Genomic DNA, 461,373 nt, shown 5'->3' on the forward strand with positions numbered 1-461,373 from the left:
AATTGCCGCCACCCGCCGCCCGGACCACACTGGCGGACCGACGAGCCGGGACGGTCCGTCGGCCCGTGGCCGGGCGACCCGGGAGGTGGCATGGCGTCGGTGCCGGCAACGCGCGCGGCCGCTGGTCGGCCGGGCGACACCACGCTGCCGCTGGTCCTGAGCGCCCTGATGTTGACGGTCCTGTTGGCGGCCCTGGACCAGACCATCGTGGCCACGGCGCTCCCGACGATCGTCAGCGACCTCGGCGGGCTGGACCACCTCTCCTGGGTGGTCACGGCGTACATCCTCGCGTCCACCGCCTCCACCCCGCTGTGGGGCAAGATGGGGGACCAGTACGGCCGCAAGGGTCTGTTCCAGGCCGCGATCATCGGGTTCCTGGTCGGCTCGGCGCTCTGCGGCATCGCCCAGACCATGACCCAGCTCATCGCGGCCCGAGCCTTCCAGGGCCTCTTCGGGGGCGGCCTCATCGTGCTCGCGCAGGCCCTGATCGGGGACGTCGTGCCCCCTCGGGAACGAGGCCGCTACCAGGGCGTCTTCGGCGCCGTGTTCGGCCTCGCCTCGGTGGCCGGCCCCCTCCTCGGCGGCCTGTTCGTGGACCACCTCTCCTGGCACTGGGTCTTCTACATCAACCTGCCGCTCGGCGTGCTGGCGCTCGCCGTCGTCGCCGTCGTGCTGCCCAGGACCGCCCACGCCGGACGGCACCGGATCGACTACCTCGGCACCACCTTGTTGGCGGGAGCGGCGGTGTCCCTGGTCCTGCTCACCACCTGGGGCGGGACGACCTACCCCTGGGGTTCCCCGGTGGTCCTTGGCCTGGGAGTCGCGGCGGTGGTGCTCCTGGTGCTGTGGGGCCTCACGGCCCGGCGGGCGGCCGAGCCGGTGCTGCCGTTGCGCCTCTTCCGCGACCCGGTGTTCCCCGTGGCCGCGGCGATGGCCTTCGTCGTCGGCTTCGCGTTGTTCGGCACCGTGACCTACCTGCCGCTGTTCCTCCAGATCGTGCACTCCGTCTCCCCCACCCTCTCGGGGGTGCACCTGCTCCCGATGGTCCTCGGGATCTTCGTGACCTCAGTCGGCAGCGGGAACCTGATCAGCCGGACCGGCCGGTACAAGGTGTTCCCCATCGTCGGCACCGCCCTCATCACGGTGGCGATGCTGCTGCTCAGCACGATGGACCAGCGCACATCGACCCTCGTGATGTCGCTGTACTTCGCGCTGCTCGGCGCCGGTCTCGGCTGTGTGCTCCAGGTCCTGGTGACCGCCGTGCAGAACAGCGTCGACTACGCGGACCTCGGAACCGCCACCTCGGGCAACACGTTCTTCCGCATGATCGGCGGGTCCTTCGGGGTCGCGACGTTCGGCGCGGTGTTCGCCAACGGGCTCAACACCCGACTGGCCGAGCGCGGAGGTGACCTGCCACTGCCGCCCGGTGTCGACGCGACGACGCTGGAGAACGACCCGAGGGCGGTGCGGCAGCTGCCGCCCGAACTGGCGAACTCCTTCATCGACATCTACGTCGACGCGCTCAGCCCGGTGTTCCTGATGGCGGCCCCCGTCGCGGCGGTGGCGTTCCTGCTGAGCCTGTTCCTCCGGGAGGTCCCGCTCCGCGACTCGGTGCGGGGCGGTCACCCGGGCACCCGGTTCGGGGCGGCGCCGAGCGCACGGGACTCGCGGGAGGAGCTGCGACTGGCGATCTCCCGCTACGCCGACCGGGACATGCGGCACGACTACTACCGCAGGCTCGCCGCGGCGGCCGAGGTCGACCTGAGCCCGGCGTCCTGCTGGATCGTGGCGAACCTCGAGCGGGAGGGGCCGAGCACCCGCGCGTGGCTGGCGGACCAGGCCGGGGTGGAGCCGGGAACGGGTGCCCCGTACGTGTCCGAGCTGGTCGACGCGGGGCTGGTGCGGGAGCGGGACGGCTACCTCATGTTGACGGCGGCGGGCAAGAGGCTCGCATCGGCGTTCGTCCGGTCGCGTCGTCGTGGGTTGGAGGAGTTCCTGGCGGACTGGTCGCCCCGCCTCCACCCGGAACTGCGAGAACTGCTGGAACAGGAGTCGCGGCGGTTGCTCGGGGACCGCGCGGACCGGCGGGTGTTCACCGGCAACAGGGACTGATCTCCCGTCCACGGTCAGGGGACGCCCCGGAACGCCGAACGGCCCCGGTCCACTGGACCGGGGCCGTTCCACTCGTAGCGGGGGCAGGATTCGAACCTGCGACCTCTGGGTTATGAGCCCAGCGAGCTACCGAGCTGCTCCACCCCGCGCCGTTCGGGATCTGGCCTTGGGCCAGCCGCCGCGGTTCCCACCGCCGCTCCTCCCGACATGGAAGAGCTTAGAGGATGCCCGAAACGGCGGCAAACCCGGGGGTACCCCAGGGTGGCGCACCCGCACGAAGCACGCTCTGACCCGCGGTGACACCCACGATGTGCCCGACAGGCGCGCACCGCCCCCGGGAACCGGCGAACGGGTCCGGTCAGCCGCCCGACGCCACCCCCGCCGCCAATCCGCGCGAGGAGGGCTCAGGGAGCCGTGGTCGACGACCCCGACTCCCTGAGCCCGGTCGGAGTGGACGGCCAGCTCCGCCCGGGGCGGCACGCGGCGCGCTCCGTCCGGTGCGACGCGGACGGCCGTGGGAGCCGCCTGAGCCGTGAGTGCGCCACCGGCCCGAGGGACCGGACGAGCCGGTGGCCCGCGACGGTGTCGCGGGGAGGGCGGAGGTGCTGTGGGGCCCGGGACCACGCTCCGCGCGGCCCCTGCGCTTCCCACCCCGGGACCGGAGGTCGTGGCCGCGCTCCTCGACGGGGCGTCCACCTCGGCGGCCCACCACCGCCCGGGTCCCGATGGCGGAAGCCCGGAACACACGCGGAGGGGCACCGACTGGTTCCGTCCCGGTGGAGGTCGTGTGCCACCCGCGCGGCGCTCCCTCCGCCTCAGCGGTGCCCAGGTCCTCCCTGATCACCCGGAGCTGATGGGTCCGCCTCCGGGCCGCGGGTCGGCCGGTCGAGCCGGTGGACGTGGTGGCTGCCGTCGTCGAGGGGATTGTCCGGGGTGAGGTACCCGGTGCCGATGGCGGCGTACCCGGCGCGGCGCAGGGCCGACCAGGACGGCGCGTTGGACGTGGCGACGGGGACGATGATCGCGCTCGCCTCCGGGTGGTCCCGCCAGCAGAGCTCGGTGAAGGCCTCGATCAACAGCGTGCCGAGACCCCGCCCCAGCAGCTCCGGCTCGCCGATGAAGTAGTCGATGGTGAGCGCGTCGGACGGGACGTCGACGAGCTCGATCAGTTCGCGATGCCCTTCCGGGTAGTCGTGGATCCGGCACCGCTGCGCGAACCCGATGGGGCTGCCTCCCCACAGCACGAGGAAGTCCTCGGACGGCTCCGTGCCCCGCACGCTGCCCGCGAAGTCGCGCTCCACCCCCGCGTCGCTGGTGTCGTGCACCCAGTAACGGGCCACGTGCGGGCGGCGGAGCCAGGTCTGGATGAGCCGAAGGTCGTCGTGCCGGGTCCGACGGAACTCGAGCGCCATCCGGCCACTCTCCCAGCCCGGTCCGACACGCACCCCGAGCGTGCCCTACCGGGAGACCAACTCGTGACCATCCGCGGCGTGCCCGAGCCGCCAGCGGTGGGACTCCCGACAGCGTGGACGTCCACCGTTCCCGAAGGGGCCGTGTGACGGCGTCGCCGGGACGTCACCCTCGCGACCAGGGATGCTTCTCCCTCCCCCGGGGCCGACGAGGTCCGCCCGGGAGCTGGATGGTGCCACGCCCCGCCCGTCCCGGCGGCTCTCGGCCCTCGCCGCGCGCCCGGGTCCAGGTGCGCCCGCCGTGGATCACCGGCGGATACGGGTCCCTCACCAGCCTTGGCCCCCGACCAGCCGAGCCGCCAGCCGCGGCGGAGGACGGCGCCTGCCGCCCACGGACGCTCGACCAGGCCGGACCGACCCCGGGATGCGAAAAATCCCGCACACCTCGCGGTGTGCGGGACCTCGTGGTAGCGGGGGCAGGATTCGAACCTGCGACCTCTGGGTTATGAGCCCAGCGAGCTACCGAGCTGCTCCACCCCGCGTCGCTCAGGACCTGGCCTCCGGCCACTGCGGAGATGGCCTCCGCTCGCCCTGACTTCAATTACTTTAGAACGGATCAACCTCGAACGCAAATCGCGGGGACCAGATCCAGCCGTGACCCCCGTCTCACTCCGCTCGGCCCACCGCGCCCGGACGAGGACGACGCCCCGGGGGAGTGCCCCCGGGGCGTCGCTCACGGAGTCAGCGCCGCCGGCCGGAACCGGCGGCTGGACTGTCAACCACCGTCTCCCCGCAGGGACTCGTACTGCTCGATGGCCTCGGCGAGATCCTGGTAGGCCTGCCCGATCTCGGCGAAGTCACCGGAGCGCTGCGCCGACTGGAGCCGTTCGAGGGCCGAGTCCATGCCCTGGACCGCCGAGTCGACCGAGTCGGCGGGCGGAGCCTGCGGAGTGGTCGGCGTGCTCGTGTCCTCGCCCGCTCCCTGCTCCTCGGTCTCCGGTGGGGTGGGTGTGTCGTCGGTACCCGAGGGCTCGTCACCCTCGGCGACCTCCACGTCCTCCCCGGTGGGGTCGGTGGCCCCCTCACCGGCACCGGTGCCGAACACCTCGTCGAGCGCCTCCGCGAGGGTGGGCGCGTACCCGACCCGGCCCTCGAAGCTCACCAACACCTTGGCGAGCTGCGGGAACGAGGAGTCCTCGTTCCTCCGCTCGATGTACACGGGTTCGACGTAGAGCAGACCGCCTCCCACCGGGAGGGTCAGCAGGTTCCCGAAGAGCACGTCGGTGGCCTGCTGCCGCAACAGGTTCAGCTCCGTGCTGACCTCGGTCGAGGAGACGAACTGCGTCTGCACCTGCTGCGGGCCCTGCGTCTGGCTGTCGACGGGGAGCCTGAGGACCGTCATGTCCCCGTAGTTCTCCGGATCGGAGTTCACCGACATGAAGCCGGAGAGGAACTGCCGTTGGAGGAACACCTGGGCGCTGGTGAGCTGGAAGGTCGCCTCTCCGGTGGCCGGGTCCTCCGCCAGGATGTAGTACGGCGGCTGCGGCGTGTTCGCCTCACCCGGGTCGTCACCCACGGTCGGGTCCGACGGCACGTTCCAGAAGCCGACGTTGGCGTAGAAGTCGCTCGGGTTGTCGACGTGGTAGCGGGTCAGCAGGTCCCGCTGCACCTTGAACAGGTCCTCCGGGTACCGGAAGTGCGCCCGCAGGTCGTCGCTGATCTCGCTCTCCGGCTGCACGGTGTCCGGGAAGACGCTCTGCCACGCCTGGAGGACCGGGTCCTCCTCGTCGACCGCGTAGAGCGTCACGGTGCCGTCGTAGGCGTCGACGGTCGCCTTCACCGAGTTCCGGATGTAGCTGATCCGCTCGTCCAGCTGTTCCGGCACGCCCCGGGCGTTCGTGAGGCTGTCGGTGGTCGCCTCACCCAGTTCCGTCTTCTCCGCGTACGGGTAGTTGTCGAGCGTGGTGTACGCGTCGACGATCCAGGTGATCTTCCCGTCCACGACCGCCGGGTAGGGGTCGCTGTCCACCGTCAGCCACGGCGCGACGTCGGCCACCCGGTCCCGGGGGTTCTGGTTGTAGATGATCTTGGAGTCGGGGCTGATCGCCTGGTTGAACAGGATGTTGCGTTCCGCGTGGTAGGCCGCGAACACCAGCCTGTTGAACCAGTTCCCGATCGGGACGCCACCCTCACCGGTGTAGGTGTACCGGTCGTTGTCGGTGTCGTACTCGTACGGGTTGCCCTGGTCGTCGGTGGTCCCGACGATCGCGTAGGCGGTGCCCAGCTCCCCGAAGTACGTCCTCGGGTTCTCGACCGGGACGAAACCGTCCGGTGTCGCCAGGTCGCTGACCTTGAAGTTCGGGTAGCCGCCCTCACCGCCGGTGTCCGCCAGCGCCGAGTTCACCTCGTTCGCCGGGGCGGCGACGATCCCGTTCCCGTGGGTGTAGACCAGGTGCCGGTTGATCCAGTTCCGCTGGTTCTCGGCCAGGCCCTCGGTGTTGATCTCCCGCAGGGCGACGATGTAGTCCTGCGTCTCACCGTCGATCGTGTAGCGGTCGATGTCGAGCTTGTCCGGGAAGCCGTAGAAGTTCCGGCGCTGCTGGAGCTGCGTGAAGGTCTGGGTCAGGATGTTCGGGTCGAGCAACCGGACGTTCGGGATCGTCGCGGTGTCCTCGCGCAGGTCCGCCGGTTCGAGGTCGCTCTGCCCCTCGTAGTCGATGTAGTTGATGTCGTCGATGCCGTACGCGGCCCTCGTCGCCTCCATGTTGTTCGCGATGGAGGGCGCCTCCCGCTGGTTGGCGTTCGGGCGGACCGAGAACTGCTCGAGCGCCGCGGGCCACAGCGAGCCGAGCAGCACGCTGGACACGACGAGCAGGGCCGTCGCGATGGCCGGCCACTGGAGGTTGCGGCGCACCGCGCCCACGAAGAAGGCCGCGGCGCAGAAGACCGCGATGCACAGCAGGATCAGCTTCGCCGGCATCACCGCGTGCAGATCGGTGTAGGTGGCGCCGACGAAGTTGTCGTTGCGCTCCGAGGTCAGCAGGGCGAACCGGTCGAAGTAGTAGGCGACCGCCTTGAGCAGGACGAAGACGCCGGCCAGCACCGCGAGCTGGACCTTGGCGGCGCCGGTCAGGTCGCCACCCCGCCCGGCGAGCCGGATGCCGCCGAACAGGTAGTGCGCCACCAGCGCGCCGACGAACGCCACCGCCACCGCGACGAACGCCCAACCGAGCAGCCACTGGAAGAACGGCAGCTGGAACGCGTAGAAACCGATGTCCCGCTGGAACTGGGGATCGGTCACCCCGAACTCGCCGCCGTTGAGGAAGAGCTGCACCGCCTGCCAGTTGCCCTGGCCAGCGACACCGGCCACGATGCCCACGAGGACGGGGATACCGAAGGCGAACAGCTTGATCCTGGCCGTCACCGCCGTGCGGTAGCGCGCCACGGGATCGTCGGGACCTGAGGCGGGCACGAACACCGGACGCGACCGGTACGCGAGCCACAGGCTGAGCGCGAGCACGGTTCCGACCAGAACACCGACCGCCACGAACAGCACGGCTCGGGTGAACAGGACCGTGGTGAAGACCGACCGGAAGCCGACCTCCCCGAACCACAGCCAGTCCACATAGGTGCTCAACAGCCGCGATCCGCTCAACAGCAACAGCAGCAGCACCGCACCGACAGCGATGAGGATCCGCGCTCGCCTGGAAAGTTTGGGCATGCCGACGGGACTCCGCATCGCCACAGCGCACTCTCCCGGGTTGAGGACAAGGGACCAGGGGCCGGACGTGACCACACCGGGGTGGGGTGTGCGGTCCGTCCTGCGATGTCCAACTCTACGTGGGCGTCTCGCGCGTTCGGAGCCCCCCGTCGTGGGGTCCCCTCCCGACCGGAACGATGGACCCGTGGACGCAGAACACGACGCAGAACTGCCCCGGTCGCTGCCAGCCGCCGCTCGGGAGGTGGAGGAGTTCGTGGCCTCCGGGGGCTGGGACCAGCCCATCCAACTGTTCGCGCTGGTCAGCACCAGTGCGTTGTTGGCGAGGGAACCCAACCTGGTCGGTCAGGTTGACCCCGGGTCGACACTGACGCCGATCGCGCAGGACGCCCTGCCCGACGGTGACCTCGCCGAGGCGCTGTCCGGGATCGAGTGGCCCGACGCCGTGGATGGCTGCGCGTTGGCGCAGGAGATCGTGGTGCTGCCGCCCGGCGCGGACGGCGCGGAGTCCGAGGAGGGCCTCGCCGTCAGCCCGGAGGAGGCCGCGAACCACCCGGAGCGCCGGGAGGCACGCCTGGTGGCGGCGGTCCTGCGCGACGGCTCGGCGGCCTGCGTGCTGCGGCTTCGGGCGGACGACCTCGTGCCCGAGGAGATCGTCGAGCACCCGGAGCTCGCCCCGAACCTGGTCACGGCGTTGCGGGCGACGCTTCGCCCCTGAGCGGCGGCGGCCGGACGGTCAGTTCGGGGAGCAGTCCGGTGGCTGTTCCCCGGCGCGGACCTGGCGCAGGGCGTCCACCGCCCCCTCCAGGGTCTCGACCTCCACGAGCTGGAGGCCGTCCGGCGCGTTCGCGACGGCCTCGGCGCAGTTGCCCGTCGGCACCAGGAAGACCGTGGACCCGATGTCCTTCGCGGCGCGCATCTTGAAGCTGATGCCGCCGATCGGCCGGACCGCGCCCTGGGTGGTGATCTCGCCGGTGCCCGCCACGTGGGTCCCGCCGGTGATCTCCCCCGGGCTGAGGGTGTCGATGATCGCGAGGGCGAACATCAGCCCGGCGGAGGGGCCACCGACCTCGTCGAGTTCGATGTCCACGTCGAAGTCCACGTCGGGCTGGTCGAGGGGCGCGACGCCGAGGTACCCGCTCTCCCGGTCGTCCCGGGCCCCGAGTTCGACGGTGAGGTCCCGCTCCACGCCGTCCCGGCTGATGACGATGTCCACGCGGTCCCCTGGCGCGGTGTCGGCCAGCGACTCCACCACCGCCTCGGCCGAGTCCGCGTCGACGCCGTTCACCGTCACCAGTTCGTCCCCGGGTTCCAGGACGCCGTCGCTGGGGCCGTCCCCGAACACCTCACCGACCAGGACCTTCCTCGGGTAGCCGAGGTAGAGCAGCGCGGCGGTCTCCGCGCTGCTCTGGGATGCGGTGAAGGACTGCCTGTTCTCCTGCTCGATCTCCTCGCGGGTGCGGTCCGGCGGGTAGTACTCCTCGCGGGGCGCGAGCGCGTAGTTGCCACTGGCCCACAGCCCCAGGGCGCCGAACAGGGTCACGTCCGTCGTGAGCTGCACGGTCGTCAACCGGAGTTCGCCAGGGTCGGGTTCCGCGCCCGTCTCACCGGGGAGCGCGTCCCCCTCCTCCAACAGCGGCGGCGGAGCCACCTCGCCGCTGGTGGCCACCAGACCGAGGGTGTCGTAGGTGTGGCCCGGGCCGAGGGCCACGTAGGGCACGGTGACGAAACCCCCGAAGGCGGCGAAGACGCCGACCAACGCGACACTCACCAACAGGGACCAAGTACGGCGGCTCACGAGGGCCCAGCCTACGGAACGGGTCACCACCGACCCCGGCGGACCGATCCCACGCTGGTCGGCCCATGCCGCGTACGGTTGACGGCATGACCGATCTACCCTTCGGGTTCAACTCGCAGGATCCCGATGACCGTGGGAAGCGCGACGATCCCTCGGGCCGGTCCGGAGGCGAGTCGCCCTTCGGAGTCGGTCCCGGGGGGATGCCGGGCTTCGACATGGGCTCGTTGGGCCAGATGCTCAGCCAGCTCGGCCAGATGCTCAGCCAGGCCTCGCAGCACTCCAGCGGGCCGGTGAACTACGACCTGGCCAAACAGCTCGCCCTCCAGCAGATCAACAGCGGGGGTCGGGACCAACCGCCATCGGCCGGACAGCACGACGCGACGACGGAGGCGTTCCGGCTGGCCGAGCTGTGGCTGGACCCGGTCACCACCTTCCCGGTCGGCGCCCAGAGCGTGCGCACCTGGTCAGCCAAGGACTGGGTCGACAGCACCCTCCCGACCTGGCGGCGCCTGTGCGACCCGGTGGCGCGCCAGGTGTCCTCGGCCTGGACCGACATGCTGCCGGCGGAGGCGAAGCAGAACGCGGGCCCCCTGCTGTCGATGCTCGGGCAGATGGGGGGCATGGCCTACGGCTCCCAGCTGGGCAGCGCCCTGGGGCAGTTCGCCTCCGAGGTGCTCACCTCGACCGACATCGGGCTGCCGCTGGGAGAGCCGAGGACGGCCGCTCTCCTGCCGAGCAACATCGACCGCTTCACCCAGGGCCTGGACCGCCCGGCGAACGAGGTCCTCGTCTTCCTCGCGGCCCGCGAGGCCGCTCACCTCAGGTTGTTCTCCCACGTGCCGTGGCTGCGCCAACGGCTGCTGGCGACCGTCGAGGAGTTCGCCCACGGGATCAGGGTCGACCCGAACGCCATGGAGGAGCTGGCGGGCAAGGTCGACCCCAGCAACCCCGCCTCCCTGGAGGAGGCGATGCGCTCGGGCCTGCTGGAACCGCGCAGCACTCCGGAGCAGAAGCAGGCGCTGACCAGGCTGGAGACCCTGCTCGCGCTCATCGAGGGCTGGGTCGACCTGGTGGTCGGCGAGGCGTTGGGCGATCGACTGCCCGGGGCGGACGCGCTCCGGGAGACGCTGCGTCGCCGCCGGGCGAGCGGAGGCCCCGCCGAGCAGGCCTTCGCGACCCTCGTGGGGCTGGAACTGCGTCCCCGGCAGCTGCGGGCGGCCGCCACGCTGTGGCGGGGGCTCACCGACCGGCACGGCGTCGAGCAGCGGGACTCGGTGTGGAACCACCCCGATCTGATGCCCACCTCGGCTGACCTGGACGATCCCGTCGACTTCGTGGAGCACTTCGGTCGTGCCTCCTCCGAGTTGGACGACCCGCTCGCGGCGCTCCGCCGCGCGGAGGAGAGCGCGGCGGCGGGGGACGCGTCCTCCGGCGGCGAGGAGCGGACCGACGACGACCAGGACGACCAGGGGCGGGGCGGCGGCGAGCGGCCCTGACACCCGGTGGCCCCGGGACGCCCGGCCCGGCGGGGCCGTCCCGGGGCGCGAACACTCCTGACCGGAGCGCGCTCAGTCGACGGGCGCCGAGTCGTCGGCGGGTTCGATGGCCAGCCCCGCCGCCGCGCTGACCCCTTCCAGGAAACCGATCGCGCGTTCGGCCCTCGGGTAGCGGTGGACCAACCGCCAGAAGTCCTCCCCGTGGCCGGGCACGAGCAGGTGGGCCAGCTCGTGCACGAGGACGTAGTCGAGCACCCAGGTGGGCATGTCCCGGAGTCGCTCGCTCACCCTGATCGTGCCCTCGGCCGGGGTGCAGGAGGCCCAGCGGGTGCGCATGGGTGGGACCCAGCGGACGCTGGCGGGCTCGGGGCATTCGGGGAGGTGACGCCCGAGGAGGTCCCGGGCGCGGACCGCGAGCGACGCGTCGGACTTCCGGGCGCGTGACCGCCGCCTGCTCTCGCCGCGTTCCAGCCGCCGCAGCATCTCCCGCACCCAGCGTTGCTCGTCGGCGGCGGAGAGCCGGGCCGGCACCAGCACGACCACCTTGCCACCCTCGCGGAACGCGGTGACGGTGCGCCGCCGGCGCGCGCTCCTCCTGACCTCCACCTCGGGCGGGGCCATCCCCGCTGGCGGCATGTCCGGGACCCGCGCCAGCGGGCCGTCCTGGGGGCTCACCACGGCACCACGGTAGGTCGCCGCCCTGCCCGCGCGTCGCCCGGGCCGGGGGCGCCCGGACCTCGTGGGACTGGCCCGACCAGGCCAACAACGGCCGGGAAACCCCGCCGGCGAGTGGTCCGAGGTGACCTGTGGTCGCATTGGCCAGCTGCTGACGCACCACTTTCCGCCGTAGGTGCGAGCGCGTACCCCCGACCAGGGGTTCGCCGATCACCCAACGTACCGGAAATCGTCGGCCCGCTTGGCGGGCGGAATCGCCGTGACCTGCCAATACTGGACACGCTCCGCGCCGCATACCCGATGACGGAAGCGGCCACATATAGCGTGGCTTGACGTCGCCTGGGTGAGCAGAATAGGCCATTCGGCCCAACGAGGTCAGGCGGATTCGGGGCACGTCGAGCGTAGGGAGGCAACCGTGGCGGACAGCTACAACGGGTACTGCGTGAAGTGCCGGGAGAAGCGGGACTTCACCGGTACCGTCGAGGAGACGAACGGCCGTCGGATGGCCAAGGGAACCTGCCCGGTCTGCGGCACGAAGATGACGCGGATCCTCGGCAAGGCCTCCTGATCGCGACCCGCCGGGCCCACGGTCACGTGGGCCCGGCGCTCGCTGACCCCGGTCGCCCGCACGGCCGGCGGTGCTCGGTACCGGTGCGCGCGGGGGACTCGCCCCGGCGCGACCGCGCGGTGGCGCCGGTCCGGAAATCGTCGGCCCCCACCGGCCGCGCCTGTGGACACCGGTTTGCCCGCCGCCGACCCACCCGAGAGCATCACGTCCGTGAGCACACCACCGGAGCGGCCAGCCCCGGCCACTCCCCCTCCGCTCCCCGTTCCGACCCTGCCCCGCGTCCGGGCCGGCCTGCCGGTGCTCCGCCGGGGTACGGCCTCCGTGCAGTTCGGCCTGACCGCTGGTGCGGCACTCGTCGTCGAGGGGCTCTCCCCGGCGTTGGTCGCGCTGTGCCTCCGCCTCGACTCCCGCGCCTCCGGCGGAGGCCTGGTCCCCACCCCCCACCCCGGCGTCGCCCCGAGGGCCGAGCCACCCGCCGCGCTGGCCTTCCTCGACTGGTTGGCGCGGCACGGGGTGCTGGAGGACGCGGGCCCCGCCACGCCCGACCCCGCCGGTGATCGCGTCCACGCGACGGGGCCTCCTGGCCGCCCACCGGCCCTCCGGGACGCCCGCGTGCTGGTGCGGGGGGACGGCCCGCTCGCGCCGGCCGTCGCCGTCGAACTCGCGCGAGGCGGCGTGGGCCGGGTACGGGTGGCGGCGAAGGGCACGGTCCGCCCGGAGGACACCACGCTGGGGTACCGGCTCGCCGACGTCGGGCGTGACCGCACGAACACGGCGAACGCCCTGGTCGCCGAGGCGGTGCCCGGGGTGCGGACCGGTGTCCTCGCTCCGGGCACCCCTGATCTCGTCGTGCTGGCGGACGTCCCCCTCCCCGACCCCGTCGCCGTCCGCGAACTGATGGCGGACGGGGTGCCCCACCTGCCCGCACGCGTGTGGGACGGCGTCGGCGTCGTGGGCCCGCTCGTCGTCCCCGGCCGCACGAGCTGCCTGCGCTGTGCCGACCTCACCAGGACCGACGCCGACCCCTGCTGGCCGCTGCTCGCCGCGCAACTCGCCGAACGACCCGTACCGGTGGACGGCTCGACCGGTACGGCGACGGCCGCGCTCGCCGCTTCGCAGTGCCTGCTCGCCCTCGACCGGGGCGCGTCGCCGCGGATCGACCGCCCACGGGTGTGGAACACGACCTTGGAACTGGACCTGCGGTTCGCGACCCTCCAGGCGCGGGCCTGGGAGCCCCACCCCCGGTGCGGATGCCGTCCCGCCGTCGACCGCGCCGGCACCACCCGTTCCGACAAGCCGGCCGAATGGGTGTCGCCGAGTGGCCGTTCCGGGGGACAATCGCCAGGTGAGTGAGATCCCGCGTCGGACCGTTCAGCGCACCGCAAAGCTCGCTGGCCTGCCGCTGGGAGCGGCGGGGCGTTTCGCCGCCGGCTGGGGCAAGAGGCTGACCGGCCGGGACGCCGACGAGGTGAACGCGGAGATCTCGGCCAGGACAGCCGAACAGTTGTTCGCCGTGCTCGGCCAGCTCAAGGGCGGGGCGATGAAGTTCGGCCAGGCACTGAGCGTCTTCGAGGCCGCCGTTCCGGACGAGTACGCCGAGCCCTACCGCGAGGCGTTGACCAAACTCCAGTCCGCCGCTCCTCCCATGCCGACGCGGGACGTCCACCAGGTCCTCACCGAGCAGCTCGGCAGCGCGTGGCGAAGCCGGTTCTCGGAGTTCGACGACGTCCCCACCGCCGCGGCCAGCATCGGTCAGGTTCACCGGGCGACCTGGCACGACGGCCGGGAAGTCGCGGTGAAGGTCCAGTACCCGGGGGCCGGGGAGGCCCTGATGTCCGACCTGCGCCAGCTCCAGCGGTTCAGCCGCCTCATCCAGGGCATCGTGCCTGGCACCGAGGTGAAACCGCTGCTCACCGAGCTCCAGGAACGGATGTCGGAGGAGCTCGACTACCGGGTGGAGGCCGACGCCCAGCGCCGGTTCGTCAAGGCGTACACCGACGACCCGAACGTCCGCGTCCCCCGCGTGCTCGCGAGCGCGCCCCGGGCGCTGGTCACCGAGTGGGTCGAGGGAACGGGACTGGCCGGGATCATCCGCGACGGCTCCCAGGACGACCGGGACCACGCGGGGACGCTGCTGTCGCTGTTCAACTTCTCCGCGCCACACCAGGCGGGTCTCCTCCACGCGGACCCGCACCCCGGCAACTTCATGCTCGACGGCGACGGGCGCCTCATCGTGATCGATTTCGGCGCGGTCGCGCGCCTCCCCGGCGGGCCGCCGCCGACCTTCGGTGTGCTGCTCCGGTTGGCCCTCGGCGACGACCCGGAGGAATTACTGCGGTTCCTGCGGGCCGAACGCTTCCTGGGGCCGAGGACGGAGCTCGCGGCCGAGGACGTCCTGGCCTTCCTCTCCCCCCTGGTCGAGCCACTGCGCACCGAACGGTTCACCTTCACCAGGGGCTGGATGCAGGGGCAGGCCGACCGCGTGGGCAACCTGCGGGGGACCGACTTCCGCACCAGCCGCTCGCTGAACCTGCCGCCCGAGTACCTGATGATCTACCGGACCACGATGGGTACCACCGCCATCCTCTGCCAGCTGGGCGCGACCGTTGCCGCCCGGCGCATCGTCGGTGACTGGCTCCCCGGCTTCCGCACCGACTGACCCTGCTCGCCACTCTCGGGACGGTGGCGCGTTCGCCGCTCCCGGCGTCGGCCATGAGCGGGATTCGGCGAGCCGCCGTGCTGACACCTGTCACGAGAACCGATGACGCCGAGGACTGCCGTTCCCGCCTGGCGACCGGTCACGCTGCCTGCTGACCAACCACGCCCACCCTGGTGGAGGAGTTGTCAGCACGCGAGGTCACCTCGTGACCGCGACGGTGGTCGTGAGCGTCCTCGCGTTGTCCACGTGCCCGCGCGGGTGCGAGGGAACCGACATCGACCGAGCGAGGAAGGGAGGCGTCAGGGACGCACGTCACGGATGCATCACCCGACCTCCGATGGGTCCCGTGCGTCCAGACGCCCCGTCTTGAGTGCGCGGAGCTGCCCGTACCACTGGACCACGCCGATCCCACCTCCGGATGGCTGACCCTCGCGCTGGCGAGGAGGCCCGCGAGCGAACCCGGCAGTCGGACCGGTTCCCTCGTCATCAACCGGGGCGGCCCCGGCTATTCCGCGATCGACTACCTCACCGCCCTCGAGGACGACATGGTCCCGCCGCCGGTGTCCGACGACGTCCTGACCGCCTACGACCTGGTGGCGGTGGACATCCGGGGGAGCGGGCACAGCACCCCCACCGTCACCTGCTTCGACGACGACCAGGAGGCGGTGGAGTTCGCGCGGTCGATACCGACCGTGCCCACCACCGAGGCCGAACGCCAGGCACGGGCCGCGGCCGACGCGGAGTACGCCCGACGGTGCCGCGACCGCAGCGGGGAACTGCTGGACCACATGTCCAGCACGGCGATCGCCCGCGACCTTGACATGCTGCGGACCGCGTTGGGTGAGGACCGACTGGACTACCTCGGGCAGTCGTACGGCACCTTTCTGGGAGCCGTCTACGCCGCGTTGTTCCCCGAGCGGACCGGTCGCCTCGTGTTGGACGGCGTCCTCTCCCCGCTCAGCCGGGACACCGGCGAACCCGAAACCACACCGTCCAGCCGGGTCGGTTTTGACCTGGCGACCCGCGAGACGCTGGAAGAGTTCTTCCGGCAGTGCGTCGCGGCGGGCGAGCGGTGCGCGTTCGGTGGTGGCGACCCGGCGAAGGCCTTCGACCGGATCGTCGACCGGCTCGACGAGGGCGGGGTTCCGCTGACCACGTCGGACGGAGCGGAGGTCACCCTCACCTACTCGTACTTCCTGACGTGGACGGGCCAGTGGCTGTACCAGCCGATCGTCTGGAACGCCCCGGGTGGCGCGTCCTTCCTGAACGCGGTCGAACAGGCCTTGGCGGCCCCGGACGGCCCGAACGCGGCGGCACTGGCGGAGGAGATCAAGACGAACCAGGACGCGGGCCTGATGGTCGCGCCCTACGCGGGTCTCAACCCCGTGTACCACGCCGTGACCTGCCTGGACACCGACCACCCGAGCACGGTCGACGCCCTGGCGGACCACGTCGCCGCACGCGAGCGGGAGGTTCCCCACTTCGCCGCGCTCCGCGCCTGGCAGACCAGCCCCTGTTCGCACTGGCAGGCGGGGACCAACGAGCGGTACGAGGGGCCGTGGGACACCCGGACGGACGAGCCGGTTCTCCTCGTCTCCAGCGAGTTCGACCCCGCCACACCCGTGTGGTCGGCAAGGGGACTGCACGAGACACTTCCGCGCAGCACCCTCCTGATCAGCGAGGGCGCCGGACACATCGCCGCACAGCAGTCGACATGCGTCGTCCGGGCCATCTCCGAGTACCTGGTCGAGGGCGACTCCCCCGCCGAGGGTGCGACCTGCGCCCGGGAGGGGGACCCGTTCGCCCCGTCCTGAGTTCGTCAGGCCGAACACGGGTGCCGACCCCTTCGCGTGAGAAGGGCGGACCGGGCGGGCCGATGCCGGGAGGGCGGCCGCACCAGCCTCGCCACCCCCACGACGCGCTCGTCAATGCTCCCCCTACGGCAAGCACGAGGTCTCCCGCTGGTTCACCGGTCGACGACAGCGGTGGGACGTCACCTCGATCCAGGCGGCGCCGACGGCGAGCCTCCAACCGCCGAGCCGGACCGGCAGATCGTCGTCCGGGTTCGAGGACGGGAGGTTCGGCACGCGATCCGGCCCCCTTCCCGATCAAGGAACCGCCGGGTACCGCGCCGGCAGGGGGGCGGGTGGAGGGACGGGCGAGGCGGTGCCGGCCGCGCACCAGCCGGTTCCGTCGGTCGAGCAGCCGGGTCGTGGCCGCGTCGAGCCTCCGGGGCACCGGGGCGGACGCCCACCCGCACAGTCAGCCGGGGAACGGGCGAGCGCCCGTGGTCATGCCAGGGCGGCCCCGGCACACGTGCCGGGGCCAGGGCCCTTCGTGTCGTCAGGCGGCGTCGGCCGCGTCCGCCCGCCGGACGGCGAACGCGGCGAGCCACCGCCAGCGACGTGCGCGGCGGACTCGCTCCGCCGCGCGTTGATGTCGCCACTGGGACTCCCGTCGACCCCGTATCTGGGCTCTGGCCAGGGATTCGTGGAGCAGTATGGCCTCGCTAGCCTGGTCGGCGCCGATGAGCCTGACCCTGGGCACCAGCTGGTCCTCGTGCCAGATGTTCGAGCCGTTCATGCTGCCTTCTCCTTCGCGCCGTTCAGTGCGGTGGTGGTCGTGTCGGACTTGCGGGGACGGCCCCTCGGCCTCTTCCTGGCGATGATGTCGCCGCGTTCGAAGATCTCCCCTCCCCAGACGCCCCAGGGCTCACGCCGGGCGATCGCCCCGGCCAGGCAGGCTGCCCGCACCGGACAACCGCCGCAGAACTGCTTGGCGCGCTGGAGGTCGGCGGGGCCCTCGGCGAACCAGAGGTCCGGGTCCTCGGTCTGGCAGGGCAGGTTGGCCTCCTCGGGAACGGTGGTGAACAGCTCGCCGATCCCGAGCTGGGACTCACCGGCGGACGGCAGGGGAACCGACGTGGGCCGGCCGGTCAACGAGTGGGCAGGTGAACCATCCGACAGTGGGACGGTCACGGTGGACATGCGTTCTCCTCTTGTAGTCGGCCACGTCGGGGCCGTTGGGTGGCGGAAAAAACACGAAGGCCGCGGATCCGTCGACACGGGTCCGCGGCCTCGGTAAGCCTGAGAGTCCTGACCTAGGTCAGGCGCACTCCTGTGCGGATGTCGACAGGATTGATGGGAGACGGCGCGAACGCGCTGGGGAAGGTCTGGCGATCGATGGCGTCGTAGCGGAAGCCGAGGCGTGCTCGTACCGAGGCGGGAAACACCCCGAGGGCTGCCAAGGGAAGGCGCCCCACTGCCCAGGAGGTCGGGCAGCCGGGCTCACGATTGCTCATCAGCGAAGTCGTCACCGGGACCACCACCTCTCCACTACGCAGCGCCACCGGGCTCACCAGTGGCTCCAGGTCTTCCGACCCGGGCATGTGCAGGTTATTGGGCGGCCCGTCGGCCGCGCAACTGATTTTCCGACTTCATTCGGACGAGTGAGTACCTAGCCGTTGAGCTGCGTCTTTTCCCGGACAACCGCCAACAGGTCGGCGCCGTAGCTGTCGAGCTTGGTGGCCCCGATCCCGGGAATCGCGACCAGGCCGGCACGGTCCGAGGGACGCTGTTCGGCCACCGCCAGCAACGTGGCGTCGCTGAGGACCACGAACGCCGGCACCCGCAGCGACGTCGCGCGTTCGGCGCGCCACCGGCGGAGCCGTTCGAGCAGGTCCTGGTCGACGTCGGAGGGGCAGTCCGCGCACCGGGTCAGCTTCACCTCGGACGCCCCGACCAGGGCGCGGCCGCAGACCCGGCACGTGGGGCGCGGGGCGGTCCCGACCGCGTTCCCCTCCTCCCGCCGGCGGGTCCGGCTCGCCAGCGAGACCGGGTGCCCATCGGGTATCACGCCGTGGAGGAACCTGCTCCGCCTCCGGTAGCGACGGCCGCCCTCCACCTTGGCCAACGACCAGGACAACCAGAGCCGGTCCCGTGCCCGCGTCACGCCGACGTACAACAGCCGCCGTTCCTCCTCGATCGCGGCGTCGTCACCCTCGGCGTGCTGGATGGGCAGCGTCCCGTCCACCAGACCCACCAGGAAGACCGCGTCCCACTCCAGTCCCTTCGCGGCGTGCAGCGAGGCCAGGGTGACGCCCTGGACGGTGGGCGGGAACTGGGCCTCCGCCCGCATGTCGAGGTCCGCGCAGAACCGGCGCAGATCCGCCTCCGGCACCGCCCTGGCCAGTTCCACGGCCAGGTCGGCGAGGGCGCGCAGGGACTCCCACCGTTCCCGGGCGGCCTGGCCAGGCGGAGCCTCGGCGGTCAGCCCGAGCGGGGCCAGCACCACCCGCACCCGTGCCGGCAGGTCGGCGTCCGGTCGGCCCCCCGGGTCCCGTCCGGGGTCCTCCTCCCCCGCGGCGGCGCGGAGGGCGCGCACGGCCTGCCGCACCTCCTGCCGGGCGAAGAACCGTTCCCCGCCCCGCACCTGGTAGGCGACCCCCACCTCGGACAGCGCCTGCTCGTACGCCTCGGACTGGGCGTTGATCCGGTACAGGACGGCGATCTCGCTCGGTGCGGTCCCCGACTCGACGAGCTCCCGGATCCGACGTGCGACGGCCCTCGCCTCGGCCGGCTCGTCGTCGTACTCCCCGTAGGTGGGTTCGGGGCCGTCCTGGCGCTGTCCCACCAACCGGAGCCGGCTACCGGCCGGGCGCTCCTTCGCCCGGTCGATGAGCCCGTTGGCCAGCGCGACGACCTGCGGGGTCGAGCGGTAGTCCCGTTCGAGCCGCACCACCGTCGACCCCTGGTAGCGGCGGGAGAAGCCGAGCAGCCAACGCGGCGAGGCCCCGGCGAACGAGTAGATGGTCTGGTTGGCGTCGCCGACCACAGTGAGGTCGTCCCGGTCGCCGAGCCAGGCGTCCAGCACCCGCTGTTGCAGGGGGGTCACGTCCTGGTACTCGTCGACGACGAAGCACCGGTACCGGTCCCGGAACTCGCCGGCGACCTCCTGGTGCTCCTCCAGAGCAGCGGCGGTGTGCAGCAGCAGGTCGTCGAAGTCGAGGAGACGCGCCTCGTTCTTCAGCCGCTCGTAGCCGTCGTAGACGCGGGCGGTGAGCTCCGCCGCCACCGGCGGGGTGCGGCGCGCCGCGGCACGGGGGTAGTCGCCGGGTGTCACCAACGTCCCCTTGGCCCACTCGATCTCGGCGATGAGGTCCCGCAGTGTCTCCCGCTCGGTGTCGACGCCCAGCCGGTGGGCTGCCTGGGCGACGAGGGTGGGTTTGCGCTCCAGCAGCTGCCAGGGCGCGTCGCCCACCACCCTGGGCCAGAAGTACCGCAGCTGGCGGAGGGCCGCGGCGTGGAAGGTGCGGGCCTGGACCCCGCCCACTCCGAGGTCCCGCAACCGGGTCCTGAGCTCGGCGGCGGCCCGGGCGGTGAAGGTGACCGCCAGCACCTGTCCTGGCGCGACGTGGCCCTGGTGGACGAGCGCGGCGATCCGCCGGGTGATGGTCCTGGTCTTGCCGGTACCCGCGCCGGCGAGAACGCAGACCGGGCCGCGGGGAGCGAGCACCGCGGTCCGCTGCTCGGGGTCGAGGCCGTCCAGGAGTCGCCGCTCACCCACCATGCGGGCATCCTCTCAACCGCTCGTCGACCGGCGGCGGCAGGTGGCACCCGGATGGGGGTGCGCGGTCCCTGCCGCCCCGGCGGTCCCGACGCCACGTGCGAACGCCCGCTCCGGGGCGCGCGGCGGTCGAGCTGGGCCGGCCTCAGCCGGCCGAGGCCCAGGCCTCCAACATGCCCCTGGCGATGGAGGACGCGCCGGGCAGGATCAGGCCCGGGACGCCCCCGCCCGCGCGCAGCGCGGTGCGCACCCGGTCCCGGGGGACCCAGTGCGCCTGTTCGATCTCCCCGTCGGCCGGGTGCAGCGGCGCCGAGGGTTCGGCGAGCGCCGTGAAACCCATCATCAACGACCGGGGGAACGGCCAGGGCTGGCTACCGAGGTAGCGCACCTCGCCGACCTGGACGCCCACCTCCTCCGCGACCTCGCGGACCACGCAGTGCTCCAGGGACTCCCCGGTCTCCACGAACCCGGCGAGGATGGAGTACCGGTCGGCTGGCCAGGTGGGCTGGCGTGCCAGGACCACGTTGCCCGCACCGTCGTGCACCAGGCAGATGACCGCCGGGTCGGTGCGCGGGTACTCCTCCCGGCCGCAGCCCGTGCAGTGCCGGGTCCAGCCGGCCTGGGAGGCCACCGAGGGCGCTCCGCAGTTCGCGCAGAACGCGGCGCGCCGGTGCCAGGACAGCAGCCCGACCGCCGTGGTGAGCAGGCCGGCGCCGGTGTCGTCGAGCAGCGCTCCGGTGAACCTGAGGTCCAGCCATTCCCGCTCGGACTCCGGGACCCGTTCGGCCCAGGCGTCGGCCTCGCCCTCCGAGACCGGCACCGCCCAGTACCCCGTCTCGCCGTCCGCGCCCAGCAGCACCGCCTCCTCGGGCGGTTCCGCGTCGGTCACCGGCCGGTCGACCAGCCGTCGACGGTGCGGAGCGGCCTCCTCCCTCGTGACCAGGGCCCGACCGAGCGGGTCGACCGCCAGCATCCGTCCGTTCTCCCAGAGCGCCCGCAACAGACCGGGGTCACCTCGGACGAGCTCCCTGCGGTCCACCGTGGAGCGGGACAGGGCTGGAGAACCGGTCAGCTGGAAGTCGACCTCACCACCGGGCCGCGCTGACGAGTGTTGTGACGACCTCACGGCAGGACGACATCTCCCAGTGCTCGTAGCGGTTCGCCGAGGACGGCGGCGTCCCCGACGACGACCCCGGTGAAGTTCGGCGGCGCCAGGTACCGGCGGGCCGCCTCGGACACCTGCTCCACGGTGACCGCGCGCAGGCGATCGGGGTGCTCGCGGAGCCAGTCCAGGGACACCCCGGCCGTCGCCAGGTTCTGGAGGTTCGCGGCGAGCCCGCTCTGCGAGGACGTCGAGATCAGCAGCAGACCGATCAGGTAGTCCCGCGCCGCGGTCACCTCCTCCTCACCGATCGGCGCGACGGCCATCCTGGCCAGCTCGTACCGGATCTCCATCAACGCCGCGGCGGTCACACCGCTGGCGGTGTCGGCCTCGCACAGGACGCCGGCGGTGTCCCCGGTGAACTCGAAGGTGGAGTGCGCGCTGTAGGTGTACCCCTTGTCCTCCCTGATGTTCTCGACGAGGCGGGACGAGAAGTAGCCACCGAAGACGAGGTTCGCCAGTTGCAGCGCGGGGTAGTCCGGGTGGTGCCGGGGGATGGCCTGCCCCGACAACCTGATCTGCGACTGGACCGCACCAGGCCGGTCGACGAGCAGGACGTCCCCGCCCTCGATGCGCGGCACCTCCGGCAGACCGCCGGTCGCCGGCCCGGGGCGCCACCCGGCGAGGCGGTCACCCACCTGGTCGGCCACCGCGTCCAGGTCGAGGTCACCGACCATCACCAGCACACCGCCCGAGGGGCGCACCAACTGGTCGTGCAGCGCGCGCACCTGGTCGGCGTCGACCGCGCGCACGGCGTTCGTGGAGGGCAGCTCCCTGGCCAGCGGGTGGTCGCCGAAGCGGCGCCGTTGCAGGGCTTCCCGCGCGATGGTCCCGGGCTGGCTGCGGGCGACCCCGATGCGCTCGACCAGCCGGTCGCGTTCCCTGTCGACCTCGTGGTCCCGGTAGGCGGCACCGGTCACCGCGTCGGCGAAAACGTCGAGGAACGCGTCGAGGCCGCTGGCGAGGGCGTTGCCCGCGATGCTGAGCCGCTCGGGGTCGACCCCGGCGCCGAGGTCCGCGCCCACCATCGCCAGGTCGGTGTCCATCGCCACCCGGTCGCGGCGCTCGGTCCCCGTCAGCAGCGTGGAGGCGAGCAGTTCGGAGCGGGCGGCGTGGTCCCGTTCGGTGCCGGCGAAGGGCAGTCGCAGCCGCAGCTCCACCATGGGCACCGTGGGCTGTCGGACGGCGACGAGCCGGAGCCCGTTCGGCAGCATGGTGTCGATGCGCGGTGGCTGCTCGGCGAACCGAGCCGTCCCCAGCGCGGGCAGCGGCCGGGGGCCTCGGTCGGTGCTCCCGATCTCCTCCGCGGTGCGCCGCCGCGGGCTCTCGACGTTCTGGCCGGTCACTGTCCACCTCCGTCGGTGTCGTCGTTGGCGGCGGAGCCGGGGCGCACGGTGAGCACTGCCCGGGACTCCGGCCGCAGGGCCTTGGCCGCCGCCGCGACGTCCGAGGGGCCGACCACGCCCAACCGCTCGGGGAGTTCGGCGGCGAGCTCGGCACGTCCGAACAGCAGCTCGAAGGCGCCCAGTTGCAGGGTTCGGGACATGAGCCTGTCGTGCTCCCGGTGCAGGGAGGCCGCCCACCGCGCGACGACCCTGGTGACCTCCTCCTCGGTCGGACCCTCGACGGCCAGCCGCTCCAGTTCCTCGTCGATCGCGGTCAGGAGCCTCTCCTGGTCGACCCCCTGCGCGTGGACCACGGTGATCAGGAAGGTGTCCGGGTCGCGCGCGTCGAGCGGCGCGAACAGGCCGCACCGGCAACCGACCTCGATCGCCAACGGTTCGGCGTGCACCAACCGCTGGGTGAGCCGGGACGAGTCGCCGTCGGCGAGCACCCCGGACAGCACCAGGTGGGCCAGGTAGGCGTCGAGGTCGGCGTTCGGGTCGGGCAGGCGGTACCCGGCGGCGAACGCCGGCAGCGGCGCGTGCGGGTCGTCGTGCTCGCCACGCCGTTCCTCGGTCGGCGCTGGTTCCGCGAAGGAGGGCCGTTCCGGGGTCCGGCGGGCCGGCACGTCGCCGAAGTGGCGTTCGACGAGTTCCCGCGCGTGGTCGACGTCGAGGTCTCCCGCGATGGTCAGCACCGCGTTGCTCGGCGCGTAGTAGGTGTCGAAGAACGCGGCGCAGTCCTCCACCGTGGCCTGCTCGAGGTCGGTGAAGTCCCCGTAGCCGTTGTGGGCGTTGGCGAAGGTCCGGTACAGCACCGGCGGGAGGGTGATCCACGGGAACCCGCCGTAGGGGCGGTTCAGCACGTTGAGGCGGATCTCCTCCTTCACCACGTCGACCTGGTTGCGCAGGTTCTCCTCGGTGATCCTGGGGGCGCGCATCCGGTCGGCCTCGAGGAACAGGGCCCGTTCCAGGCCGGCCGAGGGCAGCAGGATGTGGTAGTCGGTGTAGTCGGGGTGGGTGGACCCGTTGAAGGTGCCGCCGGAACTCTGGATGTGCCGGAAGTGCGCGAGCTTCTCCAGGCTCTCGCTGCCCTGGAACATCAGGTGCTCGAACAGGTGCGCGAAACCGGTTCTCCCCTCCGGTTCGGAACGGAAACCGACGTCGTAGTGGACGCTGACGCCGACGACGGGAGCCGCCCTGTCGGGTGCCAGGACCACACGCAGCCCGTTGGGCAGGGTGAACCGGTGCAGCAGGTGGTCGACCATGCCCCGCAGCCTACGACTCGGGGCGCGACCGCCCACAATCGCTACGGCGTGTTGCCGACCGGTCGCGGCGCAGCACCGGTGGCCGGTCCGTTCACCGCAGCGACCTGAGGTGCCCCGACTCGGCGAGCACCCCGTCCAGCTCGGCGAGGAAGCTCGGGAAGTGGGTCGCGAACCGGTCGAGCTCCGGGGTCACGTGGCGGTCCTCCCCCAGGTCCTCGCCGTACCAGTACAGGCCCGGGGTGCCGTCGGCGTCGACGTCCACCGACGCGAACTCGGTGAGCCACCGGTCGGTCTCGCCGAGCACCACCGCGTAGGGCAGCGAACGGGAGAACACCACCTCGCGGTCCTCGGGCGGGACGGTGCTGACCGGAACGGTGTCCAGGTACTGCCGCAGCCCCCGGACCTGCGCGACCAGGTCGCGACCGCGCCGGGTCCGGGAGGGGATCCACCGGGAGAGCGCCGTGACCACGACGCCGGCGGCGAGCACGCCCAAACCGACCAGCGCGAGGTCGGTGGTGAAGACCAGGACCGCCGTCGCGGCGACCCCGGCGGTGGAGAGGGCGGCACCGGCCCACCACCACCGGTTGCGGGCCCGGTCGGGCCGCACGGAGAACCAGTGCTGGCGGACGACGTCGTCGTACAGCTCGTCCCGCACGCGGGCCAGGTCGATGCGCTGACCTCCCCGACGCCAGTCGCTGAGCCGGACCTCCCGCAGGGGTGCGCGGTCACCGCCACCGCCGAGCAGTGCCTCGTACACGGCGAGCTCGTACGGGTGCAGCGCCTCGTCCGGCTCGTTGCGGCGCACGATCCGCCAGTCGAGGACGCCGTCGTCGACGTGCAGCTCCTCGATCCACAGGTAGTTCCGGACGGCGAGGTCCACCACGGTCGCGGTGACGTCCACGACGTCGACGTGCTCGTCGACGACGGTGCCCACCTGCCCGGGCAGCACCCCGTCGGGGCTGGCGAAGCCGACACCACCGCCCTCCTCGGCCACCAGCACCTCGACCGGGTCGCTCTCCCGCGCGAGGGCCAGGGCGTCCCGGCGCCGCGCGTGGAACAGCCACCCCACCGCGCCGAGGGTGAGGGCGAGCACCACACCGAGGCCGGCGGCGCTGCCAGGGTGGAGGGAGAAGGCCCTGGCCAGGTCGAAGGTCTCCTCGAACCGCGCGGTGGCCGGCGTCGTCCCGGGTTCCAGGCCGACGGTGAGGTCGATGCGGTCACCGGGCTCCACCCCGATCTCCCGGGCGCTGGCGGGCTGCCCGACGTCCAGTTGGGACACGGTGCAGTTCGTGCTGGTGCCTGGCGGCCCGGCCAGGCAGGTGATGGTGCGGGGCTGGGTGGGGGAGACGAAGGAGATCGTGACCGAGTCGACCGGGACGTCCCACCCGCCGAGCCGCCAGTAGGCCTCCTGACCGGCCCCCGCGTCGGCGACGGCGCCGTCCACGGTGTACCGCACCGTCGACTCTCCCGGTTCGGCCGTGTAGCCGAACCCGTCGTCCTCCCGCACCAGGGTCGCCGCGCCCTCGGCCACCGGGTCACGCACCTCGAAGACCCGGTCCAGCCCCTCCCCCGAGGGCAGTCGGAGCGGCACCGCCCTCGACGCGGACATCCCGTCCGGGACGAGGACGTGCTCGACGACCATCAGCGATCCGTCCCGCTCCAGCCGGAGGTCGACCTGGGCGCTCACCGTGCCCGGCAGCCCGGGTGGCGCCTGGGCGGGCGCCGGCGCGCCGAGACCGGCGGCACCGGCCAACATCAGGGCGGACGCGGTGAGCCCCCAGTTAGTCAACACGGCAGCGGAGAATAGCGGAGCCGACCTATGCTCTGGGCCGGTTCACCGGAGCGCTCCTCGAGGAAGTGCGTTCCGCGGACGCGTGGACGGTCCCGGAGCCGTGGTGGACCGGCACCGGTCGGCGGTGGCCAACCGCCGACAACCGTGAGCGCGTACAGGGGGAACCAGTCATATGTCGCAGCCGAACCCGCCTGACGGGTCCTGGCCGCCGCCTCGTCCCGTCGCGCCCCCGCCGGTGGCGCGACCGTTGGGCCGTCCCGGGACCGGCCGGGGGGCCCGCGCCGCGCAGCGGGGCGCGGACCCCTCGCGGCCCGACCAGCGGGCCCAGGGCGTGGCGAGGCCACCGGCGGACGGGGGCCGCGCCGCTGGTGGGGCGGGGGCGATGCCGGTTGCCGGCCCGACGGGGCCGGGACGCCAGCCGCTGCCGCCACCCAGGCCGGCGGCACGGATGCCGACCCACCCCCTGCGCGGCGCCCGCCCGGCGCCGCCGACCGGCGCCCGATTCGCCGACAGCGACGCCCCGTTACCCCAGCGCCCGGGCCGGGGAGGTAACGGGTGGCCTGGCTGGCTGCTGGCCATCGGCCTGGGTGCCACCGTCGTCGCCGTCGTCGCCGTCGCCTCGTCCGGCAGCGGACCCCGGTCCGGCCAGGAGGCCTCGGAACGCCGCACCGAGTTCGTCGTCCCCACGCCACCGCCGACACCGCCGCCGAGGGACCTGCCGGTCCCTCCCGAACGCCCCGAACGCCCCGAACCGACCGAGGACACCCCGCTGGTCGAGCCGACAGAGGAGGCGCCGCCGCCTCCCCCGCCCGCGCCTCACCCGGTGCTGCTGCTCGCCGACAACCCGATCCACGCGGGCGGTCTGCGTGCCGCCGACACCACCGCCTGCCAGCTGGCCGGCTTCAGCCCGGACGCGGCGGGGCAGGAGACCTACTACCGGTCGGCCATGCCCTGCGCGGTCGACTCGTGGTCCCACGCGCTGGAGGCCGTGAACCTCCCGAGCACCGAACCGGCGCTGGTGGTGATCAACGGGCCCGTGGACACGCCGTGCGGCACCGCGCAGTCCTCCTACTACTGCAGCGGCAACCAGACCATCTACATGGCCGCCGCGGTGCACGCGCAGCAGGAACGGCTCGGTGACTCCCCCGGCCCCTACCTGAGCGTCTTCGCGCACGAGTACGGCCACCACGTCCAGGCGTTGGCCGGGATCATGCAGGCCGCGTGGGACGACCGCTACGAGGTGGGCGTCGACTCCGCGGCGGGGCTGGAGATCTCGCGACGGATGGAACTCCAGGCATCCTGCTTCGGCGGGATGTTGATGGCGGCGATGAACCGGACCGGCGTGGTCGACATCAACACCGCGACGGCGGCGCTCAACGACGCCGCCAACCGGGGGGACTGGCCGCAGAACGGGTCCCGCGACCACGGTGCCCCGGAGCGGAACGGCGCGTGGATGCGGCACGGCTACGAGATCAACCTGACCTTCGAGTGCAACACGTGGGCCGTGGAGTCCGGCCAGGTCAGCTGATCCGACCGCCCTGACGCGGCCCCCCCTTCCCACCGGGAACGGGCGCGGCGGGGTTCGGGGCGCCCGTCGAGGGAAGCCGGATCACGCAGCGCGGCCACCCTGGCCAGCCAACCCGGTGGGGGCGACGCGCGGAGGCGTGGTGTCACCTCGGCGTGCCGGGAGGCGGCTCCGGTGGCGGTCCCTCCGGGCGGGCGCCGTCGGCTGGTGGGAAGAACGCGGTCCCCTCCTGACCACGAGCACCGGTGTCCGACTCGCCGGCGCCCACGGGCGGGAAGAAGGCGGTTCCGGTGCTGGGCCCCGCCGGTGTCGGCTCGTGGTCCACGGGTGCGAAGAAGGCGGTTCCCGCCGGCGCCTGTCCTCGGTGGTCGTCCAGCCCGACCGGCGGGGTCTCCGGATCGCGCGCACCGCCGGTGTCGGACCGGGGCGGGTCCTGGCCGCTCGCGCCGGACCCGAGCCCCCATCCCTCCCGGTACGCGGAGTCCTCGCCGGGTGGGTCCTGGGTGGCGTCCGGCGTGCCGGCGCGGGCGGTCGGTACCTGTCCAGCGGCGCCCAGCCCGCGCTTCCCGCGACCGGTGGGGCCGGGCGCCGGGGGGGCACCGCCCGCGCGGCGGGCCCGCATCCGCCGGATGTCGCGGGTGGTCTGCCGGAGCAGGAAGGCCAGTCCGGCTCCGCCCACCGCCGCGATGGTGAGCAGGACCGCCGAGACCCGGTCGTTGGTCTCCCCCACTCCGGCGGGGCTGGTCCCCGCGAGCCAGACCCGGTACTGGCCGGAACCGAGCCGCACCACCTCGACGTCGAGTTCCCGTTCCTCGTGGTGGCCGCAGGCTTCGAGGTCCGCGACGTGCTGCTCGCCGTCGACGGTGAACATCACCTTGTCGTTCTCGTCGGCGGCGCACTCCCCGGAGACGAGGACGGTGGCGGTCGTCTCGCGGAGTTCACCGGTCCCGGCGTTGAGGGGGAGGATCCTCGTGGCGGCGAAGACGACGGCAAGCCCGAGCACGCCCATCGCGATCATCACCAGCACCCATCGAGCGGGTCCACGCCTCACCACGGTGTGCCATGCTTCCAGACGCTCGGTGTGCGCCGGGTGTGTGTCCCGTCGGCCGAGTCGACCCGGTGTTCAGCCCTGCCCGCCGTCGCCGGGCGGCCGCGCCTGGCCCGACCCGCCGTCGCGCAGGTAGATCACCCGGTCCGCGGGGCGGAGCACCGCCGCCTCCGGCGAGTCGACGGGGACCAGTCCGGCGTCGCGCACGACGGCGAGCACCGGTCCGGTGATGTCCCGGGGGGACCGCCCGTACTCGTCCGGGGTGAGGGCTCTCTCGGCCAACACGACCTCCGCGTCGGAGCTGATGATCGTCTCGAAGAGGTCGACCAGGGAGGGCGACAGGGTCGCCATGCCCAGCAGCCTGCCGGCGGTCTCGCTGGACACCACGACGGAGTCCGCACCGGACTGCCGGAGCAGGTGGACGTTCTCGGACTCGCGCACCGCCACCACCACCTGCGCGTGGGGCGCGAGCTCGCGGGTGGTCAGGGTCATCAGGACGGCGGCGTCGTCGCGGTCCGGCGCGATCACGACGGACCGGGCTCGATGGACCTCGGCCATGCGGAGCACGTCCGACCGGGTGCCGGACCCGTGCACGGCCACCAGCCCGTGCGCCTCGGCGCTTTCCAGCACCCGGGGGTCGGTGTCGACGACGACGAGTTCCGACACGTCGACGCCGTCGTTCATCAGGGCCGCGATCGCGGACCTGCCCTTGGTCCCGTATCCGATGATGACGACGTGGTCCTTCACCCGCGACCTCCAGCGTTGGATTCTCAGGGTCTGCCGGGACCGCTCGGTGAGGACCTCCAGCGTGGTGCCGACGAGAATGATGAGGAAGAGCACGCGGAGCGGGGTGATGACGACGACGTTCACCAGTCGCGCCCCTGGGGAGACCGGCACGATGTCGCCGTACCCCGTCGTGGACAGGGACACGCTCGCGTAGTAGAAGCAGTCCAGCAGGGACAGACCACCGCCGGTGAAGTCGAGGTAGCCGTCCCGCTCGACGTAGACCAGTGCCACGGAGACGAGCAGTGCCGCGAGTGCGACGACGAGGCGGCGAGCGATCGACCGCAGCGGACTCACGCCGGCGTGGGGCATTCGAATGATGCCGACCAGATTGTCCGGTTTCGCGGCGAGTAGCCGCTCCGGGCGCCTCACTCCCCGCCACGCGGCCCGCATGCTCGCCCTCACGGCCTCTCGCATCCCGTCGTGGTCGACCCGCCGAAGTGGGCGCCGGCCGGGGAACCGGCGCCGTCGGGCGGGATCTCCGCTCGACCACCGTAGGGCGGTCGCGGCCGCCGTCCTGACAGGACACCCCGTCGCGACCTGGTGAAAGAACGGATTTACCGGGTAGTCGAGAATGTGCGCAGCGCTGTCGAGGAGAATGCGTACCAGCGATTTCGAGTGGCTCCCTGTCCTCGTTCGATGAAGAGTTGAGCCGCTGTTGGATAAAGATTCAGACGCGCTGTAACGACATCGCCAGCACAGGTGATTAGATGTAGGGGTGCCGTCACTCCAGCAGGCTGCCACTGCGCTCGGTTGGCGCGGTCAGCTCATCACCGAGGTTTCCGTTCTCGGCCAGCGCGTCTCCGCCCTGGTACGGGTGCGCGAAGACGTGCACCGCTGGCGGATGGAGAACGGCTGGCCCCCGGAACCCGACCCTTCCTGGTTCCGTTCGTGGTTCGAGCCGACACTGCACGACCAGATCCCGGTGCCCGCGGTGGACCTCGTCGGGGTCCTGGTCACGGAGTCCCGGGCCGGCAGGGCGTTGCGGTCCTGCGGCACGCTGATGACGCTCGCCCCGTGCGCCGTCGTGCTGCCGTCCAGCCAGACCTCCGACCCCTGGCCGCTCGTCGAGCTGGACTTCTACGGGATCGGCGTCGTCACGATCGACGAGGAGGGGGACGCCTCCGTCGCGATCAGCCCGGAGGACAGGTCCCAGGAGTTCGGGGGTTCGGTCTTCGGACGCTGGCTGCTCGAACTGCTCTACCACCGGGTCATGACCAGCGTGCTGTCACCCCCGCGCTGAGGAGCCCCCACCCGCCTCCCGGATCCCCGGTGTTCCGCCCGGGTGGTCGGCGGTGATTTCCGGCGAACTCAGGTCCGTGATGGGAACGGGGACCGCGTCGCACGCCGTCCACCTGTCCCGCTCGCCGCGTCGGCCCACGCGGCGCACGGTGTCGGTCAGCAGCCCTGGGATCCGGGCCCCTGCCGCGGCGAGGCGCCCGTCCCGTCGAGCGGCGACCGCCGCGGGATGGTGGCGTCCACCGGATCCGGCCACGCGCAAGCCGAGTGGTACCGCCGTCGCCCGCCCTGGGTGGGCCGCCCGGCCGACGTCACCCGAGCTGGGGCGCGGGCGGCCACCACCGGCCGTCGGCACTGGTGCGCGGCACTTCTCGGGATCCGAGGGGCGCCGGGAGGCGCGGGCTTCGTCGACCGTGCCTGACGGTGCCCGTCGTGGGATCGACAGGCAGTGCGCCGGGCCGTGGCCCGGGCACCTCGGCACTCCCGGGAACCCGGGAGGGATACCGCGTCCGTCCCGTCCACACCGTCGGCACGGGTAACGGAACTGGGCGGTGGAGCCCCCGACAGGGAAGGGGACGTCGGTGCGGGGAACTCTCCCCCGCTCCGTCCTCCCCACCGCCGCCACGAGGCCGATCAGGCCGGGACCAGCTCGTACTCCTGCCAGTTCAGCGCCTCGGGATTCCACTCCATCCCCCGGCCCTCCTGGAGCGCGCGCAACGCGTGCATGCTGTGCGGCCACCGGCGGACGACATCGACGATGGCGATGGCCACCATCTCCTCCGCTGTCCGCTGTTGCTCACCCGGCCCCAGGACGAGCAGGTTCCCGTCCTCCTGCCGGAGATCGGACAACCGGACCTCACCGGAGAGCACCCTGCGCTCGACGAGCACCGGCCGGTTGGGCGGCAGCGCGTCCGGCCAGGACTGCCGGTCGAGGTCCGCCGCGACCGGGTCACTGCACTGACCGCAGGTGCAGCCGCCGCCCACGGCCCAGCCGTGCTGGGCCCAGTGCCACACGGCCGAGCTGCCGTTGTTCAGATCAGTGAGCCCTGCGACGTGCGGCCACGCGTCCACCACACCGCCGAGGGTGGTGGACCGGGTGGACGTCTCGTCACTGCCGGGACCGAAGAACGACCAGGTGCCGTCCTCGTCCCGGTCAACACGAACCAGGGGCGCCTTGAGCGCCACAACATCCTCTGCGACCTGGACCTCCGTCGTGGGAGACGTGGCCAGCTTCCAGTGCGTATTTTCCGACATCGCGGGCATCGTCGCGAGGAAACGCCCGGGGTACAAGGACCGCCACTCGATCAGGTGTCACCCGAAGAAGGGATTTTGCGCACCAGGTCCCGGAGGCCGTCAACGTCCAACAGATCCGCAGGTCGCAGGGTCCTGTTCTCGGGTACGAAGTGGAACGCCGCCCTAACCCGATCCAGTGGCGAACCGGTCAACGCGGCCCACGCGAGCCGGTACGCGGCGAGCTGGACCGCCAGCGCCGGCACCCGGTCGGGAGCCGGCGCCCGCCCCGTCTTCCAGTCCACGACGGTCCACCCCCCATCCTCGTCGGCGAACACGGCGTCCATCCGCCCTCGCACCACCACCCCGTCGACCGTGGTCTCGAACGGGACCTCGACCTCGGCCGGCGTACGAGCGGCCCAGTCGCTGTCGAGGAACGCCGCCTGGAGGTCCTCCAGGCCCGTCTCCAGCAGCTCCTCGTCCGAGGCCCCCGGGAGGTCGTCCACGTCCAGCAGCCTGGTCGCGCCGAACCGCTGCTCCAACCACTCGTGGAAGGTCGTGCCCCGCCGGGCGTGCCGGTCCGGCTTCCGGGGAAGCGGTCGGCGCAGCCTGGCCGCCAGCTCCTCGGGGTCGGCGGCCAGCTCGACGAGCTGGCTGACCGACAACTGCCCGGGCAGCCGCACCTCCTCGCGGCGGGTCCCGGCCGCGGCCCGCTCCGCGAGCAGCACCCGGACGTCCCGGTGCCACCCCTCGGGGTCGTGGACGGGGTCGATCCGGGACGCGGGAGGGCCGGCCCGCCCGTCCTCCCCGGTGGAGGCGTGCCCCACCCTCCTGAACGAACCCATCTTCCGGCGCACCAGCTCCGCGCCCGCCGCCACGACCGGGCGGCGGTCACCGAGCGGGTCACTCGGCCAGACGTCGGTCCGCCCCTCGGAGGTGAGCGGGTTGACGTCATCCCGCTCCGGTGGGGGAGCCCACCCCTCGACGCGCCCGCCCGGGTACACCCCCACCGGCGAGTCCCCGCCGGCCCGGCCGTCACCGACGACGGCGGCCAGCACCTCCTCCAGGAACTCCGAGGGGCCCCTGGGCGCAGCCCCGGTCTCGCCCCACCAGTGCCCGGACACCAGCAGGACCCGCTCCGACCGCGTCAGCGCGACGTAGCAGAGCCGGCGTTCCTCGGTGAGCCGGCGCTCCTCGAACTCCTCCGCGTGCCGCGCCAACTCCTCAGCCACCTGCTTGCGGTCCGAACAGCCCGCGAGCGCCAACCGGGGGAGGTCGGCCGCGTCGCCGCGCAACTCGGCGGGCAGCTCCGACACCGAACCCAACCAGCTCGTGGACCTCCTCGCGCCGGGGAAGACCGTGCGCACGAGGTGCGGCACGGCGACGACCTCCCACTCGAGCCCCTTGGCCGAGTGCGCGGTCACGACCTGCACCCGGTCCTCCGCGACCTCGATCTCGCCTGGCTCCAGGCCGTCCTCCGCGTGTTCGGCGGTACGGAGGTAGTCGATCAGCGAGGGGAGCGTCGCCGAGGGGCTGGCGGAGGCGAACTCGGCCACCACGCCGGCGAAGGCGTCGAGGTGGGCGCGGCCGGCCCGGTCCAGTCTGGCCAGCCCCTCGATGTCGAGCAGCAACGTGCGTTCCACGTCGGCGACCAGGTCGGGCAACGGCTGGTCCAGCCGGCGCCGCAGCGCCGCCAGTTCCGAGCCGAACCCGCGAATCCTCCGGTACCCCTCCCGCGAGTACTGACCCGGCGGTCCGGGATCGTCGACCGCGTCCACCAGCCCGGTGCGCTCCGCCGACTCCGCGGCGCCGACCAGCGATGGGCCGCCGTCCCCCGCGTCCCCCTCCCGCCGGGAACCGTCGGACCCGTCCTCGGCCCCGGCGCCCGAGGACGCCGTCGCGGTCCCGGCCGTCGCCTGTTCCCCACCAAGGGAGCGCGCGCGCCGCCACAGGGCGGCCAGGTCGGCAGCGCCCAGCCGCCACCGCGATCCGGTGAGCAGCCGCGCCGCCGAGGTCCCCGCGAGGGGGTCGACCAGGACGCGCAGCGCGCTCACCAGTTCGCGCACCTCGGGTTCGTCCAGCAGACCGCCCAGGCCCACCACCTCGACCGGAAGCCCCCGAGCGCGCAACGCCGCTGCGATCCCGGCCATGTCGGCCCGCCGCCGCACCAACACCGCGGCGGTCGGCGGCGCCCCCGTCTCGGCGACCGACCGTTCCCACTCCTCGCCGATCCGGTTGGCCACCCACTCCCGTTCGGCCCGGACGTCCTCGGTGAGGGCGACGCTGACGGCACCGGGACCGGCGTCGGCGCGGGGGCGCAGCCGGGGGACCCGCAGCGCCGGGACCGCCCCGTCCGCGTCGGTCCCGTTCCCGGGCTCGGCACTCGACGCGCCGCCCCGCAGGGGCTCGGAGATCGCGTTGGCGAGGTCGAGCACCTCGGGCGGGTTGCGGAAACTGGTGAGCAGGTGGTGCTGCCGCGCGGGGCCTGCCCCGCCGTGCTGGTCGAGGCGGGGGAAGTCGCTGGCGAACCTGGGCAGGTTCGCGGCGCTCGCCCCCCGCCACCCGTAGATCGCCTGGACCGGGTCCCCCACGGCGGTCACCGGCATCGGGGCCGCCCCGCCGAACAGCGCTCGCAACAGGACGCGCTGGGCGTGCCCGGTGTCCTGGTACTCGTCGAGCAGGACGGCGCCGAACCTCGACCGCTCGCCGGAGACGACCTCCGGGTGGTCGGTGGCCAGGCGCGCCGCCAGCGACATCTGGTCGGCGAAGTCGACGGCACCCGCCCGCCGCTTCCGGCGGGCGTAGTCGGCGAGCAGGGGCAGCAGGGCGACCCGGAGCCGTTGGGTGGCCAGGATCCGCTGGAGGTCCTTGGGCAGTCCGGCGCGTTGCCGCGCCGCGCGCGGGGCGTTCTCCACCGCGTCCAGGAAGCGGGTCGTCCAGCGGACGAGGTCGTCGGGGTCCACGAGGTGCTCGGCGAGTTCTCCCGACAGGTCCAGCACCAGGTTGGTGATGGTCGCGGGGACCTTGTCGGTGTCGATGTCCTCCGTCCAGGTGGAGACGACCCGGTGCGCGAGCTGCCAGGCCGCGGTCTCGGTGAGCGGACGGGCTCCCGGTTCGACCGGGACCCGCAGACCGTGCTCGGCGACCAGCCTCCCGGCGTAGGCGTGGTAGGTGAGGACCGTCGGGTCGCAGGCCAGGAGCGCGGCCCTGCGTTGCCCGCCCGGGTCGAGGCGGTCCAGCAGCGGCGAGGCGGCCAACCGCCGCAGCCGGGCCCGCACCCGGTCACCCAGCTGTCCGGCGGCCTTCCGGGTGAAGGTCAGCCCGAGGACGCGCTCCGGGGCGACGATGCCGTTGGCGACGAGCCACACCACCCTCGCGGCCATCGTCTCCGTCTTCCCGGCCCCGGCACCGGCGATCACCAGGGCGGGTTCGACCGGGGCCGCGATGACGGCGACCTGTTCGGGGGTGGGAACGGCCAGCCCGAGTTCGCGGGCCAGCTCCACCGGTCCGATCAGGTCGCTGCCGCGTTCCGCCGTGACCGTCATAGCCCGATTCTGGACCCCGGGCGCGAGCTCCTCACGCCGACTCCCCGTCTCGCGGGCACCCGCCCCAGCGCGGGACGGGGTGCCGTCACTCCCCGACCTGGCGGCCGGAGGGGTGGAGGGGACAGCTGAACCGCGCGGGGCACCGGTCGCAGTCCTCGCTCTCGTTGACGTCGTAGCGCGGGCCACGGCTGGCCTCCCCGGCCGCGCGGACGGTGCCCAGCCACTGGCGGACGCCCTCGTCGTCCAGCGGTCGCTGGGTCCGTTCCGTCGCGGAGCCGGATCTGGCGTCCGGTTTGGCCACGTAGAGCAGGCGCGCGCCACCGGGGGGGACGACGCGTCCCCCGGTCTCGTCGTCGTCCGCCGCGCCGAACTCGCTGAAGGCACCCAGGGCCGCCGCGAGCTGGTAGACGGCCAACTGCGGATGCTCCTCGGCCGCCTTCGCGGTGACGGCGGCCCGAGCGGTCTTGATGTCCACCACGACGGGACGGCCGTCGGCGTCGACGTCGAGCCGGTCGACCCGGCCCCGGACGAGCAGCCACGCCCCGCCCGGTCGTTCCGGGGGGATCTTGAGGTCCATCGGGTGTTCCACCGCCACCTGCGTGAGTTCGGCGCGGCTGCTGGTGAACCAGGCCAGGAACGAGTCGAGCATCGCCTCGACCCGGCGGCGTTCACGTCGGGAAAACCAGGGCGCGCCCGCGTCGACCGACTCCCAGGCCCGGTCCAGCTCCGCCCGCAACTCGTCCGGCGTGGCCCCCGTCGCCGCCCGTTCGACCAGGGCGTGCACCAGGGTTCCCGTCACCGAGGCCAGCTGCGCCTCGTCCTGCCCCCCGTGGCGTTCCACCACCCAGCGCAACGGGCACCGGGTCAGGACGTCCACGGTGGAGGGGGAGACGCGCAGCGCCTCGCCGTCGGGCCACAACGGGTCGTCCGTGGAGGGTGCTCCGAGCCCGTACCAGGAGGCGGGGTCCGCTCCGGGGACCCCGGCCACGGCGAGTTCGGCGAGGGCGGCCGCCGCCCGGTCACGCCGGTCCGGGTCCTCGTCCTCCGCTACCGGAGCGCAGACCACGCTCCGGAGTTCGGCGACGAGTTCGGCCAGTCCGAGGCCGCGGGGAGGCCGGAACAGCTGGCGCTTCCCCTCCTGGTCCGCGTCGGTGTCCGTCCCGTCCACCTCGTCGAGGAACCGGGAGGGTTGCTGGTCCTCCCCCCGCACCGCGCTGACGAGCAGGGTGCGGGTCGCCCGGCTCGCCGCCAGCAGCAGCAACCGACGTTCCTCGGCCAACAGGGGGGCGGTGGGGGACACCGGGACGTCGAGGGGCAGCCCGGCCAGGAGGTCGACGAGCCGTTCGACGCGCAGGAGCGAGCCCCGCTGCCGGAGGTCCGGCCAGGTCCCCTCCTGCACGCCGGGGACGGCGACCACCGTCCACTCCCTCCCGGCTGCGGCGTGCGCGGTGAGCACGCTCACCGCCTCCCCCGTCGGCGCGGTGGGCGCGAGGGAGTCGCCGACGATCTGCTGGTCGATCAGCTCCTCCGCGAACGCGGCCGGCCCCTTGCCGACGCTGCGGTGGGTGAAGCGCGCGGCGGCGTCGAAGAGGGCCAGGACGGCGTCGAGGTCCCGGTCGGCCTGGGCCCCCACCGGACCGGACCGGCGGGACCAGGCGAGCCACCGTTCCTGCAGCCCGCTCGCCTCCCAGGCCCGCCACAGCGCCTCCTCGACGTTGGCCCCGTCGGCGACCGCCGTCCTGGCCGCGCCCAGCACCTCGGCGACGGCGTGGACCGGGGCCGAGGTGCGCTCGTCCAGCCCGACCAGGGAGTCCCGGTCGAGAAGCGCCTCGACGAGGAGTTCGCCCGAGGGCCGTTCCACCCCGGCGGCGGTGGCGAGCCGGCGCAGTTCACGTCGGACCCGCTTCATCGTCAGCGGGTCGGCTCCGCCCAGCTGCGATCCCAGCAGGTACGTGGCCGTGTCCTCGGTGAGCGCGTCGGGGTCACCGGCGCAGCGCAGCACCTCGACGAGGGGGCGGACCGCGTGCTGTTGGGCGAGGGGGACCTCACTGGCGGACATGGCCAACGGAACCCCGGCGGCGGCGAGTGAGCGCCGCAGCACGGGCAGCGCTCGGGTGGCCGAGCGCACCACGACGGCCATGCTGGACCACGGGACGCCGTCAAGGAGGTGTGCCCGCCGGAACTCGTCCGCGATCCAGGTGGCCTCCTGCGCGGCGGTGCCCAGCACCCGGACCCGCACGCTCCCGGTGTCGGTGTCGGTGTCGGTCCCGGAGGGTGCCCGCGACGGCGCCGGTGAGGTGCGGGACGCGCGCGGTGCACCGTCGGTCGCCTCGCGGGCGGGGACCTCCTGATCGCCCCCGCCGTCGGTGTCCGCCTCGGCGGGCCCGCGCAGGTCGCGCTGCGGCCCGGTACCGGGGAGCCTCGCCGCCAGTCTGCGCACCGCCTCCCGGACGGCGGGAGCCATCCGGTGGTCGGTGGTGAGGACGGTGGTGCGTCGCCCGTCCGGGTCCGCGTCCAGCAGTCCGCGGGGATCGGCGCCTCGGAACGAGAAGACCGTCTGGTCGGGGTCGCCGGCCAGCACGAGCTCCCGCGCGCCGTCACCCACCTCCCGGACGAGGCGGTACTGGAGCGGGTCCAGGTGCTGGGCGTCATCGACGAACAGGTGGTGAACCCTGGCCCGTTCGGTCGCGAGGAGTTCCTCGTCCGCCCCCAGCGCGCCCAGGGCGCTGGAGACGAGTTCCGCCGCGTCCATCGCCGGTGCCGCCTGCGGCGACGCGCTCCCCGACGCGGCGCGCAGCAGGTTCACCTGTTCGTACTGCTCCCCGAACCGCCCGGCCGCGACCCACTCCCGAACGCCGTGCCGTTCCCCCAGCTCGGCCAGGTCCTCGGGGCCGAGGCCGCGTTCGGCGGCGCGCAGCAGCAGGTCGCGGAGTTCGGCCGCGAAGCCGGGGAGCAGCAGCGCCGGCCGGAGGTGCGCCGGCCAGTTCGTCGCTCCGGCGCCCACATCGCCGGCGAGCAGGTCACGGATCACCGCGTCCTGGTCGGGGCCCGACAGCAACCGAGGCGGTGGGGCACCGACGAGGAGCGCCTCACGACGCAGGATGCCGAAGGCGTAGGAGTGGACGGTGCGCACCATCGGCTCCCGCACCGTCACCGGCGAACCCGCCTGCCCGGACCGGGACGCGACCAGGCCGGTGATCCGGGTCCGCAACTCCGAGGCGGCCCGCCGCCCCGAGGTCAGCACCAGCACGCTTTCCGGATCGCTCCCGGACAGGATCCGGTGGGCGGCGGCCTCGGCGAGCAAGGTGGTCTTCCCGGTGCCCGGTCCGCCCAGCACGCGGAGCAGGCCGGATCCGTGGTGGAGGACCCGCAGCGCCGCCTGGTCCCACCGGTGCGGCGTGCCGTCGTGCCGGCGGGCACGGACCAGGGAGGCTGCTGGCGCGCTCATACCCCGATGCAACCACGACACCCCGACGCCGGTGACACCCGCGTCGGCGTGTCGGGCGCGTGACGTGGTCCGGGCGCCGCCGTCCGGAGTTCCTGCCCCGATGGCGGCGCCGGCCCCTGTGGTAGGCAGACCGGGTGAACGACGAACTGGTGGAGCGGGTCCGCGAGGTGGTCCGGTCGATCCCCGCCGGACGCGTGCTCGGTTACGGCGATGTGGCCGAGCTCGCGGGTGCGCCCTCCCCGAGGCTGGTGGGACGGATCCTGGCCGAGGACGGCGCGGACCTGCCGTGGCACCGCGTGCTGCGTTCGGACGGGACCGTCGCCTCCCACCTCGCCGGTCGTCAGCTCGAGCGGCTGCGGGCCGAGGGCGTCGCCGCCCGGGACCGGCGGGTGGACATGCGCCAGTACCGGTGGCGGCCGGCGCCCCCGGGCCAGTCGGGGCTCTGGGACTGACCGGACTCCGGGACTGACGGGGGCCCCGGGACTGACGGGGCTCTCCCCCACCCGTTCGGTGTCGTGTCCGGGCGAGGCGCCGGGCCGCCGGGCGCGCGGCGGTATCAACCGGCGCCCGTCGCGGCGACGAACGTCGGGAGTTCCCGTTCCAGCTGGCGCGCGAGCGCCCCGGTCCTGGGCCGGTCCGGGGTGCGGACGGGCAGCCCCTCCCGTTCGAGGGGTGCCGCGGTGACCGGACCCACGCAGGCCACGAGGCACGAGGTGCGCAGCGCTCGGCGGAGCGGCTCGCCCCTGCCGGTCCGCTCGGCCCGGCGGAGCAGGTTGGTGGCGGCCGGGGCACTGGTGAAGGTCAGGGCGTGGACCTCGGCCCGGGCCACCGCGTCGATCAGCGAGTCGAGGGGGCCGACGTCCTCCGGGTCGGTCCACCGGTAGACACCGACCGGGATGACCTCGGCGCCCCGACGACGGAGTGCCTCGCAGAACTCGGTCATCGGCTCCCCCTGCTCCTGAACGGCGATCCGCCGACCGTCGAGGTCCCGGCGGAGGAGCTCGTCGAGGACCTCGGCGACCGTCTCGGAGCCGGCCGTCCACGGATCGGGCAGGCCGGCCCCCCGGACGGCGCCGCGTGCCTTCGGCCCGCGGGCCAGCACCTCGGCGGCTCCGAGCCGGCCCAACAGGCCCTCGCGCCGCCCTCGGCCCTCGGCGGTGTCCAGCCAGCCCCGGAAACCCACACCGGTGATCGCCACCACCAGGTCCACCGGGGCGGCGAGCACCGCATCCGTCGCGGCCGCGAGCCGGTCGTCGTCGGCGAGGGCGACGCTGCGGATCGCCGGCCCGTACACCACGCGGGCTCCTCGGCGCTCCAGCAGCCCGCCCAGTTCCTCGGCCCGGCGGGCCGCCGTCACCCCCACGGTCAGCCCGAGCAGCGGGCGGTGGTCCTGCGCCATCGGCCCATCCTCGTCTCTCCTCGGCCCGCTGAACAGGGGGTCGTCCCCGGTTCCGACCCCTGGGCGCACCCCGCCGCGCACCCCGCTCACGTGAAGATCGAAAATTTCACCTGAGCGGGTGAGCCGCCTAGGATTTCGGCGGTTGCGTCGTCAACGTTCGGCTGACTGGGGTGTTGGATGGACTCGGATGGCCCTGACCTGGCACGAGTTGATCTCGGTGCTCCAGGTCTGGCCCGCGTCGTCGACCACCTGCTCGGGGGAGCGCACAGCTTCGCCGTCGACCGGGAGGCCGCGGACGTGCTCGAGTCGGAGATCCCGGGCATCCGGCAGGCGATCCACCAGACCCGCTCCTTCCTGGGACGCGCGGTGCGGTACCTCCTCCGCCGGGGTGTGCGCCAGTTCCTCGACCTCGGCGCGGGGCTGCCCGGCGTGGGCAGCGTGCACGAGATCGCCGCCGCCAGCGGCCGGCCCGCACGGGTGGTCTACGTGGACAACGACCCGATGACGGTGGCGCACGCCAGGCACATGGTCCGGCTCGTGCCGCACACCGCCGCCATCCTCACCGACCTCCGGTCGCCGGCCCTGGTGCTCGACCACGCGGAGTCACGGGCGGTGATCGACCCGGACGAACCCCTGGGCGTCCTGTTGTCCGACGCGCTGCCCGCCGTGCCGGAACCGATCGGGGAGGTGCTCGACGGCTACCTGGACCGCATGGTCGACGGCAGCTACCTGGCGCTGGCCCATCCCACCAGCGAGGGATGGCCCGGAGACGGGAGCCGGTCGAGTGGGGCCTGGGCGCCGGTGGTGCTGCGGACGGCGGCCGCCGTGCACGCCCTCTGGGATCGGCTCGACCTGGTACCGCCCGGAGTGGTGCCCGTGCAGGACTGGCGGCCGGACACACCCCTCGACGAGGTGAGCCAGGAGTGCCCGGTGCCGGTGCTGGCGGGTCTGGGACGCGTGCGCCCCCGGGTCTGAGCGCGGCTCCGGCCGCGCGTCCTCAGAGGACCTCGAGCACCAGCTGGGTGGCTCGTTCCAGCCCGGCGAGCGACTGAGGCGTGGACCTCGGGTGCAGGGCGTTGACCGCGAGCCTGAACAACAGGGCGTGCAACAGGGACTGCTCCCACTCGGGCAGGTGGGACCACCTGCGGATCAGGCCAGGATCCGCTCCTCCCCAGGCGAGCCCGTCGACCACCACGACCGCGGCGGCCCACTCGGCCGGCCGCCAGTAGGGCGTGAAGTCGATGACGCCCGGCGAGGAGTCCCGGCTGAACAGCACGTTGCCGAACAGGTCGCCGTGCACCACCTGCGCCCGGAGCCGGGAATGGCGTCGGGACCCCAGCAGCACCTCGAACAGCCGCCCGCCCCGGTCCGGGTCGAGGGTGGTCTCCTCCTCGCCCCACGCCATCCGGTCCGCGACCGAGAAGACGTCACGGCGTTCGTCGAGGAACCGGGGCCGAGCGAGCCCGGCGGTGGCGTCGTGCAACCGGAGGGAGACGGCGACGACCTCGTCGTGGCGGGCCTCCGGCTGCCCGGTCAGGAACCGGGACGCCGCCCAGCCGGACACGACCCACCGCCCGTCCGAGGACCGAACGGACCGGGAGAGCCGCAGGTCGTCCGGGTGCAGTGCCCCGAGGATGGTGGCCGCCCACGCCGCCTCGGCCGGGTTGGACACCGGTCTGAGGACGATCTCACCGCACCGCCACACGCCGGCCGGATCCAGTGGTTCCGGCTCGTCATCCCTGGCACCGAACGCCGCACGCACGTGCAACGGCGGCGGCTCGGGGGTCACACTCACGGGTAGGCACGCTACCGTGGGTGGCCCGGGACGCGGTAGAAACCCAGGTCCGCCCGGCGTGGGCGCCGGTCGTCGCCCCCGGCCGGGTGGTCAGTACGTCGGCAGACCGGGGTCCACGTCCCTGGCCCAGCCGAGCACGCCTCCCCCGACGTGGCTGGCGTCGGAGAAACCAGCCCGGTGCAACGCGGCCAGTGCCTCCGCGGACCGCATCCCGGACTTGCAGTGCAGGACGATGGGCTGGTCCTGCGGCAGTTCCGAGAGGGCCTCGCCGGACAGGATGCGGTCCTTGGGGATCAGCACCGAACCGGGGATGCGGACGATCTCGTACTCGTGGGGCTCCCGGACATCGACGAGGCTGAACTTCTCGCCCCGGTCGAACTTCTCCTTGAGCTCCCTGGGCGTGATCGTGTGGTCGGCCGCCGCCTGCTGGGCGTCCTCCGGGACGACTCCGCAGAAGGAGTCGTAGTCGATCAGCTCGGTGACCGGCTCGGCGTTGGGGTCGCGCCGGATCCGGATCGTCCGGTAGCTCATCTCCAGGGCGTCGTACACCATCAGGCGTCCCAGCAGGGTCTCGCCCACCCCGGTGATCAGCTTGATCGCCTCGGTCACCATCACCGAGCCGATCGAGGCGCACAGGACGCCGAGGACGCCGCCCTCGGCGCAGGACGGGACCATCCCGGGGGGCGGCGGTTCCGGGTAGAGATCGCGGTACTGGGGTCCGTGCTCCGCCCAGAAGACGCTGACCTGCCCCTCGAACCGGAAGATCGAACCCCACACGTAGGGCTTGCCGAGCAGGACGGCCGCGTCGTTGACCAGGTAGCGGGTCGCGAAGTTGTCGGTGCCGTCCAGGATGAGGTCGTACTCGCGGAAGATGTCCAGCGCGTTGCTGGAGTCCAGGCGGACGCGGTGGACGTTCACCGTGACGAAGGGGTTGGTCTCCGCGATCGACTCGCGGGCCGACTCGGCCTTGGGCTTGCCGAGGTCGGACTGGCCGTGGATGATCTGCCGTTGCAGATTGGACTCGTCGACCTCGTCGAAGTCGACGATGCCGAGCGTGCCCACCCCGGCCGCGGCCAGGTACAGCAGCGCTGGGCTACCCAGGCCACCGGCCCCGATCACCAGCACCCTGGCGTTCTTGAGCCGCTTCTGCCCCTCCATCCCGACGTCCGGGATGATCAGGTGCCTGCTGTAGCGGGCGACCTCCTCCCTGGTCAGTTCCTCGGCGGGTTCGACAAGCGGCGGTAGCGTCGCCCCTGGCATTGGCTGTCCTCCTCGTCACCGGCGAGACCGGCACAGTGTGCCTCTCCCGGGGAACGCGCGGACAGGCCACCGGAATTCCCGTCCCAACCAGTGGACGGCACCGGGGTACCGGGCGGTGGCTCCGCCTCCGTCCATGCCATGCGGACGCCGGGGGACACCACGGACACCGGCGGCCGTGGTCACTCGACCGTCGGGTGCGGCCAGCCGTTGGGCTTGCACACCTTGCCGTCCGCCGGGATGGCCTGGCCGCCCTGCCCGGTTCCCTCGATCAGCTCGTGCAGCTCGTCGTTGCTCGTGCTCCAGCTCTGCTGCATCATCACCGGCGCGAGGCCGCCGTCGATGTCGCACGGGACGTGGCCGTGTCCGAAGTAGTGGCCGACCTCGTGGTTGATCAGGTACGCCTGGTACTGGGCCATCGCGCCCTCGAAGGCGCGGCCCCCGCGCACCCAGCGGGCGGCGTTGAGGAACACCCCCTCGGGGCGGCGGCACGACGCCTCGAAGTCGACGCCGCCCCCGCACTTGAGCTTGGCGTGCGCCTGGGAGATCAGGATGACCCGGAAGTCGGCCTCCTCGACGGTGTCCACCCGTTGCACCGAGATGGCTTCGCTGCCGATCCAACTGCGGGGGTCGGAGAGGGTGGCCTCCACCGTGTTGGCGTAGGCCTCCACGTCGAGGGGGACGTCGAAGCCGACCTCGTACTCCACGGTGTAGCGGTGGAGGGAGTCCCCCTCCCCCACCGGCTCGGAACGCCCCGGCACGATGTCGTAGGTCCCCGCGCCCGTCGTCGGGAAGGGGCCGCCGTTCGGGAGTTCCGCCGAGATGACGTCCGGGTCGAAGGACGGGTTGGCGTCGAAGCTGACGCTGGGCTCCGCCGGTTCCGTGCCCGGGGTGCCGCCCGCTCCTCCGGTGGCGTCGGAGTTCGGGGCCTCCTCCGCCGTGTGCTCGGCGTCCTCACCCGGGGTCCTGGCCACGTCGACCGCGACGATGATGGTCAGGACGAGCAGCACGGGCAGGGCGTACACCCGCCAGCTCGGTGCCCGGCGGGACCGGGTACGACCTGAGGAGCTCCCCTCGCCACCGTCGACGGTCCTCGGCGAGTCCGCCTGGTCCTCGTCCCGCGCTCCGGCCTCCGGGGCCCAGGAGGCGGCAAGCGGTTCTCCCGTGGTCCGCCTCGAGTCCCGCTGGTAGCGCTTCTCGCTGGGGCGCCGCCGCGCCGGCCTCCGATTGTCCGATCCTCGGGAGGTGGGCCGGGGGCGGCCGGGACCACCGGCGTCGGGGTTCATCGGTGCCACGCCGCAAAGCGTGCCACATCAGGCACCGAGAACATTTCCTCCTACCCTGGTGTCGGCGGTCGATGTGGGTGAATTCCCACCGTCGGGCTCCCACTGGTCCTCGGCCAGGGCGTCGATCATCCCGAGGACCGCTCGACCCACCGCCATCGGCTGTTCCATCTGCGCGACGTGCCCGGTCCTGGGGAGCACGAGCAGCCGAGCCCTCGGGAGCGCCAACGCCGTACGCGTGGCCTTGCGGACGCTGACCAGGCGGTCCTCCGCACCCCAGACCACCAGCGCCGGGGCTGGCACCCGGCGAAGCACCCGCCACGGCGAACGCGCGCCCGAGGCCAACCAGCTCCTGACCATGTTGAGCGAGGTCTCCCCCATGGCGACACCGGCCCAGGGGTTGCGGCCGAGTTCCGCGAGCTCGTCGGCGAGCTCGGCGAGCCGGTGGGTGGGCACGAGTTCCGGCCTGGCGAAGCACAACCGGCGCAGCTGCTCGGCGCGCCGCGCCGGGGGCACCCTGGCCAGCGCGCGCCGCACCCTCGGGCCGAGGAGCGGGAGGAAGGTCAGGGGGTAGCGGGGCTCGGTGAGCCGCCCCGGGTTCGGCCTCAGGTCGGGCACCGCCGGTGACACCAGGGTCAGGGTGCTGACCAGCTCGGGCCAGCGGGCGGCGACCTCGGCGCACACCAGTCCGCCGAAGGAGTTGCCCACGAGGTGGGCCGGCCCGCCGGCGAGCCGCCGCAGGCTCTCGGCGAGGAAGTCGGCGTGCTCGTCGAGGCCGTACCCGAAGTGGGCCGGGGGTTCCGAACGGCCGAATCCGGGGAGGTCCACGGCGAGGGTCGGGTGCCGGACGGCGAGCACACCGGCGAGATCGGTCCAGTTGGTGGCGGAACCGGCCAGCCCGTGCACGCACACGACGGGTGCCGCCTCCTCGGTGGAGGTGCTCGGGGTCTCCCGCACGTGCACGCGGCCGCGCCCCACCTCGACCTGCCGCCCTGGCCAGGGCGGTCGCCGGTGGTCGATGGCGGGCACCTCCCCGGTGAACATGGGCACCCAGGTCAGTGACCTCCTCGGGTCGGGCCGGCGGCCGTCGACCCGACCGGCGGTCGCCTCCCGGTGCCGGTCACCCTGCCACCGGCCGAGCTGCGCCCAGGCCGCCGTGAACTGGCTCCGCACCCGGGCGCTCAGCGCCCCCCACGTCGGCACCGTCATACGTCCAGGATGCCAAGGGAACGCTGGGGCGGCAGCGCCACCGAGTCCGCCCGAACGGGTGCCGCCCACTCGGACAGGTGACGCCCCGTCCGCAGCCGTGCCGCACAACTGCGACTACCAGCGAGTAAGGTCAGGCAACTGGCGGAGCCAGGACCACCGCACGGTGTGCGGGACATGCTGGAGGCGAGAAGACATGACGGAAACCACGCGCGAATCCGCGGAGCAGGCGGGCCGCGGGGTCCGGTTGCCCCGCACGGAGAGGCGGGCGCAGCTCCTCGCCTCCGCGCAGGACGTGTTCGTCGCCAACGGGTACCACGCCGCGGCGATGGACGAGATCGCCGACAGGGCCGGCGTCAGCAAACCCGTCCTCTACCAGCACTTCCCCGGCAAGTTGGAGCTCTACCTCGCCCTGCTCCAGCAGAAGGTGGAGGACATGGTCAGCCGTGTGAACACGGCGATCGAGTCGACGACGGACAACAAGCTCCGGGTGCACGCGGCCGTGGCCGCGTACTTCGACTTCGTGAACGCGGAGGACGGGTCGTTCCGGTTGGTCTTCGAGTCGGATCTCCGGGGCGAGGCGGCCGTGGAGCAGACCATCGACCACGCGATGTCCCGCTGCGTCGAGCTGATCGCCGAGGCCGTCACCGCCGACGCCGGTCTCGATCCGGAACGCGCGAGCCTCGTCGCGATGGGCCTGGTGGGGCTGAGCCAGGTGACCGCGCGCTACTGGCTGACGAGGAACCGGCTCGTCCCCCAGGAGGAGGCGATCGAGCTGATCGCCAGCCTCGCCTGGCGCGGCATCAGCGGCTTCCCCCTCCAGCACCCCTGACATCCACCGGGGGTCGCCAGCTCATCCGCTCCGGCGGCGGGCGGGCCGCGCCCCGAGCTGGGACGCGGCCCGGCCGAGATCAGGCGATGCCGAACCCGACCCGCCTGGTGTCCGCGGGGCCGATCTCGACGTAGGCGACCCGCGCGGTCGGTACGACGAAGCGACGCCCCTTGTCATCGACCAGGCTCAGCAGCTTCTGCTCGCCGCTCAGCGCGTCGCTGACCGCCGTCTCCACCTCGTCCGGTGTCTGCGAGCTGGTGAGGACGAGCTCTCGTGAGCTGTCCGCCACACCGATCTTGACCTCCACGCCGACCTCCGGTCGTCGATCCTGAACCAACCGGGTCAGGCTAATGGAATTCGCGGTCCGCCCGGCGCGCACCCGTTCGTCGGGAGGGCGGCCGGGTCGGGCCGGCGGCCCCGCTGTTCCCGCCTCGCGGCCAGGGCCACGACCACCCCCTGGACCCCGGCTGGCGCCGGGCGTCGCGGCCAGGCCTCACCCCAGGCCCAACGCTCCCATCCGCTTGGTGTGGGTGGTCTGGAGACGTCGCAGCAACGCACCGATGCCCGCCAGGTCCCCCGACCCCCGGATGACCAGCTCCGTGAGCCCGTCCCGCTCGGCGGCCACCCGCTGCGCCTGGGTGACGGCCTCCCCCAGCAGGCGGCGGGCCCAGAGGGTGAGGCGGTCGCGCAGCGACCGGTCCCCTTCGCAGGCCGCCCGGACCTCGCGTTCCGCGAAGGCCGAGTACCCGGTGTCGGCCAGCACCTCCAGGACGAGGTCCCGGGTGCGGGGGTCGAGCCAGTTCGCCACCTCGCGGTAGAAGTCGGCGGCGAGGCCGTCACCCACGTAGGCCTTGACCAGGGACTCCAGCCAGGACCGGGGGGCCGTGGAGGTGTGGAAGTCGTCGAAGGGCTTCGCGAAGGGCCGCATCGCGTCCTCGATGGGGACGCCCACCGTCCCCAGGTGCTCCTCCAGGCGCCGGTAGTGCCCCATCTCCGCGGCGGCCATGTTCGCGAGCGCCGCCCGTCCCGCCAACGTCGGCGCGGTTCTGGCGTCCTCGGCCAACCGGTCGAAGGCCGACAGTTCCCCGTAGGCCAGCACCCCCAGCAGGTCGACGACCCCGTCCGCTACCGGGGTGGCGTCGGGTCCTCGGTCGGTGCGGACGTCCCCCTGCTCGGGGGCGGGCCGATCAGACGTGGTCATGGTCGCGGAGCCTAGTCGCGGGGTCCCCGCTTTCCCACCCGCGCGGCGGTCCGCGGCCCCCGGAGGGCGGCCCTGTGAGCGACGCGACCAGGACTCGGGTCCGGCGTACTGGGGTTGGTTGCCCTCTCGGGGTAACCTGACGGTGATGCATGTGCCGGTCATCGCGCACCGCCAGCCAGCCGGTCCCTCGCGCGGCGGCGTTCACGAGCGGCGGTGCTACCGGATGCACACCCGAACTGTGGCGGCCACGCCGCCATGTGCACAGAGTGCGCGCACTGAAACCTCGGCCCTCCCGCGCCGGACACCGACGAGCACGTCGCTCACGTGTCGTGACCGTGGTCGAGCGCCCTGCCACAGCCGTGCGCGCTGGTACGAGAGAGGCGATCACTCTGACAACGAACAACGACACCGACACACCGGGGCCCTCGGCCTCCGCTGAGACCGGTTCCCCCGACGAGGTGCGGATCGACCACAGCGAGACCGGCGCCGAGAACGCCCAGCCGGCGCCCCACCCCCTGCACGCGTCGGCGCCACCCGAGCCGGCGGCACCCACGTTCGCCGAACTGGGGGTGCTGCCCGCGATCACCCAGGCGCTCGACGAGGCGGGCATCACCCACGCCTTCCCGATCCAGCAGCTCACGCTGCCACTGGCGCTGGCCGGCGACGACGTCATCGGCCAGGCCAGGACGGGGACCGGGAAGACCCTGGCCTTCGGCGTGCCGATGCTCCAGCGGGCCGAGCTGCCCGGTGACGGGACGCCGCAGGCGCTGATCGTCGTTCCCACCCGGGAGCTCTGCACCCAGGTGACCAGGGACATCACCGACGCCGCCCAGCACCTCGGGGTGCGGACGCTGGCCGTGTACGGCGGCCGCCCCTACGAGCCGCAGATCGCGGCGCTGCGGGCCGGCGTCGACATCGTGGTGGGCACCCCCGGGCGGCTCCTGGACCTCGCGGAACAGCGCCACCTCGTCCTCGGCAAGATCCGAGGGCTGGTCCTCGACGAGGCCGACGAGATGCTCGACCTGGGCTTCCTGCCCGATGTCGAACGCATCCTCAGCATGGTCCCGGGCGAGCGGCAGACGATGCTGTTCTCGGCGACCATGCCCGGTCCGATCGTCACCCTGGCCAGGACGTTCCTGCGCCAGCCGACCCACGTCCGGGCCGAGGAGGTCGACGCGGGTGCGGTGCACGAACGGACGAAGCAGTTCGTGTACCGGGCGCACGCCCTCGACAAGACCGAGCTGATCGCCCGGGTGCTCCAGGCCGAGGACCGGGGGCTGAGCATGATCTTCACGCGGACGAAGCGCACCGCGCAGAAGATCTCGGACGAGCTCGCCGAGCGCGGGTTCGCCTCCGCCGCCGTGCACGGCGACCTGGGGCAGGGCGCGCGGGAGCAGGCCCTCCGCGCGTTCCGGGCCGGCAAGGTCGACATCCTGGTGGCCACCGACGTCGCGGCCCGGGGAATCGACGTGGCGGGTGTCACCCACGTCATCAACTACCAGTGCCCGGAGGACGAGAAGACCTACGTGCACCGCATCGGCCGGACGGGCCGCGCCGGCCGCGAGGGTGTGGCCGTCACCCTCGTCGACTGGGACGAGGAACCCCGCTGGAAGCTGATCAACGACGCGCTCGACCTGGGCCGCCCGGAACCGGTGGAGACCTACTCCACCTCCGACCACCTCTTCGAGGACATCGGCATCCCGCGTGACGCCTCCGGTCGCCTCCCCCTGGGCCGCCGCACGAGGCCGGGTCTGGACGCCGAGCCGGTGGAGGACCTCGACCGCAACGAGCGGGCCGGCCGGAACCGTCGGCGCCGGGGTGGGACCGCCACCCGGGGTCGCGGCGGTGACCGCGCGGCCGCCAACGCCGAGCGGACGTCCGAGGGCTCTGCCGACCGGCCCGCGCCGAGCCGCAGGAAGCGCCGGCGCACCCGGGGTGGCGTCGCCGTGGGCGGTGAGAACGGCCCGCAGAGCAAGGAGTCGCAGGCCGTGAAGGAGACCGGCTCAGCCGACCAACCCTCGGGTGGGGGCGCTCCGCGCCGCAGGAGGCGGCGGCGCCTGGGCTCGGCCGGGGAGTCGACCACCGCCGGCGGTTCCGGGCAGCAGGGTGAGAACGCCGGCTGATCCGGCGACGTGGGATCACGAGCGGCCGGCTGGTGCCCGGGGCGGAGGGGCGGGACGTGGTGAAGCCTGAGCGGCGGACACGCGGGGACGTCGTCGTGGCCAGCCTGCTCATGGTGGGCGTGCTGGCGGTGGGAGCGGTGCTCTGGCGCACCAGCGACCTCGCCGGGACGACGGCTGAACCGTCCGTGCTCCCCGTCGTGGCGCCTGACCCGGCGGTCGCGCTGCCCGCCGGGCTCCAGGAGCTCTGGCGGGCGGACAGCCCGGCGACGAGTTCACCGGTGGTCGCGGGGCCCGCCGTCGCCACCGCCTCGGGCGGCGAGGTCGTGGGCCGGGACGCGCTCACCGGGGAACCCCGCTGGCGTTACGCGCGTGACCTGGAGCTGTGCACGGTGTCGGCGGCATGGGAACGCGCCGTCGCCGTGTACCGGCGCGGCGACTTCTGCTCGGAGGTGACCACGCTGGACGGGGCGACCGGGGACCGGGCCGGGCAACGGCACGGCGACTCCGAACCGGCCACGGAACTGGTCACCGACGGCCGCTACGTCGCCACGACGGGCGAACGGTTCGTGGAGGTCTTCGGCTCCAACATGGTGATGACCCTGGAGTACGGGGACGTGCCAGCCGTGGTGAACCCGAACCGGCAGCCGAGGAGCGACTGCCGGTACCTGTCCACCCTGCTGGCCGAGGGCCGGCTGGCGCTCATCGAGCGGTGCCCCACGGACGTGACCGACCGGGTGACGCTGTTGACCGCGAAACCGGACGACAGCGACCGCCCGGAGGAGACGTACAGCCAGACCCTGGACGACGTCGGTGCTCGGCTCGTCGCGCTCACCGACGACCACCTGGCCCTCTGGCTGCCGAACCCCTCGCGGATCGTCGTGTACGACACCGAGCGGGGCGACCGGCTGGCGGAGCACCCGGTCGACACCACGGCCGAGGACCTGGACCGGGCGTCGTCCCAGGTGCCCGAGACCACGGCGTCTCCCAGCCACGTCTACTGGTACACGGGTCGGAGCACGGTCGCCCTGTCGCTGTCCGACCTGAGCCCGTCCTGGTCGGTCCCGGACACCCTGGGGTCCGGGGCGGTGCTCGCGGGCCGGTTGCTCGTTCCCGAGCCCGGCGGTCACGCCGTCGTCGACACCGTGACCGGCGAACGGGTCGCGACGCTGCCCGTCGACCGGGGCGGGCACGCGGGTCCGGTGCGGACCTCCGTCCTCGGCCCGGTGCTGCTGGAACAACGTGCCAGCGAGGTCGTGGCGCTCGGCTGACCCGCGCACCTCGGTCCGGCCGCGCCCGCCGGGGCGTCCGCTCCCGAGTCCGCACCGCTCGTCGAAGCGGGGGGGCCCGCCCGCGCGGGCCGCACGCGGTGGGTTCGCGACCAGGTCGGGGGACCTCCGGCGGCCTCGGGAGTGTGGTGGGCGAACCCGCCCGGGGCAGGCGTGATCGGCCCGGGATGGGGCACACTGATGCAGTGACTGTTGTGCGTGGATCCGAGATGAGTCCGCACCGTGCGATCCCGGTCCAGCTCCCGACCGAATACGGCGAGCTGTCAGGTCTGCACGGAACGTCACAGGCCCGCACCGTGCTGGCCACCGCCGTGCTCCTGCCCGGGTACACGGGCTCCAAGGAGGACTTCGCCGCGCTGATCGACCCGCTCACGGAGGCGGGTTTCGACGTGCTCACCATCGACCTTCCCGGCCAGTACCAGTCGGACGGGCCCGACGACGAGGACGCCTACCGACCGTCCCGGCTCGGGGTGGTGATCGCCAACCTCGTCTCCCGCCTCCGGTCCGAGGGACGCCGGGTCCTGCTGCTCGGCCACTCCTACGGCGGTCTGGTCGCGCGGGCCGCCGTGCTCTCCGGGGCCGAACCCGTGGGTCTCACCCTGCTCGCGTCGGGGCCGTCAGCCCTGCCCCCCGGCCCGAGGCTCTCCCTGATCGAGTTGTGCGAGCCGGCGCTGCGCCTGCACGGCGTGGAGGCGGCGGCCCAGATCTACGAGGCGCACGACCCGGCCTGGTCGGCCAGACCGCGTGAGCTGCGCACCCTGCTGCGCGCCCGGTTGGTCTCGTCCATGCCCGCCGGGCTGCTCGGGATGGCGACCGCGTTGCGCACCGAACCCGATCTCGTTCCCGAACTCGCCGCCCGGATCCAGGAACACCGCATCCGGGGCTTCGTGGTGTGCGGCGAGCAGGACGACGTGTGGTCGGTGGAGACCCAACGCGAGATGGCCGAGAAGCTCGGCGTCGACTTCGTCACCGTCCCGGACTCGGGCCACAACCCCAACAAGGACAACCCGCAGGGGCTGCTGGACGTGCTCGTCCCCACCTGGCAGCGCTGGCTGCTCAGCTAGGCGGCCGCCCCCGGCGACGCCCCGTGCGACCCCGGCCGGGCGGCACGCCCCGAGGCCGCCCCGCTGCCGGCCCTTGAGTCGCCTCGTCCCCGCTCCGCCGCCCCGGCCCATCGAGGCGCGGCACCGCCCGGCGACGGGGATCAGCCCCCGGGTGGGGGGTCAGTGCCACCACCCGGTCCAGAGCAGCCACCCGGCGACGAGCACCACCAGGACCGGCGCCCACCACCGGGCGGAGCGGGCACTGCGGTCGGCGTACGCCTGCAGCCCGACGGCGACCACGCTCGCCCCCAGGTGAAGTGCCACGAACCCGTACCCCGGCCCGGGGTAGCCGCGGTGCAGCGCGAGGACCTGGAGGCCCAGCACGACGAGGGCGAGCACCACGAGCCCGGCGGCCACGGCGCCGCTGAACCCGCGCCACCCCCGGTTCGCCACTCCGCCTCGGGTCGACGGGGAAACCACTCGAAGGCCGAGGACGTCGGTGTCCTCAGTGGAGTTGGTGATGGGCCGGGGTAGCCGGTGAGTTCCGCTCACGGTGCCAACAGATCCCACGGTTCCAGGTCGGGCGCGGCGGCCCTCCCCTCCGGACAGGAGCGCCGGAACTCGCAGACCGAGCAGCCCCGCCCGGGACGCGGCGGGAAGTGCTCGTCGGGGTCAGCTCCCCGGTCGAGGGCCGACGCGGCGGCGGAGAGTTCCTCCGCGATCCGTTCGGCGTGCCTCCGGTGCTCGGCCAGCGTTTCCGCGTCGTGGTCCCACGCCACCACCCGGCCGGTCGGGAGGTGGTGCAGCTCCACCCGGCTGCCGGGTCGGCGCAGGGTGCGCCGGGCCGCCATCAGGTAGAGGGCCAGCGCCCGCGAGTCGCGGGCGTCCTCCGTGGTGAGCACGTGCCGCCCGGTCTTGTAGTCGACGACCACGAGCTGGCCGTCCCGGTCGTCGATCCGGTCCACCCGGCCCTCGACGATCAGCGCACCGGTCGGGGCGGACACCCAGCGTTCGAGGGCGACCGGTTCCCCGGCCGCCTCCGGGCGACGGGCGTACTCGTCCAGCCACTTCGCCGCCCGCGACCGGTACTCGGCCGCCTGCTCCCGGTCGCGGAACCCGTCGCCCTTCCAGTACCGGCGGAGCAGGACCGGCAGGTCCTCGGGGTCCCGCTGGTCCGGCGGGCTCTCGAAGTAGGCGCGGAGGACGTTGTGCACCACCGCCCCGAGGGTGCTGTGGGCCCAGGCGCCGCCCCGGGCCGGGGCGGGCCGGTCCAGGTACGTCGCGCGGTACCGACGTGGACAGTCCTCCCAGCGTTGGAGCCTGGCCGGGGTGACCCGGACCAGCTCCTTCGGCATGCCTTCCAAGCCCAACTGCCCTTGCACGCTGCCACGGTACGCACACCCGCCGGAACGGCTCGCGGTGACCCGCCGACCTCGGTCCTGGTTCGGGACGCGCGGAGCCCTCCGCCGGACCGGCCGACCCGAGCCGTCAACCACCCCGGACGTGGTTACCGGTCGCCGAGGAGATCAACCGTTCGAACTGCTCCGGGTCGGTCGTCTCCTGGCCGATGCGGAGCGACTTGTGGACCCCGTGGTAGTCGCTGGAGCCGGTGGTGACGAGGCCGAGTTCGCGGGCGATACCGGCGAGCTCGGCGCGGGTCTCCGGATCGTGGTCGGGGTGGTTGACCTCCAGCCCCGCCAGGCCGCACTCGGCGAGGTCCGTGATCACCCCGGCCGTGACGACCGGGCCCCTCGCCCTGGCGAAGGGGTGGGCGAGCACGGTGACGCCGCCCGCGCGCCTGATCATCTCGATCGCCCGGCGCACCGGGGTGTCCGCCCGGCGGAGGTGGTAGGGGCTGCCAGCGCCGAGGTAACGGGCGAAGGCCTCGTCCACGCTGGACACGACACCCGCGCGGACCAGTGCGGCGGCCAGGTGCGGCCGCCCTGCGGACGAGCTCTCCGGGAGCTCGGCGAGCAGCAGCTCGGGATCGACTGGGAACCCGTCCTCCCGCATCATCACGGCCATCCGCAGGAGGCGCTCGCGGCGTTCCGCGCGCAACCGGAGCTGCTCGTCCGCGAGCTCGCCCGAGGTGTCGTCGAACAGGTAGGCCAGCAGGTGGACCGTGACGTGGCGGCCGTTGCCGTCGGGGGACACGCAGGACAGCTCGGCGCCGGGGACGAGTCGCAGGCCGGGCGGGAGGGCGGCGGTGGCTGGCGCCCACCCGACGGTGGTGTCGTGGTCGGTGAGCGCCACCACGTCGAGTCCCGCGCGTGCCGCGGCAGCGACCAGCTCTTCTGGGCTGTCGCTGCCGTCGGACGCGGTGGAGTGGGTATGCAGGTCGATGCGCACCACTCCAGTCTGACCGAGTACCTAGCGTGCCTTCACCGCGCGCCGACGGCCCAGCGCCGCGCGACGGGCCTTCATCATGGTGAAGCGGTCCTTGTCGGTCTTCTTCTCACCGAAGACCAGTTCGGAGATCGCGTCGTTGATCTCCTCGGGGTTGGGCGTGTACTCGATCCGGTCCAGGCCCTGGACCTGGCCCGCCGACTCCACGACCACGGTCCCGTAGCCCATGAGTCGACCGCCCAGGGTGCGTTGGAAGGTCAGGTCGGTCACCTTGCCGATGGGCATCATGGCGACCTTGGTGGTGAACACGCCGGTGGTGAGCATGAAGCGCTTGTCCGTGATCACGATCCGCTCCACCCACCACTCGAGGACGTAGTAGGAGAAGCGGAGCACGACCGCCAGCCCGGCGTACCAGAGCATGTTCTGGATCAGAGCCGAGTCCTGGGGGGCTAAGTAGGACACGAGCATCAGGCCGACGAGCAGCGCGCCGGCCTCGAAGACGTCCCACATCATGCTCGCCCAGTGCCTGCGAACCCGGATCACCCGTCGCTCGGAGTCGAGCAGGTACTCGTCCGGATCTCGTGGTGCCAGCACCGCTACATCCCTCGCCTGACTCTCAGAACTGCCTCGGACCTGGTCAGCGGCCGATGGGTCGACCGCCGGAGGAGGTGCGCACCGCCTGGCTGGTCATCACCTCGACCAGCCGGACACCCGACACGTCTCAGAACAGGTTGCGGACGAAGGTGATGATGGCCTCGGCCGCCTGGCGGAGCGAGTTCAGGATGTTGTTGACGACATCTCCTGACCCGACAGGATCGCTGATCAAGAAGAACAAGAGCAACGCGATCCCAGCGAACGTGAGGATCTTCTTGAGGTTCACGATGACCATCCCCGTCTGCTAGCCGCACCTGGCTGGTGCCTGCTGATCCGTTGTACCGCACTCCACGGGTGTCCCGCAGAGCGCCTAGCGCGCTTGAGTCAGCGTTTCGCGCTCAAGCCTGAACCCGATTACGCTCTGTGCCAATGGGCGAACCGGGTGAACTATACGTGCGCCACGCCGGCACCGTGTTACTGGACGCGCCCGACCGCCTACTCCTCGTGCTTCACCCGCATCCGCCGAACGCCGGACGCTGATCCGTTCCGGGCAGCCGGCCGGAGCACGGGGCGGGGTCCCGTCGGCCCTGTCGGGGAGTTCTGGCTGGACAACGGCTCACGCGGAGCTCACGCGCTCCTCGCCCGGGTCGACGCGCCTCGTCCGACCGCGCGGCCCTCGGCTCCCGGACCACGGGCCCGGCGCTCCCGGCGCCGGCCGGTGCGAGCTTCACCACAGTGGGCAGCGGTGGAACGGCGGGTGCGGCGGCCCGGACGGGTCGACGGGCCAGGGTCAGCGAGCACGTCGCCCGGTGGTCAGGCCGCCAGCCACCGCATCCGGCGGCCGCCACGATCCGTCGCGGCGAGCACCCTGGCCTCGGGGCGGCCCTCCGACCAGCGGGTGAGCCCGAGGAGGTGGCCCTGACCTGCGGCCCGGGCGGCACCCGCACCCTCGGCGGAGTCGATCACCGTCAGTAGTCCCGCCTGAACCGGGTCATGGCTTAGCCACCACAGTGGACGCTGCCGGCCGAGGGTCGCCAGCTCGGTGGCCAGGGCGGTCAGGTGCACGGTCGCGGTCGCTGGTTCCGCCCACCAGGGATCACTGGTCAGCACCACGGGAACTGCGTCCGGGGGAACCCTGTTGATCGCCGCCGCGATGCCCGCCACCGGATCGCTACTCACCATTTCGGGTGGGTTCTTACGCTGCGCGGCGAAACCCAAGGTCATCTTGGCCAACCAGTCGGGTTGGTCGGCCCACACGCACGCCTCCAACCAGGCGACATCCTCGTCATCGTCGAGGTCCGGCGGCCGCGAATCCACCCCGATCGTGGCGGCGAGCGGCAGCGTCCTGGGCAGGGTGGGGAACCTGGCACCGGGAGCCAGTTCGAGCGCGCACCGCAGCCGGACCCGTGCGGCGGCGGGACCGGCGGACAGCTCGCCGACCTCCGCCCCCTGGTACCGGTGGTGGTAGTGGTTGACACCGAGCAGCAGCCCCGCCTCGGCGCCGAGGTGCACCAGCCCCAGCTTCCTCCCGGTCTCGGAGGCGAGCACGGACAGGGCCGGGTAGAGCAGCGCGGACCTGGTGATCTCGTTGTGCCGCACCGGGCGGCTGGCCGCCAGCGCGCCGATCCGCTCTGCCCGGGCCAGGACGAACTCCCGGAAGAGCGGCCAGGTCGAGCCGTCGGGGCCGGAGGTCCCACCGAGGTCCGGGTAGTAACCCGCCAGCGGCAACCACGGCTCGGCGGTCAACAGCCGGTGCGCCGCCGCGAGCAGGGCCTCGGGACGGGGCTGTTCCGAGGGCAGCCCGGCCACCGTGCGGAGGACCTCGTCGTCGTTGGCGGCGTTCTCGGCGAGAACGGCGTAGAGCGGTGACACCCCCGCGGCCTGCCGGTGCGCGAAGTCGCGGAAGCTGTCCCGCACGGACCCGAGTCCGGCGTCGTCCATCTGCTCTCCCCACCTCGGTCGGGCGGCCGGGGCGTCGATCGGGTCACCGGCCGCCGGCGGCGTCGCCGTGATCAGCCGCCGATGGCACCGAGTCTGCCGGGTGCCGACCCGCCCTCGCCGGTCGGTGTGGGCGACCCCACCGGTACCAGGGTGTCGAACCGGGTCGTCCGACCGCCTCGCCGCGTCGAGGCCGGCCGTCGTCCGAGACGTCCCGGTGGGGGTCGGGGTGCCGGACACGGGATCGTTCCCCTCGGGGCGGCCCGGGAGGACGACGCTGACTGGTCCGGGCCGAGGGCCCGGTGGGGTTCGGGGGCCGGCCGGGCGCCCTCCGCGCGCGTCGGCGAACCGGGAGCGGGAGGGAACGCCCTCCCCGAGAACGAACGTGTGGCACCGGAGGTGGGGTGACGCGGTCCCAGCGGAAAGAAGGGCGGAAACCGTACGAGCGGTGGTTCGGCCGCGATGCTCTCGCCGGCATGTCGGACCAGCGGGGCGGGCAGCGGTGTCCGGACGGCGGGAGCGCAGGGGGAATGCGCGGATTCCCACTCCCCCCGGAATGACGAATCCCGCCTCGTCCCGGTCGACGGGAAGCGAGCGGGCGGCGGTTCCCACTTCCGGGCCACCAGCGCCCGCGGAATGGGGGCGGTGGTCGGCACGCTTGGCGGCACTCGGAGCAGGCGACCCGAGATGCGCGCGATCGGCCGCGCTCCTCGGGATTTCGCCGTTCGCCGCGTCGGACTCGGACTCGGACTCGGACTCGGACTCGGACTCGGACTCACCGAAATGGTGACCCGGTCCGAGGACATCGTGGTGTGCCGAGGCGCCGGACGACATCCTCCCTGGCAGGACGGGCGCGGGAGCCCGCGGGGCCGACAGGGCGACGAGCGGGGTGGGAGCAGGTGGAAAGCACGACGCGCGACGGTCGAACGTCACGTCCCTCCTTTCCACGGAGCCCTCCCTCGGATCCTCGCGGACGAGGAATCGGGCCACCCGAGCGGGGACCGCCGCGACGGCCCCCGTTTCCCTCGGTGGGGACCCATCCGATCCCGGTATCCCGCACCGCCGAGTGGGACTCCCGCGATCGTGTCATGATCTTTCTCCCGTGTACAGCTCCACTCGCGCTCCGCAGTGACCCCGCGGCACCGTTTCCCCACTGTTCGCCGGCAGGGATGAATGCGCTCGCCCGAACAGCGGGCGGTGTGGGATTCACGTGAGGCCATCAGATTCGAGAAACGGGTACGGAACGATCGGCCACGCGTTCCGCACCGGCACCACCGGATGTCGGGGCGCCCGGCGTGTGCCGGGGACCCGCGAAGGACCGCCGCTCCCGAGGTGACCGGGAAACGACATCCGGTGCGACGGAACACCTCGGCGAGCGCGTTCCAGGGGTAGCCAACCACGAAGGGGCGCACCTTGACGTTCGACGAGTTCGTCGCCCTCCGACTACCACGTCTGCTGAGGTACGCGACGGTCCTCACCTCCGACGCGCACCTGGCCGAGGACGTGGTCCAGGAAGTGCTGCTCCGAGCCCAGTCCCGATGGAGACGCATCGGACGGCTCGAGGCACCGGAGAGCTACGTGCGGAAGATGATCACCAACGAGTTCCTGTCCTGGCGGCGGAGACGAGCCTCGGGGGAGGTGGTCACGCCGCCCGACGCGATCGGGACCCTGCGCGAACGGGCCAGTCGCGAGCACGACGACGCCCATGCCCGGTACGACGAGCGCGACGCCATGCTCCGCCGCATCGCCCGGCTCCCGAGGAAGCAACGCGCCGCCCTGGTCCTGCGCTACTACGAGCAGCTGCCCGACCGGGAGATCGCCCGGCTGCTGCGCTGCGGCGTGGGCACCGTGCGCAGCCACGTCTCCCGCGCCCTGAACGGCCTCCGCTCCGAGGCACCAGCACCCGGAACCCGGCCAGCACTCCTGAAGGAGGCGTGATGAGCTCCGACCACGAACGGTTGATCAGGGAGGCGCTGCTGCGCCAGGCCGACGCCGGTCCGGAACCGGCCGAGGTACTGGCCGGCCTCGAACGGGCCGGGGAGCGCCGCCGGCGCCGGCGGCGCGGCACGCTCCTCGTCGCCGCCGCGACCGTCACGACCATCGCGGTACCGGTCGCGGTGCTCGCCCTGGCGGACGGGGAACGGGGACCAGGGGTGGTCGCGGCGCCGGACACGCCTCCCAGCGAGGAACCGCCCGACACGGAGTTCTTGGGAGAGACCGCCTCCCTCGGTTACGGACCCACCTGGGTGCCGGAGGGGTTCCTGGAGTACCGGCGGACCTTCGAGAGCACCCCCCCTCCCGAGCCGGTGGAGGGCGAGGGGCCCACCGAGTGGAGCCACACCCGGTCGTGGACCAGCGGGCCGGTCGAGGAGGCGGCGGTGACGGCGCCGACGGTCACCGTGTGGGTGCTCAAGTACGAGAACCCCCAGACGAACCACAACCTGGACGACCTGCCCGAGGTCCAGCTGGACGACACGACCACCGCTCACGTCAACGAGGACCAGCGGGGGTACCGCAGTCGCCTCTCGTGGTTCCCCGCGCCGGACGTGCTCGTCGTGGTCACCGCCTCGTCGATCGAGGATTCCTTCAGGGTGGCGACGGACGTCGCCCGGTCGGTCCGGGCCGACGTCCACGTCGAGTTCCCGATGCCGCTGGAACTCGACGGACCGAACCCGGCGCGCTCGGTCTCCCTGGGGGCCCAGCCCGGGGACGAACGGGCATGGTCGGCCCTGCTGTCCACCGGCGTGCCCGGCGAGGAGGACTACCAGGCGGAGCTGGAGGTCGAGTACCTCCCGGACCGCCCCGAGGTGGACCAGCCCTGGATGCCCGACGGCGCGCCGCCCCCGGTGGAGACCCCCGTCCTCGGTGGGACGGCGTTCTTCTACGCCCCGCACCACCCGTGGTCCTCCGGTGGCCGACCGGCGTCGCTGGTCGTCCCGACCGCCGACGGGCGGTGGCTGGTCGTGCGGGACGGCCGGCCCACCGAGGGGAGCTCGGTGACGATGGACGACCTGGTCGACGTCGCCGACAGCCTCGTCGTGCACCCGGACGTCGACCGGTCGTGGGTGGGCACTCGTCCCTGAGCCCACCGGGACGGCGGTGAGGGGTCGTCGGCCCGGGCCGCGAGGCGCGGCCGTCGTCGCTGCTGGCACCCGGCCACCCCCCTATGCTCGCGGGGTGGTGCGGGTGCTGGCGGTCGCCGACGGGGTCGTGGAGAAGCTGTGGACCGAGCAGGTCCGGGCCTACGACGTCGCGCTGGTCCTCGGCGCCGGTGACCTGCCCTTCGACTACCTCGAGTACCTGAGCACCGAGCTCGGCGTGCCCTGCGTCTTCGTCCCCGGCAACCACGACCAGGACCTCGGCGGTTACACGAAGGTGCGGGGGATGTGGACCAGAGGGGGCATGCCGGTCTCCTGGCCCGGCCCCGCCGGAGCGGTCAACGCCGACGGCCGGGTGGTCGACGTCGCGGGCCTCCGGATCGCGGGCCTCGGCGGCTGCCTCCGCTACCGCGAGGGCGCGAACCAGTGGACCGAACGCGAGCAGGCCCGGCGGGGACGGCGGGTGTGCCGCCGGGCGGCGGCGCGGCGCTGGCGGGACGGCAGGGGGGTGGACGTGCTGCTGACGCACGCGCCCCCGTTCGGGTGCGGCGACCTCGACGACCCGCCCCACCGCGGCTTCCGCTGCCTGCACGACGTGGTGCGCCGCCTCCGGCCGCCGCTGCTGGTCCACGGCCATATCCATCCGGAGTACGGACCCCGCGCGCGCGAGGGCCATCTGGGTAACACTCTGCTGGTCAACGCCGCTTATCACCGTGTAGTCGAGATTCCCGTTCCATAGCCACCCCGGAGGTGGAACGTGCGCCGTGACACCGGCTTCCCCCACGCGGACGCCGAGAACGACTTCCTCCGCTCCCGGCGCCAACAGGTGCTGGCCCGGCTCTCGGCCTGGCTGCGACGGGAGCCGGACGACGTCAACATCATGCTGCCGTTCACCGAGGTCGTCGAAGCCCTCGGCCAGGTGGGCGAGCGGAGGCTGGGGTTGCGCGTCATCCGCTTGGACACCGTGGTCGGCAGCGTGGACCGGACCAGGGACTTCGACCGCCGGTTCCGCCCGACCTCGACCAGGGTGCGGGAGCGGTGGGAGCGGCTGGCGCGGGCGCAACGGCGGGGTGAGGCCGTCCCGCCCATCGCCGTCTACCGGATCGGGGACCTGCACTTCGTCCAGGACGGCCACCACCGGGTCTCGGTGGCGATCGCGCACCACAACGACACGATCGACGCCTACGTCACGGAGATCATCACCAAGATCGACGCGGCGGGGATCCGTTTCCGGGGCGACCTGATGGTCAAGGCGGACCGCCGGCTGTTCCTGGAACGGGTCCCCCTGCCAGGGGAGGCGCGCGCGGCGGTCGTGCTGACGGACGCCTGGGAGTACACGGAGCTCAGCGAGACCGTGGAGGCCTGGGGCTTCCGGCTCATGCAGGACGAGGGCACGTTCCTGGACCGCACCACGATCGCCCGGCGCTGGTACCACGAGGAGTTCCGCCCGGTGGTGCGGCTGCTCCGCTCGGCCGAGTTGATCGCGGACCGCACCGAGGCGGAGGCGTACCTCCGCGTGGGTTGCGAGCGGTACCGGCTGATGCGGACGCACCGCTGGGACGACGAGATCATCGAAGCGGTACGACGCGGTCCCCGGCGCTGACCAGGGGGTCGGCGCCGGGGACCGGCGGGGTGCGTCATGCCTCCAGGGTCAGGTTCCTGCCCGTGGAGGGGTCGAAGAGCTGGACCTTGCCCAGGTCGAACCACACCTCGTGGTGGTCGCCCTCGCGCACCGGCGAGACCGCCGAGAGCCGGGTCACCAGCTGGCCCTCACTGGCGGGGACGTCCGAGCTGCCCGAGTCGGCGGCGAGTTCCTCCAGTTCGGCGGAGCGGGCCTTCTCGTCGAGCGCGTAGTAGACGTACTTGTCCGACCCCATCGACTCCACCACGTCGACCAGGCCGGTGAAGACGTCTCCCTCGGCGCGCATCCGGTCGTCGACCAGGCTGGCGTCCTCGAAGTGCTCGGGCCGGATGCCGAGGATGACCTCGCGGGGCGCGTCCGCCCGCTCCATCGCACGCCGCAGCCGGTCGGTGAGCCGGATCTCGCCGAGCGCGGTGGCGAGCCCGCCGTCCGCGACGGCGGCGGGGACGAAGTTCATCGCGGGCGAGCCGATGAACCCGGCCACGAACAGGTTCGCGGGGTGCTCGTAGAGGTGCTGGGGAGCGCCGATCTGCTGGACCACTCCCCCGCGCATGACCACGACCCGGTCACCGAGGGTCATCGCCTCGGTCTGGTCGTGGGTGACGTACACCGTGGTGGTGCCGAGCTGCTTCTGGAGCCGCGACACCGAGGTGCGCATCTGGACCCGCAGCTTGGCGTCGAGGTTCGACAGCGGCTCGTCCATGAGGAAGGCCTTCGGGTTCCGCACGATCGCCCGCCCCATCGCGACCCGCTGCCGCTGACCACCGGAGAGGTTCGACGGCCGCCGGTCCAGGTGCTGGGTGAGGTCGAGGATCCTCGCGGCCTCGTTCACCTTGCGGTCGATCGTGGCGGTGTCCAGCTTGGCCAGCCGGAGGGGGAAGGCCATGTTCTCCCGGACGCTGAGGTGCGGGTAGAGCGCGTAGGACTGGAACACCATGGCGATGTCGCGGTCCTTGGGAGCCCGGTCGTTGACCACCGTCCCGTCGATGCGCAGCTCACCGGAGGTGATGTCCTCCAGGCCGGCGATCATGTTCAGCGTGGTGGACTTCCCACAGCCCGACGGGCCCACCAGGATGATGAACTCGCCGTCGGCGATCTCGATGTTGACCTCCTGGACGGCGAGGGCGCCGTCCGGGTAGCGCTTGGTCACCCGGTCCAAGACGATGTCTGACATTGTCACCTCATCCCTTGACAGCGCCGGAGGTCAGGCCCGCGACGATGCGGCGCTGGAAGAACAACACGGCCACGATGATCGGCACCGTGATGACCACGGCCGCCGCGGAGATGGACCCGGTCGGGTCCTGGAACTGCGAGTCACCGGTGAAGAACGACAGCGCCACCGGGACGGTGCGTGACCGCTCGGTCGAGGTCAGGGTGAGCGCGAACAGGAAGTCGTTCCAGCAGAAGATGAACACCAGGATCGCGGTGGTGAAGACGCCGGGCGCGGCCAGCGGAGCGATGACCTTCAGGAAGGCCTGGCCGGGCGTGGCGCCGTCCATCTTCGCCGCCTTCTCCAGCTCCCAGGGGATCTCCCGGAAGAAGGCCGACAGCGTGTAGATCGCCAGCGGCAGCGAGAAGGTGATGTAGGGCAGGATCAGCCCCGGCCAGGTGTCGAACAGGCCGAGGGTCCGCTCGATCTCGAACAGGGGCGAGACCAGCGAGATCTGGGGGAACATCGCGATGAGCAGGGACACCCCGACGAGCAGCCGCTTCCCCGGGAACTGGAGGCGGGCGATCGCGTAGGCCGCCATCGTGCCGAGGACGACGGCGATCGCGGTCGCGATCAGGGCGATGCCGATCGAGTTCAGCAACGCCCGCAGGAACTCGGTGGTCGACAGGATCGACCGGTAGTTCTCGAGTGTCCACTCCCTCGGGATGAAGTTCCCGTCGTTGAGGGTGGCGGGTGTCTTGAACGACAACGACATGATCCACAGCACCGGAACGAGGGCGTAGACCACCACCAGGGTGTTCAGCAGGCTCCACCTGAGCTTGCGTGCCCGGGTGTCGGTGCCTCCGAACGCGGCCATCAGCGCCTCCCCTCGGTGTCACTGCCCGGTGCGGCGGTGCCGAAGAGCTTCACGAAGACGAACGCGATCAGGGCCACCGACAGGAAGATCAACACCGACATGGTGGAGCCGATCCCCAGGTTGAGCGCCTGGATCAGGTTCGTGTTCGCGAGGATCGACACCGAGGAGGTGTCCTGTGCTCCCGAGGTCAGCACGTAGATGTTGTCGAAGATGCGGAACGCGTCGAGCGTCCGGAACAGCAGGGCCACCAGGATCGCCGGCTTCATCACCGGGACCATGACCTTGATGAACCGCTGCCACGGGCCGGCCCCGTCCATGGACGCGGCCTTGAGCAGGTCGTCCGGTACGAGCGCCAGGCCGGCCATCAGCAGCAGGGCCATGAAGGGCGTCGTCTTCCAGACCTCGGCCAGCGTGATGATCGCCAGGGCGCTGGCCTGGTCGGTGAGCGGAGCGGAGCCGGGGGCGAACAGGTTGGCGAGGTACCCGGTGTCGGGGGTCCAGGCGTACCGCCAGGAGAAGGCGGCGACGACGGTGACGATCCCGTAGGGCACCAGCGCCGAGGTCCGCACCAGTCCTCGACCCACGATCGTCCGGTGCATGATCAGCGCGAGCGCCATGCCCAGCACCAGCTCGATCGCGACCGAGACGACGGTGATCAGCAGGGTCACCCCGAACGAAGTCCACCAGTAGCTGCTGGTGAGCACCTCGACGTAGTTGGCGAGGCCCACGAACTCCTGGTCAGCCGGGAACCGGAGGTCGTAGCGCTGGAGCGACAGCCAGACGGAGTAGATGATCGGCCAGCCGGTGACCGCGATCATGACGAGCGCGGCGGGAGCGCACAGCAGCAGGGCCAGGCGGCGCTCCGACCGCTGTCCCTCGGTGAGCGTCCGGCGCCCCGACCGGGTGCCACCGGTCCGCCCACCGCGTCCCGACCCGCCCGCCGGGCTCGGGCCCGGCTCGGCGGTCCCGTCCGCCGGGGAGCCGGGGGCCGCCTGGTCCTCGGAGAGGCGTTCCCCGCTCATGGCAGCACCCCCTTCGACTCCAGCGCCTTCTGCACGGACACCCGCAGCTCCTCCGCGGTTCGTTCCGGATCGATCGCCGAGGGCGGGGACAACGTGTGCGACAGCACCGTCGAGACGTTCTGGTAGGCCGGGGTCGAGGGCCGGTTCGCCGCGTTCTGGACGCTCTCGAGGATCGCGTCCTTCATCGGGTAGGCCTCGAGCATCTCGGGCTCGTCGTAGACGCTCTCGATCGTGGGGGGCACGCCGCTGTTGATCGCCGAGAACTTCTGGTTCTCCGCGTTGCGCAGGCAGAGCGCGGCGTCGAACGCCTCGTCAGGGTGTTCGGAGTAGGTGCTGACGGCCAGGTTGTACCCGCCGATGGTGGACCGGCTGGGGCTGCCAGGCTCCACCCCCGGGTAGGGGGCCCACCCGACGTTCTGGGCGAGCTCCGGTGTCTCCGCCTGCATGGCGGCGTAGACGAAGGGCCAGTTGATCTGGAAGGCGGCGTTGCCGGTCTGGAAGGCCAGGCGGGCGTCGTCCTCCATCGCGTTGGTCAGGCCCGGGTGCGCGAGGCCGGAGGTGGCGAAGTCGCGCAGCACCTGGAGGGCGCGGACGGCACCCTCGTCGAACTCCGCGCGCAGGCCGTCCTCGGAGAGCATGTGCCCGCCGGCCGACGCGGTGATGGAGTTGTAGTGGACGACCAGGCCCTCGTACTGCGCTCCCGTGATGAGGATGGTGTGCGGGTCCCCGGCGTCCTTGAGCTCCTGGGCCGCCTCCATCATGTCGTCCCAGGTCTCCGGCGGCTCGTCGACCAGGTCGGTCCGGTACCAGAGCAGTTGGACGTTGGTGTTCTTCGGAGCCGCGTAGAGCCGGTCCTCGTACCTGGCGGACTCGAGCGGCCCCTCCAGCGTGCCTTCCTCCGCCTCGGCCCGGTGCTCGCCGGTCCACTCCTGGATCCACTCGGCACCGGCGAACTCCTGGGTCCACATGAGGTCGAGTCCGAGGACGTCCATGTCACGGTCCTCGGCCGCCAGCCGCCGGACCATCTGGAGCCGCTGGTCGTCGGCGCCTCGGGGCAGTTTGTTGTAGACGATCTGGTACCGCCCGGCGGCCCGCTGGTTGCAGTTCTCCACAACCGTCTCCAGGCCATCCTCGGGCGCGTAGTAGAGGTTGACGGTGATCCCCTGCTGGTCGGCGCCGCAGGCCGCCAGCGGTATCGCGAGCAACGCGACCCCCATAGCCGCCGCGGCCCGCCCCGGCCGCGCACGCATCGCGGGGCGCCCCATCGCTGCCTCCTCCCGGCGACGGCTGAGGCGACACCCCGGCACCGCGTCGACACCGCCCGGGTGACCACAGCCGGCACCACGTCGTGCCCGCACTGATCGCCGGTCGCCGCCCTGGCGGTGACCGGCCGCCTCGGGGTGCGTCTCGTCACACCCCGGGAACGGCGCATCGAACCTAAGGCCGTTGATCACCTTCCGCAACAGGTACTGCGCAAGATGCGAGATCTGTTATAAAAATGGGTCTCCAAGCAGCCCGTTACTCGGCCAGGTTCTCACAGTCGGTGACTCCTAACCGGACAAATCCGGAATCAACCCCCACTAGGGTCATTCCCGTTCGTGGAAGCCTCAGGACGCGGACGGTGGCCGCATCGCCAACTTCGCGAGCAGATCCCTACCCTGTTCGGCGTTGCGCGGATGGCACAGGACGTCGTACCGCCCGGCGACCAGTTGGCTCGCGGAGACGAAGTCCCGCCGCCCCCGCGCCGAGCCGTAGGTGACCGCCGCGAAGAGGAGCCCGAAGAGCACGCCGGTCCCGAGACCGACGAGCACCGGCCCGATGAAGACGCCCTCCGTTCCGCTGAACAGGCTGAGCAGGATTCCGACGAACAGGCCGAACCACGCGCCCGAGGCGGCCCCGCCCGCGAGTACCTTGCCCCAGGAGAGCTTGCCGGTCACCCGCTCCACGAGCATCAGGTCGACACCGACGATCGTCACCTCCTGCACCGGGAAGTCGCTCTCGGCCAGGTAGTCGACCGCGCGCTGCGCCTCCTCGTACGTGCCGTACGAGCCGATCGGCCACCCGGTGGGCGGAGTGGGCAGTCTCGGCGCGCTGCGCGCGTCTCTGCCCGAGCTGCCGAAGGGACTGGTCACCGGTTCTCACCTCCGTGAACGGGAACTTCCATCCTGCCAACGATCAGGGCGACTGGCAGTTCCTGCGAATCGTTCGTGGCGACCATGATCCCTGTCTCGTTCCACGGAGGCGCGGCCGTCCCGGTCTCGACCCACCCCGCCCCGTCACCGCGCTCGTACCCTCACAGCGGGAGCACGGTCGCGAGGCGCCGGTAGGCCGGCCTCGGATCCGCTCCGTCCGCCGTCAGCACCTGCACCGACACGTGGTCGGCACCGGCGTCGAGGTGGGCCGTCACCTTCGCCGCGACCGACTCGTCGGTCCCCCAGGCCACCAGGTCGTCGATCAGGGCGTCGCTGCCGTCGTCGGCGATGTCCTGCTCGGTGTACCCCAGTCGCAACAGGTTGTTCGTGTAGTTCACGAGCCTGAGGTAGGGGTTCGCGACCGGGGGACGACCGACGGCCCGGGCGGTCGCCGGATCGCTCTCCAGCACCACCTTGTGCTCCGGGGCCAGCAGGACGCCGGCGCCCAGGACCTCCCGCGCCCGCCTGGTGTGCTCGGGAGTGGTCAGGTAGGGGTGTGCCCCGGCGGTGCGTTCACCCGCCAGCCGCAGGGCGCGGGGACCGAGCGCCGCCAGCACGCGGCGGTCCAGCGGAACGGGGCGGGCGGCGCTGTCCAGCTCGTCGAGGTACTCCACCAGCCGGGTGTACGGGCGGACGTACCCGGCGCCGACCGCCTCGCGGTGCCCGGCCCCGATCCCCAGCAGGAACCGGTTCGGGTACCGCGCCTCGATCCGGTGGAAGGACTCCGCGACGGTGTCGGCCGGGGAGTCCCAGATGTTGACGATGCCGGTGGCCACCACCAAGCGCGTCGTCGCCGCGAGCAGGTGCTCGACGACGTCGAGGTCGGCGGAGGGCGAACCACCCACCCAGAGCGTCCCGTATCCGAGCTCCTCCAGTTCCGCGGCGGTCTCCGCCCCCACCGCACCGGTCAGGAACGGGGCGGGCCGCCAGATGCCGATACGGCCGAGTCGTGGGCTCATGATCGTCTCCTTCCGTCCTCCGTGCGAACGTTCCCGGTCCCTGATCTCATTCCGCATCTCATCCCGAAGTTCCGGCGACGGCGAGTCGAGGCGGCCGGGAACAGCCAACCGGGGAGCTCGGACCGGGCACGTCGGTCGGTGGGTGGGTGGGTGGGTGGCGTCCCGCGCCGCCCGCGCCGGGTGACCAGCGGCCCCCTGGCCGCCGCGACCAACGCCCGCCCCGGGGCCACCTCGTCGATCGTCTCCGCGCCAGGCGATGGCGCGCCCGAGCCGCCACCCCCGAGACGGTGTGCCACGCGGAGGCCAGGCCGGTGGTGCTCGTCCGCTGCCCCTGGCAAGGACAAGGAGTGATCTCGTCGCGCTGGTCCGGGCGCGGGTCCCACCCGCCGTCGAGGTCGAACCCGGCCCGAAGGGCGCGACCGCCGGAGTCCGTCCTGTTCGCGAAGGCGGAGGCGGGGACCGCCGACCGCCCGTACCCGCCGAACCGTCACCACCAGCAGCCGCGCCGGCACCGGGCGGGAGACACCGACGTCCTCGTGGTCGCCAGCCCTCGCCCCGACGTCGGCGCACGCGTGCCCACCGACGCGGTGAGGTCCGCTGGCCCGAGGACCAGCGGCTCGAACCGTGGAGCGGAGGCCGCGACCACCTCCGGCCGGCGGGGGCCCTGGACCGCTCGGTCCGGCTCGGATCGACGCGGCCCGAGGGGAGGCCGAGGCCCGCCAGCCGCGGTCGCGGTGCCGGGTCCCGCGCCGTCGAGTTCCTCGAACGCTGCTGGTGGGAGCCAGGGCGGACCCGGGCGGCCACTCCACGGTGCCGCGCCGGGCGAGTGGGCTCACCGGGACGTCGTGGAAGGGGTGGCGGGCGCCGACGAACGACCGGACCGCCTGCGGGCGACCGAGGCGGAGCGGCCGCCCGCGTGCCGTGGCCGACCTGACCCGACCCGGGTGGCTTCTCGCTCCCCCTCGGATCCGGGGCCGGCACGGCAGCGGGCCCGGCACGCCCGCACGCGGTCCACCCCCTCCTGGGATGCTGGGGGGATGGCTGGCACCGCCGACACCACCCGCACGCTGGACCTCGCCCTCCGCAAGGCCGGGGCGGTGTGGGTGGCTCCCGGGAACCGGCCGGCCAGGCTGGTGTGGACCGTGTGGCGCGGTGGTGCGCTGTGGGTGGCGGTCGGACCGGGGGAACAGCAGGTGCCCGGCCTCGCCGACGACTCCCTCTGCCAGGTGACCGTGCGGTCGCCGAGCACCCGTTCGCACCTGCTGGAGTTGCGAACGCGTGCCCGGCTGGTCACACCCGACGAGGACACCCTCGCCGCGCTCACGGCGGCCCGCCGCAACCGGCCGCCCTCCTGGACGGAGGTCTACCGCCTCGTCCCGGAGCCGGGCGAGGCGGAGGAGGCCCCCGGATGAGGGCGCCCCCCGCCCTCGACGGGCGGGGCCGCCCGAATCAGGCCTGAGCCCGCTGACCGGCCGCCCTGGGTACCTGGCCGTCGGCCAACTTGGCGCAGGTGTCCGCCAGGGACCCGAGTTCCTCCCCTGGCAACACCGAGGTGAAGTACTGGCTGACACCAGCCAGGTGAGTGGAGACCGCCATGCGCAGGCGGTCCTTGCCCTGTTTCGTGAGTACCGCCATCACGCCGCGACCGTCCGTGTCGACTCTGACCCTGCGCACCAGCCCGACACGCTCCAGCCTGTCGACGAGTCGGGTGACACCCGACCTGGACAGCAGTACCGCGTCCGCCAGTTCGGTCATTCTGAGCCGTTGTTCGGGAGCCTCAGCGAGATGGACGAGCACGTCGTAGGCCGCCAGGGAGAGCCGCTGCTTGGCGATGAGGTCGGCCTCCAGGCACCGCGTGACGCGGGCGTGTGCCCGGAGGAAGCTGCGCCAAGCCGCGATCTCGTCTCCGTTGGGTAATCGGCCGAGAACGGTATCCGACACGAGATCGATGTTACGGAACGCGCGCGACCGTGCGCACAGCGCCCCCCGGGAATGATGACTCTCCGCGTTCGCCCGGGTACGACCACCCGGGGAACGGCGGGCGGGACCGGTACCAGCGGGTGCCCGCGCCGTAGCATGGAGGCCGCACCAAGGTCCAGCAGCCTCATCAACGACGAAAGGCCCGGTGTTCGCAAGTGACTCCTGCCCAACCGGCTGACACCGCACTCTCGCCGGAGACGGTGCGCGAGGCGCTGTCGCGGGTCGAGGACCCGGAGATCCACCGGCCCATCACCGAGATCGGGATGGTCAAGGACATCACCGTCGGTGAGGGCGGAGTGGTGGATGTCGGGATCTACCTGACGGTCGCCGGATGTCCCATGCGCGACCGCATCACCCGGGACGTCAAGGCAGCCGTCGAGGCGCTGCCCGGCGTCTCCGACGTGCGCGTCGAACTGGACGTGATGAGCGACGAGCAGCGTTCCGAACTGCGCAGGACGCTGCGCGGTGACTCGGCGGAACCGAGGATCCCCTTCGCCGAACCGGGCTCCCTCACCAGGGTGTACTGCGTGGCCTCCGGCAAGGGAGGCGTCGGGAAGTCCAGCGTGACGGTCAACCTCGCCGCCGCGTTGGCCGCGCGGGGTCTCTCGGTCGGCGTCGTCGACGCCGACATCTACGGGCACTCGGTCCCGAGGATGCTGGGGGCCTCCGGCAAGCCCACCAAGGTCGAGTCGATGATCATGCCGCCGCAGGCGCACGGCGTGAAGGTCATCTCCATCGGCATGTTCACCCCCGGGAACTCCCCCGTGGTGTGGCGTGGCCCCATGCTCCACCGCGCCCTCCAGCAGTTCCTGGCCGACGTCTTCTGGGGCGACCTGGACATCCTGCTGCTCGACCTGCCCCCCGGCACCGGTGACATCGCCATCTCGGTCGCCCAGCTCATCCCCAACGCCGAGATCCTGGTCGTGACGACGCCGCAGCAGGCCGCCGCCGAGGTGGCCGAACGGGCCGGGGCGATCGCCATGCAGACGCGGCAGCGCATCGCGGGTGTGGTCGAGAACATGTCGTGGCTCGAACTGCCGGACGGTCAGCGGATGGAGCTGTTCGGCAGTGGCGGGGGCCAGCTGGTGGCGGACTCGCTCTCCCGGTCGGCGGGGGCCGAGGTCCCGCTGCTGGGTCAGGTGCCGCTGGACCAGCGCCTGCGGGAGAACGGCGACGCCGGCACCCCGCTGGTGCTCGCCGAGCCCACCGCCCCCGCCGCCCAGGTGCTGCTCGACGTCGCCAAGCGGCTCTCCGTGCGCGCACGCGGGCTCGCCGGTCAGATGCTGTCGGTGACGCCGGTCCGCCGTTCGAATCCAGCCGAGCGGAGCACAGGCTGAGCCGATCGGGGGAAGTTGGGTCGGGGCCGCCCTCGGGCGGCCCCGATCGCGTTCGTGGCCGGTCTCCCGCGCCTCCGGGCCTCCCCCGGCGTGGGCTCAGGTGGCGTCGGGGTCGATGGGGGGGCGCTCCCCCGGCCGCAGGGACGGCTCAGGTGGGCGGGCGGGCCCCGAGCCGGCGGTGGGATGGCCGTTCGGCTTCTCCGGGGCGCCGTCCGCCAGCGGCCGGTCGTCGTCGAACAGCTTCCTGGCCTGGTCGGTGATGGCCGTCTTCGGGTTCAGGTTCCGGAGACCACGCAGGTCCTCCAGCGGTTTGCGCAGTTCGTCGAACTCGGGGCCCATCTCCGAGCGGATCTGCTCACGCGCTCCCGACGCGTAGTCGCGGACCTTGCGGATGGTGTTGCCCAACCAGGCGGCAGCGGCGGGCAGCCGTTCCGGGCCGAAGATGAACAGACCGACGAGCAGCAGCACGAACAGCTCCGGCCACCCAATGTTCTCGAACACCCTGGCACCTCCTCCGCACCCGCGAACAGCCTAACGGTTGCCCGGTCATGCGAAAGGGTCTCGGGTGGGACGGTTCCGGCCGGTCAGCGGTTCTGGTCCGAGTCGAGGATGACCGGGATCACCAGGACCCCGTCGCCCCGCACGATCTCCAGCTCGATCTCGTCACCGATCTGGCGCTGGCCGACCGCGAGGAGCAGTTCGTCCGCGCCGCCCACGGGCTGGTCGTCGACCTTGGTGATGACGTCGCCCTCCTGGACACCGGCCCGCTCCGCCGCCCCGCCCTCGCGCACGTTGGCCACCTCGGCGCCGTACTGGTTGCCCGACACCCTGGTGACCGGGTTCACCCCGAGGTCCGGGTGTTCCACCCGGCCGTGCTGGATGAGGTCCTCGGCGATCCGACGCACCTGGTTGACCGGGTTGGCCAGCCCGATCCCGATGGAGCCGCCGCCCGGCGTGGCCTCCCGGATCGCGGTGTTGATGCCGACGAGGGCACCGGACGAGTTGACCAGTGCCCCACCCGAATTGCCCCGGTTGATCGCCGCGTCCGTCTGGATGGCGTTGATCACCGAGGTCTCCGCGGCTGGCAACCGGGACGGCCGGTCCAGGGCGCTGACGATGCCGGAGGTCACGGTGTTGGGGAGGTTCAGCGGGTTCCCGATGGCCAGGACCGTGTCCCCCACGGCGAGCTGGTCGCTGTCACCCAGCTCGATCACCGTCAGGTTCTCGACCTCGACCTTCAGCACGGCGAGGTCGGTGCGCTGGTCCCGGCCGACCAGCGAGGCCTCCGCCCTGCTGCCGTCGGAGAAGACGACGTCGATGTCGGGGGAGTCGGCGTCGGCGGCCGAGGCGACCACGTGTTCGTTGGTCACCACGTAGCCCTCCTCGTGGATGACCACGCCGGAACCCGCACCGTCGCCGGTGTCGACGGAGACCACGGCTGGCCGCACCCGGCTGACCACCTCCGCGAGGGAACCCGGCTCCCGTTCCACGGCGGTGTCGGCCTCGGCGAGCGTCACGTCGGGACGGTTCAACACGCTGCCACCCTCGGCGGTGATCCGGCCGAGGAAACCGCCGGCCAACCCGACGAGGAGGGCGGCCGCGAACAACGCGCCCAGCGCGGTCGGCTTCACCCGCTGCCCGAAGAGCACCTCGCGGGCGCTCAAGCGCGCGGCCGCGCGCGGGGGTTCGGCGTCGGGGTCACCGTCGCTGGTCCCGGCCTCCAGAGCGGGCGGCCCCAGCACGGCCGGCGCGCTCGGATCCCGCCAGGCGTCCCGTTCGTCGGCCCACATGGTCGGCTCGGGGGGCGTCACCGGCCGGGAGGGACCCGGCTGCCGCCGCGGACCTTCTCCCCCACCTGTGGGACGTCCGAACGCCGCCGCGAGCTCCGCGTGTTCGGGGGGCCGGAGCCGGATGGGCGGCGGGGCCGCCGAGCCGGTGGGACGGTCGAACGCGCCGGTCACATGGTCGGGCCGGCCGAACACCGCCTCCTCGGCGGACCGGGGCGCCCTCGGCGCGCTGACCGGAGCGGCCGATCCCGCGGGGGTGTCCCGCCGGACGGCCTGGTCGTCGTTCCGACCGTGGTCGGTGCCCTCGGAGTCTCGGCCAGGAGAGGAAGGCGGCAGCTGCTGACTCATCGCTTCCCGAGCGGTAGGGGTCGTGTCGGTCCGAAGCCGGCGACGTCCGACGCGCCGACGGTGGTCTCAGCTTAGGCCGTCGGGGCCGGGGAGGACTGTCGTTCTTCGTCGGTTGGCGTCGTCGACCGTCTCCGGCCGGGGTCGGGTGGTCCGTGCGGTGACGGCCGCGATGGCCGGGTTCGCCCGGTCCCAGGGCGAACACGAGCCAGGTCCGTCACGTGCGCTCCCAGGGTGCGGTACCACTGGTGAAGTGGGCGTATCCCCGGAGGGCGTCCCGTGGTCGGGCCGGCCGTCGGCCGGGGACGGGGAGCGACGACGCGGGGGGTCCGGACGGCGGCGGTCAGCGCCGCGCGTCCTCGACATCCGCGATCGCCCGCAGGACGCGCACGTCGGACACGCTGTGGGCGGTTCCGAGCGACTGGGCGAAGTAGCTGACCCGAAGTTCCTCGATCATCCACCGGATCTTCCGCAGTTCCCTGGCCGAGGTCGCGCTCCCGGCCAGGCGTTGACGCGCGTCGTCGTAGGCCTCGCGTACCGCCGCCACCTGGTCGGTCAGCTGGGCGTCCCTCGCGGGGTTCTCCGGGAGCTTCTCCAGGCGGCGTTCCATCGCCTGGAGGTACCGGGGGAGTTGGGCGATCCGGGCCGCCCCCGTCGCGGTCACGAACCCCGGGTACACGAGTTCCGCCAGCTGCCGCCGGACGTCCTCCCGGCCAGCGGCGAGGGCGGGCGCGGTGGAGGCGGCCAACGCGCGCTCCACGGAGGTCGCCGCGGCGAGGGTGTCGCTCACGTGGCGTACGACGGTGTGCACCCGGGCGGGCAGTTCGCTCCGGAGCTTCTCCCGCAGCCGGTCGAAGGCGGCCGGGTCCCTGCCCGGGGCCCCCGCTCCCACCAGGATCGAGTCGGCCGCGCAGTCGACGCAGTCGTCCAGCAGGGCCGGCAGGCCGCCGTGCGGGTTGCGGGTCAGCGCGAGCTTCCGCGCGTTGCTGAGGCTGTTCTTGAGAGACCGCAGGGGAGAGGGCACGTTGAGCAGGACCAGGCGCCGGAAACCGCGCCACATGGCCCGCCGGGCCTCCCCTGGGGTCTCGAACATGCGGACGGAGACGGTGTCGCCCTCGTCGACGAGGGCGGGGTAGGCGGTGACGGTCAACCCGTCCTGGTCCTGGCGGTACTCGGTGGGCAGTTCACCCAGATCGTTCCAGCTGGTCAGCCCGGTGCGTTCCAGTGACCGGGCCGCGTGGGAGAGGGTGGCGCGCACCCGGCCGCGCAACCTCGCCTTGATCGCCCCGAGGTCCCGGCCCTCCGCGACGGTCCCACCGTCGCCGTCCACCACCCGGAACGTGACCCTGAGGTGGTCGGGGAGCTGGTCGGTTCGCCAGGCGTCGCGGGGAACGCTGACCCCGGTCAGCCGGTGGAGCTCCCGTTCGAGCGCCGGCAGCAGTGCCAGCTCCGAGTCGGGGCTGATCCGGGAGAGCACCGTCCTGGCCACGTCCGGAACGGGCACGAAGTTCCGCCGGACGTTCTTGGGCAGGGTGCGGATCAGCGCGGTGACCAGCTCGGACCGCAGGCCGGGCACCTGCCAGGTGAACTGCTCCGGCGTGACCTGGTTGAGGGCGGCCAGCGGGACGTCGACGGTGATGCCGTCGCTGGTGGTACCCGGCTCGAAGTGGTAGGACAGCGGCATCTCCAGACCCGGCTGCCGCCACGTGTCCGGGTAGTCGGACTGGCTGACGCCCCCCGAGTTCTCGTTCACCAGCATCGACCGGTCGAAGGTCAGCAGGTCGGGCTGGGTGGTCCTGGTCTTCTTCCACCAGGTGTCGAAGTGCCGTGCGGAGACGACCTCCGCCCCGACCCTCGCGTCGTAGAACTCGAACAGCGTCTCGTCGTCCACGACGATGTCCCGGCGGCGCGCCCGGTGCTCGAGTTCCTCGACCTCCGCCAGCAGCCGGCGGTTCTCGTGGAAGAAGCGGTGCCGGGTCTCCCAGTCCCCCTCCACCAGGGCGTGGCGGATGAACAGTTCCCGGCTCACCTCCGGATCGATCCGCCCGTAGTTGACCTTGCGGCCGGTGACGAGCGGGATGCCGTAGAGCGTGACCCGCTCGAGGGCCATCACGGCTCCTCGCCGCTTCTCCCAGTGCGGCTCGCTGTGGAAGCGTTTCACGAGGTGGCCCGCGAGGCGTTCCACCCACTCGGGTTCGATGCGGGCGACGACGCGCGCCCACAGCCTGGTGGTCTCGACGAGCTCGGCGGCCATCACCCACCTCGGCTGCTTCTTGAACAACGCCGAGCCGGGGAAGACGGCGAACCGGGCGTTGCGGGCACCCTGGTAGTCCTGCTTCGGCCCCTCCTTGAGCCCGACGTGCGAGAGCAGGCCGGCCAGCAGCGCGAGGTGGACGCGCTGCGGCTCCTCCCTCGCGGTGCTCATCGGCAGGTCGAGCTGTTTGGCGATCTGCCGGAGCTGGGAGTGCACGTCCTGCCACTCGCGCACCCGCAGGTAGTTCAGGAACTCGTTGCGGCACAGCCTCCTGAACCTGTTCGAGGTCAGTTCCCGCTGCTGCTCCCGCAGGTAGTCCCAGAGGTTCAGGTAGCTGAGGAAGTCGGACTCCTGGTCTGCGAACCGGGCGTGCTTCTCCGCGGCGGCCTGTTGCCGTTCGGCCGGGCGTTCCCTCGGGTCCTGGATGGAGAGCGCGGCGGCGATCACCAGGACCTCCTGCACGCAACCGTTCCGCTCGGCCTCCAGCACCATCCTGCCGAGCCGGGGGTCGACGGGGAGCTGGGCGAGTTTCCGCCCCAGCCTGGTGAGGCGGCGGCCACCGTCCTCGTCCACCTCCAGCGCTCCCAGTTCGTGCAGGAGTTGGACGCCGTCCCGGATGTTGCGGGCGTCGGGTGGTTCGACGAAGGGGAAGGCCGCGATGTCCCCCAGCTCCAACGCGGTCATCTGGAGGATGACCGAGGCCAGGTTCGTCCGGAGGATCTCGGGGTCGGTGAATTCGGGGCGGTTGTCGAAGTCCTCCTCCGAGTACAGCCGGACGCAGATCCCCTCGGCGACCCGACCGCAGCGGCCCTTGCGCTGGTTGGCCGAGGCCTGGGAGACCGGCTCGATCGGCAGGCGTTGGACCTTCAGCCGGTGGCTGTACCGGGAGATGCGGGCGTTCCCGGTGTCCACCACGTAGCGGATGCCCGGCACGGTGAGCGAGGTCTCGGCGACGTTGGTGGCGAGGACGACCCGCCGGCCGGGGTGCGGGCTGAACACCCGGTGCTGCTCCGCCGCGGACAGCCGGGCGTAGAGCGGCAGGATCTCGGTGTTCCGGAGGTTCGCCTTCTCGAGCGCGTCGGCGGCGTCCCGGATCTCCCGCTCACCGCTGAGGAAGACCAGGATGTCACCCGGTCCCTCCTGGCTGAGCTCGTCGACGGCGTCGCGGATCGCCTGGGTCTGGTCCCGGTCGGGGTCCGGGTCGTCCTCGTCGAGGAGGGGGCGGTAGCGCACCTCCACCGGGTAGGTGCGGCCGGAGACCTCGATGATCGGTGCGCCGTCGAAGTGGCGGGAGAAGCGTTCGGGGTCGATCGTCGCCGAGGTGATGATCAGCTTGAGATCGGGTCGGCGGGGCAGCAGCTGCTTGAGGTAGCCGAGCAGGAAGTCGATGTTCAGGCTGCGTTCGTGCGCCTCGTCGATGATGATGGTGTCGTACTGCCACAGCATGCGGTCCTGCTGGATCTCCGCCAGCAGGATGCCGTCGGTCATGATCTTGAGCAGGGTGTCGTCGGTGGAGCGGTCGGTGAAGCGGACCTTGAAGCCGACCGTCTCCCCCAGCGGCGTGGCCAGTTCCTCCGCCACCCGCTCGGCGACGGTGCGGGCCGCGAGCCGACGAGGTTGGGTGTGCCCGATGGCGCCCCGAACCCCACGTCCGAGTTCCAGGCAGATCTTGGGGAGCTGCGTCGTCTTCCCGGAGCCGGTCTCCCCCGCGACGATGACCACCTGGTGGTCGCGGACGGCGGCGAGGATGTCGTCCTTCTTCCGGCTGACCGGCAGCGCGTCCGGGTAGCGGATCACGGGAGCGGCGGCCCTGCGGCGCGCGACCCGCGTCTCCGCGGCCGCCAGGTCCGCCGTGATCCGGCTCAGGGCGCGCTCCCGCGCGGGTCCGCCACGCGCCTTGCGCGAGCCTTCCAACCGGCGCGCGAGCCGCTGCTCGTCCCGGAGCGTCAGCTCGGGGAGGCGGGCGGCGATCTCGGCCGTCGAAGTCACTGGAGGCGTTCCCATACCGGGGCAAGGATAGGCACACCGCGTCGGCCGGCCACCAGCCATTAACGGTCCGGGGCTGCCTGGCCTGCGTCGAGGAGCGGGCGACGTGACCAGCGCCACCCGGGGCGGTCAGGGACCGACCGGTGCGGGGGTGGTGCTCCCGTCGACGTTGGAGGGGGTGGGGCGGTCGTGCGCGGAAGGCGTCAGGTGCGCGCCCGGCGCCCGGGACCCGGCGCTGGGCGGGCTCGACCTCCCGACCACGGGCGCGTCTCCGGTGGCGGTGACGGTGGTCGCCAGGGGAGCGGGTGGCCGGCCGCCGGCGGCACCGGCGGGCTGGCTGACCGGTTCGCGCCCGTCCCTGGCTCCGGCCTGCTCCGGCACCTGACCACCGGGGGCTCCGGACGGCGTCGCCAGCATGACCGCCCCGAGCATGAGACCCGAGACGACGACGCCGGCCCCGTTGCGCAGCCGGCGGCCGCCGCGGGGCGAGCGGGCGCGCCGGGGCGCCTGGGCCCCGGGCGGTGCGGCGTTGAAGGTTCCCGCGCCGAGGACGGTGTCGCCCTGCCCGAGCGGGGTACCCGACCCGAACGGGGCACCGGAGCCGAGTGGAGGGACACCACCGAACCTGCCGCCCTGCCCGCCTGGCTGAGCGACGACCATCTGGCCGTCGGCGGTGACCGCGAGTTCGTCGGGCCCGGTCGGGAGCTGGGCGCTCTGCGGGATGGCGCGCAGGCTCTCCAGCAGGCCCGCCGGCATGGTGGGAGCGGCGGCGGAACGCAGCGCGGCCCTCGCCTGGCGTTGCGCGCTCGCCTGGCGGGCGCAGCGCACGCACCCGGCGAGGTGGCTCATGGCACGGTCGTGCGCGCCGGGGGTCAGTTCGCCGTCCACCAGCGCGACCACCGCGTCCACGGCGAGGCAGTGTTCGGGCAGCAGACCGTGCCGTTCAGTCATGCGGAGTCCTCCAGGGCGCCGGCTCGGCGACGCTCGAGTGCCGCCTTGAGCGCCTGCCGGCCACGGTGAATCCTGCTCCGAACCGTACCCAGCTTCACCCCGAGCGTGGCGCCGATCTCCTCGTACGAAAGACCTTCCACGTCACACAGCACCACGGCGGCCCTGAACTCCGGGGGGAGTTCGTCGAGCGCCGCCTGGAGGTCGGGATCGAGGTGGGTGTTCGCGAACACCTCCTCGGGGCTGGGGCCGCTGCCCGGGAGCCGGTCGGTGTCCTCGGGCAGGCCCTCCATCCGCAGTCGGGCACGACGGCGGACCATGTCGAGGAACAGGTTCGTGGTGATGCGGTGCAGCCACCCCTCGAAGGTGCCCGGCTTGTACGAGGCGAGCGACCTGAACACCCGGATGAAGGTCTCCTGGGTCAGGTCCTCCGCGTCGTGCGGGTTACCGCTGAGCCTGAACGCCAGGCGATACACCCGATCGGCGTGTTGCCGCACTACTTCGTCCCAGCTCGGCGGCGTCCAACCGGCGGACTCCACCCCGTCGGAGGATGCGCTCGCCGTGTCATGGGGAACTGCGGTCATCGGCTGGGTAGGCATCGTGTGCAGGACACCTCCTACGGGCTAACTGCCATAGGGGAACGCTCACGCGTCCCGTGTTGTTCCCGCGCCTCGCGGGACACCACCGTCTTCGCTGGCGGCTTCACCCTCTCGAACCGGGATGAGGCGGTGGTGAGAACAGGCTGAGAGGACCCTGAGAATGGGGTACCCGCGTCGGCGGGTGGGACAACCGTCCCGGGGGAACCGCGGGTCGGAGCGCGCCCCGGCGACTGGCGGAGACGGCGTGTACTCCGCGCGGGCGGTCCGTGACCGTCGGGCGGAAAGCGCGGCTCGGCGATCGGGTCAGGCACTGAGAATAAGGGGGCGCTTCGGGTTCCGCCAGGGCGGTGCGGCGCTAACCTCCTTGCTTGTGACACCCGAAACTCCGGCGGCCGACCTCAGCGTGGTGCAGGACTTCGTCGCGGACTACCTCGCGGAGGACGAGGTGCTGGCGGCCGCGCGGGCTCGCGGGGTGGCGCTCGGGTGCGAGCCGATCAGCCCCGGGAGCGGGGCGGCGCTGCGGTTCCTGGCCTCGTCCCTGCGTGCCAGGGCGGTCGTCGAGGTGGGGTCCGGGGCCGGTGTCAGCGGGCTGTGGCTGTTGCGGGGCATGTTGGGTGAGGGAGTGCTCACCTCGATCGACTTCGACCCGGAGAACCAGCGGGCGGCGCGGAAGGCGCTGGCCGAGGCGGGTGTGGCCGCCGGGCGCGCCCGCCTGATCACCGGGCGGGGCCTGGACGTGCTGCCCCGGCTGACGGACGGGGGCTACGACCTGGTCTTCGTCGAGTCGGGCTGGGTGGACTACGCGAGCTACCTGGAGGAGGGGCTGCGGCTGCTGCGTGACGGGGGAGTGCTCGCCTTCGGGAACCTGCTGCGGATCGCCGCCGCGGGGGGCACCCAGGAGGAACACGCCGGGTTGCGGCAGTTGACCGAGGTGATCCGGGTTGACCCCCGTCTGGTCCCGTTCCTGCTGCCGTTCGGCGAGGGCCTGCTCATCGCGGCGAAGCGGGACGTCCAGTAGCGTCCTCGCCGCTGCCCGGTGCCGCCGGGGGTGGCCCCGGCGGCGGCTCCCCCGCCCGGCCGAGGACCGCCACGCCCAGCGCCGCGACGAGGAACCACGGGCACACCACCGCCACCGTCCCGGGCCAGCCCCAGGCCCCGTAGGCCAGACCGCCGAGGGTCCCGCCGACGCTGCTGCCCAGGTAGTACGACAGCCAGTAGACGGCCGCGGCCTGGCCGCGCGCCCAGTGCGCCGACCGGCGACCCAACCACCCGTTCGCGGTCGCGTGGGAGGCGAAGAACCCGGCGGTCAGCACCACCAGGCCCACGACGACCACCAGCAGGTGCCCGGACAGGGTGAGCAGGGTTCCGGCCACGGTCACCCCGAGCGTGCCCCCGAGCACCCTCCTCGGCCCGAACCTGTCGGCCAGGCGCCCGGCGACGGGCGAACTCACGCTGCCGGCCGCGTAGGCCAGGAACACCAGCGAGGCGACCGCCGGGGCGACCAGGAACGGAGGCGCCGACAGCCGGAAACCGACGACGTTGTACAGCGCGACGAAGCCGCCCATCCCGAGGGCGGCCACCAGGTAGGGCCCGTACAGCTCCCGCCTTCCCAGCGCCGCGACCACCCCCGCCGCCAGCACGCGCCCACCGGTCCTGGCCGGCCGGGTGGGAACACCTTGGCGGGGAAGCAGCAGGACGAAGACGGTCGCGCAGGCGGCGGCCAGCAGCGTCACCACGGCGACACCGGTCCGCCAGTCGCTGAGCCCCGCCAGGACGCCGGCCACCACCCGCCCGGCCATTCCCCCGAGGGTGTTGCCGGCGATGTAGAGGCCGATCATCGCGCCGAGCCCCCGTCCCCGGCCGCGCTCGGCGAGGTAGGCGGTGGCGGCGGCCGGGAGACCGGCGATCGCCATCCCCTGCGCCGCCCTGGCCGCCACCAGCAGCTCGAAGGTGGGGGCCAGCGGCACGAGGAAACCGATCACGACGGCGGCGACGACCGCCGCGACCATCACCGGTCGGCGACCGAACCGCTCCGACGCCAGCGCCAGCGGGAGGACGGCGACGGCCAGGCCCGCGGTCGCCGCGGACACCGCCAGCGACGCCCCGCCCGGCCCCAGGCCGTACTCCTCGGCGAGCTGGGGAAGGACCGGTTGCGCGCTGTAGAGCAACGCGAACACCGCCAGGCCGGCCGCCAGCATCGCCACCGCGACCCGTCGTCGCTCTCCTTCGTCGGACCGCGTGGTCGGAGGCTCCGCTGCCGACGACGAGTTCTGCGTCCTGCCCACCCCGGAGACGCTAGGAAGCCAACACTCATTCGTCCAATGACTGGAACGGCCTACATTGATGCGATGGTGGATGATGGGCCAGCACGGCTGGCCAGCGGCCTGGCTCCCCGGCTGGCGCTGCTCCGCGCCCTGGCAGAGGAACAACACATCACCCGGGTGGCTGAACGGTTGCGTGTCCCCCAACCCACGGTGAGCCGGTGGCTCGCCCGCCTCGGGGAGGAACTGGGCACCCCGGTGGTGGTTCGGGCGGGGCGCGGGATCCGGCTCAGCAGGGCGGGGCAGGCGCTGGCCGAGTCGGCGGGCCACGCCCTGGCGGCCCTGGAGGCCGGTTGCCGCCGCGCGCTGGCCGACACCGACGAGGAGCGGGGGCTGGTCGCGCTCGCCTTCCTGCACACGTTCGGTGGACGCCCGGTACCCGAGCTGTTGCGGGGGTTCCGGGCTCGCCGCCCCTCAGTGCGGTTCAGCCTGGCCCAGGCGCCCCACGAAACCATCCTCGACCGCCTGCGGGAGGGAGCCGTGGACCTCGGCCTGACCTCGCCGACGCCGACCGGGGACCCAGGCCTGACGTCGTCCGTGCTGTTCCACCAACCGTTGGTCGCCGCCGTCCCCGAGCGCCACCCGCTGGCCGGGCGGCGTCGGGTGCGGATCGGTGAGCTGGCCGGGGAGGACTTCGTCGGCCTGGAACCCGGTTTCGGGCTGCGGGCCATCACCGACGAGTTGTGCGCGGCCGCGGGCTTCCGCCCCCGGCTGGCCTTCGAGGGACAGGAGACGGTGACCCTGCTCGGCCTGGTGGCGGCCGAACTGGGGATCGCGCTGGTCCCGCAGGCCGACGGCGGGCCTCCCGCCGGGGTCGTCGAGGTCCCGCTCAGCCCCGCGGCACGACGTACCGTCGGGCTGGTCTGGGCGGCGGGCCGCCCGCTGTCCCCCGCCGTCCGCGAGTTCCGGGACTTCGCCCTGAGCCGGGGGACGCGGTGACGGGGGTCCCGGTGGGGACGGTCCCCCCGCTCGTGCCGCCGAGACGAGGCCGCCGGTCCACCGGTCAGCGCAGGAAGCCCCCGTCGCCGTCCTCGCCACCGCTCTCCGCCTGCCGGCGGGCCTCGATCACGTCGTCGAGGGTGTGGCCCTCCTCGAACTGCTGGAAGATGTCCCGCATCTCGGTCATCTGGCTCTCCAACGCCAGGCGCACGTCCGGATCGTCGTAAGCCCGGCCCTCCAGGACGTCCCGCCAACTCAGCGTTCCGGCCTCCACCCTGGTCTGGAGCGCCCGCATCGCGGGATCGGCGTCGACCCGCTTCGCCGCCTCCTCCATCTGGCGGACATCGGCCTCGGTGACCTGAGGCGGAGCCGGTGGCTGGAGCCGCTCCAACTCCCTGATCAGCTCCCGGCTCCTGGCCATCGCCTCGCCCAGCTGCGCCTCGGCGGCACGAACCTGCGGGGTCTTCCAGCTGTCCTGGTCGAATCCAGGAGACGTCATCACACCGTCCTTCGTCATGGGTTCGGCACCGGCCCGACCTCACGGGCCGGCCAGGTTCAGGAGCCAGTGGGCTCGTCGCGCCCCCGGAACCGCTGCCACTCGTCGCGACCGAGATCGCGGAAGTTCTGCCCGGCCTCGCTGAGGTTGGCGCGTTCCCCCTCCGGCACAGCGTTCCACGCCTGCTCGCCCGCCGACCGCACAGCGCCGCCCGGGTCGCTGATCGCCGACTGCGTGGCGTTCCACGCCGTGGAGGCGCCGTCCCTCGCCGCGTTCCACGCCGAGCCGTCCCGCACCGCGTCGTAGGCGCCGCGCGCCCCGTCCCAGCCCTCGCGGGCCGCGTTGCCCACGTCGCGGGCGGCGTCGACGTGCTGACCGATCCGCTCCTGGTACTGGTCCCGCGCCCAGCCCGTGACACCGTCCCGGGCGGCGCCGTAGGCCGAGGACGCACCGTCGCGCACCGTCTGCCCCGGGTTCTCCCAGGCGTTCCTGGCCGCGTCACGCCCCGACTCGTAGCCGTCCCGGACCGTGTCCCTGGCGTTCTGGTAGTCCTGCCGCAGGTCGGCGCGCAGGTCGTCGGCTGCGTGTTGGAGGCCGCTGCGCCCGTCCCGCTCGTCGATGCGGCGGTCGCGGTACTCGTCGTAGTCGGACCGGAAGTCGCGGGCGTCCCGGCTCATGTCCCGGAGGTCCCTGGTCGCCGAGGAGGCGTTGTCCCGGATCGACGCGGCGTTGTCCCGGATGTTGCCGACCTCGCCGGAGATGTCCCGCACCTCGTCGCTGATGTCGGTCAGCAGGTCCACGGCGTCGGACACGCTCCGGACGTCCTTGATCTCGGCCAGCTTCGAGCCGATCGTCTGGACCGACTCGAAGATCGCCTGCGCGCTCTCGATGATCGCCTGGATCGAGTCGACGATCGCGATGATCTTCTGGTAGAGCTGGTAGGCGTCCCAGATCAGCTGGGCGGCCTTCACCCAGCCGTAGGCGGGGATCCAGATCTTGGCGATCGCGTCGATCAGCTTCTGGACCAACCAGTCCAGCAGGCGCAGGGCCTGTTTGGCGAGCGCCTTCGACCCCTCGGCGGTCTGGGTGAACGCCATGCCGATCAGCTTGGCGACGCCCTGTTCGACGAGCAGTCCCCCGCCCCAGACGACCTTGATGAACGTCTCGTGGGAGACCGCGGCCTCGCCGTCCCACTCCTGCCGGACGACCTCCACGTTGTCGTTCAACGCCTGGCGGAGCTCGCTGACGCCGTCGGCGACCTTGTTCCACGCCTCGCCGTTGGTGGCGATCTTGCCGAAGTCGCCCGTGATCGGCATGATCACGCCCTCGACGATGCTCTGACCGGTCACCTGTTGGAAGGCCCAGTCCACGCCGTAGACGCGCCAGCCGGCGTCCCGGACCATCTGCTCGATCGACTCGCCGGGGTCGACGGGCTCGGGTGGTGACGAGAGTGCGGCCAGCGCGCTGGCGTCCTGGTAGCTCATGGTGCGATTCCCCCAGTAGTGCGAAAGCTGCTCCGAGTGGCGGTCAGATGACCCGGTTCGCCTGTTCCATGATCTTGACCATGCGGTCCTGGACGGCCTGGTCAGCGGCGGCGTAGACCTCCGCGTTCCTCCGGATTCCGTCCGCGGTGCCGCCGAGCCGGTCCTGCCCGAAGTTCAACGTCTCGCCGAACAGGGTGCCGACCAGGTCGACGCCCGGGTGCAGCAGCGCGAGCAGACCGGTGAAGCCGGACTTGTCGCAGCCGTACCGCACGGCGTACTCGCGGAGCGCGTCGAAGGCGCCCTGGAGGTCGTCCAGGCTCCGCGCGTAGCCCTCCAGCGAGTCGACATCGACCTGGAACTGCTCGCTCATCCAATTCCTCCTCGAATTCGGCGGTCTGGGTCGGACGCGCCGCGCCGCCCCGCGGTGCCCTCCACGGGAGATCGCGCGGGGACCCCGGAACCCGGTCCGTGCCCCGGAGCGGACGGAGCGGCACGGGTACCCGCGCCGCGTTCCGCCCGGTGCCGCCGCGGACCCGGCGGTGGGGGTCGGCTCAGTTCGCCCCGCGCCGCCGGGACAGCGCCCCGGCCACCACGTGCGCGAGCACCGCCGCGAGCAGGGGGAGGACCACCAGGAGACCGACCCGCCAGGTCCAGCCCCGGGACAGCACCTCACCGGCCCGCTCGACGTCCTCCGAGTACACCCGCACCTGGGCCCGCTCGTTGTCCGAGCAGTGCAGTTCGCCCGGGGCGGCCACCTGGGGCGTCCCCCGCCAGGCGAGGTCGCCGTACTCCCTGGCGTAGGTGAGGCGCACCGTCTCCCAGGCGCCGTCGGCGCCCCGAACGGAACACTGGGTGAGGGTCCCCGCCTCGGACCTGTCGGCGGTGAGCAGCAGTTCGCCGCCGTCCCAGTCCAGGAACTCCATGCCGAAGCGCTGTTCCTCGCCGGTGTCCTGGTAGGCGACGCTCTCCTGGGAGCGGACGGCCCGCAGCGTGTCCCGCCCGAACACCGTCGGGACGTAGACGAGGAACAGCTGGTACACGAGCACCCCGACGGAGACGGCGACCATCGCCAGGGTGAACCAGATCGCGTACTTCGCGCGCGGGGTCGTCGTCGTCACCTGACCGCTCTCACTCACACGTCCCGGCCCGCCGCCGAGACCCCGGCGAACGGGGGCCACGCCGTCCTGAGTGGACCAGTGGCACCCGGGCAACCCTTTTCACGTCCCGGGTGACTCTAGGCACCCGGGACGGCGACCACGGGTGATACCCGAGCTAAGTGACCAGCGCCACAACAGGATGACGGGGAACCGGTCGTCGGACACCGGGTGATCGGTGGAGCGGTCAGGTCGACGATCAGCGCCGGGCGCGGTCCCGGGCGAGGCCGACCAGCGTCCGCGCCGCGAAGCCGCTCGCTCCCGTGGTCACCTCCGCGTAGTCGCGGTCTGACCGGGCGGGACCGGCCACGTCGAGGTGCGCCCACCGCGTCGCGCCGGTGAACTCCCGCAGGAAGAGGGCCGCGGTGATGCCACCGGGCCCCGGCGGGCACTGGCGCACGTCCCCGATCTCCCCCGTGACCTCGGAGGCGTACTCGTCGAGGAGCGGCATCCGCCACCACGCCTCGCCGACGGCCTCGCCGGCGGAGACCAGCTCGCGGGCGAGTTCGTCGTCGTCGGTGAGGACCCCGCCGGTGCGCAGACCGAGCGAGACCTTCATCGCGCCGGTCAGGGTGGCGACATCCACCAGCACGTCGGCGCCGAGGTCGCGAACCGCGTAGGCGAGGGCGTCGGCCAGGACCAGGCGGCCCTCGGCGTCGGTGTTGGTGATCTCGGTGGTGGTGCCGCCGTAGTGGCGCACCACGTCCCCCGGCCGGTACGACGATCCCGAGACGTGGTTCTCGGCGCAGGGCACCAGCCCGGTCACCCGGATGGGGAGGCCGAGCCGGGCCACGGCACGCACCGCCGCGATCACGGCACCACCGCCGGCCATGTCCGTCCGCATGAGGTGCATGCCCTCGGCCGGTTTCAGGGACAGCCCACCGGTGTCGAAGGTGATTCCCTTCCCCACCAGCACGAGGTGCGGACCGGTGCCGCTGTCCGAGGGCCGCCAGGAGAGTTCGACGAGCCTGGGTGGGCGTCGGGACCCCCCGCCGACGGCGAGCACGCCGCCGAAGCCCCGGTCGCGCAACCAGGTCTCGTCCCGAACGGTCACGTCAAGACCGGGGACGTCCTCGGCGAGCAGCGCGGCCGAGTCGGCCAACCAGGCCGGGTCCTTCACGTTGGAGGGTGTGTTCGCGAGATCCCTGGCCACCGAGGTGGCCTCCGCCAGGACGCTCGCCTCGGCGAGTGCCTCCCCGGTGGCCACCGGGTCGAGGGCGGCCGGGGGGCGAACGAGGAAGGTCGGCGGGGTCAGGCGGGGCTCGTCCGCGCTCACCCTGAACCGGTAGCCGCCGAGCAGCAGCCCGGTGGCCAGGGCGACGACCGCGTCGCCGTCGGTCTCCTCCGGGAGCAGGGCGGTCACCTGGTCGGCGACCGGTTGCTCGGGTTCCGCCGCCCGGCGGTCGCGGACCGCACGGGCGAGGACGGCGCCGGCCCGCCGCCAGTCCGAGGCCGTTCCCGCACCCACGCCCACGACCCACGCCGGTTCGGGGTCGGCGGGAACCAGCTGGATGGAGCCCGCCTTCCCGGTGAAACCGGCGGTGGTGAGCCAGTGCCGGACGCCCTGGTACGTTCCGGGCAGGTCCGGCAGGCGTACCGACTCCGCGTCGTCGGCGCCGACGACGAACGCGGCGATCGCGGTCGACCGGTCGCGGTCATCGCCCTCGAGGACGACGGTGGGCGAGGGAGTGGGGAACCGGCCGGTGAGGTCCGGGGTGGACGGAGGGGAAACGGACAACGGGAGATCTCCTCGTGACGCGGGTGTCGTCTACTCCTGCGGTGGCGAGCTGGTCGGCGGTGGGGCGCGGGTGGACCTGGCTGGTGCCAGCCTCCCGGGCCGGGAGATGCCGAGGGCCCCGGTCGTGGAGCTTTACCGGGGCCCGACTCGCGTACTCGGGCGTCGCGGCGGGTGGGTGGACCCACCGAGCCTCAGCCGCGACGTCAGCCCGTAGCGGCCTTCAGCGCGTCGCCCAGGTCACTGGCCTCCTCCGCCGACATCTCGACGACGAGGCGCCCACCACCCTCGAGCGGAACGCGCATGACGATCCCGCGTCCCTCCTTCGTCACCTCGAGGGGACCGTCGCCGGTCCGGGGCTTCATGGCCGCCATAGCGTGCTCCCTCCATCAACATCTTCCACCTGACGTACCGCACCGTCCGCCGGTGACCGGGTCATTCTCCCCTATCGGCGGCGACCGGTGAAACCGAACCGGTCTCTTCGTGTCGCGTGCGCTGATCCACAGGTGCTGGTAGGGCGGGCCCGAAGGTGCCAGACTCAGGCGTCGTGCGGGCACGCTCGGCGATCTTCGACCTCTTCGGCGGACACCTCCGCCGCCGGGGCGGAGCTGTCACGATCGCCGCGCTGGTCAGGTTGATGGAACCCCTCGGTTTCGCCGGTCCCGCCGTGCGAACGGCGGTGTCCCGCACCGTCAGGCAGGGGTGGCTGCGGCCAACACGCTTGCCGTCCGGTCCGGGTTACGCGCTGACGCCGAAGGCGGAACGGCGGCTGGACGAGGCCGCCGGGAGGATCTACCGCACCCGCGACTGGTCGTGGGACGGGAACTGGCATCTCCTGGTGCTCACCGGCGTGTCGGACCGCCACCGGCGGGAGCGGATCGCCGCCTCGCTCGGGTTGCTCGGCTACGGCGAGGTGGAACCACTGGTGTGGGTCGCGCCCCGCCCGTCACCGGAACTCCCGGACCTGCTCACCAGTGAGGACCTCACAGCCCACGCGTTCCTCGCCGCCCACCAGGGCTCCGACCGTGACCTGGCCGGCAGGGCCTGGGACCTGGTGGGGCTCTCCCGCGACTACGCGGCGTTCGTGGCGCGGTGGCGGCCCCTGGCGGCGGCGGTCGACGAGTCACGGGAACCGGCGGCCTTCGCCGCCTCCCAGCGGCTGTTGCACGACTGGCGCAAGTTCCTCTTCCGGGACCCGGGGCTGCCGCCGGCCCTGCTCCCGGCCGACTGGACCGGCCACCGGGCGGCCGAGTTGTTCGACGGCGAGACGGCCCGGTTCGCCCCGGCGGCCGACCGCTACGTCGAGAGGTGCCTGGCCGCTCCGCCGCCGGCGCTCCCCACCCCGTGACGGCGTCCTCGCTCCCCCTCCCGCGACAGCGACACGAACAGGGACACGAACAGGAAGGCACCGCATGTCCGCTGAGAGCTCAGAACCGGTCCTGCTGGTCGACGACGCCGCCGGAGTGCGCACCCTGCTGCTCAACCGGCCGGCGGCGTTCAACTCGCTGACCCTGGAGTTGAAGGAGTCCCTGCTCGGTTCGTTACGGGCGGCGTCCCAGGACAGCTCCATCCGCGCGGTCGTCATCAGCGGCTCGGGGGACGCGTTCTGCGCCGGTCAGGACCTCAAGGAACACGTCGAGGCCCTCCAGCGGGGGGACGGCTCGTCCTCAACCACGGTGGAGCGCCACTACAACCCGCTGATCGAGACGATCACCGGTATGCCGAAACCCGTGATCGCGGCGGTGAACGGGGCCGCGGCGGGCGCGGGGGCATCGCTGGCCTGCGCCGCGGACCTCCGCATCGCCGACCGGTCGGCCAGGTTCCTGATGGCCTTCGCGAACGTGGGGCTCTCCGCCGACTCCGGGGCGTCGTGGACGTTGCCAAGGCTCATCGGGTACGGCAGGGCGATGGAGATGATGCTGCTGGCCCAGCCGGTCGGCGCCGAGGAGGCCCTGGCTGTCGGGCTGGTCAACCGGCTGGTGCCGGACGGCACGGCCCTGGGGGCCGCCCAGGAGCTGGCGGCCAGGATGGCGACCGGCCCGACCGCGTCCTTCGCGGCGCTCAAGGAGGCGCTGCGGCTGGGGGCGGCCAGCTCCCTCCCGGACGCGCTGGCGAACGAGGCCCGCCTCCAGCACGAGGCGGGGGGCAGCGCCGACCACCGGGAAGCCGTGGAGGCGTTCGTGGGCAAGCGCCCGCCCCGGTTCACCGGGAACTGACCGTCGGCGGGGCTCCGGCCGGGCGGACCGGCTCGGACCGGAGCCCACCGGCCATGCCGCCGTTCAGCCAGCCTCCCGCCGGCACAACTCGGCCAACCGCTGGCCCGAACGACGCAGGCCCCAGGCGAACCCGGGTCGCACGACCGGCCACCCGAACCGGCCGACCTGACCGAAGGGCAGGACCAGCCGTTCGCTCCAGAGGAAGGTCGACGCCGCCGGTCCCCGCGCCACGACCTCGAAGATGCCGTCGCCGCGCACGAGCCGCCCGGTGTGCCGGACGACGCAGCGGTGGGGCGGGGACCACTCGGTGATCTCCATCGAGTCCAGCGCGCCCAGGCCCGCGACCCCGGTGAAGGCGACCATGCGGGAGCCGACCCCGCGCCCGTCACCCGATACCAGGTGCACCTCGGTGCCGAGCATCCACTCCCGCTGCCGGGGCCAGTCGGTGACCACCGACCACACGACCTCGGCGGCGGCCTCGATGTCCACGCTCTCCCGTACCGTGGCCGTGTTCATCTGGCGTCGCCTCCCTGTTCCGTTCCCGGTTCCCGCTGCTGGCCGCCCCGATCGGCGCGCTGCCCCTCCACGGGTTCCGGTTCCCGCCGGAGGTCCTCGCACCGCGCGAGGCGCGCCTCCAGTCCGGCGACCCGCGCGCGCAGGCGGTCCAGCTCGTCCGCCACCTCCGCCAGCGCCCAGTCCACCTCGGTCATGCGGTACCCGCGGACCGCCTGTTGGAACCGCAGCGCCCGGACGTCGGAGCCGGTCGGAGCCCGCTCCGGCAGCGTGGTCGGCGTGACACCGGGCGGCAGCGGGGCGAGTTCCTCACCTCGGCCGAAGACCAGGGAAGCCAGCAGGAAGACCACGGCGGCCACCATCGCCACGATCAGGAAGTAGACAAACAGAGTGGTCACGGCACCACATCGTGGCACGAGCCGGGGCGGTCTCGCCGGGTGGCGGCGCGCTCGGCCCTCGGGTGACGGGCTGCCGGGTCAGGCGCGGGCGGCCTTCGACTCGGAACTGAGGACCCCCTCGATCGCGGCGGTGAACTCGCGCCAGGCGGCCCGCTCGGCGGTCAACGCGCGCTCTCCCGTCGAGGTCAGCCGGTAGGTGCGGCGCTTGCGCCCCGCCACCGTGCTCCAGGCGCTGCGTACGCACCCGGCCCTCTCCAACCGTCGCAGCGCCGGGTACACGGTGCCGGTGGGCAGGTCGAGGGCACCCCCGCTGCGCAGCTGCAACGCCTCGATGATCGCGTAACCGTGGAGCTGCCGACCATCGAGGGTGGCGAGCAGCAACGCGTCCAGATGTCCACGGAGTGCGTCCGACTTCACAGTGAGAAGTCTAATGCGTAGCGCTGCGTGGCCGGTAGCTACGCTACCCATACAGCGGTACCCGCGGGTCCGTCCGGGCGACGGTGGCCACGACCGGGCCAGCGGGGGCGTGACTCCCCCGGCCCGCGACGCCCACCGACCAGGTGGCCGCAGTCCACCGCCACCGGCACCCACCCCGGACTTTCCCCCGAAAGAAGGAATTTCTCGGACGTTCTGTAACTACTTCGAGTGAAGCACGTCAGGGGGTCCGCGAGACACGGGAACACAGCGTCACCGGCACCGCGCCTGACTGGCGCGAGCACCGGAGGGCAGGGGCCTCCTCGGCCCCTCGCCGGTGCCGGCCCCGCTCAGCGCAGGGCCCGCAGCACGCTCGCGGGAGGACGGGTCCCCCTGATCGACGCCGTCATCTCCAGTACTTTCCTGGTGCGGGCCACCTCGTGCGCGCGGAAGACGGCGGCGCCCTGCCAGGCGGCCACCGCCGTGGCGGCCAGGGTGCCGTCCACCCTGTCCTCGGTCGCCGCGTCCAGGGTCTCGCCGATGAAGTCCTTGTTCGACAGCGCCATCAACACCGGCCAGCCGGTTCCCACCAGCCGGTCCAGCCCACGCAGCAGCGCGAGGCCGTGCCAGGTGTTCTTCCCGAAGTCGTGGGTGGGGTCGATGAGGATCCCCTCCCTCGGGACCCCGGCCCGGGCCAACGACTCGGCCCGAGCGGCCAGTTCCGCCGCGACCTCCCCCACCACGTCCGCGTAGCGCACCCGGTGGGGATCCGTCCTCGGAGCCAGACCGCCGGTGTGCGAGCAGACCACCCCGACGCCGAACTCCGCCGCGACCTCGGCCAGCCGGGGGTCCGCACCCGCCCACGTGTCGTTGAGCAGGTCGGCCCCGGCCCGGCACACCTCCTCGGCCACCTCGTGGCGCCAGGTGTCCACGCTGATCGCCAGGTCCGGGTACCGCTCCCGCACCGCTCGCACGAACGGCACGACCCTGGCGGTCTCCTCCGCCACGTCGACCCGCTCCCCCTGGGCACCGGCGCGGACACCTCCGATGTCGACGATGTCGGCGCCCTCGTCGACCGCGCGGTCGACGGCGGCCATCGCCGCCGGCTCCGCGAACGTCGCCCCTCGGTCGTAGAAGGAGTCCCTGGTCCGGTTGACGATCGCCATGACCAGGGGCCGGTCGCCGTGCATCTCCCGAGAGCCGAGCCGTAACCGCACGGCATGATCGTGCCACGGGGGCGGGACGCCGCCCCGCCGCCCGTCCCCGTCGTCGTCGTCGTCGGGAGTGACCGCGCCGGTCAGTGGGTCTCCTCCCATGCCTGGTACGCCTCCTCGACCACCCGGACGGCGTCGTCGATGTCGTCGGTCAGGTGGAGCAGCGCGAGATCGGGGACCCCGATCTTGCCGCCGCCCTGCACCGAGTCGCGGAGCCAGTCGTAGAGGCCCTGCCAGTAGCGGCGTCCGAACAGGACCACCGGGAACTTGGTGACCTTCTTCGTCTGGACCAACGTCAGCGCCTCGAACAGCTCGTCGAGGGTGCCGAAACCCCCGGGGAGCCCGATGAAGGCCTGCGAGTACTTGACGAACATCGTCTTGCGGGCGAAGAAGTAACGGAAGTTGACCCCGAGGTCCACCCACGGGTTCAGGCCCTGTTCGAAGGGGAGTTCGATCCCCAACCCGACCGAGTAGCCGCCCGCCTCGGAACAACCCCGGTTCACCGCCTCCATCGCGCCGGGACCGCCACCGGTGATGACGGCGAACCCCGCGTCCGCCAGCGCCGCTCCCACGGACCGGCCCACCGCGTACTCCGGGTCGTCCCGCGCGGTCCGCGCCGAACCGAACACGGTGACCGCCTTGGGCAGCTCCGCGAGTGCCCCGAAACCCTCCACGAACTCCGCCTGGATGCGCAGCACCCGCCACGGGTCGGTGTGCACCCAGTCCGACGGACCCCGGGAGTCCAACAACCGCTGGTCGGTCGTCGTCGTCTCCCTGCCGCGCGTCCGTCGCACGACGACGGGACCCTGCTGCGTCTGGGCGAGCTCAGCCGGTTGTGTGCCGTTGCCAGGGGCGGACGCGTTCTCCGTGCTCATGCTGGTCACCCTACGGAAACCCGGTCGGGAACCGGGCGGTTCGACCTGTCGGGGAGCGGATGCCCCACCATCGGCGGAACGCCGATGGTGGGGCCGGGCCGGACGAACGCGGACGACCAGCACGTCGACATCCCCGACGGACCCCGGTGCGCGGTGGGACGCGAGTCAGGCCAGGAAACGCCCGAGCACGTCCGCGCACCGGGTGATGTCGGCGGCCCGCACGTGTTCCTCCCTGGTGTGCGCCAGCGTCGGGTCGCCGGGACCGAAGTTGACGGCGGGCATTCCCCTGGCGGCGAACCTGGCGACGTCGGTCCACCCCAGCTTCGCCACCGGGGTACCTCCGGCCGCCTCGACCAGTTCCCGGGCCGCCGGTGCCCCCAGGCCGGGCAGCGCGCCGCCGGCGCGGTCCACCACCCGGACACCGAAGCCGTCGAAGACCGTCCGCAGGTGCTCCTCGGCCTCGGCGACCGAACGGTCGGGGGCGAACCGGTGGTTGACGGCGACGACGCAGCTGTCCGGCACGACGTTGCCGGCGACACCGCCGCTCACCGACACCGCCTGGAGACCCTCGCGGTACTCGCAGCCGTCGATGTCCACCCTCCTGGGCTCGTACTCGGCCAGCCTGCGCAGGATCTCGCCCGCACCGTGGATGGCGTTCTCCCCCATCCACGCGCGGGCCGTGTGGGCGCGTCGACCCGTGGTGCTGACCTCGACCCGGATGGTGCCCTGGCAGCCCGCCTCGATCACCGCGTTCGAGGGCTCGGCGACGATGGCGAGGTCACCGTCCAGCCAGTCGGGGAGCTCCCGTTCGATCCTGGTCAACCCGTTCCGGCTGGCGTCGACCTCCTCGCAGTCGTAGAAGACGAAGGTGAGGTCCAGCCGGGGCGACACGCACCCGGCGGCCAGCCCGAGCAGGACCGCGTCACCGCCCTTCATGTCCACCGTCCCGCAGCCGTGGAGCACCTGGTCGGAACCGCTGCCCGTGCGGCGCAGCGGGAGGTTGTCGTTGACGGGAACGGTGTCGAGGTGCCCGGCGAGCACGACCCGGCCTGGACGGCCGAGGTTCGTCCTCGCCAGCACGGCGTCGCCGTCGCGCACGACCTCCAGGTGGGGCGCCTGGCGGCGCAGGGCGGTCTCCACCGCGTCCGCGATGGCCGCCTCCTCCCCCGACACGCTCGGTACGTCGACGAGGGCCGCGGTGAGCTCGACGGGATCGGCGGTGAGGTCCAGGTCTGCGGTCACGCCACCGGACAGTACCCACCCGGGCGCACGCGGGACGGGCACGGGGAGGCCGGCACCGGGATCGCCGAACCCGCGCCCGGCCTCCTCGGCGCCCGGGGTGGGGTGCCAACGGTGGGTTACCGTTGCCGGCGTGAGCAGTGACGTCACTTCCCAGGAGAGCGGCGCCCACGGCGTCGGACTGGCCACCATCGCCGACGACGGGACCGTGCTGGACACCTGGTTCCCCTTCGTCAGACTCGCCGAGACCGACGAGGTCGGTTCGCGGGTCCTCACCGCCCAGGAATGCGGGGAGGAACTGGGCTCCGCCGCCGTCGACCTGCTCGGCCCCGACGAGGCGCGCGGCGTCCGGGTCGAGGCGGTCCGGACCACCATCGGTTCCCTCGGCGAGGCGCCCGTCGACACGCACGACGTGTACCTGCGGCTGCACCTGCTGTCGACGACCCTCGTGCGTCCCCACGGCCTGAACCTCGACGGCGTGTTCGGCCTGCTGGCCAACGTGGTGTGGACCAACCACGGGCCGGCCCGGGTCGAGGGCTTCGAGGCGACCCGGCTGCGGCTGCGGTCCCGGGGGCCGGTCACGGTGTACAGCCAGGACAAGTTCCCGCGTATGGTCGACTACGTCGTCCCGTCGGGCGTGCGGATCGGGGACGCGGACCGGGTGCGCCTCGGCGCGCACCTGTCTCCGGGCACGACCGTCATGCACGAGGGCTTCGTCAACTTCAACGCCGGCACGCTGGGCTCCTCCATGATCGAGGGCAGGGTGTCCGCGGGTGTCGTGGTGGGTGACGGTTCCGACCTGGGCGGCGGCGCCTCGGTGATGGGGACGCTCTCCGGCGGGGGCCGGGAGGTCATCAGCATCGGGGAGCGCTGCCTGGTGGGGGCGAACGCCGGCATCGGGATCTCGCTCGGCGACGACTGCGTGGTCGAGGCCGGGCTGTACGTCACCGCCGGCACCAAGGTCACCCTGCCCGACGGGGTGCTCGTGCGGGCCAGTGACCTCTCCGGTCGGTCCGGGCTGCTGTTCCGCCGGAACTCGACCACCGGTGCCGTCGAGGTCCGCCCCCGGGAGGGTGCCGCGGTGGAGCTGAACAGCATCCTGCACGCGAACGACTGACGGCTCCCCGCCGTCGACGCCGGGGCGGTGGCCGGACGGCCGCGCCCCGGCGTCCGAGCGCGACCCGGCCGCTCACCCAAGCCGCCGCTCACCCCGGTCCCGGCGCTCACCCTCGGGGGCCGCGCCGGCCGCTCCCACCGCCCGTCGGCCCGGGTGCCCCGTGTCCAGCCGCTCGGCGAACCGGTTCGCCGACATGCCTCGTCGGCCGCGGGAGCACGGCGAGGCCGGGTCCGGTCCCGCGCGGCGGAGCCGACCGGCGCCCACCGGTCGTCGCCGAGGCGCGCCTCCGGCCGCCGGGTGCGCGCGGGCCGCCCTCGTCAGAGGCGGGCCGCGCCGGCACGGATCCGTTCGTCGGAGGCGGTCAGCGCGACCCTGACGTGGTTCCGGCCCGCCGGCCCGTAGAAGTCGCCCGGAGCGACCAGGATCCCCCGGTCGGCGAACCAGGCCACGGTCCTCCACGCGTCCTCACCCCGCGAGGCCCACAGGTACAGGCCGGCCTCGGAGTGCTCGACGGCGAACCCCGCCGCGCGCAGCGCCGGTAGCAGGACGTCCCGCCGTGCCGCGTACCTGGCCCGCTGCTCGTCGAGGTGCCGGTCGTCCGACATCGCCGCCGTGATCGCCGCCTGCACCGGCCGGGGCACGATCATCCCCGCGTGCTTGCGCACCTCCAGGACCTCGGCGACCAGCGTCGGGTCCCCGGCGAGGAAACCGGCCCGGTAGCCGGCGAAGTTGGAGGACTTCGACAGGGAGTGCACCGCGAGCAGGCCGGACAGGGAGTCGCCCACCCCGGAGGCGGCGAGCACGTCCGGGTGCAGCACGGAGACGGGCTCGGTGTCCCAACCCAACGCCAGGTAGCACTCGTCGGAGGCGACGACGGCCCCGAGCTCCCTCGCGGTGGCGACCGCATCGGCCAGCGCCGCCGCCCCCAGGACGCGCCCCGTCGGGTTGGACGGGGAGTTCAGCCAGACCAGACGCGTCCCGGGTGGTGGGCTTTCCCCGTCGGCGAGGCGGACGACGTCCGCTCCCGCCAGTCGCGCGCCCACCTCGTAGGTGGGGTAGGCGAGTTCGGGGATCGCGACGACATCGCCGGGCCCGAGGCCCAGCAGCGTCGGCAACCAGGCGACGAGCTCCTTGGAACCGATCGTCGGCAGCACCGCGTCGGTGGGCACGGCCACCACGCCGTGTCGACGGGCCAGGCCCGCCACGACGGCCTCCCGGAGTTCGCGGGTGCCGTGGGTGGTCGGGTACCCGCCCTGGTCGGACACCGAGGCCAACGCGGCCCGCAGTTCCGGCGCGACCGGGTCGACCGGGGTGCCCACCGACAGGTCCACGAGGCCGTCCTGGTGCGCGGCGGCGCGCTCCCGCGACGCGCGCAGCGAGTCCCACGGGAAGTCGGGCAGCCGACGACCACCGGTCCGACTGGTGCTCACCTGCTCATTCCCCCTGCGGGGGCAGCTGCGCGATCCATGCGGGGTCGTCGCTGACCTTGCCGACCTTGGCCGCGCCGCCAGGCGAGCCGAGCTTGTCGAAGAAGTCGACGTTCGCCTTGGTGTAGGCCGACCACTGGTCGGGGACGTCGTCCTCGTAGTAGATCGCCTCGACGGGGCAGACCGGCTCGCACGCCCCGCAGTCCACGCACTCGTCCGGGTGGATGTACAGCATCCGGTCGCCCTCGTAGATGCAGTCCACTGGGCACTCCTCGATGCATGCCTTGTCGAGGACATCCACGCACGGCTCAGCGATGACGTAGGTCACGGCGGCTCTCCTGCTCATCGTCCAGTCGCCCGTGCGGACCTTCGACGCACGGCCGCTCCAGTATCTCTCGCCGTCCACCCTGGTGCCCTACCCCCCTCGGAGTCCACTCCTCCCGTTTCCGGCTCGGCCCCACCGGGGGTGCCCGCGGCCGCTGTTCGGCGTGAGCCGTCCCATATCGCCTTCCGCGCGTGGAGGCGCCGCGACAGGATGCGTCGGTGCGTGAACGTGTCGTCGAGGAGCTCTGCGCCGACGCCTGGCCGGCGGTGACCGAGGAGCGCGTCCTGGGGTGGCGGTTCCGCGCCGCCGCCGGGTTCACCCTGCGGGCGAACTCGGGGATGCCCGGCGCGGAGGCGGCGGAGGTGTCCCGGGTGGCCCCCCTGCTGCTGGCATTCGCCGGGACCCACGGGATCGTGCCCCGCGCCCAGGTGGTGCTGGGCGATCCCGTCGAGGCCGGACTGCGGGCGTTCGGATGGCGTCCCGACCACGACTCGGAGACGCTGGTGCTCAGCGGACCACTCGCCGCGCTGGCGGGTGGAGCGCGGACGAGCGGCGCGCCACCCCGGCCCGAGGGCGTCCCGTCTCGGTTGGTCTCGGTCGGTGGCGGCCGGAGCCACGCCGTCGGGGTGACCGGTCCGCCGGCGGCCGGTCCGGCCCACCGCGTGCACCTCGCCCCACCCGGCCCGGCCTGGTGGGAGCTGACCGCGGGCACCGGCGCCCCGGGGGCGGCGGAACGAGCGGTGCTCGCGCCCGCCCGTCGGGGGGACCACGTCGTCGGGTTCGGCGCGTCCACGGTGGACGGCGTGCCCGTCGCCGCGGTGCGGGGCCAGGTGGTCGGGGCCCGGGGAAACCGCTGGCTGCACGTCGCCCGCCTCGCGGTCCGGCCGGAGCACCGCCGGACGGGTCTGGCCCGAGCGCTGGTCGGGGCGCTCGCCGGCTGGGCGGCCGACCGAGGCGCGGAGCACTGCGTGCTCCAGGTCACCGAGGGCAACCGCGCGGCCCGCCGCCTGTACGAGGGGTTGGGCTGCGCCGAACACCACCGCTACCGGTACTGGTCCCCGGGCTGAGGCTCCTCCGCCCGGTCGGATCAGCGGCGGGCGGGCGCGCCGGCGGCCCCGCCGCGCGACGCCCTGGTCGACGCCCGGTACCGCCCGCTGAGCGTGCCCAGCACCATCGCGGGCGGCAGCGCGCCCAGCGCCAGCAGGAGGATACCCCGCCAGTCGCCCATGAGCACGACGTCGCCGCCTGGCCCACTGACCCCGAACACGATGACCACCAGCACCCAGGCGAACAGCGGGGCTCCGGCCACCCGCATCCGCCCCGAGATCCGCCCCGCGCCGAGCACCAGCAGCACGTTGGTGACGCCAGCCAGGACCGCGGTGAAGGGCACCGGGACGACACCGATCCGGAACGGCAGGAAGAACAGGGCGAGCAGCGCGAGGACCACGGCGTCGAGCACCAGCATGGCGAGCAGGAGCCAGTCAGGCACCGTCTTCATCGGCTGACCTCCCCCCGACCGCCCGGCAGGCCCCCGAAGAGGTCCGTCGCGGCGCCGGCCGGGTTACCGCTGGCCAGCACATAGGACTCGGCCCGCGGCACCGGTTGGGCGATGTCGTTGGACAGGGCGTAGACGGCCTCGCCCCCGCCGCCGTGCCACACCTGGACCTGGGTGGCGTGCGCGCGCATCGCGTCGAGCTTCGCCGGGACGTGCTCGGCCACGTCGACCACCGAGTCCACCTCGTCGTCGGGGGTCGAGGGCACCTCGCCGACGGCGGGCACCTGGTAGGGGTGGGCGTCGCCGAGGGCGGCGATCTCGGCGAGCCCCTCCTTGACGGCGCTCGCCGCGTTGACGACGTGGAAGACGCGGAGGACCTCGGGCACCTGTGCCGTGGCCGACATGGTGACGTCGTGCGCCCGGACGTGGTCGGGGTGGCCGTACCCCCCGTCGGGGCCGTAGGTGACGACCACCTGGGGGCGTACCTCGCGCAGTACCTCCACGAGGGCGGCGGTCTGTTCGGCGAGGTCGCCGAGCGCGAAGGCGCGGGGGTGCGCGTCGGGCGCGGCGGTGGCGAAGCCGGGTGCGTCCCAGAGCATCCCCGAGTCCCGCCACCGGCCGATGCCGCCGAGGAACCGGTGGTCGTCCACGCCGAGCACCGCGCAGGCCGCCCGGAGCTCACCGACCCGGTACCCGCCGAGCTGGTCGGCGTGGTCGGGGCCGAGGCCGCGCAGCGCCTCCGGGATGACCTCGCCCTGCTCGCCGAGGGTGCACGTCACGACGGTGACCGCGACCCCCTGCGCCGCGTACCGGGCGATCGTTCCCCCGGTCCAGATGCTCTCGTCATCGGGGTGGGCGTGTACCAGGAGTAACCGCGGTGTGGCGGTCGGGCGGGGCGCTGGGGCAGTCGTCACCGAGCCAGCCTAAGGAACGTGTCGACCGCCGTGCGGCGACGGGGCACCTCGGGACCCGTGGTGGGCCGGCCCGACACCGCCGCCGCACCCCCGCCCGACGTGCCCGGAGCCAGCGGGGACGTCGGGCCGGGGCCCGGTTCAGCTCTCCCGGGGCCGGACCTCGGGGAAGTGGCAGGCGGACAGGTGCCCGTCCTCGCCCCGTGCCTCCAGCTTCGGCTCCTCGCTGGCGCAGATGTCCTGGGCCTTCCAGCAGCGGGTGCGGAACCGGCAGCCCGAGGGCGGGTTGACCGGGCTGGGGACGTCACCGGTCAGGACGATCCGCTGGCGTTCCCGTTCCGCCTTCGGGTCGGGCAGCGGCGCGGCGGAGAGCAACGCCTGCGTGTACGGGTGGGTGGCGCGCCCGTACACCTCGTCCCGGGTGCCGATCTCCACGATCTTGCCCAGGTACATCACGGCGATGCGGTGTGAGATGTGCCGCACGATGGACAGGTCGTGCGCGACGAACAGGTAGGCGAGGTTCAGCCGCTGCTGGAGTTCCTCCAACAGGTTGACCACGCCGGCCTGCACGGACACGTCCAGCGCGGAGACCGGTTCGTCGAGCACCAGCAGTTTGGGTTCCAGGGCCAGTGCCCGCGCGATGCCGATGCGCTGCCGCTGCCCCCCGGAGAACTCGTGCGGGAACCGGTTGCGGTGCTCCGGGTTGAGCCCCACCAGCTCCAGCAGGTTGTTCACCTTGCTCTGGATCCTCTTGTCGCCCCAGGAGGAGTGGTGGATCTCCAGCGGTTCCCGGACCACGGAGTTCACGGTCCAGCGCGGGTTCAGCGAGGCGTAGGGGTCCTGGAACACGATCTGCATGTCCCGGCGGACCGCCCGCAGCTGCCGGGCCGTCTGACCGACCAGCTCCCTGCCCTCGAACCGCACCGACCCGGAGGTCGGCCGGTGCAGCTGGAGGATGGCCCGGCCGGTGGTGGACTTGCCGCAGCCGGACTCCCCGACCAGTCCGAGGGTCTCCCCGGCGCGCAGGTCGAAGGAGATGCCGGCGACCGCCTGCACCTGGCCGACGGTGCGCGGGATGATCCCCTTCCCCCGCACGGGGAAGCTCTTCACCAGGTCGTTGACCTCGAGCAGTGGCTGGCCGGTGTCGGCCCCGGCTGGTGCGGTGTCCGAGGGGGACGTCTTCGCGGTGGTCATGGGGTGCTGCCCTCCTCGCGGGCCATGCGCTGCTCGACCTCGGCCGCGTCCTCGACGACGGCGAGTTCCGGATCCGCCTGGGTGAGCGAGGCCGGGTTCTCCACGGACCCGATCTCCTCGTGCTCGAACAGGTCCCGGCTGTCGTCCCCGCCCCCGAGCTCGTCCCACTTCAGGCACCGGCTGGTGTGCCCGGACACGCCGACCGTCACCAGCTCCGGCTCGGCCTCGTCGCACTCCGGGCCGGCCAGCGGGCAGCGGGGCGCGAAGGCGCACCCCGGCGGCAGGTTCATCAGCGACGGCGGCGCGCCCTTGATCGGGGTCAGCCGCTTGCCGAGCAGGTCGGGGTGCGGGATGGAGCCCAGCAGGCCCACCGTGTAGGGCATCCTCGGCCGCTCGAACACGGCGTCCACCTGGCCCGACTCGACCACGGTCCCGCCGTACATCACCTGGACCCGGTCGGCCATCCCGGCCACCACGCCGAGGTCGTGCGTGATGATCATGATGGCGGCCGAGGTCTCGTCCCGGATGCGCAGCAGCGTCTCCAGCACCTGGGCCTGCACGGTCACGTCCAGCGCCGTGGTCGGCTCGTCCGCGATGATCAGCGTCGGATCGTTGATGATCGCCATCGCGATCACCACCCGCTGCCGCATCCCGCCGGAGAACTCGTGGGGGAACTGGGCCGCCCGCCGGTCCGGCTGCGGGATGCCGACCAGTTCGAGGGCCTCCACCGCCTTGGCCCAGGCGACCTTCTTGGACACCTTGTGGTGGGCCCGGTAGGCCTCCGACAACTGCCAGCCCACGGTGTACACCGGGTTCAGCGAGGTCATCGGGTCCTGGAAGATCATCGCGATGTCGTTGCCGCGCAGCTTCTCCAGCTGCCGCTGGCCGAGACCGACGATCTCGGTGTCGCGGAACCGGATGGACCCGCCGATGCGGGCGCTCCGGGGCAGCAGGCCCATCACGGCCATCGAGGACACCGACTTGCCCGAGCCGGACTCGCCGACGACACCCAGCACCTCGCCCTGGCGCAGGGTGAAGGACACACCTCGGACCGCGCGGACCACCCCGTCGTCGGTCGGGAACTCGACCGTCAGGTTGTCGACGGTGAGCAGGTCACCTGCTGTCGTCGTCATCAGGCACGCACCTTCGTCTGCTTCGGGTCGAAGGCATCCCGGATGCCGTCGCCGATGAAGTTCACGGTCAGCGAGATCAGCACGATCACCAGGAACGGCGCCCAGAACAGCCACGGCCGCAGCTCCAGCTGGGCGTAGTTGTTGTTGATGATCAGGCCCAGCGAGGTGTCGGGGATGTTGACCCCGAGGCCGATGAACGACAGCGCCGCCTCGGCGAGCACGGCCGTCGCCACCGCGAGGGTCGCGTTGACCGTGATGACCCCGGTCAGGTTGGGGAGGATGTGCTTGACCACGATCCGGGTGTTGCTCGCGCCCATCGCCCTGGCCGCCTCGACGAACTCCTGGTTCGCCAACGACAGGGTGAGCCCCCGGTTGATCCTGGCCACCGACATCCAGCTGAACAGGCCCAGCGCGATCGCCACCAGGTACCAACTGCTGCCGAAGGCGCTCGCGGCCAGGGCCACCAGGGCCAGCTGCGGGATGATCAGCCAGAGGTCGACCAGCCGCATGAACAGCGTGTCCACCCAACCGCCGAGCAGTCCGGCGACCGCGCCGAGGGTCACCCCGATCACGGTGGCCATCGCGGCGACGACCACGGCGATGAGCAGCGAGAACTGGGTTCCCCGCACGAGCATCGCCAGCATGTCCCGGCCGAGGTTGTCGGTGCCGAGCGGGTGATCGGGCCCGGGGTCCTCGTAGCGCCCGCCGCCGGTGTAGGTGTGGTCGTACTGGAGGAACCAGGGCAGCACGATGGCCGCGAGCACGATCAGCACCAGCACGCTGAGGCTGATCATCGCCATCCGGTGCCGGAGGAAGCGCCGCAGCACGATCTTCCACTGCTTGCGCGCCTCGGTGTCGAACTCGTGACCCGCCCGTGGCGTCGTGTCCGGGTCGTCCGGCGTCGTCTTCGTCACTGTGTCAGCCAAGGCGAATCCTCGGGTCCAGGAAGCCGTACACGATGTCGGCGACCAGGTTGAATGCGACTGTCAGCACGGCGGTGACCATCAGCCAGCCCATGAGCATCGGCGGGTCCTTCTGGCCGACCGCGTCGACCAGCAGACTGCCCATGCCCCGCCAGCCGAAGACCATCTCGGTCATGATCGCGCCGCCGAGCACCGCGCTGAAGTTCAGGGAGACCATCGTGGTCACCGGGATGAGCGCGTTGCGGAAGGCGTGCCGGAAGATGACCCGGGACGGGCGGAGCCCCTTCGCCCGCGCGGTGCGGACGTAGTCGGAGCTCAGCGTCTCCAGCATGGAGGCGCGCTGGAAACGGCTGTAGGCGGCGAAGCTGATGAGCATCAGGCTCAGGGTGGGGAGGAGGTAGACGCCCACGTACTGGCTGAACTGCTCGAAGAAGGACCCCTGGAACCCCTGGGCCGGTGGGATCGTGCGGATCCACCGCTCACCGCCCATCGACACCAACAGGTCGTTGAAGCGTATGCCGTACATCTTCAGCACGATCGCCACGCAGAACAGCGGCATGGAGAACATGACGAAGGCGGTGGTGGTCGCCACGTAGTCGAAGATCGTGTACTGGCGCACCGCGGCGAGCACGCCGATGGCGACACCCAGGACGATCGCGAGGATCTCGGCGCCGATGACGAGTCGGAAGGTCACGCTGAACGCGCGCATGACCTCCTCGTAGACGTCGGCCTTGGCCGAGCCGAGGGCGAGGCTCTCGCCCCAGTCCCCGGTGAGGAAACCAGTGAGCCAGTCCCAGTACCGGGCCCAGATCGGACGGTCGAGCCCCAGCTCGATCATCAGGTTCTGGACGTCCTCCTCGGTGACACCGGGGGTGGCCCGGTACTCGCCGATGGGGTTACCGGCCGCGGACACCAGCAGGTAGGCCAGGAAGGAACCGATCCCGAGGATGGGGATCGATATGAGGATTCTGCGGATGATGTAGCGGAGCACGATGTCGTCCTCGATACGAAGCCAACGTCAGTCCCAGGCGGACCGGCCGCGGGCTGCACCGGCAGGGGCCACCGGTCGGTGCCACCCTCGGGTGGCACACGGGGCCGGACCCTGTCGGCCCGGCCCCGTGTCACGCGACCGATGTCAGGAAGTGACCTCCCACTCCGCAGCGTTCCAGGTCACACCGTCGGAGCCCTGGTAGGTGACGTGGTCCACGTTCTCGGCGTAGGCCCAGGCGTCGGGCACCTGGAAGAGCGGGATGGACAGGACGTCCTCCGCGTAGGCCTTGTCGGCCGCGGACAGCGCGGCGTTCCGCTCGTCCTCGTCCAGGCTGTTCTTCACGGTCTCGAACTGGTCGGTGGCCTCCTGGTTCTCCCAGCCGCTCCAGTTCTGGCCGCCGCCGATGCTGTACAGCGAGGCCTTGGAGGCCTTGTACGGGGTGCCGACCCAGGCGAACAGGGCCACGTCGTAGTCACCCTCGCTGACGCGGGTGTCCAGGAAGTTGTCGTCGGTGTCGTTGATGACCTCGATGCCGGCCTCGGCGCAGGTGCCCTGGATGAGGGCGACCGAGTCGGTGCGGCGGTCCAGCGCGGTGTGGCTGATGGTCAGCGAGGCGCGCTCGCCGTCCTTCTCGTAGACGCCGTCCGAACCCTGGGTCCAGCCGCCCTCCTCGAGGATCTCCTTGGCGGCGTCGGCGCCCTGGCCGGTGATGTCGCTGTAGAGGTCCTCGTAGCCGGGCTCCTCGGGCAGGAACAGCAGGCTGCCCAGCGGGGCGGCCTCCGGGTCGACGCTCTTCAGCAGCTTGTCGACCAGTTCCTCGCGGTCGACGCAGGCCGCGAAGGCCTGGCGCAGGGCGAGGTCCTGGAACTTCTCCCTGGCGAGGTTGATGTCGAGGTGCTCGAAGGTCAGACCGGCCTTCGCCTCGTAGGTGACGCCCTGCGAGGTCAGCGCCTGGAGCTGCTCGGCGGTCTCGCTGTTGGCCTGCGGCGCGATGACGTGCACCTGCTGGTCCTGGAGCGCGGTCACCTGGGCGTTGGCGTCGGCGATGTTCTGCAGGGTGATGCTGTCGGGCCCGCCGGGGTTGCCGATCCACTCCGGGTTGCGCACCACGGTGACCGAGGTGCCCTGCTGCCAGCTGTCGAACATGTACGGGCCGGAGGAGGGCATCAGGTCCGGGTTGAACCCGTTCCAGCCCTCGTTCCAGAACTCGGCGGCCGCGTCCAGCTCCTCCTGGGGGCTGTCGGCGCTGAGCTCCAGGACGTCCTCGATGCCGGTCTCCTGCTCGAGGATGTGCGACGGCAGGATCGCCTTGCTGCCGAACAGCCCGGTCCAGTCGGCGTAGGTCTCGGAGAACTCGCCGACGAAGGTACGGTCGTCCTCGCAGCTGCCGGTCATGATGTCGTAACCGGTGGTGGAGGCCGGGGCGAACAGCTCACCGCCGTCCTCGGTGGTGGCCAGCCTGCTCTTGGAGAACCAGGACAGGTAGAAGTCGCTGCAGTCCCAGGGCTCACCGTCGGACCAGGTGACGCCCTCGCGGATCTTCCACTCGACGACCTGCGGGTCCTCGCTGGTGACCTCCGCCGATTCCATCACGTCGGCGTTGAGCAGGATCTCCATCGTGTCGGTGACGACGAACGGCTCGGAGATCATCGTGTTCAACACGAGGGTGTTGTTGAAGTTGTTGGCACTGCGCGCGCCGTTGTTGTACGCCGTGTAGGCCGCGTCGTGGGTGACGGTGACGTCGCCGCCCTGCTCGACCTCCGGCACGTTGTAGGTGCCGTCGCCGTTGTTGCCCTTCCCACCGGTCGCGCTGGAGTCGTTGAGGCCGCCCCCGCCACCGCCGTTGTTGTCGCTGTCGCCGCCTCCGCCGCCGCAGGCGCTCAGCACGAGCGCGGCGCTCATCGTCACCGCGACCGCGGCGACAGACCTCGTTCTCCTCATTGGTGTGCCCTCCTAGCACTGGGTCAGCGGACCGCAACCAACGGTCATGACCCGAACCACCCATCAGCGGCCCAACCCGGAAGCCGGTTCGCCATTGGCGGAACGGTAAGAACTGCGACAGGTGGCGGTCACCTGGGAACACTGGATCGTGACCAAAAGGTGACTCCTCGCACGCGGAGGGTTATCGTCCACTAACCGAACGGACACGTCCGTTTTTTGAACACTATTGCCCTGGTGTTACGGGCGTGTTCTTCTCACCGCCCGATCCCAATTCCGCGCCCGGTTCCCCCCGACCCTCCCGGGGCGCGCGGCGAACGGGTTCCCGAGGCGGAGGCGAACTCCGTCAGGCCCCGACCCGTCTCCAGTGGAGGGCGCTGGAGAAGGGCCCGAGGAACGGTCTGGTGTGCGCCACCCCGTCGAGCTCCTCGGTGGCGACCACCGTCTCGGCCAGTTGGAAGAGCGGGAGCGTCACCGCCCGCTGCCAGAGCGCGCCCTCGAGCTCGGCCTCGACCTCGGACAGCGGGGTACCCCCGGTCAGGACCGAGTCGATGACGGGTTGGAGCTGGGGATCGCAGAAGCCCGCCGGGTTGCCGGGGAGCACCGGGGCGCCGTCCACCGCGGCCGGCACGCAGCCGAACCAGGAGGCCAGTTCCGTGGCGACGTCGCCGCCGGTCGGGCGGGGCACCACCGCGACGTCCACGATCGGCCGGTTCTCGCCCTCGCCACCGGCCGTGCCGGCGCTCGCGCCGCCGCCCTGCTGCCCGCTCATCAACATCTGGTACAGCTCGTCGGCGGGCGGGGTGACCAGGCTGGTCTCCACCCCGAGGTCCCGCAGCTGGCGTGCCACGTGCCCGGCCAAGGAGGTGTACGGCTCCTGCTCCCTCGGCGCCGCGACCACCAGCTCGAAGGGAACGCCGTTGCGCAGCCACTGCCCGTCGACCAGGGCGTACCCGGCCTCGGACAGTTGCTCGACGAGCAGGTCGGGATCGCCGCTGCCCAGCACCGAGTCCTCGGGGAGGGTCGACGCGAACGCCGGGTCGACCGGGGACCGCAGCTGCGCGTCGGCGCGCAGGTCGGCGGAGGGACCGCTGCGGGCTCCGGCGGCGATGAGGAAGTCGCGGTCGAGCGAGGCGGCCACCGCCCGCCGCACCCGTTGGTCGCTCAGCTGTGGGCTCGCCGGCCGGAACAGCACCTCCACCCGGTGGGACCGGGGCACCGTCCACCGGTCCAGCGGTGTCCCGATGCCGGCGAGCAGGCCGGTGGCGATGGCGTCGGCCCGCAGCATGGCCGCCTGGTTGTCGTCACTGTCCAGCGCGGACGCCAGACCGCTGTGCGAGGCCTCCCGGAACACGATGCGGTCCAGCGACGCCGGGTTGTACCAGTACTTGTCGTTGCGCTCCAGAATGAGTTCACCGCGTTCCAGGTCCATCACGTTGACCGTGAACGCGTTTCCCGAAACCGGAAACGTGTTCGAGAACGCCCCGGTCCACCCGCCGGGAGCATCCTTGAGCAGGTGTGCCGGCAACAGATCGGAGAAAAGCGAACGCCACGCCGGGTACGGTTCGGAGAAGGTGACCTCGACGACCTTTCCACCATTCCGCGAAGTGATTTCGTCGATCAACCGGTAACCGGCCGAGTCCACCACTCCCGGTTCGGCGCGCATCCGCTGCCACAGGTAGTCGAAGTCCTCGGCGGCGATCGGAGCCCCGTCCGACCAGGACGCGTCCTGCCGGAGGACGTAGCGGACGGTGAACGGTTCGGCGTCCACCACCCGCGCCGAGGTGGCCACCGACCGGTCGAGCCGGGGATCCCCGCCGGGTCCCGGCCGGAACACCGAGGGCAGCAGCAGGCTGGCGAGCACGGTGGTGGTGGCGGAGAGATCGGAGAGCAGGTGCGGGTTGAAACCACCGGACAGCTCGTCGACGCCCACCACGACCTCGTTGGGCACCGGGTCGCTGGGCACCTGGTCGGTGTGCGTGGGATCGACGAGCGGGGGCGGTGGGGTGTTGGTGCACGCCGCGACGAGGACGACTGTCACCAGCGCCGAGAGGAGCGCGCTGACCCGGCACCGCGACCGGTGCGGCGCTGACCCGGCCATCGAGCTCTCCTCTGGTTCTGCGCTGGTCGACAGTGGCACCGACGGGTGACCGGTACCTGTCCGCTGACCGCCAGCGGTGGACGCGGGTCAGGGGTCGGGCGCACGACGGCAGCCCGAGCGTAGCGGTGACCGTATCCGGCGTGGTGTGTTCTCCCGGTTGCGTCCACGGCCACGCCGCGCCGGTCCGCCCTTCCGGGGCCGGACGCACGGGGTCGGCGGCCCCGTGGGGGACCGCCGACCGCCGGGTGGTGCGCTCAGCCTCGGGTCTTGGCGCGGGCCCGCTCCCTGGCCCGCTGCGTGGAGTCCAGCACGGTCTTGCGGACCCGGACCACGTCCGGGGCGACCTCGACGCACTCGTCGGCGGAGCAGAACTCCAGGGCCTCCTCCAGACCGAGCTTGCGGGGTCGGGCCAGCCGCTCCAGCTCGTCACCCGTGGAGGACCGCATGTTGGTCAGCTTCTTCTCCCGGCACACGTTGACGTCGAGGTCCTCGGCGCGCGGGTTCTCCCCCACGACCATGCCCTCGTACACGGCCGCGCCTGGCTCGACGAAGAAGGTGCCCCGGTCGGCCAGCTGGATCATCGCGTAGCTGGTGACCGCTCCCGTGCGGTCGGCGACCAGCGAACCGCTGTGCCGGGTGCGGAGCTCGCCGGCCCAGGGCTCGTAACCGACGAAGACGTGGTTGGCGATGCCGGTGCCCCGGGTCTCGGTGAGGAACTCGGTGCGGAAGCCGATGAGCCCTCGGGCCGGGACGATGTAGTCGATCTTGATGCGGCCGGAACCGTCGTGGTCGCCCATCTGCTCCATGGTGCCCTTGCGGTTGGCCATGAGCTGCGTCAACGCCCCGAGGTGCTCCTCGGGGATGTCGACGGTGAGCCGCTCGAACGGCTCGCACAGCTTGCCGTCGACGGTCTTGGTGACCACCTGCGGCTTGCCGACGGTCAGCTCGAAGCCCTCCCGCCGCATCTGCTCGACGAGGATGGCCAGGGCCAGCTCGCCACGGCCCTGCACCTCCCACACGTCGGGACGCTCGGTGGGCAGCACCCGCACGCTGACGTTGCCGATCAGCTCCGCGTCCAGCCGGCCCTTGACCAGCCTCGCGGTGAGCTTGCCACCGCCGTTGCGCCCGGCCATCGGGGAACTGTTCACCCCGATCGTCATGGAGATCGCCGGCTCGTCGACGGTGATCCTCGGCAGCGGCTCGGGGTTCTCGGCGTCGGCGAGGGTGTCGCCGATGGTGATGTCGGGGATGCCGGCGATGGCGACGAGGTCGCCAGCGGCGGCCTGCTCGGCGGGGACCCGGTCCAGCGCCTCCGCGAGGAAGAGCTCGGCGACCCGCACCTTCTGGGTCGAGCCGTCCTCCCGGCACCACGCCACCGTCTCCCCCTTGGAGATGCGGCCGGCGTGCACCCGGCACAGCGCCAGCCGCCCGAGGAAGGCCGAGGCGTCGAGGTTCGTCACGAGGGCCCGCAGCGGGGCCTCCGGGTCACCGGTGGGCGCGGGCACGTGGTTGAGCAGGATCTCGAACAGCGGGTCGAGGTTCTCGCTGTCGGGCAGCGCGCCATCGGCCGGCTGCTCCAGGCTGGCGCGGCCGGCCCGGGCGGAGGCGTAGATGACCGGCAGGTCGAGGACCGAGTCGTCGGCACCGACCTCGGCGGCCAGGTCCAGCAGCAGGTCGTGGGTCTCCTCGACGACCTCGGCGATCCGGCTGTCCGGCCGGTCGACCTTGTTGACGACGAGCACGACCGGCAGGCCGGCGGCGAGGGTCTTGCGGAGCACGAACCGGGTCTGCGGCAACGGCCCCTCACTGGCGTCGACCAGCAGCACGACCCCGTCGACCATCGACAGGCCGCGCTCGACCTCGCCACCGAAGTCGGCGTGGCCCGGGGTGTCGACGACGTTGATGGTGACCGCGCCGTCCGGGGTCTCCCGGCGGATGGCCGTGTTCTTGGCCAGGATGGTGATGCCCTTCTCCCGTTCCAGCTCACCGGAGTCCATGACCCGGTCGACCGGTTCGGAGCGGGCGGAGAAGGCCCCCGACTGGCGCAGCATGGCGTCCACCAGGGTGGTCTTGCCGTGGTCGACGTGCGCGACGATCGCGATGTTGCGCAGGTCTGTCCTGGTGAGCTCACCGGCGACGGCACTGGGAGCAGGCACGCGAAGACTCCTGACGATGTTGGTGGAGGAAGAGGACCGCCGGCGGACCCGCACGCGCGGCCTGATCCAGTCTAGTGCACGTGAAGTGGCCGAACGCTGTCCGCTCGGTCACTGCGGGGGCGGCTGCTGGCCCGGCTGGTGGTACTGGTAGCCGGCGGGCGCGGCGGGCGCACCCCCGCTCGGGGGCCCGGCGGCGCCGCCGGGCTGGGCGGTGGGTGGAACCCCACCAGCGTAGTACGAGGACTGGGCGGGTGGCCGGGGCACGCCCGCCGACGCGGGCCGGAGGGCGATGGCGATGACCGCCATGAGCAGGCCGAACAACCCGATGCCCAGGGCCCCGAGCAGCATGGACTGGTCGGAATCGCACGAGAAGCTCAGATCGACGGCGTTCGGTTGACCCACCCGGCTCATCTGACTGCCACGGCACTGGAGAGGGGACAGGCGGAAGGACTCCTCCATCCGCACGAAAACCATGATCAGCGACGCGAGTCCCGCCACGCCGGCCAGCACGAGGAGCGCGCCACGCAGGAAAGCCATTCCGGGAGGCTGTCGGGGCGCTACTCACCGTCGTCGCCGTTCCGGCGGAGTGTGACGCGGCTCCAGTCGCGGGACGACCGGCGTGCCCGGTCGAGGACAGGCGCCCGGGAGCCCCGCCGGCGGCTGCCCGGCGCCCGACCGATCAGTCGTGAACTCCGCGCGGCAAGGGCCGCCGCCTACCGGAGACGCTGGTCACCACCACCCGGCCACCCTCGGCTCCGCCCTGCCCCGAAGGGCCCCTCGGGCGGGGTTCCGAACGCGCTCAGCCCAGCTGGCCGGAGCGCACCGCGTCGACGAAGGTGTCGAAAGCACCCCGTCCCACCACGATCGCGCCCCCACCACGGTTCTTCGTGTCCCGAATCCCCACCACCCCCAACTCCACCGACGACCCCACCTCGACACAGTTGGACTGCACGCCACTGTGCGTGCTCTTCCGCCACGTCTCGAACATGGTCACTCCTTCGCTGCCGCCGCGAATGTGGTCAGGTAGTCCCGGATGAGGTTCGACGATTCCGCCGGGCCGAGGCTCGCGGACATGACAGTAGCCGTGGCGATCTCGTAAGCCGAGACATCCGCTTCGGCGAAGACGAACAGCCCGGACCGCAGGTGCTCAAGGTGGACCACCGGGCGTGGGCCGGTGGACATCAGCACCCAGGAACCGTTCAGTGCGATGCTCGGGTTGCCCTTCGGCAGCACTCGCACGGTAGTTCTCTCCCGGCCCGCTACTTCGAGGATCGCCCGCAGCTGGTTTGCCATGACGTCGCTGCCGCCAACAGGGCGCGCCAGGACACCCTCGTCCAGGACGGCGATGAAGTCCAGTTGGCCGAGCACCAGTTGCCTCGCCTGCCTGACGCGCACCCACTTCTCGACCTCGGTAGGCGCCACCCCACCGAGCCGCATGATCTCGCGGGTGTAGGCCGGGATCTGGAGCAGCCCAGGCACGAGCATCATGGACACGTCAGTGATGCGACCGCTCTGACGAGCTGCCTCTCGCTCGAACTCGACGAGCGTGTCGAGTTGCTTGGGCCTGTCGTGGCCTCGCTCGAGCCAGACGTGGAACGGCGGTCGACCTCCACCTGCCAGGTCGAGCTGGATCACAGCCGCACCAGGGTCGTCCTGCGCCTGGGCTCCACCAGGGCGGGAAGCATCGGGCTCGCACGTGACGAGGCCCGTCGACTGGCGACGGCGCTGCGCACGGGTACCGCGACGCGCCTCCCCGTCGCACACGAGATGAGCCCCCGCTGCTCCCTCGTCGTGACACCGGAGGAGGGCACTTCGGGGACGATGTGGCGCCTGCTCCCCGCCTCCGCCGGAGTCGCGGACTGGACGACCCGGTTCGACATCGACGCTGCTCAGCGGATCGCGACCCTCCTCACGGAGGGAGTCGCTCTGTTGCGCCTCAGCACCCCCCACGCCCATTCGGCCGTGAGTACCGCACCACCCGATCTCGACCGGCCGCGCCCCTGAGGGTCGCGGCATCACAGGGCCACGGTCGCCACGAGCCCTGCGATCTCGCCTCCTCGCCTTCTCTCGGGCCGCCCCGAAGTGGGCTTCTCCGCCGCCCCGCCCCTCCCTCCCGACAGCTCTGGAGATTCCGATGCACCACACCACTCCCCCACCGCCCAGGTCCCATGACACGGACTGGCGGATCACCGTGGCCGCCGACCTCGTCCATGCCGGCTCCATGACGGCCATCACGTGCCGGTTGGAGATCGACCCGCTCCGGCTGCTGGCCCTCACCCTGCACACGACCACCATCGCCCTCGCGCCGTCCCAGGCCCGGACACTCGCGGATCTCATCACCGACGCCCGGTCGGGCACGGTCGTCGGACTGACAGCGGAAAAGTGTCTGGTCACCCACCTGAACTGCGTGCCGGGGGGGCAAGCTGGTCCGGCCGGGGGCAGGAGGGGACGGTGACCTCGTCGCGCTGGACACCCTCGACACCGAGCACCCGGTCGCGCTCCCCCTCGCGCGGACCGACGCGAACGAGCTGGCTCACGGCCTGCTCGAAGGTTGCTCAACCCTGGACGGCCTGGACTGGCGAACCATCCACCCACCCCAGGTATCCGCATCCCACGGCGACCACGAGACGACGTGACGATGTGACGACGCACCCCCTAGCGGGACCTCCCCGAGGCAGCACTGGGACTCACCGCGTCCCACTACGCCAGCGGTACCCGCACCACATTCCCGTCGCGTCGTGGAGACAGGAAACGGACGGCCAGTCGGACCGCCTTCAACCCCACGTCCCATCGGTCTCGAACGCGGGAGGAGGCGACCCGAAGGGACCACCAACGCCGGGACCGCGACGTTGACGAGGACGTCGTACAGCGACACCACCCGGACCGTCGGGAATGCCACCGGGCACACATCCGAGGAGGACGGAGACGTTCCCACCACCAGGGTGATCGCGGGCGATGGCGCGCAGGTTCGCGAACCGAAGGGGCAGCAGGGCGCCCAACGGGACGAACAGCAGTACGTCACCGGCCCCGGCGACGTCCTTCGCCTTCGGCGACCAGCGGCCGCCACCCTCCCAGGCGGCGGGGGCGGCGGGCCGCTCACGGGCGATGAGGGGTCAGCCCACCTCGCTGTCCAGGGGACGGAGGAGGGCGTGCAGCTCGGGCAGCACGATCCGGTCCGCGTCCAGCCAGTCCAGTCCGTCCAGTTCCTCCCCGGACACCCAGCGCAGCCCCTGGTGCTCCACGGCGGTGGGCTCCGCCGAGCCCTCGGCCAGCACCGCCTCGTACAGCCGGAGGACGGACCCGCCGGGCAGCGGGAGATCCGGTCCGACCCGGTCGAGCACGGTCACCTCCGCGCCCAGCTCCTCCGCGCACTCCCGGCGCAGGGCGTCCCAGTCGGTCTCGCCGCTCTCCACCCGCCCGCCCGGGAGCTCCCAACGTCCCGCGACCTCGACGGGGAACGAACGCCGCTGGGTGAGCAACCGACCGTCCCGCACGATCGCGGCACCCACCACCCGCCGGGCCGCCCCGAGTTCCCGCGCCCGGTCCCGGAGCGCCCGTTCCCGAGCCCCCAACACCCGCAGCGCCACCCGCCGGCCGATCAGGACGTCGACGAGCCGGCCCAGCGGCCCGAACCGCGTCGTCCACGACACCTCGTCGGTGACGAGGACCCCGGCCCCGGTGGGAGCGAGGGTGACCTGGTGCTCGAGCCGCTCGAAGAACGGCCCGGGCCGCGAGCGGGAGCGGAAGCCGCTCGCACCCACCTCGGTGAGGACCGTGCGCAGCGGGATCCACACCCCGGGCAGCACCCGGACGTGGAAGGAGATCGACTCGTCCGCTCCCAGCAGCCCGGGGCCGTCGACGGCCCGCATCCGCACCCCGGCGGCCGGGTCGTCCACGAACTGCCGACGGTCGCGGAGGGCGGCGGCCACGGTCTCGGGTTCGGCGTCCACCAACGCGGTGGTTCTCAACACGGGCATCCGTCGATGGTGCCGGTGCCTGGGAGGACGCGGACGGCGGGTCGGGCTCTCCGGGTGGTCGCGGACGCTGGGACGCGGCCTCACGGCGCCCGCTCCGGCCTGGCCGGCCGGGCTACCGGTTCCGAGTCGAAGCGGTAGGAGCCGGAACGGCCTTCATGCTCGTGGGCCCCGCGCCTCCGCAGGTGCGGACGACGCGGATGCGGCGGTCCTCCTCCCACCGGCGCTCCCCCACCGGCACCCCAGGTCGGTCACTTCTCGGGCGGGTGCGCCGGCCACACCACCTCGAACCGCGCACCGCCCTCCGGGGACACCCCGGCCCGCACCCAGCCGCCCCGTCTGGCCACCAGCTCCGCGACCAGGGCGAGACCGAGCCCGGTGCCGCCCTCCTGCCTGGCCCGGCCGGTGTCGACCCGGTAGAAGCGGTCGAACACCCGGGCCCGGTGCTCCTCGGGGATGCCGGGGCCGTCGTCGTCGACGACCAACCTGACGTGCCGCCCGGCTGGCAGCACCGTGACCCGGACCAGGACGCGGGTGTGCCGCACGGCGTTCGACACCAGGTTCGTGAGCACCCGGTCCACCTCGACCGGGTCGGCGGCCGCCAGCGCTGGCACCGGCGCGTAGCAGAGCACCACCCGGGGCGGGCGGGGACGTGCCGCCCCCCGGTGCCCGCCCCGGTCCGGCTGTCCCGCGACGACCGCCTCGCCGGTACCGTCGTCGACCCCGCCGGCGGTGGATCGCTCGTCCACTCCAGCAGCGGGCCACTCGTCGAGTTCGGCGAGGAGCCGGAACGACTCCTCGGCCTCGTCCGGAGCGGGTGGAGGTCCCCCCGCGAGCTCGACGGCACCGGCCGCCGGGCCGTCGCCGGCGTGGTGGGACGCGGCGCCCGAGTCGGTCCGAGGGGGAGCCGGCGATCCGGGGGCGGGGACATGCGGTTCGCCGCCGGGCCGGGACGCGGAGGCGTCGGCGGGCCCGCCCGCACCGGGCTCGGGCCTGGCCGCCGGCCCCTGCTGGTCGAGCCGGTGCCGCCGCGCCACCTGCCGGGCGAGTTCGGCGACGTCGACGGGCACCGGCTCCCGGTACTCGCCAGCGTCGGACCTCGCCAACGACAGCATGTCCTCCAACAGGGCGGTGAGCCGGTTGGACTCCGTGACGACCTCGGCCAACACCTCCTGAGCGTCGTCGGGGTCGGGGTAGGCGAGCGCGACCTCCGCCTGCGCGCGGATCGAGGTCACCGGGGACCGCAGCTCGTGGGCGGCGTCGCCGGTGAACCGGCGCAACCGCGCCACCGCCTCGTCGCGGCGGGCCAGCAGCCCGTTGAACTCCTCGGCGAGGGTCCGCAGTTCGTCCCTGGCCTCGGGCACCGGGAGGCGACCGCCCGGTGCCAACCCGAGCGCGGCACGGCGGACCCGGTCGACCGAGCGGAGGGAGCCGCGCACGGCGCCCCAGGTCACCAGCCCCACCACCAGCACCCCGACCCCGGAGCACAGCAGCAGCACGAGCAGGCCGACCCGGCGCATCTCGCCGTAGCCGGCGAGTTCGACCTCCGCCACCACCAGCCGTTGGGACCCGTCCGGCTGGCTGGTGACCATGCCGACGGCCCGGGACACCGTGCCGTACCCGCCCCGGGTGACGAACCGCCCGGTGCGCAGCGCCTCCAGTTCCGGCTCGGACAACCCCAGCACGGGTTGACCGTCCCGGGGGGCGCCCGCCGTGTCGAGCACGCGCACGGCGGGTCGGTTCAGGGCCGGCGGCACCGAAGGGGGCGGTTGCCCCTCGGAGACGGCGCTGACCGCGCTCACCAGGGAGCGGCGCAACTCGTCGTCGGCGGAACCCGTCACCATCCGGTCGGCCAGGGCGATGACCACGGTGGACAACGCCGCCATCAACACCAGGGTGGCGGCCGCGGTGACCAGGGAGATCCTCGCCCACAGGGACCGGCGCGACCACCAGCCACCGACCGGCCCCCTCACCGGCGGCCCGGCTCCCCGCCCGGCGCCGCCGGGGCCAGCGAGGTGTCGGCCAGCTCGGGGCCGCTGATCAGGTAACCGTGCCCGCGCACCGTGCGCAGCAGGTGCCCGGCGCCGACCGCCCGCAACTTCCGGCGCACGTAGCCCAGGTACACCTCGACGACGTTGCGGGTGGCGGCGGCCTCGTCGCCCCACACCTCGGCCAGCAGCTCGTCCTTCCCGACGACCGCCCCGGCCCGGCCCATCAGGACCCGCAGCACCGCGTACTCCCGTGGGCTGAGCCCCACCTCGGCGCCCCGCCACGTGACGCCGCGCACGGCGGTGTCCAACACAAGTTCGTCGAGCCGGTACACCACGCCCTCCCGCGCGCCCAGCGACTCGGCCCGCCGCAGCACGGCACGCAGCTGGGCCAGCAACACCACGAACGAGAACGGCTTGACCAGGTATCCGTCGGCCCCCAGGTCGAGCCCGTCCGCCTGGTCCACCTCCCCGTCCTTCGCGGACACCAGCAGCACCGGGGTGGTGATCCCCCTGCGCCGCAGCTCGGCGAGCACCCGGTAACCGGAGAGGCCGGGCATCATGATGTCGAGCAGGATCGCGTCGAACGCCCCCGTCAGCGCCAGGCGCAACGCGTCCGGTCCCGCCTGGGCGAGCACCACGTCCATGCCCTCCGCGCTGAGGCCCCGGTTCAGGGCCCGCCGCACTCCGGCCTCGTCATCGGCCACCAACACCCTGGGTTTCACGCGTCCAGCATGCCGGTTCCCCCCAGCGGCACCGCCCCTGCTCTCAGCGGGCTCTCAGCAAGGCCGGTGACCAGCGCCGACGGCGGGCTCAGGCGCCGGTGCCCGCCGCCACCGGCCGCGGTTCTCAGCGGGGTCTCAGCCAGCGTCGCCCATCGTGGGAGCAGCGGAACCCGAGGCTGGTTCCCTGGGAGGAGACTGAACGACATGGAGAAGCGGAAGCTGACGGTGGCCGGCGCGGTCGCCGGCACCGTCCTGGGCGCCGGCGGGCTGGTGTGGCTGGGCGTCCCGGCGGGCGCGAGCCAGTCGCCGGCGCTGCCGGAGGTGAGCGCGGAGGACCTGATCGAGTCCGTCCTGACGGTCCAGCCGCAGGCGCTCGGGGGAACGGTCCAGGTCGAGAACGACCTGGGGCTCCCGTCCATCCCCGGGCTCGAACTCCCGGCCGGGGTCGGCGCGGGGACGAGCAGCGCGCAGGTGTGGTCGGACGGCGGGGAACGCTTCCGGCTGGCGGTGCGCCACAGGGGTGGTGAGGACGTCCTCGTCGGCGACGGGCGGAACATCTGGTCCTGGAACTCGGAGGAACGCACCGCCACCCGAGACGACGTCGGCGGCGCCGACCGCGCCACCGAGGGCCACCCGGAGCTGGCGGATACCGACCCGGCGTCGGTGGCGGCCGAACTCACCGCCCTGCTGCGGGAGGACAGCGGCGTCGCGGTGGACGGTACCGCCGAGGTCGCCGGTCGCGCCGCGTACGAACTGGTCCTCGCCCCGTCCCCGGAACAGCGCAGCCTGGTGCGGGAGGTGCGGATCGCCGTCGACGGCGACACCCGCATGCCACTGCGGGTGTCGGTGCTGGCCAACGGCACGGAGACCCCCGCGTTCCAGGTGGGGTTCACCGAACTCGACCTGGGTGAGCAGGACGAGTCCCTGTTCGAGTTCGACCCGCCGGCCGGCTCGCTCGTCGAGGAGCGGGACGCGGAGGCGCCGGCGGAGGACGCCCCGCACGCGCTGCCGGAGGGTGTGGACCCGGCGGAGGTGACGCCCACCCTGCACGGCGCCGGCTGGGAGAGCGTCGTCATCGCCCAGTCCCCGGTCGGGCTGTCCCCCGATGGCCTTCGGGACACCCTCGACGGGATTGACACCGACGAGTGGGACGAGGACGAGCTGGCGGGGATGGACCCCGCCGACCTGCTGGACCAGGTCGGTGAGCGGGTGACCGGCGAGTGGGGCGAGGGCTACCTCGTCGAGACCAGACTGCTGACCGTGCTGCTCGTCGAGGACGGACGGGTCGCCGCCGGCGCGGTGCCCGCCCAGGTCCTGACCGAGGCGTTGGCGGCCCAGCGGTGAGGACGCGTGACGCGGTGGTGGCGGAGGGATCCGCCACCACCCCCTCCCAGGACGCGCCCGGTGCGCCGGTCGAGTACGCGGCCCGCACCCGGGGCCTGCGCAAGGTCTACGGCGGAACGGTGGCGGTGGACGGCGTCGACCTCGACGTGCCCGCCGGATCGGTGCTCGGCATGTTGGGCCCGAACGGTTCGGGCAAGACCACCACCATCCGCATGCTGCTCGGGTTGACGACACCCACCTCGGGTTCCGTCGAGCTCCTCGGCCGGCCGCTGCCCGAACGGGCCGGTGACGTGCTGCCCGCCGTGGGGGCGATGGTCGAGGGCCCGGGCTTCTACCCGTTCCTGTCCGGTCGGGACAACCTGCTGCGCTTCGCCGCGATGGAACCGCTGCTCCCGAGCGGCTCCGTGCGGGTCGCCGTCGCCGACGCCCTGGAGCGGGTGGGGCTGGCCGACGCCGCCCGGCGGCGGTACCGCGGCTACTCGCTGGGCATGAAGCAACGGTTGGGGCTGGCCGCCGCGCTCCTCGTGCCCCGCAGGCTGGTGGTGCTGGACGAGCCCACCAACGGCCTGGACCCGGCCGGGACCCGGGAGATCCGCCGGATGATCGGTGAGCTGCGGGGGTCGGGGACCACGGTCATCGTCTCCTCCCACCTGCTCGCCGAGATCGAGGCGGTGTGCACCCACGTGGCGGTGCTCAGCCGGGGGAGCCTGCTGGCCCAGGGTGACCTGGCCACCTTGCTGGAGGCGGGCGGGCCGGCCCTGCTCGTCACCACCCCGGACCGCGACGCCGCCGTGACGGCCCTGCTCACCGAGGGCGTGTCGGCACGGCGCTCGTCCGAAGGGGTCCGCGTCGAACTCACCGGCACCTCCGCGCCGCGCGTGGTCGCCGCGCTCGTCAGGTCCGACGTCGAGGTGCACGAGGTCCGCCGCGAACGTGCCGGCCTGGAGGACTTCTTCACCCAGCTCACCGAGGGCGTGAGCGCGACAACCGAGGGAGAGGGCCCGTGACCGCGCTGGACACCGACCCGGAACGCACCACCACCGGCTTCGCCCCCGACCCGGCTCTGGGAGGCGCATCGTCCGGGCGGACCGCCGCCCCCCTGCTCCGGGTGCTGTTGTCGGAGATCACCTGGGTGCTGCGCCGCCCCCGCACTCTGGTCATGATCGGGTTGATCGCCCTCATCCCGGTGCTGGTCGGGGTGGGCATCGCGTTGTCGGGCGATGGCATGAGCGGCGGCATCACCGCCCTGCTGTCCGGCAACGGCCTCCTCCTCCCGGTGGCGTCGATGGGGATGCTGCTGATGATGGCGCTACCCGTCGCCGCCTCCTTCACCGCTGCGGACGCCTTCGCCGGGGAGTCCGCGCACGGCACCCTGCGGGCGCTGCTGCTCGCCCCGATCAGCCGGCCCCGGCTGATCCTGGTGAAGTCCCTCGGCGTCCTGTCCGCGATCACCGCCACGATCGTGGTGACGACGCTGGTGGCGATCGTCGCCGGGCTGCTGCTGCTCGGCGGGAGCGGTTTCCTGACGGTGTCCGGTACGACGCTGCCGTTCGGCGTCGGCCTGGGCAGGGTGGCGCTCATCGCCGGGTACGTGGTGCTCCAGCTGGCCGCGTTCGCCTCCCTGGCGCTGGCGCTGTCGGCGTGCACGGAACACCCGTTGCTGTCCCTGGTGGGCGCGATGGGGGCGCTGATCACCTTCCAGATCGTCGGCCTGATCCCCGCGCTGGACTTCCTCACCCCCTACCTGCTCACCACCGGGTGGCAGGAGGCGCTCATCGAACCGCTGCGGGACCCGATGGCACTGGACGTGATGGCCGAGTCGTCGGCGCGGGCCCTGTGCTACCTGCTGATCGGCCTCTCGCTGACCACGCTGCGGGTGGTCACGAAGGACTCGTGACCACCGGACCGGACCAGGGGCCGCCCTGGCACGCCGGGGCGGGGGGAGGACGCGATCGGTCCAGCCGCGCGGGCGGGGAGGGCGCCCCGGCCCGCCCCTCGGCACCGGTTCCGCGCGCGACGGCGCCTCAACCGGCCAGCACGGCCACCGCGTCCGGGTCGAGGGTGAGCCGGACCCGCTCCCCCACCTCCGGCACCCCGGCGAAGGGCGTGCTGGCCTGCACCTCTCCCCCGTCGGCAACCCGCACCAGGAGGCGGACGTGGTCACGCTGGTGCACCCGCCGCAGGACCTCGCCGCTGGCCTCCACGTCGGTCCCGCCGCCCCGGTCGGCTCGGGTGACCCGCACCGCCGAGGCCCGCAGTCCCAGCCGGACCGCGCCGTCGGGCACGTCACCGGGCACCCTGACCCGACCGAGGACCGACTCGGCCCAGCCGTCGCGCACCGTGGCCGACACCAGTCGGGAACAGCCGAGGAACCGGGCCACCCGCTCGTCCGCCGGGCGCCGCCACACCCGCTCCGGACCGTCGACCTGGCGGATCTGGCCCTCGGACATCACCGCCACCTGGTCGGCGAGGGTGAACGCCTCGTCGTGGTCGTGCGTCACGACCAGCGCGGTGGTCCCGGTCTCGGTGAGCACCCTGGCCAGGTCGACCGCCAGCTGGTCCCGCAGCTCGCGGTCCAGCGCGGACAGCGGTTCGTCCAGCAGCAACAAGCGGGGGCGGGGCGCGAGCGCCCTGGCCAGGGCCACCCGCTGCTGCTCACCCCCGGACAACTGGGTCACCCGCCGCCGCTCGTAGCCGGCCAGGCCCACCAGCTCCAGCAGCTCGGCGACCCGCGCGTCCCGGACCGCCCGGTCGGCGCCGGCCATCCGGAGACCGAACGCGACGTTGCCGGCGACGGTCCGGTGGGGGAAGAGCTGGCCGTCCTGGAACACCAACCCGAAGGCACGGCGGTGCACCGGCGTCCCGGCCAGGTCCACGCCGTCCCAGCACACCCGCCCCCGCGCCACCGCCTCCAACCCGGCCACCGCGCGGAGCAGGGTCGACTTGCCGCAGCCGGACGGCCCCAGCAACGCCAGGACCCCGCCGTCCGGCACCGACAGGTCGACCGACCGGACCGCCAGCACCTCGCCGTAGCGGACCGTGAGACCGCGAACCGTGAGCGTCACGACACCCCACCTTCCTCCCGTCCACGGGACCCAGCCCCCGCCAGCGGCGACGACGCGGCCCCACCAGCCCCGCCCACCACCAGGGGTCCCATCAGAACTCCCCGACCGTGTCGGAGCGGACCCTGATGCGTTCCACCACCGCCACCACCAGCGCGGTCACCACCAGCAGCATCGTGCAGGCCGCGTAGGCGGCGACCGCGTTCAGCTCGCCGGGCCGCGAGATCAGGCGGCTGATCGCCACCGGAAGCGTCATGGTCTCCGGCCGCACCAGGAAACTCGTCGCCCCGAACTCGCCAAGGGCGATGACGAAACCGAAGCCCGCCGCCGTGACCAGCGAACGAGCCGACATGGGCAGGTCCACCGCCATCCAGACCCGCACCGGACCGGCCCCGAGCGTCGCCGCCGCCTGCCGGAGCCGGTCGTCCACCGACCGCAACACCGGCAGCACGATCCTGATCACCAACGGGGTGATCACCAGCGCCTGGACGAACGGGACCAGGACCGGCGAGTCCCGCAACCCGCTGGGCAGGGCCGACAGGGTCACCAGGTACCCGAAGCCGACGGTGACGGCCGACACGCCCAGGGGCAGCATCATCAGCGTGTCCAGCAACTGGGTGGCCCCGGCCCGCCTCGTCCTGGCCAGCACCACCGCCGCCAAGCCGCCCAGGACCATCGCCAGCACCGTCGCGTCGGCCGCCGCGCGCACCGAGTTCAGGGCGGCCTCGACGACGGAGATCCGGAGCACCCCGCCCTCGCCGCCTCCCGTGAGCGCGCGGTAGCCGTCCAACCCGAAGCCGGACGAGGTGGTCAGCGACCGCAGGACCACGGCGACCAGCGGGACGAGCAGCCCCACCAGCACGGCACCGGCGGCGGCCAACACCACCCAGTCCCCGCCGGTGGGGGGCCGGGTCGTCTCCGCGCTCGACCGCAACGCCAACGCGCCCTCCCGACGGCGACGCGCCGCCGCCCCCACCGCGAGGGCCGCGACGACGGCCGCCAGCTGGAGCAGGGACAGCGCGGCGGCCCCGGGGAGGTCCAGCAGGTTCACGGTGCGCAGGTAGATCTCGGTCTCCAGGGTGCGGTACCTGGCCCCACCGATGACGAGGACCACTCCGAAGCTGGTGGCGCAGAACAGGAACACGACGGCGGCGGCCGAACCCAGGGCCGGGCGCAACGCCGGCAGGGTCACCGAGGTGAACGCGCGCCACCGGGAGGCGCCCAACGCCCTGGCCGCGTCCTCGGCCCGGCGGTCCAGGTGTGACCACAGCCCACCCACCGTGCGGACCACCACGGCCACGTTGAAGAACGCGTTCGCCAACACGATCGCGGCCAGGCTGCCGTCCCCGAACAACGCGCGGAACGCCAACCCCACCACCACGGTGGGGAGGACGAAGGGCACCGTCACCAGGACACGCAGCAGGCCCCTGCCCGGCACCGCCAGTCGAGCCGTGACGTAGGCCAGGGGCAGGCCGGCGAGGACCGCCAACGCGGTGGCCGCGGCGGCCTGCCCCAGGGTGAACCCGACGAGCTGCCAGGTCTGCGCCCTGGCGAGCATGTCGGACACACCGCCCTCGCCGAACCCCCGGGCGATGATCGCGAGCACCGGCCACGCGAAGAAGAGGACCAGGAACGCCAGCGGCACGACCGCCAGCACCACCAACCCGACCCGCCGCCGGGTCGACGCCGACACGCTCGTGCCCGTCGGGCGGCGCTCCCGGGAGACGCGGCTCATCCCAGGACCAGGTCCCGCCACTCCGAGACCCACTCGTCCCGGTTGCCCTCGACCTCGTCCGCCGGGAGGGTCACCGACTCCTCGGGCAGCGGCGCGGCCTCCCGCCAGGCCTCGGGCAGCTCGACGTCCGCGCGCACCGGGTAGACGTACATGTACTCGGCCAGCTGCGCCTGGAACGGCTCGGACAGCAGGAAGTCCACGACCGCGCGGGCGTCCTCCGGCCTGTCGGTCCCCGCGAGCACGCCCGCGTACTCGACCTGCTGGTAGCAGGTGTCCAGCAGCGCCTCCGTCCTCGGCGTCCCGTCCGCACCGATCTCGGCGGCCGGCGAGGACGCGTAGGACACCACGATCGGCCTGGGGCCGTTCCCGGACGATCCGGAGAAGTCCTGGGTGTAGGCCTCGGTCCACCCCCCGGTGACCCGCACCCCGTTGTCCCGGAGGCCGGTCCAGTAGTCCCGCCAGCCGTCCTCCCCGGCGTGGGCGATGGTGGCCAGCAGGAACGCCAGCCCCGGCGAGGACGTCGCCGGGTCCTGCACGACCAGGAGGTCGCGGTAGGCGGGGTCCAGCAGGTCGTCGAGACCGGTGGGAGCCGGTACGTCGGACTCGGCGAACCACTCCCGGTCGATGTTCAGGCACACGTCGCCGACGTCGATCGCGGTCAACGCGTCCGAGTCGGCCACCCGGTAGTCGTCGGCGCCCCGCTCGGCGCGCGGGCTCCGGTAGTCCTCGAACACGCCCTCCGCCAGTGCCCGCCCGGCGAAGGTGGAGTCCACGCCGAAGGCGACGTCGCCGATCGGGTTGTCCCTGCTCAGCACCAGCGAGTTCGTCAGTTCACCGGCGTCGCCGCTCTGCCGGATGTCGAGGTCGATGCCGGACTCGCGTTCGAAGGCGGCGACGACCTCCTCGTCGTAGGAGAAGGAGTCGTGGGTCACCAGCACGACCGACCGGGAGTCGTCGGACCCGTCGTCGGAGCCGCCCCCCACGACGCTGCACCCGGCGGTGAGGCCCACGGCGGTCACCAGACCGACCGCCAGGCCGCGCTGGCGGAACCGATCGGCGCGCGTGGAGAACGCACCCGCTGGACTGGTGACTCCGGACATTCGACCCTCCCGTGACGTGGGCCGGGCGTGGGCCGCCGTCCACCCGTCACGCGGGGCCTCCCTGCGCCGGCATGATCCGGATCAGGTGGCGGGGGACCGGGTCCTCCCGCTGGACGGTCGAGGGCTTCGTCGTGGTCCGCTGGCGGACCACGCCCTCCTCTCAGCCCGGCGCACCGGACTCCCGTGGCGGCATTCACCCTACGCCGACGCCGGAGGGGACCCGGGCACCCGGTCCGGGTAACGGCCCTTCGTCCGGTGGGCGGCCGGCCGCCGCGTCCGTTCGGCGCGGCCGGGGGCGTGGCCGCGCCGTCCCACCAGGAGATGCCCCACCTCGTTCACGGTCCCCGGTGTCCGGCTCCCAGTCGCACGGCGGTGCACCCGGCCGAGCCAGCCCTCCGGGCCCCGTTCCGATCGACCGCCGATGCCGGTCGCCCCGACCTGGTCCCCGGGTCAGCACACGCCGCCGCACACCGACGCGTGCCACGCCGAGGGCGATGCCCGATCCGGGTCCGGCCGCACCGAGTCCGCCGGCGCACCCCGCCCGATCCCACCATGTTGGACGGGCACCCGCGCCCCTGCCCGCGACGCCACCGACGAACTAGCCTGACCGCCGGATCGGGCCCCGAACCGGGAGGACGTCGTCGTCCGGCCCGAGACCCCGCGCCCCACCGGGGTGGGCACCGGCCCGCCCCGGCCGACGACGAGGCGGGCGTCCCGGCACGACGCCCACACCAACACCCGTCGCCGTGGCCCGACGAACCCGCACCTCCGCGATGGAGACACCGACATGAGCGCGACACCAGCCGACACCGGGGAACCCGAGACCGGCGCCGGGCATCCGCCAGCCCACCGCCTCGGGGGTCCGCTCATCGCCCCGACCTCGCACATCCGACCGGCGCCCCCCGAAGCTCCCCCGGTCCGCACCGCTCCCCTGGTGGTCGCCGGCCTCCTCGCGCTCGCCCTGAGCTGGCACGTCTGGCTCGCGCACGGCGCCCAGCAGGCCACGCTCCTCGTCATCGGCCTGGGGCTCGGCGTCACCCTGTTCCACTCCCGGTTCGGTTTCACCTCCGCGTGGCGGCAGCTCGTCTCGGTCGGCAACGGTTCCGGCCTCCGGGCGCACGCCCTGCTCATCGGCACCACCGCGACCCTGGTGACCCTGCTCATCGGCACCGGGACCGGCCTGTTCGGCACCACCCCCTCCGCCGCCGCCGGGGACATCGGTCTGCCCCTGTTCCTCGGGGCGTTCCTGTTCGGGCTGGGCATGCAGCTGGGTGGCGCCTGCGCCTCCGGCACCCTCTTCGCCGTCGGCTCCGGGCAGTCGACCATCGTCCTCACCCTGGGCGGGTTCGTGGCCGGCTCGGTCCTCTACACCTGGCAGTACGGCTGGTTCGACTCGCTGCCCACCGTGCCCGGCGTGCTGCTGTCCGACCACGTCGGCTGGTTCGGTTCCTGGCTGGTCACCCTGACCGCGCTCGGGCTGGTCGTCCTCGTCAGCGTCGCGGTGCAACGCCGCCGCGACCCGCCCCCGGTCGGTGCCGTTCCCACCGCGCGCGGCGCCGCCCGCGTCCTGCGCGGCTCCTGGCCGATGCTCGTCGGAGCCGTCGTCCTCGCTGTCCTCGCGGCGGCGGTCCTGCTCGTCTCCGGCGGCACCTGGGGCGTGACCAACGCCTTCGGGTTGTGGGGCGCGAAGCTGCTCCAGGTGCTGGGCGCGCAGCCCGAGCAGTGGGCGTTCTGGCAGGAGCCCGGCAACGCGGAGATGCTGGCCTCCCCCGTCCTGGCCCACAAGAACAGCCTGACCAACATCGGCATCATGGTCGGCGCGGCCATCGCCGCCGGCGCCGCCGGGGCGTGGCGCCTCCACCGCCACATCCCGTGGCGCACGGCGCTGGCGGCGGTGCTGGGCGGTGTGATCATGGGTGTCGGGGCCCGCCTCGCGAGTGGCTGCAACATCGGCGCCTACCTCGGTGGGATCTCCACCGGGAGCGTCTCCGGCTGGCTGTGGGCGGTCGCCGCGCTCGTGGGCACCTGGGTGGGGCTGCGACTGCGGCCCCTGTTCGGCCTGGCCAACCCCCGGCCGAGCGACGGGGCGTGCTGAGCAGCGGCGCCCGCACGGCCCGGCGCACGGCGACCGGGCACGACCCGACCCCGCGCCCCGGGACGGCCTCCCCGCTCGGACGCCTCCCGCCTCCGAGCGGGCAGCGCGGGGGGAACGGCCGGGTGCGCCCGACGCCGAGAACCCCCACCATGGACGCATGACCGATCTGCTGACCTCGGACCAGATCGCCACCGCCCTTGGCACGCTCCCCGACTGGCGCCGGGAGGGCAGCGCACTGGTCCGCACCGTCGAACTGGCCGGCTTCCCCTCGGCGATCGCCGTCGTGAACCGGGTCGCGGAGATCGCGGAGAACGACAACCACCACCCGGACATCGACATCCGGTACGCCACGCTCACCTTCCGGTTGTCCACCCACGTGGCCGGCGGGATCACCGCCTCGGACGTCACCCTCGCCGAGGAGATCGACGAGGTGCTGAGGGTGATGGCCGGCTGACCGCCCGAGCACGACACCGGGCGCCGGGCGCGGCCCGTCAGCCCTCCGCGTTCTCCACGCTCGGGGACTCGGCCCGCCCACTCCGCCGGCCCAGCCGGTTCTGCGGCTTCAGCACCGAACTCACCCGGCCCCGCAGCACCCGGGTCCGCAACCAGATGTCGTTGGCCTGCCCGGACCCGGGCGGGAGGGGCGGGACGGGTGGCACCTTGGGGGCCGCCCGGGCCCCGGCCGCCACCGCCAGCAGGGTGAGCAGCGCCGCCACCGGGTACGCCCAGCCGAGAGCGGCCAGCGGCCACGGCCGCGAGAAGTCGACCTTCCCGGGTTCCAGGGCCTGCAACTGGTGGACGAGGTAGGACGTCATCAGCAAGGTCCACAACACCGTCGTCGAGGCCAGGAGCGGGCGGGCGCGCATCGGGTGGCACACCAACCACACCAGCGCCGGCACCACCCACACCCATTCGTGGCTCCACGCCGCCGGGGCGATCAACAGCCCGAGGAGCTGGACCGTCACCACCGCGCCCAGCACGTCACCCTTGCGGATCGTCGCGTACAACGCCCGACCGGCCAGGACCGCGGTCACCACGGCCGCGAGCAGCCAGGGCCAGGAAGTCCCGACGTCGTAGCCGAGCGTCCGCGACAAGGCACCCCGCAGCGACTGGTTGTCGACCGAAGCGACCGGGTCGATCCGCTCCCCCCGGCCGGCGATCGTCGTCCAGAACTGGCTGGACTGCTGCGCCGACACGAAGAACCCGATGCCGATGGTGGCGAGGAAGGCGCCGAACGCCCACGCCGCCGCCGTGAACCGCCGCGTCGCGAGGAAGTACATCCCCGCGACGGCGGCCCCGAGCTTGATACCGGCGGCCAACCCGACGCCGACCCCCCCGAGCACCCGGCGCCCCGTGGTGACCGCCGTGACGAGCACCGCGGCCAACGGCAGGCTGAGGTGTCCCTCCACCAGGCTCGTCCGCACCGGTTCCAACCACAGCACGAGCGCGGTGGCGACCAGGGCCCGCCGCCGCCACGTCAGCCACGCCGACGCCCCGATCACGCCACCGGGAGCGCGGGACATCGCGAAGACACGCATGGCCCGCGACACGATCCACCACAGGCAGACGAGGGACACGCCCTGCCAGACGAGCCGGAGCACCCCCCACGGGACGACCGCGAGCGGCAACAGGAGCACGGCGGCGAACGGGGGCGCCGTGAACGGGGTGGTGAACGCGGCGATGTCCGGGTTCCACGAGGTGAACTCGTAGAGATCCCCACTGATCAACTGCGGAGCGTTGCCCCGCAGGCTCTGCAGGCTCGGCAACTGGGTCTGGTCGAGCAGCAGGCTGGCGGCGACGTGCAGGACCAGGGAGACCAGGAGGAACAGGGGCGCGTACCGCAGCAACCTGGACTCAACCGCGCGAAGATCCACCGTTCCCTCTCCACCACGACCGCTGCGCGCGGTCACGTCACCGGCTCAACCTGTCGTCGCCGCGCGACACAGTGTAAGAGCCGGGAGCAAGGCCCGTTGCCACCACGGGCACCCGTTGTCAGCCACTGCACAGGGAAGCAACCCGGGGCGCCCCACCACGTCGCCCCGCCCGCACGAGGACGTCCGAGACGGAGCGCGCCGGCCCGGCTCCGGCCCCCACCCGGTCACCGCGAGGACCATCCGGTCCAGCGCCGCGCGAGACACCCGCCAGGACGCCGTCCGTGGTGTCCCCACGAGAACCCGCCCCAGGCGTCGGCCCCTCCTACGATCCACGGGTGCGGATCGGACTGAGCGACGAGCAACTCACCCTGGTGTCCACCTGGTTCCCCGGCTTCGAGGTGGTCACCGACCACAGCTGGGGACTCGTCGACACCACCGTCCTCCACCTGCGCGCCGACTCCGGCGACGTCGTGGTCAAGGCCGCCGGCCCGGCCAACCACCACATCGCCAGGGAGATCGTCGCGCACCGGCGCTGGACCGGCCCGTGGCTGGCCACCGCCAGCGTCAACCGCCTCCTGCACGCGGACGCGGAGCTGAACGTGCTGGCCCTGAGCCACCTGCCGGGTGGGCTCGTCCTCGACGACCCCCATGCCGTCGCCGACCCCGACACCTACCGGCAGGCTGGCGCGCTGCTCGCCGCGTTCCACCACCAACACCGCGTCGTCTCCGAGACCCACGAGGCGGAAGCGGACGCCAAGGCGCTGGCCTGGCTGGACCGCGAACACCGCGTCGACCCGGCGACCGTCGTGGCACTCCGCGCCGCCATCGCCACCCACGAGCACCAGCCGGTCGAACTGGTCCCGACGCACGGCGACTGGCACCCCCGCAACTGGCTGCTGCACGAAGGAGTGGTCCGCGTCATCGACCTCGGTCGCGCCGCGCCGCGACCCGCGTGGACCGACCTCGCCCGGCTGGCCCGCCAGGAGTGGCAGGGCGCCGAGCACCTCGAACGCGCCTTCCTGGCCGGGTACGGCGAGGACCCGCGCGAGCCCGCGCCGTGGCGGGCGACCCTGTTGCGGGAGGCGGTCGGTACGGCCGTCTGGGCCTACCAGGTGGGGGACGAGCAGTTCGAACGGCAGGGGCACCGGATGATCCGCCAGGCACTCGACCTGTACTGATCTTCCCCGGCGAGCAGCGTTCCGGACACCGCCGGAACCCACGGGCGGCGGGGGCCGTGCGCGGCAGCGACCGGTGAGGCACGCGAGTCGGAGTTCGCGAAGCTCGCGACGGAGAACCCCACGCTCCTGGACCTGACGAATACGAGGAAGCACCAGCCGGAGAACCCAAGGTCACGCACTCGGCTGGGAAAGCCTTCGAACCCCTTGGTTGATCTGATTCACGAGGGCCAGAACAGGCGCGTGCTCCGGACAAACCCCCGGAGTGGAGAACGGGATCACCCCCCACGCCACGTCAACGGGCGCGCCACCCCCGGTCGCCACCGGGCTGCCGGACACCGATCGCCCGGACGAGCTGACCGACGCGGCGGTGTACCAGTTCCTCAGGGGGAACCGCGCCAGAGGACCATGGCGTGCGGCGCGGTGCCCGGATCACGGGCCAGGAGAGCCCGCCCCGGCTCGCGTCCTCCCTGGGATCGCCGCCCCAGGTGTCACACCTCGACGACGCCGCCCGAGGCTGCCTGGACACATCTCCCCCAGTCACGCAGCGCGGTCCCCACCATCCGTGGCTGTTCGAGATGAACGTTGTGGCCGGCGCCATCGAGCGCGAGGTACGTCGCACGCGGGTAGTGGGTGAGAAGCGCGAACTGGTCCTCATACCCGACTACGTGGTCCTGGCGACCTGTGAGGATCAAGGTCGGTCCCTGGAACGTGCCCGCGGTGTCCGGCGACGCCCTGAGGAAGTAGCGCTGCGAGAGCCTGCCCATCGCATCAGGGTCAGCGGCGCGGATGCCGGGGAGTGCGTGGACGCGGAACGCGTCCCAGGACTCCTGCGTCTGCCGGGCCGCGACGCTCGTGAACTCCTCGGCGTCGGCGGGCGGCAACGACCGCAGAAGGTCCTGATCGCGGACGACGAGGGACCGCTCCGGTCGAACGCGCCGCGATGGGGCTGGGTCGACCACTGGAGCGATGAGCGCGAGACCCAGGACCTGGTCGGGGAACCGGGTGACGACATAACGAGCGAGAAGGCCGCCCAGCGAACTGCCCAGCAGGGCGAACGGCTCGTCGCCGACGAGTTCGTGGACCGTCTCCACCAGCCAGTCCGCGAGTTCTGGGAGACCGCCCGCCGCATCCAGCGGCGGTGTCAGGCCGAACCCCGGAAGATCGAGGTAGATGCGCTCCCAGGAGCCCGAGGCGGCCAGGTCGTCGTCGAGCGGGAGCAGCAGCCGGTGGTCGACGCCGTTGCCGTGAACGGCAACGAGGGGGAGTCCCTGCCCCTTGCGTACGATGTTCGGCTGGACCCTCACTTCTTGCCGCCGCCGGAGGTGTTCCCGTGACGGAACTCGACGACGTCGCCGTCGGCCATCACGTAGTCCTTGCCCTCCATCCGGACCTTGCCGGCGGAACGGGCGGTGGCCATCGAGCCGGCCTCGACGAGGTCGTCGAAGGAGACGACCTCGGCCTTGATGAAGCTGCGCTCGAAGTCGGTGTGGATGACGCCGGCCGCCTGGGGAGCGGTCGCTCCCCGTCGGATGGTCCAGGCCCTGGCCTCCTTCGGGCCGGCGGTCAGGTAGGTCTGGAGTCCGAGCGTGTGGAACCCGGCACGGGCCAGGGCGTGCAGGCCCGGCTCGTGCTGGCCGATGGTCTCCAGCAGCTCCCGCGCCGACTCCTCGTCCAGCTCGATCAGTTCGGACTCGACCTTGGCGTCGAGGAACACCGCGTCGGCGGGCGCGACCAGCTCCCGCAGCTCGGCCATCCGGTCCTCGCTGGTCAGCACGCCCTCGTCGGCGTTGAAGACGTAGAGGAACGGCTTCAACGTGAGCAGGTTCAGCTCACGCAGCTCGTCGGTGTCCAGCTCGGCCCGCGCGGAGAACAACGTCCGCCCGGAGTCGAGGATCTCCTTGGCCGCCTCGGCGGCGGCCAGGGCCGGGCGACGGTCCTTGTGGGTCCGCGCCTCCTTCTCCAGCCGGGGCAGCGCGCGCTCCATCGTCTGGAGGTCCGCGAGGATCAGTTCCGTGTTGATCGTCTCGATGTCGCTGCCCGGGTCGACGCGGTCGTCGACGTGCACCACGTCCGGGTCGTCGAACACGCGGATGACCTGGCAGATCGCGTTGGCCTCCCGGATGTTGGCGAGGAACTGGTTTCCCAGGCCCGCCCCTTCGGAGGCGCCCTTGACGATGCCGGCGATGTCGACGAACGACACCGTGGCCGGCACGGTGCGCTGCGAGGAGAAGATCTCCGCGAGCTTGTCCAACCTGGTGTCGGGCAACGGCACCACACCCACGTTCGGCTCGATGGTGGCGAACGGGTAGTTCGCCGCGAGCACCTCGTTGCGGGTCAGCGCGTTGAACAGGGTGGATTTACCGACGTTCGGCAGGCCGACGATGCCAAGGGTGAGACTCACGACGGGCCAGTGTACGGACCACGGGTGGCGTGGCCGCGCGGGGCGGCGGGAGGGGCCGTTCCCCCCGGTGAGCGCCCACGCCGGCCTGGTCCCGGCTGGCCTCCTGACCCCGGTTGGACCGGCGATGTCGTGGGCACCGGGGCGAGCGGCGCGTTCGACGCGGGCCGCACCGCGACCGGACGTCGGGTCGCGGGTCAGCAGCCCTCCGGTTCGAGCGACGAACCCTCCCTGCCCCGGCGCACCCGGATCCGGCTGGGGATGCGCTGCCGGAGTTCCTCGACGTGGGAGACGAGGCCGACGACCCGGCCGTCGGCGCGGAGGTCGTCGAGGGTGTTCATCACGAGGTCCAGCGTCTCGGCGTCGAGGGTGCCGAAGCCCTCGTCGATGAACAGCGTGTCGAGCAGCGCTCCGCCCGTCTCGGCGGCCACCACGTCAGCGAGCCCGAGCGCCAGGGCCAGCGAGGCCAGGAAGGACTCGCCGCCGGACAGCGTCTTCGCCGAGCGCACCTGCCCCGAGTAGTCGTCCAGCACGTCGAGCCACAGCCCGCCTCGGGTCCCCCTGCTGCCACCCGCGTCGGAGTGGACGAAGGAGAACCGGCCCTGGCTCATCCGGGAGAGCCGACTGGTGGCCGCGATCGCCACCTCCTCCAGGCGAGCGGCGAGCACGTAGGACCGCAGGGACATGCGGCGGCTGTTCTGCCCCTGCCCGTTCACCACGTCGGTCAGGGCGTCGAGTTCGTCGAAGGCCGCCCGGACGGGGGCGAGAGCGGCGTCCGCCCTCGCCCACTCCGCGCCCAGCTCGGCCAGTTCCCGACCGATACGGGCGGCGTCCCTGGTGCCGGCGACCGCGTCGTCGGCGGCGCGCTGGTGGTGTTCCGCCTCCTCGCGGGCGGCGGTGAGGTCGGGAGCCTCGTCGGGGAGCTCGGCGGCCTGGACGTCCGCCAACCCAGCCCGGACACCCGCCTCCCGCCGGTCGAAGTCCTCGATCGCCGACTCGAGGGCGGCGAACTCCGCGTCGTCGAGGGCCGCGCCCAGCGCGGCCGGCACCGAGGGGAAACCAGCCCCGGCGGCGGCCAGCTCCACCGCGGAGGTGGCCTCGGATGCCCGGTCCGTCGCGCTGGCCCGTTCGGCGGCGGCGTCGGCGAGCGTGGAGAGGGAGCCCGCGAGCCCGAGCAGGTGAGCCCGGCGTTCGTCAACGCCGGCGAACCCGGCCCGGGCGGCGAGCAGGCGCTCGTCGCGGTCACGCACCACCTCGCGCAGGGCGTCGTGCTCGGCTCTCGTGGCGGCCAGCGCCGCCTCCAGGAGGGTGCGGCGGCCGTGCAGCGCGGCCTGTTCCGCCTCCAACCGGTCCGCCAGGCGTTCCCGGTCCGCCTGTTCCGAGACGACGGACTCCGCCTTGTTCTCCTCGGACTCCACCCCCGCCAGCTCCTCGGCGAGGGCGGGCTCCGTCCACTCCCCGAGGCGCTCCCGCAACCGCCGCACCTCGGCGTCGGCGTCCCGGACGGCGGCGATGGCGACCTGCCGCGCGGCGCCGGTGCGCTCCTCCTGGCTGGTGGCCCGTAGCTCCTCGTCCTCGGTGACCGGATCGGCCCGCGCCTCGGCGGGGGCGGGGTGGTCGGTGCTGCCGCAGACGGCGCACGGCTCACCTCCGACGAGGCCGGTGGCGAGTTCCGCCGCCATCCCCGCGAGCCGGCGGTGGCGGACGTCCAGCAGGTCCTGACGGGCCGCCTGGTGGGCGTCGACCCGCTGCCGGAGGAGGTCCTCGGCGGCACGGAGCGCGTCGTCCGCCCCGGGGAGCCCCCGGGCGTCGGCGAGGAGCCCGGCGAGTTCCCGTCGGCGCAGGCGGAGGCCGTCGAGCCGGGCCGAGGCCGATCGTGCTTCCTCGACGCCGACGCGGGCCTCGGCGAGTTCCGCCGGGAGGAGCGCGGACCGGTCGGCGAGCTCGGCCAGCTGGTCCTCCTCGACCCTGACCTTTCCCGCGAGCTCGGCCAGGCGCCGGGTGTCGGAGAGCTGCCTCGCCTCCTCGGACACGAGGGGGGCGAGCGTGCCGGCCTCCTCCCTGGCCCGGTCGGCGGCGGTGCGCGGATCGTCGCCACCCTCGGGCGACCACCCGTGGGGCACCGCCTCGGCCAGTGCGGCCGCCTCGTCCCGCCTCGCCAGGTCCAGGGCCGCTTCGAGCCGAACCCGGTGTTGTTCGGCGGAGGACACGGGGGCCGCCGCGCGGGCGGCGGCACGGCGGCGGTGCCAGTCGTCGCGGTCGCCCCGACCCTCCTCCAGGGACCGCCAGCTCGCCTGGAGCTCGTCCCGCCGCTGGCAGGCCTCCGCGAGGGCACGTGCCCGCGCGAGGGCCTCGGTCGCCTCGTCCCGCAGGACGACCGCCCGCCGCTCGGCCTCCCGCGCCTCGCTCTCGCGGGCGCGCGCATCCCTCCGGAGCGCGGCGAGCCACTCGGACACCGGCTGCTCCCCGGGTGGGTCGGCGGCCGCGGTCTGGCGGATCCGGGTGACCACCTCGTGCACCTGGCCGGCGGCCTCGTCCAGGTGCTGGCGGGCGACCCTGCGGCGTTCCCGGAACCAGCGCTCGACGTCCGCGAACCGCTCGGTGCCGAACAGCCTTTCCAGCAGCTTCTCCCGGTCGGCGGTGTCGGCTCTGAGGAACCGGGCGAACTCGCCCTGCGGCAGGAGGACGACCTGGAAGAACTGCTGGTGGGTCATGCCGAGCAGCCGCTGGACGGTCCGCCCGACCTCGTCCGCCCGGGTCAACCCCTCGGGAACCCCCTGGCCTCCGGGGTGGTCGAGCCAGGTCAGGGACACCGATCCCCGCTGGAGCGTCGTGCCCGCGCCGCGTCGTTTGCGGCGGGTGTACTCCGGGGTGCGCACGAGCCGGAGGCGGTGGCCCTGCACCGTGAGTTCCAGGCGGACCTCGGTCGTGGTGGTGGCCGGGCTGGTGTCGCAGCGGAGGCGTTTCGCCTCGCCCCGCGCCCCGGGCACCGTGCCGAAGAGCGCGAAGGCCACCGCGTCGAGCAACGTGGTCTTGCCCGCGCCGGTGTCGCCGTAGAGCAGGAACAGACCATCGGCCCCGACGGCGTCGAAGTCGACGTCGACCCGACCCGGATAGGGGCCGAAGGCGGTGACGGCCAGTCGGTGCAGCCTCATGCGGACTCCCGTGCTCCCGCCGTCTCGGTCAGGGCCTCGTCGATCAGCGCCGCCTCGGAGGCGGATGGCGCGGAGCCCCGGCAGTGCTCGACGAACGACGCGGTGATCTCGCGGTCGTCACGGCCCCGGACGGCCGAGGAGTAGTTCAGCCGGCTCCGTGCCAGGCCGCCCTCCGGCCGCCACTCGAGGTGCACGGCGTGGGGGAAGCGGCGCTGGAGGCGGCGCATCGCGTCGAGCGGCCGGACCCGGTCGGTGAGCGTGACGGAGAGGTAGTGCTCCTCCAGGTCGTGGAGCCCCGGGTCGGCGAGCAGGTCCTCGATCCCCCCGGAGATCGTGGCCAAGGCTCGGGGCACCGGCAGCGCGTACGACCGCACCCCGGCCAGCCCGTCGGCGTCGAGGTCGACGATCCAGACGGACTTGCGGTGCGCGGTCTCGGAGAAGGAGTAGGCGAGCGGGCTGCCCGAGTAGCGCAGGTGGTCGGCGAGGACCTGAGGCCCGTGGAGGTGGCCCAGTGCGACGTAGTCGACGCCGTCGAAGACGGAGCCGGGGACCTGTTCGACGCCGCCGACGCTGATCGGCCGCTCGGACTCGCTGGCCTGCCCGCCCGTGACGAAGGCGTGGGCGAGGACCACCGTCCGGGTGCTCGGTGGCAGCCGCGCGACAGCGCCCCGGACGCGGTCCATCGCCTCGCTCAGCACGGCGGTGTGTCCTCGGTGGCCGGTGCCGGCCAGGCCGAGGTGGTGCCGGGCCGGGTCCGGGTCGAGGTAGGGGATGCCGAAGCAGGCGACGGGACCGTGGGCGTCGGTGAGCACCACGGGCTCGTGGAGCCGCGAGATCCTCGCGAGGACGTGCAGCCCGCCGACCGCCGCGAAGTCGGCGAATGCGCCGAGCCGTGACGCGGAGTCGTGGTTGCCGGGGATCACCACGAGGGTCGCGCCGGCGGCCCGCAGGGCGGCGAGGACCCGGTGGCACACCTCGACTGCCTCCCCGGAGGGAACGGCGCGGTCGTAGAGGTCGCCGGCGACGACCACCACGTCGACGCCCTCGTCGGCCACCAGCTCGGCGAGACCCGTGAGCACGCGCTCCTGCTCGGGCAGCCTGTCCCGGCCGTGGAAGGTACGGCCGATGTGCCAGTCCGAGGTGTGCAGGAGGCGCATGGCACCACGCTAGGACCTCGGGGGCCATCGGTGTCACGCGACCACCCGAAAGCACTCGAACGTGTGTTCGAGTGCGGAATGGGAGGACTCCGGGCAGGAGTTGCGCCATGATCGGAGTCGGGGCACGGCCGTCCACGGGGGACACGGCGAGCGGACGCCCACCCGTCCGAGATGGACGCACGGCCCCACCGAGCACGAACACCCGCGACCCCCGGTACACGCACTCAGGACGGGAGCACCCGTGATATCGGTCGTCATCACCACCGCCGCGGTCGTGGTCGCCGCCCTCCTGGTCGGCGCGCTCATCCTCGGCTGGCGGCTCTACGCGGACGCCGTGCGCAGGACGGACGCCGCGCTGGCCATGGTGGAGGCCGAGCGCGACCGGGCAGCCGAACACCAGGCCGCGCTGCGCCGCTATGAGGTGACCTTCGCCTCCACCAGCGGGCGAGGCGAACTGGGCGAGAGCGTCCTCATCGAGACGGCGAGATCGCTCGGCCTCCGGGAGGGTCCGCACTTCTCACTGCAGACCGACCTCGCGGGGGGTGGGGCGGCACGCCCCGACATGGTGCTGGCGGTGGGTGACGACCGCCGCGTCCCGGTCGACTCCAAGGCCAGCCTCGCGAGCTGGATCGAGGCCGTCGAGGCGGACGACCCCACCCGGCGGGCGGACGCCCTGCGGGTGCACGCGCGCAACATCCGCGCGAGGGCACTGGAGCTCGCGGGGAAGGAGTACCAGCGGTGGGCGGACGCCATCTACGGCGTGGTGATGTTCGTCCCCTCCGACGCGGCGGTGGTCGCGGCACTCGACACCGACCCCCACCTGCTCAGGTGGTTGCTGGAACGGCGGGTCTTCCTGTGCGGGCCGACCGGGTTCGGGGTGGTGGCCTCGGCGGCCCTGTTCGCCTCCACCCAACGCACGCTGGCGGCCGACATGGAACAGGTCCGCCGCCAGTCGGCCGCCGCGTACCGGGCGGCCAGCGGTGCCGTCGACGCCGTCAACCTCTCCAGCACGCACCTCCAGCGCTTCCTGTCGGCGCGGCGGCGTGAACTCGACGCGTTGGAGGGATTCCGGAACGCCGTGGAACCACTGCGGGAGACGGCGGCCAGCCCGAGTTCGATCGCGGAGGTCAGGAGGGACGAGAACGGCGTCGCGATGCCGGGTTCGACGGACCAACCTGCCCTGGCCGAGGCGCACGACGCGCGGACGGACCGCTATTCGACGGTGGTCAACCCGGACTCATCGACCATTGCGGGCAGCGAGGCCAGGTGAGCGGGATGTGAGTTCACGATGGCTCACTAACAAGCAGCCGGTGACCGATTACGGTGGACGGGTGACAGCCGCCCGTGACCGCGAACGCGCGCGCGACTCAGAGCCCGAAGTCGCTGCCGTGCCATGGGATGAACGCGCCGCCTTCGGAACCACTCGCGGGCTTCCGTGGTGGGCGGCCCTGCTGCTCGCAGCGGGCCTGACCGGTATCGGACTCTTCCTCGACATCGAAGTGATGTCGGGAGGTCCCGGTGTCCTGCTGTGGGCCGGATACATCCTCGGCTGCCTACTGGCGGTCGCTCTGGTGCGACGCAGAAACCTGTTCGGTCCCACCGTGCAGCCGCCGCTCATCCTGGCGGTGGTCATGCCCCTGGTGATTTGGCTCACGGGTGGGACGGGCGGCGCCGGCCTCGCCGCGATGGCCTTCTCGCTGGGGTGGCCCCTCATCAACGGCTTCCCACTGATGGCGGTGACCTCGGCCCTGACGGTGGGAGCGGGATTCGCCCGGTACTTCCTGCTCCAGCGGCGGCCGCCGAAGACGGACCCGGACGCGGAGGCGCCGGGGACCACGAAGAAGGCACGGCCCGATTCCACGGCCCGCAAGTCCACGAAGGACGAGACCACGAGCTCCGAACGATCAGCACGCGCCGCTCGGGGCAAGGCGGGCAGGCCCGCGGGCCGGGAGGGCACGTCCGCCGGCCGGGGCCGCGAGAAGGGCGGAACGCCCAGGAGCGGAGGAGGACGGTCCGGGGCGGCGGGGAAGACCGCCGGCTCGTCCCGCCGGTCCGGACGCGACGCCGACTCGGCCGATCGACCCCGCCCCCGGCCGAGGAAGGGGGCGGAGGGGCGGAGCTCGGAGGGACGACGCCGGCCGCCCCGGCCTCGGGACGAGGACCTGGACTGAGCGTGCGCGGCCGCCGAGGCTGAGCACGAGCGCCCCACCGTCGCGAACGGTCGGTGGGGCCGGAAGTGCCCCTCCCGCGAGCAGGGCTGCGCGGCTCCACGCCTTCCCCCGTCGGGGTCGGTGACCCGGCTCCGCGCCGCGTGCGTGGGAGCCGTGGAGCCGCCGCCACCCCACGAGGCGGCGCCAGCGGCGGCGATGCGGCCGGTGACCCAACGCGGAGGAGAACCCTGTCCAGGGCGGACCACGACGGGCTCGGACGACAGGCACGGCCCCGGACAACCGCGGCCCGCGGAGGGCGCTCCGATGGCAGTGGATTCGGCAACGGCGGCGGGGACTCCGTTCGGGGAGAGCGGCCGCGCCAACGCCACGGGCTGGGGAGTCCGGACGTGACCGAGGACGCCGCTTCGTCGGATCGTCACCGCCACCCAGTCCGGTTCAGGACCGTCCCCATCGCTCCTCCTGGCAGGATCCGGAGGGTGCGCCTCCGCGTTCCAGGAGGTGGCGTCCCGAGCTGGTGCTCCCTTCCCGGCGTCGCTGCCCTCCTGGGCCTGGGCCGGCCCCCGGGACTGCCGGTTCGACGGGGCCGGGCGACGGGGCCGGGCGGCGGGGCCGGGCGGCGGGGTGGGTCCGCTTCCGGTGTGATCCGGGTGTTCGTCGTGGGTATCGGGCGAGTCCGGTACCACGCACCCGTCGCGACGCGTCCGAGGTCGAGGCGTCCTCTCGGGTGTGAGGCCGTCCTCGGGGGTGAGGCGTCCGTGCCGGCCAAGTGGCGGCGACGAGCGTCGCGCGTGTACGACGAGGTCTCGGGTGTGGCTCGCCCGGTTCCGGCTGGCGGGCGTGGAGCGGGCGTCCCCACGCGGCGAACGGGTCCGGTGCCGGCGCTCAGGAGTCGCGCGGGGGGCTCGCGGACCGGGTCGGGGCGTCCACGTCCGGCGCCGGCGGCACGCCCGTGCTGCCGCCCCCGAGGTGAGCGGCACGCGCGCGGCCGCATCCGGCCGGGCCGGCGCGGTCCGGCACCGGGCTCGAGCCGCGCCCCCGGGTGACGGTCCCGGACCACCTCGGCCCACCGTCCTCCGGCCTGCCCCTGGCGCGCGGCCTGCCCCTGGCGCGCGGCCTGCTTCTGGCGCGCGGCGAGCCCCAGGCGGCGCGGTCCGCGCCCTCCCGGCGAGGCGGCACCGGGAGCCGCTCAGCTCCCCGCGAGCCGCGACCCCCTGTCCGCCGCCCCAGTCGAGCTGGAACGGAGTTCACCACGGTGCTGAGGGTGTGGTCAGCGGACGTCGGACATCGCCTTGCGCAGCTCCCGGGGCAGCGCGAACGCGACCTTCTCGTTCGCGGTGGTGACCTCGTCGACCTGCTCCCAGCCCCGGTCCGCCAGGTACCGCAGGACCTCCATGACGAGGATGTCCGGCACGGAGGCGCCACTGGTGACGCCGACGGTCTCGACTCCCTCCAACCAGGACGGGTCGATCTCGTCGGCGAAGTCGATCAGGTGGGAGTCCTTCGCCCCGGCTCCGAGGGCGACCTCGACCAACCGCTTGGAGTTCGAGGAGTTCTGGGATCCGACGACGAGCACCAGGTCGCACTCGGGAGCCATCGCCTTGACCGCGACCTGCCGGTTCTGGGTGGCGTAGCAGATGTCGTCGGAAGGCGGGTCCTGGAGCTGCGGGAACCGGTCCTTGAGCTGCTCGACGCGTTCCATCGTCTCGTCGACGCTGAGCGTCGTCTGCGAGAGCCAGATCACCTTGTTCGGGTCCCGTACCTCGACCTTGTCGACGTCCTCGGCCCGGTCGACCAGCTGCACGTGCTCGGGCGCCTCACCCGCCGTGCCCTCGACCTCCTCGTGCCCCTCGTGCCCGATCAGCAGGATGTCGTAGTCGTCCCGGGCGAACCGGCGGGCCTCCTGGTGGACCTTGGTCACCAGTGGGCAGGTGGCGTCGATGGTGCGGAGCTGGCGTTCCCGGGCGCTCTCGTGCACGGCGGGCGACACACCGTGCGCGGAGAACACCACGAGGGCACCCTCGGGCACCTCGTCGGTCTCGTCGACGAAGATGGCTCCCCGCTTCTCCAGCGTCCGCACCACGTACTTGTTGTGCACGATCTCCTTGCGGACGTAGACGGGGGCGCCATAGGTTTCCAGCGCCTTCTCCACCGTCACCACCGCCCGGTCCACTCCCGCGCAGTATCCGCGCGGGTTGGCGAGCAGCACACGCTTGCGGGGGGCGTCGCTGGCCGGGGTCGCCTCGTCCTGGGGGGCGGCGTTCTCGTCGGCCGGGAGCTGGGCACTCATGCCTCCCACCCTACGGCCGTCGGGCGGCGGGTGTTCCGCCCTGGGGGCACCACCCCACTCCCGGCCGGCCGCCACGGGGGTCGTGCCGCCGCGCTCGGCTCCCCACCGACCCGGCACCTGCCGTGGAACCACCCACGTTCGGCCGACCGACGCCGGGGGCCCGCCGCCGTGTTCCTGGGCGGGGACCGGCACTGGCGGAGAGGGGTGGGCGCTCCCCGGATCCGGGGCGCGACCGGTCCCGAAACGGCTGGTCCCCGCGAGGAGAAGTGCGGGCCGGCGGTGCCCTCCGGCAGGCTAGGGGTATGAAACCGCTGCCGTTGCCCCTGCGGATCGCCGCCGGAGTGGCCGTCACCGCCGCCGAACAGGCCCGCAAACTCCCCGAGCACCTCGTCGGTCTGCCCATCACCGTCGCGAGCCAGGCGCTCCAGCTCTCGATGCGGGTCCAGCAGGGCATCACCGAGCTGGCGGTCAGGGGCGACCAGGCCCTGGCCGGGCTGCGCGACAGTCCGGCGCAGGCCGAGTGGGCCACGTTCGACGAGGACGAGGTCGATAGCGCGGACGGCGCGGGTGACGAACGCGGGACCGGCGAACGGGGCGACGCGGCCGTCCCCTCGACCGGCCGAGCCGGGGCCGCCGGGGCCGCCGGGGCCGCCGGGGCCGCCGGGGCCGGGGGAACGATGGCCGACCGGACGAGTGAGGCGCGGACCGGGGGCGAGGGGGCGCGAACCGGGACCGGACGGCGGCGGCCGTCGCGGTCCGGTGGTGCGGGGGACGAGGAGCGTCACACCCGCTCGTCCCGCCCGGCCGACGACGGTCCGACCGCGCACCGCCCGCCACGTTCGCGACGCCAGGAGGCCGGCACCGGCCGTTCCGCGACAGGCGGTCGAGGATCGGCCGGCTCCGCTGGCGGCGGGTCCGGCACCCACGCCGAGGCCCCGAAGGCGTTGCCCGAGTACCCGGACCTCAGCCTGCCGCAGCTGCGCGGCCACCTGCGCGGCCTCTCCGCCGCCGATCTGAGCGCGCTGCTGGAGTACGAGCAGGGCCAGTCCGCCCGACCGGAGTACGTCCGGATGCTGGCCAACCGCCTCAGGACGGTGACCGGCGAGTGAGTTCCACAGCCCGCCCGGTCGGCCGACGGCCGACCTCCCGGCCCGGCCCCAGCCACCGCACTGGCCCCCGACCACTCGCCCCCACCTCGTGCCCCGTCGACGATCGGGGCGGTTCCCGGACTGGGGGCGCGACGTGAGCGGCGCCACCACTCCGGAGGAGCCGTGGCCGGTGCGCACCGTCGCCCGGAAGATCGCCGAGTGGATCAACCGCCTCGGTTCGGTGTGGGTGGAGGGCCAGGTGACCCAGCTGTCGGCCCGGCCCGGCACCGGGACCGCGTTCATCACCCTCCGGGATCCCTCGGCCGAGGTGTCGCTGAGCCTGACCTGCCCGATGGGTGTCCTCCGGTCCGTCGACCCGCCGCTGACCGACGGTGCCCGGGTGGTGGTGCACGGCAAACCGTCCGTCTACCTGGCTCGTGGGTCGTTGAGCCTGCGGGTGGACGAGATCCGGGCGGTGGGGATCGGGGAGCTGCTGGCGAGGATCGAGCGGCTACGCCGCCTGCTGGCCGCGGAGGGGTTGTTCTCCTCCGCGCGCAAGCGGAGGCCGCCGTTCCTGCCGAACCGGGTCGGGCTGATCACCGGCCGCGGTTCGGCCGCCGAGCACGACGTGCTGACCAATGCCTCGGCCCGCTGGCCGGCGGTGCGCTTCCGGGTGGAGAACGTCGCGGTGCAGGGAGCGCAGGCGGTGCCGGGCATCCTCGGCGCCCTGCGCGCCCTGGACGCCGACCCGGAGGTGGACGTGATCGTGCTGGCGCGGGGTGGCGGCAGCGTCGAGGACCTGCTGCCGTTCTCCGACGAGGCGCTGTGCCGGGCGGTGGCCGCCTGCGGCACGCCGGTGGTGAGCGCGATCGGTCACGAGCCCGACACACCGCTGGTCGACCACGTGGCGGACGTCCGGTGCTCCACGCCCACGGCCGCCGGGCGGCACCTGGTGCCGGATGTCACGGAGGAGACGCGGAAGGTCCTCGTATTGCGGGACCGGGCGCGGCGTGCCCTGCACGGCTGGGTCGACCGGGAACGGCGCCTGTTGGACTCGGTCCGGACCCGTCCGGCGCTGGCTGACCCGCACCAGTGGCTGGCATATCGAGGCCAGGAAGTGGCAACATTACGCGAGCGTGGCCTGCGTGCGGTTGTCACGGAGTTGAACACGGAGGAAACCGGTCTGCGATCGGTACGGTCCCGGTTGACGACTCTCGGACCCGCCGCGACGCTGGCCCGTGGGTACGCGGTTGTGCAGCACGTCGACGAGGACGGGACCCCACGGGTGCTCACCTCCGTCACCGACGCCCAGCCGGGCACGCGACTCCGCGTCCGGGTGGCCGACGGTGCGGTGCGCGCTGTCGTATCCGACCAGACCCCTCGTGGTGACCGGAGGTAGTGGTGCCCTTCCCGGCGCGCGAACCCACCTTTCTCCCGCTCACCGTAGCCGCGGCGAGAACGGCTGCGGACAGTCTGAACGAACCTCCGACCAGGTCGAGCGCCAGGGTGGTGTGGCGGCGGGCCGAGGAGGCGAACCTGGCCGCGGCGGACTGCTGGGCGAGCCTGCTCGCGGGATGCCACTCGCCGGCGCGGCGCGGTCTGGCGCCGAGGTTGCTGGCGTTGTCCGAGGCCACCTCGACCTACGCGGGTCGCCAGTGGTGGATGTCCACGGGCTCGGTCCACCGCCGGCGGGTGACCGACGCCGAGCTCCGCATCGTCGACGCCGTCCGCGAGGGAGACGGAGCGGAGTTCGCCGAGGCGTTCGTCGGCTACGACCAGGCGGTGGCGACGGTCGTCGTCGCCGTCCAGACACGACTGGGAAGTCCGACCGGGTGAGTGACGAACTGAGCGCGGCACGCGAACCGCTGCACCGACCGTCCGGAGAGCCGGGGAGCCCCCCGGAGGGCGACCCGAGCCTGGAACCGGGCGAGGACCTGGCCGTTCTCGGCTACGAGGAGGCGCGGGACGAGCTCACGACGGTGGTCCGCGCCCTGGAGGCCGGTGGGCTGTCGCTGGAGCGGTCGCTGGAGTTGTGGGAGCGCGGGGAGGCGCTGGCCAGGGTCTGCGAACGTCATCTGGAGGGCGCGCGGGAGCGGGTCGACCGGGCGCTCGCCTCGGTCGAGGACACCGACCCGCCACGCTGACCGGTGCGGCGGGTCGGGGCAGGCGCGTCCCGGCCTGGTTCGGCTGGTCGTTGCGAGTCCCCCGCCGCGCGGGGGTCCGCCAGCCGTGGCCCCGTGGCTCGCCGTGGCTCCCGACCAGGACCCCGGGTCGCCGGGCTGGGGACGGCTGGGGCGACCGGTGGAACCGTGGCTCGGGCCCCGAGCCGCTGACGTGACGATCTCCCGAGGTGGGGGTGTCGCGGCGGGAGCGGGCCTGGGATGTCCGCGCGCCTCGCACCTGGGTCGTCGGTGCGGTTCTCCGGCTGGTGACCCAGGCCGGTGCTCCTTCCGGGGGTGGGGCCGAGGAGGAGATCGGCCGGTGCCGGTCGGTGGTGGCACCGGCCGCCCGCGCCGTTCTCGGAGCGCCGCGCGGGCGACCGTCGTCCCCGCTGCCCGAGGGGCGCCCGCTCCGCGACCACCCGTCGGCTGGCCGGAGGTCCACCTGGGGCACGGGTCGCGTTCTGGTGGCCGCGTGCCCGGCCCACCCGGTGGGAGGCCTGACCCGCCGGTCTCCCTCCCCGTGTGCCCACGGGCGGTTCCCGCGATCCGGCGGGCCGTCCTGGCCCCGATCGGCGGGGAGTCGCGGTGGTTCCGGCGCGCGGCGAGGTACGGCCGTGGCGGGAACGGTCGGCCGCCGGTGGTGGTGCCGCTCAGCCGCCGTCGGTGGCGGTTCCGGCGCCCGGTTCCACCAGGTCACCCGCCACGGTCGCCTCGGCGAGTTCCCGGAACTCCGGTTCGTCGGCACTGCCGGTGAGCAGCACGCGCTGGCCGTCGAGTTCGGTGGTCCAGGCCTCCTCGTCGCGCTGGGCGGCGTAGCGGACCCAGGTGAGTCCCGCGGCCTCCACGGTGCCGAGCCCCGCCGGGTCCACCCCGGTCTCGAAGGCGACGAGCTCCGCCTCCTCGGCGTCGGACTGTGACAGCCGGAGGTAGCGGCCGTCCGGGGTCAGGTAGCCGACGCGGAGGGCGGTGGCCACCGTTCCCCGGTCGCCCAGCTGGCTGACCCGCACGTTGTTCACCCGCCAGTCCTCGCTCAGGTCGGGTTCGCGCACGGCGAGGTCGACCGAGCCGACCGCCCGCCGGAGGTCGCCGTCCGGGTCCGACCGGGCACCGACGTCGGGGTCGACGCTCGGCCCACCGGGGCTGAAGCTGCACATGCCGACCAGGCCCGTCAGGGCCAACAGGACCAGCAGCAGGGGCAGCATCGAGAGCAGCAGGTCACGGGTGGACTGCTGTGCCCTGCTCTTGGGGGCCGGCGGGCCCGTTCTGGGGTCGGTGGAGTTCTCGGCCACCCGGCCATCCTCGCAAGCCGTGCCGAAGTGGCGGACAGCCCGGGGGCCGAGCGGCGGCGGTGGGCCCTGGTCACCGCAGGTGACCGGGACCGGACACGGCCCCACCACGGCACGACCTGGCGGAGGGCCGTCCACCGCGCGACCACCCACACCCTGTGGAGTTCCATCATCAGAGTGAGGTTTCGGGCCTCTGCGTGGAAGCCCGCTTTCGCGGTCCACTCGTCAAGCAGCTACTTTCACTCAATAGAGTCGAATAGCGAGACAGGGTTCCTCACTATTCGTGGCAGGCGCGTGGGACGTACCGAACGCGCTCTTCGCCGTCATCAGCCTGAGATCGGGAAGGACTCTTCGTTGAGTGCAACCACGCCCTCGGAGGCAGCCCCCTTAGCCAAGCCGGCGGCTCCGACCGGCAAGGACGGGCGTCGGCGGAACTACAGCATCGACTTCATGCGGGTCGTTCTGTTCTCCTGCGTCGTCATGGTGCACGCGGTGGGCACCATCAACTACGGCCCAGACATCGACCGGCAGATGGCCGGGCTCTCGATGCTGATGCACTACACCCGCTACGGGTTCGTGTTCATCACCGTCTTCGTCCTGTTCCTCGGCTACTACCACCGGGACACGAAGGCCACCACCTTCTGGCGGCGCCGCTTCGGACTCGTGGTGCTGCCCTACCTGCTGTGGTCGATCATCTACTCCGTCTGGGAACCCCTCGTCCGCAGCGCGGACCCCTGGCCGGGCTGGCAGGCGGTCGCCTACGACACGGTCCTGCAGATCGTCAAGGGCGACGCGAAGTACCACCTGTACTTCCTGTTGATCTCCATGCAGATCTACCTGCTGTTCCCCGCGCTCCGCTGGCTGGTGAGGAAGACCACCGGTCACCACGGCAAGCTGCTGTGCGGGGCGATCGCCATCCAGCTCGCCGCGATGTTGTGGGTCACGGTGCTCCCCGGCCCGCAGCACCCGGCGCTGGTGCTGCTGCACCAGCACGTGTGGAAGCTGTTCCCGATGTACGTGCTGTTCGCGGCGATGGGGGCGCTGGCCGCCGTGCACTTCGACCGGGCGCACTCCTGGGTGACGCGGAACTGGGTGCTGATGCTGCCGGTGATCCTGCTCGGGTTCGGGATCAGCACCGGCGTGTACCTCTACCGGAGCGGGCAGGGCGTCGCCCCGCACCTCGCCGCGTCCGCGCAGCACCCCTCCATGCTGGCCTGGGCGGTCGTCTCCATCATCGCGCTCTACCTGGTGGCCTCCGCCTGGAACGAGCGCAGGGGAGACGGGCGCGGGCTGGTCGGACGGGCCGTCGACCTGGGGGCGATCCGGGCGTTCGGCGTGTACGCCGCGCACCCGATCCTCATCGACGTGCTGCACCGCGTCGGGTTCGGCAGCTGGCTGTTCGAGACGTTCCCGAACTCCACGCTGGTCCGGAGTTCCCTGCTGGTGCTGGCCACCTTCGCCATCACCCTCGTGGTGGTCGAGGTCCTGCTGCGGAGCCCGCTGAGCAAGCTGCTGGTCGCCCGTCCTCGGCAGCCGATCAGGAAACGCCAGGAACCCGAGCCCGCGCGGGGCTGATCCGGCGGTCGGCGTGCCCGGCGGCGACCACCGGACCATCCTGGTTGTGGTCGCCGCCACCTTGTTCGATCAACCGCCGACTCGTCGATGCCGGGCCCGGCTGGTTCTGCCACCATCGACCACGCTGGGTATGCGCGCCTACCGGCGCCGATCGTCAGGAGACGCCATGAGCACACCGCCAGCCGCCACACCGGGCACGGAGAGTGCCAAGGACCAGAACCGGTCCGGAGAAACACCCGATCGCAACCTCGCGATGGAACTCGTTCGTGTGACGGAGGCGGCGGCGATGGCCAGCGGCCGCTGGGTCGGCCGAGGCGACAAGAACGGCGGCGACCAGGCGGCCGTGGACGCCATGCGCACCCTGATCGGCACCGTCTCGATGCGGGGCGTCGTCGTGATCGGGGAGGGTGAGAAGGACGAGGCCCCGATGCTCTACAACGGGGAGCACGTCGGGAACGGGGACGGCCCGCACTGCGACGTGGCCGTCGACCCGATCGACGGCACCACCCTGATGAGCAAGGGAATGCCCAACGCCCTGGCCGTTCTCGCGGTCGCCGAGCGCGGCGCGATGTTCGACCCGTCCGCCGTCTTCTACATGGAGAAGCTCGCGGTCGGCCCCGAGGCCGCCGCCGTGGTGGACATCACCGCCCCCGTGGCGGAGAACATCCGCCGGGTGGCCCGCGCGAAGCAGATCCATGTCTCGGATGTGACGGTCTGCGTGCTCGACCGCCCACGGCACCAGAAGATCGTGGAGGAGGTCCGCGCGGCGGGCGCCCGGGTCTACTTCATCTCCGACGGTGACGTGGCCGGCGCCATCGCCGCCGCCCGTCCCGACACCGGCATCGACATGCTGCTCGGCATCGGGGGAACCCCGGAGGGCATCATCGCCGCCTGCGCGCTCAAGTGCCTGGGCGGGGCGATCCAGGGCAGGTTGTGGCCCAGGGACGACGCCGAACGGGAACGGGCCACCGGCGCCGGGCACGACCTCTCCCGTGTCCTGGAGACCGAGGACCTGGTGGCGGGCGACAACGCCTTCTTCTGCGCCACCGGCGTCACCGACGGCGACCTGCTGCGCGGCGTCCGGTACCGGGCGGGCGGGTGCACCACCCAGTCGATCGTGATGCGTTCCAAGTCGGGCACGGTGCGGATGATCGAGGGTTACCACCGGCTCGCGAAGCTGCGCGCGTTCTCCTCGGTCGACTTCGACAGCGGCGTCGCCGAACTGCTCCCCCCGCCCCCGTTGCCCTGAGCATCCCCGTCACCCCGGTGACGCAGCCGGACGGCGCCGGCCGTACCGACGTCGGAACGGCGCAGTCCGGTTGCGGGGTTCGGCCCCTTACCGCGTGCCGGCGCCCTGCCTAGCGTCAGGTTGTTCCCTCCTTCCCTGCCGGAAAGGACTTAGAAGATAAGGACAACGCATGACGCTGCGCGGAGCGCTCGCCGCGGTGATCACCGCCGCCGCGGCCTTCCTCGGGTCGACCGCCGTCGCCACGGCGAGCACCGAGCCCGAGGACTCGACCGTGCGCCCGCTGATCGTCGGCGGTGAGGACGCCACCGAGACCTACCCGTTCATGGTCTCCCTCCAGCGCGCGAACGGAAGCCACTTCTGCGGTGGCTCGCTGATCCGCGAGGACTGGGTGGTGACCGCCGCCCACTGCGTGACGGGCAGCGCGCCCTCGGGTGTGCGCGCCCGGGTCGGCAGCGTCGACCGGACCTCCGGGGGCACCCTGGTCGGCACGAGCCAGATCGTCATCCACCCGAGTTACGGCCAGCGGCTCGGCTACGACATCGCGCTCGTACGGCTCGCCAGCCCGGTGGCCCAGGAACCGATCCCGATCGCGACGAGCGACGGCGGCCCCGGGACCCCGACCAGGCTGCTCGGCTGGGGCGACGCGTGCCCGGCCGGGCAGTGCGGGCCACCGGTCACCCTGCAACAGCTGGACACCCGGATCGTGCCGGCGACCTCCTGCTGGGGCATCAACGCGGCCACCGAACTGTGCACCGACAACCCAGGTGGGAACGCCGGCGCCTGCTACGGCGACTCGGGCGGGCCGCAGCTCAGGTCCACCGGCTCCGGCTGGGAGCTGGTCGGCGCCACCAGCCGCTCCGGTAACGACAGCCCGGTGTGCGCGACCGGGCCGTCCATCTACGGGAACGTGACCGCCCTCGCCGGGTGGATCGACGGCCACGTCGGCTGACCGACGACGACCGGCGCTCCGCGCGCCGGCGTCCCCCTCCGGCGGCGGCTGGCGACGTCAGCCACCGTCGCTGGAGTGCCCGGGGAAGAGGTGCGCCTCGGGGTCCAGCAGCACCGCGATGTTGTTCACCGCCGTGGCCGCCTCACCGAAGCCGGTGGCGATCAACTTGACCTTCCCCCGGTAGCCGGCGATGTCCCCGGCCGCGTACACCCGGTCCCGACTGGTCCGCATGGTGCTGTCCACCCCGATCATCCGCTTGTCCAGCCGCAGCCCCCACTCGGCGACGGGCCCGAGGTCGGCGAGGAAACCCAACGCGGCGACCACCGTGTCGACGGGCAGCTCCCGCGTGGAGCCGTCGGAGGAGCGGAGCTCGGCGGCGCGGAGCTCCCCGCCGTCACCCTCGACGAGCCCGGCCACCTCCACCTCGGTGAGCACCGGGATTCCCAGGTCACGCACCCGGGTCACGCTCGCCGGGTGCGCCCGGAACCGCGATCGCCGGTGGGCCAGGGTGACCGCGGCGGCGAAGGGGTGCAGGGCGGCGGCCCAGTCGAAGGCCGAGTCGCCGCCGCCCACCACCAGCACCCGTTCACCGGTGTGCGCCGCGAGGCGCGGGACGAAGTGCACCACCCCGCGTCCGAGCCAGCCCTCACCCGCCGGCAACGGGCGGGGACGGAACTCCCCCATCCCGGCCGTGACGAGCACCGCCGACGCCCGGACCACGGCGCCGTCGCCGAGGCCGACGTCGACCCGGCCGTCCTCCCGGTCGGTCACCGTCCTGGCCTGCCGACCCAGCAGGTAGGTCGGGTTCCACCGGTTGGCCTGCGCGACCAGTGCCTCCACCAGGTCGCGCCCCCGGACCTCGGGGAAGCCGGCCACGTCGTAGATGAGCTTCTCGGGGTACATGGCGGTGACCTGCCCGCCTGGCTCCGGGAGGGAGTCGACCACCGCGACCGTCAGCTCCCGGAAACCGGCGTAGTAGGCGGCGTACAGGCCGACCGGCCCCGCGCCCACCACCACCAGATCGACGTCCTCAGTGGTGTCAGGCGCCATGTCGGGCGCCGGCTCGTGAGTCCACGCGGTTCGCCTCCGTCACGGGTTGGGTCCGGGCACGGGGTTCTCCACCCGATCTTACCCCCCGTCAGGTGATCCTCGCCGTCCGTGATCGCGCGCGGCGGCGTCGCCCCCGGCGGCGAGGGCATGTGGCGAAGGGCACCGGTGATGTGTTCGAGGTCGCGGTGCCCCCGCCCCTGGCGAACCGGTACAAACAGGAGCCATGACAGAGCAGCAGAGTGGCGCTCCGGCAGCGGACGGCGAATACCGCATCGAACACGACACCATGGGCGAGGTCCGGGTGCCGGCGAACGCGCTGTGGCGCGCGCAGACCCAGCGCGCCGTGGAGAACTTCCCCATCTCCGGGCGTGGGCTGGAGCGGTCGCAGATCCGGGCTCTCGGGCTGCTCAAGGCCGCCACCGCCCGGGTGAACGCCCGGCTCGGTGTGCTGGACGCCGACCTCGCCGCGGCGATCGCCTCGGCCGCTGACGAGGTCGCGGAGGGACGTCACGACGACCACTTCCCCATCGACGTCTTCCAGACCGGCTCCGGCACCTCGTCGAACATGAACGCCAACGAGGTGATCGCGACCCTGGCCACCCGTTCCCTCGGGCGGGACGTGCACCCCAACGACCACGTCAACGCCTCCCAGTCCTCCAACGACACCTTCCCGACCACCATCCGGGTGGCCGCCACCGAGGCCGTGGTGACCGACGTCATCCCGGCGCTGGAACACCTCGCCGCCGTGCTCGGCAAGCGCGCCGAGGAGTGGGCCGAGGTCGTCAAGTCCGGCCGCACGCACCTGATGGACGCCGTACCGGTGACCCTGGGGCAGGAGGCCGCGGCCTGGGCCAGCCAGGTCAACTACGGCGTGGAGCGGCTGCGCGCCAGCCTGCCCCGGCTGGGCGAGCTCCCCATCGGCGGCACCGCCGTGGGCAGCGGGCTGAACGCTCCCACCGGGTTCGGCGCGGCGGTCTCCTCGGAGCTGGCGAAGGTGACCGGCCTGCCGCTGGTGGAGGCGCGGGACCACTTCGAGGCGCAGGCGACGCAGGACGGCGTGGTGGAGACCTCCGGGCAGCTGCGGACCGTCGCGGTGTCGCTGTTCAAGATCGCCAACGACCTGCGGTGGCTCGGTTCCGGACCCCGTACCGGGTTGGCCGAACTCCAGTTGCCCGACCTCCAGCCGGGCTCCTCGATCATGCCGGGCAAGGTCAACCCGGTGATCTCCGAGGCCACGATGATGGTGGTGGCCCAGGTGATCGGCAACGACGCGGCGGTGGCCTTCGCCGGCTCGCAGGGCAACTTCCAGCTCAACGTGATGCTGCCGGTGATCGCGCGCAACGTGCTGGAGTCCTCGCGGCTGCTGGCGGCCGTCGCCCGGCTGCTCGCCGACAAGGTCGTCGCCGGCGCGGTGGCCGACGGCGAGCGGGCGCGGGAGTACGCGGAGTCCTCGCCCTCGGTGGTGACCCCGTTGAACCGCTACATCGGCTACGAGGAGGCCGCCTCGATCGCGAAGCAGTCGCTGAAGGAGCGCAAGACGATCAAGGACGTGGTGCTGGAACGCGGGCACGTGGCCTCGGGCAAGCTGACCGCCGAGCAGCTGGACGACGCGCTGGACGTGCTGCGGATGGCGCGCGGCGGCGAACGCTGAGGAGTGGGCGGGGGCGGGCGGTGACCGGGAGGGCCGGACCGCCGCCCACCCCCGCCTGACGGGTGTTCGGGGTCAGTCCCGGCAGACCAGCCCCTCGGGCGGCGGCTCCAGGTCGATCAGGTAGCGGGCCTCGTGCTCCCTGGCGCAACCGGAGTTCAGCGCGGCGGTGTGGCCATCGCCGTCGAAGGTGAGCAGCCGGGCGTCCTCGAACTGGGCCGCGAGGGCCTCGGCCCAGTGGGCCGGCGTGGCCGGGTCGTGGGCACTGGTCGCGACCAGCACGGTGGGCGTTCCGCTCACCTGGTGCTCCCTCGGCGGGTTCGCCGGCTCCACCGGCCAGCCCGCGCACCCACTGGCGAAGTCCGAGAACTCGGTGTACCGCCACATGACGGGGGCGAGCTCGCGGAGCGCCCGCCGCTGTTCCCGCATCGCGGCGTAGGTGGGGGTGCCGGCGGTGAAGTCGTGACAGCCGACGATGCGGTAGGCGGGGTATCCGGGGCTGACGAACATGGTGGCCGAGACCAGGGACGCGGCGTCGGGTCCTCCGGGGTCCAGGGCCTCGGCCACCGCCTCGGCGAGCGCCGGCCACATGTCGCGCAGGTTCAGGTAGCCGTAGATACCCGCTGTCACCTCCGTCGCGGTGGCGGACCGGCCGGCGTCGGAGTTCCACACCCCGGACTCCTCCGCGGTGTCGAGGAGTCGCCGGACCTCCTCCACGACCTCGCGGTGCCGGAGCACGCAGTCCGAGGAGCCCGCGCACCAGTCCGCGAAGCGGCCCAGCGCGGCCTCGGTGGCCACCGCCTCGTCCCTGGCGGCGGTGAACGGGTCGAGGCTGTGGTCGACGGCCCCGTCCAGCACCATCGCGCGCACCCGCTCGGGGTACAGCTCCGCGTACAGCAGCCCGATCTCCGTTCCGTAGGAGAGACCGAGCCAGGAGATCTGCTCCTCACCCAGTGCCGCCCGGATCGCGTCGACGTCCCTGGCGACGCTGCCGGTGTCCATGTGGTCGACGAGACGCCCTGACTCGGCCCGGCAGCCCAGGCCGACCTCCCTGTTGTGCCGGAGCAGCTGGACGTACTCGGGGAGACTGGCGGGCTGGTGGCTGACGGTGTGGTCGTGCGGCGAGCGGGCGCAGGTGGCGGGTGTGCTCTCGCCGACCCCCCTCGGGTCGAACCCGACGAGGTCGAAGTGCTCGCGCAGCGGCAGGAACTCCGGCATTCCCAGCCCCATGCCGCCGTACTGGACGGTCTGCACGCCGGAGCCACCGGGACCGCCGGGGTTCACCAGGAGCGCCCCGACCCGCTCGTCCTCCTCCCTCGCGGGCAGTCGGTTGAGCGCGAGGTCGATGGTCCCGGCGTCCGGGGCCGCCCAGTCGAGGGGGACGGAGAGGGTCGCGCACTCCAGGTCCGGCGGGGTGTGCTCGGTCGCGCAGGAGGACCACGCGACGGGTCCGGGCTCGGGACCGGTGGTCGGGTCGGCGGCCGCCGCGGCGGGCAGGAGCGCCGTGAAGAGTGCGGCGAGGGCCAGTGCCGGCGGAGTCGCGTGTCGGCGCAGGCCTCGGGACGGTGCGCCGTCACGCCGTTCGTGGTGCGGATGTCGTGTCACGCGGAGACCCTCCCGCCCCACTCGCCCCACCGCATCCGGACCCTCCCGGGTCTCCTCCCTGACCGCGACCCCGGCGCGCTCGGGGCAGGCCCACCCCCGGGGCGGCGTGGTGGCCGCCCGCTCGACCTCGGCCCGGGCGAACGGGTTCGGCCCGCGCGCACCTGCTTTTTCCCGCGTCGTCCCCGTACGCTTCGACAGTGCGGTTTCTCGACGGACAACACCCCAGTCACGACCTGACCTACGACGACGTCTTCCTGGTGCCCAACCGGTCCGACGTGGAGTCCCGGTTCGACGTGGACCTGTCCACCGGCGACGGCACCGGCACCACACTGCCCCTCGTCGTGGCCAACATGACGGCCGTGGCCGGTCGGCGGATGGCGGAGACCGTCGCCCGCCGCGGCGGCCTCGTGGTCCTGCCCCAGGACGTGGCCCCGGAGGCGGTCAGCGAGATCGTCAGCTGGGTCAAGCGGCGGGACCCGGTGTGGGACACCCCGCTGGTGCTCCGGGCCGGGGACGCCGTCGCGGACGCGATCAACCTGCTCCCCAAGCGGGCCCACGGCCTGGTGGTCGTCGTGGACGAGGAGAACCGCCCCATCGGGACGGTGGACGAGGCGGCCTGCGCCGAGGTCGACCGGTTCACCCGGGTGGGCCAGGTGGCCGACGACGAGATCGTGGTCGTCCCGATCGACACCCCTCCTCGGGAGGTCTTCCACCGACTGCACGGCAGGACCGCCGAGGCCGCGTTGGCCGTGGACGCCGACGGGAGGCTCGCCGGGGTCCTGACGGCGAAGGCCGCGCTGCGCTCGGAGATCTACCGGCCGGCGCTGGACGGCCAGGGCCGGTTGCGGGTCGCGGCGGCCGTGGGTGTGAACGGGGACGTCGCCGCGAAGGCCTCCGCGCTGGTGGAGTCGGGGGTGGACGCGCTCGTCGTGGACACCGCCCACGGTCACCAGGAGAAGATGATCAACGCCCTGCGCGCGGTTCGCTCGCTGGACCCGCCGGTGCCCGTGGTCGGCGGGAACGTGGTGACGGCCGCTGGCGTCCGTGATCTCGCCGAGGCTGGCGCGGACATCATCAAGGTCGGGGTCGGCCCTGGGGCGATGTGCACGACCCGGATGATGACCGGCGTCGGCCGGCCGCAGTTCTCCGCCGTGGCGGAGTGCGTGGCGGCGGCGACCGAACTCGGCCGACACGTCTGGGCCGACGGGGGCGTGCGCCACCCCCGGGACGTCGCCCTCGCCTTGGCCGCCGGGGCGTCCTCGGTGATGGTGGGCTCCTGGTTCGCCGGGACCTACGAGTCGCCGGGTGACCTGCGCTACGACGAGACAGGACGTGCCTACAAGGAGTCGTTCGGCATGGCCTCCAAGCGGGCCGTCACCGCTCGCACCCGGAGCGACGACGCCTTCGAACGTGCCAGGAAGGGTCTGTTCGAGGAGGGCATCTCCAGCTCTCGGATGCTGCTGCAACCCCGCCGGGAGAGCGTCGAGGACCTGCTCGACGCCATCAGTTCCGGGGTCCGCTCCGCCTGCACCTACGCGGGCGCGCGCACGCTGCCCGAGTTCCACGAACGAGCCCTGCTGGGGGTGCAGTCGGCCGCCGGTTTCGCGGAGGGACGCCCGCTGCCCGCCGGCTGGTGAGCGGACGCGGCCGCCCGGTGCGCTCCTCCCCTCCTCGATACGGCGATCACCGAGGAGGGGAGGGCGCCGTGCCCTGGCGGGATGGGCAGCGGGGTCGAAGGCGCTTGACCGGGGAATGCGGTACTCGAGACTCGGCGACAACCCAGTCCCGGGCGCGGCGGAACGACTTCGCCGTCGGCCTCAGCTGGCGGAGGCGTGTTACTCACCGCGCGTGAGAGCGAGCCGCCAGCTGGCATAGTCGCGTGCGAGGCGCGCTCGACCGTGTGCTCCCGAGATGTCCCCGGTCACCGCCCAGTAGCCCCACAGCCCGGCGATGTGCGTGGCGAACGCGGTCAGGCGCTCGTCGTCGACGAAATGCGACAGATGGGTGCGTGCCCACGTCTCGGCCTCGTGCGGGGTGTGCCCGGCCTCGACGAGCCGGAGCACCAGGAACGCGGGATCCACCCAGGCCGCGCCGCACCCCGGATAACCCCAGTCCACCACTCGCACGACACTCGCCTCGATCAGGAACTGTTCACCGTGTAGGTCGGTGTGCGCGAGGCGATCCCCCTCCGCTCCCCCGGGGAACCGGGAGGCCCATCGCACAGCCTCGTCCGTGTCCCACCCGACCACCGCATCGGGTGCTTCCGCTGCCAGCCGGTACCACCAGTCCGTGACACCCCACCGAACGCGCAGCGGCTTCAGCCCCGAACCCGGCCGCTGCCCGATGCGGTTGACCACCTCAGCCACCAAAGGCAGGTCCGGGGACCCCGGGGAGAGATTCGCGGCGCGTCCGGGCACATGCTCGAACACCACCACCAACCACTCCCCAACGTCCTCGGCCACCAGCACGGCGGGGGCCAGACCGCCCGTCAGAGGCGCGGCCGTGATCTCGTTGCGAAGCCACCGCATCCGCTTCGACACCCCGCGCACGGCCTTGAGGAACACGTCGGGCCCGGCCGCCGTGCCAAGTACGCTGGCGACGTCGGCGGACTGCCCCGCACGAACCGGGTGTGCGGCCACCACGGGCCCGAGGTGCGTTCGCACCACGTCCCGCACGTGCTCCGGTAGGTGATGCCAGCTCACGTAGCTCCCTCCTCCTGCTATCGGTTGCCCTGGTTCTCGTTGCTCCTGCCCACATCGACGACGCGCGTGACCGCGTGCGCCGGTCCATCGCCCGCTGTTCGCCAACCCAGGCCCGCGCACGCGCGTTCTCCCTGGGGAAGCTCGCCATCCTCGAACTCAACGTTGGCGACGCGAGTCAAGGACTCATCCACGGTGAGCGAGCGCTGAGCGCGGAGGCACCCCTGAAATCGCGGCGGGCGAAGGACGACCTGGCCGAAATCCGCAGGGCGTTGGGCAGGCGCGCGGACGTCACCGGTGCCGCCGAGTCGCGCTCGCGCCTTACCCAGGTGTTGAAGTCCGCGCGACCCGCCTCCCCTGCCAAAGCACCCGGCGGGGCCGCCAACCGGGCGCGTGGCGGGCCACCGCAACCGCGTTCGTAACGGATCTCCGTAGGTCAACGTCCGTCCCGTCCTCGAACTCCCCCAGCCGGTTTCGCGGAGGGTCGCCCGCTGCCCGCCGGCTGGTGAACAGGGCCGGCCGCAGCGGTCGCCGAGCACCGGGCACCGTCCTACCCTGGCGGGATGGGCAACGCTGTCGAGGTCGTTGACCTGGTCAAACAGTACCGTCGACGGCCCACCAGGGCCGTCGACGGACTGGGGTTCACCGTCGAACACGGTGAGGTGTTCGGCCTGCTCGGCCCCAACGGAGCGGGCAAGACCACCACCGTCGGCGTCCTGACCACCCGGGTGCTACCGACCTCCGGCCGCGCCGAGGTCGAGGGGGTGGACGTGGTCCGCTCCCCCGAACGAGCGAGACAACTGTTCGCGGTGGTCCCCCAGCGGATCAACCTCGACCGTTCCCTCAACGTCCGGCAGAACCTGCTGTTCCACGCCACCTACCACGGGGTCCCCCGCGCCAGGAGGAACCGACTGGCCGACGAGCTGCTGGAACGGATGGGCCTGGCCGACCACCGCCGAGGTCTGGTCGACAAGCTCTCCGGCGGGCAGTCCCAGCGGCTGATGATCGCCCGCGCCCTGATGCACGAGCCACGGGTGATGTTCCTCGACGAACCGTCCACCGGGCTGGACCCCCAGGCGCGCCTGTTCGTGCACGACAGGGTGCTGAGCCTGCGGGGGCAGGGCGTGACGGTCGTGCTCACCACCCACGACATGGCCGAGGCCGCCAAGCTGTGCGACCGGGTGGGGATCGTGGACCACGGCCGCCTGCTGGCCCTGGACACACCGGCCGGCCTGACCTCCTCGCTGCCCGGCAGCAACACCCTGACCTTGGTGGTGGAACCGGGGCGAGCCGACCCCCGTGGCCTGGTGGACGCGGTGTCCAGGGTGCCGTCGGTGCTGCGGGTCGAGCACGTCGACCGGGCGCGGGACGAGGCGGGGGATGCGGCGGGGCTGGGGGACGCCCCCGAGTCGCCCGGGCGGGAGGCGCCCGAGTCTGGGCCGGGCGAGGGCATCGCGCCGGCGGCCCCCGGTCGGGCGGGGGACCGGACGTGCGCGCTGCGCGTCTACCTCGACGCCAACCCGACGGGCGTGCTCCCCACCGTGCTGGGCGCGGTGGCCGCGACCGGGGGCACGGTGTCGGACGTGTCGATCGGTCGGGGCACGTTGGAGGACGTGTTCATCCAGCTCACCGGTCGGGAGCTGCGGTGACCGGCTCGGCGGGCGGGGCGGTGGCGGCGCCTGGGCCAGCGGGTCGGCACCGGGTCGCGGCGCGGACCTTCCTGGCAGTGCTCTGGCGGGACGTCTTCGTCACGGGACGTGAGCTGCCCTCCTTCCTCGCCCAGGTGCTCATCCAGCCCTTCTTCCTGCTGTTCATCTTCGGCAAGGTGCTCGCCGACCTCGGTTACGTGCAGGGTGACTACGTCCAGGTCCTGTTGCCCGGCATCGTCGCGCTCAACGGTTTCCTCGGCGCGTTCCAGAACACGGCGCTGCCACTGGTGCTCGACTTCAGCTTCTCCAAGGAGATCGAGGACAGGTTGCTCGCGCCGATGCCCGTCGCGCTCGTCGCCGTGGAGAAGATCGTGTTCGGGGCGCTGCGCGGTCTGGTGGCGGCCCTGCTGATGATCCCGGTCGGGGCGCTGGTGCTGGGCGGGATCTCGTGGCGGACGAGCGGGCTGCCGGTGGCGGTCGTCGTGCTGGTGCTCGGCGCGCTCGCCGGTGCCTCCCTCGGTCTCGTCATGGGCACCGCGGTGCCGCCGAGGCGGATCAACGTGCTGTTCGCGGTGGTGTTGACCCCGCTGATCTTCACCGGTGCGACGCAGTTCCCGTGGCCCTCCCTGGAGCGGCTGCCGTGGTTCCAGTGGATCTGCGTGCTGAACCCCCTGACCTACGCGAGCGAGGGGATGCGGGCGGAGCTGGCCCCGGAGGTCCCGCACATGCCGCTCGCCGTCTGCCTTCCGGTGCTCGTGCTGTCCTGCCTGCTCTTCGGGGCGTTGGGCGTCGCCGGGTTCCGGCGGCGGGCGCTGGACTGAGCGCCCGCCGCCGTCCCGTCAGGCGACGTCGACCTCCAGCATCTCGGTCACCAGCGCCGCGATGGGCGACCGCTCGGAACGGGTGAGGGTGATGTGCGCGAAGAGCGGGTGCCCCTTCAGCTTCTCGATGACGGCGGCGACCCCGTCGTGGCGGCCCACCCGGAGGTTGTCCCGTTGGGCGACGTCGTGGGTCAGCACGACACGGGAACCGCTGCCCAACCGGGACAGGACCGTGAGCAGGACGTTCCGCTCCAGCGACTGCGCCTCGTCCACGATCACGAAGCAGTCGTGGAGTGAGCGCCCTCGGATGTGGGTGAGCGGCAGGACCTCCAGCATCCCCCGGTCGGTGACCTCGTCGATCACGTCGCGGCTCACCAGGGCGCCGAGGGTGTCGTACACCGCCTGCCCCCAGGGGGACATCTTCTCGTTCTCGGTGCCGGGCAGGTAGCCGAGGTCCTGACCGCCCACGGCGTACACCGGCCGGAACACCACGACCTTGCGGTGCCGTCGGCGCTCCATCACCGACTCCAGCCCCGCGCAGAGCGCGAGCGCGGACTTGCCGGTTCCGGCCCGGCCCCCGAGGGAGACGATCCCGATGTCGGGGTCGAGCAGCAGGTCGAGGGCGATGCGCTGCTCGGAGGAACGCCCGTGCAGTCCGAACGCCTCCCGGTCACCTCTGACCAGTCTCACCTGCTTGTCCGGGGTGACCCGGCCCAGCGCGCTCGCCGTGCCGGCGAGCAGCCGGAGCCCGGTGTTGCAGGGCAGCTCGCGTGCCTGTTCCAGGTCGGCGCTCCCGGCCCGGAACAGTTCGTCGACCTCCTCGGCGCTCACCTCGAGGTCGACCGTGCCGGTCCACCCTGACGGGGTGACGTTCTGCGCCCGGTACTCGTCGGCGGGCAGTCCGACGGCGGCGGCCTTCACCCGGAGCGGCATGTCCTTGGTGACGAGGGTGACGCGGCGTCCCTCCGCCGCGAGGTTCAGGGCGCAGGCCAGGATCCTGGTGTCGTTCGAGTCGGTGCGGAAACCCGGCGGGAGCACCTGGGGGTCGGAGTGGTTCAGCTCCACGTGCAGCGTCCCGCCGTCGTCCCCCACGGGGACGGGCTGGTCGAGACGACCGTGCCGTGACCGGAGGTCGTCCAGGAGCCGCAGGGCCTCTCTCGCGAACCACCCGAGGTCGGGGTGGTGCCGTTTCGCCTCCAGCTCGCTGATGACCACGAGGGGCAGCACCACCGCGTGCTCGGCGAAGCGGGTGGCGGCCCACGGGTCGGACAACAGGACGGAGGTGTCGAGCACGAAGGCCGTTCCCGTCCCGGTCCTGGTCGTGCTGGTCCTTCGGCGGCCGGTGGCGCGGCTCGGCTGGGACCGGGTGGACCGGGTGCTGGCTGGACCCGCCTCCGGCGCGTCGGCGCCGGGGGTGGTGGAACGGCTGGAGGATCGCCTCGAAGTACGGGGTGCGGTCACGGCAACTCCCTCACGGCCACGCGGACGCGGCCGCACGTCGCTGGGCCGGGCCCGCCCAGAGGTGGCCGTCGGTGACGCCGTCGGGCGAACGCCGCCGCGAGCCGACCGGGCCGGCTGCCGGCCCCGCGCTCGTGACGAACGGTTCCACCGCCGTACCGATCACTGCCACGACTAGGGCCTCCCGGGGCAGGCCGCCTCCGACACGACCCACCGCTTCCGGACGCTACCTAAGCGCACAGCTTTGTGACAGGCAGCCAGGCAGGTGATTCAGTGAACGGAAACCCGCACGCTACGTGCGGTCCCACCACGCGCCCCTCGCCCGTTGTCCAGGGCCGAACAGGTGAAACACCCGCGGCAGCGGGTGCGCTTGTCGGCGGTCGACTCGCCTCGGGCGGATCAACCACCGCCGCCGGAACCACTCGGTGAGGCGATCCGGGGTCTCGGGCGGACCGCCCGAGGACCGCTCCGGAGTGGAGCGCGAGTCCTCAGCGGCACGCCCTGCCCCGAGGCCGAACCACGGTAGCGACTCGTCACATGCGCCGGAGGCGGTGCGCCGCCGCCGAGCGGGCGCGGGTCACGACCGAGGGTGCCGTCGGCGGGTCTCTTAGCAGATGGAGACCCTCCCATCAGGACCCGTCCCCCCACGTCCTACCTGTGGCGACCACACGGAGTGATCACCGCACGAGGCCGTGAGCTGGAATTTTGCTTATCCGAGTGAACCTCGATATTCCCCCTATTTTCACCCTTCAGGATGACCATCGACGAGGTGAACCCGAATAACATGAAACTGTTTCTCACTCAATGGTGTGATCCGGTTTTCGATTCGCGGGACCCCCTGTTAGTTTTCCCTCCGAAAGGCGTCCGACGCCCCACCAGACCCGAATTCCGGTTCGGGCCACAGTGCACCACGGCGTGTTCCGGAAGGCGGAGGAGAAGGAGTCGGGATGTCCTTGTCGAAGCTGGTCGCCGGGAGTGGCTCGGAGACCGTAAACGCCCGCGGAGGAGCTGTCGGAACAACCTGCAGGTCAGTTCCGACGAGGCGGGAACCCCAGGCACGACGCCGGGCGCGTCCAGCACGGGGACCGTCGTCCCGCAAGGGATGACTGCTCGCGCAGCGCTCAGCTGTGGGCCGCGAGCAACAGCGCACCGGGACTCCCGAAACACACGACCCTGAGGAGAACATCGTGATGAAGAAGGCAGGTGCTGTGGCTGGCGCCGCAGCCGGTCTGATGATGCTGGCCCCCGTCGCGAGCGCCGACAGCTACGACAACGACGGCATCAACATTCTGAACGACAACAACCTGAGCGTGCTGCCGATCCAGCTCTGCGGCAACAACGTCGCGGTCCTCGGCGTGATCATTCCGGTTGCCTCGCCGCAGATCAACGACTGCACCAACGCCCCGATCCTGGACCACAACAAGGTCGAGATCGAAGCGGGCAAGTGAGGTAACGCCTCGGCGTTGCCCCCGGAGGGCGTCCGGAGCGATCCGGGCGCCCTTCGCCTGTCCGGGGGTTGGGCGTCACCGATCCCGCGCCGAACTCGGGCGAACGGGTCACCGGCACCCCGGGCGGGCCGGCTCCCCCCAGCCGCACCGGCCGCGCCCCGCGCGGGTTCAGGAACCGAAGCGGCGGTGGCGGTTGGCGTAGTCGCGCAGCGCGCGCAGGAAGTCCACCCTCCGGAACTCCGGCCAGTGCACCTCACTGAACCAGAACTCCGAGTAGACCGACTGCCAGAGCAGGAACCCGGAGAGCCGTTGCTCGCCCGACGTCCGGATCACCAGGTCCGGGTCGGGTTGCCCCGAGGTGTAGAGGTGCCGGGTGATGTGGTCGGCGCTGAGCTCGTCCGCCAGTTCCTCCAGTGAGCCCCCCTGGTCCGCGCGGTCGTGCAGCAGTTTGCGCACCGCGTCGGCGATCTCCTGCCGCCCCCCGTAGCCGACGGCGATGTTGACCGCGACCCCGTCGCGGTCCCTCGTCCTGGTCTCCGCCGCCGAGAAGCGCGCCGCGGTGTCGGCGGGCAGCAGGTCCAGCGCGCCGACGATCCTGATCCGCCACGGGTTCGTCGGCTCGGCGAGTTGGTCCACGACGTCGGCGATCACGTCGAGCAACGGCTGGAGCTGCTCCCTGGGGCGGTTCGCGTTGTCACTGGAGAGCATGAAGAGCGTGACCAGCTCGACCCGCGCCTCCGCGCACCAGTCGAGGAGCTCGGCGATCTTCCGGCCCCCGGCCCGGTAGCCGTCGCTGATATCGGCGAAGCCCGCCTCCAGCGCCCACCGCCGGTTGCCGTCCAGGATCACCCCGACGTGGCGGGGAGCGGGCAGACCGGCGAGGTGTTTCCTCAGCCGCCACTCGTAGACCCCGTAGACCACGTCCCGTGTCCGAGTCAGCACACCCACGGGACGAGCCTACCGACCGGCCCCGGCCGGTGAACACGTGCCGGACGTGCTGCACCGCTCGCCAGCCGAGGACCCGGTGGCCCCGACGTCCCCGCCACGGGGAACTCGCTACTGACGCGTAACCTACGGTGCCGTAACCTCGGGAGCGTGACCGCTACGAACGGCATCGCCCCGCCACCGGTACCGCCGAAGCCGCGTGCTCGCGGCTGGATCCACTTCTGGTCGTTCCTGGTCTCGATCGGCGCCGGCGTGACGCTGATCGTGCTGGCGGCGACCACGGTCAGCGCCCGGGCGGCCCTCTCCACCACCGTCTACACGATCACCGTGCTCGGCCTGTTCGGCGTCAGCGCCCTGTACCACCGCCGGAACTGGGTCAGCGCGAGCGCCCGGCTGTGGATGAAGCGGCTGGACCACTCGATGATCTTCCTGTTCATCGCCGGCACCTACACCCCGTTCACCCTCCTCGCCCTGCCTCCGGACACCGGGCGCCTGGTGCTCGCCGTGGTGTGGGGCGGGGCGGTCGGGGGCGTCGTGCTCAAACTCGCCTGGCCGCGCGCGCCTCGGTGGCTCGGGGTACCGATCTACGTCGCACTCGGTTGGGTGGCCGTCTTCGTCATCCCCGACCTCGCCGAGGTCGGGGGCGTCGCCGCCGTGGCCCTGCTACTGGTCGGCGGCCTGCTCTACACGTTCGGCGCGGTGTTCTACGGCACGCGGTGGCCCAACCCCTGGCCGGAGACCTTCGGGTACCACGAGTTCTTCCACGCCGCCACGGCCCTCGCGGCGCTCTCCCACTACGTCGCGATCTGGCTCGTCCTCTACGCCTGAGGGGCCGCGCGGGGGCGCGACGAGCCCCCGCGGCCCCACCGCACCCCCACCGCCCCGAGCGGTCACAACACACCGCTGCGGTGCGCGAAGTCGAGCAACAACAGCGCGCCGAGACCGACGCTCCCCCGTCGCACGAGGAGCAGGAGCGCGTACCTCAGGGTGGTACCCCACCCCGAGGTCGCCGCATCGAGTGCGGGGTCATCGGAACGGCGGTCCGGGACGACATCGTTCTTGCGGGGGTGGGCATCCTCCATCGCGGGACGGGAAACCAGTCGCTTTCGCCTCAACCACGACCTCCAGGGGCACGAGTCACCGCCCCCGGAAAGCGGCTGCGCGCGGGTCGTACGTCGTGGCTCCTCCCGGCAACGGGAGGTTCCTCCACTCGACACCCAGCGCGTCGCGGACACCACACGCGACCGCCTCACGCTAGCAAGGGAAGCCCCCTCCTGTGAAGATCAATGAACAGCTCCGACCGTCCGCCGCCATCCCCACGCTGGACGGGACCCGGCCCTCCGTGGTCACCGTGCTCGGTGGTCTGTCCCGGCGGGTACGCGCGACGCGGCCGTGAACGTGCCCGCCACCCAGCGAGGCATGGTCCGCTACCGGCGGGGACACGGTCCTGGGCCCGGGGCGGCGCGCGCCACCCAGTGGCCGCTCCCGGCTGTTCCGACGTCACGCCAACCGATTGGCGCTGCCACTCCGGCGCACGACCCGTCTCAGTGTTCCCGGGCGGAGAGCAGCAGGTCCCGCAGTTCGCTGGCCCCCGTCACCGGCCGGTCGCAGACGTAGCCCCGGCAGACGTAGGCGGCGGACTGGCCGCCGACGAGCCCACGGCCCGCGAGCAGCGGGCTGGTCCCGTCGTGACCGGCCATCGCCGCCACCACGGGCGCCCCACCCGGTGCGTGGCGGCGGGCCACCGCGAGGAGCTCGCGGCCGCGCGGGTCATCCGGCGCGAGTACCAGGCCGATCTGCACCGGTCCGGCCGCGACCGCCTCGGCCACCGACAGCCAGTGCCCGGCGAACCGGGGGGCGCGTTCGGCCAGCATCCCGTGGCGGGTCAGGGCCTGGTCGACCACCTCCCGGTAACGCCCGGCGGCCTCGGGGCCGGCCAGGGCTGAGGCGGTGAGCAGGGCGCCGGTCAGCGAGGACGCGCCTGACGGGGTGGCGTTGTCACCGGGGTCGGAGGGACGGCGCACGAGGGCCTCGGCGTCGTCGCCGGTGTCGTGGAACCGGCCGGGCGCCTCCTCGTCCTGGAACAGCGCGAGCGCGGCGTCCAGCAGTCCCAGCGCCTCGGTCAGCCATCGCCGGGTACCGGTGGCCTGGTGGAGGGCGAGCAGTCCGTCGGCCAGGCAGCCGTGGTCCTCCAGCACACCCAGGGCCGCCCCGGCGACACCGTCCCGGGAGCCGCGCAGCAGCCGCCCGTCGGCGAGGTGCAGGTCCAGCAGGAGCCCTGCGGCCTCCTCGGCGGCTGCCACCCAGGACGGTTCGTCCAGCGCCGCGCCCGCCTCGGCCAGCGCGGCGATCGCCATCCCGTTCCACCCGGTGATCACCTTGTCGTCCCGGTCCGGTTGCGGGCGGCCGTTCCGGGCCGCCCACAGCCGGGCTCGCACCCGCTCGAAGCGGTCGCGGTCCTCCGGGTCACGGGGTAGCCGGAGCGTGGACGCGCCACCCTCGACGTTGCCCTCCTCGGTGACCGCGAGGACGGAGGCCGCGTATTCCGCGTCCTCCCCCAGCTCGGCCCGCAGCTGTTCGGGGGTCCAGACGTAGGTCAGCCCCTCGACGCCGTCGGTGTCGGCGTCCAGCGAGGAGGCGAACCCTCCCTCGGGGGTGCGCAGCTCGCGGAGCAGGAAGGACGCTGTCTCCTCGGTCACGCGCCTCGCGAGCGGGGAGTCGGTCAACCGGTGCAGGTGGGCGTAGGCCCGGAGCAGCAGCGCGTTGTCGTAGAGCATCTTCTCGAAGTGGGGCACCTCCCACCGCGCGTCGACGCTGTACCGGGCGAAGCCGCCGGCGAGCTGGTCGTAGATACCGCCCCTTGCCATCGCCTCGGCGGTGGAGAGCGCGACGGCCAGGGCTCCCTCGTCGCCGGTCCGTTCGGCGTGGCGCAGCAGGAACTCCAGGACCATGGACGGCGGGAACTTCGGGGCGCCGCCGAACCCGCCGTGGCGGGTGTCGACGTCGGCGATCACGGCGGTGCGGGCCCGGGCCAACACCTCCTCGTTCACCGGGGCCTCGGGCAGCGGCCCGCCGTACTCGGCGAGCTTGGCCACGATGTCGGCAGCGGCCGTCCTGACTCGCGCCGAGTCCTCCGCCCACGCCTCCCCCACGGCGCGGAGCAGCTGCGGGAAGGAGGGCAGTCCCGGCCGGGGTGTCGGCGGGTAGTAGGTACCGCAGTGGAAGGGCTCACCCTCGGGGGTGAGGAAACAGGTCATCGGCCAACCACCGTGACCCGTCATCGCCTGGGTGGCCTCCATGTACACCGCGTCCACGTCGGGGCGTTCCTCGCGGTCCACCTTGATGTTGACGAAGAGCCGGTTCATCAGCTCCGCGACCTCGGGGTCGGCGAAGGACTCGTGGGCCATCACGTGGCACCAGTGGCAGGCGGCGTAGCCGACCGACAGCAGCACCGGGACGTCCCGGCGTCGTGCCTCCTCGAACGCCTCGGGCCCCCACTGCCACCAGTCGACCGGGTTGTCGGCGTGCTGCCGCAGGTAGGGGCTCGTCGCGTTCGCCAGCCGGTCAGCCATACCGCCACCCTCTCAGGTTCCGTGGTGTCCGCGATCACCCGGTGGCTGGAGGCGGCGGACCGGGACCTCGCGGCCCGTCCCCTCCGAATGCCCCGCCCGGGCCCACTCCCCGCCGACGCTACTGCGTCGACCGCCTCGCCGTCGCCCGGCGGGCCAGGGCCGGGAGCCGGGCCGGGAAGCGGGACCGGGAGCCGGGCCGGGAAGCGGGACCAGCTCCGCTCGTGGCCGCGAGTGGTCTTGGGCGGCCTCGGCGTCGGCCGGGGCGTCCCGGCACACTGGGGCGGTGAGAGCACGTGGGTCGGCGACGGAACGGGGCAGGCAACGCTGGGGCGGGGCCTCGGAGAGCCGGGAGGTCGACCAGGGAGTGGCCGAGCTGCGACCGGACCGCGACCGCTCCTCGGGATGGACGCTGCTGGTGAACGGCACCCCCCAGTCGCACGTCGACCTGGCCGACCCGGAGTACCTGGAGTTCGAGTACATGCGGCGGTTGGCCCACGTGGTCGACCTGGCGGCCCCGCCGGGCGCTCCGGTGGACGTCGTCCACCTGGGAGGCGGCGCGTTGTCCTTGGCCCGCTACGTGGGGGCCCGCCGTCCCCGGTCCCGGCAGCGGGCCGTGGAACCGGACGGCAGGCTGACCGAGTTCGTCCGGGAACGCCTCCCGCTGGATGCCCGCACGCGGGTCCGGGTCAGCGCCGCCGATGCCAGGGAGTGGCTCACCGGGCACCGCCAGGACAGCACCGACCTGCTGCTGGTCGACGTCTTCTCGGGTGCGAGGACGCCCGCGCACCTCACCACGGTGGAGTTCGCGGAGCAGGCGAGCCGGGTGCTGCGCTCCGGCGGCGTCTACGGGGCGAACGTCGGCGACGGACCACCGCTGGCCTTCGCCAGGGGGCAGGTGGCGACCCTCCGCGCGGTGTTCCCCGAGGTGCTGCTGATCGCCGAGCCCGGGGTGCTGCGGGGTCGTCGTTTCGGCAACCTGGTGCTCGTGGCGTCGCACGCGCCGCTGCCGGTGGCGGCGCTCACCCGCCTGGTCTCAGGCGATCCGGCACCGGCCCGGCTGGTCGAGGGGAGCGACCTGGATGCCTTCGCCGGCACCTCCGCACCCGTCCGGGATGGTTCGGCCAAACCGTCCCCGGCGCCACCCTCGGGGTTCTTCTGAGCACCCCGAGGGGCGGGGCGGGGACGGTGCGCGGCGGCCTCCCGCCCCGGTGCCGCCGGGGCTCAGCGCCCGGTGTGGCCGCTGGTCGCCGAAGGTTCGCCTGCGGTCGCCGACGGGGCGTCCGGGTCGGAGGAGTCGGCGCCGCGCACGTCGCCGGCGGGCCCGCCCCGCTCCTCCCCCTGGGCCGAGCCCGGCTCGTCGAAGCTGGTGGGCAGCCGCCGCAGGTGCTTGGTCATCGACCGGACGAGGAAACCCACGGCGACGAAGAACAGGATCAGTACCACCAGAGCGACCGGTGAGGACTTGCCGAAGTCCTCACCCTGCCCTCCCGGGTTGTCGACTCCGAAAGCCACCATCGTCCCGGCGATCGCTCCAGCGGACCACATCACACGGACACCCTCTCACGCACTCCCGCGAACAGATCGTCCTCCGGCAACGTGGTGTCCACCAGCGAACGGACCAGCTCGTATTCCTCGGTCGGCCAGACCTCCCGCTGGATGTCGACCGGCACGGCGAACCAGCGGCTGTTCGGGTCGATCTGGGTGGCGTGGGCCAACAGCGCCGCGTCCCTCGTCTCGAAGTGGTCCGCGCACTCGACCCGCGTCGTCACCCGTTCCATGACGTCCGGGCGGGTCGGATCCCAGCTCTCCAGCCATTCGGCATAGGGTGATTCCACACCACGGCTCGTGAGCGTGTCGTGGAAGGTCTGCATCCTCGCCCTGGAGAAACCGTGGCAGTAGTACAGCTTCAACGGCTGCCAGGGGTCCCCCGCGCCCGGGAACCGGTCGGGGTCCGGCGCCGCGTCGAACGCCGCGACGGACACCTCGTGGCAGCGGATGTGGTCGGGGTGGGGGTACCCGCCGTTCTCGTCGTAGGTGATGACGACGTGCGGGCGGAACTCCCGGATGACCCGGACCAGCGCCTCGGTGGACACCTCCAGGTCGGTGAGGGCGAAGCAGCCCTCCGGCAGCGGCGGGAGCGGGTCACCCTCGGGGAGACCCGAGTCGACGAAGCCCAGCCAGCGGTGGTGGACGCCGAGGATCGCCGCGGCCTTCGCCATCTCCTCCCGGCGGATCTCGGTGATGTTCTCCAGCACGTCCGGTCGGTCCATGGCCGGGTTCAGGATGCTGCCCGCCTCACCACCGGTACAGGTGACCACCATCACCTCGTGACCGTCCGCAACATACTTGGCGAGCGTCGCCGCTCCCTTGCTCGACTCGTCGTCTGGGTGAGCGTGCACCGTCATCAGACGCAGCTTTTCGGCCATCTCGGAACCGACGTCCCTCCTGCTACACGTAACCGCACCCGCCGGGACGTCGCGGAGGACCGTCCGGGGATACTGCTCAGACGACTACAGCTAACGTCGTCCCGAGGACCATTGTTCCCGGCAGCCATGACAACCTCGCGCGGAGGTCGAGGTAGACCGTGACCAGCAACGGAGCACCAGGCCGGCCCGCCGGACGTTACCGTCGCGCCCCCGCGCGCCGGTTCCCCCGCTGGGTGGGCGCCCTGACCGGGGTCGCGGTGCTGATGGTGGGCCTGTGGGCCTCCGTCACGGCCTACCAGAACTGGGGCAGCCCGCCGGTCTCGGCGGACCACACCTCGTTCGACGCACCGGACGACCACTCGTTGCGCATCTCCTTCGACGTGATGCGGGACGACCCGAGCCGCAGCGCGGTGTGCGTCCTGCGGGCGCGGTCGGCGGACGGCGACGAGTCGGGCCGGCGGGAGGTGCTGATCCCGCCGGGCGAGTCCCCGGCGAGGCACACCAGCACCGTGTTGACCTCGAAACCTCCCATCATGGGTGAGGTCTTCGGGTGCTCCCACGACGTGCCCGAATACCTCACCAGAGGCTCGTCCGTCGAGCCGGATTCGGAGGTGCCGCCAAGCGGGTGAACCGCAGCTCACGCACCGGTCCGGCGCTCCGAAATCGGCGACGGGCCGGGTGTCGTCGTGCTAACCTGCCCTCACGGCACGGTCCCCAGTGGGCCGTGTTTTTCCGTATCCGGCGGGAAGCCCGGATAGCTGCGGGCGCGTACCCGTGCCCGGGACAGACGAGGAGTGGTGACCGTGAGCGAGACCCAGGTGACCTGGCTGACCCAGGATTCCTTCGACCGGCTCAAGCACGAGTTGGACGAGTTGATCGCGAGCCGCCCCGTCATTTCCGAGAAGATCAACGCCGCCCGCGAGGAGGGCGACCTCAAGGAGAACGGCGGGTACCACGCGGCGCGCGAGGAGCAGGGTCAGCTGGAAGCCAGGATCCGGCAGCTCCAGGAGCTGCTGCGGGTGGCGAAGGTCGGCGAGGCCCCGACCGAGTCCGGCATCGCGCAGCCCGGCATGGTGCTCACGGTCCGCTACGACGGTGACGACGAGACCGAGACCTTCCTGCTCGCCACCCGGGAGGAGGGCTTCCAGGGTGACCTGGAGGTGTACTCCCCCAACTCCCCGCTCGGCGAGGCACTGCTGGACGCCAAGGAGGGCGAGGACCGCGAGTACGAGCTGCCCAGCGGCGGCCGGATGAAGGTCACCCTGGTCAAGGCGGTGCCCTACTCCGCCTGACCCCCACTGCCCGACCGGGGCCCGACCCACGCTGGGTCGGGCCCCGGTTCGCGTCCTGGTGGTGGGTCGTCGTGGGAGGCGGTTGGCTCGGCCACCAGTTCCAGCAGCGGGCGGACCCGGGGCGCCACCGGGGTGGACAGCGCGATCGAGGTCGAGGTGCGTTGCACTCCCTCCGCGCAGACCACCTCGTCGATGACGCGTTGCAGGTCGTCGTTCGAGCGGGCCACCAGCCGCACCAGGAGGTCGCCCTCACCGGTGGTCGCGTGCACCTCGCAGACCTCCTCGATGCGCCGCAGGTGGCACACCACCTCGTCCCGACGGCCCTGGGCGATCTCCAGGACCACGAACGCCGTCAGCCCGTAGCCGAGCGCCGGCAGGCTGATCTGCGGTGGGAAGCCGGTCAGCGCCCCGAGCCGCACCAGGCGGTCCAACCGGGCCTGCACCGTGCCCCGGGCCACCTTCAGCCTCCGCGAGCACTCCAGGACCCCGAGCCTCGGGTGGTCGGTCAACAACAACAGCAGGCGCGCGTCGAGCCGGTCGAGCATGGGCCGTTCCCGCGACGTCACGTCATCTCCCTGTGCACCCTGCCCATCCTGCCCCGGTGTCAGGACCCGTGACTACGCAATCTGCGCAACACGAAGTGATCGCGTTGCGCAGCGTGCCGGCGGCTGCTCATGCTGGCGCCACCGAACCAGCGCCATCCCAGCGTTCGAGGGCAGTGGAGGAACCCATGACCGAGACCGTGCCGGCACCAGGTATCGACGATGTCAGCTTCGACCAGATGAGGCAGCTCGTCGGGCTGGTCGACTACGACGAGTCGCGCGACCCGTTCCCCGTGAAGGGGATGGACGCCGTCGTGTTCGTCTGCGGGAACGCGACCCAGAGCGCGCTCTACTACCAGCACGCCTTCGGCATGGAACTCGTCGCCTACTCGGGGCCGGAGACCGGCAACGCCGACCACCGGGCCTTCGTCCTGAAGGCCGGTTCCGCGCGGTTCGTGCTCACCGGCGGGGTGCGGCCGGAGAGCCCGCTGCTGGACCACCACCGCCGCCACGGCGACGGGGTGGTGGACCTCGCCCTGGAGACGACGGACGTCGACCGGTGCGTGGCCCACGCCAGGGAACAGGGCGCCCAGGTCCTGGAGGAACCGCACGACGTGTCCGACGAGCACGGCACGGTCCGCAGAGCGGCGATCGCGACCTACGGGGAGACGCGGCACACGCTGGTGGACCGCTCCCGTTACCAGGGCCCCTACCTGCCCGGGTACGTCGCCAGGGCCGGCACGATCCAGCGGCCCGAGGGATCGCCGAAGCGGTTGTTCCAGGCCGTGGACCACTGCGTCGGCAACGTGGAGCTGGGGCGGATGGACGAGTGGGTGTCCTTCTACAACCGGGTGCTCGGCTTCGTGAACATGGCGGAGTTCGTCGGGGACGACATCGCCACCGAGTACTCGGCGCTGATGAGCAAGGTGGTCGCCAACGGCAACCACCGGGTGAAGTTCCCGCTGAACGAGCCCGCGCTCGGCAAGAAGAAATCGCAGATCGACGAGTACCTGGAGTACTACACGGGGGCCGGGTGCCAGCACATCGCCCTCGCGACCAACGACATCCTCGCGAGCGTGGACGAGATGACGGCGAGGGGCGTGGAGTTCCTCGTCACCCCGGACTCGTACTACGAGGACCCGGAACTGCGCGCGCGCATCGGGAAGGTCCGGGTGCCCATCGACGAGTTGCAGCGACGCGGCATCCTGGTCGACCGCGACGAGGACGGCTACCTGCTCCAGATCTTCACCAAACCCGTCGGGGACCGGCCGACCGTCTTCTACGAGCTGATCGAACGCCACGGGTCGCTGGGCTTCGGGAAGGGGAACTTCAAGGCGCTGTTCGAGGCGATCGAACGGGAGCAGGAGCGGCGCGGCAACCTCTGAGCGCGGCGCGCGAACGCCTGGCGGGGCCGGCCACGGGGTCGGCCCCGCCCTGTGTCGCGGGGTCGGTCACCTCAGAACTGGGGGGTGACGACGTGCCCCGCCTGGGTGAGCCCGGCCACCACCTCGTGGCGGTGGCTCGGCCCCCTGGTCTCCAGGCTCAGGGCGACGTCGACGTCGCCGAGCGCGAGCGCCCCGGAGATCCGGGAGTGCTCGACGTCGATCACGTTCGCTCCCAGCTCGCCGACCTCGGCGAGCAGGGCGGCGAGGGAACCCGGCCGGTCGGAGATCCGCACCCGCACGGCGAGGTAGCGGCCCCCGGCGGTCATGCCGTGCTGGATGACGTGCGACAGCAGGAGCGGGTCGATGTTGCCGCCGGAGAGGATGACGGCGATGGGGCCGGGGAAGCGGCCGGGGTGGTCGAGCACGGCGGCGACCGCCGCGGCCGCGGCCGGCTCCACCAGCAGCTTCGCCCGTTCGAGGCAGAGCAGCAACGCTCGGGACAGGGCCTCCTCGCTGACGGTGAGGATCTCGTCGACGAGGGTGGAGACGTGGTGGAAGGTGACCGGCCCCGGCTCCTTCACCGCGATGCCGTCAGCCATCGTGCGCAACTCAGGTGCCGGCACCGGCGCGCCGGCGGCCAGGGATGCCGGCCAGGCGGCGGCGCTCTCGGCCTGGGCTCCGATCACCCTGACGTCCGGGCGGCGCGCCTTCACCGCCGCCGCGACGCCCCCCAGCAGCCCACCACCCCCGGTGGCCACCACCACGGTGGCCAACTCGGGGAGCTGGTCGAGCAGCTCCAACCCGATGGTGCCCTGACCGGCCAGGATGTCCGGGTGGTCGAAGGGGTGGATGAACTCGGCTCCCGTCTCGGCCGCGTACTCGCGGGCGGCGACCAGGCTCTCCTGGAGCCCGGCGCCCCGCAGGTGCACCTCCGCGCCGTAGGAGCGGGTGGCGGCGAGCTTGGGCAGCGGCGCGCCCTCCGGCATGAAGACGGTCGCGCGGGTGTCGAGCAGGGAGGCGGCGTAGGCCACTCCCTGGGCGTGGTTGCCCGCCGACGCGGCCACCACCCCCCTGGCCCGCTGCTCGGGGGTCAGGCCGTGCAGCCTCGTGTAGGCGCCCCGGATCTTGAAGGAACCGGTGCGCTGGAGGTTCTCGCACTTGAGGTGAACCTGCCCCCCGCAGCGCTCGCTGAGAACCCGGGAGTGCATGATTGGCGTCTGACGGATCACTCCGGCCAACAGTTCACGGGCGGCCATGATCCGATCAACGCTGACCAGTCGCATGAGGCATATCCTGCCAGCGGTTGCGCCGAGTGGGGGACGGTGGTCGGCGCCGGCGGCGGGGGAGCGCCACCGGTTCGGCGAACGGCCGGCGACGGTCGACCGAACAGCTCAGGGGTGGATATTTCTCGAACTGGTAACGAAAAAGGCTAGTACCCTTGGCAGACAGCGAGTCTGTCCGACCAGCCCCGAATTGCGCAGGGAGGTAAGGCCGTGCAGGTGACCCGAAATCCGGGGTTGCTGTCGCTGGTGTCGAGCGTTGCCGCGGCCACTGCGTTGGCCGCCGTGGCGGTGATCACCGTCACACGGGCCGACTGCGCGGAGACTCCGTACTACGAGCAGCGCGACGGCGCCGTGGAACTCGTCCACAGTTGTCTCGACGCCGGCCAGCTGCCCGACACCAACCATCCCGGCTCCGACGCGGTCCTGCGTTGGCAGCCATGACCAGGCCCGCGACGCCGAGCCTGGTCTGACGACGGTCCCGATGACGGCCCGTCCCGTCGAGCTCCCGAGGGGGCTCGGCCCGGGGCGGGCCGTCCGTCGTGTGACGCGTGGGCGCCACGGCTCGGCGCGGATCAGCCGAGCGCGGTGAGCAGGTCGTCCAGCAGGTCGTCGACGTCCTCGATCCCCACCGAGAGCCGCACCAGCTCCGCCGGGACCTGGAGCTGCGAACCGGCGGTGCTCGCGTGCGTCATCCGACCGGGGTGCTCGATCAGCGACTCCACGCCGCCCAGCGACTCGGCCAGGGTGAACAGCCTCGTCCGGGAGCACACCTCCAGCGCCGCCTCCTCGCTGTCGACGAGGAAGGAGATCATGCCGCCGCCGCGACGCATCTGCTTCACCGCGACCTCGTGCCCGGGATGGGTGGGCAGACCGGGGTAGTAGACGGCGCGGACGCGGGGGTGCTCGCCGAGCGCCACCGCGATGCGCTCGGCGTTGTCGCAGTGCCGATCCATCCGCACGGCGAGGGTCTTCAGCCCGCGCAGGGTCAGCCAGGCGTCGAAGGGGCCGGGGACGGCGCCGGCGCCGTTCTGGAGGAAGGCCAGCTTCTCGTCGAGTTCGGGGTCCGAGGTGACCGCGGCGCCGCCCACGACGTCGGAGTGGCCGCCGAGGTACTTGGTGGTGGAGTGCACGACCACGTCGGCGCCCAGCGCGAGCGGGGTCTGGAGGTAGGGCGAGGCGAAGGTGTTGTCCACGACCAGCCGTGCGTCAGCGTCGGCCGCGATCCCAGCCAGGCCGGCGATGTCCGCGACGGTGAGCAGCGGGTTGGTGGGCGTCTCGCACCAGAGCAGGCGGGTGGTGGGCCGGACGGCGGCGCGCACCGCGTCCAGGTCGGACAGTGGGACGGGCGTGTACTCGATGCCCCACTGCGTGAGGATCTTGTCGACGAGCCGGAAGGTGCCGCCGTAGGCGTCGTTGGGGATGAGGATGTGGTCCCCCGGCCGGCACACCGCGCGGAGCACGGCGTCGGTCGCGGCCATCCCGGACCCGAAGGCGCGGGCGAAGCGACCGGATTCCAGGGCGGCCAGGCACTCCTCCAGCGCCGTCCGCGTGGGGTTCCCGGTCCTGGAGTACTCGTAGCCGCCGCGGAGGCCGCCCACGCCGTCCTGCGCGTAGGTCGAGGTGGCGTGGATGGGCACGATCACCGAACCCGTGGTGGGGTCGGGTTCCTGCCCGGCGTGGATGGCGTTGGTCGCGAATCCGAACCGCTCGCCGGAGGAGGTCTGACTCATGCGGCCCAGGGTAGAGCAGGGGCCACTCCGCTCGGAGCAGCCCGAGGGCGGCCGACGGCCGGCCCGAACGGGCGGAGGCCCGGCGACGAGGTCCCGCGCTGAGCGGGTCCGTGGCCGCCGGGCTCCCCCGTTCGCCGTTCGCTGATCAGTACCCGGGCGGGGGTGGCATCTGCTGCGGCTGCTGGGCGAATCCCGCACCGCGCTTGGCCTTCATCGCGCGCGTGGTGCCCGGCAGCCACCAGACCGCGAGGATGCCACCCCAGATGAGGAGGGTGACGACCGCGATGATGAGGAAGATCCCGCCGAGCATGGAAGCGGTCGTCAGGGCCATGATCCCGCCGAGGACACCCAGCGCCGCGAGGACCGTGATGACGATCCGGCCCCACTCCTGGCCCTGCTGCCCGGCGAAGAACGCGCAGGCGCCCACACCGGCCGCCAGGACGATCCCGACGAGGGAGCTGGTCATCGCGAACTGCCCGAAGGTGACCATGTTGATGACCTGCATGACAGCGCTCAGGCCCATCAGCCCCATGGTGAGGAACATGGCGAGCTTGAGGAACTTCTCGTCGGCGCCACCGGCCGGCGCCCCGTACCCCTGCTGCTGGGGGTAGCCGGGCTGCTGGCCGAACTGCGGCGGCTGCCCGTACCCAGGCTGCTGGGGGAACCCACCCGGCGGCTGGCCGAACTGCGGCGGCTGCCCCGGCTGCCCGTACCCGGGCTGCTGCCCCGGCTGCGGCTGGCCGTACCCCGGCTGCTGCGGGTAGGCGCCGGGAGCGCCGTACCCGGGCTGCTGCGGATACCCACCGGGCTGCTGGGGGTAGCCGGGCTGCTGGCCGAACTGCGGCGGCTGCCCGTACCCAGGCTGCTGGGGGAACCCACCCGGCGGCTGGCCGAACTGCGGCGGCTGCCCCGGCTGCCCGTACCCGGGCTGCTGCCCCGGCTGCGGCTGGCCGTACGCGGGCTGCGCCGGTGCCTGGCCCGGGGCGACGACCTGGGTGGCGTCCGGGTTGGACGGCGCGGCGGCCGCGGCCGGTGCCTGCTGTCCGGGGCGCACCACCTGGGTCGCGTCCGGGTTGGCGTCCTGGGCGGCGGGGGCGCTCACCACGCTGGTCCGCTGCTCCAAGGGCCGGTCGGCACCGGCCCCGGACACGACCTGCGTGGAGTCGGTCCCGCTCGGCGCACCGCCAGCGGCCGGCGGCGGCGAGGCCAGGGCCGGCTCGGCGGCGGGCGCCGCCGCTTCCGCCGAGGGGGGCTGTTGGTCGGCCGACTCGCCCCCGCCAGCCGGCGGCGTCGTTCCCTCGGGCACGGCGGGCGGAGTCACCGCCGACGGCTCCGGGAGCTTGGCGGTGCCGCCCTCCGCGTTCTCGGACTGTGCTGGTTGCTCGCCCTGCGGCGGCTGTGGGGCGCTCATCGGGTGGTAACCCCCTAGAGGTGGATCAGTTCCGCATTACGTTCGGGTCACCGTATCGGATGCCGTGCCCGCGTTATGCCAGTACGGGACAGGTTCGACCGACGACGACGCCCGTCGTCCACCCGGCGAGCACCCCACGCCCGGCGCTCAGCGCCCGGCGAGGAAGCCGAGGACATCCTGTCGGGTGACCACGCCGGCCGGGCGGCCGTCCATCAGCACCAACGCGCCGTCCGCGTTCGCCAGCGCCCGCATCGCGGCGCTGACCGACTCCCCGGCCCCGATGGTGGGCAACGGCTCCGACATGTGCTCCTCCACCCGGTCGGAGAGCTTGGCGCGGCCGGCGAACAGGTCGTCGAGCAGCCGCCGCTCGTTGACGGCGCCCGCCACCTCGGCCGCCATGATCGGTGGTTCCGCGTTGACCACGGGCATCTGGGACACGCCGAACTCGCGGAGCACAGCCACCGCCTCGGCCACCGTCTCGTTCGGGTGGGCGTGCACCAGGTCGGGCAGGGTGCCGTCCTTGCGGCGGAGCACCTCGCCGACGCTCGCTCCACTGTGGTCGGGGGACAGGAACCCGTAGGAGGCCATCCAGTCGTCGTCGAAGACCTTGCCGAGGTAGCCGCGGCCGCCGTCGGGGAGCAGGACGACGATGACGTCCTCGGGGCCGCAGCGCTCGGCGAGCCGGAGGGCGGCGGCGACGGCCATCCCGCAGGATCCGCCGACGAGCAGGCCCTCCTCCCGGGCCAGCCGGCGGGTGATGGCGAAGGAGTCGCCGTCGGACACCTCGATGATCTCGTCGCAGATGTCCTGGTCGTAGGTGGTGGGCCAGAAGTCCTCGCCGACCCCCTCTACCAGGTAGGGCCGTCCGGTGCCGCCCGAGTACACGGAGCCGTGCGGGTCGGCGCCCACGATCTTCACGGCGCCCCCGGACACCTCCCTGAGGTACCTGCCGGTTCCCGAGATCGTCCCGCCGGTGCCGATACCGGCGACGAAGTGGGTGATGCGGCCGTCGGTCTGCCGCCACACCTCGGGTCCGGTGGCCGCGTAGTGCGATGCGGGGTTGTTCTCGTTGGCGTACTGGTTGGGCTTCCAGGCGCCCGGGATCTCCGAGACGAGGCGGTCGGAGACGTTGTAGTAGGAGTCCGGGTGTTCGGGGGCCACCGCCGTCGGGCAGACGACGACCTCCGCCCCGTAGGCCTTGAGGACGTTGCGCTTGTCCTCACTGACCTTGTCCGGGCAGACGAACACGCACTGGTACCCCTTGCGCTGGGCCACCATCGCCAGCCCGATCCCGGTGTTCCCCGAGGTCGGCTCGACGATGGTCCCGCCAGGGCGCAGCTCCCCCGACCTCTCGGCCGCCTCCACCATGCGCAGCGCGATGCGGTCCTTGACGCTGCCGCCCGGGTTGAAGTACTCGACCTTGGCCAGCACGAGCGGGCTGAGCCCCTCGGCGACCGCGTTCAGGCGCACCAGCGGTGTGTTGCCCACCAGGTCCATCACATGCTCGGCGTAGTCCACCGCGTGCCACTCCCACTCGTCTGCCGGCTCGGTTGGTGTCGGATTCGGAGCTTATCCCCGGAGCTGACGGGAGGTTTCCCACCGCCCCAGCCGCATACTGCCGCCCCCTTCCGCCGGAGCGGCACGCCTCGCCCCGGAATTGGGTAGATGATTCAGGGAGAACGAGCGTCGGGACCGGGTGGTGTCCAGGGTCCGGTCCGGCGGAAGGAGGATCTGCAGTGCTGGGTTCGCGCGCGATCCGGGTGGCCGCGTTCGCGGCGGGAGCGGTCACCGGGCTCACCGGGGCGGCCTACGGGCTCCTGTCAGGACAGTCCCGGGCGGCCAGGAAGGTGATCGGCATCCCGGATCGGGAACCGGTCCGGGCCGACGGCGTCTACCTGCCGGACGGGACGGGGCCGCATCGGGCCGAGGAGCTGCCGGACTCGCCGGCACCGCTGACCTTCGCGGTCCTGGGTGACTCCTCCGCGGCTGGCCTGGGGGTGGATGACGCCAGCCAGCTGCCCGCCGTGCTGCTCGCCGGTGGGCTCGCCGAGGAGGCGGAACGTCCGGTGTGGCTGACGACCCTGGCGGTGAGCGGTTCGACGACGGAGGACCTGGCCGAACAGGTCGACCGGGCGGTGGCCCTGCGTCCGGACGTCGCGCTGGTGATCATCGGTGCGAACGACGTCACGACCAAGCTGCCGCTGCGCACCTCGGCCGCGCTGTTGGGCGCCGGGGTCCGGCGGCTCCGGGAGGCCGAGGTGGGCGTGGTGGTGGGGACCTGCCCCGACCTCGGGGCGATCCGCCCCATCCCGCAGCCCCTCCGGTCGATCGCGCGCAGCTGGAGCCTGGCGCTGGGGCGGGCGCAGCGGCGGGTGGCGGAGCGGGAGGGCGCCTACCCGGTCCCGCTGGCGGACCTGCTCTCACCGGAGTTCCTGGTCCGGCCCGGTGAGCTGTTCAGCGCGGACCGGTTCCACCCGAGCGCGGCCGGCTACGCGACGGCCGTCTCGATCCTGCTCCCCCCGCTGTGCAGCGTGGCCGGGGTGTGGGAGGGCGGTCCGCTACCCCAGCACCCGACGAGGTCCCGGCTGGCGGAGGCCCGCCGGCCGACGCACCGGATCATCGCGAAGCTCAACCAACGGCTGCGGCGGGCCCGGTGACGCGGGGTGGACCGGCGGCCTCCCGCCAGACGGCCGCCGCCCCGGGCCTCCGGGTGGACCCCGAGGAGGCGGGAACGCGGGGTGACGGAGCCGGTTCGACCACCGGAGCGGCTCGCCCCGGCGCGGTCCGCCCGGAGCGACCGGGCACCGGGGGTCGCGGGGTGCTGGTGCCGCGCTGGTGTCCGGCTGGAACGGTGAGGCTCCGCCAGAGCGGGCGCCAGCTCCGCCGGGTCCACCTTCCGCCACCACCTACTCTCCAGTAACTTCACGGTGAGGAGACTGTTTCCCGAACCAAGCCAAGGAGGGCTTCGATGCCGGAAGCCGTCATAGTCGCCGCCGCCCGGTCCCCGATCGGGCGAGCGAACAAGGGCTCGTTGGTCGGGCTGCGCCCGGACGACCTGACCGCGCAGGTGGTCCGCGCCGCCCTTGACCAGGTGCCGGAGCTCGATCCCGCCACCATCGACGACCTCATGCTCGGTTGCGGGCTCCCCGGCGGGGAGCAGGGGTTCAACATGGCCAGGGTGGTCTCGGTGCTCCTCGGCCGCGACGACCTGCCCGGCACGACCGTCAACCGGTACTGCGCCTCCAGTCTCCAGACCACGAGGATGGCGATGCACGCGATCCGGGCCGGGGAGGGCGACGTCTTCCTCAGCGCCGGGGTGGAGACCGTGTCCCGCTACGCGAAGGGCAACTCGGACAGCCTGCCCGACACCAGGAACCCGCTGTTCGACGCGGCGGCGGAACGCGGCCAGGTCGCAGCCGAGAACGGTGCCGAGGAGTGGCGGGACCCCCGTCTCGACGGGGAGCTGCCCGACGTCTACCTGGCGATGGGGCAGACCGCCGAGAACCTGGCACTGGCCAACGCGGTGAGCCGCCAGGAGATGGACGAGTTCGGCGTGCGGTCGCAGAACCTCGCCGAGGCCGCCATCGCCAGTGGCTTCTTCGCCCGGGAGATCAGCCCGGTCACCCTGCCCGACGGGCGGGTCGTCGAGGCGGACGACGGTCCGCGCGCGGGCACCACCTACGAGGGGGTCGCCCAGCTGAAGCCGGTGTTCCGGCCGAACGGCAGGGTCACCGCGGGCAACTGCTGCCCGCTGAACGACGGCGCGGCGGCGCTGGTGGTGATGAGCGACCGGCGGGCGGCGGAGCTGGGGATCACCCCGCTCGCCAGGATCGTGTCCACCGGGGTGTCCGCGCTGTCCCCCGAGATCATGGGACTCGGCCCGGTCGAGGCGTCCCGGCAGGCGCTGGCCCGGGCTGGGATGACCGTCGACGACGTCGACCTCTTCGAGATCAACGAGGCCTTCGCGGCGCAGGTGATCCCGTCGTACCAGGAACTCGGCATCCCCCTGGAGAAGCTGAACGTCAACGGGGGCGCGATCGCCCTCGGCCACCCGTTCGGCATGACCGGGGCCCGGATCACCTGCACCCTGCTGAACTCCTTGCGCACCCACGACCGGCGGATCGGCCTGGAGACGATGTGCGTCGGCGGGGGCCAGGGCATGGCGATGATCGTCGAACGCCTCTCCTGATCCCGCACCTCGGGGCTGGCGCACGCCTTCCCGCCACCGGTGAGGGAACCCCAGGAACGAGGAGAGGCCCCGGCGATGTCGCCGGGGCCTCTCCCGTGTGCTCGGGTCCGCTGGACGCGGCGCGCGTCACTCGCCCTGGAGGTAGGTGAGCAGGCGCAGGATCTCGATGTACAGCCAGACCAGCGTCATGGTCAGGCCGAAGGCGATCTGCCAGCCGTACTTGGCGGGCGCACCGGCCTGGATCAGGTCGTCGGCGGCCTTGAAGTCCAGCAGGAAGACGAAGGCGGCGATGCCGATGCAGACCAGGCTGAAGATGATCGCCAGCGTGCCACCGGAGCGGAGCCCCATGTCGGCGCCGAAGAGGTTGCCGACGAGGTTGGCCAGCATCAGGACGCCGACGCCGATCAGCGCGCCCGTCACCCAGCGGGTGAGCTTCGGGGTGACGCGGATCGCACCGGTCTTGTAGACGACCAGCATGCCGGCGAACACACCGATGGTGCCGATGACCGCCTGGGTGACGATGCCGTAACCAGCCGGAGCGAAGTTGGCCACCACCGCGCTGAGGCCACCGAGGAACAGGCCCTCGAAGCCGGCGTAGGCGAGGACCAGCACCTTGCTGGGCTCCCGCTTGAAGGCGTTGACGAGGCCGAGGATCAGACCACCGATGAGACCGACGAAGGTCAGCGCGGGGATGCCGCTCATCGCGGAGAACACGGCGGCCACCGCGAGCACGCCCAGGGTGATACCGGTCTTGATCACCACGTCGTCGACGGTGATCGGACGGTCGTCGGCGCTCTGCGTGGTCTGCTGACCCGCATAGCCCGGCTGGCCGAAGCCGGCGCTGTCGAAGTTCGCGTAACCGCCGCTTGCCGGCAGGTTGCGGAACGCGGGATTACTGCTTGTGCGCACCTGTGCCCTCCTGGAACGTGCTCACGCCGTTACCGAGTCAACGGTGACGCGTGTCGTAGGGTTCCCCAACTCGAGTAAAGGCGACTTTACCGACACCCGAGCGTTCTTCCGATGCCCCTGGCCCCGATCCTCCCTCCGACCGCGCGGACTTCACCGGGTTGTGACCAAGGTCGTGATTCAGTTGTTGTACGTGACCCCGATCTGGCGCAGCGTGACCGCCGCTGCCCGGGGTAGTCGATCAACGGTGTCGGTGACGCCCATGATCGTGACGCACTGGACAGGATCTCTGACAGGCAGCTAACTTCTCCCTGTCGTCACATCCTCCGAGTGGCGGCTTGTGGCATGACGCGCGACCAGACCAGCATCACGGGAGCGAAACCTCGACGCGTGGCCACACGTTACGCGCGACCCGGCGGCAGGTCACGGCTCCTGGCCGGCGCTCCGTCGGGGGCACTCGCTCCGTGATGTCGGACCGCGCCCTTGGACACCAACTCTGGACACCGAGGAGCATTCATGCTCAGAAGAGTGGCCGCGGGACTGGCCAGTGCGTCCCTGCTGGCCGGCGCGGCGCTGGTCGCGTTGCCGGGCACGGCGGCCGCGGCCGTGCAGGAGGGACTGGGGCACCGGACCGCGCCGCAGCCCTACCAGGGGAAACCCAACGACTACGACTGGGTCGGCTCCTACGTCTGGCAGGGCGAGCAGGTCTGGTGCGTGCAGTACTCCTACCGCGCGCCGGACACCGAGGAGGAGTACGTCGACGGCGACCAGCTGCTGACGAAGTGGGGCGACCCGCTGTCCCCGGAGATCTCCTCCAACATCTCCTACCTGCTGCTCCGCTACAGCGGGACGGAGTCCGACCACGAGGCGTCCGCGCTGGCGCACCTGCTGCACAGCTGGACCGCCGCCCCCCGCACGCCCGCCGACCTGGACCCGTCCAACGGGTTCCGGGAGATCGCCTACGACGTCGAGTTCCACTTCGACGAGCTGCCGCCGGAGACCCAGGAGGCGGTGGAGGCGATGAAGGCCGACGCCGAGGTCAACCGGGGCCCCTGGGAGGTGTCGTTGACGGCTCCCGAAGGGGAGCAGGTCATCGGTCAGCCGGACTCCTGGCGGGTGGACCTGCTCAACACCGCGGGCAACGGCGTGCCCGACATCCCCGTCGAGGTCACCCTGACCGACGCGGAACTGGCCGACCCCGAGGTGGCCGAACCGGCGCGGCAGATCCTCATGCAGGACCTGAGCGTCAACGACGAACTGGCCGCCGACCTGGCCGCGGAGGAAGCCACCGAGGCGGCGGCGGAGGGCGTTCCGGCCGACGGTGCCGCCGACCAGCAGACCCAGCCCCTGAGCACCACGACCCCCCAGCCCACCGCTCCCGTCGAGACCCCCGAGGGCGAGGACGGAGCCGAGGAGGACGACAGCGGCGAGCCCGAGCCCCAGGTGCGCTACCTGCGGACCCCGGAGGACGGCGGCCCGCTGCTGTTCGACGTCGTGCCGACCGGTGAGAACCCCTCGGTCCACGTCAGCGTGCAGACCCCGGCCGACCAGCCGAGGATCAAGGTCCCGCAGGACGGTTCCGACGTGCAGCGCATCGTCACCACCGGTGGCGAGGACACGGTGACGGCCGAGGCCGCGGTGACCGCCCGCACCGCCCCCGGTGCCGTCGAGATCGCCAAGGTGGACGCCTCGACCGGTCTCCCGGTGGCCGACGTCCAGCTGCGGATCACCTCCGCCGACAAGAGCAGCCCCGCCCTGCGGCAGGACGACTCCGAACTCGTGGGTCCCGACGGCGAACCGCTCGTGGTGACCACGGACGAGGAGGGCTACGCGCGGCTGGAGGACCTCAGAACCCCGCAGGAGATCTGCGTGGTCGAAGTCGGGGTTCCCGCCGGGTACGAGGAGGAGTTCGACCCGGCCAACCCACCGACGGCCTGCGGGCTGGTGGAGGCGGGGGACACCCTGACCCTCACCATCGCCAACAAGCCCAACCCGCCGACCGTGCCGAGCACGATCCCGGCGGGTGAGGCCGACCTGGTCACCGCCTCCTCGGAGACGGTCAACCGGATCAGCCCGGTCACCCTGACCAGCCTGGGTCTCCTGGTGCTGCTCGCGGCCGGAGCGACCGGACTGGTGTGGCGACGTCGGATGACCTCCGGGGACCAGCGCTAGCCGGTCGTCGGACCACATCGCCGCCCCCTCGGCCGGGAGGTCGGCAGAGAGGGCCAACCAGGTGGATGAGACGCGAGGGGCGGAGCGGGCCGACGGCGACGTCGACCCGCCCGCCGAGAACGACCGCCGCACCTACGCCCTCGACGTGGGTGAGTGGGAGGTCGCGGACCCCGAACGGTCGAGGTCGGCCCGCCAGCGGACCTCGGCCGTCGTCGGGATCGGAGTGCTGAGCCTCGGCATCCTCGGGGGCCTGTACTGGCCACCCACGGTGCAGGTCACCGGCAGCGCCGTCCCGGTCGACGCCGTCGTGCGGGCCGGGGACGACGTGCTCGGCAACAGCATGGCCGCCGTCGGTGACCAGCCCAAACCGCTCGGCGTGCCCGACGGCTCCCCGACGGGGGCACCGGAGCAGGACGAGGGGCCGGCCGGGACCGGGCGGGAGGAGGCCGAGGACCGCGACCCGGGCACGTCCACCGGACCCGCCGTCCCTCCCCCGGCGCGGGAGTCCGGGCCAGGTCCCCGCCCCCCGTCGGGGGACCGACCGGTCGCCGCCCAGCGACCGGGGACCATCCGGCTCCCCGAGGGCGGCACGGCCGCCCTGGTCCGACGCGAGGTCGGACCGGACCGAGTGCTGCCCGTTCCGGAGAACCTGGAGGAGGCGACCTGGTGGGGCATGGGTCTCGGCGCGCCATCCGGGGCCTCCGTCTTCGCGGGCCACGTGAACTTCCGGGGTCAGCGGGGCCCGTTCGCCGAACTCTGGGACACCACGCTCGGTGACGTGTTCACGGTGGTCGACCAGCGGGGGGAGGAGTGGCGTTACCGGGTGAGCGCGATCCACACGTTGCACAAGAACGAGCTGCCCGCCAACGCGGAGGCGCTCTTCGGCCAGGAGGGCGCGCACCGGGTGGTGCTCGTCACCTGCGGTGGGCGGTGGCACGGCGGGGACCTGGGTTACGAGGACAACCGCATCGTCGTCGCGCTGCCCGCCTGACCGTTCGGGCGCCGGCCCCCGGATGGGGCGGAACCCTCGGCCACGTCCGGGCTGGGGGCAGCGCCAGGGCTGGGGACACCCTTCCCCGCAGCAGGTGGTCTGCCGCGGGGAAGGGGGCCAGGAGTCCGCGCCGTCAGCCCAGCCGCAGGATGCGGTCGGAGCCTGGCGCGGCGCCACCGAGCTGGTCGGTGTTGCTCGTGCCGAACCACAACGATCCGTCCGGGGCGGCGGCCGCCGCCCGCAGTCGTCCGAACTCGTGGGCGTGCAGGGCACGCCGGTCGGTGACCTCACCGCCGTCGGACAGCGGCAGTTCCCACAACCGTTGGCCCCGCAGCGTCGTCACGTAGAGGGTTCCCCGGACGTGGGCGAGCCCGGCGGGCGTGCCCTCCTCGGGAGTCCAGTGCACCACGGGATCGGTGTACCGGCCGTCGGAGCAGGGGCCCTCGCAGACCGGCCACCCGTAGTTCGCGCCGGCCCGAACCCTGTTGAGCTCGTCGGCGCCGTGGTCACCGGTCTCCACGGCGAACATCCGGCCCCCGTCGTCCCAGGCCAGCCCCAGCACGTTGCGGTGACCGTAGGAGTAGACGTGGGTCCCGAACGGGTTCCCCGGCGCGGGCCGCCCGTCGGGACGAAGCCGGACGATCTTGCCCCGCAGCGAGTTCAGGTCCTGCGCCTCGTCGTACCCGCCGTTCGGGTCGTGCGGGTACCGGGCCGGGACACCCGCGTAGAGGTATCCGTCCGGGCCGAAGGCGAGCGCCCCTCCGTTGACGTAGACGGCCCGGGGCAGGCCCGTGAGGATCGGCTCCGGCTGCTCCCCGAGCCGGAACCGCGCGATCCTGCTGTCCTGGGCCGTGGCGTAGTAGACGTAGACGAATCCGTCCGTCTCGTAGTCGGGTGAGACGGCGATGCCCTGGACCCCGTCCTGGATGCCGTCGGTCGCCGCGTCGAGGATGCGTTGTTCCTCGACCACGGAACCGTCGACCACGCGCATGACACGCGCGTTGTTGCGTTCGGTGACCAGTGGTGAGCCGTCCGGGAGGAAGGCGATGTCCCACGGCACGGTCAGTCCCGTCGTCACCTGCTCCGGTTGTGCTTGCCGCTCGCCGGAATCCGGCGGGTCCTGCTGTGCTGACACCGTTCCGGTGGCCGCGACGACCATCAGCAGCGTGGTGGCGACACCGCCCAGAGTTCCTCGTCGAAACCGCATTCACGCCTCCTTGTCAGAGGTTCACGGGTGGCGGCCACTCGTCCTCACCCGCCCTGTTCGACGTGGACCGGACGTGCCCCGCCACCCGAATCGGAAGCTAGGACGGCGCCGGACTTCCCGCCACGCGAGTCGTCACTTCCCGAACTCCCGTTTCCCCCTGTGCCCGAACGAGGTCCCCGCACGGCCGCCGAGGAAAGGAGGAACCGGACCTTTCGCACCGAACCGACGGCGCGGCCGCCGTGAATAGCGGGGGCACCCGTCGTCACGCACCATGAAGCAGCCGCCGACCGGCGGGCAGTCACCTCCAGACGAGGAGCGTGGATCATGCGCCTTCCGACCGTTGTGACACGACACGACCGCGCGACCGACCTCCGACCGGTGTCCGCCGGCCGACCTCCGGCCCCGCGACGTTCCTGGGTCCGTCCGGACTTCCGGGCGGTCGCCACGCCGATGGAGGTCACCAGCTACGTGGCCCGCGGATGACGGGCGCGCCGACGGAGGTGCTGGGCCGGGAGGAGTTCCGATCGCGGTTGGAATCCCTCTCGGCCCGGTACTGGGACGACCACCCCTTCCACCGCGCCCTGCACGAGGGAGCCCTGCGGAAGGAGGACCTCCAGCTGTGGGCGGCGAACCGCTGGTACTACCAGCGGATGTTGCCGCGGAAGGACGCCGCGATCCTGTCGAACTGCCCGGACCGCGAGGTCCGACGGCAGTGGATCAGCCGGGTGACCCACCACGACGGCCAGCCGGGCCAGGAGGGCGGCATGGACCGGTGGCTGCGCCTGGCCGAGGCGACCGGGCTCGACGAGGAGACCGTGCGCTCGGAGCGCCTGCTGTTGCCGGGGGTCCGCTTCGCGGTGGACGCCTACGTCGAGTTCGCCCGCTGCCGTCCCTGGCAGGAGGCGGTGGCCTCCGGGCTGACGGAGATGTTCGCCCCCGGCCTGATGCGGCGGCGGGTGCTCGCCATGCGGGAGCACTACCCCTGGCTGGACGGCGGGGCGCTCGACTACTTCCTGACCAGGATCGAGGTCACCGGGCCGGAGGGAGCCGCGACGCTGGACCTCGTGTTGACCCACTGCCGCGACCGGGGGTCCCAGGACGCGGCGGTGGCCGCGTTGGCCTTCAAGTGCGAGGTGCTGAACGCGATGCTGGACGCGATCGACCACGCCGCGCGGCGGCCGGCGGTGACCTCGTGACGGCGGGCATCGACCCGGCGGCCCGTCCCCGGCTGGGGCGGGGCGTCAAGCTCATGCGGGACGAGAGCAGGGACAGCCACGTCCTGCTCTACCCGGAGGGGGTGCTGCTGCCCAACGAGACGGGCGAGGCGGTGCTGCTGCGGTGCGACGGGCACAGCCCGGTCGGGGAGATCGTGCGTGCGCTGGAGGGGCAGTTCGACGGCGTGCTGCCGGAGCAGATCCTCGAACTGCTCGACACCCTGCGCGGCATGGGGCTGATCAGGATCGACCATGACGGCGCCTGATGGGGCCGCCGCCCCCGACGGGACCGGAGCCGGGGTCGCCGCCCCGTGGGGGATGCTGGCCGAGCTGACCCACCGGTGCCCCCTGCACTGCCCCTACTGCTCCAACCCGCTGGAGCTGGTGCGCCGCGAGTCCGAGCTGACCACCGACCAGTGGATCGCCGTGCTCGACCAGGCGCGACGGCTCGGCGTGCTCCAGACGCACCTCTCCGGTGGCGAACCGTTGGCTCGCCGGGACCTCGCGGAGCTGGTGGGCCACGCCTCCGGGCTCGGGTGCTACGTCAGCCTGGTCACCAGCGGGCTCGGGCTGACCCCGGCCCGCGCCGAGGAGCTGGCAGCGCGCGGCCTCGACCACGTGCAGCTGAGCTTGCAGGACTCCGACGCCACCACCGGGGACCGGGTGGCCGGCACGCGGGCGCACCACCACAAGATCGCGGCGGCGGCCGTGGTCCGCCGGCTGGACCTCCCGCTCACGGTCAACGTGGTGCTGCACCGGGGCAACCTGGACCGGATCGCCGAGATCATCCTGCTCGCCGAGGATCTGGGGGCGGACCGGCTGGAGTTGGCGAACACGCAGTACTACGGCTGGGGTCTGCGCAACCGCCGGCTGCTGATGCCCACCCGGCGCCAGCTCGCCAACGCCCGCCGAGTCGTGGCGGCGGAGACCCGTCGGTTGGCGGGCGGCATGGAAGTCGTCTACGTCCTCTCCGACTACTACGGCGAGTACCCCAAACCCTGCATGCACGGTTGGGGCAGCAGGCAGTTCACCGTGTCCCCGGCCGGGCGGGTCCTGCCCTGCCCGACGGCGGACGTGATCACCGGGCTCCCGGCGGAGTTCGTCCAGGACCGTCCGCTGGCCGAGATCTGGTACGAGTCGGCGGTGTTCAACGCCTTCCGGGGCACCGACTGGATGCGGGACCCGTGCCGGAGTTGCGACCGACGGGAGATCGACTTCGGCGGCTGCCGCTGCCAGGCCTTCCAGCTCACCGGCGACGCGCGGGCCACCGACCCCGTCTGCCGGTTCTCCCCGGATCGGCACCTGGTGGCCGCCGCCCTGCTCGCCGACGCCCCGGAGGACTCCGGCGTGGCCGACCCGGCGGCCGGGCGACCGCTGTGGCGTGGGATCCCGACCGGCCGGGTCCCCCGGGTTCCGAGTGCGGGCGGTGGACCGGCGGTGGTGGACCCGTGCGGCTGATCCTGCTGGGCACGGCGGCTGGCGGCGGTTTCCCGCAGTGGAACTGCGCCTGCGGCCGGTGCTCCCGTTCCAGGGCGGGGACCGAGGCGATGCGCCGTGGCCAGGACGGCGCGGCGGTGTCGGTGGACGGCGAGAACTGGTGGCTGCTCAACGCGAGCCCCGACCTCCCCACCCAGCTCGTGGCGACGCCGGAGCTGTGGCCGGGGCCGGGGCGGCGGCAGATCCCGCTGCGCGGTGTCCTGCTGACGGACGCCGAACTGGACCACACGCTCGGGCTGTTCTCGTTGCGCGAGTGCGGGGGGCTGCCGGTGCACGCTCCGGCCGCGGTGCTGGCGTCGCTGGACCGACCCACGCCGTCCGCCGGAGCCCTCGGCCTGCGACCGGTGCTCGACGCCTACGGGGACTGGCGGTGGAACGAGGCGGCCGAGGGCGTGGCGTCGGAGCTGGGCCAGGGCCTGACGGCGACGCCGGTGGCGATCAGCGAGAAACGCCCCCGGTACCGGACCGGGGTACGGGATGCCGGGCCGTCGGTGGTCGCCTACCGGCTGCGGGACCGGTCGGCGGGGCGGGAACTGCTGTACGCGCCGTGCCTGTCGCGTTGGCCGGACCGGCTGGACGAGGCGGTGGCGGCGGCCGACTGCGCGGTGCTGGACGGCACCTTCTACTCCGGGGACGAGTTGGGGCATGCCACCGGACTGCCCGGGGGCGGTGGGCAGTCCGGCATGGGCCATCTCCCGGTGGGTGGGGAGGACGGGACCCTCGACCGGTTGCGCTGCCACCCGGGGACACGGCGGATGTACACCCACCTGAACAACACCAACCCGCTGGTGGACCCGGCGTCGGCGGAGTTCGCGGCGGTGGTGGCGAGCGGGGTGGAGGTGCCCTCGGACGGTGACCGCATCGACCTGTGACGGCGTCGGGCCGTACCGGGGGCGAACGGCGGCGGGCGGGCGCGCGGACGCGCTCGGGCACCGGTCCCGTGGTGGCGCAGGGGACCGAGGGCGCCGCGACCGCGGGTGGTGGTTCGGGGCACGCCGGTCGTGGGGCCTGGGGATTCCGGAGGCGGGACGACCCGCTCCCCGGCCACGCCGAGGCGCCGACGAGGCGCCTGCCGCTCTCCGACCCGCCGCCCGGGGCGGAACGGCGAGTGCGCCTCCCGCCGAGCGCGCGCTCGGACGGTCCTCGTGCTCGCCGGCCGCCGGCCCCTGGGAGGGGGCGAACCGGGGATGCCGCCACGCTGGACCGGTCGGGCTCGCGGGGGCCGGCTCGGCGACTGCCCGCCCCGGCCCGGCCAGGTACCGGACGGGAGCGGGCAACGCCCGTGGGAGGACCGAGCGCGCGTCCCCCACGCCGACGCCGGGGTGGGAGAGGCCCGTCGCCGCCGCGCCACTCCTCGCCGGATAACACCCTTACGGGTGAGAAATTCGCGGACTGGGATCAACCACGGGTCACTTCCTGCCGAAAGACTGACAGGAGGAACCGCGCCGGGGAGGGACGGACACCGACGCTCGATAACGCCGCCACCGACGTCACGACCGACATCGCGACGCGGACCACCGGGGCCGCCGTCGGTCGCCGACTCGCGGTCTGGATCAGGGTTGTGCCCCCGGTCGGACTCGAACCGACACTGGGACCCTTTTAAGGGGCCTGCCTCTGCCTATTGGGCTACGGGGGCAGCGCGCAGCCTAGAACCTGGACGGCTCGCGTGGGGGCCACTTCGACGGAAGTCGCCCGCCCGGACCAACCACCCGGTCTGGTTCTGCGCGTCGTACGGAACTCCACCGGATCTTGCCATCCGGGCCGCTCCACGGGGAGTGGGACAACACCTCTCATTCTCACCTGTGCTCATGATCTCAAATCGGCGGCGGCGTCGTCGCCCGGCCAGCCCAGGGCGGTGAGCCCCAGCACGATCTCCCGGTCCCGGTCGAGGCCGAGCACGGACTCGAAGGACTCGTCGCGCAGCGCGGCGGTGAACGCGACGCCCAGGCTCATCGCCGTCGCCACCAGGTAGGCGGTCTGCGAGAGATGGCCCATGTCCATCTGCACCATCCGATATGCCCGCGCGGTGTCGTACTTCCACCAGGTCCGCTCGAGCGTCGCGACATGGCAGAGCTGGACCGCCGCCTCCCCCACCCATTCCTGGCCGCCACTGGCCTCGGCCACCTCCCCCGCCGACCACGGTGGCCCGAGGGGTTCGAGCACGTGATCCGCGGCGTCGTAGTGGTACCACCCCGGTTCGAGCCCGGCCACGCTCCGGACGTGCGGGTACACCTCGATCGGATGACGAGCCCCGGCGGAGGGCGAGGACTTGAAGAGGTTGCCGTCCTGGTCCGGACCCGGCCGGCCCGGGGCCGGACCGGCGAGCACGGCGAGCAGGTCGCCCAACCGCGCGGCGTCGACCGGCCGGGGGCGGAACCGCCGGGTCGTGCGCCGTGCCAGCAGCACGTCCCGCAGGGGCCGCTCACCCCAGCGCGCGCCGGACGCGTCCGCCAGCGTGGCGGCGGGCCGATCGCCGGTCCACTGGGCGCTGATCGGCGGGAGGGGGACCCCGGCCGCCCTCCCGTCCCGCCGGCGGAGGAGCGGGGACGGCGGGGGGTCGGTGACCGCCCTCTCCGCGAGTGCGCGGTCCTGTTCGTCGGCGTCGGCGTAGGGCGTGTCCCGGAGGGTGCGGGTCGCGTAGTGGAACTGGCGCGCCGAGGGTCCTCCGTCGCGCCAGGCGGCGAGCAACCGCTGCTCCGCGCGGTGCTCCGGAGTGCCCTCGGCGACCAGGAGCCCCGCGTCGAGGAGGGCTGTGAGCACCGGCCACACGGCAGCCCGTTCCTCGGTGTCCAGTTCGGCGAGCACCTCGTCGGTGTCGGCGAAGGACCGGAACTCCCAGCAGAGCCGAGCGAGGGGGGCGGTCAGCTCGAACTGCCGGTGGCGCAGGTAGTCGTCGAGCACGACCCGGCCCTCCGCGAGGTGCGCGCTCGTGTGCTCAGCGACCTTCAGACGCACCGCGCAGCTCCTGGAACCTCGACGCGACCCACTCGTGGGTGGCCCTCGACACCCTGGTGTCCTCGGCCCGGTACTCGAACCACCGCCAGTCGCAGTTGACGTTGACCTCCAGGAACACCGGTTCGCCTTCCACCACGAGCAGGTCGAACGCCGCGATGTCGAGCCGCCAGTGCCGGACCAGCGCGAGCAGGGTCGCGGCGAGCGGCCGGGGGGTCTCGACGGCCTCGACGGTGACGGCGTCCGGGTCCTGCCACAGCTGGGCGGGGTCCAACTTGCGCACGCGGTAGGCGATCAGCTCGCCTCCGACGACGAAGACCCGCAGTTCCTCCTCCGCGTCGAGGTGCTGTTGCACGATGACAGGAGCCGGTTCCACGACGTCACGGGACCGGCTGGGGTCGAGCGGACGCGGGAACAACCCGTGGAGCGCCCCGGGCCTGGGTTCGAGCAGGTGGCGACCGGCGGTCTTGACCAGGCAGCGGCCGCCGCCGGGGCGGTTGCGGGCTGGGCGGGTGGTCACGGCGGTGCGCGGGACCCGGAGCCCGAAGGAGGCGGCGTCGTCCAGCTGGCTGAGCCGGTCGAGGTTGCGGGTGTGCCGGGGGCTGTTGACGTGGCACCAGTCGCGCCGGACGGACAGCCAGTCGCTCACGGCGGTCCACTGTTCGATGGCGTAGGCACCGCGCAGCGAGCGCCCGTCGGCGGGGACGGCGGCGATGTCGAAGTGGCGGCGCCAGACCAGCAGGGGGCGCAGGAGCCGGTTGCCGAGTTCGACGAGCGGCGCGTCCGGGTAGACGGTGAGCGGTAGGTCGAGGCAGCGGTCGGCGTCGATGCGGACGAGCCGGATGTCCCGCTCCGCCAGGGCCAGGGAGAGCTCGTTCATCTCCATGTCGGCGGCGCGGGCGAGCACGAGGACGCAGGGTTGCGGGTCGACGGTGGAGTCGCCGGAGCCCTCGTCGACGAGCTCGGCCGCGTACATGCGCTCCTGGAAGTCGAGGCAGGTGCTCGGGGCGCGGAAGAAGTAGTCCTGGCCCTGGAGCAACAGCGGAGCCGTCAGCACCTCGCCCAGGGCGCTCGAGGGGGGTGGGGGAACGGGATCGGCCTGACCGGGCGGAGGCGCTACCGCGTCCCCGCCGGCGGAGATCACGTCAGTCGTCCTTCTTCCGGAAGATCTTCTGCTCCCTGGCGTACTCCGCCGCGTACTCGGCGAGCGCCCCGTCCTCCGCTTGACCCGAACGGAGCAGCGCTGCCAGCTCTTTCAGCGACATGGAGGATCACCTCTTTCCGACGCGCGAAACCACACCTTGGAGTGGATCACCGGGCAGTAGTTTCGGGTTCGGCTTACTCACTGTCAAGTTGAGCCGGAAACATTATCGCTCGACTGGACCATCTGAGCGAGAGTTGAATGGAAAACTACTACATGAAGTGGCGAAGGGGTCCGGGCGAACGGAGCAGCGCGCTCAACCGAACGGCGCACCCGGGCGGGAACCACGCTGTTTCCGCCTCGGTGGCACAACTCACTTGGCGGTGGCCCTGGCGAACTCGGCCTTGGGGTCCTGGATCTGCCCCATCGAGATGACCTCGCGGCGCAGCAGCAGGGCGAGCGTCCAGTCGATGACGATGCGGACCTTGCGGTTGAAGGTGGGCATCCGGCTCATGTGGTACGTGCGGTGCATGAACCACGCGGGGAAGCCCTTCAGCTTGATCCCGTACACGTCGGCGACACCCTTGTAGAGACCCAGGCCGGCGACCGAACCCACGTGGGCGTGCTTGTACTGGCGGGTCGGCCTGCCCCGCAGCGAGGCGATCAGGTTGTCCGCGAGCTGACGGGCCTGCCGGACCGCGTGCTGGGCGGACGGGCTGCACGTCGCGTTGGGGTCCGTCTCGGCCTTGGACAGGTCGGGAACGGCCGAGCAGTCCCCCGCCGACCACACGTCGGAGGTCCCCTCGACCTGGAGGGCGGCGGTGCAGCGCACCCGGCCCCGCTCGTCGAGGGGCAGGTCGGTGTCCCGGAGCATCGGGTTGGCCTTCACCCCCGCCGTCCAGACGATGGTGTCCGCGTCGAACTCGGTGCCGTCGGAGAGGACGACGCGACCGTCGACCATGCTCTCCACCCGGGTCTCGAGGTAGCAGCGGATCCCGCGCTCCTCCAGCCGGCGAACCGTGTACACACCCATCTTCGGGCTGACCTCGGGCATGACCCTGTTCGCGGCCTCGACGAGGACCCACTGGACCTCGGACTGCTTGATCGAGGGGTAGTAGCGGACGGCGTAGCGCGCCATGTCCTCCAGCTCGGCGAGCGCCTCGATCCCCGCGAAGCCGCCGCCGATCACCACGAAGGTCAGCAGCTTCCTGCGCACCTCCGGGTCCTGCGTCGAGGCGGCCTGGTCCAGCCGGGACAGCACGTGGTTGCGGAGGTAGATGGCCTCACCGACCGTCCGGAAGGCGATCCCCTGTTCCGGGAGCCCGGGGATCGGGAGCGTCCTGGCCACCGAACCGGGCGAGACGACCAGCTGGTCGTACTCGATCTCCTCGACCACACCGTCCTGGTTCTCGACGGTCACCGCGTTGCGGGCGTGCTCGATCCGCGTGACCCGCCCGGTCACCACGTGGCACCGGCGCAGCGTGCGCCGGAGCGGGACCACCACATGCCGGGGCTCGATCGACCCGGCCGCCGCTTCGGGGAGAAACGGCTGGTAGGTCATGTGGGGCTGCGGGTCGATGACCGTGACAGAGGCCTCCCGCCCGCGCAACTTTGACTGTAGGCGCAGGGCCGTATACATTCCGACGTATCCACCGCCGACGATCACAATGCGCGTCGGTCCGGACTTCACACCAGCCATGCCTCCATGGTTGCACCGGCGACGTCACCCGAACCGTTCAGTGGTGGCTCATTGTGACCCGGCTCGCTCTCCACTCCCTGCGCAAACACCATCCGTATCGGGGAACCGGACAAATCGCCGCCCTGGAAGGGCTACCACGAACGGGCTAACCGGCCCTCGTCCCCCTGGCTCAGCGTGAGGCAGTTCATTCCGCGATGTCGGCCACCCGCGCCGCCGCGCGGAGCCGGTCCTCCACCATCCCGGGGCTGAGGCGGCCGGTCGAGGTGTTGCGTTGGCTCACGTGGTAGCAGCCCAGCAGGTGCAGTGGACCGCCCTCCGACGCGGAGGGCAGCACCACGTGGGCGTCGTGCGCGAAGGCGGGGCGGGGCCGGGGGACGCGCCAGCCCGCGGCGGCGAGCACCGGCAGCACCACCTGCCAGCCGAACCCGCCCAGCACCAGCACCGCCCGCAGGGTGGGTGCCAGCAGTTCGAACTCCCGGGCCAGCCAGGGGCGGCAGGTGTCCCGCTCACCGGGTGTCGGCCTGTTGTCCGGGGGCGCGCAGTGCACGGGTGAGGTCACTCGCGTGGACCTCAATGTCAGGCCGTCCCCGGGCCGGACCGAGTCCGGCCGGGACGCCAACCCAGCGCGGTACATCGCCGCGTACAGCACCTCGCCGGACCGGTCCCCCGTGAACATGCGGCCCGTGCGGTTCCCGCCGTGCGCGGCCGGCGCCAGGCCGACGACGGCCAGCGCCGCGTCCCTCGGCCCGAACCCGGGCACCGGCCGCCCCCAGTACTCCTCGTCGCGGAAGGCTGCCCGCTTCACCCGCGCGACCTCCTCCCGCCACGCCACCAGCCGGGGGCAGGCCCGACAGGTGGGCAGGACCTCGTCCAGCTCGTCGATCCCCGTCAGCGTGGGCGCGACGGCGGCGGGCCAGGGTGTCTCCTCCATACCTCCACCCTGCCCACCGGAGCCGTTCGTCATGTCCGGAGCCACCAGGGTGAGCACCCCCGATGTCCGGGCACCGCGTCCCGGCGGCAGCACGTGACCGGAAGGTTCTCGCGCTCGTGAGCGTCCGCTCCGTAGGCTGCGGCGCATGGCGAACACCGAGGGCGCGAGCGCGCCGAGCGAGCGGGAGGACCACGCCGCCGACGCGACGGCCACCCGCACGGCGGAGACCCCGACCGACGACCTGGTCACCACCCAGCACAGCCTGACCGTGGGTGAACGGACCCTCCCCTACACAGCGACGACCGGTCGCGTCGTCTTACGGGAGGAGGTGCACACCGACGGGGTGTTCGACGGGCACCGCCCGAAGGCGGAGATCTTCGTGACCAGCTACACGCTGGACGGCGCCGACCCGGGCACGAGGCCGGTGACCTTCGCCTTCAACGGTGGCCCCGGCTCGTCCAGCGTCTGGTTGCACCTCGGGGTGCTCGGCCCCCGCCGCGTGGTGATGGGCGACGCCGGCGACCTGCTCCCCCCGCCCTACGGACTGGCCGACAACCACGAGACCCTCCTCGCGCACAGCGACCTGGTGTTCATCGACCCGGTCTCCACGGGCTACTCACGGGCGGCCGAAGGCGAGAAACCCGATCAGTTCCACGGTTTCCGGGGCGACCTGGACTCCATCGGCGAGGTCATCCGGCTGTGGACCAGCCGCAACGGTCGGTGGATGTCACCGAAGTTCCTCGCTGGCGAGTCCTACGGAACCCTCCGGGCCGCCGGTCTGGCCAACCACCTCCAGTCCCGCTACGGGATGTACCTGAACGGCCTGCTGCTGATCTCCAGCGTGCTGGACATGGGAACCATCCGCTTCACCAAGGGCAACGACCTGCCCTACTCGCTGTTCCTGCCCACCTACGCGGCGATCGCGCACTACCACGGCCTGCACGGCGACCGGCCGCTGCGCGAGGTGCTGGACGAGGCCGAGGCCTACGCGGCCAGGGACTACCCGTGGGCGCTGGCCAGGGGAGCCCGGCTCACCAGCGAGGAACGCGCCGACGCGGTGGCCACCCTCGCGCGGCTCACCGGGCTGTCGGAGAAGTACGTCGACCAGGTGGACCTGCGGATCGAGCACATCCGCTTCTTCACCGAGCTGCTGCGCGAGCGCGGCGAGGTCGTGGGGCGGCTGGACGGGCGGTTCCGGGGCTGGGAGGCCGACGGCGCGTTCGAGCGCTTCACCGCCGACCCGAGCATGAACGCGATCACCGGCCCCTACAGCGCCGCGCTCAACCACTACCTGCGCTCCGAGCTGGGTTACCACAACGACCTGCCCTACGAGGTCCTGTCCCGTCGGGTGCAGCCGTGGTCCTACGCCGAGTTCGAGGGCTCGCACGTCCAGTCCACGGACGACCTGGCGACGGCGATGCGCGCCAACCCGCACCTGCGGGTGCACGTCGCCTGCGGCTACCACGACGGCGCGACGCCGCACTTCGCCGCCGAGCACGTGTTCGCGCACCTGCCGATCCCCGCCGCGCTCCAGGACAACGTCGAGTTCCGCTACTACGAGGCGGGGCACATGATGTACGTCCACGAGGAGTCCCGGGTCCAGCAGTCCGCCGACCTCGCCGAGTTCATCGAGAACACCCTGAACGGCTAGGACGTCCCCGACGGACAGCACACCGCGCGCCCGCCCCGCTCGCCCTCCCGGGAGGGGCGGGCGCGTCCTCGTCGGGCACCCGGGTGGGAGGCGCGCGAGACGCCAGCACCCGAGCGAGAGCGAGGTGGGCGCGGTTCGGGACCGGGTGCGCCCCCTGACCTCCCGTCGATCGAGGCCCTCCCCGGTTGAGCGGCGGGAGCCCTCCTCGTGGCGGCGCCGGCGACCATCCGCCCTGGCCGCACACCGAGGGTGGCCGCTTCCCCAGCAGGCGGGGCTGGTGCTTGAGCCGTGGACGGCCACCCGGACCACGGCGAACACCGTCCGAAATGTCGTGATCACGCGTGGTAAGAATCCGAGATGGACGTGATGCCCACCCTCGTGGCGGCCCCCTGGCCGCCCGGTCGTTCCCCGCGGGCGCGCACCCGACGCCCGGCGAACCCCGGCCCAGTGGACAGCCCCTCGTGCCGCGCGGTCGAGCGAGCCTCCGTCCGGTGCTTCCGCGAGCCGCGCGTGACCAGGTCAACCGGCGCTCCGACCCGGCAGCTCACCACCTCCGAGGAGAGGAAAGCCGCGTTCCCCCTGTCGCGGGCGCTCGCCGACGAACTCCTCGGAGTGAACCCATGACCCCGACCACGCACCACAGCGCCCCGCTGCGTCGACAGCTGACCGACAAGCTCAGCGCCGACGGATTCCTGCGCGGCTCCCGGTGGGAAGAAGCATTCCTGGCCGTGCCACGCGAGGCCTTCGTCAGCCGGTTCGTCCTGCACGACCCGTCCGGCGAGCGGGCTGAACACGACCTGGCCACGGACGGCGCCGCTCTGGAGGCCATCTACACGAACGCCTCGTTGATCACCCGCCACGATGCCGGTGGCACACCCACCAGTTCCTCCACGTCCCCGTCGCTGATGGCGCTCATGCTCGAACGCCTCGACGCCCACCCTGGACATCGCGTGCTGGAGATCGGCACCGGAACCGGCTACAACTGCGCGCTCCTCACCCACGTCCTGGGGGACGATGCCGTCACCACGATCGATCTGGAGGCGGATCTCGTCACCACGGCCCGGTCCGCCCTCGACCGGCTGGGCTACCACCCCCGGCTGGTCGTGGGCGACGGCGGGAACGGGGTTCCCGAACAGGCCCCTACGACAGGCTGATCGCGACGTGCGGGCTCGCGCGGCTCCCTGCCACGTGGTTGGGGCAGGTCCGCGCCGGCGGGGTCATCATCGCGAACCTCGGGTACGCGCTCGCCCGCCTCACCATCACTGAGGACGGCGGTGCCAGCGGCCCGTTCACCGACCACGCCGCGTTCATGCGCATGCGATCGGACCCGCACCACACCAGTGCGACCGGGCGGGACATCATCGAGATGGCCAGTGGGCGGGGAACCTCGGCCACACACCCCTTCCCGGACTTCCTGGACGAACGCCCGTTGGAATGCCTTCGGGTGCTCACGGACCCGGATGTCGTCAAGGTGGTGCGACACCACGACCACGGTGTCGTGCACGTGCTGGGGGACCCGGCGAGCCGTTCCTGGGCGCGCGCACGGCGCACCAGCCCGGGGCACGCCACCGTCGTCCACTCCGGCCCTCGGAACCTCTGGGCCGAATACGTGCGACTCGCGGAGTTCTGGGACGACCACGGTCGTCCCCCTCCGACGAGGCTCGGGCTGACGGTGCGGCCGGACGGGCAGCACGTGCTGTGGCTGGACCGCCCGGAGCGACCGATCGCCGAGCTCCCCTGACCACCCGCGAGCACCTCGCACCACGCCGAACCCGACTCGGCCAGCGCCCCCGGCCACCGGCATGACGCGGGGCGGCGTCCCGCGCGGAACGCCGCCCCGTCACCGGCTCATCCGGCCGCCGGGTTGGTGGCCCGCACGGGCCACCAACCCTCTCCCGCCTCAGGCCACGACCTTCGGCTTCTCCTCCGGGAAGTGGCACGCACTCGGGTGCGACGCGCCCTCGTCACCACCCGGCCAGGTGGCGCCCTCCACCGGGGACGTCCCCGGGTCCACCAGCGGCGGCGTCTCGGTGGCGCACAGGTCCCGCGCCTTCCAACACCGGGTGCGGAACCGGCACCCGGAGGGCGGGGACACCGGGCTGGGCACGTCCCCGGTCAACCGGATGATCTCCCGCTGGCCGCGCAGCGACGGGTCCGGCACCGGCACCGAGGACAGCAACGCCTGGGTGTACGGGTGGGTGGGGTGCTCGTAGATCTGCTCCTCGGTCCCCATCTCCACCATGCGGCCCAGGTACATGACGCCCACCCGGTCGGAGAGGTGCCGCACCACGGACAGGTCGTGCGCGATGAACACGTACGACAGGGAGAACTCGCGGCGCAGCTCCGCGAGCAGGTTCATCACCTGCGCCTGGATCGACACGTCCAGCGCCGACACCGGTTCGTCGCAGATGATCACCTTCGGCCGCAGCGCCAGCGCCCTCGCGATGCCGATCCGCTGCCGCTGACCGCCCGAGAACTGGTGCGGGTAGCGGTTGACGTGCTCGGGGCTGAGCCCGACCACGTCGAGCAGTTCCCGCACCTTCGCCTTGCGGTCACCCTTCGGGGCCACCTCGGGGTGGATCTCGAAGGGCTCGCCGATGATGTCCCCGACCGTCATCCTCGGGTTCAGCGAGGTGTACGGGTCCTGGAGGACGATCTGGATGTCCCGGCGCAGCCGTCGCAGCGCCGACCCGTTCAGCGAGAAGATGTCCTGGCCCTCGAACAGCGCCGTACCCGAGGTCGCCGGTTCCAGGCGCATCAGCACCTGGGCCAGGGTGGACTTGCCGCACCCCGACTCACCGACCACGCCCAGCGTCTCGCCCTTGTTGAGGTCGAACGAGACGCCGTCGACGGCCTTGACCTGTCCGATGGTGCGCCGGAACAGCACCCCGCGCTTGACGGGGAAGTGCTTGACCAGGTCGCGCACCTGGAGGATCGGCTCACTCATCGCGCATCAACTCATCACTACGGTGGCAGGCGCTGACGCGCCCCTCGGCGATCGGCAGCAGCTCGGGGTCCTTCTCCCGGCAGAGGTCGATCGCCATCGGGCACCGGGGGTGGAACGGGCAGCCCTTCGGGATGGCGGTCAGGCTCGGCGGGAGGCCCTTGATCGTGTTCAGTTCCTGACCGCGCTGGTCCAGCCTCGGCATGGAGTCCATCAGCGCGCGGGTGTACGGGTGGCCGGGTTGGCGGTAGATCGAGTGGACGTCCGCCTCCTCGACGATCCGCCCCGCGTACATGACGGCGATCCGGTCCGCGACCTCGGCGACCACGCCGAGGTCGTGGGTGATGAGGACCATCCCCATGTTCCGCTCGCGCTGGATCTCCGCGAGCAGGTCCATGATCTGCGCCTGCACGGTGACGTCCAGCGCGGTGGTCGGCTCGTCCGCGATCAGCACCTCGGGATCCAGGGCGAGCGACATCGCGATCATCGCCCGTTGCCGCATCCCGCCGGAGAACTCGTGCGGGAACTGCCGCACCCGGCCCTTGGCGTTGGGGATGCGCACCAGGTCGAGCAGTTCGATCGCCCGCTTCCTGGCGTCCCTCCTGCTCATGCCGCGGCGCTGCCGGAGCTGCTCCTCGATCTGGAACCCGACGGTGAACACCGGGTTCAGCGCGGAGAGCGCGTCCTGGAAGATCATGGCGATGCCCTCGCCTCGGACCTCCCGCCGCCGGCTGGCGGTGGCGGTGAGCAGGTCCTCGCCCCGGAACCGGATCTCTCCAGCCGTGATCGCGGCTGGCGGCATCTCCAGGATGCCCATCACGGTGTTGGCGGTGACGCTCTTGCCGGAGCCGGACTCGCCCAGCACCGCCAGCGTCTCACCGGCGTCGACGTGGTAGCGGACCCCGTTGAGGACCCTGGCCACGCCTTCCCGCGTGCGGAACTCCACGTGCAGGCCGGAGACCGCCAGCAGCGGTTCCGCACCCTGCTGGACGACGGCCGGCGCCGCCGGGTCCTGAAGCGGAGACTCGTTCGGCGGTTCCGCCGGATGTCCCTCCGTTGACACGTTCGGCACCTCCTTATCGCATCTTCGGGTCGAGGGCGTCGCGCACCGCGTCGCCGAGCATGACGAAGGCCAGCACGGTGACGGCCAGCGCGCCCGCCGGGAACAGCAGCATGTGGGGGGCGATCCTGAGCAGTTCCTTCGCGTCACTGATCATCACGCCCCAGGACACCACCGGCGTCCGCAGGCCGACGCCCAGGAAGGACAGCGTCGCCTCCAGGGCGATGTAGGTGCCCAGGGCGATGCTGCCGTAGACCAGCACCGGGGCCAGGGTGTTCGGCAGCAGGTGCCGGAAGATGATCCTGGTCGGGCTCGCCCCCAGTGCCCGAGCCGCCTTCACGTAGTCCTGCTGCTTCGCGGTGAGCGCGGCGGACCGCATGATCCGCATCGTCACCGGCCAGGACAGCACGACGATCGAGAAGATGACCTGGAAGATGATCCGGACCGGCCCGTAGGGCGTGCCGGGAGGGTTGAACGTCGACAGGATGACGATCGCGCCGAGCACGAAGGGCAGCCCGAAGAAGACGTCCGCGAACCGGGACAGGATCGCGTCAAGCCAGCCGCCGTAGAAGCCGGCGAACAGGCCGACGAGGCTGCCGAGCAGCACGGTGCCCAGGGTGGCGAGCACCCCGACCACCAGCGAGGCCCGAACCCCGTGGATCACCCGGGCGTAGATGTCCCTGCCCTGCTGGTCGTAACCGAACCACGCGTCGGCGGAGGGCGTCTGCCTGGCGAGGGAGAGATCGGCCTTGGTCGGGTCCACCGAGGTGAACAGACCGGGGAAGAGCGCCATCACCGTGAGGAACAGGATGATGACCGCCGAGATGATGAAGATCGGCCTGCGGCGCAGGCTCACCCACGCGTCGCCCCACAGGCTCCGCTGCTTGCCGTCGTCGGCTCCGCCGCCTGGCCGGGCGCCGTGCCCCTCGGCGGTGATCTCCTCCTGTGCGCGGGTCTCCATCTTGCCCGCGCTGGCCGCGGCCGTCGGGTCAGTCATAGCGAATCCTCGGGTCAAGTACCGCGTAGAGCAGGTCCACGAGCAGGTTCATCACCAGGTAGACGATCACCAGCAGCACGACGACCCCGGTGACCGTGGTGCCCTCCTGCCGGGCGATCGAGCGGAAGACCAGGCCTCCGATGCCGTTGATGTTGAAGATGCCCTCGGTGACGATGGCGCCGCCCATGAGGGCGCCGAGGTCGGTGCCGAGGAAGGTGACCACCGGGATGGCCGAGTTGCGGAGCAGGTGCACTCCCACCACCCGGTGCTGCGGCTGCCCCTTGGCGACGGCGGTGCGCACGAAGTCGGCGCGCTTGTTCTCGGCGATGCTGGTCCTGGTGAGCCGCGCCACGTAGGCCATCGACACGCTGGCCAGCACGAATCCAGGTGCCAGGAGCTCCCCCCAACTCGCGTTCCCCGACACCGTCGGCGCGATCCAGCCGAGCTGGAGCCCGAACACGGTCTGCACCAGGTAACCGGTGACGAAGGTGGGGATGGCGATCAGGAACAGGGTGGAGACGAGGACGAGGTTGTCCATGAAGCCCCGACCGCGCAGGCCGGTGAGGATGCCGGCGATGACACCGATCAGCGCCTCGAAGAGGAGGGCGATCAGCGCGAGCCGGATGGTGACCGGGTAGGCGTTGCTGATCAGCGTGCCCACCGAGGTGCCGGAGAAGGTCTCCCCGAAGTCCCCCTGGAGCAGGTTGAGCAGGTACTTGCCGTACTGGATGAACAGCGGGTCATCCATGTTGAACTTCTCACGCATGACTGCCACGAACGACTCGGGGCAGGGGCGTTCGCCGCACTTGCCGGCGAAGGGGTCTCCGGGCAGCGCCCAGACCAGCAGGTAGATCAGGAACGTCGTGCCGATGAAGACCGGTATCAGCTGTAGCAGTCGTCTGGCCACATAGCGGCCCATGGGTCCTCCTGAACCCCGTTCCGTTCGTGGTGGGTGGGGCCCGGACGGCGGAAGGGCCGGGACCGTGCCATCTGGGCCACGGTACCCGGCCTGTTCACCTGTCCGAGCCCGTCCGTCCGGTGACGGTGGCGGGCGAGGTCGGTGCGGGGGGTGTGTTCGATCCCTCACGCCGACGGGCCGAACCGCACGTGCGATCCGACCCGTCGGTGCCGGTCAGTCGGCTCAGGCGAGGGACAGCGAGAGCACGTCCAGCGTACGGAGCGGGTTCAGGTGCACGTTCTCGACACGGGTCGAGTGGCCGGCCTGGCCCTTGTCGTCGAAGACCGGGATGGAGGGCATGTCCTCGTTGATCATCCGCTCGGCCTCCATGTACAGCTCGGTGGCCTCCTCGACCGACGAGGCCTGGTCGGCCTCGTCGAGCTTGGCGTCGACCTCCGGGTTGCTGTAGTCACCGTCGTTCGAGGAGGCACCCGTGCGCAGCAGCGGGGTCAGGAAGTTCTCGATCGACGGGTAGTCGGCCTTCCAGCCGGTCCGGTACATGGTGGTGAACTCGCGCGCGTTGGCGATCTCGCGCTGCACGTTGAAGGTCTGCACCGGCTCCGGGTTGCAGCCGATCTCCAGCGTGTTCGCGATGCTGTTGCAGGCGGCCTCGACCCACTGCTGGTGGTCACCGTCGGAGTTGTAGGTGATGCCCACGTCGCCGGTGTAGCCGGACTCGGCGAGCAGCTGCTTGGCCCGCTCGGGGTCGTAGTCGCAGTACTCGCACTGGCCCTCGGGGTCGTCGAGCAGGACGGCGGGCACGCGGCTCTGCGCGGGCAGGCGGTTGCCGAAGAAGATCTGCTCCGCCATCTCCTCGCGGTTGATCGCCAGGGAGAGCGCGCGGCGGAGGTTGACGTCCTCGTAGACCTCGTCGTAGAGCGGGAAGCTCAGGGTGTAGCTCAGGAGCAGGTCGACCTCCAGCGTGCGGCCTTCGAGGTCGGTCTGCCAGGCGTCGCCGGCCAGCGCCGACACCGGGATCTGGTCGAGCACGTCGAGGTCGTTGGAGACGACGGCGGTGTAGGCGGCGTCGAGGCTCTGGTAGACCTTGTAGGTCAGGTTCTCGATCTGCGGCTGCTGCTCACCCGCGTAGTCCTCGAACCGGGCCAGCTTGATCTCCTGGTCGGGGATGCGGGAGACGAACTGGAACGGGCCGTTGCCGATCGGCTCGGCCTCCCAGGCCTCCTGGTCCTCGAAGAACGCCTCGGGCAGCGGCGCGTAGGCGCTGTAGCCGAGGGTCTCGGGGAAGATCGCGAAGGGGGCCGAGAGCGTCACCTGGAAGGTGGTCTCGTCGATGACCTCGAGCCCGGACATGGTCTCGGAGGCGGGCTCCGCGCCCTCGTCCTCGGGGTGGACGTCCTCGTAGCCCTCGATCTTCTCGAAGAAGCTGGCGTTCAGCGCGCCGTTGGGGGCGTAGGCCACCCAGTTCCAGGCGTCGACGAAGCTCTGGGCGGTGACGTCGGTGCCGTCGTGGAACTTCCAGTCGTCCTTGATCGTGATCGTGAAGACCCGACCGTCCTCGTCCGCCTCGATGGACTCGGCGACCTCGTTGACCGACGAGGCGTCCTCGTTGTCGTACCGCACGAGCATGCTGAAGATGGTGTCGACCACACGGCCGCCGCCAGTCTCGTTGGTGCCGCCCGGGATCAGCGGGTTCTCCGGCTCCGTGGTGAACACGGTCACCTCGGAGTTCGGGTCGGCGGCACTGTCACCACCGTTGTCGCCTCCACCACACGCCGTCAACAGCAGCGCGGCCGCCGTTGGGAGTGCGACGAAGGCGGTCCTTCGCCCTGCTCGCATGGAACGTCCTCCAGCTCGTGCCACGGCGGTCGCCGTGGCAGGTGGGGTCGGCCAGGTGCGGCCGACCCGTTTGACGGGTTTCGATGTAGCGACCGTAGTCACTATCCGCAGCCAAGCAAGAGGTCACGGATTACGAAGTCGCCACAGGATCACCCGAAAATCAGATCGCATTGAAACACCCAGAGCAACCGTAGGCACGAAGCGTTACAGAAGGCTGAGCGCATACCCGCCGGACAGCGGACAGGTTAAGCCCCCGATAGGGGCAACCTGACGGTGGGTACCCGTCAGCCGGCCACGGACAGGGCGATGCCGTCGAGAATGTCGTGCTCGCTGACCACCAGCTCGTCGATACCGGCGGTGGCCCGGACCCGGTCGGCGAGTTCGGCGACGACGACCGCTCCCCCGGTGATGACGTCCACCCTGCCGGGGTGGATCACCTTCTCCTCCGCCCGTCGCGCGTGGGGCGAGGTGACCAGCCAGTCGGTGACCGAGGCGATGCGCTCGTGGCTCAGCCGGGACAGGTGGATGGCGGCCGGGTCGTACGCCGCCAGCCCCTGGGCCAGCCCGGACAGTGTGGTCACCGTTCCGGCGACCCCCACCCAGGTGGTGGCCTCGGCCACCGGCACCTCGGAGAAGGCCGTGGCGGTGATGTCGCGGACCACGGCGCGCGCGGCTGCGACCTGCTCGGCGGTGGGCGGGTCGTCCCGCAGGCAGCGCTCGGTGAGCCGGACGCACCCGACGTCGACCGAGCGGGCGGCTCGGACCCGCGCCCGGACGCCATCCCAGTCGCCCAGCACGAACTCCGTGGACCCCCCGCCCACGTCCACCACGAGGAAGGGGCCGTCCGAGGGGTCGAGGTCGGCGACCGCTCCGGCGAAGGACAACCGGGCCTCCTCGTCACCGCTGATGACCTCGGCCTCGGTTCCCAGCGTGCCGCGAACCATCGAGAAGAAGTCCTCCCGGTTGCGCGCGTCCCTGGTCGCCGAGGTGGCGACCATCCGCACGCGGTCGACGGAGGACCTCTCGATGATGTCGACGTACTCGGCGAGCGCGACCCGGGTCCGCTCGACCGCCTCCGGCGCGAGTTGGCCGGTGGCGTCCACCCCCTGCCCCAGGCGGACGATCCGCATCTCCCGGCGCACGTCGGTCAGGGTCGTTCCCCCGCTCTCCCGCGCGCTCACGTCGGCGATCAGCAGGCGGATGGAGTTGGTACCGCAGTCGATCGCGGCCGTTCTGGGCATACCTGGCTCCTCAGCAGCGGGGACGGAGGTCCAGTCTGCAACGGCGGTGGTCCATCGGTGTCAGGGGTCGCGGCACCGGCGTGGTCACGGACTCGGCCACTCGCCGTTCCCGGTCCGACGGCGCGGGAGGGACACGACGGCGGGGCGGCTGAGCACGGCGGCCGGGGCGGCGAGTCCCCCCTGCGCCGGGGTCCCGCCGTCCTCCCCGTCGGCCCCGGGCCGACGCTCGTCCTCGGCGGTCGCGCCCTCGACGGCGTCCTCGTCGCGGTCCCCGTCCTCCGGATCCTCGATCGGGACGCAACCGTCGTCGTCCCCGGGGGGCTCGCTGCCCTCGGGCGGTTGGCTCCCGCCCGGTACGGAGGGGGTGCCGGTCGGCGCAGGGGTCGCCGTGGTGCTGGGGGCCGGGGTGGGGCTGGTGCTCTCGTCCGCGTCGTCCTCCGGCGGGCGCGTGCTGCCCGGCGGGCACTGCTCCGGCGGTTCCGAGGACTCCGGCGGTTCCGAGGACTCGGGTGGTACGGAGGACTCCGGTGGTTCCGAGGACTCCGGCGGCGTCGTCGGAGGCGAAGTGGTCGGAGGCGGAGTGGTCGGGGGTGTCGTCGTCGGAGGCGGAGTGGTGGTCGGCGGAGCCGTCGTCGGCGGCCTGCTCGGCTCGCTGGACGGCGGCGCGGGATCGGTCGGAGGCGGGTTCGTGGGCCGTCCGCCTCCGTCACCGGGCGGGGTGCCCGGCCGCTGGCCGCCTCCCGGTTCGCCGGGCGTGCCCGGACCGCCGGGGGGACTGGCCGGCGGTGCCACCGGGTCGCGGTTGCGGTCCGGGTCCGCCGGCACGTCCTCGCCCGGCAGCGGGGTGACCCCGTTCCGGTAGGCGTTGGCCCAGTGGAGGACATCCCGGACGTAGGCGTCGGAGCGGTTGTAGCGGAACACCGCCGCCGCGAGCTGGTCCGGCACCCGGAGGTCCAGGCCGCCCGAGCAGAGGTACCGGCCGGCGGCGAGGGCCGCGTCGTAGACGTTGTGCGGGCTGGCCACCCCGTCCCCGTTGCCGTCGGCCGCGTAGGCGGCCCAGGTGGTCGGGATGAACTGCATCGGCCCGACGGCGCGGTCCCAGACGGTGTCCCCGTCGAGCAGGCCACCATCGGTGTCCGGGATCGCGGCGATCCCCGGTCCGCCGTTGAGCTGCGGGCCGAGGATCGGGCTGAGGGTGGTGCCCCCCGAGTCGACGTTGCCGCCCCGGGCGTGGCCTGACTCGATCCGCCCGACGCCCGCCAGCAGCGACCAGTGCAGTCCGCAGCCGGGTTGGGTCTCGCCGAGGCCGCGCTCCGCCCTCCGGTACGCGTCGAGCACGATCGCCGGGATGCCGAGCGGGCCGTCGGGCAGGTCGTTGAAGGGGTCTCCCGGCGAACCGGGGACGCCGCCCCGGTTCCGCAGCTCCTCGAGCAGCTCCGGGCTGACCTGGTCACCGGCGGGCAGTCGGCCGCCGGCCCCGTACAACTCGCCGTCCTGGGGGTCGCGCAGCAGGTCCAGCACGCCGCCCGGGCCCGGCAGGGCGATGTCCGCCGACTCCTGCGCCAGGGCTGGCGCGACGTTGAGCGTCGCCGTGCCCAGCGCCGCGGAGGGCATCAACAGCGCCGCGAAGGCGGTGACGACGACGGGGAGCTTCGGGCGTCCGTTCGGACCGAACAGCCACCTCGGCCGCGAACCAGTCGCCCCCTCAGGAGCCCGTCCACTCAGGTCGGTCACCGGTGCCCCTCCTCCGCCAACTCCACCTGCCGGAGCCAGTCTGCCTCAGCTCACAGCAGTAGTGAACCGGCTTCCTCGTGGTCCTCGTGTGAGACGGGAGCCAGGACCACTCGTGTGGGCCGGCCCCACAAGGGTGGTCCCCGCACGTCGGCCACCCCGGTGGCCCGAGGCCCGGCACCGCCCCTGACCAGCGGCGGGCACGGGCTCCGCGTGGTCCCCCGAACCGGTGATCGCCGCCCGGGCGGCGGTGGACCCGGCCATCCCGGAGCCGGGGCCGGCGCGAACCAGTCAGCCAGCCTTCACCTGTCCGCAACCGGACCGTCGCCAGGACCGTGCCCTGCGGACGCACGGGCACCCGGCCCAGGAGGGCCACCGGCCACACCGCCGGTCGCGGGAAGCCACCTGGAGGTCAGCCGCCCCGTTGGACGGGCAGGTGGGCGGCGCGGACGAGCACCGGGGGCGGGCGGTGGCCCGGGGACGGCGGCGACCAGCGGACGGCCGAGGGACCGGAGTGCCGCGCCAGCCGGACCTGGGTGCGGCCGGCCCCGGCGGAGGTGGCCCGTCACGTCGTCAGCCGACGACGCGGATGGCGGTCCCGCGGACGGCTTCGCGGCACCCGGCCGGCCGGGAGCGGCCCGGGGAACTCAGGACGCGTCGCGGGTGGCGCCGGTCAGGCGGCGCACTCGCCGGTCGGCCACTCGGCCGCGAGCAGGCCCAGGGCCTCGTCCCCGAAGGGGTTCACCCCGGGGCCCTTCGCCAACGCGTGGGCGACGTGCACGTGCAGGCACTTCACCCGCCCCGGCATCCCGCCGGCCGTGACCTGGATGCCGAGGGACTCGATCGCGTCCCGTTCCGCCAGGTAGGACTCGTGCGCCCGCAGGTAGTGCGCGGCCAGCTCCTCGTCGTGGGAGAGCCGTTCCGTCATCTCCCGCATCAGGCCGGACGCCTCCAGCCGGCCGATCGAGGAGGACAACCGGGGGCAGGTCAGGTAGTACAACGTGGGGAAGGGAGTGCCGTCCTCCAGCCGGGGGCTCGTCCGCACCACGGCGGGGTGGCCGCTCGGGCACCGCGCGACCACCGCCCGCAGCCCTCGTGGTGTCCGACCGAGCTGTTCGGCCACCGCCGCCCGGTCCTCGTCGGTGGCCGGCACCGGCTCGGTCACCCTGGGCTGCTCGGCCCTGCTCATCTCAGCCATCTCCCGTGATCGAGTTCCAGAGCCTGCTGTACCAGGCCTGGTCCTGGTCGTCCTCCTCGTCCTCCTGCTCACTCGGCTCCTGGCCGGGCGGCAGCTGGACGATGTACGGCGTCTCGCCGGGGCGGACGTAACCCAACCGGCGGCGGGCCTCGGCCTCCACCTGCTGGTCGTCCGCCAACTCGTCCAGTCTGGCAGCCAGCTCGTCCCGCTCGGTCCGCAGCTCCTCCAGGCGCCGCTCCGCCTCGGCGACGTCGGAGCGCTGGGACAGGTAGGTGCGCAGCGGCACCGCGACGCTCAACGCCAGGGCGCACACCACCATCGCCAACACCGCCGCCCGCCGGGTGGAGGACAGCCCGAACGCCCCGCCCGTCCGCGGTCCGCCCCGGGTGCGGCGCGCGCGGACCCCGACCCGGCGCAGCGAGCTGACCAGGGTGATCTTCCCGCTGCTCCGCTGGGTCCGCCGCGAGCGCTCGCTGGGCCGGGCCGGCGAGGACGTGCCCCGCCGACCCGGCCGCTCCCGCTCACGTCGGGCCACCGCCTACGCCTCCGGGGTGTACCGGGGGAAGGCCAGCTCGCCGGCGTAGCGCGCCGCGTCGCCGAGGGTCTCCTCGATGCGCAGCAGCTGGTTGTACTTCGCGACGCGCTCGCTCCGCGCCGGCGCGCCCGCCTTGATCTGACCGCTGGCGGTCGCCACGACCAGGTCGGCGATGGTGGTGTCCTCCGTCTCACCTGAGCGGTGGCTCATCATCGTCTTGAAGCCGTGCGAGTGGGCCAGGGACACCGCGTCGAGGGTCTCGGACAGCGTGCCGATCTGGTTGACCTTGACCAGCAGGGCGTTCGCCGCCCGCCGGCTGATGCCCTCCTCCAACCGCTCCGGGTTCGTGACGAACAGGTCGTCACCGAGGAGCTGCACGTTGGCACCCAACTTCTCGGTGAGGTGCACCCAGCCGTCCCAGTCGTTCTCCGCCAGCGGGTCCTCGATCGAGACCAGCGGGTAGGCGGCCACCAGCTCCGCGTAGTACTCCGCCAGCTGCTCGGCCGTCTTCGGGGAGCCCTCGAAGGTGTAGGTGCCGTTCTCGTACAGCTCGGTGGCGGCGACGTCCAGGCCCAGGACGATGTCCCGACCCAGGCGGTAGCCGGCCTTCTCCACGGCGAGCGCGATGAGGTCGAGGGCCTCCCGGTTGCTGGCCAGGTTCGGCGCGAAGCCGCCCTCGTCGCCGAGGCCGGTGCTCAGGCCACGGCCCTTGAGCACCGACTTGAGCGTGTGGTAGACCTCCGCGCCCCAGCGCAGGGCCTCCCGGAAGGAGCCGGCGCCGATCGGGGCGATCATGAACTCCTGCACGTCCACGTCGTTGTCCGCGTGGGCGCCGCCGTTGAGGATGTTGAACAGCGGGACGGGCAACACGTGGGCGTTGGGGCCGCCGACGTAGCGGAACAGCTCCAGACCGCTGGAGTCGGCCGCGGCCTTCGCCACGGCCAGCGAGGTGCCGAGGATCGCGTTGGCGCCCAGCCGGGACTTGTCCGGCGTCCCGTCCAGGTCCAGCAGCTTCTGGTCGACCACCCGCTGCTCGATGGCCTCCACCCCGACCAGCTCGGGGCCGATCTCGTCCAGCACGCCCGTCACCGCGCGCTCGACGCCCTTGCCGCCGTAGCGGGCGGCGTCGCCGTCGCGCAGCTCGACGGCTTCGTGTTCGCCGGTCGACGCGCCGGAGGGCACCGCCGCGCGCGCCAGGGTCCCGTCGTCCAGCGCCACCTCCACCTCGACGGTGGGGTTGCCCCGGGAATCCAAGATCTCGCGGGCGCCGACCTGCTCGATGACTGCCACCTGTGCTCCTCACCATCCTCGGTACGGACTCCGGTCGAGCCTAGTCCGCCGCCAGTTTCGCTCTGTGGAGGCACGCACATCCAGGTGACGGGGTACCGGGTCGTCCACTACCGAGCGGGGGAGGAACCGCCGGATGGCCCGCTCGCCCCCCCACCGATCACTCCAACGGGGAGCGTCCGATCGGCGGTACCCCGCGTCACGGGCCCCTGGATCGCGCGCCCCGCCGGTCGCCGGGCACCCTCGGTGACCTCACCGCCTCGGGTGGAGCCAGCCGGACGGCGGTCGAACACGCCTGGTTCCGGGCGTAGCGTGGGAACAGTATGACGGCTGAGAACAGCTACGAGGCATTCCGCCGAGCGGAGGCGCTGCTGGAGCAGCGGCGGCCCGCCGAGGCGTTGCGGGTGCTGGACCGCGTGCTCGCCGAGAACCCGGACAAACCCAGCGTGCAGGTGCTGGCCGGCCGGGCCTACTACTACACGGCGCAGCTCCGCCGCGCGGAGGCGGCCTTCGCCGCGGCGGTGGAGATGGACCCGACCGACCACTACGCGCGGTTGGCCCTGGGCAGGACCCTGCAACGCCAGGGGCGGCTGGAGGAGGCACGGACCCAGCTCCGGCTGGCGGCGTCGATGAACCCCACTCCCGAGTACCAGGAAGCGCTCGGCGAGGTGCGGGCGCGGATCTCGTTGTTCGAGAGGTGACGTCCGGCCGGTTCCGGCCGTTCGACGCGGTGTCCGGCCCGGCGGTGGCGCGAGGTGGTGCGGGACCGCCGTCAGGGGGCGGGCACCTCGATGGTGGCGTACCGCTCGGCGAGGCCGAAGATGCGTTGACCGTAGTCCACCGAGTTGTTGTAGGCGAACACCGCGTCCCACCAGTCGGTGGCGTCGTCCAGGTTGGCCCCGGCCGAGCAGAGGTAGCGGGCGGTGCCCAGGGCCGCGTCGTCGATGTGCTGTGGGTCGGCGACCCCGTCGCCGTTCCCGTCCGCACCCCAGATGTCCCAGGTGGACGGTAGGAACTGCATCGGGCCCTCGGCACGCACGTAGACCGTTTCCCCGGCCTCGGCGCTGGCGTCCTCGTCGATCATCTCCCGGATGCCGGGCCGGCCGTCCAGCGGGACCCCGTAGATCGGTTCCGAGGACAGGCCGTCCTCCTCCAGCGTCCGCCCGCCGATCTGCCCGTGGTCGGACTCGATGCGCCCGATCGCCGCGACGGTGCTCCACCGCACTCCGCACGCCGGCATGTCGGCGCGCATGCGGACCTCCGCGGCCGCGTAGGCGCGCAGCGCCCTGGCCGGGACGTCCAGCACGGTCGACATCCGGTCCGCCCACTCCTCGACCGTCACCGGAGGTGGTGGTGGCGCGGCGCTCTCCGACGGATCGGACCGCTCCGCGACCTCGGGTGGCGCGGCCGGCGGCGCGGCCTCCTCCCCGGGGCCCGGTGGAACGGCGACCGGGCCGGCGGGGACGGCGCTGCGGGGTTCCACGTCGGCCGGGTCGATGGGGATGCGGGTGGACACCGGCGCGCCCCGGGACGGTGTGAAGGAGTCCACGAAGTCGAGGACCCGGAACGCGACCCACGCCGAACCGGCGAGCAACGCCAGGACGAGGAGCCAACGGAGGAAGGACGCTGGCCCCCGCCGACGGCGCCGGGGACGCGTCGAGGGCGAGGGCAGCGGCAAAGTGGTGGCCACGCCGTCAGATTACTGGTCGATAACGAACGAGTAGCCCGAAACATCCCGTTCCTCGGGGACCGGAGCGCCAGCCGGGGCTTGGACCGGGGCGGTCGAAGCCGCGCCCGAGGGTGGTGTGGAGCGGGGGCGCCCCGGGGAGCGCGGCCTCACCTCAGGACGTCGCGGCTGAGTTGTCCGTACCGTTCGGCTCGTTCGAGGATGTCGGTGGCGTAGGCGCGGCTCTCGTTGTAGGTGAGCACCGCCCGCCACCACCCCTCCGACTCGGTCAGGTCGCCACCGGAGTCGCAGAGGTAGTTGCCCGCCGCCAACGCCGCGTCGTCGATGTCCTGCGGGTCGGCCACCCCGTCGCCGTCGGCGTCGACCCCCCACTCCGCCCAGGTCTGGGGGAGGAACTGCATGGGACCGACGGCGCGGTCATAGACGTCGTCCCCGTCGAGTTCACCGCCGTCGGTGTCGCGGATCTCCTTGACCCCCGGTCGCCCGTCGAGCGGGATGCCGATGATGGGCTCGCTGGGACGTCCCGTCCGATCCAGGGTCGCGCCACCGTGCCGGCCGTGGTTGGACTCGGAGGACCCGATCGCCGCCAACGTCGTCCACGTCAGCCCGCAGGACGGGTTCTCCGCCTGCACGGTCGCGGCGGCGTACCCGTAGGCCTGGAGAGCGGCCCTGGGGATGTTCAAGGGGTCGGCGAGGGCCTCCGACCACCCGGTGAGCTGGTCCTGGGGACGCGAACCCAGCCGGGTCGGTCCATCGACGCTGACCACGGACACCGGGGGGAGGCTGGCTCCCCGGTCAGGTGGCGCCACGGCCGGCATCTCCTCCGCGAGGGCCTGGAGGTAGTTGCCGTCGGCGGGGTCGTCCCTGGCCACGAAGGCCACCAGGGCCGAGGACGCCAGCGCCAGGGTGGCGCCCCCGATGACCAACCGGGCCCATCGTCGTCGCCCGGGGGCGGGTGACATGTTCGACACCGCTCCGTCCTCCTCACTCGCGCCGACCCGGGCCCCGTGGAGCCCGCGCGGTCGCGTCCGGATGAGCCACGCAGTGATGGCCTCCGGGACGGTAGCGCATGCATGACCGCGACCGGCACCCCTCGCCCCGTGCGCGTCGGATCCGGGGCGGAGCCGGGGAACCGGGGTCCCGGACACCACCGTCCGAAGGGGATTCCCGGCTCCGAGCAGCCGCCGGACGGGTGTCCGCCGGGCCACCGCGCCGTCCGGGTGTCGTCGCGGGCGGAGGACACCGCGCCACGACGACACCGGTGGCACGAGCACGGGCGCGCCGCGTCCACCCCGGGGCTCCTCGCGTCAGCCGCCCTGACGGGGGCTGGGCCACGGCGGCGGCGCGGTCGCCGGCCGTTCGGCGAGCCGCTCCAGGGCGACCCGGATCGCGGTGTCCAACTGCGGATCGCGGCCGGCCGCCCAGTCCTGGGGCCGGCACACCACCTCGATGTCGGGTTCGACACCGTGGTTCTCCATGCCCCACTCCCGACCCCGCATCCAGGTCGCGTAGCCGGGCTGGGTGACCAGGGTGCCGTCGACCAGCCGGAACCGGGAGTCGATGCCGATGGTCCCGCCCCAGGTGCGGACCCCGATCACCGTGCCCACGCCCAACGCCTTGATGGCCCCGGTGACGATGTCGCCGTCGGAGCCGGACAGCTCGTCGGCCAACGCCACCACCGGTCCGCGCGGTGCGTCACTGGGATAGCTGGCGTGGCCGCGGCCGTCCCGGTCGAACTGGTAACCGATGATCTGGCGGGCGAGCTTCTCCACGACGAGCTGCGAGAGGTGTCCGCCGCCGTTCTCCCGGAGATCGACGACGAGGGCGTCGTACTGGGTCTCCAACCGCAGGTCCCGGTGCAGCTGGGCCCAGCCCACGGCCATCATGTCGGGCACGTGCAGGTAGCCGAGGCGGCCATCGGACCGCTCCCGGACGTAGGAGCGGCGGTCGGCCACCCACTCCTGGTAGCGCAGGGCCTCCTCCCCCGCCAACGGGACGACCACGGCCCGGCGGACCGCGCCGCCCGCACCGGGGCGGATGGTGAGCTCGACCTCCTTCCCGGCGCTCCCGACGAGCTGGGGCGCCGGGCCGGTCACCGGGTCGACCGGCTGGCCGTCGACCGCGACGAGCACGTCGCCGGGCTGCACCGCGACGCCGGGGGCCAGCAGCGGGGACCTGGCCGCCGGGTCCGAGGTCTCGCCGGGGAGCACACGGCCGATCCGCCAGTTCCCCTCCTCGTCCCTGACCAGGTCGGCGCCGAGCTTGCCCTGCCGCCGCTGCTGGTCGCCGCCGCCGGGCGCGACCGCGTAGGCGTGGGAGGTGCCGAGCTCGGCCTGGGTCTCCCACAGCAGGTCGATCAGGTCGTCGTGGCTGCCGAGGCGGTCGGTCAGCGGCCGGTACCGGTCGAGGACACCGGCCCAGTCCACGCCGTCCATGTCGGACCGCCAGAACCGGTCCCGCATCAGGCGGCCCGCCTCGTCGAAGGCCTGCCGCCACTCCCGACCCCGGTCGAGGGTGAACCGGACCCTGGACAGGTCGATCTCCACCGGACCGCCTGGCCCGTTCGACTCGGCCTTGCGGTCGGCGGGGACGAGGCGCAGCGCGCCCCCGTCGGTCAACAGCAGCCTCGTGCCGTCGCCGCTGACCGCGACCCGGTCGACGTCCTCGACGAGGACCTCCAGCCGGTTCTCCTTCAGGTCGTAGCGCTCCAGCGTGGCCTGCTCGGCCTTGGCGTCCTGGCTGGGCCTGGCGTCGCCGAGGACACCGCTGGCCTGCTCACGCAGCCACACGACACCGCCCTTGACGGGGAGCAGCGAGTGGTAGTTCCCGGCCGCGACGGGGAAGGGCACGGCGCGTTGGGCGATGCCCTCCACGCTGAGGACGGTGGCCTCCTGCCTGCTCTCGCCGCTGTCGGTGGACTCGCCGTCCTCCCCCGTCTCCCCAGGCGCGGGGCGGCCCTGCGTGGTCGGCCCGAAGGGCGAGGGGGTGAGGGCCGCCAGCGGCACGAGGTGCGGGCGGCAGGCGTTCGGGAAGGACATGTCGAACACGTGCGCGTCGTACACGGGGTCGAAGGTCCGTTCGGACAGGAAGGCGAGGTACTTGCCGTCCTGGGTGAAGACCGGCTCGGTGTCGACGAACCTCAGCTCGGTGACGTCGACGATGGAGGAGGCGGGCAGCTCGTCGGCGTCACCGACCGCCGCGGCCAGGTTGACCGCGCGGATGTGCCGCAACGGGTCCGGGCCGGGGTGGGACCAGGCGAGCCACTTGGAGTCCGGGGAGAAGGCCAGGTCCCCCGGGTCGCTCGACTCGGCGCGGGTGACGACCCGGATGCGGCCGCTGACCAGGTCGACGGCGAGGAGCTTGTTGTCGTGGTTGGTGACCGCCGCCGTCAGGCCGTCGGGGGAGACCTCCAGCGCGAGCACCCGACCCAGCTGGCCGGCGCCGATCCTGCGGGGCTCGGCACCCGGCTCCACGCCGGTGACCGGCACGATCTCCAGCGCGTCCTCACCCTCGGCGTCGGTGACGAAGACGACCGAGGCCGGGGCGTTCTCGGCGGCCTGCCGCTCGGACACGAACCGGGGCATCCTGGCCCGCACCCCGGGGGTGGCCGACAGCGCGCGCACCGGGCCGTCCCGGTGGCTCACCCAGTGCACGGTGCCCCTCGCGAGGACCGCGCTCGCCCGGCCGGTGTGGTCCGGCACCGCCGCGGCGAGGTGGTCGCTGGCGGTGGCGGTGGTCGGGCGCCGGTTCGCGCCAGCCCCGGTCAGGGCGACGTCGATCCGCCGAGGAGTGCCGTCGAGGTCCTCCAGCAACCACACCTCACCGGCGTGCTGGTAAACGACCCGCTGACCGTCGGTGCTGGCGAACCGCGCGTAGAACCGGTCGTGGTCGCTGTGCCGGCGCAGGTCGGAACCGTCGGGTTCCGAGGAGTACAGGTTGGCGACGCCCTCGTGGTCGGAGAGGAAGACGATCCGACCGTTCACCCACAGCGGGCTGGCGAGGTTGCCGTCGAGTTCCGAGTGGACGCGCTCGAACTCCCCGGCCCCGTCGAGGTCCCGCCAGATCTTGCCGGTGGTGCCTCCTCGGTAGCGCTTCCAGTGCCCCGGGTCCCGCATGGTGTAACTGCCGAGCACCACCTGGCCGTCGGGTCCGAAGGACACGTCGTTGAGCGGCCCGTACGGCAGCTTGGTGGCCGGCCCGCCGTCGAGGGGAACCGAGTAGGCCCACGAACGGGCGCCGTGGGACTCCACGGTGGAGGCCGCGACGACGGAGAGCGCGCCGGAGTCGTCCGACCGCCAGCCGAGCACCCGGCTGCGCCCGGCTCCCCAGTGGGTGAGCCGACGGGAGGTCCCGCCTTCCAGGCCGATGACCTGGACCTCGGCTCGGCCACCGTCGAGCGTGCTGGTCCAGGCGACCTGGCCGCCGTCGGGGGAGAACCGGGGGTTGGTCACCGGCACACGGTCGGCGGTGAGCCGCCATGCGCGCCCGCCGTCGAGCGGTGCGAGCCAGACATCGTCTTCGGCGACGAAGGTGAGGAGATCCGCGTGGAGATGAGGGAAGCGGAGGTATCCGGCGATGTTCACCTCCGCCACCCTAACGACGAGGCACCCCCACCAACAGGATGATTGCCCTTCCCCACCCGGGAAACGCCGTCGGGCGACTCGGTGGCGGTCCGTGGCCACCCCGGCGCGGTGCGCTCGGCACCTGGCCGACCGTCGCCAAGGGGTCACCGGAGGGGCGCTCGGCGCTCGTGGTGGGGAGGTGCGGTGGGGGCGGGACGCCCGCCTCAGCGTCCGGTGCCGATGCGGCCCTCCTTGAGGGCGGTGAGGAACGCGCCGAACACGGCGGGTTCCACGTAGAGGGTCCCGGCCCCCCGGTTCTTGGTGTCCCGGATGCCCACCACGGCGGGGCCGGAGCCGATCTCGACGCAGTTCGTCTGCGAGGTGCTGCGGCGCGACTTGCGCCAGCCAGCCACGGGAACGTGCGACATTCGGGTACTCCGCTCTGGTAACGCAACGAGTGGTGTTCCGCCGCCTCGCCGTTGAGCGCGACCGAGAGCAGAGTAGAGCGAGGCCGGTTTCCCGTTCGGGCGTCCCGCCGCCATGACGATCACGGCGGTGTGGACCGCTGGTCAGGAGCGGTGTCCGGTGTTGGCGCCGGCTGGCCGGAGGTCGAGGCGGCTCACGTGGCGCCGGTCCTCCCGGCCCTTGGCGGTCCAGGTCGGCTCCGGCGGGCGCCCCACTGGCGGCCCGGCCCGACGGCCCCAGGGGGCGCGACCGGTCGTCGTCCGCCACCGCGACGGCCACCCGCTCGGGAGAGTCGGGGCGGCACGGGCGGCCGGCCGGGGACGAACGTTCCCGGGTGGGCGAAGCCGAATCCGACCGGGCACGACGGCCTGTCCGGTGGTCGGCCAGGCGGGCGCCCGTTCACGGGGACCACGGGCCGGCCCGGGCACGGAAGGGGAGGCGGCGTCAGCCGCGTGCGGGGGCGGTGCGCTCCCTCACTCCGACGGCCAGAACCTCGCCCAGTCGGCGGGCCCCAGCCGGTGCGGGTCGAGTCCGACGGAGCGCGCGGCCCGCTCGGCGGCGCGGATCCGCCCGGCGAAGGCTCGGGCCACGGCCCGGAGTTCGCCCTCGGGCTCACCCCCCGCGCGCCGTTCCTCGGCGGCCACGGCGAACAGCCGCTCCCCCGCGCCGGGACCCGAGGGGAAGAACTCCGCCGGCACCCCGGCCTTGGTCGCGCGCGCGGCGATCTTCGCCGCCAGCGCCACGGCGGGCTGCCCGAAGGCCACCCCGTCGACGGCGGACTCCCGCTGCTTCTCGACCTGTTTCAGCTCCTCCCACCGCGCCTGCTGCGCGAGGGCGTCCGACGGGGACGCGGAAGGGTCAGCGGACTCGGCGCCGAAGACGTGCGGATGGCGCCCGACGAGCTTGGTGACCAGGGCGGCGGCCACCGCGTCGATGTCGAAGGGGGCCTCCGGGTGCTCGGCGGCGATCCTGGCGTGGAACAGCACCTGCAACAGGACGTCGCCGAGCTCCTCGCGCAGCGCGCCCCGGTCACGGTCCTCGATGGCCTCCAGCAGCTCGTAGGTCTCCTCGACGAGGTACTGGCGCAGCGTCTCGTGGGTCTGCTCCGCGTCCCACGGGCACCCCCCGGGCGAGCGCAGCCGGTCCATCACCGCGACCGCCTCCAGCAGGGCCGCTCCCGGCCCGGCGGCGCCGCCGCTCCAGGCCGGGGAGGCATCCGGCGAGACGTCCTCCCCCGGTCCCCGCACCTCGGCGGCACCGGCCTCCAGCAACGCCGAGGCGCCCGGGCTGGTCGCGTCGACCACCACGAGCAGGACGGGTTCTCGGGTGGCCAGGGCCAACAGCTCCGCCGGCTTGGGGGTGGGCTCGCCGCCCAGCGCCCTGACCAACCAGGCCGGGACGTCCGGGTCGAGGAGGACGTGCCGGGCGGCCCGCACCAGGGGCAGGGCCGCGACCGGGACACCCGGTTCGGGCCGGTCCTCCACCACCAGCACGGCACTGCCCTCGACCAGCGTCGGAGCAGCCCGCCTGTCCCTGTTCTCCTCGGACACCTCGTCGCCCCCTCCGGGTGGTGGTCTTCCGGCCTCCCGGCCGTGCGGTCACGCCGTCGACCGGCCCGGTGGCGCGGGGGACCCCCGCTGCCCCCGGCCGCCGCTGACTCACTGGTTGGCGGTCGCGGTCCCCTGACGTGGGGGGATCTGGATGCCGGCGACCTCGTCGGCGTTCGGGGCCACCCCCAGGCTCACCGGGTCCCACACGCCGTACCGCGGGTTCACCCTGATGTCGAGTTCGTCGGCGACCGGGGCCATCAGCCGGGAGCCGAAGTACTGCAACGTCTGCGGGTCGACCGAGTCGGCCAGGCCGGGCTCACCGGTCGCGGCGTCGAGGTTGCGTTCCTTGACCACGGCGACCATCCACTGCCCGCCCTGGTTGTCGAAGGGGAACGCCACCACGGTGCCCGGGGCCGCCCCGAACAGCGGTTGACCGGCCAGCTGCGGCTGCTCGGCCGCGGTCGTGCGCTGGTCGAGCTGTCCTGGGAGCCCGCTCGCCGCGTCCTCGGCGACCATCTCCTCGATGCTGGCGGGGTCGGCGGCCAACCGCTCCGCCTTTTCCAGGGCGTCCTCCCGGGTGACGGCCTGCGTGTAGTCGAAGACCACCTCGATGCCGTCGAAGTACTTGCGCCCGAGCTCCAGCATGAGCAGTTGGTCGGCGACCCGCTCCCGGAAGTTCGACGCGTCGTAGACGGTGCCCTCGGAGGCCGCCTCGGCGCCGCCCCGCTGGTCGATGAGCTCGTCGACCTCGGCCTGGTCGACGGTCAGCCCCTCCCGCCTGGCGACCTCGTTGATCAGCTCGTGCTGCACGGAGAGGGTGACGATGTTCCTGCCGACCTCGCCGATCTGGCCGGTGGAGGCCAACTGGCGGCGGACCTCGGGGTCCCGCTCGAAGATCGAGTCCAGCCGGTCCTGCACGTGCTCGAGTGAGATGACCGTGTCGCCGACGATCGCGGCGGCCCGGACCTGGCTGGGGTCCGAACCGCAGCCCGCGAGGAGCACCCCGGCGGAGGCCAGCACGGCGACGGTCGGACGAAGGGAACGGCGCGTAGTCCTCACGGGCGACACCTTCTCACGAACGGTCGGCATCCGGTTAGCCAGCTGATCGTAGTTCCTCGTCTCGTTCCGTCACCACGCCGCTTCCCGGGGTGAGAGGACCGACCACCACCGACCGGCCCCGCACCCCGGAGACGGGGTCAGGACGTGCCGGCGGTGGAGGCGGCGGGGCGCGGTTCCGTCATCGAGATCAGGAACTGCTCGCACCAGGCCAGCAGCGGGAGGTCGCGAAGCGGCGGCGCGCCCAGCCTGCCCCCGGCCGGCCCCTCGGTGGGTCGGGGCACCGACACGGTGCGCACCGCCGCCTTGTGGGTCGCCTTCGGGTGCAGCCGCCGCAGCCGGACGAGCTGCGAGTCCCGCAGCTCCATTGGCGCGAACCGGACGGAGCTGCCCTGGAGCGTCACCTCGGAGACCCCTCGGTCGCGGCACAGCTGGCGGAACGCCGCCACCGCCATCAGGTGCTCCACCTCGACCGGTGGTCGCCCGTACCGGTCGACCAGTTCGGCGCGCACCGCGTCCAGGGCCTCGGCGTCGGCCGCCTCGGCGATCTTGCGGTAGGCCTCCAGGCGCAACCGTTCACCGGGCACGTAGTCGTGCGGCAGGTGCGCGGTCACCGGCAGGTCGATCCGCACCTCGGGCAGTTCCGGCTCCTCCTCCCCGGCGCCGTCGATGCCCGAGCCGCGCCGGAACGCGGCCACCGCCTCGCCCACCAGCCGTACGTACAGGTCGAAGCCGACGCCGGCGATGTGCCCGGACTGCTCCGCGCCCAGGATGTTCCCCGCGCCCCGGATCTCCAGGTCCTTGGTCGCCACCGCCATCCCGGACCCCAGCTCCGAGTTCTGGGCGATGGTCGCGAGCCGGTCGTGGGCGGTCTCGGTGAGCGCCTGCTCGGGCGGGTAGAGGAAGTAGGCGTAGCCGCGTTCCCGGCCCCGACCGACCCGGCCGCGCAACTGGTGCAGTTGGGACAGGCCGAGCAGGTCCCCCCGCTCTACCAGCAGGGTGTTGGCGTTCGAGATGTCGAGCCCGGTCTCGACGATCGTGGTGCAGACCAGGACGTCGTACTCGCGTTCCCAGAAACCGTTGATGATCTTCTCGAGGCGGTCCTCGCCCATCTGCCCGTGCGCGGTCACCACCCGTGCCTCGGGCACCAGTTCCCTGATGCGCCGGGCGGCCTTCTCGATGGTGGACACCCGGTTGTGGACGTAGAAGACCTGCCCCTCCCGCAGCAGCTCCCGGCGGATCGCCGCCCCGACCTGCTTGTCGTCGTAGTGGCCCACGTAGGTGAGCACCGGGTGCCGCTCCTCCGGCGGGGTCAGGATGGTCGACATCTCCCGGATACCGGCCAGGCTCATCTCCAGGGTCCTCGGGATGGGCGTGGCGGACATGGTGAGGACGTCGACGTGGGTCCGCAGCGCCTTGATGTGCTCCTTGTGCTCGACGCCGAACCGCTGCTCCTCGTCGACGATGACCAGACCGAGGTCCCGGTAGCGGATACCGGTCTGGAGGAGCCGGTGGGTACCGATGACGATGTCCACCGAACCGTCGGCGAGACCGGCGATGACCTGCTCGGAGTCCAGCGCGTCCGTGAACCGGGACAGCCCCTTGATGGTCACCGGGAAGGACCGCATCCGTTCCACGAAGGTGTTCAGGTGCTGCTGGGCGAGCAGTGTCGTGGGCACCAGCACCACGACCTGTTTGCCGTCCTGCACGGCCTTGAAGGCGGCGCGCACGGCGATCTCGGTCTTGCCGTAGCCGACGTCCCCGCAGATCACCCGGTCCATCGGCACCGCGCGACGCATGTCCTGCTTCACCTCGTCGATGGCGGCGAGCTGGTCGGGCGTCTCGGTGTAGGGGAAGGCGTCCTCCAGCTCCCGTTGCCACGGGGTGTCCTCGTTGAAGGCGTGCCCGGGGGCGGACTGCCTGGCGGCGTAGAGCTGGACGAGCTCGGCGGCGATCTCCCGGACGGCCTTGCGGGCCCGGCTCTTGGTCTTGGCCCAGTCGGAGCCGCCCAGCTTGTTCAGGGTCGGCAACTCGCCACCGACGTACCGGGAGACCTCGTCGAGCTGGTCGGTGGGCACGAAGAGCCGGTCGCCGGGTTGACCGCGTTTGCTGGACGCGTACTCCAGCACCAGGTACTCGCGGGTCGCGCCGGCCACGGTGCGCTGGGACATCTGGACGTAGCGACCGATGCCGTGCTTCTCGTGGACCACGTGGTCGCCGGGTTTGAGCGCCAGCGGGTCGACGGCGTTGCGGCGCCGGGAGGGCATCCGGCGCATGTCGCGGGTGGAGGTACCGCCTCGGCCCCCGGTGAGGTCGGCTTCGGTGAGCAGCACCAGGCCGTTCTCGCCGGTGACGAACCCGTCCTCGAACGACGCCCTGGTCACGGTCACGACGCCGGGGGCGGGCGGTTCGGGCAGCCCGTCCACGGCCAACCGCACGGGGACCTCCGCCTCCCGCAGCTGGGCGGCCGCCCGCTGCGCGGTGCCGGTGCCGGGGAAGGTCAGGACGGCGGCGCCGCCCGCGCTGGCGTGCGCCCGCAGGTCGGCGAACGCGCGGTCCAGCTCACCCCGGTAGGAGTCGACGGGGCGGACGTCGAGGCGGAGGGGACGGCCCTCCTCGACCGGGTCGGCGCCCCGGTAGTCGCTCTCCAGTTCCTCGTCGACCCGGAGCTGGGACAGCGTCCACCAGGGGCGGCCGGACTCGCGGGTGTGCTCGGCGATCTCGTTGAGGTCCCGGTAGGCGGAGGCGCCAAGGTCGATGGGGGCGCTACCGCCCGCGCCGGCCGCGTTCCAGGAGGCCTCCAGGAACTCCTGCCCGGTGCGCACCAGGTCGGCGGCACGGGACCGGATCTTCTCCGGGTCGGCCAGCACGACGTGGGTGTCCGGGGGGAACAGGTCCGGCAGCAGCTGGAGCTCGCCCTCGCACAGCGCGGGGATGAGGGCTTCCATGCCCTCGCAGGGCACCCCGCCGGAGATCTTCTCCAACATCTCGGCGAGGTCGGCGTCACCCCGGTGTTCCTCGGCCAGCGCGGCGGCCCGCTGGCGCACCGACTCGGTGATCAGCAGCTCCCGGCAGGGCGGGGCGGTGAGCTCGGGGCGCTGTTCTGGCAGCGAGCGCTGGTCCGCGACGGAGAACGGGCGGATCTCGCTGACCTCGTCGCCCCAGAACTCGACGCGCAGCGGGTGTTCCTCGGTGGGTGGGAACACGTCGAGGATGCCGCCCCGCACGGCGAACTCGCCGCGCTTCTCGACCATGTCGACCCGGCTGTAGGCGAGGCCCGCCAGGGAGACCAGCTGTTCCTCGAAGTCGTGGTCCTCCCCGACCCGGAGGCGGACTGGGCGCAGTTCACCGAGGTTGGGCGCCAACGGCTGGATGAGGCTGCGGATGGTCGCCACCACCACCCTCGGCGCGCCGGCCGTGGACTCCTCGGGGTGGGCGAGCCTGCGGAGGATCGCCAACCGGGCCCCGACGGTGTCGGCCCGGGGGGACAGCCGTTCGTGCGGCAGGGTCTCCCAGGACGGCAGGTGCGCCACGGACTCGGCCCCGAGCAGGTCGGAGAGCACCGCGGTGCTCTCCTCGGCCTCCCGGCCCGTGGTGGTGACCAGCAGGACCGGCCGCTTGGCGCCGTCGTCGGCGGCCAGCGCTCCCGCGACCAGCGGTCGCAGGGCAGCCGGCCCCTGGAGGCGCAACGCCGGTGTGCCGGCGGACTGGACGACGTCCCGGAACCCGGCGTCGGCCAGGATGGTGGTGAGCAGACCAGCGAGTGGACCGGGCACGGCGCACATCCCCTCGGCAACGCAGGACACACCCCTGCCCGGGACGAGTCACGCCCGGGAGGGGTCTCCTGGACAGCGTACGACCGGTGCGCGTGGCCGGCGACGGGCGGGGCGTCCGTCACCGTGCGGTCCTCCTCACCCCACGGACCCGCGCCGGTGGCGGTCGCGTTCGTTCGATCTTCCGGGTGAAGAACCGCCCGGTCGGGGTTTACCGGGGGGCGCGGTGTGCGCAGTCTGGGGCGATGGGGATCTTCGCGAGGAACGTCCGGGTCGGCGTCGGGGTGTTGGGAGCCGGGACGCTCCTGGTGGTCACCGCCTGCGGCGGTGAGGACGCCACGGGCCACCGGCCCGACGGTTCACCGCCGCCGAGCGGGCCGCCGCCGGCCGGCCTGGAGGTGCGGGAGGTCGCGGGCGGGCTGGAACACGGGTGGGGAGTGGGTTTCCTCCCCGAGGGCGGCCTGCTCGTCACCGAACGCCCCGGCCGGTTGACCCTGGTGTCCGGTACCGAACCGGGCGCGACGACCACCGAGGTGGACGCCGACCTCTCCGACGTGTTCGTCGAGGGCGAGGGCGGGCTGATGGACCTGGTGGTGCACGAGGACTTCGCCGAGACGCGGCGCTTCACCACCTGCCAGACCCACCAGGACGCCGACGGCACGCCGGTGGACGTGCGCCTGGTGACCTGGCGGCTCGACGACGACGGTGGCAGCGCCGACCGGGTGGCCGACCCGCTGCTCCACGGCCTGCCGATCAGCGACAGCGGCCGGCACTCGGGGTGCCGGCTCGCGCTGGACGGCACCGGCGCGCTGCTGGTCGGGACGGGCGACGCCGCACGTCCCGACACCTCCCAGGACCTGACCAGCCTCGGGGGCAAGGTGCTCCGCCTCGACCTGGCGACCGGGGGGCCCGCCGAGGGCAACCCCTTCGCCGACGCCGACGACGCCGCGCGACGCCTCGTCCTCACCTACGGGCACCGCAACGTGCAGGGGGTGGCTCCGAGGCCGGGCGGGGACCAGGTCCTCGTCGCCGAGCACGGTCCGGACGTCGACGACGAGGTGAACCTCCTCGAACCGGGTGCGAACTACGGGTGGGACCCCTCGCGGGGCGGAGCGACGGAGGACTACGACGAGAGCGTCCCCATGACCGACCGGGAACGCTTCCCGGACGCGGTACCCGCCGCGTGGAGCAGCGGGCCGACGACGGAGGCGCTGTGCGACGCGGTGTTCCTCCACGGGGAGCAGTGGGGTCCCTTCGACGGCATGGTCGCGGTGACCGCCCTGCGGGGCAGCAAGCTGCTGCTGTTCGAGCTGGACGAGGCCGGGGCCGTGACCGGGATGACCGTTCCCCCGGAGCTGGACGGCACCCACGGCCGGCTGCGCGCGGCCGACCTCGGCCCGGACGGAGCGCTCTACCTGACCACCTCCAACGGGGAGGACGACCACGTGTTGCGGGTCAGCCCGGCCTGAGCCCGGGGGCGGAGCCGCCGGACACGGGCAGGTGTCCGTCATCGGCGCGTCGGCGACGTCCCCGCCCGGCGCCACCCCCAGGAGCGGCGGAGAAGGGGGCAGACGGGAGCGGCACGACGGCGGCCACGCGGAGCGGGAGTGAGGGGCGGGGGTGAGGGGCGGGGGTCGGGCGGGTGCCAGGAGACCGGCGTCCCACCCGCCCGGCCGACCCCGAGGCCGACGCGGGGCGCTGGCACGGCCGCCCCGCGCCGGGTTCCCGGTCCGCCCGGCCAGCGCGAGCCTCTCGGCACCGCGAGCCGCCCGGCACCGCGGGAGATCCTGGACGACGCGTCCGGTCGGCCGAGACGGGGACCCGCCCGCCGAACCCGTCGGGCTCAGCGCTCGGCCGGGGCCCGCTCGTCGGCGGTGCGCATCGAGGGGTGCAGTTCCAGGTGGGACAGCCCGTTCCACGCCAGGTTGACCAGGTGCGCGGCCACCTCCTCCTTGGGAGGCCGCTGCACCTCCAACCACCACTGACCGGTCAACGCGACCATGCCGACCAGGGCCTGGCTGTACAGGGCGGCCAGCGCCGGGTCGTACCCGCGCGCGGCGAACTGCTGGCCGAAGATGTTCTCGACCTGGCTGGCGATGTCGTTGAGCAGGCTGGAGAAGGTGCCGGTGGCGCTCGCGACCGGGGAGTCCCGGACCAGGATGCGGAACCCGTCCGTCGAGTCCTCGATGTAGTCCAGGAGCGCCCGCGCGGCCTGTTCGAGGAGTTCCCGGGGATGACCGGCGGACAACGCGGAGATGATCCGGTCGAGCAGGACCTCCATCTCGCGGTCGACGACGACCGCGTAGATGCCTTCCTTGCCGCCGAAGTGCTCGTACACCACCGGCTTGCTCACCCCGGCGCGGTGCGCGATCTCCTCGATCGAGGCCGCGTCGAAGCCGCGTTCGGCGAACAACGCGCGGCCGATGTCGAGCAGTTGCCGCCGCCGTTCCTTGCCCGTCATCCGAACCCGTTTGGAGACCTTCCGAGTTCTGGCGTCCGTCACGGCCTGCCCCCGCTCTCGCCGTCGCACCGCCACCCCCGGAGCCTAGGGCCGATCACCCGCCCCGAGAAGCGGGGGCTCCGCGCCGAGCTTCGACGCGGAGCCTTTGACCGATTCGCCGTGTTCCCCTGCCTCGTGTCCGCCGAGGACCCGGATGTCACTCCTCGTTCGCGCTGATCCTGGCGAGCCGCCCCGGCGTGGGCCAGCGCACCTTCGTCGCCCAGCCCACCTTCTCGAAGAACCAGATGACCCGGGCGGAGATGTCGATCTGACCCCGCTTGACGCCGTGGCGGGCGCACGTGGGATCGGCGTGGTGCAGGTTGTGCCACGACTCCCCGAAGGACAGGATCGCCAGCGGCCAGAAGTTCGCGGACTTGTCGCGGGCCTTGAACGGGCGCTCGCCGATCATGTGGCAGATCGAGTTCACCGACCACGTGACGTGGTGCAGGAAGGCCACCCGGACCAGACCGGCCCAGAAGAAGGCGGTCACCCCGCCCCACCAGGACCAGGTGATCAGCGCGCCCAGCACTGCGGGCAGCAGGAAGCTGATGATGGTCCAGAGCCAGAAGAGCTTCTGCACCCGCACGATGCGCCGTTCGGCGACCAGGTCCGGGGCGAAGCGGTCGGCGTTGGTGACCCCCGACTCGAACAGCCACCCCATGTGGGCGTGCCAGAAGCCCTTGGCGAGGGCGGCCGGGGAGGAGCCGAACAGCCAGGGCGAGTGCGGGTCGCCCTCCTTGTCGGAGTACGCGTGGTGCCGGCGGTGGTCCGCGACCCAGGTGATGACCGGGCCCTGGACGGCCATGCTGCCGGCGATGGCGAGACCGACCCGCAGCGGGCCGTTCGCCTTGAAGGAGCCGTGGGTGAAGTGCCGGTGGTACCCGACCGTGATGCCGAGTCCGGTGATCACGTAGAAGACGGCGGCCAGGCCGATGTCGACCCAGCTCAGCCCCCACCCCCACGCGAGGGGGACCGCCGCGATCAGCGCGGCGAACGGGACGAGGACGAACAGGTACACCGAGAACTGGGCCGCGGCGGAGCGCTCCCCCTGGAGCAGGGGCTTCGGTCCACGGTTCTCACCGGGCGGAGAGGCGGGTTCGAGGGTCGCTGTCATCGGCGGCACACCCCTGTGGTCGCGAGCGGAGCTCGGGCGGACGGACCTACGGCTACGGAACCGTAACCTACGCCAGCGTAGGTTACGGGGGGACGTGAGGCCAGTGGGGGTGCGGCTGCCCGGAACCGGTAGGCGATCGGGGCCAGGGGGTGCATGATGCTGCGATGCCAGAGGATGCGTCGCGCGCACAGCGCGCTTCGGACGGGAACGACATCCCCGCCCGGCCCCCCGCCGAACGACTCGGCGCCGGAACGTCCGAAGCTCCCGCCGCCCCGGCGACCACCTCCCCACGTCCTCCCGACGGGGAGCACGCGCATCCCACCGGGACCCGGAGCCGGGGTGCGCGCCGCGCGCGGAGCGGGCGGCGGCGCCGGGTGCTGTTCGTGTCGCTGGGCGCCGTGGTGGTGCTCGGCGTGACCGGCCTGCTCGGGGTGGGGTGGTACTACACGGAGGAGTTACTCACCCCCGTCCGCTACTCCGAGACCTACCCCGAGGTGGTGCGCGGCGCGGACGAGGGCAGCGTGCTGTTGGCGGACTCGCCGGCGGCCAGGTCGCCGGGAACCACGGGACTGTTCTGGTCGGAGGGCACCGCCCTGCTCGGCGACCCCACCCCCGCCGGTGACGGCCTGGTCGCACGGGAACTCGTCGCCGGCACGCCACCGGCGGCCGGGACCCCGGCACGTCTCGACCGGGAGGGCTGGCGGGACCCGGGCGGACTCGGCCTGGACTACCGGGAGGTCGCCGTGACCACCGAGGTCGGGGAGGCCCCGGCCTGGCTGGTGCCCGCCGAGGACGCGGCCAGCACCTGGGCCGTCCTGGTGCACGGCCGGGGAGCGGACCGGGCGGAGGGGCTCCGCGTGCTGCCCACGCTCCAGGAGCTGGGCATCCCCGGGCTGCTCATCAGCTACCGCAACGACGAGATCGCCCCGGCCTCGGAGGACGGGCTCTACCACCTGGGCCATTCCGAGTGGCGGGACGTCGTCTCGGCGATGGAGTTCGCCGTGGACGAGGGTGCGGAACGGATCGTGCTGGTCGGTTTCTCCATGGGCGGGGCCCTGGTGGGTCAGACCCTGGGGAACTCGGAGCTGGCCGAGCGGGTGGACGCGGTCGTGCTGGACGCCCCGGTCCTGAACTGGTCCACCACCCTGGACCTGGAGGCGGACAACCGGGGCATGCCGAAGGTCTTCGGCCGCGTCGCCGAACTCGTGGCCGGGTGGCGGACGGGCCTGTCGTTCGCGGACCTGGACCTCCTCACCAACCCGCCGGAGCGGCGGCCGGCCACGCTGCTGCTGCACGGCGACGAGGACCTGACCGTGCCAGTGGGCGACTCGCGTGCGCTCGCGGCCGCGGCCGACTCCCTCGACTGGCCCGTGGAGTACCACGAGTTCCCCGGCGCCGAGCACGTCGCGTCGTGGAACCAGGACCGGGACAGGTACGAGGAGGTCGTGCGGGAGTTCCTGACCAGGACGACCGGGCGGTGACACCCGGCGGTGGGACGACATCCTCCCGGCGGGGTGGACGCGGGGGAAATCCCGCGCACGGCGGGGGAACGGGCCGGTGACCCCCACGCGACCCCGCCCGCACGGGTAGGGTCGCACCCTCGACAACGATGGTGGTGGTGGCCACCATCACCCGTGATGTCGGGACGTGTCACCATGTCCTGGCACGACGGTCACGGCTGTCGGGCGATCCGCCGTGGTGTAAAGGCAGCACCTCGGATTTTGGTTCCGATGGTCCAGGTTCGAATCCTGGCGGCGGAGCGGTGAGGCCAGTGCCCTGCCGAGCGGGTTCGGGGTCGACGTTCGGACGAGCGGCCGCAGGGGCCGTGGGGGGTGTGCACAGCTGCACGAGGAGACCGCCGGTCAGCAGGAGGCACCCGTACTCGGGGAGCTCTCTGACGCGTGGCTGGTCGCCAGGGCGCACGAACTGATCGCCACCTCCCAGATCAGCGAACGCAACGTCCGGCTGGACGTCGCCGACGAGGTCGAGGACCTCCTCGCCGAGGCACAGCGCCGGGGCGAGCCCAGCCTGATCGCGCAGATGCTGCGCGCGGCCTCCGTCGTGCGGCTCGTGACGAAGGGCCACGAGGACCGCGCCGTCCCCCTGCTGGACGAACTCGTCGCCCACACCCGCCGCCACGGGCTGCTCGCCCTGGAGGCCGACGCCCACGCGCTGCGGGGCCGCGCCTCACTCGCCTTCGGTGAGGAGGACGCCGCGTTGACCGAGGCGGCCGTCGCCATGGCGATGCTCGACGAGAAGCTGAGCCCCGATCCGCTGATGGACCGCCGCACGTGGCAGCGGCTGCTGTCGACCGCGCTGTCCGACGTCGCCCTCGTGCTCACCCAACTCGGCGTGTACGAGCTCGCCGACGAGGTGATGGCCAGGGCCCACGAGCACATCCGCAGCAGCGGCGGGCCGCACCACATCTCCGTGCACCTGATCAACCGGACCAGGATGCTGCTGGGCTGGGGCCTGCGGCTGGAACGGGCCAACCGGTACGAGGAGGCCACCGACCGCTACGCCCTGGCCTCGGCGATCGCGGTGTCCGTCGAGGGGCCGTGGCGGGACTCGTTGCACCCGCGCGCCCGGGAGCGACCGGCCGCGGAACAGGTACCGGTGGTCGGTGCCGCGCACGCCCTCGCCCGCCCCTCCCCCGACCACGTCGAACCCCTCCGCCTCCTGCACGAACGCTGCCGCTACCCCCGCGAACTGATCATCGTCTCCCTCGCCCTCTGCCGCTGCCTTGAGGCCGACGGCCGGGAGGCGGAGGCGTTGGAGGTGCTGGCCCAGGCCCGGGAGGAGGTCAGCAGCGACCCGAACGAACCACCACTGTGGCTCTCGCTGGCCCGCGAGTTCGCGCGCCTGTGCGGCCCGGAGGACGGGGAGGCGGCCACCCTCGCGCTCGAGCAGTACAACGCGGCGTTGGAGGACGAGCTGTGGACGCTGCGGGAGACCCGGCTCGGCACCCTCCAGACCCGCCGGGAACACGAGAGGCTGACCCGCAAGCACGGCGCGATGGCGCGGCAGGCGCTCCAGGACCCCCTGACCGGGCTGGCGAACAGGAGGGCGCTGGACGAGGAACTGGACTCCCTCATCCGCACTCCCCAGGCCTACCCGCTGGCGGTGGCGCTGTGCGACCTCGACGGCTTCAAGGGGGTCAACGACCGGTGTTCGCACGCCGAGGGGGACGACGTGCTGCGCGTGGTGGCCAGCACGCTGCGCGACGCGTTGCGGGCCGACGACACCGTCGCCCGCTACGGCGGCGACGAGTTCGTGGTCCTGCTGCCCGGTTCCACCCTGGAGGAGGCGGAGATCGCGCTCAACCGCGCCGTGCGCGCCGTCGCCGCGCTGCCCCACGACCTCTCGCGGGGGGTGACGCTGTCCATCGGCGTCGTCGCCACCGGGGACCAGGAGAGCGGCGGGCAGGTCCTGGCCAGGGCCGACTCGGCCATGTACCAGGCCAAGCGCGGTGGTGGCAGCCAGGTGTTCACCGCCGGGCCCACCGGTGAGTCCGTGAGCGAGCTGACCACCGAACTGTGGGAACCCCCGAGCGGATGAGACGAGGTCGTCCCCGCGCGCGGCGGCTGGTCGCCCCGCGTCCGGACCCACCAACAGCGGAGATCAACTCCGTGGGCCGTCGCGCGGCCCGGCCGGCGACCACCCCTTAGGATCAGGCACCCTGAAGGGCGAACGACCGTGGGTCCGCCGCGTCCCGGCCACCCCGGAGCCGCCGCCCGACCTCACGGAGAACCGCGGAGGGAGATCCTCGATGCGTCACGGTGCTAGCGCCGGTCCCGTTGCCGACGAGGCCGGAACGGGCTCCGTCAGCACGATCATCCTCGCGGCCGGCGAAGGCACCAGGATGCGGTCGTCCACCCCCAAGGTGCTGCACGCGATCGCCGGGCGGTCCCTGGTGGAGCACGCCGTGCGGGCCGCCGCCGAGCTGGGGCCGGACGAGCTGGCCGTGGTCATCGGCCACGGCCGCGACCGGGTCGGCGCGCACCTCGACGCCGTGGGCGACCGGATGGGCCGCGAGATCCGGCTCGCCGTGCAGGAGGAGCAGCTGGGCACCGGGCACGCGGTGGCCTGCGGGCTCGCCGCCCTGGACGGCGCGGCCGACGCGGGCACCGTCCTCGTCAGCTACGGCGACGTCCCGCTGCTGGACGGGGCCACCCTGTCCGCCCTGCTCGCCGAGCACCGGTCCGCCGGCAACGCGGTCACCGTCCTGACCTCGGTCGTGGCCGACCCCACCGGGTACGGGCGGGTGACCCGCGACGACGACGGCGCGGTGACCGCCATCGTGGAGCACAAGGACGCCACCCCCGAGCAGCTCGCGATCACCGAGATCAACTCCGGTGTCTACGCCTTCGACGCGGCGGTCCTCTCCGACGCGCTGGGGCGGCTCGGGACGGCGAACGCGCAGGGCGAGCGCTACCTGACCGACGTCCTCGGGATCGCCGTGGGCGACGGACGCCGCGCCGGAGCGCTGGTGTGCGCCGATCCGTGGCTGGTCGAGGGTGTCAACGACCGGGTCCAGCTGGCCCGGCTCGGCGCGGAGCTCAACCGGCGGCTGGTGGAGCGGTGGATGCGCGCCGGGGTCACCGTGGTCGACCCCAACTCGGTGTGGGTGGACGTCGACGTCCAGCTGGAGCGGGACGTGCTGGTCGAACCCGGCGTGCAGCTGCGCGGGACGACCACGGTGGGCGCGGGGGCCACGGTCGGCCCGGACAGCACCCTGGTGGACTGCGAGATCGGTCCGGACGCGGTGGTGGTCCGCACCCACGGCACGGGGGCGGTGGTCGGAGCGGGTGCGACCGTCGGCCCCTTCGCGTACCTGCGCCCCGGCGCGGAGCTCGGGGAGAAGGGCAAGATCGGCACCTTCGTCGAGGTGAAGAACTCCCAGATCGGCGCGGGCAGCAAGGTCCCGCACCTCAGCTACGTCGGTGACGCCACGATCGGCGAGTGCAGCAACATCGGCGCGGCGAGCGTGTTCGTCAACTACGACGGGGTCGAGAAGCACCGCACGGTCGTCGGGTCCCACGTCCGCACCGGCTCGGACAACATGTTCGTCGCTCCGGTCACGGTCGGGGACGGCGCCTACAGCGGGGCCGGGACGGTCCTGCGCCGCGACGTCCCCCCGGGCGCGCTGGCCGTCTCCGGCGGCCCGCAGCGGAACCTGGAGGGCTGGGTGGAACGCCGTCGTCCGGGCACCGCGGCCGCCGAGGCCGCGGCCCGCGCCCGCCGCGCCGCCGAGGGGGAGCACCCGGAGGCCTGAGACACGCCGTTCCGGGCACGGCCCGCCGAGGTCGTCCGCCCCGGAACCCGCCGGGCTCGGTCGGCGGGCGGCGCCCGGTTCGCGGCCGACTGGCGCTCGGCTGGGCCGGTGGTGTCGTCCCGGTCCCGCGCCGGGCGGTGGCGGGTCGTCCGCTCGCCGGTGGCCGGGCGCGGTCCCCGCTCCGGATGGGACGGAGCCGCCCACCTCCGAGACGCCGTCCGTCCGGCGGGCCCGGCTGACCAGGGCGCGCGACCGGTGTCCCCGCCGTCGACCGGCGCCGGGCCGGGCCGGGACGGCACCGCCATCCGGGGGTTCACCGGCGCGGCCGATGGGAGCAGCCCGTTGGCCGATGTGTGACGTGGTCGGCCCGTCATGTGGTCGCAGCGCCAACGCCCGGACAGGTACCGTTCGTGGGGCCGTGAAGGTCGCGGCACCGAGCCGTAACGTCTTGAGAGGTAAACAGCGGTGTTGATCTTGCTCAGGTACGACTGCTTCGGAGGGACCGGCGCGTGAGCCCGATGGCTGGCACTCCCAAGAAGAACCTGATGTTGTTCTCCGGCCGGGCCCACCCGGAACTGGCCGAAGAGGTCGCCAAGTACCTCAACGTCGGCATCACCGCGCAGTCCGCCTACGAGTTCGCCAACGGCGAGCTGTTCGTCCGGTTCGAGGAATCGGTCCGGGGCTGCGACGCCTTCGTACTCCAGAGCCACTGCGCTCCCATCAACACCTGGCTGATGGAGCAGTTGATCATGGTGGACGCGCTGAAGAGAGCCAGCGCGAAGCGCATCACCGTGATCATGCCCTTCTACCCCTACGCCCGACAGGACAAGAAGCACCGGGGCCGCGAGCCCATCTCGGCACGGCTCGTCGCCGACATGTTCAAGACGGCCGGCGCCGACCGGATCATGTCCGTTGACCTGCACACCGCCCAGGTGCAGGGCTTCTTCGACGGCCCGGTCGACCACCTGCTCGCCCAGACGCTGCTGGCCGGCCACGTGGCGAAGACCTACCAGAACCGCGAGATCACCGTCGTCTCCCCGGACTCCGGCCGGGTGCGCCTCGCCGAGAAGTGGGCCGACACCCTCGGGCAACGTCCACTGGCGTTCATCCACAAGACCAGGGACCCGTTCAAGCCGAACGAGGCCATGGTGAACCGCGTCGTGGGTGACGTCCGCGACCGGGTGTGCGTGCTGATCGACGACATCATCGACACCGGCGGCACCATCGTGAAGGCCGCCGAGGCGTTGAAGGAGGCGGGTGCGGCCGAGGTGGTCATCGCCGCCACCCACGGCGTCCTCTCCGACCCGGCCACCGAACGGTTGGCCAACTGCGGGGCCAGCGAGGTCATCTTCACGAACACGCTGCCGATCCCCGAGGAGAAGCACTTCCCCGGTCTGACGGTGCTCTCGATCGCACCGCTGCTGGCCAGGGCGATCCAGCAGGTCTTCGAGGACGGCTCGGTCACCAGCCTCTTCGACGGCGACGCCTGACCGGCACGAGGTGACGGGCCCGACCGGTCCTCCGGTCGGGCCCGTCGTCCGTCGACACCCTCCGCTGGCGAGCTGGCGGCACGCATGCCACCGCGCCCGCGCGTCCCGCCAGCCGAGGGCCGCGTGGCCGGTGGGCGCTCCTCCCGACGACCGGCCGGACCCCGCCACCAGCCAGCCCCTCCTCAGAACAGGTTGACGACCTCGATCGCGGCGAGGACGGCGAACAGCGCCACGCACACCCCCAGCAGACCGTTGGACACCCAACGCGACCGGTACGGGCGCGGGGTGCGCCGCGAGTTGAGCAACAGCACCAGGGTCAGCGCCAGGAACGGCATGAACAGGGCGCCGAGCACGCCGTAGGCGACGATCAGTTGGAACGGCCGGTCGAGGAAGAGCAGCGCCATCGGGGGGAAGGTCAACCACAGCAGGTAACCCCGGTAGGCGGTGCTGCGCTCCCCGGCCCTCCGGTCGTAGTCGTGCTGGTCCGCCTGGCCGCTGGGCGGGGCCGGCAAGGCCACCTCCCCGGCGGCGGCCGCCTCCTCCACCCGCCGCGTCGGCTCCGGCCGGTCGGCGGGAGCGGCCTCGGCACCGGCGTCCGCCGGTGCCGCCGGCGGCGCCTCGCGGTGGCGGAACACCCGCCACCAGTCGGCGAACAGCAGGCTGACCCCGTTCCACACCCCGATGAGGGAGCTGAAGGACACGGCGAAGAAGCCCACCAGGAACGGGATCCGGGCCCACTCGCCGTAGTTGGCGTCCAGGGTGTCGGCCAGGGTCAGCAGCCCACGGTCGCCGGAGAGCACGTCCTGCCCCAGCAGCATCTCCGAGCCGACGATGAGCATGGCGACGACGAACACCCCGGTGGTGACGTACCCGACCGTGTTGTCCAGCCGCATCATCGCCAGCCAGCGGGGGGAACGCCAGCCCTTGGCGTGGGTCCAGTAGCCGTAGGCCGCCATCGTGATCGTGCCCCCGACGCCGCCGGCCAGGCCGAGGACGAACACGAGCGACCCGGGCGGCAGGTCGGGCACCAGACCACCGGCCATCGCGGTGAGGTTCGGGACGACCAGGACCGCGGTGCCCACCACGGTCACGAACATGACCCCGACCAGTGCCGTCATGAGCTTCTCGATGAGCGCGTAACGGCCGAACCAGACGATGCCGAGCCCGGCGAGGCCGCACAGAATCCCCCACTCCCGCACGGAGAGCACGGGGAAGAGCGCGTTGAGCGGCAACGCGGACGCCGACATCGCCGTCGCCCCGTAGACGAAACCCCAGACGACGGCGTAGGCGCCGAAGTAGATCAGCGTCCAGCTACCCAACTGGCGCCACCCGCTGAGCATGGTCTGCCCGGACGTGAGGTGCCAGCGGCCGACCGCCTCCGCCAACGCGATCTTGAGCACGGTGCCGAGCAGCACCGCCCACAGCAGCGTGTACCCGTACCGCGAACCGGCCACCAGGGTGGCGACGAGATCCCCCGCGCCCACCCCGGTGGCCGCAGCCATGATCCCGGGGCCGAGTTGGCGCAGCCTGGCCCGCACGGGTGGCCCGTCGTCCGCCACCCGCCCCGATCCCGCACCGACCGTGTCAGACATGGCACCGAACGTAGTACCCCGTCTGCCCGAACGGAAGAATCCCGACGCCGGGACACCGGGGCACGACGTGTTCGCGGGGCTCACCGTGATCCAGCCGGGACGCGATCCCGGCCACCCCGGCCCAGCGGGCGGAATTCAGGGAATATCGAGTCGGAAACTCACCAACTCGCCTTCGCGGAGCATTCCACTACCCCGATCGTCGGCACGCGGAGAACGTTGTGCGCCTACCGGAGAGCTCTTCGCACGCGCCTCCGCGCGCACGGGACCAGCATCCGCTCCGGAAATCCCACGGGCTCGACGAGCGCAGCAGGGGAACGCGGCGACCTCCGCCCACCGGAGAGCAGGGGGAGTCCTCCCACCACGACCGTACGGTGGTCGCCGACCCTCCTGACCTGTGATGCCCTGGCCCGCGCCGCCATCCGGAGCCTGACACGCCAGCGTGGATTCCGGCGCACCGCGATGCGCCCGGGAACAGGGCCGGCCATCGCGGGACGCACTCCGGTTCGAGTAGCCCGCGGCGGAGCGAGATTTCCGAAATCCCACTACCCGCCCTTCCACGATCAGGAATTTCTGACCGGGTCGGCGCCATGAGTAGCCTTGTCGGTCCGACCCAGCGGAGCGATCATCCGGTATCCAGCAGCGGGATGTCCTCCGAGGCCCATTGGGAGAACCTTCTTGCTGCGAGCAGTGGACATTCGGAAGTCGTACCGATCCGGGACCGTACCGGTGCCCGCGCTGCGGGGAGTCAGCCTGGACGTGGCGGCCGGCTCCCTCACGGCCGTCATGGGACCGAGCGGCTGCGGGAAATCCACCCTCCTCACCGTCGCCGGCGGGTTGCGGGCCGCCGACTCCGGGACGGTGGTCGTCGCGGGAGTGGACCTCGCGTCCCTCTCGGACTCCGCATCACACCGCCACCGCCGGCGCCACATCGGCTTCGTGTTCCAGGACTACAACATCGTCCCCACCCTGAACACCATCGAGAACGTCATGCTGCCCCTCGAGCTCGACGGCCGGAAGCGCTCACACGCGCGGACGGAGGCGGAACGGGCGCTGGCCGCCGTGGGGATCGACGACCTCGCGGCACGCCACCCCGACGCCCTCTCCGGAGGCCAACGGCAACGGGTCGCGCTCGCGCGCGCGATCTGCGGTGAACGCGGGCTGATCCTCGCGGACGAACCCACGGGCGCCCTGGACTCCGCCGCCGCCGGGCAGGTCCTCGACACCCTCGTCGGCCTGGTGCGCGACGGAGCGGCGTGCCTGGTCGTCACGCACGACGAGGCGGTCGCGGCCCGAGCCGACCGCGTCGTGCGCATGAGGGACGGCCTGGTGATCGACGACGGGCGGGAGGGTTCCTCCTCGTGACCGCGACACGTCTCCTGTTCCGCCTCGCGCTGCGGTCCCTGGCGCGACGGAAGGCGCGTACCGCCCTCCTCGTGGCGGCGATCTTCCTTCCATTGACGATGGCGGTGACGGCCTCGGTGCTGGCGACGACGTCGCAGCCGACGGCCGAGGCCGCGACCGAGCAGCGGCTCGGGCAGGCCGGCGCCCTGCTGGTGAACCAGGAACTGGTCGGCTCGGACGGGGTGGACGCGGCGCTACGCTCGGCGGAGTCGGCGCTGGCCGAGAGCCTCGGACGCGAGGTGCCGCTCGTGCCCGAGGTCACCACCCCGCTGCCGGCACGCCTCGGGGACCGGGAGGTCGCCTCCTATGGGCACGGCCTGGACCTCGACGAGGAGATCCACCAGGGGCGCTACCTCCTCGTCGAGGGGCGCCACGCGCGACGCGGCGGGGAGGTCGCCGTCTCCGTCGAAGTGGCGGACCGGCTCGATCTGGCCGTCGGGTCCACGGTCCAGCTCGGCGGCCGCCGAGAGGAGGCCATCGTCACCGGGATCGTGTCGGACGCGGGGTCCACGACCCGGAGCTTCGTCGTCGTCGACGTCGCCACCGCCGCCAACCACTCCCCCGAGGCCACGCGGGGCGAGGAGAACGCCACGGGCTCGACGTACGCCGGAACCGTCGCCTGGTACGCGCGGGAGGAGATCGTCCAGACCCCAGAACTGGCGGCTGCCGGGTGGCAGGTCCGGTCCCGGGGTGACGCCCTGCTGGACCACGGCCACCCCGGCTCCGAGGGGGCGGGAAGCCTCCTCCTGGTCATCGCGGCCGCAGTCGTGGCGGAGACCACCCTCGTCATCTTCGCGGTGTTCACCGTGGTCGTCCGCAGCACGGCCCGGGAATCGGCCCTGCTGGCGGCCGCCGGCGCCGATCCCGCCGCACGACGGCGGGTGGTCACCTACCAGGGGGTCCTCCTGGGACTCGCCGCCACCGTCGCCGCCGTTCTCGTCGGTGTGCTCGCCGCCCGGCTGCTGTCCGATCCCTTCGCGGCCAGTCAGGGCCAGATTGGGGGCCGATCCGGCTGGACCCGGTCCAGATCGGCCTCCTCCTCCTGCTCGGATTGTCGGCTCCGGTGGTGGCGGCGCGCACAGCGGCCGAGCCCGCCGCGCGGCTGGACGTGGCCGCCGCCCTGCACGGGGGTGACCTGCCGGGCAGCTCGGGGGGCAAGGGCTTCCGCCCGGCGCTCACCGCCGGCCTGGTGGGCTCGGCGTTGGCCCTGGCGTCGGGGGGCGCCCTGCTCGCGGCGCCGCCGCTGGTGGCCGGTGCCGCCCTGCTCCTCGTCGTCGCCGCCGGCACCGGAATGGGCGCCCTGACCTCCCGCGTGGCGCGTTTCGCGGACCGGCTCCCGCTAGTGGCGCGGTTGGGCGCGCGATCGGCGGCGCGCACGCCGTCGAGGACCACGGCGGTCGCGGTGGTCCTGGTCAGCACCACCGTGCTCGCGGGTGTCGTGCTGGTCGGTATGGGCGCCCTGACCAGGAAGGCCGAGGACGCCTACGTCCCCCAGGTGCCGCACGGGTCGATGTGGGTGACGTTCAGCGCTCCGGTCGGCGACGCGACGCTGGCCGCGCTGGCCGAGGCGGCGGGCACGGACGAGGTGATCCCCCTCCGCCCCGCGCGAACACCCCCAGACACGCGGCGGGACCACCCGGAAGGCGCCGGCGCGCTGCTCCTGTCGACCCCGGTGGAGGACTGCGTGGACCGGGGGGCCGGCGACCTGGTCCACGTGGATGACTGCCTGGCCCACACCGGATACCCACAGTGGCGCACCGAGGTCGTCGTCACGCCGGAGCGGCACCTGCCCGCACTGCTCGACCGCCCCGCCACGGAGGCGGAGCTGTCGGCGTTCCGCCGGGGCGCCGTCCTGGTGCTCGACGACCGGCTCCACGACTCGGGCACCGCCACGGCTCGGGTGGAAGGTTCCGAGTCGGACGGATCCGCCCCGGACACCCTCGACTTCGAGGCGGTCCACGCCCCCGTCGACGTCGCGTACGCGCAGACACCGATGGCCCTGCTCTCCGCCTCCGCCGCCGCCGATCGTGGCCTCATCTGGGATGCCGACCCCTACCTGGTCTACGTGCCGGCAGAGGACATCACCCGCGACACGGAGGACCGGGTGCGGGCACTGCTCACCGCCGACGTCGGGCAGCACTACGGCCTCGGCGTGGAGCGGGGCCCGGAAGCGCAGCGGGTCCTCGCCACGAGCACGGTGGTCGCGGCGCTGGCCCTCGCGGTGCTCGGCGGCACGTTGGCGCTGGTCGCCACCGCGCTGTCGGTCAGCGAGACCCGGCGGGAGCTGGCGACCCTGGCGGCGGTCGGGGCGAGCCGCCGGTTCCGGGGGGCGGCCGTCGCCGCGCACGCCTCGGCGGTGACCGCCACCAGCGTCGGGCTCGGTCTCCTCGTGGTCGTCGCGCTCGCTCCGGCCGTCGTGCTCGCCCTGGAGGGCGGCTGGTCAGTGCTCCCGTGGTGGGGGCTGCTCGGGGCCGCGCTCAGCTGCTGGTGCGTGGCCACCCTCGCCGCCTACCTCGGATCCCGCTGGTCGGTGCGGGGCTAGCGCACCGCGTGCTGGGCCGGCGAGGCCGGCGGACTACCTGGAACCCGCTCGATGCCGGCACGCCCGGCTGGTGCCGGCCCGTCCCGTTCGGCTGGGCCTCCCCCAACAGGTGGGCGGCGACGGGCCGTGACCGGGCGGCGACCCCCGGCCGCCCACCGGGCCGTGGGCGTGGGCCGTGCGGACCAGGAGTTACCCCCGGTTCCCGCTGCTCCGCGCCCCGGCCTACACTTGTCGGGTTGCCTCGGCGAGGCCAGTACACGCTCTGGTGTGATCGACGCGGCGGCTGCTCTGGCCGCGCTCTGTCACGACGAGCGCGCCGCGCCGCCGCGACCACGACGCTGATCGACCGTCCGCCGCCATCCCCAGCAAGGAGTGCATCGCCGTGTCCCAGGTACGTCTTGCCGCTGAGCCGCGCACCGAGTTCGGCAAGGGTGCCGCCCGCCGCACCCGCCGCGCCGGGAAGATCCCCGCCGTCCTCTACGGCCACGACTCCGACCCGAAGCACCTGTCGCTGCCGGCGCTGGAGTTCGCCAGGGTCGTCCGGGAGCAGGGCTTCAACGCCGTCCTGTCCCTCGACATCGCCAACGGTGGGTCGGAGCTGGCCCTGACCAAGACGGTCACCACCCACCCGCTGAAGAACTACATCGAGCACGTGGACCTGCTGCTGGTCAAGCGCGGCGAGAAGGTCACCGTCGACGTGCCCGTCACCGTCGCCGGTGAGCCCGGCCCCGGCACCCTGGTGGACCAGGAGCTCACCGAGATCCAGGTCGAGGCCGACGCGCTGAACATCCCGGAGTCCTTCGAGGTCTCCGTCGCCGGCGCCCGTGAGGGCTTCCAGGTGACGGCCGCCGACGTGCCGCTGCCCTCCGGCGTCACCCTGGTCAGTGAGCCCACCACCCTGCTGGTCAAGGTGGAGGCCTCTCCGACGGCCGCCCAGATGGACACCGGCGAGGAGACCGCTCCGGCCGAGGGCGAGTCCGAGGAGAGCTGATCCGAGCGCCCGACCTCCTGGTCGGGCCGCGTTCGGACCAGCGACGAGACACCGAGCACGCGCGGCGCACCCCGGATTCGGGGTGCGCCGCTCGCCGTCAGACAGGATGTGACACCCGCACCATGGGTTTGACCGCCGCCGACGTGAGCAACGTGGTCATCCGGAAGTCGCCCAGGTTGCTCCGTTCCCGGGGCTACGACGTGGACGAGGTCGACTCGTTCCTCCGCCTCGTGGTGGAGGCGCTGGACGGGCACTCCCGGTTGACGGCGCGGGACGTGCGTCGGGTCGCGTTCCGCGGCCCGCCGACCGGCCGGCGGGGCTACCACCGGGACGACGTCGACGGCCTGCTCGACCTGGTGGAGATGGCCCTGCGGGAACGCGGCCGCTGACCGGTTCCCTGCCCCCGACCGGGTCAGGCCACCGGCCGGCCGTGCTGTCCGGTTCCGGGATCGACGGGCCAGGGGTGCGACCCCGCCGTCCCGGGGCACGGCACCGGTAGGGTCGGTCCGCTCGCGGGCCTCGACTGGAAAGGGTTGGCCGTGACAACCGAGGACACCCCGTTTCTGCTGGTGGGACTGGGCAATCCCGGGCCCCGCTACGCCGGGAACCGGCACAACGTCGGCTTCATGGTGCTGGACCTGCTGGCCGGCCGGCTCGGCGCCCGCTACAAGGGCCACCGCAGCGGTTGCGACGTCGCCGAGGGACGGCTGGGCGGCGTTCGGGTGGTCCTGGCGAAACCCCGTTCCTACATGAACGTCTCAGGTGGCCCCGTCGTCGGCGCCGCCCGCTTCTACAAGATCCCGCCGGCCAGGACGGTCGTGGTGCACGACGAACTGGACCTGCCCTACGGGGCGATCCGGTTGAAGTCGGGCGGCGGCGAGGGCGGCCACAACGGGCTGCGGTCCATCACGTCCTCGACCGGTACCCGCGACTACCTCCGGGTCCGGTTCGGGGTGGGTCGACCGCCCGGTCGGATGGACCCGGCCGCCTACGTCCTCAAGGACTTCTCCGGGGCCGAACGCAAGGAGTTGGAGTTCTTCGTCGACCGGGCGGCCGACGCGGCGGAGGCGGTGGTCACCACCGGCCTGGAGGCCGCGCAGAACACCTTCCACGCGCTCTAGGTCCCGACGTCGCCGGAAGCGTTCCACGCCTCAGCCGTCGTCCCGGCGCCCGCCGGCCCGCGCCGCACCCGAGCCCGGGGGTCGACACGCGGTGACACCCCGAGCCGGGGTCCGGTCCCGGTCAGCTTCCGCCGGACTACCGGTGACGGGTGCGGAACGGGGCAACCCCCCCGGGCCGGGACCGCGCTTCGCGGGCTACCGGGCGGAGCGGCGGATCGTCCGGATCCCGACCGCCAGCCCACCCGCGCAGGTCAGTGCCGCCGCCACCGCGCCCCACAGGACGGTGGACGAGGCGAAGGTGCCCATGAACAGCTCTCGTTCGGCGTCGACGATGTAGGTGAGCGGGTTGAACCGTGCCACGGTCCGCATCCAGTCCGGGCCGGTCTCCAACGGGAGCATCATCCCGGACAGCAGGAGCAGGGGGAAGGTCAGTGACTGCTGCACCGTCCAGAACATCCATTCCTTCCCGCGCGTGGCGATCGCGAGGGCGTAGGACAGCGCGCCGAGGCCGATGCCGAACACTCCCAGGAGGAGGATCCCGACGAGCACGTGCGCGAGATGCGGCGTGACGCCGAGCGGTACGGCTACCAGCGTGATCACCAGTGCCTGGACGACCAGGGGCGCGAACTCCTTGAGCGCGCGCCCGGTGAGGATGGACGCGCGGGACAGCGGAGAGGCGAGGATGCGCTCGTAGGACCCGGTCTGCATCTCGTACTGGAGGTTCGACCCGGTCATGCCCGTGCCGAAGACGCAGATCATCACGATCACTCCGGGCAGGAACCACTCCAGGGCGCTCGCGTCGCCGATCCCGTCACCGCCGACCATGCCTCCCAGCAGTGGCGCGAACAGGGCCAGGAACACCAACGGCTGGAGCAGGGAGAAGACCAACGAGAACGGGTCACGCAGCACGACCACGATCTCGCGGGTGAAGACAGCTCGCGTGTCGCTCAGGAAGCGACCGATGCGGCCGCCCGTGCCGTCCTCGTCGGCGGCGTGCACGTGTTCGATCGTCTGGGCGTTCATGCGGCATCCGCTCCGTCCGTGGTGTTCGCGGTCCTGGCCGCCGCCGAGCCGTCCTCCGCCGCGTCGGGGGTGTCGTCCTCGCGCAGGCTGCGGCCGGTGAGGTTGAGGAAGACGTCGTCGAGCGTGGCCTCTCGGATCGCCGCCGCCTCCGGGCGGGCTCCCGCCGCCTCCAGCAGGTGGAGGATGCCCGGCAGCTGCCGTGCGCCGTGGTCGGTCGCGAGGACGACCGCCTCCCCGGCCCGCTCCTCGAAGCGGTCGGCGTAGCGCTGGTCCGCCCGCAGCGCCCGCTTCGCCACGTCGGCCTCGTCCACGGCGCCGAAGGTCAGGGTGATCACGTCGTCGGCGTGGTCGAGCTTGAGCCTGCCCGGCGAGTCGTCGGCGATGACCGTGCCGTGGTCGATCACGATGACGCGCTCGGCCATGTCGTCGGCCTCCTCCAGGTAGTGCGTGGTGAGCACGAGCGTCATGCCGAGGTCATCGCGCATCCGGATGATGTGTTCCCACAGGTTCGCCCTCCCCTGCGGGTCCATGCCGGTGGAGGGCTCGTCGAGGAACAGCAGCGGCGGGTGGTTCATCAGACCCATCGCGACGTCGAGGCGACGACGTTGCCCGCCGGAGAGGCTCATGACGGGGCGCTTCTCGAGCCCGTTCAGCTGTAGCGCGCGCAGGAGCTCCGCCGCGCGCTCGCGGGACACGGCCGGCGCGAGCCGGTGGAACGAGCCCTGGGCGCGCAGCTCGTCGATGACCCGGTAGTTGTGCCCGGCGCCGTTGCCCTGGCCGATGTAGCCGATGCGGCGGCGGACGAGGGCTGGTTGGGTGCGCACGTCCGCCCCGGCCACCCTCGCACTACCGGAACTCGGGCTCAGCAGGGTGGTGAGCATCCGCAGGGTGGTCGACTTGCCCGCTCCGTTCGGCCCCAGGAAGGCGACGAGCTCGCCCGGCGCGACGTCGAGGTCGACCCCCTTCACCGCGTGGACGAGCTGCTTCCCCCGCTGGAAGGTCTTGGTCAGACCCTCAGTGTGGATCATGGGAACCTTCATTCGCGTACGGTGTACCGAAAATGACGAGCGTCATTAACATACGATGTACGGGAATTGCCACGAGGATTGTGCGATCCGGGCACGACGTCTGGGAGGCTGGTCGCGTGACTGACAGGAGACCGACGTCCGCTCCGACGGGGCAGGGAACATCGGAGCCCGCGAGCGCCTGCCCGCCGCCCGAGGCGGTGCCGAGGTCCACGGCGGAGGTCGCCCGCCGACTCGCCCTGCTGTGGGACCCCCCCACGCCGTCCCCGCTCGGGCGCCGGGCGCGGCTGAGCCTCACCGCGGTCGTGGACGCGGCCATCGGCCTCGTCCAGGAGTCCGGACTCGAGGCGCTCTCGATGCGCGGGGTGGCCGCGCGGCTCGGCGTGGGCGCCATGTCCCTGTACACCTACGTGCCCGGCCGCACCGAACTCGTCGACCTCATGATCGACCGCGCGTACGAGGCTTTCGAGCTCCCCGACCCGGAGGCCGACTGGCGTCCCGCCCTGGAGCAGTACGCGAGGCAGCTGCACGCGCTGCTCGGACGACATCCGTGGATGCTCACGCTCAACCGGACCCGGCTTCCGCTCGCACCGCACGTGCTCGACGCCGACGAGGCCGGGCTCCGCACGTTGATCGACACCGGACTGCCGGAACATCGGGTGGTCGAGGTGGTCGAACTCGTCAACGGGCTCGTCTGGGGCCTCGCCTCCACCGCCGCGCGCGAGGCCGCGGAGAGCAGTGAGACCGGCCAGGGGTACGGCGAGTACTGGCAGGAGTGGAGCGGTTTCTGGGTGACCTACTTCGACGTCGAGCGCTACCCGACGATGACGCGGGTCTACCAGGCTGGCGCGTTCGACGACGGCGTCGACTTCGACCGCGTCCTCGGTCGCCTGCTCGACAGCGTGGAGAACACGATCGACCAGTACTCCACCGGGGCGTCCCCGGCGTCTCGGCACGACTGAACGGAGCCAGCGCGGGGGCGAGTTCGCCGTGAGGGGTCAGCGTCCCCGACGTGCTGGGCGGTCTTCGACGGCGCACTCGCTGGGAGGCATCTCGATCGGCGGGCCTGGCCGCGCCGGACGCCACCGGCGGCTGCTCACCCGGGCGCCGAGAGGTGCCCGGGGATGGCGTGGGCGGACGCGGGCCGGCCGGCCAACGGTCGACGCCGTGGGGACGTCGAGCGGACCGGCCGCCCTCGCCCCGGGGACCGCTGCCGCGGAATGGGCGCCCCACCACGGCATGCCATGCCAGCTGGATCGCGCCGGCACTCCGTCGGAGCCCGGACCGGCGGCACGGCTCCGCCCCTGGCCAGGGACGCAACCGAGCACGGAGCCCCGAGGAGGGGACTCCGGACCACGTGGGCGGGCGCGCACCACGCGCCCCTCATGCTCCCGGCGCCCGGCTCAGCCCTCCGCCAGTTCGGCGGCGGCCAACCACTCCAGCTCGACCTCCTCCTTCTCCGCGACGACCTTGCGGAGTTCGGTGTCGAGCTCGGTCAGGCGGTGCGGGTCGCTGCCGGCCTCGGCGATGGAGTCGTTGATCCGCTCCTCCTTCGCCGTCAGCGTGTCGAGCCGACGCTCCAGCTTGGCGAGCTGCTTGCGGGCGGCGCGCTGTTCGGCGGCCGTCGCCTTCGCGGCGGCGCTCTTCCCACCGCCGGCCGGGGAGACCGAGGAGGTCGTCCCGCCACCGCCCCGGCCCGAGTCCAGGTCCTCCTGGCGTCGACGCAGGTACTCCTCGATGCCCCCGGGCAGGTCGGTGATCACTCCGTCGCCGAAGAGGGCCACCACCTGGTCGCAGACCCGTTCCACGAGGTAGCGGTCGTGGGAGACGACCACGAGGGTTCCCGGCCACGAGTCGAGCAGGTCCTCCAGCTGCTGGAGCGTGTCGATGTCGAGGTCGTTGGTCGGCTCGTCGAGCAGCAGGACGTTCGGTTCCGCCATCAGCAGCCGGGCCAGTTGCAGCCGACGGCGTTCACCGCCGGAGAGGTCCGAGACCGGGGTCCACTGCCGCCCCTTGGGGAACCCGAGCCGTTCGGCGAGCTGGGACGCCGCGAGCTCCAGCTTGCCCAGCACGATCCGCTGGGCGATCTCCTCGATGGCTTCGAGGACCCGCAGGTCACCGGGCAGGTCGTCCAGTTCCTGCCGCAGGTGGGCCAGCCGGACCGTCTGCCCCCGCAGGCGGCGGCCACCGTCGGGTTCCCGCTCCCCCGCCAGCAGCCGCAGCAGGGTCGTCTTGCCGGACCCGTTCACCCCGACCAGGCCGATGCGGTCCCCAGGACCGATCCGCCAGGTGACCCGCGACAGCAGGGACCGCTCCCCGACACGCAGGTCGGCGTCCTCGATCTCCAGGACGGTCCGCCCGAGCCGCCGCTTCGCGAAGCTCAGCAGTTGCACCGAGTTCCTGGGTTCCGGCACGTCGGAGATCAGCGCCTCGGCGGCCTCGATGCGGAACCGGGGCTTCGAGGTCCGGGCGGGCGCGCCACGCCGCAGCCAGGCGAGTTCCTTGCGGGCGAGGTTGCGCCGCCGGTCCTCGGCGGCCTGGGCCTGCCGCCCGCGCTCCGCCCTGGCGAAGATCCAGTCCGCGTAGCCGCCCTCGTACTGTTCGACGCGGCCGTCGACGACCTCCCAGGTCCGGGTGCAGACGGTGTCGAGGAACCAGCGGTCGTGGGTGACGACGATGAGCGCGCACCGGCGCGCGGTGAGGTGTTCGGCCAGCCAACGGACACCCTCGACGTCGAGGTGGTTGGTGGGCTCGTCCAGCACCACCAGGTCGAGCTCCTGGACGAGCGCGGCGGCCAGCGCCACTCGGCGTCGTTCACCACCGGAGAGCGTGCCGATGCGCGTGTCCAACCCCCGGTCGGTGATGCCCAGCCCGCCGAGCACGGAGCGCACCCTGGGGTCGGCCGCCCACTCGTGCTCGGCGGCGAATCCCAGGGGTTCCAGCACGGCCTGCCGGATGGTCGACGCCTCGGCCAGTTCGGTGCGCTGCGTCACCACGGCCATCCGCAGGTCGGACACGTGGCTCACCCGGCCCGAGTCGGGGGGCTCACTGCCGGCCAACACCTCGAGCAACGTGGTCTTGCCACCACCGTTGAGGCCGACCACGCCGACGCGTTCGCCGCGGGAGACACCGAGCGAGACGTGGTCCAGCAGGGTCCGCACCCCGTGCGACTTGGACACGTCCTCCAGGTTGACGAGGTTCACCATGCGTTGAGCCGCTCCGTGCTTCCGGCCGCCCGGCCCACCTCCCCGTGCGGGGGAGGACGCCGACGGCGGCCACGTTCCGTGCCGTCACTCCCTCCGAGACTACGCAAGGGAGGGTCGCGTCCGGCCCCGGACCTTCGAGGGCTGGCGGCCGGGCCCCTCGGCCGGGGCGGTCGGCGACCCCGGGCGGGGAGGGGCCCACCGCCCCTCCCCCGGTCCGCTCGGGCGCCGGCCGGTCACCGCCCCTCGCGGAGCGCCGTGATCGCCTCCCCGAGCTTCTGGGCGAACCTCCGGTGGTCGGCGCCGAAGAAGTTCGCCACCCGCCCGTTCGGGGACTCCGAGACCTGGTTGACGATCCGCCCGTCCTCGGTGTCCGACCACTGGATCAGGGGTGCCTTGGTCGTGCGCCCCAGCCGGTCCCGGACGGTGATCCCGATCTGGCCGGTACGGAGCCGGGGCTTCTCGAAGACCCGTTCCAGGGTCCGCACGGCCGAGCTCTGCGCTCCCGCCGCCCGGGGGCGGTCCTGCTCCAGGAAGCTGTGGTCCTCGTCGATCTCGTCGTCCCGGCGGTGCCGGCCCGTCGGCGCCGGGCGCGGCTCGGCGGCGGGCATCGGCAGGGTGACCGAGGGGATCGACGCCGCCGGCGCCTCGGGCAACAGGGCCAACGCCGAGTAGACGAGGCTGCTGGCCCTGATCTCCTCGACGCGGATGCCACCCCCGAGTTCCCCCCGGACCCGATACCCGACCTCACCGTTCCCGGCGACCAGCAGGGCCTGGTGCCCGCCCTGTTCCTTCAGGTCGGTCATCCAGATCATGTCGACGGCCAACGGTGGCCGGGCCATCATCAGCAGGGCGTCCTCGACCTCCGTGTTGGCGCGAATCCCGTCCCCGAGGCCGGAGGCGGCGAGCTGGTTGTAGACACGGCGGCGGATCTCCGCGCGCTCGTCCATGGTCTCGCCGTGGGACCTGACCCGTAAGGGGTAGGGGTGGCGGCCGAGGCCACCGTCCTCCCAGAGGATGTCGTACTGCTGCGCGGTGAGTCGGAACGAGAAGGACATGGTCAGCCGTTTCGGTTGGTCTGGTCGCGGTGGCTCGGTGGGCGGGCCGAGACCTGGAGGAGGGCCCACCGGGCCGGGAGCGGGCAGCGCGTGGCCGGTCCCCTTCGCACGGATCCCCTTGTCCACGCCGAACACCACCCGGCGGGGCTCCTCCCCCTGCGGGTCCGGTGCCCGCCGGCGTCGGCGACCCGCCCCCCTGTTCACAGCAGCCAAACAGATCGGGTGCCCGCCGCGCAGTGAACTTCGATCAATTGCGACGTTCAGGTGATATCGACGTGAGGTGACGGTGGCCGACGCTCCCACGACCGCCTGCGGGGATGGGCGGAGGACCACTCCGGCACGCCGCCCTGGCGTGCCCGATCCCGGGAGCGGGATCTCGCCACCGCTGACCGGTCGGGATCAGGCGTGCACCTGGGGTGGGGTGGGGCGCGGGCTGTCCTCGCTGCTGACCACCCTGGCGCCCGGGACAGGACCGTGCGCGACCCGCACGGTGCGGCAGACCCCGACCCCGGAGAGCTCGGCGGCGACCCGGACGGCGGAGTCGCCGTCGGTGCACAGGAAGGCGCAACTGGGACCGGAGCCGGAGATCATGCCGGCCACGGCTCCCGCGTTGACCCCGGCCCGCAACGTGCGGCGCAGGGCGGGACGGAGGGAGACCGCCGCCGCCTGGAGATCGTTGCCCAGGAGCAGCGCGAGTTGGAGCGGATCACCGGAGGACAGGGCCTCCAGCACCGGTTCCACGCCACCAACCCGGGGCGGCGAGCCCTCCCGGCGCAGCCTGTCCAGCTCTGCGAAGACGTCGGGGGTGGACAGACCCCGACTGGCGAGGGCGATGACCCAGTGGAAGGTGTGCCGGGACAACACCGGCACCAGCCGTTCACCCCGCCCCGTGCCCAGGGCGTAGCCGCCGTGCAGGGAGAAGGGGATGTCGCTGCCCAGGGTCGCGGCGACACCGGACAGCTCGTCCCGCCCCATCTCCAACCGCCACAGGTTGACCAACCCGACGAGGGTGGCCGCCGCGTCGGCACTGCCGCCGGCCATGCCGCCCGCCACCGGGATGGACTTGCGGATGTCGATCCTGACCTTCAGGTGGTCCGGGTCGCGGCCGACGTGCTCGGCGAGCGCCCGGGCGGCCCGCCACGCCAGGTTCGAGGAGTCGAGGGGGACGGTGTCCGCTCCCTCGCCCGTCACGTCGAGCCCGGGTTCGTCGGCGACGGAGACGGTGACCTCGTCGGTCAGCGACAGGGCCTGGAAGATCGTCGCCAACTCGTGGTAGCCGTCGTCCCGCGCGTCACCGACGGCGAGGTGGAGGTTCACCTTGGCCGGGGCTCGAACGGTCACCGGGGGCGGTACTACTGCCAGCACCCTTGCAGCCTACGGGCGTTTGGCCGATCTTCCGCCCCCGAACCGGTGAGGATCACTCTCCGTAGAGCGGAACCGCGCTGCCTCGCCGCGCCGACCGCTCGGTTCGGGTAGCCCGAACGGGCAGGTGGCCACGATCGGCTAACGATCGCGCCGGGCGTCCGGGCGTCCTCCGAACGGTGTTCCTCGTGCTCGTCCCCTGCGCTGGGCCGTCCGGGCGGCGGCCGGCCGCCCTGACGAGGTGTCCACCGAACCGACGGCGTCGAGATCCACCCGAACAGCGGCCGACGCGGAACCGGGGCAGGAGCCGCCCGGCCGACCCGGGGGCGGTGAGTCGAATCACAGCGACGGTGGGACATTCCCAGGCACGCGCGGCCCGACGAGCGGCCTCGACCGCGTCCGGCGGCTGGCTCCCCCGCCCTTCGGGGGCTCGTCGTCCATCCCCTCCCCCGAGAGGGATGGACGACTCGTCACCAGCCCTGGACGTGAACCAGCAGGGCCACGACCAGGAAAGGGTATCCGGCGGACGCGGGCCGGCATCGCGCCTCGGCTCCCGAGGGGGCTCCGGTCACGGCCGCACGGACGTCATGACCGCTCCCGACGGGAGGGCTGGCCTCAGAAGGCCGGGACGACGCTGCCGTCCTGGTAGGTCCCCTCGATGAACTCGCGGACCTCCTCGGAACGCAGCAGCTCGGTGAGCTGCTGGATGCGCTCGTCGTCCACCAGCTCGGGCAGCGTGACCAGGCCGTTCGCGTACGGGCTTTCCTCGCCGTCCTCCAGGAGGATGGCGTCCTCGGTCGGATTGAGGCCGGCGTCGATGGCGTAGTTGCCGTTGATCACCGACGCGTCGGTGTCCGCGAGGCTCCTCGGCAGCTGGGCCGCCTCCAGCGGCTGGAAGCGCAGGTTCTTCGGGTTGTCCTCGACGTCCAGCTCGGTGGCGTTGTCCTCGGTGCCCTCGGCGAGCGTGATCAGACCGCTGTCGGCGAGCAGCCGCAGGCCGCGGGTCAGGTTGGCCGGGTCGTTGGCCAGCCCGATGACCGCCTCGTCCGGCAGGTCGTCGACGTCGTCGACCGACTCCGAGTAGAGCCCGAGCGGCTCGATGTGCACGCCCTCGACCCACTCGTAGTCGCCACCGTGGTCCAGCGTGAACTGCTCCAGGTAGGGGACCGTCTGGAAGTAGTTGGCCTCCAGCGACCCGTCCCGCAGCGCCGTGTTCGGCTGCACGTAGTCGGTGAACTCGACGACCTCGATCTCCAGGCCGGCGTCGGCGGCCAACTCCTCCTGGACGAAGTTCAGGATCTCCGCGTGCGGGGTGACGGACGCGCCGACGCGCAGCGGACCGTCGGCGGTGACCGGGGCCTGGGTGTCGGTGTCACCGCCCCCGTCGGACGCGGTCTCGCTGTTCCCGCAGGCGGCGAGCGTGGTGACGGCGGCGGCCGCGATGGCGACGGCGGTCAGGGAACGGTGTCGCACTCCCGGTTTCCTCTCTCCTGGCGCCGGCCCGTGGGCAGGCGCGTCTGCCGCGCCCGGGCATGGTCGTCCCCGGCACGGGTGTACTTGCTGGTGTGCCGCTCCCCGGTGGCGGGGGCGGCGCGGGTGTCACACCCGCAACGCCGACCGTCGACGGTCGATGGTGCGTGCGATGAAGTCCGAGGTCAGCTGGGTGAGCCAGGCGAGCCCGCCGAGCACCAGCACGGACGCCAGCAGGATCCGCTCGTCGTTGCGCTGGTAGCCGTGCCGGATCGCGAGGTCACCGAGCCCGCCACCGCCGATCACCCCGGCCATCGCCGAGTAGCCGATCAGGGTGACCGCCGTGACTCCGATCGCCGCGACCAGGGCGGGCCCCGCCTCGCGGAGCAGCACGCTCCGGACGAGGCGGAGCCTGCTGGCCCCGGTGGTGATGGCCGCCTCCACGACGGCCACGTTGACCTCCCGCAACGCCGACTCCACGAGCCGGGCCACGAAGGGCACCGCCCCCACCGTGAGCGGCACGATGACCGCGGTGGGGCCGATGGTCGTCTGCACGAGCGCCCTGGTGAACGCGCTGAGCACCACCAGGAGCACCACGAACGGGAGCGAGCGGCCGACGTCGACCACCACTCCCAGCACGCGGTGCGTGATCCGCCGAGGGGACAGCCCTGTCGGCGAGGTCATGTGCAGCACGATGCCGAGGGGGATCCCGCCGAGGGCGGCGAGCAGGGTGGCGATGCCGACCATGTAGACGGTGTCCCCGGTGGCACTGATCACCAGGTCGAAGACCCGGTCCCACGGGGTGGGTTCCCTCACGCGGCAAGTCCTCCGATATCGCGTGGCGCGCGGCGGATGACGGCGTCCCGTTCCGCGAGCCAGCTCAGCGCCCGTTCCGAGCGCTCGCCGTTGATTCCGATCTTGAAGCGGGCGACGGGTGTCTCACCGAGCCTGGTGAGCCCACCGCCCAGGATGGCCAGCTCCACGTCGTGGCGGTGCGCCGCCTCGGGGAGCAGGGCTCCCACGGCGGCGAACCCGACGAGGACCACCTCGGCGACCACGTCGTACTGGCCGATCTCGCGAGGCGTGGTGCCGGCCTGGTCGACCTCGGGGAGCAGGGAGGCCGTGATCCGGCTGCCTGGCTGGGTGAGCAGGTCCAGCACCTTGCCGTGCTCGACGACCCGCCCTCCCTCCAGGACCGCGACATCGTCGCAGATGCGGCGGACGACGGCCATGTCGTGGGTCACCACGAGCACCGTCACCCCGAGCTCGGAGCGCACCCGGTCGAGCACCGCGAGCACCGAGCCGGTCGTCTCCGGGTCGAGGGCCGAGGTGGGTTCGTCGGCGAGCAGCACCGAGGGGCTGGCCGCCAGCGCCCTGGCGACCGCGACGCGCTGCCGCTGGCCACCGGAGAGCTGGTCGGGGTAGCTGCCGGCCTTGTTGGTGAGGCCGACCAGGTCGAGCAGTTCGGCGACCCTGGCGCGCCGGGCCGGCGCGGCCACCCCGGCGCTCTCCAGGGGGAGGGCGACGTTGCCGGCGGCGGTGCGCTGCCGCAGCAGGGAGTCGCCCTGGGGGACGACGCCGATCCGGCGACGCGCGTCCCGCAGCTCACGGCCGCGCAGGGCCACCAGGTCGACGCCCTCGACGCGGATCGATCCCCGGTCGGGGCGTTCCAGCAGGGCGACGCAACGGGCGAGGGTGGACTTGCCGGCGCCGCTCGGGCCGACGACGCCGCAGACCGTTCCGGCCGGGACGCTGAGGGAGACACCGTCCAGGGCGAGCACGTGCTCGCCCTTACCGGGGAAGCTCTTGGTGAGGTTCTCGACAGTGATCATTGTTCGCTCCACACGACGGCAGCCAGCCACACGCGACCGCGCGCGAGGGCGCGGCGGTACGGGTGGGATGGTCAGGAAGAAGACGAGGACCAGGGGTGTTCCGCGGGACCGGTGACGTCCTTCAGCTGCCCATGAGTGGACAGCCGGACGTGGTCCGGCGGCCGTGGTCGACCACGCGTCGTCGGGTCAGGGCGGTGGCGATCAACATGCTCGCTCCATCGATCCTGGCGTTAGCACCTGCCCGCGAACGGGTGGTTGCTGCGGCGTCAACGAGCCAGGTCTCTCGGCCGCTCCGGATGGGCTGTCGCGATGAGTAAACCGAACGGAAACGTCCGCCCGCAAGTAGTTGGGGGTAGATCTGTGCCACACTGCCCGACCGGCCTAACGAGCACCGAGGGTGATCACCGCCCTCCGGCGGGGTGCCCCCACCCGCGAAGGGGGACGGACGGGGCGGTGGGCCTCCTGGTCGGCCGGTGCTCCGCCGGCCGGAGTCGTCCCGCCCCGCCGGGACCGGGCGACCGCCCCCACCCGCCGAGGCCGGTCGGTTCGGGGGTTCGGCGGAAGGCGGCCGGTGGTCGGAGCCGGGCGCCGGGCGGCCGGTCCTCGCGGACCGACCGCGCGCCGGTCACCCGGGTCGCGACCGGCTGGGGTCAGCCCCGACCGCTGAGAACCGCGGCCACCACGTCGGGGAGGGTGTCGGCGGGGTCCCGGGGTGCCGTCGGGCAGCGCCAGGCGATCACGTGGTCGGGGCGCACCAGCAGCGCTCCGGTGCCGGTGATGCCCACGCTCGCGGCCCAGGCCGGGTCGTCCACCCGGCGGTGCTCGACCCCGGGCGTGGCGGACGCGGCCCGCTCCCACGTGTCGCTGGCGCCGAGCAGGGTCAGTCCCCTGCCGACGAGGTCCAGGGCCGACCGGTCCGGGCCGAGCCTGTGGTGCGGGAGTCGCGATCCCGGCTGCCCGGTGAGCCCCAACCGGTCGAGCGGCGCGAGGGAGCCGTCGGGGACGAAGGCGCCGGCCGGGTACTGGTAGCCCATGAGGAGGGCCACGGGGTCGTGCGACGGGGTGCCGTCCCCTGACTCCACGCCCAGTTGGCGCAGGTTCGCCGTCTGCGCGCTGGCCTGGTCGGCGGTGAGCCACCCCAACCAGTGGCGCTCGACCTGGTAGCTGTCCAACAGGGATCGGGGAGCCGTACCGGAGACCACCCGGGCGAGCTTCCAGGCGAGGTTGTGGACGTCCTGGATGCCGGTGTTGGCACCGGCGGCGAGGTAGGGGGGCATGACGTGGGCGGCGTCGCCGGCGAGGAAGATCCGCCCGGCCGAGAAGCGGTCCGCGACGAACATCCCGGGTTCCCAGTCGAGGGCGCTGAGGATGCGCACGTCCAGGTCGGGCACTCCGGTCGCGGTGCGCACCGCCCGCGCCCAACCCGCGTGGTCCCGGCCGGGGGCCGGGTCGGCCATGAGCAGCCAGCGCCGGACCCCGTCGACGGTGAGCAGCATGCTCGGCACCTCGGGGTGCTCGATCTGGCACAGGTTGAACTCCCGGCCGCGCACCTGCGCGGAGAGGTCGGCCTCGAAGTAGACGTTGGTGGACCTCCCCAGGGTCCCTCGCCCGCTCCTGGCGATGCCCAACCGTTCCCTGATCGGGCTGTGCGCGCCGTCCGCCGCGATGAGGTACCGCGCCCGGATGGCACCGACGCGGCCGTCGGGGTCGCGGACGGTGGAGGTGACGGAGGTGCCGTCGTCCACCACCTCCAGCACGCGGTGTCCGAACCGCAGGTCGGCCCCGCGTTCGGTCGCCAGGGCGCGCAGCACGGGTTCCAGGGTGTCCTGGGCGCAGAGGCAGGAGTCGGACGGTGAGATCTCCGGTGCCGGGTCGTCCTCGCCGTGCCCCCAGGAGAGCGGTTCCGCCTCCACGAGCGTCCGGCCGGCCGCCATCCCCTCGAAGTCCGCGAGTGCCGCCGCGGCGGCCATCACGTCGGCCTCGGCGTTGACCTGGCGGAACAGTTCCATCGTCCGGAGGTTGATCCGGCGGGCCTTGGGTTGCGGCGACGTGGTGTCCCGCTTCTCCACCAGCACGGCGGGGACACCGTGCCACTCGAGGAAGAGGGCGGCGGACAGCCCGACCAGACCGCCGCCCACGATCAGGACCTCAGTTTCGTGTACGTCGTACATCACATGTACTTAGTACACCAATGGTTAGATGCGCGCGAAGGAGGTGTCCCTTGAGCAACGCGGTACCCGGACAGCCCGGAGCGCTCGTATGGACCCTGCCGGAGCCGCCGGGCCGGACGACGACCACGCTGAGCAGGGCCGCGATCGTGCGGGCCGCGGTCGCGGTCGCGGACGCCGAGGGCGCCGCCGCCGTCACCATGCGCCGGGTCAGCTCCGAGCTGGGCTCGTCCACCCCCATGTCGCTCTACCGGTACGTGGGCAGCAAGGACGGCCTCGTCGACCTGATGATCGACGCCGTCTACGGGGAGATCCCCGTGCCGGACGAACCGGTCGGCGACTGGCGGTCGGAGCTGGAACCGCTCTGCCACCGGGCCTGGTCGGTGATCCGGCGGCACCTCTGGTTCGGCGAACTCGTGCACCTGCGGCCACCCTTCGGCCCGAACGCCCTGCGCTACCTGGACTTCCGGCTGGCGGCGCTGGAACCCCTCGGCCTCCCGGCACGGGAACTCACCCGCATCACCGCGGCCCTCGACGGCCACCTGATCGGCTCGGCGCTCCAGCTCGCCGAGGAGACCCGGATGCGCCGGTCCAGCGGGCTGGCCGACGAGGCCGAACTCCGGGACTCGGTGCGGCCCTACCTGTCGTCCGTCACGGCCGGTGGCCGCTACCCGGCCTTCTCCCGGTGGGTCGGCGCGACCACCGACAACGACCTGGACGACCACGTCGAGTGGACGTTGCGCTGCCTGCTGGACGGCATCCAGGCGAGCCTGCGCCGCGACTGACCGGGGTTCGGGGAGCCTCGAGCGCCGAGCCGCTCCCGGCGGCCACGGCGGGCACCGGGACCGCCGGTCGAACCGGGGCCGGGGTGGCACGTGCCACCCGGGCCCGCCACCCGGGACCACGGGCGAGTGGACCGGCCGAGCAGCGGGCGCCCGGTCCGGTGGGCGTGGCGCTCAGCCGACCTCCGCGGCGAGCAGGATGCGTTCGGCGCGGGCGATGCGGACGAAGCCGTCCACCGGCAGCTGCTCGCCCCGGGTGGCCGGCGGCACGTCGGCGGCGAGCAGGATGCGTTCGGCGCGGGCGGCGGAGCCGGCCCAGCCCGCCAGGGCGGCGCGGAGGGTCTTGCGGCGTTGCGCGAAGGCGGCGTCGACCACGCGGAACACCGCGTCGCGGTCGACGCCGGTCGGGGAGTCCCGGCGGTGGAGGGCGACCAACCCGGAGTCCACGTTGGGCACCGGCCAGAAGACACCCCGGGGGATCGTGCCGGCCCGCCGGACGTCGGCGTACCAGGCGGCCTTGACGCTGGGCACCCCGTAGACGCGGCTGCCGGGGCCGGCGGCGAGGCGTTCGGCGACCTCGGCCTGCACCATGACCAGGGCGGTGCGCAGGGTGGGGACCTCCGCGAGCAGGTGCAGGACCACCGGGACGGCCACGTTGTAGGGGAGGTTGGCGACCAACGCGGTGGCCCCGGCGAGCTGGTCGCCGGTGACGCGCAGGGCGTCCTCGTGGAGCACGGTGAGCCGGTCCCGCAGCTCGGGGGCGCGGTCGGCCACGGTGCGCGGCAGCCGGTCGGCGAGCACCGGGTCGATCTCGACGGCCAGCACCCGCTGGCAGGCGGGCAGCAGGGCGAGCGTGAGCGAGCCGAGCCCCGGGCCGACCTCGACCACGACGTCGTCGGGACGCAGGTCGGCGGCGCCGACGATGCGGCGCACCGTGTTGGCGTCGTGCACGAAGTTCTGGCCCAGCTTCTTGGTGGGCCGGACGCCCAGCTGCTCTGCCATCCGACGGACGTCGGCCGGGCCGAGCAGCGCGCTCGACCCGGCCGGGGTTCCGCCGCGCGGATCGTCGTTCACTCCGCGAGACACTACGTCATCACGTGGGCAGCCCCAGCTTGGCGGCGCAGCCCGGCCACGAGCCGTAGCTGCCGCCGTTCGCGTCGCGGAGCCGGGTGGCGACAGCGATCTGCTGTTCTCGGGACGCCTCGTTGGGGTAGTTGGCGTACTGCTGGCCGCCGTAGGCGTCCCAGGTGGGCTTGCTGAACTGGAGGCCGCCGTAGTAGAGCCCATTGGCGCTGACGATCTGCCAGTTGCCGGTGGACTCGCAGTGGGCGAGGCGGTCCCAGACCCCTCCGTCCTGCACCGGGGGCGCATCCGCTGCCGGCGGCTGCTTGGTGCCGACCCGCACGACCCTGTTCTCGGCCTCGCGGATCACCTCGTCGCGGATCTGCTCCCGTTCCGTCTCCTCGCCGTTGACGAGGGTCACCAGGTAGGTCAGTTCGCGCAGCCCGGGGCGGCCCTCCTCCTCGACCTCCTCCTCACCCTTCTCCATCTCCGGGTCGTCGATCCGCTCCTCGTCGGGAGTGATCTCGACCTCCTCGGTGCGTTCCTCGGAGCGGATCCGGGTGACCTCGATGGTGAGGTCGTTGACGAGTTTCGTGTCGGCGGGGGGCGTGACCTCGTCGTCGCCCTCCAGCGCGACCCCCTGGTCCGCCAGCAGTTCCCCGACGGTGGCCGAGGTGGTGGCCACCTGGCGGGGGTCCTCCGCGCCGTCGAGGAGCGTGACGAGCTTGGAGGTCTTCAGGTCGACCGTCATCCCGTCGAGGGGGATGCGCTGGTGCCGGTCGACGGAGAGTTCGGCGTCGTTGGTGGGCATGCCGAGTTCGTTGAGGGCGTCGTCCAGGGTCAGCGCGTGGGTCCAGACCTCGCGCTCCTCGCCGTCCACTCGGAGGGTGAGCAGTCGGCCGCGCTTGAGGACCACCTGGCTTCCGTCGACGACGGTCGCCTGCGCCGCGGGGGCGAGTGCGTCCTGTTCGCCGGCCTCGAAGCCCGCGGTGGCCAGGACGCCGGCCACGGTCGATGCGAAGGTGCGGACGATCCGCTGTTCGTCGTCCACCGTGAGCGTGATGGACTTGTCCATCGCGATCGCGGTACCGGAACCACCGATCAGGACGGTCAGGACAGCGACGATCACCGCGCGCAGAAACGTGCGTTTGTTCACCTGTCGTCCAGCCTTCGTGCCTCCGGGCAGGGGCGGCTCAAGGTGTTTCTGGGGTCGTTGCGGTTCGTCCCTCAACCCCGACGCGTGGCCGTCGGCCACGCCAGAACCACGACTGGACCGGTTGTCCCGCGACGCGGCGGAGCGCCGTCCGCCCGCCCGCCACGGGTGTCGCGCGAGGCGGGGCGGTCGGTGACGCCTGGTAGGCGTGCACCGCGCACGTCGGCGGAGCCACCTCGGTGTCCCCATCCCGGCTTACGATCTCGGGACCGTAACGGCATTCGGCGTGGGGGCCAAGAGATCAACCTGGGCTGTGCTCGCGATCACCCAGAAATTCACTCGTTCGCACTAGTGGACGTCGGTTCCGTGACCGATTTCAACCCGAAGATCCGGTCCGCCGTCCGGTTCGCGGCCGCCGCGACCGCCAGTTCGGTCACACCACGTAGTCGTGCCAGCTCCCGCACGGTGTAGGCGGCACAGTAGGGCTCGTTCGGCCGTCCCCGGAACGGGTGAGGCGTGAGGAACGGCGCGTCGGTCTCCACCAACAGCTGGTCCTCGGGCACCAGCGCCGCGGCGGCGTGCAGGTCGCGCGCGTTGCGGAAGGAGACGGTGCCGGCGAAGGACAACACGTAGCCGGCGTCGACGCACCGCCGCGCGAAGTCCTCGTCCCCCGAGAAGCAGTGGAAGACGACGTGCGCCGGCGGCCCCTCCTCCTCCAGGACCCGCAGGATGTCCTCGTGGGCCTCCCGGTCGTGGATCATCAGCGGCTTGCCGACGCTCTTGGCCAGCGCCACGTGCCAGCGGAACGCCGCCAGCTGCGCGGCGGGTGGCGAGTAGTCCCAGTAGTAGTCCAACCCGGTCTCCCCCACCGCGACGACCCTCGGGTCGGCCGCCAGCGCGGCCAGTTCCTCGCGGACCGGCTCCGGGAACTCGGCGGTGCGGGTGGGGTGCAGGGCCACGGCCGCGAACACCCGGGGGTCCCAGTGCGCGGCCCGCACCGCCCACCGGGCCGAGTCGAGGTCGTCGGCGACCGTGATCACCCGGGTGACGCCGGCGGAGGCGGCCCGGTCGACCATCGCGGCCACCTCGGAGGCGGTCCGCGCCCCACAGGCGTCCAGGTGCGTGTGCGCGTCGACGGTGTCCGCCGCGAGGCGTTCCGGGACAGGCGGTGGCTGGCGACGGTCACTCACGGCGTGGTCCTTTCCACGGGACGGATGCGGCGGCGGGCCGACGGTGGGCACGGCGGAGGCGGGACGGTGCCGTGGCCGCCGTCCCGCCTCGTCGTGCGTCGCGCCTGGTCGCTCTAGGAGATCGGAGCCCACTCCGGGCCGGTCTCGCCCAGCTCCGGGTCGAGCTTGGAGAACAGCGGGCTCGGCTTGCTCAACGGGGTTCCCGGCTGGATCTCCCGGGACTCCCAACTGGCCTGCTCCGCCGCGTAGTCGCCGGTCAGGATCGGGTACTCCCTGCCGGGCACGTCGAGGTCCTCGACATCCCGCAGTTCGGGCTGCGCCGCCCACACACCGCTCCCGCCGAGGAGCTCGTGCACCCGCTGCGCGGAGTGCGGCAGGAACGGCGTCAGCATGGTGTTGGCGTCCGAGACCACCTGGAGCGCGGTGTGCAGGATGGTGTCCCTGCGCTCCGGGTCGTCCTTGCGCTTCCACGGCTCCTGGTCGGAGAGGTACTTGTTGGCCGCGCTGACCACCCGCATCGCCTCGGTGGCCGCCGCCCGGAAGCGGGACCGGGCGAGGTGGCCGCCGACGACGTCGAACGCCCCCCTGGCCAGGGACTTGAGCTGTTCGTCCTCGGCGGTGGGGGCCACCGGTGCGGGGACGGCGCCCACGTTCTTCGCCGCCATCGCCACGGAACGGTTGACCAGGTTCCCCCACTCGTTGGCCAGCTCGAAGTTGGTCCGCCGGACGAACTCCTCCCAGGTGAAGTCGGTGTCCTGGGTCTCAGGGCCGGCGACGGAGATGAAGTAGCGGAGGGTGTCCGGGCCGAACTCCCGCAGGAAGTCGTTGACGTAGATGACGGTGCCGCGCGAGGTGGAGAACTTCGAGCCGCTCATGGTGAGGAACTCGCTGGAGACGATGTCGTCCGGCAGGTTCAGCTCACCGAAGGCACCGGGGTTGCCCCCCTTGTCCCCCGTCCCGTTGTGCCCCAGCAGCAAGGCCGGCCAGATCTGGGCGTGGAAGGTGATGTTGTCCTTGCCCATGAAGTAGTGGCCCTGGGCCTTCGGGTCGGTCCACCAGGCCTTCCACGCGTCCGGGTCCCCGGATCGACGGGCCCACTCGACGCTCGCCGAGAAGTAGCCGATGACCGCGTCGAACCACACGTAGAACCGCTTCAGGGGCTGGTCCCGCCAGCCGTCCAGCGGCACCGGCACTCCCCAGTCGAGGTCGCGGGTGATCGGCCGGGGTCGCATGTCGTCGACCAGGTTCCTGGTGAAGTTCAGGACGTTGGGCCGCCAGTCGGTCCTGGTGGTCAACCACTTCCCGAGGGTCTCGGTGAAGGCGGGCAGGTCGAGGAAGAGGTGTTCGGTCTCGACGAACTCGGGCTTCTCCCCGTTGATCCTGGACCGGGGGTTGATCAGTTCGGCCGCGTCCAGCTGGTTGCCGCAGTTGTCGCACTGGTCGCCGCGCGCACCGTCGTACCCGCAGATCGGGCAGGTGCCCTCGATGTAGCGGTCGGGCAGCGTCCGTCCCGTGGAGGGGCTGACCGCGCCGGTGGTGGTGCGCGCGGTCACGTAACCGTTGCGGTGCAGCGCCAGGAAGATCTCCTGCACCACCTGGTAGTGGTTGCCGGTGGTCGTGCGGGTGAACAGGTCGTAGGACATGCCCAGACCGCGCAGGTCCTCGGCGATCATCCGGCTGTACTTGTCAGCGGTCTGCCTGGGCGTCAGACCCTCCTTGTCCGCCTGGACCAGGATCGGCGTGCCGTGTTCGTCCGTGCCGGAGACCATGAGCACCCGGTTCCCGGCCATTCGCTGGTAGCGGGAGAAGACGTCGGAGGGGACACCGAAGCCGGAGACGTGACCGATGTGGCGGGGGCCGTTGGCGTAGGGCCAGGCCACCGCGGTCAGAACGGGGGCACTCATGCGTTCAGCCTACGGACGCGTGACGCCCCGGCCCCCACGGGTGCCGGGGCGGACGTCGTGACGACACCGCCCCGCCGGCGGCGCGGGCCGGACGCGCCGCCCGGGTCGGCGGATCGGCCCGGCGGAACCGGAACGGCCGGGGCTCACCCCTCCCCGGGCCGTCGCGCCGGTCACCCCCGCTTGGTTTCGGTGGGCGCGCCGGGTTGGATGGGCCGTCGTGCGAACGGTGGCGTGGCGCTGGGACGTGCCGGGCGGAACGACGCCCGGTGAGGTGCTCGACGCGCTCGGCGCGCGGGCCGCGAGGAGCGGGACGCCGGGGCCCGCCGCCCTGAGCGGCGACTGGTTCGGGTCGGCGGCGGTGATCGCCCCGTCGGTGCGGCTGGAGCCGGTGCCGCCGGCCGAGGCGTTCCACCGGCCGGTCACCTGGCCGGTGACCGAGGACCCGGGGCTGCCCGCCGGGGTGGTGGGCGGTGGCTGGTTCGGCTACCTGGGCTACGGCCTCACCGACCCGGGGGTCTGGGACCGGGCCCGCCGGATGCCGGCGGCGGTGTGGGGGTACGCGGACCACGTGCTGCGCCTCGACCAGGACGGGAACTGGTGGTTCGAGGCACTGGTCCCGGCGGGCGGGGAGGAGCCGGTGGCGCTGGCCGCCGAGCTGGCCGAGGTGGTCCGGGCCGACGGGTGCCCGGTGCGGGGCGACGGCGACGATCCGGGGATGGCCGGTCCACCGGCGAGGAGCCCGGTCCGGTTACCGGGAGCGGAACGGCACGAGGGGGCGGTCCTCGGCGCCTTGGCCGCCATCGGCGCGGGTGAGGTCTTCCAGGCCAACGTGTGCACCGAGATCAGGGCTGGTTTCCAGGGCGACCCGTTGGAGCTGTTCGTCCGGGGGGTGTCGACCCTGGCGCCGGCGCGGGCCGCCTACCTGTCCGGTGGTTGGGGCGCGGTGGTGTCGTTGTCCCCCGAGCTGTTCCTGGCCCGCCGGGGCCGCACGGTGCGCACCAGTCCGATCAAGGGCACGCTGCCCCGCCGGGGCCCCGCCGACGACGGGAACGCGGGCCGGCTGCGGGCCTCGGCCAAGGACGTCGCGGAGAACGTGATGATCGTCGACATGGCCCGCAACGACCTGGGCCGGGTGTGCCAGCCGGGCAGTGTCACCGTTCCCTCCCTGTTGGGCGTCGAACCCCACCCGGGGGTGTGGCACCTGGTGTCCACCGTGGTGGGCGAGCTCCGCCGGGGCGTGTCCGACGCCGAGCTGTTGGCCGCCACCTTCCCGCCGGCCTCGGTCACCGGAGCGCCCAAGGTCCGGGCGCTGGAGCTGATCGCCGAACTGGAGGCGACGCCGCGTGAGGTCTACTGCGGGGCGGTCGGCCTGGTGTCGCCGGTGGCCGGGATGGAGCTGAACGTCGCGATCCGCACCCTGGAGTACGCGCCCACCCCGGGTGGCGCCGAGCTGGCGCTGGGGGTGGGCGGCGGGATCACCGCCGACTCCGTCCCGGCGGTGGAGTGGGCGGAGTGCCGCACCAAGGCCGCACCGCTGCTGGCGCTGTTGGCGGACCAGGAGCGGTCCGAGGTCCGGGGGTGAGGTCAGGCCGGAGCGCGACCCGCCCCTCGCCGCCCCCGGCGGTGGTTCGCGCGCCGCCGGCCCGCCCGCCCTCCCGAGGGTCGGCGGATCCGGCCGCGTGCGCCGGGGTCGCCGTCACCCGCTCACGGGAATCCGGCCGGGGTGTCCGTTTCGTTCACGACACGCCACCCGGGCACGCCTAGCCTCGCTGTCGCCCCGCACGGAGGGCGACAGCGCGGAAGGAACGGAACGTCATGGCACAGCAGCACCTCACCGTGGTCACGCTCGGCGTCAGCGACCTGGACAGGGCGCGCCGCTTCTACCGGGACGGCCTGGGTTGGGAAGTGGTCGCCGACATCCAGGACACGGTGTTCGTCCAGGTCGGGCACAGCCTGCTGCTCAGCCTGTGGGGCGTCGCCGAACTCGCCGAGGACCTGGGCGGCGCGCCCCTGGAGCAGGAGGGCCCCGGTCGGTTCACCCTCGGGTGCAACGTGGGGAGCGAGGCGGAGGTGGACGCGGTCGTCGAGCGGTTCGTCGCCGCCGGCGGCTCGCTGGTCCGCCCCGCCGAGCACGCCTTCTGGGGTGGCTACCAGGCCTACGTCGCCGACCCGGAGGGTTTCCGGTGGGACGTCGTGCACAACCCGGGCATGGCCTTCACCGAGGACGGCCGGGCTGTCCTCCGCGACCTCTCCTGAGGAAGGGCCGGCCCCGCGTCCTCCCGCTCGGCCCCTCCGGGCGCGCTCCCGGCCGAGATCGCCTCGGCCCCAGGGCTCCGGGCGGTGCTCCCCTCCTGGCCCCGCTCCGACCCGGCCGGTCGGAACGGCGGTTCCTGATCGCCGCCCCGCCTCGGGGTGGCCGCGCGCCTGGCCGCCGTCGGGCCGCCGGACGGGTACCCGCCCCGCTGCCCTCGGCCTGGCCTCGCGGGCGCACCACGGCGTTCCCCGCCGAGGTGCCGGCACCGGGTCGGTCGTCCTCGCGCCGGCTGGCCCTGGCCCGGCCCCGCTCCGGCTCCGGTCTCCCGACCGGCTCGCGCCGCGGCCGGCGCGGGCCGGACGTCGGGTCGACCGCGGTTCGGGAGGGTCGGGGAGGACCACCCGGAGCCGGCGCGGTCCGTGCGGAGATCGGCCGGCCGCCCACGGCATGCGGGCTCGGTCGTCGTGTCCACACCGCCGACCAGGCCGGACGAGCCGAGTGGGCCGACCGGGCCGAGTGGGCCGACCGGCTAGGGCCCGGGCCGGGCGAGCGGGCCGGGAGTCGCCGGCGTCGAGGACGACGGATCCACGAGGGGTGCGGTGGACCGACACCGGCCCTCGTCATCGCGTCCACCCTCGGGGCCGGGGGCTCGGGTGGGGCCGCGATATCGCCCGGCGCCGGCGGGATCAGCCGCGTCGGGAGCGCAGCACGGCGTCGTAGAGTTCCTTCTTCCCCACCCCGGTGGCGGACGCGACGGTGGCGGCCGCGTCCTTCAGCCGCTCGCCGTCCGCCACCCGTTCCTCGACCGCGCCCACGAGGCTGGCCGGATCGGGAACGCCGGTGGCCTCGGCGCCGCCGAGGACGACGGTGATCTCGCCCCGCACTCCCGCCTCCGCCCACGCCGCGAGTTCCCCGAGACCGCCCCGCCACACCTCCTCGTGCGTCTTCGTCAGCTCGCGGCAGACGACGGCCGGACGTTGCGCCCCGAGGAGCTCCGCCGCCTGCGCCAGGGTGTCGGCCAGGCGGTGCGGGGACTCGAAGAACACGGTGGTGCGGGGTTCCTCGCGCAGGGCGGACAGCCACCGGCCGCGTTCCCCGGTCTTCCTCGGTGGGAACCCCTCGAAGCAGAACCGGTCGCAGGGCAGGGCGGACACCGCGAGGGCGGTGGTCACCGCGGAGGGCCCCGGCAGGCAGGTCACCGGCAACCCGGCCTCGGCGCAGGCACTGGCCAGGCGGAACCCCGGATCGGAGACGCTGGGCATGCCGGCGTCGGTGACCACGAGAACGGTGCCGCCGTCCCGGACGGTCTCGACCAGGCCCGGCGTGCGGGCGGCCTCGACGGAGTCGTAGTAGCTGACGATCCGCCCCGTCGGGACGACGTCGAGGGTGCTGGCGAGGGCGCGCAGCCGCCGCGTGTCCTCGGCCGCCACCACGTCCGAGGTTCGCAGCGCGGCGACGAGTCGCGGGGAGGCGTCGCCGGCGTCGCCCAGCGGGGTAGCGGCGAGAACGAGTCGACCGGTTCCGGATATGTTGCCCACTTGGTCAAGCCTACGATCGGCGCCGTGAGCGTCCCCGCACCGCACACCACGGCCACCCCGTCGCCCGCCGGTGAGGGGGTGGTGGGCGTGGGTGAGATCCCGCCGGTGGAACCGCCCGACGGTGGTCGTGAGACGGCGCTCGCCAGGCTCAACCGGCCGATGCCCGCCGACCGCCTGCGCGGTTGGGTCGTGGCGCTCACCCTCACCCTGGTCGGCGGGGTGATCCGCTTCTGGAACCTCGGCCACCCGACGGACCAGGGCACGCCGATCTTCGACGAGAAGCACTACGTGCCGCACGCCTGGCAGGTGCTGCGCAACGGCGGGGTGGAGGACAACCCCGGCTACCGGCTCATCGTGCACCCCCCGTTGGGCAAGCACCTCATCGCGGTCGGGGAGTGGCTGTTCGGGTACACGGCCTGGGGTTGGCGGTTCAGCGCCGCCGTCGCCGGGACCGTGTCGATCCTGCTGATCGTCCGGATCGGTCGCCGGCTCACCCGCTCGACGTTCCTCGGTGGGATCGCGGGGGTGCTGCTGATCGCCGACGGGGTCAGCCACGTGCAGTCGCGGGTGGGGATGCTGGACATCTTCCTCGCGGTCCTCGTCCTCGCCGCGTTCGGTTGCCTGCTCGTGGACCGCGACCAGGTCCGTGATCGCCTGGCGGTCGTCGTGCGGGAGGGGCGGACCGGGGACAGCGTCTGGGGCCCCCGGCTCGGTGTGCGGTGGTGGCGGCTCGGCGCGGGTGTGCTGCTCGGCCTGGCCTGCGGGGTCAAGTGGTCCGGCGGGTACTTCCTGGCCGCGTTCGCGGTGCTCTGCGTGTTCTGGGACTACACGGCCCGACGGGCCGCCGGGGTGGACCGGCCCTTCCTCGGGGCGGCGCGTCGGGATCTCGGACCCGGGCTGTGGGCGTTCGTGGCGGTGCCGATCGCCACCTACCTGGCCACCTGGTGGGCCTGGTTCGGGTCGGAGACGGCCTTCGACCGGCACGCGGTCGGCGACGGGGTCGGCACCTCGTCCGCCTTCTGGTTCGTCCCCGACGCGTTGCGGGCGTTGTGGTTCAACAGCGGCAGCGTGCTGGACTTCCACAACGGCCTGGTCACCGACCCGGACGACCCGCACGCCTGGGAGTCGAAGCCGTGGACGTGGCCGATGGGGCTGCGGGCGATGCTCTACTACTACGACGGTTCGGTGACCGGCTGCGGGCAGGACGAGTGCGTGGGCGCGCTGATGCTGATCGGCACGCCGGCGATGTACTGGCTGGTGTTCCCGATGCTGGCCTGGGCGTTGTGGCGGGCGGTCACCCGCTACGACTGGCGGTACACGGCGGTGTTGGTCGGTTACCTGGCGGGCTGGCTCCCGTGGTTCTCGAACCTGGACCGCCAGATGTACTTCTTCTACATCACCCCGGTCGCGCCGTTCCTGGTGCTCGGTCTGACCCTGGTGCTCGGCCAGATCCTCGGCCCGGCGCGCCGGGGAACGGAACGGCGTGGCACGGGCCTGCTGGTGGTGGCGCTCTACGTCGGACTGGTGGTGGCCAACTTCGTGTGGTTGTGGCCGGTGCTGGTGGGTGAGCCGATCACGCCGTGGCGGTGGAACGCGGAGCTGTGGCTGCCCTCGTGGCGGTAGCCGGCCCGCCGGGCCAGGGTGCTGGTGGCGGTGGGTGCGCGGGACGGCCCGGGGTCGGGTTCGGCCGGGCCGCCCGGCTCCCCGGGTGGCCGTGCCCGGTCACGGGGTGGACAGGATCCCGCGCAGCACCAGCTCCACCGCTTCCTCGACGTCCAGCGGGGGTTCGGGGCGGACCAGCCGCTCGGTGATGATCCCGTCGATCATGGCCAGCAACAACCGGGCGCGGCGCTCCGGGTCCGGCGCGCCGAGCCCGCGCAGCCACCGGCCGCCCAGCTCCCAGAAGAACCGGGTGCGTTCGGTGATCTCCCGTCTCACCTCGGGGCGGACCCCGGCCTCGGCGAACAGCGCCCGACGGGCGAGGGTGAGGTCACGTCCGACGCCGAGCATCTGGTCGAGGAACCCGACCAGGTAGGCGACGAGCTGGTCGGGGGTGGCCGGGGCCTGGGCTCCGGCGGCCCCCGCCACGAGTGCCTCCTCCTCGGCGAGGATGTGGTCGAGCACCCCGGCGACGAGAGCGTCGCGGGTGCGGAACAGGTTCGAGGTCGAACCGGCGGGCAGACCGGCCGCCTCGTCCACCGCGCGGTGGGTCAGCGCCCGGGGACCGCCCCCGGCCAGCAGCCGGACCGCCCCTGCCAACACCTGGTCCCGCCGGGTGGACGAGGGATCCGCCCGTCGGTGCGGCGGGGGAGGCGCCCCCCGTGCCCCGCCGTCGGGGTTCCCTGGTCGGACCGCCCTGGCCTCCGCCACCTCGCTCCTCACTCCTCCCGTGGCCTCTCGTGACGAGCCAGCGTCGCAGGCGGAGCGGGCCGCCACCGCTCCGGGTGGCCGCCACCCCGCTCGGGAAGCGGGACGTCCACGCCCGCGAGCCGCTGCGGTGTCGGTGGCCACCGGACGATGACCGCCGCTTCCCGGATCCCCGCGCACCACTGCTCACTACAGGTGTAGTTTACGGGCATGGGAAGACGAGCTGTCGTCGTGGGAGGCGGCATCGCGGGCCTTGCCTGCGCCGCCGCGCTGGGACATCGCGGGTGGGACGTGTCGGTGTGGGAACGCGACCACGCCCACCGCCCCGAGGGCACCGCACTGGGCATGTGGCCCGCCGCGCAGCGGGCCCTGGAACGGCTGGGGGTGGTGGACGAGCTGCGGCGGGTCGCGGTCCGGCAGGGTTCGTTCGTCCTCCGTTCCTCGACCGGCAGGGTCCTGGGAGGCACCGACGCCGAACGCATGGAACGACGCGCGGGCCTGCCGACCGTGCTGGTCGCCAGGCCGACGTTGCTGGCCACCCTCAACGCGGCGGTCCCCGAGGGCATCGTCCGGTTCGGGGCCGAGATCGACGACCCGAGCGCGCTGCTCGCCGACTGCGACCTGCTCGTCGGCGCGGACGGCATCCGCGGCGTCGTCCGGCCGGCCTTCTTCGGCGACCGCACCGAGGTGCGGTACGCCGGGGGGGTCGCGTGGCGGGGCGTGGCACCCATCGAGGTCGAGGGGCACGGTGAGATCTGGGGGCGGCGGTCGCTGTTCGGCCTGACGGGCATCTCCCCGGGCAGGACGAACTGGTACGCCACCATTCGCGGCCCCGAGGACGCGCCGCCCCCGCCCGACGACCTGGCCCACGTCCGCCAGTTCTTCGGGGACTGGCCGGACCCGGTCCCCCAACTGCTGGCGGCGATGGACGGCGAGACCATCCTGCGCAACCGGCTCTACGAGCTGCGCCCACCGCTGCGGTCCTTCGTCGCCGGCCGGGTGGCGCTGGTGGGGGACGCCGCGCACGCGATGCCCCCCAACCTGGGGCAGGGCGCCTGCCAGGCCCTGGTGGACGCCGTCACGCTGGCCGACAGCGTGGGCGACGGATCGGATGTCCCGGCCGGGCTCCGCGCCTACGACCGGGCGCGCCGCCGGCCCGCGCAACGGGTGGCCGCCGGCGCGCACCTGCTGTCCCGGGTCGCCCAGGCGGACCGGCTGGCGACGCCGAGGAACGCCCTGGCACGCCTGCTCCTCCCCCGGCCACGCTGACCCCGCGGTCGGGCGCGGGATCGGGATCGGGGCCGGGGGAGGCGGGCCGGACCCGGCGCGCCCACGGCGACGCCACGGCTGGTTCCGGCCCCCGACCACCCCGGAACCAGCCGCCCGCCCACCGGATCAGGCCCAGCGGAAGAACCGGGCGGCCACCACGCTCCCGAGGACCGTCCACCCGATGAGCACCCCCACGTGCAGCGGGCTCGGCCACTCGCCCACCACCGTGGCGTCGAGGGCCTGGACCAGGGCGCCGAGCGGGACGAAGTCGCTGATGGCCCGCACCAGGTCTGGCATCGCCGGCCCGGGGGTCCAGGTCCCGGCGAAGAACGCCATCGGGAAGAACAGGGCGTTGCCCACGCCCGAGGCGACGCGGCCGTTCGAGCACAGCGCGGCCGACACCAGGCCCAGCGACATCAGGCAGCCGATTCCCAGGACGAGGACGAGGAGGTAACCGACGAGGGTCCCTGGGGCGCTCAGCCCGAACGCGAGGCCGCCGACGAGGTGGACGAGGATGATCGACACGGCCGCCGCCCCGCAGTTGACGGCGGCCTGCGCCGCCAGCACGACCGACGGCCGGGCCGGCGTCGCCGACAGCCGGCGGAGCACCCCCTGCTCCCGGTAGGTGGCCATGAAGGTGGGCAGGCTGACCAGCGCGGTCATCGCGACGCCCATGCTGATCGCGATCGGCGCGTAGATGTCGATGAGCGCGCGTCCCCCGAAGTCCTCGTCCCCCAACGGGATCAGACCGATCAGGACCATCAGCAGCGCGGGGAAGATCGGGGCGAACCCGGCCGCGACGGGATCGCGGAGGAAGAGGCGGACTTCGGTGGTGACGGTGGTCCGGACAGCGGACATGGTGGTCCCCCAGGAGAACGTGAGCGGTGGTGGCGCGGTGATCGCGCCGGACGGACGTTGGGACGAGCCGGCGGCCCGACCGAGGGCGGCGGGCGGCTGAGCGGCCGTTCGGCGGACGACCAGGATGTCGAGGCGGGAGCGGGCGACCCGCCGTTCGCGGGGGCCGGGGGCCGGTGCGCCTACCGGTCGGGTTTCCGACAGCGGGGCGGGAGGAGTTCCCGGGGGTCGGTGCTGACGACCACGGGCCGGGAGCGGGCCGGAGCGTTGGTGGCGGGAGGTGCGGAGCGGGTGGTTCGTCAGGCGGCGGCGCGGTCGGCGCCGGTCAGTTCCACGAAGGCGTCGTCGAGACCGGGTTGGTTGACCCGCAGGTCGGTCACCCGGACTCCCCTGAGGTGCAGGGCCTCGTAGATCTCGGTCAGGCTGTCCTCGCCGCCGACGACGACCAGGTGCTCACCGCGCCGCTCCACCCCGCTGACCGTCGGCAGCTGGGCGACGAGGTCCTCCACCTGCTCCCCCACCGCCCGGAACCGGATGCGGTGCGGGAGCCCGGACCGGCGGACCAACCCCGCGGCGGTGTCGATGGCCACCGTCTGGCCGGCGTCGATCACGGCGAGCCGGTCGCAGAGCCGCTCGGCCTCGTCCATGAAGTGCGTGACGATCAGCAGGGTCACCCCGGAGTCCCGGATGCTCTCGATCAGCCCCCACGTGTCCCGGCGGGCCTGCGGGTCGAGTCCGGTGGTCAACTCGTCGAGAACCGCGACCTTGGGCCGACCGACGAGGGCCAGCGCCACCGAGAGGCGCTGCTTCTGGCCACCGGAGAGCTTCCCGAAGCGGGAGTTCACCTTGTCCCCGAGGCCGAGCCGGTCCACCAGGTCCCGCCAGTCGACGGGATTCGGGTAGAAGGAGCTGTAGAGGCGCATCGCCTCGGCGACGGTGATCTTGTCCGGCAACCGGCTCTCCTGGAGCTGCACGCCAACCCGCTCCCGCACGGCCTGCCGGTCCCGAGCCGGGTCGAGACCGAGGACCTTCACCGCGCCACCGTCCCGCTCGCGCAGCCCGGTCAGGCACTCCACGCTCGTGCTCTTCCCCGCCCCGTTCGGGCCGAGGATGCCGAAGATCTCCCCCTCCTCCACGCTGAACTCGACGTCGTGGACGACCGCCCGCCCGCCGTAGCTCTTGCGGAGACCCCTGATGTCGATCACCGTCATGGTTCACCCTCTCGTCTCTGTGGTTCCGGTTGGTGTCAGGAGGTCGGCCGGCGCAGCGGCATGTCCCGCATCAGCCGGTGGTTGAGCAGGAGCATCACGGCGACCGCGGCGATCCCCAGCGGAACGCTGGCCGCCGTGGGGAGTGGTTCGATGCCCAGCGCGTCGTAGGCCTGGCCGACCCAGCCGACGCCGAGCAACGCCTCGGGCAGCAGCCCGAGCAGCAGGCAGGGCAGCAGGAGTCCCAGCCCGCCCCAACCGCCGTACCTGCCGAAGACGGAGCCGATCAACCAACCCAGGACCATGAAGGCGGCCAGGGCGATGAAGTGCTCCAGGAAGACCGTGCCCACCTGGGTCGAGCCGTCGAACAGGTGCGGGGTGCGGTAGGTGATCGGGATGCCCGTCCCGTCGAGGACGAACCACTCGACGAGGAACAGGCCGGCGATCACCGCCGCGGCGACGGCAGCGCCACCGAGGGCCAGGGTGGTTCCCGCCCAGAAGAGCTGGCGGCGGGTCACTCCCATCGGCAGGTAGTGCGCGAGCAGGGTGCTGGTGACGATGAGCGCGAGCGAGCCGAGGAAGAAGCGGGGGGAGCTGTTGGCCAGGAGCTCCGCGTGGCTGGTGGATTCGTCGGTCCGCTCGCCGAGGCCCAGCTCCACGTAGGCGATGACCGTGAAGACGGCGATGGCGATCGCGAGGTAGAGGGCGCTGATCCACAGCATCGTGGGAGCGACCAGGCGGGTGACCGTGAGCGCGGGGCTACGTCGGGTCGTGGTGGTCATCGCCGGTCCTTCCGGGTGAGGTGGACGAACAGGTCCTGGAGGCGCACCGGTCCGGCCTCGACGCCGGCCGCCCTGGCACGGGAGAGGGCGTCCTCGTCGAGGTCCCCGTAGACGGTGATCGACTTGGTACCGCCGAGGACCTGCTCGTTGAGGACGGTGAGGCCGTGGCGCAGGTCGTCGACGGCCTGGGCCGGCCCGGTCAGGCTGACTCCCCGGCTCCGGAGGTCGTCGGTGTCCTCGTGCACGAGCAGTCGCCCCTCGTCGAGGATGAGGACCTCCTCGAACAACGAGTCCACCTCCTCCACGAGGTGGGAGGACATGATCACCGTGCGGGGATGGGCCATGTAGTCGGCGAGCACCTCGTCGTAGAAGGCGTAGCGGGAGGGCGCGTCCAGCCCGACGTAGGCCTCGTCGAAGATCGTGACCGGCGCCCGGGACGCCAGCCCGACGATGATGTTGAGCGCCGACCTCTTCCCCAGCGAGAGCGAGGAGATCCGCTTCCGCTGCGGGAGTTCGAAGAGGTCGACGAGGCGGTCCGCGTACTCCTGGTCCCAGCGGGGGCGCAGCGCGGAGGCGGTCCGGAGGAAGCTCCCGACCTTCCATATCTCGTCACCGGAGTCCTTGATCCGGTCCTGGACCAGGCAGACGTCCGGCATGATCCTCGGGTTCTCGAACGGGTCCTCCCCGTCCACGAGCAGGGTGCCGGCCGTGGGCTTCGCGAGGGAGGCGACCAGCGATAAGAGCGAGGTCTTCCCGGAGCCGTTGCGTCCGATGAGGCCGTAGATCCCACCTCCGGCGAGGCGGAAGTCGATCCCGCGCAGCGCGGGGGATCCCCGGTAGTCCAGCCGCAGGTCCCGGGCTTCGATCGAGTAGGTCACTTCTGGGTCCCCCTTCCGGTCTCGATGTGCCGCACCACGTCGTCGAGCGAGATGCCGAGGACCCGCGCCTCGGCCAGCATCACGTCGACGACCTCCCGGAAGAAGCGCTCCCGGCGCTGGGCCAACAGCACCGGCCTGGCCTCCCCGCTGACGAACATCCCTATTCCCCGCCTCTTGTAGAGCACGCCCTCGTCGATCAGCTGGCGGAAGGCCTTGGCCGCCGTCGCCGGGTTGATCCGGTAGAAGGCCGCGTACTGGTTGGTCGACATGACCTGCGTGTCCGCCGAGAGCTCTCCGGAGAGCACGTCGTTTTTGATCTTGTCCGCGATCTGTTGGTAGATCGGACTCCGGTCATCGAACACGTACGTCCTCCGGCGTCCTTGGGTTCGTTACTCATGTAGTGAACCACATGAGGAGTAGACACGACAAGGACGATTCCCGGCGTGCGACCGACGAAAGGGGCTCCACCACCAGGAGAAGGCCGCTGACCTGCGACGGAAGCGCGCGCACTGACCGCGAGAACCCCCGGGGCCACCATGCCGACAGGAGCCCGGACCCTCCGGGTGGGCGAGAGGTTCCCGCCACGACCGACGAACCCCCCACCGCCACGGGGGACCCAGGCGAGAACCGCCCCACGGGGACAGGGGGCGGGCCGACGCCGTCCCGGGAACCCGCGGTCGAGGGCCCCGTCGGGAACGGGCGCCCCCCGCCAGCCCAGCCGGAGGAACGCACCACGTGCCGGGCGGAGCCGCGCCGGAGCCCGACCCCGGTCACGCGGACACGCGGGACCCCCCGGCGGGCGCGACCGGGTCACCGAGGTCGACGAGGCGGGTCAGACCTCCTGGTCGGAGCCGCGGCGTGTCGCGCGGACGCGCGCCTCGACACCATCGAGGATCCGGGCCAACCCGTAGTCGATGGCGCTCCCGGTGTCCTCGGGGCGCCCCTCATCACCGCCCTCGAAGACCCCGGCCGACATGAGGCGCACCAGGTTGGGGTACCGCTGGGGGTCGACGACAGCGCCCAGCGTGGCGGCGTAGTTCTGGATGTGGGCGGCGGACTCACCGGAGGGGTCGCCCGCACGGGCACTGCCCAGGTCGAGGCTGATCCGGGAGAGGTCGCGCAACGCGCCAGTCAGGAACAGCGCGGTGAGCAGGGCCTCCTCCTCGCTCAGGCCGCTGCCGCCCAGTGCGCGCAACAGCTCCTCCATCCACGCGAGCTGGTTGGGACCCATCGGCGGCGTGTTCAGCTGGGCCCGGACCAGCCACGGGTGCCGGCCGTAGAGGTCGACCAGGCCCCGGGAGACGATCTCCACCTCCTCCCGCCAGCCGCCGGGCGCGCCCGCCCCACTGGGAGGGCCGGCAGTCGCGGCGTCGACCATGAGGTCGATCAGCTGCTCCTTGCCGGAGAGGTACCGGTACAGCGACATCGTGCTGTAGCCGAGTTCGGCCGCGACCCGCTGCATCGACAGCTCGTCGAGCCCTTCGGCGTCCGCCACCGCGATGGCGGCGGCGACGATCTTCGTCAGGCTCAGCCTCGGTTTCGGCCCCCGGGACGGTCGTGCCATCTGGTCCCGCCAGAGCAGTTCCAGGCTGCTTGGCCGCGCGTCCTCGCCGTCCGCTGTCATCGCCCACCCATCACGTCGGTTGACGACGATCCTAAAACTGTGTATGAAATACACACAACAGTGTGCGACGTACACAGTTTCTCTCCGGCGGGTCGCCCGCCTCCCTACACCTCACGGGGACACCACATGACCACCACCGCCTTTCCGATCCAGGCGAGCGGCCTGCGCCGCTCCCTCGGGTCGACCCAGGTGCTCGACGGCGTCGACCTCCGCGTGCCACGCGGAACGCTGCTGGCCCTGCTCGGCCCCAACGGCGCCGGGAAGACCACCACCGTCCGCATCCTCAGCACCCTGCTCCAGCCCGACTCGGGCACCGCCACCGTCAACGGCCACGACGTCGTGACGGAGGGGGCCGCCGTCCGCAGATCCATCGGCCTGACCGGTCAGTACGCGACCCTCGACGACCTGCTGACCGGGCGGGAGAACCTGGTGATGATGGGTCGCCTGCGGCACCTCGACCGTCGCGCCGCCCGCCGGGACGCCCAGAACCTGCTCGAACGCTTCGACCTGACCGAGGCAGCCGACCGACCCGTCCGCACCTACTCCGGTGGGATGCGGCGACGCCTCGACCTGGCCGCCAGCCTGCTGGGCGGTCCGCCGGTGCTCTTCCTCGACGAACCGACGACCGGGCTCGACCCGAGGAGCAGGGTGAGCCTCTGGGACACCGTCCGCGAACTGCTGGCTTCCGGGGTCACGATCCTGCTCACCACCCAGTACCTGGAGGAGGCCGACCAACTGGCGGACCGGGTCGCCCTCATCAACGGCGGGCGGATCGCAGCCGAGGGCACGTCCGACCAGCTCAAGAGGCGGATCGGCACCGCGCGTCTCGACCTGTCCTTCGCCACCGAGGCCGAACGGCACCACGCGGCGCGGCTCCTGCTCCCATCCGAGGCAGCACGGGACACCGGGGAAACCAGGCTGAGCGTCCCGGTCGACGGGGTCGACGAACTCGGCCACCTGATCGGCCGGCTGGGACACGCCGGCGTGCGAGTGGCCGACTTCGAGGTCAGCAAACCCACCCTCGACGACGTGTTCCTCTCCCTGACCGAGGACCGCGCGTCCACCGGCCCGGCCCCCGTGGAGGCACGGCGATGAGCGTTCAGACGATGCCGTGGCTCACCCCGGCCCCGCCGCTGCCCTCCCCGGTCCGCCGAGCCACCTCGGCGAGCGCCGTCCTCGTCGGGCGGGGGTTGCGGCACCTGAGGCGCAGTCCGGAACAGGTGGTCCTCGCGGTCGCCGTGCCCACCAGCATCCTGCTGATCTTCCGGTACCTCTTCGGCGGTGCGATCGACACCGGAGGCGCCTACGTCGACTACCTGATCTCCGGGGTCATCGCCATCGGCGTCGGCATCAGCGCGATGTCCACCACCAGCTCGGTCAGCCAGGACATGACGAACGGGATCGTGGACCGGTTCCGGTCGCTGCCGATGCCCGCCTCGGCGGTCCTCGTCGGCCACGTCGTGGCCACGGTGGCCCGTGCGCTGATCTCGTTGACCACCCTCATCCTGGTCGGGCTCCTGGTCGGGTTCCGCCCGTCCGCCGGCGTGCTGGAATGGCTGCTCGCGATCGGCCTGCTGGTCCTCTTCGCGCTCGGCTTCGCCTGGTTGGCGGCCCTGCTGGGGCTGCTGGCCAGCAGCGTGGACGCGGCCAGCGGCTACGGGACGATCCTGCTCTTCCTGCCCCAGGCCAGCAGCGCCTTCGTCCCCCCGGAGACCATGCCGACCGCCCTGCGGGTCTTCGTGGAGAACCAGCCGATCAGCCTCGTCATCGACGCCGTCCGGGGACTGCTGTTGGGAGTGCCCGCCGACGGGGCCGGCGTGGCCGCCGTCATCTGGTGGACCGCGATCACCGCGGTGGCCGTACCGCTGGCGGCCGTGCTCTACCGGCGACGAGCGGTCGGCTGACCGACCACCAGGCCGGACAGGACGGCGGCGGGCGAGCCCGCGCCGCGTCGTTCGTCACAGATGACTTCTCGACCCGCGAGTAACAGTGTTGTGTGACTCGCCGCGCGAGTTCGGCGCGAGCGGCCACTGACGGCAGGACGCCTCCGACACCCGGCCCAACCCGGCCGGGCCCGGCGGAAGCGGACCCGCTCTGGGGGTGTGGCCGCTCGCGCCGGACACCGCCCCCGGGCGCCCGGGGGGCGGAACGCCGTGGGTGGGCGCGGACCCCGGTCCTCGCCCACGACCACGAACCCCGCCAGGTGGGACCTCCCCGACGGCGCGGACCGGGCCGGGGCACTCGCCTCCTCAGAGCCGACCGCGCGGTGGCGGGCCGACCGACCGAGCGATCGCCTCGGCCACCGCGGTGACCGCGGGGGACGCCCACCGGCGGGCACTCGTCACCAGCAGGAGCGGCACCTCCGCCACCACCGGGCCATCCACCCGCAGGAGCGTCCGCTCGGCCAGCGGCCCACCCACCGCCACCACCGGCAACACCGACAGGCCCAGCCCCGCCTCCACGCAGGACCTGGCCGCCTCGACGCTGCCGAAGTGGGTCACCCGGGGCCGCCCGCCCGTGGCAGCCCGCAGATCACGCAGGAACCGGTCGGTGTAGTGGCAGCCCTCCTCCATGAGGAAGTAGGTGTACCCGGCCAGGTCGTGCCAGGACTGGGGCCCGCTGGCCGCCGGGTGTTCCGCACCGGCCACCAGGGCCACCGGCTCCCTCCCTATCCTCGTGACGGCGTGGTCCCCGGCGACCTCCTCCTCCAGCACCAACGCGATGTCGACCCCGCCGTCGGCCCTGGACAGTTCCCGCAGCGCGGCGGCCGTGCCGAGCGGGTGCAGCCGGACCCGCAGGTCCGGGAAGCTCGTCATCAGGCCCGCGACGACAGGCGGCAGCCGGTAGGCACACACCGACTCGGTGGCACCGATGACCACCTCCCCCTCCACCACGTCCCCGCCCCGCGCCCCGAGCAGCAGCTGGTGTTCGGCGTCGAGCACCCCCCTCGCCAGCTCCGCCACCCGCCGACCCACCTGGGTCAGGCGCGCTCCGGAGGGGAGCCGGTCGAGGAGCCGGACCCCCAGCTCGGACTCCAGCGCCCTGACGTGGCTGGTCACGGTCGACTGCACCACGTGCAGTTCGAGACCGGCCCTGGTGAAGTTCCCCGTCCTGGCCACGGCCAGGAACGTCCGGAGGAGGTTCGTGTCCACCTGGCCACGGTATCGGCTTCCTCGATGAACGCCATCGGACTTCATCGTTGGACTCGATGACCGCCAGCGGGCACCGTGGGGACATGACCACCGTGCTGCGCTACGCGTCCTTCACCAGCGACCCCGCCGGCGGCAACCCGGCCGGGGTCGTGTTGGACGCCCGGGGCCTCGACGACGACACCCTGCTCGGTATCGCCGCCGACGTCGGCTACTCCGAGACCGCCTTCCTCAACCCGACCGACACCGACGGCCAGCGCTACGGCCTGCGGTTCTTCAGCCCGCTGGCCGAGGTGGCGTTCTGCGGTCACGCCACGGTCGCCGCGGCGGTGGCGCTCGCCGAGCACCACGGCCGCTCCGGGCGCCTGGTCTTCGACACCCCCGCCGGCGCGGTTCCCGTCACCACCGACGGCGGCCGTCCCGCCGCCGCCACCCTGACGAGCGTGCCCAGCCGCTCGCGTCCCGCCTCCGAGGAGGAGGTCACCGACGCGCTGGCCGCCCTCCGGTGGTCCCGCGAGGACCTCGACCCGGCCTGGCCGCCGCACGTGTCCTTCGCCGGCAACGACCACCTCATACTCGGGGCGCGCACCCGGGAACGGCTGGCCCGGCTCGACTACGACTTCGACGCGCTGGCCGAGGTGAGCCGCGAACGCGGGTGGCAGACGACCCAGTTGTTCTGGTCCCAGGACGAGGGCACCGTCCACTCCCGCAACCCCTTCCCCCTTGGCGGGGTGGTCGAGGACCCGGCCACCGGCGCCGCGGCGGCCGCCTTCGGCGGTTATCTGCGCGCCGTCGGACGAGTGCCGCGACCGCGCGGGATCCGGATCATCCAGGGGGAGGACATGGGACGCCGAGGGGAACTCCTCGTCGGCGTCGGACCGGACGACCCTCGGATCCGGGTCAGCGGTCACGCCGTCCGCATTCCGGGCTGAACCCCGGGGTGCGCGGGGATCAGGTCACCGTTGTACTCCGACCACCGCGTGACCAGGTCCGTCGTGGCCCCCGGTCGCTAGCCTTCGAGAGTGCACGCACGTGACGTCGCCCCACCCCAGCCGATCGACTGGTCCACCCTGGTCCACGCCTACGGGCCGGCTGAGGACACCCCCGGACTGATCGAACGGCTCCGGGACGACGACTGGGAGGAGGCCGCGACCGAGCTGTTCGGCTCGATCCTGCACCAGGGCGGCGTCTACCCGGCCACGATCGCCGCGCTCCCCCTGCTCGTCCACGTGGCCCTCTCCCCCGACGCCCCCGGCCGGGTCGGCTCGCTGCGGCTGCTGCGCGCCTACACCGAGGCCGTCGCCACCGGGGCCGGCCGTGACTCGACCCATCTCCCGGCGGGCACGGACCTCGAGCTGTTCGACCAGCGCGCCCGGTCCGCGGCGCGGGACGCGGTCCGCGCGCTGGTCCCGCTCCTGGACGACCCCGACGCCCGGATCCGGGAGGCGGCCTACGGGTGCGTGGTCCACGTCGACGACCGCGAACTGGTCGCCGAGATCGTCGGGCCGCTGCGGAGCCGGCTCGGCCACGAACGGGACGTCGGCGCGGCCAGCGCGCTGGTGGAGCCCCTGATCCGGCTGGGCGCGTTCGACGCCGAGGACTTCCGGGTGGTGGTGGCGGCCGGCGCGGACGGCGTCATCTTCGCCGCCGCGTGGTGCGCGGTGGCCACCGGCACCGATCTCCCCGGCGCCGTCGAGCACCTGGTGCGGCTGTGGCCGGGTGAGGCCGACCGGTACCCGGGAGGCGGTGCGGGACGGTCGCTCGACGCCCTGGTGCGGGCCGCCGGCCCGTCGGCCGTACCCGCGCTGCGGTCGCTCCGGGACACGGGTTCGGTCCCGGTCGCCGACCTCGCGACGGCCTGGGTCGGGGTGGCCGAGTCCTCCCGGTCGACCGCCGGAACGGCGCTGGACGCGCTGCTGGGGCTCGTCGACGAGGCCCCGCCCACCGGAGCGGCGATCGTCCTCGCCGGTGCCCTGGCCGAGCTCCGCCACGGGGCGCGGGGACGAACGCCGGAGGTCTGCGACGGCGTCGCCAGGCTCGTCGGCGCGGTCCCCGCCCCGGGCGCGGTGCCCGACCCGGACCGGGCGAGGGTGTTGGCCACCGGGGCCGCCGTCCTGTTCGGGGCACGGGACCCGAGGTGGACCACCTTCGCCGAGGCCGTGCTCCGAGCTCCCGACGAACCCCACGTCGAGGACGGCACGACCCGGGTCCCCTTCTCCCTCGTGTTCGGTGGCGCCTCCGGCCGCCGCGACCCGGCCTGGGCCCACCGGGAACTCGTGTCGCTCGCCGGCCGCGCCATCACCGCCTGGCCGGGGGCCGCGCCCCGCTGGCTGGACCTGGTGGCCGGTCTTCCCCAGTCCGACGACACGGTGCGCATCGCGCTCGCGTCGGTGGCGCTGGCGCCCTCGGGGGCCTGCCGCGTGCTGGCCAAGGCGGCCGCGCACCACTCCGCGCTGTTCACGATCGGCCTCCGCCGCCGCACGGCCAGGGCGCTGCGGTCGGTCCGGCCGGACTCCGACGCGGCCGAGGCGTGGCTCCTCACCACCTGGGCGGTACTCGACCCGCACGAACACGAGTTGACCTTCGAGGAGGCGTGGGAACTCGTCGGGGGTGACGGCAGGGCCGACGCCGAACTGCTCGCCGTCTGGGTCACGCGGTACTCGCCGGCCGTCCGGGCGGCCTGCCTCCGGCTGCTCGACGGTTCCGCGCGCACCTCCCACCAGGCCCGGGAATGCCAGCTCGTCGCGGCTCGCGCGGTGGCGGAACACGAGGACGTGGAGCGGATGTGGCCCACCCTGCTGGCGGTGGCGGACGCGGCGGGGCGCCCGTTCGCGGAGGCCGTCGCGCTCGGCAACGAGCTGGTGGGAGGGCACACCCGGTTGCGGACCGGCTGGGTGGACCTGCTCCGGGACGTCGCCGGGAACGGCCGCCCCTCGTGGTCCGGCCCTGACCACCACGCCACCGCCGTCGCGGTGCGGGCGCTGTGGGCGCTGGGAGCGATCTCCCCGGAGGACACCGTGGACTGGGGCCTCTCGGCCCTGACCGCCTCGATCTCCTCCGGCCACGGCGTGCGGGTGGCGGAGGAGATCTCCGAGCCGGTGCGGGAGGCGTCCGCCCCCCGGCCCGCGTTGCGGGCCCGGGTCGCAGCCGCCCTCGCACCGGTCCTCGAGTCCGACGCGCGGGTGCCCGGGCCAGGCGGCGGCCTCGCCGACGACGTCCGGCTGCGGGCGGCCCTGCGGGAGATCACGGGCACGCGGACCGTCCTCGACTAGGAGGGGTGCCCTCGGCGGCCGCCCGGTCAGCAGCGGCCGCCTCCCCGCTCAGCGACGTCTGAGGTGCCACCCGCTCGTCCCGACCACGACCAGGCACGCATCGCCCGGCCCCGCGGTTCGACCTCCGGGTCGAGCGGGACGACCACCGGGGCGCGCGGGAAGTCCCGGGCGAGGCCGGCGGCCACCCGCTCGCACGCGCGGACGACCGTGTCGAGGAACCTCCGGTGCGCCGCGTGCCACCGGTCCAGGCCGCCCTGGACCGCCTCCGCCGTCACCCGCTCGCCCCACCGCAGCCAGGACCCCGGCTCCCGCCAGTCGTCGAAGCGTTGCCACGGCCAGTCGGCCGCGCTCCAGCGCAGCTCCTCCCGGGCCTCGGGGGCCTGCCGGTCCAGCCATTCCTCGCCGGCCGCGGCGAAGACGGGCAGGGAGATCGCCCCGCCCGGCTCGGCGTGGAAGAGGTGCACCGCGACGGCGTACACCCGCTCGCCGCCCGCCCCGTCCAGCGTGGCCCTGGCGAAGTCGTCCAGCTCGTCGGTGAGGCTCGCCGCGAGGGCGCCCCAGTCGAGGGGACCGCCGTCGACCGGGGGTCGTGGCGGCACGTCGTCGACCTCCTCACCGGAGACCCATCCGCTCCTCACCGGCCGTTCTCCCTCGTCGCCCGTGCCCCGGCTCCCCGGCCCCCGCGCCCGCCGTCAGCCCCGCCCCCGGCCGGCCCGCATCCGCCACAGCAACCACAGGAAGTACGGGGTGCCGACGACCGCGGTCGTCAGGCCGGCCGGCAACTGCGCGGGTGCGAGCGCGGTCCGGCCGACGACGTCCGCGATCACCACCAGGGCCGCGCCGAGCAGGACGGTGAGGGGGAGCTGGTGCAGGTGGCGCTTGCCCACGAGGATCCGGGCCGCGTGCGGGGCCACCAGGCCCACGAAGGCGATCGGGCCGATCGTCGAGGTGGCCGCCCCGGTCAGGAGCACGGCGAGACCCACGTGCGTGACGCGGCTCGCGTCGAGCCGGACGCCCAGCACCCTCGGGGTGGTGTCGTCGATCTGGACGATGTCGAGATCCCGGTGCGAACGCGCGACCACCACGGCCGCCACCAGCAGCGCCACGACCATCGGCAGCAGCTCGACCGGTCTCGCGCCGAACGTCGAGCCACCCAGCCAGGTCAGGGCCTTGTTCTGGTTCCACGGGTCGGTGCGGACGAGCAGCAGGGTCGTCACCGCCGACGTGCCCGCCCAGATGGCGATGCCGACCAGCACCATCCGCCCCTGGTTGATCCCTCCCCGGGAGGACAACGCGAAGATCAGCAGACCGGCGAGCGCGCACCCGGCGAGGGAGCCGCCGAGGACGAGGACGAAGGCGGGCGCGCCCGCCGCGACGATCACGATGACGGCGCCCAGGCTGCCGGCGCTGGACACACCCAGGATCCCCGGGTCGGCGAGCGGGTTGCGGGTGACCGTCTGCACGAGGGCACCGGCGAGCCCGAGGCAGGCACCGGCGAGGAGCGCGGCCAGCACTCGCGGCACCCGGCTGTCCAGGACGATCTCCAGGATCAGCGCGGCGCGCCCGGTGGCCCAGTTCCACAGGTCGCCGAGCAGGACGGTGCTGTCGCCCAGCAGGACGCCAGCCACGACGGACCCGACCAGCACCGCACCCGCGACGGCCAGCACCGCTCCGGGGTGCCGGCGCCCGAACCCGGTGCCGCCACGCATGGTGATCAGCGTGTCGGGTTCCAGGGTGGACCTGGTCCTCGTCGCGAGGAGGATGAGCGCGACGGCGCCGATCACGCTGGTGACCACCCCGGTGGGCACGGTCACGCCGCTGACCGAACCGAAGGTGGCGCGCAGCGCGATGTCCGCGGTGAGGACCAGCGCGGTGCCGGCGAGGGCCGCCAGCGGCAACAACGTGCGGTGCCGGCGCAGGCCCGGAACCCGGGACGCGACCAGGCGCACCAGCAGCGGCGCGCAGAGACCGACGAAACCGATCGGACCGGTCACCGTGACCACGCTCGTCGCCAGCAACACGGCGAGGACCACGATCACGGCACGGGTGCGGCCCACGTGCACACCCAGGGACCTGGCCGCGTCGTCCCCCAGCTGGAGCAGGTCGAGGCGCCGGGCCATGAGGATGAGCGCGACGGCCACCGGGAGCGCGAACAGCAGGACACCCCGAACCGCGCCCACCCCGTTCTGCCCGAGGGAACCAGCCCCCCAGGCGAACAGCCCCTGGGTCTCCCAGGGGAACAACAGCAGCACGGCGGAGGTGATCGAGGACAGGCCCAGCGTGATCGCCGAGCCCGCGAGCACCAGCCGCACCGGGGACGCCGCCCCACCACCGGACAGCCCCATCACCACGGCGGCGGCCGCGAGCCCCCCGCAGAAGGCGACGGCGATGCTGGGGACGGCCCCCAGCTGGGCGCCGAGCACCGCGGCGAGGGTGACGGCCAGGTGGGCGCCGGCGTTGACGCCCGTGGTATCGGGCGCGGCCAGCGGGTTGCGCGCCACCGCCTGCATGCTCGCGCCGGCGATGCCCAGCGCGCAGCCGACCAGCACGGCGGCCAGCAGGCGCGGGACGCGGGAAGCCGTGACGACCGCCGCGGCCGTGTCCAGCGACTCGCCTCCGGTGAGCACGGCCCACAGGTCCGCCACGCTCAGCGCCGCCGTGCCCTGGGTGAGGTGCACGGCGGCCGCCACGGACAGCCATACCAGGAGCACGAGGGTGACCAGCAGCGGGAGCCAGTGGCGACGGCGAGTGCCCTCCGCGGGTTCGGCGCTGGTCGGATCGGCTCGCCGGGCCGTCTCCGGTGGAGCGGTCGTCACGACGTGAACTCCTACTGGGTGACGAGCTGGGCGACGAGGTCGTCGCTCCAGGCGGACAGCGACTCGGGGCCGCCGTACGCCCAGACCCCCACGGCCGCGCGGTGGACGTTCCCGTCCTGGACGAAGGGCAGGTTCTCCCACACCGGGTTGCCCGCCATCGCCGTCTCGACCACGTCGTCCTCGTCGTCGTTGCCCCAGTACAGCAGCCTGGTGTCGTCCGGGAGCGCCGTCAGGCCCTCCATGTCGATGTTCGACAGGCCGAAGGCGTCGTCACCCTCGTCCTCCCAGGCCGAGGCCAGCCCCATGCGCTCGGCCACCGCCTGGACGGCGGTGCGCGGGCCGTGCATGCGGATCGTGAGGTTCGCGCCCTCCGCGTACGGGGAGGCCAGGACGACCGGGGTACCGGCGAGACCGGCCTCCTCGATCGCGGCCGCGTTCGCCTCGATCGTCTCGTCCATCTCCGCGATGACCTGCTCGGCGACGTCCTCCTTCCCGAGGAGGGTGGCCACGCTCTGGAAGTCCTCGAGGATGGAGCCGATGGGATCGGAGGCGTTCGACCCGCCGAGGAAGGCGATGGGAGCGATGCGTTCCATCTGCTCCATCGCCCCGTCGGGGATCCCGCCCTCCGGCGCGAGGATCAGGTCCGGCTCCAGCTCGGCGATGGCCTCGACGCTCGGTTCCCGTCGGACGCCCACATCGACGGGGTCACCGGTCAGGGGGACGCTGGCACCCACCCAGCTCTCGTACCCGGCGACGTCGCTGACCCCGACCGGGTCGACGCCGAGGCTGGTGACGACCTCGGTGTGCATCCACTCCAGGGTGACGACCCGGGTCGCCGGCGCCGGGAGCTCCACGGTCTCACCGAGGGCGTCGACGATGCTGACGGCCTGGTCGGACGCTCCCTCGGACGGGTCGGTCGTCGTCGTGGCCGCCTCGTGGGTGGTGCCGCACGCCGCGGTCAGCACCGCGACCGCGGTCAGGGCGAACAGGCTGGGTACTGCTCGTGAGGTTCTCATGGTTCCCTTCGCGCGCGGCGGGGTCTCGCCCCGTCAGCACGGTACGGAGGTGGTGTGGGATCGGGTCAGGACGCGACGGTCCGGCGGACCCGTTGCCGAGGGGAGCGGATGTCCAGCTCGTCGGTCACGGGGTTGACCGACGTGGTGATCTCGATCTCGTAGACCTCGCTGAGCTGGTCGCCGGTCAGCGCCTCGTGGGGTGGTCCGTCCGCGACGACGGAGCCCCGGGACATGACGACGACGCGGTCGGCGACGGCCGCGGCCTGGTTCAGGTCGTGCAGGACCACCCCGACGGCCACCCCGTGCTCGTCGGCGAGTTCGCGCACCAGTTCGAGGACCTCGATCTGGTACCGCAGGTCGAGGTGGTTGGTGGGTTCGTCCAACAACAGCACCCCGGTGTCCTGGGCGAGGGCGCTGGCGAACCACACCCGCTGGACCTGGCCGCCCGAGAGCACGTCGACGTCGGTGTCGGCGAGGTCGGCGATGCCGGTGAGTTCCAGGGCCCGCGCGACAGCGGCCGGCCCCCCGACGTCGTTGCCCCGCCAGCCCCGGCGGTGCGGGTGCCGCCCGTACTCGACGGCCTCCCGCACCGTCACCGCCGCAGGGGTCGGCCGGCTCTGCGCCAGCAGGGTGACCCGGCGGGCGAAGTCCCGCGCGGACAGGGCGGCGGCGTCACTGCCGTCCCCGAGCCGCACGTCCCCCGCGCTCAGGGCCTGGAGCCGGGCGAGACCACGCAGGACGGTCGACTTGCCGGACCCGTTGGGACCGACGAGCGCGGTGACCCGTCCGGCGGCGAGCTCGATCGACGCGCCCGACACCACCGGCGAGCCGCCGTAGCCGATCACGAGGGACCGACCGGTCATCGCATCCCGCTGCGCCATCATCACCCGCGCAGCTTAGACAAGGCTTACCTAAGGGAACAAGGGGCTCGGAAGTGACGTCCGCGTCAGCCGTCGACCGGTCGGCGCTCGATGTCAGCGCTCGACCAGGGCGCGTTCGAGGACCGCGCGCACGTGCTCCGGGTCCGCCCGGCCCTCGTCGAGGAGGATCGCGGCGCACAGACCTTCGGCGATCGCCACGAACACCTCCACCGCGCGGGGGTCGGAGGTCCGGAGCCGCGCCAGGTCGGCGACACGCTCGCGCCAGCGGCGCGCCACCGGCCGGAGAGCGGGTCGGCGCGCCGCCAGCGTGGACAGTTCGCGTTCCGCGAGGGCCCGCTCACGCCCCTCCCCGGCCGATGCGGCGACCAGCGCGGCGAAGTCCCGCACCGGGTCGTCGCTGGTGTCCATGATCCGGCGGATGTGATCGGTGTAGGTGTCGGCGACCTCCGTGAGCGCCGCCACCAGCAGGTCGTCGAGAGTGGCGAAGTAGTAGGTGGTGAGGCTCGTCGTGATGCCGGCCTCCTTCGCCACGGCTCGGTGGGTCACACCGGCCGCGCCGTCCCGGCGGACGACGGTCAGGGTCGCCTCGATGATCTGGGCTCGCCGGCGCTGCCCTCGGACCCGCCGCCCGTCCGTGGTCGTGCCCTCGTCACCCACGCCCTACTCCCGACATTCCCGTGGGCGGGTCGTCAGTGCTCCGAACCGCCCGAGGGGCCGATGTGCCGGAGGGCGGTGACGCACAGGACGGTGACCGCCGCGATGGCCACACCCGCAACGATAGCCGCCAGGTTGAGCCCGTCGGTGAAGGCGATCCTCGCCTGCTCGACCACCCGCGTCGTCGTCCCGTCCGCCACGGCCAGCGCTCCGGCCAGGCTGTCACCCACCGCGTCCGCGACCGGCCGGTCCAGCTCGGCGGGCGGGTTGATCCGAGCCCGGTAGACGGCGGTGGCGAGACTCCCGAGGACGGCGACACCCAGTCCGACCCCGAGTTCCTGGACGGTCTCGGACATGGCCGCCGCCGACCCAGACCTGGTGGGGGGCACCGCGCCGACGACGATGTCGGTCCCCAGGGCCGCCATGGCACCCAGTCCGAGGTAGACGAGGGCGAACCCGACCACGACGACCAGCCGCTCCCCGGTCCCGGCCAGGGCGAGGCACAGGTAGCCGACCAGGGACATCGCCAGCGTGGCGGCCATGATCAGGCCCGGCCGGAAGCGCCTGGCCAGCAGCGGGGCACCGATCGCCGCGACGAGCATCGCCAGGGCCGGCGGCCCCATCCAGAGCCCGGCGGCGGCGGGGGAGAGGCCCTCGACGAGCTGGAGGTACTGGGTGACGAGGAACATGACGCCGCCGACGCCGACGAGCCCCACCAGCAGGACGGTCAGCGCGGCGGAGAAGGCCCGGTTGGAGAACAGCGACACGTCGAGCAGCGGGGAGGGCAGCCGCAGCTGCCGGCGGACGAACACGACGGCGGAGACGCCACCGACCAGCACCGCGACGAGGGTCGCGGCGTCGACCCCGTAGGCGGCCCCGTGCTTGATCGCGTAGACGATCGGCAGCATCGCGAGCAGGGACAGCGCGACGCTGGGCAGGTCGAACGCGCCTTCGCGGGGGGCCCGGTACTCGGGCAGCAGCGGCGGAGCCGCGACCAGGACGACCACGGCGATCGGAACGGCGACCAGGAAGGCGGCCCCCCACCAGAAGGTGGCCACCAGGGCTCCGCCGAGCACCGGCCCGGCGGCCATCCCGAGGGCGAACATGGTGGCCCACACCCCGATCGCCACCGCGCGCTGCCTCGGGTCGACGAAGAGGTTGCTGATCAGGGACAGGGTCGAGGGCATGAGGGTCGCGCCCGCCACCCCGAGCAGGGCACGCGCCACGATCAGCGCCTCGGCGGTCGGCGCGAACGCGGCGAACACCGAGACCACCCCGAACGCCGCGATGCCGATCATCAGCAGTCGGCGCCGCCCGATCCGGTCGCCCAGCGTCCCCATCGTGATCAGGAAGCCGGCGATGAGGAAACCGTAGGCGTCCATGATCCACAGGGTCTGGGTGGCGCTCGGCTCGAGTTCCACGGCCAGCCCGGGCAGCACCAGGTACAGGACGGTCACGTCGAGCCCGAGCAGCAGGGTGGGCAACGCCAACAGGGCGAGGCCCCACCACTCCCGAGCGCCGGCCCGGGGCGGGGCGAGTCGGTCCGAGATCCCAGTCATGCGTCCCCCAAGTATTTGGACATAAAGACAACTAGAACCATCGTACAATTACTTCGGCCGCTGTCCACCCCGGGCGCTGTCCACTCCGGGCGGTCCGACCCCGCGCCCCCTCGGACCAGCCACCCCACGACCCCGCAACGCCAGCTTCCGACCACGCGACCCGGAAACAGTCCGACTGGACTACATTCGGTCCATGCGTACGGAAAAACGTCCCGCCCCGCCCGCCAGGCCCGTCCCACCCGCCCCGCCGACGCCACGGACCACACCCGGACCGCACGAGGCCAGGAGCGGCTCGTGACAGCCCTGCTCTGGGCCGGCGCGGGAGCGGCGGTGGCCTTCGTCGTGGTGTTCCTGCTGGACGGCCTGACCAGACCGGGCTACCGCCCTGTCCGACACCCCGTCAGCGCCCTCGCGCTCGGCGACCGGGGCTGGCTCCAGACCACCAACTTCATCGTCTGCGGCCTGCTGATCACCGCCGCCGCGCCCGCCCTGCCCGCGCAGGTGGGCAGCGTCCCCCTCGCCGTCGTGGTCGGCTTCTTCGGTCTCGCCCTGGTGGCCTCCGGCGTGTTCCCGATGGATCCGATGCGCGGTTATCCCCCTGGCACCCCGGAGGGAACGCCCACCGAGGTCAGCCGCCGCCACCAGCTGCACGACCACGCCGGCGCCGCCGTGTTCACCGCGCTGCCCGTCGCCTCCCTCGTCGCCACCTTCGCACTGCCCGGTCCACTCTGGACCTGGTTCTCGGGGGCCGTCACGGTCGCGTTGTTCGGTGGTTTCCACGCCTTCGGCCAGGCCTGGGAGAACGACTCCGCCCGCCTGGGACTCATCCAGAAGCTGGTGATCACCCTGGGCTGGTCCTGGCTGGCCCTGCTGTTCGTCCACGCCGCGACATGAGCGCCGGGGACGCGCGGAGCCGGAAACGGGCTCCCGGCGCGGCCTACGATCCGCGCATGGCAGAACGCCCCGATCCGAACGACCACCCGCCACGCCGTTCCTTCATCGAACGAGCTCGCCGCGCCCAGATCGTCGAGGCGGCCACCCAGGTCGTCGCCGAACTCGGCTACGCCGGCACCTCCCTCGCCCGGATCGCGGAGAAGGCCGAGATCAGCAAGAGCGTCATCACCTACCACTTCGAGAACAAGGACGAGATCCTCCGGCTGGTGGTGTCCCAGTTCTTCGAACGGGGCTGGGAGCGCATGAGCGGCCACGTCGAGGCGGAGAGCACCGCGTCGGGCCAGGTCAGGGCCTGGATCGGCTCACAGCTGGAGTTCTACGCCGAACACCGCGCCGAGTTCCTGGCCATGAGCCAGATCATGGCCAACCACCGCACCCCCGAGGGTTCGCCCGCCTTCGCCGGCGAGCTCACCGAGGAGGTCGACGCGCTCACCGAGATCCTCCAACGAGGACAACGGGACGGCGAGTTCCGCGACTTCGACGCGCGCGGCGTCGCGACCATCATCCTGCGGTGCGCCGACGGCGTGCTCGGTTCGTGGGCGGTCGACGACTCCACCCGCCTGGTGGACCAGATCCCCGCGCTGCTCGACTTCGTCGACCACGCCATCCGGCGGTAGCGCACCGGACACCGCCCCGAGTCACGGGGAGCCGCCCAGCCAGCAGGTCGAGCCCCGGGGGCGGGGCAGGGCCACGGCAGGTTCGTGCCTCACCGTGGCCCGCCGCCGGGCACGCGCGCGTGCCCGAACACGACATCACCCACCGCGCCGATGGGCCGAGTGCGCAGCGGTGCCGGGACTCCCACCGAGATCACCGCGCGGTGGGAGTCCCCCTCAAGCCGGCCGTCCCCGAGCCTCCAGCAGACCGCGCGGAGTCAGCGGCCCGTGCCCGCCAGGTCGTCGAACTCGCCCGCCTTGCAGCCCTTGATCCAGGCGTCCATCTCGGCTGGGGTGAACAACACCGCCCCCGCTTCCGGTTGCTTGCTGTTCCGTACGGCGATCCGGCCATCGCGCAGTGGAGCGACCTCGACGCAGTTGCCTCCCGCGTCGCTGAAGCTCGACTTGCGCCAGGCGGCCGTGGACAGATCACGCATGTGCGGCGCCTTTCCGTTGCTGCTGGTTCAGTTCTCGCGGGTGGCGGCCTCCGCCACCAGGTCGAGGCGGTCGGTTTCGAGGCCGATCACCGATCGCTACATTCCGCGCTGGGTCAACTCCGGACCGCATACAGGCTAGGCGTCTTGCCTTGGGACGATGAACGCTGAGAAGGAGGGTTACTCAGTGACGAACCACGAGGTGCTGCCGCTGCTCGGCCAGGTCGCCGACAGCGTGTCCCAGGCGATCGCCCATGCCCGCCCAGAGCTGGCCGGAGCCGATCCACTCGTCCGGCGATCCGAGCACGCCGACTTCCAGTCGAACGCAGCCCTCGCCCTGGCCAAGCGCGCCCGCACCAGGCCCACCGAACTCGCCGACGCGCTCATCGCGGCTGTGGCTGGCGACCGAGGGCCGATCACACGTGTCGACATGTCCGGCCCGGGGTTCCTCAACATCACGGTGCCCGACCAGCTCATCTGGAACCAGCTCGCCGCTCGCCTGGCCAGCCTTCGTCTCGGCGTCGGCACCCCCAATGAGGGCCAGCGGACCGTGATCGACTACTCGGCACCCAACATCGCCAAGGAAATGCACGTCGGGCACCTGCGCACCACGATCATCGGCGACAGCCTCGCGCGTGTCCTCGGCTTCCTCGGAGCGGAAGTCATCCGCCAAAACCATCTCGGCGACTGGGGCACCCAGTTCGGGATGCTCATCCAGTACCTCGACGAGCACCCGGAAGCCACCTGGCACCACGACGAGCTGGAGCCGGGCACCTCCGCCGCCTCCACGCTCGACGATCTGTACGGCACCGCCCGCGCGCTGTTCGACGCCGACCCGGAATTCGCCGACCGGTCTCGCCGCCGTGTGGTCGCGCTACAGTCCGGCGACCACGACACCGTCACACGCTGGAGGGAGATCGTCGCCGAGTCAGAGAGGGCCTTCCGCGACATCTATGACCGGCTCGGCGTGTTGCTCACGCCCGACGACTCGGTTGGGGAATCGTTCTACAACCACCTGCTCGCCGATGTGGTGACCGAACTGACCGAGGCGGGAATCGCCGTGGGGAGCGAAGGCGCTCTCGTGATCTTCTCCGAGGAGGTCACTGGCCCGGACGGCAACCCCATCCCCCTGATGGTGCGCAAACGCGATGGTGGCTACGGCTACGACACCACGGACCTCGCCACGATCCGCTACCGCATCCACGACCTGAAATCCAACCGGCTGCTCTACGTCACGGACTCCCGGCAGGCCCTGCACTTCCAGCTGATCTTCGAGGCGGCTCGCCGCGCGGGGTGGCTCACCGACAACGTCGAGGCGGCACACGTGCCCTACGGCACCGTCCTCGGCCCCGATGGCCGCCCGTTCAAGACCCGCGCCGGCGGCACGGTCCGTCTGATGGATCTGCTCGACGACGCCGTGTCGCGTGCGCGCGCCGTGGTCCACGAGAAGGACCCTGACCTCCCCGCTGGGGAACTGGACCAGATCGCCGAACAGGCGGGCATCGGAGCGGTCAAGTACGCCGATCTGTCCAATTCGCGGATCAGGGACTACACCTTCGACGTTGACCGCATGGTCTCGTTCAACGGCAACACCGGCGTCTACCTCCAGTACGCGCACACCCGCATCCGTTCGATCCTGCGCAAAGCTGGAGATCCTCACGTCGTGATCGACCCGACCGTCGAACTCCAGCCCGCTGAACGCGCGCTGGCTCTCCAGCTCGACGCCTACGACACGGCCCTCACCGAGGTCGGCGAGACCTTGGAGCCGCACAAGCTCTGCGGCTACCTCTACGACCTCGCCCGCGCCTTCACCAGCTTCTACGAAGCCTGCCACGTCCTCAACGCGGAAGAACCTGTTCGCGGCAACCGACTCGCCCTCTGCCAGCTCACGGCACGCACCCTGCGACACGGGCTCAACCTGCTCGGCATCAGTGCCCCGGACCGCATGTGACACCGGCCCGGACGAGGCACTAGCAACTCGCCGGGTGGCTCCTCGATACCCGAGGAGCCACCCGGTAGCCACCACCGCTGCGAACGGGCCAGTCATGGCACCGCCCAAGGACGTTCACGCTCCCGGGCCTCCTCCCCCGGGCGGCTCCGCTGCCGGTCCGTAACGCCCGACGAGTTCCGCGCCGATCCTGGCCAACTCGTCCCGGACCGACGCCGGCTCGACCACCTCCACGACGGCACCCCACCCCGCGAGCTGTTCGGCCACCGACACCGCCCGGTGCGCCGAGACCCGCACCCGCACCCGGCCGTCCCCACCCTCGCCCGCCACCTCGCAGTGCCGGCCCCACTGCGCTCGGAACGCGGACAGGTACCGCGCCACGACGAGCACCGTCGCCACGACACCGGACCGCCGCCCTTCCACGTCACGAACCACCTCCCCCCACACCTCCGACAGGTCGAACCCCGGCGGCCGGTGCGCCGCCTCGTCGGTGAGGAGCACGTCGACCACCCGGTCCACCCGGAAGGAGCGTCGCCCCCGCTCCGTCCCGCCAACCAGGTACCAGGTGCCGTCCTTGTCGACGAGCCCCCACGGATCGACCAGCCTCGTCGACTCCGTCCGGCCCGAGTAGGTCAGCCGAACCCGTCGCCCGCGCACCACCGCGTCCCGCAGCGCCCCGAGCAGCGGGGGCCGCACCCGTCCGGCCCCGCCCCACGCCACGGGATCGACCAGCAGGGCACCCGAGGCGGCCTCCGCGTCGCCCCGGAACGTCCGGGGCAGCGCGGCCAACAGCTTCCGCATGGCGGAGCGGAGCTCGCTGGTCATCGGAACCCCCGGCCCGGCGAGCAGGAACAACGCGGTCGCCTCACCCGCCGTCAACCCGCTCAGATCGGTGCGCGCCCCGCCCACCAGCGACCAGCCCCCGTGCCGGCCGGGACTGGGGTACACCGGGACGCCGGCCGAGGACAACGCCTCCAGGTCACGGCGGGCGGTGGACACCGAGACCTCGAGTTCGGCGGCGAGTTCGGCCGCGGTCACCCGGGCCCTGGTCCGCATCAGCATGAGGATCGCGACGAGGCGGTCGGCACGCATCCGCCGAGTCTGCCGGGAAAAGTGGCCAGGAGGTGAGCACTTCTCCTCCTACGGTCGTCCCCGCGATCATCGGAAACGGAAGGCGAACCCATGCTGCGAGGACTGACCACCACCACCTTCTTCGCCGACGACGTCGGCGCCGCCGCGGCCTGGTACGCCAAGCTGTTCGGCATCGATCCCTACTTCGTGCGGCCGGAAGAGGGGCCGCCCGCGTACATCGAGTTCCGCATCGGCGACTACCAGCACGAATTCGGCCTGCTCGCCCGCCACTGGGCTCCACACGCCGCGACCGAGCGGCCGGCGGGGGCGGTCGTCTACTGGGCGGTCGACGACCTGCCCGCCGTGCACGACACCCTGCTCGCCATGGGCGCCACCTCCCACGAGGCACCGACCCCGCGTGAGGCGGGGTTCGTCACCGCCTCGGTGGTCGACCCGTTCGGCAACATCCTCGGGATCATGACGAACCCGCACTACCTGGAGGTCCTCGCCAGGAGACCGGAGAGGACGGTGTAACGCGGACCGGTCGGTGGCACGGGGCCGGAGGTGCCGGGACAACGCTCCTCCGCCGCCCCGTCCCACCGGGACTGGTGTCCCACGCGTCGTCCTCAGCGGACGACGGCGGATGCGCCGCACGCTCGGGACGAGGGGACGGGTGCCAACCGGCGCCGGTCGCGCCGCACGGAGCCGGTGCGTGGAGGGGCGACCGCATGACGATCGAACCGGCCCGCCTGCCGCCGGCGATCCGGACGGGCTGGCGTCGTCACCGGCTGGGTCACGCTGGGGCTGGCGAAGGACGGCTCCCGAGGCTGGGGCGGTCCGGCACTGTGCGCCCTGTGGTCGTCCCGGTCGGCTTCGTCGCCCGGGTGCACCGCCCTCGGTGCCCGCTCACCAGGACACGCCGGCACCCGAGGCCGCCACCACCGCGGGCTGAGCACCGCCCACCCCGGACCACCCGCCCTCCACCGACTGGTGGAGGGCCACCCCCACCGGACGGACACCGAGCCCTGCCCGCGTGACCGGTCCCGTCGCACCAGGGCACGCGTCAGGCTTCGACCATGACCATCATCGAGGTGGACAACCTCGTCAAACGCTACGGCGACCACGTGGCGGTGAACGGAGTGAGCTTCACCGTCGACCAGGGCGAGATCTTCGGCATCCTCGGCCCCAACGGCGCCGGCAAGACCACGACCGTCGAGTGCGTCGAGGGCCTGCGCACCCCGGACGGCGGGTCCGTGCGCGTCCACGGCATCGATCCGCACGGGGGCACCGGCGAACTGCCGCACCTGCTGGGCGCGCAGCTCCAGACCAGTGAACTGCCCGACAAGCTCAGGGTCGGCGAGGCGATGGAGCTGTACGCCTCCTTCTACCGCCATCCCGCCGACTGGCGGACGTTGATCGACACCCTGAACCTCACGGACAAGATCGACACCCAGTTCCGGCGGTTGTCCGGCGGGCAGAAGCAGCGGCTGTCCGTCGCGCTGGCGCTGGTCGGCAACCCCAGGGTCGCGGTCCTCGACGAGCTCACCACCGGCCTGGACCCCGTGGCCCGCCGCGACACCTGGGACCTCGTCGAGACCATCCGCGACCAGGGCGTGACCATCCTGATGGTCACCCACTTCATGGAGGAGGCCGAACGGCTCTGCGACCGGCTGGCCATCATCGACGGTGGCCGGGTCGTCGCGATCGACACCCCGGCCGGACTCGTCGCCAGGGTGGACGACCGCAAACGGGTCCGGTTCCGGCCGTCCGCGCCGGTGGACCGGGCCGTCCTCGCCGCCATCCCCGGCGTCACGGCCGTGGAGCGGGCCGGCGGCCAGCTCGTCGTGACCGGCACGGGGAACCTGCTACTCGCCCTGACCAGCACGCTCGCCCGACACCAGATCGTCGCGGAGGACCTCCGAGTGGAGCAGACCTCGCTCGACGACGCCTACGTCGCGCTCACCGGCCGCCCCACCAGCTCCTGAGGAGATCCCTTGTCCGCCCTGTACCGGCTCACCGCCACCGAGACCCGGCTGTTCTTCCGGGAACCGATGAGCGTGTTGTTCGCCCTCGCGGTTCCCCCGGCCCTGCTGGTCATCCTCGGCGCGGTCCCCTCGTTCCGCGAACCCGTCCCGGACCTCGGGGGCCTGCGGATCATCGACCTGTACGTGCCCATCATCGTCGCGCTGGGCGTCGCCCTCTTCGCGTTGACCGGCCTGCCCCAACAGTTCGCCTCCTACCGGGAGAAGGGCGTCCTCCGACGGATGCGGACCACGCCCGTGCGCCCCCTCACCATGCTCGGCGCGCAACTGCTGATGTCCGCCGCCCTGTCCGTCGCCACCGTCCTCGTCGTGCTGGCCACCGCCCGCCTCGTGTTCGACGTCGGGCTGCCCCGCCACCTCGCCGCCCACCTCGCCGCGTACCTGCTGACCATCTCCGCGATGTTCGCCGTCGGGCTGCTCGTCGCGTCGCTGGCGCCGAGCGGCAGGAGTGCGGGGGCGATCGGCACGGTGCTGCTGTTCCCGAACATGTTCTTCGCCGGCCTGTGGATTCCCCGCGACTCGATGAACGACGTCCTGCGGACCATCAGCGACCTCACCCCGCTGGGGGCGGCCGTGCAATCATTGCAGGACGCCACCGCCGGCCACTGGCCCCAGGCCACGCACGTGGCGGTGCTGCTGGGGTGGACGCTCGTGGCCGGTGGTCTGGCCGCGCGGTACTTCCGCTGGGAGTGAGTCGTGAGCATCGGGACCGAGCCGCACGGGGACTGGGACCACCGGGTCGGCACCGCGTTCGCCGTCCTCCCCTACGTCCTGCTGGCCGTGAGCACCTCGGCCGCGCTGGCGCAACGGGACACCCCCGTCCAGATCCCGGGCGTGCTCGGTGTCACGCTCGCCACCGCGCTCTGGCTGGCCTGCTTCGACGCCAACCCGCGCTGGTGGGAGAACCCCACCCCGGCCAGGGTGCACTACGCGGGGCTGACCGTGTTGGCGGCGGTCCTGGTGGTGCTCGCGCCCTGGTACGGCATCTTCGCCTTCATCGGCTACGTCCACGCGTTCGAACGGTTGGACCGCCACTGGCGGTACCTCGGCGCCGCCACCACGTCGATGATCATGTCCGTCTCGTACCAGGGAGGTGCGCACAACGTCCTGACCGGCGACTGGTGGGAGTGGGCGGTCACCTCCCTGGTCTCGGTGGTCCTGGCCGGGTCCTGCTACTCCCTGTTGGACACGGCCGAAAGACGCGGACGCGAGCGGACACGGGCGCTGGTCGAATCGCACGAGGCCAACGCGCGCCTGGAGGCGGCCCTGGAGGAGAACGCGGACCTGCACGCCCAACTGCTGGCGCGGGCCCGCGAGGCGGGCGTGCTGGACGAGCGGCAGCGGATGGCCCGGGAAATCCACGACACCCTGGCGCAGGGTCTGGCCGGTATCGTCACCCAGCTCCAGGCCGCGGAGCAGACCCTCGACCAGCCCTCGACGGCCGGACGGCACCTGACGAAGGCGATGAGCCTGGCCCGCGAGAGCCTCACCGAGGCCCGCCGGACGGTGCACGCGATGGAACCGGAACTGCTCGCCGACGCCCGGTTACCGGAGGCGATCGCGGCCGTGGTGCACCGGTGGTGCGAGACGCACGACGTCGACGCGGTGCTGACCACCACCGGCGACGCCCGCCCCATGCACACCGACGTCGAGGTCGCGCTGGTGCGGACCGCGCAGGAGGCGTTGGCGAACGTGGCCAAGCACGCGGGGGCGAGTCGGGTCGGACTGACCCTGTCGTACCTCCCGGACCGGGTGCTGTTGGACGTGCGGGACGACGGGGTGGGATTCGACGTGACCTCCCCGCGCGCCAACGGTTCCCCAGGTGGCGGGTTCGGCCTCGCCGGCATGCGGCAGCGGGTGCGGAGGTTGGCGGGACGCCTCGACATCGAGGCGGAGCCCGGGGGTGGCACCGCCATCTCCGCATCCGTTCCCGCGATCCCGGCGACCGGGGGAACCCGGTGATCTCCCTGCTGATCGTCGATGATCATCCCGTGGTGCGGGACGGCCTGCGCGGCATGTTCACCCCCGACCCCCGCTTCGAGGTCCTCGGGGAGGCCGGCGACGGAGCGGAGGCGATCGTCCTGGGCGAACGGCTGCGCCCCGACGTCATCCTCATGGACCTGCGGATGCCGAGGACGGACGGCGTCACGGCCATCACCGAACTCGCCCGGCGGGAGGTTCCCTCCCGAGTTCTCGTGCTCACCACCTACGACAGGGACAGCGACGTGCTGCCCGCGATCCACGCCGGCGCCTCGGGCTACCTGCTCAAGGACGCGCCGAGGGAGGAGTTGTTCCGCGCCGTGGAGGCGGCGGCGCGGGGCGAGGCGGTGCTGGCGCCCAGCGTCGCGACCCGGCTCCTGCGGGAGGTACGCCAACCCGTCCCCGAACCGTTGTCCCCGCGCGAGCTGGAGGTGCTGGAGCTGATCGCCCGGGGCTCGAGCAACCGGGAGGCGGCGAAGCACCTGTTCATCAGCGAGTCGACGGTGAAGACGTACCTCGTCCAGGTGTACGCGAAGCTCGGTGTGCACGACCGGGCCGCGGCGGTGGCCGTGGCCTTCTCCCGCGGCTACCTGTCGCCTCCTCCCTGACCGGGCGGCCACCAGGCCACGGAGGGCCAGGGCGCGCCCTGGCTCGTTCCTCGCCACTCAGGTGGGGACTCCTGACTGGGGTTACTGGCTCGCCGGGCGGCCTCGGCTGGTGGTCCGGACCGCCCCCCCCCCCCGCGTCTTGGAAGCCGGGACGTCCGGCGACGGGACCGGGACCCGCGCGGAGTCGTCGGCCTGGTCCCGGGCGATCCACCACGGGAGTGCGCCTGTGCGGGTCACCATTCGCGCACCGGGTGCCGCCGGTCCCCGTGTTCCGTCGACAGCGCGGGCGATGATCGGAGGCGCTCGCTCGCCGGTCCCCGTTCCCGGCGGGAACGGAGCACCCGCGACCGGCCTCTCCCCCGCCGGGGCGAGGCGCGACCGGCGCGCACCCGGCGGGAACTCCATCCCAGCTCCACCGCCGGGCCCTGAGCACGGGCCTGCCAGCGAGCCCGAGACCTGCCGGGAGGCCACGCTCGACCCCGGCTCAGGCCTCCGCCTCCGTCCGGGGCACGCCTTCGAGCCGCCGCCGGGGAAAGGTGACCCCGGTCAGCTCCTCGGACACCGCCCACAGGCGGCGGGCCAGCTCGGTGTCCCGCGCCCGCGCCGAACGACCGACCAGCTTGGGAGCACCGCGTCCCTCCAGGAAACCGCTCGGGCCGGCGTAGGCGCCGCCAGGGACGTCCGCCACGGCCGCGTACAACGTGGGCAGCGCGCCGTCCTCGACGCTCTGCGTGACCAGGTCCGTCACCGCGCGCAGCGCTCGGTCGAGGACCCGCCGCTGGCCGTTGTTCCGGAGCAGGCTGGTCGCGGCGAGACCGGGGTGCGCGGCGGTGGCGAGCACCGGCGATCCGACCTCGGTGAGTCGCCGCTGGAGCTCCGAGGTGAACAGCAGGTTGGCGAGTTTCGACCGCGCGTACGCGGCCATCGCCCGGTAGGGCCTCCGCTCCCAGTTCAGGTCGCCGAAGTCGATCGACCCCACCCGGTGCGCGTTGGAGGAGATCGTGACGACGCGTCCTCTGACTCGCGGCAACAGCAGGTTCGTGAGGGCGAAGTGCCCGAGGTGGTTGACCCCGATCTGGGACTCGAAGCCGTCGGCCGTGCGGGTCATTGGCGGCATCATGATGCCGGCGTTGTTGACGAGGATGTCGACGGGCTCGGTGACCCCGTCCGCGAACGCGCGGACCGAGGCGAGATCGGCGAGGTCGAGCCGGCGGACCTCGACGGTGCCGCTCATCGCGGCGGCGGCCTCCCGGCCCCTGCCCTCGTCGCGGACGGCGAGCACGACCCGGGCGCCGCTGGCGGCGAACACCTGGGCCGCCGCCCGGCCGATCCCGCTGTTCGCCCCGTGACGACCACGGTCCGGCCGGCCATGGGAGGAACGTCCGACGCACTGAATGTTGTCATGAGCTACAAAGTAGCCACTGGAAACAATGTCGTCAACGGAAACACGGTTCGCTACCCTCGGGGCGTGCCAGCCACGACCCCCGAACGCCCCTACCACCACGGGAACCTCCGCGCCGCCCTGCTCGACGCGGCCGAGCGCTCCCTGGCCGAGCACGGCTCCGACCAGCTGTCCCTCCGTGACCTGGCCAGGGAGGTCGGCGTCAGCCACGCCGCACCCCGCCGGCACTTCCCCGACCGCCAGGCGCTGCTGGACGCGCTCGCCGAAGCGGGGTTCGCCCGCCTCGACGCCGTCCTTCGCACCGCCCTCGCGGCAGCCGGCGACGGCTTCCCGGCACGTCTGCGCGCCGCGGCGACGGCCTACACGCGCTTCGCCACCGAGAACGCCGCACTGCTCGAACTCATGTACACCAGCAAGCACCGACCGGGCGCGCGACGGGTCGTCGACGCGGCGGCCGCACCGTTCGCGCTGCTCAACGGCCTGATCACCCAGGGGCAGGACCAGGGCACACTCGAGGCAGGGGATCCCGAACGCGTCGGGATCGTCCTGCTCGCCACCCTCCAGGGCCTCGCGACGTTCGCCAACGGGCACATCGTCGAACTGGAACTGCTCGACGACCTCGTGGAAGCCTCCGTGGACCGCTTCCTTCGAGGAGCGCGCCCGCTCGGGTGAGACGCTCGTGCGGGTCGGGCCGCTGAGCGATCCGGCCACGAACTCCAGCCGAGCGCTGGCACCCACGCGCCCCCGCCGGGACAGACCGTGGAAAGCCAGCCGCCGACCCAGTCGCATGTCGCCGTGCGGGTACCGCCACACGGCGGGGACGAACCAGCCGCACCGACCTGGCCCAAACATCACACCGGCCGTGACGCCCGCTGCGGTTCAGGCCCCTCCTCCGACCCGCCGGGAAACGAGACATGCTGGCGTGTCCCAACGCCAACTGCCGAGGCACGCTCCGGTACTCCGCCACCTCGACTCCGCACACCAGGGGTGTCGGGGCTCACCAGCGCTCGCGGCCCCGGCCCAGCGGTGTTCGGACCGCCCGTCACCCGGACGCCTGGCGAAGCCTCCGCAGCTCCTCGCCGATCTCGTCGCGGTGATCCACACCGCCGAGGGATGTGCGGCCGCCTTTCACCCCCGCCTCGCGACGTTCCTCGGGCTCACTGCCCGAAGCCGCTGGAGGAGCTCGGCGACATACCGGGTCTCCTCGTGATCACTGCCTTTGACGAGCACGAGGTCATCGCGCAACGCCCGGAACGTCCGCTCGGCTTCGTCGACGTCATTCCGCGCCGCGTGCAGTTCGCCGATGTTGCGGCGCACTTCGAACGCCGTGTCTGTGCCATCGCCACGCTCACTGCTGATCCTGTCCAGGACATCGCTGAACCGCAGAAGCGCCTCGTCGACCTGACCCAGCTCGGCCCGGCAGTACGCGGACTGCCGGAGACATTCCACCGCGTCGCCGCTGTGCGGCCCATTGGTTCGGGCGAACGCGTCCGCCAGCGCATCGAATTCGGGCCGGGCGAGGCGGTATTCGCCCGCGATGACCAGGACCGCGGCCCGCCGCATCCGCAGCCGCAGCACATCAGGGTTCTCCGCACCGAGGATGTCGCCAGCGGGTTGGATCACGGCATCGAGGACTTCGGCGGCCTGGACGAACCGCTCTTCCCCCAACAGCGCGTCCGCCCGCTGGACGGCGTCCCGCATGGACTTCCGCAGGACGGTACGGGGCACCCGGAGAGCAGCCACCGCCGATCCAGCCGCGCTGGCCCGTTCCAGGACCGGGCCGGAGTCGGGTCTGCTGCCCGGCGCGTTGGGCAGGCGGAACATCAGGGTGGGGTCTGGCATCCCACCTGGAACCGCCCCGCTCACGTCGGGACTGGAACCGAGGGCGGGCAGCAAGGGCAGCAACCGCTTGTAGACCTCGGCGGCGTCGGCGGGCCGTTCGGTCGGCGACTTCGCGAGCAGATCCAGCACCAGACAGTCGAGATCGGCGGGGACGTTCGCACACACCTCCCGCAACGACACCGGAACCGAGTCGAGGTGTCCCCTCCACCGGTCGAAGTCGCTGTCCCCACCGAACACCGGATGGCCCGACACCAGCTCGTACAGCACGCAGCCGAGCGCGTAGAGGTCGCTCTGCGGGGTGACCTGCCTGCCCCGGATCTGTTCCGGGGACATGTACAGGCTCGTGCCGATGGGCCTCCCGGTCGCAGTCAGTCGGGTCGTGTCGGGGCGGAGGACGGCGGCGATCCCGAAATCGAGGACCTTCACCGCCCCGTCGTAGGTGACCAGAACATTCTCGGGTTTAAGGTCCCGGTGCACGACCGGCACGGCGTGCGCGTGGGACAAGACCGTCGCGAGTTGCGCCCCGAACGCGGCAGCCCAGTTGACCGGCAGCGGCTCCCGAGGGTCGATGAAGGCGCGTAGCGGCACACCGTGCACGAGTTCCATGACCAGGTACAGCTCGGTGACCCCGCTGTCGAGCCCGGCGTCGTAGACCTGCGGGACTCCGTGATGCAGGATGCGGGCGGTAACGCGAGCTTCTCTCTGGAAGCGTTTCGCGACTTCCCGCACCCCTTCCCCACTGCCGATGACCCGCGGGTTGATTCGCTTGACCGCCACTTCGCGGTCAAGCACGACATCGAATGCTCGCCAGACCGTGCCCATCCCGCCGGAGCCGATCTCGTCGCGCAGCTCATACCGACCGCCGACCGTGCCCGCCACGCGACTTCCCCCTCCGAAGGTCGTACTCCACCGACTGACGCTCCGCGGCTGATGATCTCCCATGCCTGATCACGAGTCCACCGATTCGACGAAAACCCCGGCGGCATGCCAGCTCGCTCACGCCACGTCGTCAATGCCCTCCTGCTCGCGGATCAGGCGCCACGCCGCGCTACGAGCGCTGCGGTTCAACGACTCCTTGAACGTCCGATCACTCGAACTGAAGTACTGGTCTCCGAGGTCGGTGACGGTGTCGATGTGGTCGGCCATCTTGTCCTCGAAAACATGGTCGAAAACGGCACCGAAGTTCTCCTCGGTGTTGACGATCGCGGCCTGCCGGACCTTCTCGTCCCCAACGGCCTCGCGGAAAGGCCGCGCCACGTCCTCCTCGGTGAACGTCGTGCCGTGCCGGTCATTGAACCGCTCGATCAGCTCCGACAGCAGCGACTTGTCCTGGTCCTTGCCGGCGCCAGTTCCGTCGCCGAGACCGGGCAGCTCAGCGGTGCCCTCCGGTGCCAGCCCGAGGTCATGCTCACCGGTCTTCTGGACGCGCAGGTGGCTAAGGTCGACCTCACCGATGTCGACATCACCGTCCTTGCCGCGCGGCAGCCGGTTGAGCAGGTGCCGCCCGAATAGGTACAGCCGCTCCAGCTCAGCGTCCCGATAGGGAACGATCTGCGACAGGAACCCGTACTTGCGGATAAAGTCGCCGAGGTCAAAGCGGAACTGGTCCGCGATCTCCGACAGGGTCTCGTCATTCAAAACCTTCTCGTAGCGCTCCACGGCCGGTGCGGTGTGCTGGTAGAGCTCGGCGTGCAGCTTCGCCCACTTCGCCTCGCTGCCGCCGGCGACCCGCTCGGCCGCGAGGAACGCTCGGGCGAAATCGCACATCTCCTTGTCCGCGAGGATCTGCGCGGACATCACACGGCTCTGCGCGTTGTAGAGCAGGTTCGGATCGGAGGGCAATGTCGCCGCGTCCTCGAAGTACGGCCGGAACGACTCCTGGATCGCGTCGGCGTCGTTGACGAAATCCAACACCGCCAGGTCCGCCTGGGTTTTGCGGTCGGTGGTCCGGTTAAGCCGGGAGAGCGTCTGCACCGCCGAGATCCCGCCGAGCTTCTTGTTGACGTACATCGTCGTGAGCAGCGGCTGGTCGAACCCGGTCTGGTACTTCTCCGCCACCACGAGGATTCGGTACTCGGGCTGCCCACCCCCGCCGCTGCGGGTGGTGAGGTCGTCGGCGCGGGTGTAGGCGAACGCTTTCGGTAACGCGCCTTCGGGCAGGCCACCGTTCTCCTGGGACTCGGTGACCTCCTTGCCCTCGTAGGTGAGCGAGCCGGAGAACGCGACGAGCACTCCGATGTCACCACGGAGTTTGCCCTGTTCCCGCAGGTTGGCAATGTACTTCTTAAGTGCCCGGGACATCTGCACCGCACTCTGACGGGAGCCGGTCACGACCATCGCCTTCGCGCGTCCGCCGAGCCGCCCGAGCGTGTGCGCCTGGAAGTGGTCGACGATCACCCGAGCGTGCTGCGACACGGTCGAGGGGTGCATCACCGCAGCGCGGGCGAGCTGCGAGTTGGCCCGGTTCGGATCCACCTCCCGGTCGTCGGGGTTGTTGCTGATCAGCTTCCAGTAGGTGTCGTAGGTGACGTAGTTGCGCAGCGGGTCGAGGATGAAGCCCTCTTCGATGGCCTGCCGCATCGAGTAGGTGTGGAACGGCACGAAGGCAGGCTTGCCCTCGTGCTCTCCGAGGACTCCGAAGTACTCCAGGGTCTTCGCCTTCGGGGTGGCGGTGAACGCGAAGTACGACAGGTGCGGGTTCTTCGCGCGTTCGGCGATGCGCTGTCTGAGCTTGGCCTCGATGTCGTCCTTGTCGATCCTCGCCTCGGATGCGCCGGCCTCGCCACTGTCGTCGTCGGCGTCGAGCGCTAGCCCCCGCAGCACCTTGCGCACGTCACCGGCGGCGTCACCGGACTGCGAGGAGTGCGCCTCGTCGACGACGATCGCGAACCTGGCGCCCTGGATTTCAGTGGGGTTGCGTCGCAGGTAGTCCAGCAGCGCCGGGAAAGTCTGCAGCGTGACCGTAATGATCTTTCCTTGCTGGCTGGACAAGCGTTTCGCCAGCTGCTCGGACTTCGAGCCCTGCTTCTCGTCGATCGCCACCACCGTGCCGGCGGTTTGCTCGAAGTTGCCAACGGTGGCCCGCAACTGCGCGTCGAGGTTGCGGCGGTCGGTGATGATGAGGACCTTGTCAAACACCGGTACGCCCGGCCGCAGCCCCCGCTCCCGCGCGGCCGGGTCGAGCTCGGCCGCGTTCGGGAGCGTGTGCAGTGAGGACAGGCGGTAGGCCAGCCACGCGATCGTGTTCGATTTGCCGGATCCGGCAGAGGCCATGACGAGGTAGTCGTGGCCGGTGCCGTGGCGGGCGGCGTGCGCGGTGATCTTCTTAACGGCATCCCACTGGTGGTAGCGCGGGAAGATCACGGACTTCCTCAGCCGCCCGTTGACGCCCTTGTGGCGGTGCTCGTGCACGAACCGTTCGAGCATGTCGAGCCAGTTGTCCCGCTCCCACACCTGTTCCCACAGGTACGAGGTCGCGTACTTGCCGAACTCGACGGCCATCGGGTTGCCAGCACCGCCGGGCTTGCCCGGCCCGTTCGAGCCCGTGTTGAACGGGAGGAAACGGGTGCGTTCGCCGCGCAGCTCGGTCGCCACGAACACCTTGTCGGGGTCGACGGCGAAGTTCGCGACCACCCGCTTGGCGAAGATGAGCTCGCTGGGATCGCGCTCGTCCCGGTACTGCTTCTTCGCGTGCTCGACGCCCTGGCCGGTCAGCGGGTTCTTCAACTCGGCGGTGGCAACCGGGATACCGTTGACGAACAACGTCAGGTCCAGGCGGTTGCCCCGGTCCGCGTGCTTCGCGGCGTAGGCCAGTTCGCGGACGACCGTGAGCCGGTTGGCGCGGTAATCGTCGAGCGCGGAGTCCGAGGCAACCAGCGAGGGCTTGAAGTAGGCGAGCCGGATGCGCACGCCCCGGTCCTTCACGCCCTTGCGCAGCACGTCCAGCACACCGTCGGTGTCGATGGCCTTCGCGAGACGCCGCGCGAACCCGTGCCGCGCCGCGTCGGCGTCACCGCCGTAGTAGGGGAGGAGCTCGTTCCACTCGGCCTGCTGGGTAGCCTCGATGAAGGTGAACAGCTGCCCAGTGTCCAGACCGAGCTTGGGGTCGTAGTCAGAAGCGGCGCCCAGCTCCCAGCCGCGCTCGGTCATCGCATCGACGATGGCGGTCCCAAACACGGCCTCGTGATGAATCGGGCTCATCGGCTACTCCTCGATTCCCCGCCCACTCGCGGCGGACACGTCGAACTGACCGGTAACAGCAGCAGTGATAAGAGCTTGACGACGTTCGGAAAGAAGCTCCGCCTGCCGGCGGACTCTATCAATCATTAAATCAATCCGTCGGTTCTGTCGACGGATTCGGCCAACCACCTCGTTTTGCTCCTGCACTGACGGCAACGGTATACGCATCATCTGCAAATCTGGGACATAGATTGTTAGATGGGTCGAACCGGTCGCGAGACGACCCAACAGATCCGGCCGCATCGCCCGCAGACACCACAGGAGATAGTACGGGTCTAGACGAGGACCACAGGTCCAGGTGACAAAGTCCTGACTCGTGGCCATGTCCGTTCCCATCACACCCGAATACCCAGCAGACGCGGTACGGCACAGGAAGACGGTGCCCTTGGGATGAAGCTCAGCCGCAGAATTCGCTAGTCCTACCTCACTAATTTTTTCGCGCGTCTCAATCAGCTCTTCCAGCCGGTCGTTACGGAGCTGACTGACCTCCCCAGTCGTGATCCACGGAATCGTGCAATTTTCCCACCACTCCGTTTTACTACGACTGGGAGTATGTCCACTACCCATTTGCGCAACAATCCCGAGTCGAACCTCCTCCCAATGCGCCGGCACGGTTGTAAGCCACGGCAGTGTAGCCGCACGGCGCTCGGGCTCATCCCCGTTCGCGATATGAGACGCGACGCCTGTGCGGCGACGCTCCAAAAGTAGCTCCAGCTTCCTGGTCAACGCGGACAGCAGCTTGTCAATGCGGACGGTCTCGGCGTCGAGGAAGTCGGCGATGCGGCGCTGCTCCTCCAACGGAGGCAACACCGCCTGGTACTCGGAGACCAGTTCCCATGATGTCCGAGGCATTTTCGTGCCGTACGCGGTCGCGTTCGCCCACTCGACCCAGGAACTGGATAGCGTCACATAGAGCAAGAAGCGACTATCGACTTCTGGCCCCGGCCGGAGCACCAGGAGCTCACCAGTTGCGGTACCCGGTTCACTGGGACAGTATGATTTAGCCAGATACGGCCGCAATTTGTTAACCAGAACGTCGCCCGGTCGATGAAAAAGACTGTCATCCGCCGATTTCAAGGGAAGGTCGTCAACCAAGATCCTACCCGTACCACTCTCGACGTCCTCAAGCCCGATGAACGGTCGAGGCGCACCGTCAGACTTTTCCACAACATTGCGGACGAAAGACTTGATCCGCACCCGGTTCACTCCGCCACCTCTCCCAGCAGTGCCTGGATCTCGGCTTCGAGCGCCTTCAGTTCGGCGTCGATCTCCGCGAGGGGTCGCGGCGGCTCATACACGTAGAAGTGCCGAGTGACCGGGATCTCGTACCCGATCCTCGTCTTGGTGTGGTCGATCCAGGCGTCCGGGACATGCGGGAGGACCTCCCGCCTCAGGTACTCCTCGATGTCCTCGTGGAGGGGCACGTTCTCGTAGTCACGAAGTTCGGGGTCGGGTTCGGGATCGCCCTTGACGGTCTGGACCTCGCCTTCGGGGTCGCGAACGCCGATGGCGGCGCGCAGTGCCTTGGCGAACGGGGCACTGGTGGGCCAGGTGAGCCCAGCACGGGTCACTGTTTGGCGAATCTCCTGGACAGCCTCGGCCTTCTTCCACCACGTGGTGCCCAGCAGCGGCCGCACCGCCTCGACGAACTCGTCAGCCGCGTCGAGTTTCTGGATCGGCTTGGCCTCGCGCAGCGCGGCAAGGGTGTCGTCGCTGATCTCGAACCGCAGCTTCAGCGGGCGTTCGACGGTGATGCGGCGGTAGCCGAAGTCCTCATTGGCGAAGACCCTGACCTTGGCGTGCTGCGGGTGGTTCTCGTCCTTGGCTGCGTGCAGCGCGTCGGCGTACAGGCGCGTGATCTCGCTGATCTGGTCGGCGTCGATGTACTTGCGCTTGTCGCCGAGGGATTTGCGCATCTTCCGCCACTGGTCGCGGGCGTCGAGCAACACGACCTTGCCCCGGTGATCGGGGCCCTTGCGGTTGGTGAGGATCCAAAAGTAGGTGGAGATTCCGGTGTTGTAGAACAGCTGGTCCGGAAGCGCGACGATGCCTTCGAGCCAGTCGTTTTCCAGGATGTGCTGACGGATCCGCGACTCGCCCGATCCCGCTGCTCCGGTGAACAGGGGCGAACCGTTGAAGACGATCGCGACGCGGCCGCCCCCGTCCTCGGCGGGCTTCATCTTCGAGAGCATGTGTTGCAGGAACAGCAGTGATCCGTCGTTGATTCTGGGCAGCGCGGGCCAGAACCGACTGTTCTCGCCGAGCCGTTCCAGGTCGTCCTCAACGTCCTCCTTGACCTTCTTCCACTCGACGCCGAACGGCGGGTTCGCGAGCAGGTAGTCGAAGGTGGCGTTGCGGTGGCCGTCGTCGCTGAAGGAGTTGCCGAACTTGATGTTGTCCGGGTTCTGATCCTTGATCATCAGGTCGGACCGGCAGATCGCCCACGATTCGGGGTTGAGCTCCTGACCGTGGACCTCGACGGTGGCGTCCGGGTTCATCCCGGTGATGTGCTCGTAGGCGGCGCTGAGCATCCCACCCGTGCCGCACGCCGGGTCCAAAACACGGCGCACGACGCCTCGCTTGCTCAACGCCTCGTCGTCGGGAGCGATGAGCAGGTTGACCATGAGTTCGATGACCTCGCGCGGGGTGAAGTGCTCGCCCGCCGTCTCGTTGGACTGTTCGGCGAATCGCCGGATCAGCTCCTCGAAGATGTAGCCCATCTGGTGGTTGTCCACGATCTCGGGCCGCAGGTCCAGATCCGCGAACGTGCTGATCACCTTGTACAGCAGGTTGGCGCTGTCAAGCTTCTTGATCTGCTGGGCGAAGTCATAACGCTCCAGCACCTCGTAGGCGTTTCGGGAAAACCCTCCGATGTACTGGGTGAGATGGCTCGCGACGTGCGAGGAGTCGGCCGCGATCGACTTCAGCGTTAGCGGGGTGATGTTGTAGAAGCGGCGGCCGGAGGCCTTGCGAAGGAACGTGTCGACGTCGATGTCCCGGTTGCGATACTTCTCGACCGTGTCGAGCACCTTGTCACGGGTAGGCGCGAGCACGCACTCGAGTCGGCGCAACACTGTGAACGGCAGGATGACCTTGCCGTAGTCGGACTGCTTGTAGTCACCGCGCAGCAGGTCCGCGACAGACCAGGCATGATTGGCCAACTCATTGTGTGTCTTGGTGTCCAAGACCATTCCCCTCGGTGTGCGTCAATGGTGGACGGTGGTGCCAGGTGAGTGATGGTGAGTCACGGCCTACCCCCGGGTGGCAGCAGTGCTCCGCTGGTCAGGCCGAGCGCCCACTGATCAGCCAGTTCCCGCGCGGTGTTCGCGGCGAGGCTCGCGGCCGAGTGCGTGGCTCGGACGCGGCGGAACGCCTGCCCGTAAAGCTTCTGGCGTTCCATCGGGATGAGCGGCACCCGCAGTCGTTTGACGTCGATGCGCTGGATCGAGGTGCCCGCCGCCGCGCCGTGAATGTTCTGCTCGGCGGACAGGAACCCGGCCAGGAAGTCGGAGTCCAGTCGTTCCGAGTCCGGGCGGAGCAGGAACAGATGCGGCCCGAGGACGCTGCCCGCTTCGCCGTCGCGGGCGACATGGGCGACGACCGGCCCCGCGTGGTGCAGCGCCTCCGGCAGGAGCACATCTCCCGGCTCAATCGGAACCAGCTCCTCCACCGGCACATCCCGTAGGGAGCCGGATGGTGGCGCGCCGGCGCGGACGTCGTGGTGGGTGAGCACGGTTGGTGGTTGGTCGGGTGCGGGCGGCGCCACCCCCCGTGCCAGCGTCGCTCGGTGCAGGGTGAGCGCGCCGCCGCGCAGGAGGTCAGCGACCGTAGCCGTTCGCCACGCCGCGGGCTCCGATCCCGCCGTCCGCCACAGCTGCTCGTCGCTGAGTCCCACCAGGGCGTGACCGGCGTCGCGCAACCGCTCCCGCAGTTCGCTGGTGCGCGCTTCATGGCGGCCCGGGTCGAGGACGGTCGCGGCCCGGACATGGCGTTGCGGAGTGAGGTCGACCGTCCCGTCGAGGAGGTCGACCACCGGCCGGGTGCGGGTGCGGCCGTGTTCCGGCTCGACACCGTCGGGGTCTTCGCGGAACGCCCGCCATGCTGTCAGGACCCGTTCCGACACGGATTTCCAGTCGATCTCCCGACCTCGCCCCGGTTCGGTCGAGGCGTCGACGAACAGGACCGGCCGAGGGTCTGCGCTCGGCGGCGGAGCCAGCAACCACAGCTGCAGGCTGACATGGAGCGGAGGCGCCGCTCCCTGCGGCAGCGCGATCACCGCCCTCAGTGCACCCGAGCGTACGAGTTCGGCACGGATCCGGCGGCCGCTGGACCGTTCGGCCGCGCCCGGCGGCATCACGACCACCGCAGTGCCATCGGCACGCAGGTGCGCGAGGCAGTGCTGCACCCACGCCAGTTCGGATTCCGAGCGCGGCGGCAGGCCGTGGACCCATCGCGGGTCGTAGGCGAGTTCGTCGTGGCCCCAGTCGCGAGTACCGAAGGGCGGGACGCACACCACAGCGTCGACCCGCTCGTCGGGGAAGGCGTCCACCCGGAGGCTGTCGCCAGGACACACCTCAGCGTGGGGGGTGGAGATCTCAGCGCGGACCCGTGCCAACTCGGCCTGATCCGCGGCGATCTCCTGACCCAGCACGCACGAGGCCCCCGCTCGTGCCGCCGCCGCCAACAGCGCGCCGCCACCGCACGCCGGGTCCAGGACCCGGTCGACCCGCTCCGGCAGCGCGACCAGGAGATCGGCCAGTCCCGCCGGGGTGGGTTCCGTCCCGGTCGCCACGGCGTCGGTCAGGTGTTCGGCGATCACCCGCAACGCCGTCTCCGCGCCACGCGCGTCGAGACAGCGCAGCAGTACGCGGATCGCCGGACCGGGCACCGTCGACAACGCACCGTCGGGGTCGGGCAGCGCCGCGGCCAGCTCCGCGCCGAACGTCTCATCGGACAGGCCAGCGAGCTGCGCCAGCCCCTTCGGAGGTAGGTTCACCAGCGGCGGCACGAGCGACAGCAACCGCAGGGCCAACGCCCGCCCGTCGAGAGCCCCCCGCAACGCGATGCGCAGCTCCGCCTCCGGTGTCGCCTCCGGCAGTTGCCCGCGCCCGGACAGCCACTCGCGAACGGACTCAAGAGCGTAGGTCGGGCTCGTGTCCGTGCCACCCACCGGGCTGGGGAAGTCCGGGTGACGGCGTCGCCAGTTGCTCACCGTAGCGCGCGTAACCCCCGCCAACCGGGAGATCTCGGCGGCGGTCACTTGCGTTGTCAGGTCGGGCATCACGGGCGTCCTGTCGACAGCGATCAACAACACGGCAACCATACCCGTAAACATCAGAAAGCCAAGTCCGCTGGCACATCTCCTGGTAACAGCGCTTTCAGCGCATTATCGGCGGGCAGCCTTCCTACTGGTGTCGTCACCAGTGCGTGTCTCCCGTGCCGTCGCCGCTTCGTCCTGCTCCACCCCACATCCGACGCGGACCGCACCCCTGCCGCCGCTCACCCGAGGTGTCGAGTGCATCCGACTCCACGTCATGCCGGTCAGCATGGCAGCGATACTCGGAACGACGGCCTTGCCGACGCTGATGCTGCTCGTTCGCACCCGCCACAGGAGAACAAGCGGGTGACGCGACACGTGTTGGCCCACAGCGGCGCGACATCGAGCTACGCGGCGTGGGCAAGGTGATCACCTCGACCACCAACGGCGTGAACACCCTCCCTCACGCGCCGTCAAGCGACGGCCTGGGCCGGCACGACGCGGCTGGTCGACACCGGCGGTCACCCCGGAGCTGGCTGACGACAGCGTTCGCTGAGCCACGAGGCTCGCTGAGATGCCCCTGGTGGTCACCATGCCGGTCGCGTCCGGCTCGGCGTCCTCGAATCGACGGCGAGACCCGCTCAGCGCGTGACACGCGCTCGATGCCAAGCCCGAGCCCCGGCCCCGAGGCCAGGAGCAGTGGGCCGAACCCGACTCATCCCAGGGGACACGGAAAAGGCCGTTCCCGCCTCACTGGCGGAAACGGCCTCGAAGAAAGCAGATCTGACAAAAAGCGATTCTGTGGAGCTGAGGGGAATCGAACCCCTGACCTTCTCGATGCGAACGAGACGCGCTACCAACTGCGCTACAGCCCCATGTTCCGTTGTGCGTCGAAAGCATAGCAGCGCCCGGACGAGGGGGGTGCACCCACCCCCACCCAGCCGGGCGCCGCGCTCACTCCCCGACCGCTCGGCGGTAGTAGGGGTGGTGCGGTACGTCTAACTCGTCGAAGGCGGGGTCGTCGTCGTCCAACTCGACGGCGAAGGCGCCGTGGTGGTTGGGACGCTGCGTGGCGCCGGGGACGTAGCCGGCGACGGAACCACCCGTCCGCTGTCCGCCCGCGCCCTGGCTCACGCCGCCGACCGGCCGCACGTGGCTGTGGCCCTCGGCGGCACGCCGCTCGGCCTCGGCGATGCGGGCCGCCCGCCGCTGGCGCACGGCCTCCTCGATCCGCACCTGCCTGCGCAGGTAGACGAGGTAGCCGAGCAGCCCGAGGTCGACCGCGCCGTGCGCCCACCAGAGCATGGGCATCGCCGCGAAACCGGCCACCAGGGCGAGCACGACCGCCAGGGTGATCAGCGCCAGCACCACTCGCTGGCGGAACGCGTACTTCGCCTTGGCGACCCTGGCCGCCGCCTCCGGGTCGAAACCCCCCCGGCCCGGTCGGTACCGCCGGCCGGCGCGGACGTCGTCGCCGTTGAGCGACCGCCACTGATCCTCGTCGTTCCCGGGCTCCCCGCCGCCCTCGTCGTCGAGATCGGTGTCCTCGTCCCGCTCCTTCTCCGGCACGCTGAGTTCCTCCTCGAACTCATTCCTGGCGGCGGGCACGGCATCGGCGCTCCGGCCTCGCCGCACCACCCTGGCCGCCAGCTCCGAATCAGCGGTACGCGAGACCTCCCGACGACGTCGCGCGATCATGGGCACGAGCACGACGAGCCACGCAACCGCCAGCCCAACGAATATCAGAGAACTCAACGTGCCTCGCCACCTCCCCCTAGCCACGAACAGCACGCTCCTGCGTTCGTCACGCTAGCCACACCAGTCACACCTACGTCGGAGGCGCGCCGGAATCTCCACGTTCCGCAAGTGTGGGGTTGATCGCCCTGGAGATCATCCACCAGGATCGACAGCAATCGTCGGTGCGCCTTGTCGCTCAGTGACCCATCGAGTGGGTTCCTGCCGCCTCCCGGCGGGGCCTGACTCTGTTGTGGCTGGTCACCGAACCCCTCGCACCGCGCCGCTCGCATCCCGGACTTCTGCCGCGTCGCGTTCGACGACTACCGAGCGCGACCACTCAGCCACGTAATGATCATCGATGGGTGGCGTCTCCGTCAACGGTGAACGTCTTTCGGGTCTGCGGGCGGCGCACCCGGAACGTAGCCAAGATCACGCCAGCCTGGCGCGTCCCTGGGTGACCAGCGCGTGCACCGCGCCCCGGGGCAGGTCCTCGACCGTCACCGCCAGGCACAGGTGGTCGTGCCAACCGCCCTCGACGTTGAGGTACCGGCGGTACAGGCCCTCCCTGCGGAAGCCGACCTTCTCCAGCACCCGGAGGCTGGGCCCGTTGTCCGGGCGAACGGTCGCCTCCAGCCGGTGCAGCCCGGCGGCGTGGAAGGCGTGGTCGACGGCCAGGGCCACCGCGGCACTCGCCACTCCACCACCCACCCGGGTGCTCGCCACCCAGTAGCCCACCCACGCCGAGCACAGCGCCCCTCGGATCACGTTGCCGATGGTCAACTGGCCGACGAACTCGCCGTTCACCGCGATCACGAAGGGCAGCGCGGTGCCCTGCCGCCCCATCCGCCGCAGCGCCCCGTACTGGCTGGGCCAGGCGAGGACCCCGTTGCGCTCCTCCCAGCGTTCGGGGGAACTGGGTTCCCACCGTTCCAGGTGGCCTCGGTCACGAAGCCGGATCGAGCTCCACGCCCCGCCGTCCCGGAGCCGGGGCGGGCGCAGTTCCACCGCCCCGGCGGGCACGATCACCGGGCCGAGCCTCTCCGGCCAGCCCGGGTGCCTGCTGAACTGGGTCGCGCTCAGCGGAGCCCTCCTGGCCTCCGTGCCACCACGCCAGTCACCACCGGGTCCTCCCTCAGCCGCGCTGGGCCAGGAAGCTGACGTGCACGTCCTGGTCCACGCCCAGTTCGGTCACGTCCTCGTCGACGAGGATGAGGCAGTTGGCCTCGGCCAGCGAGGCCAACAGGTGTGATCCACCGGCCCCCAGGGGTTGCACCAGGTACTCCTGGCTGGTGCCGTCCCGGAGCAGCTGCCCTCGGAGGAAGCCGCGCCGGCCCTTGGTGGAGGCGATCGGCGCGAGCAGCCGGGCCGTCACCACCCGGCGGTGCGGGTTGTTCTTGCCCAGGGCCGTCCGGATCAACGGGCGGACGAAGATCTCGAAGACGACGAGCGCGCTGACCGGGTTCCCCGGCAGGAGGAAGGTCGGGACCTTGTCGGGACCGAGCCGCCCGAACCCCTGGGTGGAGCCGGGGTGCATGGTGACCCTGGACTCGTCGATCTCCCCGAGGTCGGCGAGGGCGGCCCGCACCTGGTGCCCGGTGTTCCCGCCGACGCCCCCGGCGATGACGACCAGCTCGGAGAGCAGCAGCCGTCCCTCGACGACCTCGTGCAACCGTCTGGGGTCGGTGCTGACGATGCCCACCCTCGTCACCTCGGCACCGGCGTCCCTGGCCGCGGCGGCGAGGGCGTAGGAGTTGACGTCGTAGACCTGGCCGCCGCCGGGGTTCCGGTCGATGTCGACCAGTTCCTCACCGACGGAGATGATCGACACCCGGGGACGGGGGTGCACCAGCACCTTGCCGCGTCCCACCGCCGCCAGCAGGCCCACCTGGGCGGCCCCGATGACCGCCCCGCGACGGACCGCGACGTCACCGGCCTGGACGTCCTCCCCGGCCCGGCGGACGAAGGCACCCGAGGGCACCGGTTGCCGCACGGTCACCTTCGCCGGGTTCTCGTCGGTGTAGCCCACGGGCACCACCGCGTCGGCCAGGGTGGGCAGGGGAGCTCCGGTGCCGACGCGGACCGTCTGCCCCGGTTGCAGGCGGCGCGGCTGCCGCGACCCGGCGTCGATCTCGCCGATCACCGGCATCAACAGGGACTCCTCCGCGGCGGCCTGCACGTCGACGCTGCGCACCGCGTAGCCGTCCACCGCCGCCTGGTCGAAGCCGGGCAACGCCCGCTCGGCCACGACGTCCTCCGCGCACAGCAGCCCCTGGGCCTCGGAGATCGCCACCCGCACCGGGGAGGGTCGGACCGCGGCGGCGAGTACCTTCGCAAGCTGCTCGTCTACCGACCTCATCGCCACGAACTCACCGCCACCGTCGTTCAAACGTGACGCGGTCAGTTGGACCGCGTTCCCCCTTCGATCGTGCCCGCGGGATCGGCCACCACGTGACGGAGCCATTCCCGCAGCTCGGGGCCATACTCCGGGTTGGAGAGCGCGAAGTCCACCGCGGCACGCAGGAACCCGCCAGGATTTCCCAGGTCATGGCGTCCGCCACGGTGCACGACGACATGGACCGGATGGCCCTCCGAGATCAACAACGCTACCGCGTCGGTCAGCTGCAGCTCGCCACCGGCACCGGGGGTGATGCGGTCGAGCGCGTCGAAGATGGCCCGGTCGAGCAGGTAGCGCCCGGCTGCCGCGTAGGTCGACGGCGCGTCCTCGGGGGCGGGCTTCTCGACCATCCCGTGCACCCGCAGCACGTCCTCCACACCGGTGTCCTCGACCTCGAACACCCCGTAGGCGGAGATCTGCTCCCGGGGGATGTCGAAGGCGCAGAGCACGCTCCCGCCGAAGCGCTCGCGCACCTCGGCCATCCGGGACAGGACCCCGGTCGGCAGGACGAGGTCGTCGGGCAGCAGCACCGCCACGGCCTCGTCCGAGTCGTTCAGGTTGGGCCTGGCGCAGGCGACGGCGTGCCCGAGCCCGAGGGCCTGCTCCTGGATGGCGACCTCCGCCCTGATCAGCTGGGGCGCCCGGCGCACCTTCTCCACCAGGGCGGTCTTGCCCCGTTCCTCCAGCGTCCGCTCCAGCTCGGGGCGTGGCTCGAAGTGGCGCGCCACCGACGACTTCTCGGGCGAGGTCACGATCACGAGCCGTTCCGCGCCCGCCTCCGCGGCCTCGCCCGCGACGAGTTCGATGGCGGGGGTGTCCACCACCGGCAACAGCTCTTTCGGCACGGACTTGGTCGTCGGCAGGAAACGGGTACCCAGTCCGGCGGCAGGGACGATGGCAGTCTGGAACGCGCTCGTCGGGCTCATACCCGGAGAGCCTAGCCATCCGAGGTGCGCCTCGACTGCGCACGTAACGTGACGCACTGTGACCCGGGCGGATGATGTGCCACCTGAAGGAACCAGTTCGGCCAAGCGGACCTGGCGACGACGGCTACTGGCCGCCCGGCGGGCGGTCCCGCCGGAGCAACGACGGGCGGAGGCGGAGAGGATCACGGCCGTCATCAGTGAGGTGGCCCGCGACAGGGCGGGGACCACGGTCGCGGCCCACGTGCCCTTCGGCACCGAGCCGGGGTCGCTCCACCTGGTGGACGCCCTGCGCGAGGGCGGCTGCCGGGTGCTGCTGCCGGTGGTGGTCGAACCGGACGGTCCGATGCGGTGGGCCGAGTACGGTGGGGAGGCGATGCTGCGCCCGGGCAACCTCGGCGTGCTGGAACCCTCGGGGCCGCTCCTGGCCCCGGAGGCGCTGTCCGAGGCCACGGCGATCCTGGTGCCGGCACTGGCCGTGGACCGGGCCGGGGTGCGGCTGGGGCGCGGCGGCGGTTGTTACGACCGCTCACTCCCGTTGGCCGCTCCGTCGACGTTGACGGCGGCCGTGGTCCGGGACGCCGAACTCGTGGACCAGCTGCCCCACGGCCCGCACGACGCCCTGCTGACCAGCGTCATCACTCCCGGACGCGGGTTGCTCCACCTCCCCCGGTGACCAGCCGAGGGCCGGGGGGTGTTTGCGCGGAGGCACGACCTTGGCGCATTATCTGTATTGGCACTGTCCCCAGGCGAGTGCCAAATTGATGCTCACGGAGGATACGAACCGTGCCCACCTACCAGTACGCCTGCACCGCGTGTGACCACCGGTTCGAGCAGGTGCAGAGCTTCACCGACCAAGCACTGACGGCGTGCCCGGAGTGCCAGGGCAAGCTGCGCAAGCTCTTCTCCTCGGTGGGGGTCGTGTTCAAGGGGAGCGGTTTCTACCGCACCGACAGCAGGAGCTCCGGCGGCGGGACCGCCGCGAAGAGTTCCTCCTCGTCGAGTGAGGGTGCGACGAAGTCGGGCGACTCCGGTTCCTCCTCGAACTCCTCGTCCTCCTCGAACTCGTCCTCGTCGGACTCCGGCAAGAGCACGGCGTCGAGCGGGTCCAGCAAGGCCGCCAGCACGTCCTGACGGGCACCGGGCTCGGGGACGCTCACCGGCGGTTGTCCCCACCCCGCAGGTTGTCCACAGCTGGCTCCGCTGTCTCCGCCCCCATCGACGCCTTCCTCGTAATCTCGGCCGCGACCAGCGGGTACGAGCGAGGGGAACAGTGACATGCGCGGCGGGACGGGACGTGGGGCCAGCTCTCTCTCCTCCTCGGTCTGGCGACGCTGCCGGGCCGCGCTCCCGCCGTGGTCCGGCCCGCCACGCGCCGTCACCCTGCTCCGGCTCGCCGTGGCCGCCGCGCTGGCCGTGGTCGGCCTCGTGCTCCTCCCCGGGCACGACGTGCCGCATCGCGAGGGGCGAGCCGACACCGTGACCACGCTCGTGGCGGCGACGGACCTCGCTCCTGGCACGCCCGTCGACGTGAGCGCCGTGCGCGGCGCCCAGTTGCCGCCCGAGGCGGTCCCGGCCGCCGCGTTGACCGCGCCGGACCAGGCGGCCGGCCGGTTTCCCCTCGTCCCCGTCCAGGCGGGAGAGGTCCTCACCGAGGCGCGGTTCGCGGTGGCCGGGCGTCCCGGCCACATCGCGGTACCCGTCCGCCCGCACGACCCGGCGGTGGTGGACCTCGTCCGCCCCGGAGCCCGGGTGGATCTGGTCTCACTGGATCCGGGTGGGGCTGGACATGTCCTGGCCACGGATGTCACGGTCGTCTCGGTCGTCGACGCCGACGGCGCGGCCACCCAGGGCTCGTTCGTCGTGGTGGCCCTTCCCGAGACGCTCGGCCACCAGGTCGCGGCGGCGACGCTCAGGACGCAGATTACGATCACGCTGCGCTGATCATCCGCTCCCCTGCGTGGTCAAGGGTTGACCCCGTTCGGTGCGCGGGCGATGTTCCCGCCGCGCGCCAGTTGGGCGCGGGATCGGCCTCCCGTCGTGAGCCACCGGACACGACGACACCACCAGAACGAAGGAGGGCCCGTGCTCAAGGGCTTCAAGGACTTCCTGATGCGCGGCAACGTCGTGGAACTCGCGGTCGCCGTGGTCATCGGCTCCGCCTTCACGGCGATCGTGACGGCCGTCACCGAAAACCTGATCCAGCCGATCCTCGACGCGGTCGGCCCGGCGGACGTGGGGAATCTCGGGATCAGGATCGGCACCTCGCCGGACGGCACGCCCATCACCGTCGACTTCGGCGGGGTGATCACGGCCGGCATCAACTTCCTCATGGTCGCGGCCGTCGTCTACTTCATCTTCGTGCTGCCGATGAACAAGCTCCAGGAACGCCGGCAACGCGGCGAGGAGCCGGCCGCGGCGACCCCGACCGAGCTGGAACTGCTGACCGAGATCCGGGACCTGCTGCGCGAGCAGCGGCGCACCGCCGAGGAGGGCGCGGTCCTCGAACGGGACCGGGGCTGACACCGACGCGACCGGGGCCGGTGCGCACGGCGGGAGTCCGTGGACGGCACGCCAGCTCGGAGCGGCACGGCGGGTGTCCCCGCCGGTGCGGGGGTCGCGTGTCACCCGCCGTCGTGGTGGGGTGGCCGGTTCTCCCGGTACCAGTCCTCCGCCGACCGCTCCTGCCAGTAGCGCTCCTGGTCGTCCCGTTCGTCGGACGTCGTGTCGGGGAGGAGTTCTCCGACGACGTCCGCCGGCCTGGTCACCCGCCGCCGACCACGTTCGGGCCTGTCCCGCTCTGCCATGCACGCAGTATCCGTCGGGGCCGCCCCGGTGGGGAAACGACCCCGGGAGCACATGCCCACGGCGGTCCGCTCCGTAGCCGCCGACCGGCGGCACGCTCGGCCATCCCCCGGTTGCCGCGCCGGGCGGCCCTCGCACCGCGTCCGGCGTTCCCGTCCGGGCGCCCTCACCCGCTCGAGCGGCTCACGCGGATCAGCGCTCGGTTGCGGGATGATGAGTGGGTGGGCCGCGCCGCCGCGCGCGTCCCGTCATCTGAGTGTGAGAGGGAGTCATCGATGAACGGTTTCCTGGACAAGGCCAAGGAACTGGCTCAGCAGGCCAGGGAGAAGGCCGCCCAGGGAGTGGACGCCGCCGCGTCCAAGGTCGACGAGATGACCGGGGGGAAGTACACGGAGCACATCGAGAACGTGAGCAACAAGGTCGAGAACGCGCTCGACCCCAACGCCGGCGACGAGGGCCAGAACAAGGACGGGCGAGCCTGACCCGACCTCAGCGCCACGACGCGCGCGGGCCCGCAACGGGCCTCCGCGGTGATGGCGGCCCGTGCCCGGCCGGGCGGGGACGGTGATCGTTCCACCGCTGATCGGCGCGCGAGGCCGGGAGCGGGATGGTCCCGACGTCTGACCGATTCGACACCGCGCCCACCGCCCGGTCAGGTGTGGACGGGCGCGGGAAGCGGGGAGGGGCCGGCCCCGTCAGCGGCCGGCCCCTCCCTCCTCGTTCCGGTCCCCTCGGTCCCTCGTCCTCGTTCCCGTCGAACCGCGTCAGGGCTGGGACGTCCCCGTCGTGATCATGGGGTGTCGAGGCTGGACAGCTCCTCGATCACGTGGGTGACCAGTGGCGTCAACGTGGCCATCCCGTCCCGCACGGCGGCCCGCGAACCGGCCAGGTTCACCACCAGCGTGCTCCCCGAGACACCGACCAGGCCCCGGGAGATGCCGGCGTCCACCGCGCCGGCGGCCAGCCCGGAGGCGCGCAGGGCCTCCGCGATGCCCGGGATCGGCCGGTCGAGGACCCCGAGGGTGGCGTCCGGGGTGACGTCACGGGGGGACACCCCGGTCCCTCCCACCGTCACGACGACGTCCACCCCACCGATCACCGCCGTGTTCAGCGCGTTGCGGATGTCCACGACCTCACCGGCCACGGCCACCGTGCCGTCCACGATGAAACCGGCCTCCTCCAGGAGTTCGGTGACCAACGGGCCGATGGAGTCCCCGTGCTCCCCCTGTGCCACCCGGTCGTCGACGATCACGACGAGGGCTCGTCCCAAGCGCTGCGGGCTACGTTCCATGCGAGTCACCGTAGTGGGCGTGACCGGATCGAAGACCCTGGTGTCCACGATGTCGGTCGCCCAGATCTGGTCGTTCACCATCAACTACCACTCTCCGTAACCCAACGTGGGCAAGTCGCCCGAATCTCCGTCAACCCTCCCCCGAGAGTGAACAGATCTTCCCCGTGGCCCGGCCACGGGCACCGCTCTCACCCCACGGTCTCACTGCCCAGGGTGACCTGGATCTCCCGCTCGTCGCCGCCGCCCTGGTTCCGAACGGTCAGGGTCACCGTCGCACCCGGCTCCTCCGAGCGGACGGCCGCGATCAACGCGTCGCTGCTCTGGATCACCCGGTCGTTCAGCTTGGTGACCACGTCACCCTCCTCGACGCCGGCCTCGGCGGCGGCGCCGCCGGGGATGACCTGCGCCACGTCGGCCCCGTTCTGCCGGGAATCGACCGCCAGTTGCACCCCGAGGACTGCCCGGGTCGCCACGCCGTTCTCCCGGAGCTCGTCGGCGATCCGCCGGGCCTGGTCGATCGGGATCGCGAAGCCCAGTCCCACCGATCCCGCCTGACCGGTGCCCGCGCCGGGGCTGTAGATGGCGGAGTTGATGCCGATGACCCGTCCCTCCATGTCGACCAGGGGCCCACCCGAGTTCCCCGGGTTGATGGCCGCGTCGGTCTGGATGGCGTCGAGGACGGTGGCCTCCGTGCCCTGCTCGCCGCCCGCCCGCACCGGGCGGTCGAGGGAACTGATGATGCCGCTGGTCACCGTGCCGGTGAGCCCGAACGGGGAACCGATCGCGACGGCGTCCTGCCCGACGGAGAGGTCGTCGGAACGGCCGAGTTCGGCGGGGGTCAGGTCAGAGACGCCGCTGGCCTTGACGACGGCCAGGTCGGACGAGGGGTCGCGGCCGATGATCTCGGCTGGCGCCGTGGTGCCGTCCGCGAACGCCACGACGATCTGCCCGCCCTGGACCGCCGGTTCGACCACGTGGTTGTTGGTGAGGATCAGGCCGTCGGAACTCAGGACCACGCCGGATCCCTCACCCGCTCCGCTCTGTCCCCGCACCTGGAGTTGGGTGACGCTGGGCAGCACCTTCTCCGCCACCTGCTGCACGGACCCCTCCGGGGCGTTGCTGGCGTTGCGGGCGGGCGGCTGCTGGTCGAGCGCGCTCACCGAGGAGCCCCCGCCGGCCCGTTCGCTGACGATCCACCCGGTCACGCCGCCACCGACGGCGCCGGCCAGCAGGGCCAGCGCGGCGACCCCCGCCACCAGCCGCCCGGTTCCCTTCCCGCGCCCGGCGGCCGCCGGGCGGTGGTGTTCCGGGTTGTTCCCGAAGCCGTGCTCCGGCACGGGCTGGAACGGACCGGGCTGGCCGCTGCCGCCGTGCGCACCGGAGCCCGCCCCGTACTGGCTGCCCGGGTACTGGTACTGGCCGCCGTGGTGCTGGGCCGAGGACGAGTAGGGCAGCCCGTAGGGCGTGTAGCGCTGGGGGGTCGGTGACTCCTGCTGGCCGCCCGGCCGTTGGTGGCCGTGTCCGGAGGTGTCCTCCCCGTGACGCGGTGGGGCGGGCTCCCAACCGTGCTGTCGAGATCCCCCGTTCGTCCCGCTCTCGGCGGCCGGCGGACCGCCCAGGCCAGCGGTTCCTGGCGCTGACGCCTGCTCGTCCGGACGGTCGTCCGGGCCTCGACCCGAGGGCTGGTGCCCCGCGGCGTCCTCGCTCGGGCTGGGCCGCGACGTGCGATCTGCCTCTCCCCCAGATCCCGCACCCGACGCGGGGTCCGGGGAACGGTCGGGATCGTTCTCCGGCTTCGAGGTCTCATCGCTCATGGGACAACTGTGCACCGTCCGGCTGAGAGGGGCCTGAGATCCTCCTTGGTTTCCGCACAGAGCGTGTCGGGACCGTGGCGGCACCCACCCGCGTCGAGGCGTGACCGGCGGTCCCAGCCCGGGCCGGGGAGGGCCGGGCGCCCGCGTCGGAGAACCTCAGCCGAGCTCACGCAGCCGCTGGGCCACCCGCTCCGGCAGCACGTCACCGATCCACACCGCCATCCCGGACTCCGACCCCGCCAGGTACTTGAGCCGGTCCGGGCCGCGCAGCACGGAGAAGACCTCCAACCTCAACCAGGACCGTTCCCGGTCGGCCCGCACGGGGGCCTGGTGCCAGCCCGCCACGTACGGCAACGGCTGGTCGTGCAACCGGTCGAGGCGTCCGAGCAGGTCGAGGTAGAGCGGAACGAAGGCGTCCCGCTCGTCCGAGGTGAGCGCCGGCAGGTCGGCCACCTGCCGGCGGGGCACCAGCTGGACCTCGACCGGCCACCGTGCCGCCGCGGGGACGAACGCCGTCCAGTGCTCGTTCTCGGCGACGACCCGCGTTCCGGCGGCCCGTTCCGCGTCGAGCACGTCGCCCAGCAGCGGACGGCCGTGGGACGCGTGGTGCCGTTCCGCTTGGGCCTGGAGGCGGGCGGTCCTGGGGGTGACGAAGGGGTACCCGTAGATCTGACCGTGCGGGTGGTGGAGGGTCACCCCGATCTGCTCGCCCCGGTTCTCGAAGCAGAACACCTCCTCGACCCCGGGCGTCGCGGCCAGCGCCGCCGTCCGATCGGCCCAGGCGTCCACGACGGTGCGGGCACGGGCCGGGGTCAGCTGGGCGAAGGACGTGTCGTGGTCGGAGGTGAAGCAGACGACCTCGCAGCGGCCAACGGCTGGTCGGCTCGGCACCAGGGTGCCGCCGTCGACGCCGGCGAGCACGGTCGCGGCCCGCTCGTCTCCCACGGGCACGGGAACGCCGGGGGGAGTCCCGAAGGACGGGAACCGGTTCTGGAAGACGACGACGTCGTAGTCCGCCTCCGGGATCTCCGTGGGGCGGTCGGCGGTGGAGGGGCACAGCGGGCAGAGATCCGCCGGCGGCTTGTAGGTGCGCGACTGGCGGTGGGCGGCGATCGCCACCCACTCGCCGCTGAGCGGATCGCGGCGCATCTCGGAGGCCGGCTGGTAGGGGGGCAGGTCACGGGTGTCGGACGCGCCACGCGTTGGCGCCGCCGGATCGGCGTCGAAGTAGATGATCTCCCGGCCGTCGGCCAGCTGGGCGACTGTTCGCCGCACTCCGGTTCCTCCCCCGTTCGCACACGACCATGAGCGGCCCCGATCCTATGGCCGGCCCATGCCGAACCAGCCGGAACTCGGGTCCGATAGTGGCCAGTCCCGCCGGTCCCACTGCCCCCACCGCCGCCCCACCGAGACGTCGCGGAGCGCTTCCGAGCCGCTCCCGAGGAGGAGGGGGAGACGACCAGGACGTCCCCCACGCAGCCCCCACCCTCTCCGGGGGAGCGGCCCCTGTGCCAGCCTACTCAGCTGTTCCGCGCTGTTTCCACTGGTCACGGTCGCGCTGTTGATAACCCGAGCCTGTGAGCGGCGCGGGCGGCACCCGGCTGGAACAGCGCGGGCGACCGGAGCGACGCGGACGGCACCCGGCGCGGGCGGCACCCGGCTGGAGCAGCGCGGGTCGGGGCGGCACCCGGGTCGACGTCACACACCCGCCCGGCCGGGCAGCCGCAGCGTCAGCAGGGCGCCGCCCGTGTCGGCGCGCCCGGCGCGGACCGTCCCCCCGTGGCGCTCGGCGGCCTGGCTCACGATCGCCAGTCCGAGCCCGGACCCGGGAAGGGTCCTGGCCTCCGGGGACCGGTAGAACCGTTCGAAGACGTGGGGCAGGTCGGCGGGAGCGATGCCCGGTCCGGAGTCGGCGACCTCCACCCTGATGGTGGTGTCGTTCTCCGGGGTCATGGTCAGCAGCACGGTGCCCTCCGGGGGACTCCACTTCGCGGCGTTGTCCAGCAGGTTGAGCACCGCGCGTTCCAGGGCGTTGGCATCACCGAGCAGGGTCCACGGGTGCGGGCGTACCTCGAAGGCGATGCCGGGTGCCCGCCGTCGCGCCCGGTCGAGGGCGCGTTCGACGACGTCGACCAGCTCAACCGGCTCGTGCACCACCTGCGGCGCGTCCTCCCTCGCGAGTTCCACGAGGTCCCCCACCAGGTTGGACAGTTCGTTGATCTGCGCCCGGACGTCCTCGTAGATCTCCATCCTGTCCTGCGGGGACAGCTGGGGGGCGTCGGGCTTGCTGGAGGCGACCAGCAGTTCGAGGTTGGTGCGCAGCGAGGTCAGCGGCGTGCGCAGCTCGTGCCCGGCGTCGGCCACCAGGCGGCGTTGCCGCTCCTGGGACTCCGCGACCGCCCCGAGCATCGTGTTGAAGCTCATCGTCATCCGGGCCAACTCGTCGTCGCCGGACACCACGATGGGTCTGAGGTCACCTGTCGTCGCGACCCGTTCCGTGGCGGCGGTCAGCCGTTCCACCGGTTTCAGCGCCGCCCTGGCCACCGCCGTTCCCGCGATCGCCGCGACGACGATGCCCGCGCCGCCGACGACGGCCAGCACCACCGAGAGCAGCCCCAGGGTTCCTCGGATCGAGTCGAGCGGCTGGGCGACGACCAGGGCCGCCCCGGTGCCGATGGGCAGGGCGATGACCCTGGTGTCGGTGGCGGTGTCGGTGCGCAGCGAACGGGGGAGCTCTCCCCGGGCCACCGCCAGCTCGGCCCGACCCGTCGCCGGGGCCCGCGTACCGGCGGAGAGCACCTCGCCGCTGGCGTACACCAGCCCCAGTTGCACGTCGGAGGCCACCAGCACGACGGCCGGGGCGGACCGCAGCTGGGACGCCGCCATCGACTCGCCCACGGCCTGCGTCGCCCGCTGGGTCAGGCTCCGGTCGAGTTCGTCGTAGAGGCTCTTGTGCACGGCCAGGTAGGCGCCGAGGGAGACCAGCGCGACGGCCGCCCCGACGCAGATGGCCGCGAGCATGCTGACCCGCGTCCGGAGGGCCATCCGCTGGTGCCAGTCGTTCCAGCGTTCGATCCCCACGGTGCGCTGGGGTGGTCGGTGGGCGTCGGTCACGGAGGTGTCTCCCGCAGCACGTAGCCGACCCCCCGAACGGTGTGGATGAGACGGGGTTCACCACCCGCCTCGGTCTTGCGCCGCAGGTAGCCCACGTACACCTCCAACGCGTTCCCGGAGGTCGGGAAGTCATAGCCCCACACCTCCTCGAGGATGCGCGTCCTGGTCAGCACGCGCCGGGGGTGGGCGATGAACAGTTCCAGCAACGCGAACTCGGTGCGGGTCAGGCTGATGCGCCGTTCGCCTCGCCGGACCTCGCGCGTACCGGTGTCGAGTTCGAGGTCCGCGAAGCTCAGCACGTCGACCTCGTCCTCAGCCGGGTTCGCCGGACCTCTTCTCCGCAGGAGGGCGCGCAGCCGCGCGAGGAGCTCCTCCAGGGCGAAGGGCTTGGGGAGGTAGTCGTCCGCGCCGGCGTCCAACCCCGCGACCCGGTCGGAGACGGCGTCCCGCGCCGTCAGCACCAGGATGGGCAGGTCGTCACCCACCCCGCGGAGGCGCCGGCACACCTCCAGCCCGTCCAACCTCGGCATCATCACGTCGAGGACCATCGCATCCGGGCGCGCGTCCGGGGCCAGCCCCATGACCGCGGCCAGCGCCTGCTGCCCGTCGGCGGCCAGTTCCACCTGGTAGCCGTTGAACCGCAACGACCTCCGCAACGACTCTCGTACGGCCCGGTCGTCGTCGACTACGAGGATGCGCATGAAGGCAGTGTTACCTTTCGCCCTGAGAGCGAGCTGAGAATCGTCGGTCGTGGCGACCGGACCACCGCCCGGCCGCGCCATCCCGCGGCGACGACGACGTCGAGCCGGGGGTACGGCAGGCCCCTACTCCCGGTCCCGGCGGGGCGCACGGACCGTAACAGCACGATTCGGGTACCCAGGCGGGGTCCGGCCGCCGCCGGGCACGCCCGAGCGGGAAATGGCGCTCGGGAAAAGTGGGGTCGTGGGCGGTGCGTCGATAATCGGCGGGCCGGAAACAGCGGTCGACGGCGGCAGTTCCGGAGCGGGACAAACAGTTACGCAGCGTTCCGACCAAGGGCCACCACTACGCAGCGTCGCTCAGGCAATAAGGCGCGCCATTCAGTTGCCCACTGGAGGCAACACCACCCTTCAGTGACGGAGCAGCGAGGCCGTATGCTGCGCGGACACTGGTATGGGTGAACTTGTGGGCGCCGGACCACAACATGCTGGCACCTGTTCTTGGGCTACGCGAGTAGCCTGTCGACAACACCTGTGGGTACGAGCGAAGCCGAGGTGGAAAGTCGGTCAGGAGATGTCTGTCGGTGAGTGAGCACGACTATTCGCCGTTGACGGAGCATATTCCGTCGCAGGACCAGAGGGTGCGGTTTCTCGTCGAGTCTGGGCAGACCGACGAAGCCAACACCCTGCTCGACGCGGTGCTCGAACGGCCTGACCCGCGCACGGGCTGGCACCGGGTGGCGATGTTGGTCAACCGGGCCATCGCGGCCTGGCGGTTGGACCGGCTCACGCTGGCCCTGGAGCTGGCCGCCGAGGGCTGGACGGAGCTGGACGCGGAACGCCCGGAGGGGCGCACCGCCGCGCACACCCTCGGCCTGCTCGGCCACCTCATCGACTCGATGGGGCATCGCAGGGCCGCGTTGGACATGCTGCGGCTCTCGGTCGAGGTCGCCCGGGGGACCGAGGACGACGCGACGTTGGCCGCCTGCCTCCAGCGGCTGGGCGGGACGTTGAACATGTTGGCGTCGCAGGAGGCCAGCGAGAACGCGGGGGCGGTGTTCGCCGAGTCCCGGAGCCTCCTCGCCGAGGGGCTGTCCCTGGTCGAGGGCGGTCGGGTGCACCGGAGCCTGCTGGTGGCGCATGCGCGGTCCCTGGTGGGCGTTGGCCGTCTCGCCGAGGCCGAGGAGGAGTGCTCCCGGGCGCTGCTGCTCGCCGAGGCGGCGGACGACGGGTGGGCGGCGGCCACGGCGCGGTGGGTACTGGCCTGCTCGGCGCGGGACCGCGACGACCTTGTCCCGGCGCGGGCGCTCGCCGCCGAGGCGCTTGACGGCGTGGAACGCACCGGGGACACCACCCTGATCAACCGGTTCGCCGAGGACCTCGCCGACATCTGCGCCGGGCTGGGCGACCACCGGGGGGAGGCCAACGCGCTCCGACGGGGCCTGGCGGCGAGCCGGAAGGTGACGGAGACGCTCAAGGAAGCGATGGGGCAGGCGCTGGAACAGCGCCGGCTGGCGGTGCAGGCGCACCGGGCGGCGGTGGCCGCCCGGGAGGCCGCGGCCCGCGATCCGCTGACCGGGTTGGTGAACCGCCTCGGCCTGGAGCGCAGCGCGCCCCGGCTCATCAAGCGCACGGCGTCCAAGGGACGCGTTCCGTGGCTGGTGCTGGTGGATGTCGACTGGTTCAAGGACGTCAACGACGATGCCGGTCACGCCGCGGGGGACGCGGCGCTGCGGGAGATCGCGCAGCTGCTGCGGCGGGAGTGCCGGGCGGACGACCTGGTCGCCCGGTGGGCTGGCGACGAGTTCGTCATCCTCCTCGTGGACGCCACGGAGAACAGGCTCGACGCGGGCCCGGTGGTGGCGGAACGGATCCGGGCGGCGGTCGACACCCACGACTGGCGCACGGTCTTGGGCAAGACGACCCGGCCCCCGACGGTGAGCATCGGGGTCGCCGCCGGCCCCTCACAGCTCGACCAGCTGTTCACGGCGGCGGACGTCGCCCTGTACCGGGCCAAACAGCAGGGCCGCAACCGGGTCGAGGTGCAGCCTCCCCCGGAGGACAAGGGCTTCACGCCACGGCAGAGCCTGAGTGGCAGCTGAGCGTGCCCCCAGCTGTGATCGCCGGGCAGTGGGCGGCCTCCGAGCCGACGTGCGGGCGGGCGGGAAGGGCCGTCGGGCGGGTGGGCCCGCCCGACGCGTCGGGGGTCGGCCGTTCTCCCGGAGTCCCGGCACGATAGGCTGTGCCCGTCATTCCGAGCATCTGACGTGATGTTCGGAATGACGGGTAGGGCCTCGTAGCTCAGGGGATAGAGCACCGCTCTCCTAAAGCGGGTGTCGCTGGTTCGAATCCAGCCGGGGCCACACAGGTCGTGGGCCGCCGCGTGCCGCGGCTTCGCCGACCAGCGCCACGATCCGCCCTGACGTCCCCCCGGGGCACCTCAAGACCGGAGAACCCCGTGCCGTGGACGGCGGGGTCAGCCCCAGCCGCCCTGGACCATCGTCTGGAAGTACCAGCGTCCCTCCCTCCGGATCAGCAGGTCGCCGTACCGCATCCGGTGCCGCACCCCGTCGTGGGTGTAGGTGGCGTCCGTGACGACGAACACCAGCGAACGGCTCAGGAAGTGCGGGGTCCGCACCGACTCCATCCGCGCGCCGTCGCCGACGATCTCGGTCATTTCCCGGACGTACTGCTCCCGGTCGCTCCAGGAAGCGCTCCCGTTGCCCTCCGCGTCGTCGGTGACCGAGTTCAACGGGAACATCGCCAGGTCCGCCATCCGCTCGACCTGGGCTGTCGCCGCGAGCTCGTCGTAGTCGTCGAACCACGCGAGCACGCTGGCGACGTCCTCGGGGCTGGGCTCGAATGCTGGTTCCTCGATGGGATCGTCCGCCATCGCCATCCTTTCGTACGCCGTACGGTACGGCGTACAGGCTACCAGTCGGTCTGGCCGGGAACGCGGACCCGCGACCGCCCGCGCCCGCGCGACCGCGGTCCCAGCCCAGCGCGGCCGGAGTAGCGGGACTGGTCCTGGGACGGGCGTGCGGAGGCCTCGACACCGGTACCGTTTCCCTCCCGGGGGCAGGGAGCCCGCCGGGATGAGGAGGTCCAGATGGGACAGATCACGGTGACGACCCAGCTGTCGCTCGACGGTGTCGTCCAGTCCCCTGGAGCGCCGGAGGAGGACCCCTCGGGCGGCTTCGACCGAGGCGGCTGGGTCGCACCCCACGTGGACGACGACATGCTGCGGATCATCGCCGAGGACTTCGGCCGGGCCGGCGCGTTCCTGCTCGGTCGCCGCACCTACGAGATCTTCGCGGCCCACTGGCCCCTGGTCACCGACCGGCAGGACCCCATCGCCACCGCGCTGAACACCCTGCCCAAGCACGTGGTGTCCGGCACCCTCGGCACGCCGGGTTGGGCCGGCACCGAGGTGGTCCGAGGCGACCTGGTGACCGAGGTGACCCGCCTCCGGGACACCACCGACGGTGAACTCCAGGTGCACGGCAGCATCACCCTGGTCCGGGCGTTGCTGGAGGCCGACCTGGTCGACGAGTACCGCCTCTGGACCTTCCCCGTGGTCGTGGGCGCGGGCCGGCGGCTCTTCGCGGAGGGACTGCCGTCCCGCACCGTCCGGCTGGTCGACACCGCGAGCACCGATGCCGGGGCGATCCGTGCCCGCTACCAGCCGGTGGGGCCCGCCCGCTTCGGGAGTCTCGCGCTCGGCGGCTAGCGCCTGGCCCGGCCCTTCACCCCCACCCGGGCGCTGCGGTCGCGGACGCCGCACGGTGGAGCGACCATGCCTGGTGAAGGCCGGTGAAGGAGGCAACCGTGAGAGCTCTCGTCGCCACCGACTACGGCGCCCTCGACCAGGCGCTCGTCCTCGCGTCCGTCCCCGAGCCGGTACCGGCTCCCGGCCAGGTCCTCGTCCGGGTGCGGGCCGCCGCGCTCAACCCGCTTGACCTCGCCCTCATCCTCGGTTCGATGCGGGAGCAGATGCCGATCGCCCACCCCTTCACCGTCGGGATGGACGCGGCGGGGGTCGTAGTCGCGGTCGGTGACGGGGTTCGCGACCACGCTCCCGGCGACGAGGTCCTCGGGTACTCGGCCTTCGTGTCCGGCACGGTCGCGGAGTACACCCTGATCGAGTCCGGCCCCTACCTGGCCAGCCGCCCGGCCGGCCTGGACCCGGTGCGGGCCGCCGGCGTTCCCGAGTCGGGGTTGACCGCGACCCACCTGCTGCGCGCGGCCGGCCTGAGACCCGGCTCGTCCATGCTGGTGATCGGTGCGACCGGTGGCATCGGCCTCTACACCGTGCAACTGGCCACGGCGGCCGGCGTCGAGGTGCTCGCCACCGGGAAGCCCACCGACCGCGACTACGTGCGTTCGCTGGGCGCCGTGGAGATGGTCGACTACACGCGGGGGCAGGTGGTTCGGGACGCCCTCGCCCTCCGACCGGACGGGGTCGACGTGGTGCTGGACCTGGTGAACGCCGGGCCGGACATCGTGGCCAGCGCCGAGGCGGTGCGCCCCGGCGGGCGGGTGGTGTCACCTCTCGGAGGACCAACGGAGTTGGGGAGGGGTGTGACGGCCCACTACATCGGCCAGATGACCCCCCGCCCCGGCGATCTCGCCGAACTCGCCGCCCGGGCGGCCTCCGGGCGCCTCCGGGTCGAGGTCGGGGCCGTGTACCCGTTGGACGAGGCCAAGCAGGCCGTCACCGACTTCGCCAGCCGCCACATCCACGGCAAGGTGGTCGTCCGGATCTGAGGGTGCCGGGGGAGCCGGCTTCCCCCCGGCGGCTGGTCAGGTGGCGGTCCAGCCGCTCCAGCGCCGCACCCGGAGCAGGACCAGCGCGTCGAAGGGGTCGGCGTCCCGGTACTGCGGGTACTTGGTCCGCAACGCCCGCGCCGCGCTCTCGTCCGGTTCCTCCCGGACCTCGGCGATCCCGTCGGCGCGAACCCACCAGAGCGCCGACCAGTCCGCGTCATAGGAATCGACCAACGCGCTGAACCGCGGGTCGTCCCTGATGTTGTCCAGTCGTCGCAACCGGCGGCCGCTCTTCGGTTTCCGGTCGACCGCGCTGACGAGCACGTCCGGATCGTCCGGGAGTACGGCGAAGGTGAGGGGAACGAGGTGGGGTTGGCCACCGCCGCTCACGGTGGCCAACCTCGCGACCGGGCTGCCCGCGAACCGGGACCGGCACCGCTCCGACGTGAGGGTCGGCATCGTGCCTGATCAGCGCCCCGCGCCGAGCGGAGGCTCGGCCGCCTCCGAGTAGCGCTGCCGCACCCGCCGGTGGACGACGTACCCGACGGGCACGCCGACCGCCGCGCAGACCAGCAGCGGGATGATCGGAACGACCAGCACGAAGGAAATGCCGAGAATCGCGAGCGCCAGGATCATCGTCCTCATTCCGACCCTGGTGAGCATGGCGCCGACCGCGCCGCTGAAAACGACCACAAACGCCCCGATGAAAAGAACCGGGACGAGATGGGCCTCGATGAAGCCTCCCACCGATCTACTCCCTGATCGCCACTGTCACCGCACTGGTTCCCCCTCACCACCCTATCGCCGGGCGGTCGGTGAACGTTGCGCGCCGCCGCCCTCGGCCGCGTCCCCCCGGACGGAGCTGGAGCCGCGGGAGCCCGGACGGACGTGAGCCGTGCCACCGGGTGGCCCCGGGCGCGACGTGAACCGGAGCAATCCACCCGATCGGTACCGCTCGACAGGGCTGGTAGGCCCCGTCGCGGGTCTAGAATTGCCGCTAATGTCCGAACAGCTGGCCACCCACACCGTCGACTCCGAGGGCCCCTCGGGGAAGGCCTCGCCCGACTCGCGGGAGCCGGGCCAGACGGGGAGTGAGGACCTCCTCGGTGCCCCCTCCCCCACGCGGGGTCTCGGCTGGTTGCTGACCGTCGGTGGTTTCCTCGGCTTCCTCGCCTCGTTCGTGCTCATGGTCGAGCGGATCGAGCTGCTCAAGGACCCGCTGTACATCCCCTCGTGCAGCCTCGACGCCGTGCTGAGCTGCGGTTCGGTGATGACCACCCCCCAGGCGGCGCTCTTCGGTTTCCCGAACCCCCTGATCGGCGTGGCCGCCTTCCCGGCCGTGGTGACCGTGGGCGCGGCGGTGCTCGCCGGGGCCCGGCTGCCCCGGTGGTTCTGGCTGGGTCTCCAACTGGGAGCCACGCTGGGCACGGTGTTCGTGCACTGGCTGATGTTCCAGAGCTTCTTCAACATCTCGGCCCTCTGCCCCTACTGCATGGTGGTGTGGGCGGTGACCGTGCCAATCTTCTGGTACACGACCACCCACAACATCGAGCGGGGCCACCTGCGGCTCGGCGGGTTCGGCCGGGCGCTGGTGGCCTACCGGGGCCCGGTGCTGGCGGCGTGGGCGCTCTCCGTCGTCGGCCTCGTCGTGGCGGTGTTCTGGACCCACTGGAGCCAGTTGTTGTCCTGACCGCCCCCACCCGCCGGCCCCCGAGGGCCCGGGCGCCGGTCTGGCGGTCTCAGTCGTCGTAGGGGTCGTGGTCATGCCCCCAGCCCACCGCCCGCGTCTGGTCGAGCAGGGCGACCCGCGCGCCGGCCGTGTCCCGGATGACCGCGACCCGACCGTACGAACCATCGAAGGGGTCGACCCTGACCTCGGCTCCCGCCGTGACGGCGCGGCGCAGCACCTCGTCGACGCCGTCCTCGGGCCGGACTCCCAGGTAGATCAGCCAGTGGGGTTTGGTGCGGACCACGTCGGGGACCATCCGCACCCTGGCCAGCACCGACTCGCCGCCCGAGTACCAGACGGCGAAGTCGGCGGTGGCCCCTCGGCCGTGCTGGTCGACGCGGAAGTCGAAGAGGTCCCCGTAGAACTCGTCAGCCGTCCTCGGGCCCGTCGTGATGAGCTCGCCCCACATCAGGGAACCGGGCACCCCGACGTGGAACTGCCAGCTCCGACTGGCCCGCAGGAATCCGAACTCCGCGAGGTGGGGGTCACGGGCGACGGCGCGCAGCCCGACACCCGGCACCTCCGCGCTGGGGCGAAGCAGCCTCCCGCCGGTCTCACGCACCCGTTCCGAGGTGCGTTCGACGTCGTCGGCCGCCAGGTAGAGGGTCCAGGCTGGGGCGCTGTCCTGGCTGGGGCAGAGACCGGCCACCGGGTAACCGTCGAGCAGGGCGAGCGTGTAGCCGTCCTCCTGGTGGTACTCCCACCCGAACAGCCGGTGGTAGAAGTCCTCCGCAGCCGGGAGGTCCGGGGTTCGCAGGTCGATCCAGCAGGGCAGCCCCGCTGGCAGGCTTCCGTAGAGCAGGTCGGTTCCGGTCTCGAGAACGGCCACGTCGCATCACCTCCGCGCACCGGTTTTCGGTCGATCCGAACGAGATGTCCCCGGCGCGCGTGGATCATTATCAACGGATCTGACGGTGGGTTGACCCGAACAACGATGTTTCACCGAGCTGGGGGCCGCGAGCGTGACCAGGACGTGACCAGCGGGAGCGCGGGTCACAGCGGCCTCGACCGCCCACTCGTTCGGCGTAATGCCTGCGTGGGGCCCTGCGCGCCGTGACGGGACCCGAGGACCGGACGGCGGATCCATCGAGCCATCAGGGCAAAGTCTTGCCCAATCGACGAGTTCCGGACACGATACGTTCCTGGCCTGCCATCGACGGGAGGGCGGTGGACTCACCTTGAGACCGTGGGGCGGGCAGGCCCAGCCCAGCCGCTGACGTCGCGAGGAGTCCGCAGTGAGAGAGTTCAGCCTTCCGTCCCTGGCCGACGACGGGGTGTCGGGTGGCCTGGCCGAGATCGTCTACCAGAACGCCGAACGCGAGGGCGACCGCCCGGTGTACGCCAGGAAGGTCGGCACGGCGTGGCGGGATGTCACCGCCCGCCAGTTCCGCGACGAGGTCACCTCGGTGGCCAAGGGCCTGATCGCCGACGGGGTGCAACAGGGCGACCGGGTCGCCCTGTTGTCGAGGAGCCGCTACGAATGGGCGCTGCTCGACTTCGCGATCCTCGCCGTCGGCGCCGTGACCGTGCCCATCTACGCCACGTCGTCGGTCGAGCAGATCAGGTGGATCCTCTCCGACTCGGGGGCGACCACGCTGATCGTCGAGACGGCGGAGCTGGCGGCGACCGTCGAGTCGGTGCGTTCCGACCTGCCCACGTTGAAGCGTGTCTGGACCATCGACGACGGCGCCGTGGACGCGATCGGGGCGCTGGGAGCGGACAGCTCCGACGACGAGGTCACCGCCCGCCGTTCCGCGACGCCCACCAGCGCGACCGCCACCATCATCTACACCTCCGGGACGACGGGGAACCCCAAGGGGTGCGTCCTGACGCACTCCAACTTCTACGCCGAGATCGACAACGGCATCGGCGTGCTCCCCCAGCTCTTCCGGGGGGAGAAGGGCGTGGAGCCCTCGACGCTGCTGTTCCTGCCCACCGCCCACGTGTTCGGCCGGATGGTGCACTTCGCCGTGGCGAGGGCCGCGGCGAGGACGGCGTTCACGCCGGACATCGCGGAGGTGAGCGGGGACCTCCAGACGTTCCGCCCCACCTTCATCCTCTCCGTGCCGCACGTGCTGGAGAAGGTGTACAACCGGGCCCAGCAGAAGGCGGCCTCCGAGGGCAAGGGCCGCGTCTTCGCGATCGCCGCGAAGACCGCGGCGCAGTACAGCAAGTCCCTCGACGCGGGCCGCACCCCGCTGCCGTTGCGGGTCAAGCACGCGGTGTTCGACAAGCTGGTCTACGCGAAGCTGCGGGCCGCGCTCGGCGGACGGCTTCGCCACGTCATCTCCGGTGGTTCGGCGCTGGGAGAACGGTTGAGCCACTTCTACCGGGGGATCGGCGTCCAGATCTTCGAGGGGTACGGGCTGACCGAGACGACGGCGGCGGCGACGGTGAACTCCCCGGAGCGGGTGAAGCTCGGAACCGTTGGTCAGCCACTGCCGGGGCACTCGGTGCGGATCGCCGACGACGGCGAGATCCAGGTGCGCGGTCCCATCGTGTTCGGAGAGTACTGGAACGCGAAGGAGGCCACGTCGGAGGCGTTGCGGGACGGCTGGTTCAACACCGGTGACCTCGGTGAGCTGGACTCCGACGGTTACCTGCGTATCACCGGGCGCAAGAAGGAGATGCTGGTGACGATGGGGGGCAAGAACGTGGCTCCCGCGAACATCGAGGACCGGGTCAGGGCCCACCCGCTGATCAGCAACTGCCTGGTGGTCGGCGATGGTCGCCCCTTCATCGCCGCGCTGATCACCTTGGACCCCGAGGGCTTCGCCCAGTGGAAGACCGACCGCAAACGCCCGGCCGACACGGAGATCGCTGACCTGGTGGAGGACGCGGAGCTGTTGGCGACCGTCCAGGAGGCCGTGGACCGGGGGAACCGGGCGGTGTCCCGGGCCGAGTCGGTGCGCAAGTTCCGGGTCCTGCCCACGGACTTCACGATCGCCGGCGGTCACGTCACGCCATCGTTGAAACTGCGGCGTGCCGCGATCAGCAAGGATTTCGCCGCCGAGATCGAGGCGCTTTACGCCAAGTAGGCCCGCGCATTCGAACGAAAGGCGCAGCGGCACCGGGGCCGCCCTTCACGTGGGACATTCTCCACTGGGAGGGCGGCCCCGCTCCGTCACCACGGGTTCTTCCGCGCGCCCCGCCACCCGGAGCTCCTATTGTCGCCGAATCGGGTCGGAAGTGATCCGACGCTCGGCTCAGCCGGCGTCGAGCGCTGGTGCTGTATCTTCGGCAACGGGTGTCATCCCGGTCAGTAGACTCGTCCGCGTGCGTTCTCCGGGAGGTACGTCGTGACCAATCACGGTGATTGGCCTTCGACGGTTGTCGACATCGGACCAGCGGACTCGGCCAGGACCGCCACCCGCCTCCCGTCCCCGCGCGTCGTGCGGGGCGCCGCCTCCGGGCCGCGCCGCGACCACACCTCGCCCGCCGTGCCACCGGGCACGCCCCGGTGGGTGGAGCGGAGCCGAGCCGAGGTCCACACCGGACCGTTACTCGGGGCGGCGCACATCGGCGCTGCTGCCCACGCGCTCCGCACGCGTGGAGCGAAGGATGACGTCATGGCTGGTCGGACCCGTGTTCGCCGGATGGTTCCTCGTGCGGCGACCTCTGGGTCGGCGGCAGGGGAAGGGCGTCCCGACACCCGGGGACCGTCGAACGGCCCGCTCGGCGGGGCGGCTACCGTAGCCGGTCGCCGGCTGCCGCCCCGGGCGGGAACCACGCGGTTCCCCCCGGCGAGCCACCTACCGACAGGCACCGGGAGGACCGAACGCTGGAGCCGTGTGACACCGTGACCGAGAACGTGAGCGACATGGACCCCGAACCAGACGGACCGGACACCGCGCGTGATGCGCCTTTCGCGGAACAGTGGGCGGACGGGATCTACCTGACCAGTTACGCGCCGCTGTCCCGGGACGAGACAATAGAGTTCCTCGCCGACCTGGCGGACGACCTGCGAAACGCGCTCCTGAACGGAGAATTGTCCACGCGCGCGGTGGAGGACGCCGGCCGCGCGCTGATCGGCAGGAATTTCACCAGTTCCGCGACACTGTCACGCAGTCTTACCCTGATCGGCCGCGAACTGCCGAGAATCCTGGAACTGCCGGATTCACCGGAGAACCGCGCGAGAATCGCCGCGGTCCAGGGGGCGTTGGCGGCGGGTTTCACGGAGGCGCTGCGCAAACACGTCTTCGACAGGCAGGAGGCGCTCAAGGCCGCGATGGTCAACGCCCGCGAGCAGGCGGAGGAGGCGTTGCGGGACAGCGAGCAACGGTTCCGGACCGTCTTCAACTCGGCTGCCAGCGGCGTGGCCACCATCAACCTCGACGGGCGGTTCAAGAGCACCAACCCCGCCATGCTCCAGCTGCTGCGGATGAGCGAGGACGAGCTGCTGGCCAGCGATCTCTTCGACCTGGTCCACGCCGAGGACGTCGACAAGATCCGCTCCAACATGTTGGAGCAGGCGGTGGGTCGGATCGATGACCGCTTCCGGCTGGTCGTGCGCTTCCTGCTCAACCAGGACGAGCCGATCTGGACGCGGGTCGCGGTCTCCCTGGTGCGCGACCACGACGGCTCCCCCGACTACCACGTCGTGCTGGTGGAGGATCTCAGCGACGTCTACCTGCTCCAGGAGCACCTGCGGTACCAGGTGTCGCACGACCAGTTGACGGGTCTGCGCAACCGGTCGGTGCTGCTGTCCACCCTGGAGCGCGTCCTCGCCGAGCTGCGCCCGGCCGGCCGGGTCGCGCTCTGCCAGTTCGGCATCGACGGGTTCGGGCTGCTCAACGAGGGGCTCGGGCACGAGGCCGGTGACGAGGTGCTGCGGACGGTGGCGCGGCGGCTGCGCGACCACTTCCGGGAGCACGGCGGCATGGTGGCACGGCTCGACGGTGACGAGTTCGCGGTGCTCATCGCGAACTCCCCCGGTGCCGCCGAGACGGCCGCGGTGGTCGAGCGGGCGTTGGGCGTGGTGAGCGAGCCGATCACCGTCCTCGGCGAGGAGATCGCCGTGTCCGCCAGCGCCGGCCTGGTGGAAAGGGTCGTGGGCGACCTCCAGCCGCTCCAGCTGCTCGGGGCGGCGGGGCAGACCCTGCGCCGGGCGAAACGGGACGGTCGCGCCCAGTGGACGCTGTACGACCAGTCGCTGGCCGCACGGGACCGCCAGCGGGCCGCCCTCGCGGCGACCATGCCCACCGCGTTGCGCCGCTACGAGTTCTACCTCGACTACGAACCCGTGGTGCGGTTGGCGGACGCGTCGTTGGCGGCGGTGCGGGCCGTCGCGCGGTGGGACCACCCGGAACACGGGATGCTCGGCGCCCGGGACTTCGTCGACGTCGCCACCGAGTGCGGGCAGATCATCCCGATCGGCCGGTGGATGCTGCGGCAGGCCTGTGAACAGCTCAGGAGGTGGCGGGACCGCTGCGGTTTGCGGGCGGTGATCAGCGTGCCCCTCAGCGACCGCCACACGGCCGACCCGGACCTGGTGGCGGACGTGCGGGACGCGCTGGAGGCGAACGGCCTCACGCCCTCCGACCTCCAGGTGGAGTGCTGGGAACGGGCGATCCTGGACGAGGACGGTGACCTCCGGGACTCGCTGGTGGCGTTGACGGAGCTCGGGGTGCACCTCGTGCTCCGCCGGATGAGCGGCTACACCTGCTTCTCCCAGCTGGAGTCGATGCCGGTGGAGGCGTTGGTCGTGTCCGCGTGGGGCACCCGTACCACCGACCACGGGGAGGACAGCGTCGACAACGAGGTGCTGCGCACGGTGTTGCCGATGCTGCGGAAGCTCGACGTGACCCTGATCGCGGACGCGGTGAGGTCGGAGGAGGAGGTGCGCCGGCTGCACGACCTGGGCTGCGACCTGGCGTACGGGCCGTTGTTCGGCGCCCCCGGACCGCCCGAGGACATCGAGGACCTCGCGGTCCGGGGAGTGCCGGTGGCGCCCGTTCCCTGACCCGTGCCGGCCCCGGCCCGCTGGTCGCGCCCCCTGGCCCGGCGGCGGTGGCAGCGGGGACGAGCGCGGCCCCTCGCGGCGGCCCCACCGCGGCCCCTCGGGATCGGTGACCGCGCGCGGGTCCCGAGGACGCCGTGGGGTGGGTCCGGTCGGTCGGGGAGCGCGGTGGGTCCGCTGACGGTGGTCCGGGGGCGGAGCCGGCCCTCGGCGGGCCCGCTCCCGTCGGACCTGGTTACCCGGTGGCGCTGGCGGCGTGCCCGCCGGAGGAGACCGGCCCGGCGGCCGCTGCCCGGCTGGTCACCGATCCCCACCAGCCGGCGGAGGTCGCGCCGGCCCGGACCCCGCCGAAGGCGTCGCGGCGACGGGGGGACCGCTGCCGCGCGGTCCGTGGTGGCCTCCCGGCGGCGTCCCGGGCGTGCCGGGGAGCGGCGACCCGCTGGTGCACCCACGCCGTTCCACGATGGACGGTGCTGCCCGGAGGAGCCTCGTGCCACGCGGCGACCCGCTGCCCGGACCGCACGCGTGCGAGTCGGCCAGGGCGGGGCCGTCGGGCCACGGGTGCCGTGTTGAGTCGATGTTCACCGGTCCGTGGGGAGGGACCGCGCCGATGGCCCCGCGAGCGCGGCCGCTGGCCCCCGGCTCGACACCACGTGTGTCCGACCGTGCCCCGGCAGTGGCCGGGACGGTCACCGCCGTGGGCTCGCTCGCCCCGGACCGTGATCACCGCGCGCGGCCGGGTCCCCGGTGACCGTCCACCAACTCTGCGAGCGAGCCGTGGAAGGGCAACCATGTGGGCGTCTGCGCCGTCCTTCTCGTACAGGCACGGAACACTCGTCGCGTCGCGGCCCAGCAGACGACCGCGGCCGGGAGGTGATCTCCATGAGACCGTTCAGGAGCTCGCTCGTCAGGGTGGCACTCCCACTGGCCGCGGTGCTCGGCTTCGCCGCCGCCTGCGGAGGGGCGCCCACCGACGGCGAGAACGACCAGGCCCAACCTCCACCCACGACGACGACCACGTCGGATCCGACCCGGTCCGAGTCCCCGGGGCCCAGTTCCACCCAGAGCGAGGCGGCGCCGTCCGAGTCGGACCTGCCCGGGGGGCCACCGCCCAGCCCGGAACGCTCGGACGCGACGGAGTCCTCGGTGGCCGAGGAGCGGTGCCACACCAGCGAGCTCAAGGGCGAGGTGCGACCGCTCAACGCCGCGGCGGGCAACCGCTACGCCGACCTCGTGCTGACCAACACGAGTGGTCGCACGTGCAGCGTCTACGGCTACGGCGGCCTGGAGTTGGTGGACGAGAACGGCCGGGCCATCGCCACGGACCTGCGCCGCACCAACGACCCCGGCCCCCAGCTGGTCCAGCTCGGGCCGAACGCGAGCGCCGCGAAGAAGCTGCACTGGACCGTCGTCCCGGGCGAGGGCGAGCCCGAGGAGGAACCGTGCGGTCCCGAGCCGGTGAGCATCAACGTCATCCCACCGGACGAGACCGATCCGCTCACCGCGTCCTGGACGCTGGGGCCGGTCTGTGACGGTGGCCGCATCGAGGGCAGCGCCTACTTCTCGATGTGAACCGGACCGCGCGTCGACGGCGCGGTGACCATCCCAGGGGCGTGTGGCGGTGCCGTCGGGCGCCCCTTCCGCCGCCTGCCGCCGGACCGGCGGCGGCGGTTCCCCCAGGGGCCGGCCCGGCGGCGGGCGGGACCCGGAGTCGGCAGGTGACAACACCTCGGTCGACGTGGTTGGGTGTCCACACCGGCCAGGTACCGAGGGTAGCCGCGCTCCGCCACCAGGGTGAGGGGCTGCCCCCCGGTCCGCTCCGGTCGGTCCGGGTCCCGTTGCCGCGCGTACTAGTGGAGAATCCTGACTGCGATGGTGGAGGAGCAGCTTGAGTTACTCGTCACCGTGGTGGTCGCCGCTGGGAGCGACCGGCACGCGAGAGACGCCTGCGACGACCTGATCGCCCTCTCCGAGGGCGACGTGGTCGGCTCGTGGGACTGCTCGCACGAGGAGCCGGGGTGTTGGGCCCTGACGATCAGCCGCAAGATCCCCGTCCACGACGGGGAGGAGGCCGGCGCCACCCTCGGCAGGGCGGTGCGCCGCCTGCTCCGGGCCCTCGGCCCGGGTTTCGCCGCCTCCAGGCTGAGCTGTGAGCCCCCGACGGCGTGGACGGTGGTGGACGACCCCGAGCTGATCGGTTCCCTCGTCCCGGGTGGCGAGCGCATCCTCGTCGAGGCCTGGCTCGGGGAGAGCATGTTGCCGGCGCTCGACCTGCGGGAGCCGGAGACCTCCGACCCGGTGGAACCACCCGCTCCCGCCCAGACGTCCGAGGACGCTCCCGCTCCGGTGTCCGGCGGCCCGCTGCTCGCCCTCCAGGTCGACGTGCTGGCGGAACGGTCCGCCGGTGCCCAGTGGCAGGCCAGGGCCATCGCCGGACGGCTGACGAGCAACCCCCGCATCACCGACACCGCCTCGCTGACCACGACCCGGTACCGGGTCCGGTTGGATCTCGGGCCGGCCGAGGGTGGTGTCGAGGAAGCCGTCCTCGACGCCGTGCGCAGGCTCGGGAAGTCGGGTTGGTCCGAGGTGGCTCGCACCGGTTCGGTGGCGGTGATGAGCTGGAGCACCACCAGCACGCCGCGCAACGGGATCGTCGGGTTGGAGGTGTCCGCCCGGCAGCAGGAACCGGGGCGGGTCGAGGGGCAGGAGGACGTCGGCTGGCGCGCGCCGGCCCCCGGCACCGAGACGGCGCTCACCGGCTGGGTCCAGGAGCCGGAGTCGGCCACGGTCACCGACCCCGCGCCGTCCCGCGCCGAGGAGCTGCGCACGGCGCACCGCTCCGCGCTGCCCCGGGAGGAACAGCACTGGTCCTGGTGGGGGTGAGCCGGGCGGGCGGCCGTCAGCCGCCCGCCCGGTGCCCGCGTCTCGGAGCGCGGATCAGGCGGGGTCCAACCAGGCCGCGGTGAACGGTCCCCAGTTGCCCTCCGCGTCCCGAGCCCTGACATGGACCAACTGGCGGTCGGCACCCAGCCCGGTCGTGGCGAAGGTGCCCGCCAGCTCCACCGTCGGGCCCGAACCCACCACGCGGAGGGGCAGCGGTGTGCCGCCCTCCCAGGGGAGGCCGCCGACGTAGGCCTCGGCGGCCACCACGTCCTGCGCGGCGGGCCGGCCGACTCCGTTGGTGCCGTAGGCGTCGTCGTCGGCGGTGCCGAACACCGAGGCCCAGGGCCCGTTGGCCCGGACGACACTCAGGTCGGAGACCGTCGGGCCGAGCGCGAGCGCGTACGGTGCCCTGGCGCTCTTCGCGGCGTACAGGAGGGCGTCCGCGTTCTCGCCCCACAGCTGGTCCTGGCAGGCGTAGGCGGGGTGGAAGCCGTTGCAGGTCCTGGCCGACCCGAGCTCGTAGGTGAAGGACGCGACGCCGAGCCGGTCGTAGGAGTAGTCGTCGGTGGCTCCGGAGACCCCGTAGAGCACCTCGGGCGGCCGGCCGGTCTCGTAACCGTTGTAGTGGCTCATCCGGAAGCCCAGGGACCGCAGGCCCTGGTCGTTGGGCGCCGGGCCGTCGACGGCGTTGCCCCACGGGAACAACACGTAGTCGCCGTAGGTGTGCAGGGTGATGAGCACACCCCGCGCGTCCGGGGGCGCGGAGCCGTCGGGTTCGGTGCGCTGGGCCGGGAACAACCGGTCGAAGAGGTCGGCCAGCTGGTGGGTCTCGGGTTCGGAGTTGGGGCCGGAGCCGTGGTAGGTCTGCCCGCAGGGGTTGGAGCTGGAGCCGCTTTCCGCCCACCGGGTGTCCCAGTTGCGGTTCAGGTCGATCCCGGCGTGGTTGCCCGACCACGAACCGCCGGTGCCGCAGGGGACGGTGCTGTCGGTGTCGTTGGTGTTCTTGCGTTGCCAGGCGGGGCTGGTGCTTCCGAGTCCCTGTTCCTCGATGCCCCGTTCCACCAGGGCGGTGCCGTCCGGGTTGGCGTTGGGCACCACCCAGATCTCGGTGCCCTCCAGCACGGAGGTGATCTCGGGGTCCCGCCCGTACCCGTCCACCAGTGACGTCACGAACCGCCACGCGATCTCGCTCGTGGTGACCTCCCGCGCGTGGATCTGGGCCATCAGGAGGAACCGGGGTTTCTCCGAATCGGGCTCAGGCACGCATCCCGATTCGGCGTCGGCCGTCACGCACAGCACCGGCAACTCGTGGCCGGCGCCGGCGTCCCGCTCCCGCTCCCACGACTCCCCGTAGGTCAGGTGCCGCACCAGCTCCGGGTACGCCTCGGCGACGTCCTCCGCGAACTGGTAGTGCCCCTCCACCGTCCGGTATCCGCCGTAGAACGTGGGGTACTCCTCGCCGGCCAGGCGGGCCGGCAGCGGGGTCGCCGTCTCGGCCATCGGGACCACCGAGGACACCGCCGGCTCCCGGCCCACCACCCGGGCGCCGTCGGCGGCGAGCTCGTCCACCGTCGCCTGGTCCCCCAGGACCACCAGGTGGTCACCCTCGCGGCCGACGAGGTCGTACCCGGCTCCGGACAACCGCTCGGCGAGCGCCTGCCGGTCCTCACCCACGGCGCTGACACGCACCAACTCCACCGGGTCGGGCTCGGCCGGGTTCGGCTCGGCGGTGGCCGGCACCAGGCCGGCCGACATGAGGGCCGAGGCGACCGCCACGGCGAGAGCGAGGTGGAAGGGACGCGGATGTCGTGCCATGTGCACCGTCCTCCAGGACCTGTGGTGGCGTGCCCGCGCCCGCCCGGTCCGCTCCGACACCTTCGGCCCGCCGGGTCCGGGCACCACCGCGAGTGGGCGGTCGTGACCGGATCACGCCGGTGTTCCCCATCGGATTCCGGCGGAGTCCGGTGACCAGGACCTCGCATTGTCGACACATCGGTTCGGGGGCGACAAGCCGCCGATCCGGGCATCTGCCGGATCGGGGCCCGTTCGGGCGAGGGCCGTGCGCCGGACCGGAGCAGCCCGGTTCCCGCGTGGCGCCGCGGGGACTTTCCCTCAGGCGGTCACCGTCCGAACGGGCCGCGTCCCGCCGACCCGGCCGTTCGGGTGAGGTCGTTGGCCGGGTGACCGGACGGGACTCCGGGAGGTGGTCGTCGGGCCGCCGCTGTCTGGCCCCGAATTTTGATCACCTACTAACCTCTGTGTGACGCGGCGACGAATTCGAGCCGGCACACTGGATGGTGGGACCCGGCGGCTGGGAGGCATCGGTCGGATGGCAGGTGTGGAGGAGGTCCGCGCGGGTATCGCGCAGGCCAACCAGGAGATCAACGAGGCGCTGACGATGCTGCGGCAGATCCAGGAGCGGGTGGACCGGGCGCAGGCCACGCTGACGAACGCGATGCAGGGAAGCATGCAGCCGGAGGTGCAGCAGTCGCAGGTGATGTTGTCCCAGGGTGTCGAGCTGGTGAACCAGGCCTACGGCCAGCTCTCCGCGTGTGTGACCACGACGGACGGGTACGCGGCGAGGCTGTGATCCTCCCGAGCCAGGAGAGGTGTGATCCGAGGTGTCCGCCATCGAGGAGCTGCGCGCCGCGCTGCTGACCGTCGTCGACGACGTGCGGGGCGCGTCGGCCGGGCTGCTCGACGTCCGCCAGCGCACGGACCGGGCGCTGGCCCTGCTCGGCGAGCTCAGTTCCGACCACCACGAGTCCCTGGTGCCGCCGGAGGCCCAACGGGCCGCCGAGGCGCTGGAACAGCTGTCCCTCCTGGTCGTCCAGGTCGAGACCTCCGTGCAGAGCGTGTTGGCCAGACTGTGATGCTCACCGACGCCCACCCGAGGTCCCCCCGCCCGTGCGCGGTTCCACAGCGGGCGGTGGCCGGACCGCCGGCCGCCGGCCGTCCCCGTCGGCCGTCGTCCTGCCGGGACGGGGTCGCCAGGTGACCAGGCGAGGTGACCGCCGCCGGCGGATCGAGGAATCCTTCGACAGGTTCCGGCGGGCGGTGGCGAACTTCCTCGGGGTGGCGGCCAACCGCCAGTCGGCGGCGTCGCTCGACCACGCGCGGCTGATGTTCGAGTTGTGGCTCCGGGAGACCGGGGTGGACCGGCTCCCGACCGACGAGACGCTCGCCCGCTGCCTGCCGAACCGTTCGTTGCGCCCGGTCCTCGACCGCGCCGTCGCCGAACGCGACGAGGTGTTCCGACCGTGGACGACCCGGGGTCCGGAACGGTTGGCCGACCTGGTGCGGCGGACCGCGCCCGGGGCGGCCGGCGACGCTCCCCGCGACTGGTTGGGGCGTCCCGGCACCAGCGACGGCACCCTGGAGGGGGGCGGCACCCCCCAGTTGTGGCGGGTGGGGACGGCGAGGGTGGACGCGGTCCCCGACTCGGCGCCGTTCCCGGTCGCCGTGCCGCTGCTGGACGGGGCGCACCTGCACATCAGTTCGACGCCGAAGTCGAGGATCACGGCCGAGACGATGGTGGAGAGCCTGCTGTTGCGGGTCTTCAGCCACTTCCAGCCCGGACTGGTGCACCTGCACGTGTGGGATGTCGGTCAGCTCACCGGTTCGCTGCCAGGGCTGTACCCGCTGGCCAGGGCGGGGCTGCTCACGGTGCACGACCCGGCCCGGCCGCACGACCTGCTCGACGAGCTGGCCGAGCACATCCGCCGGATCCACACCAGCGTGCTCGTGGACGGGCGTCCCTCGCTCGGCGCGTTGAGCGAGGAGACCGGGCGGCGGAAGGAACCGTGGCGGGTCGCGGTGCTGTTCGGGAACCGTTCGGCGTTGCGGGAGGAGCAGCAGCAGAAGCTCCAGCGCATCGCGAGGAACGGGTTGTCGTGCGGGGTGGTGCTGATCCTGGTCGACCTGCCCGTCACGGTGAACAGCGCGGTGGAGTCGCTGCGGCTCGGCGATGACCAGACGGCGCGGTGCACGATGACCGGCGCCCACGTCACCGTCACCCCGGACCCGCCGCTGCCCAGGGAACTGGTTCCCCGGGCCTGTGGCGCGATCGCGGACGAGATGGTCGACCGCCGCAGCCGGGTCTCCACCTTCGCGGACCTCCTGCCCGGGGAGCGGTGGAGCTACCGGTCCAGCTCCGGGGTGCAGGCCCCGGTTGGTCACCACGACGGTGAGCCGGTCTACGTCTCGCTCGGTGACACCGCTCCGCACGCCCTCATCGGCGGGCCCAGCGGCTCCGGCAAGACCAACTTCCTGTACGCCCTGTTGGGCGGGCTGACCGCCCGCTACTCCCCGGACGAGCTGGAGCTGTACCTGCTCGACTTCAAGGAGGGGGTGTCGTTCGCCCAGTTCGCGCCGGGGCGCAAGGACCCGAGCTGGTTGCCGCACGCGCGACTGGTCGGGGTGAACGTCAACCAGGACCGCGAGTTCGGGCTGGCGCTGCTGCGCTTCCTCGCCGAGGAGATGCGCCGGCGGGCGAACCGGGCGAAGCTGCACGAGGTCACCAAGTTGGAGGAACTGCGGGCGGAGGACCCGGAGGGCAGGTGGCCCAGGATCGTCGCCGTGATCGACGAGTTCCAGTACCTGTTCGCCGACCGGGACGAGGTGACCCACGAGGCGGCGGCCCTGCTGGAGGACGTGGCGCGGCGGGGCCGTTCGCAGGGCATCCACCTCGTGCTGTCCAGTCAGGACGTGTCGGGCATCGAGGCGTTCTGGGGGAAACCGGCGATCTTCGAGCAGTTCATCATGCGGATCGCCCTGCCCAAGGCGAGGCGCGTGCTCACGGAGACGAACCTGGCGGCGATGGAGATCCCGCGCTGGCACGCGGTCATCAACCACGACTCGGGTGTCCCGTACGGCAACGAGGTGGCACGGGTTCCCGACTCCACGAGCCGGGGCACCTTCGACCGCCTCCAGGTCGAGATGTGGCGGTCCCGGACCGACTCGCGGGAACCGACCCTCTTCGACGGCAGCCGGGTGCCCAGGCTCCGGGACCTGCCCGACTTCCAGTCGTTGGGCCCGGACGCGTCCGCTTCCGGACGTGGCCCGGTCGCGTTGCTCGGGCAGGTGATCGACGTGGCGGGCAGTGCGGCGCGGCTCCCGTTGGAGCGGACGCCGGGCCGGAACCTGGCGGTGCTCGGTTCGGCGCGCGAGGACGCCTGCCGGGTGCTGTCCGCCGCCGCCCGGTCGCTGTCCGAGCAGTGGGCGGAGCAGGCCCGGTTCACCGTGCTGTGCTTCGTGGATGACGCGGAGCGGCAGGCGTCGGAGCTGGCGCGGTTCCTGACCGACCGTCACGGACCGGCGGTTCCGGGCGGTGGGGAGCCGATCACCGACCCGTCCCGGCTCCCCGAGGTGTTGGCCGAGGTGGCGGCCGGGGTCACCGGGAACGACAAGACGCCCGGCCCCCACTACCTGCTGCTCTTCGGGGCGGACGCGGCGCTGCCGAAGCTGGAGGAGCGGGGCACCGGGATGCGGACGGGCCTGGACGACCTGAAGGCGGTGCTCCGGCACGGCCCCGAAAGGGGGACCCACGTGCTCAGCTGGTGGCGCGCCACGTCCCGGCTGCGGAACGCGCTGCTCATGGGGGGCGGGTTGGACGACATCGGCGCCTTCGTCGCGCTCGACGTGCACGGCCAGGAGCTGAGCAGTCTCGCCGCCAACCAGGTGATCTCCTGGTCTCCCCGCCCGCAGCGGGGCCTGTTCTTCGACCGGGCCGCCGCGACCGGTCCCCAGGTGCTGATCCCCTGCGAAGTGGACCTCGACCCGGCCGGGGGCGACGCGGCCGGGCCCGTCGGGGCACCGAAGGAGAACGCCGGGATGGGAGGGCTGGTCCCGTGACCGAGCCGAGTTCGGCCGCCGACGCCTACCGGGAGATCTGCGGCCTGGTCACCGACTCGGTGGAGCGGCTGCGCGAGCGGGACGAGCAGCGGGCCCAGGAGCTGCGCGGCGAGCTGGTGGCCGCCGAGCGGCGGCGCGAGGAGGCCGCCGAACGGGAGCACGTGACCCGGTGGACGGCCCGGTTGCGGTGGGAAGCAGCGGTGGAGGTGCTTTGGGACCAGCGGTGGCTCCGGATGACCCCGCTGCCCCGCCCGGACCGGTCGACCCCGTACACCGACCTGGAGGCCTGCGGTCACGAGGTCGACGCCGCCTTCGAGGAACTGAGGTCGACGCTGCAGCGGCGCGGCCTGTTCCGCCGGCGCCAGCAGCCCTGAGGAGCCGTGGCGTGCGCCTCCGCCGGGTGGGGCCGCTGGCGGTGAGGTGCGTCGCGGTGCCTGGCCACCACCGCCGCCCCGGCGGGATGATGCCGGTCGTGCGTCCACTGCTCACGCCCGGCGAGGTGGCCGAGGCGACCGACGACCCGCTGCTCCGCTGGGCGTCCCAGGTGCTGACCCCCTCCTACCCCCGTTCCGGCGGGTCCGCGTGGCGGCTCGGTGGGGTCGTCGCCGTGGTCGCCCCTGGCCTGTTCCGCCGCGACCGGCTCGTGCTCGGTGGGACCGACCTCGACACCGCCTCGGCTCGGACCCTGTTCCGCCAGCTCGGGCAACGGGCGGGTCCGGCGTTCCGGCTGACGGCGTCCGAGGGCCTCGCCGAACTCCTGTTGGCCGCCGACGACCACCGGGGCCGGTTGGTGTCCTGGGGGTGGATGGACGTCGCGGCTCCCCAGCCGGGGGCACCGGGCGCGGGTTCGGTGCGGTGGCTGTCGGCCGGGGAGCTGCCCGAGGCGGCGGAACTGCTCCGCCGGGCCAACCCGGATTCCTGGTTGTGGCCGGGCGATCCGGCCGCGACCCGGTGGGCGGGCCGGTGGGACGCCGGGGGCCGGCTCGTGGCCGTGGGCGCGGACTCCTGGCCCGCGCCGGGCGTGTCCCTGATCGCCGGGGTGGCGACCTGCCCGACGGCCAGGGGCCGGGGCTTGGGCGGCGCGGTCACCGGTTTCCTGCGGGACGCCCTGCTGCGGGAGGGGACGGCCGCGCTGATGGTCGACTCGACTAACACCACCGCGATCCGGGTATACGAGAGGCTCGGCTTCCGCTACCGCCGCCTGGCCAGCATCGAGCCAGCCCCCGTGCCGGCCGGCCCGGCCGGGCGAACGGGGACGTCATCGTCAACGGGTTCGTCATGAAGGAGTGGTTCCGTGTCCGCCGAACAGCACACCGTCCCCGAGTCGGCCCGGGAGGTCCGGTTGGCGTCCCGCCCGTCGGGCTGGCCCACGCCGGAGAACTTCGACCTCGCTGAGGCCCCGGTCCCCCGGCCTGGGCCCGGCGAGCTGCTGGTCCGCAACGTGGTCATGAGCGTCGACCCCTACATGCGGGGGCGGATGAACGCCGGCAGGTCCTACGTCTCCCCCTTCGAGCTGGGGAAGCCACTGGAGGGCGGGGCGGTGGGCCGGGTGGTGGAGTCCCAGGCGGAGGGGGTGTCCCCCGGCGACCTGGTGTCACACCAGCTGGGCTGGCGGGAGTGGGCGGTGGTGCCGGCCGACCGGGCACTGCCCGTTCCGGGCGGTCCGGAGGACCCGGCGCCGGGGACGTTCCTGGGCGTGTTGGGCATGACCGGGCTGACCGCGTACGTCGGCCTCGCGGAGATCGCCCAGCAGCGGGCCGGTGACGTGGTCTTCGTCTCGGGCGCGGCCGGGGCGGTGGGCTCGGTGGCGGGCCAGATCGCGGCGCTGCGGGGGGCGGCGAGGGTGGTGGGCAGCGCGGGTTCCCCCGAGAAGGTCCGCTACCTGACCGAGGAGCTGGGTTTCGACGCGGCCTTCGACTACAAGGACGGCCCGGTGTCCGAGCAGCTCGCGGAGGCCGCGCCGGACGGCATCGACGTGTACTTCGACAACGTGGGCGGCGACCACCTGGAGGCGGCGATCGGGGCGATGCGCACCGGGGGGCGCATCGCGATGTGCGGGGCCATCTCCGCCTACAACGAGACGGAGCCCCCGCCCGGCCCCCGCAACCTGGGTCTCATGGTCGGACGGCGGATCACCGCGCGGGGCTTCATCGTCGGTGATCACATCGACGTGCGGGAACGGTTCCTGGGGGAGGTCGGTGAGTGGGTGCGGACCGGCCGGCTGCGGCACCGGGAGACGACCATGTCCGGGCTGGAGCGGGCGCCGGAGGCGTTCCTGGCGATGCTGCGCGGCGAGAACATCGGGAAGATGCTCGTGGAGCTCTGAGTTCGGCCCCGCCTCCCCGCCGCCGACCGGGGCGGGCGCCGGAGGCAGGCGGCCGGGACGCCCAGGCGTCCCGGCCGCGCGGGCGTCAGGGTCAGGGGCCGTTGGGCCCCGAAGCGGCGGACACCACCTCCCGGAACGGCCGGGGTGGGCGCCCGGTGAGGTCCCGGACGACGGTGGTCGTCCGGTCCTCCGCGCCGTCCGCGATCGCCGCGTCCATCGCGGCGAGGACGGTGGCGAACTCCGACGGGACGCCGGCGTCCGCGAGCCTCCCGGCCAGTTCGATGACGCTGACGCGGCGGTGGCGCACCGGACGCGAGGTGACCTCGCTGAGGGTCGCGGCCACGTCGTCGTAGCTGAGGCACTCCGGCCCGGTGATGACGTGGTCGGTGTTGTGGGGCGTGGGGTCCAGTAGGGCGCTGACCGCCACCTCGGCGATGTCCTCGGCGGCGACGAAGGCGACCCGACCGTCGCCGGTGGCGCTGACAATCTCCCCGTGGTCCCTGGCCGAACGCGCGTGGGGGTGGTGGCCGGTGAAGTTCTCCATGAACCAGGACGGCCGGAGCACCGCCCACTCGGCGAACAGCTCCCCCAGGCGGGCGTGCGCCGCGCCCAGGCCCGGCCCGCCCGCCGGGATGGCGGACGAGCTGAGCAGCACCACCCGTCGGACGCCGCCCCTGGCCGCGAGTTCGAGGAACGGCCCCATGACCGCCATCGGGTCGGGGTCGCCGACGGGCGCGACGAGGTACACCGCGTCGGCTCCGCTGAGGGCGTTCCGGTGGGTGGAGGCGTCGTACCAGTCGAAGCGGACCCGATCCCCGGTCCCGTTCCTGCTGGCCACGCGGTTCGGACACCCGCGTTCCCGCAGTTCCCTGGCGACCAGGCGGCCCGTGGTGCCGGTGCCACCGATGACGAGGACGGTCACCGCTCGCCCCCCTCCCCGCCTTCGAGCTGGAAGGCGAGGGGGTTCCAGTAGTCGCGGTGGTGCTGGATGCGCCCGTTCCGGGTGGAGAGAACGGTGACGTACCGCGCCTGGTACGGCCGGCCGGTGGGCACGACGAGGCCGTTGGCGGTGAACTCCACGATGATGGTGCCCGGGTCGTCCGTCCGGTGCGTGATGGTGTCGGTGATCTCCCGGACGTCGAGCCGGTTGGGGTAATCGCGCAGGTACTCGTGGATCGCGGCCCGCCCTTCGAGCCGGCGTGGCGCTCCGGGTGGCGCGAAGGGCAGCTCGAGGACGGCGTCGTCGGCGTAGAGGTCGACGAAGCCGGCCATGTCGCCGGCGAGCAGGGAAGCGACGCCCCGGTGGAGGAGGTCGGCGGGATCGTCTGGCACGGGTGGCCCCTTCGTGGTCGCGTTCCGGACCAGTACGATCCGGACTGACAGTCCACTACGTTATCGGACCGACGGTCCGGTTGTAAGGGGGCACCCGGTGCGTGCCGATGCCGAACGGAACCGAGAAGCCGTCCTCCGGGCCGCCGGGCGGCTCTTCGACGCGACCGACGACCCGGAGCGGGTGTCGATGGACGACATCGCGGCCGAGGCCCGGGTGGGCAAGGGCACGCTCTTCCGCCGGTTCGGCGACCGGGCGGGCCTGATCCGGGCGCTCTACGAGGAGCGCACGGAGCGGCTGCGCACATCCCTGGCGCCAGATCCCGCGCGGAGCCCGCTGGAGAACGTCACACTCCTCATGACCGCCACCCTCCGTTTCAAGTCCGAGAACCGCGCCCTGGCGCGGGCCCTCGAGAACCAGGGAGGCGGGAGCCCGTACACCAACGCCGGCTACGACCACTGGCACCGTCAACTCGCGGAGCTGATCGCCGAGGCGCGTGGCCCCGAGGCCGCCGACTTCCTCGCCCACGCCCTCCTCGCGGCGGTGCGCAGCGACCTCGTCGCCCACCTCGACGACTGGCCGGCCGAGCGGGTACGAGCCGGGGTCGCGACCCTGGCCGCCTCGGTGATGGGTCAGCCCACGGGAACGGGGCCGGCGGGCATGGCAGCCGCACCCGAACGCCTCGCCGCGGCGGACGCGGGGACGAGCACCGCACCGCCCGAGATCGCCAGCCCGGACGCGACATGACGTCGAGGACGAGCGATCACGACCAGCCCGCGCCCCCGGACACCACCACCGCCAGACGAGTGAAACGAAGGAACGAAACCCGGGTCACCTCTCCACCGGATTACTACTCCGAGTAGCGACTCTGCCGATCAAGTTGTCATCCTGTTGGGTTTTTGCAACACTCCCACCCCATGAGCCCAGTGCGGCGAGGAGCCAGTCGGCCCATCCACAACCGACTGGCCGTGCTCCGGGCGGAACGCAGGATGAGCAGGACGGAACTGGCGAAGGCGGTGGAGGTGAACCCGCAGACGGTAGGCGCGCTGGAACGCGGCGACCACTACCCGAGCCTGGACCTCGCGATGCGGATCTGCGAGGTCTTCGACCTCCCCGTGGAGGCGGTCTTCAGCCGCCAGCCGTTCGCTCCGCTGTCTCAGGCGGTCTACCGCCCGGTGAGGAGTGAGCGGTGAGGGGCATCGCCGGCAGGGCACGGGAGTGGAGCGAGTACAGCGCCGAGGCGCAACACCGGTGGCGGGAACGCCAGTCGTCCTGGTTCCCCTCGTTGCGCCAGCGGCGGCGCCGCCGCGCCGCGGTGCTGTGCCACGCCCTGCTGGCCGCGTCCCTGGTGGTGACCACGGCGTCGGTCGACTCGCTCGGCGACGCGTTCCTCCTCGTCTACCTGCCCGTCTACCTGCTGTGCGTGCTCAGCTGGTTCCTGCTGCGAGTGCTCACCAACACCATCGCGGAGTCGATGACGACCACCCTGGACGAGTGGGAGCGGACGCTCCGGGACCGCCTGACCCACGTCTCCTTCCAGTTGGTGATCCCCGCGAACCTCTGCGTCGCGGCGTACCTGGTCGTCACCGCGGACTCGCCGCGCTCGGCGGTGAGCGGGGCCGCGGTGCTCGCGGCCGTGACGTTCCTGTTGGCCTGCCTGCCCACGGTCCTGCTCGCCTGGATGCTGCCCGACGAGGACGCCGACATCGTCGACGTCCCTCCGGTGCCGCCGGCCGACGCTGACCCGTCCCGCCCCGCTGAGCCCACGTCGCCGGGGGAGGCGGACGGCTGCCAGGGCGCCACCACCAGCACGCGCGAGGGACAGCCCGTGGGAATGGGCAACTGAGGGCGGGCGGCCGTCGAGGCGCTCCGCATCCGGCCGCGACCGCCACCCCGGCCCCGCCCACGCGGGTGGAGCCGGCACACGGACCCGCCGGTGAACACGACCGGCCTAGCTGGGGAGAGGAATTGGTGTGACCCCATCGATGTTGGAGTTCGACCGGCTGACCAAGAGGTACGGGGAGCGCACCGCGCTGCGGGAACTGAGCTTCTCCGTCGCCGCGGGCGAGCTCTTCGGCTTCGTCGGCAGCAACGGCGCCGGCAAGACCACCACGATGCGCATCGCGCTGGGTGTGCTGGCCAGCGACTCGGGCGAGGTGCGGTGGAAGGGCGGGGCGGTCGACCTCGCCGTGCGCGCCCGCATCGGCTACATGCCGGAGGAGCGCGGCCTCTACCCGAAGATGAAGGTGGGCGAGCAGCTGGTCTACCTGGCGCAGATCCACGGCATGGGCGGCCGCGCGGCGCAGTCCGCGATGGAGGCCTGGACCGAACGGCTCGGCGTGGCCGAGCGCCGTGGTGACGAGGTGCAGAAGCTGAGCCTGGGCAACCAGCAGCGGGTCCAGCTGGCCGCCGCCCTGGTGCACGACCCCGAGGTCCTGATCCTGGACGAACCGTTCTCCGGTCTCGACCCGGTGGCGGTCGAGGTCATGAGCGGGGTCCTGCGCGAGAAGGCGGCCGAGGGCTGCCCGGTGGTCTTCTCCAGCCACCAGCTCGACCTCGTCGAACGGCTGTGCGACCGGGTGGGCATCATCCGGGGCGGCGAGATGGTCGCCTGCGACACCGTGGAGGCGCTGCGCAGCCAGGGCAACCGCCGGGTGCTGGTGGTGGCGCCCCGGGCGGGTGCGACCTGGGCCGAGGGCGTTCCGGGGGTCACCACCCTGGAGGCGGACGGCGGCCGGTTCCTCGTCGAGCTCGACGACTCCGCCGACGACCAGGCGCTGCTCCACGCCGCGCTGGCCACCGGCCCGGTCCACGAGTTCGCCACCCAGCAGCAGACCCTCACCGACCTGTTCCGCAACGTCGTCACCCAGGAGGTCGCAGCATGAGCGCCCCCACCCAGCAGCGGCAGGTGGGCGCGGCCCAGGGCACCTGGTTGGTGGCCCGCCGCGAGATCACCACCCGCGTGCGGTCGAAGGCCTTCATCTTCGGGACGCTCGCGATCATCCTCGCCATCGGCGGTTACATCGCGCTCATCTCCTTCCTGGGCAACGGCGAGAGCACCAGCCGGGTCGGGGTCACCTCGGACACCGCGGTGATCGGTGAACAGCTCACCGTCGCCGGGGACGCCCTCGGGCAGACCATCGAGGTGGAGGACGTCACCGACGCCGCCGCGGCCGAGCAGCGGGTCCGGGACGGCGACCTCGACGTCCTGCTCACGGGATCGCCGAGCGAGCCGGTGGCGGTGGTCGATGAGGAGCTGGACACCCAGCTCAACGGGGTCCTGACCGCCGTGGTGCAGCAGCAGGCGCTGAACGAGCGGATCAGCGAGGCCGGACTGGACCCCGTCGCCGTCCAGCAGGAGGTCGCAGGCACCACCGTCGAGGTGCGGGCGCTCGGCCAGGTCGACGAGGACCTGGGCCAGCGGCTGATGCTCGCCGTCGCCTCCGCCTTCCTCCTGTACATGGCGGTGATCCTGTACGGGTCGATGGTCACGATGGGCGTCATCGAGGAGAAGGCGAGCCGGGTCGTCGAGCTGCTGCTGTCGACCCTGCGGCCCTGGCAGCTCATGCTGGGCAAGGTCCTGGGCATCGGTACGGTCGGGCTGATCCAGGTCGCCGCGATCGGGATCGTCGGGGTGGTCGCGGGCGTCGCGCTGGACGCGTTCACCCTCCCCGGCGCGGCGGCGCTGACCATCCTCTCGACGGTGATGTGGTACCTGCTCGGGTTCCTCTCCTTCGCCGCGCTCTTCGCCACCGCGGGTTCGCTGGTGTCGCGGCAGGAGGACGCCAGCAGCGTCACCACGCCGATCACCCTGCTGGCGGTGCTGCCGTTCGTCATCGGTTTCCCCCGCCTGATGAACGACGCCAACGACACGGTGTCGGCGGTGTTGTCCTACGTCCCGCTGTTCTCGCCGACCCTGATGTCGACCAGGACCGCGCTGGGTGTGGCCGAGCCGTGGGAGATCGCACTGGCTGTCGCGCTGTCGATCGCCGCGACCGGTGTCTTCGTCTGGGTCGGTGGCCGGTTGTACAGCAACGCCGTGCTCCGCACGGGCAGCCGGGTCAAGCTCCGCGACGCGCTGCGCGGCTGAACCCGGGAGGAACACCAGGGCGGCCCGGCCGGATCACTCCGGCCGGGCCGTCGTCGTTCCGGGTCGTCGGCCTCGGGGACGACGGGGGGACCGCGCTCGCTCCCACCGGGCGGGCCAACCCGGGACCGGACCACGAGTGGGGCGGGTGCTGGCCGGAGCGGACCGGCGACCGCGAGGTCGCGGGGGAGGTCGACCAGCCGGTGCGGGGGCACGTCCGCGCCCGGACGGCTCCGGTCGAGGGGTCGCGCCCTCGGGTCCGGCGTGGTGCCGCCGGCGAGGTCCGCCCCCGGCATCCGAGGACGACGGCGGCCCTCCGCCCGAGGTCGGGGCGGGGCCTCGGCTCACCGGGTCGGGACGCGCGTGGGCCCCTCAGGACTCCCGACACCCTGAGGGGCCCACGGCGCGCCCGCCGGCGCTGGTGCGAGCGGCTCAGCGCTCGTCGATGGCCACGAACTCGCGTTCGGTGTAGCCGGTGTACAGCTGGCGCGGCCGGCCGATCTTGCGCACCGGGTCGTTGATCATCTCGCGCCACTGGGCGATCCAGCCGGGAAGCCGGCCGAGCGCGAACAGCACGGTGAACATCCGCGTCGGGAAGCCCATCGCCTTGTAGATCAGGCCCGTGTAGAAGTCGACGTTCGGGTACAGCTTCCGCTGCACGAAGTAGTCGTCGGAGAGGGCGCGCTCCTCAAGCTTCATCGCGATGTCCAGGAGCGGGTCGTTCACGCCCAGCTTGCCCAGGACCTCGTCGGCGGTGCGCTTGACGATGGCCGCCCTGGGGTCGTAGTTCTTGTAGACCCGGTGGCCGAAGCCCATCAGCTTGACCCCGGCCTCCTTGTTCTTGACCCGGTTCACGAAGGTGTCGACGTCGCCGCCGTCCTTGTGGATGCCCTCCAGCATCTCCAGCACGGCCTGGTTGGCGCCGCCGTGCAGCGGACCGAAGAGCGCGTTGATGCCGGCCGAGATGCTGGCGAACAGGTTGGCCTCGGAGGAGCCGACCAGGCGGACCGTCGAGGTGGAGCAGTTCTGCTCGTGGTCGGCGTGCAGCACGAAGAGCAGGTCCAGCGCCTTCACCAGCGCCGGGTCGACGTCGTAGGGCTCCGCCGGCAGGCCGAAGGTCATGCGGAGGAAGTTCTCCACCAGGCCGTGGGAGTTGTCCGGGTAGAGGAACGGCTGGCCGACCGACTTCTTGTACGCGTACGCGGCGATGGTCGGCAGCTTGGCCAGGAGGCGGATCGTGGAGATCTCGACCTGCTCGGGGTCGAGCGGGTTCAGGCTGTCCTGGTAGAAGGTCGACAGCGCGGACACCGCCGAGGACAGCACCGGCATCGGGTGCGCGTCCCGGGGGAAGCCGTCGAAGAACCGTTTCAGGTCCTCGTGCAGCAGGGTGTGCCGCTGGACCTTCTCGGTGAATTCGTCGAGTTCGGTCTTCGTGGGCAGCTCACCGTAGATGAGGAGGTAGCTGACCTCGAGGAAGTTCGACCGCTCGGCGAGCTGCTCGATCGAGTAACCACGGTACCGGAGAATTCCGGCGTCACCGTCGATGTAGGTGATGGCGGAGGAGCAGGCCGCGGTATTCACGAAGCCCGGATCCAGCGTCACCAGCCCCGTGTCCGCGAGCAGCTTCTTCACATCAACACCCGGTGCGCCTTCGGCCGGGGAGATCAACGCCATCTCGTGGTCGCTGCCCTGGTGGCGCAGCGCAACGGAACGATGGGCATTCGCGTCGGCGGGCATGCGAGTCCCTCTCACACTCGGACGAGACGACGCGCAGGCGAGTGGGATCGCCACCTCCGGCCGCAGGGGCCCGGCCGGGCTGGCCACCGGTCGCACGTCAGCACCGCCTCGTCGGGGTCCTGTCGTTGCTCACGCTAGTCGCCGAATTCCCCCTCGCCTACCCGTGGTGTTCACCAGAAGGCCCAGGTGGGACCACCGTCACATGCCGTGGCCGAGCGGGGTGTGATCTGCCGCGCACCAGGGCGGGGAACGCGCTCCCCCGGGCGCTCCGGAGGGGCGGCCGCACCCCGACGGGCACCCTCAGGGATGGCGCTCCCCGAGAACGAGAGGGGCATCACACTCCGCACCCGAACGCGCACCCACGGCGTCCAGCCCACTCGTGTGGGTGACGGTGTCGCTCAAGCAGAGCAGCCCGAGACGTTCCCCCACTTCTCCGCCTATCTGATGACGGCGCCACGGACGAGTGAGGACCATAAAACGCTCCGCATGCAGCCCGAGTCGACTACGGACAGTCGTGGCGTCATTCGTTCGACACGACGGGCCGCGCAATCCTTCCCACGCCGGATCACCCTTCGTGCAGGGCAGTCACGAAACGTGACGATCATGCTGCCGTTTCGGGTGACGACAACAACGGATCAACGAGATAGCTTTCCTTCTGCGGCCGCAACGTGAAAAAGAATCGGAATCGGAATCACTCCAGGTTAGGTGAAACGCTGTGATCATCATTGACTCTCTGATCAACCTGCTGGTCAACCTCGGAATCGACATTCTCTGATCCAGCGGTGAACGAGGCCGGGAGATCGCGAACCGTTTCCTCAGCCCGAGGAATTCGGCCGTGACGATCTCCCGGCGCTCGCGGGGACCTCGTCGACCTGTCCCGGAACTCCTTGTGCCCGGACACCGCCGGACCACCAGGTCAGGCGGGTGTCAGGAGTTCAACCTCCACCCGGCGAGGTCCCCGGACCGGGGTGGCTGCGCTCCCGGACGGGAGCAGGTGATCGCCGCCGCCTGGGCGGCGAAACCCAGCGCGCCCTCCCAGGCCTCCCGCCCCGCCGCGCGGAGCCGGTCGGGCGAGAGCAGCTCCCGGTCCTCCAGCCAGGCCAACAACGCGGCGCAGACCGTGTCGCCCGCTCCGATGGTGTCGACCACCTCGACGGGGACCCCCGGCACGCGGACGACCTCGTCATCCCCCGTGAGGGCGAGCAGCCCGTCCCCGCCCAGGGTGAGGACCACGGCGGCGGGCCCCGCGCCCCGCCACTCCCGGGCGGCGGCCACCACCGCGGGCAACCCCTCCTCGGGGTCCTCGCCGAGCTCCACCCCGGCGAGCCAGGCGGCGTCCTCCACCGACAGCTTCAGCAGTCCGACGTCCGGCAGCCACCCGAGGAAGCGGCGCCGGTACGCGGCCGCGTCCTCGATCATCTCGGCCCTGATGTTCGGGTCGAGGGCGACGAGCGTTCCCCTGGCCGACTCCCGGCGCAACAGGTCCTCGTACCGGCTCGCACCGGGTTCGAGGACCATGCCCAGCGTGCCGAGGCACACCGCCCGAACCTCGGCCGGGAGCGGACCCGGGTCGGCGACCACCCGGTCGGCCGTGCCCTCCACGTAGAACGTGTACCGGGCCGAACCGTCCGCACCCAACCCCACCACCGCCAGCGTCGTGGGTTCCTGCCCCCGCTGGAGCAGCGACAGGTCCACTCCCGACGAGTCGAGCCGGTCGACCAACGCGCGCCCGAAGGCGTCCTCGGACACCCTCGACAGGAACGCGACCCTGGTGTCCAGCAACGCCAGCGCGATGGCCACGTTGTACGGACCGCCGCCCAACCGAGGGGACAGGTCCGCCAACTCCGTGGTCCCGGACGGCTCGGGACGCGCGGCCGGCACCAGGTCGACCAGTGCCTCACCTCCGACGACGATCACGTCACGCCTCGCGGTAGTAGGGGTCGACGACCACGTGCTCGCCTCGGGTCTCGTCGAAACGGGCGACCTCCCGCCCGTTGACGAACGTCCGCAGCGCCCGGTTCATGATGTCCAGCGGATCACCGGACCACAGCACCACGTCCCCGTCGAGACCGGGGCGCAGCGAGCCGACCCTGTCGTCCAGTCCCATGATGCTGGCCGGGTTCACCGTCAGGGAACGGAGCGCCTCGGCCGGGTCGAGCCCCTCCTTCACCGACAGCGCGGCCTGGTAGACGAGGAACTCGATCGGCACCACCGGGTGGTCGGTCATGATCGCGATCCGCACGCCCGCCCTGGCGAGGATGCCGGGGTTGCGCAGGCCCCGGTTGCGCACCTCGACCTTCGACCGGCTGGTGAACAGCGGGCCGATGATCACCGGGATGTCCCGCTCCGCCAGCAGGTCGGCGATGAGGTGCCCCTCGGTGCCGTGGTTGACCACCAGCCGGTACCCGAACTCGTCGGCCAACCGGATCGCGGTGGCGATGTCGTCGGCGCGGTGCGTGTGCTGGCACCACGGGATCTCCCGGTCGAGCACCCGCACCAGGATCTCCGACGTCGCGTCCCGCTCGAAGGGGTCCCCCTTCTCCAGGGCCGCCGCCCGCTTCTCGCGGTAGTCCTGCGCCTTCAGGAAGGCGTCCCGGATGACGGCGGCCACGCCGAGACGGGTGGAGGGGAGGCGCTTCTGCTCCCCGTAGACCCGCTTGGGGTTCTCCCCGAGCGCGCTCTTCACGCTGACGGGATTCCGCACCAGCATCTCGTCGACGGTGCGGCCCCAGTTCTTCACGGCGACGGTCTGCCCGCCGATCGGGTTGCCCGAGCCCGGCTTGATGACCGAGGTGGTCACGCCCCCGGCCAGCGCGTCCCGGAACCCCTGCTCCGCGGGGTTGATCCCGTCGATCGCCCGCAGCCGGCCACCGTTGGGATCGGTCATCTCGTTGGTGTCGTTGCCGGCCCAGCCCTCGCCCTCCTCGTGCACGCCGAGGTGAGCGTGCGACTCCACGAAACCGGGGAGCACCCACTGGCCCGAGGCGTCCACGATGGACACGCCGGCGGGCACCTCGACCGACGAGTCCGGACCGACGGCCGTGATCCTGCCGTCCTGGATGAGAACGGTGCCGCCGCTGATCGGTTCCCCGTCAACCGGCACCACGTATCCGCCACGAATCGCCACATTCATGGTTAGCAACGCTAACGGAACCGGTCCCGGCCGCCGTCAGGCCCCGGCCTACACCGGCCGCATCCCCCAGGACCCGGTCCAGCGCTCTCCCGGGGCGACCGTGAGCAGGTCCGTACCGGAGTTGAGCGCGTCGGGCGGACTGGTCACCGGCTCGATCGCCACCGCGAGGCCCCGCCCGGGGTAGTCATCAGGGGTGAAGACCTGCACCCACCCGAACACCGGCTCCGCCCAGATGTCCACGCCGGTACCGTCCTGCGCCAGCACCTGGTGATGCACCAGTCCGTCCGCTCCGGGCCGGCAACCGCCGAAGGCGGTGTCGAGACGCGTCGCCCCCAGCGGGCGCGGGACCCGGAAGTCGTGGTCGGTGCCGGCCACCGGGACCGGCGACCCGGTGGGCAACAGGCGATCGTCCACCGGCAGCCGCGTCTCGGCGGCGAGTCGGATCACGCAGTCCTCGGTCCGGGCGTGCCCGGCGCGGGGGAACGGGTGGGCTCCGACGCCGAAGGGCGTCGGGCGGTCCCCGAGGTTCTCGACGCCGTAGGTGACGGTCAAGCCGTCGTCGGAGAGCGCGTAGGCGAGGGTCGCGGCCAGGGCGACGGGCCAGCCCGGCTGCGGGTTGACCGTGGTCGCGAAGAGGATCGACGAGGCGGTCCGCTCCCGGACCTCCCAGGACACGGTCCTGGTCAGGCCGTGGATGGCGTTGTTCCTCCTGGGTTCGGTGAGCGCGAGCTGCTGCGGTTCCCCGTCCAGGACCCACCGGCCGTCCGCCACCCGGTTCGCCCACGGCACCAGCTGCGTCCCCGATCCGTAGGGAGGCAGGACATCCTCGGGGTAGGTCTCGACCAGCGGCCTGCCGTCCACTTCGAACACCCGGATCGCGGCGCCGACCTCGGTGAGGACGCAGCGACTGGAACCGTGCGCGATCTCGAACTGGGTTCCGGTGACCGGACGAATGCTCATGGCGGGAGTCAACCACCGCCCGCCGTCCCGCTGTCAACCGTCCTGGCCGGCACCCGCCGAGTTGCCGGACCCCTCCCCGGCCGGCGCACCGGACCGCCCGTCACGACGGATCAGCCGGTCTCACTCCGGTCCTCCCTCCGAAGGGGAGGGCTCCGGGGGACGCGCCGCCGACCGGCCACCCCGGGCGGCACGGCCGAGGACGAACCGGTTCAGCGCCCACAGCCCGACGCCGACCGCCAGCAGCACGGCGGCCACCACGTACTCCTCCACCGGTCGCCCGGTGAGCGGGCTGGCGAGGTACAGGCAGGTGGCCGCGCCGAGCACCGGCAGCGCCGTCGGGGCCCGGAAGTGGGGGTGCGCCACCGGTTCCCGGCGCAGCACCAGGACCGCGACGTTGACCACGGTGAACACCACCAGCAACATCAGCGAGGTGGTGCCACCGAGCAGGGCGATGTCCACGGTGCTCACCAGCACCACGGCCACCGCCGTCGTGACGACGATCGCGACCCACGGGGTGCGCCGCCGTGGGTGCACCAGGCCGAACCGACCGGGGATGATCCGCTCCCGAGCCATCCCGTAGAGCAGTCGACTCGCCATCAGCATGTTCATCAACGCCGAGTTCGTCACCGCGCAGATCGCGATGGCCGAGAAGACGATCAACGGGAACGCCGGGGCCCCCGCCCGCACCACCTCCAGCAGCGGTCCCGTGGACCCGGCGAGCACGTCCGTCGGGACCAGCAGGGACGTGGTGAGGGCGACGGCCAGGTACACCAGTCCCGTGATCCCCAGCCCCCAGAACAGCCCCCGGGGGAACACCCTGGCCGGGTCCCTCGCCTCCTCCGCGAGATTCACCGAATCCTCGAATCCCACCAGCGCGAAGAACGCGAGCGCGGTCGCGGAGGTGACCGCGAGCAGCGGCCCCTGCTCCGCGTTGAACTCCAGCAGCCTCGCCGGTTCCCCGGCCCCGCTGGCCACCGCGCCCACTCCGATCCCGACCACGATCAGCAGGCCGGCGAGCTCGACCACGGTCAGGACGACGTTGGTGGCCAACGACTCCACGACACCCCGGAAGTTCACCAGGGCGAGCACCACCAGGAAGCCGACCGCCACCGCCAGCCAGGGCACGCTGACGAACTGCTGGAGGTAGTCGCCGCTGACCGCCCGCGCCGCCGAGGCGGCCGAGGTGATGCCGGAGCACATGACCGCGAAGGCCACCATGAAGGTGAGGAAGGGGCGCCGGAAGGCGCGGTGGGCGTAGAGGGCCGCGCCGGCGGCCCTCGGGTACCGGCCCACCAGCTCCGCGTAGCTGAACGCCGTGAGGAACGCGACGAGGAAGGCGACCAGGAACGGCACCCACAGGGCCCCGCCGACCGCTCCAGCCACCCGGCCGGTGAGCGCGTAGATGCCGGTGCCCAGGATGTTGCCGATCACGAACAGCAGCAGCAGCCGGGTGCCCATCACCCGGCGCAGCGCGGGTTGGCCGTCGCGCGAGGATGGCTCGTCGGAACCGCGCTCGGACATCTCGGACGCCGCCATGACCACAGAGTGTGCCCCTCCGGGAGCCCAGCGTGAAGGCCGCCGCCCCGAATCTCCCCCGTGGAGGCCGGCGCTCGCGTCACGCGGCCCGACGTGACTACGGTTCGGGGAGGACATCAAGGAGGATGCCGTGGCAGACGAGATCTCGAACGCCGACGTCCCAGGCCGTGCCGGGGACGCGATCCCCGAGTCCCCGGCCACCACCGCCTTCCGCGCCGCGCGCGACCTCCTGTTCCAGCACCGCCACGACCTCGACGCGGCCGTCGAGGCTTTCCGGTGGCCCGCTCTCGACGAGTTCAACTGGGCGCTGGACTGGTTCGACGTGCTCGCCGCCGCGCCGAACGGCGGCTCCAGGACCGCGCTCTGGCTGGTCCACGACGACGGGACCGAGCTGCGGCTCAGCTTCGCCGAACTCGCCGAACGCTCCTCGCGGGTCGCGAACTGGTTGCGGGCGGCGGGCGTGCGTCGAGGCGACCACGTGCTCGTGGTCCTGGGCAACCAGGTCGAACTGTGGGAGACGGTGCTGGCCTGCGTCAAGCTGGGCGCCGTGATCATTCCGGCCACCACGATGCTGGGTCCGGACGACCTCGCCGACCGGGTGACCCGGGGCCGGGTGCGGCACGTGGTCAGCGCGGCGGAGCGGACCGCGGGCTTCGACGGTGTCGAGGGCGACTGGACGCGGATCTCCGTCGGCCGGCCGGTGGAGGGCTGGCACGACCTGGCCGAGGCGGGGGCGGCGAGCCCGCGGTTCGTGGCGGACGGCCCGACGAGGGCCGACGACCCGCTCCTGCTGTACTTCACCTCCGGTACGACCGCCCTGCCCAAACTGGTCCGGCACACCCACTCCAGTTACCCGGTGGGCCACCTCTCCACCATGTACTGGCTCGGGCTCCGCCCCGGCGACGTGCACGTCAACGTCTCCTCCCCCGGCTGGGCCAAGCACGCGTGGAGCAGCCTGTTCGCCCCCTGGAACGCCGAGGCGACCGTGTTGGTGGTCGACCAACGCCCGTTCGTCGCCTCCCGGCTGCTCGACGAGGTCGAACGGTGCGGCGCGACGACGCTGTGCGCGCCGCCGACGGTGTGGCGGATGCTGGTGCAGGAGGAGCTGGAGCGGTGGTCGCCCCGGCTCCGCGAGGTGGTGGCGGCCGGCGAACCGTTGAACCCCGAGGTCATCGACCGGGTCCGCCGCGCGTGGGACCTCACGGTCCGCGACGGTTACGGGCAGACGGAGACGACCGCGCAGGTCGGCAACACACCAGGTCAACCGGTGACGCCGGGCTCGATGGGGCGGCCGCTGCCCGGGTACGACGTCGAACTGGTCGACCCCGAGGGGGCACCGGCCCGCGAGGGGGAGATCACGATCCCGCTCGCGGGGGGACCGCCGGCGGCGCTCATGGTGGGCTACCAGGACGCTCCGGAACAGCAGGCCAGCGCGACTCGGGACGGGCGGTACCACACCGGCGACGTGGCCAGGTGGGAACCGAACGGCCACCTGACCTACGTGGGGAGGGTGGACGACGTCTTCAAGGCCAGCGACTACCGGATCTCCCCGTTCGAGTTGGAGAGCGTGCTGCTGGAGCACCCGGCGGTGTTGGAGGCCGCCGTGGTGCCCGCGCCGGACCCGGTGCGGCTCGCCGTCCCGAAGGCGTACGTGGCGCTCGCCGAGGGGCACGAGCCGTCGGAGGCGACGGCCCGGTCCATCCTGGCGCATGCCAGGACCAGGCTGGCTCCGTACAAGCGGGTGCGCCGGTTGGAGTTCGGTGAGCTGCCCAAGACCGTGTCGGGCAAGATCCGGCGCGTGGAGCTGCGGGGGGCCGAGCGGGCCGAGCACCGGGGCACCCGGCGTGCCGACGAGTACCGGGACACCGACTTCCCCGAGCTGCGGGGCTGATCCAGGGCAGGCCCACCCCGGCGCGCTCCGACTCCGAGTCCGGTCCGGACTCGACCGGCTCGGTCTCGGCCGGTCAGGACGGCGCCCGGTACCGCCACAGTGCCGGCAGGGCGCACACCGCCACCACGGTGAGCAGCACGACGAGCACGCCGCCGCCCACCACGGCGGTCGCCGTGCCGATGGCGGCGGCCGCTGTCCCGTGCAGCACGTCGGCCAGCCGGGGGCCGCCGGCGACCACGACGGTGAAGACGCCCTGCATCCGGCCCCGCATCTCGTCGGTCGCCGCGACCTGGAGCATCGCGCCCCGGTAGACCGAGCTGACCAGGTCGGCGGCGCCCCCGAGTGCGAGGAAGGCGACGGCGAGCCACAGGGAGCCGGCCAGGCCGAACCCGATCACCGCGAGCCCCCACACGATGACGGCCACGGTGAGCCCGACCCCCTGCCTGGCGACGCGGGTGACCCAACCGGAGAGCAGCCCGCAGGCGAACGCCCCCGCGGGGATGGCGGCGAAGAGCAGGCCGAGCGCGGCTCCGCCACCCGGCGGGTCCCCGAAGGTCCGTTCCGCCATCTCGGGGAAGAGCGCCCTGGGCATCCCGGCGACCATCGCGATGACGTCCACCAGCAGCCCCGCCAGCAGGACGCGGTGCCCGGAGAGGTAGCGGAACCCCTCGACCACCGAACGCAGCCCCGGGCGGCGGGGCGCCCCGGCCAGCGGGGGCATCGCGGGCAGTCGCCACACGGCCCAGAGGGCGGCGCCGAGCGCCACCGCGTCCACCAGGTAGAGGGTGGCCAACCCGACGAACGGGAGCAGCACCCCGGCGAGCAGGGGGCCCACCACCGCGCCGAGTTGGGCGACCGTCGCGGTGAGGGCCTGGGCGGCCGGCAGCTGGGCGGGTGGGATGAGCCGGGCGACCGCCGCGACCCGCGCGGGCATGTTCACCGCGAAGAAGGCCTGCTGGAGGGCGAAGAGGCCGAGGACGAGCCACACCGACGTGGTTCCCGCGAGCGCCTGCGACCACAGCAGCAGGGCGGTGAGCGCGATCCCGCTGTTGGTGACCAACATGAGGTCGCGCCGGTCCATCCAGTCGGCGACCGCGCCACCCCACAGGCCGAAGACGAGCAGCGGCACCAACCCGAAGAGCCCGGCGAGTCCCACGTAGGCCGAGGACCCGGTGATGTCGAACAGCTGTTTGGGCACCGCGACGGCGGCGAACTGGGCGCCGAGGGAGGTGACGACCGTCGACAGCCAGAGCCGGCGGAAGGGCGCGACCCGCAGGGGCGTGGTGTCGAGCACCACCCGTGACCACAGCGAACGTCGTGGTTCCCGCTCCGGTGGGTCCTCCGGATCGGAGAGGCTCTGCTCGGACACCACGGCAGACTAGACGCCTCACCGGCCGGTGAGGCCCGTCCAGTGGCGGTGCCAGGAGGTCGCGGTGCGCTGGCGTGGCCCCGGTCGGCCAGGTCACCCGGGGGACGAGGCGAGGCCGTCCTGGCGGGCGCGGCCGGGTGTCCGCCCCCACGCGGCCAGTCGGGGAGGCAGGGGCCGCGGGGTCGCCGAGGCCAGCGGCGCGCGGTCGTGGGAGTCCTCGGCCGGGGGCCGGACGGCCGGCCCGGTGGTCGTGGTCGATCCCGCCCTCGGCTGGCGGTGGCGGGGCGGCCGCCGGTAGCCCCGGGCGACCCGCCCCGGAGGGTAGGTGCGGGGGGCGCGGTGGTGGCCGCTCGGCCTCTTGCTGGCCCGCCCGTCCCTCACTAGTGTCCGTCCACGCGGCTCGGGGCGATCATGGTCGCGGGCACCCGCCACGCCGGGGGGCCGGTTCCCGCCGGTCGTCACCCCGGCCCGGGCGGACCGCCCTCGACGGACGCGGGCGGGCGAGGCGACGGGACTTCCAGCGAGGGATCGGGGTTCGGCATGTCGGTGTCACGGATGGCGGCGGCGCGGCTGGCGGGCGAGGCGCCGGGGGACCTGCTCGCCGGGACCAGCGCCCCCGAGAGCGCGTTGTTCCTCGCGATCTGGGCGCATCACGACCGCGCCCCCGACACCGCCCTGGCCGCGGCGCGGCTGGCCGTCGAACTCGATCCCGACGGTGAGTTCGCGCGCCTGCTGGCGCTGTACCTGGGTTCCGGCCACACGCGGGGTGACCGCGTCTACGACACGCCCGCCGCGTTCCAGGCGTTCATCCGGGGTGGCGGCAACGTGGGCCTCTACTCGGCCACCCAGGAGGCGCTCCGGCGGCACTACCACCGGTTCGACGCGCCCACCGTGCTCGACGTGGGCGTCGGGGACGGGATGGCCCTGCTGCCGGTCCTGGATGCCGGGCTCTCCCGGGTCGACGTGGTCGAGCCGTCGGCTGAGCTGCTCGCTCGCACGAGGGCCGGGCTGGCGGAGTCGGGCGTGCCCCACCGCGTGCGGCACGCCCGGATCGAGGACGTCCAGCGGGAGTGGGACGGCGAGAGGTGGACCGTCGTCCAGTCCACCTTCGCCTTCGACGCCCTACCGCCCGACCGCCGATCCGGGGTGTTGGAGTGGATCCGCGACCGGTGCGAGTCCTTCCTGCTGGTCGTCTTCGACGTTCCGGACACCACGCGCCCGTTCTCCCCCGAGTGGTTCCTCCCGGTGCTGGCGAAGGCCGAGCAGGGCGTCCGGGAGTACACCGAACACCGCGACCTCGTCGGGTTGGGCTTCCTGGTGCCGGTGGTCCTCGGGTTCTTCGACGCCGGGAGCGCCAGGGCCAACTACGAGCAGTCCGTGCCGAGCTGGGAGGCGGAGCTCCGGAGCGCCGGATTCGGCACCGTCTCCTCCCACCGCCTGTTCGACTACTGGTGGCAGCCGGCGTACGTCATCGAGGCGTCCCGCTGACCACCGCCGCGCGACGTCAGGGGGCCACCCGTTCGACTCTCCAGCCGTCGGAGTCGTGCACGTAGCGCAGCCGGTCGTGCAGCCGGTCCGGCCGTCCCTGCCAGAACTCGACCGTCTCGGGTCGGATCCGCCATCCTCCCCAGTGCGGTGGCACCGGGATGCGCTCGACGTCGGCGAACCGTCGTTCGATCGCGACGAGGGCGGCGTCCAGGCTCCCCTTGGACACGACCCTGGACTGCGGCGAGGCCCACGCGCCCAGCTGCGATCCCCTCGGCCGTTGCGCCCAGTACTCGGCGGACTCGGCGGGGCTCACCCGTTCGACGGTTCCCCGGACCGTGGCCTGTCGTTGGAGGGCGATCCAGGGGAAGGTCGCCGACGCGTACCTCGTCGCCTGGAGGTCATGGCTCTTGGTGGAGGTGTAGTTCGTGTAGAAGGTCAGCCCCCGCTCGTCGAGCCCCTTGGCGAGCACCGTGCGGGACGAGGGGCGCCCACTCGGGTCGGCGGTGGCCAACACCATCGCGTTCGGTTCCGGCACCCCGGCCGACTCCGCCTCCGCCAGCCACAGTCCCAGCTGTTCGTGCCAGCTCTCCGCGAGCGACCCCTCGTCGAGGGGTCCCGCCTCGTAGGACACCCGCATGGCAGGCAGCACAACATCAACCTCGGACATCAATCACGCTCCCGAATCGGTGGCCGGCGACACCCGTGGACGAGGACGGTATTTCCCGGAAACCCCGCACTGAAAGCACCCTTTCCAGTGAGGATAACCACACCGTGCGTGATGAGTCGATCAAGAGCGCCCGCCCTGACCAGCGCAATCGATCACGGGAACGATCCAGTCCACTCGATCGGCCGAATTCGCTCCCGGGTGCCGCGCGCGGTGTGACCGACCGGGGGTGAAAAACCGGACGAACGGCCAGAAGTCCACCAGGACGGCGGCCCACAGCCCTGACCCTGGGACACGGGCCGTCCTCCGCACCTGCGAGACTGCTCCCGCCAGGTGATCCGGCCAGGCGCCGGAACGGAAGAACTCACGCTCCGACCGGAGGAGCCCCCATGACGCAGACGGTCGACCCCACCACCCTGGTCCTGCCCGACGACCTCCGACCCTCCGACGGCCGTTTCGGCTGCGGACCGTCGAAGGTGCGCCCGGAGCAGCTGAGCAGGCTGGCGAGCGAGGGTTCCGCCCTCATGGGCACCTCCCACCGGCAGAAGCCCGTCAAGTCCCTGGTCGGCAGGGTCCGCACGGGCCTGCGCACCCTGTTCTCGCTGCCCGACGGCTACGAGGTCGTGCTGGGCAACGGTGGCACGACGGCCTTCTGGGACGCGGCGGCCTTCGGGCTGGTGCGTGAGCGGGCGTTGCACCTCGCCTTCGGCGAGTTCTCCAGCAAGTTCGCCAAGGTGACCAACGGTGCTCCGTTCCTGGGTGAGTCCGTCGTGGTCCACGCGGAGCCCGGTACCGCCCCCGCGCCGACCGCCACCCCTGGCGTGGACGTGGTGGCCTGGGCGCACAACGAGACCTCCACCGGGGTCGCCGTCCCGGTGAGTCGCCCGGAGGGCTCCGACCACGCGCTGGTCGCCGTGGACGCGACGAGCGGCGCCGGCGGCCTGCCGGTCCGCGCCGAGGACTTCGACGTCTACTACTTCGCCCCGCAGAAGTGCTTCGCCTCCGACGGCGGCCTGTGGATCGCGCTGGCCAGCCCGGCGGCGGTGGCCAGGATCGAGGAGATCGGCGCCGGCGACCGCTGGGTCCCCGAGTTCCTGTCCCTGCCCACCGCGCTGGACAACTCGCGCAAGGACCAGACCTACAACACGCCGGCCGTCGCGACGCTCTTCCTCCTCGCTGACCAGATCGAGTGGATCCTCGACAACGGCGGCCTCGACTGGGCGACCGCGCGCACTGCGGACTCGGCCGCGAGGCTGTACGGGTGGGCCGAGGCCTCGCCCCACGCGACGCCGTTCGTCACCGACCCCGCCCACCGCTCCCAGGTCGTGGGAACGATCGACTTCGCCGAGTCCGTCGACGCGGCGGCCGTCGCGAAGGCGTTGCGCGCCAACGGGATCCTGGACACCGAGCCCTACCGCAAGCTCGGCCGCAACCAGCTGCGCGTTGGCATGTTCCCGTCGGTGGAACCGGAGGACGTGACCACCCTCACCCACGCCATCGACTGGGTCGTCGAAAGACTGGGCTGAATGGGGCGTTGAGTAGTTTTCCGCTAGCGCCCTCTCCCCGAAGAGTGCAAGATCTAAGGCATAGCAAGCTGCCGTGTGGGTGAAAAATTGGCACAGTAGGGCTACACCGCCGGGGCTCGGTTCGTGCTAGGGACCGGCGCGCCTGCCCGGGTAGATCACTGAGTCAACCTACCGTCGGTCTGATGAGGTGGAGTCAGCGGGGAGGTAGTGATGCGAGCGCTGCGAGTCGTCGGGCTTGATGACGACGGCAAGACCGTCATCTGTGAAGACCCGGCTCGTGGCGAGCGCTTCGCGTTGCCGGTGGACGCGCGGCTGCTCGCCGCCGCCCGGGGCGACGTGACCAGGCTGGGCCAGGTCCAGGCCGAGATGGACAACCAGATGCGGCCGCGTGAGATCCAGGCGCGCATCCGGGCCGGGGCGACGGTCGAGCAGGTGTCCGAGGCGGCGGGGATCCCGTGCCACCGGGTGGAACGGTTCGCGTACCCGGTGCTGCTCGAACGGTCGCAGACCGCCGAACGCGCCCAGCGCGCCCACCCCATGCGGGAGGACGGGCCGGACGTCCAGACCCTCGGCGAGGTGGTGTCCCACTCGTTCGGGCTGCGTGGCCAGGACTACACGGACGCGAACTGGGACTCCTGGCGGGGCGAGGACGGCAAGTGGATCGTCCAGCTGCACTGGCGGGCCGGCCGGTCCGACAACCGGGCGCACTGGATCTTCCACCCGGGTGCGCACGGCGGGACGGTGACCGCCCTGGACGAGCACGCCGCCGACCTCCTCGACCCGTCGCCGAGCCGGCAGCTGCGCACGGTCCGGCCGGTGACGCGGCTGGCAAGGCAGGCGTTGGAGGCCCCGGACGGGGTGGACACCACCCTCGCCGAGGTGAACGTCGAGGTGCGGACGCCCGACCAGCCGGTCGACGCGGAAGCCGCGCTGCCGGTGGTCACCGAGGGCGTCGAGGCACCCGAGCTCGAGGACGGGACGGGGCACGAGACCGACGACTCGGTTCCGGCGGAGGTGGGCGCCGCCCGACCGGGCACTCGGCGGGTGAAGAAGAGCCATCCCATCGTCCCGTCCTGGGAGGACGTCTTACTCGGGGTCAGGTCCCAGCGGGGTTGACCCGATGAGGGAGCCGGTCGGCACGCGGGAGCCGACCGGCTTCGTCGTGTTCGGGGACGGCCAGCGGGTACCCGAACGGCGGACGCGCCGGGCGACCGCGCACCCCGACCGGCGGTCAGGGCGTGGTGGGCCAGGAGTCGTCGAGCAGCGTCAGCGGCCACCCCTGGTCCTCACACCACTCCTCCGCCTCCTCCCGACCGATCTCCGCCACCGTGGACGGCAGCGTCGAGCCCAACCTCGCCCAGCCGTCCGGGGCCAGCACGTACCCCTGACCGCCCACCACGCCGAGCAACCGACCGGCGGGGAACGCCATCGTCGCCGAGGTGCGCAGGTAGGTGACCTCTCGTGGGAGCGCCATGCTGGTAGTGACGCACGGATCGGGCTTGACCTCAACCGCGCTTGACCAACGACAGTCGCACCGTGCGCCCCACGAAAAACCAGTCGCCGCCGAGGGAGGCTCGTCGTACCGTCGAGTTCGCCATGGACACCGACACCGACACCGCGGCCCCAGCGAACACGGCGGACCCCACTCGCCCAGACCTCCCCGGTGGCCACCCGTCGGAACTCTCCTCACCTCCACCCCGAGGGGAGACGGCGGCCCGCCGATCCGCGACGAGAGCGCTGCTGCGGCTCTCCCCGTACGCGGGCACCGTCCGGACACCGCTCGTCACCGCCACGCTGCTCGCCCTGCTGGCGGTGCTCGCCGGCCTGGCTATGCCGCTGGCCATCGGCGCCGCGATCGACGGGCCCGTCGCGGAGCGCGACCTGGCCGGCCTGGGGTGGATGGCGGGGCTGGTGCTCCTGCTGGGTCTCGTGGAGTCCGGGTTGCACCTCGCTCGTCGCCGGATCATGTCCGGGCCGACCACGGCGGTGGAAGCCCGGATGCGGCAGGACCTCTTCCACCACCTCCAACGGCTCCCGGTCGCATTCCACGACCGGTGGCCCTCCGGCCAGCTGCTCTCCCGTGCCGTCAACGACCTCTCGACGATCCGCCGGTTCTTCGCCTTCACCAGCGTCTTCCTCGTCGTGAACACGATCACGATCCTGGTGGGGCTGGCGATCCTGTTCTCCATCTCCCCCGTGCTCGCGATGATCATGGTCGTGATCGGGATCCCCACCGCGCTGATCACCCTGCGGGTCGAGTTCCGGTACAACTCGGAGTCCCGGCTCGCCCAGGACCAGCAGGGCGACCTGGCCACGACCTTCGAGGAGTCCGTGCTCGGGGTGCGGGTGCTCAAGTCGCTGGGCCGGGGGCGGCACCTCGCGCGCCACTTCGCGGCCCAGGCCCGGCAGCTGCGGGGAACGGAGCTGCGGAAGATCCACCTGCTGGGCTGGGTGTGGATGTGGATCATGGTGCTGCCGGAGATCGGTGTGGCTGCGATGATCGCCTACGGGGGCTACGGGGTCGCCACCGGGACGATGACGGTCGGCTCGCTGGTGGCCGCGATCACCATCCTCGCGTACCTGCGGTTCCCGATCGACTCGATGGGCTGGCTGTTCAGCGAGGCCAACGAGACCGCCACGGCCAGTGACCGCTACTGGGAGGTGCGGGACAGCCTCCGCGAGATCGAGGACCCGGCCGAGCCGGCCGACCTGCCACGCCCGGTCCGGGGTGAACTCCGCTTCGAGGACGTGCGCTTCCGCTACTCGGGTTCTGGCGGCGCTGAGGAGCGGGCCGGCGACGACGAGGTGCTGCGGGGCGTGGACCTCACCCTGGTGCCGGGGGAGACGATGGCGCTGGTGGGCGCCACCGGGTGCGGGAAGACGACGCTGACCGCGCTGGCCTCCCGGTTGGCGGACCCGACGGGCGGACGGATCACCCTCGACGGCGTCGACCTCCGGGACCTGCGGTTGGCGGACCTGCGGACCGCCGTGACCACCGCGTTCGAGGATCCCGTGCTGTTCTCGGCGAGCGTGCGGGAGAACGTGCGGCTCGGTGCGCCGGACGCGACCGAGGAGGAGGTCGTGGCCGCGCTCCGCGTGGCGCACGCGCTCGACTTCGTCTCGGCGCTGCCCTGGGGGCTGGACACCAGGATCGGCGAGCAGGGGCTTTCACTGTCCGGCGGGCAGCGGCAACGGTTGGCCCTGGCCAGGGCGGTGGTCGCGCGTCCCGCGGTGCTGGTCCTCGACGACCCGTTGTCCGCCCTCGACGTGCACACCGAGGCCGAGGTGGAGGCCGCGTTGCGGCGGGTGCTCAGCGGGGTCACGTCGCTGTTGGTGGCGCACCGCCCGAGCACCGTGCGGTTGGCCGACCGGGTCGCGCTGCTGGAGGGCGGTCGAGTCACGGCGGTCGGCACCCACCACGAACTGCTGGCCAGCGAGCCCGGCTACCGGGCACTGCTGGCCACGCCCGATGACGAGGACGGCCGCGACGGGGTCGCGGAGCCGGCGGGGAACGAGGTGTCATCCCGATGAGCGACCCGGCTGACGCGGGTACCCCGGACGCGGGGCGCTCGCCCGCTCCGACCACCACCCCGTCTCCAACCGACACGAGCACCCCGGGTGACGACTGGCGCGGCGTCGCGGCCGAGGACGTCGAGGACCCGGAGGGCCAGGCGAGCCTCCGGTTGGAACGCCGGTCCCGTCGGTTGCTCGGCGAACTCATCCGCCCCCGTCGGGGCCCGGTGGCGCTCGCGCTGCTGCTGACCGTGCTCCAGAACGCGTCCTACCTGGCCGGGCCGTTGTTGGTGGCCGGCGCCATCGACGTGGGGTTGCCGGCCGCGCTGGACGGCAGGCCGGAACCGCTGCTCTGGTTCGTCCTGGGCTACGCGGGGGCGGCGATCGTCTCGGCCGTGCTCCAGTTCGCCTTCATCACCCTCTCCGGCCGGCTCGGCCAGGACGTGCTGTTGGAGCTGCGGCAGCGGTTGTTCCGGCACGCGCAACGCCTGTCGGTGTCGTTCCACGAGGGGTACACGTCGGGGCGCCTGATCTCCCGGATGACCTCCGACATGGAATCGCTGGACCGGTTGCTCGCCGAGGGCCTCGACGGGTTGTTCACCTCGTTGCTGAGCATGATCGGCATCGCGGCCCTGCTGCTGTGGATGGACGCGCCACTGGCGTTGATCATGCTGGCCGCACTCGTCCCGCTCGTGCTGGTCGCCGGCTGGTTCCGGTCGCGGTCCCGCAGCGCCTACCGCCGGACCCGCTCCTCGATGGCCAACGTCATCAACCACCTCGTGGAGACGATGAACGGGGTCCGGGCCGTGCAGGCCTACCGGCGTGAGCACCGCAACGACGAGATCATGGGCGAGGCGAGCGGCGAGTTCCGCCGGGCCAACAAGCGTGCGCTCGACGTGCTGGCGGTCTTCGTCGGGGCGACGCGGAGCCTGGGGAACCTGAACCTGGTCGTCGTGCTGGCCGTGGGCGGCTGGTGGGTGGCCGACGGCCGCCTCGAACTGGGGGTGCTCACCGCCTTCCTGCTGTACCTGCGGCGCTTCTACGAGCCGTTGGACCGGCTGGCGATGGTGCTCGACTCGTACACCGGAGCGGCGGCCGCGTTGGAGAAGATCTCGGGCGTGCTGGCGGAGGCGCCCCACGTCGCCGAGCCGTCCGAGCCGGTACGGCTGGTGTCCTCCCGAGGTGACGTGCGGTTCGAGGGGGTGGAGTTCGGGTACGGCGAGGACCGCCCGCCGGTGCTCCCCCGGTTCGACCTCGAGGTTCCCGCTGGTCAGACGGTGGCGTTGGTGGGCGCGACCGGGGCGGGCAAGTCCACCCTGGCGAAGCTGCTCGCGCGCTTCTACGACCCGAGCGCCGGCCGGGTGACCCTGGACGGTGTGGATCTGCGGGATCTCGCCGACGAGGACCTCCGCACGGCGGTGTCGATGGTGACCCAGGAGTCGTTCCTGTTCTCCGGTTCGATCGCGGACAACATCCGGTTGGGGCGGCCGGAGGCCACCGACGAGGAGGTGGTCGCGGCGGCGAGGGCCGTCGGGGCCCACCCGTTCGTCACCTCGCTGCCGGACGGGTACCGGACCGAGGTCCACAAGAGGGGCGGGCGGCTCTCCGCCGGGCAACGGCAACTGATCGCCTTCGCCAGGGCGTTCCTGGCCGCGCCCGCGGTACTGGTCCTCGACGAGGCGACCTCCAGCCTCGACCTGCCGGCGGAACAGGCGGTTCAGAGGGCGCTGGAGACCGTCCTGCGGGGCCGGACCGCGGTGATCATCGCGCACCGGCTGTCCACGGTGTTGATCGCCGACCGGGTCCTGGTCATGGACGGTGGTCGCATCGTCGAGGACGGGCCGCCCGCCGAGCTGATCGGCTCGGCGGGCGGCCGGTTCCACGCCCTCCACGAGGCCTGGCGCGACTCCCTGGTCTGATCGACCACGAGCGCACTCGGCGGGGACCACCCCACGACGAATCCGTGACGATCCAACATACTGGACGTCGGATTCGTTGGGGCACGACGAACGGCGTGGTGCGGGCCGGGGGTGGGGCGGGTGGAGCTTCGGGCGCAGGGCGGGCGGCCGGTGGTGACGCGGGTCAGTGACGGGACCCTGGTGGAGATCGAGGGGGAGCGGACCCGGCTGCCCCCCGACCTGGCCGCGTCACTCCGGGAGTGGGCCGAGGTCGTCGAGGCGGTGTGCGCCCACGAGGAGGCCGGGAACCGCGCACTAGTCTCGGAGCGCGGCCGCAGGCTGGCCCACCGGCTCGCCAGGGCCACCCGGTCGCGGGTGCGGTACGTCGATCCGCTGGTCGACCGCGTCGTCCTGGTCTCGGCGCCACCGGGCGCCCGCGCCTCCCGCACCTCGACCGCGGCGGAACCCGTCCCCTGGGCGACCGGCCTGACCGCCAGCGCCCTCACCGGGGGGCCGGTCGCGGTCGGCCTGTCCGCGCTCTTCCTCGACCTGCTCACCGACGGCCCGCTCGCCCTTCTGGTCGCGAACCTCGTCGTGGTGGGCGGGCTCGCCCCGGCCGTCCTGCTGCTCGCGCGGCGCGCGGTGTGGCGCTGGGTCGCCCACGGCGTGGCCGGCGGCGTGTTGGTCAGCTGGTTCGTCCTGGCGCTCAGCCTGTTGGGACCGCGTTGACCCGTTGGCGTCGCCCGCGTCAGCTGGCCGGGGCGAGGGCGTGGAAGGCGATGGCGGCCGCCGTCGCCACGTTCAGCGAGTCCACGTCACCGGCCATCGGGATGCGCGCCCTCAGGTCGGCCGCGCTCATCGCCTCCTCGGTCAGCCCGGGCCCCTCGGAACCGAGCAGCACGGCGACGCGACGACCAGCCAGACCGGCTCCGGCCAGGGGTGCGGCCCTCGCGTCGGGCGTCAACGCCACGACCTGGTAACCGGCCCGCCGAAGCGCGTCGAGGCCGTCGGGCCAGGGGCGCAGGGTCGCGAAGGGCACCCGGAGCACATGTCCCATCGAGACGCGGACGCCGCGGCGGTACAGCGGGTCGGAGCAGCCGGCCCCCAGCAGCACCCCGTCGACCCCGAGCGCGGCCGCGTTGCGGAAGATCGCGCCGAGGTTCTCGTGGTCGCCGACGCCTTCGAGAACGGCGAGGGTGCGCGCCCGGGATGCCAGCTCCACGGCGTCGGGCATGGGTGCCCGGTCCGCGACGGCCAACACCCCCCGGTTCAGGTGGAACCCGACGACCTCCGCCATCACCTCGGCCGGGGCGACGTACGCGGGCACGTCGACCCCGGCGAGTTCCGGGCCGAGCTCCTCCACCCGGCGGGCCACTCCGAGCAGCGCGCGGGGCGGGTAGGCGGAGGCCAGGAGCCTGCGCACCACCACCACGCCCTCGGCGATCACCAGGCCGCGTCCCCCCGGCCGGTCGGGCCGCCGGTCCGCGGTCGTGAGATCGCGGAAGTCGTCCAGCAGGGGGCTGCCCGGGTCGGTCACCTCAGTCACTCGTGCCACGGCCCGAGTTTCGCACCACGGGGATTCCGGACCGGCCGGGCGGGTAACCCCCCTGTCGCGTGGTCCCCGCCCCGGCGTGCGCGCTGAGTGATCGTGTCGTGACGGGGAGCACCGTTTTGGCCGCTAGCGAGCGGGTTACGGCTGTGTCACGGTGAGCGTCCGCTCGAGAGCCACCATGGGAGGCGACATGGGACAGGACTTGGGGGCGCGGTCGTTCAGCCGGGAGGACCGGCAGCGCTTTCGCGACAAGGTGCAACGGTGCCTGGAAGCGCTTGCCAGGATGCTCGCACAGGACAGGTTCGCGCAGGACAGGCAGCGCATGGGCCTGGAGATCGAGTTAAACCTGGTCGACCAGGAGTTCCGACCGGCGATGGCGAACGCGCAGGTGTTGGAGAAGATCGCCGACCCGGCCTTCCAGACCGAACTGGGGCAGTACAACATCGAGATCAACGTGCGCCCGCGCCCACTCGCCGGCGACGAGGCGGTGGAGCTGGAGGAGGAGCTCCGGCAGGCGCTGAGCAACGCCGAGGCCAAGGCGGTGGACACCGGGGCGAGGCTCGCCGCGATCGGCATCCTCCCGACGCTGCGCACCGAGCACTTCGACCCGCACTGGCTGTCCGTGGGCTCGCGGTTCGACCTGTTGAACAAGGAGATCTTCTCGTCACGCGGCGAGGAGATCCTGTTGAACCTCAAGGGGTCTCCGCTGCCGGGGCGGGACTCCGAGACGCTGCGGAGCTACGCGGACTCGATCCTGCCCGAGTCGGCCTGCACCTCCGTCCAACTGCACCTCCAGGTCCGGCCGGAGGACTTCGCCGACCACTGGAACGCCGCCCAGTGCCTGTCGGGCGTGCAGGTCGCGATCGCGGCGAACTCCCCGTTCCTCCTGGGGAAGGCCCTCTGGCACGAGACGAGGATCCCGCTGTTCCAACAGGCGACCGACACCCGCCCCGACGAGCTCAAGAACCAGGGGGTCCGCCCACGGGTGTGGTTCGGCGAGCGGTGGATCAACTCGATCTTCGACCTGTTCGAGGAGAACGCCCGCTACTTCCCTGGTCTGCTGCCCGAGACCGACGAGGAGGACCCGCTGGAGGCACTGAACATCGGCAGGACGCCCAAGCTCGCGGAACTCAGGTTGCACAACGGCACGGTGTGGCGGTGGAACCGCCCGGTCTACGACGTCGTCGAGGGGCGACCACACCTGCGGGTGGAGAACCGGGTGCTGCCGGCCGGGCCGACCGTGGCGGACATCATGGCCAACGCGGCGTTCTTCTACGGGGCGCAGCGGGCGCTGGTCGACCAGGAGCGTCCGCTGTGGAGCCAGATGTCGTTCCACGCGGCGGAGGAGAACCTGTACGCGGGCGCGAGGAACGGCATGGACGCCCAGTTGTACTGGCCCGGCGTGGGCTGGACCCCGCCGCACGAACTCGTGCTGCGCAGGCTGTTGCCGATGGCCCACGAGGGCCTGTCGCGGCTGGGGGTGTCGGCGGCGGTCAGCGACCGGTACCTGGGGATCATCGAGCAGCGCTGCCTCACCCGGCAGACGGGCGCGAACTGGCAGCGGCAGACCGTCGCGGCCTGGGAGGACGCCGGTCACGGACGCCAGGAGGCGCTGTCGCGGATGCTGGAGGAGTACCTGGAGCACATGCGGGAGGGCAAGCCGGTCCACGCCTGGCCGGTGCGGAACCACTGACGGGAGGGGCGGGGACGCCGGCGCACCCGGTGCCGTCGCCGCCACCAGCGGGCGTCGGCCCCGCTCACCGATGGCGAGCGGGGCCGACCCGTTCCCGAACTGACTACCGCTCCCACCACGAAGCGGATGTTGGTTAGGCTAACCTATCCTTCGCTGGTTGCCAAGCCCGCGCGCGTCACGGGAATCCTCAGCTCCCGGGCCGCCCGCTGGCGGTCGCGGCCGCCAGCGCCCCCGCCGCCTCACGCCTGCGCACCCGCGCCATCAGACCGGCGGCGGTGAGCGAGGCCAGGAACGCGATCGCCCCGCCGGCGATCAGCGGGGAGGGCACGCTGATGTGTTCGGCCATCCAGCCGGAGAGGCTGCTCCCCAGGGGCATTCCCCCCAGCAGCACCAGCATGTAGAGGCCCATCACGCGCCCCCGCATGTGCGGTTCCACCGTGAGCTGCACCGTCGCGTTGGCGGTCAGGCTGAACGTCATGAAGGCGATGCCCGTGGGCACCAGCACGGCTCCGAAAAGCCCCATCGTGGGCATGAGGCCGAGCATCACGACCAGGCAGCCGAACACCATGCCCGCGACGAGCAGCAGGCGGAGGCTGGGGGTGCCGTCCCTGCTCCGGCGGGCCGCCATCGCCGCCCCGGTCAGGGTCCCGACGGCGAGCACCGTGGAGAGCAGGCCCAGCCCCTGAGGGCCGGCCTCGAAGAAGTTGTTGGCCATCACCGGCAGGGTGGTGTTGATGTTCATGCCGAACGTGCTGACCAGGAAGACGAGCCCCATCAGGACGGTGAGGTCGGGTCGTCCCCGCACGTAACGCAGGCCTTCGCGCAGTTGCCCCCGCGCGCGCGGCACCGGGTCGGAGCGGAACAGCTTGTCCGGGTCCATCAGGACGAGCCCGAGGACCACCGCCACGACGCTCACGGAGTTGACGACGAACAACCACCCGGTGCCGATCCAGGCGATGGCGTACCCGGCGATGCCCGGGCCGACGATGCGGGCCGTGTTGAAGGTCATCGAGTTCAGCGCCACCGCGTTGGCGACCTGGTCACGGCCGACCATCTCCATCACGAAGGACTGGCGGGCTGGCGTCTCGAACGCGGTGAAGCAGCCCAGGACCAGGCAGAGCACGTAGACGTGCCAGAGTTCGACCACCCCGCCCAGCACCAACAGCCCGAGCACCAGCGCGCAGGCGCCGATCCCGCTCTGGAGGACGATCAGCATCTTCCGCTTGTCGAGCCGGTCCGCGAGGACACCGGCCCACAGGGTGAGGCCGAGCGTGGGGATGAACTGCAGTGCGATGGCGATGCCGAGCGCGACGGGGCTGTCCCCGGAGAGCTTGAGCACCAGCCAGTCCTGGGCGATCCGCTGCATCCAGGTACCGACCAGCGAGATGATCTGCCCGGAGGCGTACAGCCGGTAGTTCCGCACCCGCAACGAGGCGAACATCCCCCCGCGCGCGGGCGCGTGGTCGCGTGGCTCCTGGAACTCCTGGGTCGCGGCGAAGTCCGGCACGGGACCAGCCTCGTCCGAGCCACTCGGTTCCCGCTGGGGCGAGTCTCGGGTGGGCTGCTCGTCACCCGTGTTCCGGCCACCGCCTCCTCCGCCCGACGCGTACCCCGGCATCGGTTACGCCACGTCCCCTCTCCACGACCCGCTGGTCACCAACCCGCCTCGTCTCACGAACCGGCGACCCGGTCGATGATCTCGGCGGCCCGGCGGAGCACGTCCCGCTCCGAGTCGTCGAGTTCGGCGAGCCGGCGCTCCAGCCAGCGCTCACGCGCGGTGACCTCGGCGACGATGTAGGCCCGCCCGGTCTCGGACAGTTCGACGATGGCCTGCCGCCCGTCGGTCGGGTGGGGCCGCCTCGTCGCGTAGCCGGCGTCCTCCAGGGCGGCGATCACCCGCGTCATGGACGGCGGCTGCACCCCCTCCTTCGCCGCCAGCTCACCAGGCGTGAGCGGACCGCACTTGTAGAGGCAGGACAGCGCGGACAGCTGGGTCAACGTCGCCGACGCGTCGGCACGCTGGGCGCGCAGCCGTCGGTTGAGGCGCACCACCGCGACGCGAAGCCTGCTCGCCAACCCGGGGTCCAGGTAATCGGACACGTCGTTAGCCTACCTCACTAACTCTGCGTGCCCTCGTGTTCCGAGGGGGACGGCCGTGCGCCGGTCAGGCCTGCCCCACCGCCCGGCTCGCCGGCGAGCTGCCGCTCCCGGGCCCACCAACTTCGGGATCTCCGCCCAACGCGGCCGCCGCCCCTCGCCTGAGCAGGGAGGCCAGCAGCTCCACCCGTTCCGTCGGCATTCGGGCGCTCCACAGCACGCGACCGTCACCGGTCAGCGTGGCGACCGCACCGGTCGAGGCCGGTTCGATCAGGAGGGAGGCGACCACCACCTCGGGGTGCAACGCGGTGAAGACCGATCCGGCCGGCCGGCGCAGCGCGTCGGCGACCCGCGTCGCCGTTCCGGGGTCCAGACCGAAGGCGACGCTCTCCTGGGCTCCCGACCGCACCACGACGAGCCGACCGCCCGGCCCCACCTCGACAAGGACCGGGGCCTGGGCACCGTCGCGCGTCGGACACGGTTCGGGCGGCACCGCGAATCCCCCGGTCACGGCCCGAGGAACCGGGGAAGCGCCGGTGTGCCGAGTGGGGCGCATGGGAGCCTCCTGGCCAGGGAACGGGCACGGCAGCGAGGCCGTCCACACCGAACCGGTCGACACCGCTCACCCGTCAGGACGAGCGGCTCCCGCTCGACGAACCCCTCCTGGCCGATTCGGGCCAGTCGGCCGGTCCGGGTTCGGGCGATGTGGTGAGCACCGGCACGGGTGGCGCGGCTCCCCACCCCGGCCCGGCACGTCCTCAACCCTCGGCCTGACCGGACGCGAGGCCCTCCGGTGACCACCGCGCCCTCGGCAGGATCTCCCGCACTCGCCGCCGGAAGGTGCCCAACGCGAGTTGCGCCGACACCCGCTGCCTCCCGGTGGTGCGGGCGGTCCCGGCCGGCGTGGCGAGCAGCGGCCCGACGACCCTCGTCAAGGCCCCCACCGCCGCCGCCTCCCACGCGGTCCGCAACCGCTCGACGTCCCCCTGCCCCGCCACGGCGGCGTCCGCGCTCAACTTCACCAGGAACCGGCGGACCTGGGTGTCCAGGGCCGCCAACACGCTGTCCCCGACCGCCTCACCACCGTTCCAGGTCGGGGAGTCCGTCCCGGTACCGGACAGCAGGCGCTCGGAAAGCCTGTTGGCGGCCCTGGCCAGCTCCTCGGCCTGCTGGCACACCTCGGCGACGGCCGCGCGCAGCCGCGCCTCCTCCGAGCGGAGGACCCGGACCGGCACGGAGACGGTGTCGGCGAGGACGTCGTCCACGGTGCCCGACTTCGAGCCGTAGACGACTCCGGAACCAGCGAGCCGGAGCGGGTAGTCGTCGGGCACCCCCTCGTCGCCGACGAGGCCGCCGAGCACGTCGAGCACGCGGGGCGGGCAGGAGGGCTCCCCGCCCGAGGTGGGGTTGAGCGCCAACATGGAGGACAGACCGCGCCACCCGAGCCGTCCGGGAACGTGCCGGCGGGGTCGCCACGACGGTTCGTCCCCCTCCGCCACCCGGCCCCCCGTCCACACGCTGTGCGGCTCGAACTCCCCCACACCCCCGCTGAGCCGGTCCCCGGCGGTCACGACGGCGTGCCGCACCCGCACCGGCTGCCCCTGACCACCCACCGGGAGCAGGAGCACGCGCCGGGAGAGCCAGGTCAACAGGTCCAGCGGACCGACGGCTGGACGGGACACCCACCTCGCGCCCGTCGGCGGCCGACGCCACTGGGGGCTGTCGCCGGGGGTGGCCGGCCCGATCGGGAGGTTGAACAGCAGGGTGTCGAACAACGTGGTACCCAGCGGCAGCACCGGCCCCAGCCCCCCGAGGGACCCGGCCGGGTTGCCCGTGGTCTTCCCCGCGACAAGGTGGGGATCGCCCAGCGCGCCGGTCTTGATGCCGGCCGAGTCCCAGCAGTGGACGTGCAACAGCCACCAGGCGGCCTCGGCGGGACGCAGCCCGGGGGCCGGGCTGGGGGCGGGTGGCCCCGTGCCGTCCCGTCGGCGGGGCGAGGTGGCGAGCACGTGCCTGGTCCTGCTGCTCGGGGTCCGCAGCCCGGCGGCCTGCGCGAAGGGCGCGGTCGGGTGGAAGAGGTCGAAGCGGTGTCGCCACTCCGCCAGGTACCCGCCGATCCGGTCGCGCTGACCGGCGTCGAACCGTCGAGCACGGAACGTCCGGAGCCAGACGTCCCTGGTCATCGGGCCGAGCGCGTCGAGCACGACGGGCAGCAGGACCTGTCGCAGCAGCGTCGGTGCCATCGTGGGCTGACCACCGGCGAGGTCTCCGAACTCGTGGGCGTCCAGCAGGGCGTCCGCGAGCGACACCTCCCCCACCGCGCTACCGCAGACGAGCGGCAGCCAGGGTTCGTCGATCAGGTCGAAGGTGGTCATGCGTGTCTCCAACGGGAGTCGAGGCGCGTGGGGACGAGGGCGGCGGGGTCCTCGGGTGCCGTGGCCCCCTCGTCGTGGGCGCCCGGGGCACGGGGCGGGGCGGAACGGGACGCCGACGGGGTTCGCCACGGGAACGGTGTCCGGTCGACGCCGGGGAACGCTCCGGTGGGAAGTCATTTCCGAACCGGGCCCCACGCACCGGCCCCGCCGAGGTGAACCGCGCCGAGTTCGACGGGTGAACGCGACGAGCGGGCGGCGGATGCGCGAATTCGCGGGCGCCCGACAAAGGCCGATCCTTTCCCCGAACAATTACCCGGGGCGGCGATCGGGACATCCCCGCGCCCGTTTCTCGGGGAATACGACCGACGCGCCATCCACCTCCAGCCGTCACCGGAAGGGCGCGGAACACCGACCACCACCCGTGAACGCGCCGGTCAGGGCTGTCCGACGCGCCCACGGCCCCGACCGGGCCCGCTCGACACGAGCGGTGAGGCACCGGGCCACGAATCCGGACCGGAGACGAATGCAGGCAGGGGCGAACACGGGAGCACCGTAGCGCGACGCACCCCACGCCCAGGATGAATGCGCGGATATCATCCGTTCGGAGCAATAAGGGCCAAACCCGCGCCTCGATATGGCCAACAACCGTTCAGTTCTTTCACTCGACGGTGTGAGAAGGACGAGCGCTGGCGGGGTTCACGGGAAGGGCGACCGGGCGACGACGACTCCTCCGACCGCCCGGGCGGAGCACCGACGGGGAAGCGGTCCCCGGCGTCGACCGCGGGCGCGCGCCACCTCCCCGAGCCCAACCCCGTCCCCGTGGCCGGGAGGACCCGAAGCCGGTTCGACCGCTCGACGACCCCGGCACGAGGGGCCGTGGCGGGGGCTCACCCCGCCACCGAGCCGTCTGGGAAGCGGCACATCGGACACGTGGTCGCCGACGGCGCGTCGGTCCCACCCCGTGCCGCTCCCCCGTCCGACCGAGCAGGACGCCCCGTGGGGGCCGAGGGGGCGGAGCGTGGCGGTGGCCTGCCTCGACGAGGGGTATGGTCCCGCACGCGGGCGACGCGGGGTGGTCGCTGCGGGGAGGTCGACGGAGCCGGGCGCCCGGGTGGGCGAGGCCACGTCCCGACCCGCCACCCCCGCGTCCCCGACGAGGCGCCCGACGACGCGGTCGCGCGCGCCGTCGCGCCTACCGATCCAGTCCAGTACGGGAGCACCATGTCCAGCAACGGTGACGGCACCACCGTCCAGAACTCGTCCGAGCCCCCGGGCAGGTCCCGGCTCGACCGGTTCTTCAAGATCTCCGAACGCGGTTCCTCCGTGTCCCGGGAGATGCGGGGTGGCCTGGTCACCTTCGTCACGATGGCCTACATCATCGTCCTCAACCCGCTGATCCTCGGCAGCTTCTCGGCCGACGACCCCGGCGCCAAGGTGGACGTCAACGGCGACATCCTCACGGTCCCCCAGGTCGCGGCGGCCACCGCCCTGGTCGCGGGGGTGATGACGATCCTCTTCGGGCTCGTCGCCAACTACCCGTTCGGCCTGGCGGCCGGCCTGGGGATCAACACCCTCGTCGCGGTCACCATCGCTCCGCAGATGACGTGGCCGGAGGCGATGGGGTTGGTGGTGATCGACGGCCTGATCATCCTGGTGCTGGTGGCGACCGGCTTCCGCACCGCCGTGTTCAACGCGGTCCCCGCTCCGCTCAAGGCGGCGATCGCCGCCGGCATCGGCGCCTTCATCTGCTTCATCGGCCTCGTCGACTCCGGCTTCGTGCGCCGGATACCCGACGAGGCGGGCACCACGGTGCCGGTCGGGCTCGGGATCGACGGCTCCATCGCCTCCTGGCCGACGGCGGTGTTCGTCGTCGGCCTGATCCTCACCGGCGTGCTGGTGGCCCGGCGCGTCAAGGGCGCGATCCTGCTGGGCGTCCTCGGCGGCACCGTGCTGTCGGTCGTCACCGAGTGGCTCACCGGAGCCGGCCGCGGCGGTCCGGACAACCCGACGGGTTGGAACCTGAGCTACCCGGGCCTGCCCGAGCAGTGGCTGTCCCTGCCGGACCTGTCACTCGTCGGCGACGTCTCCTTCGGCGCCTGGACCAGGCTGCCCGCCATCACCGTCAGCCTGCTGGTCTTCACGCTGGTCCTCGCGAACTTCTTCGACGCGATGGGCACCATGACCGGCCTGGGCAAGGAAGGCGACCTGATGGACGACAAGGGCCAGCTGCCCGGCGTCGGTCGAGCCCTGTTCGTCGAGGGTGTGGGCGCGGTGGCCGGCGGCGCCGGCTCCGCGTCGTCCAACACCGTCTTCGTGGAGTCGGCGGCGGGCATCGCGGAGGGCGCCAGGACCGGGTTGGCGAACATCGTGACCGGCCTGCTCTTCCTGGCCGCGATGTTCCTGACCCCGCTGTACCAGGTGGTGCCGATCGAGGCGGCCGCCCCCGCGCTGGTGGTGGTCGGGGCCATGATGATCGGCCAGGTGCGGCACATCGACTTCACCGACTTCGGTGTCGCGCTGCCGGCGTTCCTCACCATCGTGGTGATGCCCTTCACCTACTCGATCGCCAACGGGATCGGCGTGGGCTTCGTCAGCTACGTGCTGATCCGGGCCGCCACCGGCAAGGCCCGGTCGATCCACCCGTTGTTGTGGGTGGTGGCGGCGGCGTTCGTCGCCTACTTCGCCGTCGGCCCGTTGCAGGCGGCCTTCGGCGGCTGACCCGGCCACCCGGGCGTCACCTCGGCCGGCGGTTCGGGCGTAATCTGGCGGTCGTGGCCGAGTCGCACGGGAACGATGAGCACCAGGGGGGTCCGCCCTCGCGGTGGAAGGACCTGCCCCCACTCAGCGAGCGGCTGGCTCGGTCCGATCCGGTCGTCCTGGTGGGCACGGCCCTGTGGGCCCTGGCCTTCCTGGTCCTCCTCGTGCTCAACCTGACGACCTCCGCCGAGCTGTCCACCCTGGTCTGGACCGCGCTGTCCGGATCGGTGCTGGGGCTGATGGGCTACGGGGTGATGTGGTGGCAGCGGCGGGCCCGGCAACGGGGCTCCCGCACCGCCCAGGTCGGTGCCTGAGACCGGGTCCTGAGACCGGATCTGGTCCGCGCCCCTCCGAGCGGTCGTCGGGGGGCGGCCCGACGAGGCCGGTGAGCGGCCCGCTGCGCCGGCTCGCCCGGGTGGCACTCCCGGTCCGCCCGGTCAGCCGAGCAGCGTGGCGGTGGTGGGTGCGACCAGCAGCGCGGCGAGCAGGTGGCGGTGGGACCACTGCCCGGTGTTCCAGGCCAGCGCCGCCGCCAGTGCCCGGGGAGTGTCCGTGGCGTGCGCCCGCCCCGTGCCGTCGACCCACCACGGCACCTGGTGCCGGCGGCCCTCGCACACCACCTCCAGGCCGTCGTGCACCAGCACGACCGGGGCTCCCTCCCCCTCGCCGGGCAACGCGAGCAGGTCGGCCACCGCCGCGCCCCCGGCCAGCCGGGCCAGCTCGGCCGGCCGGCCGGCACCGACCGGTTCGGCGCCCCACAGCTCCGAGGCCAGCGGCAGGTCCAACAGCCTGGCCAGGTCCTCGCCACTCGCCCACCCGGTGGCCACGCCGGTGCCGGCCCCCGCGCCACCGGGCCATGAGGAGCCGTTCTCCGGCCGGCCGTCGCCACCGGCCGCGACCAGCCGCGCCGCGTCGGCGACCGCCAGGAACCACGGACCGTCCAGGACGACCGCCTCGTCCGCCGGAACGCAGCCGCCGGTCAGCGAGCGGACGTGGTCGGGCGGATCGACGTCCTCCGGGCTCACCCGCCCGGAGCGCACGGCGACGGCCAGCTCGGCGTGCGCCCGCAGGGCCACCCCCTCGGACACGTCCCGCCCCCGGTCCCCGAGCCGCCCGAGCAGGTCCTCGGCGTCCTCGGCGTCCTCGACCCGCAGTCCCGCGCGCACGCCGGCGGCGACCAGCAGTTCTGTCACCGCCACGGGGTCGAGGGTGACCCCGCCGTGCTCCCCGGCCAGACCGAGGTCGGGCACGGGGTCGTGGAGGCCGGCGAGCGCGGTGGCCGAGTCCAGCCGCCACTCGCGGGGCGGGCGGCCCGCCAGCAGGGCGTGCCTGGCCAGCCACCAACTCGTGTAGCCGGTCGCGGTGACGGCTCGCCAGGTGTCGGGGCGGGCTCGCAGCAACCGCAACGCCGAGGGCCACTCGTGGTCGTCGACGAGGTCGAGGTCCCGGACGGCGATCAGCTCGCGGGGACCGTCGTCCTCGGCGCCGGCGGCGTCCCACCACTCCTCCTCGTCCGCGAGGTCGTGGTCGGGTCCGGTGGGGTGCTCGTCGTGGAGGACGGCGAAGGTCTCCAGTACCCCGATCTCGACCAGCACGGGGGCCGGCCACCGGTCGGCGAACGCCGCGTCGAGCGTGGCCAGGGGGGAGTCCTCGGCCAGCACCGCGCGCAGCGGCGAACCCGGCAGCACCACCTCGTCGGCTCGGGCCCAGTCGCCGTCCTCGGTGGGCAGGGCGAGCGCGGCCAACCACGGTCTGGTCCCGCTCCCGCCCGATTCGGCGACAAGGCGGAGGACCAGGTCGGCGCGGGAAGCCACGTCGATCCCGGCGTCCGCGTCATCCAGGCTGCGGTCCACCGCGGCCCTGAGTGGCTCGGAGTCCAGCAGCTCGGCGGGGCCGGCCTCCCTCGCACCCAACTCGCGCAGCAGCGGGTGGTCGACCTCGGGGTGCGCCAGCCGCAGGCCGGTGATCTCCGCTTCGGCGAGTTCCTCGGCGTCCACCAGCCCGGGGGCCGGGAGGAGGACGTCGCGGGGGCCGGTGGCGGTGCGGCCGTCGACGAGGGGGACGGGCAGTCCGCCCAGCGCTTCCCGCCGGTCCGGATCCTCGGCGAGCCGCGCCGAGAGCGCCGTGTAGAGGGAACGCCACCAGGACGGCGGTCGGGCGATCCCGGCCAGCTCCTCGACCACGTCGGCGGGGCTGACCCGCTCGACTCCGAGGGCGGCCAGCGCGCTGGCCGCCCTCCGGTGCGACACCGAGGGGGCCACCAGTCCTGGGAGCAGCGGGGCGAGCGCGACCCCCAGCTCCGCATCGAGGTCAGGGAACACGCGTGCTCCGGCCGGCGCCACCCGCCGCCCGTCAGCCGAGGGCAACCACTGCTCGGCGCGGAGCGCGGTGAGGACGCCCTCCCGGAGCGCGGAGTCCACGTCGGACCGGGGGAACCCTGGTCGTGGCACCAGTTCGGTCCGGTCCGACCCCTCGGCCGCGAGGAGCAGGGCGGGGTAGGTGCGAGCGGCCTCGGCCAGCACGGCATCCGTGACCGGTCCGGGGAGCACCCGGCGGCGGGACGGTTCGAGCGGGACGTCGGCGAGCAGGCGGGCCGGCAGGGAGGTGGCCTCGTCGGTCCCGGTCGGGGCGTGCAGCACGTCCTCGGACAGCGGGTCCGGGGTGCCCTGGGCGGTCGTGGGGACCGCCCAGCGCACGGACCAGTCGGTGCGGCGGGACTCGACGCCCAGTGCGGTCGGCTCCACGCGCAGTTCCCCGCTCGCGCTGGCCACCAACCACCGCCGGGCCCCGTCCGGGGTCCGCACCACGATCCTGGAGAGCGCGGGGGGCGGGTGGGGTGCCGCGGCGTCGCCTGGGTGGGGGCCGGGCGACGGCGGGGCCAGTGGTGTCTCCTCGCACGACCAGTCGTCGGCACCGACCCGGACGCGCCGCAGGCCGGGCAGGGCGAGCAGCAGGTCCTCGGCCTGGTCCCGGAATACCGCGAGCAGCGCCTCCCCGTCCACTCCCGGGGCCAGCGGGAGCCGCACCTCGGTGGTGAACCCGGCGGGTGGGCCCGGTTCGCCGGGCGGCGCCGGCCAGGGCAACCGGAGGACGGGGACCGCGCCGTCCCTGGCCGCGACGAGGTCGGCGAGGTCGGGGATGGCGGTGATCTCGGAGCGCGTCGCCGCGGCGCTGAACCGCACCCCGCCGTCCCTGGAGACGATCCGTGGTTCCTCGGTCACGGCGAGGACCGCCGCGAACCCCACGCCGAACCTGCCGGACGTCGCCTCGGGGCTGATGGCCTTCGTCGAGGCCCGCAGCGAGGAGAGGGCCTCGACTCCCCGCGCGTCCAGCGGGCGACCGGTGTTCGCCACCCGCAGTTCCGGGCCGGCGCCGCCCTCGGCGATGGTCACCAGGAGTTCCCCGGGAACTCCCGCCTCCAGGGCGGCATCCGCCGCGTTCTGGGCCAGCTCGACCGCGACGCGGTCCCGGTACCCGCCGTACCGGAGGTCCTCCTCGCTGTTGGCGTCCTCCCGGAACCGGGTGCGGGACGAGCGCCAGGCCCCGAGGACGGCGGCCCGGATGCGTCCCGTGCCGAAGGGGTCGTCCGGGTCGGACGCCTGGTCGGCCGGCCGTCCGGTCACCGCTGCTGACCGGACCCCGGGGAGGACCGTCGGCGGCGGCGGGCGCGGGGAGCGGGCGCGGTCTCCTCCTGGTCCCGCTCGTCCACCGGGGCGGGGGCCTCCGCGTCGGCCGGGGCGTTCCCCGCCGCCGCACCCTCCCCGTGAGCCTCGCCCGCGCCGTCGGCGACCGGGCTCCCGGCCGTCGTGGTGTCGGGGGTGCCCTCGTCCTGGCTGGCCGGGGCGGTGGGGCCGGCCTGCTCCGGCGCCGGGTCGCTCGGCTCCCCGGCGGCGGCGGGTCCGGCGGAGGTCTTCGTGGGACGGCGCTCGCCCTCGGCGATGCGGTTCACCGTCCCCACCGGGATGAGGTCGACGCCGGCGTCGTCGTAGACGACCTCGGCGATGGGCACCGGGGAGGTACCGCCACCCTCCGCCTCGGAGTGCGCTCCGCAGCCGTACTCGACGTGCACGACCCGGCTGTCGGCCGGGGCGAGCTCGTTGCCGCACGCACCGAAGGCCGCTCCGAGGGAGCCGTCGAGGGGGAGGTAGAAACCGCAGGTCCCGCAGTTCCCCGGGGCGCTCTTGGCCATGTCGCTGTCGGGGCCGAACTCACCGGAGACCCACCGTTCGGCGATCTCGACCCGGCCGTGCCTGCCCAGCACGCGGTGCCGACCGAGGCCGAGTTCCCTGGCGACGTCCTCGATGGCGGGGTCGTCGCTGGCGAGGTAGCCGGGTACCAGCCGGGGATCGTCCGCAGGGGTCGGCAACAGGTCACCGACGCCGAGGTCGCCGGCGCGGACCCGCTGGTCCCAGGGCAGCCACTCGGGGGCGACCAGCGCGTCGGGGCCGGGCAGCAGCACGACCTCGCTCACCGTCACCGGGCTGCCCGGGCCCGCGTGGGCGAGGGTCACGGCCCAGCGCCAGCCGACGTAGCCGGGGTGTGTGGCCGCGAACAGGTGGGTGGCGGCGGAGTCGTCCTCCGCGAGGACGTCGACGTGCTGACCGACGACCTCGCTGCCCGCCTCCTGCTGGGCGGCCTCCCAAGCCAGGTCGACCGCCGCCGCGAGCTCGGGGGCTGGTTCACGCGCCTCGACCGGTTCCTCCTGGTCAGAGGCGGTGTCAACATCGGCGTCGTAGGGCGTGGGAGTTGACATCACGGCGTCAATTGTGCCCGACGCCTTTTGATCTCCCCGCTCCCGTGCCAGGGTGTCATGGTGCGCTTTCGCCCGATCCCCCGTGCGCGGCCCCTCGGCCCCGGACGGGTCGGTCGTGGCGCCCGCCCGCGCCGAGCCGTCCTCGGCCTGCTCGTCGCCCCCGTGCTCGTCCTCGCCGCCTGCTTCCCGCCTGCCGAAGAGCAGGACGCGGGTTCCTCCGAGGACTTTGTCAACCAGGCCGAGCAGGACGTCACGCACGGTGGCAGCGTCCCACAGCGGCTGGCCGTCGACGTCATCGAAGTCCTGCCCCACGACGTCACCGCGTTCACCCAGGGGCTGGAGGTCGCCGACGGCGTGCTCTACGAGGCGACCGGGCGGGTCGGGTCGTCCTGGGTCCGCGCCACCGATCTGGGCACCGGCGAACGACTGGCCCACGAGGACCTGCCGCCACCGCTGTTCGGCGAGGGCATCACGGTGGTGGACGACCGGTTGTGGCAGCTCACGTGGCAGGACGGCACCGCGTTGCTCCGGGACCGGCACACCCTGCGGGAGCTGGACCGCGTCGAGTACGCCGGGGAGGGCTGGGGGATCTGCCACGACGGTGATCGGCTCGTGATGAGCGACGGCACCGACGTCCTGACCTTCCGCGACCCGGAGACCTTCGCCGAACTCGGCTCGGTGGCGGTCACGAACGCGGGGGCACCGCAGCGGAACCTCAACGAGTTGGAGTGCGTCGACGGCGGGGTCTGGGCGAACGTCTGGTTCAGCGAGGACATCCTCCGCATCGACCCGGGGACGGGCGCTGTCACCGACGTCGTGGACGCCTCCGGCCTCCTACCTCCGGAGGAGCAGGCGGGCGTGGACGTGTTGAACGGGATCGCGGCGCTGCCGGGGACCGACGAGTTCCTGATCACGGGGAAGCTGTGGCCGTCGATGTTCCGGGTGCGGTTCGTCGACGGCTGAGGCAGGCGAGTGCCCCCGCCACCGGTGGTTCCCCCCTCCCCGCCCCTCCCGCTCCGTCAGCTCGGCCAGGCACGCAGGGCGAGCGTGACGACCTCGTGCAGCCGTTCCCGTGGGGTGCCCGCGTTCGCCTGGTTGGACAGGCCCTCCCAGACCACCCGCACCCACTCCGTCCAGGCCTCGGGGTCCACCTCGGCGCCCAGCGCGCCGGAGGCCAGGTCCCGCTCGATGCGTTCCCGGACGACGGCGGTCAGGGCGACCTGCTGTTCCTCCAGGGTCCTGCGCACGTCGATGGTGTCGGCGCCGCCGGTCATGGCGGCGCTGACGGTGAGGCAGCCCATCGGCCGGTCCTCGTCGGTGAACTCGTCCACGGAGTCCCGGAGCAGCCGTTCCACCGCCGCGCGCGCGGTGGGCTCACCGGCCGCGTCGACGTAGATGGCCGTGTAACGCCGCATGTACCCGAGGACGGCCTCGGCGAACACCGTGCGTTTGTCGCCGAAGGCCGCGTAGAAGCTGGACGGGGAGATCCCCATCGCGCCCGTCAGGTCGGCGAGGGAGGTGCCGTCGTAGCCGCGTTCCCAGAACAACCGGGTGGCGGTCAGCAGCGCCTCGTCCCGGTCGAAGCCGCGTCGTCGCCCGCGTCCCGGTGTGCCCATGCCCGGGATTCTGCTTGAGCGGAGCGAGGGCGCCGACTACCCTCCAATTCTGGAATGACCACTCCAGAATTGGAGGGCCGATGCGCTGGGAGTCCCGTCTCGTCCACCGCGCCGGAGCGCGGCTCCACGGCCGGTGGCGGGCCGGGCAAGGGCCGCCCCTCGTCGTCGTCCCGGGGGTGCTGGCCGAGGCCCGCGACTTCCTCCCCGTGGCCGGGGCGTTCGGCCGTCCCGAGCCCACGCTCGTCCTCGACCGGCGTGGGCGTGGCCGCAGCGGACCGCTCGGGGAGGACTACTCCACGCGCACCGAGGTGGCCGACCTCCTCGCCTGGGTCGACGAGCTGGCGAGCCCGGTTCGGCTCGTGGGGTGGAGCTACGGAGCCACCATCGCCCTGGAGGCGGCGGCGCTCGACGACCGGGTCCTCGGCGTCGTGGCCTACGAACCGGTGCTCGCGCCCTTCGCCGAGCACGTCCTGCCCGCGCTGCGCGGCGCCGACCTCGACACCAGGGTGGAGATCGTCAACGTGGACATCGCGCGCCTACCGCGCGAGCGGGTGGCGGCCCTGCGCGGCACGCCGGCCTGGGCACGGCTCCGGGAACTCGCCGCTCCCCTTCCCGAGGAACACGCCGCGCTGAACCGGTTCCGCCCCGACGCCGCCTGGTCCGGCCTCGCCGCCGACCTCGTCCTCGGTGAGCACAGCAGGGGGCGCCCGCCCTACGGCGACGCCTTCGAGCGGGTCGCCGACCTGCTGCCGCTGTCGCGCACCACCCTCCTCCCCGGACACGGGCACCTCGCCCACGCCGAGGACCCCGTGGCGCTGGGCCGGCTGATCGGCACGCTGCTCTGAGCTCGGACGTCCACGGCGGCACCTCGCAGAGGCCACACCGGCCGCTCCACACCGAGCCGTGCGGACCGCGCGGGTGGACTCCAGGCACGGATCTCCCCTCCCTCGCGGCGACGGGGACGACCCCGGCCGACCGCGACGGCGGTACCGCCCCCGTCGTGCGTCGTCCTGGTGCAGGATGGGTTTCGGTGGGAGTCGTTCCCGCCACCGGAACTCCGACACGCGAGGAGGTCGGGAGGGTTGGGGCGCAAGCGTCGTTGGGTTGGTGAACAGCACGTTCCGCCACCACCACCGCCCCCGGAACAGGACTCCCCGCACGGGGCCCGCACCCGGTGGGGACGTCGGCCACGGCGGGGGTGGACCGACCAGCCCTCCATCCCCCCACCGGTCGACCGCCCCGCACGCGCGCCGGACCAGGGACTCCACGGCGGGCCGACCGAACGGCACACCGCGCCGGTGCGGCACCCGGGGTGGGGCGGCCCCCGGCCAGCGGAGGAGCACCCACGGGCTCAGCCGAACCCGCCCGCACCGGGTGATCCGGCGGCGGAGGGGGCCGGAACCAGGGACGAGGACCCCACGCGGCGCCTCACCCCACCACCGCCACCCGGCTCCGGACCCGAGCGGGATGGCCGGCGGGGTGGTGACACCCGCCCGCTCCGCGACGGCGGACCGCCGCCGAGGAAGCTCACCGTGACCCGGGTCGCCCTGTACCGGGCCCGTCAGCTCTCCCTGCACGCGGTGGACCTCTTCTGGCGGGCCGCGCACGCCGACGGGGCGGCGCGGACGGGGCTGGACCGCCTCACCTACGCGGTGATGGCGAACGTCGCCGTGGACGCCGCCATCGCGGTCGCGCTGGCCAACACCTTGTTCTTCTCGGCGGCCCCCGGCGAGAGCAGGGGCATGGTGGCCCTCTACCTGCTGATCACGGTGGCCCCGTTCGCGGTGGTCGCTCCGGTGGTCGGGCCGGCACTGGACCGGATCCAGCAGGGCAGGCGGTACGCGCTGGGGGCGTCCTTCGCGGCCCGGGCCCTGCTCGTCGTGGTGATCGCCCTGAACCCCGACGGCTGGGTGCTGTACCCGGCCGCGTTGGGCTGCGTGATCATGTCCAAGTCGTTCGGCGTGCTCCGGGGAGCGGTGACGCCCCGGGTCCTCCCCGCCGAGGTCTCCCTGGTGCGCACCAACTCCCGCCTGACGATCTTCGGGTTGGCGGCCGGAGCGGTCGCCGGTGCGCTGGCCACCGGACTGGTCGCGCTGTTCGGCTCCGGCGGGGCGCTCTGGTGGGCCGCGCTGCTCGCGGTCGGGGGGACGGCGCTGTGCCTCCGCGTCCCCGCCTGGGTGGAGAACACCGACGGGGAGGTGCGGGCCACCCTCGGCGCCCGGCCGGGCGGTGCGCGACAGCCCCTGGGCCGCCTGGTGGTGCTGGGTCTCTGGGGCGCCGGGACCGCGCGCCTGTTGACCGGCTTCCTGACGTTCTTCGCCGCCTTCGCCATCCAGGCGACGGACGACACCGCGGGGATGCACGTGCTCATGCTGGCGCTCCTCGCGGGAGCGGCCGGCCTGGGCAACCTGCTGGGCAACGCCGTGGGCAGCCGGATCCGGATGAGCCGACCCGACCAGGTGGTCATCGGTGTGGTGGGCGCCGCGCTGGCCAGCACCGCGCTCGCGGCGATCGCCGCCGGCTACCCCACCGCCCTGCTGGTCGCCCTCGTCGGAGCGACAGCCAGCGCGCTGGCGAAGGTCAGCCTGGACTCGCTGCTGCAACGGGAGCTACCGGAGGAGGCCCGGGCGTCGGCGTTCGGGCGGTCGGAGACCGTGCTCCAGCTGAGCTGGGTGTCCGGTGGCGCGCTGGGGCTGCTGTTGCCGCCCACCTACTGGGTCGGGTTCGCGGTGCTGTCGGTCCTCGTGGCGGTCGGGCTCACCCAGACCATCCTGATCGGACGGGGGCGGAGCCCGCTGCCGTTCCTGGCCGCCGGTCCACCGGTGGGCCCCGGGTCCGGCGCCGGGCCGGACCACCCCCCTCCGGCGAACGAGGCGGGGACGCCGCCGGGTCGAGCCGGCCCCGGAGGCGACGGCTGATCGACGGGTTCCCGGTGGCCCCCGCCCCCGCCGGGTGGGCGGTCCGCCCGGAACCGCACCGTAAGCTCCAGCCGTGCGCATCAGGGAGCTGAGGACACGGGCCGGGCGAGGCGGCGGACGAACGGGACGGCGGCTCCGCGCCGTGGGGGCCGCAGGACTGGCAGGGCTCGCCGTCGCGGGCTGCGCGAGTCCGACGGTGCCGGCCGTCTCCTTCTACGCGGCGGGCGAGACGGCCCGGACCGGACCCGCCCAGCACTGCGACGTGCTGATCGAGGAGTGCTCGGTCGACCCGGAGGCGGTGGCGGAGCTGCGGGTACCGCCGGGGTACCCGCTCCAGGTGTCGGTGCCCGGCGAGGTGGGGGACGCCCCGTGGCAGGTGACCTTCCGCTACCGGGAGGACGGCGAGGAGGTGGAGGCCCGCAGCCCCGTTTTCCCGCCAGGGGAACGCCAGGCGTACACGCTGCGGCTCCCCGATGACGCGGCCCAACTGGAGACCGTGGAGATCCAGGAGTTCAGCGCGGTGCTGGTCGAGGACCCCGAGGGGGGCGTCGGATTCATCACGCGCGGCACCTGGGTGCTCTCGGTGGACGACCGCTGACGGGGGGGTGGCCGGCGACGAGGCCGACCGGCTGACGAGGACACCGCCTGCCCTCGCACCGGGGGACGTCCACCGGCTCACCCGTGTCCCGCCGGCGGCGAGGCCGCGCCCCGAACCAGCGGTACCCGTTCCGGCGGGTGGCGCCCCCTCGGCCACGCGACCGGCACCGGGCTCCGCCGGGACGGCGTCAGGGCTCCAGTTCGCGGGCGACCGCCCGCACCACCTCGGCGATCCGCTTGGTGTTCCGCCGGTCCGGGTAGCGGCCCCGGCGCAGCTCCGGCTGGACCTTCGCCTCCAGCAGCTTGATCATGTCCTCGATGAGGCCGTGCAGCTCCTCGGCGGGACGCCGCCGCGCCTCGGCCACCGAAGGGGGCGCGTCGAGCAGCTTGACCGACAGCGCCTGCGGACCTCGGCGGCCCTCGGCCATGCCGAACTCCACCCGCTGGCCGGTCTTGAGCGCCTCCACCCCCGGCGGGAGGGCGGACGCGCGAACGTAGACGTCCTCGCCCCCGTCCTGGGTCACGAAGCCGAAGCCCTTCTCCGCGTCGTACCACTTGACCCTGCCGCTCGGCACTGTCCTCACCGTTCCCTGTCGTCGATGGATGTCGTTCCGGTGCACTGGGTTCGTCTCCCCCGGCACGACGAACGCGCCCGGACCCAGGCATCATGGCGGATCGCACCGACCGGTACGCCGCCGTCATGGTCCCAAGCCAGGACGCGTCTCCCTCCAGCGTAAGGGGTACGTCGAGCCCGTTCCGCCGTCCTGGGTCCCGACTGCCCCCGCCCCTCCCCCGGTGACGGCGGTCGCCTCGCTACCGGCCGCCCCGTGGCGCGGCGTAAGGTGAGCCTCATGTCGTCGAAGTCCTCCCGGAGCATCGCCCTGCCGATAGCGTTCGTGCTGTTCGCGGTGGGCCTGCTGGCGGTGCTGGGCACCTTCGCCGGGTACGGCCTCGGCTACCAGGACCAGCCGGTGTGGCTGAACGTCGGGACGCTGCTCACCCCGGTCGGCCTCGCGGTCGGCGTCGTGGCGGTGCTGTTCCAGGCCCGGCGGACCCGCCGGTCCGCCCGATGACCGGAGCCGGTCCCGGCCGGGCCCTGCCCTCCGGGGAGCTCGGCTCCCTCCGGCCCCGGGCTGGGTGGTCGGCGTCGACTCCGCCGGTCGATTGACATCGAAGCGCTGTCCGGAAGAATGATCTCCGTGGACTCGGCCACCCGGTTGCCCGTTCGGGTCAAGATGTCGCTCCGGGACACCCTGTTGGCGGGGGCGGTCGAGCTCCTCACCGAACGCGGGTTCCACAAGTTGCGGATGAGCGACGTCGCCGCGACGGCGGGGGTGAGCAGGCAGACCGTCTACAACGAGTTCGGCGGCAAGGAAACCCTCGCCCACGCGGTGGCCCTGAGCAGGGCGCACGCCTACCTCGACGGTGTCGGCGCCGTACTCGCCGCCTCGGACGACCCCGTGGCGGGGGTGAAGGCCGCCGTCCGGCACACGCTGGACCGCACGGTCGAGGACCCGCTGTTGACGTCCATCCTCACCGGGATCAACGCCACCGCCCTCTTCCCGTTCCTCCACGCGCCGGACCGCGTCACGCTGCGGGCCGCCGTGGAGCTGATCAGCAAGCACCTCCGCCAGCAGCTGCCGAGGATGCCTCCCTCCGCCACCGTCTTCTACGCCGAGAGCATCGTCCGGTTGACGCTGAGCCACCTGTTGCTGCCCAGCTCCAGTCCAGCCGAGGCCGCGGACTCCGTCACGGCCATCGCGGCGACCCTGCTCGCCCCGCACCTGTCCGCCCACGCGCAGCGCCGCCGGCCGGCCAGGGGCATCGCCAAACCGGGCGGCCCCCGGGCCTCCCACCTGGGTGGAGCGAGCAACTGACCCGCTCGCGGCGGGTGCTCCCCTCGCGAACTGGGCGTACCGGGAACCACCTGCCGTGAACTGCCAACCAGTTGCGCGCGAAAGGACCACCCGGTGCGCGTCGGCCCGCTAGGGTCTCGCCATGTCGGTTGACGTATACCTCGTGGACGCCTTCAGTGACCGAGCGTTCAGCGGTAATCCCGCCGGAGTGGTCCTCCTCCCCGGGTTCCGGGACCCGGAGTGGATGCAGGCGGTGGCCGCCGAACTGAAGCACTCGGAGACGGCCTTCGTGCAGATCGGGGCCGAGGACCAGGACGAAGCCCTCCCGCTGCGGTGGTTCACCCCCGAGACGGAGGTGGACCTGTGCGGGCACGCCACACTGGCCGCCGCTCACGTGCTCGGTGGCAGCCAGCGCTTCACCACCCGCAGCGGCGAGCTGCGCTGCGTCTCCACGGGTGGGGGCTGGGTGGAGATGGACTTCCCCGCCGACCCGCCGAGCAGGGTGGACGGAGTTCCGCCCACCGGCCTCCCCGAGGTCACCGTGACCGGGATCGGCATGGGCCGGGAGGACCTGCTGGTGGAGGTCGCGTCGCCGGCCGAGGTCCGCGCCCTGCGCCCGGACCTCGCCGCGCTGGCGTCCCTGCCGGGGCGTGGGGTGATCTTCACTGCCGAGGAGACGGCCGGCGAAGCCGACTTCGTGAGCCGGTGCTTCTACCCCAAACAGGGGATCCCCGAGGACCCGGTGACCGGCTCGGCGCACTGCGTCCTCGCCGGGTGGTGGTCGGAGCGGCTGGGACGCTCGTCCCTGCTCGGTGAGCAGGTCTCCGCCCGGGGCGGGCGGGTGCGCCTGGAGCTCGAGGGTGAGCGGGTCCGGCTCGGCGGCCGCGCGGTCACCGTGCTCCGCGGCTCGCTGTACGCCTGACCGCCGGCCGGGCCGGGCCAGCGCCCACGGGCCCCAGGACCGCGACCGTCACCCGGGGAACGGGTCCGCCGACCTGCCGACCAGGTCCGCCACCGTGTCGATGATGCGGGTCGGTCGGTAGGGGTAGGCCTCGGCGGTGTCCCGGCCCGAGATCCCGGAGAGGACGAGGATGGTGGGCATGCCCGCCTCCAGGCCCGACCGGACGTCGGTGTCCATCCGGTCACCGATCATCAACGTGTTCTGCGAGTGGGTGCCCAGTGCGCGCAGGGCGGACCGCATCATCAGCGGGTTGGGCTTGCCCACGTAGTAGGGGGCCCGCCCGCTGGCCCGCTCCATCAGCGCCGCGACGGCACCGGTCGCGGGCAGCGACCCCTCCCGGCTCGGGCCGGTCGAGTCGGGGTTGGTCGCGATGAACTTCGCACCCGCCTCCAACAGGCGCACCGCCCTGGTGATCGCGGTGAAGCTGTAGGTCCTGGTCTCCCCGAGCACCACGTAGTCGGGATCGCGGTCGGTGAGCACGTACCCGACCTTGTGCAGGGCCGTGGTCAACCCGGCCTCGCCGATCACGTAGGCGGACCCGCCCGGCCGCTGGGCGTCCAGGAACTGCGCGGTGGCCAGGGCGGAGGTCCAGATCGCGTCCTCGGGGACGTCGAGACCGTTGCCGAGCAGCCGGGCCCGGAGGTCGCGGGGGGTGTGGATCGAGTTGTTGGTGAGCACCATGAACCTGATCCCGCGCTCGGTGAGCTCGGCGAGCAGCTCACCGGCTCCCGGGACCGGGTGCTCCTCGTGCACCAGCACGCCGTCCATGTCGAACAGGTACGACCAGGCCGGCTCCTCGGACGGGACGGACTCGGGGACGCTCGCTGCCTCGCTCACCGAAACATGCTGCAACGGGAGGCACCGTCAGCGCTACCGGTGTGTCCGACTCGTCCGGTCCGCCGGTCCGCCGGGATCGGCGCTCTCCGGCCGGAGGTCACGTCGGGGGCCGCGGCGTCTCCACCACCACGTGGGTCGACTTGACGACGGCGACGGCGAGCACCCCGGGTTCCAGCCCCAGCTCGCGGACCGCCTCCGTGCTCATCAGCGACACCACCCGGTGCGGCCCGCACACCAGCTCCACCTTGGCCATCACGGTGTCGGCGACGACGTCGGTGACCAGGCCGACGAACCGGTTGCGGGCCGAGCGACCCACGGCGGAGGGATCGGGCACCGCGCGGGCCGTGGAACCCGCGAAGGCGGCGAGCACCGCGCCGTCCACCACCTTGCGACCCGCGGCGTCGACCTCACCGGCGAGCTGCCCGGAGTCGAGCCAGCGGCGGACGGTGTCGTCACTGACCCCCAGGAGCCCGGCTGCCTCGGAGATGCGGTAGAGCGGCACGGCGCGACACTACTCGGCGGCCGACCGGCCGCCGTGGCACACCGCCGCGCGGCGCGCCGAGGCCCCGCTCGTCGCCGGCGTCGATGGCCTCCCGGACGGCGCCGATCATCCGCAGGCAGTAGTCCTCGATCACCGCCAGTTCCTCGTCCCCGTACTCGGCGACCAGCTCCTCGGTGAACGGGACGAGTGCCTCGACGGTCCCGGAGGGCACCGGCGAGGGCGCGAGCCGGACCCGGACCCGCCTCCTGTCGTCCGGGTCGGGGACGCGGACGACGTACCCCGCTTCCTCGAGGCGGTCGAGCAGACCGGTGACCGCGCCCGTGGACAACCCGACTCCCTCGGCGATCTCCCCGGCGCTGAGGGGTACCGGTGCGCGGCTGACGAGGTCGAGGCACTTGTAGGCGGTCGGCGACAGGCCGAGTCGTTCGGCGAGCCGACCGTGGAGCAGGGCGGTCGCCGCTCCGAGTTCGCGGCTCAGCTCCGCGAGCCTGGCCGCTCGCCCGGCGCGCTCGGACATGGGCACCTCGCCTGCGTGTTCCTGGCCGTCCCCGGTGGGCGGTCCTCGACCGGGCGGCTGACCCGCGGATGGTAAACCGGCGGGCCACCGCCCGTCGGATCGACCCCTCCGCCCCAGCTCCGGGTGCCCGCTCCCCGGGCGGCTTCGCCGCCGCACTCTAGGCTGGGACAGATGACGGCGGTTGATCTGGGCATGCCGAGGGTCCCCCGGTCCCGGGACCTGCCACCCCGGCCCGGGACACCAGAACTCGTGGACCGTTACCAACGGGTCGCCACCGACCTGCGGGTCTCACTGATCGACAAGTGCAACCTGCGCTGCCACTACTGCATGCCGGCGGAGGGGCTGGACTGGCTGCCCGCCCGGGAGCTGCTCACCACGCGGGAGGTGGTCCGGCTGGTCCGGATCGCGGTGGAGCGCCTCGGGGTCACGGAGCTGAGGTTCACCGGAGGGGAGCCCCTCCTGCGCCCGGACCTGGAGGAGATCGTGGCGGCCGCCGCCGCGCTGAGTCCGAGGCCGGGGATCTCGTTGACGACGAACGGCATCTCGCTGCGGTCCCGGGCGGCCGCGCTGGCCGCCGCCGGCCTGGACCGGGTGAACGTGTCGCTCGACTCGGTGCGGCCGGAGACGTTCCGGCGCATCACCCGGCGGGACCGGCTCGCCGACGTCCTGGACGGCCTCGCCTCGGCGGCGGAGGCCGGACTGCGTCCGGTCAAGGTCAACGCGGTCCTGCTCCCCGGGGTCAACGAGCACGAGGCGGTCGAGTTGGTCCGGTTCTGCCTCGCCCACGGGTACGAGCCCCGCTTCATCGAACAGATGCCGCTCGACGCGCAGCACGGGTGGGACCGGTCGGCGATGGTGACGGCCGACCGCATCCTGGAGCTGCTCTCCGAGTCGGTCCGGCTCACGCCGGCCACCGACGACCGGGGTTCCACGCCCGCCGAGCGGTGGCTCGTGGACGGCGGTCCCGGCACCGTGGGCGTCATCGCGTCCGTCACCCGACCGTTCTGCGGGGCGTGCGACCGCACCAGGCTCACGGCCGACGGGCAGCTCCGGTCGTGCCTGTTCTCCCAGGAGGAGACTGATCTGCGGGCACTGGTCCGGGCGGGGGCCGACGACGACGGCATCGCCGCGGCCTGGCGCGAGGCGATGTGGGGGAAGCCCGCCGGCCACGGGATCGACGACGAGGACTTCGTCCAGCCCCAGCGCCCGATGAGCGCCATCGGCGGCTGAGCCGTCTCCACGCCCGTCGGGGATGACGGCCCGGCGCGGGCTCCACCGTGTTCCCGTCTCCCGTTTCCCGTGCTTGTCACCTCCGCTCCTGAGCGGCAGTGCCGGCGACGCGCGGGCGGGACGCACGCGCGGGCGGAGGGCGCCCGCGGCCGCGTCTGGCACCAGCGTGCCGCTCGGACGGGAAGAGCGGGGGACGGGCGAGGACGTTCGCCCCCGAGGAGGAGAGGACAGGAAGTGCGGAGCACGACAGGTGTCCCGGGGCGGGGAGCGCCCGACGAACGGTTCTTCGTCCTGACCGGGGGGCCGGGGTCGGGCAAGACGACGATCCTCGACGAGCTGGCGGCCCGAGGGATGGCGGTGACACGAGAGGCCGGGCGCGGGATCATCCAGGACCAGGTGCTGGTGGGCGGACCGGCACTGCCCTGGGCGGACCCCGCGCTGTTCGCCGAGCTGATGCTCTGCTGGGAGCTCCGCTCGTACCGCGCCGCCGCCGAGGAGGCGGGACCGGTCTTCTTCGACCGGGGCACGCCGGACGTCCTCGGCTACCTGCGGCTGTCCGGTGCGAGGGTGCCGCCGCACGTCCAGCGGGCGGCGCGGGAGGTCCCCTACCACCGCCTGGTGTTCGTGACCCCGTACTGGCCGGAGATCTTCCACCACGACGCGGAGCGGAGGCAGGACCACGCGGAGGCGGAACGGACCTGCGAGGTGATGCTGGCGGTGTACCGCGAACTCGGCTACGAGACGGTGCTCGTCCCGAGGGGGACGCCCGCCGAGCGGGCCGACTTCGTCCTGGAACGCGTTCGCGACCAGCGCCCGGCTCCCTGCGAGGTGGCCGGGCACGGGGAGCGGGCCGAGTCCCCACCGGCGCTCCCCTGACCAGTCGACCGGCAGCGCGTCACCGACGGCACGTCCGGGCCGCCAGGGGACGACGTCCGGCGTCGGGACCCGCCGCCAGTCGCCCGCCGAGGGCGCTGAGGGCGCGAGGGCGCTGAAGGCGCGAGGGCGCTGGGGGCGCTGGGGGCACTGGGGGCGCCTGGAAATCCTCGGCCGGGCGGCGGCACGTGGTACTGTCATCGACAGATTCCCTTTCAGCGAAAGATCGGAGCCGCGTGGCCACCGCTGGTGTCACCATCGCCACCCTCGCGGGACTCGCCATCCTCACGATCGGCGTCCTCTACCTCCTGGCGCCCCGCCCGATGGCGGCCAGCTTCGGCCTGCCCTCCGTCCCGGAGGGCAGGGACGTGGCCTGGCTGCGCCTCAAGGGCGTACGCGACCTCGCCACCGGGGTCGTCGCCTTCACGGTGCTGTTCACCGCCCCGGCCGCCACCCTGGGGTGGACCGTCGCCGCCTTCACCATCGTTCCCATCGGTGACGCGGTGACGGTGCTCCGCGCCGACGGGCGCCGGAGCGCCGCCTACGGGATCCATGGGGCGACGGCCGTGTTGATGCTCATCGCCGCTGGCTTCCTGGTGAGCGCCGCATGACGGGCCAGGAGCACCCGCCCCCGACGGACCCGAGGGAGCGCCGCCGGCTCGCTCGCCGTCACGAGATCATGGACGTCGCCCTGGCGATCGCCGAAGGCGAGGGTTGGGAGGCGGTGACGACCCGTCGGGTCGCCCGGTCGATCGACTACAGCCAACCCGTCATCTACCAACACTTCGCCAGCCGGGACGACCTCGTCGCGGCGATCGCCCGGCGGGGCTTCGACACCCTCACCGGCGAGATCGAGAGCGTCGCGCGCACCGGGGGCGCCCGCCCCTTCGAGGGGCTGTGCCGCCGTTACGTCGAGTTCGGCCGCCGCCGCCCCCGCCTGTACGAGGTGATGTTCGGTGCGCCCACGAGCCTGGTCTTCGCGACCGCCGACACCCCGGAGGAACTCCGGCGGACGTTCCTCACCCTGCGGGAGCTCGTCGCACGGGGACACCAGTCGGAGGACGCGGACGGAGTGACCGAGTTCTTCTGGGCCTGTTGCCACGGCCTCGTCTCCCTGCTGCTCGCGGGCCGGATCCCCGAGACCCGGGTGGAGGAGCACGTGCGCCGGATCGGCCACCTGCTCGACGGATGAGGAGCGCGCCCCCGCCGCGCGCCCCCCTCGGCGGACCTCGAGGCGGCGGAGGAGGGAGCACCAGGAAGGATGCGGAGGATGAGCCACGAAACGTCGCCGCCCGAGGCCGGGAACCGCATCGTCGTGCGGTACTTCGCGGGCGCCGGGGCGGCCGCCGGCACGGGCCAGGAGTCCCTGCCGCTCCCGGACGGCGAGCCCACGGTGGCGGCGGTGCTGGCGATGGTGAGCGACCGGCACGGGGAGCGCCTGGGCCGGGTGCTGCGCGGGTGCAGCTTCCTCCTCGACGGTGTAGCGGTGCGTGACCGGAACACGCCGATCACGGCCGGGAGCGAGCTGGACGTCCTCCCGCCGTTCGCCGGTGGTTGAACGAGTCGTTGACCCTCCGCATCCAGCGTTCCCCTACAAGAACTTCACATCCTCACCCCTTTGGGGGTAATCACCATCCGTCGATCGCCCAATCGCCTACCGTGAGCAAGGAACGTGAGCCAGGACTCACGCGCCGTGATCGATATCAGGATGGACACGGGGGGATAACGGCCCGCTGACCAGGCACGATGGCCGCATCGATGAACACCCCTCCGTGTTACTGTGACGAGCGTCACCATTGATAGGGTTTGGGATTTGTCCGGCGCTTACGTAGCGTCGCCTCTCGGTCGCCCCGAACGGCCATGACAACCGAGGAGTCCGCCGCGCCGAACCCTGTCCAGCGGGCTCCCCACCCCCGAACCACAGAGCCGGACAGGGACTCAGAAAGCCAGGGCGCATCCAGCGCCAGGCCGGACAGGGAGCCGCCCCGCCACGAGCGGGACCGGATTCCAGCAGGCGCGGGTAGGAGAGAGGGACATGTCTCGCTACCAAGGCAAGCACCGCAAGGCTTCCGCTTCCAGCCGCACCTTCGCCCGGATCGCCGTCGCCGGCGCCATCGTCGGTGCCCCGCTGGCCATGGCCGGAACCGCGCAGGCCGCTGACTGGGACACGCTCGCGCAGTGCGAGAGCAGCGGAGACTGGAGCATCAACACCGGCAACGGCTACTACGGCGGTGTGCAGTTCTCCCCGACCACCTGGGTCGAGTTCGGCGGCACCGAGTACGCGCCGATGGCTCACCAGGCGACCCGTGAGCAGCAGATCGCGGTCGCCGAGCGGGTGCTCGCGGTCCAGGGCCCCAACGCCTGGCCGGCCTGCAGCGCCAAGACCGGCTGGCACCTGCAGGAGGGCGCGCCCGTCGCCGCTCCTGAGCCCGCCCCCGAGCCCGTCGCCGCCGAGGAGCCGGCTCCCGCGCCGGAGCCCGCCCCCGAGCCCGTCGCGGCGGAGGCCCCCGCCCCCGCCCCGGCCCCGGCCCAGCCCGCGGACATCCAGAACCACCCCGAGGGCAACTACACCGTCGAGGCCGGCGACACGCTGTCCAAGATCGCGGCTGAGCACGGCACCACGTGGCAGCGCATCCACGAGGACAACGAGGACGTCATCAACGACGCCGACCTGATCTACACCGGTCAGGTCATCCTGGTGAACGGTTCCTGACGACCGCGAACCCACGCCGAGGTCCCACCGCTTTCCCCCGGGCGGTGGGACCTCGGCGTTCGCGTGTCGGGACGTGACGACGCGGGACCGGCCGGTGCCCCGGACCGGCTCCCCCGGCCCGTCGCCCAGCCAGCGGCCGCTCGACGCGGCCAGCCGCTCAACGCAGATAGCCGCGCGTCTCGAAGTCCTCGTCGTCGTCCTCGTCGTCGCGGCGGCGGCCCCGAGAGCTCGGCGGGGGCCCGAACATCGCGGCCCGCCGCTCGGCGTCCACCTCCGCCTGGACCTCCTCCTCCTGACGCCGGCCCTCCTCGGCCGCCTCGGCCCGCTCCTCCTCACTCAGCCCTCGGTAGGCGTCGGCGAGGTTGACCAGCGCCGGGGCGGCGGCCCTGGCGAACGCGGGTTCGCGCAACAGGTCCCGAGCCCCCCGCCGCCCGTTGGCGACATCGTCGAGCAACGCCCGCAGCTCGGGGTCCCGCGCGCGGTCCCGCGCCGCTCGCACCGAACGCAGGATGCGCCGCGAACGGGCCTCGTCTCCTCCCGCGATGTCCAGCATCGGTTCCCGGGACTCGGGATTCCCACCGGTGGTCGACACGTCAGCTCCCTCCTGGGTGCGTGTAGCCCGCCCCGGGCAGCGGGACGGTCTCCTCGAGGTTCAGGGAGGCGGTCAGCCCCTGGACGATCCCGGTCAGCGCGTACACCGCCGTGATCATCAGGCCGATGGCCTCGATGGCCTGCGCCCACTTCGCCAGGGCCTTGCCGATGGTGTAGACGGCGGCGGCGATCGCGACCGCCGTGGTCGTGCCCGCCGTGAACAGTCCGGTGGCTCCGCCCAACGCCTCGAAGATCAGCTCGATGACCAGGTCGACCAGCGCCGAGATGATGTTCTCCAGCGCCTTCAACTGGAAGTAGATGGCGCGCTTGAGCTCTCCGAAGCCCTCCGCGGCCTCCGCTATCACCGTCCGCTGCTCCCGCAGGGCCTCGGCCACCCTGCCGAAGTAGTCGTCGGCCGCCGACGCGGCGTTGCCCTCCCAGGCGAGACCGGGCACCAGGTCCGCCAGCTGGTCGGCGTAGGCGCCGTGGAACTCGGCGAGGTTGTTCAGCGCCGCCTCGGCCTTCCCGACCTCCTCCCAGTTCCCGACGATCTTCTCGCCGAGCTCCGTGACGGGGTCGACTCCGAGTAGCTCCTTGCACCCCATCCTGATGTAGTGGGTGATGCTGAACCAGTCGGTGAACCCGAGGACCTTCTCGGCCCACGTCGGCATCACCTCCTCCGCCTCCGGCGCGGTGAGCACCTCGGCGGGACTGCTGGCTGCCATGCGTCGAACTCCTTCCGGGCCGGAAGCCGTCAGTCCTGGTCGAACGAGTGCTCGGGCGAGTAGGTCGCGTCGATCCTGGCGGCCTCGGACTCCTCCAACCCGGCGTAGTCCTCGCCCGCCGCCTTCATCGCCGTCGCCGACTCCTCCATCCGGGAGCGCAGCACCAGCGCGTTCCCGGAGATCGCCGTGGCGACCTGGGTGCAGAACTCGACGAGGGAGCCGTAGACCAGGCCCAACTCCTCCGACTTGACCATGATGTGCTCCATGGCGTACTCGGATGCCGTGTTCGCGTCCTCGGCGAGGGAGTTCAGCAGGGTGGGGCCCTGGGTGATCAGGGTGTCCGGATCGTCGAGCTCGTAGCCCGAACCGGCCATGGCGGCCTCCTGGTGTCGCGGGACGGGGGAAGCCCCGCACCGGCACCCCGGCCTCGGACCGGGTGTCGACACCGCGCTGCCGGCGACGGGGCCGTCACCGTCTCCGACGCCCCGCCCCTCGGCCCAGTTCCGTATCCGATGGTGGATATTCGCACGTCAGGAGGGGGGCGATACGGTGGATCGCCCTCGGTCGCGCCCTCAGCCGCCCAACGGATGTCGCACCGGATGCGCGGGTGGGCGGCCACCGCTCACGGGCAGTTCACCCATTCCTCGCTACCGTCCGCGAACCGCTGCCGCTTCCACACCGGGAGCCGCCGCTTGACCTCGTCGACGAGTTCGGCGCAGGCCGCGAACGCCTCGGCCCGGTGGTCGGCGGCCACGGCGCAGGCCAGGGCGCACTCCCCGATGGCGAGCCACCCCGCCCGGTGGCTGACGGCGAGGGCCCGCAGGCCGGGCATACGGCCCGCCACGTCCTCGGCCACCTCCCGCAGCACCTGTTCCGCGCTCGGGTGCGCGACGTACTCCAGGTCCCGAACAGCCCGCCCGTGGTCGTGGTCACGGACCTCCCCGGAGAAGGTGACCACCGCACCGGCCTGCCGGCGCGACACGGCCGAGGCGTGGTCCGCCAGGCTCAGCGGACCCGTCGTGACGGACACGAGGGGGATCTCCGGCCCCGGTGCCGAGGTGGGGCGCGCGGGCGTCCCCGTCGCCGGCGACGCGGTTCCCGACGCTGCCGGCCCGGCCGGCTGTTCGTCCGCCGCGCCACCCGAGGGCTCCGAGGGCACGGCCGGGGGGTGGTCGCCACCGGCGATCTGGTCGAGGGCGTGGGCGAACACCCCGTCCAGGACGGCGAGACCGTCGCGCACCCCGCCTGTCGACCCGGGCAGGTTCACCACGAGGGTGGCACCGGCGGTGCCAGCGAGGGCGCGGGAGAGAACGGCCGTGGGAACGGCGGGCAGCCCGGACCGCCGGATCGCGTCGGCGAGCCCGGGGAGTTCCCGGTCCAACAACGGCCGGGTCACGTCGGGCGTGCGGTCGGTCGGGCTGATCCCCGTGCCCCCGGTGGTCAGCACGACCGAGACGCGGTCCTCGAGCGCCCGTCGGAGTTCCTCCGCCACCGGTGCCCCGTCGGGGACGACGACCGCGTCGGGGACCCGGAACCCCCGCTGCCGGAGCCAGTCGACGACCAGGGGCCCGGTGCGATCCGGGTAGACGCCGGCGGCGGCGCGGTTCGACGCGGTGATGACCCTGGCCTCGCCCGGGTCGGACGTCAGTTCCGGTCGGTCGGCCGTGTCCATGAGCCCGTCCTGCCCCCGTCCTTGCTCTCCACCCGGACACCGTCGAGGACCGCGGCCGGGTCGACGGCCTTCACCATGTCGTGCAGCGTGAGTCCCGCGACCGTGACCGCGGTCAACGCCTCCATCTCCACCCCGGTCCGGTCCGTGGTCCGGACGGTGGCGGTGATGGCCACGCTGTCCTCGTCCGGACGGAGGTCGACCTCGACACCGGACAGCGCGAGGGGGTGGCACAGCGGCACCAGGTCGGGCGTCCGCTTCGCGCCCATGATCCCGGCCAGTCGCGCCGTCGCCAGCGCGTCACCCTTGGGCAAACCGCCCTCCGCGATCAGGTCCACCACCTCCCGGGTGGTGCGCAGGACACCGCTGGCGACCGCGACGCGGGCCGTCACCGCCTTCTCCGACACGTCCACCATCCGGGCCGCACCGGTGTCGTCGACGTGGGAGAGCCGGGCACGCTGGTCCATGACGCATGATCCTAGGCGGTGGGAGGTGCGCCGGCGCGCCCCAGGTCAGCCGGCGGGCACCCGCCGCATCGCCCAGGTGCGCGGGCCACCGGAGGGCAGGTCCACCTCGGCGACCACCCGGAAGCCGTGCCGCTGGTAGAAGCGGACGTTGCGCTCGTCGGAGGTCTCCAGGAACGCGTCTGAGCCCGCCTCCTCGGCGGCCGCCAGTCCCGGCCGGAGGAGCGCGCCACCCACGCCCCGCCCCTGCCAGCTCGGGTCGATCCCGATGGTCGCCAGGAACCAGACGGGCTCGGTGGGGCGGTGCGGGGTGAGTGCCTCCTCCACGGAGGCGGCGATCGCGGCCCGGTCACCCGCCAGTTCGCCCACCTCGGCCGCCACCGGGCCGAAGGCCGCCTCGACGTCGGTGTCCGGCGTCGTCCACGCCGCGGCACCGACGACACTCCCACCGGACTCGGCCAGCCAGACGCGGCCGTGGGGCAGCGCGATGCGCCCCACCATCAGCTCCTGGCCCCGGCGCACCCGCTCGGCGTGGTCGTCGGCGGCGACGGTGTGCCGGAGGAACGGGTAGTCGGAGAAGGCCGAGGCGAGCACGCGGCCGATCGCCGGGACGTCCTCGGCCACCGCGAGGCGTACGGACACCGGGGTGTTCCCGGAGGTGGAACCGGATGACATGGTGGAGGGCACCTTCCGCCGTCGGAGTCCACGCCCCCTTCGCCGGGGCGCGGCCGTAGCCTGCGCCACCGGGGCGGCGGATGTCATCCCGTTTTCGCCCCGGGACCCTCAGCCCTCCCGGGACCGCTCGGCCGCGGCGCGGACCGCCTCCGCCACCGCCGGCGCGACGGCCGTGTCGAACACGCTCGGCACGATGAACGAGGCGTTCAGCCGCTCGCCGTCCACCACGTCGGCCACGGCGCTCGCCGCGGCGACCAGCATGTCGTCGGTGATCTCGTGGGCCTGCGCGTCGAGCAGGCCCCGGAAGACCCCGGGGAAGGCCAGCACGTTGTTGATCTGGTTCGGGTAGTCGCTGCGGCCCGTCGCGACCACGGCGGCGTGCTGCTGCGCCTCGAGCGGGTCGATCTCGGGGTCCGGGTTGGCGAGGGCGAAGACGATCGCGTCGTCGGCCATCGTCCGGACCTGCTCGGCGCCGAAGAGGTTGGGCGCGGACACCCCGATGAAGACGTCGGCTCCCACGAGCGCGTCGTGCAGGGACCCGGTCACGCCCTCCTTGTTGGTGTGCTCGGCGATCCACTTCATGTTGGGGTCCATGTCCGACCTACCGGTGTGGACGATGCCGTCCACGTCCACGGCGAGGACGTCCGCGGGGGCGGTGCGCAGCAGCAGTCGGATGATGGCCGACCCGGCGGCCCCGACGCCGCACACGGCCACCCGGCAGTTCTCGAGTTCCTTGCCGACGACCCGCAGGGCGTTGCGGAGAGCGGCGATCACCACGATCGCGGTGCCGTGCTGGTCGTCGTGGAAGACCGGGATGTCCAACTTCTCGCGCAGCCGGTGCTCGATCTCGAAGCAGCGCGGCGCGGCGATGTCCTCCAGGTTGATGCCGCCGTAGACCGGCGCGAGGAGCTCCACCGTGCGGATGATCTCCTCGGTGTCCTGGGTGTCCAGGCAGATGGGCCAGGCGTCGACGTCGGCGAACTTCTTGAACAGCGCCGCCTTGCCCTCCATCACCGGCAGCGCGGCGGCGGGACCGATGTTGCCCAGGCCCAGGACCGCGGAACCGTCGGTCACCACGGCGACGGTGTTCCGCTTGATGGTCAACCGGCGGGCGTCGTCGGGGTTGGCCGCGATCGCCTGGCAGATCCGGGCCACGCCCGGCGTGTAGGCGCGGGAGAGGTCGTCCCGGTTCCGCAGCGCGACCTTGGAGTGCACCTCCAGCTTCCCGCCGAGGTGCACCAGGAACGTCCGGTCGGAGACCTTCCTGACCGTCACGCCGGGCAGCGAACCGAGCTCCTGGGTGATGTCGTTGACGTGCTCGGTCGAGGTCGTGTTGCAGGTGATGTCGACGACGATCCGGTCGGTGTGGGACTCGACGATGTCGAAGGCGGTGATCACACCGCCGACCCTGCCGACCGCGCTGGTGAGATCACCCGCGGCGCTCGCGGACGGCGGAGCCTCCACGCGGACGGTGATCGCGTAGCCGGGGCCGGGAACCGGCATCGTGTCCTCCCTGTTTCACCTGTTCAGGCGCGATAGCGTTGGGACAGCGTAGTTCACAGCGCTCGCGTGGCGATCAGGGGTGGAGCAGCCCGGCGGAGGAGGAAGCCGCAGTTGGGGCGGCGTGCGCGCCCCCGGAGGCGGCGCGGGGCGAGCGCGCCGCCCGGAGGCGTCACAGTCTGACGTTCATCACCTGTTGATCCTGGTGACGGGGTGCCGGTAGGGCAGCTTGTCCTGGGGCAGCGGGAACTCCACCTCACCGAAGGGGGACAGCGCCCCGGCCACGGGGGCGGCCAGCTCGCTCACCGCGTACTTGCCCTCGTGGACGTCCGGCCACGTCGGTTCCATCCGGTCACTCGGCACAGGCTTGGCCACGGCTCCTCCTGATCGCAACGGGTCGTCTCGCACCCGGCGGACGGCCGCCTGACGGCCCCACGGGCGGCGGGTGCTGCTCATCAGTGTGCCCGATACGGGCTAACGTGGACGCCGATGCCCGGCACCTCACTCGCGGACTGGCTGCGTGACCAGGACGACGGCACGCTCGCGGCCCTGCTGCGGGCGCGCCCTGACGTGGCCACCCCGCCCCCCGCGGACAGCTCGGTCCTGGCCACCCGCGTCGGAGTCCGGGTGTCCGTCGCCCGGGCCTGCGATGACCTCGACGCCCGTTGCCTGGACATCCTCACCGCCCTGCTGGTCCTCGACGCCGACCGTCGGCCCGCCTCCCGGTCGGAGCTCGACCGGCTGCTGGGCGACGCGGTACCCGCCGAACCGCTGCGCGACTCGCTCACCACGCTCACGCACCGCGCGCTGGTGTGGACCGTGGGCGACGGGGCTGAGCTCGCCGTCGTCCCCAGCCTCCGCGAGGTTCTGGGCCCCTACCCGGCCGGGCTGGGCAGGTCGGTCCCCGACCTGGCCGGGGTCGACCCGCTCGCCAGGGTGGCGGAACTGGGCGAACCGGAACGCCGGCTGCTCGACACCCTCGCCGCGGGCCCGCCGGTCGGGGCCACCCGGGAGGCGGGCAGCCCGGTGCCGACACCACCCCGGACGCCCGTGCAACGCCTGCTGGCGGCGGGGCTGCTGGTGCGGCGGGACAGCGAGACCGTCGAACTGCCCAGGGAGGTCGGGCTGGCCCTGCGCGGTTCCGACCCGCTCCCGGGCTTCCGCGGCACCCCACCGGTCCTGGACACCGCCCCCCGTGACGCCGCACTCGTCGACGCCACCGCCGCCGGCGCGGCGATGGAACTGGGCCGGCAGGTGGAGGCGGTGCTGCGCCTGTGGTCGGCCGACCCCCCGCCCATCCTGAAGTCCGGCGGGTTGGCGGTCCGGGAGCTCAAACGGGTCGCGAAGGCCGTGGACTGCGCCGAGGGGCACGCCGCCCTGCTGGTGGAGCTGGCGGTGGGCGCGGGGCTGGTCGCGGCCAGCGGGGAGGAGTCGGGCGACTGGCTGCTCAGCACAACGGCGGACCAGTGGCTGAGCGCGCCCCCCGAGCTGCGCTGGGGGGCGTTGGCCAGGGCGTGGCTCCACCTCCCCCGCCTCCCCGGGCGGACGGGTGCGCGCGACGAGCGCGACCGCGCGCTCGGCCCGCTCTCCGACGACCTGCGCTTCCCGCAGGCCCCCCTGGAACGGGTCCGCGTGCTGGATCTCTTCGCCGGGCTGGCCCCGGGCACGGTGGTCCGCGACCAGGAACGGGCCGTCGCGGTCCTCGCCTGGCGGGCCCCCCGCCGCGGCGGACGGCTCCGGGACCAGCTGGCCCGGTGGACCGTCGAGGAGGCGACCTCGCTCGGCGTGCTGGCGTTGGGCGGGCTCTCCACGGCGGGCAGGGCGCTGCTCGCCGAGGCGAGCGGTGCGCCTCCGGAGGACGAGCCGACCCGCCTGATGGGGGCAGCGATGCCCCCGCCGGTGGACCACGTGCTGGTCCAGGCCGACCTGACCGTCGTCGCCCCCGGCCCACTCGAACCCGGGCTCAGCGACATGATGGGGCTGGTCGCGGACGTGGAGTCCGCGGGAGGGGCCACCGTCTACCGGGTCACCGAGAGCACGGTGCGCCGAGCTCTCGACGCCGGTCACACCGCGGCCGAGCTGCACGACTTCTTCCGCACCCGGTCCAGGACGCCCGTCCCCCAGTCGCTGTCCTACCTCCTCGACGACGTGGCGCGGCGGCACGGGCTGCTCAGGGTCGGCACGGCGGAGTGCTTCGTCCGCTGCGAGGACCCCGTCCTGCTCGCCGAGGTGCTGAGCAGTCCCAGGACGACCGACCTCGGGTTGCGCCGGATCGCCCCCACGGTGGCGATCAGCCCGCTACCCCTCGGTGACGTCCTCGCCGAGTTGCGGGCGGCGGGGTTCGCCCCGGCCGCCGAGGACACCGGCGGGCAGCTGCTCGATCTGCGACCCCCCGGACGCCGCACGGCCCGGCGCGCCGCTCCGGGCCGGCGGACCGTGCCGACCGGCGCCCTCGGTGAGGAGCGGGTGCTCGAGCTGGTCGCGCACCTCCGGGCGGGCGACCGCGCCGGAGCGGCCCAACGGGGTCGCACGGCCTCCTCGGGCGTCGGGAACGGGACCAGCTCGTCGGCGGCGCTCAGCCTGTTGCACCAGGCCGTCCGCGCCGGGCGCAGCATCTGGATCGGCTTCGTCGACTCGCACGGCACCGCCACCCAGCGGGTGGTGCGCCCCGTCCGCATCGGCGGCGGGTACGTGGAGGGCTTCGACCAGGACCAGGCCGCCTGCCGGTACCCGCTGCACCGCATCACCAGCGCGGCCCTGGTGGAGGACTGAGGGGAGCCGCGTCGCCTGGTTCGGGCGGCCCGCCGCCCTGATCAGTTGGGCGACCAGAGCGGCGTCGCACCGGTGCGGCCCGACGGCGGGCGGGTCCACAGGTACCGGGGACGCACCACCCGGTAGCTTGGCGACGTCGGCGCCCCCGGCTCACCCGGTTCGGGCAGGGAGAGCAACTCGACGACCACCTCGACGAACCCTCCCTCCGCCGCCCACAGCAGGGTGGCGTTCCCGGGGCCGCTGGGGCCGGCCACCATCCTCGCCGCGTGGGCATCCGCCAATCCCGTGACCCTGAGCAGGTCGATGTGGAGCCCGTGGTCGCGGGCGAAGAGCTCGGCGCGCGCGGTCCGGCCACGCGCGGGCAGCCGAACGTGGGTGAAGTTCCTCGCGGTCAACGCTCGGACCGCGTCCTGGACGGCTCGCATGTCGCTCCCGGGCGGACCGCGCGGACCGCCCCGAGTGGGGCCGGGGTGGGAACGGCGGCGGTCGCCGAACGTCCCGCTGTCGCCGTCGAGTCTGCCCGCGGGGACGTGGGCACGCGGTGTGGTGGTGGCGCCCCGGGTGCGGCGACCGGGCGGCGGCAGCCGTCCCGTCGGCCTGACCCGCGCCGACGCGACGTCGTTCCCGCTCCGGGCCTCGTGCTCCGGATGCGGTCATGGAGCGGGAACACCGAGGGACGAGCGGGGCGAGGGTGGACGAGGGCAGCGTGCGGCAGGAGGTCGTGCTCGACGTGCCGCCGCCACGAGCCTGGCGACTGGTGACGCGGCCGGACCACCCTCGGGTCTGGTACGCCTTCGACGGCGCGGCCCTGGACGGCAGGGCGGGCGGCCTGGTCGAGTACCGCCGGCGTGAGCACGGCGGGTACCTCGGGGTCGTGGAGGAGTTCGACCCGCCGACGCTCCTCCGCTACCGGTGCTCGACGCTTCCCGAACGCCCACCCCAGCCGGGCGGGCTGGCCACCGTCACCGTGCGACTGGAGGCCCGGTCACCCACCTCGACGCTGGTCCGGGTGGTGGAGAGCGGACTGACGGCGTTGGAGGTGTCCCCGGAGGATCGGCGGCAGTACCGGACGGCGACGGCGATGGGCTGGGCTGGTGGCCTCGCGCTCCTGGTGGGACCGGCGGCCTCGGCGGCGGACCGGGATCCGTGAGGCCGGTCCGCCACGACGGCCTCCCCCGGTCCGAACCGTTCCGCCGACGTCACCCCGCACCGGTCACACCGTCCTCGCCCGCCCGGTGGCGGAGCAGGTCGCCGGGGCTGAGGGCGGACAGCGCCCGCACCTCCCGGGAGAGGTGCGCCTGGTCCGCGTACCCCGCCTCCCCGGCCAGCCCGGCCAGGGACCTCCGTTGGCGGTGCGGCGACTCCGCGAGGCGGAGGAACCGGTGCAGGCGGAACGTGCGGTGCAGCTCCTTCGGCCCGAGGCCCGCGTGCGCGAGCACCAGGCGGCGGAGCTGCCGACCGGACACCCCCAGGTCGGCGGCCATCCGTTCGACCCGGGCCGCCGGGTCCCGCGCCAGCCGGTCCACCGTTCGGCGCACCCTCGGATCGGGAGCGGAACAGGCCCACCTCGTGCGGGTCGCACCGGCCGCCCCCGGCTCCCCGAGGGCCAGCCCGGTGAGTTCCCGCGCGGCGGCGGGGGAGAGCACCGCGTCCAGGGGGAGGACCTCGTCACGCAGCAGGGACGCCGGGACACCGAACACCGCTGACAGCGCCCCGGGCCGGACGCGGATCGCACGACACCGGGACCCGCCCGCCAGGCCCACCACGACCGGTGCCATGGTGGGGCCGACCAGCTCGACCACGCCGCTGTCCCACACCACGACGTCGGCGGCCCCGTCCGGCAGGACGAGCTGGTGGTGGCGTGTGCCGTCCGGGACCCGTTGGGTCCACCGCACGGCCAGCCCCGGCCACAGCGAGGTGGCGGGGTGCTCCCGGTACGACGACCCGGTGCGCACCGCCGAGGTCGCCCGGCCCTGCCCGGCTGGCAACCGCGACGGCCCGCCGGCGGAGCCCGGGTGCCAGGAGGTGTCGCCGCGCTCGGCGCGCCCGCCGGTGTCCGTGGTGGCAGACATGCCCCCACCCTGCCAGCGCCCGAGGTGGGCGTGCCGGCCCAGCCCCTGGCCGCGTCCCCGGCGGGCGGCTGGCCCCGCTGGCGGGGCGGTCCCGGCCATCCGGGTGCGGGAGGATCGTGACGCCGTGCCCACGGTGGGCGGCGAACGAGGAGGAACGCGATGGGTGAGGACCGGCCGTATGTCCTGGTGAGCTGCGCGATGTCCGTGGACGGTCACATCGACGACGCCTCGCCCGACCGGCTGCTGCTCTCCGGGGAGGCCGACTTCGACCGGGTGGACGAGGTGCGCGCGGGCTGTGACGCCATCCTCGTGGGCGCCAACACCATCCGCCGGGACGACCCGCGACTCCTCGTGCGGTCCGAGGACCGGCGGCGGGCGCGCGTGGCGAGGGGAGTTCCGCCCTCGCCGACCAAGGTCACGCTGACCACCAGCGGAGATCTCGACCCCGGAGCGGCCTTCTTCACCGAGGGGACGGTGGAGAAGCTCGTCTACGCGCCCCACCAGGCCGCCGGCGTGTTGGGTCGGGACGTCGGTGGTCGGGCCGTCGTGGTCGACGCGGGGCCCCGGGTCGACCTGGCCTGGGTCCTCGCCGACCTCGCGGGGCGGGGGGTGCGCCGTCTGCTGGTCGAGGGGGGCACGGCGATCCACACCTGGTTCCTCACGACCGGGCTGGTCGACGAACTCCACCTGGTCGTCGCGCCGTTCTTCGTGGGGGACCGCCGGGCTCCGCGCCTCGTCGGCGACGGCGAGTTCCCCTGGACGTCGAACCGACGCATGACCCTGGTGGAGGCTCGCCCGGTCGGCGACGTGGTGCTGCTCCGGTACCGGCTGCCGTCCTGATCCTCGGTCGAGTTCGACCGGTCGCGCCCGGCGGTGTTCCGATCCGGGGCCCGGAGGGTCCGCCCCGGTGGTGGCTGCTGGCGCGGCGGTGGCACCGCGTCCGCGGTCGGACTCGTGCCGCTTCCGCCCATCGGCCCGGACCGGGAGCCCCCGACGACTCCCTCCTGGCCCGGGTCCACCTCTCTTCTCAGCCGGCAGCGGCCCCACCCGGACTGCCGGAACGATGGCCGCCGGCGGCACCCGCCACGGCCACCGGTGTGCCTCAGCTGCCGCTGTGCACGGCCAGCCGCTGCCGCATCGCGTGCTCGACCAGCGTGATCAGCGCCTGCTTCGTCGAGTCGCGGTTGCGCGCGTCACACGTCACGATCGGCACGTTCTCGTCGATCGTGAGCGCCTCGCGCACATCCTCGATCCGGTGGTGCAACATGCCGTCGAAGCAGTTCACCGCCACCACGTAGGGCAGCTCCCGGTCGTCGAAGAAGTCGATTGAGGCGAACGCGTCGGCGAGCCGGCGGGTGTCGACCAACACGATCGCGCCGATGGCGCCCTTCACGAGGTCGTCCCACATGAACCAGAACCTGTGCTGGCCGGGCGTGCCGAACAGGTACAGGATCAGGTCGCTGTCCAGCGAGACCCGGCCGAAGTCCATGGCGACCGTGGTGGTCACCTTCCCCGGCGTCGCGGTCAGGTCGTCGACCCCCACGCTGGCTTCCGTCATGACAGCTTCAGTGGTCAGCGGCACGATTTCGGAGACCGAGCCCACGAAGGTCGTCTTGCCGACGCCGAACCCTCCGGCCACGACGATCTTCGTGGATGTGGTCGCCTGCTTCTGTTCCGCATTCCGCTGGGGATCAAAGCCTGCGAAGCCCACTTAACACCCTTTCCAGGAACGCGAGAGACGGCCCGTCACCCGTCACCAGGCCGCTGTTGTGCACGAGGACCAGCCCCAGACTCGCCATGTCGCCGATCAGCACCCGGACCACGCCCAGTGGCAACCGGAGGTGCGCGGCGATCTCCGCCACCGACCGGGTCTCGGTGCACAGACCGCAGATCGACCGGTGCTCGGCCAGCGCCGCGGTCCGCTGCTCGCGGCCACGATCGCTGGTGGAGACCAACGCCTCGATGGGAAGATCATAATCGGGGCGGGTCCGCCCGCCCGTCCTGGCGTAGGGGCGGACGAGGGAACCGGTCTCCACCAGCGGATCCCGGCTCTCCTCGTCGTCGTGCTCGTACTCCGGCCAGCTCTGCTCGGTCTCGTCGACCGGTGGCGGGGCCTGGTAGCCGTCGGAGTAGCCGCGGTCGGCGTACTCCCCGGCGTAACCGTCGGAATAGTTGTCGGACATGCTCGTGCCGAGCAGATCGGCGCCAGGTCCACCGAAGAGCGCGCGGTCCGGGTCTCCGACGAGGTAGTCGACGTCTTCGTCCCGGTGGTGCCGCTCGGCCCGGTCCCGGTGATGGGATCGTCCGTAGAAGCCATCGAGGTCGAGGCGGCTGGCCCAGTCGCCAGCACGTCCGTCACCGGAACCAGGGTCAGTGGTCATCACCGATCACTCCGTAAGTTCACCTGCGAGGTCACCTGCGGGTAGCACCTTGCAACTGGGCTCGTAGCTCTGGCGTGAGCTGGGCCCCGACCCGCTCGACGAGCAATGTCATCTCGTAGGCCACCAAACCGATATCACAGTTCGGTGCCGCCAGGACAGCCAAACAGGAGCCGTCACTGATGGACATCAGGAACAGGAAGCCCTGTTCCATCTCCACCACGGTCTGCGCCACCTCACCGGCGTCGAAGACCCGGGCGGCGCCCTGGGTGAGGCTGATCAGGCCGGAGGCAACCGCGGAGAGCTGCTCGGCCCGGTCCCGGGGCAGGCCGTGTGAACCCGCGAGTAGGAGGCCGTCCGCGGAGACGACCACCGCGTGGGCGACGCCGGGGACACGCCGTACGAAATCAGTGATCAACCAACCGAAGCTGCCTGGTTGCTGGGCGGAAGCGGTCACTCCTGCTCCTCGTCGTGACGGCCGGTGGACTGGTGTGATTGTGCTGCGGACGGGCCGGTGTTCACCAGGGTCTCGACCCTATGGTGCCTGCCACGCCGCAGTCCCTGCTGGAAGTTGGACATCCTGCCTCTGATCGAGTCGGCCGAGCGAACGGGGCCGAAGCGCTCTTGCCCGGTCGACGCGGGGGCGGGTGCCGTTCCAGAAGCGGTGCTCCTCGGGGACTGCTCGGACGGCTTGACCCTCGGTGGGGTCTTGGACTTGTCCTTCTTCGGAGCGATCGAGCCCGGCATCAGCTGGGCCTTGGGCACCCGCTTGGGCAGCCCCGCCGTCGTCGTGTCCTCCGGGCTCTGGTTGAGCACGGTCTTGGCGGCCTCCCACCCCTCGTCGCCGGCCGAACGCCAGCTGTGCTGACCGGTCGACTCCGGTTGAGCGCTCTCGGCGACCGGTGGTGCGGGCGGGGGCGTCTCCTGGGGGCGCTCCGGCTCCCTGGTGGCGGGCCGGTCGGCGGGGCGTGGCCGTCGCACGATCTCCGTCGGCGCGGACCGGTCCGGCCGCTTGGGCAGCGGCCGAGGACCACGGTGGTCGTTGCCGGACGGTGCGGCCTGGTCCCTGCCGGCGGCCGGCCGGGGAGCGGGCTGCCGCGCCTGCGCCTGCGGGGCGGGGGCGGGTTCCTCGGCGGGCTGGTCGTCAGCGGCGTCCGGGTCCTCCGGCTGGAACCACTGCGACAGCACCTCCTCGTAGATGGGCAGCCGCTCGGTGGGGGCGTCGAGGTCCGCGTTCGGGTCCCTCTCCTCCTCGGGCGCCTGCCGCTTCCCGGCCTGGGCCGCCTGCCGCGCGGGGCGGTCGACCGGCCTGGCCGGCGGGGCGGCCGGCGCCTCCTGGGATGCCCCCAGCGCCTCCTGGGCGTCGGCCCAGTCGTCGTCCGCGCCCTCGGGCTCCTCGGCCCTGCCCTGGGCGTCGTCGACGTCCGTCGGGCTAAAGTGGGCGGTGTCCTCCGGCCCGACCGGGCGGGCGCCCGACAGCCGGTTGGCGAAGTCGGCGCCGCGGTCGGGGCGGCGAGCCGGCGCCGGCTGCTCGGCCGCCTGGTTCTCCGGAGCCGGGGAGAAGAAGGAGCTGGTGCTGGCGGTGGCCGTGGTGCCGGCGTCCTGCACCGCGCTGGCGTCGAACACCCCGCTGTCGAGGTTGTTCAGCGCCGGCGACGCCGGCTCCTCCATCTCGTCGTAGTACTCGTACTCGTCCTCGGCGTCGCCGCCGGGCGGGAGCGCTGGCACCGAAGCCGGGTCGGCGGCACCACCCTGGCTGACCACCGCGGCGGGCGGCTGGGCCGGACCGGGCGGCGGGGCGAGCGCACCGGCGGCGGTTCCCCGCACCGAGGACGGCCGGACGACCAGCGCGGCTGGCACGACGACGAGGGCGATGATGCCGCCCTCCAGGTACTCGCTGCGCAGCCGGACGCGGATCTCGTGCCGCTTGGCGAGCTGGGCGACCACGTACAGACCCATCCGCCGGGAGACCCCGACGTCGACGCGCGGCGGGTTGGCCAGCCGCTCGTTGACCGCCGAGAGCTCCTCGTCCGGCATACCGACACCGCGGTCGGTGATCTCGATGATCAGCTCGTTCTTGCGGCTGTGCGCCGTGCGCACCGTCACCTTCGTGCTCGGGTCGGACAGCGCGGTCGCGTTGTCCAGCAGCTCGGCGATGAGGTGGACGAGGTCGTTGACGGCACGGCCCTGCACGAGCAGTTCGGGCGTGCTGGAGACGGTGACCCTGGCGTACTGCTCGACCTCGGAGACCGCCGCGCCCAGGATGTCGCCGACCGGGACCGGCTTGGCCATCCGCCGGGTGGTGTCGGTGCCGGCGAGGACCAGCAGGTTCTCGCTGTTGCGGCGCATACGGGTCGCGAGGTGGTCCAGCTCGAAGAGGTTCGCCAGCTGGTCCGGGTCCTGCTCGTCGCGCTCCAGCCGGTCGATCAGGCCCAGCTGCCGCTCCACGAGGGTCTGGCTGCGGCGGGAGAGGTTGACGAACATCGCGTTGACGTTCGCCCGGAGCAGGGCCTGCTCACCGGCCAGCCGGACCGCCTGGTTGTGCACCGCGTCGAACGCGCGGGCCAGCTGACCGATCTCCTCGCGGGTGTGCACGTCCACGGCGGGCACGGAGACCTTCGGGATCTCGTTGTCGGTGTCCCGCATCTGGGCGATGACCGCCGGCAGGCGCTCGTGGGCCACGTCCAGCGCGGTCGTCCGCAGCGTCCGCAGCGGGCTCAGCATCGACCGGAGGACGACGGTCATCAGGACCAGCGCGAGCACCAGGGTGCCGAGCACCAGACCGGCGTCGCGGTAGGCGGCGGTGCGGACGTCGCCGGCCAACCGCTCGGCCTCGCCGTGCAGCTGCCCCTGGAGGCCGTCCTCCACCTGGCGCATCAGGTCGAGCGTGGTGGCGGCGGCCTGGTTCCACTCGGCGACGGGGATGCCGAGGCCCCCCTCACCGCCCGACCTGGCCAGTGCCTGCTGGAGCAGGCGGCTCCTCAGGTCGACCTCCGGACCGGTGACGGTGTCGGCGTAGAAGTTCGCCTCCGACACCGAGGCGGTGTTCTGGAACTCGGTGAGCGCCGCCGCGTACTGGGCGCTGGCCCGGGAGACCACGTCGGTCTGCCCGGTGACGAAGGAACCCTCCTGCGCGGCGGTGAGCAGCACCGACCGCTGGATGGCGATCTGTTCCTTGGCCCTGGCGACCGCCTCGGTCCCACGGAAGGTGGAGCTGACCTCGGTGTCGGCCGCGCTCGCCGCGAGCTCCCGGTTGAGCTGCAACAGCGTGTCGATCATGCTGGTGTAGGTGGTGATGACGGCCACGTGCGGGTACTGGGAGCCCAGCACCGCCCGTTCCCGCAGGACGCCCAGCGTGCCCAGGCGGTACTGGGCCCGGTCGAGGGCGGACTGCACCGAGGCGGTGTCGGTGGCCAGCACGCCGGCGGCGCTGTCGAAGCTCGCGACGGCGGAGTCGACCTGCCCCATGACCTCGGTGAGCGACTCGTCGTTGCGCTCCCGGCCGCTGGCGATGTAGACGGCGGCCAGGTCGCGTTCACGCTGGAGTTCGTGGGCGAGACCGGTGATCCGCTGGGACAGTTCGACGCTGCGCACGACCAACGCGTAGGTGTCTGCGGCGCGCAGCTGGTCGAGGACTCGGAACCCGCCGAGCACCACCGCCGCGAGGGTGGGTACCAGCAGGATGACGATCAGCTTGTTGCGGACCTTCCAGTTCTGGAGCCGCCAGCGGCCACTGCGCTTCGGGGACAACGCGACCTCGTTCGCGTTGTCCTCGGCTGGCTCGACGCCGGAGTCGCGCGCTGCGCCCTGCTGACCGACCGCACTGGGGCGGCCGTCGCTTTCCGCACCGCGCGCCTCGTCGGCGTCAGCGGCGGCATCAATCCCGGAGGACGCCTTCTGACCTGGCACGGCTAGTTAATCCTCCAACTCGGGGTGACAGAGGGAGCGGAGTCGAGCGTCGACGAGTTCCGGGATCCGGGAGCAGCCTCGGTGCCGCTGGCAGGAGTGCCACGGCCCCCGCACCGCGACCGGTCGGCCCCGCGGCTGCGCCGGAGCCCCTGGCCCTCCCGCTGCGCGCAGCCGAAGCGGCCGGACCCCTGCCATCCCACTCCCTGATCGACTCGCGACGCCTCGGCCCCGTCATGTTCGTGAAGGCAACGAGCGTCGCCGCGCCACTATACTCACGCAGCGCAAGTCGCCACGCCGGACATCCCCCGATAGACCACCCAATTGGGTTGGCATCGTCTCAAAAACTACCGGTTGTTTCCAGTAATGCCCCCGTTTAGGGTGTCTCGTGTCTTGCCAAGGCGAGCACACTCCCAGAGATGAGGCCATGTCCGCATCGCGACGCCGACCCGGCGGCGAACGGCCCGCCGGCACGCCGGACCACCGGCCCTCGCCGCCCGGGCGAGCGGTGTCACCTCCCGACCGGAGCGACGGCGACCCTCGGTCCCCGCACTCTACTTCGGACACCGGGGCGGCAGTGGCGTCGGCCACTCCGACATGCGGGAAGATCGCGATCCGCTCACCCCTCGGCCACGGCACGACGTCAGCGCGCTCCGGAGATCCACCCCCGGACGTCGACCACGCCCCGCGACCGAGCAAGCACCACTCCGACATTCGAGCAGTGCGGGTACCACCAGTCGGACTATCGATTTGGCAAGTTGATCAGAAAGTTACTTGAAGTAGCGCAAAACGGGATCGTTCGCTCACCTAAGCGAAGTAATCGAGTGATCTAATGGCGATCAACCGAGCACGGATAGTGACGCCTCTGACGCTTGTCGCCCGGCCGGCCAGGCGAATCGCCACTTTCGCCGAAGTCCTCTCACATCATCAAGGAGCATCACATGGTTCGACCGAACCGGTGGACGGCGCCCACGTCGCGGCCCGTACGGGTGGCCGCGGTGGGCACCGCTCTCTCGTTGACTGCCCTGCTGAGCGGCTGCGGCCTGCTCGACGGGTCCAGCGGAGCGGACGAGAGCGCCGCCGAGGGCGGGGGCCAGGTTGAGAAGTCGGACATCACGATCGGTTACAACCCGATCATCGACGTGGCGCCCATCTTCTACGCCGACGAGAACGGCTACTTCGCCGACGAGGGCCTGAACGTCACCACGGAGCGCACCACCAGCGGCGCCGAGGCGATCGCCTCGCTCGCGGGGGGATCGCTCGACTTCACCTACGGCAGCCACGTCGCCTTCATGGCCGCGCAGGCCTCCGGCATCGCCGACCTCAAGATCGTCGGGGACGCATACACCGCCCTCGAGGACAACGTGGCGATCATGACGGTGCCCGACTCCGGGGTCGAGACGCCCGAGGACCTCGCCGACGTCAGCATCGGCATCAACGCCGAACGCAGCCTCGCCGACCTGCTCTCCATCTCCGCCATGACCTCCAACGGCGTCGACGTCGCCTACGACGACGTCAACTGGCAGCAGATGGCCATGCCCGACCTGCCCACGGCCCTGGCCAACGGCGACATCAAGGCCGCCCTCCTCCCGGAACCGTTCCTGACCCAGGCCGCGATGGAGTACGGGGCGTTCAAGGTCCTGGACGCCGCGGAAGGACCGACCGCCGAGTGGCCACTGGGCGGGTACGTGGTCAGCGCGGACTTCGCGGAGGAGAACCCGAGGACCGTGGCCGCGTTCCAGCGCGCGCTGGTGCGGGCCTCCGAAGCGCTGGTGGACCAGGGCGAGCTGGAGCAGATCCTGCCCGAGGTCGCCGGCATCGAGGAGGACATCGTCTCCGTCCTGAACTTCGGCGCCTTCCCGACCACCCTGGAGGCCGAGCGCATCCAGCGGGTGGCCACCCTCATGTCGCAGTTCTCCTTCATCGAGGAGCCGATCGACGTGGAGGACATGATCGTCCCGCTCCCCGAGGACTGATCGCCGTTCACTGATCACACCACGACGGACTGACACCTCATGCGTTCAGCGCTCAGGGGCGCGATCGGCGTGGCCGGCTTCCTCCTCCTCTGGGAGGCCGCCGGGCACGCCGGGTTCGCGCCGCAGAACCTCTTCCCCCCGGTCTCGATGGTCTTCGCGCGGTTGGGAGAACTCCTGGCGACCGAGGAGTTCCTCCGCGAGATCATCGCGACCGTCCTCGCCTGGCTGATCGCCCTCGCCGTCGCCACCGGGATCGCCGTCCCCCTCGGCCTGCTGCTCGGCAGCTACCCCGCCGTCCGGCGGGCCACCAAGGTGCTGGTCGAGTTCATCCGGCCGGTGCCACCGGTGGCCCTGATCCCGCTGCTGATCGTGCTCATCGGCAACGGCCCCGAAACCAAGATCAGCCTGGCCGTCTTCGGCGCGCTCTGGCCGATCCTGTTCAACACCATCTACGCGCTCGACGAACTCGAACCGATGTACGTCGAGACCGCCCGCTCCTTCGGCCTCGGCCGAGCGGCGATCATGACCAGGGTGGCACTGCCCAACGCCCTGCCCTTCATCTTCACCGGAGTCCGCATCTCCGCGTCCATCGCCCTGATCCTGGTGATCAGCGTCGAACTCCGAGGCGGCGGCACCGCCGGCATCGGGTACTGGATGCTCGGCGTCAGCCAGGGCATCCGGCAGATGGACCTGGTGCTCGCCGGCACGCTGGTCGCCGGGGTCATCGGTCTGCTCAGCAACTACGGGCTCGAATGGCTGCAACGGCGGCTCTTCGGCTGGAACGAGATCGCCCAGGAGGCCCGATGAGCGAGCAACCGCGACGCCGGGCCCTCGGCTTCCTCGAACGCTGGCTCGTGTTCGCCGGCGCGGTGGTCGTGTGGGAGATCGTCACCCGCATCTCCGACAGCGTCTTCTTCCCACCCCCGTCGAAGATCGTCCAGTTCTGCGCCGAGCTGTGGTTCGTGGCCGAGCCCACCCAGCTCTTCCTCGCCGACACCGTCTACGAGGACATCCTGCCCAGCCTCGCCAGGGCGCTGGGCGGCTGGTTGATCACCGCGGTGGTGGGCATCTCGCTCGGGCTCGCGCTCGGCCGGTCCAGGATCGCCTACGAGTACCTGAACCCGCTGGTGACGTTCCTGCGGTCCGTACCGCCCCCGGCGCTGATCCCCGTGTTCATGGTCGCCTTCGGCATCGGCGCCCAGATGCAGATCGCCACCATCGTCTTCGGCGCGCTGTGGCCGGTCCTGCTCAACAGCGTGGACGGCGCCCGGTCCGTCGACCGGGTCAAGACCGACACCGCGCGGTCCTTCCGGATCTCCCGGACCGAGTGGATCAGGATGGTCGTCTTCCCGGCGGCCCTGCCCAAGATCTTCGCCGGGCTGCGGACCAGCCTGGCCATCTCGCTGATCCTCATGGTGATGTCCGAGCTCGTCTCGTCCAACCACGGCATCGGCTACCGCATCCAGCTGTCGCAGAACACCTTCTCCTTCGACACGATGTGGGCCTGGTTGGTGCTGCTCGGGGCGCTCGGCTACCTGCTCAACAACGCGCTGCTCGCGCTGGAGCGGCGGATGCTCGGCTGGCAACCCAAGCGTGAGGCCGCCCCCGCGACGGCCAAGGCAGGAGGATGACGATGACGACCATGCTGGAGGTCTCCGACCTCGGCCACACCTACGGATCGGGTGACACGGCCTACACGGCGATCTCCGACCTGTCCTTCACCGTGGAGACCGGGGAGCTGACCTGCATCGTCGGCCCGTCCGGCTGCGGGAAGTCCACCCTCCTGCGGGCCATCGCCGGCCTGCACACCCCCACCGGCGGGACCGTCCGGCTCAAGGGCGAGACCGTCGCCGGGGTGCCGGAGGACCTGGCCGTGGTGTTCCAGGACTACAGCCGCTCGCTCTTCCCCTGGCTCACCGTGCGGGACAACGTCGAGTTCCCCCTGCGCTCACGCGGGGTGTCCGCCGACGACCGGGCCAGCCGGGCCGCCGAGGCCCTGGAGTGGGTGGGCCTCGGCAAGGCCGGCAAGAAGTACCCCTGGCAGCTGTCGGGTGGGATGCAGCAGCGGGTGTCGATCGCGCGGGCGCTGGCCTGCCGGCCCTCCCTGCTGCTGATGGACGAACCGTTCGCCTCCGTGGACGCCCAGACCCGCTTCGAGCTGGAGGACCTGCTGCTGCGGGTCCGGCGTGAGCTGAACGCCACGGTGCTCCTGGTCACCCACGACATCGACGAGAGCGTGTACCTGGGAGACCGGGTGCTGGTGCTGTCCAAGCCCCCCGCGACGGTGGTGGCCGAGCTGCCCGTCGACCTGCCCCCGGTGCGGGACCAGATCACCACCCGCGAGTCCGACGCGTTCGTCTCCCTCCGGAGCGAGGTGGCCCGGCTGCTGCACGGCAAGGAGCCGGCCACGCGCTCCGCGCCCCAGGTGACCTCGGAGGCAGCCGGGACGGGCGACCAGGGCGTCCACGTCGCCGATGGTGGGACCCCGAAGGGCCAGCGGACCGTGACGGCCCCGAAGAACCGCCGCAACGGCGCCGGCGGCAAGGGCCGCAAGAAGCACATGAAGACCAAGAAGAAGCGCGGCGTCACCGTCCAGCGACCGCGCTGAACCCGTCGTCGGCCCGAACGGGGCGTCCCGGCACCGCCGGGGCGCCCCGTTCCGCGTCCTCCCCGAGCGCGCGACCCGGTCACCCCTCGCCACGTCCCGCCCACCGGCCCGCGCCCTCACCCGGCCCGAGCACCCCTCCGCCGGTGGGACACTGGTGGACGGCCCAGCCAGCGGAAGGAGCGCTGAATCCGTGACCGATGGTCCACTGATCGTCCAGTCCGACAAGACGCTGCTGCTCGAGGTCGACCACGAGCAGGCGCAGGAGGCCAGACTGGCGATCGCGCCGTTCGCCGAACTCGAACGTGCCCCCGAGCACGTGCACACCTACCGGATCACCCCGCTCGCGCTGTGGAACGCCAGGGCGGCGGGACACGACGCCGAGCAGGTGGTCGACGTCCTGGTCCGCTTCTCGCGGTACCCGGTCCCGCAGCCGCTGCTGGTCGACGTCGTCGACACGATGGGCCGGTTCGGCCGGCTCCAGCTCACGAACAGCCCGGTGCACGGGCTGGTGCTGGTCTCCTTCGACCGCGCCGTGCTGGAGGAGGTGCGGCGGAACAAGAAGATCGCGCCGATGCTCGGGGCCCGCATCGACGATGACACCGTCGTGGTGCACCCGAGTGAGCGCGGCCGGCTCAAGCAGGTGCTGCTCGGTGTCGGGTGGCCGGCGGAGGACCTCGCCGGCTACGTCGACGGGGAGGCGCATCCCATCACCCTGGAGGAGGACGGCTGGGAGCTGCGCGACTACCAGCGGCAGGCCGCGGACGCCTTCTGGGCGGGCGGCTCGGGCGTGGTGGTGTTGCCGTGCGGGGCTGGCAAGACCCTGGTCGGAGCGGCCGCGATGGACCGGGCGAAGTCGACCACCCTCATCCTCGTCACCAACACGGTCGCCGGGAGGCAGTGGAAGCGTGAACTGATCGCCCGCACCTCCCTGACCGAGGAGGAGATCGGCGAGTACTCGGGGGAACGCAAGGAGATCCGACCGGTCACCATCGCCACGTACCAGGTGATCACCCGGAGGAGCAAGGGCGAGTACCGGCACCTGGAGCTGTTCGACTCCCGGGACTGGGGCCTGATCGTCTACGACGAGGTGCACCTGCTGCCGGCTCCGGTGTTCCGGATGACCGCCGACCTCCAGTCCCGCCGTCGCCTCGGACTGACCGCCACCCTGGTCCGCGAGGACGGGCGGGAGGGCGACGTGTTCTCCCTGATCGGACCGAAGCGCTACGACGCGCCGTGGAAGGACATCGAGTCGCAGGGCTGGATCGCGCCGGCGGACTGCACCGAGGTGCGGGTGACGTTGACCGAGTCGGAACGGTTGACCTACGCGACGGCGGAGGCCGAGGAGCGGTACCGGGTGTGCTCCACCGCCGCCACCAAGATCCCGGTGGTCAGGGCGATCCTCGACCGGCACGGCACCGAGCCCGCCCTGGTGATCGGCGCCTACCTCGACCAGCTGGAGGAACTGGGAGCCGCCCTGGACGCCCCCGTCATCCAGGGCGCGACCAAGAACAAGGAGCGGGAGGCGTTGTTCGACGCCTTCCGTCGTGGCGAGTTGCGCACGCTGGTGGTGTCCAAGGTCGCCAACTTCTCCATCGACCTGCCCGAGGCGAGCATCGCGGTGCAGGTGTCGGGGACCTTCGGGTCGAGGCAGGAGGAGGCGCAACGCCTCGGCCGGGTGATGCGACCGAAGGGTGACGGGCGGCAGGCGCACTTCTACTCCGTGGTCAGCCGGGACACCCTGGACACCGACTACGCGGCGCACCGGCAGCGGTTCCTCGCCGAACAGGGCTACGCCTACCGGATCGTGGACGCCGACGACCTGCTCGGCCCGGCGCTGCCGGAGGTGGGGTGACGACCGGCGGCACGGCCGTCCGCGTTCCTGGTGCCGTCGACGACCTGCTGGCCAGGGTCTACGCCATCCCGATGCGGACCCGGTTCCGGGACATCACGGTCCGCGAGGGCGTCCTGCTGCGCGGCCCCGCCGGTTGGGGCGAGTTCTCCCCCTTCCGGGAATACGGGGACGAGGAGTGCGTCCCGTGGCTGCTCAGCGCGGTCGAGGCGGCCACCTCGGGGTGGCCGGGGCCGCTGCGCGAGCGGGTGCCCGTCAACTGCACGGTTCCGGTGGTGCCCCCGGCGGAGGCGCACCGGCTGGTCCGGGCCTCCGGGTGCCGGACGGCGAAGGTCAAGGTCGCCGACCCCCGGTCGTCCCTCGCCGAGGACGCGGACCGGCTGGCGGCGGTGCGCGACGCCCTGGGGCCGGCGGGAGCGATCAGGGTGGACGCCAACGCCGCCTGGGAGGTCGACGCGGCCGTCGGGGCCATCGCCGTCCTCGACCGCGCGGCCGGCGGCCTGGAGTACGTGGAACAGCCGTGCCGCACCGTCTCGGAGCTCGCCGAGGTGCGCGGTCGGGTCGTGGAGCGGGGGGTGCGGATCGCGGCGGACGAGTCGATCCGCCGGGCGGCCGACCCGCTCGCGGTGGCGGTGGCCGGTGCCGCCGACGTGGCGGTGCTCAAGGTCGCCCCGCTGGGCGGCGTGCGGGCGGCGCTCGCGGTGGCGGAGGCCTGCGGACTGCCCTGCGTGGTGTCCTCCGCCCTGGAGAGCGGCGTTGGCCTGTCCGCCGGGGTCGCGCTGGCTGGCGCGCTCCCCGAGCTGGACTTCGCCTGCGGGCTCGGCACCGGCTCCCTGCTGACCTCGGACGTCACCTCGAACGGCCCCGTCCCGGCCGGCGGGTGGCTGCCGGTGCCCCGCGCTTCCCCGGAGGTGGGACCAGCGGACGCCGGGTTCCCCTGGGCCGACGCGTCCACGGCGCGGTGGTGGGTCGACCGGCTCGGCCGCGTCGCCGCGCTGGCCGAGGAGTCCCGGCGACGCTGATCGCGGCGGGCAGCCGACGCACCCCCGCCCGCCGAGGGCGCGGCGGGCGGGGGCACCGGCTCAGCGCAGCCGGTACGCGTCAGGCAGGGTCTCCGTGTACGTCACGCCCCCGTCGCTGGCCGTGGTGCGCAGGGCGACCACGCCCGATCCGGGATTCCGGAGGCTGACCAGCCATTCGGGGCCGTCTGCCTCGACCAGGGCCGCCGACCAGGTCTCCCCGCCGTCCGCCGAGTACTCGACGGACGGCGTTCCGACCGTGCCCTCCCCGTCCGACCCCTCCTGCCGGTGGACGCCGAGGCCGAAGGTGAACTCGGCGCCGGCCGGTGCGGCGTTCTCCAGGTCGAGCGGGATCCGGTAGGCGAACCCGAGGAGCGGGAGCGGCGTGGTGTCCCCGGTGCGCGCGCTGGGGAAGGTCCACTCGCTCCGCACCTCGGTGCCCACCGCGATCCCGGGGAGGTCCCGCGTGGCGCTGACCGCCAGCCGGTACTCCCGTTCCTCCGGGTCGAGCAGGAAGGTGCCCATCCCGGGGAAGTCGTTGCGGCCCACCTGGGTGCCGGCCGAACTCAGGACGGTCTCCCCCGTGTAGTCGTTCGGGAAGACCATCCCCCGGGCGCCGGTGTCCTGGCCCTGGAGCATCGGGAGGTTCACCCGGAGGCTGTCCCCGGTCCTCGCCACGAAGGGCACCTCCCGTCCGGTGAACGGGTCGGTACCGACTCCGGTCAGGCGAGGACCGAACGGGCCGCGCAGCAGGTCGAGCGCGTACGAGCCGCCCGGCTGGTAGTCCTCGGTGCCGGTGATGTGGACCCCGACCGGATCCATGATGTCGGTGCTGACCGAGTACTCGAAGGACCACGGCCCCGGGGTGACGAAGGCGCGCTGTTCCGTGCCCGCCGGCACGGTGGCCTCCGCGCCGAACACGAGGTCGCCCCGCTCGTGGATGGCCACCACGCTCGTGCGGTGCTCCGCGTCCCGCACGGAGTGCGCCCGCAGCGCCAGTTCGACGAGATCGTCCGGGGTGTAGGACCACTCGTGGCCGTCGGGCAGCCCGCCCCGCACCTCGTCGTGCAGCAGGTAGGCGGCGGCCGACGCGTCACGCGGGGTGAGGGTCGCCTCGTCCGCTCCGGCGGCGATGCGCTCCCGGATCTGGAACAGTTCCACGCCGTACCCGCCCAGCACCGGGATGTCCCAGGTCGACCCGGGTTCGGGGTAGCCGGTGGTCCACACCGCGCTCGCCCCGGCGGCGACGAGTTCCCCGATGCGTTCCGCGAGCGCGTCGTACCCGGCGTCCGGCAGGTCCAGCACCGCGACCGCCCCGTCGACGTCCGGGAGCTCGGCGCCGTCCCCCACGTCCACGAGCGGGGCGCTCAGCGGCTCCTGGAGCTCGCCGAGGCCGAAGATCTGCGGCTGGAGTTCGAGGGCGTCCTCGTCTCCCACGGAGAACAACAGCTCAGGGCTGCCGAAGTGGGCGGTGTGGAACAGCGCGAGGCCGTCGGCCGGCCCGCTGGGCAGGACGTGCTCGCGGCCGTTGGTCGACCAGCTCATCAGCACGGAGTCGCCATCGGCCACGGCCTCCGAGATGATCCCGGTCTCGGCGAACATCCCGCCGAGGGGACGAGCGGCGGGGTCCTCGACCCGGACCCGGACGTCCGAGGCGGCGGTGCCGTCGAACCGGATGACCTCGTCCCGCGTGCCGACGCTCACCTCCCGCATGCCGAACACCCGGTCCCAGTAGGCCCCCGCCCCACCGCCCGGCGGGGTGTAGAGGTCGAGGGCAAGGGTCAGCACCCGGTAGTCACCGGGTGGGAGGGCCACCGCCTCATCCTGATACGTCGCCCACGCCTCCCCGGTGGTGCGGCTCTGGACGAGGTTCAGGCTGAGGGCGGCCGGCTGGCCCGAGTACGCGGTCGCCTCGACGCGGAGCGAGCTGGTCTCCGGCGTGACCTCCGCGCCCAGCGCGACCCGGACCAGCACGTCCCCGTCGCCCTCGGCGACCAGGGCAGCACTGGCCAGGGTCCCGCCCGGACCCGCGGCCGCGTGGTCCACGGTCACCTCGACGGGCACCTCGCCGCCGGCCGGCACGGTCACCGAGTCGGAGGAGAGCCCGAACATCCCGGCTGGCGGCTCGCCACCCACGCCGACGATGTCCAGCTCCAGGTCGACCGGCCCAGCACCACCGTTGCGCAGGACGACGGTCTCCGCCGCCGGGGTCCGCTCCTCGTCGACCGGCCACTCGACCGAGCCGAAGGACACCGCACCCGGTTCGGCGTGGACCCGCTGTCCGCTGGCCCTGGCCAGGTCGAGCCGTCCGGCCCCCTGCCCGTAGACGGTGGTCCCCCCGATCTCCCGAGCCGTGCTGACCAGGGCGGCCTTCAGCTCAGCCGCGTCCCACTCCGGGTGCGCCTGGGCCAGCACCGCCGCCGCCCCCGCGACGTGCGGGGCGGCCATCGACGTGCCCGACATGGCCACGTGGTGCTCGTCGAGGCCGTCCAACCCACCGGTACCGGCGGCTCTGGCCGCGCCGATCGACTCACCTGGCGCGCTGATCTCAGGCTTGACGGCGGCGTCCCCGACGCGCGGGCCCCTGCTGGAGAAGTCGGCGAGCTCGTCGCTCTTCGTGCTCGCGCCCACGGTCAACGCGGCGTCCGCGCTGCCGGGAGAGGCGACGGCCCGGTCCTGCCCGAAGTTGCCCGCGGCCACCACGAAGAGGGCACCGGTCTCCTCGGTGAGCTGGTTGATGGCCTGGGCGAGCGGATCGGTGCCGTCGGACGGCCCACCTCCGAGGCTGAGGTTGACGACCCGGGCGCCCGAGTCGACTGCCCAGCGCATCCCGGCGAGGATCGCGTCCTCGGGGCAGCCGTAGTCGTCGCAGACCGTCCCGTGCAGCAGGTCCGCGTCGGGCGCGACGCCCCGGTAGGCGCCGTCCGAGGCCGCTCCCGACCCGGCGATGGTGGCGGCGACGTGGGTTCCGTGCCCCACACCGTCACCGGGAGGGGCATCCGGGTCGACGAAGTTCTCCGCCCCCGCCACGTTGCCCACCAGGTCGGGGTGCTCCGGGTCGTACCCGGTGTCGAGGACGGCCACGGTGACGCCTTCCCCGGTGTGCCCGGCCTCCCAGGCGGTCGCAGCGCCCACGTGCGCGACGCTGTCGACGAGGGTGGGCCGGAGCCGCTGGTTCAGCCAGAGCTTCTGCCCACCGGAGGCGTGGGCGAACTCGGTGGCGCCGGGGTCCGGGTCGCGGATCTCCTCCCAGAACGCGGCCGCGTCCTCCTTGGGGGCCGTGAGCGCGCTGACGTCCAGGCCGGGCACCGTCCTCGTCACGGCGACCCCGGCGCCCTCCCCCGGCTCCGCGAAGGTGCCGACCACGTCCGCGCCCGTGGCGAGCAGGGAGAGGTCGGGAGACCTGAGGTCGTCGAAGCCCTGGTCGACGAGGAGGGAGACGTTGAACAGCCGTTCGTCGATCCGGTCCGCCGCGACGAGGGGGAGCGCGTCGAGCGGGTAGACGTACTCCTGACCGTCGAGCCGCACCCGGGTGTACCCGACGTCCGACCGGCCCTCGGCCATCCGGACCCCGGTGACCGCGAGCGGGCCGTCGTCGTCACGGCGCACGAAGACCTGGTCGCCGGTGACCAGGGTCACCCGAGCGGGGACGTCGTCCCTCGGGCTCCCGGTCGGAGGCGGGTCGGCGGCCGCCGCCGCTCGGTCCGGTGACGCCGCCGCCGTGGCCGGTCCCAACGCGGCGCCGAGCAGGCACAGGGCGGCCAGGGTGGCGATCCTCGATCTTGGTAAGCCCATGAGCTCACTTCCTGGTTGACTTCTGGTGTCCTCATCAACACAGGCCGTGCGGTGTGGGGGTTGCGCGCGTGGCCGATGTCGGCCACGCGCGGGGCGGTGGCACCGGGGGAGCCGCCGCTCTCCGGCCTGGGGCGACCCCGGCACCAGGTTCGGGGGCGGTGCCGCCGGGGGCCGGGGGCTCAGCCGGCGTAGCGGGTGAGGCCGTGCTCGGCCCCTCCCCGGCTGAGGACGACCTCCTCGGTCCGCGCCAGCGCCTCGGCCCGACCGGGGGCCTCGATGTCGGCGGTGGTGAGATCCACCAGGCGGATCGGTGGGCCGAGTTCGACCAGCGTCGGCACGTACTCCGCGACGGTGACCGCCCAGTCGCCCGCCTCGTCCCGCTCGAAGGTGAAGCGCGCGGCCACGCCCTCCTCGGTGATGCCGCGCGGCTCCGCGTGCCTGGCCACGTGGTTGCCGAGCCCGTAGGTGACCCACTTGCCGTTGATCCGCTCGAACGGCTGCACGGAGTGGGCGTGGTGACCGATGATCAGGTCGATCGCGTCGTCGGCCAGCAACAGCTCGGCGAGGTCCTGTTGTTCCTGGGTCGGCTCGTGCACGTACTCCACACCCCAGTGCAGGCTGGCGACCACGACCTCGGCGCCGGCCTCCCTGGCTCGGCGGGCCCCGGCGAGGATCTCCTCCGGGTCGAGCGTGTTGGACATCCAGGGCTTGCCCTCGGGGAGGGGCACTCCGTTGAAGCTGAAGGTGTGGGAGATGTGCGCGACTCGCGCGCCGTTCACCTCGCGGACGAGCGGGGTGAGGGCCTCCTCCTCGGTCCTGGCGGCTCCCGCCTGGCCGAGCCCGGCGTCATCCAGGGCTTCCAGGGTGCGGATGACCCCCTCCTCGCCCTGGTCGACCGTGTGGTTGGAGGCGGTGGTGCAGACGTCGTAGCCGGTGGCGGCGAGTCCCGTGACGACCTCCGGTGGCGCGCTGAACCTGGGCCAGCCGAGGAACGGGCCCTCGGCGGGCGCGATCGGCACCTCCAGGTGGCACAGTGCCACGTCGGCGTCCTCCACTAGGGGAGCGACCCCGGCGAACAGGGGCCGGAAGTCCCGCTCCCCCTCGCCCGTCTCCGCGGCGTCCAGCTCCGCCTGCTCGGTCAACGCCGGGTGGACGAGGACGTCGCCGGTGGCCACCAACACGAACGTGTCGTCGGGTGCCTGGGCCGCTCCGGCCCCGGCGGCGTCCAGCTCGGGAGGCCGGGCCACCACCGGTGAACCCCCGGTGCAACCGGCCGCGAGCAGGGACAGGGCAAGTGCCAGCGTCGGCACCCGGTAGCGCATCTCGGTCCTCCAGCCGACACCCACACGGCAGGTGGCCCCAGTCGGGCCACCAGCGGTCACGCCCTGAAGGCGAGAACCGGCATCACCAACCGTACGGGTGTCCCTCGGACAGCGCTTACAAATACTCTAGGTAGCCTCATCTCCCGGTGATCGATTTTTTTGTACGCTGAAACCACCCATACGGCCTAACCGACTGGCGCCAACCCGTCGCCCGCAACCGAGGGTGACCAGCGAGGTGAACCCGATGCCGGCGACGCGCAGCTTCTACTTCTACCGACGGGTGGCCGGCACCGACGCTGTCTACGGGGCGTGCACGAACCAGATCGAGTTGAGCGAGGACAGGAACCGCCTGCATCTCCGGCTCGCCTCCACGGCGAAGTTCGCGGTCACCCTGGAGTGGCGCGGCCTCTTCCACCTGATCGAGGCGCTCAGCACGGAGATGCGCTTCGGAGTGGCGTGCCGGCACGAGACCGAGGGGCCGGTCACCCTCGTCGTCGAACCCGACGGGAACGACATGACGCTGTCGCTGCGCATCGAGGGCAGCCCCATCACCGTCGCCTTCACCCCCCGCCAGACCACCGAGCTGATCAGTCACCTGCGAACGGGCCTTCGGCACATCGAGGCGACGAGACCGGGCCGTCTGCTCTGAGGACCCCCTCAGGCGTCGAGGAGCACCCGGATCGGGGTTCGACGCCCAGCACCGCCCTGCCCCGGCTGACAAGTGGGCGTTGGCCAGCAGCTCCGCGAACTGGGCGGAGAACCCGTGGCCGGAGATCGACGCGCCACCCAGGGCACCGGAGGGGTTGTGGTTGTCGCGCGGGTTGTCGGCGTGGGGTGCGGTGGCCGGCGGGTGCTCGGCGTGGTCGTGCGCGGACCTTGACCTGGTCGTCGGACCCGGCCGAGGAATTCCAGTTCGCCCGCCATGTTCCACCGGGGAACGGACGCCTCGCTCCCCGACAGGGCGGGGCACCCCGCTCGACCTCGCCCGGTGCCGACCTCACGCCATGACGGACGGCCCCCCACCAGGCGGTTCCCCGGATCCGCCTCGGACGGGGTCAAGGGGCGGGATCGGGGCCATCCCCGATGGATCGGCGATGCGCCCCGGCCAGAGTGGTGGCATGGCTGACGGGAACTTCACCAGCAGGATCCGACGCCGGTTCCGCAGGAGCACCACTGACCGGATGCTCGGCGGGGTCTGCGGCGGGATCTCCGACCTGACCGGCGTCGACACCCCCCTGGTACGGGTGGGTTTCCTGGTGCTCACGCTGGCGAGCTTCGGTATCGCCGTCGTGCTCTACCTGGGCTGTTGCCTCCTCGTGCCGGAGCGGGGCACCGACTGACGACCGCCGCCACCGGCACTGGGAGGACACCGGCACCACACCAGCTCGGGTCCTCCCGCCGCGAGCGGTCAGCGAGCACTCCCGTGCGCGGCCCGGTCGGCGCCCCACCCGGTCACCGCCTCCCCCGGTCCCGGAACACGGCGAAGGGGCCGGCCCGCGAGACGCGGACCGGCCCCTTGTCGACCAGCGGCCGTGGAACGGCTCAGAAGTCCATCCCGCCGGCGTCGGGAGCGGCCGGGGCCTTCTCCTTCTCCGGCTTGTCGGCCACGACGGCCTCCGTGGTCAGGAACAGACCGGCGATGGAGGCGGCGTTCTGCAGCGCGGAACGGGTCACCTTCACCGGGTCGGTGATACCGGCCTCGACGAGGTCCTTGTAGGAGCCGCTGGCGGCGTCCAGACCCTCGCCGGCCTTCAGGCCCTTGACCTTCTCGACCACGACGCCGCCCTCGAGACCGGCGTTCACCGCGATCTGCTTGAGGGGGGCCTCGACGGCGACCTTGACGATGTTGGCGCCGGTGGCCTCGTCGGCGTCCAGCACCAGGTCCGCGAAGGCGGCCTCGGCGGCCTGCAGCAGGGCCACGCCACCACCGGCGACGATGCCCTCCTCCACGGCGGCCTTGGCGTTGCGCACCGCGTCCTCGATGCGGTGCTTGCGCTCCTTCAGCTCGACCTCGGTGGCCGCGCCGACCTTGATGACCGCGACGCCGCCGGCGAGCTTGGCCAGCCGCTCCTGCAGCTTCTCCCGGTCGTAGTCGGAGTCGCTGCGGTCGATCTCGCTGCGGATCTGGCTGACGCGACCGGCGATCTGCTCGGTGTCACCGGAGCCCTCGACGATGGTCGTCTCGTCCTTGGTGACGACGACCTTGCGGGCCTGGCCGAGCAGGGACAGGTCGGCGTTCTCCAGCTTGAGGCCCACGTCCTCGCTGATGACCTGGCCACCGGTGAGGATGGCGATGTCCTGGAGGATCGCCTTGCGGCGGTCGCCGAAGCCGGGGGCCTTGACCGCGACCGACTTGAAGGTGCCGCGGATCTTGTTGACGACCAGGGTGGCCAGCGCCTCGCCCTCGACGTCCTCACAGATGATCAGCAGCGGCTTGCCGGCCTGCATGACCTTCTCCAGCAGCGGGAGCAGGTCCTTGACGTTGGAGATCTTCGAACCGAACAGGAGGATGTACGGGTCCTCCAGGACCGCCTCCTGGCGGTCGGTGTCGGTCACGAAGTAACCCGAGATGTAGCCCTTGTCGAAGCGCATGCCCTCGGTGAGCTCCAGCTCGAGGCCGAAGGCGTTGCTCTCCTCGACGGTGATGACGCCTTCCTTGCCCACCTTGTCGAGGGCCTCGGCGATCAGCTCACCGATGCTGGAGTCGGCGGCGGAGATGCCGGCGGTGGCGGCGATCTGCTCCTTGGTCTCGACCTCCTTGGCGGCCTTCAGGAGCTGCTCGGCCACGGCGTCGACGGCCTTCTCGATGCCGCGCTTCAGGCTCAGCGGGCTCGCGCCGGCGGCAACGTTGCGCAGACCCTCGCGCACCAGGGCCTGAGCCAGCACGGTCGCGGTCGTGGTGCCGTCACCCGCGACGTCGTCCGTCTTCTTGGCTACCTCTTTGACGAGCTCGGCGCCGATCTTCTCCCACGGGTCCTCGAGCTCGATCTCCTTGGCGATCGAGACACCGTCGTTCGTGATCGTGGGGGCGCCCCACTTCTTCTCCAGGACGACGTTGCGACCCTTCGGGCCGAGCGTCACCTTGACAGCATCGGCGAGGGTGTTCATACCACGCTCGAGACCGCGGCGCGCGTCCTCGTCGAACGCAATCAACTTGGCCATTGCGGTGTTGTCCTCCGGCGATTGGGCGCTGCGGGAACGTGGGTACCCACAGCAGGACACGTAATGGGCCAGGCTCGGTGCCCGCGACGGACGACTGACCGGTCTGCCCCTCCATGCGGGGCCCCTTGCCAGCCTCACCGTCCCGGCCTTGGCACTCACCAGTAGCGAGTGCCAGTTCCGTGTTTAGCACTCTGCGGCGATGAGTGCAAGCGACAACGAGAGGGCGCGCCACACGCCCGCGAGGACACCCCCGCCGTGACCAGGCACGACCCGGAACGAGGCCGGCGGGAACCCTCGGGATTTCTCGTGCCGGCGCCCTCGGGGGCTGGAGGGTGTCAGGAGTTGACGATGACGACGACCAGCACGACGACCGCGACCAACGCCGCCAAGGCCATCAGCGGCAACACCCAACGGTTGCCACCCCCACCGCTGGAGGCGAACGACGACGCGGACTGCGCCGGCGAGGGCGGCCGCAAGCGCATGGGCTCGGCGAGACCAGCGGGGCTCTGACGGGGCAGACCGGTGGGGCTGGACGGCGGCCCCGTCGGCACCCCAGGGCGCGCCCAGCCAGCGGCCGGCGTGCCCGGTCCTGGCACGGTCTCGCGGCCCACCGGCGGAGCGGGGTGGTCGGGCTGGGCGACGCCCGCCAGCGCCGTCCTCGCGGCGGCCACGAGTTCCCGGCAGTTCGCGTACCGCTGTCCGGGGACCTTGGCCATCCCCCGGCGCAGGACCTCGTCGATGGCCGGCGGGAGGGCGACGACCGAGCTGACGGCGGGAACCTCGCGACCCAGGTGACCCTCGATCACCTGCGGGACCTGCCCCCGGTACGGCGGGCGCCCGGTCAGGCAGGCGAAGAGCACGCACGCCAACGAGTAGGCGTCCGTCCTCGGGTCGACCGGTTCCCCGCGCAGGTGCTCGGGGGCGGCGTAGGTCGGCGATCCGAGGAAGTCCCCGCCCTGGGTGCGGTGGCCGGTCGCGCCGCGCCGGGTGAGCCCGAAGTCGGCGAGGTAGACGTGCTCCTCACTGGACTCCTTGCTGGTGACGAGCACGTTCGCCGGCTTGATGTCCAGGTGCACCAGACCCCGGTCGTGCAGCATGTCCAGCGCCTCGGCGACCTGCCCGAGCAGGGCGAGCGCTCGCTGCGGTGCCAGCGGACCGTCCTTGATGAGCGTCGCCATGTCGGCCCCGTCGACCAGCCGCATCGCGATGAAGAGGAGGCCGTCCACCTCACCGAAGTCGTACAGCGGCACGACGTTGGGGTGGTCGATCGCCGAGGTGTTCCGCGCCTCGTCGACGAAGCGTTCGCGGAACTCCGCGTCCCCGGACAGGTGCTCCGCGATCACCTTGAGCGCCACCTTGCGGCCGAGGCGCTCGTCCGTGGCGCGGTACATGACGCTCATGCCACCTCGGCCGAGCACACCGTTGATCCGGTAGTGCCCCAATCGGCTTCCGGTGAGGTCCTCCGACACGACTCGCAGCCTAACGCTCGGTGATACCCGTTCACAGGCGCTTCACCGATCCCGCGGCCACCGGGCGCGGAAAGAGACGACGGGAACCACCTGCTCCTCAGGTCCTCACGGTACGGGCAACCCGCGTCTGGGTGAGCACGCGGGCCGGCCCCACGACGTCGAGGAGCAGCCCCGCGCCGGTCCGCACCGACTGCTCCCCCAGTTGGTCGAGCGCGCGGAGCCGCACCCTGGTGTCGTCCCGGTACCCGAGCACGTGTCCCGCGTTGAGCGTGATCACCTCCCCCGCCTTGAGGTTCACCACGTCCAGGCTGCCGTGGCAGGACAGGACGAGCGGGCCGTGCCCGCCGGCGTGCGTGAGGAACCCCTCGTCCGAGCCGAGCAGGGAGCGCAGGCCAGGCCAGTCCCGGTCGAAGACCACCGTGCCGGCGACGGCGAGCCAGGACCGGGCCCGAACGCACCACCCGGAACGCCCGTCCAGTTCCACGATGTAGAGGTCCCCGGCCTGGTTGGGCGCCACGTCCACCCACCCACCGGGGGGCGGAGCGGTGAAACCGGTGGCCTGGGTGCCGCCACCGCGCAACCCCCGTCCCGGGCCCCGACCGGTGGCGACCCGGCGCGACTCCACGGCCACGCCGAAGCTGGTCGCCATCATGGTTCCCACCTCCGCCAGGGCCTGCTCACCACCGCCGAGCACCAGCCGCGCCACCCCGTACCCCGGGGTGTGACGTGTCACGACCTGCACTGGTAGTCCTCCGTCCCTCGTACCCACCGCGTCGGAACCGGCCTCGGGTGGCCGCGCGCCCCGGGCGCGGACGATTCTGTGGCCCGCGTGAGCCCGGGCGAGTCGCGGGGCCGGTCCCACCGCCACGCAGGGCACCATGATCGGGTGGCCCAGGACAACAGGACACCTCCGCTGGTACCAGTCGAGGAACACCAGGAGCACGTCGCGAGCCTGCTGAGACCCACCGAGGTCACCAGGTCCCCGCTGGAGGAGTGCGCGGGACTCGCGATGGCGCGGGACCTGGTCGCCTCCATCCCGCTGCCCCCCTTCCGGAACTCCGCCATGGACGGCTACGCCGTCCGGTCCGTCGACGTCGCGGGAGCCTCACCGGACCGCCCCGTGCGACTGCCGGTGACCGCCGACCTGCCGGCCGGCGCGCCGGAGGTGCTGCCGTTGGCAGTGGGCAGCGCCCAACGGATCATGACCGGGGCCCCGCTACCGCTGGGCGCGGACTGCGTCGTCCCGGTCGAACACACCGACGGCGGGACCCGCGAGGTCGCGATCGGTCTCGCGCCCGAGGAAGGCCGCCACGTCCGGCGGGCGGGGGAGGACGTCCCGGCCGGCACCACGGTGCTGCGCCGGGGGAGCGAGCTGGGGCCGGCCCAGCTCGGCCTGGCCTCCGCGCTGGGCTTCGCGGAGCTCCCGGTGCGCCGTCGTCCCCGCGTCGTGGTCCTCTCGACCGGCTCCGAACTCGTCGAGCCCGGCGAGCCGCTCGGCCTCGGGCAGATCTACGAGTCGAACGCCGTCATGCTCGTCACCGCCGTCCGGGAGGCCGGTGGCCACGCCACGGCGGTCCGGTTCGTACCCGACGACGTGGGCGCCCTCCATGAGGCGGTGCGGCCGCACCTGGCCGATGCCGACCTCCTGCTCACCACCGGCGGGGTCAGCGCGGGAGCCTACGAGGTCGTCAAGGACGCGCTCGCCGGTGAGGGGGTCACCTTCACCAAGGTCGCGATGCAACCGGGCATGCCGCAGGGCAGTGGTCGCTACCGGGGCGTCCCCGTGGTGGCGTTGCCGGGGAACCCGGTCTCCGCGCTGGTGTCGTTCGAGGTCTTCGTGCGGCCGGCCCTCCGACGGGCGGCCGGGTTCGACGTGACCGACCGGCCCCGGTCCCGAGCGGTGCTCGAGGGGGCCGCCCTGTCCTCCCCCTCGGGCAAGCGGCAGTACCGCCGCGGCAGCTACCACCTGGAGACCGGAGCCGTCCGGGTGGTGGGAGCCGCCGGATCGCACCTGCTGTCCGCCCTGGCCGAGTCCAACTGCCTCGTGGAGATCGCGCCGGAGGTGACGGTGGTGGAGCCGGACACCCCAGTGGAGGTGCTCCTGCTCGGGGGGCCGAGCCGCACCGGTGGTGGACCCGGCGGGAACTGACGGGGTACCCGCGGCGAGGCGAGGTCGCCCCCCCTCCGCCGGGGCTAGGGTTGGTCGGATGGGCCTGTTGTCATGGATCGTGTTCGGAGCCATCGTCGGCTGGGCCGCCAACCTGGTGGTCGGGGGCCGGGAACGGGAACGCCAGGGTTGCCTGGTGAGCATCCTGGTCGGCGTCGTCGGCGCGGCCCTGGGCGGCCTCGTCTGGCGGTTGGTCACCGGGGAGGACCGGGCCTTCGCCTTCGACCTCCCCAGCATGGGTGTCGCGGCGGTGGGAGCCGTCCTGCTGCTGGTGGTCCTCCGGCTGCTGGGGACCCGCTCCCGGCGCTGACGGCCCCGGACGAGGCACCGGTCCCGGTCGTCGGCGTCAACTCGTCGACGCCCAAGTGGTCGACAAGGACGGCTTCCTCCGACGCCGCACGAGGTAACGACGATGACTCACGATTCGTGATCAACTCATTACCGGACGCTATTGATCCCCCGTGTCCTGGCTGAGTACGCTGGTCGCGCACGCAGGTCACGCCGTTCGGCGGCCAGGACACGGTGGTGGTGTCGCCAGGAACCCGCGTCGCCCCGCCGCGGCGGTGGCGGCCGGGTCGGACCGTCCGGGCCACTGGACGACGTCCCGGCCCGTCTCCACCCGGGAGCCAGGGCCTGCCGGTGGGATTCCGACAGTCCCACCCCGACCGCTCGAGTTGAGTCGTTGTCTCGTCGTGGTCCCCAGGACAGGGTGGACCGTGTGCCGTCGGGGGGCGCACGGTTCGCCCTCTGGTGTTCGCGCCCGGGGCCGGCCCGGGGCTCGCCAGCTCGGCGGCCCGGGACGCGCCAGCTCGGGGAGGGCCCCGGTGACCAGCCCGTCGGGTGCGGCGCTGATCCACTCCTCTCGCTCCGCCACCCCCTGGTTACGCTCGCGGTGGGCGCGTACCGTGTGCCGCGCCTCCGTGCCACCCGATCGGGTGCGATGCACGGGGACACCCTTCGACGCTTACGGACTGCCGACATGAGCACCGACACACCGCGACCCCCGCGGGGCCGTGAGAACCACAGCGAGGACACCACCCGCCTCCCGGTGGTGCCCCCAGCGACGGAGCGGCCCGAGCCGTCGGCCGAGGAGCGTCCCGGCACGCTGGCGCACTTCCTCCACCTCGCCCGGTCCGTGGTCCCGCCGATGCACCCGGCCGGACGCCCCTTCGTCGCCGCCGCCGCCGGGCTCGCCCTGGTGCTCAGGCGGTTCTCCCGCCCGCTGGGGGGCCTCGGTCTCGTCCTCACCGCCTGGTGCGCCTGGTTCTTCCGGGAACCCCGCAGGGTCACCCCCAGCCGGCCCGGGCTCGTGGTGTCCGCCGCGGACGGCACCGTCTCCCAGGTGGACACGGCGGTCCCGCCCGTCGAACTCGGCCTGCCAGCCACCCCGCTGACGAGGGTCAGCGTGTTCCTCTCCGTCTTCGACGTGCACGTGCAGCGGACCCCGGTGTCGGGAGTGGTGCGCCAGGTCGCGTACCGCCCCGGCAAGTTCCTCTCCGCCGACCTCGACAAGGCCAGCGACGACAACGAGCGGAACTCCCTGGTGCTGGAGACCGAGGACGGCCACCGCGTCGTCGCGGTCCAGATCGCGGGCATGGTGGCCAGGCGCATCGTGTGCGAGGTGGCCGCCGACCAGCGGGTCGCGGCGGGCGACACCTACGGCCTGATCCGGTTCGGTTCGCGGGTGGACCTCTACCTGCCGGCGGGAAGCCGCGTGCTCGTGGAGCCGGGACAGCGCACCGTCGGCGCCGAAACCGTCATCGCGGAACTCCCGGAGCCCTCCTCGGCCGCAGCGGGGGGCTGAGCGCATGGCACGGGTAGCGCCCGGCATCGGACTGGTGCCCAACGCGGTGACCGTGCTGGCGCTGTGCGCCGGGCTCTCATCGGTGATGTTCGCGCTCGACGGGCGCTTCGCCGCGGCCGTCGCCGCCGTCGCGACCGCCGCGCTGCTGGACGGACTGGACGGCCGCCTCGCCCGCCTGTTGGACGCCACCAGCAGGATGGGGGCCGAGCTCGACTCGTTGGCCGACGCCGTCTCCTTCGGCGTCGCTCCCGCCCTGGTGGTCTTCATCTGGTCGCTGCACGGCAGCCAATGGGGATGGGTCGTCTGCCTCCTCTTCGCGGTGTGCGCGGTGCTCCGGCTCGCCCGGTTCAACGTGCTGATGGAGGACACGAAGAGCCCGCCGTTCGGCAAGGAGTTCTTCGTCGGGGTTCCCGCGCCCGCCGGCGCGCTGACGGCGCTCTTCCCCCTGGTCATCTCCCTCAAGTCCGGCGAGGGCTGGTGGTCGTCTCAGCTGGTGGTGGCGCTGTGGGTGATCGCGATCGGCGGACTGCTGATCAGCCGGGTCCCGACCCTGTCGTTCAAGACGCTGAAGGTGCCGGCCAAGGCGATCGCACCGCTGTTGATGTTGGTGGGGCTGCTCGCAGCGGCCGTGATCACCTACCCCCTGCTGGTCCTGGCGACCTTCATCGTGCTCTACCTCGCGCACGTGCCCTTCGCCGTTCGCCGGTACCGCTGGCTCAGCAGGCACCCGGAAGCGTGGGACGTACCGGCCGGGGAACGGCGCGCCATCCGGCGGAGCACCAGCAGGCTGCGGTTGCGGCGTCCTCGACTGCGCCCCAGGGTGGCCGGTGACGCCGTCCGGGCGGAGAGCGGCGGGTCCGGACCGGTGGGCGCCCGCCGGTCCTGGCGTCGACTCGGGCTCCGCCGACGTTCCTGAACACCCGACCCCCGGGCCCCTCGGATCCCCCGGGTTCCGTGGTGGGTACGGTCCGGCGCCGCGCCGGCACGTAATCTGGTCGGGTGATCGCGCTGACCGCTCGGCTCTCCCCGTCCGCGCTGGACACCCGGAGGGGTGTCGTCCGGCTCCATCCCGAGGTCTTCGACGCGCTCGGCCTCACGGCGTGGGACGCCGTCCGACTCACCGGGAGTCGCGTGACCTCGGCCCTGGCCGCGGTCGCGACCGGGCGGGGAGCGGCGCCCGGCGTCATCCTCGTGGACGACCTGACCCTGTCGAACCTGGGCCTGGCCGAGGGAGCGGAGGTCGTCGTCGCGCCCGTCGAGGTCAGCGCGGCCCGATCCGTCACGGTCGCCGGGTCCCGCATGGCCGCCGCCTCCCTCCCACCGGAGACGCTCCGGCTGGCGTTGACGGGCAAGGTGCTCAGCGTGGGCGACACGGTCTCCCTCCTCCCGCAGGACGTCGCCCCGCCCTCCGGGGTGGACCTCAGCACCGCCCGTCGGAAGCTGTCCAACGCGATCGGCATCACCTGGACCAACGAACTGCTCACCGTCACGGCCACCGAGCCGGACGGTCCGGTGGCCGTCCAACCGTCCACCCAGCTCTCCTGGCGGGACGCGGCCCCGCTGCGGGACTCGACCGGGAGGGACTACTCCGCCTGCTCCCGCCCCTCGGGCGGGTTCGCGCAGTCCCCCGGTCCCACCCCGGCGGCGACCCCGGCGGGTGGCACCCCGACCACCGGTGCCTCCTCCCCCGGGGGCACGGTTCCCCGGGCCTCGGACGCCGCCCGAACGGCCACCGGCACGACCGGGGCGACCACCGCTCCGGTCCGCCCCGAGGCACCGAGCGTCAGCGACCTGGTCGGCTCCGAGGACGCCGCCGCGCGGCTCACCGAGTGGCTCCGGCTCACCTTCGAACGTCCCGAGCTGCTCGAACGCCTGGGAGCGAACTCCCGGCTCGGCGTGCTGGTGGCCGGGCCGGCGGGAGTGGGCAAGGCGACCCTGGTGCGCGCGGTGACCCGTGCGGTCGACGCGGAGCTGGTCGAGGTGTCCGCGCCCAGCGTGGCGGCCCTGGAGGCGGGCACCGCGTCGCAGCGGGTGCACGACGCCGTCGCGGCCGCCTCCGCGCACGCCGCAGCCGGCCGGAACTGCGTCCTGCTCGTCACCGACATCGAGGCCCTGGTCCCCGGCGCGAACCCTCCTCCGCTGACCACCGTGGTCCTGGACGCGCTGCGCTCCAGCAGCCACCACGGCAGGCTCGCCATCGTGGGCACCACGGCCCAGCCGGAGGGGGTGGACCCCCGGCTGCGTGATCCGGAGCTGCTGGACCGTGAACTCGTCCTGGTCCCGCCGGACACCCGAACCCGCACCGAGGTGCTGCGGATGCTGCTGCGCAGCGTTCCGCTGTCCGACGACGTCGACCTCGGGGTGATCGCCGAGCGCACTCCCGGGTTCGTCACCGCCGACCTGCTCGCGTTGCGCCGGGAGGCGGCGGTCCGCGCGGCGCTGCGGCAGCCGCCGGAGCGGGAGGGGGCGGCCACGGACACCGCGACGGCACCGGTGGCCCCCCAGGCGGAGGCGCCGGTGGAGGAGGTCGTGGACGGCGAGCTGCTCGCCGACCCGGTTGGCGAGACCCGTGCCGCTCGGACCGCCGAAGGCGGTGACCTGGCGAGCGAGGTGGCCGACGCGATCACCGACGCGGAGGTCGTGGACGTGTCACCCCACGGGGAGACCCTGGCCCTGCCGGCGCCGGGCGGTGGCGGCGGGACCACGCGCCTTCCCGTGCCCCCCGACCAGGATGGCGGCGAGACGACCCGCTTCGCGGTACCACCCAGCCGGGATGACACCGTCGAGGTTCCGGCCGCACCTGCCGACCAGGCGACCACCGAGGAGCCGGCACCCGCGAGCCCCGAGACCGCCACCTCGGAGGAGGCCGGGCCCGGCTGGCCCAGCATCCGGCAGGGGGACCTGCTGGACGCGCTCTCCTCGGTCCGGCCGATCTCCATGTCCTCCTCCGACACGCTCCAGACCGGCGGGCTCACGCTGGACGACGTGGGGGACATGGCCGAGACGAAGCAGGCCCTCACCGAGGCGGTGCTGTGGCCGCTGCGCTACCCGGACTCCTTCGCCCGGCTCGGGGTCCGCCCGCCGCGCGGCGTCCTGCTCTACGGCCCACCCGGCTGCGGGAAGACCTTCCTCGTCCGCGCGCTCGCCGGCACCGGGCAGCTCAACGTGATGTCCGTCAAGGGCGCCGAGCTGCTGGACAAGTGGGTGGGCGAGTCGGAGCGGGCGGTGCGCGAACTCTTCGCCAGGGCGGCGGAGGCCGCGCCCACCCTCGTCTTCCTCGACGAGGTCGACGCCCTCGCCCCCCGCCGGGGCGGGTCGAGCGACAGCGGGGTGGCCGACCGGGTGGTCGCCGCCCTGCTCACGGAGTTGGACGGTGTCGAGCCGATGCGGGACGTGGTCATCCTCGCGGCGACGAACCGGCCCGAGCTGATCGACCCCGCCCTGCTGCGGCCGGGTCGCCTCGAGCGTCTGGTCTACGTCCCGCCGCCGGACGGTGAGGCCCGCGCCGCGATCCTGCGGTCGGCCAGCCGGAACACGCCCTTGGCCGACCAGGTCGACCTCGACGCGCTCGCCGCCGACCTCGACGGGTACTCGGCCGCCGACTGCGCCGCCCTGGTGCGGGAGGCCGCGTTGACCGCGATGCGGGAGAACCTGGAGGCCACCGAGGTCACCGCCGACCACCTGGCCGCCGCCCGGGAGTCGGTGCGCCCCTCACTGGACCCCGCGCAGCTCGCGGAACTGGAGGCCTACGCCGCCTCCCAGCGGTGACGAACCCGGTCCCAGGGGTGCGCGACCACCGCGTAGGTTGTCGGCAGACGCCGGCGCGTCGGCCGTTGGCGTGCCCGGCGGGCCGGCGGAAGCGGCGGCGCGCGCGGGATCGACCACTCTCGGGGAGACCATGTACCGACTGCTGTTCTCGCTGGTCCTGCGCCGCCTCCCGGCCGAGACCGCCCACCGGGTGAGCTTCGGGCTGCTCCGGGCCATCTGCGCCGTTCCCGGCGTGCGCGGTCTGCTCCGCGGATGGCTCGTGCCGCGCGATCCGGAGCTGCGCGTCCGGGCGCTGGGGATGGACCTCCCCAGCCCGCTGGGCCTCGCCGCCGGCTTCGACAAGGAGGGCACCGGAGCCGACGCGTTGGGGGCGCTCGGCTTCGGGTTCGTCGAGATCGGCACCATCACCGGGCAGCCGCAGCCCGGAAACCAGCAGCCGCGGTTGTTCCGACTGGTCGAGGACCGGGCCATCGTCAACCGGATGGGCTTCAACAACCACGGAGCCGCCGCCACCGCGAGGGCGCTGACCACCCGGCCCCGGTCGGGGCGGGTGGGCCTCGGGGTGAACATCGGCAAGACGAAGGTGGTGCCGGAGGCCGAGGCGGTCGCCGACTACCGACGCGGCGCCGAGCTGCTCGCCCGGCACGCCGACTACGTGGTGGTCAACGTCAGCTCCCCGAACACTCCCGGCCTGCGGAACCTCCAGGCGGTGGAGCTGCTGCGGCCGCTGCTCACCGAGGTGCGGGCCGCCCTCGACGAGGCGGTCGCCCACCGCGTGCCGCTCCTCGTGAAGATCGCCCCCGACCTGGCCGACGAGGATGTCGACGCGGTGGCCGACCTGGCGTTGGAGCTCGGCCTGGACGGGGTGATCGCCACCAACACCACCACTGGGCGCGCTGGCCTGCGCAGCGGGGACGCCGAGGTGGCCGCCGTCGGCGCCGGCGGGCTGTCCGGAGCCCCGTTGCGGGAGCGGTCGCTGGCCGTCCTGCGCCGGTTGCGGGCCAGGGTCGGCGACCGGGTCCTGCTGGTCTCGGTGGGCGGTGTCGAGTCCGCGGAGGACGTCTGGACCCGGATCCGCGCCGGCGCCACCCTGGTCCAGGCGTACACCGGATTCATCTACGGTGGGCCGTTCTGGCCCAGGGCCGTGCACCGTGACCTGGCCCGGCGGGTGCGCCAGGCCGGGCTGCGGACGGTCGCGGAGGCGGTGGGGCTGGACGCTCCGAGCACCTCCCCCGACCGGGACGACCGGCGGCGGGACGGTTCGTCCCCCGGATGATCCTCGGTGGCGAGGTGGGCGGCGGCGCGTCGGCGAGGGCGATCCACCGCCCCCGCACCCGAGGGGCCGCCCGCCCGGGATGGGGTGAATAGGATCACCTGGACGGTTTCCGGTTCCGACGAGGAGTGGCGATGCCAGGCACCCCGGCCAACCCCGGCAGCAACCGAGCCCAGCGCCAGATCCTGGCCTTCGCGTTGGCGGTGACCTCGGGCGCCGTCGCCGTGGGCTCGGTGTGGCTCCAGCTCGCGCTGGACAGGTCGGTGCTCGGGGTGACGACGGTCGCCGTGCTGGTGACCATCGCGTTGTTCCACTGGGTCCGGTCGGCCGCCCCGGTGGGGATCGTCTTCGGCCTGCTCGGAACGGTGACCCTCGTCTTCGGCAACGGGGTCGCCGTTCTCGACCACGGCCTGTCGGTGGCGTTGGTGGTGCTGGCCGGGCTGGTCAGCGCGCTACCGGTGCCACTCGCGTGGCAGCTGCGCCAGCGCACCCCCGACGGTGACGATGTGGGAGCGGTCCCCGCCTGAGTTCCCCGGGCCGCGCGATTCCCCGAGGAGGCCGCACCCGCGCACGACGACCCCCCGGCGGCGTCGCCAGCTCGACGTGCCCCAGCCGTCCGCGCCGGAGTGGTCAGCGCGTCCTGGTCACCTTGTTCAGCCCCCGGGGCCGGTCCGGGTCGACTCCCCGGGCCCTGGCGAGTTCCAGGGCGAGCAGCTGCGCCGGGAGCACCTCCAGCACCGGGGCGACCTCCTCGGGAGTAGCCGGCAGGGCCACCCCCACGTCGGGTGCGGCGGACGCCGAGGCGGATCCGATCGCGGCGACGAAGGGGCCTCGTTCCCGCACCGCCTCCAGGGTCTCCAGGGTCGACGTGCCGCCCGGGCCGACGCTGGTGACGGCGAGGAGCGCGGTGTCGGCGTCGACGGCGGCGACCGGTCCGTGTAACAGGTCGGCGGCGCTGTAGGCGCGGGTCAGCAGGTAACTGGTCTCGGCGAGTTTGAGCGCCGCCTCACCCGCCGTCGCCGAGGAGTAGCCGCGACCGACGGTGAGCAGCCGGTCCGCGAAGCGCAGTCGCGAGGCGAGGTCCACGACCGGCGCGGCGGCCCCAGCCAACGCCTCGTCCGCCAGGTCCCCCAGCGGCTCCGCCCGTTCGCCGTGACCGCCTCGCAGGGCGTCGACGAGCAGGTACAGGGCCAGCAGGGTCGCGGTGTAGGTCTTGGTGGCGGCAACCGCCCGTTCCGCGCCCGCCCGGACGGACAGGGCCGCGTCGGTGACCGACACCAGGTCCGACCCTTCCGTGTTGGTCACCGCGACGGTCAACGCGCCCTGGTCGCGCGCGGTCGCGGCGACCTCGACGAGGTCCGGGGAACCACCGCTCTGGCTGACGGTGACCAGCAGGACGTCGCGCAGGTCCTGCCGAGCTCCGTAGAGGGTGGTGGCCGAGGGCGAGACGAGGCCGGCGGGCAGACCGAGCAGCGTCTCCACGAGGTACTTGCCGTAGAGGGCCGCGTGGTCGCTGGACCCCCTCGCGGCGAACAGCACGAACCGGGGACGTCGCCGGGTGATGTCCCCGGCGAGGGCCCGGATCTCCGGTCCGGCCGCCAGGAGCGTTCGGAAGACCGCCGGCTGCGCCGCGATCTCGTCCGCCATCAGGGAACCGGCCGTGGTGGCCGACGCCGCTTCCGCCTTCATACCGCCTCGTTCCGCCGGGTCAGCCGCCCCGGCCACTCAGGGCGGCCGTCGCCAACCGGGTTCGGGCACACCGGTCCGACGCCCGCAGTGGTCCAGACCAACACTACCCACCGGGGCCCGCCGTCCACCGCCGCCGACCGGGCGAGTGCCCGGCACCGGCCACCGGAGCGGGAGGCGGCGGGACCCCTCCTCGGCCTGGTCGGGCCGCCTTCGACGGCCCCGTGCCGGGGATCGCGCGGACGGAGGAAGATCGGAGTCACCCTGTGACAACGTGGGAACCGAGGGAACGGCTCGGCATCCTGGAGAGCACAGGCAGGCCGGACGTCACCGAGGAGGAGGCCATGCTCGACGCCACACCGCCGTGCGGGGAAAGCGGGAGCCGGACCGGGCACACCCGGGAGCCCAAGTACTGGGGGCTCAAACGGCACCTGCTCGAGCTGCTCCGGTCGATGCCCGCCGGAACGCCCATCCCCACCGAGAGATCGCTCGCGACCGAGTTCGGCCTGTCCAGGACGACGGTCCGCCAGGCGCTCGCCGATCTCACGGTCGAGGGGCGTCTCCTCCGGATCCAGGGCAAGGGGACCTTCGCGGCGGAGCCGAAGGTGGCCCAGCGCTTGCAGCTCTCCTCCTACACCGAGGACATGCTCGCCCAGGGCATGCGACCGCAGTCCCGGCTGCTCGCGGCCGAGGAACACCCGGCGGAGACGGAGCTGGCCAGGCTGTTGGACGTCCGGCCGGGCGCCAAGCTGCTCCGGCTGAAACGCCTGCGGCTCGCCGACGGCGAACCGATGGCCATCGAGACCACCCATCTCCCCCTGGGCCGTTTCCGGGGCCTGCGCCGCTGCCTGAGCGAGGGCGACTCGCTCTACCAGGTGCTGCGGAACCGGTTCGACGTCCGCTTCGGCCACGCCACGGAGACGATCGAGACCGCCCTCGCGGCGCCCGAGGAGGCCGAGTTACTCGGGGCGGACGTGGGCCTCCCGATGCTGTTGCTCTGCCGGCACTCCTTCGACGCCGAAGGCCACCCCGTCGAGTGGGTGCGCTCCCTCTACCGGGGGGACAGGTACAAGTTCGTCACGACCATCAACCCGCCCGACGGGGCTGGCGGACTCGCGCCCGGGAACCGGGACGACACCCCAGTTAGCCCAAGTGGGCGATATCACCATCCGCCAACCGGGGGATAAATCGGCACGTCTTCCTCGTTGTCATCCCGAGGCCCGGGTGGGGCCGGAAACGGAGCGCGACCACGAGGGGACCCATGCGCGAGCAGCACGACCAGGAGCTCACGACCCGACTGGCGCGCCAGGGCGGCTCCCCGGCTGAGGACGGGGAACCGGCGGAGCGGCGGGGCGCGTTCGGGCTGTCCGGTGCCCAGATCACGGCCGGCGCGCTGGCCGCGGTGACCTCGGCGGTGCTGGGCTCCCAGCTCGGGGTGGCTGGCACCGTGGCCGGAGCAGCCGTCGCCAGCGTGGTGTCGACGGTCGGTGGCGCGGTCTACCAGCGCTACCTCGAACGGACCGCCGAGACCGTTCGGGCGACCGCCGCCAGGGCCCCGCTCGGTCGACGCCGGCAACGCACCGCCGGCCGAGCCGTCGGCGACGGGCGGACAGGCCCGGTCGCCAGCCCGTCCCACCCGGTCGGTCCCCGCTCGGCGACCGAACCGACCACGCGGCTGACCGTGCCGCACCCGAGCCCCGGGGCACCGACCGCCCGCCTGGCGGGCCCTCCGCCGCGCGACGCCGGCCCGCCCGACACGCCGATCCGAGGCGAGGCGAGCGCTCGGCCGCCCGACACGGAGCTCCTCGGGCAGGGCGTCGGCGGGCACCGGGACGCGGACAGCACGGCCCTCCTGCCGACATCGGCCGGGACGAACCGCCTGCCGACCGACGGACCAGGGGAGAAGCCCCCTCGTCGGCGACGTCCCACCCGGATGATCGTGGCTGGCGGGGTGCTGTCCTTCCTCCTCGCGATGGCGGCCATCGTCGGCGTCGAGCTCGTACGGGGCGAATCCCTCTCCGGCGGTTCGACCGGAACGTCGATCAGCGGCATCCTCGGCGGTGAACCCCTCTTCCGCCGGGACGACGTGCCCCCGCCGGCCGAGCAGGACCCGCCAGCGGGCGGGGCGGACGTCGTCGACCCGCCGAACCCGGCCCCTCCCGCCGGGACCGGGACCACTGGTGCACCCGAGGTTCCCACCACGTCCGGCGAGGAACCCGGGCGGGAACCGGCCGGGAACGAGCCGTCCGAGACCGAGCCGCCGCCCACGACCACGGAGGCACCGGCCGAGGACGAGCCGGAAGGGGCGGGGGAACAGGAGGACGACCAGGAGCCGGCGCCGGGAGCGCGGCTGGAGATCCCGGACCGGGTCCCGGCCACCTGAGTCCCGCACGAGCCGATTTCCCGGGTGGACCGTTCCTTCCCCCACGGGCCCCGGTGGCGAGTCCAGCGACCCGCCAGCTCGTCGGCGAACCGCCGGTGGCCGTCCTGCCGTTCCAGGACGGCCCGGCCCCGGGTACCCGCAGCCGGTGCGGGGTGGTGCCGGCGGTGCCGGCGTCCACCGGTTCCTCCTCCCTGACCAGCGCCTCCAGTGCGGCACCCGTGGCACGCGCCTGGTCGCGCGGCGCGCGCCACCGCCCGGGTCAGCCAGGCCGCGGCGGCCTCCGCCGGAGTCCTGTTCCGCCCGGGCCGCTCATCGGCCCGAGCACCGCGTTGGAGCGACAGCCGCACCACGGCCGGGGAGCCGCGCTCCACGGCGGCGAGCAGCGCGCCGTTCCCGTTCCCGTCCACATCGGGGTCCGCGTCGACGGCGGGCGGCAGTCGGGCCGCCTCCACCCGCCCCTGGGATGCCGCCGAGAAGATCGGCCGAGGGTCCACTCCCCTTGCTCCCCCGTCCGGAGCCCCACCCGGCGTCGAGCAGCGCGGCCACGATCGCATCGGGCCCCAGCCGGCGGCGCACCACGCGTTCTCGCCGTCCTCGTCCGCCAGGCCAGGTCCACATGGCACGGTTCGGCCGCCCGGTACGCGTCCCGCTCAGGACGGCCGCCGTCATCCCTCCGCCACGTTCTCGGTCATCCACCACCAGTAGCGCCCCCGTGGGGCCTTCCGGGGATTCGCCCGATATCGCCACGGAGAAGGCGCGGGAACATGCGCGTGATTGGTAGGTCACTTCCCGTCCGCGCGGTAAGCGATGCCGGTAACTCACCAACTTGACCACACACACGTTCACCACTGTGTGCACTAGATCAACACGATGGGTCACGAAAACGGCGCGTCTATCCGCCGTCCAGCCGTTTCTTTGACTCCGAATGATGGCTTCCGGACAGCAGTAACGGCTTAATAACGTCTAGCTACCGGATGGTAATCATCCGTAATGGTCTGAAGTGGAATCGACAGGGAAGGGCGACCGAGCACACAGCGGCGCGGCGTCCGGACAGTCGTCCTCCGCCAGGCGCGAGTCGATGAGACCGCTGATCCCCTCGACCGGGGTTCCCACGACCCCGGTCCGCTACGAGTTGAGACCCGCGGGCGGGCCCCTGCCAAGAAACCGCCCGCGGGGTGTCCCTGCACTCGTGAACAAGGAGACATCTAGTGAATCGGAGAATCGCGGCGCGCGTTACCGGAGCGGTCGTGCTGGCCGCCGGAACGACCGTTGGCCTCACCCTCCCCGCCACCGCCGACCAGGAGGCCCCGGCCCCGGTCAGCGCCGACCAGGAGGTCCTGCTCGCCATGCAGCGGGACCTCGGCCTCGACGCCGCCGAAGCCGAACTCCGCCTGGCCCAGGAAGCGGCCGCGGCGACCGCGGAGGAGACCCTGACCCGCACGTTGGACGGCGTCTTCGCCGGCGCCGTCTTCGACGCCGAGCGGGGCGCGCTCGTCGTGGCCGTCACCGACGAGGCGGAGGCGAGCGCGGTGCGGGCCGCCGGTGCGGTGCCTCGCGTGGTGGAGCACACCCTCGTCGAGCTGGAGTCGGTGAAGTCGGCCATCGACCAGACCGCGACCAGCCAGGGCGCCCCCGCCGGGGTGAGCAGCTGGGCGGTCGACGTCGAGACCAACTCCGTCGTCGTCACCGTGGACCCGGAGCTGCGGGACGCCGAGGTGGACGCCTTCCTCGACCGGGCGGCCAGCGACGGCACCGTCCGGGTCGTCGAGGAGGCCAACTCCACGCCGGTCCCCTTCGCCGACATCGTCGGCGGTGACGCCTACTACCCGGGTGCCTCGCGCTGTTCCGTCGGGTTCTCAGTGGACGGCGGGTTCGTCACCGCCGGCCACTGCGGCACCGTCGGCACCAGCACCTCCGGGGTGAACCAGCAGTCGCAGGGCACCGTCGCCGGCTCGATCTTCCCGGGCAGTGACATGGGCTGGGTGGAGACCAACTCCAGCTGGACGCCGACCGCGGCGGTCAACGACTACGACGGCGGCACCGTCGCCGTCAGCGGTTCCTCCGAGGCCGCGATCGGCGCCTCGGTCTGCCGTTCCGGCTCCACCACCGGCTGGCACTGCGGCACCATCGAGGCCAAGGGCGTCACCGTCAACTACCAGGAGGGCGCCGTCCACGAGATGACCCAGACCAGCGCCTGCGCCGAACCCGGCGACTCCGGTGGTTCCTGGCTGAGCGGTAGCCAGGCCCAGGGCGTCACCTCCGGCGGCTCCGGCAACTGCACCCTGGGGGGCACCACCTTCTTCCAGCCGCTGAACCCGATCCTCTCCGAGTTCGGGCTGAGCCTGACCACCTCCTGATCCCGAGCGGCCCAGTCGCGGGTTTCTGACAAAAACTGTTCGGTTCGTCAACGGGCGGCCTCCTCCGATCGGGGGAGGCCGCCCGTTGACGTGCGTGCCGCACGCGGGACCGGGCGGAACGGGTGCTCGGCATCCGGTCCAGAACCAACCCCCGTTCGGACCATGACTCGTTCACCGGACAACGACCGAAACAGCGGTACGACAGCGGAACGCCATTACGGGACGTGAGCGCCGGTCCGACGACTGTGACGGTTTTTCCCCGATTGGCGGATATCCGTAACACGATCCTGGGCCAAGACTTTCACTCCAACGGGGGCCTGGATGAACCGGCGGCGACGCCGGTGTGAACGGAGAGGACCCAGTTGTTCACGTCGGACACCCACTGACGACGCCGTCCAGGTCCACAACCGAGCTCACCTCTCACCGCCACAGCCGAACCGCGGAAACCCATGAGCCAGGGCTGTTGGTGCCCAGCCCAGTCGCGCCGACCGGCACGGCCCAGTCCACCTCGGACGAGGCACCTCCGGGGCGGGGCCTCTCGCCAGACCCACTCCCCTCCCCGGATATCCCTGCACCCCTACAAGGGAGACGCGAAACATGAGGAACAGATCCTTGGCCCGCATCGCCGGTGCCCTGGTCGCGGCCGCCGGCACGGCCACCGCGCTGGCCCTGCCAGCCGGCGCGGACACCCCGGAAGGACCCGACGCCACCGTGGCCTCGCCGGAGATGCTCTCGGCGATGCAGCGGGACCTCGGCCTGACCGAGCAGGAGGCACTCACGAGGGTCGCGGTGGAGGCCACCGCCGTCGAGACCGAGGAGGAGCTGCGCGCGAGCCTGGGTTCGTCGTTCGGCGGGGCCCACTTCGACGGGGACACCAACACCCTCGTCGTCGGCGTGACCACCGCCGAGAAGGCCGACGAGGTTCGCGCCGCAGGGGCGACCCCGGAGGTCGTGGCCTACAGCGCCGACAGCCTGGACGGCGTGGTGTCGACCCTGAACGAGACCACCGAGGTGCCCGACGGCGTCACCGGCTGGTACGTGGACACCGCCGACAACACCGTCGTGGTGACCACCGCCCTGGGCAGCGGCGAGGCGGCGGCGGACTTCGTCGCCGACTCCGGGGTCAACGCCGACGCGGTGACCGTGGTGGAGAGCACCGAGCAGCCCCGGACCCTCTACGACATCATCGGCGGCGACGCCTACTACTTCGGTGGCTCCCGTTGCTCGGTCGGCTTCTCCGTGTCGGTCGGCTACGTGACCGCGGGCCACTGCGGTGGGGTCGGTACCGCGACCCAGGGCTACAACCGCGTCTCCTCCGGCCAGGTCGCCGGCTCGGTCTTCCCGGGCAGCGACATGGGTTACGTCCGGACCAACGCCAACTGGACCCCGCGTCCCCTGGTGAACCGCTACAGCGGCAACACCACCGTCACCGTCAGCGGCTCCACCGAGGCCGCCGTCGGCGCCTCCATCTGCCGGTCCGGCTCCACCACCGGCTGGCGCTGCGGCACCGTCCAGGCCAAGAACCAGACCGTCTTCTACGCCCAGGGCGCGGTCAGCGGCCTGACCAGGACCAACGCCTGCGCCGAGGGCGGTGACTCCGGTGGTTCCTGGCTGAGCGGCAGCCAGGCCCAGGGCGTCACCTCCGGTGGCTCCGGCAACTGCACCTGGGGCGGCACCACCTACTTCCAGCCGCTCAACCCGATCCTCTCCCGCTGGGGCCTGTCCCTGACCAGGGGCTGATCCGGGCACTCCTCCGCACTCGTGAACACGGGCCGCCCATCCCGACCGGATGGGCGGCCCGTCCCGTCGGAACACCCGCCGCCCCGGCGCGGCGCGCGCCACTGATCGACCCCGGGTGCGTGGCTGCCCAGCACCGCCCGAACGCGGACCGGGGGAACGCACTCCCCCACGCCACCGAGCAGGACCACCCCCAGGGAGCAGCCATGAGAGGAACTTTCCGCGCACTGGTCACCGGAGCGGCCGTCGTGGCGGCGCTGCTCGCCGCCAGCGGCGGCGTGACGGCGGCGCCGTCCCCCTCCGCCGGCACCGGCGGTGAGATCCGCGGCGGGGACGCCTTCCTGGTCGACACCGGCCGCTGCGTCGTGGGCTTCACCGTGACCGAGGGCTTCGTCGCGACGAGCCGGTGCGGCCCGGTGGGAGGTGAGGTGCGCACCACCGGAGGCGAACTCGTCGGCGTCGTCCGGGGCAGCACGTACCCCGTCCCCGGTGGTGCCTGGGTGGAGACCACCGACGCGTGGACCCTGAGCCCGAGCGTCGGTCGCGCCGGCGGCGGCACACCGGTCCTCGGTTCGACCCTGGTCCCGGTGGGTGGCGCCGTCTGCGCCACCACCTCGACCTCGGGCTGGCGGTGCGGGAACGTGCTGGCCCACGACCAGTCGGTGGCGTTCCCGGAGGGCACCGTCTCCGGCCTCACGAGGACGACGCTGTGCTCCGACCGCGACCGCGACGAGGGGACGCCGGTCGTCAGCGGCAACCAGGCCCAGGGCATGCTCCTGCTCGCGAGTGGACCGTGCCCCGGCGGCGGGGGAAGCGACCACGTCCTGCCGGTCAACCCCCTGCTGGCCGCCTGGGGCCTCACGCTGCGCACCGCCTGACCAAGCCCGCCCCCTCAGGCCGGGGGCAACCGCTTCCGCAGGGCCGAGGCGGCCTCCCGGGGATCGGCCGCCTCGGTGATGGCCCGGACGACGACGATCCGTTCCGCTCCGGCGTCGAGGACCTCGGACAACCGCTCCGGGCCGATCCCGCCGATGGCGAACCAGGGCCGCCCGCCGGTCCCCCAACGCCGCGCCGTGTGGCGCACCAGGTCGAGCCCGGCGGCCGGTCGGCCCGGTTTCGTCGGGGTGGTCCAGCAGGGACCCACGCAGAAGTAGTCGACCCCGGGCTCCACCGCGGCCGCGTCCGCCTGGCCCCGGTCGTGGGTCGACCGGCCGATCACGACGTCCTCCCCGACCACCCGACGCGCCCACGACACCGGCAGGTCGTCCTGCCCGAGGTGCAGCACGTCGGCCCCGGCCGCCAACGCGATGTCCGCCCGGTCGTTGACCGCGAGCAGCGCGCCGTGCCCGGCGCACAGCTCCCCGATCGTCCGCAGCGCCGCCAGTTCCTCCCGAGCCTCCAGCGGCCCGGACCGGCCACCCTTGTCCCGCAGCTGCACGACGTCCACCCCGCCGGCCAACGCGGCCGCCACCACCTCGGCGAGGTCGCCCCTGTCCCGGCGGGCGTCGACGCACAGATAGAGCCGGGCGGCCGCGAGCCGAGCCCGTACCCGCTCTCCCGTCAGTCCTGGCATACCCGTGAGCCTAGGAGACGCGTCGCGCGGGTGACGACGTCCGTGGGACCCCACCCGGCCGACCTCCCCGGGCGGGCGGGTGGTTCCCGGCCCCGCCGCCGGGTTACGGTGAGGGCAGTCCGCACGGGAGTCTGGGGCACCAGGCTGAGAGGGGGCCTGCCGGCCCCGACCGTGGAACCTGATCCGGATCATGCCGGCGCAGGGAGCGTGGTGAGTGGTGTGTCATCGGTGAATCGAACGAACCAGCTGGTCGTCGTCGGCGCCGGGGTGATCGGCAGCGCGGTCGCCTGGCACGCGGCCACCGCCGGCTGGTCGGTGGTCGTGGTGGGTCCGGAACCGGCCGGCACCAGTTCCTCCTGGGTGGCCGGTGGGATGCTGGCCCCCGTCTCCGAGGCCTGGCCGGGGGAGGAGATCTCCCTGCGACTCGGCTCCGCGTCGCTGGAGTCCTGGCCCGCGTTCGCCTCGGCCGTCTCGGTGGCGGCGGGAGGCGCGGCGGACCGCGCGCCGGGTGGCCCGCTGCTCTCCGCCGAGGGCGGCCTCCTGGTCGGAGTGGACGGTGCGGACCGGGCCGACCTGGAACGGCTGGCCCGCTACCTCGCCGCGCGCGGCCGGGAGGTGACCGCGCTGTCCGGGCGGGAGGCACGCTCGCTGGAGCCGGCGCTGGGGCCGGCGGTCCGCCACGGGCTCCACGTGCCCGGCGACCTCGCCGTGGACAACCGACGTCTGCTGTGGACGGTGCGCGCAGCCGCGCGGGCCGCCGGTGCCGTGTTCGACACCGATTGGCTCGCGGAGGAGGCACGCGGTGGCCGGGTGCTGCTGCGCCGCGCCACGCGCGTGGGTACCGGCGGGCCGCCCCGGCTCGACGTGGGCGGTGGAGAGGACGGGGAGCGTGGGACCCGGGAGTGCGACGTGGTCGTGCTGGCCGCCGGCGCGTGGTCGAGCCAGCTGCACCCCGGGCTGGAGCGGTTGATCCGCCCGGTGAAGGGCGAGGTGATCCGACTCGCCGCGACCCCGGGCAGCCTGCCACCTCCCCGGCGCGTGATCCGAGGTTCGGTGCACGGCCGCACCGCCTACCTGGTGCCCCGGGACGGCGGCCGCCTCGTGGTGGGCGCCTCCCAACGGGAGAACGGCTTCGACACCTCGGTGACGGCGCGGGCGGTGCGCGAGCTGCTGACCGACGCGGGCGCGCTCGTCCCCGCCCTCGACGAGTACGAGGTCACCGAGACCATCGCGGGCCTGCGACCCGGCAGCCCGGACAACGTCCCGCTGGTGGGCGCGCTCGAACCCGGTCTGCTGGTCGCCAGTGGCCACCACCGCAACGGCCTCCTGCTGACGCCGGTGACGGTCGAGCTGGTCGGCCGGCTGCTCGGGCTGGCCAGGGCGGCGTTCACCTCGGCGTCGACCGACGCCGAGGAACTGCTGTCGGCGACCGACCCGGCGCGTTTCGCGACGGTGGGCGGGGCCGACCACGTGGAGGAGGTGCGGTGATGCGGGTGCTGATCAACGGCCGCGCGCACGAGCTCGCCGAGTCGTGCACGGTCGCGGGGGCGGTGGCCGCCGCCGGCGTACCGGCGCGGGGGACCGCGGTCGCGCTCGACGGCCAGCTGGTCCCCCGCGCCGAGTGGACGCGGACCGAGCTGACGCCCGGCGCGCGGCTCGAGGTGCTGACAGCGGTACAGGGAGGGTGAGGTCGATGGACGACGTGCTGGAGATCGCCGGTCGCCGCTTCTCGTCCCGGCTGGTGCTGGGGACGGGCGGGGCCGCGAACCTGTCGGTGTTGGAACGCGCGCTGGTGGCCTCGGGAACCGAGCTGACCACCGTGTCGCTCCGCAGGGCCGACACCTCGGGAGGCCCCGGAGTCCTCGACCTGCTCCGCCGGTGCGGGGTCGGGGCGCTGCCCAACACGGCCGGGTGCCGCAGCGCGGCGGAGGCGGTGCTGACGGCCCAGCTCGGCAGGGAGGCGCTCGACACGAACTGGGTCAAGCTGGAGGTCGTCGCCGACGAGGACACACTGCTCCCGGACCCGTTCGAGACGCTGGACGCGGCTGAACGCCTGGTGGCCGACGGTTTCACCGTCCTCGCCTACACCAACGACGACCCGGTACTCGCGCGCCGGCTGGAGGACGCGGGCTGTGCGGCGGTGATGCCGCTGGGCTCACCGATCGGTTCGGGTCTGGGCATCCGCAACCCGCACAACATCGAACTCATCGTGAACCGCGCGTCGGTGCCCGTCGTGTTGGACGCCGGCATCGGAACCGCCTCCGACGCCGCGCTGGCCATGGAACTGGGCTGCGCCGCGGTGCTGCTCGCCACCTCGGTCACCCGAGCCGACGAACCGGAGCGGATGGCACGGGCGATGCGGGACGCCGTCCGGGCCGGTCGGGAGGCACGTCTGGCCGGTCGCATCCCCCGGCGGTTCTGGGCGCGGGCTTCCAGCCCAGCCGTGGAGGGCGTGGGGTGAGACCGCCCCGCCAGCGCGGGCGCCGCGCCCGCCCTCACCAGGACCGGTACCGGAACGCGTGCTCGAAGGCGGCGTCCGGTGTCGCCTCCTGCTCGGCGTCCTCGGAGAGCTCCCTCCCCAGCTCGACCAGCTCGTCCACCGCCAACCGGGACAGGTAGGCGCCCTCGACGACCGGCCCGGCCAGCAGCTCGATCCCGGCGAGGTCCGGTCGTTCCTCGCGGGGAGCGCGGCGGCCCACCTCGCTCAGTTCCTCGTCGGCCAGCCGCAGCACGGGCGTGAGGCGTTCCCGGACCTCCTGCGGGCGGAACGCGACGCCGCCGACGGCGGCCCGCAGGGCGTCCAGCGCCGCCCCCGCTCGGCGGGCGGCCTCCTCCGCGGACGGACCGGCCTCCTCCAGCCGCGCTGGCAGCCCGAGCAGGTCCTGGGTGCGTCGCAGGGACCGCACGTAGGCACCGCGCAAGGCCCTGCGACCTTCCGAGGTGTCCCGTGCCCCGTAGGCGCCTCGCGTGAGTTCGCCGACCGCCAGCGCCGCCATCCGCGTGGTCCGGCCGACGTTCGGCAACGAACTGCTGGGCAGCACGAGGTAGCTGGCGTAGCCGAGGATCAGTGCCAGGGTGGCCCCGACGGCGGTGATCGCGCCGAAGCTGACCAGGACGGCCGCCACGGGCCGTTCGGTGGCCGGGACCTGGACGAGCAGCACGACGGCCACCACACCGGACATGAGCAGCGGGAAGCTGGTCCGCAGCACCGACACGCCGGCGATCATGGCGAAGAGCGCCACCGGGATGAGCACCCACGGCCAGGGCAGCAGCGCGACCAGCCCGGCCGCGAGCGCGACACCGACGACCGAGGCCCCGGTCCGCTGCAGGCCCCCCTCCATCGTGTCGCGGGTGATCGGCTGGAGGACGAGGTAGAGCACCAGCAGCATCGGGGCCGCGGACGGCGTGTCCAGCCACAGGGTGATGAACATGCCTCCGGCGACCGCGAGCGCGCAGCGGAGCGAGTGCCGGAACAGGGAGGACCGGAAGGAGAGGTGCGCGGTCAGCACGCCGAGGGCGCGCAGCAGCACGCCCCGCCACGACGGCCTCGCCAACCGGTCCGGCTTCCGGTCGACCACGGCGCGGCGGACCCTGTCCAGGCCGGACCGCACCATCCCCACAGCGGGGGGCAGCTCCGCCCCGCGTTCCGCGAGCACCTTCGCCGCCGGGTCCAGCTTCGCCATCGCCGGTAGCCCGGTGCAGGCGGGGGCGGTGACGGCCGCCGCCAGCTCCCCAGCCACCAGCTCGGCGTCGCTGGCGATGGTGCGGAGCCTCCGCGCCTCGACCCCGGTCGACCTCGCCGCGCCGGCCAGCAGCATGGCCCGGCCGGCCCGGTACTCGGCGGCCCCCGCGAGCACCTCACCCAGCCAGGCCCTGGTGCCGTCGGCTCGCCACACCCGGGCGGCGTCGTGCAGCCCGCCGGGGGTCTGGTCGGTGAGGGCCGCCGCCACGGCGGCTCGGGTGGGTCCGGACGGGTCGTCCTTGCCCGCGGCGATCCGGACCACGACGGCCAGCAGCACACCGCAGGCCCCGCCCGCCGCCAGGAACACCGGGTCCTGGCCCGCGCCCAGGCCGGTGGTCAGGGCGAGCAGGGTGGTGGTGGCCATGACCTGCCCGACCCGCAGGTAGCCGCTGCCCAGGGCGGGCAGCATGCCCGCCCCCAGGACGACCAGCGAGGCCACGACGATGGCCGGTGGCCCCTCCAGGGACGGCCCCACCGCGACGACGGCGGTGAGGAGCGGCCCCAACCACACCATCGCTCTCAGGTCGGCGCGCAGCGGCCCGACGCTCGCTCCGACGAGCGTGAGCACCGCCACGAGCCCACCGAGGACGGCCACCCGGTCCAGGCCGAGCGGCACCGCGACGCCGGTGGCGAGTCCGACCGCCACGGCCGTCATCACGAGCTGCCGAACCGGCAGCTCCACGCTCAGGCGAGTTGACGGTCGCGACCGTATGCCTGTCAGCACCCAACCAACCACGACGAGAATGTTCCCTGATCAACTACACGAAGTGACCGCACCACACGCTCAGCGGGCAAGGACCACCCGAGAGTAGGAAAAGGTCTGGCCGACCGTCCTGCCGCCACGGCAACCCCCCGATCTCGTGCCGGGCCCCACCGCGCCATCCCCTGCCGCTCCCCGGGAGCGGCCCTCGGGCGCACGGGGCACCTGCTCTGTTATTGCCCCCGGAACGCGGAGCGTTACGGCGACGTCCACGGGAGGCGCCGGTGTCCCGGTGCCGCGCGGAGGCCCAGCGGGGAAGGGGTGACCGACGGGGGCGGCGGCGGGGCCGAGCCACCCCGTCCAGGGCCCTTCGCGGCGGGGACGGGGATGAGGCGCTCGACCACACCGCGCTTTCGCCCCACTCAGCGACGGTCCCTCCCCGTGGGGAGGACACGCGACAGGATCATGACCGCGTTGCCGGGACTTCACGCCGCGATCGGGCTACCCGATCGCCCGACCGGCGGACGGTACGGCGCGACCGGTGTGCGGTTGTGCGGCCCCGCGCACCCGCCGGCCGAACGCCCGGACCCCCGGAGCGGCTCTCGAGCCCTGGCCGGGGAGACCGGCCGAGGCGGGTGGGGCGGGGGTGGTGGTAGGCGGCGCCACCGCCCGACCGGGCGGGGCCCCTCCGTTCACCGCCCGGCCCCGCGGCGCGCCCTCGCGCCCCACCGGGCGGCGGGGTCGGCGCCACGGGGAGCGGCCGGGGTGACCGGTGACGTCGGGCCGGGCCACCGGCTGACCGAGGCGGGCCCCGCGCCGAACACCACCAGAACGATCACCGGGAGTGATCATCGATCAGCCTTTGGTTGATCACCTGGCTGGCGGTAGGGCCTCGGGCACCCGCCCCGCCACGACCGGGGGCCCCGGCACCGGGGCGGCCCGGCCGCCCCCAGCGGTGCCTACCCGGTGGGAGTCCCGGCGGGTCTTCCGGTGACGGGGGACGGACTCACCACGGGACGTCGGAGACCCGCCAGAACGCCGAGACGGGCCCGACGCCGCCGCCGAGCGGATAGGCGGCGGCCACCGCCCGCATGATGTACCGCTTGCCGACCCGCACCGCGTCGACGAGGTCCCGCCCCTGGGCCAGGGCGGCGGTCACGGCCGCGGCGAGCGTGTCGCCGCCGCCGTGCGTGTGTTCCGTCGGATGACGCGGGCCCGGCAGCTCGATGACCTCACCACCCGCGCCCACGAGGAGGTCGACGCAGTCCGAGTCGGCGGCCAGGTGCCCCGCCTTGATCAGCACCCACCGCGGTCCGAGGGCCAGCACGGCCTCGGCCGCCTTGCGCAGGTCCGCGCGCCTGGTGACCTCGACACCGGTCAGCAGCCGCACCTCGTCGAGGTTCGGGGTGGTCAGCGTCGCCCGAGGCAGCAACACCTCCCTGACCGCGCCCAGCGCGCTGTCCGCCAGCAGGGAGTCGCCGTGCATCGAGGCGGCCACCGGATCCACCACGAGCGGGATCTCGGCCGCCCGGCCGATCCCGAGCTCGTCGCACGTCCCCGCCACCGCCTCGATGATCCCCGCGCTCGCCAACATCCCCGTCTTCACCGCGTTCGCGCCGATGTCGGTGGTGACCACCCGGACCTGGTCCCGCACCGTCTCCGCCGGGATCTCGTGGAACCCGCTGACGCCGAGCGAGTTCTGGACGGTCACGGCGGTGATCGCGGACATGCCGTGGACCCCGCAGGCGAGGAAGGTCTTGAGGTCGGCCTGGACACCAGCGCCGCCGCCGGAGTCCGAACCCGCGATGGTCAGGGCGGTCCGGGGCGTCACCCCCGGGCCGGGGGTCGACCGGGGGCTCATCGCTCCACCACCGGCAGGTAGACCGAGCCGCCACTGGCGGTGAACTCGGCCGCCTTGGCCCTCATGCCCTCCTCGACCGCCCGCTCCGTGGTCAGGCCGCGTTCCTCCGCGAACCGCCGCACGTCCTGGCTGATGCGCATGGAGCAGAACTTCGGTCCGCACATGGAGCAGAAGTGGGCGGTCTTCGCCGGTTCCGCCGGCAGGGTCTGGTCGTGGAAGGCCCGGGCCGTGTCCGGGTCGAGGGCCAGGTGGAACTGGTCCACCCAGCGGAACTCGAAGCGTGCCCTGGACAGGGCGTCGTCCCGCTCCCGGGCCCGGGGGTGGCCCTTGGCGAGGTCGGCGGCGTGCGCCGCGATCCGGTAGGCGACCACACCGGTCTTGACGTCGTCCCGGTCCGGGAGCCCGAGGTGTTCCTTGGGGGTGACGTAGCACAACATCGCGGTACCCGCCCGCGCGATCATCGCGGCTCCGATGGCCGAGGTGATGTGGTCGTAGGCCGGGGCGATGTCCGTGGCGAGCGGGCCGAGGGTGTAGAAGGGCGCCTTTCCGCAGAGCTCCTCCTCCAACCGCACGTTCTCCTCGATCAGGTGCATCGGGACGTGCCCCGGGCCCTCGACCATCACCTGGACGTCGTGTCGGCGCGCGACGTGAGTCAGTTCCCCGAGGGTGCGGAGTTCCGCGAACTGCGCCTCGTCGTTGGCGTCGGCGATCGAGCCGGGACGCAGGCCGTCCCCCAGGGAGAAGGTGATGTCGTACTCGCGGAAGATCTC

At 72.6% G+C, this 461,373-nt stretch carries 388 protein-coding genes, 6 tRNA genes, 1 pseudogene and 2 riboswitches (1 of these 397 only partly in view); of the genes and pseudogenes, 171 read left to right on the forward strand and 224 right to left on the reverse strand.

The window, feature by feature from the left end; all coding sequences use genetic code 11:
* Nucleotides 1-99: 99 nt before the first annotated feature.
* On the forward strand, nt 100-2,112 hold the full coding sequence (locus tag C1701_RS07140; protein ID WP_211237447.1) for an MFS transporter: 2,013 nt from the start codon (nt 100-102) through the stop codon (nt 2,110-2,112).
* A gap of 75 nt (nt 2,113-2,187) precedes the next feature.
* Here C1701_RS07140 and C1701_RS07145 read toward each other — a convergent pair.
* The 4 genes from C1701_RS07145 to C1701_RS07160 form a co-directional block, all read right to left on the reverse strand.
* Nucleotides 2,188-2,261 (reverse strand) — tRNA-Met (locus C1701_RS07145).
* Between the two features lie 666 nt (nt 2,262-2,927).
* On the reverse strand, nt 2,928-3,524 hold the full coding sequence (locus C1701_RS07150) for a GNAT family N-acetyltransferase (protein WP_103056988.1): 597 nt from the start codon (nt 3,522-3,524) through the stop codon (nt 2,928-2,930).
* A gap of 462 nt (nt 3,525-3,986) precedes the next feature.
* Nucleotides 3,987-4,063, reverse strand: a tRNA-Met gene (locus C1701_RS07155).
* A gap of 233 nt (nt 4,064-4,296) precedes the next feature.
* Nucleotides 4,297-7,242, reverse strand: coding sequence for a UPF0182 family protein (locus C1701_RS07160; RefSeq protein ID WP_030104117.1), 2,946 nt, complete (start codon nt 7,240-7,242; stop codon nt 4,297-4,299).
* 184 nt (nt 7,243-7,426) lie between these two features.
* Here C1701_RS07160 and C1701_RS07165 point away from each other — a divergent pair, with 184 nt between their 5' ends.
* Nucleotides 7,427-7,957 carry a PPA1309 family protein gene (locus C1701_RS07165; protein ID WP_035273200.1) on the forward strand — a complete coding sequence of 177 codons (531 nt, stop codon included), beginning with the start codon at nt 7,427-7,429 and terminating at the stop codon, nt 7,955-7,957.
* A gap of 18 nt (nt 7,958-7,975) precedes the next feature.
* Here the strand turns inward: C1701_RS07165 and C1701_RS07170 are convergent, their stop codons facing one another.
* Nucleotides 7,976-9,037: a YlbL family protein gene (locus C1701_RS07170; RefSeq protein ID WP_051313277.1), complete on the reverse strand. Its 1,062-nt coding sequence runs from the start codon at nt 9,035-9,037 to the stop codon at nt 7,976-7,978.
* A gap of 86 nt (nt 9,038-9,123) precedes the next feature.
* Between C1701_RS07170 and C1701_RS07175 the strand changes: the two genes are divergently transcribed.
* Nucleotides 9,124-10,533 (forward strand): zinc-dependent metalloprotease, encoded by a 1,410-nt coding sequence (locus C1701_RS07175; RefSeq protein WP_035291284.1) that lies wholly within the window; start codon nt 9,124-9,126, stop codon nt 10,531-10,533.
* A 72-nt stretch (nt 10,534-10,605) separates the two neighbouring features.
* On the opposite strand, the gene C1701_RS07180 is transcribed toward C1701_RS07175, so the two are convergent.
* Nucleotides 10,606-11,154, reverse strand: a complete 549-nt coding sequence (locus C1701_RS07180; protein WP_026417249.1) for a M48 metallopeptidase family protein — start codon at nt 11,152-11,154, stop codon at nt 10,606-10,608.
* 469 nt (nt 11,155-11,623) lie between these two features.
* Here C1701_RS07180 and C1701_RS27210 point away from each other — a divergent pair, with 469 nt between their 5' ends.
* From C1701_RS27210 to C1701_RS07195, 4 genes are all read left to right on the forward strand, one after another.
* Nucleotides 11,624-11,776, forward strand: a complete 153-nt coding sequence (locus C1701_RS27210; protein WP_016696985.1) for a DUF5679 domain-containing protein — start codon at nt 11,624-11,626, stop codon at nt 11,774-11,776.
* A 210-nt stretch (nt 11,777-11,986) separates the two neighbouring features.
* Nucleotides 11,987-13,129 (forward strand): ThiF family adenylyltransferase, encoded by a 1,143-nt coding sequence (locus C1701_RS07185; RefSeq protein ID WP_162147264.1) that lies wholly within the window; start codon nt 11,987-11,989, stop codon nt 13,127-13,129.
* Nucleotides 13,122-14,435 carry an ABC1 kinase family protein gene (locus C1701_RS07190; RefSeq protein ID WP_103055721.1) on the forward strand — a complete coding sequence of 438 codons (1,314 nt, stop codon included), beginning with the start codon at nt 13,122-13,124 and terminating at the stop codon, nt 14,433-14,435. Before C1701_RS07185 ends, C1701_RS07190 begins: the two co-directional genes overlap by 8 nt.
* Before the next feature lie 515 nt (nt 14,436-14,950).
* Nucleotides 14,951-16,249, forward strand: coding sequence for an alpha/beta hydrolase (locus tag C1701_RS07195; protein WP_337662283.1), 1,299 nt, complete (start codon nt 14,951-14,953; stop codon nt 16,247-16,249).
* A 529-nt stretch (nt 16,250-16,778) separates the two neighbouring features.
* Here the strand turns inward: C1701_RS07195 and C1701_RS07200 are convergent.
* The 8 genes from C1701_RS07200 to C1701_RS07230 form a co-directional block, all read right to left on the reverse strand.
* The gene (locus tag C1701_RS07200) at nt 16,779-17,018 is read right to left on the reverse strand and encodes a hypothetical protein (protein WP_030104121.1); all 240 of its coding nucleotides are present in this window, start codon (nt 17,016-17,018) and stop codon (nt 16,779-16,781) included.
* Complete coding sequence (locus tag C1701_RS07205) at nt 17,015-17,422, reverse strand: WhiB family transcriptional regulator (protein ID WP_030104122.1); 408 nt, start codon at nt 17,420-17,422, stop codon at nt 17,015-17,017. Before C1701_RS07205 ends, C1701_RS07200 begins: the two co-directional genes overlap by 4 nt.
* Nucleotides 17,423-17,535: 113 nt before the next feature.
* Nucleotides 17,536-17,751 (reverse strand): hypothetical protein, encoded by a 216-nt coding sequence (locus C1701_RS27215; RefSeq protein ID WP_155886014.1) that lies wholly within the window; start codon nt 17,749-17,751, stop codon nt 17,536-17,538.
* A 140-nt stretch (nt 17,752-17,891) separates the two neighbouring features.
* Nucleotides 17,892-20,003 (reverse strand): ATP-dependent DNA helicase UvrD2, encoded by a 2,112-nt coding sequence (locus C1701_RS07210; protein WP_026417252.1) that lies wholly within the window; start codon nt 20,001-20,003, stop codon nt 17,892-17,894.
* A gap of 142 nt (nt 20,004-20,145) precedes the next feature.
* Nucleotides 20,146-21,126 (reverse strand): NAD(+) diphosphatase, encoded by a 981-nt coding sequence (nudC, locus tag C1701_RS07215; protein WP_245588667.1) that lies wholly within the window; start codon nt 21,124-21,126, stop codon nt 20,146-20,148.
* Nucleotides 21,123-22,508, reverse strand: coding sequence for a M16 family metallopeptidase (locus C1701_RS07220; RefSeq protein WP_026417254.1), 1,386 nt, complete (start codon nt 22,506-22,508; stop codon nt 21,123-21,125). Before C1701_RS07220 ends, nudC begins: the two co-directional genes overlap by 4 nt.
* The gene (locus C1701_RS07225) at nt 22,505-23,812 is read right to left on the reverse strand and encodes a M16 family metallopeptidase (RefSeq protein ID WP_026417255.1); all 1,308 of its coding nucleotides are present in this window, start codon (nt 23,810-23,812) and stop codon (nt 22,505-22,507) included. Before C1701_RS07225 ends, C1701_RS07220 begins: the two co-directional genes overlap by 4 nt.
* 91 nt (nt 23,813-23,903) lie before the next feature.
* On the reverse strand, nt 23,904-25,604 hold the full coding sequence (locus C1701_RS07230) for a DUF2207 family protein (protein WP_026417256.1): 1,701 nt from the start codon (nt 25,602-25,604) through the stop codon (nt 23,904-23,906).
* Between the two features lie 448 nt (nt 25,605-26,052).
* On the opposite strand from C1701_RS07230, the gene C1701_RS07235 reads away from it, so the two are divergent.
* The gene (locus tag C1701_RS07235; RefSeq protein WP_051712629.1) at nt 26,053-27,132 is read left to right on the forward strand and encodes a neutral zinc metallopeptidase; all 1,080 of its coding nucleotides are present in this window, start codon (nt 26,053-26,055) and stop codon (nt 27,130-27,132) included.
* Between the two features lie 142 nt (nt 27,133-27,274).
* On the opposite strand, the gene C1701_RS07240 is transcribed toward C1701_RS07235, so the two are convergent.
* Both C1701_RS07240 and C1701_RS07245 read right to left on the reverse strand, forming a co-directional pair.
* Nucleotides 27,275-28,183, reverse strand: coding sequence for a hypothetical protein (locus C1701_RS07240; RefSeq protein ID WP_337662179.1), 909 nt, complete (start codon nt 28,181-28,183; stop codon nt 27,275-27,277).
* A gap of 69 nt (nt 28,184-28,252) precedes the next feature.
* Nucleotides 28,253-29,353, reverse strand: coding sequence for a potassium channel family protein (locus C1701_RS07245; protein WP_026417257.1), 1,101 nt, complete (start codon nt 29,351-29,353; stop codon nt 28,253-28,255).
* 325 nt (nt 29,354-29,678) lie between these two features.
* Here C1701_RS07245 and C1701_RS07250 point away from each other — a divergent pair, with 325 nt between their 5' ends.
* Nucleotides 29,679-30,203: a hypothetical protein gene (locus tag C1701_RS07250; RefSeq protein ID WP_026417258.1), complete on the forward strand. Its 525-nt coding sequence runs from the start codon at nt 29,679-29,681 to the stop codon at nt 30,201-30,203.
* Between the two features lie 629 nt (nt 30,204-30,832).
* On the opposite strand, the gene C1701_RS07260 is transcribed toward C1701_RS07250, so the two are convergent.
* From C1701_RS07260 to C1701_RS07270, 3 genes are all read right to left on the reverse strand, one after another.
* Entirely contained in the window at nt 30,833-31,453 is a 621-nt protein-coding gene (locus C1701_RS07260) for a hypothetical protein (protein ID WP_026417260.1), read from the reverse strand.
* A gap of 50 nt (nt 31,454-31,503) precedes the next feature.
* Complete coding sequence (locus C1701_RS07265; protein WP_337662180.1) at nt 31,504-34,974, reverse strand: ATP-dependent helicase; 3,471 nt, start codon at nt 34,972-34,974, stop codon at nt 31,504-31,506.
* Between the two features lie 85 nt (nt 34,975-35,059).
* Nucleotides 35,060-38,422: an ATP-dependent helicase gene (locus C1701_RS07270; RefSeq protein WP_030146998.1), complete on the reverse strand. Its 3,363-nt coding sequence runs from the start codon at nt 38,420-38,422 to the stop codon at nt 35,060-35,062.
* A gap of 134 nt (nt 38,423-38,556) precedes the next feature.
* Here C1701_RS07270 and C1701_RS07275 point away from each other — a divergent pair, with 134 nt between their 5' ends.
* On the forward strand, nt 38,557-38,874 hold the full coding sequence (locus C1701_RS07275) for an MGMT family protein (protein ID WP_026417263.1): 318 nt from the start codon (nt 38,557-38,559) through the stop codon (nt 38,872-38,874).
* A 104-nt stretch (nt 38,875-38,978) separates the two neighbouring features.
* Here C1701_RS07275 and C1701_RS07280 read toward each other — a convergent pair whose 3' ends face one another.
* Entirely contained in the window at nt 38,979-39,821 is an 843-nt protein-coding gene (locus C1701_RS07280; RefSeq protein ID WP_026417264.1) for a uroporphyrinogen-III synthase, read from the reverse strand.
* Nucleotides 39,822-39,998: 177 nt separating this feature from the next.
* Between C1701_RS07280 and C1701_RS07285 the strand changes: the two genes are divergently transcribed.
* Nucleotides 39,999-40,796, forward strand: coding sequence for an SAM-dependent methyltransferase (locus C1701_RS07285; RefSeq protein WP_103055725.1), 798 nt, complete (start codon nt 39,999-40,001; stop codon nt 40,794-40,796).
* 22 nt (nt 40,797-40,818) lie between these two features.
* Here the strand turns inward: C1701_RS07285 and C1701_RS07290 are convergent, their stop codons facing one another.
* The 4 genes from C1701_RS07290 to C1701_RS07305 form a co-directional block, all read right to left on the reverse strand.
* A complete protein-coding gene (locus C1701_RS07290; RefSeq protein WP_211237449.1) occupies nt 40,819-41,616 on the reverse strand; it encodes a TIGR02569 family protein in 798 nt (265 codons plus the stop codon).
* Between the two features lie 90 nt (nt 41,617-41,706).
* Nucleotides 41,707-42,876 (reverse strand): adenylyltransferase/sulfurtransferase MoeZ, encoded by a 1,170-nt coding sequence (gene moeZ / locus C1701_RS07295; RefSeq protein WP_026417267.1) that lies wholly within the window; start codon nt 42,874-42,876, stop codon nt 41,707-41,709.
* 179 nt (nt 42,877-43,055) lie between these two features.
* Nucleotides 43,056-44,159, reverse strand: a complete 1,104-nt coding sequence (locus tag C1701_RS07300; RefSeq protein ID WP_051712631.1) for a DUF3152 domain-containing protein — start codon at nt 44,157-44,159, stop codon at nt 43,056-43,058.
* Nucleotides 44,160-44,186: 27 nt separating this feature from the next.
* A complete protein-coding gene (locus tag C1701_RS07305) occupies nt 44,187-45,365 on the reverse strand; it encodes an alpha/beta fold hydrolase (RefSeq protein WP_026417268.1) in 1,179 nt (392 codons plus the stop codon).
* A 193-nt stretch (nt 45,366-45,558) separates the two neighbouring features.
* On the opposite strand from C1701_RS07305, the gene C1701_RS07310 reads away from it, so the two are divergent.
* Entirely contained in the window at nt 45,559-46,194 is a 636-nt protein-coding gene (locus C1701_RS07310) for a TetR/AcrR family transcriptional regulator (RefSeq protein WP_026417269.1), read from the forward strand.
* 79 nt (nt 46,195-46,273) lie between these two features.
* Here the strand turns inward: C1701_RS07310 and C1701_RS07315 are convergent, their stop codons facing one another.
* A complete protein-coding gene (locus C1701_RS07315) occupies nt 46,274-46,501 on the reverse strand; it encodes a DUF3107 domain-containing protein (RefSeq protein WP_026417270.1) in 228 nt (75 codons plus the stop codon).
* A gap of 186 nt (nt 46,502-46,687) precedes the next feature.
* Nucleotides 46,688-47,395 carry a ferritin-like fold-containing protein gene (locus tag C1701_RS07320; RefSeq protein ID WP_026417271.1) on the reverse strand — a complete coding sequence of 236 codons (708 nt, stop codon included), beginning with the start codon at nt 47,393-47,395 and terminating at the stop codon, nt 46,688-46,690.
* Between the two features lie 458 nt (nt 47,396-47,853).
* On the opposite strand from C1701_RS07320, the gene C1701_RS07325 reads away from it, so the two are divergent.
* The 3 genes from C1701_RS07325 to C1701_RS07335 all read left to right on the forward strand — a co-directional run bounded on the left by C1701_RS07325 (nt 47,854) and on the right by C1701_RS07335 (nt 51,868).
* Nucleotides 47,854-49,518 (forward strand): DEAD/DEAH box helicase, encoded by a 1,665-nt coding sequence (locus C1701_RS07325; protein WP_035291288.1) that lies wholly within the window; start codon nt 47,854-47,856, stop codon nt 49,516-49,518.
* Between the two features lie 56 nt (nt 49,519-49,574).
* Nucleotides 49,575-50,786: an Rv3212 family protein gene (locus tag C1701_RS07330; RefSeq protein WP_337662181.1), complete on the forward strand. Its 1,212-nt coding sequence runs from the start codon at nt 49,575-49,577 to the stop codon at nt 50,784-50,786.
* A gap of 227 nt (nt 50,787-51,013) precedes the next feature.
* A complete protein-coding gene (locus tag C1701_RS07335; RefSeq protein ID WP_030104332.1) occupies nt 51,014-51,868 on the forward strand; it encodes an alpha/beta fold hydrolase in 855 nt (284 codons plus the stop codon).
* A gap of 159 nt (nt 51,869-52,027) precedes the next feature.
* Here C1701_RS07335 and C1701_RS07340 read toward each other — a convergent pair whose 3' ends face one another.
* The 6 genes from C1701_RS07340 to C1701_RS27225 form a co-directional block, all read right to left on the reverse strand.
* Entirely contained in the window at nt 52,028-52,399 is a 372-nt protein-coding gene (locus C1701_RS07340) for a hypothetical protein (protein ID WP_337662182.1), read from the reverse strand.
* The gene (locus C1701_RS07345; protein WP_026417274.1) at nt 52,396-53,229 is read right to left on the reverse strand and encodes a RecB family exonuclease; all 834 of its coding nucleotides are present in this window, start codon (nt 53,227-53,229) and stop codon (nt 52,396-52,398) included. Before C1701_RS07345 ends, C1701_RS07340 begins: the two co-directional genes overlap by 4 nt.
* Nucleotides 53,230-53,335: 106 nt before the next feature.
* A complete protein-coding gene (locus tag C1701_RS07350; protein ID WP_026417275.1) occupies nt 53,336-54,196 on the reverse strand; it encodes a PHP domain-containing protein in 861 nt (286 codons plus the stop codon).
* Between the two features lie 21 nt (nt 54,197-54,217).
* Nucleotides 54,218-54,787 (reverse strand): PH domain-containing protein, encoded by a 570-nt coding sequence (locus C1701_RS07355; protein ID WP_026417276.1) that lies wholly within the window; start codon nt 54,785-54,787, stop codon nt 54,218-54,220.
* A 127-nt stretch (nt 54,788-54,914) separates the two neighbouring features.
* Nucleotides 54,915-55,073 carry a hypothetical protein gene (locus C1701_RS27220; protein WP_169533952.1) on the reverse strand — a complete coding sequence of 53 codons (159 nt, stop codon included), beginning with the start codon at nt 55,071-55,073 and terminating at the stop codon, nt 54,915-54,917.
* Between the two features lie 527 nt (nt 55,074-55,600).
* On the reverse strand, nt 55,601-56,728 hold the full coding sequence (locus C1701_RS27225) for a DUF2332 family protein (protein ID WP_026417277.1): 1,128 nt from the start codon (nt 56,726-56,728) through the stop codon (nt 55,601-55,603).
* 1,410 nt (nt 56,729-58,138) lie between these two features.
* On the opposite strand from C1701_RS27225, the gene C1701_RS07365 reads away from it, so the two are divergent.
* The 4 genes from C1701_RS07365 to C1701_RS07380 all read left to right on the forward strand — a co-directional run bounded on the left by C1701_RS07365 (nt 58,139) and on the right by C1701_RS07380 (nt 61,426).
* Nucleotides 58,139-58,663 carry a SigE family RNA polymerase sigma factor gene (locus C1701_RS07365; RefSeq protein ID WP_026417278.1) on the forward strand — a complete coding sequence of 175 codons (525 nt, stop codon included), beginning with the start codon at nt 58,139-58,141 and terminating at the stop codon, nt 58,661-58,663.
* A complete protein-coding gene (locus C1701_RS07370) occupies nt 58,663-59,808 on the forward strand; it encodes a hypothetical protein (protein WP_103055728.1) in 1,146 nt (381 codons plus the stop codon). The genes C1701_RS07365 and C1701_RS07370 overlap by 1 nt, the downstream gene beginning before the upstream one ends.
* A gap of 94 nt (nt 59,809-59,902) precedes the next feature.
* Nucleotides 59,903-60,562 carry a metallophosphoesterase family protein gene (locus C1701_RS07375; RefSeq protein ID WP_026417280.1) on the forward strand — a complete coding sequence of 220 codons (660 nt, stop codon included), beginning with the start codon at nt 59,903-59,905 and terminating at the stop codon, nt 60,560-60,562.
* A gap of 18 nt (nt 60,563-60,580) precedes the next feature.
* On the forward strand, nt 60,581-61,426 hold the full coding sequence (locus tag C1701_RS07380) for a hypothetical protein (protein ID WP_026417281.1): 846 nt from the start codon (nt 60,581-60,583) through the stop codon (nt 61,424-61,426).
* A 34-nt stretch (nt 61,427-61,460) separates the two neighbouring features.
* Here the strand turns inward: C1701_RS07380 and C1701_RS07385 are convergent, their stop codons facing one another.
* The 6 genes from C1701_RS07385 to C1701_RS07410 form a co-directional block, all read right to left on the reverse strand.
* Complete coding sequence (locus C1701_RS07385; RefSeq protein ID WP_026417282.1) at nt 61,461-62,639, reverse strand: ABC transporter ATP-binding protein; 1,179 nt, start codon at nt 62,637-62,639, stop codon at nt 61,461-61,463.
* 7 nt (nt 62,640-62,646) lie between these two features.
* Nucleotides 62,647-63,492 carry a carbohydrate ABC transporter permease gene (locus C1701_RS07390; protein ID WP_026417283.1) on the reverse strand — a complete coding sequence of 282 codons (846 nt, stop codon included), beginning with the start codon at nt 63,490-63,492 and terminating at the stop codon, nt 62,647-62,649.
* Nucleotides 63,492-64,514 carry a carbohydrate ABC transporter permease gene (locus tag C1701_RS07395; protein ID WP_026417284.1) on the reverse strand — a complete coding sequence of 341 codons (1,023 nt, stop codon included), beginning with the start codon at nt 64,512-64,514 and terminating at the stop codon, nt 63,492-63,494. The genes C1701_RS07390 and C1701_RS07395 overlap by 1 nt, the downstream gene beginning before the upstream one ends.
* A complete protein-coding gene (locus tag C1701_RS07400; protein WP_026417285.1) occupies nt 64,511-65,779 on the reverse strand; it encodes an ABC transporter substrate-binding protein in 1,269 nt (422 codons plus the stop codon). Before C1701_RS07400 ends, C1701_RS07395 begins: the two co-directional genes overlap by 4 nt.
* Nucleotides 65,780-66,121: 342 nt before the next feature.
* Nucleotides 66,122-66,646, reverse strand: coding sequence for a general stress protein (locus C1701_RS07405; RefSeq protein WP_026065638.1), 525 nt, complete (start codon nt 66,644-66,646; stop codon nt 66,122-66,124).
* Nucleotides 66,647-66,807: 161 nt separating this feature from the next.
* Nucleotides 66,808-67,665 (reverse strand): LLM class F420-dependent oxidoreductase, encoded by an 858-nt coding sequence (locus tag C1701_RS07410; RefSeq protein WP_026417286.1) that lies wholly within the window; start codon nt 67,663-67,665, stop codon nt 66,808-66,810.
* 1,037 nt (nt 67,666-68,702) lie between these two features.
* On the opposite strand from C1701_RS07410, the gene C1701_RS07415 reads away from it, so the two are divergent.
* On the forward strand, nt 68,703-69,077 hold the full coding sequence (locus C1701_RS07415) for a hypothetical protein (RefSeq protein WP_051313290.1): 375 nt from the start codon (nt 68,703-68,705) through the stop codon (nt 69,075-69,077).
* 37 nt (nt 69,078-69,114) lie between these two features.
* On the opposite strand, the gene C1701_RS07420 is transcribed toward C1701_RS07415, so the two are convergent.
* Nucleotides 69,115-69,606, reverse strand: a complete 492-nt coding sequence (locus C1701_RS07420; protein ID WP_026417287.1) for a MarR family winged helix-turn-helix transcriptional regulator — start codon at nt 69,604-69,606, stop codon at nt 69,115-69,117.
* 194 nt (nt 69,607-69,800) lie between these two features.
* On the opposite strand from C1701_RS07420, the gene C1701_RS07425 reads away from it, so the two are divergent.
* A complete protein-coding gene (locus tag C1701_RS07425) occupies nt 69,801-70,982 on the forward strand; it encodes an Mrp/NBP35 family ATP-binding protein (RefSeq protein ID WP_051313292.1) in 1,182 nt (393 codons plus the stop codon).
* 96 nt (nt 70,983-71,078) lie between these two features.
* Here the strand turns inward: C1701_RS07425 and tatB are convergent, their stop codons facing one another.
* The 5 genes from tatB to sigE form a co-directional block, all read right to left on the reverse strand.
* Nucleotides 71,079-71,483: a Sec-independent protein translocase protein TatB gene (gene tatB / locus C1701_RS07430; RefSeq protein WP_026417288.1), complete on the reverse strand. Its 405-nt coding sequence runs from the start codon at nt 71,481-71,483 to the stop codon at nt 71,079-71,081.
* Nucleotides 71,484-71,566: 83 nt separating this feature from the next.
* Nucleotides 71,567-72,793, reverse strand: a complete 1,227-nt coding sequence (locus tag C1701_RS07435; RefSeq protein WP_211237451.1) for a S1C family serine protease — start codon at nt 72,791-72,793, stop codon at nt 71,567-71,569.
* Between the two features lie 664 nt (nt 72,794-73,457).
* A complete protein-coding gene (hrpA, locus tag C1701_RS07440; protein WP_103055730.1) occupies nt 73,458-77,372 on the reverse strand; it encodes an ATP-dependent RNA helicase HrpA in 3,915 nt (1,304 codons plus the stop codon).
* Nucleotides 77,373-77,483: 111 nt separating this feature from the next.
* Entirely contained in the window at nt 77,484-78,305 is an 822-nt protein-coding gene (locus C1701_RS07445; RefSeq protein ID WP_103055731.1) for a zf-HC2 domain-containing protein, read from the reverse strand.
* Nucleotides 78,302-78,886 carry an RNA polymerase sigma factor SigE gene (gene sigE, locus C1701_RS07450; RefSeq protein ID WP_030104153.1) on the reverse strand — a complete coding sequence of 195 codons (585 nt, stop codon included), beginning with the start codon at nt 78,884-78,886 and terminating at the stop codon, nt 78,302-78,304. The genes C1701_RS07445 and sigE overlap by 4 nt, the downstream gene beginning before the upstream one ends.
* 385 nt (nt 78,887-79,271) lie before the next feature.
* Between sigE and C1701_RS07455 the strand changes: the two genes are divergently transcribed.
* Nucleotides 79,272-79,919 carry an O-methyltransferase gene (locus C1701_RS07455; protein ID WP_026417292.1) on the forward strand — a complete coding sequence of 216 codons (648 nt, stop codon included), beginning with the start codon at nt 79,272-79,274 and terminating at the stop codon, nt 79,917-79,919.
* Here C1701_RS07455 and C1701_RS07460 read toward each other — a convergent pair.
* Nucleotides 79,891-81,186 carry an MFS transporter gene (locus tag C1701_RS07460; RefSeq protein ID WP_337662183.1) on the reverse strand — a complete coding sequence of 432 codons (1,296 nt, stop codon included), beginning with the start codon at nt 81,184-81,186 and terminating at the stop codon, nt 79,891-79,893. The two genes, C1701_RS07455 and C1701_RS07460, sit on opposite strands and share 29 nt — an antisense overlap.
* A 63-nt stretch (nt 81,187-81,249) precedes the next feature.
* Here C1701_RS07460 and C1701_RS07465 point away from each other — a divergent pair, with 63 nt between their 5' ends.
* Nucleotides 81,250-82,161 carry a LysR family transcriptional regulator gene (locus C1701_RS07465; protein ID WP_026417293.1) on the forward strand — a complete coding sequence of 304 codons (912 nt, stop codon included), beginning with the start codon at nt 81,250-81,252 and terminating at the stop codon, nt 82,159-82,161.
* A gap of 64 nt (nt 82,162-82,225) precedes the next feature.
* On the opposite strand, the gene C1701_RS07470 is transcribed toward C1701_RS07465, so the two are convergent.
* The 6 genes from C1701_RS07470 to C1701_RS07495 all read right to left on the reverse strand — a co-directional run bounded on the left by C1701_RS07470 (nt 82,226) and on the right by C1701_RS07495 (nt 87,404).
* Nucleotides 82,226-82,660 carry a hypothetical protein gene (locus C1701_RS07470; RefSeq protein ID WP_155886019.1) on the reverse strand — a complete coding sequence of 145 codons (435 nt, stop codon included), beginning with the start codon at nt 82,658-82,660 and terminating at the stop codon, nt 82,226-82,228.
* Between the two features lie 56 nt (nt 82,661-82,716).
* Complete coding sequence (locus C1701_RS07475; protein WP_030104156.1) at nt 82,717-84,141, reverse strand: hypothetical protein; 1,425 nt, start codon at nt 84,139-84,141, stop codon at nt 82,717-82,719.
* Nucleotides 84,142-84,184: 43 nt separating this feature from the next.
* Nucleotides 84,185-84,511 carry a hypothetical protein gene (locus tag C1701_RS07480; RefSeq protein WP_026417295.1) on the reverse strand — a complete coding sequence of 109 codons (327 nt, stop codon included), beginning with the start codon at nt 84,509-84,511 and terminating at the stop codon, nt 84,185-84,187.
* A gap of 181 nt (nt 84,512-84,692) precedes the next feature.
* Complete coding sequence (locus tag C1701_RS07485; RefSeq protein WP_026417296.1) at nt 84,693-85,259, reverse strand: hypothetical protein; 567 nt, start codon at nt 85,257-85,259, stop codon at nt 84,693-84,695.
* A gap of 235 nt (nt 85,260-85,494) precedes the next feature.
* Nucleotides 85,495-87,033 carry a leucyl aminopeptidase family protein gene (locus C1701_RS07490; protein ID WP_026417297.1) on the reverse strand — a complete coding sequence of 513 codons (1,539 nt, stop codon included), beginning with the start codon at nt 87,031-87,033 and terminating at the stop codon, nt 85,495-85,497.
* 203 nt (nt 87,034-87,236) lie between these two features.
* A complete protein-coding gene (locus C1701_RS07495) occupies nt 87,237-87,404 on the reverse strand; it encodes a DUF3117 domain-containing protein (RefSeq protein ID WP_016699112.1) in 168 nt (55 codons plus the stop codon).
* 173 nt (nt 87,405-87,577) lie between these two features.
* Between C1701_RS07495 and C1701_RS07500 the strand changes: the two genes are divergently transcribed.
* Together C1701_RS07500 and C1701_RS07505 are read left to right on the forward strand one after the other, a co-directional pair.
* Nucleotides 87,578-88,378: a PaaX family transcriptional regulator gene (locus C1701_RS07500; protein ID WP_026417298.1), complete on the forward strand. Its 801-nt coding sequence runs from the start codon at nt 87,578-87,580 to the stop codon at nt 88,376-88,378.
* Nucleotides 88,379-88,442: 64 nt separating this feature from the next.
* The gene (locus C1701_RS07505; RefSeq protein ID WP_026417299.1) at nt 88,443-89,246 is read left to right on the forward strand and encodes an enoyl-CoA hydratase-related protein; all 804 of its coding nucleotides are present in this window, start codon (nt 88,443-88,445) and stop codon (nt 89,244-89,246) included.
* Between the two features lie 63 nt (nt 89,247-89,309).
* Here C1701_RS07505 and C1701_RS07510 read toward each other — a convergent pair whose 3' ends face one another.
* From C1701_RS07510 to dapE, 6 genes are all read right to left on the reverse strand, one after another.
* Nucleotides 89,310-89,762, reverse strand: coding sequence for an SRPBCC family protein (locus C1701_RS07510; protein WP_026417300.1), 453 nt, complete (start codon nt 89,760-89,762; stop codon nt 89,310-89,312).
* The gene (locus C1701_RS07515) at nt 89,759-90,157 is read right to left on the reverse strand and encodes a DivIVA domain-containing protein (RefSeq protein ID WP_026417301.1); all 399 of its coding nucleotides are present in this window, start codon (nt 90,155-90,157) and stop codon (nt 89,759-89,761) included. The genes C1701_RS07510 and C1701_RS07515 overlap by 4 nt, the downstream gene beginning before the upstream one ends.
* Before the next feature lie 78 nt (nt 90,158-90,235).
* Nucleotides 90,236-90,574, reverse strand: a complete 339-nt coding sequence (locus C1701_RS07520; RefSeq protein WP_026066040.1) for a PadR family transcriptional regulator — start codon at nt 90,572-90,574, stop codon at nt 90,236-90,238.
* A gap of 347 nt (nt 90,575-90,921) precedes the next feature.
* Complete coding sequence (folP, locus tag C1701_RS07525; RefSeq protein ID WP_026417302.1) at nt 90,922-91,761, reverse strand: dihydropteroate synthase; 840 nt, start codon at nt 91,759-91,761, stop codon at nt 90,922-90,924.
* 107 nt (nt 91,762-91,868) lie between these two features.
* Complete coding sequence (locus C1701_RS07530; RefSeq protein ID WP_026417303.1) at nt 91,869-92,660, reverse strand: TIGR00730 family Rossman fold protein; 792 nt, start codon at nt 92,658-92,660, stop codon at nt 91,869-91,871.
* A 165-nt stretch (nt 92,661-92,825) separates the two neighbouring features.
* The gene (dapE, locus tag C1701_RS07535; protein WP_026417304.1) at nt 92,826-93,902 is read right to left on the reverse strand and encodes a succinyl-diaminopimelate desuccinylase; all 1,077 of its coding nucleotides are present in this window, start codon (nt 93,900-93,902) and stop codon (nt 92,826-92,828) included.
* 130 nt (nt 93,903-94,032) lie between these two features.
* Here dapE and dapD point away from each other — a divergent pair, with 130 nt between their 5' ends.
* Entirely contained in the window at nt 94,033-95,016 is a 984-nt protein-coding gene (dapD, locus tag C1701_RS07540; RefSeq protein WP_026417305.1) for a 2,3,4,5-tetrahydropyridine-2,6-dicarboxylate N-succinyltransferase, read from the forward strand.
* Nucleotides 95,017-95,333: 317 nt separating this feature from the next.
* Here dapD and dapC read toward each other — a convergent pair whose 3' ends face one another.
* Together dapC and fdxA are read right to left on the reverse strand one after the other, a co-directional pair.
* On the reverse strand, nt 95,334-96,446 hold the full coding sequence (dapC, locus tag C1701_RS07545; protein ID WP_026417306.1) for a succinyldiaminopimelate transaminase: 1,113 nt from the start codon (nt 96,444-96,446) through the stop codon (nt 95,334-95,336).
* 4 nt (nt 96,447-96,450) lie between these two features.
* Nucleotides 96,451-96,771, reverse strand: a complete 321-nt coding sequence (fdxA, locus tag C1701_RS07550) for a ferredoxin (RefSeq protein ID WP_026417307.1) — start codon at nt 96,769-96,771, stop codon at nt 96,451-96,453.
* 215 nt (nt 96,772-96,986) lie between these two features.
* Between fdxA and C1701_RS07555 the strand changes: the two genes are divergently transcribed.
* Nucleotides 96,987-97,835, forward strand: a complete 849-nt coding sequence (locus C1701_RS07555; protein ID WP_337662184.1) for a GNAT family N-acetyltransferase — start codon at nt 96,987-96,989, stop codon at nt 97,833-97,835.
* 20 nt (nt 97,836-97,855) lie between these two features.
* Here the strand turns inward: C1701_RS07555 and C1701_RS07560 are convergent, their stop codons facing one another.
* The 12 genes from C1701_RS07560 to C1701_RS07615 all read right to left on the reverse strand — a co-directional run bounded on the left by C1701_RS07560 (nt 97,856) and on the right by C1701_RS07615 (nt 111,245).
* Nucleotides 97,856-98,266, reverse strand: a complete 411-nt coding sequence (locus C1701_RS07560) for a hypothetical protein (RefSeq protein ID WP_103055733.1) — start codon at nt 98,264-98,266, stop codon at nt 97,856-97,858.
* The gene (gene mshB, locus C1701_RS07565; RefSeq protein ID WP_035291292.1) at nt 98,263-99,177 is read right to left on the reverse strand and encodes an N-acetyl-1-D-myo-inositol-2-amino-2-deoxy-alpha-D-glucopyranoside deacetylase; all 915 of its coding nucleotides are present in this window, start codon (nt 99,175-99,177) and stop codon (nt 98,263-98,265) included. Before mshB ends, C1701_RS07560 begins: the two co-directional genes overlap by 4 nt.
* Nucleotides 99,178-99,315: 138 nt before the next feature.
* Nucleotides 99,316-100,368 carry an ABC transporter ATP-binding protein gene (locus tag C1701_RS07570; protein WP_026417311.1) on the reverse strand — a complete coding sequence of 351 codons (1,053 nt, stop codon included), beginning with the start codon at nt 100,366-100,368 and terminating at the stop codon, nt 99,316-99,318.
* Nucleotides 100,365-101,501: an ABC transporter ATP-binding protein gene (locus tag C1701_RS07575; RefSeq protein ID WP_026417312.1), complete on the reverse strand. Its 1,137-nt coding sequence runs from the start codon at nt 101,499-101,501 to the stop codon at nt 100,365-100,367. Before C1701_RS07575 ends, C1701_RS07570 begins: the two co-directional genes overlap by 4 nt.
* Nucleotides 101,501-102,427, reverse strand: coding sequence for an ABC transporter permease (locus C1701_RS07580; protein ID WP_245588670.1), 927 nt, complete (start codon nt 102,425-102,427; stop codon nt 101,501-101,503). The genes C1701_RS07575 and C1701_RS07580 overlap by 1 nt, the downstream gene beginning before the upstream one ends.
* Nucleotides 102,420-103,415, reverse strand: coding sequence for an ABC transporter permease (locus tag C1701_RS07585; protein WP_026417314.1), 996 nt, complete (start codon nt 103,413-103,415; stop codon nt 102,420-102,422). Before C1701_RS07585 ends, C1701_RS07580 begins: the two co-directional genes overlap by 8 nt.
* 144 nt (nt 103,416-103,559) lie before the next feature.
* A complete protein-coding gene (locus C1701_RS07590) occupies nt 103,560-105,356 on the reverse strand; it encodes an ABC transporter family substrate-binding protein (RefSeq protein WP_337662185.1) in 1,797 nt (598 codons plus the stop codon).
* 343 nt (nt 105,357-105,699) lie between these two features.
* Nucleotides 105,700-107,454: an ABC transporter family substrate-binding protein gene (locus C1701_RS07595; RefSeq protein ID WP_051313302.1), complete on the reverse strand. Its 1,755-nt coding sequence runs from the start codon at nt 107,452-107,454 to the stop codon at nt 105,700-105,702.
* Nucleotides 107,455-107,708: 254 nt separating this feature from the next.
* Nucleotides 107,709-109,610, reverse strand: coding sequence for a translational GTPase TypA (gene typA / locus C1701_RS07600; RefSeq protein WP_026417317.1), 1,902 nt, complete (start codon nt 109,608-109,610; stop codon nt 107,709-107,711).
* Between the two features lie 108 nt (nt 109,611-109,718).
* Complete coding sequence (locus tag C1701_RS07605) at nt 109,719-110,147, reverse strand: hypothetical protein (protein WP_103055735.1); 429 nt, start codon at nt 110,145-110,147, stop codon at nt 109,719-109,721.
* A gap of 262 nt (nt 110,148-110,409) precedes the next feature.
* Nucleotides 110,410-110,598: a DUF397 domain-containing protein gene (locus tag C1701_RS07610; RefSeq protein ID WP_103055736.1), complete on the reverse strand. Its 189-nt coding sequence runs from the start codon at nt 110,596-110,598 to the stop codon at nt 110,410-110,412.
* A 2-nt stretch (nt 110,599-110,600) separates the two neighbouring features.
* Complete coding sequence (locus C1701_RS07615) at nt 110,601-111,245, reverse strand: DUF5753 domain-containing protein (RefSeq protein WP_337662186.1); 645 nt, start codon at nt 111,243-111,245, stop codon at nt 110,601-110,603.
* On the opposite strand from C1701_RS07615, the gene C1701_RS07620 reads away from it, so the two are divergent.
* Nucleotides 111,180-111,614: a hypothetical protein gene (locus C1701_RS07620; protein ID WP_103055738.1), complete on the forward strand. Its 435-nt coding sequence runs from the start codon at nt 111,180-111,182 to the stop codon at nt 111,612-111,614. The two genes, C1701_RS07615 and C1701_RS07620, sit on opposite strands and share 66 nt — an antisense overlap.
* A 130-nt stretch (nt 111,615-111,744) precedes the next feature.
* Complete coding sequence (locus C1701_RS07625; RefSeq protein WP_103055739.1) at nt 111,745-112,065, forward strand: hypothetical protein; 321 nt, start codon at nt 111,745-111,747, stop codon at nt 112,063-112,065.
* A 658-nt stretch (nt 112,066-112,723) separates the two neighbouring features.
* Here the strand turns inward: C1701_RS07625 and C1701_RS07630 are convergent.
* The 3 genes from C1701_RS07630 to C1701_RS07640 form a co-directional block, all read right to left on the reverse strand.
* A complete protein-coding gene (locus C1701_RS07630; protein WP_103055740.1) occupies nt 112,724-113,587 on the reverse strand; it encodes an NUDIX domain-containing protein in 864 nt (287 codons plus the stop codon).
* Between the two features lie 248 nt (nt 113,588-113,835).
* The gene (locus C1701_RS27230) at nt 113,836-115,557 is read right to left on the reverse strand and encodes a sensor histidine kinase (RefSeq protein ID WP_337662187.1); all 1,722 of its coding nucleotides are present in this window, start codon (nt 115,555-115,557) and stop codon (nt 113,836-113,838) included.
* Nucleotides 115,554-116,297 (reverse strand): response regulator transcription factor, encoded by a 744-nt coding sequence (locus C1701_RS07640; RefSeq protein WP_026417325.1) that lies wholly within the window; start codon nt 116,295-116,297, stop codon nt 115,554-115,556. Before C1701_RS07640 ends, C1701_RS27230 begins: the two co-directional genes overlap by 4 nt.
* A 204-nt stretch (nt 116,298-116,501) precedes the next feature.
* Between C1701_RS07640 and C1701_RS07645 the strand changes: the two genes are divergently transcribed.
* Genes C1701_RS07645 through C1701_RS07655 form a run of 3 tightly spaced genes read left to right on the forward strand, consistent with a single transcriptional unit; the run spans nt 116,502 to nt 119,538 of the window.
* Entirely contained in the window at nt 116,502-117,641 is a 1,140-nt protein-coding gene (locus C1701_RS07645) for a LolA family protein (protein ID WP_030147002.1), read from the forward strand.
* A 14-nt stretch (nt 117,642-117,655) separates the two neighbouring features.
* A complete protein-coding gene (locus C1701_RS07650) occupies nt 117,656-118,648 on the forward strand; it encodes an ABC transporter ATP-binding protein (RefSeq protein ID WP_030104175.1) in 993 nt (330 codons plus the stop codon).
* Nucleotides 118,645-119,538, forward strand: a complete 894-nt coding sequence (locus C1701_RS07655; protein ID WP_081715199.1) for an ABC transporter permease — start codon at nt 118,645-118,647, stop codon at nt 119,536-119,538. Before C1701_RS07650 ends, C1701_RS07655 begins: the two co-directional genes overlap by 4 nt.
* Nucleotides 119,539-119,665: 127 nt before the next feature.
* Here C1701_RS07655 and C1701_RS07660 read toward each other — a convergent pair whose 3' ends face one another.
* The 3 genes from C1701_RS07660 to C1701_RS07670 form a co-directional block, all read right to left on the reverse strand.
* A complete protein-coding gene (locus C1701_RS07660) occupies nt 119,666-120,706 on the reverse strand; it encodes an ABC transporter ATP-binding protein (protein ID WP_030104176.1) in 1,041 nt (346 codons plus the stop codon).
* A gap of 91 nt (nt 120,707-120,797) precedes the next feature.
* Nucleotides 120,798-122,438, reverse strand: coding sequence for an ABC transporter permease (locus tag C1701_RS07665; protein WP_030147003.1), 1,641 nt, complete (start codon nt 122,436-122,438; stop codon nt 120,798-120,800).
* Complete coding sequence (locus tag C1701_RS07670) at nt 122,435-123,538, reverse strand: thiamine ABC transporter substrate-binding protein (RefSeq protein ID WP_245588671.1); 1,104 nt, start codon at nt 123,536-123,538, stop codon at nt 122,435-122,437. Before C1701_RS07670 ends, C1701_RS07665 begins: the two co-directional genes overlap by 4 nt.
* Nucleotides 123,539-124,325: 787 nt before the next feature.
* Between C1701_RS07670 and C1701_RS07675 the strand changes: the two genes are divergently transcribed.
* Together C1701_RS07675 and C1701_RS07680 are read left to right on the forward strand one after the other, a co-directional pair.
* Nucleotides 124,326-125,633, forward strand: coding sequence for a YeeE/YedE family protein (locus C1701_RS07675; RefSeq protein WP_103055741.1), 1,308 nt, complete (start codon nt 124,326-124,328; stop codon nt 125,631-125,633).
* A 157-nt stretch (nt 125,634-125,790) separates the two neighbouring features.
* Nucleotides 125,791-126,087, forward strand: a complete 297-nt coding sequence (locus tag C1701_RS07680) for a 4a-hydroxytetrahydrobiopterin dehydratase (protein ID WP_026417333.1) — start codon at nt 125,791-125,793, stop codon at nt 126,085-126,087.
* A 37-nt stretch (nt 126,088-126,124) separates the two neighbouring features.
* On the opposite strand, the gene C1701_RS07685 is transcribed toward C1701_RS07680, so the two are convergent.
* Nucleotides 126,125-127,507: a glycosyltransferase 87 family protein gene (locus tag C1701_RS07685; protein ID WP_337662188.1), complete on the reverse strand. Its 1,383-nt coding sequence runs from the start codon at nt 127,505-127,507 to the stop codon at nt 126,125-126,127.
* Between the two features lie 335 nt (nt 127,508-127,842).
* Here C1701_RS07685 and C1701_RS07690 point away from each other — a divergent pair, with 335 nt between their 5' ends.
* The gene (locus C1701_RS07690) at nt 127,843-128,685 is read left to right on the forward strand and encodes a phosphotransferase family protein (protein WP_103056994.1); all 843 of its coding nucleotides are present in this window, start codon (nt 127,843-127,845) and stop codon (nt 128,683-128,685) included.
* 488 nt (nt 128,686-129,173) lie between these two features.
* Here the strand turns inward: C1701_RS07690 and C1701_RS07695 are convergent, their stop codons facing one another.
* The 4 genes from C1701_RS07695 to C1701_RS07710 all read right to left on the reverse strand — a co-directional run bounded on the left by C1701_RS07695 (nt 129,174) and on the right by C1701_RS07710 (nt 135,395).
* A complete protein-coding gene (locus tag C1701_RS07695) occupies nt 129,174-129,989 on the reverse strand; it encodes an alpha/beta fold hydrolase (RefSeq protein ID WP_103055743.1) in 816 nt (271 codons plus the stop codon).
* Complete coding sequence (gene ychF, locus C1701_RS07700; protein WP_026417336.1) at nt 129,986-131,086, reverse strand: redox-regulated ATPase YchF; 1,101 nt, start codon at nt 131,084-131,086, stop codon at nt 129,986-129,988. The genes C1701_RS07695 and ychF overlap by 4 nt, the downstream gene beginning before the upstream one ends.
* Nucleotides 131,087-131,280: 194 nt before the next feature.
* Entirely contained in the window at nt 131,281-134,238 is a 2,958-nt protein-coding gene (locus C1701_RS07705) for an AAA family ATPase (RefSeq protein ID WP_103055744.1), read from the reverse strand.
* Complete coding sequence (locus C1701_RS07710; protein ID WP_026417338.1) at nt 134,235-135,395, reverse strand: exonuclease SbcCD subunit D; 1,161 nt, start codon at nt 135,393-135,395, stop codon at nt 134,235-134,237. The genes C1701_RS07705 and C1701_RS07710 overlap by 4 nt, the downstream gene beginning before the upstream one ends.
* A 241-nt stretch (nt 135,396-135,636) precedes the next feature.
* Here C1701_RS07710 and C1701_RS07715 point away from each other — a divergent pair, with 241 nt between their 5' ends.
* Nucleotides 135,637-136,665, forward strand: a complete 1,029-nt coding sequence (locus tag C1701_RS07715; RefSeq protein WP_103055745.1) for a DNA recombination protein RmuC — start codon at nt 135,637-135,639, stop codon at nt 136,663-136,665.
* A 118-nt stretch (nt 136,666-136,783) separates the two neighbouring features.
* Nucleotides 136,784-137,566, forward strand: coding sequence for a DUF6542 domain-containing protein (locus C1701_RS07720; protein WP_051712645.1), 783 nt, complete (start codon nt 136,784-136,786; stop codon nt 137,564-137,566).
* A gap of 1,267 nt (nt 137,567-138,833) precedes the next feature.
* Here C1701_RS07720 and C1701_RS07725 read toward each other — a convergent pair.
* Nucleotides 138,834-139,853: a 4-hydroxy-3-methylbut-2-enyl diphosphate reductase gene (locus C1701_RS07725; RefSeq protein WP_026417339.1), complete on the reverse strand. Its 1,020-nt coding sequence runs from the start codon at nt 139,851-139,853 to the stop codon at nt 138,834-138,836.
* A 302-nt stretch (nt 139,854-140,155) separates the two neighbouring features.
* Here C1701_RS07725 and C1701_RS27235 point away from each other — a divergent pair, with 302 nt between their 5' ends.
* The 4 genes from C1701_RS27235 to C1701_RS07745 all read left to right on the forward strand — a co-directional run bounded on the left by C1701_RS27235 (nt 140,156) and on the right by C1701_RS07745 (nt 143,085).
* Nucleotides 140,156-140,962, forward strand: coding sequence for a lipid droplet-associated protein (locus tag C1701_RS27235; RefSeq protein WP_337662189.1), 807 nt, complete (start codon nt 140,156-140,158; stop codon nt 140,960-140,962).
* Nucleotides 140,963-141,095: 133 nt separating this feature from the next.
* The gene (gene xseA / locus C1701_RS07735) at nt 141,096-142,340 is read left to right on the forward strand and encodes an exodeoxyribonuclease VII large subunit (RefSeq protein WP_026417341.1); all 1,245 of its coding nucleotides are present in this window, start codon (nt 141,096-141,098) and stop codon (nt 142,338-142,340) included.
* Between the two features lie 107 nt (nt 142,341-142,447).
* Nucleotides 142,448-142,777, forward strand: a complete 330-nt coding sequence (locus C1701_RS07740) for a sugar ABC transporter substrate-binding protein (protein WP_081715201.1) — start codon at nt 142,448-142,450, stop codon at nt 142,775-142,777.
* The gene (locus C1701_RS07745) at nt 142,774-143,085 is read left to right on the forward strand and encodes an exodeoxyribonuclease VII small subunit (RefSeq protein ID WP_211237453.1); all 312 of its coding nucleotides are present in this window, start codon (nt 142,774-142,776) and stop codon (nt 143,083-143,085) included. Before C1701_RS07740 ends, C1701_RS07745 begins: the two co-directional genes overlap by 4 nt.
* Before the next feature lie 668 nt (nt 143,086-143,753).
* Here C1701_RS07745 and C1701_RS07750 read toward each other — a convergent pair.
* Complete coding sequence (locus C1701_RS07750; protein WP_051313308.1) at nt 143,754-144,392, reverse strand: DUF4245 family protein; 639 nt, start codon at nt 144,390-144,392, stop codon at nt 143,754-143,756.
* A gap of 351 nt (nt 144,393-144,743) precedes the next feature.
* On the opposite strand from C1701_RS07750, the gene C1701_RS07755 reads away from it, so the two are divergent.
* From C1701_RS07755 to C1701_RS07765, 3 genes are all read left to right on the forward strand, one after another.
* On the forward strand, nt 144,744-145,964 hold the full coding sequence (locus C1701_RS07755) for an acyltransferase (protein ID WP_155886022.1): 1,221 nt from the start codon (nt 144,744-144,746) through the stop codon (nt 145,962-145,964).
* Nucleotides 145,965-146,130: 166 nt separating this feature from the next.
* On the forward strand, nt 146,131-147,213 hold the full coding sequence (gene glpX / locus C1701_RS07760; RefSeq protein WP_026417344.1) for a class II fructose-bisphosphatase: 1,083 nt from the start codon (nt 146,131-146,133) through the stop codon (nt 147,211-147,213).
* A gap of 169 nt (nt 147,214-147,382) precedes the next feature.
* A complete protein-coding gene (locus tag C1701_RS07765) occupies nt 147,383-148,162 on the forward strand; it encodes a S1 family peptidase (protein ID WP_030104193.1) in 780 nt (259 codons plus the stop codon).
* A 57-nt stretch (nt 148,163-148,219) separates the two neighbouring features.
* Here C1701_RS07765 and C1701_RS07770 read toward each other — a convergent pair whose 3' ends face one another.
* Nucleotides 148,220-149,212 (reverse strand): NAD(P)/FAD-dependent oxidoreductase, encoded by a 993-nt coding sequence (locus C1701_RS07770; protein WP_103055747.1) that lies wholly within the window; start codon nt 149,210-149,212, stop codon nt 148,220-148,222.
* Between the two features lie 223 nt (nt 149,213-149,435).
* On the opposite strand from C1701_RS07770, the gene C1701_RS07775 reads away from it, so the two are divergent.
* Nucleotides 149,436-150,863 (forward strand): class II fumarate hydratase, encoded by a 1,428-nt coding sequence (locus C1701_RS07775; RefSeq protein WP_026417347.1) that lies wholly within the window; start codon nt 149,436-149,438, stop codon nt 150,861-150,863.
* Nucleotides 150,864-150,935: 72 nt separating this feature from the next.
* Here the strand turns inward: C1701_RS07775 and C1701_RS07780 are convergent, their stop codons facing one another.
* Nucleotides 150,936-152,465, reverse strand: coding sequence for an alpha/beta hydrolase (locus C1701_RS07780; protein WP_337662190.1), 1,530 nt, complete (start codon nt 152,463-152,465; stop codon nt 150,936-150,938).
* Nucleotides 152,466-152,662: 197 nt separating this feature from the next.
* Between C1701_RS07780 and C1701_RS07785 the strand changes: the two genes are divergently transcribed.
* A complete protein-coding gene (locus C1701_RS07785) occupies nt 152,663-154,102 on the forward strand; it encodes a GuaB1 family IMP dehydrogenase-related protein (RefSeq protein ID WP_026417348.1) in 1,440 nt (479 codons plus the stop codon).
* Nucleotides 154,103-154,300: 198 nt separating this feature from the next.
* Here C1701_RS07785 and C1701_RS07790 read toward each other — a convergent pair whose 3' ends face one another.
* The gene (locus tag C1701_RS07790; RefSeq protein ID WP_026417349.1) at nt 154,301-155,167 is read right to left on the reverse strand and encodes a hypothetical protein; all 867 of its coding nucleotides are present in this window, start codon (nt 155,165-155,167) and stop codon (nt 154,301-154,303) included.
* A gap of 560 nt (nt 155,168-155,727) precedes the next feature.
* On the opposite strand from C1701_RS07790, the gene C1701_RS07795 reads away from it, so the two are divergent.
* Both C1701_RS07795 and C1701_RS07800 read left to right on the forward strand, forming a co-directional pair.
* A complete protein-coding gene (locus tag C1701_RS07795; RefSeq protein ID WP_030104201.1) occupies nt 155,728-156,813 on the forward strand; it encodes an ABC transporter ATP-binding protein in 1,086 nt (361 codons plus the stop codon).
* Nucleotides 156,810-157,634 (forward strand): ABC transporter permease, encoded by an 825-nt coding sequence (locus C1701_RS07800; protein WP_081893343.1) that lies wholly within the window; start codon nt 156,810-156,812, stop codon nt 157,632-157,634. The genes C1701_RS07795 and C1701_RS07800 overlap by 4 nt, the downstream gene beginning before the upstream one ends.
* Before the next feature lie 18 nt (nt 157,635-157,652).
* On the opposite strand, the gene C1701_RS07805 is transcribed toward C1701_RS07800, so the two are convergent.
* Nucleotides 157,653-159,095: a PhoH family protein gene (locus C1701_RS07805; RefSeq protein ID WP_081715203.1), complete on the reverse strand. Its 1,443-nt coding sequence runs from the start codon at nt 159,093-159,095 to the stop codon at nt 157,653-157,655.
* Between the two features lie 1,187 nt (nt 159,096-160,282).
* On the opposite strand from C1701_RS07805, the gene C1701_RS07810 reads away from it, so the two are divergent.
* Nucleotides 160,283-160,540, forward strand: coding sequence for a hypothetical protein (locus tag C1701_RS07810; protein WP_030147009.1), 258 nt, complete (start codon nt 160,283-160,285; stop codon nt 160,538-160,540).
* Nucleotides 160,541-160,708: 168 nt separating this feature from the next.
* Here C1701_RS07810 and C1701_RS07815 read toward each other — a convergent pair whose 3' ends face one another.
* Nucleotides 160,709-161,488 (reverse strand): isoprenyl transferase, encoded by a 780-nt coding sequence (locus tag C1701_RS07815; protein ID WP_026417355.1) that lies wholly within the window; start codon nt 161,486-161,488, stop codon nt 160,709-160,711.
* A gap of 147 nt (nt 161,489-161,635) precedes the next feature.
* On the opposite strand from C1701_RS07815, the gene trhA reads away from it, so the two are divergent.
* The gene (gene trhA / locus C1701_RS07820; RefSeq protein ID WP_103055748.1) at nt 161,636-162,313 is read left to right on the forward strand and encodes a PAQR family membrane homeostasis protein TrhA; all 678 of its coding nucleotides are present in this window, start codon (nt 161,636-161,638) and stop codon (nt 162,311-162,313) included.
* 62 nt (nt 162,314-162,375) lie between these two features.
* On the opposite strand, the gene C1701_RS07825 is transcribed toward trhA, so the two are convergent.
* Nucleotides 162,376-162,567 (reverse strand): hypothetical protein, encoded by a 192-nt coding sequence (locus C1701_RS07825; RefSeq protein ID WP_026417357.1) that lies wholly within the window; start codon nt 162,565-162,567, stop codon nt 162,376-162,378.
* A gap of 462 nt (nt 162,568-163,029) precedes the next feature.
* Nucleotides 163,030-165,057, reverse strand: coding sequence for a thioredoxin domain-containing protein (locus tag C1701_RS07830; protein WP_103055749.1), 2,028 nt, complete (start codon nt 165,055-165,057; stop codon nt 163,030-163,032).
* A gap of 283 nt (nt 165,058-165,340) precedes the next feature.
* On the opposite strand from C1701_RS07830, the gene C1701_RS07835 reads away from it, so the two are divergent.
* Nucleotides 165,341-166,216, forward strand: coding sequence for a spermidine synthase (locus C1701_RS07835; RefSeq protein ID WP_026417359.1), 876 nt, complete (start codon nt 165,341-165,343; stop codon nt 166,214-166,216).
* A gap of 62 nt (nt 166,217-166,278) precedes the next feature.
* Here C1701_RS07835 and C1701_RS07840 read toward each other — a convergent pair whose 3' ends face one another.
* Together C1701_RS07840 and mca are read right to left on the reverse strand one after the other, a co-directional pair.
* Nucleotides 166,279-166,602, reverse strand: a complete 324-nt coding sequence (locus C1701_RS07840; RefSeq protein WP_035291376.1) for a hypothetical protein — start codon at nt 166,600-166,602, stop codon at nt 166,279-166,281.
* Nucleotides 166,602-167,483 carry a mycothiol conjugate amidase Mca gene (gene mca, locus C1701_RS07845; RefSeq protein ID WP_026417361.1) on the reverse strand — a complete coding sequence of 294 codons (882 nt, stop codon included), beginning with the start codon at nt 167,481-167,483 and terminating at the stop codon, nt 166,602-166,604. Before mca ends, C1701_RS07840 begins: the two co-directional genes overlap by 1 nt.
* Before the next feature lie 158 nt (nt 167,484-167,641).
* On the opposite strand from mca, the gene C1701_RS07850 reads away from it, so the two are divergent.
* Nucleotides 167,642-168,112 carry a DUF4307 domain-containing protein gene (locus C1701_RS07850; RefSeq protein WP_051313313.1) on the forward strand — a complete coding sequence of 157 codons (471 nt, stop codon included), beginning with the start codon at nt 167,642-167,644 and terminating at the stop codon, nt 168,110-168,112.
* A 174-nt stretch (nt 168,113-168,286) separates the two neighbouring features.
* Nucleotides 168,287-168,775: a transcription elongation factor GreA gene (gene greA / locus C1701_RS07855; protein WP_081715240.1), complete on the forward strand. Its 489-nt coding sequence runs from the start codon at nt 168,287-168,289 to the stop codon at nt 168,773-168,775.
* An 89-nt stretch (nt 168,776-168,864) separates the two neighbouring features.
* Here greA and C1701_RS07860 read toward each other — a convergent pair.
* Nucleotides 168,865-169,320: pseudogene (locus tag C1701_RS07860) on the reverse strand (Lrp/AsnC family transcriptional regulator); the annotation flags it as partial.
* A gap of 185 nt (nt 169,321-169,505) precedes the next feature.
* On the opposite strand from C1701_RS07860, the gene hppD reads away from it, so the two are divergent.
* Complete coding sequence (gene hppD / locus C1701_RS07865; RefSeq protein WP_026417364.1) at nt 169,506-170,702, forward strand: 4-hydroxyphenylpyruvate dioxygenase; 1,197 nt, start codon at nt 169,506-169,508, stop codon at nt 170,700-170,702.
* Between the two features lie 71 nt (nt 170,703-170,773).
* On the opposite strand, the gene ilvA is transcribed toward hppD, so the two are convergent.
* Nucleotides 170,774-171,985, reverse strand: a complete 1,212-nt coding sequence (gene ilvA, locus C1701_RS07870; RefSeq protein ID WP_030104208.1) for a threonine ammonia-lyase — start codon at nt 171,983-171,985, stop codon at nt 170,774-170,776.
* A 216-nt stretch (nt 171,986-172,201) separates the two neighbouring features.
* Between ilvA and C1701_RS07875 the strand changes: the two genes are divergently transcribed.
* Nucleotides 172,202-172,426, forward strand: a complete 225-nt coding sequence (locus tag C1701_RS07875) for a hypothetical protein (RefSeq protein WP_162182518.1) — start codon at nt 172,202-172,204, stop codon at nt 172,424-172,426.
* Between the two features lie 131 nt (nt 172,427-172,557).
* Here C1701_RS07875 and C1701_RS07880 read toward each other — a convergent pair whose 3' ends face one another.
* The 3 genes from C1701_RS07880 to C1701_RS07890 all read right to left on the reverse strand — a co-directional run bounded on the left by C1701_RS07880 (nt 172,558) and on the right by C1701_RS07890 (nt 176,644).
* Entirely contained in the window at nt 172,558-173,715 is a 1,158-nt protein-coding gene (locus tag C1701_RS07880) for a cystathionine gamma-synthase (protein WP_103055750.1), read from the reverse strand.
* A gap of 145 nt (nt 173,716-173,860) precedes the next feature.
* Nucleotides 173,861-175,126, reverse strand: coding sequence for a hypothetical protein (locus tag C1701_RS27240; protein ID WP_337662191.1), 1,266 nt, complete (start codon nt 175,124-175,126; stop codon nt 173,861-173,863).
* A gap of 147 nt (nt 175,127-175,273) precedes the next feature.
* Nucleotides 175,274-176,644 carry a cystathionine beta-synthase gene (locus C1701_RS07890; RefSeq protein ID WP_026417367.1) on the reverse strand — a complete coding sequence of 457 codons (1,371 nt, stop codon included), beginning with the start codon at nt 176,642-176,644 and terminating at the stop codon, nt 175,274-175,276.
* A 218-nt stretch (nt 176,645-176,862) separates the two neighbouring features.
* On the opposite strand from C1701_RS07890, the gene C1701_RS07895 reads away from it, so the two are divergent.
* The gene (locus C1701_RS07895; RefSeq protein WP_026417368.1) at nt 176,863-177,783 is read left to right on the forward strand and encodes an SGNH/GDSL hydrolase family protein; all 921 of its coding nucleotides are present in this window, start codon (nt 176,863-176,865) and stop codon (nt 177,781-177,783) included.
* 311 nt (nt 177,784-178,094) lie between these two features.
* The gene (locus C1701_RS07900) at nt 178,095-179,315 is read left to right on the forward strand and encodes an acetyl-CoA C-acetyltransferase (protein ID WP_026417369.1); all 1,221 of its coding nucleotides are present in this window, start codon (nt 178,095-178,097) and stop codon (nt 179,313-179,315) included.
* 126 nt (nt 179,316-179,441) lie between these two features.
* On the opposite strand, the gene C1701_RS07905 is transcribed toward C1701_RS07900, so the two are convergent.
* Nucleotides 179,442-180,224 (reverse strand): Bax inhibitor-1/YccA family protein, encoded by a 783-nt coding sequence (locus C1701_RS07905; RefSeq protein WP_103055751.1) that lies wholly within the window; start codon nt 180,222-180,224, stop codon nt 179,442-179,444.
* Nucleotides 180,225-180,737: 513 nt separating this feature from the next.
* Between C1701_RS07905 and C1701_RS07910 the strand changes: the two genes are divergently transcribed.
* Entirely contained in the window at nt 180,738-182,393 is a 1,656-nt protein-coding gene (locus tag C1701_RS07910; RefSeq protein ID WP_103055752.1) for an MSCRAMM family protein, read from the forward strand.
* Between the two features lie 61 nt (nt 182,394-182,454).
* Complete coding sequence (locus tag C1701_RS07915; RefSeq protein WP_308208853.1) at nt 182,455-183,384, forward strand: class F sortase; 930 nt, start codon at nt 182,455-182,457, stop codon at nt 183,382-183,384.
* Between the two features lie 133 nt (nt 183,385-183,517).
* On the opposite strand, the gene C1701_RS07920 is transcribed toward C1701_RS07915, so the two are convergent.
* A complete protein-coding gene (locus C1701_RS07920; protein ID WP_026417373.1) occupies nt 183,518-184,591 on the reverse strand; it encodes a PQQ-dependent sugar dehydrogenase in 1,074 nt (357 codons plus the stop codon).
* A gap of 324 nt (nt 184,592-184,915) precedes the next feature.
* Between C1701_RS07920 and pqqA the strand changes: the two genes are divergently transcribed.
* The 5 genes from pqqA to pqqB are packed head-to-tail and all read left to right on the forward strand — an operon-like array spanning nt 184,916 to nt 188,174.
* Nucleotides 184,916-185,074, forward strand: a complete 159-nt coding sequence (gene pqqA, locus C1701_RS28105) for a pyrroloquinoline quinone precursor peptide PqqA (RefSeq protein WP_372492974.1) — start codon at nt 184,916-184,918, stop codon at nt 185,072-185,074.
* A complete protein-coding gene (pqqC, locus tag C1701_RS07930) occupies nt 185,071-185,787 on the forward strand; it encodes a pyrroloquinoline-quinone synthase PqqC (RefSeq protein WP_026417374.1) in 717 nt (238 codons plus the stop codon). Before pqqA ends, pqqC begins: the two co-directional genes overlap by 4 nt.
* Nucleotides 185,784-186,071 (forward strand): pyrroloquinoline quinone biosynthesis peptide chaperone PqqD, encoded by a 288-nt coding sequence (gene pqqD, locus C1701_RS07935; protein WP_035273247.1) that lies wholly within the window; start codon nt 185,784-185,786, stop codon nt 186,069-186,071. Before pqqC ends, pqqD begins: the two co-directional genes overlap by 4 nt.
* Nucleotides 186,058-187,263: a pyrroloquinoline quinone biosynthesis protein PqqE gene (gene pqqE / locus C1701_RS07940; protein WP_051313319.1), complete on the forward strand. Its 1,206-nt coding sequence runs from the start codon at nt 186,058-186,060 to the stop codon at nt 187,261-187,263. Before pqqD ends, pqqE begins: the two co-directional genes overlap by 14 nt.
* On the forward strand, nt 187,254-188,174 hold the full coding sequence (gene pqqB / locus C1701_RS07945) for a pyrroloquinoline quinone biosynthesis protein PqqB (RefSeq protein ID WP_026417375.1): 921 nt from the start codon (nt 187,254-187,256) through the stop codon (nt 188,172-188,174). The genes pqqE and pqqB overlap by 10 nt, the downstream gene beginning before the upstream one ends.
* A 690-nt stretch (nt 188,175-188,864) precedes the next feature.
* On the opposite strand, the gene C1701_RS07950 is transcribed toward pqqB, so the two are convergent.
* The 5 genes from C1701_RS07950 to C1701_RS07970 all read right to left on the reverse strand — a co-directional run bounded on the left by C1701_RS07950 (nt 188,865) and on the right by C1701_RS07970 (nt 194,025).
* Nucleotides 188,865-188,938: transfer RNA gene (locus C1701_RS07950), tRNA-Leu, on the reverse strand.
* 170 nt (nt 188,939-189,108) lie between these two features.
* Entirely contained in the window at nt 189,109-190,257 is a 1,149-nt protein-coding gene (locus tag C1701_RS07955) for a SagB/ThcOx family dehydrogenase (RefSeq protein WP_035291297.1), read from the reverse strand.
* Entirely contained in the window at nt 190,238-191,398 is a 1,161-nt protein-coding gene (locus tag C1701_RS07960; RefSeq protein WP_245588673.1) for an ATP-grasp domain-containing protein, read from the reverse strand. The genes C1701_RS07955 and C1701_RS07960 overlap by 20 nt, the downstream gene beginning before the upstream one ends.
* A 370-nt stretch (nt 191,399-191,768) precedes the next feature.
* On the reverse strand, nt 191,769-193,094 hold the full coding sequence (locus C1701_RS07965) for an NAD(P)/FAD-dependent oxidoreductase (protein WP_026417377.1): 1,326 nt from the start codon (nt 193,092-193,094) through the stop codon (nt 191,769-191,771).
* A 184-nt stretch (nt 193,095-193,278) separates the two neighbouring features.
* Complete coding sequence (locus C1701_RS07970) at nt 193,279-194,025, reverse strand: uracil-DNA glycosylase (protein WP_103056996.1); 747 nt, start codon at nt 194,023-194,025, stop codon at nt 193,279-193,281.
* A 145-nt stretch (nt 194,026-194,170) separates the two neighbouring features.
* Here C1701_RS07970 and C1701_RS07975 point away from each other — a divergent pair, with 145 nt between their 5' ends.
* The 3 genes from C1701_RS07975 (at nt 194,171) to C1701_RS27250 (ending at nt 197,417) form a co-directional block, all read left to right on the forward strand.
* Complete coding sequence (locus C1701_RS07975; RefSeq protein ID WP_026417379.1) at nt 194,171-195,676, forward strand: S10 family peptidase; 1,506 nt, start codon at nt 194,171-194,173, stop codon at nt 195,674-195,676.
* 620 nt (nt 195,677-196,296) lie between these two features.
* Complete coding sequence (locus C1701_RS27245; RefSeq protein WP_248783758.1) at nt 196,297-196,830, forward strand: methyltransferase domain-containing protein; 534 nt, start codon at nt 196,297-196,299, stop codon at nt 196,828-196,830.
* Nucleotides 196,831-196,868: 38 nt separating this feature from the next.
* A complete protein-coding gene (locus tag C1701_RS27250; RefSeq protein WP_248783759.1) occupies nt 196,869-197,417 on the forward strand; it encodes a hypothetical protein in 549 nt (182 codons plus the stop codon).
* Between the two features lie 159 nt (nt 197,418-197,576).
* On the opposite strand, the gene C1701_RS07990 is transcribed toward C1701_RS27250, so the two are convergent.
* The 10 genes from C1701_RS07990 to eno all read right to left on the reverse strand — a co-directional run bounded on the left by C1701_RS07990 (nt 197,577) and on the right by eno (nt 209,427).
* Nucleotides 197,577-198,623 carry an ABC transporter ATP-binding protein gene (locus C1701_RS07990; protein ID WP_026417381.1) on the reverse strand — a complete coding sequence of 349 codons (1,047 nt, stop codon included), beginning with the start codon at nt 198,621-198,623 and terminating at the stop codon, nt 197,577-197,579.
* Nucleotides 198,616-199,590: an ABC transporter ATP-binding protein gene (locus C1701_RS07995; RefSeq protein ID WP_035273441.1), complete on the reverse strand. Its 975-nt coding sequence runs from the start codon at nt 199,588-199,590 to the stop codon at nt 198,616-198,618. The genes C1701_RS07990 and C1701_RS07995 overlap by 8 nt, the downstream gene beginning before the upstream one ends.
* 106 nt (nt 199,591-199,696) lie before the next feature.
* On the reverse strand, nt 199,697-200,677 hold the full coding sequence (locus C1701_RS08000; protein WP_026417383.1) for an ABC transporter permease: 981 nt from the start codon (nt 200,675-200,677) through the stop codon (nt 199,697-199,699).
* Nucleotides 200,670-201,596, reverse strand: coding sequence for an ABC transporter permease (locus C1701_RS08005; RefSeq protein WP_016700513.1), 927 nt, complete (start codon nt 201,594-201,596; stop codon nt 200,670-200,672). The genes C1701_RS08000 and C1701_RS08005 overlap by 8 nt, the downstream gene beginning before the upstream one ends.
* A gap of 222 nt (nt 201,597-201,818) precedes the next feature.
* A complete protein-coding gene (locus C1701_RS08010; RefSeq protein WP_026417384.1) occupies nt 201,819-203,432 on the reverse strand; it encodes a peptide ABC transporter substrate-binding protein in 1,614 nt (537 codons plus the stop codon).
* Between the two features lie 284 nt (nt 203,433-203,716).
* Nucleotides 203,717-204,673 carry a Ppx/GppA phosphatase family protein gene (locus tag C1701_RS08015; protein WP_026417385.1) on the reverse strand — a complete coding sequence of 319 codons (957 nt, stop codon included), beginning with the start codon at nt 204,671-204,673 and terminating at the stop codon, nt 203,717-203,719.
* 84 nt (nt 204,674-204,757) lie between these two features.
* On the reverse strand, nt 204,758-206,407 hold the full coding sequence (locus tag C1701_RS08020; protein ID WP_051313323.1) for a lytic murein transglycosylase: 1,650 nt from the start codon (nt 206,405-206,407) through the stop codon (nt 204,758-204,760).
* 670 nt (nt 206,408-207,077) lie between these two features.
* Complete coding sequence (locus C1701_RS08025) at nt 207,078-207,602, reverse strand: DUF501 domain-containing protein (protein ID WP_211237454.1); 525 nt, start codon at nt 207,600-207,602, stop codon at nt 207,078-207,080.
* Nucleotides 207,595-208,137: an FtsB family cell division protein gene (locus C1701_RS08030; RefSeq protein WP_026417387.1), complete on the reverse strand. Its 543-nt coding sequence runs from the start codon at nt 208,135-208,137 to the stop codon at nt 207,595-207,597. Before C1701_RS08030 ends, C1701_RS08025 begins: the two co-directional genes overlap by 8 nt.
* 3 nt (nt 208,138-208,140) lie before the next feature.
* Nucleotides 208,141-209,427, reverse strand: coding sequence for a phosphopyruvate hydratase (gene eno, locus C1701_RS08035; protein WP_026417388.1), 1,287 nt, complete (start codon nt 209,425-209,427; stop codon nt 208,141-208,143).
* 320 nt (nt 209,428-209,747) lie between these two features.
* Between eno and C1701_RS08040 the strand changes: the two genes are divergently transcribed.
* Nucleotides 209,748-210,125 (forward strand): tetratricopeptide repeat protein, encoded by a 378-nt coding sequence (locus tag C1701_RS08040; protein WP_026417390.1) that lies wholly within the window; start codon nt 209,748-209,750, stop codon nt 210,123-210,125.
* 71 nt (nt 210,126-210,196) lie between these two features.
* Here C1701_RS08040 and C1701_RS08045 read toward each other — a convergent pair whose 3' ends face one another.
* The 7 genes from C1701_RS08045 to mfd form a co-directional block, all read right to left on the reverse strand.
* Entirely contained in the window at nt 210,197-211,114 is a 918-nt protein-coding gene (locus C1701_RS08045) for a lytic transglycosylase domain-containing protein (RefSeq protein WP_026417391.1), read from the reverse strand.
* A gap of 146 nt (nt 211,115-211,260) precedes the next feature.
* Nucleotides 211,261-212,073, reverse strand: a complete 813-nt coding sequence (locus tag C1701_RS08050) for a lytic transglycosylase domain-containing protein (protein WP_026417392.1) — start codon at nt 212,071-212,073, stop codon at nt 211,261-211,263.
* Between the two features lie 345 nt (nt 212,074-212,418).
* Nucleotides 212,419-215,694 (reverse strand): S41 family peptidase, encoded by a 3,276-nt coding sequence (locus tag C1701_RS08055; protein WP_035291381.1) that lies wholly within the window; start codon nt 215,692-215,694, stop codon nt 212,419-212,421.
* A gap of 203 nt (nt 215,695-215,897) precedes the next feature.
* Complete coding sequence (locus tag C1701_RS08060) at nt 215,898-216,101, reverse strand: DUF397 domain-containing protein (protein WP_026417394.1); 204 nt, start codon at nt 216,099-216,101, stop codon at nt 215,898-215,900.
* Nucleotides 216,102-216,611: 510 nt separating this feature from the next.
* Nucleotides 216,612-217,688, reverse strand: a complete 1,077-nt coding sequence (locus tag C1701_RS08065; protein WP_337662192.1) for a MazG family protein — start codon at nt 217,686-217,688, stop codon at nt 216,612-216,614.
* Between the two features lie 108 nt (nt 217,689-217,796).
* Entirely contained in the window at nt 217,797-218,747 is a 951-nt protein-coding gene (locus C1701_RS08070) for a SurA N-terminal domain-containing protein (RefSeq protein ID WP_026417396.1), read from the reverse strand.
* 137 nt (nt 218,748-218,884) lie between these two features.
* Entirely contained in the window at nt 218,885-222,529 is a 3,645-nt protein-coding gene (gene mfd / locus C1701_RS08075; protein ID WP_026417397.1) for a transcription-repair coupling factor, read from the reverse strand.
* Nucleotides 222,530-222,762: 233 nt separating this feature from the next.
* Here mfd and C1701_RS08080 point away from each other — a divergent pair, with 233 nt between their 5' ends.
* Nucleotides 222,763-223,986, forward strand: coding sequence for a PQQ-dependent sugar dehydrogenase (locus C1701_RS08080; protein WP_103055756.1), 1,224 nt, complete (start codon nt 222,763-222,765; stop codon nt 223,984-223,986).
* 374 nt (nt 223,987-224,360) lie between these two features.
* On the opposite strand, the gene C1701_RS08085 is transcribed toward C1701_RS08080, so the two are convergent.
* Nucleotides 224,361-224,978 carry a TetR/AcrR family transcriptional regulator gene (locus C1701_RS08085; RefSeq protein WP_030104238.1) on the reverse strand — a complete coding sequence of 206 codons (618 nt, stop codon included), beginning with the start codon at nt 224,976-224,978 and terminating at the stop codon, nt 224,361-224,363.
* A 196-nt stretch (nt 224,979-225,174) separates the two neighbouring features.
* Nucleotides 225,175-226,131 carry an acyl-CoA desaturase gene (locus C1701_RS08090; RefSeq protein ID WP_026417400.1) on the reverse strand — a complete coding sequence of 319 codons (957 nt, stop codon included), beginning with the start codon at nt 226,129-226,131 and terminating at the stop codon, nt 225,175-225,177.
* Between the two features lie 164 nt (nt 226,132-226,295).
* Between C1701_RS08090 and C1701_RS08095 the strand changes: the two genes are divergently transcribed.
* The 5 genes from C1701_RS08095 to C1701_RS08120 all read left to right on the forward strand — a co-directional run bounded on the left by C1701_RS08095 (nt 226,296) and on the right by C1701_RS08120 (nt 232,896).
* Nucleotides 226,296-227,612, forward strand: coding sequence for an alpha/beta hydrolase family protein (locus C1701_RS08095; protein WP_081895286.1), 1,317 nt, complete (start codon nt 226,296-226,298; stop codon nt 227,610-227,612).
* A 208-nt stretch (nt 227,613-227,820) separates the two neighbouring features.
* Nucleotides 227,821-227,891: transfer RNA gene (locus tag C1701_RS08100), tRNA-Gln, on the forward strand.
* A 280-nt stretch (nt 227,892-228,171) separates the two neighbouring features.
* Nucleotides 228,172-229,689: a GGDEF domain-containing protein gene (locus C1701_RS08105; RefSeq protein WP_245588675.1), complete on the forward strand. Its 1,518-nt coding sequence runs from the start codon at nt 228,172-228,174 to the stop codon at nt 229,687-229,689.
* Nucleotides 229,690-229,900: 211 nt separating this feature from the next.
* Nucleotides 229,901-231,406, forward strand: coding sequence for a bifunctional UDP-N-acetylglucosamine diphosphorylase/glucosamine-1-phosphate N-acetyltransferase GlmU (gene glmU / locus C1701_RS08110; protein ID WP_103055757.1), 1,506 nt, complete (start codon nt 229,901-229,903; stop codon nt 231,404-231,406).
* A gap of 518 nt (nt 231,407-231,924) precedes the next feature.
* The gene (locus C1701_RS08120) at nt 231,925-232,896 is read left to right on the forward strand and encodes a ribose-phosphate diphosphokinase (RefSeq protein ID WP_248783771.1); all 972 of its coding nucleotides are present in this window, start codon (nt 231,925-231,927) and stop codon (nt 232,894-232,896) included.
* A 182-nt stretch (nt 232,897-233,078) separates the two neighbouring features.
* On the opposite strand, the gene C1701_RS08125 is transcribed toward C1701_RS08120, so the two are convergent.
* Nucleotides 233,079-234,488, reverse strand: a complete 1,410-nt coding sequence (locus tag C1701_RS08125; protein WP_026417404.1) for an Nramp family divalent metal transporter — start codon at nt 234,486-234,488, stop codon at nt 233,079-233,081.
* Nucleotides 234,489-235,175: 687 nt separating this feature from the next.
* On the opposite strand from C1701_RS08125, the gene C1701_RS08130 reads away from it, so the two are divergent.
* From C1701_RS08130 to pth, 5 genes are all read left to right on the forward strand, one after another.
* Nucleotides 235,176-235,850, forward strand: coding sequence for an ABC transporter ATP-binding protein (locus tag C1701_RS08130; RefSeq protein ID WP_337662193.1), 675 nt, complete (start codon nt 235,176-235,178; stop codon nt 235,848-235,850).
* On the forward strand, nt 235,847-237,193 hold the full coding sequence (locus C1701_RS27255) for an FtsX-like permease family protein (RefSeq protein WP_337662194.1): 1,347 nt from the start codon (nt 235,847-235,849) through the stop codon (nt 237,191-237,193). The genes C1701_RS08130 and C1701_RS27255 overlap by 4 nt, the downstream gene beginning before the upstream one ends.
* Nucleotides 237,194-238,813: 1,620 nt before the next feature.
* Nucleotides 238,814-239,422, forward strand: coding sequence for a 50S ribosomal protein L25/general stress protein Ctc (locus C1701_RS08145; protein ID WP_026417407.1), 609 nt, complete (start codon nt 238,814-238,816; stop codon nt 239,420-239,422).
* Nucleotides 239,423-239,544: 122 nt separating this feature from the next.
* Nucleotides 239,545-239,811: a DivIVA domain-containing protein gene (locus C1701_RS08150; protein WP_026417408.1), complete on the forward strand. Its 267-nt coding sequence runs from the start codon at nt 239,545-239,547 to the stop codon at nt 239,809-239,811.
* Between the two features lie 150 nt (nt 239,812-239,961).
* Complete coding sequence (pth, locus tag C1701_RS08155; RefSeq protein WP_026417409.1) at nt 239,962-240,543, forward strand: aminoacyl-tRNA hydrolase; 582 nt, start codon at nt 239,962-239,964, stop codon at nt 240,541-240,543.
* A gap of 195 nt (nt 240,544-240,738) precedes the next feature.
* On the opposite strand, the gene C1701_RS08160 is transcribed toward pth, so the two are convergent.
* Nucleotides 240,739-241,566: an ABC transporter permease gene (locus tag C1701_RS08160; RefSeq protein ID WP_081715205.1), complete on the reverse strand. Its 828-nt coding sequence runs from the start codon at nt 241,564-241,566 to the stop codon at nt 240,739-240,741.
* Nucleotides 241,563-242,594, reverse strand: coding sequence for an ABC transporter ATP-binding protein (locus C1701_RS08165; RefSeq protein ID WP_051313334.1), 1,032 nt, complete (start codon nt 242,592-242,594; stop codon nt 241,563-241,565). The genes C1701_RS08160 and C1701_RS08165 overlap by 4 nt, the downstream gene beginning before the upstream one ends.
* A 116-nt stretch (nt 242,595-242,710) precedes the next feature.
* Here C1701_RS08165 and C1701_RS08170 point away from each other — a divergent pair, with 116 nt between their 5' ends.
* Nucleotides 242,711-243,553, forward strand: a complete 843-nt coding sequence (locus tag C1701_RS08170) for a TetR/AcrR family transcriptional regulator (protein WP_337662195.1) — start codon at nt 242,711-242,713, stop codon at nt 243,551-243,553.
* 441 nt (nt 243,554-243,994) lie between these two features.
* Here the strand turns inward: C1701_RS08170 and C1701_RS08175 are convergent, their stop codons facing one another.
* The 7 genes from C1701_RS08175 to C1701_RS08205 all read right to left on the reverse strand — a co-directional run bounded on the left by C1701_RS08175 (nt 243,995) and on the right by C1701_RS08205 (nt 253,687).
* A complete protein-coding gene (locus C1701_RS08175; RefSeq protein WP_103055760.1) occupies nt 243,995-245,797 on the reverse strand; it encodes an ABC-F family ATP-binding cassette domain-containing protein in 1,803 nt (600 codons plus the stop codon).
* A 233-nt stretch (nt 245,798-246,030) separates the two neighbouring features.
* Nucleotides 246,031-246,990 (reverse strand): ESX secretion-associated protein EspG, encoded by a 960-nt coding sequence (locus C1701_RS08180; RefSeq protein WP_051313338.1) that lies wholly within the window; start codon nt 246,988-246,990, stop codon nt 246,031-246,033.
* A gap of 261 nt (nt 246,991-247,251) precedes the next feature.
* Nucleotides 247,252-248,217 (reverse strand): 4-(cytidine 5'-diphospho)-2-C-methyl-D-erythritol kinase, encoded by a 966-nt coding sequence (locus C1701_RS08185; RefSeq protein ID WP_026417412.1) that lies wholly within the window; start codon nt 248,215-248,217, stop codon nt 247,252-247,254.
* A gap of 612 nt (nt 248,218-248,829) precedes the next feature.
* On the reverse strand, nt 248,830-249,687 hold the full coding sequence (locus tag C1701_RS08190; RefSeq protein ID WP_030104254.1) for a MetQ/NlpA family ABC transporter substrate-binding protein: 858 nt from the start codon (nt 249,685-249,687) through the stop codon (nt 248,830-248,832).
* 126 nt (nt 249,688-249,813) lie between these two features.
* The gene (locus C1701_RS08195) at nt 249,814-250,500 is read right to left on the reverse strand and encodes a methionine ABC transporter permease (RefSeq protein WP_103055761.1); all 687 of its coding nucleotides are present in this window, start codon (nt 250,498-250,500) and stop codon (nt 249,814-249,816) included.
* Nucleotides 250,497-251,516: a methionine ABC transporter ATP-binding protein gene (locus C1701_RS08200; protein WP_026417414.1), complete on the reverse strand. Its 1,020-nt coding sequence runs from the start codon at nt 251,514-251,516 to the stop codon at nt 250,497-250,499. The genes C1701_RS08195 and C1701_RS08200 overlap by 4 nt, the downstream gene beginning before the upstream one ends.
* A gap of 212 nt (nt 251,517-251,728) precedes the next feature.
* Nucleotides 251,729-251,819, reverse strand: a riboswitch (SAM riboswitch).
* Between the two features lie 347 nt (nt 251,820-252,166).
* On the reverse strand, nt 252,167-253,687 hold the full coding sequence (locus C1701_RS08205) for an FAD-dependent monooxygenase (protein WP_026417415.1): 1,521 nt from the start codon (nt 253,685-253,687) through the stop codon (nt 252,167-252,169).
* 50 nt (nt 253,688-253,737) lie between these two features.
* On the opposite strand from C1701_RS08205, the gene C1701_RS08210 reads away from it, so the two are divergent.
* A complete protein-coding gene (locus tag C1701_RS08210) occupies nt 253,738-254,469 on the forward strand; it encodes a TetR/AcrR family transcriptional regulator C-terminal domain-containing protein (RefSeq protein WP_035273259.1) in 732 nt (243 codons plus the stop codon).
* A 171-nt stretch (nt 254,470-254,640) separates the two neighbouring features.
* Here C1701_RS08210 and rsmA read toward each other — a convergent pair whose 3' ends face one another.
* From rsmA to metG, 4 genes are all read right to left on the reverse strand, one after another.
* Nucleotides 254,641-255,468 carry a 16S rRNA (adenine(1518)-N(6)/adenine(1519)-N(6))-dimethyltransferase RsmA gene (gene rsmA, locus C1701_RS08215; protein ID WP_051313457.1) on the reverse strand — a complete coding sequence of 276 codons (828 nt, stop codon included), beginning with the start codon at nt 255,466-255,468 and terminating at the stop codon, nt 254,641-254,643.
* 91 nt (nt 255,469-255,559) lie between these two features.
* On the reverse strand, nt 255,560-256,684 hold the full coding sequence (locus tag C1701_RS08220; RefSeq protein WP_162147266.1) for a resuscitation-promoting factor: 1,125 nt from the start codon (nt 256,682-256,684) through the stop codon (nt 255,560-255,562).
* A gap of 332 nt (nt 256,685-257,016) precedes the next feature.
* Nucleotides 257,017-257,871, reverse strand: coding sequence for a TatD family hydrolase (locus tag C1701_RS08225; protein WP_103055762.1), 855 nt, complete (start codon nt 257,869-257,871; stop codon nt 257,017-257,019).
* 113 nt (nt 257,872-257,984) lie between these two features.
* On the reverse strand, nt 257,985-259,775 hold the full coding sequence (gene metG / locus C1701_RS08230) for a methionine--tRNA ligase (protein WP_026417418.1): 1,791 nt from the start codon (nt 259,773-259,775) through the stop codon (nt 257,985-257,987).
* 226 nt (nt 259,776-260,001) lie between these two features.
* Here metG and C1701_RS08235 point away from each other — a divergent pair, with 226 nt between their 5' ends.
* Nucleotides 260,002-261,357: an aminodeoxychorismate synthase component I gene (locus tag C1701_RS08235; protein WP_103055763.1), complete on the forward strand. Its 1,356-nt coding sequence runs from the start codon at nt 260,002-260,004 to the stop codon at nt 261,355-261,357.
* A 233-nt stretch (nt 261,358-261,590) separates the two neighbouring features.
* Nucleotides 261,591-262,031 carry a VOC family protein gene (locus C1701_RS08240; protein ID WP_103055764.1) on the forward strand — a complete coding sequence of 147 codons (441 nt, stop codon included), beginning with the start codon at nt 261,591-261,593 and terminating at the stop codon, nt 262,029-262,031.
* A 684-nt stretch (nt 262,032-262,715) separates the two neighbouring features.
* Here C1701_RS08240 and rsmI read toward each other — a convergent pair.
* On the reverse strand, nt 262,716-263,567 hold the full coding sequence (gene rsmI / locus C1701_RS08245; RefSeq protein ID WP_103055765.1) for a 16S rRNA (cytidine(1402)-2'-O)-methyltransferase: 852 nt from the start codon (nt 263,565-263,567) through the stop codon (nt 262,716-262,718).
* Here rsmI and C1701_RS08250 point away from each other — a divergent pair, their 5' ends adjacent.
* Nucleotides 263,568-265,190, forward strand: coding sequence for a dolichyl-phosphate-mannose--protein mannosyltransferase (locus C1701_RS08250; protein ID WP_103055766.1), 1,623 nt, complete (start codon nt 263,568-263,570; stop codon nt 265,188-265,190).
* Between the two features lie 99 nt (nt 265,191-265,289).
* Here C1701_RS08250 and C1701_RS08255 read toward each other — a convergent pair whose 3' ends face one another.
* Nucleotides 265,290-265,949, reverse strand: coding sequence for a TetR/AcrR family transcriptional regulator (locus tag C1701_RS08255; RefSeq protein WP_245588676.1), 660 nt, complete (start codon nt 265,947-265,949; stop codon nt 265,290-265,292).
* Between the two features lie 195 nt (nt 265,950-266,144).
* Here C1701_RS08255 and C1701_RS08260 point away from each other — a divergent pair, with 195 nt between their 5' ends.
* Nucleotides 266,145-267,203: an FAD-dependent monooxygenase gene (locus C1701_RS08260; protein WP_026417424.1), complete on the forward strand. Its 1,059-nt coding sequence runs from the start codon at nt 266,145-266,147 to the stop codon at nt 267,201-267,203.
* 126 nt (nt 267,204-267,329) lie between these two features.
* Here C1701_RS08260 and C1701_RS08265 read toward each other — a convergent pair whose 3' ends face one another.
* From C1701_RS08265 to C1701_RS08290, 6 genes are all read right to left on the reverse strand, one after another.
* Nucleotides 267,330-268,061, reverse strand: a complete 732-nt coding sequence (locus C1701_RS08265; protein WP_026417425.1) for an ABC transporter permease — start codon at nt 268,059-268,061, stop codon at nt 267,330-267,332.
* A 296-nt stretch (nt 268,062-268,357) separates the two neighbouring features.
* Complete coding sequence (locus C1701_RS08270; protein ID WP_026417426.1) at nt 268,358-269,269, reverse strand: ABC transporter ATP-binding protein; 912 nt, start codon at nt 269,267-269,269, stop codon at nt 268,358-268,360.
* 35 nt (nt 269,270-269,304) lie between these two features.
* On the reverse strand, nt 269,305-270,048 hold the full coding sequence (locus C1701_RS08275; protein ID WP_026417427.1) for a hypothetical protein: 744 nt from the start codon (nt 270,046-270,048) through the stop codon (nt 269,305-269,307).
* The gene (locus C1701_RS08280) at nt 270,045-270,926 is read right to left on the reverse strand and encodes an ATP-binding cassette domain-containing protein (RefSeq protein ID WP_103055767.1); all 882 of its coding nucleotides are present in this window, start codon (nt 270,924-270,926) and stop codon (nt 270,045-270,047) included. The genes C1701_RS08275 and C1701_RS08280 overlap by 4 nt, the downstream gene beginning before the upstream one ends.
* Complete coding sequence (locus tag C1701_RS08285) at nt 270,923-271,288, reverse strand: GntR family transcriptional regulator (protein WP_026417429.1); 366 nt, start codon at nt 271,286-271,288, stop codon at nt 270,923-270,925. The genes C1701_RS08280 and C1701_RS08285 overlap by 4 nt, the downstream gene beginning before the upstream one ends.
* A gap of 470 nt (nt 271,289-271,758) precedes the next feature.
* Nucleotides 271,759-272,550 (reverse strand): TetR/AcrR family transcriptional regulator, encoded by a 792-nt coding sequence (locus tag C1701_RS08290; RefSeq protein ID WP_103055768.1) that lies wholly within the window; start codon nt 272,548-272,550, stop codon nt 271,759-271,761.
* A 126-nt stretch (nt 272,551-272,676) separates the two neighbouring features.
* Here C1701_RS08290 and C1701_RS08295 point away from each other — a divergent pair, with 126 nt between their 5' ends.
* A complete protein-coding gene (locus C1701_RS08295; RefSeq protein WP_035273264.1) occupies nt 272,677-273,645 on the forward strand; it encodes a daunorubicin resistance protein DrrA family ABC transporter ATP-binding protein in 969 nt (322 codons plus the stop codon).
* Complete coding sequence (locus C1701_RS08300; RefSeq protein ID WP_030104261.1) at nt 273,642-274,454, forward strand: ABC transporter permease; 813 nt, start codon at nt 273,642-273,644, stop codon at nt 274,452-274,454. Before C1701_RS08295 ends, C1701_RS08300 begins: the two co-directional genes overlap by 4 nt.
* Nucleotides 274,455-274,799: 345 nt before the next feature.
* On the opposite strand, the gene C1701_RS08305 is transcribed toward C1701_RS08300, so the two are convergent.
* The gene (locus tag C1701_RS08305; RefSeq protein WP_103055769.1) at nt 274,800-275,702 is read right to left on the reverse strand and encodes a LysR family transcriptional regulator; all 903 of its coding nucleotides are present in this window, start codon (nt 275,700-275,702) and stop codon (nt 274,800-274,802) included.
* Between the two features lie 83 nt (nt 275,703-275,785).
* Here C1701_RS08305 and C1701_RS08310 point away from each other — a divergent pair, with 83 nt between their 5' ends.
* Entirely contained in the window at nt 275,786-276,631 is an 846-nt protein-coding gene (locus C1701_RS08310; protein WP_026417433.1) for a PhzF family phenazine biosynthesis isomerase, read from the forward strand.
* A gap of 90 nt (nt 276,632-276,721) precedes the next feature.
* The gene (locus tag C1701_RS08315) at nt 276,722-278,971 is read left to right on the forward strand and encodes a hypothetical protein (protein ID WP_103055770.1); all 2,250 of its coding nucleotides are present in this window, start codon (nt 276,722-276,724) and stop codon (nt 278,969-278,971) included.
* Between the two features lie 26 nt (nt 278,972-278,997).
* Here the strand turns inward: C1701_RS08315 and C1701_RS08320 are convergent, their stop codons facing one another.
* From C1701_RS08320 to C1701_RS08345, 6 genes are all read right to left on the reverse strand, one after another.
* Complete coding sequence (locus tag C1701_RS08320; RefSeq protein WP_337662196.1) at nt 278,998-279,609, reverse strand: DUF4303 domain-containing protein; 612 nt, start codon at nt 279,607-279,609, stop codon at nt 278,998-279,000.
* Between the two features lie 54 nt (nt 279,610-279,663).
* Nucleotides 279,664-281,787: an iron ABC transporter permease gene (locus tag C1701_RS08325; RefSeq protein WP_103055771.1), complete on the reverse strand. Its 2,124-nt coding sequence runs from the start codon at nt 281,785-281,787 to the stop codon at nt 279,664-279,666.
* Between the two features lie 11 nt (nt 281,788-281,798).
* A complete protein-coding gene (locus tag C1701_RS08330) occupies nt 281,799-282,803 on the reverse strand; it encodes an ABC transporter substrate-binding protein (protein ID WP_026417436.1) in 1,005 nt (334 codons plus the stop codon).
* Between the two features lie 65 nt (nt 282,804-282,868).
* Complete coding sequence (locus tag C1701_RS08335) at nt 282,869-283,687, reverse strand: ABC transporter ATP-binding protein (RefSeq protein WP_443098159.1); 819 nt, start codon at nt 283,685-283,687, stop codon at nt 282,869-282,871.
* Nucleotides 283,688-283,777: 90 nt separating this feature from the next.
* Nucleotides 283,778-284,341: a TetR/AcrR family transcriptional regulator gene (locus C1701_RS08340; RefSeq protein ID WP_026417438.1), complete on the reverse strand. Its 564-nt coding sequence runs from the start codon at nt 284,339-284,341 to the stop codon at nt 283,778-283,780.
* A gap of 32 nt (nt 284,342-284,373) precedes the next feature.
* The gene (locus C1701_RS08345) at nt 284,374-285,897 is read right to left on the reverse strand and encodes an MFS transporter (RefSeq protein WP_026417439.1); all 1,524 of its coding nucleotides are present in this window, start codon (nt 285,895-285,897) and stop codon (nt 284,374-284,376) included.
* 294 nt (nt 285,898-286,191) lie between these two features.
* Between C1701_RS08345 and C1701_RS08350 the strand changes: the two genes are divergently transcribed.
* Nucleotides 286,192-286,791, forward strand: a complete 600-nt coding sequence (locus C1701_RS08350; RefSeq protein ID WP_026417440.1) for a DUF998 domain-containing protein — start codon at nt 286,192-286,194, stop codon at nt 286,789-286,791.
* A gap of 56 nt (nt 286,792-286,847) precedes the next feature.
* Nucleotides 286,848-287,468: a TetR/AcrR family transcriptional regulator gene (locus C1701_RS08355; RefSeq protein WP_035291303.1), complete on the forward strand. Its 621-nt coding sequence runs from the start codon at nt 286,848-286,850 to the stop codon at nt 287,466-287,468.
* Nucleotides 287,469-287,722: 254 nt separating this feature from the next.
* Here C1701_RS08355 and C1701_RS08360 read toward each other — a convergent pair whose 3' ends face one another.
* Nucleotides 287,723-287,941, reverse strand: coding sequence for a DUF397 domain-containing protein (locus C1701_RS08360; RefSeq protein ID WP_103055773.1), 219 nt, complete (start codon nt 287,939-287,941; stop codon nt 287,723-287,725).
* Nucleotides 287,942-288,098: 157 nt separating this feature from the next.
* Here C1701_RS08360 and argS point away from each other — a divergent pair, with 157 nt between their 5' ends.
* On the forward strand, nt 288,099-289,889 hold the full coding sequence (argS, locus tag C1701_RS08365) for an arginine--tRNA ligase (protein ID WP_337662197.1): 1,791 nt from the start codon (nt 288,099-288,101) through the stop codon (nt 289,887-289,889).
* A gap of 114 nt (nt 289,890-290,003) precedes the next feature.
* Here the strand turns inward: argS and C1701_RS08370 are convergent, their stop codons facing one another.
* Nucleotides 290,004-290,978, reverse strand: a complete 975-nt coding sequence (locus C1701_RS08370) for a helix-turn-helix transcriptional regulator (RefSeq protein ID WP_103055775.1) — start codon at nt 290,976-290,978, stop codon at nt 290,004-290,006.
* Between the two features lie 90 nt (nt 290,979-291,068).
* Between C1701_RS08370 and C1701_RS08375 the strand changes: the two genes are divergently transcribed.
* The 5 genes from C1701_RS08375 (at nt 291,069) to C1701_RS08395 (ending at nt 295,587) form a co-directional block, all read left to right on the forward strand.
* Nucleotides 291,069-291,491: a VOC family protein gene (locus tag C1701_RS08375; protein ID WP_030104274.1), complete on the forward strand. Its 423-nt coding sequence runs from the start codon at nt 291,069-291,071 to the stop codon at nt 291,489-291,491.
* A gap of 542 nt (nt 291,492-292,033) precedes the next feature.
* Nucleotides 292,034-292,942: an ABC transporter ATP-binding protein gene (locus tag C1701_RS08380; RefSeq protein ID WP_103055776.1), complete on the forward strand. Its 909-nt coding sequence runs from the start codon at nt 292,034-292,036 to the stop codon at nt 292,940-292,942.
* A gap of 9 nt (nt 292,943-292,951) precedes the next feature.
* On the forward strand, nt 292,952-293,692 hold the full coding sequence (locus tag C1701_RS08385) for an ABC transporter permease (RefSeq protein ID WP_030104276.1): 741 nt from the start codon (nt 292,952-292,954) through the stop codon (nt 293,690-293,692).
* Between the two features lie 3 nt (nt 293,693-293,695).
* The gene (locus C1701_RS08390; RefSeq protein ID WP_026417448.1) at nt 293,696-294,961 is read left to right on the forward strand and encodes a sensor histidine kinase; all 1,266 of its coding nucleotides are present in this window, start codon (nt 293,696-293,698) and stop codon (nt 294,959-294,961) included.
* Nucleotides 294,958-295,587, forward strand: coding sequence for a response regulator (locus C1701_RS08395; protein WP_016700525.1), 630 nt, complete (start codon nt 294,958-294,960; stop codon nt 295,585-295,587). The genes C1701_RS08390 and C1701_RS08395 overlap by 4 nt, the downstream gene beginning before the upstream one ends.
* A gap of 484 nt (nt 295,588-296,071) precedes the next feature.
* Here the strand turns inward: C1701_RS08395 and C1701_RS08405 are convergent, their stop codons facing one another.
* The gene (locus tag C1701_RS08405; RefSeq protein ID WP_337662198.1) at nt 296,072-296,896 is read right to left on the reverse strand and encodes an oxidoreductase; all 825 of its coding nucleotides are present in this window, start codon (nt 296,894-296,896) and stop codon (nt 296,072-296,074) included.
* Nucleotides 296,897-297,055: 159 nt separating this feature from the next.
* On the opposite strand from C1701_RS08405, the gene C1701_RS08410 reads away from it, so the two are divergent.
* Entirely contained in the window at nt 297,056-297,661 is a 606-nt protein-coding gene (locus tag C1701_RS08410; protein WP_103055778.1) for a TetR/AcrR family transcriptional regulator, read from the forward strand.
* 456 nt (nt 297,662-298,117) lie between these two features.
* Here C1701_RS08410 and C1701_RS08415 read toward each other — a convergent pair whose 3' ends face one another.
* The 10 genes from C1701_RS08415 to C1701_RS08460 form a co-directional block, all read right to left on the reverse strand.
* Entirely contained in the window at nt 298,118-299,710 is a 1,593-nt protein-coding gene (locus tag C1701_RS08415; RefSeq protein WP_103055779.1) for a serine/threonine-protein kinase, read from the reverse strand.
* A 117-nt stretch (nt 299,711-299,827) separates the two neighbouring features.
* Nucleotides 299,828-303,031 carry a type I restriction endonuclease subunit R gene (locus C1701_RS08420; RefSeq protein ID WP_103055780.1) on the reverse strand — a complete coding sequence of 1,068 codons (3,204 nt, stop codon included), beginning with the start codon at nt 303,029-303,031 and terminating at the stop codon, nt 299,828-299,830.
* A gap of 3 nt (nt 303,032-303,034) precedes the next feature.
* On the reverse strand, nt 303,035-304,276 hold the full coding sequence (locus C1701_RS08425; RefSeq protein WP_337662199.1) for a restriction endonuclease subunit S: 1,242 nt from the start codon (nt 304,274-304,276) through the stop codon (nt 303,035-303,037).
* A complete protein-coding gene (locus C1701_RS08430; RefSeq protein WP_103057000.1) occupies nt 304,273-306,255 on the reverse strand; it encodes a type I restriction-modification system subunit M in 1,983 nt (660 codons plus the stop codon). The genes C1701_RS08425 and C1701_RS08430 overlap by 4 nt, the downstream gene beginning before the upstream one ends.
* A 59-nt stretch (nt 306,256-306,314) precedes the next feature.
* The gene (locus C1701_RS08435; RefSeq protein ID WP_103055781.1) at nt 306,315-308,351 is read right to left on the reverse strand and encodes an N-6 DNA methylase; all 2,037 of its coding nucleotides are present in this window, start codon (nt 308,349-308,351) and stop codon (nt 306,315-306,317) included.
* Between the two features lie 778 nt (nt 308,352-309,129).
* Nucleotides 309,130-309,202: transfer RNA gene (locus C1701_RS08440), tRNA-Ala, on the reverse strand.
* 79 nt (nt 309,203-309,281) lie between these two features.
* On the reverse strand, nt 309,282-310,025 hold the full coding sequence (sepX, locus tag C1701_RS08445; protein ID WP_051313462.1) for a divisome protein SepX/GlpR: 744 nt from the start codon (nt 310,023-310,025) through the stop codon (nt 309,282-309,284).
* 468 nt (nt 310,026-310,493) lie between these two features.
* A complete protein-coding gene (locus tag C1701_RS08450; protein WP_245588677.1) occupies nt 310,494-311,090 on the reverse strand; it encodes a GNAT family N-acetyltransferase in 597 nt (198 codons plus the stop codon).
* A 106-nt stretch (nt 311,091-311,196) separates the two neighbouring features.
* The gene (gene glp / locus C1701_RS08455; RefSeq protein WP_026417453.1) at nt 311,197-312,420 is read right to left on the reverse strand and encodes a molybdotransferase-like divisome protein Glp; all 1,224 of its coding nucleotides are present in this window, start codon (nt 312,418-312,420) and stop codon (nt 311,197-311,199) included.
* A gap of 41 nt (nt 312,421-312,461) precedes the next feature.
* Nucleotides 312,462-313,385: a UTP--glucose-1-phosphate uridylyltransferase gene (locus tag C1701_RS08460; protein ID WP_026417454.1), complete on the reverse strand. Its 924-nt coding sequence runs from the start codon at nt 313,383-313,385 to the stop codon at nt 312,462-312,464.
* A gap of 76 nt (nt 313,386-313,461) precedes the next feature.
* On the opposite strand from C1701_RS08460, the gene C1701_RS08465 reads away from it, so the two are divergent.
* Nucleotides 313,462-314,058, forward strand: a complete 597-nt coding sequence (locus tag C1701_RS08465; protein ID WP_103055782.1) for a 5-formyltetrahydrofolate cyclo-ligase — start codon at nt 313,462-313,464, stop codon at nt 314,056-314,058.
* A gap of 265 nt (nt 314,059-314,323) precedes the next feature.
* Here the strand turns inward: C1701_RS08465 and C1701_RS27265 are convergent, their stop codons facing one another.
* Entirely contained in the window at nt 314,324-314,542 is a 219-nt protein-coding gene (locus C1701_RS27265) for a hypothetical protein (protein WP_026417456.1), read from the reverse strand.
* Nucleotides 314,543-314,660: 118 nt separating this feature from the next.
* Between C1701_RS27265 and C1701_RS08475 the strand changes: the two genes are divergently transcribed.
* Nucleotides 314,661-315,326 carry an SAF domain-containing protein gene (locus C1701_RS08475; protein ID WP_103055783.1) on the forward strand — a complete coding sequence of 222 codons (666 nt, stop codon included), beginning with the start codon at nt 314,661-314,663 and terminating at the stop codon, nt 315,324-315,326.
* A gap of 141 nt (nt 315,327-315,467) precedes the next feature.
* Nucleotides 315,468-315,905 carry a large-conductance mechanosensitive channel protein MscL gene (gene mscL, locus C1701_RS08480; protein ID WP_026417458.1) on the forward strand — a complete coding sequence of 146 codons (438 nt, stop codon included), beginning with the start codon at nt 315,468-315,470 and terminating at the stop codon, nt 315,903-315,905.
* Nucleotides 315,906-316,006: 101 nt separating this feature from the next.
* Here the strand turns inward: mscL and C1701_RS08485 are convergent, their stop codons facing one another.
* Nucleotides 316,007-316,189, reverse strand: a complete 183-nt coding sequence (locus tag C1701_RS08485) for a hypothetical protein (RefSeq protein WP_026417459.1) — start codon at nt 316,187-316,189, stop codon at nt 316,007-316,009.
* A gap of 273 nt (nt 316,190-316,462) precedes the next feature.
* On the opposite strand from C1701_RS08485, the gene C1701_RS08490 reads away from it, so the two are divergent.
* Complete coding sequence (locus tag C1701_RS08490; RefSeq protein ID WP_035273279.1) at nt 316,463-316,669, forward strand: antitoxin; 207 nt, start codon at nt 316,463-316,465, stop codon at nt 316,667-316,669.
* Nucleotides 316,670-316,977: 308 nt separating this feature from the next.
* On the opposite strand, the gene C1701_RS08495 is transcribed toward C1701_RS08490, so the two are convergent.
* The 5 genes from C1701_RS08495 to C1701_RS08515 form a co-directional block, all read right to left on the reverse strand.
* Nucleotides 316,978-317,478: a MogA/MoaB family molybdenum cofactor biosynthesis protein gene (locus C1701_RS08495; protein ID WP_103057001.1), complete on the reverse strand. Its 501-nt coding sequence runs from the start codon at nt 317,476-317,478 to the stop codon at nt 316,978-316,980.
* A 188-nt stretch (nt 317,479-317,666) separates the two neighbouring features.
* Nucleotides 317,667-319,292 carry a S1C family serine protease gene (locus tag C1701_RS08500; RefSeq protein ID WP_337662200.1) on the reverse strand — a complete coding sequence of 542 codons (1,626 nt, stop codon included), beginning with the start codon at nt 319,290-319,292 and terminating at the stop codon, nt 317,667-317,669.
* Nucleotides 319,293-319,448: 156 nt separating this feature from the next.
* Nucleotides 319,449-320,567, reverse strand: a complete 1,119-nt coding sequence (gene galT / locus C1701_RS08505; RefSeq protein WP_103055784.1) for a galactose-1-phosphate uridylyltransferase — start codon at nt 320,565-320,567, stop codon at nt 319,449-319,451.
* A gap of 423 nt (nt 320,568-320,990) precedes the next feature.
* Nucleotides 320,991-322,337, reverse strand: a complete 1,347-nt coding sequence (locus tag C1701_RS08510) for a sensor histidine kinase (protein WP_051313466.1) — start codon at nt 322,335-322,337, stop codon at nt 320,991-320,993.
* Nucleotides 322,338-322,402: 65 nt separating this feature from the next.
* Nucleotides 322,403-323,107 (reverse strand): response regulator transcription factor, encoded by a 705-nt coding sequence (locus C1701_RS08515; protein WP_026417464.1) that lies wholly within the window; start codon nt 323,105-323,107, stop codon nt 322,403-322,405.
* Nucleotides 323,108-323,745: 638 nt separating this feature from the next.
* Between C1701_RS08515 and C1701_RS08520 the strand changes: the two genes are divergently transcribed.
* Nucleotides 323,746-325,206 (forward strand): GGDEF domain-containing protein, encoded by a 1,461-nt coding sequence (locus C1701_RS08520; RefSeq protein ID WP_103055785.1) that lies wholly within the window; start codon nt 323,746-323,748, stop codon nt 325,204-325,206.
* A gap of 188 nt (nt 325,207-325,394) precedes the next feature.
* Nucleotides 325,395-325,467 (forward strand) — tRNA-Arg (locus tag C1701_RS08525).
* Between the two features lie 113 nt (nt 325,468-325,580).
* Here C1701_RS08525 and C1701_RS08530 read toward each other — a convergent pair.
* Nucleotides 325,581-325,997, reverse strand: coding sequence for a hypothetical protein (locus tag C1701_RS08530; protein ID WP_026417465.1), 417 nt, complete (start codon nt 325,995-325,997; stop codon nt 325,581-325,583).
* Between the two features lie 216 nt (nt 325,998-326,213).
* Between C1701_RS08530 and C1701_RS08535 the strand changes: the two genes are divergently transcribed.
* On the forward strand, nt 326,214-326,834 hold the full coding sequence (locus C1701_RS08535) for a dihydrofolate reductase family protein (protein ID WP_026417466.1): 621 nt from the start codon (nt 326,214-326,216) through the stop codon (nt 326,832-326,834).
* A gap of 98 nt (nt 326,835-326,932) precedes the next feature.
* Nucleotides 326,933-327,871, forward strand: a complete 939-nt coding sequence (locus C1701_RS08540; protein ID WP_026417467.1) for an NADP-dependent oxidoreductase — start codon at nt 326,933-326,935, stop codon at nt 327,869-327,871.
* A 36-nt stretch (nt 327,872-327,907) separates the two neighbouring features.
* Here the strand turns inward: C1701_RS08540 and C1701_RS08545 are convergent, their stop codons facing one another.
* Together C1701_RS08545 and C1701_RS08550 are read right to left on the reverse strand one after the other, a co-directional pair.
* A complete protein-coding gene (locus tag C1701_RS08545) occupies nt 327,908-328,261 on the reverse strand; it encodes a TIGR03668 family PPOX class F420-dependent oxidoreductase (protein WP_337662201.1) in 354 nt (117 codons plus the stop codon).
* Nucleotides 328,262-328,339: 78 nt separating this feature from the next.
* Nucleotides 328,340-328,618 (reverse strand): hypothetical protein, encoded by a 279-nt coding sequence (locus C1701_RS08550; RefSeq protein WP_026417469.1) that lies wholly within the window; start codon nt 328,616-328,618, stop codon nt 328,340-328,342.
* Nucleotides 328,619-328,871: 253 nt separating this feature from the next.
* Here C1701_RS08550 and C1701_RS08555 point away from each other — a divergent pair, with 253 nt between their 5' ends.
* The gene (locus tag C1701_RS08555; RefSeq protein WP_026417470.1) at nt 328,872-329,561 is read left to right on the forward strand and encodes a vitamin K epoxide reductase family protein; all 690 of its coding nucleotides are present in this window, start codon (nt 328,872-328,874) and stop codon (nt 329,559-329,561) included.
* A 49-nt stretch (nt 329,562-329,610) separates the two neighbouring features.
* Here the strand turns inward: C1701_RS08555 and C1701_RS08560 are convergent, their stop codons facing one another.
* On the reverse strand, nt 329,611-330,429 hold the full coding sequence (locus C1701_RS08560) for a VOC family protein (protein WP_051313356.1): 819 nt from the start codon (nt 330,427-330,429) through the stop codon (nt 329,611-329,613).
* 406 nt (nt 330,430-330,835) lie between these two features.
* Here C1701_RS08560 and C1701_RS08565 point away from each other — a divergent pair, with 406 nt between their 5' ends.
* The 4 genes from C1701_RS08565 to C1701_RS08585 all read left to right on the forward strand — a co-directional run bounded on the left by C1701_RS08565 (nt 330,836) and on the right by C1701_RS08585 (nt 338,442).
* Nucleotides 330,836-332,638 (forward strand): AMP-dependent synthetase/ligase, encoded by a 1,803-nt coding sequence (locus C1701_RS08565; RefSeq protein WP_026417472.1) that lies wholly within the window; start codon nt 330,836-330,838, stop codon nt 332,636-332,638.
* A 761-nt stretch (nt 332,639-333,399) separates the two neighbouring features.
* On the forward strand, nt 333,400-335,562 hold the full coding sequence (locus C1701_RS08570) for a putative bifunctional diguanylate cyclase/phosphodiesterase (protein ID WP_026417473.1): 2,163 nt from the start codon (nt 333,400-333,402) through the stop codon (nt 335,560-335,562).
* Between the two features lie 879 nt (nt 335,563-336,441).
* Nucleotides 336,442-337,131, forward strand: coding sequence for a DUF4232 domain-containing protein (locus C1701_RS08580; RefSeq protein ID WP_030104292.1), 690 nt, complete (start codon nt 336,442-336,444; stop codon nt 337,129-337,131).
* Nucleotides 337,132-337,431: 300 nt separating this feature from the next.
* Nucleotides 337,432-338,442 (forward strand): hypothetical protein, encoded by a 1,011-nt coding sequence (locus C1701_RS08585; RefSeq protein WP_051313358.1) that lies wholly within the window; start codon nt 337,432-337,434, stop codon nt 338,440-338,442.
* Between the two features lie 54 nt (nt 338,443-338,496).
* Here C1701_RS08585 and C1701_RS08590 read toward each other — a convergent pair whose 3' ends face one another.
* Nucleotides 338,497-340,257 (reverse strand): M14 family zinc carboxypeptidase, encoded by a 1,761-nt coding sequence (locus tag C1701_RS08590; RefSeq protein WP_051313360.1) that lies wholly within the window; start codon nt 340,255-340,257, stop codon nt 338,497-338,499.
* A 514-nt stretch (nt 340,258-340,771) separates the two neighbouring features.
* Here C1701_RS08590 and C1701_RS08595 point away from each other — a divergent pair.
* The 6 genes from C1701_RS08595 (at nt 340,772) to C1701_RS08620 (ending at nt 346,621) form a co-directional block, all read left to right on the forward strand.
* Entirely contained in the window at nt 340,772-341,032 is a 261-nt protein-coding gene (locus C1701_RS08595; RefSeq protein WP_026066086.1) for a hypothetical protein, read from the forward strand.
* 31 nt (nt 341,033-341,063) lie between these two features.
* On the forward strand, nt 341,064-341,315 hold the full coding sequence (locus C1701_RS08600; protein WP_026417476.1) for a hypothetical protein: 252 nt from the start codon (nt 341,064-341,066) through the stop codon (nt 341,313-341,315).
* A 121-nt stretch (nt 341,316-341,436) separates the two neighbouring features.
* Complete coding sequence (locus tag C1701_RS08605) at nt 341,437-344,295, forward strand: FtsK/SpoIIIE domain-containing protein (RefSeq protein WP_103057003.1); 2,859 nt, start codon at nt 341,437-341,439, stop codon at nt 344,293-344,295.
* Nucleotides 344,292-344,669, forward strand: coding sequence for a hypothetical protein (locus C1701_RS08610; RefSeq protein WP_035291309.1), 378 nt, complete (start codon nt 344,292-344,294; stop codon nt 344,667-344,669). The genes C1701_RS08605 and C1701_RS08610 overlap by 4 nt, the downstream gene beginning before the upstream one ends.
* Nucleotides 344,670-344,725: 56 nt before the next feature.
* Nucleotides 344,726-345,577, forward strand: a complete 852-nt coding sequence (locus C1701_RS08615; protein ID WP_337662202.1) for a GNAT family N-acetyltransferase — start codon at nt 344,726-344,728, stop codon at nt 345,575-345,577.
* 12 nt (nt 345,578-345,589) lie between these two features.
* Nucleotides 345,590-346,621: an NADP-dependent oxidoreductase gene (locus C1701_RS08620; protein WP_051313365.1), complete on the forward strand. Its 1,032-nt coding sequence runs from the start codon at nt 345,590-345,592 to the stop codon at nt 346,619-346,621.
* A gap of 91 nt (nt 346,622-346,712) precedes the next feature.
* Here C1701_RS08620 and C1701_RS08625 read toward each other — a convergent pair whose 3' ends face one another.
* Nucleotides 346,713-347,543: an ergot alkaloid biosynthesis protein gene (locus tag C1701_RS08625; RefSeq protein WP_103055787.1), complete on the reverse strand. Its 831-nt coding sequence runs from the start codon at nt 347,541-347,543 to the stop codon at nt 346,713-346,715.
* On the reverse strand, nt 347,540-347,953 hold the full coding sequence (locus C1701_RS08630; protein ID WP_081893352.1) for a nuclear transport factor 2 family protein: 414 nt from the start codon (nt 347,951-347,953) through the stop codon (nt 347,540-347,542). Before C1701_RS08630 ends, C1701_RS08625 begins: the two co-directional genes overlap by 4 nt.
* A gap of 97 nt (nt 347,954-348,050) precedes the next feature.
* On the opposite strand from C1701_RS08630, the gene C1701_RS08635 reads away from it, so the two are divergent.
* The 5 genes from C1701_RS08635 (at nt 348,051) to C1701_RS08655 (ending at nt 352,041) form a co-directional block, all read left to right on the forward strand.
* Nucleotides 348,051-348,698, forward strand: a complete 648-nt coding sequence (locus C1701_RS08635) for a TetR/AcrR family transcriptional regulator (protein WP_248783764.1) — start codon at nt 348,051-348,053, stop codon at nt 348,696-348,698.
* A 170-nt stretch (nt 348,699-348,868) separates the two neighbouring features.
* Entirely contained in the window at nt 348,869-349,144 is a 276-nt protein-coding gene (locus C1701_RS08640) for a helix-turn-helix transcriptional regulator (RefSeq protein WP_026417480.1), read from the forward strand.
* On the forward strand, nt 349,141-349,797 hold the full coding sequence (locus tag C1701_RS08645; protein WP_103055788.1) for a hypothetical protein: 657 nt from the start codon (nt 349,141-349,143) through the stop codon (nt 349,795-349,797). The genes C1701_RS08640 and C1701_RS08645 overlap by 4 nt, the downstream gene beginning before the upstream one ends.
* A 127-nt stretch (nt 349,798-349,924) precedes the next feature.
* Nucleotides 349,925-350,836: an ABC transporter ATP-binding protein gene (locus C1701_RS08650; protein ID WP_103055789.1), complete on the forward strand. Its 912-nt coding sequence runs from the start codon at nt 349,925-349,927 to the stop codon at nt 350,834-350,836.
* Entirely contained in the window at nt 350,833-352,041 is a 1,209-nt protein-coding gene (locus C1701_RS08655; protein WP_030104304.1) for an ABC transporter permease, read from the forward strand. Before C1701_RS08650 ends, C1701_RS08655 begins: the two co-directional genes overlap by 4 nt.
* Nucleotides 352,042-352,470: 429 nt before the next feature.
* On the opposite strand, the gene C1701_RS08660 is transcribed toward C1701_RS08655, so the two are convergent.
* The 5 genes from C1701_RS08660 to C1701_RS08680 all read right to left on the reverse strand — a co-directional run bounded on the left by C1701_RS08660 (nt 352,471) and on the right by C1701_RS08680 (nt 359,389).
* Entirely contained in the window at nt 352,471-353,775 is a 1,305-nt protein-coding gene (locus C1701_RS08660) for a citrate synthase (RefSeq protein WP_030104305.1), read from the reverse strand.
* A 927-nt stretch (nt 353,776-354,702) separates the two neighbouring features.
* The gene (locus C1701_RS08665; protein WP_026417485.1) at nt 354,703-355,692 is read right to left on the reverse strand and encodes a carbohydrate kinase family protein; all 990 of its coding nucleotides are present in this window, start codon (nt 355,690-355,692) and stop codon (nt 354,703-354,705) included.
* Between the two features lies 1 nt (nt 355,693).
* The gene (locus C1701_RS08670; protein ID WP_026417486.1) at nt 355,694-356,908 is read right to left on the reverse strand and encodes an amidohydrolase; all 1,215 of its coding nucleotides are present in this window, start codon (nt 356,906-356,908) and stop codon (nt 355,694-355,696) included.
* 48 nt (nt 356,909-356,956) lie between these two features.
* Entirely contained in the window at nt 356,957-357,868 is a 912-nt protein-coding gene (locus C1701_RS08675; RefSeq protein WP_030104308.1) for an aldose 1-epimerase family protein, read from the reverse strand.
* A 120-nt stretch (nt 357,869-357,988) separates the two neighbouring features.
* Complete coding sequence (locus tag C1701_RS08680) at nt 357,989-359,389, reverse strand: APC family permease (RefSeq protein WP_030104309.1); 1,401 nt, start codon at nt 359,387-359,389, stop codon at nt 357,989-357,991.
* A gap of 196 nt (nt 359,390-359,585) precedes the next feature.
* Here C1701_RS08680 and C1701_RS08685 point away from each other — a divergent pair, with 196 nt between their 5' ends.
* The gene (locus tag C1701_RS08685) at nt 359,586-361,295 is read left to right on the forward strand and encodes an AMP-binding protein (protein ID WP_030104310.1); all 1,710 of its coding nucleotides are present in this window, start codon (nt 359,586-359,588) and stop codon (nt 361,293-361,295) included.
* A 73-nt stretch (nt 361,296-361,368) separates the two neighbouring features.
* On the opposite strand, the gene C1701_RS08690 is transcribed toward C1701_RS08685, so the two are convergent.
* Nucleotides 361,369-362,667: an MFS transporter gene (locus tag C1701_RS08690; protein ID WP_081715214.1), complete on the reverse strand. Its 1,299-nt coding sequence runs from the start codon at nt 362,665-362,667 to the stop codon at nt 361,369-361,371.
* Nucleotides 362,668-363,204: 537 nt separating this feature from the next.
* Between C1701_RS08690 and C1701_RS08695 the strand changes: the two genes are divergently transcribed.
* On the forward strand, nt 363,205-364,152 hold the full coding sequence (locus tag C1701_RS08695; RefSeq protein ID WP_026417492.1) for a class I SAM-dependent methyltransferase: 948 nt from the start codon (nt 363,205-363,207) through the stop codon (nt 364,150-364,152).
* A gap of 16 nt (nt 364,153-364,168) precedes the next feature.
* Here C1701_RS08695 and pdxH read toward each other — a convergent pair whose 3' ends face one another.
* Nucleotides 364,169-364,819 carry a pyridoxamine 5'-phosphate oxidase gene (pdxH, locus tag C1701_RS08700; RefSeq protein ID WP_026417493.1) on the reverse strand — a complete coding sequence of 217 codons (651 nt, stop codon included), beginning with the start codon at nt 364,817-364,819 and terminating at the stop codon, nt 364,169-364,171.
* A gap of 386 nt (nt 364,820-365,205) precedes the next feature.
* On the opposite strand from pdxH, the gene serC reads away from it, so the two are divergent.
* Nucleotides 365,206-366,342 (forward strand): phosphoserine transaminase, encoded by a 1,137-nt coding sequence (serC, locus tag C1701_RS08705; RefSeq protein ID WP_026417494.1) that lies wholly within the window; start codon nt 365,206-365,208, stop codon nt 366,340-366,342.
* A 210-nt stretch (nt 366,343-366,552) separates the two neighbouring features.
* Nucleotides 366,553-367,458, forward strand: a complete 906-nt coding sequence (gene sepH / locus C1701_RS08710; RefSeq protein ID WP_026417495.1) for a septation protein SepH — start codon at nt 366,553-366,555, stop codon at nt 367,456-367,458.
* A gap of 115 nt (nt 367,459-367,573) precedes the next feature.
* Here the strand turns inward: sepH and C1701_RS08715 are convergent, their stop codons facing one another.
* Nucleotides 367,574-367,816 (reverse strand): hypothetical protein, encoded by a 243-nt coding sequence (locus C1701_RS08715; protein WP_026417496.1) that lies wholly within the window; start codon nt 367,814-367,816, stop codon nt 367,574-367,576.
* A 62-nt stretch (nt 367,817-367,878) separates the two neighbouring features.
* Here C1701_RS08715 and C1701_RS08720 point away from each other — a divergent pair, with 62 nt between their 5' ends.
* The 3 genes from C1701_RS08720 (at nt 367,879) to C1701_RS08730 (ending at nt 372,482) form a co-directional block, all read left to right on the forward strand.
* On the forward strand, nt 367,879-369,873 hold the full coding sequence (locus C1701_RS08720; RefSeq protein WP_337662203.1) for an ABC transporter ATP-binding protein: 1,995 nt from the start codon (nt 367,879-367,881) through the stop codon (nt 369,871-369,873).
* A complete protein-coding gene (locus C1701_RS08725; RefSeq protein WP_103055792.1) occupies nt 369,870-371,774 on the forward strand; it encodes an ABC transporter ATP-binding protein in 1,905 nt (634 codons plus the stop codon). Before C1701_RS08720 ends, C1701_RS08725 begins: the two co-directional genes overlap by 4 nt.
* A gap of 120 nt (nt 371,775-371,894) precedes the next feature.
* Nucleotides 371,895-372,482, forward strand: coding sequence for a DUF2537 domain-containing protein (locus tag C1701_RS08730; protein WP_156038744.1), 588 nt, complete (start codon nt 371,895-371,897; stop codon nt 372,480-372,482).
* Nucleotides 372,483-372,501: 19 nt separating this feature from the next.
* Here C1701_RS08730 and C1701_RS08735 read toward each other — a convergent pair whose 3' ends face one another.
* A complete protein-coding gene (locus tag C1701_RS08735; RefSeq protein WP_026417500.1) occupies nt 372,502-373,308 on the reverse strand; it encodes a TrmH family RNA methyltransferase in 807 nt (268 codons plus the stop codon).
* A gap of 187 nt (nt 373,309-373,495) precedes the next feature.
* Between C1701_RS08735 and C1701_RS08740 the strand changes: the two genes are divergently transcribed.
* Nucleotides 373,496-374,998, forward strand: a complete 1,503-nt coding sequence (locus tag C1701_RS08740) for a glutamate-cysteine ligase family protein (protein WP_026417501.1) — start codon at nt 373,496-373,498, stop codon at nt 374,996-374,998.
* 187 nt (nt 374,999-375,185) lie between these two features.
* On the opposite strand, the gene C1701_RS08745 is transcribed toward C1701_RS08740, so the two are convergent.
* From C1701_RS08745 to casA, 4 genes are all read right to left on the reverse strand, one after another.
* Nucleotides 375,186-376,505 carry an MFS transporter gene (locus C1701_RS08745; protein ID WP_035273511.1) on the reverse strand — a complete coding sequence of 440 codons (1,320 nt, stop codon included), beginning with the start codon at nt 376,503-376,505 and terminating at the stop codon, nt 375,186-375,188.
* A gap of 164 nt (nt 376,506-376,669) precedes the next feature.
* A complete protein-coding gene (locus C1701_RS08750) occupies nt 376,670-377,098 on the reverse strand; it encodes a MarR family winged helix-turn-helix transcriptional regulator (protein WP_026417503.1) in 429 nt (142 codons plus the stop codon).
* A 64-nt stretch (nt 377,099-377,162) separates the two neighbouring features.
* Nucleotides 377,163-377,651, reverse strand: a complete 489-nt coding sequence (locus C1701_RS08755; RefSeq protein WP_026417504.1) for a hypothetical protein — start codon at nt 377,649-377,651, stop codon at nt 377,163-377,165.
* A gap of 202 nt (nt 377,652-377,853) precedes the next feature.
* Complete coding sequence (casA, locus tag C1701_RS08760; protein ID WP_051313367.1) at nt 377,854-379,470, reverse strand: type I-E CRISPR-associated protein Cse1/CasA; 1,617 nt, start codon at nt 379,468-379,470, stop codon at nt 377,854-377,856.
* A gap of 1,221 nt (nt 379,471-380,691) precedes the next feature.
* On the opposite strand from casA, the gene C1701_RS08765 reads away from it, so the two are divergent.
* Together C1701_RS08765 and C1701_RS08770 are read left to right on the forward strand one after the other, a co-directional pair.
* Nucleotides 380,692-382,188 carry an NCS2 family permease gene (locus C1701_RS08765; protein ID WP_026417505.1) on the forward strand — a complete coding sequence of 499 codons (1,497 nt, stop codon included), beginning with the start codon at nt 380,692-380,694 and terminating at the stop codon, nt 382,186-382,188.
* 53 nt (nt 382,189-382,241) lie between these two features.
* Nucleotides 382,242-382,541: a DUF2530 domain-containing protein gene (locus C1701_RS08770; protein WP_245588681.1), complete on the forward strand. Its 300-nt coding sequence runs from the start codon at nt 382,242-382,244 to the stop codon at nt 382,539-382,541.
* A 123-nt stretch (nt 382,542-382,664) separates the two neighbouring features.
* Here C1701_RS08770 and C1701_RS08775 read toward each other — a convergent pair whose 3' ends face one another.
* Both C1701_RS08775 and C1701_RS08780 read right to left on the reverse strand, forming a co-directional pair.
* Entirely contained in the window at nt 382,665-385,850 is a 3,186-nt protein-coding gene (locus C1701_RS08775; RefSeq protein WP_103055793.1) for a sacsin N-terminal ATP-binding-like domain-containing protein, read from the reverse strand.
* A complete protein-coding gene (locus tag C1701_RS08780) occupies nt 385,847-386,980 on the reverse strand; it encodes a DUF3027 domain-containing protein (protein ID WP_103055794.1) in 1,134 nt (377 codons plus the stop codon). The genes C1701_RS08775 and C1701_RS08780 overlap by 4 nt, the downstream gene beginning before the upstream one ends.
* Nucleotides 386,981-387,037: 57 nt before the next feature.
* On the opposite strand from C1701_RS08780, the gene C1701_RS08785 reads away from it, so the two are divergent.
* Nucleotides 387,038-387,943: a glutaminyl-peptide cyclotransferase gene (locus C1701_RS08785; RefSeq protein WP_103055795.1), complete on the forward strand. Its 906-nt coding sequence runs from the start codon at nt 387,038-387,040 to the stop codon at nt 387,941-387,943.
* Between the two features lie 56 nt (nt 387,944-387,999).
* Here the strand turns inward: C1701_RS08785 and C1701_RS08790 are convergent, their stop codons facing one another.
* Complete coding sequence (locus C1701_RS08790; protein ID WP_026417510.1) at nt 388,000-388,596, reverse strand: TetR/AcrR family transcriptional regulator; 597 nt, start codon at nt 388,594-388,596, stop codon at nt 388,000-388,002.
* Between the two features lie 80 nt (nt 388,597-388,676).
* On the opposite strand from C1701_RS08790, the gene C1701_RS08795 reads away from it, so the two are divergent.
* The 3 genes from C1701_RS08795 to C1701_RS08805 all read left to right on the forward strand — a co-directional run bounded on the left by C1701_RS08795 (nt 388,677) and on the right by C1701_RS08805 (nt 392,112).
* Nucleotides 388,677-389,441, forward strand: coding sequence for an alpha/beta fold hydrolase (locus tag C1701_RS08795; protein ID WP_026417511.1), 765 nt, complete (start codon nt 388,677-388,679; stop codon nt 389,439-389,441).
* 687 nt (nt 389,442-390,128) lie between these two features.
* Complete coding sequence (locus C1701_RS08800) at nt 390,129-391,514, forward strand: MFS transporter (protein ID WP_035291399.1); 1,386 nt, start codon at nt 390,129-390,131, stop codon at nt 391,512-391,514.
* A gap of 73 nt (nt 391,515-391,587) precedes the next feature.
* Nucleotides 391,588-392,112 (forward strand): DUF2771 family protein, encoded by a 525-nt coding sequence (locus C1701_RS08805; protein ID WP_245588682.1) that lies wholly within the window; start codon nt 391,588-391,590, stop codon nt 392,110-392,112.
* Between the two features lie 187 nt (nt 392,113-392,299).
* Here C1701_RS08805 and C1701_RS08810 read toward each other — a convergent pair whose 3' ends face one another.
* Nucleotides 392,300-392,686, reverse strand: coding sequence for a cold-shock protein (locus tag C1701_RS08810; protein ID WP_016700119.1), 387 nt, complete (start codon nt 392,684-392,686; stop codon nt 392,300-392,302).
* Between the two features lie 276 nt (nt 392,687-392,962).
* On the opposite strand from C1701_RS08810, the gene C1701_RS08815 reads away from it, so the two are divergent.
* From C1701_RS08815 to C1701_RS08825, 3 genes are all read left to right on the forward strand, one after another.
* Nucleotides 392,963-393,184: a hypothetical protein gene (locus tag C1701_RS08815; protein WP_026417513.1), complete on the forward strand. Its 222-nt coding sequence runs from the start codon at nt 392,963-392,965 to the stop codon at nt 393,182-393,184.
* A 126-nt stretch (nt 393,185-393,310) separates the two neighbouring features.
* Entirely contained in the window at nt 393,311-393,988 is a 678-nt protein-coding gene (locus tag C1701_RS08820; RefSeq protein ID WP_162147267.1) for a TetR/AcrR family transcriptional regulator, read from the forward strand.
* A 121-nt stretch (nt 393,989-394,109) separates the two neighbouring features.
* Nucleotides 394,110-394,889 (forward strand): PhzF family phenazine biosynthesis protein, encoded by a 780-nt coding sequence (locus C1701_RS08825; protein WP_026417514.1) that lies wholly within the window; start codon nt 394,110-394,112, stop codon nt 394,887-394,889.
* Between the two features lie 48 nt (nt 394,890-394,937).
* Here the strand turns inward: C1701_RS08825 and C1701_RS08830 are convergent, their stop codons facing one another.
* The 3 genes from C1701_RS08830 to C1701_RS08840 form a co-directional block, all read right to left on the reverse strand.
* The gene (locus C1701_RS08830; protein WP_211237461.1) at nt 394,938-395,696 is read right to left on the reverse strand and encodes an HAD-IIA family hydrolase; all 759 of its coding nucleotides are present in this window, start codon (nt 395,694-395,696) and stop codon (nt 394,938-394,940) included.
* Nucleotides 395,697-395,862: 166 nt separating this feature from the next.
* The gene (locus C1701_RS08835) at nt 395,863-396,267 is read right to left on the reverse strand and encodes a TOBE domain-containing protein (RefSeq protein WP_026417516.1); all 405 of its coding nucleotides are present in this window, start codon (nt 396,265-396,267) and stop codon (nt 395,863-395,865) included.
* Nucleotides 396,218-396,784: a MarR family transcriptional regulator gene (locus C1701_RS08840; RefSeq protein ID WP_051313373.1), complete on the reverse strand. Its 567-nt coding sequence runs from the start codon at nt 396,782-396,784 to the stop codon at nt 396,218-396,220. Before C1701_RS08840 ends, C1701_RS08835 begins: the two co-directional genes overlap by 50 nt.
* 171 nt (nt 396,785-396,955) lie before the next feature.
* Between C1701_RS08840 and moaA the strand changes: the two genes are divergently transcribed.
* From moaA to C1701_RS08870, 6 genes are all read left to right on the forward strand, one after another.
* Entirely contained in the window at nt 396,956-398,014 is a 1,059-nt protein-coding gene (gene moaA / locus C1701_RS08845; protein ID WP_081715216.1) for a GTP 3',8-cyclase MoaA, read from the forward strand.
* Nucleotides 398,015-398,248: 234 nt separating this feature from the next.
* Complete coding sequence (locus C1701_RS08850; protein ID WP_081893356.1) at nt 398,249-398,890, forward strand: AAA family ATPase; 642 nt, start codon at nt 398,249-398,251, stop codon at nt 398,888-398,890.
* A 233-nt stretch (nt 398,891-399,123) separates the two neighbouring features.
* Nucleotides 399,124-399,498, forward strand: coding sequence for a DUF4267 domain-containing protein (locus C1701_RS08855; RefSeq protein WP_026417518.1), 375 nt, complete (start codon nt 399,124-399,126; stop codon nt 399,496-399,498).
* Nucleotides 399,495-400,079: a TetR/AcrR family transcriptional regulator gene (locus C1701_RS08860; RefSeq protein ID WP_030104329.1), complete on the forward strand. Its 585-nt coding sequence runs from the start codon at nt 399,495-399,497 to the stop codon at nt 400,077-400,079. The genes C1701_RS08855 and C1701_RS08860 overlap by 4 nt, the downstream gene beginning before the upstream one ends.
* Nucleotides 400,080-400,157: 78 nt before the next feature.
* A complete protein-coding gene (locus tag C1701_RS08865; protein ID WP_051313375.1) occupies nt 400,158-400,445 on the forward strand; it encodes a MoaD/ThiS family protein in 288 nt (95 codons plus the stop codon).
* A 477-nt stretch (nt 400,446-400,922) separates the two neighbouring features.
* Nucleotides 400,923-401,600 (forward strand): LysM peptidoglycan-binding domain-containing protein, encoded by a 678-nt coding sequence (locus C1701_RS08870; RefSeq protein ID WP_026417521.1) that lies wholly within the window; start codon nt 400,923-400,925, stop codon nt 401,598-401,600.
* A 157-nt stretch (nt 401,601-401,757) separates the two neighbouring features.
* Here C1701_RS08870 and C1701_RS08875 read toward each other — a convergent pair whose 3' ends face one another.
* The 8 genes from C1701_RS08875 to C1701_RS27270 form a co-directional block, all read right to left on the reverse strand.
* A complete protein-coding gene (locus C1701_RS08875) occupies nt 401,758-402,192 on the reverse strand; it encodes a hypothetical protein (protein ID WP_026417522.1) in 435 nt (144 codons plus the stop codon).
* A 1-nt stretch (nt 402,193) separates the two neighbouring features.
* The gene (locus C1701_RS08880) at nt 402,194-402,916 is read right to left on the reverse strand and encodes a hypothetical protein (RefSeq protein ID WP_026417523.1); all 723 of its coding nucleotides are present in this window, start codon (nt 402,914-402,916) and stop codon (nt 402,194-402,196) included.
* A 29-nt stretch (nt 402,917-402,945) separates the two neighbouring features.
* Nucleotides 402,946-403,290, reverse strand: a complete 345-nt coding sequence (locus tag C1701_RS08885; protein ID WP_026417524.1) for a hypothetical protein — start codon at nt 403,288-403,290, stop codon at nt 402,946-402,948.
* A 248-nt stretch (nt 403,291-403,538) separates the two neighbouring features.
* Nucleotides 403,539-404,588: a molybdenum cofactor biosynthesis protein MoaE gene (locus C1701_RS08890; protein WP_051313377.1), complete on the reverse strand. Its 1,050-nt coding sequence runs from the start codon at nt 404,586-404,588 to the stop codon at nt 403,539-403,541.
* Nucleotides 404,561-405,052: a cyclic pyranopterin monophosphate synthase MoaC gene (gene moaC / locus C1701_RS08895; protein ID WP_026417526.1), complete on the reverse strand. Its 492-nt coding sequence runs from the start codon at nt 405,050-405,052 to the stop codon at nt 404,561-404,563. Before moaC ends, C1701_RS08890 begins: the two co-directional genes overlap by 28 nt.
* A 45-nt stretch (nt 405,053-405,097) precedes the next feature.
* Nucleotides 405,098-405,724 carry a GNAT family N-acetyltransferase gene (locus C1701_RS08900; RefSeq protein WP_030105179.1) on the reverse strand — a complete coding sequence of 209 codons (627 nt, stop codon included), beginning with the start codon at nt 405,722-405,724 and terminating at the stop codon, nt 405,098-405,100.
* A 108-nt stretch (nt 405,725-405,832) separates the two neighbouring features.
* Nucleotides 405,833-407,227: an NAD-dependent malic enzyme gene (locus tag C1701_RS08905; protein ID WP_026417528.1), complete on the reverse strand. Its 1,395-nt coding sequence runs from the start codon at nt 407,225-407,227 to the stop codon at nt 405,833-405,835.
* Nucleotides 407,228-407,413: 186 nt separating this feature from the next.
* On the reverse strand, nt 407,414-407,599 hold the full coding sequence (locus tag C1701_RS27270) for a hypothetical protein (RefSeq protein ID WP_026417529.1): 186 nt from the start codon (nt 407,597-407,599) through the stop codon (nt 407,414-407,416).
* Between the two features lie 114 nt (nt 407,600-407,713).
* On the opposite strand from C1701_RS27270, the gene C1701_RS08910 reads away from it, so the two are divergent.
* The gene (locus tag C1701_RS08910; protein ID WP_026417530.1) at nt 407,714-409,996 is read left to right on the forward strand and encodes a helicase-associated domain-containing protein; all 2,283 of its coding nucleotides are present in this window, start codon (nt 407,714-407,716) and stop codon (nt 409,994-409,996) included.
* Nucleotides 409,997-410,037: 41 nt separating this feature from the next.
* Here C1701_RS08910 and C1701_RS08915 read toward each other — a convergent pair whose 3' ends face one another.
* Nucleotides 410,038-410,421 (reverse strand): hypothetical protein, encoded by a 384-nt coding sequence (locus tag C1701_RS08915; RefSeq protein WP_026417531.1) that lies wholly within the window; start codon nt 410,419-410,421, stop codon nt 410,038-410,040.
* A 230-nt stretch (nt 410,422-410,651) separates the two neighbouring features.
* On the opposite strand from C1701_RS08915, the gene C1701_RS08920 reads away from it, so the two are divergent.
* Nucleotides 410,652-411,146, forward strand: coding sequence for an SRPBCC family protein (locus C1701_RS08920; RefSeq protein ID WP_081715218.1), 495 nt, complete (start codon nt 410,652-410,654; stop codon nt 411,144-411,146).
* A gap of 49 nt (nt 411,147-411,195) precedes the next feature.
* Here the strand turns inward: C1701_RS08920 and C1701_RS08925 are convergent, their stop codons facing one another.
* On the reverse strand, nt 411,196-412,068 hold the full coding sequence (locus tag C1701_RS08925; protein ID WP_051313381.1) for a helix-turn-helix domain-containing protein: 873 nt from the start codon (nt 412,066-412,068) through the stop codon (nt 411,196-411,198).
* A 159-nt stretch (nt 412,069-412,227) separates the two neighbouring features.
* Between C1701_RS08925 and C1701_RS08930 the strand changes: the two genes are divergently transcribed.
* Nucleotides 412,228-412,908, forward strand: coding sequence for a RibD family protein (locus C1701_RS08930; RefSeq protein WP_030105176.1), 681 nt, complete (start codon nt 412,228-412,230; stop codon nt 412,906-412,908).
* Between the two features lie 262 nt (nt 412,909-413,170).
* On the opposite strand, the gene C1701_RS08935 is transcribed toward C1701_RS08930, so the two are convergent.
* Genes C1701_RS08935 through C1701_RS08950 form a run of 4 tightly spaced genes read right to left on the reverse strand, consistent with a single transcriptional unit; the run spans nt 413,171 to nt 418,355 of the window.
* Entirely contained in the window at nt 413,171-413,779 is a 609-nt protein-coding gene (locus tag C1701_RS08935) for a GTP-binding protein (protein ID WP_026066338.1), read from the reverse strand.
* Nucleotides 413,760-414,449 carry a DUF742 domain-containing protein gene (locus C1701_RS08940; protein ID WP_103055796.1) on the reverse strand — a complete coding sequence of 230 codons (690 nt, stop codon included), beginning with the start codon at nt 414,447-414,449 and terminating at the stop codon, nt 413,760-413,762. The genes C1701_RS08935 and C1701_RS08940 overlap by 20 nt, the downstream gene beginning before the upstream one ends.
* Nucleotides 414,450-414,480: 31 nt before the next feature.
* Nucleotides 414,481-414,903, reverse strand: coding sequence for a roadblock/LC7 domain-containing protein (locus C1701_RS08945; RefSeq protein ID WP_026417533.1), 423 nt, complete (start codon nt 414,901-414,903; stop codon nt 414,481-414,483).
* Nucleotides 414,900-418,355, reverse strand: coding sequence for a sensor histidine kinase (locus tag C1701_RS08950; RefSeq protein ID WP_051313383.1), 3,456 nt, complete (start codon nt 418,353-418,355; stop codon nt 414,900-414,902). The genes C1701_RS08945 and C1701_RS08950 overlap by 4 nt, the downstream gene beginning before the upstream one ends.
* Nucleotides 418,356-419,293: 938 nt before the next feature.
* Between C1701_RS08950 and C1701_RS08955 the strand changes: the two genes are divergently transcribed.
* The 6 genes from C1701_RS08955 to C1701_RS08980 all read left to right on the forward strand — a co-directional run bounded on the left by C1701_RS08955 (nt 419,294) and on the right by C1701_RS08980 (nt 425,807).
* Nucleotides 419,294-420,328 carry an ABC transporter substrate-binding protein gene (locus tag C1701_RS08955; RefSeq protein WP_026417534.1) on the forward strand — a complete coding sequence of 345 codons (1,035 nt, stop codon included), beginning with the start codon at nt 419,294-419,296 and terminating at the stop codon, nt 420,326-420,328.
* Nucleotides 420,329-420,367: 39 nt separating this feature from the next.
* Nucleotides 420,368-421,135, forward strand: coding sequence for an ABC transporter permease (locus tag C1701_RS08960; protein WP_026417535.1), 768 nt, complete (start codon nt 420,368-420,370; stop codon nt 421,133-421,135).
* Nucleotides 421,132-421,959: an ABC transporter permease gene (locus C1701_RS08965; protein ID WP_026417536.1), complete on the forward strand. Its 828-nt coding sequence runs from the start codon at nt 421,132-421,134 to the stop codon at nt 421,957-421,959. Before C1701_RS08960 ends, C1701_RS08965 begins: the two co-directional genes overlap by 4 nt.
* A 2-nt stretch (nt 421,960-421,961) precedes the next feature.
* Complete coding sequence (locus tag C1701_RS08970) at nt 421,962-422,936, forward strand: ABC transporter ATP-binding protein (RefSeq protein WP_030105170.1); 975 nt, start codon at nt 421,962-421,964, stop codon at nt 422,934-422,936.
* A 190-nt stretch (nt 422,937-423,126) separates the two neighbouring features.
* Nucleotides 423,127-424,788 carry a DNA repair helicase XPB gene (locus C1701_RS08975; RefSeq protein WP_030105169.1) on the forward strand — a complete coding sequence of 554 codons (1,662 nt, stop codon included), beginning with the start codon at nt 423,127-423,129 and terminating at the stop codon, nt 424,786-424,788.
* Nucleotides 424,789-424,859: 71 nt separating this feature from the next.
* Nucleotides 424,860-425,807 carry an o-succinylbenzoate synthase gene (locus C1701_RS08980; RefSeq protein ID WP_103057006.1) on the forward strand — a complete coding sequence of 316 codons (948 nt, stop codon included), beginning with the start codon at nt 424,860-424,862 and terminating at the stop codon, nt 425,805-425,807.
* Between the two features lie 60 nt (nt 425,808-425,867).
* On the opposite strand, the gene C1701_RS08985 is transcribed toward C1701_RS08980, so the two are convergent.
* Nucleotides 425,868-429,599, reverse strand: coding sequence for a S8 family serine peptidase (locus C1701_RS08985; RefSeq protein WP_103055797.1), 3,732 nt, complete (start codon nt 429,597-429,599; stop codon nt 425,868-425,870).
* Nucleotides 429,600-429,778: 179 nt separating this feature from the next.
* On the reverse strand, nt 429,779-430,921 hold the full coding sequence (locus tag C1701_RS08990; protein WP_026417540.1) for a CapA family protein: 1,143 nt from the start codon (nt 430,919-430,921) through the stop codon (nt 429,779-429,781).
* Nucleotides 430,922-431,165: 244 nt separating this feature from the next.
* Between C1701_RS08990 and C1701_RS27275 the strand changes: the two genes are divergently transcribed.
* Together C1701_RS27275 and C1701_RS09000 are read left to right on the forward strand one after the other, a co-directional pair.
* Nucleotides 431,166-431,570 carry a hypothetical protein gene (locus tag C1701_RS27275; protein WP_026417541.1) on the forward strand — a complete coding sequence of 135 codons (405 nt, stop codon included), beginning with the start codon at nt 431,166-431,168 and terminating at the stop codon, nt 431,568-431,570.
* 469 nt (nt 431,571-432,039) lie between these two features.
* Nucleotides 432,040-432,261: a PspC domain-containing protein gene (locus C1701_RS09000; RefSeq protein ID WP_026417542.1), complete on the forward strand. Its 222-nt coding sequence runs from the start codon at nt 432,040-432,042 to the stop codon at nt 432,259-432,261.
* A 202-nt stretch (nt 432,262-432,463) separates the two neighbouring features.
* On the opposite strand, the gene groL is transcribed toward C1701_RS09000, so the two are convergent.
* From groL to C1701_RS09015, 3 genes are all read right to left on the reverse strand, one after another.
* Nucleotides 432,464-434,083, reverse strand: coding sequence for a chaperonin GroEL (gene groL / locus C1701_RS09005; protein ID WP_026417543.1), 1,620 nt, complete (start codon nt 434,081-434,083; stop codon nt 432,464-432,466).
* A gap of 335 nt (nt 434,084-434,418) precedes the next feature.
* On the reverse strand, nt 434,419-435,552 hold the full coding sequence (locus tag C1701_RS09010) for a serine/threonine-protein kinase (RefSeq protein WP_030105163.1): 1,134 nt from the start codon (nt 435,550-435,552) through the stop codon (nt 434,419-434,421).
* Nucleotides 435,553-435,649: 97 nt separating this feature from the next.
* On the reverse strand, nt 435,650-436,294 hold the full coding sequence (locus C1701_RS09015) for an AIM24 family protein (protein WP_026417544.1): 645 nt from the start codon (nt 436,292-436,294) through the stop codon (nt 435,650-435,652).
* A 144-nt stretch (nt 436,295-436,438) separates the two neighbouring features.
* Between C1701_RS09015 and moeA the strand changes: the two genes are divergently transcribed.
* The 7 genes from moeA to C1701_RS09050 all read left to right on the forward strand — a co-directional run bounded on the left by moeA (nt 436,439) and on the right by C1701_RS09050 (nt 445,091).
* On the forward strand, nt 436,439-437,701 hold the full coding sequence (gene moeA / locus C1701_RS09020; protein WP_103055798.1) for a molybdopterin molybdotransferase MoeA: 1,263 nt from the start codon (nt 436,439-436,441) through the stop codon (nt 437,699-437,701).
* A 58-nt stretch (nt 437,702-437,759) separates the two neighbouring features.
* Nucleotides 437,760-438,029, forward strand: a complete 270-nt coding sequence (locus C1701_RS09025; protein WP_026417546.1) for a GlsB/YeaQ/YmgE family stress response membrane protein — start codon at nt 437,760-437,762, stop codon at nt 438,027-438,029.
* Between the two features lie 669 nt (nt 438,030-438,698).
* Nucleotides 438,699-439,523 carry a phosphatidylserine decarboxylase gene (locus C1701_RS09030; RefSeq protein ID WP_103055799.1) on the forward strand — a complete coding sequence of 275 codons (825 nt, stop codon included), beginning with the start codon at nt 438,699-438,701 and terminating at the stop codon, nt 439,521-439,523.
* Nucleotides 439,524-439,527: 4 nt separating this feature from the next.
* Nucleotides 439,528-440,439 carry a CDP-diacylglycerol--serine O-phosphatidyltransferase gene (gene pssA, locus C1701_RS09035; RefSeq protein ID WP_026417548.1) on the forward strand — a complete coding sequence of 304 codons (912 nt, stop codon included), beginning with the start codon at nt 439,528-439,530 and terminating at the stop codon, nt 440,437-440,439.
* 83 nt (nt 440,440-440,522) lie between these two features.
* Entirely contained in the window at nt 440,523-443,291 is a 2,769-nt protein-coding gene (locus tag C1701_RS09040) for an AAA family ATPase (RefSeq protein WP_103055800.1), read from the forward strand.
* A gap of 130 nt (nt 443,292-443,421) precedes the next feature.
* Nucleotides 443,422-444,567, forward strand: a complete 1,146-nt coding sequence (locus C1701_RS09045; RefSeq protein ID WP_103055801.1) for a quinone-dependent dihydroorotate dehydrogenase — start codon at nt 443,422-443,424, stop codon at nt 444,565-444,567.
* 131 nt (nt 444,568-444,698) lie between these two features.
* Nucleotides 444,699-445,091, forward strand: a complete 393-nt coding sequence (locus C1701_RS09050) for a hypothetical protein (protein WP_026417549.1) — start codon at nt 444,699-444,701, stop codon at nt 445,089-445,091.
* Nucleotides 445,092-445,194: 103 nt separating this feature from the next.
* Here C1701_RS09050 and C1701_RS09055 read toward each other — a convergent pair whose 3' ends face one another.
* Nucleotides 445,195-446,253 (reverse strand): SIS domain-containing protein, encoded by a 1,059-nt coding sequence (locus C1701_RS09055; protein ID WP_103055802.1) that lies wholly within the window; start codon nt 446,251-446,253, stop codon nt 445,195-445,197.
* Nucleotides 446,254-446,594: 341 nt separating this feature from the next.
* On the opposite strand from C1701_RS09055, the gene C1701_RS09060 reads away from it, so the two are divergent.
* The 5 genes from C1701_RS09060 (at nt 446,595) to C1701_RS09080 (ending at nt 453,605) form a co-directional block, all read left to right on the forward strand.
* Nucleotides 446,595-447,437 carry a GntR family transcriptional regulator gene (locus C1701_RS09060; protein ID WP_081715245.1) on the forward strand — a complete coding sequence of 281 codons (843 nt, stop codon included), beginning with the start codon at nt 446,595-446,597 and terminating at the stop codon, nt 447,435-447,437.
* Nucleotides 447,438-447,511: 74 nt separating this feature from the next.
* Nucleotides 447,512-448,633: a hypothetical protein gene (locus tag C1701_RS09065; protein WP_026417551.1), complete on the forward strand. Its 1,122-nt coding sequence runs from the start codon at nt 447,512-447,514 to the stop codon at nt 448,631-448,633.
* A gap of 1,208 nt (nt 448,634-449,841) precedes the next feature.
* Nucleotides 449,842-450,990, forward strand: coding sequence for a S1 family peptidase (locus C1701_RS09070; RefSeq protein ID WP_030105156.1), 1,149 nt, complete (start codon nt 449,842-449,844; stop codon nt 450,988-450,990).
* Nucleotides 450,991-451,587: 597 nt separating this feature from the next.
* Complete coding sequence (locus C1701_RS09075; protein WP_026417553.1) at nt 451,588-452,730, forward strand: S1 family peptidase; 1,143 nt, start codon at nt 451,588-451,590, stop codon at nt 452,728-452,730.
* A gap of 203 nt (nt 452,731-452,933) precedes the next feature.
* Nucleotides 452,934-453,605, forward strand: a complete 672-nt coding sequence (locus C1701_RS09080) for a S1 family peptidase (RefSeq protein ID WP_337662204.1) — start codon at nt 452,934-452,936, stop codon at nt 453,603-453,605.
* A gap of 14 nt (nt 453,606-453,619) precedes the next feature.
* Here the strand turns inward: C1701_RS09080 and thiE are convergent, their stop codons facing one another.
* Nucleotides 453,620-454,300 (reverse strand): thiamine phosphate synthase, encoded by a 681-nt coding sequence (gene thiE, locus C1701_RS09085; protein ID WP_030105152.1) that lies wholly within the window; start codon nt 454,298-454,300, stop codon nt 453,620-453,622.
* A 113-nt stretch (nt 454,301-454,413) separates the two neighbouring features.
* A riboswitch (TPP riboswitch) is annotated at nt 454,414-454,522 on the forward strand.
* Between the two features lie 6 nt (nt 454,523-454,528).
* Between thiE and C1701_RS09090 the strand changes: the two genes are divergently transcribed.
* The 3 genes from C1701_RS09090 to C1701_RS09100 are packed head-to-tail and all read left to right on the forward strand — an operon-like array spanning nt 454,529 to nt 456,761.
* Nucleotides 454,529-455,788, forward strand: a complete 1,260-nt coding sequence (locus C1701_RS09090) for an FAD-dependent oxidoreductase (RefSeq protein WP_103057007.1) — start codon at nt 454,529-454,531, stop codon at nt 455,786-455,788.
* Nucleotides 455,788-455,988: a sulfur carrier protein ThiS gene (gene thiS / locus C1701_RS09095; RefSeq protein ID WP_337662287.1), complete on the forward strand. Its 201-nt coding sequence runs from the start codon at nt 455,788-455,790 to the stop codon at nt 455,986-455,988. Before C1701_RS09090 ends, thiS begins: the two co-directional genes overlap by 1 nt.
* Nucleotides 455,989-455,993: 5 nt before the next feature.
* Nucleotides 455,994-456,761, forward strand: coding sequence for a thiazole synthase (locus C1701_RS09100; RefSeq protein WP_103057008.1), 768 nt, complete (start codon nt 455,994-455,996; stop codon nt 456,759-456,761).
* A gap of 34 nt (nt 456,762-456,795) precedes the next feature.
* On the opposite strand, the gene C1701_RS09105 is transcribed toward C1701_RS09100, so the two are convergent.
* From C1701_RS09105 to thiC, 3 genes are all read right to left on the reverse strand, one after another.
* Nucleotides 456,796-458,724 carry an FUSC family protein gene (locus tag C1701_RS09105; RefSeq protein WP_051313391.1) on the reverse strand — a complete coding sequence of 643 codons (1,929 nt, stop codon included), beginning with the start codon at nt 458,722-458,724 and terminating at the stop codon, nt 456,796-456,798.
* A gap of 1,024 nt (nt 458,725-459,748) precedes the next feature.
* Complete coding sequence (thiD, locus tag C1701_RS09110) at nt 459,749-460,603, reverse strand: bifunctional hydroxymethylpyrimidine kinase/phosphomethylpyrimidine kinase (protein WP_035291313.1); 855 nt, start codon at nt 460,601-460,603, stop codon at nt 459,749-459,751.
* Nucleotides 460,600-461,373, reverse strand: partial view of a phosphomethylpyrimidine synthase ThiC gene (gene thiC / locus C1701_RS09115; protein ID WP_103055805.1) — the 3' portion only. It continues 891 nt past the right edge of the window; only the last 774 of its 1,665 coding nucleotides appear in the window; its start codon lies beyond the right edge, outside the window; it ends in the stop codon at nt 460,600-460,602. The genes thiD and thiC overlap by 4 nt, the downstream gene beginning before the upstream one ends.

Origin of the sequence: Actinoalloteichus sp. AHMU CJ021 (assembly GCF_002895405.1) — a bacterium.
GTDB lineage: Bacteria > Actinomycetota > Actinomycetes > Mycobacteriales > Pseudonocardiaceae > Actinoalloteichus_B > Actinoalloteichus_B caeruleus.

Bases quoted from the DNA above. Each gene is read 5' to 3' on its own strand.
- C1701_RS09075 (WP_026417553.1), top strand. From the start codon at position 451,588: ATGAGGAACAGATCCTTGGCCCGCATCGCCGGTGCCCTGGTCGCGGCC.
- C1701_RS07610 (WP_103055736.1), bottom strand. From the start codon at position 110,598: ATGTTCGAGACGTGGCGGAAGAGCACGCACAGTGGCGTGCAGTCCAAC.
- C1701_RS07605 (WP_103055735.1), bottom strand. From the start codon at position 110,147: ATGGCTTTCCTGCGTGGCGCGCTCCTCGTGCTGGCCGGCGTGGCGGGA.
- folP (WP_026417302.1), bottom strand. From the start codon at position 91,761: ATGCACGGCGACCGGCCCCTGGTCATGGCGATCGTCAACCGGACCAGG.
- C1701_RS08040 (WP_026417390.1), top strand. From the start codon at position 209,748: ATGACGGCTGAGAACAGCTACGAGGCATTCCGCCGAGCGGAGGCGCTG.
- C1701_RS07575 (WP_026417312.1), bottom strand. From the start codon at position 101,501: ATGACGACGACAGCAGGTGACCTGCTCACCGTCGACAACCTGACGGTC.
- C1701_RS08675 (WP_030104308.1), bottom strand. From the start codon at position 357,868: ATGAGCATTCGTCCGGTCACCGGAACCCAGTTCGAGATCGCGCACGGT.
- C1701_RS08175 (WP_103055760.1), bottom strand. From the start codon at position 245,797: ATGGTGAACCTCGTCAACCTGGAGGACGTGTCCAAGTCGCACGGGGTG.
- C1701_RS07480 (WP_026417295.1), bottom strand. From the start codon at position 84,511: ATGAGCGAGCAGTTCCAGGTCGATGTCGACTCGCTGGAGGGCTACGCG.
- C1701_RS07370 (WP_103055728.1), top strand. From the start codon at position 58,663: ATGAGCTCCGACCACGAACGGTTGATCAGGGAGGCGCTGCTGCGCCAG.
- C1701_RS07310 (WP_026417269.1), top strand. From the start codon at position 45,559: ATGACGGAAACCACGCGCGAATCCGCGGAGCAGGCGGGCCGCGGGGTC.
- C1701_RS09100 (WP_103057008.1), top strand. From the start codon at position 455,994: ATGGACGACGTGCTGGAGATCGCCGGTCGCCGCTTCTCGTCCCGGCTG.
- C1701_RS08080 (WP_103055756.1), top strand. From the start codon at position 222,763: ATGGGGATCTTCGCGAGGAACGTCCGGGTCGGCGTCGGGGTGTTGGGA.
- C1701_RS09065 (WP_026417551.1), top strand. From the start codon at position 447,512: ATGCGCGAGCAGCACGACCAGGAGCTCACGACCCGACTGGCGCGCCAG.
- C1701_RS08905 (WP_026417528.1), bottom strand. From the start codon at position 407,227: ATGCCGGTTCCCGGCCCCGGCTACGCGATCACCGTCCGCGTGGAGGCT.
- C1701_RS08205 (WP_026417415.1), bottom strand. From the start codon at position 253,687: ATGTACGACGTACACGAAACTGAGGTCCTGATCGTGGGCGGCGGTCTG.
- moaC (WP_026417526.1), bottom strand. From the start codon at position 405,052: ATGGACCAGCGTGCCCGGCTCTCCCACGTCGACGACACCGGTGCGGCC.
- C1701_RS08925 (WP_051313381.1), bottom strand. From the start codon at position 412,068: ATGTCTGCCACCACGGACACCGGCGGGCGCGCCGAGCGCGGCGACACC.
- C1701_RS07765 (WP_030104193.1), top strand. From the start codon at position 147,383: ATGACGCTGCGCGGAGCGCTCGCCGCGGTGATCACCGCCGCCGCGGCC.
- C1701_RS08025 (WP_211237454.1), bottom strand. From the start codon at position 207,602: ATGGCTGAGATGAGCAGGGCCGAGCAGCCCAGGGTGACCGAGCCGGTG.
- glmU (WP_103055757.1), top strand. From the start codon at position 229,901: ATGCGTCACGGTGCTAGCGCCGGTCCCGTTGCCGACGAGGCCGGAACG.
- C1701_RS08970 (WP_030105170.1), top strand. From the start codon at position 421,962: ATGACGACCATGCTGGAGGTCTCCGACCTCGGCCACACCTACGGATCG.
- C1701_RS08780 (WP_103055794.1), bottom strand. From the start codon at position 386,980: ATGTCAACTCCCACGCCCTACGACGCCGATGTTGACACCGCCTCTGAC.
- C1701_RS07795 (WP_030104201.1), top strand. From the start codon at position 155,728: ATGGGCAACGCTGTCGAGGTCGTTGACCTGGTCAAACAGTACCGTCGA.
- C1701_RS08870 (WP_026417521.1), top strand. From the start codon at position 400,923: ATGTCTCGCTACCAAGGCAAGCACCGCAAGGCTTCCGCTTCCAGCCGC.
- C1701_RS07530 (WP_026417303.1), bottom strand. From the start codon at position 92,660: ATGAGCACGGAGAACGCGTCCGCCCCTGGCAACGGCACACAACCGGCT.
- C1701_RS07225 (WP_026417255.1), bottom strand. From the start codon at position 23,812: ATGGTCGACCACCTGCTGCACCGGTTCACCCTGCCCAACGGGCTGCGT.
- C1701_RS07320 (WP_026417271.1), bottom strand. From the start codon at position 47,395: ATGACCACGTCTGATCGGCCCGCCCCCGAGCAGGGGGACGTCCGCACC.
- C1701_RS07160 (WP_030104117.1), bottom strand. From the start codon at position 7,242: ATGCCCAAACTTTCCAGGCGAGCGCGGATCCTCATCGCTGTCGGTGCG.
- C1701_RS07910 (WP_103055752.1), top strand. From the start codon at position 180,738: ATGCTCAGAAGAGTGGCCGCGGGACTGGCCAGTGCGTCCCTGCTGGCC.
- C1701_RS08990 (WP_026417540.1), bottom strand. From the start codon at position 430,921: ATGCGCTACCGGGTGCCGACGCTGGCACTTGCCCTGTCCCTGCTCGCG.
- pssA (WP_026417548.1), top strand. From the start codon at position 439,528: ATGGCACGGGTAGCGCCCGGCATCGGACTGGTGCCCAACGCGGTGACC.
- C1701_RS08335 (WP_443098159.1), bottom strand. From the start codon at position 283,687: ATGATGGCGCAGCGGGATGCGATGACCGGTCGGTCCCTCGTGATCGGC.
- C1701_RS09045 (WP_103055801.1), top strand. From the start codon at position 443,422: ATGTACCGACTGCTGTTCTCGCTGGTCCTGCGCCGCCTCCCGGCCGAG.
- C1701_RS07385 (WP_026417282.1), bottom strand. From the start codon at position 62,639: ATGTCAGACATCGTCTTGGACCGGGTGACCAAGCGCTACCCGGACGGC.
- C1701_RS07830 (WP_103055749.1), bottom strand. From the start codon at position 165,057: ATGGCTGACCGGCTGGCGAACGCGACGAGCCCCTACCTGCGGCAGCAC.
- C1701_RS08980 (WP_103057006.1), top strand. From the start codon at position 424,860: ATGCGGACCCGGTTCCGGGACATCACGGTCCGCGAGGGCGTCCTGCTG.
- C1701_RS08715 (WP_026417496.1), bottom strand. From the start codon at position 367,816: ATGGCGCTCCCACGAGAGGTCACCTACCTGCGCACCTCGGCGACGATG.
- C1701_RS08535 (WP_026417466.1), top strand. From the start codon at position 326,214: ATGGGACAGATCACGGTGACGACCCAGCTGTCGCTCGACGGTGTCGTC.
- C1701_RS07840 (WP_035291376.1), bottom strand. From the start codon at position 166,602: ATGTGGTCCGCTGGAGCGATCGCCGGGACGATGGTGGCTTTCGGAGTC.
- C1701_RS08345 (WP_026417439.1), bottom strand. From the start codon at position 285,897: ATGACTGGGATCTCGGACCGACTCGCCCCGCCCCGGGCCGGCGCTCGG.
- pdxH (WP_026417493.1), bottom strand. From the start codon at position 364,819: ATGTCCGAGGTTGATGTTGTGCTGCCTGCCATGCGGGTGTCCTACGAG.
- C1701_RS07680 (WP_026417333.1), top strand. From the start codon at position 125,791: ATGACCGATCTGCTGACCTCGGACCAGATCGCCACCGCCCTTGGCACG.
- rsmA (WP_051313457.1), bottom strand. From the start codon at position 255,468: ATGGCAGAGCAGCTGGGCGTCCGGCCCACCAAGAAGCTGGGCCAGAAC.
- C1701_RS07465 (WP_026417293.1), top strand. From the start codon at position 81,250: ATGGTGGATGATGGGCCAGCACGGCTGGCCAGCGGCCTGGCTCCCCGG.
- C1701_RS07210 (WP_026417252.1), bottom strand. From the start codon at position 20,003: ATGGTGGGTGAGCGGCGACTCCTGGACGGCCTCGACCCCGAGCAGCGG.
- C1701_RS08830 (WP_211237461.1), bottom strand. From the start codon at position 395,696: ATGGACGGCGTGCTGGTGCACGAGGAGCACCCGGTCCCGGGAGCCGGT.
- C1701_RS08555 (WP_026417470.1), top strand. From the start codon at position 328,872: ATGTCCGAACAGCTGGCCACCCACACCGTCGACTCCGAGGGCCCCTCG.
- C1701_RS07825 (WP_026417357.1), bottom strand. From the start codon at position 162,567: ATGGAGGATGCCCACCCCCGCAAGAACGATGTCGTCCCGGACCGCCGT.
- C1701_RS07990 (WP_026417381.1), bottom strand. From the start codon at position 198,623: ATGAGTGAGCCGATCCTCCAGGTGCGCGACCTGGTCAAGCACTTCCCC.
- C1701_RS08790 (WP_026417510.1), bottom strand. From the start codon at position 388,596: ATGGGCACACCGGGACGCGGGCGACGACGCGGCTTCGACCGGGACGAG.
- C1701_RS08240 (WP_103055764.1), top strand. From the start codon at position 261,591: ATGGCACAGCAGCACCTCACCGTGGTCACGCTCGGCGTCAGCGACCTG.
- mfd (WP_026417397.1), bottom strand. From the start codon at position 222,529: ATGTGCGCCGTGCCCGGTCCACTCGCTGGTCTGCTCACCACCATCCTG.
- C1701_RS08960 (WP_026417535.1), top strand. From the start codon at position 420,368: ATGCGTTCAGCGCTCAGGGGCGCGATCGGCGTGGCCGGCTTCCTCCTC.
- moeZ (WP_026417267.1), bottom strand. From the start codon at position 42,876: ATGCCAGGGGCGACGCTACCGCCGCTTGTCGAACCCGCCGAGGAACTG.
- C1701_RS08355 (WP_035291303.1), top strand. From the start codon at position 286,848: ATGGCAGAACGCCCCGATCCGAACGACCACCCGCCACGCCGTTCCTTC.
- C1701_RS27275 (WP_026417541.1), top strand. From the start codon at position 431,166: ATGCCGGCGACGCGCAGCTTCTACTTCTACCGACGGGTGGCCGGCACC.
- C1701_RS09050 (WP_026417549.1), top strand. From the start codon at position 444,699: ATGCCAGGCACCCCGGCCAACCCCGGCAGCAACCGAGCCCAGCGCCAG.
- C1701_RS09080 (WP_337662204.1), top strand. From the start codon at position 452,934: ATGAGAGGAACTTTCCGCGCACTGGTCACCGGAGCGGCCGTCGTGGCG.
- C1701_RS07410 (WP_026417286.1), bottom strand. From the start codon at position 67,665: ATGAGCCCACGACTCGGCCGTATCGGCATCTGGCGGCCCGCCCCGTTC.
- moaA (WP_081715216.1), top strand. From the start codon at position 396,956: ATGACGGCGGTTGATCTGGGCATGCCGAGGGTCCCCCGGTCCCGGGAC.
- C1701_RS08640 (WP_026417480.1), top strand. From the start codon at position 348,869: ATGAGCCCAGTGCGGCGAGGAGCCAGTCGGCCCATCCACAACCGACTG.
- C1701_RS07265 (WP_337662180.1), bottom strand. From the start codon at position 34,974: ATGACGGTCACGGCGGAACGCGGCAGCGACCTGATCGGACCGGTGGAG.
- C1701_RS07670 (WP_245588671.1), bottom strand. From the start codon at position 123,538: ATGTCCGGAGTCACCAGTCCAGCGGGTGCGTTCTCCACGCGCGCCGAT.
- glpX (WP_026417344.1), top strand. From the start codon at position 146,131: ATGAGCACACCGCCAGCCGCCACACCGGGCACGGAGAGTGCCAAGGAC.
- C1701_RS08680 (WP_030104309.1), bottom strand. From the start codon at position 359,389: ATGTCCGAGCGCGGTTCCGACGAGCCATCCTCGCGCGACGGCCAACCC.
- C1701_RS07180 (WP_026417249.1), bottom strand. From the start codon at position 11,154: ATGGCCCCGCCCGAGGTGGAGGTCAGGAGGAGCGCGCGCCGGCGGCGC.
- C1701_RS08795 (WP_026417511.1), top strand. From the start codon at position 388,677: ATGCGCTGGGAGTCCCGTCTCGTCCACCGCGCCGGAGCGCGGCTCCAC.
- sepX (WP_051313462.1), bottom strand. From the start codon at position 310,025: ATGATCGCGCGACGTCGTCGGGAGGTCTCGCGTACCGCTGATTCGGAG.
- C1701_RS08120 (WP_248783771.1), top strand. From the start codon at position 231,925: ATGGCTGGCACTCCCAAGAAGAACCTGATGTTGTTCTCCGGCCGGGCC.
- C1701_RS08865 (WP_051313375.1), top strand. From the start codon at position 400,158: ATGAGCCACGAAACGTCGCCGCCCGAGGCCGGGAACCGCATCGTCGTG.
- C1701_RS08150 (WP_026417408.1), top strand. From the start codon at position 239,545: ATGGGTTTGACCGCCGCCGACGTGAGCAACGTGGTCATCCGGAAGTCG.
- C1701_RS08660 (WP_030104305.1), bottom strand. From the start codon at position 353,775: ATGCCCGCCGACGCGAATGCCCATCGTTCCGTTGCGCTGCGCCACCAG.
- C1701_RS07305 (WP_026417268.1), bottom strand. From the start codon at position 45,365: ATGACGGTGCCGACGTGGGGGGCGCTGAGCGCCCGGGTGCGGAGCCAG.
- C1701_RS08260 (WP_026417424.1), top strand. From the start codon at position 266,145: ATGGGAAGACGAGCTGTCGTCGTGGGAGGCGGCATCGCGGGCCTTGCC.
- C1701_RS08815 (WP_026417513.1), top strand. From the start codon at position 392,963: ATGTCGTCGAAGTCCTCCCGGAGCATCGCCCTGCCGATAGCGTTCGTG.
- C1701_RS08485 (WP_026417459.1), bottom strand. From the start codon at position 316,189: ATGGCAGAGCGGGACAGGCCCGAACGTGGTCGGCGGCGGGTGACCAGG.
- C1701_RS07300 (WP_051712631.1), bottom strand. From the start codon at position 44,159: ATGAACCCCGACGCCGGTGGTCCCGGCCGCCCCCGGCCCACCTCCCGA.
- C1701_RS07590 (WP_337662185.1), bottom strand. From the start codon at position 105,356: ATGAGGAGAACGAGGTCTGTCGCCGCGGTCGCGGTGACGATGAGCGCC.
- C1701_RS08940 (WP_103055796.1), bottom strand. From the start codon at position 414,449: ATGACCACTGACCCTGGTTCCGGTGACGGACGTGCTGGCGACTGGGCC.
- C1701_RS08495 (WP_103057001.1), bottom strand. From the start codon at position 317,478: ATGGAACGTAGCCCGCAGCGCTTGGGACGAGCCCTCGTCGTGATCGTC.
- C1701_RS07335 (WP_030104332.1), top strand. From the start codon at position 51,014: ATGAGTCCGCACCGTGCGATCCCGGTCCAGCTCCCGACCGAATACGGC.
- C1701_RS08840 (WP_051313373.1), bottom strand. From the start codon at position 396,784: ATGTCCGAGCGCGCCGGGCGAGCGGCCAGGCTCGCGGAGCTGAGCCGC.
- C1701_RS08015 (WP_026417385.1), bottom strand. From the start codon at position 204,673: ATGCCCAGAACGGCCGCGATCGACTGCGGTACCAACTCCATCCGCCTG.
- C1701_RS07965 (WP_026417377.1), bottom strand. From the start codon at position 193,094: ATGGCTGGTGTGAAGTCCGGACCGACGCGCATTGTGATCGTCGGCGGT.
- C1701_RS08515 (WP_026417464.1), bottom strand. From the start codon at position 323,107: ATGCGCATCCTCGTAGTCGACGACGACCGGGCCGTACGAGAGTCGTTG.
- C1701_RS08010 (WP_026417384.1), bottom strand. From the start codon at position 203,432: ATGCGAGCAGGGCGAAGGACCGCCTTCGTCGCACTCCCAACGGCGGCC.
- C1701_RS27235 (WP_337662189.1), top strand. From the start codon at position 140,156: ATGAAACCGCTGCCGTTGCCCCTGCGGATCGCCGCCGGAGTGGCCGTC.
- pqqA (WP_372492974.1), top strand. From the start codon at position 184,916: ATGCGCCTTCCGACCGTTGTGACACGACACGACCGCGCGACCGACCTC.
- C1701_RS07280 (WP_026417264.1), bottom strand. From the start codon at position 39,821: ATGGCGCAGGACCACCGCCCGCTGCTCGGGCTGACCGTGGGGGTGACG.
- C1701_RS07235 (WP_051712629.1), top strand. From the start codon at position 26,053: ATGCCGACCCACCCCCTGCGCGGCGCCCGCCCGGCGCCGCCGACCGGC.
- C1701_RS08460 (WP_026417454.1), bottom strand. From the start codon at position 313,385: ATGAGCCCGACGAGCGCGTTCCAGACTGCCATCGTCCCTGCCGCCGGA.
- C1701_RS07570 (WP_026417311.1), bottom strand. From the start codon at position 100,368: ATGACCACCGCGAAGACGTCCCCCTCGGACACCGCACCAGCCGGGGCC.
- C1701_RS07645 (WP_030147002.1), top strand. From the start codon at position 116,502: ATGGAGAAGCGGAAGCTGACGGTGGCCGGCGCGGTCGCCGGCACCGTC.
- C1701_RS07710 (WP_026417338.1), bottom strand. From the start codon at position 135,395: ATGCGCCTCCTGCACACCTCGGACTGGCACATCGGCCGTACCTTCCAC.
- C1701_RS07495 (WP_016699112.1), bottom strand. From the start codon at position 87,404: ATGGCGGCCATGAAGCCCCGGACCGGCGACGGTCCCCTCGAGGTGACG.
- C1701_RS07505 (WP_026417299.1), top strand. From the start codon at position 88,443: ATGTCCGCTGAGAGCTCAGAACCGGTCCTGCTGGTCGACGACGCCGCC.
- ilvA (WP_030104208.1), bottom strand. From the start codon at position 171,985: ATGCGACTGGTCAGCGTTGATCGGATCATGGCCGCCCGTGAACTGTTG.
- C1701_RS07270 (WP_030146998.1), bottom strand. From the start codon at position 38,422: ATGAGCGCGCCAGCAGCCTCCCTGGTCCGTGCCCGCCGGCACGACGGC.
- C1701_RS08105 (WP_245588675.1), top strand. From the start codon at position 228,172: ATGCTGCGCGCGGCCTCCGTCGTGCGGCTCGTGACGAAGGGCCACGAG.
- C1701_RS08915 (WP_026417531.1), bottom strand. From the start codon at position 410,421: ATGCGAGCCGTCCAGGACGCGGTCCGAGCGTTGACCGCGAGGAACTTC.
- C1701_RS08670 (WP_026417486.1), bottom strand. From the start codon at position 356,908: ATGAATGTGGCGATTCGTGGCGGATACGTGGTGCCGGTTGACGGGGAA.
- C1701_RS08910 (WP_026417530.1), top strand. From the start codon at position 407,714: ATGCCCGGCACCTCACTCGCGGACTGGCTGCGTGACCAGGACGACGGC.
- pqqC (WP_026417374.1), top strand. From the start codon at position 185,071: ATGACGGGCGCGCCGACGGAGGTGCTGGGCCGGGAGGAGTTCCGATCG.
- C1701_RS08265 (WP_026417425.1), bottom strand. From the start codon at position 268,061: ATGTCCGCTGTCCGGACCACCGTCACCACCGAAGTCCGCCTCTTCCTC.
- C1701_RS08755 (WP_026417504.1), bottom strand. From the start codon at position 377,651: ATGCGCCCCACTCGGCACACCGGCGCTTCCCCGGTTCCTCGGGCCGTG.
- C1701_RS07245 (WP_026417257.1), bottom strand. From the start codon at position 29,353: ATGCGGGCCGCGTGGCGGGGAGTGAGGCGCCCGGAGCGGCTACTCGCC.
- C1701_RS08330 (WP_026417436.1), bottom strand. From the start codon at position 282,803: ATGAGAACCTCACGAGCAGTACCCAGCCTGTTCGCCCTGACCGCGGTC.
- C1701_RS08890 (WP_051313377.1), bottom strand. From the start codon at position 404,588: ATGGACACGGCCGACCGACCGGAACTGACGTCCGACCCGGGCGAGGCC.
- C1701_RS07810 (WP_030147009.1), top strand. From the start codon at position 160,283: ATGAAGAAGGCAGGTGCTGTGGCTGGCGCCGCAGCCGGTCTGATGATG.
- C1701_RS09030 (WP_103055799.1), top strand. From the start codon at position 438,699: ATGAGCACCGACACACCGCGACCCCCGCGGGGCCGTGAGAACCACAGC.
- C1701_RS07970 (WP_103056996.1), bottom strand. From the start codon at position 194,025: ATGGAGGAGACACCCTGGCCCGCCGCCGTCGCGCCCACGCTGACGGGG.
- C1701_RS07775 (WP_026417347.1), top strand. From the start codon at position 149,436: ATGACAGAGCAGCAGAGTGGCGCTCCGGCAGCGGACGGCGAATACCGC.
- C1701_RS08085 (WP_030104238.1), bottom strand. From the start codon at position 224,978: ATGACGGGCAAGGAACGGCGGCGGCAACTGCTCGACATCGGCCGCGCG.
- C1701_RS07150 (WP_103056988.1), bottom strand. From the start codon at position 3,524: ATGGCGCTCGAGTTCCGTCGGACCCGGCACGACGACCTTCGGCTCATC.
- C1701_RS07705 (WP_103055744.1), bottom strand. From the start codon at position 134,238: ATGAGGCTGCACCGACTGGCCGTCACCGCCTTCGGCCCCTATCCGGGT.
- hppD (WP_026417364.1), top strand. From the start codon at position 169,506: ATGACCGAGACCGTGCCGGCACCAGGTATCGACGATGTCAGCTTCGAC.
- mca (WP_026417361.1), bottom strand. From the start codon at position 167,483: ATGGCCGAAAAGCTGCGTCTGATGACGGTGCACGCTCACCCAGACGAC.
- C1701_RS08000 (WP_026417383.1), bottom strand. From the start codon at position 200,677: ATGACTGACCCGACGGCCGCGGCCAGCGCGGGCAAGATGGAGACCCGC.
- casA (WP_051313367.1), bottom strand. From the start codon at position 379,470: ATGACCACCTTCGACCTGATCGACGAACCCTGGCTGCCGCTCGTCTGC.
- argS (WP_337662197.1), top strand. From the start codon at position 288,099: ATGAACGCTGAGAAGGAGGGTTACTCAGTGACGAACCACGAGGTGCTG.
- C1701_RS08475 (WP_103055783.1), top strand. From the start codon at position 314,661: ATGCGCGGCGGGACGGGACGTGGGGCCAGCTCTCTCTCCTCCTCGGTC.
- C1701_RS08295 (WP_035273264.1), top strand. From the start codon at position 272,677: ATGACCACCACCGCCTTTCCGATCCAGGCGAGCGGCCTGCGCCGCTCC.
- C1701_RS08005 (WP_016700513.1), bottom strand. From the start codon at position 201,596: ATGGGCCGCTATGTGGCCAGACGACTGCTACAGCTGATACCGGTCTTC.
- C1701_RS08580 (WP_030104292.1), top strand. From the start codon at position 336,442: ATGAGACCGTTCAGGAGCTCGCTCGTCAGGGTGGCACTCCCACTGGCC.
- C1701_RS08695 (WP_026417492.1), top strand. From the start codon at position 363,205: ATGTCGGTGTCACGGATGGCGGCGGCGCGGCTGGCGGGCGAGGCGCCG.
- C1701_RS08655 (WP_030104304.1), top strand. From the start codon at position 350,833: ATGAGCGCCCCCACCCAGCAGCGGCAGGTGGGCGCGGCCCAGGGCACC.
- C1701_RS07900 (WP_026417369.1), top strand. From the start codon at position 178,095: ATGCCGGAAGCCGTCATAGTCGCCGCCGCCCGGTCCCCGATCGGGCGA.
- C1701_RS07470 (WP_155886019.1), bottom strand. From the start codon at position 82,660: ATGACGTCTCCTGGATTCGACCAGGACAGCTGGAAGACCCCGCAGGTT.
- C1701_RS08860 (WP_030104329.1), top strand. From the start codon at position 399,495: ATGACGGGCCAGGAGCACCCGCCCCCGACGGACCCGAGGGAGCGCCGC.
- C1701_RS08310 (WP_026417433.1), top strand. From the start codon at position 275,786: ATGACCACCGTGCTGCGCTACGCGTCCTTCACCAGCGACCCCGCCGGC.
- C1701_RS08050 (WP_026417392.1), bottom strand. From the start codon at position 212,073: ATGTCACCCGCCCCCGGGCGACGACGATGGGCCCGGTTGGTCATCGGG.
- pqqE (WP_051313319.1), top strand. From the start codon at position 186,058: ATGACGGCGCCTGATGGGGCCGCCGCCCCCGACGGGACCGGAGCCGGG.
- C1701_RS07725 (WP_026417339.1), bottom strand. From the start codon at position 139,853: ATGAGTGCCCAGCTCCCGGCCGACGAGAACGCCGCCCCCCAGGACGAG.
- C1701_RS07560 (WP_103055733.1), bottom strand. From the start codon at position 98,266: ATGAAGACGGTGCCTGACTGGCTCCTGCTCGCCATGCTGGTGCTCGAC.
- C1701_RS08290 (WP_103055768.1), bottom strand. From the start codon at position 272,550: ATGACAGCGGACGGCGAGGACGCGCGGCCAAGCAGCCTGGAACTGCTC.
- C1701_RS07415 (WP_051313290.1), top strand. From the start codon at position 68,703: ATGGCTGGCACCGCCGACACCACCCGCACGCTGGACCTCGCCCTCCGC.
- C1701_RS08435 (WP_103055781.1), bottom strand. From the start codon at position 308,351: ATGCCCGACCTGACAACGCAAGTGACCGCCGCCGAGATCTCCCGGTTG.
- C1701_RS07920 (WP_026417373.1), bottom strand. From the start codon at position 184,591: ATGCGGTTTCGACGAGGAACTCTGGGCGGTGTCGCCACCACGCTGCTG.
- C1701_RS08900 (WP_030105179.1), bottom strand. From the start codon at position 405,724: ATGTCATCCGGTTCCACCTCCGGGAACACCCCGGTGTCCGTACGCCTC.
- C1701_RS09025 (WP_026417546.1), top strand. From the start codon at position 437,760: ATGGGCCTGTTGTCATGGATCGTGTTCGGAGCCATCGTCGGCTGGGCC.
- C1701_RS08965 (WP_026417536.1), top strand. From the start codon at position 421,132: ATGAGCGAGCAACCGCGACGCCGGGCCCTCGGCTTCCTCGAACGCTGG.
- groL (WP_026417543.1), bottom strand. From the start codon at position 434,083: ATGGCCAAGTTGATTGCGTTCGACGAGGACGCGCGCCGCGGTCTCGAG.
- C1701_RS08125 (WP_026417404.1), bottom strand. From the start codon at position 234,488: ATGTCTGACACGGTCGGTGCGGGATCGGGGCGGGTGGCGGACGACGGG.
- C1701_RS09060 (WP_081715245.1), top strand. From the start codon at position 446,595: ATGCTCGACGCCACACCGCCGTGCGGGGAAAGCGGGAGCCGGACCGGG.
- hrpA (WP_103055730.1), bottom strand. From the start codon at position 77,372: ATGGGAACGCCTCCAGTGACTTCGACGGCCGAGATCGCCGCCCGCCTC.
- metG (WP_026417418.1), bottom strand. From the start codon at position 259,775: ATGAGTGCCCCCGTTCTGACCGCGGTGGCCTGGCCCTACGCCAACGGC.
- C1701_RS07625 (WP_103055739.1), top strand. From the start codon at position 111,745: ATGCACCACACCACTCCCCCACCGCCCAGGTCCCATGACACGGACTGG.
- C1701_RS07595 (WP_051313302.1), bottom strand. From the start codon at position 107,454: ATGGCCGGGTCAGCGCCGCACCGGTCGCGGTGCCGGGTCAGCGCGCTC.
- C1701_RS08060 (WP_026417394.1), bottom strand. From the start codon at position 216,101: ATGTCGCACGTTCCCGTGGCTGGCTGGCGCAAGTCGCGCCGCAGCACC.
- C1701_RS08275 (WP_026417427.1), bottom strand. From the start codon at position 270,048: ATGACCACCACGACCCGACGTAGCCCCGCGCTCACGGTCACCCGCCTG.
- thiS (WP_337662287.1), top strand. From the start codon at position 455,788: ATGCGGGTGCTGATCAACGGCCGCGCGCACGAGCTCGCCGAGTCGTGC.
- C1701_RS08585 (WP_051313358.1), top strand. From the start codon at position 337,432: ATGGTGGAGGAGCAGCTTGAGTTACTCGTCACCGTGGTGGTCGCCGCT.
- C1701_RS07665 (WP_030147003.1), bottom strand. From the start codon at position 122,438: ATGAGCCGCGTCTCCCGGGAGCGCCGCCCGACGGGCACGAGCGTGTCG.
- serC (WP_026417494.1), top strand. From the start codon at position 365,206: ATGACGCAGACGGTCGACCCCACCACCCTGGTCCTGCCCGACGACCTC.
- C1701_RS08160 (WP_081715205.1), bottom strand. From the start codon at position 241,566: ATGAACGCCCAGACGATCGAACACGTGCACGCCGCCGACGAGGACGGC.
- C1701_RS08985 (WP_103055797.1), bottom strand. From the start codon at position 429,599: ATGGGCTTACCAAGATCGAGGATCGCCACCCTGGCCGCCCTGTGCCTG.
- C1701_RS08490 (WP_035273279.1), top strand. From the start codon at position 316,463: ATGAACGGTTTCCTGGACAAGGCCAAGGAACTGGCTCAGCAGGCCAGG.
- C1701_RS08380 (WP_103055776.1), top strand. From the start codon at position 292,034: ATGACCATCATCGAGGTGGACAACCTCGTCAAACGCTACGGCGACCAC.
- C1701_RS07510 (WP_026417300.1), bottom strand. From the start codon at position 89,762: ATGAACACGGCCACGGTACGGGAGAGCGTGGACATCGAGGCCGCCGCC.
- C1701_RS08930 (WP_030105176.1), top strand. From the start codon at position 412,228: ATGGGTGAGGACCGGCCGTATGTCCTGGTGAGCTGCGCGATGTCCGTG.
- C1701_RS08785 (WP_103055795.1), top strand. From the start codon at position 387,038: ATGGTGCGCTTTCGCCCGATCCCCCGTGCGCGGCCCCTCGGCCCCGGA.
- C1701_RS08270 (WP_026417426.1), bottom strand. From the start codon at position 269,269: ATGACGGTGATCGACATCAGGGGTCTCCGCAAGAGCTACGGCGGGCGG.
- C1701_RS08955 (WP_026417534.1), top strand. From the start codon at position 419,294: ATGGTTCGACCGAACCGGTGGACGGCGCCCACGTCGCGGCCCGTACGG.
- C1701_RS08725 (WP_103055792.1), top strand. From the start codon at position 369,870: ATGAGCGACCCGGCTGACGCGGGTACCCCGGACGCGGGGCGCTCGCCC.
- C1701_RS08595 (WP_026066086.1), top strand. From the start codon at position 340,772: ATGGCAGGTGTGGAGGAGGTCCGCGCGGGTATCGCGCAGGCCAACCAG.
- C1701_RS09055 (WP_103055802.1), bottom strand. From the start codon at position 446,253: ATGAAGGCGGAAGCGGCGTCGGCCACCACGGCCGGTTCCCTGATGGCG.
- C1701_RS07205 (WP_030104122.1), bottom strand. From the start codon at position 17,422: ATGTCCACCGTGACCGTCCCACTGTCGGATGGTTCACCTGCCCACTCG.
- sepH (WP_026417495.1), top strand. From the start codon at position 366,553: ATGCGAGCGCTGCGAGTCGTCGGGCTTGATGACGACGGCAAGACCGTC.
- C1701_RS27225 (WP_026417277.1), bottom strand. From the start codon at position 56,728: ATGGACGACGCCGGACTCGGGTCCGTGCGGGACAGCTTCCGCGACTTC.
- C1701_RS08530 (WP_026417465.1), bottom strand. From the start codon at position 325,997: ATGGCGGACGATCCCATCGAGGAACCAGCATTCGAGCCCAGCCCCGAG.
- thiE (WP_030105152.1), bottom strand. From the start codon at position 454,300: ATGCCAGGACTGACGGGAGAGCGGGTACGGGCTCGGCTCGCGGCCGCC.
- C1701_RS09000 (WP_026417542.1), top strand. From the start codon at position 432,040: ATGGCTGACGGGAACTTCACCAGCAGGATCCGACGCCGGTTCCGCAGG.
- C1701_RS08090 (WP_026417400.1), bottom strand. From the start codon at position 226,131: ATGACAGCGACCCTCGAACCCGCCTCTCCGCCCGGTGAGAACCGTGGA.
- C1701_RS07200 (WP_030104121.1), bottom strand. From the start codon at position 17,018: ATGAACGGCTCGAACATCTGGCACGAGGACCAGCTGGTGCCCAGGGTC.
- C1701_RS27240 (WP_337662191.1), bottom strand. From the start codon at position 175,126: ATGAGCGCCCCACAGCCGCCGCAGGGCGAGCAACCAGCACAGTCCGAG.
- C1701_RS08920 (WP_081715218.1), top strand. From the start codon at position 410,652: ATGGAGCGGGAACACCGAGGGACGAGCGGGGCGAGGGTGGACGAGGGC.
- C1701_RS08500 (WP_337662200.1), bottom strand. From the start codon at position 319,292: ATGAGCGATGAGACCTCGAAGCCGGAGAACGATCCCGACCGTTCCCCG.
- C1701_RS08740 (WP_026417501.1), top strand. From the start codon at position 373,496: ATGGGACAGGACTTGGGGGCGCGGTCGTTCAGCCGGGAGGACCGGCAG.
- C1701_RS08300 (WP_030104261.1), top strand. From the start codon at position 273,642: ATGAGCGTTCAGACGATGCCGTGGCTCACCCCGGCCCCGCCGCTGCCC.
- C1701_RS07260 (WP_026417260.1), bottom strand. From the start codon at position 31,453: ATGTCGGAAAATACGCACTGGAAGCTGGCCACGTCTCCCACGACGGAG.
- C1701_RS07400 (WP_026417285.1), bottom strand. From the start codon at position 65,779: ATGGGGCGCCCCGCGATGCGTGCGCGGCCGGGGCGGGCCGCGGCGGCT.
- C1701_RS07630 (WP_103055740.1), bottom strand. From the start codon at position 113,587: ATGCCCGTGTTGAGAACCACCGCGTTGGTGGACGCCGAACCCGAGACC.
- C1701_RS08200 (WP_026417414.1), bottom strand. From the start codon at position 251,516: ATGATCACTGTCGAGAACCTCACCAAGAGCTTCCCCGGTAAGGGCGAG.
- C1701_RS07445 (WP_103055731.1), bottom strand. From the start codon at position 78,305: ATGACTGAACGGCACGGTCTGCTGCCCGAACACTGCCTCGCCGTGGAC.
- C1701_RS07880 (WP_103055750.1), bottom strand. From the start codon at position 173,715: ATGAGTCAGACCTCCTCCGGCGAGCGGTTCGGATTCGCGACCAACGCC.
- C1701_RS27245 (WP_248783758.1), top strand. From the start codon at position 196,297: ATGACCCCGACCACGCACCACAGCGCCCCGCTGCGTCGACAGCTGACC.
- C1701_RS07175 (WP_035291284.1), top strand. From the start codon at position 9,124: ATGACCGATCTACCCTTCGGGTTCAACTCGCAGGATCCCGATGACCGT.
- C1701_RS08510 (WP_051313466.1), bottom strand. From the start codon at position 322,337: ATGGCCCTCCGGACGCGGGTCAGCATGCTCGCGGCCATCTGCGTCGGG.
- sigE (WP_030104153.1), bottom strand. From the start codon at position 78,886: ATGACCGCAGTTCCCCATGACACGGCGAGCGCATCCTCCGACGGGGTG.
- glp (WP_026417453.1), bottom strand. From the start codon at position 312,420: ATGAGGTCGGTAGACGAGCAGCTTGCGAAGGTACTCGCCGCCGCGGTC.
- C1701_RS08885 (WP_026417524.1), bottom strand. From the start codon at position 403,290: ATGGCCGGTTCGGGCTACGAGCTCGACGATCCGGACACCCTGATCACC.
- C1701_RS08375 (WP_030104274.1), top strand. From the start codon at position 291,069: ATGCTGCGAGGACTGACCACCACCACCTTCTTCGCCGACGACGTCGGC.
- C1701_RS07770 (WP_103055747.1), bottom strand. From the start codon at position 149,212: ATGGCGCCTGACACCACTGAGGACGTCGATCTGGTGGTGGTGGGCGCG.
- C1701_RS08825 (WP_026417514.1), top strand. From the start codon at position 394,110: ATGTCGGTTGACGTATACCTCGTGGACGCCTTCAGTGACCGAGCGTTC.
- C1701_RS08095 (WP_081895286.1), top strand. From the start codon at position 226,296: ATGCCAGAGGATGCGTCGCGCGCACAGCGCGCTTCGGACGGGAACGAC.
- C1701_RS08360 (WP_103055773.1), bottom strand. From the start codon at position 287,941: ATGCGTGATCTGTCCACGGCCGCCTGGCGCAAGTCGAGCTTCAGCGAC.
- C1701_RS07395 (WP_026417284.1), bottom strand. From the start codon at position 64,514: ATGAGCGGGGAACGCCTCTCCGAGGACCAGGCGGCCCCCGGCTCCCCG.
- C1701_RS08420 (WP_103055780.1), bottom strand. From the start codon at position 303,031: ATGAGCCCGATTCATCACGAGGCCGTGTTTGGGACCGCCATCGTCGAT.
- thiD (WP_035291313.1), bottom strand. From the start codon at position 460,603: ATGAGCCCCCGGTCGACCCCCGGCCCGGGGGTGACGCCCCGGACCGCC.
- C1701_RS08590 (WP_051313360.1), bottom strand. From the start codon at position 340,257: ATGGCACGACATCCGCGTCCCTTCCACCTCGCTCTCGCCGTGGCGGTC.
- C1701_RS08165 (WP_051313334.1), bottom strand. From the start codon at position 242,594: ATGATCCACACTGAGGGTCTGACCAAGACCTTCCAGCGGGGGAAGCAG.
- C1701_RS07285 (WP_103055725.1), top strand. From the start codon at position 39,999: ATGGACTCGGATGGCCCTGACCTGGCACGAGTTGATCTCGGTGCTCCA.
- C1701_RS07675 (WP_103055741.1), top strand. From the start codon at position 124,326: ATGAGCGCGACACCAGCCGACACCGGGGAACCCGAGACCGGCGCCGGG.
- C1701_RS07475 (WP_030104156.1), bottom strand. From the start codon at position 84,141: ATGAGCTACCAGGACGCCAGCGCGCTGGCCGCACTCTCGTCACCACCC.
- C1701_RS08765 (WP_026417505.1), top strand. From the start codon at position 380,692: ATGTCCAGCAACGGTGACGGCACCACCGTCCAGAACTCGTCCGAGCCC.
- C1701_RS08880 (WP_026417523.1), bottom strand. From the start codon at position 402,916: ATGGCAGCCAGCAGTCCCGCCGAGGTGCTCACCGCGCCGGAGGCGGAG.
- C1701_RS07390 (WP_026417283.1), bottom strand. From the start codon at position 63,492: ATGGCCGCGTTCGGAGGCACCGACACCCGGGCACGCAAGCTCAGGTGG.
- C1701_RS08370 (WP_103055775.1), bottom strand. From the start codon at position 290,978: ATGCGTGCCGACCGCCTCGTCGCGATCCTCATGCTGATGCGGACCAGG.
- C1701_RS07975 (WP_026417379.1), top strand. From the start codon at position 194,171: ATGGCGAACACCGAGGGCGCGAGCGCGCCGAGCGAGCGGGAGGACCAC.